Below are 450,686 nucleotides of genomic sequence, written 5' to 3'. Positions count from 1 at the left end.
TGGCGGCGACTGGAACGAGCAGGACGCCGCCGTGCTTCGTTCGGTCGACGAACTGATCGCCGATGGCAATCTGAGCGACGCGACCTGGGCGACGCTCTCCGGCTATTTCGACACGCGCCAGATGATGGATCTGGTCATGTCGGTCGGCCATTATGTCATGACCAGCTGGGGGCTGTCGGCGTTCGGCGTGCAGATCGAGGGCGGGGCGGACCAGATCGGCTTCGATCTGAAGACCAAGTCGGGGCGCATCCCCGGCAAGACCTACAAGCCCGGCGAGACCGAGGACTGGACCGACACGCGGGGGTATTGAGCCGGGATGCCATCGCGCGGGTGATATGCGGGGCGCGGGGATTGTCCCGCTTCGGCGGCGCGATACTCACGGTGGAAAGTACAATCGCCATCCCGAAGGATCGACTCATGGCCACCGAAATCCTGCTTCCCAAGATCGGCTTCTCGATGACCGAAGGCGAGATCGCCGAATGGCTGGCCGAGGATGGATCGGAAGTCACCGAGGGCCAGCCGCTCTACCTGCTCGAAGCCGACAAGTCGGCCAACGAAGTCGAAGCCCCGGCCAGCGGCATCCTGCGCATTCTCGCCCCGGCGGGCGAGACCTATGAAGTCGGCACGGTCCTCGGCACGATCGGCTGAGCGGGCGATGGGCGGGTTCGACGAGCATTTCGACTGGGTCGTCGTCGGCAGCGGCGCGGGATCGATGGCCTCGGCGCTGGTGATGCGCACGGCGGGAAAGTCGGTCCTCGTGCTCGAGAAAGAACCGTTCCTCGGCGGCACCACCGCCAAATCGGGCGGCGTCATCTGGGTGCCGAACAATCGCTTCATGCGCGAAGCGGGCGACCCGGACAGCGCCGAAGCCGCGATCACCTATCTCGACGCGCTGGCGGAGAAGGAAGGCGGCGACACGCCGGGCTCAACGCGCGAGAAGCGGCTGGCCTATGTCGATCAGGCGTCGCGCATGGTCGACTTCCTGGTCGGCCGGGGCGTCGCGCTGGAACGCGCTTCGGACTTCTGGCCCGATTATTATGACGCGCTGCCCGGCGGCTGCAAAACCAGCCGGACGGTCACCGCCGCGCCTTTCGACAAGAAGGAACTGGGCGCGTGGGCGAAGAAACTGCGCAAGGGGTTCGCGGAGTTTCCGGTGCGCCTGAACGACGCGATGAAGCTCAACTATATCCGCCGCGATCCCGCGCTGAAAAAGGCGCAGACGCGGGTAATCCTGCGCACCATCTGGACGCGGTTGAAGGGCCAGCATTACGTCACTGCGGGCGCGGCATTGCAGGGGCGGATGCTCAAGGCATCGCTGGCGGCGGGCGTCGAGTTCCGCACCGACAGCCCGGTTTCCGAATTGATCCTGGAGGATGGCAAGGTCACCGGCGTCGTCGTGTCGCATGAGGGCAAGTCCCGCCGTATCGGCGCGGGGCTCGGCGTCCTGATCAATGCCGGCGGCTTCGCGCAGAACCAGACGATGCGCGATCGCTACATGCCCGGCACCCGCGCCGAATGGTCGCAGACGCCCGAAGGCGATACCGGCGAGATGCTGGTCGAGATGGAGCGGATCGGCGGCGTGCTCGCGCAGATGGACCAGATGGTCGGCTATCAGACCACGCCCGCACCTGGATGGGAGAAAATGTACGTCACCCCGCCGGGACAGGGCCTGACGGGCAAGCCGCACGCGATCCTCGTCGATCAGTCGGGCGAGCGCTACATGAACGAAGGCGGCTCGTACGAGCTCTATTGCGAGACGATGCTGAAGCGGAACGCCAGCGTCCCCGCGGTGCCGAGCTGGGCGATCCTCGATGCGCAATATGTCGCGACGTACAAGGTCGCCGACAAATGGATCGACAAGAAGATTCCCGCCGGCTGGATCGAGCAGGGCTATCTCCACAAGGCCGATACAATCGAGGCGCTGGCCGCACTCATCGGCATCAAGCCCGCCGCGCTGGCGGCGACGGTCACACGCTGGAACGGCTTCGTCGCGGCGGGCGAGGATGCCGATTTCCACCGCGGCGAGACCGCGTACGACGCTTGGCTCGGCGACCCGTACCACGGCCCCAACCGCGCACTCGGCACGATCGAAAAGGGACCCTTCTACGCCGTCCCCGTCGTCCCCGGCGACGTCAGCACCTATGGCGGCGCGGTCACCGACGCACAGGGCCGGGTGGTGGACGCCGACGGCAATCCGATCGTGGGCCTCTATGCGACGGGCGTCTCGACCGCATCAGTGATGGGCACCAGCTACCCCGGCGCAGGCGCCAGCATCGGCCCGTCGCTGACCTTCGGCTACATCGCCGCGAAGCACGCGGCAGGGCTGGGCAACCAGGTGTGACCGAGTTCGCCGCGCGCTATGGTTCATGGGCGGTGGTGACCGGCGCCTCAGAAGGCACTGGCCGCGCGTTCGCTCGGGCGCTGGCTGCAAAAGGTATCGCCTCGATCCTTGTCGCCCGCCGGGAAGCGCCGCTGGCCGCGCTGGCCGACGAGATCCGGGCAGAGTTCGGTATTGATTGCGTGCACGCCACGATCGATCTCGCCGCACCCGATGCGATCGACCGGATCGCCGAAGCCACAGGCGATCGCGAGGTCGGGCTGTTCATCAGCAATGCCGGGGCCGATCCCAACGGCGCGCGCTTCCTCGATCGCGATATCGGCGTCTGGCTCGACTTGATCCGGCGCAACGACCTGACGATGCTCGGCTGCGTCCATCATTTCGCCCGCCCAATGCGGGATCGCGGGCGCGGCGGGATCCTGCTGGTCAATTCGGGCGCATGCTATGGCGGCTCGCGCTTCATGGCCGCCTATTCGGCGAGCAAGGCCTTCACTCTGACCTTCGCGGAGGGACTGTGGGACGAATTGCGCGAACATGGCGTCGATGTGCTGACTTTGGTGATGGGCATGACCGACACGCCCGCACTCCGCGCCCTGCTCGGCGAAAAGGACCTGCCGGTTCCCGACGGCATTGCCCGACCTGAGGATGTCGCGGCGCTGGGATTGGAACGATTGTCGCATGGCCCGGTGCTCAACTGGGGACTTGAGGACGAAGCACCCGCCTTCGGGCTGACGTCGGCGGCGGACCGCCGGAAGCGCGCTATCGCGATCGGCGCAGCCAGCGCTCGCGTATTCGGGGACTAACCCTCGAACTTCGCCGGTCGCGACAGCAGATACGGCAATTCCGGCGATGCGATCTTCGACTGGTGTCCGTTCGCGTGGATCAGCGTCACGCGTCCCACGCCGGGCGAGGAAACCACGCCCACCACCGTCTCTACCCAATCGTGCAGCGCAGCGCGCATGAAGCTCAGATCGTCGCCAGCGGTGCTGGCTTCGCCCGCGCTTTCCAGCTCTGCTTCCAGCGCGACCACGCGGTTCGCGGCTTCGTCGACGGGCTTGTTCTCGGTCATCCCGCGATTGCTATTCGAATGCCCCGGAAAGTCACCAAAACACCCCCAGATCCCGCAAAATATCGCCGTGGCGCGATTGGGCGGGTTCGATTGACCTGACCCCGCCCGCCCTCGAAAATCGCGGGAACGACAAACCGAATTCGAGGATGCAATGGCAGAGCTGAGCAATGCGCCGGCGCCGACCGGGGAGCAGCTGGTAGATATCTACCGCCGCATGATCCGGATCGAGCGCAACGACGAGGCGATCCGCAAGACCGTCCGGCTGGGGCGGCTGACCATGCCCTATTATTCGGCGCGCGGTCAGGAAGTGATCCCGTCGGCCATCTCGTCGCTGCTCAACCCCGACGACCAGATCTGCACCATCTATCGCGGCATCCACGATATGGTCGCGAAGGACATGCCGCTGCGCCCGCTCTGGGCCGAGATCGCCGGCCGGATCGACGGCACCTGCAAAGGCAAGGGCGGGCCGATGCACCTGACCCATCCGCCCAGCGGGGTGATGGTCACCACCGGCGTGGTCGGATCGTCGATGCCGATCGCCAACGGCCTTGCCTGGGCCGCGAAGCTCGACGGCAGCAAGCGCGTCGCGATCGCCTATTTCGGCGACGGCGCGTCGAACATCGGCGCGTTCCACGAGAGCCTGAACCTGGCGTCGGTGTGGAAGCTGCCGGTGATCTTCGTGTGCCAGAATAACGGCTTCGCCGAGCATACGCGGTACGAGAATGCGACTTCGGTCGACCAGATTTCGAAGCGTGCGGCGGGCTATGGGATGCCGGGCTATACGGTGGACGGTAACGACCCCGAAGCGATGTTCGCCGCCGCCCATAGCGCGATCGCCCGCGCCCGGAACGGGGAGGGTCCGACCCTGCTCGAATGCAAGACCTTCCGCTTCCACGGCCACGTGCTGGGCGACGACGATTTCTACATGACGAAGGAAGAGAAGGAGGCGGCGATGGCCAAGGATCCGCTGCCCGCGTTCCGCGCGAAGCTGATCGCCGATGGTCATGCGACCGAAGCGCAGCTCGATCGGCTCCAGTCCGATATCGAAGCCGAGATCGCCGACGCGCAGGAATTCGGCCTGAACAGTCCCTTCCCGAGCGCCGACGAACTGCGCCGCGATGTCTTTGCCGAGGAGATTCCGGCATGAGCGAGATGGTCAAGATGAACGCCATCCAGGCGATCAACGCTGCGATGTTCGAAGCGATGGAAGCCGATCCGAAGGTGCTGGTGCTCGGCGAGGACATCGCCGATCGCGAAGGCGGCGGCGTGACCGGGACGATGCGCGGGCTTTCCAGCAAGTTCGGTACCGATCGCGTCTGCACCACGCCGATCTCCGAACAGGCGATCATCGGCGCGGCGATCGGCGCGGCGATCAACGGCTACAAGCCGGTGGCGGAGATCATGCTGATGAACTTCACCACCGTCGCGATGGACATGATCTTCAACCATGCGGCCAAGCTGCGCTTCATGTCCGGCGGGCAGACCAGCGTGCCGATGGTGATCCGCACCCTGACCGGCGCGGGCTGGCAGACCGCCGGCCAGCATGCCGATCATCTCGAGGGGTGGTTCGCTCATGCCGCGGGGATCAAGGTCGTCTGCCCGTCGAACCCGGCGGACTATAAGGGCCTGCTGCTCGGCGCGATCGCCGATCCCGATCCGGTGCTGTTCGTCGAGACCGGCGGGACTTTGTTCATTCCGGGCGATGTGCCCGCCGATCAGGGTGCGATTCCGCTGGGCAAGGCCAAGGTCGTGCAGGAAGGCAGCGACGTCACGATCATCAGCTATTCGACGATGGTGATGCGTTGCCAGATGGCGCTGGCGGGGCTGGCCGAAGCCGGCATCTCGGCCGAGATCATCGATCTGCGCACCATATCGCCCTGGGATCGCGAAGCCGTGCTCGCGTCGGTCGCCAAGACCGGCCGTGCGCTGATCGTCCATGAGGCGATCCGCAATTTCGGCCCCGGTGCGGAAATCGCCGCGACCATCAACGAGGAATTGTTCGGGCAATTGAAGGCGCCGGTGCGGCGTCTGGGCGGGCCTTACTCGCCGGTGCCCTTCTCGAAGCCGCTCGAGGATGCGTTCGTGACTTCGCCCGAAGCGATCGTCGAGACGGTGAAGGGCATGATGGGTTAACCTCGTCTCAAATACCGACCGTCACCCCGGCCTTGTGCCGGGGGCCACTGTGCAGCGTGCGCTGGGCAAGAGGCTCTTGCTTCTCCCCCAGCCGCCTGGTGGACCCCGGCACAAGGCCGGGGTGACGAAGACGGGATTACTTCACCACTACCCGAACCCGCCCGAGATTCTGGATGCGGGCATAGGGCGTCATGCGATTGCCCTGCCGTTGGGACGCGACCCGCAATGCGGGGAAATAGGTGCCGGGCTTCGTGAAGCGATAGGTGGTGCGGATCGTCACGCGGTCTCCCGGCACGATCCGCGACTTCACCGCGAACTTGCCGCTGCCGTCGAAATCCCATTCGGCCGAGACCAGCTTGCCCGTGCCCGCCGGTACCTCGACCGTGGCCGCGAAATTCACCGTCTGACCGGCCGCAACATCGGCACGGATTCCGCCATTGGCAGTCACATTCGCCACCGGCTGGATGCCGTGCCGCGCCTTGCCGGTCGCGGGCACGATCACTTGCCCGTCGACGATCCGGTAGCTGGTGCTGGCCGGCGGAGCGACGCCCTTCTCGACCCATAGCGACAGGTCGCGCAGCGCCTGATGCAGCACGCCGAGATAGCTGACGGTGCGCGTCGGATCTTCCTGACCCGCATCGTCGCCGTGCAGCGCGTGATCGGTCATCCACACGCGGAAGTTCGCGCCGCCGCCTGCGGCTTCGACCCGCTGGCGATACCAGTCGGCCTGCCACGGCATCGCTTCGCGATCCCACAGCGATTCGACCAGGATCATCTTGCCGCTGAACTTGCCGGTCATCGGCGGCTGGCCGAACGGCTTGCCCGTGGTCGCCGCGGTGAACAGCGGGCCGAGCAGGAACGCCCGCTGCGGATAGCGGGGCTTGCCGTCGCTCCCACGAAACTGGTCCCACATCGGATAGCCGGCATCGGGCGCGGGCACCTGATGCCAGTGATAGGTCTCCGCCGCGAGGAAGTTGCTGTTGTCGACCTGTACCGTGTCGCCGGCCTTGATCTTCGCCGCGACATCGGCCTCCGCCACGCCGAGGATCACCACATCGCCCGCGATCCGCGCGACGGTCAGCCGCTTTCCCTTGGCCTCGCCATCGATCACAATCAGGTCCCCGCCGAGGAAGAACATCGCCGGCGGCGCATTCGTCAGCCGATAGGCGACCACGCGCTCGGCCTCGGCGCCCTGCAGCGCGCCGAACGCGGTATCCACGCCGCCGAAGCGGATGCCGTTGACCACGCTGGTGTTCAGGCCCGTTCGCTGTGCCTCGCCCAGCGTGATCGACGTCGCCACCGTCGTCTTGTGCTGCATCCGGGCGCCTTCGAACGACTTCGGGTCGTCGTGGCCGAGATAGCCGGGCTTGGTCCAGAAATCGGTGAAATAGCCCGCGTCGGCCATCAGCATCCCGCCATAGAGCGCGGCGAAGCCGTGGATGCCCATCGTCTTGTACCCGAACCATGACGGCGCGGGGAAACCCATCGCTGTCACTTCGCGCAGCACCGATGCCTCCTCCGGTGTCAGCCCGGCATAGGGATCGCCGCTGCCGCCCGGCTCGACCGCGTCGAGGATTTGCGGGAACTTGGCGTCGAGGATGCGCATCGCCCGCATCCGCACCGTGAACATGTTGGGTGGGGCCATTGGCGATCCGAGCACATAGGGGACGACGCCGTCCCACACGCCCTGCGTATTCTCGATCGCGCCCACGGTGCGGAACCCGCCGCCGCTGCCGCCGAACGCATAGCCATAGGGCCGCTTCCCGCCGTACATCTTCTGCGCGACCACCCGTGAATAGCGCGCCGCGGCGGCATTGGCGCGATAGGCCGAGATGGTGAAGTCGTTCGGCTTGCCCGGCGCGCCGACCATGTTGCGCCCGCCGCCATTGGTCTCGACGAAATAGGCGCCGGAATCGATCGCGAAGCCGATCTTGTTCTCCTCGCCCGCAGGCATTTGCTGCGCGAGGTTCTCGCTGTCGGGCACGGGGGTGATATGCTGGAAGAACCGGCCCCGATAGCGCGCCTTTTCGGGGAAGTAGAAGGAGAAGCGGGCCTCGGTTCCCCTGAACCCGCCGTGGACGTAGCGGTGCCGCACCGGCCCGTCGCGCCATTCGTCCACGTCGATATAGGGTTCGCGGAACATCGCATCTTCCGCGCCAGCCGTGGCCGGAGCCGCTTGCTGCGCCGGCGCCTGTGCCGGGAGGGCAGCGGCCAGCGCCGCCAGGCCAGTGATCACCGCTACCCGCTTCATTCCGCTCTCCTCGTTCGTCCCGCGATCAGGCGAATGCCCGTGCGAGCTTTTCTCTTCCCGCCGCCGCTTCCCGGCGATCGGCATCGCCCCCCAGCGCGGCGTTCAGCGTCGCGCGCTTGAGGAACAAATGGCAGTGATGCTCCATCGTCAGACCGATGCCGCCGTGGAGCTGCACGGCTTCCTCGGCGATGGCGCGATAAACGGTCGTGGCATGCGCCTTCAGCGCGCCGATCTCGACAAGCGACGCTTGGCCTGCCGCACGTGCGCGGAACAGCGCATCGGCAGCGGCAAGCTGGGTCTTCATGTCCGCGACGCGATGCTTCAGCGCCTGGAACAGCGCCAGCGGGCGATCGAACTGCCGCCGGGTCTTCAGATAGTCGATCGTCAGGGTCAGGATCGCGTCCGCGCCGCCCAGCGAATCCCCGGCCAGCGCCAGCAGCATCAGCCGTTCGATACGCTCGGCCAGTGCGTCGGCCGCCGATCCTTCCGCCAGCACGATCCGGTCGTCCGAGGGGGCCACGTCGAACAGCCGCCGCGTCCGGTCCCATGTTTCGCGCGGGGTGATCGTCGCGCCGTCGAGCGGGACCAGCGCCACGCGGCCCGGCTCGGCCACCAGCATATGGCTGGCCCGGTCGGCATCGGGGACGCAGGTGAGGGTCCCGTCGGCCGCGAGCGAAGCGGTCATCACGTCGCCGGCCATCGCGCGATCGAGCAATTCTGCGGGCGCATCGCTGCCGGCCAGCGCTTCGATCGCCATCATCTGTGCGATCGCCGGTCCCGATACGAGCGCGCGGCCCAGTTCGACATGGATCGCGCCGACGGCTTCGCCGCCAAGGCCCAGTCCGCCGCGCGCGTCGGGGACTGCGGCCATCAACAGGCCCATGTCGGCGATCATCGACCAGCGGTCCTCGGCAAGCGCGCCTTCGAATGCCTTGCGTGCGGCTTCTTCCAGCTCGGTGCGGGTCAGGGTCATGCCGCCGCTCCCACGGTCCAGCCCTTGGGCTCGCGCGGCATTCCCAGCAGGCGTTCGGCGATGATGTTGCGCTGAACCTCGTCGCTGCCGCCTGCGATGGTCCAGGCATAGCTGTTCATGAAATCGGCCATCCAGTTGCCGGTCTCCATGCCGCCACCGAACACGATCGGTTCATGATATTGCGCGCCGATCCCGCCCAGCCGGACGCCCAGATCGGTGAAGGCGCGCAGGGTGCGCGAATAGGTGAGCTTGACCAGCGACGCGTCGCCCACGCGCTCCTCGCCCGCGATGCGATTGGCGAGGAACTGGTCGGCGATGGCGACGGCCGCATCGATCTTGGTCGCCAGCCGTCCGAAATCGCGCAGCACGCCCGCATCCTCCTCGCGTCCGCTCGCACGGATCAGGTCGGCGATGCGCCACTGGCTGCCGCGCATCCGCGCGCTCAACTCCATCAGCGTCAACCCGCGCTCGGAGGAGAGGGTGGATTGCGCCACGGCCCAGCCTTGGCCTTCCTCGCCCAGCCTGTCGGCGACCGGCACTTCGACGTCGTCGAGAAAGACTTCGGCGAATTCCTCGTCGCCGTGAATCTGGTGGATCGGGCGGACGGTGACGCCCTTCGCCTTCAGGTCGAGCAGGAGGTAGGTGAGCCCGGCCTGCTTCGCGCCTTCGCTGCTGGTGCGCACCAGCAACAGGCATTTGTCGGCGAACTGGCCCATCGTCGACCAGAGCTTCTGCCCGTTGACGACATAGACGTCTCCGCGCCGTTCGGCCCGGCATCGCAGCGCGGCGAGATCCGATCCGGCATTGGGCTCGGAGAAGCCCTGGCACCAGATTTCACCCTGAAGGATGCGCGGGATGTAATGCGCCTGTTGCGCCGCGCTGCCCCATTCGAACAGGGTGCTGGCGGCGTGATAGGTCGACATGAACGACAGCAGCAGGCGAGGGGTGTCGGCCCGCGCCAGCTCTTCGTAGATCACCTTCTGCTCGGCGAGAGTCCGTCCGCCGCCGGGCCATTCGGCCGGCCAGTGGGGCACGGCATATCCGCCCTCGGCCAGCTTCGCGAACCAGCCGCGCTGGGTGTCGAGAAACGCGGCATGGCCGGTGCAGGCCGCGCGCCAGTCCTTCGGCGCGTTCGCTTCCAGCCAGTCGCGAACCTCGCGCCGCAGCGATTCCAGTGGCTCGGTTCCCTTGTCCATTCCGCCACCTGCGCCCGCCCCGACGCCCCGCGCAAGGCAGCCCGCGACATATCGGCAAGGCGATGGAAGGGCCTCAGATGGCGACTTCGATCCGCTCGCCCATCACCCGCACTTCAAACGTTGCGACCGCTCGATCGGTCGGCCCGCTGATAGGCTCGCCGCTTTCCAGATCGAACCGCGCGCCATGCGCCGGGCACATGATCCAGCCGCGCTTCACCCGCCCGCAATCGAGCGGCTGTTCGGCGTGCGAGCAGCGGTTCTCGATCGCGAAGAAGCGTCCCTCGCTGTGGCAGATCAGGATCGCCTGTCCGCCGGTCGTCACCGCTATCGCGCCGTCCTCCGGCACGTCCGCCACGCCCGCGACATCGACGAAATCAGCCATGCGAAACCGCCGCCGCCGTCAGAATTCGAACTCGAAAATCTTCCCGTCGAAATTGCCGCCCAGCATGTTGGTCGCCCCGGCCAGCTTGTCGGCGGGTACGCCCTTCAGATGGCCGTCGATGATCCGGTTATAGTTGCTGATCAGCCCCTCGATATCCTTCGAAAGCCGCATGAACTCGAACCCGTCGGCATGCAGGCCCTTTTGCTGGATCGGGATGTTCGCATAATCCTGACGCGGGATCGGCGGGAACTGGTCGCTGTCATAGGGGAGCATTACCGGCTCCTTGGGCGATTCATGCTCGGCGCCCTCGGCGACATGGGTCAGCGACCAGAGTTCGAAGATGCACGTCTCCGGTCCCAGCGGGCGGATGCGATAGCTCGACATCGAGCTGAACATCGGCAGCAGGAAATAGTGCGGGAAGATGAACTCGACCGCGTGGATCGGGTCCGACACCGCGACCGCGTTCAGGTCCGGCACGTCCTCCCCGCGCGCGCGGAGCTGCTCGGTGATCTGGTGGTTCACCGCGCCGAACCAGTGCATGATCGCCATCTGCGGATCCTCGACCTGGATGTCGGTGATCTGGCTGGCGATCTCGACTTCCTTGGCGTGGACCATGCCCGCCATGCCGTCGCTCAGCAGCCCCAGATGCTTGATCTGCGCGGCGATATTGCCCTTCACGTCGAGGTTCGGATTGATCGGAACGCCGATCCCGCCGGTGTCCATGCCGTACATCGAATTGTAGAGCATCGGCGCTGCCTGCTGCAGCTGCGGATGGGTGCGCATCACGTGATAGCCTTCCATGAAGGCTTCCATCGCGATCTTCCAGTTGGCGGGCAGCACGGTGGCATACCACCATTCGGCCTTCAGCTTGCTCGCGCCATGCGCTTCCAGCCGGTCGACCACCGGGCCGATCGTCTCGCGGAACGACGGGGCGTCCTTGTCGAAATTGATGAAAGCGCAGCCCAAAGCCGTCTCCACCCGGCATTCGCGCAGGGCCAGATCGGCCGAATCTAGCTGATCCTCGCTGAACATATGGCGGCCATAGACGAAGGTGTTCTGCCCCTCGCTGTTCCAGCGCCAGCCGTGGAAGGGGCAGATGAAGCCCTGGGTCTTGCAGTTGCCGTGCCCGCCTTCGGCCGCGAACGGCACGCCGCGATGGCGGCAGGCATTGTGGAACGCCTTCACCCCATCCTTGGTGTTCACGACGATCACCGATTTGCCGAGGATCGAATATTCCACCCAGTCGCCAAGGTTGGGAATCTGCTCCAGCCGGCACGCCATCTGCCAGACATGCGGCCACAGATTGTCGGCCTCGGCCTTGAAGAATGCCTCGTCGTAATAGCGTTTCGTCGGGATGCGCTCGGGGTTGGTCACCTCGAACGGAACCGAACGGCGCGCCGCCTTCACATCCTCTGCCACAGCCTGCCTCGTTGATCGTGCCTTATGGCCGCGCAGCCTATCGGACACGGGGCCACCGGCAAGGCGATGACGGGCGCGGCGGCCCATTCATCGCCCTAACGATGTGCGTCGAACGCCGGCCTGGGCAGCGTGGCCACGGCAAGGCTGCTCGCGACCATGAAGGCGATGGTGATCCACAGGAACAGCTCGTAATTGCCGAAGCGATCGAAGATCATCGATGCGCCCATCGGCCCGAGCGCGGTTCCGATCGACAGTGCCGCGAGCAGCCCGCCATAGAGCGCGCCGAAGCTCTTCAGCCCGAAATGGCGGGTGGTGAGATAGACGATCACGTCCACCTCCGCGCCGAGGGTGAGGCCGATCAGGCACGCGGCAACCGTCGCCGCCGAAGCGTCCTGACCCGCCGCCAGCAGCAGCACGCACGCGCCGACCGGCAGCAGGAAGGCGACCGCGCCGACCAGCGATCCGCGGAACCGGTCGAGCATGATCCCGGTGGTCAGCCGCCCGACGATCGAGAAGATGCCGATCAGCGAGGCGAGTCCCGCCGCGGCGAACTTGTCGAAGCCGTTGCCGGTCAGGATCGGCACGAAATGCACCAGCAGCGCGACCATCGTGAAGGTGAACAACAGGCTGGCCAGCAGCAGACGGAGATAGATGGACGAGCGCAGCCCTTCGAAGAAGCTGGTGCCGGTCGAATATTGCTCGCCGCGCGCTTCGGCGGGGCCCGAGCCGCGCTTCTTGTCGTGCGCGCCGCGGAAGAAGAGGAAGATCACCGGAAAGGCGATCGCTGCCCAGATCGCCGCCTGCGCCGCCATCGCGCTCCGCCAGCCATAGACCGAGATCAGTTTGGTGCCGAGCCAGGGGAACAATGCCGCCGCGACCGACGCACCGCACAGGGTGACCGCGAACGCCAGCCCGCGCGATGCTTCGAAGCGCGACGCCACGGCGCTGGTCCAGATCGTCGCCTGCACCGGCATCGTCGCCAGCGCGACGAAGGCCCACAGCATATACCAGTTCGCCGCTTCGCCGGTGGCGGTGCCGATCATCGCGAAGCCGCCGGCGGTCAGCAGCACGCCGAACAGCCCGAAATAGCGCGACCCCATCCGATCGACGGCGAGGCCGATCGGGATGCTGAAGAGCGCCTGGATGATGGTGGCGAGGGTGATGCCGATCGTCGTCTGCGTGCGCGACCAGCCGAATTCCTCGCTGATCGGGCCGATATAGGGGCCGAGGCCATAGATATGGATGACGCTGGTGGCGTAGCCCAGCGCCGCCGCGATCGGCAGCATGTAATGGAGCCGCCATTCGGTCACGGCCTTGCTGGTCGCCATTCGATCATCCCCTCCGGTTTGCGGCTGTTATGCCGCTTTGTCCGTACAAAGCAAACGAGCGGCGCTCAGTTTTTGGTGATTTCTGCCAGCACCGCGTCGGTATCCGCGCCCAGCGCCGGTGCACTGCCCGTGATCTTGCCCGGCGTGCGCGAGAACCAGGTCGGGATGCCGGGGAAGCGAACCTTGCCGTGCGGCGACTCCACCGTCTCGAAGAAACCGGCTTCGTTGAGATGCGGGTTCTCGAACAGCTCGTCGGGCGTCCGCAGCGGCGCGGCGGGGATGCCGAGCCGGCCGAGCAGTTCGAGCCATTCGGCGGTGGTCCGCTCGAGGAAGGTTTCGGCGAGCAGGCCGTAGATATGGTTGATCTGCTTCGCCCGCGCTTCGAGCTTCGCATAGTCGGGCGTGGCCCATGCGGGCTTCACCGCATCGACGAACAGCGCCCAATGCTTGTCGTTGTAGATCAGCGCGGCGACATGCCCGTCCTTCGTCCGGTATGGCTTGCGATTGGACGAGACCGCGCGGGGATAGTGGGCGGCGCTCAAGGGCGGATCGAACAGCGCGCCATTGGCGTGCTCGACCAGCATGAACGACGCCATCGTCTCGAACATCGCGACTTCGACTTCCTGTCCCTCGCCGGTGCGCTCGCGGTGGAACAGCGCCATCATCGTGGCATAGACGGCGGTGAGCCCCGCGACCTTGTCGGCGACGATCGCGCCGACGAAATTCGCTTCGCCGGTCAGCATCTGCTGCACGGCGGGCAGGCCGCATTCGGCCTGGATCGTGTCGTCATAGGCTGGCTGGTCGCGATACGGCCCGCGATGCCCGTAGCCGTAGCAATTGGTATAGACGATGTCGGGCTTGATCGCCGCGACCGAGGCATAGTCGAAGCCGAGCTTCGCGATCGCCTTGGCCCGCATGGCATGGATGAAGATATCCGCCCCGGCGATGAGTTCGCGCAGCGTCGCCTTGCCCGCGTCGCTTTGCAGGTCGAGCACCACGCTGCGCTTGCCGCGATTCACGTTGACGAACACGCCGGCGAGCCCCGGGGCGGGCGCGACCGAGATATAGCGCGTGGCGTCGCCAGCGGGCGGCTCGATCTTGATCACGTCGGCGCCCATGTCGGCCATGATCTGCGTCGAATAGGGGCCCATCACCATGCTGGTGAGATCGATCACCCGCACGCCCGCCAACGGTCCCTGACCCACGCCGCCCATCGCAATTCTCCACATTTCCGGAGCGTGGCCTAGCCCGGCTCGCTGCGCGATGCTATCCGTATTTTCGTTCATTGAACGTATATCGGTACAAATCCCGTTGTGTGGGGGCCAAGTGGCTGCTACCGCCGATGCGTCGTTGGACCGCAGCCGGGGCATCAATCGTGGATTTCGCACTTACCGAGGATCAGCAGCATATCCGCGAGGCGGTGCTGCGCCATTGCTCGCAATTCCCCGACGAATATTGGCTGGAGCATGATCGCTCGGGCGAACCCTGCCTCGATTTCTACAAGTCGATGGCGGACGCCGGGTGGCTGGGCGTGGCGATGCCGGAGTCTGTCGGCGGATCGGGGCTGGGGATCACCGAAGCCGCGATCATGATGCAGGCGGTGGCGGAGTCGGGCGCGGGCATGACCGGCGCTTCGACGATCCACGGGCCGGTGTTCAGCCTCGAGCCGATCGAACTGTTCGGTACCGACGAGCAGAAGGCGCGGATGATCCCGCCGGTGCTGTCGGGCGAGCAGAAGATGTGTTTCGCGGTGACCGAACCCAATGCGGGGCTCGACACCACCAAGCTCAAGACCCGCGCCGAGAAGCGCGACGGCGGCTATCTGGTCAATGGCGAGAAGATCTGGATCACCAACGCGCATGTCGCGGACAAGATGATGCTCCTCGCGCGCACCACGCCGATCGAGGAGGTGACGCGCAAGACCGACGGCCTGTCGCTGTTCTTCACCTCGCTGGACCGCAGCAAGATCGAGCATCAGCTGATCCCCAAGATGGGCCGTCACGCGGTGGGATCGAACATGCTGTTCATCAACGACCTGTTTATCCCCGAGGAGGACCGGATCGGCGCCGAAGGGCAGGGGTTCAGGATCATCCTCAAGGGGCTGAACCCCGAGCGCATCCTGCTGGGCGCCGAGGCAATCGGGATCGGCCGCGCGGCGATCCAGCGCGCGGCGCGCTATGCCCGCGAGCGCATCGTGTTCGACCGGCCGATCGGGATGAATCAGGGCATCCAGCATCCGCTGGCGAAATGCTGGGCGCAGCTCGAAGCCGCGAATTTGATGGTGATGAAAGCCGCGACTTTGTTCGACAAGGGCGAGGAGTGCGGGGTCGAGGCCAATGCCGGCAAGTATCTCGCCGCCGAATTCGCGTTCGAGGCGTGCCACACTGCGATGCTAACGCTGGGCGGTATGGGTTATGCGCAGGAATATCATGTCGAGCGGCTGCTGCGCGAAGTGCTGATTCCGCGCACCGCGCCGGTCAGCCCGCACATGATCCTGAACTTCCTCGCCGAAAAGGTGCTGGAACTGCCGAAGTCGTATTGAAGGAGTGACGACGTGAGCGATGGCGCTTCGCTGAGAATGCGGTCCTGGCTGTTCGCGCCGGGCGACAGCGAGAAGAAGATGGGCAAGGCGGTCGAGGGTTCGGCCGATGTGGTGCTGATCGACCTCGAGGACGCGGTGACCGAGTCCGAGAAGCCGAAGGCGCGGTCGATGGTGCGCGAGTTCCTCCAGTCGCAGACTTCGGGGCTGGAGCGCATCTGGGTGCGCGTCAATCCGATGGACGGGCCGCACACGCTGGCCGATCTCGCGGCGGTGATGCCCGGCAGGCCCGGGGGCATCATGCTGCCCAAAGTCTATGGCCGGCCCGATGTCGAGCGGCTGGATCACTATCTCTCCGCCTTCGAGGCCGCGAACGATATCGCGGTCGGATCGACCAAGGTGATCGTGCTGGTCACCGAAACGGCCGCCGCGATGTTCACCACCGGCGACTATGCCGGCGCGCCCCGCGTGGTCGCGCTGACCTGGGGCGCGGAGGATCTGGCGGACTCGATCGGGGCGAGCAACAACCGCAATCCCGACGGCAGCTACGGCTTCACCTATGAACTGGCGCGTAGTCTGTGCCTGCTGGGCGCGGCGACCGCGGGCGTGTTGCCGATCGAGACGATCCAGGGCGATTTCCGCGATCTCGAGACGCTGAAGGCGCGGGCCGAAAAGGTCCGCCGCGACGGCTATCGCGGGATGCTGGCGATCCACCCGGCGCAGGTCGATGTCATCAATGCCGCCTTCACGCCGGGCGAGGACGAACTGGCCGAAGCGCAGGAGATCGTCGATATCTTCGCCGCCAATCCCGGCGTGGGTGCGATCGGGTACAAGGGCGGAATGCTCGATCGCCCGTATCTTGCCCGCGCGCAGGCGCTGCTGGCGCTGGCCGGCCGGTGATCGACCTCGCCCACTATGTGCAGCGCGGCGACCGCATCGTCTTCGGTCAGGCGTGCGGCGAGCCGACGACGCTGGTCGAGGCGCTGATCGAACAGGGCGCAGGGATCGGCGACCTGTCGGCGTTCATCGCCACCAGCTTTTCCGGCCTGTTCACGCCGGCGAGCGCGGACAGTTTCGCGCTGTCCAGCATGGGCGCGATCGGCGCGCTGCGGTCGATGAGCAAGGCGGGCAGGCTGGGCATCATCCCCGCCCATGTCAGCCAGATCGGGCCGATGATCGACGCCGGTCTGATCGGCTGTGACGTGGCGATGGTGCAGGTCAGCCCGGCGGATGCCGAGGGCAATCACAGCTTCGGCCTGATCGGCGACCATGTGCAGGCGATGGTGGCGAAGGCCCGCGTGGTGATCGCCGAGGTCAATGAGCAGGTACCGTTCACGCCGGGCGAGACGATCCACGCCTCGCGCATCACTCATGCCGTGCAGGTTTCGCGCGCACCGGTGGAAGTCGCGGCGGCGGCGATCAGCGAAACCGACGAAGGAATCGCGCGCCATGCGGCGGCCTGGATCGGCGACGGATCGGTGATCCAGACCGGCGTCGGCGCGGTGCCCGATGCGATCCTCCGGCTGCTCCACGACCGCAAGGATCTGGGCGTGCATTCGGGGATGCTCGGCGACGGGCTGGTCGATCTGGTCGAGGCGGGCGTGGTCACCAATGCGCGCAAGGCGATCGATCGCGGCGTATCGATCAACGGTGCGCTGATCGGCACCAGCCGCCTGTATCGCTGGGCCGACCGCAACCCGGCGATCCGCATGTGCAACACAAGCTATACCCATGACGCTGCCGTCCTCGCGCAGCTCGAACGACTGGTCACGATCAACTCGGCGATCGAGGTCGATCTGACGGGGCAGGTCAATGCCGAGCAGACCGGCGCGGCCTATCTGGGCGGTACCGGCGGGCAAGTCGATTTCGTCCGGGCGGGCGCGCGCTCGCCGGGCGGTTGCTCGATCATCGCGCTGGCCGCGACCGCCAAGGGCGGCACGATCAGCAAGATCGTTCCCGCGCTCTCCGGCCCGGTGACCACCGCGCGCAGCGATGTGGACGTGATCGTCACCGAATATGGCGCGGCGGAGCTGAAGGGTCAGACGCTGGCCGAACGCACCCGCCGCCTGATCGCGATCGCGCATCCCGATTTCCGCGAGGAACTGGACCGCGCGGCCCACGACATTCGCCAGAGGGGATTTTGATGAGCGACGCCGTCCTGTTCGATGCGCGGCCCGATGGGATCGCGATCGTCACGATCAACCGTCCCGACACGCGCAATGCGCTGAGCCGCGAAGTCCGGCAGGGCCTGTTCGCGGCATGGGACCGGTTCGAGCGCGACCCCGCGCTGCGCGTCGCGATCCTGACCGGGGCAGGGGAGAAGGCGTTCTGCGCGGGCGGTGATCTCAAGGAGATGGTCGACACCGGAATGCAGGTGCCGCCGCGCGATTTCTTCCCGCTGCCCGGCGACACGATCGAGTTGAGCAAGCCGACCATCGCCGCGGTCAACGGCGTCGCCTTTGCCGGCGGGTGGATGATCGCTCAGGCATGCGATCTGTGCGTCGCCAGCACCGACGCGCGCTTCGCGATCACCGAAGTGAAGGTCGGGCGGAGCTCGCCCTGGGCCGCGCCGCTGATCCATATGATCCCGCAGCGGATCATGATGGAGATCATCCTGACCGGCAAACCGATCACCGCGCAGCGCGCCTATGAGATCGGTCTGGTGAACCGTCTGGCGGAGCCGGGCGATGTCATCGCCGCGGCGATTGAATTGGCGTCCGAAATTCTGGACGGTGCACCGCTATCGGTGCAGGCTGGCCGCGACACGGTGATGCTCGCGACCGAAATGGGCCGCTCCGCTGCGCTTCAGGCCGCCCGCCACGCTTCCGAAACCTGTTACCGGAGCGGCGATGCGCAGGAGGGGCCACGGGCCTTCGCGGAGAAGCGCCGCCCCGAGTGGAAGGGGCGGTAAGCGCGCGGGCGCCCGAAGGATCGAGAGGGTGCCATGAACGAGTTGAGCCAGATCGCGGAAGGCGCGGAAATGCTGACCCGTCCGGTGACGGTGCCGGCCGAGGCTTACATCTCGCGCGCCTATGCCGAGGCCGAGCGCGACCGGCTGTGGCGCAAGGTCTGGCTGCAGGCGGGCCGGATCGAGGATATTCCCCAGACCGGCGATTACATCACCTACGACATCCTCGATGACTCGGTGATCGTCACCCGCACCGGGCCGGATGCGATCCGGGCCTATCACAATGTCTGCCCGCATCGCGGCCGCAAGCTGATCGACACCCCGGCCGGCGCGCGCAATGCGCGGGGCAAGCGGATGAACTTCGTCTGCGGCTTCCACGGCTGGACCTTCGATCTGGAGGGTCGCAACACCTTCCTCGAGCATAAGGACGACTGGCAGGGCTGCCTCGACGAACATCGCACCAGCCTCGGCACTGTGCAGGTCGATACATGGGGCGGGTGGCTGTGGATCAATCTCGATCCCGAGGCCGGGCCGCTCAGCGAATGGCTCGATCCCGCAGCCGGGTTGCTCGATCCCTATCAGCTTCAGAACATGCGGCCGCGCTGGCGCAAATGGATCGTGTTCGAGTGCAACTGGAAGGTCGCGATGGAGGCCTTTTCCGAAACCTATCACGTTGCCTCGACCCATCCCGAGTTCATGGAATTCGGCCAGTTTCGCGGCTGGTCGCGCAACCACGGGCTGCACACCAATATCGGTTACGAAGCGCCGAAGAACATGGCCGAGGATGCCGGCAAGCTGCGCGTCGGCACCGGCGCCGATCCGCGCATCACCACGGCGGAGATGCAGGTCTTCACCTGGGAAAATGCCAATACCAACACGACGCGGACGCTGGTCGATGCCGCGATCCGGCTGAAGGACGAACTGCCCGAGGGCACCCCGGCGGTGGACGTCTCGCGGCACTGGATCCAGTCCGCCCGCGCTGCCGATGAAGCGCGCGGCGTGGTGTGGCCGACGGTCGATCCGGCGCATACCGCGCTGGCCGGAACGGCGTGGCAGATCTTCCCCAATTTCCAGATCGGGCAGGCCGTCAACAACATGCTCTGCTACGCCGCGCGGCCCTATGGCGCGGACCCGGACAAGTGCATCTTCGAAGCGGCGGTGTACGAACTCTATCCCGATGGCGAGGCGCCGGCGACCGAGTGGGACTATACCGCGCCGGGCGACTGGCCGCCGGTGCTGCAACAGGATTTCGCGAACATGGCGGCGGTGCAGCAGGGCATGAAGAATGTCGGCTTTCGCGGCACCCAGCCCAATCCGTATATGGAGCGATCGGTCGCCAGCCTGCACTATAACCTTGCCCGCTATATGGGCAGCGGCGCGCCGGAGCCGCTGATCGATCAGCGCTAGCTCGCACCTATATCCGGACGTTTCCGGCTGTCGATTGGCGCGCCCGCTTGCAATGTAGGATTTCGCCTGCTTGGCAGGCGTGGATCGGGGTTGCCCGCCGCTCTTTGATACTGCCGGAATCCTCGCGCTTTTGAAGGAAGCCGGCTTTTCGCAATATAGGTGTCAACCGTGTCAACCAATGCCGCGTGAAGCATTTGTTTTTAAACGATTCATAAAATTCCGGCGGATCACGCGGACCGGGTCAGATTTGGATCCGGTAGCCCAGGCTGCGCGAGATGGTCGCCGCTTCCTCGCGTACCATAGCCGCCAGTTCGTCGAGCCGGTCTTCCAGCCGCCCGCTGGGCGCTGCGACGATCAGTGCGCCGATTGCCTCGTCCGAAGCATCGCGGATCACGGCAGCTGTGCCGGTTACGCCGTCGGCGGCCTGATCCACCGTCTGCGCGAAGCCGGTGTCGCGCGCCGTGGCGACGATCGCCGCGAGGTCCTTTTTGTCGATCTCGGTTTGCCCCGTCAGGCGGGTCGGTTTCAGCCGCTTGAGATAGTCCGCTACCGCCGCTTCGGGCTGCGCCGCGAGAAGCACGCGGCCGCCCGAGGTGCAATAGAGCGGCCGCCGGTCGCCGACCGATACCGAGAAACGCACGCTGTTGCGGCTTTCGACGACATCGACATAGGTCAGCGTTTCGCCATCGCCATCGGCCACCGCGAACAACACGGTCTCGCCCGATCGCTCGACCAGCCGCGCCATGCCTTCGCGGATCAGGTCCGACGATTGCAGCCGCCGCCGCGCCGCCGCGAGCGCGCTGCCGAGACCATAGGCGCCGGGGCCGAGGCGCCAGCTTGCGTCGGTCGCGGTGACGAAGCCGGCATCGGCGAGGCCGCGCAACAGCGCCGCGACGCTGCTCTTGGGCGATTCGAGAATGCGGCTGAGATCGGCGAGGCTCAGCGGCGAGGGGCTGTCGCACAGCGCTTCGAGAATGCGGATCACCCGGGTGACCGATTGCGGCGATTGGGAAGGGCGATCGCCCGTCGAAACGTTCGGCATGGCCTCGCCCGGCGAGCGGCCGGAATGGCCCTGATCGCGATGCCCTCGGCTTAGGAAGAAACCCGCGCAAGGGCAACAAAAAGCCCGGCGCCGCGATGCGGGCCGGGCCTTTTCGTAGACTTGCGCCAGCGTTTATTCGAACGGCTCTTCGCCTTCCAGCTTGGTCCGGTGCATCATGCGGTTGCACGCGGGATCATAGGCTTCGGCGCGGTGCATCGTGCCGGTATTGTCCCAGATGACCAGATCGCCGACCGACCATTCATGGCTGTAGCTGAATTCGTCGCGGGTGCACCATTCGCGCAGCCCGATCAGCACCTGCGCGCTCTTCATCGCTTCGACATTCAGCACGCGATGCGCGGTGCAGCCGAGCACGAGCGACTTGCGGCCCGACTTGTGGTTCCACACCAAAGGCAGTTCGTTCTCACCGATCGACTGGAAGCCCTTGAGCTTCGCCAGCGGCGGCTCCGGCTCATAGTAAAGCAGCGACGCCCAGACCGAGTGGATGACGCGCATCGTTTCATATTCGGCCTTCTCCTCGTCGGAGAGCGCTTCGTAGGCGGCATAGGTGTTGCAGAAGCCGGTATTGCCGCCCCAGCTGGCTGTCACCTTGCACGACAGCAACGATGCAAGGATCGGCGTGTCGTTCATCGTGCCGTCGATGTGCCAGTAGAGCGAGCCCTTGAGATATTCGGCGCTCTGCGGATTTTCCTTCACGTCGAGCGTGATCTTGTGGACCTTCTCGTCGCGGCCGTCACGCATCTCCGGCGCGAAGGTGCCCATCGTCTTGGTGAAGGCGATCTGCTCGTCGTCGGTGAAGTTGATTTCCTTGAACACCAGCACGCCGCGCTTTTCGAGCAGCTCGCGCAGCTCGGGGCCGAGATGGCCGGACAGCAGCTCTTCCTTGGTGTTGAGGATGCGCGTGCCGATCGTCGGCTTGATATCCTCGCTGACGAGCGGGGCGTCGGTTGTCGAAATCGCGGTGGCCATGACGAATCCCTCCTGGAACATGCTCTATTTTGAACAGGTGTTCAGCAGGTGCGAAAAAAAGTCAAGCACTCTCATTTTTCTGTGCCGCGGGTCCGAGCAGGCGGTCGAGCCAGGCCTCGACGATCGCCCGGGTCTCGGCATGGCCGGCATGGATGCCCAGTCCGGCCTCCATCACCAGCGCGCGGCCGATCCCGGCCAGGATCACGCTGAGCCCTTCCGGCTCGCCGATTTCGGCCAGCCGTTCGCCGAGCAGGCGGCGGAACAGGTCCGCCTGCCGCTCGCGCATCGCATCGCTGTGCCGGGCAATCTCGGCGCGGATGCCTTCGCGGTGGAGGGCGAGGGCCATGAACTCCATCGTCAGCGCGGTGCGGCTGGTGTCGGCGAAGAAGCGCCACAGGCCGCGGATCGGATCGTCGCTGGCCAGCGCTTGCTCGATCATCGCATCGCTTTGTTCGGAGCCGCGCTTGAATACGGCGAGCAGCATGTCGTCGGTGGTGGGGAAGTAATAATGCACCAGCGATGGTTTCAGCCCGGCCACCTGCGCCACGCGGCGCGAGCTGGCGGCGGCATAGCCTTCCTCGCGAATGACCTGCTCGGTGGCTGCTACGATCCGCGCGCGCGTTTCAGAGCTTTCCGCGCCGACGCGGCGTTTGTCCGACATGGGCCGGGTTATGCTCGCCGGGATCTCGCTGCGTAAAGCCAAATCCATCAGCGGGCGAAGGCCTGTACCGAGATCCCGCTCATCGCCGACCATCCGGCATCGTTGTTGAACGCGGCGCCGGTCGCGAAGCTGGAGTCGTCGCTGGCGAGGAACAGCGCCATCCGCGCCATCTCCTCGGGCTGGGCCATGCGGCCGAGCACGCCCATCCGGTCGATGATCTCGTTCGACGTGGGCATCCCCTGACGCTGCATTTCCTCGCGCTGGTGCCGTGCCATCGGCGTCTCGGTCGCGCCGGGGCACAGCGCGTTGACGCGAATGCCGTGCCTGCCCAGTTCGACCGCGGCGACCTTGCTCAGCATCACGACGCCGGCCTTGGAGGCGCAATAGCCCGCCGTGCTGCACACGGTGTAGGCGCCGATCGATGCGGTGTTGACGATCGATCCGCCGCCTGCCGCGATCATGTGCGGGGCGATGTGCTTGATCATCAGCCACACGCCCTTGAGGTTCACGTCGATCACCCGGTCGAACGCTTCCTCGGAGATGTCGAGGATCGACTGCTTCGCCTCGGTATCCACCCCGGCATTGTTGAACAGCACGTTGGGCAGGCCGAGTTCGGCGACGGTGCGCGCCGCGATGCGTTCGACATCGGCGGTGCGGCTGATGTCCGCGCCGATCGCGATTGCCGTGCCGCCCGCCGAACGGATCGCCTCGACCACCGGCGCTACGCGGGCTTCGTCGAGATCGACGGCGGCGACCTTTGCGCCTTCGCGGGCGAACAGCACGGCAGAGGCTTCGCCCATGCCGCCGGCCGCACCGGTGACGATGGCGATCTTGCCCGCGAGGCGCATGGGATCAGTGCGATCCCATATAGCGGCCGCCATTGGTGCTGATCGTTTGGCCGGTGATGTAGCTGGCTTCCTCCGACGCGAGATAGGCGCAGGCGGCGGCGATATCCTCGGGCTTGCCGACGCGCTTCATCGGCAGCGTCTGGGCAAAGGCTTCGACGTCGATCGGCGCGGCGCGCAGCATCGGCGTGTCGATGAAGCCGGGGGGCACCATGTTGAACGTCACGCCCGACGCGGCGAATTCCAGCGCCAGCGCCTTGGTCATGCCCATCAGGCCACCCTTGGACGAGACATAATGGCCCTGCGCGGGCGAGCCGGTCTGAACCGAGGAGGACGTGATGTTGATCACCCGGCCCCAGCCGGCAGCCAGCATATCGGGCAGCACTTCCTTGGTGAGCAGATACGGCCCTTTCAGGTTGATGTGGATGACCTTGTCGAACAGGTCGTCCTCGATATCCATGAAGGGCGTGAACGGCGCGATGCCGGCATTGTTGACGAGGATGGCGATCGGGCCGAGCTTCGCGCGGGTCTCTTCGGCTGCGGCGTGGATCGCGGCCTTGTCCGAACAATCGGCGGTGAGCGCGATCGCGGTGCCCCCGGCGGCTTCGATCAGCTTCGCGGTTTCGGCGGCACCTTCGGCATTGATGTCCCAGATTGCGATCTTCGCCGTATCCTCCGCCAGGCGGATCGCGATGGCGCGGCCGATGCCCGAGCCCGCACCCGTGACGACAGCCACCCGGCCGTTCAAAGACCTTGTCATCGCATTCCTCTCCGTCGATCGCTCGTTTGCTGAACGGGTGTTCAGCGGGGTTGCTGCTCAAGTCAAGCAAGCGGTCCTGCACCATCGCCCCGGCGAAACCCGCGTCACCGCGCGCTCAGCCCGGCATTGCCGTCGTGGAGCCTCAGCCGCAGCGAATTCTGATAATAGGCGACCGCCTGATACTGCCCGACCAAAATGGGCAGTTCGATCAGCTGGACCTCGGTGAGACTGGTTGCCAGCACCGCCCAGGTTTCGTCGGAGATCATCGCCTGTTCGTAGAGCTCTTCCGTTGCGCGAAGGATGGCGCGTTCTAGCGGTGTCCAGCCATCCGCGCCCGAGCCGATGGTGATCCTTTCGATATCTTCGCTGGTAAGCCCGACTTTCTTCGCGACGATGACATGCTCGCCCCATTCATAAGGCGCCTGGCACAGCCAGCCGATCCGGAGCACCGCGATTTCGCGGTCGCGCGGGTTCAGCGTGCCGCGGCCGAGCAGCTGGATGCCGATATCGGCCTGTGTCGCGAACAGCGCGCCATGACGCAGCATCGTGCGGACGATTTCCGGCAAGGCGCGCACTTCCGCTGCAACGTCATCGGCCCCGTCGCTGTCGATAAGCTGGGTCAACGCTTCCTTGTCGCGCGAATCCAGCGCCGCGTTTACCTGGGCCATGCGGTCGAGGATCGTCAGTAGTTCCGCCGAGAGTTCGTTCAATTCCAGCGGCAGGATGCGTGGGCCATCGCCAAGGACCGCGGCCGTGCGCCGGACGATGTCCCCGGCGGATTGTGGCAGGCGCTGCCGAAGTGCCGGATTCCCGATCGTGTCCACGCACCTCTCCCCGGCATCGCCGCGCGGGCAGGGGACCCTACTCGCGGTCGCAGCTTACCACCGCATTCCGCAGCTCATAGCTTTGCAGCATATCCGACCAGCCGATATCGGGGGCGCGATCAAGCCGGATGCCGGGGACCTTGAACAGCGCATCGAGGAACGCGCGTGCTTCGTGAAGCGCGACCTGCCAGCCGGGGCAGTGATGCGGGCCGTCGCCGAAGCTGAGGAACGAGCCGTTGGCCTTCATCTTCGCCGCGCGATCGGGATCGAGCGCATGGGGGCAGCCGCCGACCACGCTCTCGTCGAGGTTCGCGTCGCGCAGGCACAGCGCATAGACGCCACTCTCCGACGCGCCGATCGTTTCGGGTACTTCGGCCTCGGGCGGGGCGCTGCGATAGAGGAAGGCGGCGATCGGTTCGAGGCGGAGGATCTCCAGCAGGATCGCGAACTGATCGTCCTGCTCGCCGGCCATGAACCGTTCGCGGAGCGCCGGATTGTCGAACATGTGCCACGCTGCCATCACGATGAACTCGCGCGTGGTGACCATGCCGGCGGCGGCGTAGGTCATGCACTCCATCAGGATCGCCTTGTCCGAACAGCCGACCTTGATGAGGTGCGAGAGGAGATCGTCCTGCGGCTCGGCAGTGCGCGCCCTGATCGCGGGCTTCACGTCGTTGTAGAAGAAATCGATCGAATTATAGAGCTTCTTGGCCTGGACGATCAGCCGCGCGATCGGGCGATTTCGCGGGAAGAAGGCGCTGGAAAGCGACAAATTGAGCCGCTTTGCCATCTTCTTGCGATCGGTGACGGTCAGCCCGACGATGTCGGCGGCGACGGCCACGGCGAGATCGAAGCTCATCGCATCCAGCCGGGCGGTGCCCGCGCTGCGGAAGGCGTCGAGTTGCTCCGCGATCACCCGGTCCATGATCAGATTGTAGCGGGTGGTGATGGTGCGTGGCGCGAAGAAGCGGGCGATGGTCGCGCGCTTCTTCTTGTGATCGGCGCCGTCGAGGAAGAACACCGGCGCTCGCTCGGGATCGCTGATGTCGAAATATTCCGCGCCGCCGCCGGCCTGCTTCATTACCGGGCTGCGCAGCACCTCGCGCGCCTGCCGGAAACTCTTCACCTGACGCCCCTGATCGGGCTTTGCCCGCGCGGCGACGATGGCGGCGGTCTTGCGGTCGTCGCGGTTCGCGTCGAAGCTGCTGCCCGAACCTTGTTCCTCGATGATCGTCGCCACGGAGACTCTCCTTTTATGATATACTGTGTATCATAAGTCCATGAACGACCCCCAGTCAACCACACCCGATGCCCGGCAGGTGCGCACCCGCGCGACTCTGCTCGCCACGCTGTTGTCGCTGCTCGAGACGCGGCCGTTCGACCAGATCACGATCCGCGAGATCAGCAAGGCGGCGGGGATCGGCTATGCCACCTTCTTCCGCCACTATCCGTCCAAGGAAGCATTGCTCCACGATCTGGCGGCGGACGAGATCGCGAGCTTGCTCGCCCGCGCGGTGCCGATCGTGTTCGCCGAGGATCACCGCCAGTCGTGCGTCACCTTGTTCGAGCATGTCGCCGAGCATCGCGCGCTCTGGTCGACGCTGCTGACAGGCGGGGCGGCGACCACGCTGAAGCAGGAATTCACCGAACAGGCGAAGCGCATCGCAGAACGGCATGGTGCGGTCGGCGGGTGGATGCCCGACGAGCTTCGCGTGGTCTTTGCCGTCAGCGCCACGGTCGAGATTCTCGCATGGTGGCTGCAACAGGATCCGCCGGTCGAAATCGCGCGGATGGCGGTGATACTGGACCGCCTTGTCGTCGCCCCGGCGATGGCTGTCGAATAGCGGCGCTTGTTGCTTGCAATAACAGTCGGGTGACGCTGCAATCCCGCGCGAGGGAGAGGCAGATGGACGCTCTGACGGTCGCCACGAATGCGGGCAAGGTACGCGGCACGATCAGCGGCGGCGTGCGGCGCTGGCTGGGCATTCCCTATGCGCGGCAGGCGCGGTTCGCGGCGCCGGTTCCGCCCGAGCCGTGGAGCGGCGTGCGCGATGCGGTTTCGCACGGTGCGCAATGCCCGCAGATGTTCGGCAGCAATCCGAAACGCGCGCGCGTCGAGGCTCCTGAGTTCGGTGAGGATTGCCTCGATCTCAACGTCTATGTGCCCGAAGGCGGGGCGGACGTTGGGGCCAAGCCCGTATATGTCTGGATTCACGGCGGCGCGTTCGTCGCGGGCAGCGGCAATCCCTATGACGGGTCGCAGATGGCGCACGATGGCGACGTGATCGTCGTCACGATCAACTACCGGATCGGCGTGCTCGGCTTCGTCAATTTCGGCGAAGCGCTGGGACTCCCCGACATCCCGTCGAACCTTGGCCTGCGCGATCAGATCGCGGCGCTGGAATGGGTGCGCGACAATATCGCGGCGTTCGGCGGCGATCCGAAGCGGGTGACGATTGGCGGGCAATCGGCGGGGTCGATGTCGGTCTCGCTGCTGTTGCTGTGCGAGCGGGCATGGCCGCTGTTCCACGGTGCGATCCTGCAAAGCGGGGCGCTGAGCCTGATCCACAGCCGCGACAAGAGTCAGCGGATTGCGCGGCGCTATGCCGAACTGCTCGATCTCAATCAGGGCGGGCTGGAACGGTTGCGGACGATGAGCCTGCGCGATCTGTTCGTCGCGCAGGGCCAGGTGGATGCGGAGAACCCCAACGGCATCGCCGCCGCACCGTGGTTCGACGGCGACCTGCTGCCCGATACGCTGGCGGCGGCGCAGGCGCAGGCCACGCCGCTGATCCCGTTGCTGGCCGGTTCGACCAGCGAGGAAATCCGCCTGTTCGAGTTGATGCCGGGCGACATCCTGCCGACCAAGTGGGATGATCTGGAGCGCATCCTGACCACGCAATTGGGCTCCGAACATGCCGCGCGCATCCTCGCCGCCTATCCGCGCACGAAGATCGGCCGCCGCGCGCTGGCGAGCGATCTCGCGTTCGCGATGCCGACGCGCAATTTCGCCGAGAGCCATTCGCGGCACAGTCCGACCTGGTTCTACCGTTTCGATTATTCGCACCCGATCGCGGGCGCGACGCATGGGCTGGACCTGACGCTGACCTGGCCGATGCGGGGTCTGCGCGCAGCGTTCGCCCGGGGCGGCGCGATGCGCGGCAAGCGCGCGGCGCTGGGCCGGCGGATGGTCGAGCATTATGCCGATTTCGTCCGGGACGGCAGTCCGGGGCCGGTGTGGCCAGCCTATCGCGCCGGAGAACGATCGGTGATGATCTTCAATCTGGAAGACCGAATCGAAGCCGATCCCGACGCGGATCGCTTCGCCGCCTGGGCGGGTCGCGATGCCGGGCCGGGATTGACCTGAGCCTTATTGTTTCAGCTTCAAATACTTGCTGAAGAAGCGGGTCATCACGTCGAATGCTTCGCGCGATTCCGGCAGCGAGGCGTCGTAGAAAAAGGCGTGGCCGAGGCCGTCCCACATATGAAGGTCCGCGGTGACGCCGGCCTTGACCAGCTCCCGATGGGTATTGACCGCGGCGCTCATTTCCATCGCGCGCGTTGCGGTGATCAACAGGGTCGGCGGGAAGCGCCGGAGCGTTTCGGGCGAGAGCACCGGCGAGACCAGAGGATCGTTCAGGTCCGCGCCGGTGAAATAGCCGAGACCGCGATCCTGCGACGGCAGCGCCTGAAACGGGCGGGCGAAGGCGCGGCTGTCGCCACCCCAGCGGGCATCCGCCGACGCGCAGAAGATGCCGATCGCGGCGGGCAGGGGCAGCTTTTCCTTGATGAAGGCCGCGATGGCTTCGGCGGTGAGCAGGCCGCCCGCCGAGCAGCCGAACATGCCGATGTCCTCGGGCTTATGGGTCTTCAGCAGTTCGCGATAGACCTTTACCACATCCTCGGTCGCGGCCGGATACACGTGCTCCGGACCCTGGCGATAGGTGATGCTGACGATCTCGACCTTGGCGAGACCAGCGAGCGGGATCGATTCCATCATGCCGGTGCCGCCCGCCACGCCCATTACGAAGCCGCCGCCGGGCAGGTTGAACAGGATCTTCTTGCGGTTCGCCGCCGGAATGTCGGCGGGGGTCGCATAGACTGCGGGGATGCCGGCGATCTCGGCATCCCGGGTCGTGACCTTGTATCTGGCGCGCAGCGGATCGAGCCGGGCGGCCATGATCTGCGGCACCTGCTTGCGCACCGCGCCCATCCGTTCGGGCGGGATGGTGCGCATCATCGCGTCTGGTTCGGTGGGCGTGCGGGGCAGCGCCTTGCGGGCCTCTTCGCTGATATAGATGGAGGGCGGGAGCGCGAATTCGCGGACGGTGACGGTGCCGTCCGCGGCGATCGGGCCGGGGGCGGTCTGGGCCATTGCGGGAGCGGCGAGCCCCGTCGCGGCGATCGCTATCGCAAGACGATGAAACGGCATGATCCGGTTGCGCATCTATCCTCTCCTTTTGATATATTATGTATCATAACATACGCGCTTGAGGACCGTGCGCAAGGGGGCTAAGCCGATGGGGTGAACGCTACCGTCCCGCTCAAATCCCCGCTCACCGATCCGCTGGCGCCGATGCTCGGCTTCCAGCTTCGTCGTGCCTCGGTTGCGGTGATGAATGCGCTGGCGGAGGAACTGGCGCCGCTGGAGCTCAATCCGGGCGAGGCTTCGCTGCTGCTGCTGATCGGCGCGAACAGCGGCGTGACGCAAAGCGATATCGGGCGGACGCTGCGCGCGCAGCCGGCCAATCTGGTGCCGCTGATCAACAAGCTAACGATGATGGGGATCGTCGAGCGCGTGCCGGGCAAGGGCAGGGCGATCGCGCTGTCGCTGTCGGAGCCGGGACGAGCGCTGCACACGAAAGTGACGGCGGCGTTCGGGCGGCACGAAGCGCGGATTTCGCGGCGCGTGCCGAAGGACCAGCGCGAGGCGGTGATCGAGACGCTGCGGCGGATTTGCGAGGATTCCTGCTGCCCCTAGCGGATCACTCCTCGACCCATTTCGACGTGAGGGCACGCGGGGACAGGTATTTCGTCGAGGTCCAGCCGCCATCGACCACGATCGTCTGGCCGTTGATGAAGCCCGCGCCGGGGCTGCACAGGAAGGCGATGGTGCTGGCGATGTCCTCGACTTCGCCGAGGCGGGGGAAGGGGGTGGTCTCGATATTGATCCGGCGGAAGGTTTCGTCGGTCATCCGGCCGCGGACCATGTCCGTCATCGTCACGCCGGGTGCGACGCAATTGGCGCGGATGCCTTTCGGCCCGTAATCGCAGGCGATATGCTCGGTCAGTGAGGTGAGGCCGCCCTTGGCCGCCGAATAGGCGCCGCCGCGCCGCCCGCCGATCACCGCGAAGGTCGAGGTCACGTTCACGATGCCCGAGCCTTCGCCCATATGGACGATCGCTTCGCGAGTGAGGCGGAAGGGCGCGCGGAGCATCAGGTTCAGGAAACCGTCGAGCATGGCGTCGTCGGTCTCGTGCAGCGGCTTGGGCGCGCCCGCGCCGGCATTGTTGATCAGGAAGTCGATCCGCCCGAACCGTTCGAGCGCGAGTTGCACGATCCGAGCCGGGGCATCGTCCTCGGTCACGTCGACCGACAAGGTGGCGAGCTTGTCCGGATCGGCGATCTCCGCCGCCAGCGTTTCCAGCTTGGCGGGATCGCGGCCGATGCCGACGATGGCCATGCCGGCGGCGTGGAGCATCTTCGCCGTGGCGAGGCCGATGCCGCTGCCCGCGCCCGTGATGATCGCCACCTGCATCGCCGATTCCTCTTCCGAATTTGCCCGGACCAATCCCTTATCGCCCCGCGCGCGCAAGGGAACCGGAATCCGCCGATGCCGCCCCGGCGATGTCTTCGCGCCGTACTTCTTGGCCCCTGCTTGTCCGTATAGGATCGGCGGCGAACAGGAGAGACTGAATGGGCGTGCTTTCGGGCCGGGTCGCGGTGGTGACCGGGGCCAGCCGCGGTATCGGCAAGGGGATCGCCCTCGCGCTCGCGAGCGAAGGGGCGACGGTCTATGTCACCGGCCGAACGGTGAGCGCGGGCGAGCATCCGCTGCCCGGCACCGTCGGCGAGACGGCGGCCTTGTGCGATGCGCGCGGGGGCCGGGGAATCGCGGTTCAGGTCGATCATGGCGACGACGATCAGGTTGCCGCGCTGTTCGACCGGGTGCGCGTAGAGCAGGGGCGGCTCGATATCCTCGTCAACAATGCCTTCTCGCTGCCCGAGGACCTGACCGAGCCGGGCGGCTTCTGGGAAAAGCCGCTGTCGAACTGGGAAATGGTGGATGTCGGGGTGCGATCGAACTTCACCGCCGCCTGGCACGCCGCGCGGATCATGGTGCCGCAGGGATCGGGGCTGATCGTCGCGATCTCGGGCTATGTCGGCGTGACCTATACCTATGGCACCGTGTTCGGAACGGCCAAGTCGGCGGTGGACCGGATGGCGCGGGATATGGCGATCGAGCTGAAGCCGCACGGCGTGGCCTCGGTCTCGCTATGGCAGGGGCTGACCTTTACCGAGCGCGCCGAGCGCAACATCGCGCGCAACCCGGCGATGAAGGCCAGCGTGGTGACCAATCCGCTGGTCGGTTGTTCACCCGAATTTCCCGGCCGAGTCATCGCCGCGCTGGCCGCCGACCGCCAGGCGATGGCGCGCAGCGGCGGCACCTTCATCACCGCCGAACTCGCGCAGGAATATGGCGTCACCGATGTCGACGGGAAGGTGATCCCGTCGCTGCGCGAACAGCGCGGTTCGCCGATCTGGTCCCCGGTTTGAATATGAGGAAGCTGCATGTCTGATCTGAGATTCGATGGCCGGGTGGCCGTCATCACCGGGGGCGGGCGCGGGCTCGGCCGGGCCTATGCCGAGCTGCTCGGCGGGCTGGGCGCAAAGGTCGTGGTCAACGATCTGGGCGTCAGCATGGCCGGGGACGGCACTGCCGAGGATCCGGCGGGCGATGTGGTCGCGGCGATCAGGGCGGCGGGCGGCGAGGCGATTGCGAACCGCGATACGGTCGCGACCTCGGCGGGTGGGAAGGCGATCGTCGAGAGCGCGCTCGATACCTATGGACGGGTCGATATCCTGATCCACAATGCCGGCAATGTCCGCCGCGCGCCGCTGGCGGAGATGAGCGAGGAGATCTTCCGCTCGGTGCTCGACGTGCATCTGGTCGGGGGCTTCAATGTGCTCCAGCCGGCCTTCGCCGCGATGTGCAAGGCGGGCTATGGCCGGATCGTGATGACCACCTCGATCGGCGGGCTCTACGGCAATTACGAAGTGGCGAATTACTCGGCGGCGAAGGCGGGGCTGATCGGGCTGTCGCATGTCGCGGCGATCGAGGGTGCGCCGCATGGGGTGAAGTCGAACTGCATCGTGCCGAGCGCGGTGACGCGGATGTCGGAGGGTGTCGACACCTCGCAATTCCCGCCGCTGGGGCCGGAGTTCGTCGCGCCTGCGGTGGGGTGGCTGTCGCATGAGAGCTGCACTCTGTCGGGCGAGCTGCTCGTGGCGCTGGGCGGGCGGATCGCGAAGGCGTATCTCGCCGAGACCAAGGGCGCGTGGCAGGGGGCGTGGACGATTGCCGATGTCGGCGCGCGGATCGCGGACATCGAGGGCGGGGCGGAGCCGTTCGTATTCCCGGTGGTGCCGACCGAAGCGGGCGGGCCGCATGGGTTCATGAAGCATCTTGGCGCGAGCTTCGCGATGGCGAGGAACGGCGGATGACGGAACGTGACGCGCGGATCGACGCGCTGCTTGATCGGCAGGACATCAGCGATTGCCTGACCCGGTTCGCGCGGGCGATGGACAGGTTCGACCGGGACCTGTTCCTGTCCGCCTTTCACGCCGATGCGGTGATCGCGGCGGGGCCGTTCGTCGGCAGTCCCGCGGATTGCTACGACTGGGCGGTGCCGATGCACGAGGCGGGGCAGGTGGCGACGCACCACAATCTGCTCAACCATAGCGCCGAGGTCGACGGCGACACTGCGCATAGCGAGACCTATTATCTCTTCGTCGGGCGCAATCGCGACGAGAGCAACTGGATCGCGGGCGGGCGCTATATCGACCGGTTCGAACGGCGCGAGGGCGTGTGGCGGATCGCGGATCGGACGACGGTGATCGAATGGTCCGGGCTGGCGCCGACGATGCCAATCCCCTTTGCCGACGTGCCGGGGATCGCTCTGAACGGTGGTCCTGCGCGCAGTACCGATGACCTTTCCTACCGCCGTCCGCTGACCAATCTCCGGGAGTTGCACACGCCATGACCCTCGACGAACTGATCGCGCGCGAGGCGATTCGCGATTGCGTGGCGCGGGTCGCGAGGGGGGAGGACCGGCGCGATGCCGGGCTGATCTCCGGTGCTTATTGGCCCGATGCGCAGGTCGATCTGGGTATCTTCGCCGGCGGCTTTACCGAGTATCTCGCCTTCGTTGTGCCGGGTTCGGACGCGATCCCGGTGACGACCCATGAACTGGCGCAGAGCCTGATTATGATCGAGGCGGATACGGCGAGGGGCGAAACGCGCGTCACCTCCTATCACCGGATCGATATGGGCGGCGAGCATCGCGACATGGTGCTGGGCGGGCGCTATCTCGACCGGTTCGAGCGGCGCGGCGGCGAGTGGCGGATCGCGGCGCGGACGATGCTGTACGACTGGCTGCGCAACGATGGCGTATCGGTAGACTGGTCCCAGGGCGTGCTCGGGACACCGTTCCTCGCGGGCCACTATACCGGCGCTGCGAAGGGGGATCACAGCGAGACTTTCTTCGCCGGATAGGCGCGCGTCGCCCCGGCGATATTCGCGGCCGGGCGTCCCGGTCGCGGTGTTCCGCCGCTAGTCTCCCCGCATCGGATCAGGGGAACAGCGATGACGGATTTGGTGAGCGCCGATTGCGGCATCCGGCAATTGCACGGGCGCTTCATGGACGCGGTGTGGCGGCAGGATGCGGAGAGCTTCGGCGATTGCTTCGCCAGCGATGGCGAATGGAAGATCGCGGGGATGCACCTCAAGTCTCGCGCGATGATCGCCGAGACCTGTCCGAAGCTGCTCGGGCGGTGCGAGAAGATCCAGCTCGTCACATTGCCTGCGATGATCGAGCTGGCCGAAGTTGGCGCGAGCGGGCGGGTGCATATGATCGAGTTCGCCAAGATGCTCGATGGCAGTTCGGCGATGACGATCGGCGTCTATCACGACCGCTATGTCGAGGAAGGTGATCGCTGGCGCTATGCGTGGCGGCACTGGAGCTTCAAATATCGCGGCCCGGCCGACCTTTCCGCCGCGTTCGTCGATACGCCCGATTACGGCGCCTTTCCGGGCGCGCCCGGCCAGGACGAGCCGACCTATGTCCGCCCGGCCTGAGCCGACATATCGCTCCGGCGAAATCGCCGCCCAACCCCGCGGAAACCGCGGAAAACCGTGTAGTTTGGCGGCTCAGGGGCAAATGACCTCGCCTTGTAAATAAACACCAGTGTTGATTATCAGCGCCGGCAAGAAACGGGTTTCAGGAGTGGATATGGGCTGCCAGCCGACAGGGACCGTTGCGCCCGATCAGATCGATATCCCGGCGCTGCGCGAAAAGTATCGCGAGGAGCGCGAGAAGCGGCTGCGCGGCGAAGGCCAGACCCAATATGTCCGCCCCACCGGCGGCATCGTCGAGAATTTCGCCGCCGATCCGCACCAACCGCTGGTGCCTCGCGAGCCGATCCGCGAGGAGACCGACGTGGTCATCCTCGGCGCGGGCTGGGGCGGGATCATGGCGGCCTATCACCTGACCAAATCGGGGGTGACGAATTTCCGCAATATCGACAGCGCGGGCGATTTCGGCGGCGTCTGGTACTGGAACCGCTATCCCGGAATCCAGTGCGACAACGACGCCTATTGCTACCTCCCGCTGCTCGAAGAGATGGGCTTCATGCCCTCGAAGAAGTTCTCCGACGGTAGCGAGATTCACGGTTACGCCAAGGCGATCGCCGACCGGTTCGGCTTTGCCGACAAGGCGCTGTTCCACACGCTGGCGAACACTCTGCGCTGGGACGCCAGCATCAACCGCTGGCGCGTCGGCACCAATCGCGGCGACGAGATTCTCGCGCGCTTCGTGATCATCGCCGCGGGCGTGCTCAACATGCCCAAGCTGCCGGCGGTGGCGGGGATCGACGCGTTCAAGGGCAAGATCTTCCATACCTCGCGCTGGGACTATGGCTATACCGGCGGCAGCCATGCCAGCCCGGTGCTCGACCGGCTGGCCGACAAGCGCGTGGCGATCGTCGGTACCGGCGCGACTGCGATTCAGGCGGTGCCGCATCTCGGCAAGTATGCGAAGCACCTCTACGTCGTGCAGCGCACGCCCTCGAGCGTGGACGAACGGCCCAATCCACCGACCGACGCCGACTGGGCAGCTTCGCTGGAGCCGGGCTGGCAAGCGGCGCGGCAAGCCAATTTCCACAAGGCGGCGATGGAAGGGCTAGGGCCGGGCGATCCGGATCTGATCTGCGACATCTGGACCGAAGTGGCGCGCAATCTGGCCGCCGAGCTGGAAGGCGAAGGCTGGCCCGCGCTGTCGATCGAGGAATTCATGGCGAAGCGCGAAAGCGTCGATTACCGCGTCATGGACCGCCTGCGCCGCCGCGTGGAATCGCTGGTCGAGGACCCGGCGACCGCCGAAGCGCTCAAGCCTTACTATCGCTTCCTCTGCAAGCGGCCGCTTTCCAGCGACGAATTCTACCCGACCTTCAACCGGTCCAATGTCGAGCTGATCGACGTGTCGGCGACGCGCGGGCTGCAGGAACTGACCGAGACCGGCTTCATCGCCAACGGCAAGGAATATCCGGTCGATTGCGTGATCTTCGCCAGCGGTTTCGAAGTGACCAGCGACCTCGAACGGCGCTGGGGCATGGACGTGGTGGAAGGCCGCGACGGCGTGTCGATCTATGACGCATGGCGCGACGGACCCAAGACGCTCCACGGCACGATGACCCACGGTTTCCCGAACCAATTCTATATCGGCTATATTCAGGGCGGGCTGAACGCGACCGTGACTAACCAGTTCGGTGGGCAGGGCGAGCATATCGCCCATATCATCGCCGAAACGCTGAAGCGCGGCGCGAGCTCGGTCGAACCCAGCGCAGAAGCGCAGGCCGATTATGTCCGCCATTTCGAGGAGATCGAGATCGATCTCTCGGCCTTCAACCTCGAATGCCCGCCCAGCTATTTCAACAATGAGGGCGAGGCGAAGCCCAAATGGGCGCTGTTCCGCGGCTATGGTCATGGCTGGGCGGCGTTCAGTGCGCTGCTGGAGACGTGGCGCAGCGAGGGCGACATGAAGGGGCTCACGCTGTCATGACGATCACGCCCGAGGATATGGATGCCGAACGGCTGGTCACCTATCCGACCGAAGCGTTCCTTTCGCGCGACTATCTTCAGGACGAGAAGAAGCTGCTCTGGCCCAAGGTGTGGCAGATGGTCGAGCGCGAGAGCGACCTGCCCAACCCGGGCGACTGGTTGACCTATGACGTCGCCGATGAATCGATCGTCGTGTTGCGCAAGGACGACGGGACGCTTCGGGCGTTCCACAATGTCTGCCCGCATCGCGGCCGCCAGCTGGTCAGCGTGCCGGAGATGCTGCCGGGCCGCGTCCACGATGTGCGCGGCAACAACCGCAAGAGCTTCGTCTGCGGTTTCCACGGCTGGTCGTTCGATCAGGACGGCAACAACATCTACATCCTCGATCCGCAGGACTGGCACCACAAACTGACGCCCGAGATGACCTGCCTTTCCGAAGTGAAGGTCGATGTCTGGGGCGGGTTCATCTACATCAACATGGACCCGGATTGCGTTCCGCTGAAGGAATGGATGGGCCGTGCCGGCGAACTGCTCGATCATTTCGAGCTGGAGAAGATGCGCTACAAATGGCGCCAATGGGCGATCTATCCATGCAACTGGAAGACCGCGCTCGAAGCGTTTCTGGAGCCCTATCACGTCGCGGGCACGCACACCCAGTTGCTGGCCTACGGCAGCTACTACGCCTTTTCGAAGCAGTACGGCCTGCACTCGGTCAGCGGATATGACACGCGGTCCGACGATGCGTCGCAGGCTTCGGGCACGACGCGCGCAGGCAAGGGCGACGATCCGCGCATCTCGACCTACGAACTGATCCGCGAGAATTACGAGACGATCAACTATTCGGCCTCGACCGACACGCTGGTGAAGGCTGCGAGCCGGCTGGTCGACGAATTGCCCGAGGGATCGTCGGTCGGCGAAGTGATCGCGCACTGGATGAAATCGGCCAAGGCCGACGACGCCGCGCGCGGCGTGATCTGGCCCGACGTGCCGCCCGAAGTGATGACCGAGGCGGGACTCGCCTGGGGGCTGTGGCCCAATCAGAACATCCTGCACGGCGTGACCTTCGGGCTTTGCTATCGCGTCCGCCCGTACGGCGACGATCCCGACAAATGCGTATTCGAAGCCTATGCGCTCGAACGCTTTCCGGACGGCGAGGAACCCGAGACCGAGTGGGTCTATTCCGAGCCTACCGCCGAGAATTGGGGCCTCGTCCTCGAACAGGACTTCTCCAACATGGCGTTCGTCCACAAGGGCATGAAATCGAGCGGCTTTCGCGGCCCGCTGCCCAATCCGCATCAGGAACAGAAGGTCATCAACCTTCATCGCAATCTCGCCGCGTTCATGGGCCGGGGCGCACCGCGCCTGCTGCCCGATCAGGACTGAGGCATAGTCAGGGGTAAGACATGAGCTACGACGATCCCAAGCCGGCCGCGCCGGTCACCGCCACTTCCGAACTCAAGCTGAAGGCGGGCGGCACGCCGGTTTACAAGCGCATCCTCGATCTGTTCGAAGCGGAGGGGATCAAAACGCTGTTCGGCATTCCCGATCCGAACTTCGTGCATCTGTGCCTCGAAGCCGAGCAGCGTGGCTGGACCGTGGTGTCGCCGCATCATGAGGCGGCGGCCGGGTTCATGGCCGAAGCGGCATCGCGCATTACCGGCAAGCCGGCCTTGTGCTTCGGCACGCTCGGGCCGGGTCTGGCGAACATGATGCCCGCGATCCAGTGCTGCAAGGTCGAGAATTCCCCGGTGATCTTCCTTGGCGGCCAGCGCGCGCGCGTCACCGAACGGCGCGTTCGCCGCGGCCGCATCCAGTTCGTCCGGCAGGAGCCGATGATCGAGGATTCGGTCAAATATTCGGGCGCGATCGAATATGCCGACCAGACCGACGAAGTGATCCGCGAAGCGATCCGCGTTGCCATGTCGGGCACGCCGGGGCCGACTTATGTCGAATATCCGAGCCATATCATTCTGGAAGAGCTGGACGTTCCGGAGGTGCTGCCGCCGCACCGTTATCGCCTGACCAATCAGGGTGCGGATGGCGACCGGATCGCCGAAGCCGCCGAACTGATCCTGAAGGCGAAAAACCCGATCCTGCTGGTCGGCCATGCGGTCCATACGACCAAGTCCGGCGCGAAGGTGAAGGAACTGGCCGAGCTGATGAACTGTCCGGTGATCCAGACATCGGGCGGGACCAGCTATATCAAGGGGATCGAGGATCGCACCTTCCAGTACGTCTTCTCCGACGCGTCGATCGAAGCGGTGGAGGAATCGGATTGCGTCGTCGCGCTGGGCACCGAACTGGGCGAGCCGGTCCATTTCGGGCGCTGGCGGCACTGGTATGCCGGTGAGGCGGATCGGAAGTGGATCTATGTCCAGCAGGACCCGACCGCGATCGGCGTCAATCGCCCGATCGACGTGCCGCTGGTCGGCGACGTCCGCGCGGTGGTGCCGCAGCTCAGCCGCGCGCTGGGCAAGGGGCGCCCGGCGGGCGAGCAGCTGGCGAAGTTCATGCGCGATGGTCAGGCGGAGTTGGACAGCCTGGCCGAAGAGACGCTGACCAAGAGTGACGGCACCGGCGACGTGCCGATCCACACCTCGCGCTTCATCGTCGAGGCCACGAAAGCTTTCCCCAAGGACGGCATCATGATCCGCGATGGCGGGGCGTCGGTGATTTTCGGCTGGACCTATAACCAGTGCAAGCCGAACGACGTGATCTGGAACCAGAATTACGGGCATATCGGCACCGGCCTGCCTTACGCGACTGGCGCGATGCTGGCGGATGCGGCGGAGACTGGCGTGGTGCGTCCGGGGATGCTGGTGACATCGGACTCGTCCTTCCTGTTCCATATCGGCGAGCTGGAAGTCGCTGTGCGGCGCAACCTGCCGCTGGTTTGCGTGGTGGCGGTGGACTTCCAATGGGGTCTCGAAGTCGGCGTGTACAAGCGCACCTTCGGGCCGGGCACGGCGGAGACCGGGACGCACTGGAGCAACAAGGTCCGCTTCGACAAGATCGCCGAGGGGCTGGGGGCGTACGGCGAATATGTGACGACGGTGGACGAGATCGGCCCCGCGATCGCCCGTGCTTATGCGCATGGTGGTCCGGCGGTAATCCATGTGCCGATCGATCCCAAGGCGAACTCCGAAGAGATGCCCAAATACGACAAGTTCCGCACTTGGTACGCCGAAGGGACGCAGTGACGGACTGAGAAAAGCCCCTCCCCTTCAGGGGAGGGGTTGGGGTGGGGCGGTCGCCCCGGGCGCGGCCTTCATGAGTCCTCCACCCCAAACCCCTCCTCTGAAGAGGAGGGGCTTCAGAAGAAGAGAACGGAGAGGCCCATGCGCGACTATCTGAAGTTCTACATCGACGGCCGCTGGGTCGATCCGGCCGAGCCGAAGACAGCGGAGGTGATCAATCCCGCGACCGAGCAGGTCGCCGGGCGCATCTCGCTCGGATCGGCTGCCGATGTGGATCGGGCAGTCGCGGCGGCGCGCCGGGCCTTTGCCGGATGGTCGCAGACGACGCGCGAGCAGCGGCTCGATCTGCTCGGTGCGATTCAGGCCGAATATGCGAAGCGCCAGACCGAGCTGGGCGATGCGATCATCGAGGAGATGGGCGCGCCGTCGGGCCTCGCGCATGGCTTCCATGTCGGGCTGGGTGCGGGGCATCTCCAGACTGCGATCGAAGTGCTGCGCGACTTCGTCTTCGACGAGCGGCACGGCGACACGATCGTCGCGAAGGAGCCGATCGGCGTGTGCGCGCTGATCACGCCGTGGAACTGGCCGATGAACCAGACCTGCGTGAAGATCTTCCCGGCGCTGGCCACCGGCTGCACGATGATCCTGAAGCCGCCTCAGTTGGCGCCCTTCTCGGCGCAGATCCTTGCCGAGATCCTCGACAAGGCGGGGGTGCCGGCGGGCGTGTTCAACATGGTTCAGGGCAGCGGCGCGGTGATCGGCACGGCGCTGTCCACCCATGACGATGTCGACATGGTCTCCTTCACCGGCTCCGAGCCGGTCGGGGTGCAGATCCAGAAGGATGCCGCGACCACGGTGAAGCGCGTCGGGCTGGAGCTGGGCGGCAAGAGCGCGTTCATCGTGCTCGACGACGATGCGCTCGCGGCCAATGTCGCGGGGGCGACGGCGGGGATGATGGGCAATTCGGGCCAGACATGCAGCGCGGGGTCGCGGCTGCTGGTGCCCGCCTCGCGGCTGGACGAAGCGGTCGCGGCGGCGAAGGCGGCGGCTGAGGCTGTCACCGTTGGCGATCCGACGGGCGCGGTGGCGATGGGACCGGTGGTCTCGAAGGGCCAATACAACATCATCCAGGATTATATCCGCAAGGGGCTGGAGGAAGGCGCGACGCTGGTCGCGGGCGGGCCGGGGCGGCCGGACGGGCTGGACAGGGGCTGGTTCGTGAAGCCGACCGTGTTCGTCGGCACCAACGATATGGTGATCGCCCGCGAGGAGATCTTCGGGCCGGTGCTGGTGATCATCGCCTATGACGACATCGACCATGCGGTAGAGATCGCCAACGATACCAATTTCGGCCTCGCCGGTTACGTCAACGGCACCGATCTGAAGCAGGTCCGCGCAGTGGCGCGGCGGATGCGGACGGGGTGGATCAGCATGAATGGCGGGTTCGATTTCCACGCGCCGTTCGGCGGCTACAAGCGCAGCGGCAATGGCCGCGAATGGGGTCCGCACGGCTTCCTCGAATATCTCGAGACCAAGTCGCTGCTCGGCTATGGAGCGGACTGACATGCAGCTGAGCCGCTATGCCGGCAGCCCGGTGCGGACCGCCGAAGGCTGGCGCTTCGAACGGCTGACCCAGCCGAGCCGTCTTTACGGCGCGAACGGGCTGACCACGGGCGCCGATGGCCGCATCTATGTCGCGCAGGTCGGCGGCAGTCAGGTCAGCGCGATCGACGTGGACAGCGGGGCGATCGAAGTCATCAGCGCGATGGGCGGCGACATCGTCGCGCCCGACGATCTGGTGTTCGACGAAGCGGGCAATCTCTATCTCACCGAGATCACCGAGGGCCGGGTATGCATGCGCACACCCAAGGGCGAGGTGCGGATCGTTCAGGGCGATATGCCGGTCGCCAATCCGATCACCTGGCATCAGGGGCGCCTGTTCGCAGGCGAGTGCCGCGTGGGCGCGCGGATCATGGAACTGAGCCTCGACGGCGGGGCGCCGCGGGTGATCCTGGACAATGTGCCGATGGCCAATGCGTTTCAGGTGGGGCCGGACGGCAAGCTGTATTTCCCGGTGATGGGCACCAACGAGATCTGGCGGGTCGATCTGGCGGGCGGTGCGCCGGAAGTGGTTGCGGGCGATCTGGGCGTGCCTGATTCAGTCAAGTTCGACAGCAAGGGCCGGATCGTCACGACGCAGGTGGCGAGCGGGCAGGTGCTGCGGATCGACCCGGTCAGCGGCACGCGTGAGACGCTGGCCGATTTGGGGCCGGGGCTCGATAACGTCACCTTCATCGGCGAGCGCATCTTCGTTTCCAGCATCCCTGGCGAGATCACCGAGATTCTTGCGCCCGGGAAGACCCGTTCGGTGGTGCCGCGTTCGCTGCAATGGCCGCTGGGGCTGGCGGTGGGCGGGGATGGCGGGCTGTTCGTGTGCGACGGGACGTTCGGCTATTCGCTGGTTCCCGGCGGTGCGCTGACGCTGGCGGGGATGATCTTCTACCCTGGTTGTCCCGGCTATATGCGCGGCGTGGCGGCGGGCGCGCAGGCGGGCGAGTGGGTGATTACGACCGGACTCGGCAGCGTGGCGCGATACCGCCCCGCGCTCGGCGAGAGCGACTTCCTTTGCCACGGCTACGACCAGCTGATGGGCCTCGATGTGGCGCCGGGCGGGGCGGTGGTGTTCGCCGAATATGGGACCGGGCGAGTGCTGTCGGCGGAGAATGGCTCCGAGACCGAACTCGCTTCGGGACTGGACAAACCGATGGGCGTGGCGGTCGCTTCGGATGGCAGCGTCTTCGTTGCCGAGGCCGGGGCGGGGCGGGTCGTGAAGCTTTCCGGCGGTCGGGCCGAGACGGTCATCGACGGGCTTCAGCGGCCCGAGGGGCTGGCGATCTCGGGCGGGCGCCTGTTCCTGGTCGATACGCTGGCGAAGACGCTGGTGGCCTGCGACCTGTCGGGCGGTGGACGCGAAGTCATCGCGTCGAGCCTGCCGGTCGGCGCGCCCGTTGGCGTGTTGCCGAAATTCCTCGGGCCGATCGGCGACATGGCGGGGCCGATGATCAACTTCGCCAGCGTCGCGGCGGGATCGGATGGAACGCTGTATGTGTCGGGCGATGCCGAGGGGAGCGTGATCGCGATCCGCTCAGCCTGAGCGGTCGCCGCCGAGTTGCAGGGTCAGCGTCTGCGCCCCTTCGACCAGGGCTTCGGACAGTTCGCCGAGCCGTTCCCGGCGCGAGCCGCCGCCGATGACGGTGGCGACCAGCGCGTGGCTGGGTTTGCCCGGCGCTTTCCACACCGGCGCGGAGACCACCGTCGCCCCGGCAATATAATTGCCGTCATCGACCGCGAATCCCTTCGTGCGGGCCTCGACGACTTCGGCCATCCATTGCTCGAACGCCGGCGGCTCGTCCCAGCGCAGCGCGCGGAAGGGCGGTTCCAGCTCGGATTCGGAATAGCCGCCGAACGCAGCGATGCAGCGGCCGGTGGCGCTGATCAGCGCGGGGAAGCGGCTGCCGATCTGGGCGCTCAGCTGGAAATTCTGGCCCGACTGCGACAGCGCGACGACTACCATGTGATCCAGCCCGAAGATCTGCACGCCGAGCATCGTCACGTCGAAGGTGCGGCAGAGGCGGTCGATCACCGGCTGGGCGAGATCGGCAAACTGGCTGCGGCGGAGCCATTGCCGGGCGAGGGTGAGCACGCCGGCTTCGAGCGAATAGCGTTTGGTGTCGGGATCGAAGGCGACCAGTTCCTCCTCCGCCAGTGCGCGCAGCACATAGAGGCAGGTGCTGGGCACCAGTCCCAGTTCGCGCGCGATCACCTGTACACCGAGCGGCGTTTCGCTCTTCCCCAACAGCCGCATCACTGCTGCCGCGCGCGCGATGGCGGGGACTTTGCTGCTCTTCAGCGTGTCGGCGAGTTCGCGGTCGGGGCGGCTGTTTCGATCAATCATTGTTCAACTAATAGAACAATATTCTATATATGCAACAAAATACTTTCGTGGCATTTGACTGGACAACGGAGAGGCGAGCGATTCTGCGCCCGTCCGCGACGCGGGAACGAGTGGACCGATGGTGAAGCTGACCGAACTGACGCGCTACGCAGACGCCCAGGCTCATGCCGACATGACGGCGCTGTGGGACCTGTTCGACGGCGACCGCGACGTGCTGAACATCGCCAACGAATGCATCACCCGTCACGCCGATGGCAGCGGCCGTCCCGCGGTGCGCATCGCCCATGCCGATGGCCGCGACGAGATCCTGAGCTTCGACGCGATTTCGGCCGGCGCGGCGCGCTTCGCCCACTGGCTCGACGCCAACGGCATCGTGCCGGGCGACCGCATCGCCTTCATGCTCGAACCGTCGCTGCCCTTTTATGTCTGCCTGTTCGGCGCGATGCAGACCGGCGCGATCAGCGTGCCGCTGTTCACGCTGTTCGGACCGGACGCGCTGCGGCTGCGGATCGACGACTGCAAGCCTGCGTTGCTGGTGACCAATTCGGAAAAGGCGCCGCTGGCGCGCGGGGTCGAGGGGCTGCGCGTGATCGTGGCCGACGAAGGCCTGCTCGACGACATCGCGCATTATCCGCCGCGCTACGAGCCGAAGACCAAGGCCAGCGACATGGCGGTGTTTCAGTACACGTCGGGCACCACACGCGAACTGCCCGAAGCGGTGAAGCACACCCACCGATCGCTGGTGACACTGATGTTCGCTGCGCTTTACGGCACCGGCATCCGGCCGGGCGATGAGTTCTTCTGCCCCTCATCGCCGGCATGGGGCCACGGCCTGTGGCACGGCACGCTGGCGCCGCTGGGGCTGGGCGTGGCCACAGGCACCTTTGCCGGGCGGTTCGACGCGGTGCGGCTGATGAAAGCGCTGCAGGATTACGGCATCACCAACATGTCGGCCGCGGCGACGCATTATCGGATGATGAAGAATTCGGAGGCCGCCGATGGCTTCCGCTTCGCGATCCGCAAGCTTTCCTACACCGGCGAACCGATCGACCCGGCGACGCTGGAGTTCATCGACCGCACCTTCCACGTTCCCGCGTGCAGCATGTACGGCACGACCGAGATTGGCGTGGTGCTGGTCAATTATCCGGGCGCCGAGGATTATGCGGTGAAGCCCGGTTCGCTCGGCAAGGCGGTGCCGGGGCAGAAATTGCAGGTGCAGGCGCCCGACGGCACGCCGTCGGCCCCCGGCGAGATCGGCGAGCTGATGCTGTGGCGGCGCGACCGCTGGGAGACGACCAAGGACCTCGCGAAGATCGACGAGGACGGATATTTCTATCACTGCGGCCGCGCCGACGACGTGATCATCTCCGCCGGCTGGACGATGAGCGCGGTCGAAATCGAAAACACCATGCTCAAGCATCCCGATGTGAAGGAGTGCGCCGTGATCGGCGCGCCCGACGCGACGCGCGGGCTGGTGGTGAAGGCGTTCGTGGTCAGCGACCGCACGCCCGACGCCGAGTTCGTCAGGGAACTCCAGACCTTCACGCGCGAGCGGCTGGCCCAGCATGAATTCCCGCGCCTCGTCGAATTTGCGGCCGAACTGCCCAAGACGCCTGCGGGCAAGGTCCACCGCAAGATCCTGCGCGATCGCGAAGCTGCCGCGGCAGCCGCGCTCGCCAACTGAAATCCCAGGAGAAGAAGAATGGCAACCACACTCGAAAAACCCGGCAACCGTTTCCCGAAGATCACCGAGGAAGGTCTGGACGACCTGCGCAAGCGTATCGGCGTGAAGATCGAGAACACGGTCGAGCCGTGGAACTATGAAGCGACCCGCGACGCGATCCGCCACTATGCGCACGGTATCGGCGACGATAATCCCCTGTGGTGTGATCCGGCCTATGCCGAGAAGACCAAGCATGGCTCGCTGGTCGCGCTGCCCAGCTTCCTGTTCACCACCAGCCGGATCATCTCGGGCTATTGCGGCGGCTTGTCCGGCGTCCACGCGATGTGGGCCGGCGCCGACTGGACCTGGCACAAGCCGGTGCTGCGCAACGACGTGATCCGCACCGAAGCGTATCTGAAGGATCTGGTCGAGCATCAGACCAAGTTCGCCGGTCGCAGCTTCCAGCAGATCTACCATGTCGATTTCTTCAACCAGTCGGGCGACAAGGTTGCCGAGGGCGACAGCTGGGTGTTCCGCACCGATCGCGACGAAGCGCGCGAGCGTGGCACGAAGTACACCGAGGCTCGCGGCCGCGTTGAGCAATACACCGAGGAAGAGCTCGCCGAATTCACCCGCCTGTATCAGGAAGAGGAAATTCGCGGTTCCAATCCCCGCTATTGGGAAGACGTGAATGTCGGCGACACGCTGCCGCGGATGATGAAGGGGCCGATGACGGTCACCGGCTTCATCTGCTACGCGCAGGGATGGGGCGGTCTCTATATCCGCGCGAACAAGCTGGCGAACCAGATGCAGCAGGCGCATCCGGGGCTGGGCATCCGCAATCGCTTCAACGTGCCGGATTGCCCCGAGCGCGTGCATTGGGACGAAGCGTTCGCGCTCGAAGTCGGCGCGCCGGGCGCTTATGATTATGGTCCCGAACGTTGCAGCTGGCTGACCCACCATGTCACCAACTGGATCGGCGACGATGGGTTCCTGACCAAGTCGAAGTGCCAGATCCGTCGTCACAATCCGGATGGCGACGCGATCTATATCGACGGTTCGGTGGTCCGCAAGTTCGAGGAAAACGGCAAGAAATATGTCGAGATCAGCCAGCAGGCGACGACGCATCGCGGCGAAGTCTCGGCATTCGGCAGCGCCATCGCCGAACTGCCCAGCCGGGGCTGATGTTGGTTCAGCATAGCTGAACCGGCACCGCATCCGCGTAAGCGGATCAAACCAACCCACGGCCGGTCCCTCCCTTGCGTGGCGGGGCCGGCCATGTCAGTTCCGGCGCATGATTTTCCTGAAGATTTACCGATGACCGATCCCGCGACGCCGGCCTGGGCCGGACCCCTTGCGGGCATCCGCGTGCTCGATTTCACGCGCGTTCTGGCAGGCCCTTCGGCTTCGCTCGCGCTGGCCGATCTGGGGGCGGAGGTCATCAAGGTCGAGCCGCCCGCGCATGGCGACGAGACCCGCCAGTTCCCGCCGCTGCGCGATGGCGAGAGCCATTATTTCCTCAGCGTAAATCGCGGCAAGAAGAGCATCGTCATCGACCTGAAAGCCGAGGAAGGGCTGGCGCTGGCCCGCGACCTCGCGGCGAAGTGCGATGTGCTGATCGAGAATTACCGGCCCGGCGTGATGGACCGGTTGGGGCTGGGCTATGAGACGCTGTCGGCGATCAATCCCGGCCTGATCTATTGCGCGATCTCGGGATACGGCATGACCGGCCCCTTACGCGACCGCCCCTCGTTCGACATCGTGCTGCAGGCCATGTCGGGCGCGCTGAGCGTCAATGGCGAGCCGGGGACGATGCCGACCAAGCTGGGCATTCCGCTGGGCGACCTGATGGGCGGCGTGAACGGACCCATCGCGATCCTCGGCGCCCTGCATGAGCGGCATGCGACCGGGCGAGGGCGGCTGATCGACATCAGCCTGATGGACGGGCTGATCGGGATGCTCGGCTATATCGCGCAGCTCGCCTTCTTTACCGGGCAGGACCCGACGCCGCAGGGATCGCAGCATCCCAATCTGGTGCCGTACGGCATCTTCCCGGCGAGCGACGGTTCGATCGTGGTGGCGTGCCTGACCAACGGGTTCTGGGCGCGGGTATGCGCGGCGCTGGGGACGCCGCAGCATGTCGACGATGTGCGCTTCGCCACGATCGAGGCACGGCGCGACAATCGCGAGGCGGTCAACGCGATCGTCTCGGCATTCACCCGCGAGCATAAAGTCGCCGATCTCGTCGGGATCTTCACCGAGCATCAGGTGCCGCACGCACCGATCCTCGGTGTGCAGGAAGCGCTGTCCCAGCCTCAGGCCGTGGCGCGCGAGATGGTGGTCGAGACCGACCACAAGGTGCTGGGCAAGATCCCGATCGTGAACCGATCGATCCGCTACGCCGGCGCGCAACAGCCGGTGCCCGAAGCGCCGCCGGTGCTGGGGCAGCATAGCGACGCGATTCTGGCGGACGTGCTCGGCCTGTCGCCCGAGCGGATCGCGGCGCTGCGCGCGGCTGGGGTGGTTAGCTGAGCACCAGCGCCCGGAAATGCCCCAGCACCCGCTCCGCCAGTTCGGGGCGGCAGATCAGCAGATCGGGCAGATACGGGTCTTCATTGTTGTAACGCAGCGGTGCGCCATCTGCCCGGCTCACATGCAGGCCGGTTGCCTTCGCCACGGCGGCGGGGGCGCAATTGTCCCATTCATATTGCCCGCCGGTGTGGAGATAGATGTCGGCCTCGCCGCGTACGACCGCCATCGCCTTCGCGCCGGCCGAGCCCATGCCGACCAGTTCCGCACCCATCGCTTCGGCCACCGCGACGGCTTCGGCGGCGGGGCGGGTGCGGCTGACCAGCATACGGAGCGTAGCGTTGGCGGGCGCGAGGGGAGCGGGCTTGCCGGTGCAGAGCGTCACGCCGAGGCCGGGCAGGGCGACCGCGCCGATCGCGGGTTCGCCGTCGATCGAGAGGCCGACATGGACCGCCCAGTCGGGCCGTGCCTCGCCATATTCGCGGGTGCCATCGACCGGATCGATGATCCACACGCGGGACATGCCGAGCCGCGCGCCGTCGCACTTCACCTCTTCGGAGAGCAGGCCGTCGTCCGGCCGGGCTTCGCGCAGGGCATGGACGAGGAACTGGTTCGCGGTCTGGTCGCCCGCCTTGCCCAGCGCCTTTGCCGAGAAGACGCCGCTATCGCGCACGGCCAGCAGGATGCGGCCGGCGGTTTCGGCGAGGTGCGCGGCGAGTTCGGCGTCGGTCATGGCGTCGTTCATTGCGGCAGTCATTTGAGGGGCATGATCCTGCGGATGATATGTTCGGCGGCTTCGGCAGGCGTCATCTCGACCGTGTTGACCCGGATTTCGGGATGTTCGGGCGGTTCGTACGGGCTGTCGATGCCGGTGAAGTTGGCCAGTTCGCCTGCGCGGGCCTTTTTGTACAGCCCCTTCACGTCGCGAGCCTCGGCGACCGCGAGCGGGGTATCGACGAAGATCTCGATGAACTCGCCCTCGGGCAGCATCGCGCGGACCATTTCGCGCTCGGCGCGGAAGGGGGAGATGAAAGCGGTCAGCACGATCAGCCCCGCATCCGCCATCAGCTTCGCCATCTCGCCGACGCGGCGGATATTCTCGATCCGGTCCGCTTCGGTGAAGCCGAGATCCTTGTTCATGCCGTGGCGGACATTGTCGCCGTCGAGCAGGAAGGTGTGGCGGTTCATCAGCGCCAGGCTCTTCTCGACTTCGTTTGCGATGGTCGATTTGCCCGAACCGGAGAGGCCGGTGAACCACAGCACGCGCGGCTTCTGGTTCTTCATCGCCGCATGTTGTTCGCGGCCGATGTCGGTCGGCTGCCAATGGACATTCTGCGCGCGGCGCAGGCTGAAATTCAGCATCCCTGCGGAGACGGTGCGGTTGCTGAGCTTGTCGATCAGGATGAAGCCGCCGAGGCCGGGCGAGTCCGCATAAGGCTCGAACACGATCTGCTTGTCGGCGGTGATTTCCGCCACGCCGATCGCATTGAGTTCGAGCGTCTTTGCAGCAAGATGCTCCATCGTGTTGACGTTGATGGTGTATTTCGGTTCCTGAACCGTCGCGGAGACCATCTGGGTGCCGAGCTTGAGCCAATAGGCGCGGCCGGGGATCAGCGCTTCGTCGTCCATCCACACGATGGTGGATTCGAACTGGTCGGCGGCCTGTGGCGGGCTGTCGGCGGCGGCGATGACGTTGCCGCGCGAGCAATCGATCTCGTCGGCGAAGCAGAGCGTGACCGACTGGCCGGCAACGGCTTCGTCGAGGTCGCCATCCAGGGTGACGATCCGGGTGACGGTCGAGGTCTTGCCCGAGGGCAGCACGCGGACGGCGTCGCCGGGCTTCACCGTGCCGTTGGCGATCAGGCCGGAGAAGCCGCGGAAGTCGAGGTTCGGCCGGTTGACCCATTGCACCGGCATCCGGAATGGCCGGGCCTGTGCCGCATCGGCGTCGAGCTCGACCGTTTCGAGATGCTCGATCAGCGGGATGCCCGAATACCAGGGCGTGTTGGGCGAGCGTACAGTGATGTTGTCGCCCTTGAAACCCGAGATGGGGATCGCGGTGAACGCATCGATCCCGATCGAAGTCGCGAAGGCTCTATAGTCGGCGACGATCTCGTCGAAGCGGGTCTGGTCGTAGCCGACCAGATCCATCTTGTTCACCGCGAGAACGATGTGCCGGATGCCGATCAGGTGGGTGAGATAGCTGTGCCGCCGCGTCTGGGTAAGTACGCCCTTGCGCGCATCGATCAGGATCACCGCCAAGTCGGCGGTCGAGGCGCCGGTGACCATGTTGCGGGTGTACTGCTCATGCCCCGGCGTGTCGGCGACGATGAACTTGCGTTTCTCCGTCGCGAAGAAGCGATAGGCGACGTCGATGGTGATGCCCTGTTCGCGCTCGGCGGCGAGGCCATCGACGAGGAGGGCGAAATCGATCTCCTGCCCCTGCGTCCCGACCCGCTTAGAATCCGCTTCGAGCGCGGCGAGCTGATCCTCGAAGATCATCTTCGAATCGTAGAGCAAGCGCCCGATAAGCGTGGATTTTCCGTCGTCGACCGATCCGCAGGTGATGAAGCGGAGCAGCGACTTGTGCTGGTGCTGGTCGAGATAGGCGTCGATGTCCTCGGCGATGAGGGCGTCGGTATGGTAGGCGGAATCTTTGGTCGTCATCACATATTGCTCCGTCATCCCCGCGAAAGCGGGGACCCATCACCCGGACGTGCAGCCGGGTGAAAACCTGTCGAGATGGGCCCTCGCATTCGCGAGGGTTGACGCTTCGTCACGCTTCGCATGACCTGGCGCGTCAAAAATACCCCTCCTGCTTCTTCTTCTCCATGCTGGCATCGCCGCCATCCTTGTCGATGACGCGGCCCTGACGCTCGCTGGTCGTGGTCAGCAGCATTTCCTGGATGACTGCGCTCAGCGTCGCGGCGGTGCTTTCCACCGCGCCGGTCAGCGGGAAGCAGCCGAGCGTGCGGAAGCGGATCGAGCGTTCGACGATCTCCGGGCGGTGGCCCAGCACCTGTTCCATGCGCTCGATGTCGTCGGCCATGAACAGCTGCCCGTCCTGCTCGTAGGTCGGGCGCGGCGCGCTGAAATAGAGGGGGACGATCGGGATGTCGTTCAACTGGATATACTGCCAGATGTCGAGCTCGGTCCAATTCGAGATCGGGAAGACGCGGATGCTTTCGCCCTTCGCCTTGCGGGCATTGTAGAGGTTCCACAATTCGGGCCGCTGGTTCTTCGGGTCCCAGGCATGGCTGGCGGTGCGGAACGAGAAGATGCGCTCCTTGGCCCGGCTCTTCTCCTCGTCGCGCCGCGCGCCGCCGAACGCCGCGTCGAAGCCATATTTGTCGAGTGCCTGTTTCAGCCCCTCGGTCTTCCACATATCGGTGTGGAGCGGGCCGTGCCGGAACGGGTTGATCCCGCGCGCCTCGGCTTCGGGGTTGTGATAGACGAGCAACTCCATGCCGCTCTCGCGCGCCATGCGGTCGCGCAGTTCGTACATCGCCTTGAACTTCCAGCTTGTATCGACATGAAGCAGCGGGAAGGGCGGGGGCGAGGGGTAGAATGCCTTGCGCGCGAGGTGGAGCATCACCGCGCTGTCCTTGCCGACCGAATAGAGCATCACCGGCCGCTCGGTCTCGGACACGACTTCGCGCATGATGTGGATGCTCTCGGCTTCGAGCCGTTCGAGATGGGTAAGCGTTCGGGTCATGCGAGTTTGCCTTCGGCTGCGGCGATTTCCGCCTTGAGCCACATGGTTTCGGACAGGTTCGATCCGCCGGATTTCGCCAGCAATTGTTCGAGTGCGGCCTTCTTCACGACGATCGCGTCGCGGTGTTCGGGGATGATGTCGAGCAGGTGGATCGCTTCCAGCGGCTTGCCCGTGTCGAGATGCGCCTGCGCGCGGGCGACCAGCGCGTCGTTGCCCGCCAGTTCGGCGAGGTCGGCATTTACCGCCGAGCGCGGCACGCCGTAGAGGCCGGTGGTGCCCTCTTCGTAGCGGAACCAGCCGGCATATTCTTCCCAGATGGTGCGCACGGCCCAGCTGACCTTGCCGTGGAATTCGCCGATCTTCAGCTCTTCGGGCAGCGCTACGTCACGCATCAACTGATGGACGGTCGTCCCGGCGTTCATGCCTGCCAGCGTATAGTCGCGCACCCACGCGACGGCAGCGTGCATCCTGTCCAGATCGGCGGCGATGCGGTCCTTGCCCGCGATCGGATCGCCATGACCGGTGACGAGCAATTCGGCCCCCAGCGCGCGGACCGTCTCCAGCGACTTCAGATATTGCCGCACCGAGCGCGGCTTGTCGCCACGGATGGTGCAGAGGAAAGGCATCGAGAGAAATACCGGGCCGAACAGATTGCCGGTGAAAGCGATCTTCTCGTCGGGCAGCCATACCGTCACGCCATCGGTCGCTTCGCCTTCGGGGGTGTGGATTACCTCGAACCGGCGGCCGCCCTGTTCGAAGGCGTAGCTGCGATCGACGATCACATCCGGCACGACTTCGGGCGGCGGCTTGGGTGTCGAGCCGCGCTTGAGCGTGCCGCCCCACAGCTTGCCGCTGCGGGGGCCGAAAAAGGGCTGGAGCCGCTTCATATCGGCCCAGTTCTCGACGAAACCGGGGCCGGCGATGACTTGGGTGCCGTCTTCGCGGAACGCATCCAGCCCGCCGAAATGATCGGCATGGCTCTGGGTCAGGACGATGCGGCGCAGCGGGCCGGTGCGATACGGGGCAAACAGCGCGACGTTGCGATCGGCATTGTCCATGAAGCCGGTGTTGACCAGCAGATCGCCGTCGCCGGTGGTGACCAGATAGGCGTTGGAAATATCCTTCGCCATGAAGATGAAGTCGGTGATCGCCACCGCTTCGGCCTGCGCGTCGCCCGCGCGGACCAGCCCGGCAAGGGCGGGTTTCTGCTCGCTCATGCGTCGAATCCGATCATGACCTTGGCCGATTGCGATGTGGCGGCGATCTCCAATCCCTCCAGCACACGGTCGAAGGGTAGGGTGTGGCTGATGAGGCTCGCGATCTTGTCCTTCAGGCGCGGCATCGCTGCGATGACGTCGGGCATTTCGCTGGGGTAGCCGACCGCGGTGGTGATGGTCATCTCGGTGGTGAGCATCGGCCCCGCAGGCAGCTCGATCGGCTTGAGATAGGCGGCGGTGATGACGTGGCGGGCATGGGTCTTGGCCAGCATCACCACGTCGCCGAGGATCGATGGCGCGCCGGCCGCGTCGATGAACGCGTCGGTCCCGGCCTTCTCGCGGCCGAACACCTTCTCGGTGCCGTGGATGGCCTTGATCCTCGCGGCGGCGTTTTCGGTCGCGGGGTTGATCGTGTGCGCACCGAGCGCCCGTGCGCGTTCCAGGCGCTCCTCGGCCAGATCGAGCGCGATCACGTCCTTGCAGCCGCGATCTACGGCCCACAGGATCATGCCGAGGCCGATCGGGCCGCAGCCATAGATGACGATCCGGTCGCCCGCCTTGGCCTGTGCGCGGTTGACGCCATGCAGCGCCACCGCCAGCGGCTCGCACATCGCGGCGATCTCGTACGAAATCCCCTCGGGGATGGGGAGCAGGCTCGCGCCCAGCCGCGCCTCGCGCACCAGCAATTCCTCGGTAAAGGCGCCTTCGGGGCCGCCGCTGCCGATATAGCTGGGGGTCATCATCGGATTGACGATGACGGGCTGGCCGACCGCGACGCCGGTGACTTCGCTGCCGACGAACATCAGTTCGCCCGCGCCCTCATGGCCCAGCGGCGTCGGCTTGCCCGGGCCGGGGATGCCGCCATTCTTGATATAGCTCAGGTCGCTGCCGCAGATGCCCACGGCCTTCATCCGGATCACGACGTCGCGCGGCCCCGGCTCGGGCCGCGCGTAATCGTCGAGCCGGACATCGTCGACGTCATGGATCGTGAGCAGGCGCATCGCGGCGGTCCTCAGGTCAGAAGGCGTAGGGCGGGTAGATGGCGCTGCCGCCGTCGATCACGATCGTATCGCCGCTGTGGAAGCGCGAGGCGTCGCTGGCGAGATAGGCGCCGATCCCCTCGAAATCCTCGATCGTGCCGGGGCGGTGGATCGGCGTCTTGGCGGAGAAATGCGCGTCGACATGGGCGATGCGCGCCTTCATCTCCTCGCTCAGTTCGGCGTCGGTGCCGATGCCCGTCTTCACATAGCCCGGCGCGATGGTGTTTGCCCGGATCTCGTGCTTGCCGAGTTCGGCCGCCATGCCGCGGATCACCGCGCCCATGCCGCCCTTCGATGCGGCGTAATTGTTGATGCCGGGGATGCCGTGGAACATCGACAGGCTGCCGCAATAGACCAAGCTGCCGCCCGGCTCGCCCGCCTCGGCGCGCGCGACCATCGCTTTTGCCCCTTCGCGCAGGGTGAAGAAGGCGCCGTGGAGGTTGACTGCCATCAGATCGTGCCACTCCGCGCTGTCGAGCGTGAGCACTGAGCGCGAGCGCGAGGCGCGGCCCGAATTGGCGAAGACGCAATCGATCCGGCCGAAATCGGAGAGCAATTGCGCATAGCCCGCGACGATCGCTTCCTCGGACGAGACATCGACCTGATAGGTGATGACACTTCCCGCGCCGGCGGCTTCCAGCTCCGCCTTGGCGGCGGCGTTCTTTTCGGCATTGCGCGCCCAGATCGCGATGTCGCCGCCCATCTGCGCGACCCCCTTCGCGAAGCCCAGACCGATGCCGCCGTTGCCGCCTGTCACCAGCGTGACCTTGCCGCTGCAATCGAAAAGCCTGTTGGCCATATCCTGTCCTCTCCAGTCGGCGGCCGCTGTCCGGCCCGTCTCTCACGCGAATGTCGGTCAGCGAGGCGGGTCTGCGCAATGCGACTGAATATCGACAGAGGGACGCTTTGCGGTCATACGGCCATAGAGTCGGGGACGAGGGAGGGGGCCGTGGAACGCGAGAGCTATGCGGACTCGGCCTACGAAGCCGAACTGACCACCAGCCAGGCGAGCATCCATTTCGCGCGCTTCATGGTCGACAAGCCGACCAACCGCATGTTCCGCCGCGAGGGGCGATACTGGCTCGACCTGTGCCTGACGCCGCGGCCGGAGAATTCGCGCGGCTGCTATCACGATCGCTGGGGGCCGCACCGGTTCGAGGGGCTGGGCGAGATCTTCCTCGTCCCGCCGGGCGAGGCGCTGCACATCCGCACCGAAACCGGGGCGGCGCAGACTTCGATCGTGTGCGAGATCGATGCGGCGGCGGTGGATCGCTGGCTGGAGGACGGGATCGAGTGGAACGACCGGCGTCTCGCGGCCGGGCTCGACATTGCCCATCCGCATATCCGCGCGTGCCTGAGCCGGCTGGCCGAGGAGGTGCGACATCCCGGTGCGGGCAGTGCGGAGCTGGCGGAGATGGTGGTGGCGCAGCTCGCGATCGAAGTGGCGCGATACTGTCAGGCGATCGCCGAGGGGCCGATCACCGGCGGCCTAGCGTCATGGCGCCTGCGCCGCATCGACGAGCGGCTGCAACAGGGCGGCCCGCCGCCGCCGCTGGAGGAACTCGCCGCGCTTTGCCACATCTCGGTGCGCCAGCTGACTCGCGGCTTCCGCGCCAGCCGGGGCTGCACCATCGGCGATCATATCGCCCAGACGCGGATCGAGATCGCCAAGCGGCAACTCGCCTCGGACGCGAGCATCAAGTCGATCGCGTTCGGGTTGGGCTTCGCGTCGGCGTCGAGCTTTTCCTACGCCTTTCGCCGCGCGGCGGGGGAGTCGCCGCGCCAGTTCCGGCAGCGGCGGTATCGCAAGGAAGGGTGAGGCACGCGTCGCAGCGGTGCAAAAGCTCGACTGTTCCTTGTGGCCCGATCCCTTGCTTACGTCCCGATAGCGAAACTCAACCGCGTTGGCGCGCCCGGCCGCGCTCCGCATGATGTCCGCAAAACAGGACATAGGGAGAGAGGCCATGAACGCACCCTTGGTGGCGGACGCGCTCGTCGAGCAGGCGATGAAGACCACCGGACTCGATAGGTTCGACGCGGAGTCGTGGCGCGAGGGGCTGGAAATCCTCGTCTGCGATCTCAACGCGACGGGCCTTTCCGAAGGCGGCCATGCGCGGTCGCAGGCCAATCTGGTCGAGCTGCTGAGCAACCGGCTCAAGACCACCGCCTATCTCGATGGCCGCCCCGAACTGCTCGATCGCCCGGTCGAGCGGCCGGTGTTCGTGTTCGGCATCCCGCGCACCGGCACCACCTTGCTGAGCAATCTGCTCGCCTGCGATCCGGCGCGGCGTTCGGCGCTGACCTGGGAGATCGACGAGCCGGTGCCGCCCGCGACCAGCGCGACGCTGAAGACCGATCCGCGCGCCATCGCCAAGCTGGCGCAGGAAAAGGCGATGCTCGCCGCGCGGCCCGAGATGGGCAAATATTACCGCAACTCGGCGGTCTATCCCAACGAATGCATCTTCTTCATGGCGCACGACTTCAAGGCGCTGGCGCTGGAATCGCGGGGGAAGCTGCCCAATTATCGCGACTGGCTGTTCGCGACCGACATGACGTCGGCCTATCGCTATCACAAGCGCTTCCTGCAATTGCTCCAGGCCGATGCGCCAGGCATCTGGAACCTGAAGATGCCGAGCCACAGCCTGTGGCTGGATACGATCAAGTCGGTCTATCCCGATGCGCGCTTCGTGTGGACGCACCGCGATCCCTTCACCGCGATCGGCAGCTTCTGTTCGATCATCAGCCTTGCGCATCTGGGCTTCACCGGGCGGGTCGATGCCGAGTGGATCGCGGAGAATATGCCGTACCAGACCGCGCTGCACGCCGACCGGATCATGGATTATCGCGAAGCGAACGGTGCGGATTCGATGGCCGATGTCCATTATGCCGATCTGGTCGCCGATCCGATCGGGACGATCCGCAATCTCTATGCCGCGCTGGGCGACGACTTCACCCCCGAAGCCGAAGCGGCGATGCGCGACTGGCTCGACGCGAACCCGCAGAGCAAGTTCGGCAAGCATGAATATGCGCTGGAGAAATACGGCCTGTCGGTCGAGGCGCTGACGCCCCGGCTCGAGCGCTATCTGTCGCAATATGACGTAGCGCGGGAAGGCTGATGCTGACCGGCCGGCACTATCAGAACGCCTATGTCACGCGCGACGTGGACAAGGCGGTGGCGCGCTTCAGGGCGCTCGCCGATATCCGCAAGCTGATCGAGATCGAAGTGCCGGTCCGGCTCTGGACCCCGCAGGGCGAAGGGGATGGCGTCCAGAAGCTCGCCTTCGTCTGGGTCGGCGATCTTCAGTTCGAGCTGATCCAGCCGGGCGAGGGTGACGTGCTGGCGCTGTTCCGCGATGCGCTGCCGCCGGGCGATGGCGTGGCGTTCCACCATATCTGCCAGCGCGTGGACGATTGGGACGACTTCACCGCCAGGGCCGCGGCGCATCCTTTTCCGGTGGTGCTGAAGGGCGGCACGCCGGGGATGCTGGAGTTCGTCTATCTCGATGCCCGCGACTGGCTGGGTCACTATGTCGAATATGTGTGGATGGCGCCCGAGCGCTGGGCGGCGATGGGCGGTCGCTGACTATTCTGCCAGCGCGGCCCGGAACATCGCGATCAGCCGAGCGCGCAGCATCTCCGGGTCGGCACCCTGCATCGCGTTGGAGGGCAAAGCGGACAGCATGATTCCCGCGCCCATCAGCGCGGCGAGGCACAGCCCGGCGCGGCAGGCGGCATCCTTCCCCTTCAGCATCGCGGAGACGGGGGAGAGAATGTCGCCCTCGATCTTCTCCAGGATGATCGCCGAAGCCTGGGGCGACGAGAAGGAATGGAGCATCATCAGCAGCCGCTCGGTCTTCGCGGTGCTTTCGGCCCCGCTTAGCAGAAGGTCGGCGAGATATTCGGGCAGGCTGGCCGGATCGGCATCTCGGCCGAGATCGAATGCCTCGTCGTGCATCGCTTCGCGAAACAGCTGTCCCTTGCTGCCGAAATAGCGGCAGACCAAAGCCGGATCGACGCCCGCATCCCCGGCGATCTCGCGCAGCCCGACATTCTCGTAATTCTCGCGCGCGAAATGGCGGCGTGCGGAGGCGAGCATCGCGCTTCGCGTCGCCGCGGCGTTGCGCGTCCTCGGCGCAGGCGCCAGCACAGCCGGGGTCGCCGCCGGGATCAGGCTTCGGGACCCATGCGGAAGACGGTGATCTTGTTGCCGTCGAGGTCGCGGAAATAGGCGCCGTAGAAGCCGTTGGGATCGGGGCCGCGTACGCCCGGCGAACCTTCGCACGTGCCGCCCAGTTCGAGCGCCTTTGCATGGACGGCGTTCACCGTCGCGCGGTTCGGGGCGGCGAAGCCCATCTGGGTGCCATTGCCCACGCTGGCGTCCCCCGCCAGCGGCGTGCCGATCAGGAACATCGCGCCGTCCGCGCCCTTGTATGCGATCAGATCCGGGCGTTCGAATGCGCGGCCCGCTCCGAGCAGCCCGGCGATCGCATCGTAGAATGATCCCGCCCGCGCCAGATCGCGCGTACCGTACCGGCCGACCGTCAGCATGTGCCTCTCCCCGTTTCGATGCGGAAGGATCGGTCGACGGCGGGCGGGGCGCAACGCCTGGGCGAACAACATCGCTGCAACGATCCCTTGCCGCCCGGTCATTCCAAAGCCGTCCCCGGTGATGCGATAGCACCGGTCGAGGATTGGAGAGGATGGGCATGCTGCGGGTCGGGATCATCAGCGCGAACTGGGGCGCCTTCGCACACCTGCCGGCGTGGCGCGCGATACCGGGGGTCGAGGTCACCGCGATCTGCACCTCGCGCCGCGAGACTGCCGAGGCGGCGTCGGCGCGAACCGGCATCCCGCGCGCTTTCTGGGATGCCGAAGCGATGATCGCCGATCCGGACATCGACATCGTCGATTGCGGCACGCGGCCGAGCATCCGCCATCCGATGGTCCTCGCCGCGCTGGCGCAGGGCAAGCATGTCTATAACGCGATCCCCTTCGCCGCCGATCTCGATCGTGCGCGGGCGCTGCACCGGGCGTGGAAGGGGAGCGGGGCGACGGCGATCGTCGACGCTTATTCGCAATGGCTGCCCGCGCACGCGCAGGCGAAGCGGATGATTGATCAGGGTTATCTGGGAGCGCCGTTCGGCGGCACCTGCATCTTCAATCTCGGCTTGTTCAACCAGCCCAATCCGCACTTCCCCTACAACTGGTTTGCGCAAGCCGGGCATGGCGTGTCGGCGATGCGCAATCTCGGCAGCCATGCGCTGCACATGCTCGTGCACTTGTTCGGCGAGATCGAGGAAGTCATCGCGGACGACCGGCAATTGCTGAAGGAATGGCGCTTCCCCGATGGCAGCGCGATCGTGCCGCAGACCAATGATTATGTGACGATGACGCTGCGCTTCGCCAGCGGGATGACGATGCAGCTTCAGGTGTCGTGGAGCGCCACGGTGGGGCGCGGCTGGCATCTCGATGCGTTCGGCAGCGGGGGCCGGATCATGCTGTCCGCGCCGAGCTTCCCGACCAGCACCGAAACCACGATCCATGCCGGCGCGGTGGGCGAGAAGACCGTCGAGCCAGTCGAGATCGCGCCCGAGCTGATGCAGCCGCCCGGCATCACCATCGGCACCGATGTCTTCCCGCCGGCTGCGCACGGCATGGCGATTTCTATGCACAATATGGTGCAGGCGATCCGCGGCGAAGCGGTGGCCGCGCCGGATTTCGGTCAGGCGTGGACGGTCGAGCGCGTGCTGGAAGCCGCGCGGCGCTCGTCGGAGGCGCGGCGCTGGGTGCGGTTGGACGAGATCGCCTAAGCCGCCTGCTTGTCGATAAAGCCGAAGATCGCGCCGTTGAACGCATCGTTGGCGTCGCCCGCCACCATGTGATGCGCGTCGGTGATGTGGGCATAGTCGGCGTGGGGCACCATTTCCTGAAACTCGCGCGCGCCTTCCTCGCTGACGATCCGGCTCTGCCCGCCGCGCACCAGCAGCACGGGGATGGTCAGCGCCCGCGCAGCGTCTTCCAGCGCCCCGGCATTGGTCAGCCGGTCGCCCGCATTCTCGCCCATGCGCATGAAGGCGGGGTCCCAATGCCAGTAGTAGCGCCCGTCTCGCAGGCGGAGATTCTTCGCCAGCCCGCGCGTGTCCTTCGGCCGGGGGCGATGCGGCAGATAGGCGGAGACGGCGTCGGCGGCTTCGTCGAGCGAGGCGAAGCCCTGATGCGCGCTGCCCATGAAATCGAGCACTTCCTGCGCGCCGTCGACTTCGATTTTCGCGGTGATGTCGACCATCACCAGCCCGCGGAATTTCTCCGGGGACTTTGCCGCGACGAGGAGCGAAGCCAGCCCGCCCAGCGACGCGCCGATCACGACCGGCGGGCGATCGAATTGCTCGAGCACCACGCCCAGATCCTCGGCGAATACCGTCAGTGCATATTGTCCGTCGGGCGACCAGTCGCTGTCGCCGTGACCGCGCATGTCGAGCGAGACGGCGCGATAGCCGCGCTTCGCCGCGCTGGTCAGCGCCTTGCGCCAGCTCTGCCGGGTCTGGCCGCTGCCGTGGAGGAACAGGAGGGGCTGGCCGTCGCGCGGTCCCGTGGCGTCCGCGCGCAGCGTGACGCCGGCGCCCTTGAATTCAAGCTGTTCGATCGAGTCCATGATTGCGCCTAACGCCGCCGGGCGATCAATGTAAACCAGGTTAGCATTTGATCGCCCGGAGCGCGGCTATCAGCTCATCGTCGGAATGACGAAGCTCTGGTCGAGCACCGCGCCGCCGCTCGGCCAGCGCTGGGTGACGGTCTTGGTGCGGGTGTAGAAGCGCACGCCGTCCATGCCATACTGGTTGAGATCGCCGAAGCCCGACCGCTTCCAGCCGCCGAACGAGTGGTACGCCACCGGCACCGGGATCGGCACGTTGATGCCGACCATCCCGACTTCGATCGAGCTGGCGAACTTGCGGGCGAAATCGCCGTTGCGGGTGAACAGCGCCACGCCGTTGCCGTACTGATGCGCGGTCGGATAGGTGATCGCTTCCTCGAAGGTCTTCGCGCGCAGGATCTGCAGGACGGGACCGAAAATCTCTTCCTTGTAGCTCTGCATGTCGGGGTTCACCCGGTCGAGCAGCGTCGGCCCGAGGAAATAGCCTTCCTCATGCCCCTGGAGCGAGAGGCCGCGGCCATCGACCACCAGTTCGGCGCCTTCGTCGATCGCCATCTGGATGTAATTCTCGATCCGCGCCTTGTGCTGCGCGGTGACCACCGGGCCGTAATGCGCGTCCGGATCGGTCGGCACGCCGACGCGCAGATCGGCAATGGCTTCGATCAGCTTGGCGCGGAGACGCTCGGCGGTCTCCTCGCCGACGGGAACGACCACCGGCAGCGCCATGCAGCGCTCGCCCGCCGAGCCATAGGCCGCGCCGACGATGTCCGCGACGGCCTGGTCCAGATCCGCATCGGGCATGATGATACCGTGGTTCTTCGCCCCACCCATGCACTGCATCCGCTTCCCGTTCGAAGCGCCGCGGCCATAGACATATTGCGCGATGTCGGACGATCCGACGAAGCTGACTGCCTTGACGTCCGCATGATCGAGGATCGCGTCGACCACCACCTTGTCGCCGTGGACGACGTTGAGGATGCCCTTGGGCAGACCGGCTTCGAGCGCCAGTTCGGCGAGGCGGACGGGGACCGAGGGATCGCGCTCGCTGGGCTTGATGATGAACGCGTTGCCGCACGCGATGGCCGGTGCGCACATCCACAGCGGGATCATCGCGGGGAAGTTGAACGGAGTGATGCCCGCAGCCACGCCCAGCGGCTGGCGCATCGAATAGACATCGATGCCGGGGCCGGCGCCTTCGGTATATTCGCCCTTCAGCAGATGCGGCACGCCGCACATGAACTCGACGACTTCGAGCCCGCGCTGGATGTCGCCCTTCGAATCCGCGATCACCTTGCCATGCTCGCGCGAGAGCATTTCGGCCAGCTCGTCCATGTTCGCTTCGATCAGTTCCTTGAAGCGGAACATCACGCGGGCGCGGCGTTGCGGGTTCATCGCGGCCCATGCCGGCTGCGCGGCCTTGGCATTGGCCACGGCGCGCGCGACCAGATCGCTGTCGCCCAGCGCAACCTGCGCCTGAACCTGGCCGGTCGAGGGGTCGAACACGTCGCCGGTCCGCGCCGGAGTCTCGGTCACGGTCGCGCCGTCGATGAAATGCTGGATCAGTCGCATGGGTCTCTCCTTCGCGAAGGTGCATAGTCTTTACAGGGATGCATATATATACTGGTAGAAAGCGAAACTGATGTGCGGAAATATACATGCTCGATTGGGACAATCTCCGCCTCTTCCTGTCGATCTCGCGCACCGGCAGCTTCGTCGCCAGCGCGCGCGGGCTGGGGCTGAACCACACGACGCTGGCCCGGCGGCTGACCGCGCTGGAGGAATCGCTCGGCGTGCGGCTGTTCGACCGTTCTCCGCGCGGGGTTCAGCCGACGCGGGCGGGGATCGAACTGCTTGCCCATGCCGAGCGGATGGAAGGCGAGCTGAACGCCGCCAGCCGCAGTTTGCAGGGGCAGGACACCCAGGTGTCGGGCACGGTCCGGCTGGCCACGCCCGAAGCGTTCGGCACGAGCTTCGTCGCGCCGCGCGTCCATCTGCTCAACGCGCAGCATCCGGGGATCGAGCTGGAACTGGTGCCGGAATCGCGCGCGGTGAATCTGTCGAAGCGCGAGGCCGATATCGCGGTCAGCCTGCATCGCCCCGATCACGGAAGGCTGCGCGCGGCGCGGCTGATCGACTATCGCATCGGCCTGTATGCGTCGCGTGAGTTGCTGGCGCGGACCGGCCCGGTGGCCAGCGTCGAGGATCTCAAGGGATTGCCCTTTGTCTCCTATATCGAGGAGATGATCGACCTGCCCGAGCTGCGCAATCTCGATCAGTCGTTGGCCGAACGATGCGTATTCCGCTCCAGTTCGGTCTCGGCACAGATGGAGGCGGTCGCTTCGGGGGTGGGGGTGGGGATGCTCCACCGGTTCGCGGTCACGCCGCGGATGGATGTCGAGCGGCTGCTGCCCGAAACGGTCGAGGTGACCCGCAGCTACTGGATGATGTTCCACGCCGATCTCGCCCGCGTGCCCCGCATCCGCGCGGTCGCCGATTTCCTGTCCGGGCAGGTCCGCGCCAGCGCTGCGATCTTCTGACCGGCGCATCGCCCGGGCGATGTTGGGCGCCGGCTGATCGCCGGGCGGCACCGCTGGTGTAACCAACAACAAAAAAATCAGATGTTGGGAGGAGCGATGTCCGGAACTGCGCCTGCGCGCCTTGTCGGCATGCCGGAGGATGAGGTGCGGATCCGCCTCGGCGTCTATGATCGCGACGGTACCTTTTCGCGCCGCCTGATCGAGCTGTGGGACCATGCCGGCCCGATCATCCTCGAATGCATGCGCGAGTTCATCGCGTCGGTGCCGCTGCGCATGGGGCCGGACACGGCGATGCCGGAAGCTGCGCAGCGCGAGCGGCTGATGGCCGATGCGCTCGAACATGCCCGGCGCAAGTTCAGCACCGCGCTGTCGCCCGAATGGATCGACGCCATCTGCCGCCGCGCCAGCGTGATCGGCGAACATGGCGTGTCGGTGGCGATGATCGTGGCGGGTACGGTTGAGATTTCCCAGCGGGTGAGCAAGCAGATCGAGGAGACGCTGGACCTGCCCGAGGAGGATCTGTCGCGCCTGTGCAACACGGTCCACGCCGCCTCGGCATATGAGATCGAAGTGCTGCTGTGGCAGATCGGCGAACTCCGCCGCCAGGAAGCCGCGCAGGGCCGCACGCGCCATGCCGAGAGTTTCCAGGGGCTGGTGTCGCATTCGGTCGAACAGGCGCTGGGTAACTCGCAGCTGCTGGCGCAGGAGACGGCGCGCACGATCGAGGCATCGCGCGCCACGCTGTCCAACATCACCGAAGTTGCCAACGCCGCCGATCAGTCGGCGACAGCGATGCGCGAGGCTGCGGTCACCGCCGCCGGGCTGAGCGCGGCGATCGACGATGTCGCGGGCGGCCTCACCAAAGTGCTGCGGATCGAGGAGAATGCCTCAGGCGACGCCGAAGCCGCACGTGCGGCGGCCGACGATCTCTCTGCCGAGATCGCCGCGATCAGTTCGGTGCTCGACCTGATCCGCAGCATCGCCGGCCAGACCAACATGCTGGCGCTCAACGCCACCATCGAAGCGGCGCGGGCAGGGGAGGCGGGGCGCGGCTTCGCGATCGTCGCTCAGGAAGTGAAATCGCTCGCCGCGCAGACCGCGCGCGCCACCGATCAGATCGCCGAGCGGATCAGCGCGGTCCATTCGGCCAACGAACGTTCCGCTTCCAAGAACGAAGCCGGCCGCGCGACGATGATCGAGGCGCGCGGCGCGATCCAGCAGCTCACCGATGCGATGAAGGCGCAGTTCGATCGCGTCACCGCCATCGCCGCCGCCGTGGACGAGACTGCCACCGCCGCGATGAGCGTCAGCGATCTCGTCCGCCAGGTGAACGAGCGGACCCGCGGCATGACCGGCGATCTGGAGCGGCTGAACGACGTGTTCGCCGAAAGCGCCGCAGATCTTGCGCGGCTCAAGGCGAGTACCGATGCGTTTGTCGAGATCGTCGGCGCGTAGCGGTTGCGGATTCGGTGGTGACGAAGGACGTGCCGCGCGACAGCCTGGTCGCCGGCAATCCCGCGCAAGTCATTCCCCGGGGTCGACGAGGCCTCCGCATAAGTACCTAGCCGCGCAATATCCTTTCGTCGAAGCAACGAAGCGCGTAGATTGCACGCAACATGAGCGAAACCGCCGCAGTCAGAGGTGCGTCCGGGCCAACATTGGGACGCAAGGGGAGAGAGACCCGCCAGCGCCTGATGGATGCGGCCGTCACCCTGCTGGCCGGAAACTCCCCGCTCGATCTCACCGCTGTCTCGATTGCCGGGGAAGCAGGCACGGCGCCCGCGACCTTCTATGTCTATTTCCGCGACGTGCAGGACATGCTCTACGCGCTCAGCGAATTCGCGACGCTGGACATGATCGATGCGTTCGCCGCGCTCGACCTGTTCCAGGACAATAGCCGGATCGCCAGCGACGCCGATGCCTTCCTCGCCATGCTCACCGAGCAATGGCAGCGCCACGGCGCCATCCTCTATTACCGGATGATGGAAGCCGATCGCGGTGACGCGCGCTTCAGCGAATTGCGCGCGCGATGGGCGGAGGTTGTGCTGGTGCGCTTCGCAGCGCTGCTCAGGCAGGCGCCGCATCTCGATTCGCCGCTCGACGAAGCCGATGCCTATGCCGAAGCGATCGTCCTGTTCGCGTCGATCGAGCGGCTGGCCAGGGCGATCCATCGCGAGCCGAACCTGCCGATTTCGCCCGACCGGATGCGCGCGGCGCAGGCGCGGGTGCTGACCCGGATGATCGCGCCGCGGAGCGCATAGCCGTTCAGGCTGCAACTGCCGCAACAGCAAAACCGCCCGACGTCAGAGACGCGGGCGGATTGAGGTTCTGCTGTTTCGTGGCCGGCGGCTCGCGCCGGCCCGAATGGATCAGCTGCCGTACTGGACGGGGTTGGAACCTTCGTAATTGTCGATGCCGGTGTTGAAAAAGTGACGGGTCGAATCAGCGATGCTGTCTTCGCTCAGCACGGGCGTCCGCCACTCGGGCTGGCCTTCCGAAGGGTTGCCAATCTCGATCTTCGAACCAGCGCTCATATTCAATCCCCTAAGTTTCGTAAGAGGTTTATAGCCGATCGTGTCTTAACGCAATCCGCACATCTCACGGAAACGGTGTAATTTCCCAAGATGTTGCATTCTGGCACCTTGCGAATTCGAATGTTCAGCTGGCCAGGCTGATCGGACCCGGCATCATTACGGGAACGGGCGGCCCCAGCGCGACGCCGCGCACGGGCACCGCATTGTGGCTTGGCCGCCGTGCCGCGCTCTCGCCGATCACCGCCTGTTCGCCCATCAGGCGCAGCATTTCCTCGTGCCCGGCAAGCAGGCCCAGCAGGCCCTTTCGCATGTTCACGAAGTTGCGGAGGTAATTCTCCCACACGCTCTGCGGCAGCAGGTCCGATCCGCTCAGCGGCGGCGTGTCGTAATAATTCTTGCCGAACAGGACGCAGGCGACGCTCCAGAAGGTGAAGATGTCGCTCCGGCGCGGATCGTAGCTGTCGGGCAGCGCGTCCTTCCACAGCGCCAGACACTCTTCGAGCTTGTCCGAACGCTTCACTTCGTTGCGCATCGCGCGCCAGTAGGGGGTGTCGTCACGGTCGCCCAGGGTGAAATGCAGCCCGAGGAAGTCGCGGACATCGTCGTACAGGTCCGCCATCTGCGTGTTGAACTTCTCGATCGGCGCGGGTTCGAAATCGCTGCTCGGCAGGCATTGCAGCAAGCGGCGGCAGGCATGGTCGACGAACTGGATCGCGGTCGATTCGAGCGGCTCGACGAAACCGCTGGCCAGTCCCAGCGCGACGCAGTTGCCGACCCAGGAACGCCGCGTACGACCGACGCGCATCCGGATCTCGCGCGGCTCGACCATCTTCTCGGCATCGCCCAGCGACGCCATCAGCTCGTCGGTGGCCGCCGCCCGATCGATAAAGGCGCTCGAATGGATATAGCCGGTCCCGTAACGAGACTGGAGCGGGATGCGGAACCGCCAGCCGCTGCCCAGCGCGGTCGAATTGGTGACGGGGGCAAGCCGCTCTCCTTCGCCATGCTTAACCTGCACCACCACCGCGCGATCGTTCAGCAGATAGTCCGAGAAGGAGATGAACGGCTCCTCCAGCGCCTGGTTGATCAACAGCCCGCGGAAGCCCGAACAGTCGATCACCAGCTCGACTTCGTGCCGCCCGCCTTCGGCCAGTTGCAGCGCAGCGATATGGCCGCGCTCGTTGCGCTCGACGCTCCGCACCGTATCGGTCACATGAGACACGCCGCGCGCGACGGCGATTTCCTGCAGGAAGGCAGCGAACAGCGTGGCGTCGACATGATAGGCGTAGCCGAGCGGGCCCTGATAGGGCGCGTCGGTCGGCCGCTTCGGCGATTTGAACGACGATGCCGCCGCGACGCCGTGGCCGATAATGTTGCCCAGCTGCGGATCGATATCCAGATCCTCGGGCAGGCCATAGCGGAGCAGCGAAAGCGCCGGGTTGCGGCCGGCCACCTGCACGCCGCCGGTGAAGGGGTGGAAATAGCTGGACGGCTTGCCGCCCTTTGGGCTGTGCCAGTCGTCGAACTTCACGCCCAGCTTGAAGGTCGCGTTGGTGCGGGTGACGAATTCGGCTTCCGAGATTTCGAGCGACTGGAGCGTGGTGAGGAGGCCGGGGAGCGTCGCTTCGCCAACGCCGATGATCGGAACCTCGGGGGATTCGATCAGCGTGATGCTGACCCCTTCCGGGTGCGCGAAGCCCCATTGCAGCCGGTGGTTGAGCACCGCCGCGGCCAGCCATCCAGTGGTGCCGCCGCCCACGATGGTGATGTTCCGAATTGGCTTCGCCATGAAGATTTCCCCCTGCTCCGGCATACCCTTGCTCTGTGCGCCTCGCGCAATCAAGCCGGTGATCATATCGTTTTTGACGCATCTGCGGCTTCCGTCGGGACATCTGCATTGCTAGGACTCGCGCATGACGCAGACGATCGCCGCCGAAACCCTTCTCTCCGCTTCGCCCGACGCCATCATGAGCGATGTCGATGGCGAGATCATGCTGATCTGCGTGACCAGCGGCCGTTATTACGGCCTCGACGCGGTGGGCAGCGAGATCTGGCGGCGGTTGCAGGAGCCGATCCGATTCGCCGATCTGGCGCAGGCGCTCAAGTCTCACTTCCGCGGCGACGGATCGATCATCGAGCGCGAAGCGAGCGATTTCGTCTCCAAGCTTGCCGATCGCGGGCTCGTCACGTCAGCCTGAGAAACGTCTGGGCCTGAAAACGTCGGGCTAGAGATAGCCGAAGCGCTGCATCGTCTCGCCGTGATCGCGCTCGATCCGGGCGGCCTGTTCGGCGCTCAGCACGCCGCGCCAGCCCTGCGCCTTGCCCGACCGGAAGAACGAGCCGGCCGAGCGGGGCCGCTCCGAAAATCCTGATTTCTGCTCCTGCGCCGACAGCCGGTCGAAGCGGGTGGCGTCGACAGCCATCTCGATCACCGCGTCGCTCGGATGCCAGTCGAGGTGGGTCGCGATTGCGCGCATCCAGTGATGGGTATCGGCCAGCAGATCCTCGTAGCGCACCACCAGCGGATTGAGCCCGCTATCGTCGATCCAGCTCGTCACGTTGGACGACCAGCTGCCGAGATGCTGCGCGACCTGGGTGTGGATGCTGTAGCTATTGTTGCCGATCGCGGTGTCGGCATCGGCGAGATAGTCGATCGCCCAGTCGATCGAGCGCCCGCGAAACCGCGCCCAGGAAACCGCCACATCGCGCGGGTCGCGGATCAGGTAGAGCGCGGCCTGGGTCGCGGCAGCCTCGTGCACCGGGCGGCCCTGACGGGTACGGCGCCATGCGTCATGGACCTTCACGATCTTGCCGGGGCTCGACGCCGCCATCATCGCGTGGAGATCGGGGCGCAGCGTTTCGATCTCGTCGGCGGTCAGCAAGCCGCTGTCGCATTCGAGCATTGCGTCGATCATCCAGCGGTTGATCGCCATGCGGGCGAAATTGCCCAGACGGTCGAGATCGGCCGGCTCCTCATGCTTGAGCGTCCACAGCGCCAGCCGCGTCCAGGTGTTGCCCGATCGCGGATAGGAGACCAGCCAGATGAGCCCGGTCATGACCCGGCCCGCACCGCCTGAACGATGGCGTCGATCGTGTCGTCCAGCCGCTTGTAGCGGACCGGGCGCGTCAGCTCGAAATGGAGCGGGATCAGCGGGGCGGCCGCGCCGACCCGTTGCAGCGCTCCCATCCTGCCGAGCAGCCCGGTGAGCGTGCGCCAGCGATAGGTCTGCTGGCGCATCGCTTCCACCGCCGGCGCGCCGCGAAGCCGTTTCAGCGTGATCGCATCGTCCCCCGCCACGCCGGCCGCGAGATGGATCAGCGCCGCCGGCCGCAACGGCGCATCGGCATGTGCGGCTTCCAGCGGATGGCTGAACTTGGCGAGGTCCTCGCGGCACGGCTCCAGCATGTCGACCGGCCATGCCGCCTGTTGCGCGGAATCGTGCCACAGGCGGATACGCTTCAGGCTGGGCAGGATCACCGGTTCGGCCCGGTCGATCGTCAGCGGGGCGACATCGTCCGACAGGATCCGGAAACCGCGCCGCATGAATGCCGCCGCGAGCGTGGATTTGCCGGCGCCGGAAGCGCCGGCGATCATCACCGCGCGCCCGTCCACATCGATCGCGGCCGCATGGATCGGCAGCAAGCCGCGCTGGTGGCACAGAAACCCCAGCCCGGTTCCGAGCAGGAACAGCCGGATATCGGGCGAATCGGCCGGCAGATGCGGCGCGATCACGATCCGGTCGCCATCCTCCACAAGGTAATCGGCGACGCCGTCGATCGCGAAGCGGATCGTGCCGGCGGCGTTGGCCTGCACCACCGGGGTCCGGAAGGTCGCGTCGATTTCCGCCGGCACCTCGCCCAGTTCGAACACCAGCTCCGGATCGCGGTCGTCGCCGGCCCAGGGCGCGAGCTCGGGTAGTTCCAGCGCGCTGCGCAGCCGCCACCCGCACAGCGTATAGTCGTGCGTCGCGCTATTCATTGCTGCCCTCGTGCCAGCGCAGGAAACCGCCCATCGAGATTGCCCGGTGCAGCGCATGGCCATGCAGCATCTCGTGACGCTGCGCGCTTTCCGCATCCTTCGGCCAGGTATCGAGCAGGTGACGCATCCGCGGGATATCGAGCACCCTGCTGGCGAGCCGCGAACGGCTGATCCGCTCGACGGCCTCGATCATCTGTTCCCGGCGCCGCGTCGCGATGAAATACCATTCGGGAGATTGTTTTCCCTTTCCCTTTTGCGCGAGGACTTCGGCGGGCACGCGATCGGCCAGAACCCGGCGGGCGAGCCACCGGCTTTCGCCGGCGCGCCAATATTGATCTTCGGGAATCGCCAGCGCGAATTCCACCATCGCCCGGTCCGAATAGGGATCGAGGATCGAGGCGCGCCACCGCTTTCGCGAGAACGAGGCCAGATCGCGCCCGCGCTGCCCCTGAAGCATCCGCAACCGCAATTCGCGGCTGCTGAACCTGGGCCGGAACGGCAGATCGTGGCCGACCTCGGCGCCCAGCCGTTCATAGTCTATCTCGTCGAGAAAGTCGGGTGAGACCAGGCTGAACCACTGCCACCGTCCGCCATGTCGCGCGAACTTCCGGTCGTAGCGCCACCGTTGCATCGCGCGGGGGGCGAGGCTGGCCCACATCGTGCCCAGCGTGGTCCGCGCGAGCGATTTGCCGCGAGAACGGGCCAGCAGGTTCAGATCGCGCATCACGCCGAACCAGCGCAGGCTGCGCATCCGTGCCGCGAACTCCGGCTCGCCGTGCCACGACAGCACCGAATTGCCGACGCCGCCGCTCAGGATCACGTCCACGCCCTTTTCCTGCACCGAGAGGAGCAGGCTTTCGAACCAGGTCCCGTTGAAGCTGCCCTGACGCGGGATGAGCAGCCCGCCCATCTCGGACTCGGGCTCGATGTCGCGCAACGCTTCGCGCGCATCGTCGATCACCGTCCAGTCGATATTGGGATAGCGGGCGGCAACCAGCCCGGCGAGGCCGCGCTCGTCAAAGCCATAGTCTGGATGATCGGCGCCCGACGCGCGGGTAAAGGCCATCAGCCGCCGGTCGCCCAGCAGCCGCGCTGCAGTCGCCGCGACGCCGCCGGAATCGAACCCGCCCGAAAGGAACGCGGCGTTGCGCCCGGTATCGGACAAGCGGCAGGCCACCGCGCGATCGAGCAGCTCGCGGCCGGCCTGAACATAGTCGTCGTCGCGGGCGAAGCGGACCGGCTTCAGCCGTTCGAGGGTGAACCAGCGCGCGGTGCGCCACGCGCCGCTTTCGAAGATTGCCGTCGCGCCGGGCGGGACGCGGCGGATATGGCGATAGATGGTTTGTTCCTGATCCTGCATCGCGATGGTCAGGGTGTGCGCGACGATCGTTTCGTCCAGGTCGCGCGGGACTTCGGGCAGGGCCATCAGGATCTGCAGCGTGGTGGCGAAGATCACCATGCCGGGCACTGTGACGGTATAGACCGGACGCGGACCCAGCGCATCGCGCGCGATCGTCAGCCGCTGCGCGCGTTCGTCCCATTCGGCGATCGAGAAATCGCCATAAAGGCGTTCGGCCGCCGGGCCCGGGCCCCAGCGCAGGGCGGCCGCGGCGACCAGGCTGCGATCGTCGGGCAGGGAAGGGCCATCCAGCCCCAGCGCCGTCTTCACTTCGCGCGGGGCGTCGAGCCTTGCCGTGGCGAGGATGAAACGATCCGCATCGCGCTGGATGATCGCCGACCCGGAGCCATTGTCGTAACCCGGCTGGCCCCGGCGTTCGACCAGCAGCACCGACGGGTTGGGCCGCCAGGATTGCGCCTTTCCGGCGCCGTCCAGCGCACGCGTGATGCGTTGCAGCGCAGCCTCGGGTACGGCCGCGCCATCGGTCCTGACAATCCCGGCGAAGTCGCTCACCTTATCCCCTTGATACCATATGACAATTCGATCGCCGGATATTTCGGGCCAGCGTATTGAAAAGACAGGGCCGCGACTTGCCGCGACAAAGGCCGTCCGGCGTGGCGAATGTCAAGGGGCGGACAAGCTTGCTCCGGCCCGGATGCGCGGTTAGCCATCGGCAATGCCGTTCGAACGCAGGAAATCGCTGCTCCCGGATTTCGCTTCGATTCCGCGATGATCGAATTCGTGCCCGATCCCGGGCCTGCCCGGCTGCGACAGCGTATCGAACTGCTTGGCGAGAGCGTGCGGTGTTTCCCCGGCAATCTCAATTGCCATCGCGCCTTGTCGCGCGCCCTGCACGCGGCCGGCGACATGCAAGCGGCGATCGCGGCGGCGGACGCTGGCCTGTCGCGTTTTCCCGGCGATGCCGAACTCGGCGCGGTCCGCATCGGCGCGCTGCTCAAGACCGGGCAGGAAGCCGCTGCGCTTGCCGAAGCGCGCGCGCTGTTCGTCGCGGCCCCGAAAGATCGCGGTGCCGGGGAGGCTTTGCTGGACGCTTTGTCCGCAGCCGGGTTGGGACGCGAGCGCGCGGATGCTGCGGAGGCGATGCCGTGGCTGGCGGAGAATGCCCATTACCGGCTGGTGCTGGCCGCCGCCGAAGTCCGCCGGGGCGAGGCTTCGGCGGAAGCATTGCTCGCTTGCGCCGATGCGGTGCTTGCCGGATCGCCGGGCAATGCCGATGCGACCTATCACCGCGCGATCGCGCTGGCCCGGCTGTCGCGCGCCGAGGAGGCTCGCGAGGCGCTGGCGCTGGACCGGCATCTCGCAATCGGAGAGATCGAAGCGGACCTGCCGGCGCTTGCCCGGGAAATTCGCGCCAATCCGACGCTGACTGCGGACCCCGCGCTGAATTCGACCACGAACGGCCATCAGACGCTGCGGCTCCGCCAGCCGGGGGATGTGGCGCTGCCTGTGCTGTTCGAGCGGATCGAGGCAGCAGTCCGCGCCTATGCGGCCGAGCGTGCGGGGCAGGGCGACAGCTTCGCCGCAGCGATGCCGCGCCGCGCGCGCCTTCAGAATTGGGCGGTGATCACCGGCGCGGATGGCAGGCAGGGGCCGCATTTCCACGCCGATGGCTGGCTCAGCGGCGTCTTCTATGTCGAGGCGCCACGCGTCGAGGGGCGGTATCGCGGTGCGCTGCTGGTCGGGCCGGTCGGCGACATCGTGCCCGGCGATCCGCCCTGGGGGATTCGCGAGATCGAACCGGTGCCGGGCCGCCTCGTCCTGTTCCCGTCCTGGACTCCGCACGCCACCGAACCGCCCGGCGTCCCGGGGGATCGGATCGTCGTTGCCTTCGACGTGCTTCCGCTCGACGCCTCTTGAAGCCTCCGGCGATATCGCGCACCTCGCCCGCGAACCGCGCGGAGAACCCCATGACCATCGAGACGATCACCACCAACAAGGCTCATGGCGGCGTGCAGGGCGTGTATCGTCATGCTTCTTCCGCGACCGGCACCGACATGGTCTTCTCGGTCTTCATTCCCGATCATGAAGCGGGCGCGAAGCTGCCCGTCCTCTGGTATCTCTCGGGCCTGACCTGCACTCATGCCAACGTCACCGAAAAGGGCGAATTCCGGCAGGCATGCGCCGAACATGGCGTGATCTTCATCGCGCCCGACACCAGCCCGCGCGGCGAAGGCGTGCCCAATGACGAGGCCTATGACTTCGGGCAGGGCGCGGGCTTCTATGTCGACGCGACCGAAGCGCCCTGGGCGCAGCATTTCCAGATGCGCACCTATATCGAGACCGAACTTCCCGCGCTGATCGCCGCCGAATTCCCCGCCGCCGACATGACGCGCCAGTCGATTACCGGCCATTCGATGGGCGGTCATGGCGCGCTGACCACCGGGCTGCGCAATCCGGACCGGTTCAAGTCGGTCTCGGCCTTCTCGCCGATCGTGTCGCCGCTCAACTGCCCGTGGGGCGAGAAGGCGCTGACCGGCTATATCGGGGCGGACAAGGCGGCGTGGCGCGAATATGATTCCTGCGCGCTGATCGAGGACGGCGCGCGCGTCCCGGCGATCCTGGTCGATCAGGGCGATGCCGACAATTTCCTGGCCGAGCAGCTCAAGCCCGAACTGCTGGCGAAGGCCGTGGAGGACACAGGCATCGACCTGACGCTGCGGATGCAGCCGGGCTACGACCACAGCTATTATTTCATCTCGACCTTCCTGCCCGATCACATCGGCTGGCACGCGGCGCGGCTGAAGGGGTGAACTCATGCTTTCCCTCTCCCGTCGGGAGAGGAATGGTAGAAGACCGAATGTTGATATAGCCCCTGACCCATGCAGCTCCGCTTCCTCGAATATTTCGTCGCGCTGGCGCGCGAGAAGCATTTCGCCCGCGCGGCGGAGGCGTGCCATGTCACCCAGCCGACCTTGTCCGCGGGGATCGTCGCGCTCGAGGAATCGCTCGGCAAAAGGCTGGTGATCCGCGACCGGCGCTTCGTCGATCTGACGCCGGAGGGCCATGCGATGCTGGCCCATGCCCAGCGGCTGCTCGCCGATCACGAAGCGCTGCGCCAGTCGATCGACGCCCCTGCCGGGCCGTTGCGCGGCGAACTCCGGCTCGGTGCGATCCCGGCGGCGATGCCTTCGGTGGGACATCTGGTGACGGCGCTGCGACGGGCGCATCCGATGCTGACCATTGCGGTGCGCTCGCTCACATCGCGTGAGATCGAGCGCGCGCTGCTCGCCTATGAACTCGATGCGGGGCTGACCTATCTCGACAACGAACCGCTCGCGCAGGTGCGCAGCGTGCGGCTCTATGCCGAGCATTACCGCTTCGTCACTCGCGCCGATTCCGCGCTGGGGGCAGGGGGCGGGATCGACTGGAAGACGATCGCCGCCGCGCCGCTTTGCCTGCTGCATCAGGGGATGCAGAACCGCCGCATCCTCGACGCGCATATCGCCGCGCGCGGGCTGAAGCTGGCACCCGTGGCCACCGCCGATTCCTATGTCGCCTTGCTGTCGATGGTCGCGCATGGCGGGCTGTCGAGCATCGTCACCGATCGTCATGCCGAATTCATCGCGGGCGACGCCGATCTGCGGATCATGGAGATCGCCGATCCCGCGCCGCCCAATTTGATCGGCCTTGTCGCGATCGACCGCGAACCGCTTTCCCCGCTCGCCGACGCTGCCTTCCGGATCGCCGCCACGCTCGATCTTTGATAGATATTGTCTATCGAATATCGCTTCGTTCGATTTGACCTGGGCAATCAAAGCGTGAACCACGCTGGCCATGATCGGAGAGGGAAGTCTGGAAGCCATCGTCGCGGCGCATGCGGGTCGCGAAGGCCCGCTGCTGCCGATCCTGCATGACGTGCAGGCCGCCTATGGCCACATCTCCGACGAAGCCATCCGCGCCATCGCCGCCGCGCTGAACCTCAGCCGCGCCGAAGTCTCGGGCGTGGTCAGCTTCTACCACGATTTCCGTCGCAACCCCGATCCGCGCCCCGCGATCCGCCTGTGCCGCGCCGAAGCCTGCCAGTCGCGCGGCTCCGAACCGCTCGCCGCTCATGCCGAGCGTATCGCGGGGAACCGGGTGCGGGTGGAGAAGGTCTATTGCCTCGGCCTGTGCTCGGCCGGACCCAGCGCGATGATCGGCGACGACGTCTATGCCCGGTTGGACGAAACCGCGCTCTCCGAACTGATCGGTGCGCTGTGACGACCGTCCGCATCTCCGACGACGCGCTCGCCATCGCCTGCGGCGCCGAGCGCGTCGCCCGCCGCTTCGCCGAACTGGGCTGCGAGGTGATCCGCACCTCGAGCTGGGGGATGCACTGGCTCGAGCCGCTGGTGGAGATAGACGGGATCGGCTTCGGTCCCGTCACCCCCGCCGACGCCGAAGCGATCCTTGCGGGTAAGGCGGATGCGCTGAGCATCGGCCGCATCGCCGATCACCCCTTCATCGCAAGCCAAACCCGCCTGACTTTCGCCCGCGCCGGCATCACTCGGCCGCTCAGCCTCGAAGACTATGCCGAAACCGGCGGCTGGGCCGGCCTCGAAGCCGCACGTGCGCTGACCCCCGAAGCGATCGTCGAGCAGATGAAGGCTTCCGGCCTGCGTGGTCGCGGCGGGGCGGGGTTCCCGGCAGGGATCAAGTGGGACACGGTCCGCCTCGCGAAGGGCGAGCGCAAATACATCGTCTGCAATGCCGACGAAGGCGATAGTGGGACCTTCGCCGACCGGATGCTGATGGAAGGCGACCCCTTCTGCCTGATCGAAGGCATGGCGATTGCCGGCCTCGCGACCGGGGCAGGCAAGGGTTTCGTCTATATCCGCTCCGAATATCCCCATGCGGTAGCCAGGATGCGCGCCGCGGTGCGCCTGTCCGCGCCGTTGATCGCGCCGTTCGAGATCGAGATCCGCGTCGGGGCAGGGGCCTATGTCTGCGGCGAGGAAACTTCGCTGCTCAACTCGCTCGAAGGCAAGCGCGGCGAAGTCCGCGCCAAGCCGCCTTTGCCCGCGCATGAGGGGCTGTTCGGCTGCCCGACGGTCATCAACAATGTCCTGACGCTGGCCGCCGTGCCCTATGTCTTCGCGCATGGCGCGCAGGCTTATGCCGATTACGGCATGGGCCGGTCGCGCGGCACGATGCCGGTCCAGCTTGCGGGCAATATCCGTCATGGCGGCCTCTACGAAACGGCGTTCGGCATCACGCTGGGCGAACTGGTAGAAAAGATCGGCGGCGGCACTGCCAGCGGCCGCCCGGTCAAGGCGGTGCAGGTGGGCGGCCCGCTCGGCGCCTATTTCCCGCCGTCGCTGTTCGACACGCCGTTCGACTATGAAGCCTTCACTGCGGTCGACGGGCTGATCGGTCATGGCGGCGTCACCGTGTTCGACGACACTGCGGACATGGCCGCACAGGCCCGCTTCGCCTTCGAATTCTGCGCCGCCGAAAGCTGCGGCAAATGCACGCCCTGCCGCATCGGCGCGGTGCGCGGGTTCGAGACGATCGACAAGATCGTCGCGGGCGACCGCGCGCCTTCGAACCTCGCCCTCGTCGCCGACCTTTGCGAGACGATGAAATATGGCGCGCTCTGCGCCCTTGGCGGCTTCACTCCCTATCCGGTGATGAGCGCGATCACGCACTTCCCGGGCGATTTCGTGGAGAAGGTGGATGGTTGAGGCGCTCCTAATTCCTCCCCGGAACGGGGAGGGGGACCATCCGAATGATGGTGGAGGGGGCCCGCCCTCCACGAAATCGGTCGCTTGGGGCTGGGCCCACTCCACCACGCCGCTTCGCGTCGCGGTCCCCTTCCCCGTTCCGGGGAGGAATTGATGACCTACATCCCCCAACCCGATTTCGGCACGCCCGCCAGCCTCTCCGAAACGCAGGTCACCCTGACCATCGACGGCCGCGAGACGCAGGTCCCCGCCGGCACCACGGTGATGCGCGCTGCCGCCGAAATGGGGACTTCGATCCCCAAGCTCTGCGCCACCGACAGCCTCAAGCAGTTCGGCTCATGCCGCCTGTGCCTCGTCGAGATCGACGGCCGCCGCGGCACGCCCGCCAGCTGCACCACGCCGGTCGAACCCGGCATGGTCGTCCGCACCCAGACGCCGATGCTCCACAAGCTGCGCAAGGGCGTGATGGAGCTCTACATCTCCGATCACCCGCTCGATTGCCTTACCTGTAGCGCCAATGGCGATTGCGAGCTTCAGGATCAGGCGGGCGCGGTCGGCCTGCGCGACGTGCGTTACGGCAGCGAAGGCGCCAACCATCTCGGGCAGGCCAAGGATCAGTCCAACCCCTATTTCGACTTCGATCCCAGCAAATGCATCGTCTGCTCGCGCTGCGTCCGTGCCTGCGACGAAGTGCAGGGCACGCTGGCGCTCACCATCGACGGCATGGGTTTCGGCTCGAAGGTCTCGGCGGGCACCCCGGTGGACGACTTCCTCAGCTCCGAATGCGTCTCGTGCGGTGCCTGCGTTCAGGCTTGCCCCACCGCGACGCTGACCGAGAAGAAGGTGGTCGAGATCGGCACGCCCGATCGCAGCGTCGTCACCACCTGCGCCTATTGCGGCGTCGGCTGCACTTTCCGCGCCGAGATGCGCGGCGAGCAACTCGTCCGCATGGTCCCGTGGAAGGACGGCAAGGCCAATCGCGGGCATAGCTGCGTCAAGGGCCGCTTCGCCTGGGGCTATGCCAATCATCAGGAGCGCATCCTCAACCCGATGATCCGGGAGAGCATCGACAAGCCGTGGCGCGAAGTCTCATGGGAAGAAGCTTTCGCCCATGCCGCCTCCGAAATCCGCCGCATCCAGTCGAAATACGGCCAGCGCTCGGTCGGCGGCATCACCTCGTCGCGCTGCACCAACGAAGAGACGTTCCTTGTCCAGAAGCTGATCCGCGCCGGCTTCGGCAACAACAATGTCGATACCTGCGCCCGCGTCTGCCACTCGCCGACCGGTTACGGGCTGAAGACCACCTTCGGCACCTCGGCCGGCACGCAGGATTTCGACAGCGTGATGGATGCCGATGTGATGCTGGTGATCGGCGCCAACCCGACCGACGGCCACCCCGTTTTCGCCAGCCGCATGAAGAAGCGGCTGCGGCAGGGCGCGAAGCTGATCGTCATCGATCCGCGCCGCATCGACCTGGTCCGCTCGCCGCATATCGAGGCCGAGCATCATTTGCCGCTGCGCCCCGGCACCAATGTCGCGGTGCTGACCGCGATGGCGCATGTCATCGTCACCGAGGGGCTGGCCGACGAAGCGTTCATCCGCGAACGCTGCGACTGGGACGAGTATCAGCATTGGGCCGAGTTTGTCGGCAATGCGCGGAACTCGCCCGAGGCACTTGCACCCGTCACCACCGTCGATCCGGCCGAGCTTCGCGCCGCCGCGCGCCTCTACGCGACGGGCGGGAACGCTGCCATCTACTACGGCCTGGGCGTCACCGAACATTCGCAAGGCTCGTCCACCGTGATGGCGATCGCCAATCTCGCGATGGCGACCGGCAATATCGGCCGCCCCGGCGTCGGCGTGAACCCGCTGCGCGGCCAGAACAATGTGCAGGGCGCGTGCGACATGGGCAGCTTCCCGCACGAACTGTCGGGCTATCGCCATATCTCGGACGGCGACGCACGGGCGCTGTTCGAAGCCGATTGGGGCGTGAGCCTCGACAGCGAGCCGGGCCTGCGCATCCCCAACATGCTCGACGCCGCGGTCGATGGCAGCTTCAAGGCGCTGTACGTGCAGGGCGAAGACATCCTCCAGTCCGACCCCAACACCCGCCATGTCAGCGCCGGCCTCGCCGCGATGGAATGCGTGATCGTCCACGATCTCTTCCTCAACGAGACCGCCAACTACGCGCATATCTTCCTGCCCGGATCGACCTTCCTCGAAAAGGACGGGACCTTCACCAATGCCGAGCGCCGCATCCAGCCGGTGCGCAAGGTAATGACGCCGCTCAACGGCCTGGCCGACTGGGAAGTGACGCAGGGCCTCGCCAACGCGCTCGGCCTCGGCTGGGATTACACCCATCCGTCGCAGATCATGGACGAGATCGCCCGCCTCACGCCGACCTTCGCGGGGGTCAGCTTCGACCGTCTGGACGCGGCGGGATCGCTGCAATGGCCGGTCAACGATGCCGCGCCGGACGGATCTCCGGTGATGCACATCGACGGCTTCGTGCGGGGCAAGGGCAAGTTCGTCGTGACCGACTATATCCCGACCGACGAGAAGACCGGCCCGCGCTTCCCGCTGCTGCTCACCACCGGGCGCATCCTCAGCCACTACAATGTCGGGGCGCAGACGCGGCGGACCGAGAATGTCGCCTGGCACCCCGAGGATCTGCTGGAGATCCACCCGGTTGATGCCGAGGATCGCGGGCTGAAGGATGGCGACTGGTCGCGCCTCGCGTCGCGAGCGGGCGAGACGACGCTGCGGGTGAAGGTCACCGATCGCGTCGCGCCGGGCGTGGTCTACACCACCTTCCACCACCCCGCGACGCAGGCCAACGTCATCACCACCGACTATTCGGACTGGGCCACCAATTGCCCCGAGTACAAGGTGACGGCAGTGCAGGTCGCGGCCTCGAACGGCCCCAGCGACTGGCAGGAAGGCTATCAGGCGCTGTCCGAACGCAGCCGCCGGATCGCCCCGGTGGAGCCTGCGGAATGAGGCAGCAGGATCATCTGATCCACATGGCGAACCAGATCGCGCGCAACTTCGCGGTGATGGGCGATGTCGACGCGGCGACCGCGACCGCGGATCACATCGCGACCTTCTGGGACCCGCGCATGAAGGCCGGTATCCTGACGCAAGGCGAGGGACTGTCCCCGATCGCCGCCGCCGCGATCGCAATTCTCCATGCCGATGCTCACCCGCCGCACCAGACCCATGCGACCGAGGAAACCGGCGGCAGCGACGCGGGCTAGGGGGCCTTCTCCTTCTTGGCACTCTCCCGCTTGCGGGAGGGGGTTGGGTGAGGGTCTTCTTCTGTTTCGCCCGGATCGAGGAAGAAGACCCTCACCGCTGCGACTAGGTTCGCTTCGCGCTCTAAGTCTCGCTGCCTCTCCCGCGAAAGCCGGAGAGGATCAGTTGTCCGCCAACCCCGGCACCACCGCTCGCAACGTCGCCAGCGCGGCCGTCTCCACCCCCGCATCGAAATGCGGTCCGAACACCACGCCGATATTCCGCACATGATCGAACCCGGCCATTTTCGGCCGCGCCACGCCGCTGCTCGCAAATCCGTCGGGCATCACCGTCACGCCGAGCCCGGCCTTCACCATCGCCAGCGCCCGCTCGTCGCTGGTCGTTCGCGCGGTGAAGAACGGGCGCACGCCGCGGCTGGTGAAGTGGCGGCTGGTTTCCGCCAGCACTTCGCAATGCCGCCGCACGATCATCACATTGTCGGCCAGCGCATCGCCCTCGACTTCGCGCTCATGCGCCAGCGGATGATGCGCGGGCACGGCGAGCGAATAGCCTTCGGTCAGCAAAATCTCGCTCTCCAGCCGCGTATCGCTGCGCACCAATGTCAGCGCCATGTCGATCCGCCCGCGCCTTAGCCGTTCGAGCAGTTCGCCTTCGCGCCCCTCCGAAACTTCCACCCGCTCCTCTCGCAAATGCGCCGCGAAGCGCGTGGCCAGCCGGAACACCCAGTCGGCGGGAATGGTCGAGAGGATCCCCAACCGCACCGTCGCCCGCGCCGCCCCATCGCCGCCCAGCGACCGCTCCGCCGCTGCGAACTCGCTCTCGATCCGCCGCGCATGGCCCGCGAATTGTACGCCCGCTTCGGTCAGTTCGACGCGACGGTTAGTCCGCAGGAACAAGGTCCGCCCCAGTTCGCGTTCCAGCTTCGCGATGCCCACCGACAGCGTCGGCTGAGAGACATTGCATTGTGCCGCGGCACGCGAGAAGTTGCCGCTGTCCATCACGGCGAGAAAGTAGCGGAGCAGATAGCGGTCGATCATAGGTGCTATCTATGATGTTCCGCCAATACCTTCAATTTTTCTTGCATCACCGCGTCTGCTAGACCGCGCCAACGAATTTGGAGAGGCTGAAATGGAACTGGATTTCGGGCTGGGTGAGAATGCGGAGATGATCCGCGACACCACGGCGCGCTTCGCGAAGGAGCAGATCGAACCGCTCGCCGCGAAGATCGACGCCGATGACTGGTTCCCGCGCGAGCTGTGGCCGGCGATGGGCGAACTCGGCCTGCACGGCATCACCGTGGACGAGCAATGGGGCGGCCTGGGCCTTGGCTATCTCGAACATGTCATCGCCTGCGAGGAAGTGTCCCGCGCCTCGGCGTCGATCGGCCTCAGCTATGGCGCGCACTCCAACCTGTGCGTCAACCAGATCAGCCGCTGGGCGAATGAGGAGCAGAAGGCAAAGTACCTCCCCAAGCTCGTCTCGGGCGAGCATGTCGGCAGCCTTGCGATGTCGGAAAGCGGGGCGGGCAGCGACGTCGTCTCGATGAAGCTCCAGGCGCGCAAGACCGATCGCGGTTACGTGCTTAATGGCACCAAGTTCTGGATCACCAACGCGGCCTTTGCCGACACGCTGGTCGTGTACGCGAAGACGGGCGAAGGCTCGCGCGGCATCACCACCTTCATCATCGAAAAGGACATGCCCGGCTTCTCGATCGGCCAGAAGATCGAGAAGATGGGGATGCGCGGTTCGCCGACCGCAGAACTCGTGTTCGACGATTGCGAAGTGCCCGAGGAAAACGTGATGGGCCCGCTCAACGGCGGCGTCGGCGTGCTGATGAGCGGCCTCGATTACGAGCGCACCGTGCTCGCCGGCATCCAGCTCGGCATCATGCAGGCGTGCCTCGACGTGGTGATCCCCTATATCCGCGATCGCAAGCAGTTCGGGGTGCCGATCGGCAGCTTCCAGCTGATGCAGGCAAAGGTCGCCGACATGTATGTCGCGCTCAATTCGGCTCGCGCTTACGTCTATACCGTCGCCAAGAATTGCGACGCGGGCCGCACCACGCGCTTCGACGCAGCGGGCGCGATCCTGCTGGCCAGCGAGAATGCGGTGAAGGTTTCGCTGGAAGCCATTCAGGCGCTGGGCGGGGCAGGCTATACCAAGGACTGGCCGGTCGAACGCTATATGCGCGACGCCAAGCTGCTCGACATCGGCGCAGGGACGAACGAGATTCGCCGCATGCTGATCGGCCGCGAGCTGATCGGAGCGGCTTCGTGAGCGGTCCCATCCTCACCACCGCGCTCTCCCCCGATAGCGACACCTTCAAGGCCAATGCCGCGCACAACCGCGCGCTTGCCGAAAAGCTCCGCGCCGACGTCGCCCAGTCCGCGCTGGGCGGCAACGAAAAGTCGCGCGAGCGCCATACCTCGCGCGGCAAGCTGCTCCCGCGCGACCGCGTCGAACGGCTGCTCGATCCCGGCTCGCCCTTCCTCGAAATCGGCCAGCTCGCCGCCAACGACCTTTACGACGGCGAAGTCCCCGGCGCGGGCGTGATCGCCGGCGTCGGCCGCGTCTCGGGCCGCACCGTCATGATCGTGTGCAACGACGCCACGGTGAAGGGCGGCACCTATTATCCGATGACGGTGAAGAAGCATCTCCGCGCGCAGGAGATCGCCGAGGCCAACCGGCTGCCGTGCATCTATCTGGTCGACAGTGGCGGCGCGAACCTGCCGCATCAGGCCGAGGTGTTCCCGGACCGCGACCATTTCGGCCGCATCTTCTTCAATCAGGCCAATATGTCGGCGCAGGGCATTCCCCAGATCGCCTGCGTCATGGGCAGCTGCACCGCGGGCGGGGCGTACGTCCCCGCGATGAGCGACGAGAGCGTGATCGTCCGCAATCAGGGCACGATCTTCCTCGCCGGCCCGCCGCTGGTGAAGGCCGCGACCGGCGAAGTGATCACCGCCGAGGATCTCGGCGGCGGCGATCTGCATGGGCGCAAGTCCGGCGTGGTCGATCATGTCGCCGAGAATGACGAACATGCGCTGTCGATCGTCCGCGATATCGTCGCGACGCTCCAGCCGGATCGTCAGGCCGACGTGAACATCCGCGAGCCGCGCCCGCCGCGCTTCGATCCCGAGGAACTGTACGGCATTCTGCCGCAGGACGTCCGCGCACCATACGACGTGCACGAAGTCATTGCCCGGCTGGTCGACGGCAGCGAGTTCCACGAGTTCAAGGCGCTGTACGGCACGTCGCTCGTCTGCGGCTTCGCCCATATCTGGGGGATGCCGGTCGCGATCCTCGCCAATAACGGCGTGCTGTTCAGCGAAAGCGCCGTGAAGGGCGCGCACTTCATCGAACTGGCCTGCCAGCGGAAGGTCCCGTTGCTGTTTCTTCAGAACATTTCGGGCTTCATGGTCGGGGGCAAGTACGAGGCGGAGGGCATCGCCAAGCATGGCGCGAAGCTCGTCACCGCCGTCGCCACCGCCAGCGTGCCCAAGATCACCGTGCTGATCGGCGGCAGCTTCGGCGCGGGCAATTACGGCATGTGCGGCCGCGCTTATTCCCCGCGCTTCCTGTTCAGCTGGCCCAACAGCCGCATCTCGGTGATGGGCGGCGAACAGGCCGCGAGCGTGCTGGCGACGGTTCACCGCGACGCGGACAAATGGACGCCCGAGGAAGCCGAAGCCTTCAAGACCCCGATCCGCGCCAGCTACGAAGCCGAAGGCAATCCGTGGCACGCGACGGCCCGCCTGTGGGACGACGGCATCATCGACCCGGCGCAGACCCGCGATGTGCTGGGGTTAGCCTTCGCCGCGACGCTCAACGCCCCGATCCCGGACCGCCCGCAGTTCGGCGTGTTCCGGATGTGATGGGGGAGGGTGTCCCTGAAATTCCTCCCCGGAACGGGGAGGGGGACCGTCCGAAGGACGGTGGAGGGGGCCCACGCCAGCCCAGGGTCCTGCGCGCGCCTATTAAACACGTGAAGCAGGCCCGCGCGGACCGGAAGGCCATGTCCTTTTCCGAAGTCCGGCTCTGGCAGGCGCTTCGTAAGGGGCCGGGTGGGTTTCGGTTCCGGCGCCAGAATCCGCAGCGCGGATATCGGCTCGACTTCGCATGTCTCGAAACCCGGCTTGCCATCGAAGTGGATGGGGAAGCGCACGGCCGTGGCGATCGACCGGAGCGCGATGCAGCGCGTGACCGGCACATTGCGGAACTGGGTTTTGATACGCTTCGCATTCCCGCGCGCGACGTTCTCGGAAATCTTGATACTGTGATCACGGGCATCGTTGCGGCTTGCCGTGAGCGGGGCCCCTCCACCGTCCTTCGGACGGTCCCCCTCCCCGTTCCGGGGAGGAATTGAAGGACCAATGATGCGCCATCTCCTCCTCGCCGCCACCGCCGCCCTTCTCCTCCCCGGCGCGGCCTTCGCCCAGTCCGGTCCCGTCACGCCGATCGCCAAACTCCCCCCGGCCAACCCGCTTCCCTATGAAGACCCCGACGCCACCGCCGTCCTCGCCCCGATCAACGCGCTCTTCGCTGCGTTCGAAGCCGGCGACGGCGCGGCCGTGCTGCGCCACGTCTATCCCGATGGCCGCGTCACGATGGCCGAGGAGGGCAAGGTCCGCCACGGCAACTGGAGCGAGTTCGCCAGCGGCCTCAAGCCCGGCGACGGCTTCAAGGAGCGCATCACCCATCCCGCGATCGAGATCGACGGCAATGTCGCGATGGTCTGGGCGCCCTTCACCGTCTGGGTGAACGGCAAGCTCAACAATTGCGGCTACGACCATTTCGACCTGATCCGCGAAAACGGCACGTGGAAGGTGCTCAACCTCACTTTCTCGTCGCGCACCACCGGCTGCGAGGCGCAGTGAACCAAGGCGACCGCCTCGATCCCCCACCGGCCTTGCTGTCGCGGATCGTGCGGCGGTTGCTGCTGTGGTTCTACCGCACTCGCGGGTGGAAGGCGGAGGGTACGCCGCCGGCCGACCGGCGCTGCGTCATCCTCGCTGCGCCGCACACGTCGAACTGGGATTTCGTCAATGTGCTGGGCCTCACCAACGCGCTTGGCATCAAGGCGCATTTCATGGGCAAGGCCAGCCTGTTCAAATGGCCGATGCGGCGCTTCATGCTCGATATGGGCGGGGTGCCGATCGACCGTTCGGCGTCGCGCAACTATGTCGATGCGATCGTCGCCGAATTCGCCGCGCGCAAGGAATTCATGCTGATCATCGCCGCCGAGGGCACCCGCAGCGCGGTCACCCAGTGGCGCACCGGCTTCTATCATATCGCGATGGGGGCAGGGGTGCCGCTGGTGCTCGGCTATGTCGACTATGCCCGAAAGGTCGGTGGTCTCGGCCCTGCGATCATGCCGACCGGCGATTACGAAGCGGATATGCGCCAGATCGTCGATTTCTACCGCGACAAGACCGCGCGCCACCCCGAACGCACCGCGCACGACCTCGACACGATCATCGGAACCAACCGCAAATGACTCGCGACCGCCTCTACATCCTCGAACCCGAATTCGCCGACGCCGCGCTCCCCGGCCGCGCCTTCTATTGCAAGGATTGCGTCACGGTGGAGGGGCTGCTCGCGACCTTGCCGGATCGCGCCGCCAATCTCGACGTGATCCGCGTCGCCTATCCCCGCCCGCGCGCCGAAGTCGTCGCAGCGATCGGCGAGGAAAACCAGAATCTCCCCGCGCTCGTCTTCCACGACGGCGGCTTCGTCAACGAGATCGAAGCCCTGCTCGCCGCCCTCCACACCCGCCACGGTTTCCCGGAACGCCATCCATGATCAAATCCCTCCTAATCGCCAATCGCGGCGAGATCGCCTGCCGCATCATCCGCACCGCGCGCGAGATGGGCATCCGCACTGTCGCGGTCTATTCGGACGCCGATGCGAAGGCGCTGCACGTCCGCGAGGCCGACGAAGCGATCCATATCGGCCCATCGCCTGCGCGTGAATCGTACCTGATCGGTGAAAAGATCATCGCCGCCGCGAAACAGTCCGGCGCCGAGGCGATCCATCCCGGCTATGGCTTCCTCTCCGAAAACGCCGGCTTCGCGCAGGCGGTGAAGGATGCCGGCCTCGTCTGGGTCGGCCCCAATCCCGACAGCATCACCGCGATGGGCCTGAAGGATGCCGCCAAGGAACGGATGATCGCCGCGGGCGTCCCCGTCACGCCGGGCTATCTCGGCGAGGACCAGTCGGCCGAGCGCCTCCAGGCCGAGGCCGACGCCATCGGTTACCCGGTGCTGATCAAGGCCGTCGCGGGCGGGGGCGGGAAGGGGATGCGTCGCGTCGATGCCGCCGCCGACTTCGCCGACGCGCTCGCCAGCTGCAAGCGCGAAGCCGCTTCGTCGTTCGGCGACGATCGCGTGCTGATCGAGAAATACATCCTCAGTCCGCGCCATATCGAAGTGCAGGTGTTCGGCGACAGCCACGGCAATGTCGTCCATCTGTTCGAACGCGACTGCTCGCTCCAGCGCCGCCACCAGAAAGTGATCGAGGAAGCCCCCGCGCCGGGCATGGACCCGGAGACTCGCGAGGCGATCTGCGCCGCCGCCGTCCGCGCCGCCAAGGCCGTCGACTATGTCGGCGCCGGTACCATCGAATTCATCGCCGACGCCAGCGAAGGCCTGCGCGCCGACCGCATCTGGTTCATGGAAATGAACACGCGGCTTCAGGTCGAGCATCCGGTGACCGAGGAGATCACCGGGCAGGATCTGGTCGAATGGCAGTTGCGCGTGGCGAGCGGGGAGCCGCTGCCGCTGAAGCAAGAGGCGTTGGAGATTAACGGCTGGGCCGTCGAGGCGCGTCTCTACGCCGAAGATCCGGAAAAGGGCTTTCTGCCCAGTACCGGCAAGATTGAACTGATGACGATCGGTCGTTTTTCGCGTTTCGAGACCGGTGATGAACTTCGCATCGATACCGGTATCGAGGCTCGCGATACCGTTCAGCCCTATTATGATCCGATGATTGCGAAGGTGATCGCATGGGGCGAGGATCGCAACGCAGCGATCGACGAGCTGGTAGATGCGATGGCCGACACGCTGGTTTGGCCGGTGAAGACGAATACGCCGTTTGTTGTCGCCGCGCTCGATCATGAAGCGTTTCGGGCAGGAGACCTTAGCACGGGGTTCATCGAGCAATATGCCGACGATCTTGCCATCCCGGACGCTCCGGACCCCGACTTGCTCAGGGCAGCGGCGCGAAAGCTGCGGGATGAGGCAAGCCTGTTTTCTGTGCATCGCAATGCGGGGACGGTCGGTGCATGGACCATTCCGAGCGGATTCCGCCTCAACGCTCCACCGTCGACCGTCATGGCGCTATCGGCGGAGGGAAGGCGCTATGAAGTTTCCCTGCCGCTCCTGCCCGATGCCGCCGAACCCTATATCGAGATGCTGCATGTCGATGATGCGGTCTATGCCGTAGAGAACGGAAAGACGTGGAAGATCACCACGTACCGTGCTGCTGCCGGCGGACATGCTTCGGCCGGCGACGGCGCGCTGCTCGCCCCGATGCCCGGCCGCGTCACCTCGGTCGATGTCGCGGCGGGGGATACGGTGACCAAGGGCCAGCGCCTGCTCACGCTCGAAGCGATGAAGATGGAGCATGGCATGAGCGCCCCGTTCGACGGCGTGGTCGCCGAACTCAACGCCGAAGCCGGCGCGCAGGTCACCGAAGGCACGGTGCTGGTGCGTGTGGAAGCGGCGGAATAACGCTCTTCTCTTGGCCCTCTCCCGCTTGCGGGTGCATCGGGTCGGTCATGCCCCCGGCATGACCTGAACAGCGCGGGGTGCTGTTCACCCGATGCAGGTCGGGTGAGGGTCTTCTTCTTCTGCCCGGTCCGGACGCGACAAGAAGACCCTCACCGCTGCGGCCAGGCCCGCGTGAAGTACGCGGACCAAGCCTCGCTGCCTTTCCCGCGAATGCGGGAGCGGGGAAACGCAATGATTGCGGGAATCACCCCAAAGCCGTAAGCGCGCCGCATCATGCTCAACCTGAACGACATCACCGTCCGCCTCGGCGGCAGGACCATCCTTGACGGCGCCAGCGCGTCGCTGCCCACGAAGAGCCGCGTCGGCCTGATCGGGCGCAACGGCGCGGGCAAGACCACGTTGGTCAAGGTGATCGCCGATCAGCTCGATCCGGACACCGGCGCGGCCGAAATGCCGCGCGGCCGCCGCATCGGCTATATCGCGCAGGAAGCGCCGGGCGGCGACGCCACTCCGTTCGAAACCGTGCTCGCCGCCGACCTCGAACGCGCCGCGCTGCTGGAGGAGAGTGAGACCAGTCACGATCCCGACCGGCTCGGCGAGATCCACGAACGCCTCAACGCGATCGACGCCCACGCCGCGCCGTCTCGCGCCTCGCGCATTCTTGTCGGCCTCGGCTTCGACGAAGAGGCCCAGCACCGCCCGCTAGAAAGCTTTTCCGGCGGCTGGCGCATGCGCGTCGCGCTGGCCTCGCTGCTCTTCTCCCAGCCCGATCTTCTCCTGCTCGACGAACCATCGAACCATCTCGATCTCGAAGCGGTGCTGTGGCTCGAGGACTTCCTGAAATCCTATCCCGCGACCATCCTGATCGTCAGCCACGAGCGCGATTTCCTCAACAATGTGGTGGATCACATCCTCCACCTCGAGCGCGGCAAGCTGACGCTCTATCCGGGCGGCTACGACGCGTTCGAACGCCAGCGCGCCGAGCGTCAGGCGCAGATCGCGTCCGCGCGTGCGAAGCAGCAGGCCGAACGCGAGAAGCTGCAGGATTACGTCGCCCGCAACTCTGCCCGCGCCTCAACCGCGAAGCAGGCGCAGTCGCGCGCCAAGGCACTGGCCAAGATGCAGCCGATCGCCGAACTGCTCGACGATCCCTCGCTCAGCTTCGATTTCCCCAATCCGGACGAACTGCGCCCGCCGCTGATCACGCTCGACATGGCCTCGGTCGGCTACAGCGCCACACCGATCCTTCAGCGCCTAAACCTGCGTCTCGATCCCGACGATCGCATCGCGCTGCTCGGCCGCAACGGCAACGGCAAGACCACGCTCGCCCGCCTGCTCGCCGCCCAGCTCAAGCCGATGGAAGGCGATATGAACGCCACCGGCAAGATGAAGGTGGGCTATTTCACCCAGTATCAGGTCGAGGAGCTCGACCGCGACGATACGCCGCTCGATCACATGACCCGCCTGATGAAGGGCGCCAGCCAGTCGGCGGTCCGCGCCCAGCTCGGCCGCTTCGGCTTCCAGGCGGCCAAGGCCACGACCAAGGTCGGCAAGCTTTCGGGCGGCGAGCGCGCGCGTCTCGCGCTGGCGCTCATCACCCGCGATGCGCCGCACCTGCTGATCCTCGACGAACCGACCAACCACCTCGACGTCGACGCGCGCGAAGCGCTGATCCAGGCGCTCAACCAATATTCGGGCGCAGTCGTGATCGTCAGCCACGATCGCCACATGCTTGAGATGACCGCCGATCGCCTCGTGCTGGTCGACAGCGGCACCGCGAAGGAATTCGATGGGTCGATCGACGACTATATCGGCTTCGTTCTCAGCAAGGAAAGCGGATCGGAAGGAAAGGGCGGCGGCGGCGCCAAGGTCAGCAAGAAGGACGCCCGCCGCGCCGCTGCCGAAGCGCGCGAGAAGGGCAATGCACTGCGCAAGGCGGCCAAGGAAGCCGAAACCCAGCTCGCGAAGCTCAACGAACAGCGCAGCGCGCTTGAGCGGGCGATGTTCGATCCCGCTTCGGCCGATCCGTCACTGACGAAACTTTCGATGAGCGATCTGATGAAGCGCCGCGGCGAATTGGGCACGAAAATCGAGGCCGCCGAGCTTGTCTGGATGGAAGCGAGCGAGGCGCTGGAGGCGTTGGCAGCGTAACGATCTGCCTTTCTAAACAGATGTTTAGATGGTGTATTCGTGTAAAACTATAGGCTTACCGGGCGTTGCTGAGAGGCTTTGAGTCTGCACGTTTGCGCAATATTTCCGTGAAATTTCCGTGAGATAGCAGTTGCATAGGCTGGCCGCAGGCTCTAGCAGGGCGCCCGTGAAGTACGAGTTGATTGAAGCCGCCGACCGCGCCTCTGTGTTTCTAAAGGCACTGTCCGGCCGTAGCCGCCTGTTGTTGCTTTGCCACTTGTGGGAAGGCGAGAAGTCCGTCGGGGAACTGGCCCGGCTGACCAATTCTCGCGATACCGCAGTCTCGCAGCAGCTTGCCCTTCTCCGTCGACAGGGCATGGTCACCGCACGCCGTTCGGGCCAGACGATCTTCTATTCGCTGACCAGCGACGAAGTCGTCCAGATCCTCGAAGCATTGCAGGGCATGTTCGGCGGCGCCGAAGCCGAGCGCGAAGTCGAACCCGCCTGATTTGACGCACCTGCGCTGAGCGGGTCTGCAATCCTCCCCCGGAGGGGGAGGGGGACCAGCGAAGCTGGTGGAGGGGGCTTGCCGCGAGCGAAATCGCTTGCGGCTTACCCACTCCGTCACCCTTCGGGCGCCACCTCCCCCTCCGGGGAGGATTTTCCCTAACGCCGCGTCCGGTCAATCACCGCGCGAGCGGCGGCGATCACAGTTTCGGGCGGGCGGTTCACGCGCATCCGGTGCCAGCCATACAGCTCGCCTACCGAACGCCGCGATTGCTCGCGCACCACTTCGGCGCCGGCGTCGGAGGCATCGCCTGACCGGGCGTTGACTCGCGCGATCCGGTCGCGCTCGGGCGCTTCCAGCCACAGCCCGGTGAACGGCACCCGCGCGCGATCGGCCAGCATCTCCACCACATCGCGCTCGCTGCGGCGCATGAACACTGCGTCGATGATCACGCTGGTGCCGCACGACAGATGGTCGTCGGCCGATTCGAACAGCGCTTCCCACGTCTCGGCATCGCTCTGCGCGGTATAGTGCGACGGGGGCAGCCGCGCCTCGGGGGGCAGGCCCATGATCCGCTTGCGGAACACGTCGCTGCGCAGCACCCGCGCGCCCGGCGCACGGCCCATCAGCCCGCCCAGCGCGCGCGCCAGCGTGCTCTTGCCGGTGCCCGAAAGCCCGCCGATCGCCAGCAGCCGGGGCGGAGAGTCGGCCAGCAAATCCACGTCATTGGCGCGGATCGACAGGAACAGCGGCAGCAGCGCCCATCCGCGCGCGCCCTGCGGCAGCACGTCGACATAGCGATTGGCCACGACGTTCGCTGCCTGGCCCAGCCCCCGGCACCACAGATCCTCGAGCAGATTGGCGAGATCGAAGAGGATATCGATTCCCACGTCCTGCGATCCGAACGGCTCCGGACCTGCTTCGGTCAGCGCGATATGATCCAGGCGCAACGCGCCATGTCCGCGCCGGAACCGCCCCGCCGCCGCACGCTCGTTCAGATGCTCGCCATATCGCGCCAGCTCCGCGCGCTGCATCGGCAGGGTCGCGCGGATCGCCCCCGCACCACCGCCCGGCAGCACCGCCGCGGCGGCATGCAGCGCCGAAACCCGGTCCGCCAGCCGCATCAGCAGCGCATGATCCAGATCCCGCCGCTCGGCGACTTCGCTCATCAACATGTCGGGCGGGACACTCATATTCCCGCCCTTAGCACTTCGTGCAGCAACGTCACCTCATCGTCGCGGACGAAGCGACAGATTCGACAGTTCGATCCACGGCTGCGGCCCGTTCGCCTTCATCCGCCCCAGCCGGGTGAGGCATTTCATGAATTCGGGCGCGAACATCACCCCGCCGCCGGGTTTCACGCACGGCACTTCCTTCCATCCGTCCGCGCTCACCATGCGCAGCGGCCCCACCGGATGCTCGATCCGGATCACCGCGATCGAGCTGACTTCCATCTGGTTGACCAGAATCTGCTCGGCGCGCTGCGCCGCGTCGATCGCGCCCCCCTTGCCGTTGATCTCCGCGTCCGGCTCGACCGTGGTCGGCCCGTTGCGCACGACATAGATGGGGAACTGCGGTACGCGACGCGGGGTGGGCGGAGGCGCTTCGCCCGGCCCCGCCTCCTCGCTCACTGCCGTTGCCGATGCCGCGACATTGGCTTCGAACACCGAAGCGCGCACGCCGCCGTCATAATAGGTCACGCCGTTGATCTGCACCGGCTGGAAATTGACCGGCATCGCCGCCGAAGCCAGCGCCGCGGCGGTGATGCAGGTCCGCGCCTCGCGCCGCGGCAACTGCGCCAGCTCGACCACATCGACATATTGGAACCGCCCGCTCGCTGCCTCGACAAAGCCGATCAGCACATATTTGGTCTGTTTTCCGTCCGGCCCCATCATCGCGCGGAGGGCGTCGAGCGCACACGGCTTGGCGGGGTCGCCGATAATCGCGTCGGGACATAGCGCCGCTTCGATCCGGGCCCTCAGCGGTTTCAGCCCCGCCATCGATCCGGTCAGCACCACGCGCAGGAACCCGCCCCGGTCCACCACCTCGCTTTCCTCCGCCGGGGCATAGGCTTTCAGCAGCGCCGCATAGGCCTCGGGCGTGCCGATCGACACGAACAGCGCCTGCAATCCGCCGGTGCTGATCCCGCTGATGAAGGTCGCGTCGGGCAAAGTCCGGTTCAGCCGCATCTGATCGAGGAAGCCCGCGCCGAACGCGCCCCATTGCCCGCCGCCCGACAGCATCAGCACCGCGGGCAGGGGAGGGCGTGGCCGTCCGGGCAGGCTCTCCAGCCCTGCATCCGCCGGCTTGGTCGCGCCCTCCATCCGCTCCAGCATGTCATTGTCGCGCGGGCGCGGCGGCGCGGTCGGACCCGGTCGGCCGATGCCGTGGATCTCCTTCTCCAGCGCCGAATAGGGCACGTCATGCTTGTACTTGTCGAAGGGCGGGCAATCGATGTTCAGCGTGCCATGACCCGCGCATCCGGCCAGCAGCAGCCCGAGCACCATCGACGCGATTATCCTGCGCATTCCCCAACCCCCGGCTAGGACCGGGCGGCGGCTCTGCGGCGATCCGTCCCGGCCGGAAATGCGACCTGACGGCAAGCGCTATCCCAACCGCGCGCCGCCGCCAAGATCGTTACGCAACCATTGCGGACCTACCGCGCCGGCGCGCCCGCGAACGCCGCTCCGATCGCCGCGTGCAGCGGCTTCGCTTTGAACTCGGCATCATAGGGACAGCCGCGCGTCATGGTCTTGTCCGCGCGCGGATCGAAGCCGGTCAGCCAGCTATATTTGTCGACCATCCCCCAGGCGAGCACATCCTTGAGTTGCGGGTACGAGAACATCACGTCCAGATATGCCTTGGCGTAATCGGCGACCATGATGTCGCGCGCGGCGATGTCGGTCGGCGCCTTCTTGTCGTTCACGTCGAACTCGGTGATGACCAGCTTGTAGCCCATCGCCACCGCCGCATCGAGGAAATGCCGCCACGGCCCCTCGGACTCCTTCACGATCTCGGCGACGGGTTTGTCCTTCAGCAGCCGGATATGCGACTGGATGCCCAGCGTATCCACCGGCGTCCCGCGCTTGCGGAACCCCTCCAGCAGCTTGAGCACGCCCGCGATATGCGTCTCGTCCTCGGTGCCGCGCTCCCAGCTCATATAGTCGTTATAGACCAGCTCGGCATGGGGCGCCTCGGCGCGGGCGGTGTGGAACATCAGGTCGAGCATCGCTTCGCCGCTGCCGAACGCCCGCGTCACCACCGTGTCGCGCAGCGCCCCGGTCGATGGCTCCACCGCTTCGTTGACCACATCGTACGAATAGATTTTGGCGCCGTAGCGCTTGCACACGGTGCGGACGTGATCCGCCAGCATCGTCTCCGCCGCCTTGGCCGGCTGCGGGCCGAAATCATGCTTCACCAGCCATTCCGGAAACCATTTCTGCGGCGCCCAGAAGAGCGTGTGTCCGCGCGTCCTGAAGCCCTTCGCGCTCGCATAATCGACGATCGCGTCGAACTGGCGGAAGTCATAGTCCTGCGTGTGGCGGGTCCATTGCCACTTCAGCTCGTTCTCCGGGACCAGCAGCCCGCAATCGCGCTCGAGGATCGCGGCATAGGCCGGATTGGCGAAGCTCCCCCGATCCGCCCCCGGCGCGCCGAACGCCACCGCCGAGCCGAAGCGCATTCCCCTGGTCTTGGCGATCGTGTCCAGCCCCGAAGCCGCCGCCCGCGCCATCGCGGTGCCGCCCATCGTCATCGCTGCCGTCGCGGCTCCAGCCGCCAGCATCTCGCGGCGCGTCAGTCCGGTCATCATTCCTCTCCCTCGTGCGTCCGCCGGTTCACCAGCTGAACATTGTTCCGTCTTCCAGCCGCGCGACGGGCAGGTAGGCCCGCTTGTACTCGTACTTCGCGGCCAGTTTCTCATCGATCTCCACGCCCAGTCCGGGCTTGTCGCCGGGATGCATCATCCCGTCGCTCAGGCTGTAGGCATGGGGGAACACCGCATCGGTTTCGTCGGTGTGGCGCATATATTCCTGCACCCCGAAATTGGGCACCGAGAGTCCGAAATGCAGCGCCGCCGCCATCGTCACCGGCGACAGATCGGTCGCGCCGTGACAGCCGGTGCGGATCTGGTGCAGATCGGCCAGCGCCGCGATCCGCCGCAAATGGGTCAGCCCCCCGGCATGGACCACGGTGGCGCGGATATAGTCGATCAGCTGTTCCTCGATCAGCTGCTTGGCATCCCAGATCGTGTTGAACACTTCGCCTACCGCCAGCGGGCAGGTGGTATGTTGGCGGATCAGGCGGAAGCCCGACTGGTTCTCCGCCGGAGTCGCATCTTCCAGCCAGAAGGGGCGGTATGGCTCCAGATCCTTGCCCAGCCGCGCCGCTTCGATCGGGGTGCAGCGATGATGCACGTCGTGCAGCAGATGCACGTCCCACCCCAGCGCCTCGCGCGCCGCTTCGAACAAGGGCGGCACGGAGCGGAGATACTTCTCGGTCGACCACAGGCTCTCGGTCGGCAGCGACCCGTCGGCCGGCTCGTAGAAATAGCGGTCCTTCGATACGCCATAGGTCGCCGCCAGCCCGGGCACGCCCGACTGGATCCGGATCGCCTTGTATCCCTGCTCCTTGTAATGGAGCGCATTGTCGATCGTCTGCTGGATGTCCGCGCCATTGGCATGGCCATAGACCATGCACCCCTCGCGGCTGGCCCCGCCGAGCAGCTGATAGACCGGCAGCCCCGCGACCTTCCCCTTGATGTCCCACAGCGCCATGTCGACCGCGGCGATCGAACTCATCGTCACCGGCCCGCGGCGCCAGTAAGCGCCCTTGTACAGATACTGCCAGATATCCTCGATCCGGTGCGCATCGCGCCCGATCAGGCAGGGGATGACATGGTCGGTCAGATAGCTCGCCACTGCCAGCTCGCGCCCGTTCAGCGTCGCGTCGCCGATCCCGGTCACGCCGTCCTTCGTTTCGATCAGCAGGGTGACGAAGTTGCGGCCGGGGCAAGTGACGATCACCCGCGCGGAAACGATCTCAGCCATGCCGCATAGGCTCCCCGCGCGCACCGACATGGCTGTTCCGCATAAATCCCCTCCCACTCAATTGTCTGATGATAGCGCTACCAACATCATCATGCTATCGCCTTTGTCAACGGCGACGAAGAATCGCAAAAGGAGAGGGATGAGGATGCGCCTGCTGTTCGTTGTGATGACGCTTTTCGCGGCGCTGATTGCCGCCGCTCCACGCACGGATGCGCGCTCGCTGCCTTCGTCCCCCCAAACCGCCACCATTCCCGCGAACGAAGACGGCTACGATCTGTGGCTACGCTATCGCCCCGTCGATCCCGCCAGCCGCCCGGCCTATGCCGCGGCCTTCGCCAGCATCGTCCGCCACGGCAACAGCCCCACGATCGACGCCGCCGTCGCCGAACTCCAGCGCGGGGCGCTCGGGATGCTCGGCCGCGAGCTTCAGGTGTCCGAAGAAGACGCCCTGGGCGGCGCGGTCATCATCGGCACGCCCGCCACGTCGCGTTTCGTCGCCAGCCTGAAACTGCCGCTGGCCGGGCTGGGCGCCGAAGGCTTCGCGATCCGCTCCGTCGCGATGCATGGCCGCGTCTCCATCGTGATCGCTGCCAACAGCGACATCGGCGTGCTCTACGGCGTGTTCCGCTTCCTCCAGCAGATCCAGACCCGTCAGAAGCTGAACGGCATCGACATCACCGACAGCCCGAAGCTTCAGGTCCGCATCCTCAATCACTGGGACAATCTCGATCGCTATGTCGAGCGCGGCTATGCCGGGCAGTCGCTGTGGGACTGGCAGAAGCTGCCGGGCTACAAGGACCCGCGCTACACCGACTATGCCCGCGCCAATGCTTCGATCGGCATCAATGGCGTGGTGCTGACCAACGTCAACGCCAATGCCGAGATCCTCAAGCCCGAATGGCTGGTGAAGGTGAGGGCGCTGGCCGAGGTCTTCCGCCCCTATGGCATCCGCGTCTATCTGACGGCGCGCTTCTCCGCCCCGATCGAGATCGGCGGGCTGAAGACCGCCGATCCGCTCGATCCGGCGGTTGCCGCATGGTGGAAGGCCAAGGCCGACGAGATCTACCGCGTCATCCCCGATTTCGGCGGCTTCCTGGTCAAGGCCAATTCGGAGGGCCAGCCCGGCCCGGGCGACTACAAGCGCAGCCATGCCGATGGCGCCAACATGCTGGCCGATGCGGTCGCTCCGCATGGCGGCATCGTGATGTGGCGCGCCTTCGTCTATTCGGCCGAAAATGCCGAGGACCGCGCGAAGCAGGCCTATGCCGACTTCCAGCCGCTCGACGGCACGTTCCGCGACAATGTGATCGTCCAGGTCAAGAACGGCGCGATCGACTTTCAGCCGCGCGAGCCCTTCCATCCGCTGTTCGGCGCGATGCCGCGCACGCCGCTGATGATGGAATTCCAGATCACCAAGGAATATCTCGGCTTCGCGACCCACCTCGCTTACCTCGGGCCGATGTGGGAGGAAGTGCTGCAAAGCGACACCTTCCGCCCGCGAGAGGGCGTGACGGTCGCCGATACGCTCGACACGCCCGTCCGCCCCGGCGCCGTCACCGGCATGGCCGGAGTCGCCAATATCGGCACCGATCGCAACTGGTCCGGCTCGCAATTCGATCAGGCCAACTGGTACGCCTTTGGCCGCTTCGCATGGGATCCCGACAGCAAGTCGGACGCGATCGCGCGCGACTGGGCGCGGATGACGTGGAGCGACGATCCCGCCACGGTGGGCGCCATCGTCGCGATGATGGGCGGCTCGCGCGAAGCGGTGGTCGATTACATGACGCCGCTCGGTCTCGCGCACCTGATGGCGACCGGCCATCACTACGGCCCCGGCCCTTGGGTTGCGAACCTTGCCCGGCCCGAATGGAACCCGGCCTATTATCACAGGGCCGGCAAGGACGGCATCGGCTTTGACCGGACGAAAACCGGCAGCGACGCGCTGTCCCAGTACGCCGATCCGCTGGCGAAGCGCTGGGGCAATCCGGAAACCACGCCGGAAAACCTGCTGCTGTGGTTCCACCACGTCCCGTGGGACCGCAAGATGACGTCGGGCCGGACCCTGTGGGAAGAACTGCTCGCCCATTACGACCGTGGCGTCGCCTCGGTTGCGGCGATGCAGGCGCGCTGGGAGGAACAAAAGGGCAGGGTGGACCACCGCCGCTGGAGCGAAGTCAGCGACTTCCTCGCCATCCAGCACGCCGAAGCCAAATGGTGGCGCGACGCCTCGATCGCCTATTTCCAGTCGGTCTCGGGCCGCCCGCTACCGGCAGGCGTGGCCGCGCCCGAACATGACCTCGACTGGTACAAGGCGATCGACAGCAAATACGCACCGGGGAACGGGAAGTAGACGAAGGGTGGCGCTCCACTTCCTCCTCCTCTCCCGCCTTCGCGGGAGAGGGGCGGGGTGAGGGTCTTCTTCTTCTGTCTTGCCTGGACCCAAGAAGAAGACCCTCACCGCTGCGACTAGGCAGCAAGCTGCCAAGTCTCGCGCCTCTCCCGCGAAAGCGGGAGAGGGAAGGTTGGACCCTAAGGCCCCCCGATCGCCTGCATCAGATCCTGTCGCCAGCCCTCGCTCGGCGCGCCGGGATCAAACCGGCGCACCCTTCCGGTCGATCCGGGTCAGATCGGTCTGGCACTCGCTGCAGGTCCGCGCCGGCCACGGGACGCTGAAAGGACCCCGCATGAAGAGGGATTTCCGGCAGTTCGGGCAGACCAGAAGCAGCGACCCTCCGCCCCCTACAATCAGCAACGTGACCATCAGCGGCATCATGATCCCGCTGATCGCATCGAACGAATAGCCCTTCCCGCTCACAAATAGCGGTATGACCCACATGATGATTGGCATCGACAGCAAGGTCGCGACCGCATGTCGTCGCGCGATCGTGTAGATGCTCGTCGAACCCGCCATGCCGAACGCTAGACGAGCCCGTCGCGAATTCCAATCTCAACGGCGCTAGGGCCCCCCCATCGCCCGCATCAGATACTGCCGCAGATATTTCCGCCATCCCTCGGTCGGCTTGCCCAGCACGCGACGGTCCTGCTCGGCCAGATGTTCCGCCGGGTGCCCGTGCTTGCGGAACACGAACGTCTCGAACATCCGCTCCCACGCGTCGCGCCGGTTCTCGGGCAAATGGCTGATCGACAGCACCGCATGGACCATCGCGTCGAACCGCGCGCCGATGTCCGGCGAGTCCGCCCACCAATAGTTCACCAGCACGTTGAAGTCCGACAGCGCCTCGACCTGATGCCACCACAAGGCCGGGATGAAGATCGCGTCGCCCGGCTCCAGCTCGGCGGTCTGCATCGTCGCCAGTGCTTCGCGGAAGCGCGGATAGCGCTCGAAGTCCGGATCGCTCAGCGTCACCATGCTCACCGGCCGCCCGGCCATGTTGTGATCCAGCGGCCCCACATAGAGGTTGTGGACCTGATCGGGCGGAAACAGCGTGAAGCGCCGCCGCCCGGCCGCGACCACGGCGATATTGTCCGAAGCGTCGAAATGCGGGCTGACGATGCTGGCATTGCCCACCCACACGCGCGGCGTCGCGCCAAGGCCATCGACCAGTGGCATCGGATTGGCCTGGGTAAAGCCGGGCAGGCACTCGCTCGTTTCCAGCGCGCCGGCATAGACCGAGGGCGCATCGGCATTGCCCTGCAGCCGCAGCACATAGCGCAGGAGCTCCGCGAACGGCCCCTTGCGCCGCTCGAAATTGAACCCCTTCATGTCGTCCGAATAGAAGAAGCGCCCGCCGATCGCGGCCGGCCCCACGAATGCTTCCGCCGCCGCGCCCCTGTCGAAGCCGAGCAGATAGTCGCACGCCGATTGCGCGCTTCCCGACGCGGCGACCATCGGCCAGTCCCGCGCCGCGCCGCGCAGCACGACGGGGGCATAGCGTTCCACAACTTCCTCGCGGAAGGTTTTGGGATCGATGCCCGAAATTTCCCGAATCGCCGTCATCCGCGGACCCTAGCGTCAGCGGCCCCGGAACGACTAGGCTCGCGGCGATGACCTTCGATCTCAATCCGCGTCCCGTCGCGTCGCTGACCCATGCCGGCCATGACCGGGAGCCCGTGCTGCAGGTCGACGGGCTGATGCTCGATCCGGAAACGCTGATCGAATTCGCCGCGGGCGGGCAGGCGTTCGCGCCGGCCTATGGGCCCAATGGCGGCTATCCCGGCATCCGCGCGCCCGCGCCCCTGCCCTATGTCGAAACCGTCGCGCGCGGGCTCGATCCGCTGGTGCGCGAAGCGTTCGGGCTGCGCGGCGTTGCGCTGGCCCATGCCGATTGCAACCTGTCGCTGGTCACGCTCGCTCCCGGCGAGCTGGTCCCGCCGCAGCGCGTGCCGCACATCGACACCACCTATCCGCTGCAATTCGCCTTCCTCCACTATCTCTGCGGAACCGAGCTTGGCGGCACCGCGCTCTATCGCCACCGCGCGACCGGTTACGAGGCGCTCACGCCCGAGCGGCTGCCGCGCTACGAGACGATCCGCCTTGCCGAAGCCGAAGCCGCGCCCGGCTACATCACCGGCGACACCGATCATTTCGAACAGACCGCCGCGCTGGATGCTGCGTTCAACCGGCTGATCGTCTACCGCAGCTGTGTCCTCCACTCCGGCCGCATCCCGGCCGACGCCGCGCTCTCGCCCGACCCGAGACAGGGCCGCCTGACCGCCAACATCTTCCTGAGCTACCGCGCCGCCTGATCTTCCCCCTGGCGGGGGAGAATCTTTGCTGATGCCCGCCCCCCAACAAAAAAGAGGCGCCGCCGGCCGAAGCCGACGACGCCACAGGGCAGGGTGTACGTAAGGACTAGAAGTTGAACCGGATGATCGCGGTGTAGCGCCGGTCGTTCATGTAATAGCCGCGCGGCACCTGACGGATCCCGCCACCGATCGCCGAGATGACGGCGCTGGTCTTGGTGATCTCGTTCGTCAGGTTCACGCCCTGCACGCCGACCTTGATGTTCGGCGTGATGGCGAAGAACATCGACGCGTCGAGCTGTCCGGTGCTTTCGTTCATGATCGGATCGAACGGCGTGATCACGTCGCGCACCGTCAGCAGCCATTCCGAACGCCACGAGTAGGTGAGGCGTGCCGAGAACGGCCCGATGTCGATGAACGGCGTGATGTTGAAGGTGTGCTTCGACAGACCCTGCAGCGGCAGGAGCGCCGTATCCACCGTCGTCACGCGGCCGGCGGCCACATCCGGATCGGTCGCCGAAAGGGTGCTCTGCGGCACGCCCGACGAGTCGACATAGGTGTAGTTCGCCTGCAGGCCGAGGCCCTTCAGGAAACCGGGCAGGAAGTCGTAGGTCTGCTGATAGCTGACCTCGAAGCCCTTGATCTTGCCCGTCGACCGCGAGTTGGTCGGCGTGGTCACGATCGCGGGGAAGGTCGCCCCGTTGTTCGTGAAGTCCAGCCGGACCGTGTCGTTGGTCAGAACGCCGTGCAGTTCCTTGTAGAAGGCCGAAACGGTGAACTGGCCGACGTTCGAGAAATACCATTCCGCGGTCAGATCGAAGTTATCGGCGGTCGTCGGCAGCAGGTAGGGATTACCTGCGTTGAACGTGCCCTGGATCCGATAGCTGTTCGGAATGGCCGCGCCGGTCGAGTCCACATTCTGCACGGTCGTGACCGACACGTTGAAGAAGTTGCGGATCAGGCCGGTCGCGGGCGGTGCGACGCCTGCGAAATAGGCGGCACGGAACTGGAGCCCGCCGCCCACTTCGAGCTTCAGGTTCACGCTGGGCAGCCAGTATTCGTAGCTGGTGCTCGCCTGGCTCGCCGTCAGCCCGCCATTCTGGAAGTTGCGGAAGGCTTCGCGGGTCGCCAGCGGGAAGGTGCACAGCGCAGGCGGATTCTGCCCGACCGGCACCGCCGCGCACTGCGCTTCGGTCGTGATCGAACCGGGGTTCGGGAAGGCCAGATAGCCGCCCGCATCACGATCCGTCTTGGTGTAGCGAACACCCGCCGTGCCGCTCAGGGTCCAGCCATTGCTGAACTCGCTGCGGAACTTGGCCTGCACATAGGCGGCATAATTCTGTTCGCGGATCGGGTTGATTTCACCCGGCAGGAACGGCGTTCCGGCCACCACGCCGCAGCGATTGGCGAGCGGGTTCCACCCTGCGTTGCGAACCTGGCCGTCGGCGCAGTTCGTGTTCGTGCCCTGCCATTCGCGAGCGATCGCGGACGAGAAGGCAGCCATGCCGGCATAATCGTTGACGGTGTGGCCGGCGTAGAACAGGCGCGGCTGTCCGCCGAGCGGATTGGCGACGGCCCCGCGGAAGAAATTGTCGAAGCCGAACGCTTCGCCGCCATAGGTCGTGCCCTGGGTATGGCCGTTGGCATTGTTGCCATCGACCAGATTGTCCATCCAGATCGGGCCGTTATTGCCCCACTGTTCGGACAGCACGCCCCAATTGTACTGGGAGAAGCGCGAGGTCTGGTCGCGATCGGCATAGCGTGCGCCGAACTGGACCGACTTCAGGAAATTGCTCTCCGGGAACGAATAGTCGAAATCGAGGCGGAAGGCGTCGGAATTGCCGTCGCTCTGCTCGATATGGTCCATCGCCGCGCGATAGAAGCTGTTGTACGGATCCGCGAAGCTGTTGTGGCCCGCGCCGAAATAGGTCGGATTGCCCGAACCGCCCGCAGGCTGGCCCGCGTTGCAATCGAAGCCGGTGCCCGGCGGGTTGGTCGCATTGGCCGAGGGGCCGTTGCAGACCTGCGGCGGGCCGAACGTGACGCTCGGGAAGCCGTTCCCGTTCATCGTGATCGACGCGTTCTGATAGGTCGATGCCCAGATCGTGTTGTCGAGCAGATAGGTGCTCGAATCGACATGCTGGTAATCGAACACGATGCCCAGCCGGTCGCTCACGTCCCACTTCACGTTCAGGCCGTAATCGTCGGTGACAAGCCGCGATTCCTGGTCGCGGCGGATGTTGTTCGACTGGAGGCCCAGCATCGGCGTGCGCGCCGAGCCGGTGTTCTGGTCGCCGCGCCAGCCGGTCGGGCCGGTGATGGTGCCGCTCTGGAACATGCCGTCCGCACCGAAGCTCAGCTGGGTGCCGGCAGCGGCGCGCGAGTCGCCATTGCCCGCGACGTTGTCGGTCGCGATTTCCACCGTGTGCTCGGTCCAGGCCTGGCGCGCGTCGGAACGCAGGAACTGCGCCACGATCTCGACCGACCCGTCATTGCTCTTCCACTGCGCCGCCGCGGCATAGCCATAGCGTTCGCGGTTGAATTCCTGCGTGCCCAGCACGGCGCCGCGCGGGAAATAGACCTGGCGGGTCGGCGTCTGGCCGCCGACATTGTCCACCACGTCGCCATCGGCATACTGGTTGCGGATGCGGAAGCTCGAAAGCTGGAAACGGTCCGCGCGGCTCTTGAGCTGCGAATAGGAGAAGTTGGCCAGCAGGCCGAATTCGCCGATCGGCGTTTCCCAGCGGTTGCTGATCAGGATCGAGCCCGTAGGCGTCGCCTTGTCGACGAAATCGCCATAATTGATTTCGGCCGAACCGGCGATCTCGAGACCCTTGAAGTCGAACGGACGGCGGGTGCGCAGATTGACCACGCCCGAAATGCCGCCTTCGATCCGGTCCGGGGTCGGCGTCTTGAACACGTCGACGCCGCCAAGCATTTCGGACGGGACGTCGGCGAAGCTCAGCGCGCGGCCGTTATTGGCGGTGAACGCTTCGCGGCCGTTGAACTCCGAACGGACATAGGTGAGGCCGCGAACCACGACGCCCGAACCTTCGACCGAGAAGTGATCGGGATCGAGACCGGCCGAGAAGCGGTCGATCGCCACACCCGGGATGCGCTGCAGCGCTTCGGTGACCGAGCGGTCGGGCAGGGCGCTGATGTCCTCGGCGGTGATCGAGTCGACGATCACGTCCGAATTCTTCTTCAGCTGCTGCGCGCTCTGGAGCGAGGCGCGATAGCCCTTGACGACAATGGCTTCGCCTTCGTCTTCCTGTGCCGGAGCGTCCTGTGCCCAGGCAGGTGCCGCGACCGAAAGACATGCCAGCGCCGCTGCGGATACGCCCGCGCGCAGCAGACTCGCGCGGCCTTTGGCAGCGTTGTCAGGCCTGTGATTTGAATAGAGCTTGAGCATCAAGCCGTCCTCCCCTCCGTTGTTAGCGCTATCAAATGAGTGCGCGTCGTTGTCCGAGTTAAGGTAAGGGAGGATTGGTCCGAAGATCAAGCCACCTTGTTACCGCAAACACAAAAACCGGATTCCGTGGCCAAAATGCAACGAGAAGGGCCGTTCTGACAACGCAATCATCAGAAAATGGCAGATTTCCGGGCGCGTTGACGCTCCGGTGAAGGGAGCGCTAACAATCGTGCAAAGGGAGAGGGTGGCGCAATGTTGATAAAACGCGTCCTGATCGTGGGTGGCGGAACCTCCGGCTGGATGACCGCCGCGGCGCTTTCGAACAAATTCGGAGCCTCCGGAATGTCGATTCGACTCGTCGAGTCGGCCGATATCGGAACGGTCGGCGTGGGCGAGGCGACCGTGCCGCACATCCGCCATTACAATGCGACGCTCGGCTTCGACGAAGCCGAATTCATGACCCGCACCAAGGGCACGTTCAAGCTGGGCATCGAGTTCCGCAACTGGGGCCGGGTCGGCGATTCCTATATCCATCCGTTCGGCGTGTTCGGCGCGGAGATCGGCGGGGTGCCGTTTCACCATCACTGGCTGCGGATGCACGCACGGGGAGAGGGCGGCGCGTTCGAAGACTATTCGCTGCCGATCCAGGCGGCGCGGCGTGATCGCTTCATCCATCCCAACCAGGACCCGCGCTCGCTGCTCAATACCTTCAATTACGCCTATCAGTTCGATGCCAGCCTCTATGCGAAGTTCCTGCGCGAGTATGCCGAGGCGCGCGGCGTCGTGCGGCAGGAAGGCAAGGTCGTCGATGTCGCGCTCCACAGCGAAACCGGCTTCGTCACCTCGGTCACGCTGGAAAGCGGGGAAGTGGTCGAAGCCGATCTGTTCATCGATTGCTCGGGCTTTCGCGGCCTGCTGATCGAACAGGCGCTCAAGACCGGCTACGAGCAATGGAGCCACTGGCTGCCGTGCGATCGTGCGATCGCCATGCCGTGCGACAATGTCGGCCCCACCATGCCGCTCACCCGCGCCACCGCGCAGAAATCGGGCTGGGTGTGGAAGATCCCGCTCCAGCACCGCACCGGCAACGGCCATGTCTATTCCAGCGGCTTTATCGAGGATGACGCCGCGCTTGATGTCCTGCTCGGCGAGATCGCCGCGCCGCCGCTGGCCGATCCCAACAAGCTCCGTTTCGTCACCGGCAAGCGCAAGAAGCAATGGGTCGGCAATGTCGTCGCGCTGGGCCTCGCCTCGGGCTTTCTCGAGCCGCTCGAATCGACCAGCATCCATCTGATCCAGCTCGGCATCGGCCGTTTGCTCGATCTCTTCCCCGCGCAGGAATGGGATCCGACCGACGCCGATGAGTTCAACCGGCTGATGGCGCTCGAATATGAGCGCGTCCGCGATTTCATCATCCTCCATTATCACGCCACCGAACGGGACGATTCGGAGTTCTGGAATTACTGCCGCACCATGACCGTGCCCGACAGCGTGGCGTGGAAGATGGAACTGTTCCGGGAGCGCGGGGTGGTGGTGAATTATCGCGACGGCATGTTCCTCGAACCGAGCTGGCTTGCCGTCTATCTCGGCCAGCGCGTCCATCCGCGACACCCCGATCCGCTCGGCGACAAGGTGAGCGATGACGAAGTGATCGCGATGATGGCGGCGATGCGCGGGCGCTACACACAGGCGGCCGAAGCCATGCCCACGCACGAAACGGTGCTGGCCCAGCTCGCCGCACGGGCCGCCTGATGGTCCGCGATATCGTCATTGTCGGCGGCGGCGTCGCCGGATGGATGAGCGCCCTGGCGCTGTTGCGCGGTCTGGACGGCAGCGGGCGTAATATTGCGCTCGTCGATGTCGCCGGTCCGGACGCGAGCATTGGTCCGTTCGGCCCCGCCGAATCGACGCTGCCCGGTTTCGCGCGCTTCCTGATCGATCACGGTCTCGATGAAGCCGCGATGATGCGCGCCGCGCGCGGCAGCTTCACGCTCGGCGCGGCGATCGCCGGCTGGGCGGGGGAGGGCGTCACCTGGTTCCTGCCCTATGGCGAAACCGGCGCGCCGATGGGTCCCGTCGCCTTCCATCAGCTTGCCGCGCGCTATCGCGCCACCGGTCAGCCGCTCCGCCTCGCCGATTTCTCGCTTGCCGCCATCGCCGCACAGGCGGACCGCTTTGCGCGTCCGAGCAACGACCCCCGCTCGCCGCTCTCGACGCTCGATTACGGTCTCAATCTCGACAAGGCGAGCTTCGCCAGGCTGCTGCAATCGGCCGCGAAGGGCGTGACTCATCACGCCGCGCCGTTTCGCTCGGCGAAGATCAGCGATCGCGTCGAATCGATCACGCTCGAAAACGGCGCGGAAATCACCGGCGACCTGTTCCTCGATTGCTCGGGCGCGCAGGCGGTGCTGGCTTCCGCGCTTTCGCCGTTCGAAAGCTGGAAACACTGGCTTCCCTGCGATCGCGTGATCGAATCCGCCAATCCCGCCGAAGGTGTCCCGCCCTCCTATACCGTCGCCGCCGCCCATGCTTCGGGCTGGCGCCGCACGGTGCCGTTGGTCGGCGGGCAGGGCGATGCGATCCTCTCGTCCTCCGCTCATGCCGATCTTGGCGGCGTGGCGTTCGAATCCGGCCGCCGCGCCAGCTTCTGGACCGCGAACTGCATCGCCCTCGGCGCCGCGGCGTCGCTGGTCGATCCGGTCCACCCCGTCGGCCTCCATCTCGTCCGGAGCGGTCTGCGCCGTCTGCTGATGCTTTTCCCCAACGCCGCCGCCGGTCCGGAAGCCGCCGAGTATAACCGCATCCTCCACGGCGAGGCCGAGCGTGCGCGCGATTTCGTCATTGCCCATTACAAGACCAACGGCCGGTTCGGCGAACCTCTATGGGATGCCGCCCGCGCGATGGCCGTGCCCGAACAACTGCAATACAAGCTCGATCTGTTCGCCAGCCGGGGCCGCGTGCCGATGTATGACGAGGAAATCTTCGATCGTCCCGACTGGGTCAGCCTGCTGGACGAACAGGGCCTTCGCCCCCGGCGCTACGATGCGCTTGCCGATACCATCCCCGAACCCGCGCTGACGCAGCATTTCGCGCGCCTGCGCCAGATATTGATCGAGACCGCGAAGACCATGCCCAGCCATGCCGAGGCGCTGCGGTGAACGGCGAGCCGATCCGCCAGATCGTCATTGTCGGCGGCGGCACCGCGGGCTGGATGTCCGCCGCCGCGCTCTCGAAGCTCGTCCCCGCCGGCGTCGCCGTCACCCTCGTCGAATCCGACGCGATCGGCACGGTCGGGGTGGGGGAGGCGACCATCCCGCCGATCCGCAACTTCAACGGCCTGCTCGGCATCGACGAAGCCGATTTCCTTCGCGCCACCAAAGGCTCGATCAAGCTCGGCATCGAGTTCGTCGACTGGACCCGCGAGGGCCATCGCTACAGCCATCCTTTCGGCGAGTTCGGCTTCGACATCGAAGGGGTGAAGTTCCACCACTACTGGCGCAAGCTCGTCGAAAGCGGGCAGGCGAGCGGGATCGAGGATTACAATCTCTGCGCCGTCGCGATGCGCCAGAACCGCTACACGCCCCCCGTCGCCGATCCCGGCGACGCTCGCTCGCGCCTCAACTACGCCTATCATTTCGACGCCGGTCTCTACGCCAGATATCTCCGCGCCTATGCGGAAGCGCGCGGCGTGAAGCGCGTCGAAGGCAAGATCCTCGACGTCGCCCTGAACGGCGAAACCGGCTTCATCGAAAGCGTCGCGCTCGAAGGCGACCGGCACGTCACCGGCGACCTCTGGCTCGATTGCAGCGGCTTTCGCGGCCTCCTCATCGCCGGCGCGCTCAAGACCGGGTGGGAGAGCTGGAAACACTGGCTCCAATGCGACAGCGCGATGGCCGTCCCCTGTGCGGCGTCAGGCGCGGAGATCACCCCCTATACTCGCTCGACGGCGCACGAAGCCGGCTGGCAATGGCGCATCCCGCTGCAACACCGCATCGGCAACGGCTATGTCTATTCCAGCGCCGACATCACCGACGACGCGGCTCGCGAAACGCTCCTGTCCAATCTGGACGGCGAACCGCTCCGCGATCCCTTCATCATCCGTTTCGAAGCCGGCCGCCGGTCTGAGATCTGGGCGAAGAACTGCGTCAGCCTCGGCCTCGCCAGCGGCTTCATCGAACCGCTCGAATCGACCAGCATCCACTTCATCCAGACCGGCGTGTCGAAGCTGCTCGCCCTCTTCCCCGATCGCGGTTTCTCACCGGTAGAGCGCGACGAGTACAACCGCCTCAGCATCCTCCAGCTCGAGCAGGTCCGCGACTTCGTCATCCTCCATTACCACGCCAATCAGCGCCGCACCGGCGACCTCTGGCGCCGCACCCGCGAGATGGCGATTCCCGAGACGCTGCAACGCAAGCTCGACCTGTTCCGCGGTCACGGCCGCTTCTTCCGCTACGAGGACGAGCTGTTCGCCGAATCCAGCTGGGTCGCGGTGATGCTCGGGCAGGAAGTTACTCCGCAAGGCTGGGACCGTCTCGCCGACGCGCTCGACCCCGCCGACATCGCGAACAAGCTCGACCGCATCCGCGCCGCCTTCGCCCGCGCCACACAGGCGATGCCGGCCCACCATCTCTGGCTCGCGCAGCACGCCGCGGCCACGCCCGACATGAAGGTCCCCGCATGACTGAAGACAACCGCCTCCGCCACATCCTGATCGTCGGCGGCGGCACCGCAGGCTGGATGACCGCCGCCGCGCTCGCCCGCTTCCTCACCGATGGCTTCACGAAAGTCACGGTGATCGAATCCGAAGCGATCGGCACGGTCGGCGTCGGCGAATCCACCATCCCCCAGATCCGCATCTTCAACCGCCTGCTCGGCCTCGACGAGGATGATTTCGTCCGCAAGACGCAGGCGACGTTCAAGCTCGCGATCGAGTTCGTCGACTGGCGCCGCATCGGCGAACGCTATTACCACCCCTTCGGCCCCTACGGCGTCGACATGGGCGGGGTCAGCTTCCACGCCTTCTACCTCCGCGCCCTTGCCGAAGGACATGGCGGCAGGCTCGACGAATATTCCCTCCAGGCCCTCGGTGCCGAGGAAGCCAAATTCTCCCGCCCGGTTCCGAACGCCGGCAATTCCCCGCTCGCCGACATCGCTTACGCCTTCCATTTCGACGCCGGCCTCTACGCCAAATATCTCCGCGAATATTCCGAAGCGCGCGGCGTGAAGCGCGTCGAGGGCCGCATCGTCGATGTGAAGCAGCACCCCGAAACCGGCTTCGTCCAGTCGATCCAGACCGAGAAAGGCGAGACGATCGAAGCCGATTTCTACATCGACTGCAGCGGCTTCCGCGGCCTCCTCATCGAACAGACGCTCGGCGCTGGATACGAGGACTGGTCCGAGTGGCTGATGAACGACCGCGCCGTCGCGGTGCCCTGCACGCTCGGCGGCTCGCTCCGCCCCGTGACCCGCGCCACCGCGCGTCCGGCGGGCTGGCAATGGCGCATTCCGCTCCAGCACCGCCTCGGCAACGGCCACGCCTATAGCTCGGCCCATATGAGCGACGACGAAGCCACCGCGATCCTGCTCGACAATCTCGACGGCGAACCGCTGGCCGACCCGCTCCGCCTCAAATTCACCGCCGGCCGCCGCCGCAAGAGCTGGGACAAGAATGTCGTCGCCATCGGCCTCTCGGCAGGCTTCATGGAGCCGCTCGAATCCCAGAGCATCCACCTGATCCAGGTCGGCATCTCGCGCCTGATGACCCTGCTCCCCACCCGCGCGATGGGCGAGGCGGAAATCGGCCTCTACAATCGCTGGATGACGTGGGAGTACGAAAAGATCCGCGACTTCCTGATCCTGCATTACCACGCCACCGAACGCGACGACACGCCCTATTGGGACCGCTGCCGCACGATGCAGGTCAGTGATTACCTCGCCGAGAAGATCGCGATCTTCAAATCCACCGGCCGCGTCTTCCGAGAACATGACGAGCTGTTCAACGACACCAGCTGGTACGCGGTGATGATGGGGCAGGGGATTACCCCGGGCCGTTACGATCCGATCGTCGACGAAATGCCCGACGAGATGTTCCGCAGCCGGATGGAGGAAATCCGCCAGGTCACGCGCAACTCGGTCCACTGGATGCCGGGCCATTTCGAATTCATCGAAAAGACCTGCAAGGCCGCCGAATTCGTCTGGCCGGGGCGCGCCTAAATCTGTTGCCTTCTTAGCCCCTCCCGCCTTCGCGGGAGAGGGTTGGGTGAGGGTCTTCTTCTTCATCGAGGCGAGCGAAAAGGAAGAAGACCCTCATCCTCCCGCTTTGCGGGCCCCTCCTTCTCCGAAGGCGGGAGGGAACAGCCCTGACAACGCTGGACACCCGCGTCTCGTCCCGTCATGATAGCGCTAACGAACCACCGGGAGAGAGAAATGCGCCGCGCCTTGCTCGCCGCCACCATGCTGCTGTCCGCCACTTCCGCATCCGCGCAAACTGCCCGCTTCGACTGGTTCGACTATAAGGGCAGCGATCCCGTCGAAACCACGCTGAAGCCCGCCGCGACCGACTATAGAAACCCCATCCTCGGCGGCTTCTATCCCGACCCGTCGGTCACCCGCGTCGGCAGCGATTTCTACCTCGTCACCTCCACCTTCAGCTATTTCCCCGGCATCCCGGTCTTCCACAGCAAGGATCTGGTCAACTGGACCCAGATCGGCAACGCGATCGATCGGCCCGCCCAGCTCGATTTCAAACAGCTCGGCCTCTCGCGCGGCGTCTTCGCCCCGACGATCCAGCACAAGGACGGGGTATTCTACATCCTCAACACCTGCGTCGATTGCGGGTGGAATTTCGTCATCACCGCAAGGAATCCTGCCGGCCCCTGGTCGGACCCCGTGTTCCTCCCCGATCTCAAATACGGCATCGATCCCTCGCTGTTCTTCGACGAGGATGGCCGTACCTGGATCATCAACAACGACACCCCCGCCGATCCGCCCAAATATGAAGGGCACCGCGCGCTATGGGTGCAGGAGATCGACCTCAAGACGCTCAAGACCTTCGGCCCGCGGACGATGGTCGTCGATGGCGGGATCGACATCAGCACCAAGCCGATCTGGATCGAAGGCCCGCATATCTTCAAGAAAGATGGCTGGTATTATCTCAGCGCAGCCGAAGGCGGCACGGCGGAGGGCCATAGCCAGGTCATCCTCCGCTCCAAATCGGTCACCGGCCCCTATGTCCCCGGCCCGAACAACCCGATGCTCACCCAGCGCGATCTGCCGCGCGATCGCGCCCACCCGATCACGTCCGCAGGCCATGCCCAGCTCGTCACCACGCCCGATGGCAAATGGTGGGCAACCTTCCTCGCGGTCCGCCCGTACGAAGGCGATTATTACAATACCGGCCGTGAGACCTTCCTGCTCCCGGTCGAATGGAAGGATGGCTGGCCGACCATCCTCGAGCGCGGCAAGCCGATCCCCTACGTCCACGCCAAACCCGCGCTCCCCGCCCAGCCGAAGCGCGTCACCAGCGGCCCGATGCATGTCCGCGAGGAATTCGATCGCGGCAAGCTCGGCCCCGAATGGATGATGCTCCGCAACCCGCGCAGCAACTGGTACGGTTTCGACAAGGGCGCGCTCGTCCTCACCGCGCGGCCCGAGGGGCTGGGCGACAATGCCAACCCGTCTTTCCTCGGCCGCCGCCAGCAGAATATGAACGGCGTCGCCGAAACCCTCGTCCGCTTCACGCCCGGAAAGAATGGCGACCGCGCCGGCCTCGTCGCGCTCCAGAGCGACGACTATTGGGGCTTTGTCGGTATCGGCATGGAAGGCGGCAAGCCGGTCCTGCTGGTCGAGGGCCGGGCAGGAGACAAGGAACCCGCCACCGGCCGCACGCTGGCCAGCGCCCCGCTCGCCACCAGACCCGGCGCCCCCGTCTGGCTGCGCATCACCGCCAGCGGCACGACCTACGACTTCGCCTACGCCACCACCCCCGGCAAATGGCGCACCCTCGCCAGCATCGACGCCAAACAGTTCAGCACGAAGACCGCCGGCGGCTTCATCGGCACCACCTTCGGCCCCTACGCGAAATCGGGCCAATGATCCGCTACGCGACGCCGCTCGCACTGGCGCTGCTGCTATGTGGTGCGACGACCCCAAATTCCTCCCCGGAACGGGGAGGAGGACCATCCGAAGGATGGTGGAGGGGGCCCGCCCTCAACGAAGGCTTCGCTTGGGGCAGGGGCCCCTCCACCACGCCGCTTCGCGTCGCGGTCCCCCTCCCCGTTCCGGGGAGGCATGAAGAACTGCCAGCGATCCGCCTGAACCAACTCGGCTTCACCCCAACCAGCCCCAAGCGCGCCATCCTCGCCAGCGACTCCAAAATCCCCCTCGACTGGCAACTCCACGACGCCACCGGCAAACCCATCCGCACCGGCAAGACCCAACCCCACGGCCCCGATCCGCTGGCAGGCGAATCCGTCCACATCATCGATTTCACCGACTTCGCCATTCCGGGCAAAGGCTACACCCTGCACGCGGGCAGCTTCACCAGCCGTCCCTTCGCCATCGCCGCCAACATTCGCGGCAATCTCGCCAGCGACGCGCTCGCCTTCTTCTACCACCAGCGCGCCGGTGTCCCGATCGAGGCCCGCTATGTCGGCGCCAAATGGGCGCGCCCCGCCGGCCATGTTACCGAAACCGCCCCCTGTTTCGCCGGCACCGATCTGCGCGGCATCGTCTGGCCCGGCTGCGCCTATAAGCTCGACGTGAAGGGCGGCTGGTACGACGCAGGCGATCACGGCAAGTACGTCGTCAATGGCGGCATCAGCCTCTGGACCCTCCAGAGCGCCTATGAACATCTCAAAAGCCCTGCCTTCGCCGACGGCAAACTGAACATCCCCGAGGCCGGAAACGGCATCAACGACCTGCTCGACGAAACGCGGTTCGAGATGGAATTCATGCTCGCCATGCAGGTGCCGCAGGGGACGAAGGCGATGCTCCCTATCGGCCACTTCGCCCGCGAAGCGACGGTTGCGCTCACCGAAGTTGACGCGGGCGGCATGGCGCATCTCAAGGTCGCCGATCGCAACTGGACCGCCCTGCCGATGCGCCCTGCGGACGACAGGGAAGACCGGCTGCTTTACCCGCCGACAACTTCCGCGACCTTGAACCTCGCCGCCACTGCCGCGCAATGCGCCCGTATCTGGAAGGGGATCGATGACGCGTTCGCTGCCCGCTGCCTCACTGCAGCCCGCCGCGCATGGGTCGCTGCGAAGAACAACCCGCAAGTCTTTGCGACAGGGAACTTTACCGGTAGCGGCGGCTATGGCGACAATGACGTGTCGGACGAATTCTACTGGGCCGCGGCTGAGCTGCTCGCCACCACCGGCGATCCGGAGTTCCTCGCCTTCGTCCGCAACTCGCCACATCATGCCTCCGATGTTGTGGGTGAGCCGGGCTGGCCGCGAACCGCCGCGCTTGGCACGATTGCGCTGGCCATGCTGCCGGCCCCGTCGGCGGAGCGCGACCATGCCCGCGCCGTGCTCGTCAGGGCCGCGACGGGCTTCGCGGAAGAACGCGACAAGACCGGCTATCGCATCCCCTATGCGCCCTCGGGCTACCCCTGGGGTTCGACCTCGAACCTGATGAACCGCGCGATCGTGCTGGCCTATGCGTTCGAGTTCACACGTGATGCGAAGTATCGCAATGCGGTGGTTGATTCGCTGGATTATCTCCTCGGCCGTAACCCGCTCGATCAGTCGTACATCAGCGGCTATGGCGCGCGCCCGATGCTGCATCCGCATCACCGGTTCTGGGCGCCCTCGATCGATCCGTCGCTGCCCGGTCCGCCCCCCGGCGTCCTCTCCGGCGGCCCCAATTCGACCGGCATGTCCGATCCCGTGGCGCTGGGACTGAAGGGCAAGTGCGCGCCGATGCGCTGCTATGCCGACGATGTCCGCGCCTATGCGCTCAACGAAGTCGCGATCAACTGGAACGCGCCCTTGTTCTGGGTCGCCGCATGGCTGGACGTGCCAACTTCGGCATCAGCAAGGGACTGAAACGCCAGAAGGGGCCGGTCCCGGACCGGCCCCTTCCGCACTCCCTTCGCAACCTTCCGGGAACGCTACCGGACAGTCAGTTTGCTGCTCTTGAGATCCACCGAATTCGGCCCGGCCGAGATGGTGAAGGTGCCCGGCTCGACCACTCGCTTCATCTGGACGTTGTAGAAGCTCAGGTCGCGCGGCGTGAGGGTGAAGGTCACCGTCCGCGTCTCGCCGGGCTTCAGCGTAACCCGCTGGAAATGCTTGAGTTCGATCACCGGCCGCGTGACGCTGGCCTCGTCGTCGCGGACATAGAGCTGGACGACTTCGTCGCCCTCGCGCTTGCCCGTATTGGTCACGTCGACCGACACGTTCACGCTGTCGCTGATCCCGATCGAGCTGGCGGCCAGCTTCGGCGCCGACACGTCGAACGTCGTGTAGGAGAGGCCAAAACCGAATGGATACAGGGGCTTGGTATCCCCGAACAGGTAACCGCGCCGCGCCGTGGGCTTATGGTTGTAGAACATGGGCAGCTGACCCACGTCCTTGGCGATCGTCACCGGCAGCTTGCCGCCCGGATTGTAGCGCCCGAAGATCACGTCGCCCAGCGCGTTGCCGGTCTCCTGGCCCAGATACCAGCCCTCGATCAGCGCAGGGGCATTCTCCGCCAGATAGTTGACCGAATAGGGCCGTCCGTTGAGCAGCACCACGACCACCGGCTTGCCCAGCTTGATCAGCTCCTGCGCCAGCTGGTCCTGCGGCCCGACCAGGTTCAGCGTGTCCATGTCGCCAAGGTGATTGTCCGCCCAGGCTTCCCGGCTCAGCGCCTCGTTGCCGCCCAGTACCAGCACGATCACATCGGCATTCTTCGCGGTTTCAAGCGCTTCGGCGCGCAGCTTGTCGTTGGTCGCGGTCGGGGTCAGCTCCACCTTGTCCTGCGCCCAGACGCGATGCTCGGTGATCCTCACGCCTTCCGAATAGTCGACCTCGAACTTGCCCTTGCCCTCGGTCTGCATCGCCTCGAGCACGCTGACGACATGCGTCGGCACGTCCGAATAGCCGCCGATCGGCGTGTCCTTGGCATGCGTCCCGATCACCGCCATGCGGCGGATCCCGGTGGCATTCAGCGGCAGCAGGCCGTTCTGGTTGCGCAGCAGCACGATCGACTCCCGCGCCGATTGCCGCGCCAGCGCGATCGCGTCGGGCGTGGCGGTCTTCTTCGCGGCGGTCTTCGGGTCGGCATAGGGGTTCTCGAACAGCCCCGCCTGGAACTTCATGGTCAGCACGCGGCGCACCGCCACGTTGATCTGCGCCTCGGTCACGCGGCCCTCGCGCACCAGTTCCATCAGATGGTTGAACGCCTCGCCATCGGGCGTCTCGACATCGACGCCGGCATCCAGCGCACGCACTGCCGCTTCCTTGACGTTGCCGAACATGCGGTGCCGGGTCACCGTCTCGCGGATCGCGAAATAGTCGCTGACCACCGCGCCCTTGAAGCCCCATTCGCCGCGCAGCACGTCGGTCAGCAGCCAGCGGTTCACATGGCTCGGCAGGCCGTCAATCTCGTTGTACGAGGCCATCACCGACATCACCGGCAGCTCGGTCACCGCGCGCTCGAACGGCGGGAAGAAATTCTCGCGCAGTTCCCGCTCGCTGATCTGCGCCGGGCCGACATTGGTGCCGTTCTCGGGCTGGCCGTGGCCGGTCATGTGCTTGAGCGTGACGAACACCTTGTCGGGCGCCAGCGGCAGCGTGGTGCCCTGGAACCCGCGGATCGCGGCGAGACCCATTTCGCTGACCAGATGCGGATCCTCGCCATAAGTCTCCTCGATCCGGCCCCAGCGCGGATCGCGGGCGATGTCGACGACAGGCGCCAGCACGAGGTTCGCGCCGCGCGCCCGCGATTCCCGCGCGGCGACCGCGAAGACCTGCTCGACCATCTTCGGGTTGAAGCTGCTCGCCAGCGCGATCGATTGCGGGAAGCTGGTCGCGCCCGGGGCGACGAGGCCATGCAACGCTTCCTCGTGCATGAACATCGGAATGCCCAGGCGGGTATTCTCGACCGCCCATTTCTGCGCGGCGTTGATGTAGCGTGCGGTCTCTTCGGGGCTGCGATTGCCGACCCCCGCGGCGGCGCCGGCGCTGCCGGGGGCAGGGGGCGTCACGCCGCGACGATCGGACGGACGCGAGATCATGCCCAAGCCATTGGGGAACGCCGCCGAAGCCTTGGCCGGATCGAAATCGCCCTGCGGGGTCTGAATCCTGTCCTTATGCTCCCAGATCGACACGAGCTGCGCGATGCGATCTTCCAGCGTCATCCGGCTCAACAGATCCTCGACGCGAACCTCGACCGGCTGCGACGCATCCTTGTAGAGCGGTTTGTCGGCCTTCTTCGCCGTTGCAGTCTGCGCCTGAGCAACGGGCATCCATGCCGGTGCGGTGGCAAGCGCGGCAATCGCGGCGAAGCAGGCAAGGCGCGCGCGGCGGCGGGTGTGGCCGGAAACGGTCATGGGGATTCCTCTCCTGAATGCGGCGGTCGTCGCCATCTCGAATTATGGTAGCGCTATCAACTATAGATGCCGATGCGCCGGGGTCAACTCGGACAAACCGTTCGAGCAACTTTATTGCATTCTGTGGGACGCCCTCCTATTCCCCGCGACAGGAGGGCGATTTCCTTGAGCAAACCGAGCCGGCGCAGCCGAGGTACCGTTACCGTGCAGGATGTCGCGCGGGCGGCTGGGGTATCGGCGATGACCGTGTCGCGCGTCGTCAATGGCGGGTCGAACGTCCGCGCCACGACCAAGGCGGCTGTGCTCGAAGCGATCGAGAAGCTCAACTACTCGCCGAACAGCGCGGCGCGCAGCCTTGCCGCGGGCGAAGCGACGCAAATCGGCTTGCTCTATTCCAACCCGTCGGCTGCCTATCTCTCGCAGTTCCTGATCGGCGCATTGGCGGCGGCCCGCCGCGCCGGCTGCCATCTGGTGCTTGAGGCTTGTGAAAGCGAACGCGCCGACGATCAGGCGCATGCAACGCGCCAGTTCGCTTCGACTTCGGTCGAAGGCGTGATCCTGCCGCCGCCGCTGTCGGAAGCCGCACCCGTCCGCGCCGAACTCGAAGCCGCCGGCATCCCCTGGGTGTCGGTCGCGATGGGCCTGCCGCCGGAGAACAGCCTGAACGTCCGCATCGACGATTTCGGCGCGGCCTCGGCGATGACGCGCCATCTGATCGATCTGGGCCATCGCAAGATCGGCTTTATCCGGGGCAACCCGAACCAGAGTTCGTCGGCCGAGCGCTATCGCGGCTTCGTCGCCGCGCTCGAACATGCCGGTCTCGACCTGAAGGCAATGCCGGTCGAGCAGGGCTATTTCACCTTCCGCTCGGGCATCGTCGCGACCGAACGGCTGCTCGACCGCAAGGATCCGCCGACCGCGATCTTCGCGTCGAACGACGATATGGCCGCCGCGGCCGTCGGCGTCGCGCATCGCCGGGGGCTGCATGTGCCGCAGGACCTGACCATCGTCGGCTTCGACGATACGCAGCTTTCGACCACCGTCTGGCCCGAGCTGACCACGATCCGTCAGCCCACTGCCGCGATGGCCGAGACCGCGCTGAACCTGCTGCTCGCCAGCCTGCGCACCCAGCGCGCACCCGATGGCTCCGAACAGGACGAACAGGTGCTCGATTACGAACTGATCGTCCGCGAATCCTCCGGCCCGCCGCCTTCCGGCAAGCGCGGCTAGGCCAGCTGGCCCGATTCCGTTCGCCCCTTCGCGGATTCAATTGGCCGCGACGGGTGTGGCCGGTTTAGCGTTGGAAGCGGCTTGCTTTTCCTTGGCGAGGCCGTACCGTTACCGCTAACACGCCCGCACTTACGGGCTGAGGAGAGGGGACTCGCAAATGAATCAAACCGCGGAGAGGACCAATATCGGCCTCGTCTTCGCGATCGTTGCGGTGGCAACGATTGGCGGCTTGCTGTTCGGATATGACAGCGGTGCCGTAAACGGCACGCAGCCGGGCCTGATCGCTGCCTTCGGGCTGGACGAAGCAGCGCTCGGCTTCACCGTTGGCTCGCTGCTGATTGGCTGCGTCATTGGCGCATCGCTCGCGGGCATTCTGGCCGATGCGATCGGCCGGCGCGCCGTGATGCGGCTGGCGGCCGTGCTGTTCCTCGGCGGCGCACTGGTTCAGGGCTTCGCCCACGATCACACGATCTTCGTCGTCGCCCGGATCATCGGCGGCATGGCAGTGGGTGCGGCGTCGGTGCTGTCCCCGGCCTATATCTCCGAAGTCGCTCCGGCGAACATTCGTGGCCGGATGACCACGGTGCAGCAGGTGATGATCATCACCGGCCTGACCGCCGCCTTCCTCGCCAACTACTATGTCACTGCGGTGGCCGGCGTTTCGACCAACAAGATCTGGTTCGATATCGAGGCCTGGCGCTGGATGTATCTGCTGCAGGCAGTGCCGGCGGCAGTGTTCCTGATCGCACTGTTCTTCATCCCGGAAAGCCCGCGCTATCTGGTCGCGAAGGGCCGCAATGACGAAGCGCTGGCCGTGCTGACCAACCTGTTCGGCGCCGGTGCGGCTTCGGCCAAGGTGACGGAAATCCAGGCCAGCTTCTCGAACGATCACCGTCCGCGTCTCAGTGACGTGCTCACGCCGGCAGGGGGCCGTGGTTTCCTTGGTGTCCGTTCGATCGTCTGGGTCGGCATCATGCTGGCGGTGTTCCAGCAGCTCGTCGGCATCAACGTGATCTTCTATTACGGCGCGACGCTGTGGCAGGCGGCTGGCTTCAGCGAGCAGGACGCGCTGATGATCAACATCGTTTCCGGCGCGGTCTCGATCGCTGCCTGCTTCGTGACGATCGCCCTGATCGACCGCATCGGCCGCAAGCCGCTGTTGCTGATCGGCTCGGTCGGCATGGCGGCGACGCTGTTCATCATGGTCTATGCGTTCAGCCACGGCAGCCTTGTCGATGGCAAGCTGGTGTTGTCCGAAGATATGGGCACGCTCGCGGTGGTCGCGGCCAATCTCTACGTTGTCTTCTTCAACGTGAGCTGGGGCCCGGTGATGTGGGTGATGCTCGGCGAGATGTTCCCGAACCAGATTCGCGGTTCGGCGCTCGCCGTCGCGGGCTTCTTCCAGTGGTTCGCGAACTATGTGATCGCTCAGGCTTTCCCGATCATGCTGACCACCATCGGCCTCGCTGCCAGCTACAGCTTCTATGGCGTGTGCGCGGTGATCAGCTTCTTCCTCGTGGCGAAGTTCATCCACGAGACCAAGGGCAAGGAACTGGAAGCGATGGAAGGCTGAGCCTTGCGGAGCTGACACTATCGGGGGCGCGGTCTTCGGGCCGCGCCCCTTTTGACAAGGTGATATGATGACGACCCGCCAACCCGCTCGCCCGTTCCGCTCCCGCGAATGGTTCGCCGCGCCCGGCCGCGCCGACATGGCGGCGCTCTATCTCGAGCGGTTCATGAATTACGGCATCACGCGCGACGAGTTGATGTCGGGCAAGCCGATCATCGGCATCGCCCAGTCGGGCAGCGACATCGCGCCGTGCAACCGCATCCACCTGGAAACGGTGAAGCGCGCGCGTGAAGGCATCCTCGCGGCGGGTGGCATCCCGATGGAATTCCCGCTCCATCCGATCTTCGAGAATTGCCGCCGCCCGACCGCGGCGCTCGATCGCAATCTTGCCTATCTCGGGCTGGTCGAGATTCTCAACGGCTATCCGATCGACGCGGTGATCCTCACCACCGGGTGCGACAAGACCACGCCGTCGTCGATCATGGCCGCCTCCACGGTCGATATCCCCGCGATCGTCCTCTCGGGCGGGCCGATGCTCGACGGCTGGCACGAAGGCGAACTGGTCGGCTCGGGCACGGTCATCTGGCGCAGCCGGCGCAAGCTGGCGGCGGGCGAGATCGACGAAGCCGAATTCCTCCGCCGCGCCACCGACAGCGCGCCCTCGGCCGGCCATTGCAACACGATGGGCACTGCTTCGACCATGAACAGCCTCGCCGAGGGGCTGGGCATGTCGCTGCCGGGCTGCGCGATGATCCCGGCGCCGTATCGCGAGCGCGGGCAGATGGCGTACGAGACCGGCAAGCGGATCGTCGACATGGCCTATGAGGATCTGCGCCCGTCGAAGATCCTCACCCGCCAGAGCTTCCTCAACGCGATCAACCTGCTCACTGCGATCGGCGGATCGACCAACGCCCAGCCGCACCTGATCGCGATGGCCCGCCATGCCGGGATCGATATCGGCCCGGCCGACTGGATGCGCGGCTACGATCTGCCGCTGGTGGTCAACATGCAGCCCGCCGGCCAGTATCTGAGCGAGCGTTTCCACCGCGCCGGCGGCATTCCCGCGGTGCTGACCGAGATGATCCTGGCGGGGCATATCGACGGCAGTGTGATGACCTGCACCGGCAAGACGCTGGCCGAGAATGTCTCGGGCCGCGAAGCGACTGACCGCGACGTGATCTATCCGTACGACCAGCCGCTGATGGAGAAGGCGGGCTTCCTCGTCCTCTCGGGCAATCTGTTCGATCAGGCGATCATGAAGACCAGCGTGATCTCGCCCGACTTCCGCGCCCGCTACCTCTCCCGCCCCGGCGAAGAGGGGGTGTTTCAGGGCCGCGCGATCGTGTTCGACGGGTCGGACGATTACCACCACCGGATCAACGATCCCACGCTGGAAATCGACGCGAACTGCATCCTCGTCATCCGCGGCTCCGGCCCGCTCGGCTGGCCCGGTTCGGCCGAGGTGGTCAATATGCAGCCGCCCGATCACCTGATCCAGGCGGGCATCATGAGCCTGCCGACGCTGGGCGACGGGCGCCAGTCGGGCACGTCGGACAGCCCCTCGATCCTCAATGCCTCTCCCGAAAGCGCGGCGGGGGGCGGGCTGGCCTGGCTGCACACCGGCGACACGATCCGGATCGATCTGAACGCAGGCAGCTGCAACGCGCTGGTCGAGCCGGACGAGATCGCGCGCCGCAAGGGCGAACCTGCTCCGCCGATCCCCGAAAGCCAGACGCCGTGGGAGGAGCTGTTCCGCGAGAAGACCGGCCAGCTGGGCGAGGGCGGCGTGCTCGAGTTCGCGGTCAAATATCGCAAGACCAGCGAGAAGGTGCCGCGCCACAACCACTAGCCGCCGATAGGGGCGATTTGCGGATCCCGAGGCGATCTGTATATGGTTCATATACGAATCATATACGGAGGCCTTGTGGGCATCGTAAATATCGAGGACGAGCTGCACGAGCAGCTGCGCAAGGCGAGCAAGGCATCCTACCGGTCGATCAACGCACAGGCGGCGTTCTGGATCAGGATCGGGATGCTCAGCGAGTTGAACCCGCAGCTCAGCTTTCAGCAGATCGTCGCGCGCGAATTGCGCGAGGCGGGAGTCGATCCGGCCGATGCGGGTGCGCTGATCGAATGATCAAATCGCCCGAGGAAGTCGAGCTGATGGCCGAATCCGGCCGTCTGCTGGCGTCGGTCTTCACCCATCTGGACGGGCTGGCGCTCGCCGGGCGGTCGACGATGGAAGTCAACGATCTCGTCGAGCGGTTCATCGTCGACGATCTGGGTTCGCGGCCGGCGAGCAAGGGCCAGTATGACTATGGCTATGTGCTGAACTGCTCGCGCAATGAAGTGGTGTGCCACGGCGTGCCGTCGACGGGCGAGGTGTTGCGCGACGGGGATATCGTCAATCTCGACATCACGCTGGAGAAGAACGGCTATATCGCCGATTCCAGCAAGACCTACATGATCGGGGAGGTATCCCCGCAGGCGCGGCGTCTGGTGAAGACGACCTATGAGGCGCTGTGGAAGGGCATCCATACCGTTCGCCCCGGCGCGCGGCTCGGCGACATCGGCGCCGCGATCGAGCGTCACGCCAAGCGCGCGGGCTATTCGATCGTGCGCGATTATTGCGGTCACGGCATCGGGCGCGAAATGCACGAGGAGCCGCAGATTCTCCATTTCGGCAAGGCCGGCACCGGCATGTTCCTGCGCGAAGGGATGGTCTTCACGATCGAACCGATGCTCAACCAGGGCCGCCGCACGGTGCGTACCGAGGATGACGGCTGGACCGTGGTGACCACCGACGGCAAGCTGTCCGCCCAGTTCGAACACACCGTGGCGGTAACCGCCGACGGCGTGCGCGTACTGACGTTGCGGCCCGACGAAAGGCCCCCCGCGCGCGGCTGAGGCTTACATCGCGCCGTGGCCCGGCGCGGCGAGCATCCAGATCGCCATCGCGACCATCATCACATTCTCGGTCAGCGAGAGGAAGCCGAGCGGGACGTTGCTGTCCCCGCCGACGCACGCGCATTTGAGTTCGCGCTTGTCGATATAGACTGCCTTGAACACCGAAACCGCGCCGATGCCGCCGATGAACAGCGCGACCGGCACCGAAAGCCAGGTAAGCACGCCCGCCGCCATAAGCACGCCCGCGCCGGCCTCGGCGAAGGGGTAGATCGTGCCATAAGGCACCCAGCGTTTCGCCAGCAGGTCGTAGTTGAGGAACATGGTCGAGAAACGCTCGACATCCTGCAGCTTGAGCATGGCGAGGACGCACATGCTGAAGGCGATGAACCATTCGCCCGCGCGGATCGTGAACGGACTGCCATAGGCGGCATGGCTCGCCGCGAGCGCCATCAGCGCCGTCATCGCGAACACCGCGATCACCGGACGATAGGTGAGCGCCTTGGGGTCGCGCACGGGCTTGCCGAGAAATGTGCGCAGGTCGTCATGGCCGCCGATCCGCCGCTCGCCGATGAACACCTGCGGCGTGGTCTTCACGTCATGTTCGGCCTTGAACGCGTCTGTTTCCTCGCGCGTGCGGAGCCAGCGATCCTCGACCTGATAGCCATGCGAGCGGAGCAGGTGCAGCGCCTTCAGTCCATAGGGACAGACATGGTTGGGCATCACCATGCGATAGATCGTGGCGCGCTTCTCGGCGGGGGCGTTCATCTGCGGGTCTCCATCGTCCACCAACGGACCCGGCGCATATAGGGTCCGTACTATGGTACGGAGTCAAGCGGCGGTCAGCGGCTCTGTTCGAAGACCGCGAACTGGGCCGCAAAGGCGCGCCGATAGGCCGGGCGAGCCTCGCCCCGCGCGACATAGGCGGTCAGGGTGGGGTAATGTTCGAGGATGCCCGTGCCTTCCAGCCGGCGCAGGACCATCACCAGGGTCAGGTCTCCGGCGGAGAAGGCGCCGTCGAGCCAGTCGGCATCGCCGAGGCGGGCGGCCAGCTGGTCGAGCCGATGGCGGATGCGATCCTCCATGATCCGCACATGCTCGCCATGCCAGGGCCGGTCCTGCTCGACATATCCGGCCTGTTCGAGTTCGACGATCGGCGGCTCGATCGTGTTGAGGGCAGCGAAGATCCAGGCGATCGCGCGGGCGCGCGCAACTGCTTCCTCGGGAAGCAGTCCGGGGTGGCGCTGCGCGATATGAAGGGTGATCGCGCCTGTCTCGAAAAGCGTGAGCTCGCCTTCCTCATAGGTCGGGATCTGGCCGAAGGGATGCAGCGCGAGATGCCCGGGCTGCCGCATCTCCGCGAAGGTGACGAGGCGGACGGCGTAGGGCTGGCCGACCTCCTCCAGCGCCCAGCGAATCCGCATGTCGCGGGCAAGGCCGCGGCCTTTGTCGGGCGAGTCCCTGAAAGCGGTGATGGTCGGGATCATCGACATGCTCCTTTGCGGTGCCACCCAAGTGTAGATAGCCGGGCAGGGGCTTTCCACCGGCTTCTCCGCTGCCTAGATATCCGTACTGAGGTACGGAGTTTTGGCATGGCGATGACGATTGCGGGATTGGCCAAATCGGCCGGCGTGGGCGTGGAGACGGTGCGCTATTATCAGCGGCGCGGGCTGGTCGGCACCCCGGAGCGCAGTGGCGGATCGGGGATCGGCGGCGGCATCCGGCGCTATGGCGAAGCGGACGTACGGCGGATGCGTTTCATCCGCTCCGCGCAGGGCGCGGGCTTCACGCTGGAGCAGATCGGCGAGCTACTGGCGCTCGATGCCGGGCACGATCACGCGCGCGCGCGCGAACTCGCCCGCGAACGCATCGCCGCGCTCGATGCGAAGATCGCCGAACTGCAAACGGCGCGCGCCTCGCTGCGGAAACTGGCGCGGGAATGCGAGGCGACCAGCGGGCCATGCCCGATCATCGCCGCGTTCGAGGTCTAGGCTGTATTCAGCGTTGCTATGAAAATCTTCTGCCGGAGGCGTAGGCGTCGCTGAATGTCGAAACAGGCCACGGCCCGCCTGTCCGGTCGGCGATGGCCGTCGCGGCTTGCAATGTTGGATTTCGGCTGCTTGGCTGGGGAGGCAGGGGACGCCCCGCCGCTCTTTGACCTGTCGAAAACCTCATTTTTGCGGGGAACCGGTTTTTCGCGATATAGGTGTCAACCGTGTCAACCAGCACGGGCCCAAGCGATTGTTTTCTAACAATATGCGTAATCTGTGCCCATCCGATCAACAGACCGTGGCATCGAGGCAAGCTAGCCGGCAATCTCCACGCCCGGCAGGCCGGGCACATCGACTTCGAAGCGGAACAGGTCGCCCGCGTGCGGCTCCTTTTCCATATCCTCGGGCGCGCAATGCTTGTTGGCGGTGGTGGCATAGACCGTCTTGAGGTCCGGCCCGCCGAACGCGATCTTGGTGATCGCGCTCACCGGGAAGCGGATCGTCTCCAGCAGTTCGCCCTTCGGCGAATAGCGCCGGACGGCCCAGCCCTTGTAGAGCCCGGTCCACACGCAGCCTTCGGCATCCACCGTCGGACCGTCGGGATAGCCTTCCTCGTTCGGGATCGTCGCGAAGACGCGGCGGTTCGACAGATGCCCCATGTGCGAGACGTCGCAGGCATAGATGATCCCGCCCAGCGTATCGGTGTGGTAGCAGGTCTTGCCGTCCGGGCTGAACGCCGGGCCGTTGGTGATCGAATAATGCGGGCTTTCGAGCCAGCAATTGCCGTCCGCGCCCAGCCGGTAGATCGCGCCGGTCGCTTCGGCTTCGCTGTCGTCCATCGTGCCGAACCACAGGCGGCCCTGCGGATCGACGGTGGCGTCGTTCAGCCGGTTGCCCGGCAGCCTGGGTTCGGGATCGACGATCGGATGGAACCGGCCGTCGCGTTCGTCGAACCGGTGGATGCCGTCCTGCAGACCCGCGGCGAACCCGCCCGCGGCGAAGGGCAGGACAAAGCCGATCTGCCCCGGCGCGTCCCAGCTATGTCCGGTCAATACGCCCTGGCCGGGCACGTGCCGGTGGATCTTGTGGCCCTTGATGTCGGTGAACCACAAGGCGGAATCGCGGGCGACCCACACGGGGCCTTCGAGCAGCGCTGCGCGAAGCGGCCAGATGCTGACCGGTTCGGAAAGCTGCACGTCGCCCATCAGCGCCAGCCTGCGTCCACGAAATAGCTGTGCCCGGTGATCAGCCGCGCATCGGCCGAGGCGAGGAACAGCGCCATCGCGGCGATGTCGTCGGGCACCAGACGTCCCTTGAGGCACTGCGCGGCGACGATCTCGGCTTCGCCTTCGGGCGTGTACCACTTCATCTGGCGCGGGGTGCGGACATTGCCCGGAATGATGCACACCGAACGGATATTGTCGGGGCCAAGCTCGCGCGCGAAGCTTCGCGTCAGGCCTTCGATCGCGGCCTTGCTGGTCTGGTAAAGGGTGAGCCCTTCCAGCGCGAGGTGCCACGAGATCGAACCGAGATTGATGATCGCGCCTTCGCCCTTTTCGCGCATGCCGGGGATCACCGCCTGCGCGCAGAAGAACAGGTGCTTCAGGTTCACGTTGAGGCGGTTTTCCCAATAATCCTCGGTGATCTCGTCGATCGTGTGGCGATCGTCGTTCGCGGCATTGTTGATCAGAATGTCGAACGCGCCATTGGCTTCGACCATCTCCTTGATCCGCGCCTGCAGGTTCGCCGTGTCGGTCAGGTCCATCTTGTGGAACACCGGCGCGGCGTGCGCGCCGCCGAAGCTGGCGACCAGTGCCTTCGAATCTTCCTCGGCGATGTCGAAGAAGGTCACGTCGCAGCCCTGTCGGACAAAGCCTTCGACGATCCCCGCGCCGATGCCCGATCCGCCGCCGGTCACCAGCACGCGCTTGCCCTTCAGGCTGGGATAGACCGCGCGCTGGTCTCGGGTCGTGGTCATGGGGTCAGCTTCCGACATGGGGAGGAGTTTCCAATATAAATATAATGTGCGCTAGTGAAAATAGCGCGAGACATTCAGGCGTAGGTCTTCTGGGCGAGCAGCCCGCGTTCGGCGAGGTTGCGCATCAGGTCGCGGATGCCGAACTGCCAGGGCGGCGCGGCCTTCGACGTGGTGACGCGATTGACCAGCTTGCCCAGCTTCGGGCTGGAGATGCTGACGAGGTCGCCGCTCTTGTGGGTGAAGCCGCGGCCGGGATGGTCGCGGTCCTGGATCGGCGCGAACAGCGTGCCGAGGAACAGCGCGAAGCCATCGGGATATTGATGCTCGCTCAATGCCTGACGGACCAGCTCGGTCGGGTCGCGGCTGATCTGGCTCATCTTGTTCGCCCCTTCGAGGCGATAGCCTTCCGGCCCCTCGATCAGCAGATCGATCTCGGCGCCACGGACATCGTCCATCGTGAATTTGTCGTCGAACACGCGGATGAACGGACCGATCGACGTCGATGCGTTATTGTCCTTCGCCTTGCCCAGCAGCAGCGCCGAGCGGCCTTCGAAGTCGCGCAGATTGACGTCGTTGCCCAAAGTCGCGCCGCGGATCGTGCCGGTGGAATCGACGATCACCACCACTTCGGGTTCGGGATTGTTCCAGTCGCTGTCCGACCGCACGCCGATCTCCGCGCCCCAGCCGACCGCCGAGAGGACCGGCGCCTTGGTGAACACTTCGGCATCGGGGCCGATCGCGACTTCGAGATATTGCGACCACATGCCGGCTTCGATCAGCGCGGCCTTCAGGCTGGCGGCTTCGGCGCTGCCCGGAACGACCGAGCGGATGCCCGAACCGACCTTGGCTTCCAGATCGCCGCGGATCGCCGCAGCGGCGGAGGAGTCGCCGCGCGCGCGCTCCTCGATCACGCGTTCGATCGCCGAGACCGCGAAGGTGACGCCTGCCGCCTTGACGCATTGCAGGTCGATCGGGGCGAGCAGCATGTCGGCGGTCAGGTCTTCGACGGCGCAGATCGCTTCGCCGCAGAGTGTGGCGAGATCAGCGCGTTCGAGCAGATCGGCGACGGTCGGGGCTTCTGCCGACACGTCATAGACGGTGCCGCCACGCAGGATCACGGGACTGGGGCCAGCGGCACGCTGTACGCGGCCAACCAGAATCGCCTGATTCCAGTCGGCAGGCAGCATTTCCGGATTGAACGCTTCCAAGACTCGATCCCCGCCCGAACTTTGCTGTTTGATAGCGCTACCATTGGTTCGCGCGGGCGCGGCTGTCAAGCGCTCGCGTCGCGCCTGTGTCTTACGCTGTCAGCCAAAGGCCTGGGTCAGCCGATATGGGTGAGAATCTCGGCGACGATCGCCTGCGGGGTGCGCATCGTACCGTCTTCGCTGGCGCGCACCACGCGCCACGGCTCGAGCGGGCCGTTGGCCAGCATGTCCTCGTAATTGGCCCGCACACGCTGCTGGAGCGCGACATCGGCCTCGTGCTCGTCGAAGCTGCGATCGGTGTAGCTGCGCTGCGCCTTCTGCAGGATCATCGCCCGCGCCAGTTCCCACGGCGTGTCGAGATAGACGCACAGATCGGGCGAGGGGAGGGCGAACTGGCGCAGTTCCAGCTCCCCGATCCAGTCCATCAGCGGCCGGGCTTCGTCCGCCGAAACCTTGGCAGCCTGATAGGCCATGTTCGACGCGATATAGCGATCGAAGATCACCACATCGTGCGCCGCCTGCGCCTCCAGGATCGCATCGCGCCATTCGAACCGGTCGAGCGCATAGAGCACGGCGGCGGCCTTCGGCATCACCGGCACGGGGATCTCGCCCGCGAGAAACCGGCCGATCGTCACGCCGCCGGTGGTCTCGCCATAGCGTGGAAACGCGATCACCGTGGCACTGCGGCCCAGCGCGTTTAGCGTCTCGCACAGCGTCCGGGCGGTGGTCGCCTTGCCCACGCCGTCGGCGCCTTCGATCGCGACGAGAATACCCACTTGCCTGCGCTGCCCCTGTGTCATTGCGAGGCACTTACTAGGCGGCGGCACCCGCCTTGTCACGGGCGCGGGACGACTACGGATCGTGGAAGACCGGAGGCGGTGCGCAAGGCTCCTATAACTAGAATGGGGGCATTGGAATCACGTGGCGGTTCGCACCGTTCGTCCCTCCGGAGGCGGGCCGCCACGTGTAAGTGTTCAGGAGTGTAGGATGGCCGCGCGGCCGCTTCTTGTTGTGCTGATCGTGCGCGACGCGGGTCTCCGCTCCGCGCTGGCCGCGCGGCTGTCCAAACGCTTCGACCTGCTCACCGCCGCGCGGTGGGAAGACGTGGCGGATCGCAGGCTGATCCGTTCGCCATCGGTGTTGGTTGCCGATGGAGAATCATTCCCCGGTCTCGATCTCGATCAGCTTGCCGAAGACCGTGGTTTCGCGCGCATCGTCGCGCTGCTGGCCGGCGATGTGCTTCCCGAACCCGGCAGGCGACTGATCCACATCAGTCCAAAGGCTGCGATTGACAGCCTTTCTCAGCTATTTACCGATCTCATAGATGTAGATCAAAGCGCCCCGCCACGGGAAGCGTAGGTAAAACCCCTTAGGCGCGGCTGAGTCCGCGCGGACCTAGTTTGGTGCGTATCCAAATCGCCGCGTAAAACCACAAGCAGAGGGAAACCCGTAAGGGACTATGCTTCTCGTCCTGATTATCCATGAGGCTGGACTACGCAGTTCGCTGGTGGCGCAATTGTCACTGGCGGGCGCGAGCATCGTCACGGCCCGGGATATCGACGATCCCATGCTGGTTCGCACCGTGCGCAAGCCTTCGGTGCTGGTGCTCGATCATGATTTCGTGGCGGCGCATCCGTCGGACTGGCTCGACGACGTGCTGGCCGATCCGCGCTGGCACAAGCTGGTGGTGCTGAATGGTCCGACGGATTGCCCGGTGGACCCGCGCTGCGTGGCACTGGACGGCAAGGGCGCCTCGGGCGCGATCATGCAGAAACTGCCCGGCTGGAAAGCCGAGCGGGATCGCCAGCTCGCCTGAGACGAGCTGGCCGTACCTCAGGCCTTGAACAGCCCCGCCGCGAAGGCGATCCGCAATGCTTCGGACAGGCTGCGGACTTCCAGCTTCTCCATCAGATTCGCGCGGTAGATTTCCACCGTGCGCGGGCTGATATCGAGCTCATAGGCGATGACCTTGTTGGACCGGCCTTCGATCAGGCCCTTGAGCACATCGGTCTCGCGTGGCGAGAGTTTGGAGATCTTGCCCTTGGCGGCGTCAAGGCGCGCGGTGGTCTCGCTCGATTCCTCCAGCGTGGCGAAGGCGCGTTCCAGCACTGCCATCAGCTGTTCGGCTTCATAGGGCTTTTCCATGAAGTCCAGCGCGCCCGCCTTCATCGCCTGCACCGCCAGCGAAACATTGCCCTGGCCGGTCAGGATGATTGCGGCGAACTCGCGTTCCTGGATCGCTTCCAGCACATCGAGGCCGGTCGCGCCCGGCATGTGGAAATCGAGTAACAGTACGCCGGGATCGAGGTCTCCGGCTTCCTCGAGGAAGGCATCGCCCGATCTGTAACTGCGGATGATCAGGTCGGATCGAACCGACAGCAAGCTGTGCAGGGAAGCGCGAACGGCGTCGTCGTCGTCGACAATATAAACTGTACGAGTCATTCCACACCCTCTTCCACCGCGGGCAAGGTGAAGCGAAACGTCGCGCCACCTCCGGGCCTGTTCTCGGCCGTTAATGCCCCGCCATGTGATTCGATGATACGCTTACTGATGGAAAGTCCAATACCCATTCCGCCGCCTCCGCTCTTGGTTGTGGTAAACCGGGAGAAAAGTTGTTCCAGAATGGAGTCTGGAATGCCGGGGCCGGTATCGCTCACCTCGATTTCGACCATGTCGTCTTCCACCTTACGTGAAGCAATCGTGATCTGGCGCTCACCCTTGGGTAATGTTCGCAATGCATCATTTGCATTTCTGAGAAGGTTTACGAGAACCTGCTGGACTTGAATTCTGTCCGCGTAGATTTGTTGCGCTGCGGAATCCAAGTCGAAGTCGACACGGATGTGGAATTGACTGGTGCCGACCAGCACCAGTTCCACCGCGTCGCGAATGGTCCGCTCGACGGATTCGATCCGCATCTCGACATCGCCGCCCTGGGTGAAGTCGCGCAGGCGGCGGATGATCTGCCCTGCGCGCTGGGTCTGGTCCGCGCCGTGCTGAAGCATCTCGGCGACGCGCTCGCCGCCTTCGCCATTGTTGATCAGCATCCGCGCGGCGGCGAGGAAGTTGGCGGTCGCGCTGAGCGGCTGGTTGAGTTCGTGCGCGATGTCGGCGGCGAGTTCGCTCATCGCGCTCTGGCGTGAGACATGCGCCAGCTCGGTGCTCAGGTCGCTCAGGCGCTCCTCGGTGGCCAGCCGTTCGGAAATGTCGCGGAAGAAGATCGTGACCAGCGTCTTGCCGTCGAACCGCGCGAGGCTGGTGCGGATCTCCATCGGGAAGCGGCGGCCATCGGCGGTTTCCCCGGTGACCGGGGCGGGGCGTCCGACCGGACTGGTCTCGCGGGTCCGTGCAAATTGCCGCAGGCCGGCTTCGGCGGCTTCGCGCTCGTCGGCGGCGGCGAGGAGCGTCAGGCGGCGGCCCAGCACGTCTTCCGCGCGATAGCCCCACAGCGCTTCGGCGGCGGCGCTGAACTGCCGGATATTGCCGTCCTCGTCGATCACCACCATCGCGTCGGGCACGGTTTCGAGGATCGAGCGGAGCTGGGCGGCGCGCGCGCGCAGTTCGGCTTCGCGTTCGTCGCGTTCGGTGACGTCGAGGATCACGCCCACCGTGCGGATCAGGTTGCCCTCCTTGTCGTAGAAGGCGCGCGACGAGCCTTCCACGGCGCGGACATTGCCGTTGGCCTGCAGGAAGCGATAGCGGAAGCTGAACGTGTCGGCATGTTCGGCGACGGTGCGGGCGATGGTGTCGATGATGCGCTGGGCGTCCTGCGGCTCGATCTGCGCGCGCCAGCTGTCAAACGTTGAGAGCGATCCGGCAACCAGGCCAAGCCGCTGTTCGGTGCCGGGCGACCATTCGAGACGGCCAGTGGCCACGTCCCATTCGAACACGCCCAACTCATGCGCGCTGGTCGCCGTGGCGAGGCGCTCCTCGCTGATCCGCAGCGCTTCCATTGTGCCAAGCAGGGCCTTCTGCTCCTTGGCGACGCGCGTGATCGCCCAATAGGTGATCAGGCCGACCGCGAGAATATTGCCGAGCACCACCAGCAGCTTCGCGCTGAGCGGCGAAAGCAGGTTCGCGCTCTGCATGAAGGTTTCGGCGAGCGACGGCAGCACCGGAAAGATCAGCACTGCCGGCAGCAGCAACTGGAGCAGGCGGCCGCGGGGGCGGTCGGAGCTCAGCAGCCGCACCCAGCCGAAGCTGCTGTGCCAGAAGACATAGGCGAGGGTCAGCAGCGTGCCGATCAGCGCCGAGGGCACGGAGATGGTGTAGAGCCGGGCGACGGGATCGTCGGGGGCGGCGAACACGATCAGCATCGCCGACGCCATCGCCACGCCCAGTGCGCAACTGGCGATCAGGCTCGCGACTGCGTCGTGCTGCCAGCGGCCGCTGCTCGAGGCGTAGCCGGCGATGCCGAGCAGGAGGAAGATCGTCGTCGGGGTCGCGCCCGGCCGCCCGGGATGGGCGAAGGGAAAGCCCTGGATCGATTCCCGGAAGAGCAGCTGGTCGGTACCGATATCGATGCCGAAGCCATTCTGGACCAGCGAAGCGGTGGCGATCAGCAGCGGAGCGCCCCACAGCAGCCGCGCTTCCTTAAGCTTGCCGAGGATGGCGGCGAGGAAGCCGAGCGAGAGCGTGAGGTAGCCGATGCCGGTGAGGGGCCAGGGAGGGCGGCTGGCGATGCCGAAGCCGCTGAGCTCGCGCGATCCGATCACCCAGCCGAACAGAGCGACCAGGCTGCAAACGCATGCAAGCGCTGCAAATCCGGTCGCGAGCTTCCTGCCGATGGGCCATTCGCCCATGCCGTGCCCGCCATCGCTACTCGTCACTGGCAACTTTCCTGCGCCCGGCTGTGCCCCCGGGGTTCCGCGTACCTAACGCGTTTCGTCGCTGGTGAAAATCCATTCATCCCATTGTGGCCCATCTTGCCAAAGTAATCCCGCGCCGCGATCAATGGCGCATCACGGGCGCGGCCTCGATGCCGCGCGCCAAGGGGAGACCATAGTTGATCCGATCGATCCTGATGGCGGGCGGCGCCCTGTCACTCGTCACGTCGCTGGCGGCCTGCACGGCCGGGGGGGAGAAACCCAAAACGGCTTCGGCCGAACCCGCCGCCAAGGGCCCCGGCAAGGGCAAGGGCTATAACCACGATCCCTTCCCCTCGACCTACAAAGCCTATCCCGGCGTTCCCACGCTGGTGACCAACGTCACCATCCTCGATGGCGAGGGCGGGCGGATCGACGGCGGTTCGGTGCTGTTCCGCGACGGCAAGATCGTCTCGGTCGGCAAGGACATCGCCGCCGAGGGCGCGACGGTGATCGACGGGCAAGGCAAATATCTCACGCCCGGCGTGATCGATATCCACAGCCATCTGGGCGACTATCCCTCGCCGGGCGTACAGGCCAATTCGGACGGCAACGAGATCACCAATCCGGTCACTGCCGAAGTCTGGGCCGAGCACAGCGTCTGGCCGCAGGACCCCGGTTTCGCCCGTGCGCTGACCAATGGCGGCGTCACCACGCTCCAGATACTGCCCGGCTCGGCGAACCTGTTCGGCGGGCGCTCGGTCGTGCTCAAGAACGTTTATGCCCGCACACCGCAGGGCATGAAGTTCCCCGGTGCTCCCTATGGCCTGAAGATGGCGTGCGGCGAAAATCCCAAGCGCGTCTATGGCGGCAAGGGCCGCTCGCCCTTCACGCGGATGGGCAACATCGCGGTCGATCGCCAGACTTGGGCCAAGGCCGTCGAATATGACCGCCGCTGGGACAAATATGAGGAGAAGGGCGGCGAAGCCCCTACGCGCGACATCCAGATGGATACGCTGCGCGGCGTGCTCGACGGCGAGATACTTGTCCAGAACCATTGCTACCGCGCCGACGAGATGGCGCTGGTCATGGATATGGCCAAGGAGTTCGGATACCGCGTGACGGCGTTCCACCATGCGGTGGAAGCGTACAAGATCGCCGATCTGCTCAAGGCCAACAGCACTTGCGCCGCCGTCTGGGCCGACTGGTACGGCTTCAAGATGGAAGCCTATGACGCGATCGGCGAGAACCTCGCCATCCTCGAGAAGGAGGGCGCGTGCGCGATGATCCATTCGGACGACGCCAACGGCATCCAGCGGCTCAATCAGGAAGTCGCCAAGGCCCGCCAGTCGGGCATCCGCGCGGGCTTCCCGATCAGCGAGGAAACGGCGTGGAAATGGCTGGCGATCAACCCTGCGCGCGCGCTGGGGATCGACCAGCAGACCGGCAGCCTGAAGCCGGGCAAGATGGCGGACGTGGTGCTGTGGAACGGCAATCCGTTCAGCGTTTACACCCGGCCGCAGATGGTCTGGGTCGACGGCGCGCTGCTCTACGACGCGAACAATCCGAAATTGCGGCCGGTATCCGATTTCGAACTGGGCCAGCCGGGCGAAGGGGACGTGAAGTGATGAAGAAGCTCCTTCTGGGCGCCGCCGCGGCGGCCATCGCCTTCGCCACGCCCGTGCTTGCGCAAGACGTCGCGATCACCAATGCAAAGCTGGTCATCGGCGACGGCACCGCACCGGTCGAGGGCGGCACCGTCGTCATCCGTAACGGTCGCGTCGTCGCGGCCGGTTCGGGCGTCGCCGTGCCTTCGGGGGTCCGCGTGATCGACGCGCAGGGCAAATGGGTCTCGCCGGGCATCTTCGCCGGCTTCTCGCGCCTCGGCATCGTGGAGGTTGATGCGGTCGACGAGACCAACGACGCCAATTCGGGCAGCTCGCCCTTCAACGCCGCGCTCGACGTGTCGCCCGCGGTCAATCCGCGCAGCACCCCGATCGCGCTCAACCGCGCCGAGGGCGTCACTCGCGCGGTGGTCGCTCCGGACAATTCCAGCTCTATCTTCCGCGGGCAGGGCGCAATCATCGATCTGGGCGCGGACATGAGCGCGGTCAGCCAGCCGCGCGCCTTCCAGTTCCTCGAATATGGCGAGAGTGGTGCGGGCGAAGCCGGCGGCAGCCGCTCGGCGGCGATCGCGACGCTACGCAACGCGCTGTTCGAGGCGCGCGACTATTCCCGCAATCCGGGCCGCTACATCGATCGCGGCAAGGAAGCTTTCCTGACCCGCGCCGATGCCGATGCGCTGGTGCCGGTGATCACCGGGCGGGTGCCGCTGCTGGTCCATGTCGAACGCGCGTCCGACATTCTCGTGATCCTCGACCTGAAGCGCGAGATGCCGTCGCTGCGTATCGTGCTGGTCGGCGTGACCGAAGGCTGGACCGTGGCGCGCGAGATCGCGGCGGCCAACGTTCCCGTGATCGCCACCGCGCTCGCCGATCTGCCTTCCTCGTTCGAATCGCTTGCGGCCACCCAGTCGAACATCGGGCGTATGAAGGCGGCCGGCGTGCTGGTCGGCATCGGCATGATCAACGACGAGGATGCGCGCCAGGCGCGGCTGGTGAAGCAATATGCCGGCAATCTGGTGGCGCTGAACCGTATTCCCGGCGCCAGCGGGCTGAACTGGAACGACGCTTTCGCCGCGATCAGCTCGAAGCCGGCCGAGGCGATGGGGCTGGGCGGGGACTATGGCTCGCTGCGCCCCGGCCGCCGCGGCGACGTGGTAATCTGGGACGGCGATCCGCTCGAACTGGGCACGGCTGCCTTGACCGTGATCATCGACGGCGTCGAACAGCCCTTGTCCAATCGCCAGACCCGCCTGCGCGATCGCTATTGGGATCCGAAGGAAAAGGCGCTGCCCAAGGCCTATGAGCGCTGAGGGAACGGAGAGGTGATGCGGCGCATTGAGCCGCGAAAGGAGACGGATATGAGCAAGGTCTGGATTGGCGTCGCGGTGGCGGCGATCGCGCTGGCCGGTTGCACCCCGGCGGCGGAGAATAATATCGTCGTCGTGGCCAACGACACCGCCGGCAATGTCGTGCTGCCGCCGGACGAAGGCGATGGCGAAGGCAATGAGCTGGACAACGGAGTCGCGCCGGACAATGCGCTGGCCGCGATCCTCGCCGCCCCCGACTATCAGCGCGATCAGGCGTTCGTCCGCGCGATCATGGACGCGGGCTTCCGCTGCGACGGCGTGATCAAGTCCGAACGCGTCAAGGACGTGCAGGGCCTCCCGGCCTGGCGCTCAGACTGCAAGGACGGAAAGAGCCACATCCTCAGCGTAAAGCCCGACGGCACCGTGCTGGTGATGAGCCGCGCCGACTGATGATAACCCTCTCCCGGGAAGGCGGGAGATAGAAACAAAGAAAAGGGGCAGGCCGAGGACGCGGCCTGCCCCTTTTCCGATTCCCTCTCCTGCAGAGGCCTGAACGCCCCGGGGCTTAAAGGGTCCCTCGGGGCGCAGGATCATCAGAGCGCGACGATTCCGCCGTCATTCTTGGTGATGATGACAACCGCCGAGCGCGGGCGCACCGTGGCGCCGGCGGTGCCGGTCGCCTGGCTGTCCGGCCAGTGGCTGCTGGGCGCGGCGGGGGTGCCTTCTTCGCCCGGATGCTGGATGCCGACGAACAGCGTGCGGCCATCCGGGGTCGAGTCGACACCGGTGATCTCGCTCTGCACCGGACCGACGAGGAAGCGGCGCAGCGTCGAAGCCGTTGCGGGCGCACCCACGCGGGTCGCCTGCGTCGCCGTGGTGCCGCCTGCACCGGTGTTGGTGATCGTCTTGGTCGCGCCGTCGTTGACACCGCCCGGCATCGCCGCAAGCATCATGCAGTTGGTGACGTCGGTATAGGCGCCATCATCGGTCTGGATCCACAGCAGCGGCTTGACCAGGCCCGACGCGTTCTGCGGGCGGCCGAACCACAGGCCGTCCGGCGACGAGAAGTCGTTGTCGGCAGTGAGACCCGAAAGATTGATGTTGGCCGGATCGAGGTCCGAACCCGCACCGAACAGATAGATGTCCCAGGTAAAGGCCAGCGCTTCGGTCGTGTCGCCATTTTCGCGCAGGCGGATGATGTGACCGTTGGGGTTGCCGAACTGGTTCGCCCCGGCCTTCACGTCGTTATAGTGGCGCGGATTGGCGGCGTTGGTGTCGTTCAGCGGACGCAGCGTGGCGTTGTTGTTGGTGAGGGTGAGGTACACCTCGCCGGTCACCGGATTCACCGCGGTCCATTCCGGACGATCCATCGGCGTGGCGCCGGCAGCGTCCGCGGCGAGGCGGGCGTTGATCAGAACGTCGGCCTGATCGGCGAACGGATAGGTCGGGTTGGCGGCGGTGATGTTGTTCTGGCCGAACACCAAAGCGACCCACTGGCCGGTGCCGTCGGCATTGAACTTCGCCACATAGAGCGTGCCGGCGTCGAGGTACTTGTCGCCCATCGCCAGACGGTTGGCGTTGCTGGCGTCGTTGGCGACCCAGGCGGTGTTCGATACGAACTTATAGAGATATTCGCGGCGCGAATCGTCGCCCATGTACCAGGCCGGCTTGCGGCCGGCGACGAAGTTGCCCGGCCATGCGCCTTCATGACCCAGACGGCCAAGGGCCGTGCGCTTGCGCGGCGCGGCCGAGGGGCTGTACGGATCGATCTCGACCACCCACCCGAACTGGTTCGGCTCGTTGCGGTAGTCGGTGGTGGCGGTGCCGCCCACCGTAGCGCGGGCATCCCAGCGGCGGAAAATGGTGTTCGACGCATCGGCCGGAACCACCGTCGACCAGCCATAGCTACCCGAACCGCTGGTCACGCCATAGCGCGACAGGGCGGTCAGCTCCTTGGCGGTGCGGGCGGCATTGTCGCCCGAACGGCGGAAATAGCCGGCCCAATTCTCTTCGCAGGTCAGGTTCGTGCCCCAGGGCGTGATGCCGTTGGCGCAATTGTTGATCGTGCCGCGGCCATCGGTGCCGGCGGGCGAGTGCGGCGTCTTGATCAGATCGCTGCCGCGCACCGGACCGTTGAACACGGTCGGGGTGTTGGGCGTGATGCGGCGGTTGAAGCTGCTGCCCTGGACATAGGCCCATGCACGGCCCGCACCTTCGACGAATTCGACGATGCCGACGCCGTGGCACTCGATCTCCTTGATCGCTTCGCTCTCGGGGCGCATGCCGCCCGGCGAGGTGGCGCCGGCGGTATGGAGATACTGCTGGTTGATGTTCTCGTAGTTCTGGACGAGCAGGCCGCGCGTCGAGCTGTTGTCGTCGCGGGCGCCTGCGGCGTTCAGGCCGTACCAATAGAGCGCATCGCCATGATCGCCGACGCGCTGGGCGAAGTTTGTGTCGGTGCCGGTGTTGCCATAGGCGGCGACGCCCGATGCGATCGGATCGCCGAGGCGCGTGCCGATCTGCACGGTGTAGCCGGCGGGCACGGTGACGACGTCGTTCTTGTTCTTCGCGACGGCGGTGAAGCCGAGCGCGGCCGGGCTGACGGCGACGGTCGTCGTCGTGCTGGTGTTCGCGCCGGTCGAATCCGCGCCGGTGAACTGGAACACCAGGTTGGTCGTGGTCGCGACGCTGGGGGCGAGGAAGGTGGTGGTCAGCGAATTGGGGCTGCTCAGCGTGACGGTCGGGCCGGAGGTCTGGACCCATGCGACCGCGCCGCCAGTGGTGGCGCTGTTGGTGCCGGTCAGCGTGACGACGCGGCCCGAGCTGGTGGCGCCCGACGAACCGGCGTTGACGCTGGGGGGGACGTGCGGTTCGAAATCGCTATTGTCGCACGCGGCGAGCACCGATCCGCCGAACACGGCGGTCGCGGTGGCGATGCCGCCGTTGCGCAGCATGCGGCGGCGCGAATAGCGGGTCTCGATCATGTCGTTGATCGACGGCGTGGTGCTCAGGTTGGTGTCGACGTCACCATCGGTGTAGCCGAAGTTCGTATCGGTCATGGGAACCCCTTCGTTTCGCGGCCGAGTCATTTGCGCTCGGATCGAGCCGCTCCTGAGAGGTGGACATTGCGCGGTGATGCAGTGGCGGTGTCGCGGCGATGACAGCTTTGCGTCGGGTCGATGACGGCTTGCCTTGGGCGTCGCTTTGCGCCAGCGGCGGCGAAGATGAGCGATCAGCAATCCGGTGACAGCCTGACGGGGCGATTGGCCGCGAGCGTGCGCGGCTGGGAAGTCGCATGGCGCGATCGGCCCGCCGCGCCGTTCGAGCCGCGCCGCTGGATGGTCCCGGCGGGCGTCGCGCTGCTGCTCGCCGCCGGGCCTCTGGCGACGATCATCGGTGCAAAGATCATCGCTGGGAATGCGCGGGCCGATGCCGCTCAGCTCGACAAGAAACTCGCCCCCCGGATCGCGGCGGCAAAGGCCGCTGCGTCCGATCGTGCGGAACTGATCGCGCTACTGCGGCGGCCGGGGCTGGGGCAGGTGGCCGATGCCCTTGCGCGCGCCTTGCCGCCCGAGGCATCGGTCCAGCGGATCGAGCGCAATCAGGCCGGCTTGCTCGAAGTCGAAATCAGCACCCCCGATCCCGATCGCATCCGCGCCGCGATCCGCCGCGAACCGGCGCTGGCGGGCCTGCGCGATGCGGGCCAGCGTCAGGTCGATGTGATGATGGTGGTCACCTTCCGGGAGCGCGCGCGATGAAGCTGTCGCCGCTCGGCTGGGGCATCGCTGCGGGGCTCGCCGCAATGGCGCTGCTCGCACCCATCGCCGGAAACGCGTTGGGCGACATCTCCGCCGCGCGCAGCGAACGGACCAAACTGGCCGCCGCCGTCGCTGCTCCGGAGACCAATCGCACCGTAATGGTGGTGCAAGGGCAGGCGCTGCCCGAGCCCGCCGCACTCGCGCTGCGCATCCGCGAACTCGCGCGAAATGGCGGGGTATTGGTCGAGGAAGCCTCGCCGCCCTCGGGCACCAGCCTGATCGCGATACGCTTCCGCATCTCGGGGCCGGAAAAGGCCGTGATCGCGCTGGCCGACGCGCTGGAGCGCGAAACGCCGCTCGTCCGGCTGCGTGGCTGGAAACTGGTAGCGATCGAAGGCGGAGTACGCCTGACCGGCGAAGCCGTGGCTGTGAGGAAATGATCGACCGCCGCGACCTGATCGCGCTTGGCGTGTCCGGTGCCGTGGCGGTCGCGATGCCGTTGGCGCTGCTCCAACCCGGCGCGCAGCCCGTCGCGGATGCGCCCGCCGCCACGCAGCAGCCGATCGCCCCGCCGCCGCAGCCTGCACTGTCCTCGGCATTCGAGCGCACGCTGTTCGGCTCCTCTCCGGCGGCGGCCGACGAAAGCGCGCCGCAGGATGCGCCCGCGCTTATCGGCATCGTCGGCCGTCTCGATCAGGATGCGGTGGCGCTGGTCCGCACCGCCGACGGCACCAGCCGCACGCTGGCGGTCGGCGCCAGCGTCGATGGGTGGAAACTGGAAAGCCTGTCGATCGACGCTGGCTATTTCACCCGCGGGGCACAGCGCGTGCGGGTGCCGCTGCCCTCGTCAGATGCGCCTGCCGACGCGCTTCAGTAGATCCCGTCGATCTCCACCGTCAGCCGCGGTGCGCGCGGCTTCAGCAACAGGCTGTTGTTACGGCCTTGATCCATCTCGTCGGCGCGAAGCCGCGAATAGCGGCTCGACGTCACCGCATTGGCGTCGTCGCTGTCGCGGATGATCGTCGGGCGCAGGAAGATGAAGAGCGTGCGCTTGGTCCGCGACTCGCGACGGCTGCGAAACAGTTCGCCCACCAGCGGGATATCGCCCAGGATTGGCACCTGCCGCTTGGCTTCCAGATAATCGTCGGAAACGAGGCCGCCCAACACGATCGTCTGGCCATTGTCGGCCAGCACCGTGGTGTTGATCGTCCGGGTATTGGTGATCAGGTCCGAGGCCTGCACCGAAAGCCCGGTCGCGATCGACGAGGCTTCCTGGCTGATCTCCAGCCGCACCGTGTCGCCCGCGTTGATCCGCGGGATCACGCGCAGGGTGATGCCGACATCCTGCCGCTCGATCGTGGTATAGGGCGTCACCGAATTGCTGTCGGTCAGGATCGATCCGGTCACGAAAGGCACATTCTGGCCGACGATGATCTCGGCCGGCGAATTGTCGAGGACGGTGACTTGCGGGACCGAGAGCAGGTTCGACTTGGTCGAGACGCCCAGCGCCTGGACCAGGATCGAGAAATTGTCGGTGACGTTGATGTTCGCGGTCAGGCCTTCGCCCAGCAGCTTGCCGGCGGGCACGCCGAGCACGGTCAGGATCGCGCCGAGAGAAGGGCCGCTGCCGTTGGTGTACGAGGTGCCCGCGCCCGTGCGCAGCCCCAGCGCCGCCGCGCCGCCGCCCAGCTGGATGCCGAGCTGTTCCGCATCGTCGCCGGTGATTTCGGCGATTGCGGCTTCGATCATGACCTGCGGACGCCGCACGTCGAGATCGGTGATCAGCGGCTCGATGGACGCGATGGCCGAAGGTGTGCCGCGCACCACGATCGCGTTGAGCTCAGGCGCTGGCTGGATCGTGAGGTCGGGGGTGGAGAAGCCCTGCGCGCTGCTGCTGTCCTGTGAGCTTCCGCCGCTCGCGGGCGTCTGCTGCTGCGGCCCGGCCAGCGCGCCGCCGGCGATGGCGGCGTTGGCGGTGTTCGAATTGGCGTTGTTGGTCGCCAGCGTGTTGATCGGCGACGTACGGTTGTTGCGCCCGCTCTGCGACAGGCGGCTGCCCTGACCCAGCGACCGCGCGACCGGATTGCTGACCGATTCCTGCTGACCCAGGATGCCGCGCAGCACGTTGGTCACCGCTTCGGAATCGGCGAAGCTCAGGCGGAACATGCGGGTGATCGGCGTCGCCCCCCCCGGCTGGTCGAGCGAAGCGGCGATTTTACGCGCCTCGGCCACCGAAGACGGCGTACCGCGCACGATCACGGTGTTGCTGCGCGTGTCGGATGCGACGCGCACCGCATCGCCCAGCACGGTGGTCAGCGTCTGCGCCACGTCCGGGGCATTGCCATTGCGCAGCGTGATCATCGCGAAGGTCGATCCGCCGCCGGCGTCGAGCTGCCGCGCGATCGCTTCGATACGGCGAACGTTATCGGCATAATCGGTGACGACGATCGCGTTGGGATTGGTCAGCGGCTCGACGCTGCCGAAGGTCGCAACCAGCGGTCGCACGACCCGCGCGACTTCGGCCGACGGCACGTTGGTCAGTCGCACCATCCGCGTCACCAGCGCCTGACCCGATGCGCCGCGCGTCGGCACCCCGCCTTCGCGCACCGCATTGGCGGCGGGCACGATGCGCCATGCCCGGCCCGAACGGATCGCGGCAAAGCCGTTGGCGCGCAGCACCGACTGATAGAGTTCCCACACGCCATCGGGCGTCAGCGGCGTGGCGGAAGTGACCGTCACCGGACCCTTCACCGCCGGATCGAGGATCAGCGTGCGCCCGGTAATGCGCGAGACTTGATCGGACACGTCGGCGATTTCCACGCCGCGCATGTTGATCACCACATCGGCGCCCCGCGTACCCGGAGGCGGCGCGGACTGGGCCAGGGCCGCAGTCGAATCGAGCGCGATCGCAGCAAGTGCGAGGGCGGCCAGGCTGGGGCGAATCGCTTTCACGGGCTTCTCTTTACTTGAGCGGAACGGTCAGCGTCATTCGCTTCCCGTCCCGCATGATCTGTACGGTGGCGGAGCCAGAGCCCTGCGCGGCAGTGAAGGCGGCGCCGGCCGCGGTGGGATCGCTCAGCGGCGTTCCGTTGACCGACATCAGCACGTCGCCCGATTGCAGGCCGGGAACTGCACCGCTGCCGATGCGATAGCCGCCATCCACGGGCGTGGCGTTGAAACGCTGGAGAATCGCCGCGGTCGATGCGGCGGCGCCAGGCGCCGGCGCGCCGCGCGGCCCATCGAGCATGTTCGGCGCGGCCTTGGGCGCCGGTGGCACGGTGCCGGGCGCGCCGGTCGCGGGTGCATTGGGCGCCGGGGCACCGGGCACGCCGATCCCGCCGTCACCCACTGCGGGCGGCGCGTTGGGATCGGGGAAAGCGAGATATTCGGTCGCGCCGCCATTGGAGAGGATCACGCGGTCGCGCGTGATTCCTTCGATCTTCGCACCGCCCACGGCATCGCCGATATGGAAAGGCGCGGCGGTTTCGCCGCTGACGCTGATGAAGGCGGTCGACAGGCTGGGTTCGTCCGATGCGACGATACCGAGCAGGGTGAGCGGCAGCGCGGTCCGCTGGCCTGCTTCACTCACCGTCGCCTTGCCGAACGGCGTGAGGGCGAGGACCGGCGCGATGTTCGGCACGCCGCCCGGCGCGCTATTGCCCGAAGGCGCCATGATCGCGCCGGTGCCGGCATGGCCTGCAATGCGCCAGGTCAGCCCGGCAAGCGCCCAGGCGACCGAAACCACCACAGCCCCGGTAAGCAGATCGAGCGCGGTGCGCGTCTGGCGCGGGGTAAGGCTGAGCAGGTTCATCCGCGCCTCCCGTCCACGAACCCGTCGAGCGTTGCAAGCGCCGCGTTCTCGTTGCCCTGAAACACCTGAATGCGGACCTTGTGGATTTCGGCGTCGTCGGTGCGGGTGCGGGTGACCGCCACGCGCCATTGCTGGCCGAGCATCTCGACCGGCTGCGCTTCGCTGACGCCGCTGCGCAGTTCGAGTTCGGCGAGGCGGTTCTCGGCGATCCACATCGCGGTGGCGCGGCGTTCGAGGCTGCGCGTCGAATCGATATGCGATTCGACCGCGCGCATCAGCCCGACCGACGCGATCGCCAGCACCGCGAGCGCCACCAGCGCCTCGATCAGCGAGAAACCTTCTTCCTTCACGATCTGGCCTGTGCCTTGCGCACGCTGACGGTCATGCCGTCATAGAGGATGAGCCAGCGCTGCTTCCCGCTCTCGATCGTCGCGCTCACCGGCTGGCCGGTGCCGTCCGCGCCCAGCATCACCGGCGGCTTGGCGCTCAGCGTCATTACCATGCCGGCGGGAAGCTGGTGAAAGGAGAGCGCCTTGTCGGTGCGCGGGATCATCTGTCCGCCTTCGCCCAGCGTCGCGAAACCATAGCCGTCCTCGGTGATGGTCAGCGCCACGATCCGGTCGCCCAGCATCGCGTCGTCCGACGCCGTCTGCAGCCGGGTCGCCAGCCGCCGTGCCTCGGCTTCCACCGACGGGGGACGCGAGACGCCGCCGACGCTGAGCGTCACGACGCCCGCCGCCACCGCGACGATGGCGAGCACGATGATCATCTCGATCAGCGTGAAGCCGGCCTGCGAAGCCGTTCTGATGGAGCGGCCCCCCGGCACGCGCGTTACTGGCCCTTGCCGCTGATATCGGCGTTTATGCCTTCGCCGCCCGGCTTGCCATCCTTGCCCAGCGAGGTGATCGTGAACGCGCCGCCTTCGTTGACATAGACGAAGTCATTGCCCCACGGATCCTTGGGCATTTCCTGCACATAGGGCCGCCATGCCGATGGGGCGGGGGTCGGCTGCACCGCCAGCGCCTTCAGGCCCTGGTCGGTGGTGGGATAATCGCCATTGTCGATCCGGTAGAGCGCCAGCGCGCCCGACAGGGTCTTGATATTTGTGCTGGCGGTCGTGACCTTCGCCTGATCCGGCCGGTCAATCACATTCATCGTGATCAGGCCCGCGACGACCGCGATGATGACCAGCACGATCATCATTTCGATCAGCGTCAGACCCGCTTCCGAATGGGGCACCTGCTTGCGGATATCGCCGTGCGATGTCACGCTGTCCTTGAACTGTCGTAAATCTATGCGCATCGCAGTCCCATGCGTTCTGTCCATGAAAGCAATGTTACAGTCGAGCCGGGCTCGGACCCTCGTGCAGGGGGCGTATGGACGCTCGCCGCCGGCGGACCGATCATAAACGAGCCGGAGGGACCCGCAACCTTGCTGGTCCCCACCGAGCAGGCTTTGCTGCTGGCGGTCGATCTGCCGCTGTCGAGTCGGGCGAAGCGGCTGGAAGCGCTGCCTTTCGCGATCGAGGACCGCATCGCCGAGCCGGTCGAATCGGTGCACCTGGCGATCGGCGCGGAGATTTCTCCGAAACGCTATCTGGTCGCGGTGGTGCGTCACGAGACGATGCTGCGATGGATCGCGGAGGCCGAATTCGTGGGGCTGGGCCATGCCGCGATGGTGCCCGATGCGCTGACCCTTCCCGTCGCCGAGCTGGAATCGGCGTGGATGGCCGATTCGCAGCGTGGCCGGGTGCTGGTGCGCTCGCATGACGGCGCGGGGTTCGCCTGTGACGCGCTGATCTTCGCGACCGCGTGGCAAGCCGCGGGCCAGCCGCCGGTGATGGCGTGGAACCAGCACGGCCCGGCCGAAGTGCCGATCGCGGGCGTGCAGATCGATTCGAAGCCGTTGTCCGAACGCGTGCGCAATCCCCCGATCGATCTGCGGCAGGGCATTTATGCGCGGCGGCGGGCGGGGCTCTCCAACGCGTGGCGCCGCGCCGCATGGATCGTCGGAATCGGGGCAACTGCCCATGCCGCGATCCTGCTGGCCGATACGGTCGCGCTGCGGATCATCGCCGATCGCCGCGAAGCCGATACCCGCGCACTTGTCCAGCAGACCGCGCCTGGCATGGCGCTTCAGGGCGATCTCGCCACCAGCGTCGCGGCATTACTGCCCGTGGGTGGGGGGGGAGGCGGCGTGCCGCAGACCTTCATGCCGCTGGTTAGCCGCATCTCGGCCGCACTGGCACCGGTTGGCGCGATCAATGCCCGTGCGCTGGAATTTCAGGCGGAGACTCTGGTGATGGATATCGATGGTCAGCCCGGCCTCGCTGCGCGCATCCGCGGCGCGCTGGAAGGGGCGAGGATCAAGGCGACCGTCACCGAATCGCCCGATGGCGCGATCCGCATCTCGGCAGGTGCCGCATGATCGTCCGTATCATCCAGCGCACCGGCCTCGAATCCGCGATCGCCCGCTTCGACGCATGGTGGAACGCGCGCAGCCCACGCGAACGCATCCTGTTTTCGGTTATGGCGGTGCTGATCGGCGGCGTCGTGCTGCTCTACGGCATCGTCATGCCGCTTCAGAATGCCCGGGCGAAGGCGTTCGCGGACATCCGCACCTATGAGACGCTCAACGCCCGCATCCGCGCGGCGGGCACACTCCAGCCGCAAGGCGCCCAGCCTCAGGCGCGCTTCGGGCGGCCCGATCAAGCCATTATTGCCTCGGGCGCTGCGTTCGGCGTGACGCCTGCGGTCGAGCCGACTTCGAACGGCATGCGCGCAACCGTCGCCGATGCGCCGTATGACGCAGTGATATCGTGGCTCGCCGATGTCGGCGCGACCACCAAATTCAAGGTCAGTCGCGTGTCGTTGAAGCGGCTGGCCGCGCCGGGCCGCGTCAGCGCAACCGTGGAACTCACGCGATGAACGAAACGCTGATTCTGACCGAGGACGTCCCGGCTTCTCTGCCTTATAGCTATGCGCGCCGCAACGGCGTGCTGATGCGTCCCGACGCGGCCGGCATGTCGTGCCTGCATCGCCCGGGCGTCACCCTCGATGCGTTGCTCGAAGTACGGCGGATCGCTCCGGACGCGGTGTTCGTGCCGGTATCCGACGCCGAATTCGATGCCGCACTCAGCACCGTCTATAGCGGCAGTGCGGGCGCGGCCGCCGAGCTCGACATGGGCGATCTCGATCTCGCCGCGCTCGCCAACGATGCCGCGGCGGTCGACGATCTGCTCGACAATCGCGACGACAGCCCCGTCATCCGTCTGATCAACGCGCTGATGCTCGAAGCGGTGAAGGAAGGCGCGTCGGACGTGCATGTCGAGACGCAGGAAAAGCGGCTCGTGGTCCGCTTCCGCATCGATGGCGTGCTGCGCGACATGCTCGAGCCGCCCCGCGCGCTCGCGCCGCTGCTGGTCAGCCGTATCAAGGTGATGGCCAAGCTCGACATCGCCGAGCGCCGCGTGCCCCAGGACGGCCGCGTGACCCTGCGCATCGGCGGGCACGACGTCGACGCCCGCGTCTCGACCATCCCGACCCAGCATGGCGAGCGGGTGGTAATGCGTTTGCTCGAAAAGGGCTCGCTTCGCCTCGACATGGAGGTGCTCGGCATGAGCGAGCGCGACCGCAATGTGTTCACCCGGCTGCTCGAACGCCCGCACGGGATGCTGCTGGTCACGGGCCCGACCGGTTCGGGCAAGACGACCACGCTCTACGCCGCGCTCAACCGTCTCAACGACCGCAAGCGTAATATCATGACGGTGGAAGATCCCATCGAATACGAACTGCCCGGCATCGGCCAGACCCAGGTCAATCCTCGCACCGACCTGACCTTCGCGCGCGGCCTTCGCGCCATTCTGCGTCAGGACCCGGACGTCATCATGGTCGGCGAAATCCGCGATCAGGAAACCGCGCAGGTCGCGGTGCGATCGTCGATGACCGGCCATTTCGTGCTCTCGACGCTGCACACCAACAGCGCGGTCGGCTCGGTCACGCGCATGATCGACATGGGCGTGGAGCGTTACCTGCTCGCCCCGATGGTCGTCGGTCTGTGCGCCCAGCGCCTCGTGCGCAAGCTGTGCCCCAGCTGCCGCCGTGAAGACACTGCGAGCGAAGCGGATACGCTCCTGCTCGGCGGCGCGATCAAGCCTGGCAAGAAACTGTGGCGCGCGGTCGGCTGCGACGACTGCCATCAGGAAGGCTATCGCGGCCGCGCCGGCCTCTACGAAGTCGTCGCGGTCGACGAGAAGTTCCAGAAGATGATCCATGACGGCGCATCCGAAGCCGAACTCGAACAGGCGGCGCGCAAAGACAATCCCAGCCTGCTCGACGATGGCATCGCCAAGGTCCGCGCCGGCGTGACCACCGTCGAAGAAGTCGCCCGCGTGGTGAGGGACGAGGCGTGAAAAGCGCAGTCCCATTCCTCCCCGAGCAAGCTCGGGGAGGATTTTAGATATGCCCGCATTCTCCTACCGCGCAGCCGACAAGTCCGGCGCCGCGAAGAAAGGCATCATCGAAGCCTCGTCGCCCGCCGCCGCGCGCGCGATGCTGCGCGAACAATCGCTCCTCCCGCTCTCAGTCGAGCCCGCGAGCGAAGGCGGCCGTTCGTTCGGATCTATCACCATCCCCAGCCTGCGCCGCGGCATCAACGCGCGCCAGCTCGCCACTGTCACGCGCCAGATCTCCACGCTGGTCGGATCGGACATCTCGATCGAGGAATCGCTTCGCCTCGTCGCCACCCAGTCCGAACAGGCGCAGGTCAGCACCGTGTTGCTCGAAGTGCGCGGCGCGATCCTCGACGGACGCAGCTTCGCCACCGCGCTCGGCCAGCATCCCAAGGCCTTCCCCGAATTCTACCGCGCCTCGGTCGCGGCCGGCGAAAGCTCGGGCAAGCTCCCCGACGTGCTCGGCCACCTCGCCGAATTCGTCGAGAACCGCCAGGCCAACGGCCAGAAGCTCCAGCTCGCCTTGCTCTATCCTGCGCTGCTCGCCTTGGTGTCGTTCGGCATGATGGTGCTGCTGATGGTCTATGTCGTGCCGGACATCGTGAAGGTGTTCGTCTCGCGCGGCGCGGACCTGCCGTTCCTCACTCAGATGCTGATCGCGGTGAGCAGCTTCCTCCAGAATTTCGGCCTCTGGATGCTGCTCGGCATCGCCGTGCTACTGCTGATCTTCGAGCGCTGGCGCCGCGTCCCCGCAAACAAGCTGCGGATGCACCGGGCCTTCACCGAACGCCGCCCAATACGCCGCTTCAGCCGCCAGCTCAACGCGGCGCGCTTCGCCGGCAGCCTTGCCACTCTGGTCGGCAGCGCCGTGCCGCTGGTCGAGGCGATCCATGCCGCCGCCGCCGTCACCCCCAATCACTGGGTCCGCGACCGCGCGCTTGGCGTGGCGCAGCGCGTGCGCGAGGGCGTGAGCCTGCGCGCGGCGATGGCCGAGGCGGGCGTGTTCCCGACGATGCTGGTCGCGATCGTCGCGTCGGGCGAAAGCTCGGGCAAGCTCGCGCCCGCGCTGGGCCGTGCCGCTCAGGAGCTCGAACGCGAACTCGACGCGCTGGTCACCGCGCTCGTCGCCTTGGTCGAGCCGTTGGTGCTGCTCATCATGGGCGGGTTGGTGCTGACGATGGTGCTTTCGATCCTGCTGCCGATCATCAACCTCAACAATCTCGTCGGGGTCTGAGGGCGTGTTTTCGGTTTCAGCGGAGCTGAAACCGAAGCGGCACAGCCCGCTCTCCCACCCGGCCACCCAACGACAGAGTATTCTATGGGTGGCCGGGTGGGGGAGCGGGCTGGTGCCGCATCCACGTCAGTGGATCAAATGCTAAAGCGTCGTGCGGAACGGCTGCCCCGGCGGGAGAGGCAGGAAGGGCAGCATCTGCGCGCCTTCCGGCGTTAGCGTCAGCTCCAGCTGCCCGGTCGGGCTCAGCGTCCCCTCGATCAGCGTCTTCATCCGCTGGGTTGCGGGGGCGAGGCGGATGCGGGTGGCGTTGCCGGTCTTCTCCGCGGTGAACAGCAGCGCGGGAACCTGGGTCCGCGCCGCTGCCATGCCGCGCATCCCGCAGCTGCCGGGATCGCTCAGCACGCGGGCCTGCATCATCTGGCCCGATCCGCCCATCTCCATCCGCTCCATCTCGATCTGCGCGATCATGTCGCAGGTGAAGGGCAAATTGGGGCGCAGTACCGAGATCAGCCCGGCGTTGGCCGATCCGCTGACCTTGTCGAGTACCACGCTGGTGAAGCCCGCGATCGCGCGCCCGCCCAGTTCGGTGTCCGGTCCGCGCAGCTTCCAGTCGGCAGCATAGCCTAGACCGGCGATCGAACGCAGCGGCGCCCAGCGCCATTCGGCCTGTCCGCCGCCGGTGATGCCGACTTCGCCGTTCCACACCGTGCCCGAAATGCCCGCGCGCCACGGGCGGTTCTTCAGCACCGCGCTGGCGGGGATCGTCGCGATCATCGCCACGGCATAAGCGGCTATGCCCAGCGCGGCGAACCGGATAAGACGCCGCCGGGCGTCGTTTCGCGCATCCGGAGTCGTCACCAGTGCCTCATCCAGAACTGAAACGCCGGGAGCTGCTGAGGCTCGTCCAAGCCGGATTGGTCGCGTCAGCGGCATCGGTCGCTCTTCCTTCGTTCGCTCAGTCGTCGCAGGCCGCGAAGAAGGACAAACGTCCCATCGCGCTGCTGGTGCCGCTCACGGGGCCGCGAGCGCGGCTGGGCCTTAGCATGCGCTCGGCGGCGTTGCTCGCGGAAAACAGCGCCTTCGTGCAGGCCTATGACACGCAGGGGACCGCCGCCGGCGCCGCCTCCGCCGCCACGCTGGCGCTGAAGAAGCCGCCGGCGCTGATTCTCGGGCCGTTGCTGGCCGAGGAGGTGCCCGCCGTGACCTCGACCGTGGCCGGGCGCGTGCCGATCATCGCGTTCAGCAACGATTCGGTGCTCAAGGGGCCGAACACCTGGATCTTCGGCATCACCGCCGCGCAGGTGACCAGCGCGATCCTGCGCTATGCCCGCACGCGCGGGGTGAAGAGCGTCGTGGTGATCGACGATCACAGTCCCTGGTCGTCCGCCGCCGCGCTGGCCGCCAGCCGGATGGAAGGCGAACTGGGCATCACCGTCCGCTCGCTCGAGGTTCGTCCGGGCGCGCCGCTTCCCGATGCCGGGGACGTGCCCGATGCGGTGCTGCTGCCGGGTAACAGCGAAGCCATGCTCTCTGCCGCCCGTGCGCTGAAGGACAGCGGCGTCCAGCTGCTCGGCACGTTGCAGGCGCTCGATCATCGGCCGAGCGCGCTCACGGTACTCGAAGGGGCATGGCTCGCCAGCCCCGATCCGGCTGCGTTCGGTACCTTCGCCAGCGAATTTTCGGCGCGCGTCGGCGGCGATCCGGGGGCGATCTCGGCATTGGCCTATGACGCGGCGGGCATCGCCAATTCGCTGCGCAACGGCGGTACGATCACGCCGCAGGGCCTGCTGAACGCTCAGGGCTTCAAATGCGTCACCGGTCCGGTCCGTTTCCGCACCGATGGCAGCGTCGCGCGCGACTTCGCGATCCTCGTGGCGCGGGCCGACGGATACGAACCGGTCGCGACGAGCTCCGGCGCATGAATGGAAGGGTGCGTGAGGCCGAGTCCGGCTTCACGCTGATCGAATTGATGATCTCGCTCGGGTTGTTCGCGCTGATAGCGACGGCGGGGCTGGCGCTCGTTCAAGGCATCATGAACGTTCAGGGGCGGACCGAGGTGCGGCTGGATCGCTTGTCCGAGCTTCAGCGCGCGATGTTCGTCGTTACCAGCGATCTCGATCAGATCGCGGTCGGTCAGGTCAGCGGCGGCGCGGCGGGCGTCAAATTCAGCCGCGTGGCGCCGGGCACGGGCGGGCAGGCGGTCGAGGTGCAATATGCCGTGGTCGGCGGAGTCCTGACCCGTGTCGTCGGCCGCGCGCAACAGCAGCTGCTGACCAGCGTCGGCGCGGCGCGCTGGCGTTTCTACGACGATGGCTGGGTCGATAGCTGGCCGCGCAACGAGCAGGAGGTCAATCGCTGGCCTCAGGCGATCGAAGTGGAGATGCAACTGGTCCCGCCGCCCAATGGCGGCGCGGCGGGTACGTTGCGGCGCGTGGTGGTGCTGCCGACGCGCGGAGACGGCCAGTGAGCCGCAGGCCCGACGATGGCGAAACGGGGATGATCCTCGTCAACGTGCTGATGTTCGTGGCGATCGCGGCGGGTATGGTGCTGCTGCTGATCAACCGCGAGGAACTGGCGCTCGATCGCGGGCTGCGCGCACGCGAAGCGTCGCGGGCGCTGGCGGCGGTGCGGGGCGGCGAATTGTCGGCGATCGTTGCGCTGCGCCGCGATCTCCAGACCGCGCCGGGGATGGACCATCCCGGCGAGCCCTGGGGCAAGCTGTCCGAAAGCGGCGCTCCGATCGATGGCGGGACCTTCGATCTCGCCATTTCCGACGCCGAGGGCCGGTTCAACATCAATGCCGTTCGCACCGGCGAGGCGGCTTCGCTGATCCTGTTCCAGACGATCGGCAGCGAGATCGGGCTGCGCGGGGATCAGATCGATTACATCGTCCAGATTATCCGCTTGCAGGGGCCGGTCACCGATCTGCGCCCGCTCGGCTTTATCGGGCTCGAGCCCGAGATGATGGCGCGGCTGGAACGGCTCGTCACCGCGCTGCCGGGTACGACGACCGTCAATCTGAACGCGGCGGATCAGGAGATGCTGGCGATCCTGTTCAAGAATCCGCAGGCGGCTGAACGGCTGGTCGCGATCCGCAAGCGCCGGGGCTATATCACGCCAGCCGATCTCGCCGACCAGAAGGTGACGATCCCGTGGGGCACTTCGTTCCGATCCAACACCTATTGGGTCCGCACCCGCGTCACCATCGGCGGCACGACGCAACAGGTCGCGACGCTGATGAAGCGCGGTTACGACGGCAACGGCAAGGCACAGGTCCTGCCCATCGAACGCTGGCGCAATGCGGCGGTCCCGCCCGACGCGCCCGAATTCGCGCCGGCCCGGTAACCGGCCTCAGAGCAAATCCAGCAAGCTCTCCGGCGCTTCGGCTGCCTCGAAGGTCGACAGCGTCACCCCGATCAGGCGGATCCCCGCGCGCAGCGGGTAGAGCGTCCGCATCAGCGCCAGCGACACCTGATGCATCGTCTCGCGGTCGTTCACCGGGCCGCCCAGCGTCCGGCTGCGCGTCACGATGCGGAAATCGGAATAGCGCGCCTTCACCGTCACCGTCCGCCCGCGCCCGCCGGTCCGCTCGCACCAGTCCCACACCGAATCGGCTTGTCGCAGCATCGGGGGCTCGACTTGTTCGGGCGTCAGCAGGTCGTGCTCGAACGTCGTTTCGGAGCCCGAGGATTTGCGCGGCCGGTCGGGTGTCACGGCGCGATTGTCCTCGCCGCGCGAGATGGCGTGATACCAGCCGCCCGCCTTGCCGAAATGCGCCTGGAGATAGCCCAGTTCGCGCTCGCGCAGGTCCGCGCCGGTATGGATGCCCAGCCGGTTCATCTTCTCGGTCGTGCGCGGCCCGATGCCGTGAAAGCGCGAGACGGGCAGGGTGGCGACGAATCCCGGCCCGGCGGCGGGCGTGATGACGAACTGGCCGTTGGGCTTGTTCTGGTCCGACGCCAGCTTGGCGAGGAACTTGTTGTACGAAATGCCGGCGGAAGCGGTGAGCGCCGTCGCTTCGTGGATACGCGCGCGAATCTCGCTCGCAGTTTCGGTCGCCGAGGGCAGGCCGCGCAGATTCTCGGTCACGTCGAGATAGGCTTCGTCCAGCGACAGCGGCTCGACCAGCGGGGTGTAGCTGAGGAAGATTTCGCGGATCTGGCGCGAGACCGATCGATACACGTCGAATCGGTGCGGGACGAAGATCAGATCCGGGCAGCGCCGCAGCGCCGTTACCGATGGCATTGCCGAACGCACCCCGAACTTGCGCGCCTCGTAGCTCGCCGCCGCGACCACGCCGCGCCCGGACGCGCTGCCCACCGCCACGGGCTTGCCGCGCAACGACGGATCGTCGCGCTGCTCCACCGAAGCGAAGAAGGCGTCCATATCGACGTGGATGATCTTGCGGACGGACACTTCGCTGTAGCTTTAGAGCGAATTCGGCGTCGCCGAAACGGCCCCAACTCGCACCCGACCCGGCCACCCAACGGAAGTATATTCTATGGGTGGCCGGGTGGAGGTGCGGGCGGAGCAACCCAAGGTTCCAGCGATGCGTAGCATCGTTGGAACCGCTGCGGAGAGTGGTGCCGCGGGGGTTCAGCCTCGCTGAACCCAAAAATATAGGAAAATGGTCGGGAAGAGAGGATTCGAACCTCCGGCCCCTGCCTCCCGAAGACAGTGCTCTACCAGGCTGAGCTACTCCCCGACGGAGTACCGATCGCGATGCCTTTCGGGGGCAGATCGGTTGCTGGAGGCGCGCCTATAACGAGCCCTTTGGTGTCGCGCAAGCGTCTCCGGTCAGGTTCCTCGCGCGCCCAGCATTTCCTCGATGCTGGTGAACTTCTCCCGGGGGGCGCCCTCTCGCGCGGCGGCGGTCTCGGCAGCCTCGATCTTCTGCCAGTCCCGAAAGGTCACCACGTCCACGCCGCGCGATTCGAGCAGCGAATCGAGGGCGGGGCGGCCCGCCTTGCCCGAGCCTTCGCCGATGTCCGCCGCGATCTTTTCGGCGATGGCGAATCCGTCGGGGCGGTTGGTGCCGATCGTGCCGGTCGGGCCGCGCCGCGCCCAGCCGACCGCGTACAGACCGGGGAGCACGCGGCCCTCGTCATTGGCGAAGCGGCCGGCGCGGTCGTCATAGGGGATCCCTTCGATCGGCGGAGTGCGATAGCCGATGCAGCTCACCACCAGGCTGGCGGGGATCGCATAGGTTTCGCCGGTGCCGGTGGCGTTGCCCGCGGCGTCCAGCGCGGTGCGCTCGACGATCACGCGTTCGGCCCTGCCGCTGCCTTCGATCCGGACCGGCATCGCGAAGAAATCGAATATGATCCGCACCGATTTCGCCGGATCTTCCTCGCGCCCGGCAAAGTCGCGCAGATGCGTGACCGATTTGCGCTGGCCGGGTTCGAGCAGGCCGTCGTCTTCCGGCGGCGGGAAATCGCTCGCGTCGACCAGCGGCTGCGCGCGGGTCAGGTGGCCCAGCTCGCCCAGTTCCTTCGGCGTCATCGCGATCTGGTGCGGCCCGCGCCGTCCCAAAAGCGTCACCGTGTCGATCTTGGAAGCGCGCAACAGCGTCAGGGCGTGCGCGACGATATCCGAACCGTCGAATTCCGCTTCGGTCTTGGACAGGATCCGCGCCACGTCGAGCGCGACATTGCCATTGCCGATCACCACCGCGCCCGGCCCGTGGAGCGCGGGGCCGAGGCCCGCGAAATCGGGATGTCCGTTATACCAGCCGACGAACGCCGCCGATCCAACCACGCCGGGCAGATCCGCCCCCGGAATCTCCAGTGGACGGTCGAGCGGAGCGCCGGTCGCCAGCACCACGGCGTCGTACAGCTCGCGAAGTTCCTCGATCGACACGTCCTTGCCGACCGAAACATTGCCCACGAACCGCACATTTTCGGTCAGCGCCACCGCCTCGTAACGGCGCGACACGCCCTTGATCGACTGGTGATCGGGGGCAACGCCGGTGCGGATCAGGCCATAGGGGACAGGTAGCCGGTCGACGATATCGACGCGCACGGCGTCGCCGAAGGTCTTCTGGCAGGCCTCGGCGGTATAATATCCCGCCGGCCCCGATCCGATCACCGCGATATGTCGCATACGCTCTCCCGGTTCCTTTGAACGCAGCGTAGCGCGGTCGGCGGCGGGGGCAAGCGAAGGATCAGGCGGCGCGCAAATCCCCGATCAGCCGGTCCATACTGTCGCTGAGTGCGCGGGCGCGGGTGTCGAGCAGGCGGGCAAGGTCGGAAGCGCGCGCGGCGATTGCGCGATTCTCGTCGACCGCTTCGCCGATCATTCGGCTGCGCGCGTCGGTTTCGGCGACGTCTTCCTTCACCGCTTCGGCAGCGCGGGCGATCGCGGAGAGCGCCTGAAGCTGCTGGTCGACCGCCGAGGAAATGGCGATGGTCGACTGGCCGGCCGCGTCCATCCGGGTGGTGGTCAGGCCGATGGCTTCGGCGAAGGTATCGGCGGCGCCCGCGATATGATCGAGCTTTTCGGCGATCTGGATCGTGGCCGTCGCGGTGCGCTGGGCCATCTGCTTCATCTCGTGCGCGACCACGCCGAAGCCAAGCCCGGCATCGCCCGCGCGTGCCGCCTCGATCGTGGCGTTGAGCGCGAGCAGGTTGCTCTGCGCCGCGATCGACGAAACCAGATCGAGGATCCCGCGCGCGCCTTCGATCTCGCCGTTCAGCGCGTTCATTCGCGGCTCCAGCGCGCCCACGGTGCCGGCGGTCTCGACCACCAGCGTGTTCGCGCGGCGGACATTGCCGCCCGCCTCAGCGGAGGATTGCGAGAGCTGGTCGGCGCTTTCGGCGACGGAGACCATGTTGCTGAGCGACTTCTCGCTGGCGCGGCGCAGGGCCTGGGCTTCGCTGAGCAGACGGGTGGAGACGTTTTCCAGCGCATCTTCCTGCCCCGAAAGCGAAGCGGCGGCGCTCTGGAGGTCGGCGGCGAGCGCGCCGATGCGGGTATGGATATCCGAAGCGATCGCCGAGCGGCGTTCGCTGGTGGCTTCGGCCAGCGCGGCTTCAGCGGCCTGGCGTTCGCGCAGCCTCTTGTCGCTCAGCGCCTGCGCGGCGCGCAGTTCGTCGAGCGCGGCCTGCGTGGCGGACTGGGCGTCGACGGCCTCATGACGCATCGCGTCGGTCGCTTCGCGGGCATTTTCGCTGCGCAGGATGAGTTCGCGAAGGCGCTGCGTCATGAACATGAGGATCGCGGCCTGCCCGGTGACGAGCGCGGCATGGACCATCACCCGCGTCAGCGATCCCGATCCGGGAAAGACCCATTCGGGCATGAGGTAGAAGGTCATCAGATGGTGCGCGGCGATCAACAGGGTGCACGCGACGATCGGCCGCCAGTCGAGCAGCAGCAGCAGCAAGGTCATGCTGACGAAGAAGGACATGTGCATGTCCATCTGCCACGGATGCCCCTCGAGAATCCCGACCAGCAGCGCGGGGAACAGTGCGGCGGAAACGCCCATCACGATCCGCATCGCGGAGTCGGTGCGCCGCTGGATCAGGCCGATCGTCGGCAGCGCCAGCGCGGCGAGCCCGACCGCCATTGCGAGGAACACCTTGTCGCTGCCTTGGCCCCAGCCGATCAGGATCAGCCCGAGCCATGCGGCCCAGAACAGACCGACCAGCAGGCGGACGCCGCTGCGGCGATAGGGGGTGAGGGTGGCTTCGTTCGTCATTACCTGGTCCCGGCTCCACATCCTGCCGCAGGCGCGGCGGTCAGGATTTTCCCATGGGTAAGTGCTGCGCCCATGATCTCGCGCGAGCGTCCAGCTACCACCAGCGATCCGGCGACCGGCCCGCGATCGATGATCTGCAGGCCGTGATCGATCGCCCAGCCGGTGACGGTGGCATCGGTTTCTCCGCTCAGAGACACCAGCAGCATCCGGCCTTCGGCAGGCGGCGTGACCGTGAACGCAGCCAGCGCGCCGGCCCCGATCAGGGCCTGAGCGATGACGGGCGCGGAAAATGAAACCGAAATGGACATTATTTGCCAATGGCCGCGTCGTGGTGAAGATGGTGTTAAGCTCCAGGTCGGGATTGTTCCCAATCCGTCTCGACCCTTATGCGCCGAAGCTGCTAGGGGCGCGGCGTGAGCCTGCCCTTCGATCCCTTCGCGCCATTTCCCTCCGGGTTCGGAATGACCCCGATCGAGCTGGCCGCGGCGCTGCTCGGGCTGGCGAATATCGTCCTCGTGGTGCGGCGGAGCATCTGGAACTACCCCGTCGCGCTGCTGATGGTGACGCTGTACGGATTCGTCTTCCTCCATGCGCAGCTCTACAGCGATGCGCTGCTCCAGATCTTCTTCTTCGGCGTGCAATTCTATGGCTGGTGGAACTGGAGCAAGTCGCGGGCCGACGCCGGCGAAGTGAAGGTGCTGACGCTGCCGCCACCAGCCTTCGGTGCGTGGATCGCGGGTGCGCTGGTGGCGACGGCGGCATGGGGCGCGGCAATGCACGCGTTCACCGACGCGCATTTTCCGTGGTGGGATGGCGCGATCGCGATGTTGAGCGTCGCCGCCCAGATCCTCCAGTCGCGCCGCAACCTTGAAAGCTGGATCCTGTGGATCGTGGTGGACCTGATGGCGATTCCGCTGTTCGCGCTGAAGGGGCTGTGGGCGACTGCCGCGCTCTACGTAGTGTTCCTGATCCTCTCGATCATCGGCTTGCGCGAATGGCGCCGTGCGTTGAAGACAGCTGCATGACCCTGCGTACGATTTGCCTCCACGGCCCCGAAAGCACCGGAAAATCGACCATCGCGCCGCGCCTTGCCGAGCGGTTCGGTGGGATGGTGGTCGACGAATATGGCCGCGAATATGCCGAAGCGCGCGGCATCGACTTCACGATGCAAGATTTGCTCGAGATCGCGAAGATCCATGACGCCGGCACGCAGATGCTGCTGGTCGAGGGGATCGAGCCGCTGATCCTCGATACCGATCCGCTGATGACCGCGGTTTGGGCCGACATGCTGTTCGGCGAGCGCCACCCCTGGTTCGATGCGTGGGACGGCGTGGCCGATCTCTATCTGCTGTTCGACATCGATCTTCCCTGGATCGAGGATGGCACGCGCATGTTCGGTTCCGCCGAAGCGCGGCAGAAATTCTTCGATCTGTCGAAGGCGGAGCTGGAACGGCGCGGCGTGCCCTGGGTCCTGATCAGCGGCGATGCGGAAGCCCGCTACGAGGCGGCGATCGCGGCGATCGAGGCGGCGAACGGCTAGAATGGAAAACGGCGGCGCTTCCCGAAGGAAACGCCGCCGTGTTCAAACCCCGGGGGGCGATCAATATTCGCCGGGGGGAAGTCCGCCGAGCTGCTGCACCAGCTTGATGTACGCGTCGAGGTAAGCCAGCACGATCACCTGGCCAATCTCGGTATTCTGGTAGCTGCTGGCGCCCGCCGCGCCGAAGCCGCCCCACCAGCCCGCGCCGCCGCCGGCGCCCCAGCCGATATCGGTCTTCCGCGCATAGCCTTCGACCACATATTCCTCGGTGGTGCGCGAATCGACCATCGAGAGGGTGACGTTGGCTTCCTTCTTCTTGACGTTGATGCCGCCGACCACCGCGCCGACGCGGCCGCCGATCAGGCCGCCGACGAGGCCGCCGACATTCATCCCGCCGGAATTGCGGTTGCCAGAAACGATGTCCGGCTCGAGCAGATAATCCGCGGCGCGGACTTGGCCCTTGCCCATGTTCGAACCGCGCTGCAGTTCGCCCTGATCGGCGAGCGCGCGCTCCATCGCGCGGCTGTTCATTGCGCGGCCGCGATTGACGAGGGTGAAGCAGCCCGACTGCTGGACGAAGACCTTCAGGATCGCCTCGGGGCTGCCGAGGTTCATCTCGCGCCACCACTGGTTCTCGGGAGGGACCATCGCGATGGTGCCGAGCGGGCGGGCGCAGCGCGGAATCTCGCGCGTGCCGCGTTCCTGCGCCTTGCGGCCCGAAGACTTGCCCTTGGTGACCTGCGCCACGGCCGGCGCGGCGGTGACGGAAAATGCGGTTACGGCTGCGATGGCCAGAATCAACTTACGCATCGGCGAATCTCCTCCTGCAAACACCCTCGCGATCCGGCTGTTTTCCGAAGCCGGTGACGCGGACGAAATCTCTTAGCAGAGCGAAAAGTGACGGGGTAGTTCCAGCGACAAGATTGCGACGGAAAGCTGTTCCGGATTTCGCTCAATAGGTCAGCTTCTCCCGAATGGTCTTGCCTCCCGATACGGCCCAGACATCGCCGAAATCGGGATGGGCCAGATCCGCAGGCCGCTCGCCGCCCAGTTGATCGACGATATCGGGCACGGTGTTGCTGTGCCCGACGATCAGCACCGGACCCTTCTCAGCCTTGACCCGGGCGATGAGGGCAGGGGTGTCGCGCGGGTCGTAGAGCGTCAGTTCGATCCCGCGCTCCACCGCCAGCGGCCCGGCGGTCTGTCGGGTGCGCTTGAAGTCGCTGACATAGATCGCCGCCAGCGGCTTGCCTTTGAACCAGGCGATGACGGCCTGCGCACCCTTTCGGCCCTGTTCGGTCAGATCCGGATCGCGCTCGCCCGCCGGGGTGTCGAGGTGGCGCATGACATAGTTGGGCGCCGGCTCGTTGCCCGCGATTACCGCGCTTCCCCCCAGCGCACACAGCGCCGCCGCCAGCATTCCGATCAGTTTCCGCATCAGCCTCTCTCCCTTGGGGATGGTGGTGCCCAACTCCGAAGGGCTTCGCAATGAGGCGCGATCAGGCCGCCGCTGCGGTTTCGTTGGGCGGCCGTACCCGCGTCTCGCGAACCACGGCTTCGGCACCGCCACGCGTTTCCTGGAACAGGCCGAGGCTTTCCAGCTCATCGTCCGCCGGGGGAGATATGGAAAGGTCCATATAGTCCCAGCGGTCCGGCGCGGCGAGAACGCGTTTCAGCACCTGCTTTTCCCGCCGGAATCCGTTCAGATAGCGGGCGATCTTGATCAGGCTGTCGGTCCAGTGGCGCGGATAGAAGATCAGCGGGTTTTCCAGCTTTATCCCCGGACGGCGCGAGCGGCGGCGCTTGCGGCGGATCACGCCGCCTTCCAGCGTGTGCACCTTCTCGTGCGAATAGAGCATCCGGAATTCGTTCATATACTGGAGCGCCCGCCTCGGGCTGCCATTGGCGCGCCGGGCGTGGCGCTTCGCCACCCGCTCCATATGGTCCCAAGTGAAATAGGCATCCCATGCCGCCTGATAGGCGTCCTCCCATTCGTTGTCGGACATCTTCGGGTGGTGCGACACGCGGTGGTGGAGATCGTATTTGTTGAGGTCGGGATCCATCCATTGGCCCGAATAGAGCAATTTGCGGTGATCCTCAGAGCCCGGGAGGGGCGTGAGGATGAAGAATTCGAGGATGTCGATCGGTAGTTCGCGCTTGATGATCTCGATATCGTGGAGGATCGATTCCTTCGTATCGCCGGGGAAGCCGAGGATATAGCCGGCCAGCAGGAAGCAGCCGCGTTCGTGCCACATCTGCATCATGTGGCGATATTCGGTGATCTTGTTCTGGCGCTTGTTGGCAGCGATCAGATTGTCCGGGTTGATATTCTCCAGCCCCAGGAACACGCGCCACGCACCGGCCTTCGCCGCCTTGTCGATGAAGCCCGGGATGCGATGGCACATCGTGTCGACCTGGATCGTCAGGTGCACTGCCATGCCTTCTTCTGCCCTCAGGCGGATGAGGGTGTCGAAAAACTCCTCCCAATGCTTGTTGCGCGCCAGATTGTCGTCGGTGACGAAATAGGCCTTGATCCCCTGCGCGTAATTCTCGCGGATCATCGTCTCGAGATCTTCAGAGGAACGGAAACGGCTCTTGCGGCCCTGCACGTTGATGATCGTGCAAAAGCTGCACTGGAACGGGCAGCCACGCCCCAGATCGAAGCTCGACCAGGGCGCCGAGGTCTTGATCGCCTCGCGCGGCAGCCAGGGCGTAGGGGCGCCCGCCAGGTTCGGCAGGTCGTCCATATAATTGTAGATCGGCTTCAGATCGTCGTGCCACGCATCGACGAACAGCTGGTCGAGCCGGCCTTCCTCGGCCTCCCCCGCGAAGATCGAGCAGCCCAAGTCGAGCGCTTCCTGTATCTCCCCCGGAATCTCCTTCAGCATCGAGAGACAACCGGAGATGTGGAAGCCGCCGATCACCACGGGCAGTCCTTCCGCGCGGAACTCGCGGGCGAGATCGAGCGCATGGAGATACTGGTTCGACTGGACCCCGACGAGCCCGATCAGCGCCCTTGATCCCCGCTTGCGGATCGTCCGCGCCATCTTTCGCGGATCGATATGCGTGTTGCATTCGTCGATCGGCGTCAGGTTGATGCTCACATCCGGACCGAGCACCTTTCGTCGCGCGGCGTCGCGGCCGAGCCCGTTGAGCGCAGCGAGCGAGTTGGATGGAAGAACGGTGCGCCACCACACGATCGGATAGCCATCGTCGTCATAATGCGATGGCTTGATCATGATGAAGTCGAAGTCGGTGGGATTACGCATCAGCAGGCCCCCCTCGAAGAAATGTTTCTACTTTATTTCAGGGGAATATGAAAGCGCCGCCTAGCCTCTTCGCATTCGGCGCACCGCCTGCTAACGCGCGCGGATCATGGCCACCGAACTCTCGCTCATCCGCAATTTCTCGATCATCGCGCACATCGACCACGGCAAGTCGACGCTCGCCGATCGCCTCATCCAGACCACCGGGGGCCTGCAGGCCCGCGAAATGTCGGCGCAGCTGCTCGACAATATGGATATCGAGAAGGAGCGCGGCATCACCATCAAGGCGCAGACCGTGCGCCTGAACTGGAAGGGCCATGTCCTCAACCTGATGGATACGCCGGGTCACGTCGACTTCGCGTACGAGGTCAGCCGCTCGCTCGCCGCCTGCGAAGGCGCACTGCTGGTGGTCGACGCGGCGCAGGGCGTCGAGGCGCAGACGCTGGCCAACGTCTATCAGTCGATCGAGCATGATCACGAGATCATCCCGGTCATCAACAAGATCGATCTCCCCTCGGCCGAACCCGAAAAGGTGCGCAACGAGATCGAGGAGATCATCGGCATCGACGCGTCGAACGCGGTGCTTTCCAGTGCCAAGTCCGGCATCGGCATCGAGGATATCCTTGACGCGGTGGTCGAGCGCATCCCGGCGCCCAAGGGCGACAAGGACGCGCCGCTCAAGGCGATGCTGGTCGATAGCTGGTACGATCCGTATCTCGGCGTCGTCATTCTGGTCCGCGTGATCGACGGCACGATCAGGAAGGGCCAGCAGATCAAGTTCATGGCCGCGGGGACGACCCACCTGATTGACCGCGTCGGCGCCTTCACGCCCAAGATCGAGCAGCTTCCGGACCTCGGCCCCGGCGAGATCGGCTTCATCACGGCGCAGATCAAGGAAGTCGCGCAGGCCCGCGTCGGCGACACGCTGACCGACGCCAAGCGGCCTGCGCTCGAAGCACTGCCGGGCTTCAAGGAAGTCCAGCCGGTGGTGTTCTGCGGCCTGTTCCCGGTCGACGCCAACGACTTCGAAAAGCTGCGCGAGAGCATTTCGAAGCTGCGGCTGAACGACGCCAGTTTCTCGTTCGAGATGGAAACCTCGGCGGCTTTGGGCTTCGGCTTCCGCTGCGGCTTCCTCGGCCTGCTGCATCTGGAGATCATCCAGGAGCGGCTGATCCGCGAATATGACCTCGATCTTATCACCACCGCGCCGTCGGTGGTGTATCAGATCGAGCTGACGCACGGCGCCGGGCATATCGAGCTGCACAATCCCGCAGACATGCCCGAGCCGAACAAGATCGAGAGCATCGCCGAACCGTGGATTCAGGCGGTGATCTACACCCCCGACGAGTATCTCGGATCGATCCTGAAGCTGTGTCAGGATCGCCGGGGTATCCAGAAGAACCTGACATATGTCGGCGGCCGCGCGCAGGTGACCTACGAACTGCCGCTCAACGAAGTCGTGTTCGATTTCTACGACCGGCTGAAGTCGATGTCGAAGGGCTATGCCAGCTTCGACTATGAGCAGATCGGCTATCGCGAAGGCGATCTGGTCAAGATGGGCATTCTCGTAAACGAGGAGCCGGTCGACGCGCTCAGCATGATCGTCCACCGCGCTACTGCCGAAGTGCGCGGCCGCGGCATGGTCGAGCGGCTGAAGGAACTCATCCCGCGCCACCTGTTCAAGATCCCGATTCAGGCAGCGATCGGCGGCAAGGTGATTGCGCGCGAGACGATCAGCGCGATGCGCAAGGACGTGACCGCCAAATGCTATGGCGGCGACGCGACGCGCAAGCGCAAGCTTCTGGAAAAGCAGAAGAAGGGCAAGGCGAAGATGCGCGAATACGGCTCGGTGCAGATTCCGCAGGAAGCCTTTATCGCAGCGCTGCGGATGGGCGACGAGAACTAAGCCCTACATCTTGCGCATCAGCGGCAGCCCGCGTTTGCGGGGCAGGGCGAGGATGGCTTCCATCAGGGCGATGCGCCCCGTGCATTGGCGGGCGATGGGGCCCGCGGCAGTGGTCGCCTTGCTGAACTGATCCTCGCTGAGCCGCGAGCGCCGCATCGCATCGGCCACGACATCGCCCGGCACCATGAAGTTGCGGTCGACAGTCTGTGCGTTGGGCGATGGTGCACGAGCGCTCAGCAACGTGCGCGCCATTAACGCCCTTTCGCGTTCGAGCAGCGCTTCGGAGAAGGCGAAGTTCGGGCCGGAGACGCGGCTGCTTTCGAGGAATCGCACGCAATCTTCGGAGCTGGTCGCGGAGAGGGTTCGAGCGACGTCGATCACCAATCGGAGATGATCGGCCAACAGTCCCGCATCGGCCTTGCCTATCCCCTCGGTGTACCATGACCGAAGCAGCGCGCGGACGTTCGGTGCCAGGGTAAAGCTGGGACCGTCGGGCTCTCGGTCACGCAGCCATTGCGCCTTGAGCGCCACGGCCAGCGGCGTATTGCGTTTCGTGATCGTCGACATGTCGATCCCGTCGCCCAGCATGTCCTTCAGGATCGCATCAAGCTCGGCATCGGCATTTGCGAGCGGTGGTTGAACGCTGACGTCCACTGATGACGGGACTGCTGTGGCCGGACGGTAATCTGAAGATTCCATATTGGTGCAGGCACGTACGATCAGAAACAACGCGAATAGCAGCGGGGCGACCCAGCCGCCGAGGTTGGCGCCGCCACCGCTACTGCCACCGTCCTCCCACAGGGACACGCGATAGCCGTCGAAACAGCCTTCCAGATCGGGATAATCGCGCCGGACGATCGTCAGCAGGTCACGTACCTTGCGCCGGCCGACAAAGCCGCGCCGCGATCCTTCTCCGGCAGGTCGCACCAGTTCGCCCCACGCCGCGTGCAGCGGATGCCCGTGCTGCTGCACGGCATCCATGAACTCCAGCATCCGGAAGCGCTGGGTAATCGTTGCGATCGACCAGCTCTGCGAAATGGTGCCATCGCTCGCCAGCCAGCCGAAGAACCGTGTGACTGGCCTCACCAGCGGGTCGGAAACAGGGGACGTGTGCGCGATCAGATCGCTGAACCAGCGCTCGGCATCCGCGAAATAGGCGACTTCCTGCAACCGGGGGTCGGCGCTGAGTGCCTGCCAGTGCGCGAGCATCTCCTGATTCTGTTCGGGGGTCGGCCAGCCTGATTCGCCGTGAAACGAATGAAGCAGGCTGGCCAGCGCGCCGGCATGGGCATTGGCCTGTTCCGGCGTCAGTCCCGCCCAAGGCGAGGGCCGCGCTTCGGGTCCGTCTCCGCCCGGCAAAGGCACCGGATCGGCATCGCCAACGGCTGGATCGAAGCGCGGGCCCGATACCGGATCGTTGATCGCCATGCCTCGGGGCGCCGGTTCTGGCCGCTGCCATTCGGGGCCGCTGTCGGGCAGGGGGATAGTGATGCCCGGCGGCGCCTCGGGGATATCCACCCGAGGTGGACTGAGGGGGTTTTGCGCCTCCCGTTCGGACGCCGTGGATGCCGGACCGGGGCGGATCGCGGGATCGGTGGCGTTGCCGTAACGGCCGACGTCGCGCAGCCGCGCATTGATGAAGTCGATCGCGGGGCTGATGTGCGTCGCGGGATCGGCGCCCGCGTCCCAGCCGAAATGGCGCGCGCTGCGCAGCAATATCGCGTCCGACGCGGGCCATGCGCGGGCCAGCAGATCGGCCAGCCAGCGCTCCACATCGGCGTGGAAGCCGACCTGTTCCATGCGCGGATCGGAAAGGATCGGATCGAGCCACGCGTTCAGCTCACGCTCGTCGTCCTGACCTGGCGTCGCATTGCGCCGCTCGCCGTCCGGGAAGAGGAAACCGGCAAGCGCGTGAAACTTGTCGTCCTGACCGGCATCCGCCAGCGGCGTGGCGGTGCCGGTGATGGGATTATAGCTGTATCCCGCAGCGGGCTCGCCGGACCATTCTTCGGCCTCCCAGTCATAATCGTCGTCGCTGTCGTCATCGTCCGGCAGATCGACCCATTGTGCCTGTATTTGCGCGGCGTCATAGGCTTCGCGCAGCGCGATGAATGCCTGCGGATCGGTTTCCGGATCGATTGCCTTGAGCTTGCGCGTATAGGCAACGCGGATCGCGCGCAGGTCGCTGATCGGCTCGATCTCGAGGATGGCCCAGCAGGGGTCGCGGTATTTCATCGCGCGAAGGTGTCGCGGCTCACAGGAAGCGCTCGCCCTCAAGACTGTCGAGTGCCGTCACGAGTTGCTCGCGCGCTTCGCGGATGGTGCGCGGGTCCTGCGAATCCAGCGCGCCGTCGAAGGTGGACAGCCATTGGCCGACAATGTCGCGTTCGCGGCCGAGAAAGCTCTCGTAGCAGCGCGCGGCGCGGGCGCGGACGGCGGCGTTTTCGCTCTCCTCGCGCGGATGGACCTTGATTGCGGCAAGCGCATCGCGGCGTTCGGCGATCTGTTTTTCGGTCAGCGGATCGGACTGGTCCATGATCACGAGGCTGCGCGTCACGCCGGTAGAGGGTACGCTGACATCGACGTCGAGCATTCCGCTGGTGTCGTAGGTGAAGCGGCACTCGATCGACACCTCTCCACGCGGCTTCGGCGGCACCTGAATGCGCATCTCGCCCAGTTTGACGTTGGACGCGACCTCGCGCGCTTCGCCCTGATAGATGCCGAAATGGATCTCGCGCTGGTTGTCGGCCAGCGTGTGGTAGCTGTTCACCCGGCTGGCGGGGATCGGCGTGTTGCGATCGATGATCGGCGAGAAGATGCCTTCGCGATAGCCGCCGCGCCCATCGCCCTCGGCGACTTCGATGCCCAGCGTGAAGGGGCAGACATCGGTCAGCCGCACCTCATCCAGCGCGACGTCGCGGCTCAGCAACCCGGCCTGCACCGCCGCGCCGAGCGCCACCGCATGGTCGGGATGGACGGTTGCATTGGGGAAGCGGCCGAACATCCGGGTGATCGCCTTGCGCACGATCGGCATCCGGGTCGATCCGCCGACCAGCACGATCTCGCTCAGCGTCTCGACGCGGATGTTCGAATCGCGCAGCGAACGCAGGACGGGATCGCGCAGCCGCTGGAGCAGCGGCGCGCAGGCTTCCTCCAGCGCCGAGGCATAGACGGTCGTGGCGAAGCTCTCGTCCTTCCACACGATCGCGAATTCGGCTTCGTCGCTTTCGCTCAGCTTGCGACGGGTCCGTTCGGCGGCGGCGCGGAGCAATTCGGCGAGGACGACCGGATCGGCCTTTTCGAGCTTCTTGTCCGGATCGATCCGCGCACGGACCAGATCGATCAGCCGCTCGTTGAAATCCTCGCCGCCCAGCCGGTTGTCGCCCGACGAGGCGCGCACCTCGACCACCCCATCGAACACTTCGACGATCGACACGTCGAACGTCCCGCCGCCAAGATCGAACACCAGGAACGGCTCCTGCTCGCGGGTCTGGATGCCGAAGGCGAGCGCGGCGGCGGTGGGTTCGTTGACCAGCCGCTTCACTTCGAGGCCCGCCAGATCGCCCGCGCGCCGCGTGGCCTTGCGCTGGCGGTCGTTGAAATAGGCAGGGACGGTGATGACTGCGCCGGTGACGGTTTCGCCGGTGAACGCCTCCGCATCGGCCTTGAGCTGGCGCAGCACCAGCGCAGAGAGTTCCTCGGCGTCGAACTTGCGCTTGCCCAAGGTCACCGACTGCTGGGTGCCGATGAAGCGCTTGAAGGCAGTGACGGTGTGCTTGGGATGCGTCGGCTGGCGTTCGCGCGCGGCCAAGCCGATCAGCGCCTCGCCCGTGTCGGTGATGCTCACGGCGGAGGGGGTCAGCAAGTCGCCCAGCGCATTGGGCACCAGCACGGACTCGCCGTCGCGCCAGATTGCAACGGCACTGTTGGTGGTGCCCAGATCGATACCGATAATCACAGATGTTCCCCCGTCTGCGCGCAGGTTAGCGGCGGACCCTGAGATTCGCCAGAACCGAAGCGGCATCGCAACGGAACAATCGGCAGCGAAACAATTCACGCCGAATCCGACTGTTTAGCGTTGGGACGGAATGCGATTTCCATGATAGCCACTGCGCGGGGCAAGACGCTTCGGCGCGCACGATGCGCGGCCGGCAATGGCGCACGGTTTCTCCTGTTGGGTAGGTCGCGTTCCCGTTCGTGAACCGAGGGGGCTCGCCGGCTTCTGCCGTGCCGCTCCCGCATCCTCGCTTGGGAGAGGCCATGCTCACGCGCTTTCGAACTACCGCCACGCTGATGCTGGCGCTCATGCCCGCGCTTGCGGGCTGCAAGTCCGCCACGGAGTCCAACTCCACCGCCGCCACAACCACCGCGACGGCGGGAACGCCGGTCGCCAGCCCGTGCAGCGGCGTCTGGCCGGCCTATTGGCAGGATCCGGCGTTCGACAAGGTCGGCATGTGGCAGGGACAGACGGTCAGCAACACGCCTGCGGCTCAGAAATGGGATCCCTCCAACCCCGAATATACCAACGCACCGTTCCGGCTGGCCGATGCCTATTCGCAGGGCACGCCCGACGATGCGTCGAAACAGCCGTGGCGCGACGGCAAGTTCGACGCGCTGTTCGCCGCGGGCACCTCGCAGGCGGACAAGGCCAAGCTCTCCGAAGCGTTCGGCTGGGCGATCATGGATTACATCCAGGAGGGCAATGTCGATTCCGGCAACATCAATACCGACTGGGATCTGTGCAACAACAAGAAGCGGCAATGGTTCAACATGCCGTTCCAGACCTATGAAGTGCTGTCCGGCCGCGAATTCGTTCACGGCCTGACCCGCGAAGCGCCGGTGACGTTCAGCGTCGCGAGCCAGGCGGCCCCGCTGGGCACCACCGTCTGGGCAGTCGGCTTCTACAACGGCAACGCCGCGCCGACGCTTGCTTCGGTGTGGAAGGCCGACGGCACCGCCACGATCCCGACCGACAATCTCGCATTCGCCGATGGTACGGTGATCGGGAAGCTGCTGTTCACCACCGCCACGCCGGCGAATATCGGCTTCCTCGAGAATATGCCGGCCTGGACCGCGAACCTCAGCACCGGCAGCGCGGGCGGCAGCAACCCGACCTTCTGCACGCCGCCCAAGGGCGCGACGATGCCGCAGCAGAGCAAGCTGTGCCAGCGCAAGCTGGGCAAGGTTACGCTGATGCAGTTCGACATCGCGGTGCGCGATTCGCGTTCGCCCAGCGGCTGGGTGTTCGGTACCTTCGTCGCCGATGGCCAGTTCAAGGCGGGCGAGAAGAATCCGTGGCGGCGCATCTCGCTGCTCGGCCTGATGTGGGGCAACGACACCCCGCCGGCGGGCCAGCTTGCCTCGACCTTCCCGGCCGATCCGCGCAAGAACGGCTTTGCGGACGGGGTGATCTCGTGGGGCGTCGTCGACCGGCTCAATGCATCGGGCGGATCTAGCATCGCGCAGCGGCCGGGCCATCTGGGGTGCAATTCGCGCCTGAACGGGCCGGCGGACAACGTCGCCAGCTCGTGCACCTCGTGCCACCAGACGGCATCGGTGCCCGACGCCAATGGCTTCACCCCGCCTTTGCTGTCGCAGTTCGGTAGCAACCTGACCCCGCAATGCGCCGCGCCGAACGCGCCGGTGAGCCAGCAAAAGGGCAACGTCACCTTCGCGCAGATGGACAGCATCTATTTCGCGAACGGCAAGTGCGCTTCTCCCTTCCAGGACAAGATCAATGGCGTCTGCATCTTCGGGCCGAACATCCCGAACTATGAGAGCAAGCGGAGCGAGTGGATCTCGACCGACTTCTCGCTGCAGCTCTCCGGGGCACTGGTCTCGTGGAACGAGTGGCAGGGCGACCTGAAGGCCGACCAGGATGCCAAGGCACAGAAGGGCGGCCTGGAATCGATGGCCTCACCTCGCGTGTTCCGCGCCGAAGTCCCCGAACGCGGGGAATGACGCTGCGGTAACTGGCAAGGGGGTTCCATTCGTCACGGCGGATGGAACCCCTTTTCTTTGCCCGCCCGAAATCGGTTTGGCCGTTATTTACCGTTTCTAAGCCCCCTTTACCTAGGGTCTCGCCCCACTGACTTTGCGCATGGGGAGAAACGCATTGGATCGGCTGCCGCTGATCGCACCGCAGCCGCCACGGCTGAGCGAATTGCAGGACGAATTGCGCGCGGTCGAGGATCGCGGAATCTATTCGAACGGCGGGCCGGTGGTGCGCGGGTTCGAACGCGACCTGCGCGACGGGATGCTGGGCGGGCAGGGCGATTGCCTCGCGGTGGGCAACGCCACGCTGGGGCTGATGCTGGCGATCCGCCATGCCGCCGGGCCGCGTGCTGGGCGCGGCATGTTCGCGCTGATGCCGGGCTTTACCTTTGCCGCCACGGCTCATGCCGCCGAATGGGCGGGCCTCACCCCGCTGATCTGCGATGTCGATCCAGGCGACTGGGCCGCGGCCGAGGCGGCGGAAGCCGCCGCGTTCGACCGCTATGGCGATCGCATCGCGGTGGTGGTGCCCTATGCGACCTTCGGCGCGTCGATCGATCTGGAGCGCTATCGCGGCTATACGAAATACGGCACCGGCGTGGTGGTCGATGCGGCAGCATCGCTCGGCGCGCTGGACGCGGAGGGCAAGGCGTTCGGCGCCGGAGCGCCCTTCGCCATCGTCTGTTCGATGCACGCGACCAAGGTGTTCGCCACCGCCGAGGGCGGCCTGATCCATTCGGGCGATACCGGGCTGATCGAACAGCTTCGCCGCATGACCAATTTCGGGTTCGCGGGCGGCCGCTCCGCCGAGGGGCCAGGCTTCAACGCCAAGCTGCCCGAAGTGCTCGGCGTGCTGGCGGCGGAGAAATTGAAGACGATCGAAGCCGTCGCGGATCACCGCGCGATGCTCGACCGCACCTATCGCGACCGGCTGGCCGGGTTCGCGACCGAGAACGGGTTCGAATTTCAGGTCCAGCATGGCCGCCGTCAGGCGGTCCAGTGCCAGTCGATCCTGTTGCCGCGCGAATTCGCCGGGCACCGCAAGGGCATCTGCGCGGCGCTGGCGGAGCAGGGCATCGGCACCGGCCAGTATTTCAGTCCGCATCTGGGCGAACAGCCCTGGTTCCGCGCCAATGCGGTGATCGAGCCGCTGCCGGTGTGCGACGACGTGTCGGCGCGCATCCTCTCGCTGCCGGTGACCGACAGCATGACCGAAAGCGACGTCGACCGGGTCTGCGAAGCGCTGATGGACGCCTGTGCACGCCTGGGCCGCGATCATGTGAGCCGCGAGCGTCGCGGCAGCTTCGTTCACTCCGCGCTGATCGTTGGCGGCGGGCCGGCGGGCACCGCGCTGCTGACCGCGGCGACCAAGCAGGACCGGCTGACCGAACTGGCGCAGGGCGGTCTGGCGGTGGTCGAGCGGGACGCCGTGCTCGGGCGCGGCGCGATCGGCAATTATGCGATCACGTCGGACAGCACGGCCGAGACCTTCCTGACCGCGGTGAAGGGCAATGTGCATGGCGATGTCGCCGCGCTCGAAAGCCATTTGAGCGGGCAGGAGATCGCGCTGCACAAGGGCGGCACGATCGGCGTGCCGCTCCATCGCACGACGCCTTTCCTTGAAGCGACCGGCGTACGGCTGGGCGAGATCGTTGTCGAGAATGGCGGCTATGTCGCGACGCACAGCGAAGTGACCGAGGCACGGCGGCAGGCCGACGGCACATGGGCGGCGCGGGTGCGTAACCTGACGACCGGGCAGGAGCGTGTGATGCGCACCGCCAGCATCGTCATCGCCACCGGCGGCTACCAGTCGCGCGAGCATATCGAAGCCGAGCAGGTCGCGGGCGGCACGCTGGGCGAACTGGCGGGCAACCGGCTGATGCTGGGCGACGATTTCCTCGCCATCGGCGGGGTGGACCGGTTGCGTGAGCGGACTGCGGGCAACCGCGCGCCGCGTATCGCGATCATCGGCGGATCGACCAGTGCGATGGCGGCGGCGGCGCTGCTGCTCAAGGCATCGCCCGCGCTGGAACTCGGGGCAGGGGCTTTGTCACTCTATCACCGGCGCCCGCTGCGGCCATTTTACCATTCGGTCGAAGCGGCGTGGGACGACGGCTTCACCGATTTCGGGCCGGACGATGTCTGCCCGGTCAGCGGCTTCGTCTATCGCCTTGCCGGGTTCCGGCTGGAAGCGCGCGAGCTGATCCTGCGTATGCTGGCGGTGGGCGGGCGTGTGCCCGATCCGCGCTTGGCGCTGCGGATGATCGGCGGGAACGAGGACGAGATCCGCGCGGAGATCGCCAATGCCGATGTGGTGATCGGCGCACTGGGCTATCGCCCCCGCGCGCTTGCGCTGTTCGATGTTCATGGCCAGCGGATCGTGCTCAACGCCGATGCGCCGGGCCGTCCCCGGCTGGTCGACCAGCAATGTCGCGTGCTCGATGTCGAAGGGCATCCGATTTCCGGCGTCTATGGCATCGGCCTCGCTTCGGGGCATGTGCCCGATGGCAGACTGGGCGGCGAGAGCAGCTTCAGCGGCAAGGCCAATGGCCTGTGGCTGTGGCAGAACGATATCGGCCTGATGATCGTCGATCAGCTGCTGGAGCGCACCGAAGCGCGCAAGGTCGCCTGATGCCGACGGTCTCCGTGATCATGGCCGCGTATAACGGCGCGGCGCTGCTGCCCGAGACGCTGGCGAGCCTGCTGGCGCAGAGCTTCACCGACTGGGAACTGATCGCCGTCGACGATTGCTCGAAGGACGACACGGTCGCTGTGCTCGAGAGCTACGGCGATCCGCGCATCCGCGTGATCCGCGCCGGGACCAATGGCGGGCCGGTGGTCGCGCGCAACATCGCCTTCGCCGAAGCGCGGGGCCGCTACTGCGCGGCGCTGGATCAGGACGATATCTGCCTGCCGGAGCGGTTCGCGAAGCAAGTCGCGTTCCTCGACAATGATCCGGAGACCGTGCTGGTCAGCAGCGCCGCCTGCTTCCTCGAAGACGGGGAACTCAGCCCCGGCACCTGGCCGCGTCCGCTGACGCCCGAACTGATCGACTGGCTTATGCTGGTGCAGAATCCGATGGCATGGTCGTCGGTGATGTTCCGCACCGACGCCGCGCGCCGCCTGACGCCGTTCGAGCGGCCCGAGATGCGCTATGTCGAGGATTTCGATTTCTATTACCGCATCCGCCAGTTCGGCCGCCTCGCCCAGATCGACGAGGAACTGCTGCACTATCGTATCCATGACGGCGGCGCGTCGAACGTCTTCAACGGCACGATGCGCGACCATGCCCGCAAGCTGCTGCGCGAGCGGCATATCGAGTGGCTGGGCGAGGATTCGCCCGATTTCACGCCGCTGCTGATCGAGCATGTGATGGCGCGCGAGCCGGTGCCCGATGGCGAGACGCTGGCCCGGCTGTTCCAAGGCATCGCACTGCTGCGCGTGGCGTTCGAGGCGCGCGCCAGGCCCGACCGGCGCACCGCGGTGCTGATCGACCGTGAAATCTCCCGCCTCTGGTGGCGCCTCTGCCGCGCCGGCGTCCGCTCGGGCCGCATCGCGCTGCATCAGGCCGTTGCGCGCTGGCCGCAGGGCGTTTCGATGCAGGATGGCAGCGTGACCGATCTGGCGGTCAGTCAGGTGATCGGCGGGATGCGTGCCGTGAAGCGAGGTCTGCGCGGTTAGAGTCACGCAAAGTTGACGCAAAGTTGACACTATCGCGCGTTCGGAAGACCGGGGTTTCGAGATTTCAAGGAGCGGTCCCAAACCTCCGGGCGCGCTGAGCCAAGCAGTTGACATCCAACATTTCAAGCCTCCCGGCGCGCCTAGTCGTTCGCCGCGACCGGCACGGGGCTCAACTCCTTGATCTGGCGGATGACGACGAGCGTCTGGAAGTTCCGCACGCGCTCGTCGATGACGAACAGGCGTTTGACGGTCTCGTCGTAGCTTTCCATGTCCCGCGCGACCATGCGGACCGCCAGGTCGTGGTCGCCGGTGACGTTCCACGCCTCCAGCACCTCCGGTTCGGCGCGCAATACGGCCATCATATCTTCCATCGTATGCGCGCGTTCGCGTTCCAGCGTGACCAGCACGATCATCGAGAGCGGCCAGCCGAGTGTCTTTGGCCGGACGATGGCGACCTCGCGCTGGATCACGCCGGTCTGACGCAGGCGACGGATGCGGCGATAACAGGCGGGGACCGACAGCCCGACCGCTTCCGCCAGCGCGGCCATCGCCTGCTGGGCGTCCGCCTGCATCAGGCCGAGCAGTTTGAGATCGAACGAATCCAGATCGCGATTTCTGATCATTAGGGTAGTAATACGCGATAAATTTTATCGAGTCTGCGTTAAAATAGAGCGCGTTTATCGCGAGGAGGGGGTAGCTTCGCCCGCATCAGTTCCCGTCCGAGTATTCCATGAACACACCAACCGTGCTGCGGGTCGCTTCCACTCGTTTCGATCTCGTCGCCATCGGTGCGCTGTTCGCGGCGATCGCTTCGATCGCCTGTGGCGCTTCGGTGGCCAAGGGGCTGTTTCCCCTCGTCGGTCCGGATGGAGCGGCGGCCATCCGCCTGATCATCGGCGCGGCGATCCTGACGGCGATATTCCGCCCGTGGCGGCTGAACCTGCGCCTCGAATGGCAGTCTTTGCTGGTGTACGGCCTCGCGCTCGGGGCAATGAACTTCGCCTTCTATCAGGCGCTGACTTATATTCCGCTGGGCGTCGCCATAGCGATCGAGTTCATCGGACCGCTCGCCGTTGCGGTGCTGACGTCGCGGAGGAAATCCGATTTCGTGTGGATCGCGCTCGCGGCCGGCGGCCTGCTGCTGCTCCTGCCGCTGTGGCGCGGCGCCGATCATCTCGACTGGCGAGGGATCGCGCTGGCGCTGCTGGCGGGCCTGTTCTGGGCAATCTACATCCTTGCGGGCAAGCGGGCCGGCAATGCGCACGGCTCCGGTGCGGCCGCCGCCGGGATGCTGATCGCTGCTGTCTTCGCCGCGCCCATCGGCGTCGCCCATGTCGGGGCGGCGCTGCTCCGGCCCGAGGTGCTGGCGCTGGGTCTGGCCGTGGGGTGCTTTCCAGCGCGCTGCCCTATGCCCTCGAGATGGTCGCGTTGCGCCGTCTTCCGGCGAATACCTTCGGTACCCTGTTGAGTGTCGAGCCGGCGGTTGGTGCGCTGGCGGGAATGATCTTCCTGCACGAGATGCTGACCACGACCCAATGGTTGGCGATCGGCCTGATCGTCTGTTCCTCGATCGGGGCTGCCGCGAATTCCAAATCAGCCGCGGTTCAATCCTGAGGGCAGGGACGTGTGCGTGCGCCTTGCGGCTCTCACGCATCTGCTTCATGATCCGCGCGGGGGCAGCGGCTATTCCGGTGCGTTTTGGGCGGGGGCGCCCGAGTTCGAGTGAAGGGGGTTGGCTTGAACCTGATTCCGGACGTCGCGCTAGCCGAGAATACGAGCCAGCGCCTGCCGTGCGTCGTTGTGCTCGACGGATCGACCTCGATGGCGGCGAACGATGCGATCGGCGCGCTCAACGAAGGGTTGAAGCTGCTCGAAGCCGACCTGAAGGCCGATGACGTTGCGCGCCAGCGGGTGCGCATCCTCGTGCTCCGCGTCGGTGCGCCCAACGATGTCGAGGTCGTCACCGACTGGGTCGACGCGATCGAGTTCGAAGCGCCGGAGATCGAAGCCAATGGCACGACGCCGCTGGGCGCGGGCGTCCGCCGCGCGCTCGACGAGATCGAGACCGAGAAGGCGCGCTACCGCGATCACGGCATTCCCTATAACCGCCCCTGGCTGTTCGTCCTGACCGATGGCGAGCCGACCGACCGCGACTGGGAAGACGCCGCCGACGAATGCCGCCGCGCGGAGGAAACGGGCCGCGTCTCGGTATTCTGCGTCGGCGTGGGCGATGCGAACATGGCCAAGCTGGCGCGCTTCTCGCCGCGCCAGCCGCTGGGGCTGAAGGGGCTGGCGTTCCGCGAATTCTTCCTGTGGCTCAGCCGCAGCGCGCGGGCCGGATCCAAGTCCGCGCCGAGCGAGAATATCCAGATGGCCGCCCCGTCGGACTGGGCGGTGGTCCCGGGACGCGCGGGGTAATGAGCCCGGCGGCCTGGCGTGTCGCTGCCGCCTCGGTCACTGGGGCTTATCATGCGTTTAAAGGGGACGCGTGTCAGGACCGCTATCGTCTTGAAGTAACGGCGGGAGGCGTCCTGATCGCAGTGGTTTCCGATGGCGCCGGGTCCGCGAGATTTGGCGGCGAAGGCGCTGCGATGGTGTGCGAGCACGTGACGACGGCGCTGGCCCGCGCGATCGGACGCGTCCAGCCCAAGCCGTCGCGGGCTCTGCTGCTGAAATGCTGCCGGGTGGTGCGCAGCGGCATCGAGGCTGCACGCGCGCAGGCGCTGAATGAAGTGCCGCCCGATGCCGGTCTGTACGATTATCATGCGACCTTGGTCGGGGCGGTGGTGCTGCCGGGGAAGGGTGGGATATTCTTCCATATCGGCGACGGAGCAGCGCTTGCTGTCGCGGCGGATGAGGGCCGCTGGGTCATGTCCGAACCCAGCAACGGCGAATATTCCTACGAGACCTATTTCTTCACCGAGGGTAATTGGCGGCGCAATCTGCGGTTCAAGTTGATCGAACCTGGGTTCGACACGATCTTCGTCATGTCCGACGGAGTCACCGATGTCGGCCTGAAGAACCATAGCTCCGGCCCGCAGCCATTCATGCCGTTCTTCGAGCCGATCGGACGATTCCTTGCCGGCGCTGGCCGCGAGGAAGGCGAGAAGGCGCTGACCGCCACGCTCGACAGCGACGCGGTCCGCGAGAAGACCAACGACGACAAGACGCTCGTCTGGGCGCAGGCGGCGCGGTGAGCGAAGTCTATCTCGGCCGCGGTGCGCGCAAGCGGATGCTCACACTGGGCAAGATGCTGGGCGAGGGGGCTGCGGGGAAGGTCTATGCGCTCGACGGCATGGCCGGATCGGCGGCCAAGCTGTACCACGACCCCACCGAAGCGAAGCGTTACGAGCCCAAGATCGAGGCGATGATCGCCGCGCCGCCCGACTTGCCACCGGCCGAGCATCAGGGCGGACGTTATCCGCAAATCTCATGGCCCGAGGCCAAGCTGTTCGATGCGAAGGGCAGCTTTATCGGCTTCCTGATGCCGGAGATCGATTTCGGCCGCTCGACCAGCCTGGTGAACCTGCTTCAGAAGAGCAGCCGCCGGATCGAGAAGCTCTCCGACTATTACGGCTATCGCGTGCTGGTGGCGCGCAATCTGGCGTCGGTCTTCGCCGAGCTGCACCGCGCCGGCCATCACATGATCGACATGAAGCCGGCGAACCTGCGCTTCTATCCCACGGTCAGCTGGATGGCGGTGGTCGATACCGACGGGTTCAGCATCCAAGGCAAGGCGGGGCGCATCGCCGCCGACGTGCTGTCCGACGAATATATCGCGCCCGAAAGCTGGAAGGTGCCGGCGAAGGAACTGGGTGAGGCGCAGGACCTGTTCGCGCTGGCGGTGATCATCTTCCAACTGCTCAACAACGGCGTCCATCCCTTTGCCGGATCGGCCGGCGGATCGGCGCAGGCGACCGATCTTCAGGCCCGCATCCTCGAGGGGCTCTATCCCTATGCGCTGCGCCCCAAGACCGGGCTGAGCCCCAGCGCGGCGAGCATCCACCGCATGTTTCGCCGCAACACGCGCGTGCTGTTCGACACCGCGTTCCAAGGGCGCGGGCCGCGGCCCAGCGCGGAGGAGTGGCGCGATCATCTCGACGTGCTGATGGGGCAGATGACGCCGTGCGCGGCGAAGCCCGAGGAGCATGTCCATTTCGGCGCGGGCTGCGGTTTCTGCGGGCATGAGGCGCGCGTCGCCGCCGCCAAGGCCCGGCCCGCGGTCAAGCGTACGCCGCCGCCGCGCCCGGCATATCGCGCGCCGACGGCTGGCGGTCCGGCGGCGGTCCGGTATCAGGGACAGGCGATGGCGATGAGCCTCCGCCCGGCGCGCGCCATGCCGTTCGCCGCGCCGATGCCGTCGCCTCGCCGCCGCACCCGCAGCAGCGGCTGGGGCGGCGTCATGATGCTCGTGCTGTTGCTCGGCGTGGGGCTGGTGACGCAGGATTACTGGCGGCCCATGCTGCCCGGCTTCGATGGCGTGGTGCAGGCGGCCGATACCGCGATCCCGCCGCTCGACGTGCCGGTCGTCTCGACCACGCCCGATGCCGAGGTGGCGAGCTTTGCCGAGCCGCGCGACTATCTCGTGCTGCCGACCGGTGGCGCGCTGACGGTGGCGCTGCGCAACGGGCCGGGGAACCGTTTCCCCGCGATCCAGCGGCTCAACCTCCATGATTCGGTGGTGGGCCGGGGGACGCGGGCGGGCGCGGACGGCAAGAACTGGATCTGGGTGACGCGGTCGAGCGACGGCGCGGCCGGGTTCCTTGCCGAGGATGCGCTGCTTCAGCGTGCGCAGCCTGGATCGCTCGCGGCGGTCGCGCCGAAGCTGGGATGCAATGAAGGCGGCGCGTGCGAGGAAGCGCCCACCCTGCCCAACAAGGGCACGATCGAGGCACGCTATGGCGAGTTGTTCGGTCAGGCGCAGGGTTATGACCGCGCCTATCTGGCCGATGGCCAGCGGCTGTGGGAAACCCAGCGCGCGCGGTGCGAGACCGATTCCGATCCCACGCCGTGCCGCAAGGCGCTCGACCTGCGCCGCATGGCCGATCTCGAGGGCTGGCGGCGCGCGGAGGCGGCGGGCGGAAGCGATGGCGATGCGGTGCGGCCCACGGCCGGATCGATCAGCAAGTTGCGCTGACCGGCCCGGCGGGCCAGAAGGCTGGGCATGAATCGCCGCGATTTCCTGTGGAGCGCGCTTGCGGCCGGAGCCTTTGGCGGCGGCATCGCGCAGGCACAATCGCGCAAGGCGCCGCTGGTGCTGGCCGCCGCGAGCCTCCAGGAATCGATGAACGCGGCTGCCGACGCCTGGGCCCGCAAGGACAATCCGCGTCCGGTGATATCCTTCGCCGCATCTTCCGCGCTGGCCCGGCAGATCGCGGCGGGGGCGCCGGCCGATCTGTTCGCGTCGGCGGACGAGGAATGGATGGACGATATCCAGCGGCGCGGGCTGATCGTGCCCGGCACGCGCGCCGATTTCCTCGGCAACCGGCTGGTGCTGGTGGCGAGCGCGCTCGACATGAAGGGCGTGCCGATCCAGCGCGGATCGCCGATCGCGGCGATGCTGGGTAGCGGAAGGCTGGCGATGGCAGATCCCGATGCCGTGCCCGCCGGGCGTTACGGCAAGGCGGCGTTCGAGCGGCTGGGCCTGTGGCCCGCGCTGGCGCCGAAGGTGGTGCGGGCCGAGAATGTCCGCGCGGCGCTGGCGTTCGTCGAGCGGGGCGCGGCGAAATATGGCGTGGTCTATGCCACCGACGCCCGCGCCTCGCGCAAGGTGCGCGTGGCGGGCATCTTCCCGGCGAACAGCCATCCGCCGATCCGCTACCCGGTCGCCCGGCTCAAGGCCTCGACCAGCCCCGATGCCGAGGGCTTCCGCCAGTTCCTGCTCTCGCGCGACGGCAAGGCCATCTTCGCCCGTTTCGGCTTCACGCCGCTCTGACATGCTGACCAGCGCCGAATGGGGCATTGTCGCCCTGTCGTTGCAAGTGGGCGGCATTGCGGTGCTGGCGACGCTGCCGATCGCGTTCGGACTGGCGTGGCTGCTGGCGCGGGGGCGATTTCCCGGAAAGATATTGCTCGACGGGCTGGTGCATCTACCGCTGGTCGTGCCGCCGGTGGTGACCGGATGGCTGCTGCTGCTGACGTTCGCTCCGGCGGGGCCGATCGGCGGCTGGTTGGAAAGCTGGTTCGGGATCAGCGTGCTGTTTCGCTGGACCGGCGCGGCGATCGCGGCGGGGGTGATGGCGCTGCCGCTGATGGTGCGGGCGATGCGCCTCTCGATCGAAGCAGTCGACCGGCGGCTGGAAGGCGCGGCGCGGACGCTGGGGGCGTCGCCGTGGCGCGTGTTCCGCACGGTGACGCTGCCGCTGAGCCTGCCGGGCATTCTCGCCGGACTGGTGCTCGGCTTCGCTCGCGCGCTGGGCGAGTTCGGCGCGACGATCACCTTCGTGTCGAACGTGCCGGGGGAGACCGAGACGCTGCCGCTGGCCATCTACGCCGCGCTGCAGGTGCCGGGTGGCGAAGCGATGGTGCTGCGGCTGGCGATCATCTCGGTCCTGCTCTCGCTGGCGGCGCTGGTCGCATCGGAACTGATTGCGCGGCGCGCGGGGAGGGGGATGCATGTCCTTTGACCTCGACCTGACCAAGCGGCTCGGCGATACCGAGATCGCCTGCCGGATCGAGGCGGGAGAGGGCCTGACCGTGTTGTTCGGCGCATCCGGCGCGGGCAAGACTACGGTGCTCAACATGGTCGCGGGGCTGGTGACGCCCGATGCGGGGCATGTGCGGGTCGGCGGCGAGACGCTGTTCGACGCGGTGATCGACGTGCCGGTGGAGCAGCGCCGCGCCGGCTATGTGTTTCAGGAAGCGCGGCTGTTCCCGCATCTCCGCGTGCTGGCCAATCTGAACTATGGCCATCGCGACGATGCGGGGTCGCTCGGCGTGGACGAGACGATTGCGTTTCTGGGGATCGCGCACCTGCTCGACCGCTGGCCGCGTACCTTGTCGGGCGGCGAAGCGAAGCGAGTGGCGATCGGCCGCGCACTGCTGTCCGGCCCGCACTTCCTGCTGCTCGACGAACCGCTGTCGTCGCTGGACCGGGCGCGGCGCGAGGAGATCATGATCGTGATCGAGCGGCTGCGCGACGAAGTGAAGCTGCCGATCCTCATGGTCACCCACGACCGCGCCGAAGCCGAGCGGCTGGCGAGCCGGATCGTCGAGATTTAACCGGACGCGAGCAGCAGTGCCGCCATCGCGCGGTTGAGCGGGGCGGGAATGCCGTGCTTCTCGCCCAGCCGGACGATCACCAGATTGCGCGCATCGACCTCGGTCTGGCGTTTCGCGACGAAGTCCGCATGCAGCGAATTGACCGATTGCGGGTGGGCGCGGGTGGTCCATTCGACCACCAGATCCGCCAGCCGGTCGGAGAGAGTCGCGCCTTCCGCGCGGCCTACCGCGATGCACTCGCGCACCAGCCCGCGCATCACTTCGGCGGCATGGGGATCGTTGGCGACTTCGGCAGGGCGGCGGGTCAGTGCGCTGACGATGCCAGAGCAATTGATCGCCAGTTTCTTCCACGCGGCAGTCACAAAATCGGGCGTGGTGGCGGCGGCAACGATCGTCTCGGCGAACAACGCCACGAACGCTTCGCCATTGGCGCCTTCGGGGACGCTGATCGTGCCGTTGCGGCGCTGAACGATGCGCCCGGGCGCGGTGCGTTCGACCGGCAAGTCGATGATGACCGGCACGGTGCGGCCCTGCGGCACTTGCGGAAAGCGGTCGCGCTGTTCGACCCCGTTCTGGATCACCGCTAGGCGCGTCTCAGGCCCCATCAGCCCGTCGAGCCACACCGCGGCGCCCGCGCAATCATAGGTCTTGGTCGTGCACAGTACCCAATCGACAGGCGCCGCTTCGGCGGGATCGGTCAGGATCAGCGGCGCAGCGCGGATCACGCCCTCCGGCGTCTCGACTTCAAGATCGGTCAGCGGCGAGCGCGCACACAAGGTCACGTCATGCGTCTGCGCCAGCCATGCCGCGAGCGTGCCGCCGATCGCGCCGGCGCCGATGACCGCAATCCTGGCCACGGCTCAGATCCCGCCCAGATAGTCCATCTTGCCCAGCGGTACGCCGCGCGAGCGCAGGATCGCGTAGGCCGTGGTCACGTGGAAATAGAAATTGGGCAGCGCGAAATTCAGCGCATAGGCGCGGCCCTTGAACGCGAAGCTCTTGTTCGGCGTCTTGAGTTCGACGTCGGCATCTTCGCGCCCGTTGATCGCGGCCGGATCGACCGATTCGAGGAATGCGACGGTGCGGGCGATGCGATCGAGCAGCGCGTCGAAGCTCGCTTCATTGTCGTCCATCGGGACATTCTCGATCTGGCCGAGCCGGACCGCGGTGAATTTCGCCGCGTCGCTGGCGCGCTGAATCTGCGAGGTGAGCGGCGCCATGTCTTCGCAAAGGCGCGCGCTCAGCAGCTTTTCGTGGGGGATGCGGTTTTCGTCGGCATGTGCCCGTCCTTTTTCTAGGATAACGGACAATGCGTTGAAGCCGCGCAGGAAAACCGGGATCGTGAGATCGTAGAGTTCTGTAGCCATGTGCGGCAGATAATGCTTCCGGCGAGGGGCGGGAAGAGGCTGTGTTCATTTGCCGCGCAGGGAACGCGCTGGACAGCGCGCGTCGACAAGCCTAGCGGGGCCGCGTGACCGGAACCCGGGCCTTTCTACGCGAGCCGATCGCACTGGCGCTGATCGCGCTGGCGCTGCTGATGCGCGTGCTGGTGCCCGGCGGCTGGATGCCTGCGGCTGCAGCAGACGGCTTCGCGATCACCCTGTGTACCGGCACCGGCATGGAAACTGCGTGGATCGACGCCGAGGGCGGGATCCACAAGGATAAGCCTTCAGGCGAGGCCGGCGCCGATCAACATTGCGCCTTTGCGGGCATGGGCATGGCGATGCTGGGAGGCGATGCGTCCGCCGCGCTGGCCGCGCCCGCACCGGCACAAGTCGAACTGCCTGCGCGCCCGCTTCAAGCCGCCATCGGGCAGGGGCTCGCCGCCCCGCCGCCGCCCGCCACCGGACCACCCGCACACATCTGAACCCTCCGTATCCGGCACCTGCCGGACCATGATCCTGCGCGCCCACCCGGGGCCGCGCGACCTGAGGTTTTTTCAGATGAAGTCCTTTCTGTTGCTGGCAGGCGTTTCCGCCTGCGTGTTCCCCGTTGCTGCTTTCGCTCAGGCCGAGCGTGATGACATGCCTATCGTCGTTACCGGCGAACTGCCGATCGTCACGCTGCCCGCAGGGGGCGCCGATGTCGTTCCCGCCACCGAATATGAAGACCGGATCGCAGTCTCGCTGCGCGATGCGCTGGCTATGTCGCCCGGCGTCTATGCCCAGCCGCGCTTCGGGCAGGAAGTGCGCATAGCGATCCGCGGATCGGGGATCAGCCGCGGTTTCCACATGCGCGGGCTGACGCTGCTGCAGGACGGCGTGCCGATCAACATGGCCGACGACAATGGCGACTTTCAGGAGCTCGATCCGCAAGTGTTCGAGCGCATCGAAGTCTATCGCGGCGGCAATGCGATGCGCTTCGGCGGATCGACTCTGGGCGGCGCGATCAATGCCGTGACGCCGACCGGGCGGAGCGCGCCGGGCGTGTCGCTGCGCCTCGATGGCGGCAGCTTCGGCACGGTGCGCGGCAAGGCGGCCTATGGCTACGCCAACGAATCCGGCGACGCCTATGTCACGTTGACCACCGATCGTTCGGATGGCGATCGCGATCATGCCGAACGCTTCTCGTTCCGCTTCAACGGCAATGCCGGGATCCTGCTGGGCGAGGGGGTGGAGACGCGCTTCTACGCATCGGTGAACCATATCCGCCAGGATCTGCCGGGATCGCTGACGCTGGCGCAGGCGCTGACCACGCCGGAGATGTCGCTGCCCAACAACATCACACAGGATCAGGCGCGCGATATCGACTCGATCCGGCTCCAGAACCGCACCAGCGTCGATCTGGGGGATGGCACGCTGCGCTTCGGCGGATACTGGAACGCCAAGCAGCTCTATCACCCGATCTTCCAGGTACTGGATCACAAGTCCGACGATCGCGGCGTCTTCGCCAGCTATGACTGGTCGGGGCGGGTCGCGGGTGTGCCCGTGGAACTGACGATCGGCAGCATGGCGCGGTTCGGCCGGGTCACGGCGAAGCAGTTCGTCAATCTCGGTGGCGAGCGTGGCGCACCCACCGCCGATGTCCGCCAGCGCGCGAGCAGCATCAACAGCTATGGCGAGCTCCGCGTGACGCCGCTGACGGGCTTCACGCTGGTCGCAGGCGCGGTCCATGCCAATGGCCGACGCGAGATCGACAACCGGCTGGTGCCCGCCAACAATGCGAACCGCAGCTTCGATGCGCTGTCGCCCAAATTCGGGGCGGTGTGGACGCCGGTCGTGGGCGTGCAGGTCTATGGCAATGTCTCGCGATCGGTGGAGTTTCCGGGCTTCGGCGAACTGGTTCAGGCCCCGCTCGCCGGGTTCGTCGATCTCGATCCTCAGCGCGCCTGGACGGCGGAGATCGGCACGCGCGGCACCTCCGGCATCGCGAGCTGGGACATCAGCCTCTACCGCGCCGATTTGCGCGGTGAGATGCTGCAGTTCACGGTCAATCCGGCCATTCCCGCTTCGACCTTCAACGCGGGCAAGACCCGGCATCAGGGCGTCGAGGCCAGCCTCGATCTTACGCTCGGCAAGTGGGCGAAGCTGCGTCAGGTCTATCTCTACAGCGACTTCCGCTTCCGCGACGATCCGCAATATGGCGACAATCGCCTGCCGGTGGTGCCGGTCCATCTCTATCGCGCCGAACTGCGACTGGGCGGCGAGCGCCTGTCGCTGACCCCGCGCGTCGAATGGGTGCCGCAGGGTGCGTGGGCTGATTATCGCAACACCGTCCGCGCGCCGGGTTACGCCATGCTGGGGCTCGGCGCCGAAGCCGATGCCGGGCCGGTCACGCTGTTCCTCGATGTACGCAACCTGACGGGCAAGAAGGCGGTCGGCGACATTTCGGCGGTCGTGCTGGCAGCGCCCGGCACGGTGGCCTTCTACCCCGTCGAGCGCCGCGCCATCTATGGAGGCCTGCGTGCAGCCTTCTAGCCCGCTCTACCGCGCGGCGTGGCGCTGGCATCTCTATGCCGGGTTGATCGTGCTGCCAGTGCTGCTGTGGCTGGCCGCGACGGGCGCGCTCTATCTCTACAAGCCCGAGATCGAGCGGTTCGTCTATCGCGACTGGAGCAAGGTCGCGGTCTCGGGCGAGGTGCAGCCCGTGTCCCGGCTGATCACCGCGGTCGAGCGCCAGTCCGGGGCGACGGTGAAGCAGGTCATGCGGCCCGCCGCGCCGGACGAGGGCTGGCGGATGGCGCTGGCCATGCCCGATGGCGGCAGGCGGCTGGCGTTCGTCGATCCCTATCGCGCTATCCTGCTGGGCAGCGCGAGCGGGGGTGGGATCATGGCGACCGTCCGCGATCTGCACAGCCTCGCCATCACAGGCCCGGTCGGCAATGCGCTGGTCGAGATCGTCGCGGGCTGGGCGATCGTGCTGGTCGTCACCGGCCTGATCCTGTGGTGGCCGCGTAGCGGTTCGCCGGTGGTCGGGGTGCGGGGGAAGCCGAAGGGCCGGTTGTTCTGGCGCGACCTCCACGCCTCGACCGGGCTGGTCGCGGCGGCGATCATCCTCTTCCTCGCGGCTACGGGAATGCCGTGGACGGTGTTCGCGGGCGCGAAGCTCAACACATGGGTGGCGGCGAATGGGTTGGGACGTCCCGAACGGCCCGGTCCCAAGGCGGCGTCGGCGCATGATGAGCATGAGGGGCATGGCGCGAAGGAAAGCCTGCCCTGGTCGATGCAATCCGCGTCGCCGCCTGTCGCTCGGGAGAGTGTGCAGCGGATCACGCCCGACCTCGCCATCGCCCGTGCCGAATGGTCGGGATTGAGCGCTCCCTGGACGCTGACCCTCCCGGGCAAGCCGGGCGCGCCGTACCTCGTCTCGCGCGCCATCGTCCGGGCAGACGACGCGCACGCCGTCTATATCGATGCGGGGACCGGGCAGGTGCTGCAGGACGCGCGCTATGCGCAGTTCGGCGGCGGCGCGCGGGCGATCGAATGGGGCATCGCCACGCATCAGGGCCAGCAATATGGCGGGCCCAATCGCCTGTTGATGCTGTTCGGCTGCGTTGCGATCTGGGCGCTGGGCATCACCGGGCCGGTGCTGTGGTGGAAGCGCCGTCGCGCCGGACGCCTCCGCGAACCGCCGCGCACCGATCCCCGCCGCGAGCGCGGGCTGGCCGCCGCCATGCTGCTGCTGGCCGTCGCCCTTCCACTCACCGGATTGACCATGCTCGCCGCACTGATCGGCGAAGCGGGCTCGCGCATTTTCACAGCAAGGGAACGTCACTCATGAAGGCAGGATATCTGGCGGCCGCGACGGCCGCATTGCTGGCCGCAGTTCCGATCGCGGCACAGGATTACAGGCTCGGCACGCTCACCGTCACTCACGCATGGACGCGCCAGACCGCACCCAGCCAGAGTGTGGGCGGCGGCTTCCTGACCGTCGCCAATGGCGGCAAGGCGGCCGACCGGCTGGTCGCCGCCAGCTCGCCCGTATCGGCGCGGGTCGAACTGCACACCATGTCGATGGAAGGCGGGGTGATGCGGATGCGGCAGGTGACCGGCGGGCTCGACGTGCCTGCCGGCGGCAAGCTGGAGCTGAAGCCCGGCGGCTATCACCTGATGCTGATCGGCCTGAAGAAGCCGCTGGTGCGCGGCACGGCCGTGCCGGTCACGCTGCAATTCCAGCGCGCGGGCAAGGTGACGGTGCAGCTCAAGGTCGAATCGATCAGCTATGGAGGCGGCAAATGAGCGACGTCGAAACCGAAACTCCGAACCTCGCGCCACGCTCGGCGCTTGCCCGTTTCCGCCTGTGGCTTTGGATCGGCGTGGCGGTCGCGGCGGTGGCGCTGGCCGCCGCGCTGATGCTTCGCGCGCCCGCGGGCGACGATGCCAGCAAAAGCTACAGCGCGGCATTCGGCGGCAGCTTCACCATGACCGACCAGAATGGCCGCACGGTTACCGAGAAGACGCTGCGCGGGCGGCCCTATGCGATCTTCTTCGGCTTCACCCGCTGCCCGGATGTGTGCCCGACCACGCTTACCCGCATGGCCCAGCTGCGCAAGGCGCTGGGCGCGGACGGGATGAAGTTCGACATCATTTTCGTCTCGGTCGATCCGCAGCACGATACGCGCGAAGGCATCCGCGAATATCTGGGGCTGTTCGACACGCCGATCATCGGCCTGAGCGGCACCGCCGAACAGCTGGCCGGCATCGTGAAGGCGTTCCACGTCTTCTACGAAAAGGTCCCGGTCGAGGGTGGCGACTATACAATCGATCATACCGCCTCGATCTTCCTGATGGATCGCGAGGGCCGGTTCGTGACCACCATCGACCATAAGGAAGGGCAGGAAGTCGCGGTGCAGAAGCTGCGGCGGGTGATCGACGAACGCTGAGGATCAGGCGCGCGCTGGCGGACGCTTCCGGGGCTTCGGCCGCTTGAACCAGAAGCTCCACAGCGCCAGCGTCCCCAGCAGGGTCATGGCGATGCCGACGAGCGTCATCACCAGCCGGTAGACCAGTCCGCCGACCTTGGCGGCGTGGACCGGATAGGCGGTGTTGAACACATGCGCGCCCTGCGGCAGCGTCAGCGCATCGCGCGCGCCCAGCAGGTCGCCCGTGGCCGCATCGAACCACAGGGTCGTGCGGCCATTGGGCAGCCATTCGGGCTGCTGGCGCATCCGCAGCATGATCGGGTCGCCGGCCTTGCGCGGCAGCGAAAGGATGCGGAATTCCGCGCCGGGGAAGCGTTTGTCCGCAGTCGCCAGCAGCTTGCCCCAGTCGAGATCGGGGTTCAGCGGACCGCCCTTGAACTTGGGCGGGGCCATCGCCTTTTCGACTTCGGCGGGCGACGAGAAGGGCGCGATCACGATCGCCTTTACGGGATCGAAGATCATCATCGTGCCGGTCAGCGCCGAGAGGAACAGCAGCGGCGCCATCACCACGCCCATGTCGCGATGGTGCATCACGATCGCCGGGCGGCTCATCCGCGCGGGCCATAGCCGGAACTTGAAGGTCCGCCGCGTCCGCCACCACAGGATCGCGCCGGACACGATGAAGAAGATCGCGGCCAGGCCCGCAATGCCGATGATCGTCTCGCCGAAATCGCCGGTGAACAAATGGTGGTGCAGATCGAAGATCCACAGCTCGGGCCGCTCCCACTGGCTCTGCCAGCTGGTGACGATATTGCCCGCCTGATCGGCATAGGCGCCGCCATCCTTGCCGATACGCACCTGATGCAGCCCGAAATCGGGGTTGGCATAGATGATCCCGCCCGCCTTGCCACCGGCCAGCAGCTTGTCGGTCGTCGCCGCCAGCGTACCCACGTCGCGCACCATCGCATCGTCGCCATGCGGCAGCAGGATCCACGCCGTCTTGTGCAGCAGGATCGTGCCGGTCACGCCCATGATCGCGAGCACGAGACCGATCAGCCCGCCGGTCCAGCGGTGGAGAAGATCCAGCGTCTTCATGGCGTTAGAATCGGTAATCCCAGCCCAAGGTCAGCGTCCGCCCGCGTCCCGCGAAATAGGCGAGCACCGGGTTCTCCGTCGCCAGCCGCGTGTCGCTGCTATAGTCGATATATTGCTTGTCGAGCAGGTTCTGCACGCCAAGGCTGATCCCGCCAAGCGGCGTCTGATAGCGGAGATAGGCGTCGGTCAGGTTATAGCCGCCGAAGTTGTTGCCCTGATTGGGATTGGCCTTCCCGTGGAAGGTCCGCGACAGATAGAATTGCGTCTGCATCCGCGCCGAGAAGGGGCCGGTCGCATAGCTGAGCGCCAGGTTCACGCGATCCGGCGAGATGTTCACGCCATCCAGATCGGTATCGACGATCCCGTCGGGCGCCGCGCTGTCACTGTCGTAACGCCCCTTCAGATGGGCATAGCCGATATTCGCGCGCAGCCCCTCGACCGGCAGGCGGACGCCGAGATTGACCTCGAGCCCTTCGATTTCGACCCGCTGACGTTGCACGTCGAAAATGCCGCCCGGGTTGGAGATCAGCAACTGGCCCTTGTCGCTCGACGACCAGAAATAGGTGACGCTGGCGTCCAGCGGTCCGCGCTTCACTTCCAGCCCGATCTCTCGATTGTTGGAGACCACCGGCGAAATGTCGAGGAAGGTGTCGATATCCCGGCCCGGCGTCGAAACCGCGCGGGTGATGCGGCCGATGTCCGGAACGGTGAACCCTTCGGCATAGCTGCCGTACACGCGGATACCCGGCACCGGCTCGATGATCACGCCGCCGTTGAACAGCACATCGTCGAAGGTCGGCGAGCCGCCCGCAACGAAGGTCCGGCCCGATGTGGCGAGGGTGGTATAATCGTCGATGGTGATCTTGACGTTCTCATAGCGCACGCCTCCCGCGAGGCGCAGCCGCTTGTCGAACAACGCCAGATTGGCCTGTGCGAACGGCGCATAGCTGCGGAAGTCGCTGGGCGGCACCCACACGCGATCGGTTGCGATCAGCCGCTGCTCGGTGCTGTCGAACAGCGCATCGAAGCCGAGGGTGAGGGTCAGGTCCTCGAACCCGGGAAGGCCGCGCTCATAGCTGAACTTGCCGCCGAACTTGCGCGAGCGGTTCTCGGACTGATCGAACAAGGTGCCTACCGGCGCGATCAGCACGTCCTGAAATGTCGGGATCGGCGCGATTTCGCCGCCGAACGTGTCGTGCGTGCGATTGAAAAAGACCTGGCTGATGAAATTGCCGCCGGCCAGATCGGTGTCGGTCAGCGACAGCGCGACGCTTTCGGTGCGGCTGGCGGCCGGCTTGCCCGGCGGCGTCCCGCGCACTGCGCTGGTGGGAATGCCGGTCACGCGATTGCCGGCGAGCGAGACATAATTGCCGTCGCCCTTCAGTTCGAACCGGCTGGCGATCAGATCGAGCCGCATCGTATCGGTCACTTCGAACCCGAAGCGGCCGAAGACCGAGAACGTGTTGCTGTCCTGCGTTTCGCCCTGCGTCAGGTTCAGCCCGACACGGCGTCCATCGGCGTCGTAGAATGCGCCGCGCTTTTCATAGGCCGCGCCGACCGTCGCATCGAACCGGCCCGCGCGATACTGGACGAGGCCCGCGGCCTTGTAGCCGAAGCCATCGCCGGTGAAGTCGTCGGTGCTGGTGCCCTGCAACAGCACGCGGCCCGAAATGCCGTCCTGCTTCGGTGCGCCCACGGTCACCTGATTGACGATGCCGCCGGTGCCACCAATGCCCTGCAGCGCGTTCGAACCGTAGATCAACTCGACCCGGTCGACGAAGAACCCGTCGATGGTGAAGCCGTCGCGGCTGCCGTCGCGCATCGGCGTCGATTGGGGGATGCCGTTGATCGCGTAGAGCGGCGAGCGCCCGCGCAGCGTTTCGCCCGATCCCGACAGCTTCTGGCGGGTAGGGGAGAAGGACGGCGTCAGCGTCGCGACCGCGTCGGTGACCGAACCCGAGATGCTCAACTGCTGGTCGAGCGCGTTCTTGTCGATCACGTCGATCGTCAGCGGCAGCGCCGAGGGCGGCAGGATGGTGCGCGCGGCGGTGACGACGATCTCGTCCTCCTTGGCCTTCGCTTCGTCAGCGGCGGGATCGGCCTGGGCGAATGCGACGCCCGGAGCGAGCAGCACGAGTGCGACGAAAGGCAGCGAGAAACGGGTGCGACGGTTCATTTGATCCTCCTGCTGCGGCTGCTAACAGCAGGATGGGGCTAATGCAAACCATTCGCATTAGTATGTGGCGCGCTGTCCTTCCGCACGTCCGTCGTCAGAATGCGCTTCGCAACGAGGCGCGGATCTTGCGCGGTGCGCCGGGAAAGACCCAGACCGGGCTGTACGAACTCTGCGCATAGCGCGCGTCGAACAGATTCTCGGCTTCGATGCGGATACCCAGCCGGGGCGAGAAGGCATATTCCAGCGCGGCCTTGGCCTTGAAATAGGCTGGCAGGATCAGCCCGCTGCCGTCGATCGCGCCGGCCCGGTCGCCGATATAGCTGCCGCCGGCGCTGATCGAGACGCCACGCCCGCCGGCGTCGTGAAACCGGCCGACCGCGAACAGGGTGCCGGCATGTTCGGGCACGTTGAGCACGACATCGCTGGCGAAGCCGGGATCGTCCGCGCGGGCGCGGGTCCAGGCATAGTTGGCGACGATCTGCCAGCGATCGTCCAGCTTTATCGCGGCGTCGAACTCGATCCCTCGGCTGGTGAGGCTGCCCACCGGCGCGAGGAAGTTGGGATCGACCGGATCGTTGGTCAGGATATCGTGCTTGGCGATGTCGAACCAGGTGATGGCGATATCGATCCCCGGCCATGCCGCGGTCGCGCCGAGCTCATAGCCCTTGCCGCGTTCCGGCCCGAAGCCCAGACCATCGCGCCCCGTGCCCGAATTGAGCAGGAAGCTCTCACCCCAATTGGCGTGGAGGGCGAAGCGATCGTCGATCCTGTATCGCGCGCCGATGCGGAAGTTGAGCGGCTCGTCGATCGTCCGCGCCACCGCGCCGGTGCGATTGTTGCGGATGCGCTGGCGATAGGTGTCGAGCCGCACCCCGCCGGTCAGCGTCAGCCGCTCGGTCAGGTCCCACATATCCTGGAGGTAGAGCGTTGCCGCCCAGCGCTTTTCGCGATTGTTGGTGAAGGGCAGGAGAGGCGCGGAGACTCCGCCATAGACGGGATCATACACGTCGATCGCATAGGGGTTCGCCGCGCTCGGATTGCGGCGCATCCAGCCCTCGCGATAATCGAGCATATAGCCCTTCAGCCCGATGCTGGCGCGATGCCCGCCGAACTGGCCTGCCAGTTCGACCCGTGCCGACAGGTCGTCCACCCCGAAATCGCGCTGCCGCCGCTGCCGCCAGAGGGTGTGCCCATCGACCAGCCGCGACTGATCGGACGAGAAACCGCGCAGCGATCCCGTGCGATAGGCGATGCCGCCGTTCAGCGTCAGGCCGCCTCCCACTGAGGTGAGGCCGGTCAACTGGTGCCGCTGGTTGCGGAAGCGCGTTGTCCCGTCCCCGGGCTCGCCATAGAAGCGGCTGGCGGGCAGGGCGTTGGCGTTGCCGGCGATGGCGGGAATGCCACGGTCGAACGGCGCGTCGAACTCGGTGAATTCGCCGACATAGGTCAGCCGCAGATCGGCCGATGGCGTCCAACTGAGCGAGGGCGCCAGCACGCGGCGCCTGAGCGTCACATAGTCTCGCCATCCGTCGCTATCCTCCGCCGCGACCACCAGCCGCGCGGCGAAGGTCGAGGACAGGGGGCCGGTGGCGTCGAGCTCGATCCGGCGGTTGCCGAACGATCCGAAGGTCAGCACCGCGCTGGCCGAGGCATCGAAGCGCGGGGTCTTGGTCACGATGTTCACGCGCCCGCCGGGATCGATATCGCCGAACAGCGCGCCGGCCGGACCCTTCAACAGCTCGACCCGTTCGGCCGTTGCGGGATCGCGGGGCGGACCGAGGCCGCGATTGGCGAGGAACCCGTCGACATAATATTCGGCCCCGCCATCGGGCGTGCCGAGGAAGCCGCGGATCGCGAAATTGTCGAGGAAGCCGCCGCGATTGTTCTGGTTGCTCACCCCACTGACCAGTTCGAGGGCATCGGACAGGCGATAGCTGCCCGATGCGGTCAGCAGGTCGCGCTCGATCGACCGGCTCGATTGCGACATCCGTTCGGTCACCACGTCTGACGACAGCGTCCGGTCCGCCCGGTCGCGCCGCGTGCCCAGCACGACGATCTCCTGCGCTTCGTCGTCCGACGCCGTGGCCTTCTCCTCGACGCCTTCGGGCGCCGGCGGGAGGTCGCTGGCCGATGCAGGCAGGGCAAGCGGAGTCAGCGCGACGGAAGCCGCGGCGAGAAGCGATCTGGCGTACAAGCGGGGTTGCCTTTTTTGATATGTTGTATCATCTCAAATGTGAGATGAATTCACCGCTGTCAACCGCTTCGCCCCGACCTTCCCTTTCCGGCAACGCGGCCATCCGCTCCGCCCGCATCGTTTCGATCGATGCGCTGCGCGGTCTCGTGATCCTGCTGATGCTTGTCGATCATGCCCGGGAGTTCTTCTATCTCCACGCGCAGGTCGGCGATCCGATGGACGCGGCCAATGTCGATCCCGCGCTGTTCTTCACCCGCCTGACCGCGCATCTCTGCGCGCCGGTATTCGTCGCGCTCACCGGACTGGCGGCGTTCCTCTATGGCGATGCGAAGGGAGGCGCGGGCGCGGCTTCCGGGTTCCTGTTCAGGCGCGGGCTGTTCCTCGTCGCGCTGGAGTGGAGCATGGTGAGTTTCGGCTGGAGCTTCGATCTCACGCCCGACCGCTTCTTCCTTCAGGTCATCTGGGCGATCGGCCTGTCGATGATCGCGCTGGCTGGGCTGGTACATCTGCCGCGCCCGGCTCTGATCGCGGCGGGGCTGGGGATCGTGCTGGGCCATAATCTGCTCGATGGGGTCACGGTAGCGCCGAGCCAGTGGGGCCATACGGTCTGGGCGATCCTGCACGAGCGGGTGTGGCTCGATCTGCCCTGGGGCGCGAAGGCGCGGGTTTCCTACCCGCTGCTGCCGTGGATCGGCGTGATCGCACTCGGTTATGCGATCGGGCCGTGGTTCCGGCCGGGCGTCGCGGCGGCGTGGCGGCAGCGCCGGCTGGTGTTGCTCGGCTGCGCATCGCTGGCGCTGTTCCTCCTCCTGCGGACGATCAACCTCTATGGGGACCGGCCCTGGAGAATGGGGGAGACGCCGCTGCGCTCCGCGATGAGCTTCCTCAACCTCACCAAATATCCGCCCTCGGCCGATTTCCTGCTGCTGACCCTTGGCGTGGGCGCGCTGCTGCTCGCCGCGTTCGAGCGAGTGCCGGCGCGGATCGTTGGATGGCTGGTGGTATTCGGATCGGCGCCGCTCTTTTTCTACCTGCTTCACCTCTATCTGCTGCACGCGCTGAACCTGATGGCGAACGCGATCTGGGGGGCAGAGGAGACGCAGTTTTTCAGCCTGCCGGACGTCACGTTGCTCTGGCTGGTCGCGGCGGCGCTGGCGGTGCCGTGCTGGTTTGCCTGCCGCTGGTTCGCTGCCCGCAAACGCGCGAGCGGGGCGTGGTGGATGCGGTATTTGTAAGTTTGGCTCGAAAAGAAAAAGCCGCCGCCCGGTAATCCGGACGGCGGCTTTTCTGTCTTCAACGCCGTGGCGCTGAACTCAGCGGATCACTCTGCTTCGTTCAGGTAATCGCCTGCGTCCGCGTCGGTGCCGTGGCCCGATGCGACGACTGCGGCCAGCGCGTCCTCGCCCGTGCCGCTGGCATCGCGTGCTGAGCGGGCCAGTTCTGCCGCATGCTCTTCGGCAGCCGAGTTCGGAGCGATCAGCGAAGCGGCGAGCGCACGCTGCTGCACCCGAAGGGCTGCGTCGCGCGACGAAGCCGCGACACGCAGGCGGTTCATGCCTGCGCCGGTGCCCGCCGGGATCAGACGGCCGACGATCACGTTCTCCTTGAGACCGTTCAGCATGTCCTGCTTGCCCTGGACCGCCGCCTCGGTGAGGACGCGGGTGGTCTCCTGGAACGACGCCGCCGAGATGAAGCTGCGGGTCTGCAGCGACGCCTTGGTGATACCCAGCAGGATCGGCTTGCCCTGAGCCGGGGTCTGACCCTTCTCAAGCTTCGCGTTCTGCTCGTCCATTTCGTCACGATCGAGCTGCTCGCCCACCAGCAGGGTGGTGTCGCCGGACTCGATGATCTCGACCTTCTGCAGCATCTGGCGAACGATCACCTCGATGTGCTTGTCGTTGATCTTCACGCCCTGCAGTCGATAGACTTCCTGGATTTCCGACACGAGATATTCCGCGAGCGGCTCGATGCCGAGCACCTCGAGAATGTCGTGCGGATCGGGGCTGCCGCCGATCAGGTTGTCGCCACGCTTCACGTAGTCGCCTTCCTGAACGTCGATCACCTTCGACTTCGGAACCAGATACTCCACGACCTCGCCGCCGTCCTCGGGCTGGATGCCGATCTTGCGCTTGGCCTTGTAGTCCTTGCCGAAGACGACGCGGCCCGAGACCTTCGCGATGATCGCGTTTTCCTTGGGCTTGCGCGCTTCGAACAGCTCCGCGACGCGCGGCAGACCGCCGGTGATGTCGCGGGTCTTCGCGCTTTCACGCGACACACGAGCGAGCACGTCACCTGCCTGCACCTGAGCACCGTCCTCGACCGAGAGAACGGCACCGGCTGCCAGCATGTAGCGGCCGGCCTCTTCGGCGCTCGCGCCGGTGAGGGTCATGCGCGGACGAAGGTCTTCCTTCTTCGCCGAAACGCCGCGGTTCTCGGTGACGACGCGCTGGGTGATGCCCGTCGCTTCGTCGGCCTGTTCCGTGAGCGTCTTGCCTTCGATCAGGTCGACATACTTCACCGTACCCGGGTTCTCGGTGATCACCGGCATGGTGAACGGATCCCATTCGGCCATCCGGTCGCCCTGCGAGACGATGTGACCATCGTCGAACAGCACGTACGAACCGTAGGGGATGCGGTGCACCGCCAGCTCGCGGCCGTCCATGTCGACGATCGCCAGCTCGGCCGAACGCGAAGTCACCACGCGGCGGCCACGCTGATCGACGATGATGCGGACGTCGCGGAACTCGACCTTGCCGTCCGACATGGCTTCGAGGTTCGACTGCTCGTTGAGCTGCGCCGCGCCGCCGATGTGGAAGGTACGCATGGTCAGCTGCGTGCCCGGTTCACCGATCGACTGTGCCGCGATGACGCCGACGGCTTCGCCGATGTTCACCGGCGTACCGCGAGCGAGGTCACGGCCGTAGCACTTGCCGCAGACGCCGATCTTCGCTTCGCAAACCAGCGGCGAGCGGATCTTCATCCCCTGGATGCCGATGGTTTCGATCTGCGTGATCATCGCCTCGTCGAGCAGGGTGCCCGACGCGATGACGACTTCGCCGGTCTTCGCATCGACAACGTCTTCCGCGGTCGTACGACCCAGAATACGCTCGCCGAGCGACGCGATGGTCGAACCGCCCTGAACGATCGCGCGCATTTCCAGCGCACGTTCGGTGCCGCAATCCTGCTCCATGATGACGCAATCCTGCGACACATCGACCAGACGGCGGGTGAGGTAGCCCGAGTTTGCCGTCTTCAACGCGGTATCCGCGAGGCCCTTGCGAGCGCCGTGGGTCGAGTTGAAGTATTCAAGGACGGTCAGACCTTCCTTGAAGTTCGAGATGATCGGCGTTTCGATGATCTCGCCCGACGGCTTGGCCATCAGGCCGCGCATGCCGGCAAGCTGCTTGATCTGCGCCTGCGAACCGCGGGCACCCGAGTGAGCCATCATGTAGATCGAGTTGATCGGTGCTTCGCGGCCGTTCGGCAGCTTCTTCACCGACTTGATCTCGTCCATCATGGCGCTCGCCACTTGGTCGCCGCAACGGCTCCAGGCGTCGATCACCTTGTTGTACTTCTCCTGCTGGGTGATCAGACCGTCCTGATACTGCTGCTCGTAATCCTTCACGAGCGTGCGGGTCTCGTCGACGGTCGCTTCCTTCGACGCCGGGATGATCATGTCATCCTTGCCGAAGGAGATGCCGGCCTTGAACGCGTGACGGAAGCCGAGCGCCATGATCGCGTCCGCGAACAGCACGGTCTCCTTCTGGCCGGTGTGACGATACACCTCGTCGATCACGTCGCCCACGTCCTTCTTGGTGAGGAGGCGGTTGACGGTCTCGAACGGCACCTTGTGCGACTGCGGCAGGGTCTCGCCCAGCAGCATGCGGCCCGGCGTGGTTTCGACCCGCTTCATGTAGCGGTTGCCGTCCTTGTCGGTCTGCGGAACGCGCGTGGTGATCTTGGTGTGGAGCGTAACCGCGCCAGCCTCGATCGCCTGATGCACTTCGGCCATGTCGCCGATCAGCATGCCCTCGCCAGGCTCGCCTTCCTTGAGCATCGACAGATAGTAGAGACCCAGCACCATGTCCTGCGACGGCACGATGATCGGCTTGCCGTTCGCGGGCGACAGGATGTTGTTGGTCGACATCATCAGGACGCGCGCTTCCAGCTGGGCCTCGAGGCTCAGCGGAACGTGGACGGCCATCTGGTCACCGTCGAAGTCGGCGTTGAAGGCCGAGCAGACCAGCGGGTGAAGCTGGATCGCCTTGCCTTCGATCAGAACCGGCTCGAACGCCTGGATGCCCAGACGGTGGAGCGTCGGCGCACGGTTCAGCATGACCGGGTGCTCGCGAATGACTTCGTCGAGGATGTCCCAGACTTCCTTGCGCTCCTTCTCGACCCACTTCTTGGCCTGCTTCAGGGTCATCGAGAGACCCTTGGCGTCCAGACGGGCGTAGATGAACGGCTTGAACAGCTCGAGCGCCATCTTCTTCGGCAGACCGCACTGGTGCAGCTTGAGCTCCGGACCGGTCACGATGACCGAACGGCCCGAATAGTCGACGCGCTTGCCGAGAAGGTTCTGACGGAAGCGGCCCTGCTTGCCCTTGAGCATGTCGGACAGCGACTTCAGCGGACGCTTGTTGGCGCCGGTGATCGTGCGGCCGCGGCGGCCGTTGTCGAACAGGGCGTCAACGGCTTCCTGCAGCATGCGCTTTTCGTTGCGGACGATGATGTCCGGCGCGCGCAGCTCCATCAGACGCTTCAGACGGTTGTTGCGGTTGATCACGCGGCGATACAGATCGTTGAGATCCGAGGTCGCGAAGCGGCCGCCGTCCAGCGGCACCAGCGGGCGCAGCTCGGGCGGGATGACCGGGATCACGTCGAGGATCATCCACTCCGGACGGTTGCCGGAATCGATGAACGATTCGACGACCTTCAGGCGCTTGATGATCTTCTTGGGCTTCAGTTCCGACTTGGTGACCGCCAGCTCGTCGAGCAGTTCCTTGCGCTCACCCTCGAGGTCGAGGTCCATGAGCATGATCTTGACGGCTTCCGCGCCGATGCCGGCCGAGAAGGCGTCTTCGCCATACTGGTCCTGCGCGTCGAGCAGTTCGTCCTCGGTGAGGAGCTGGAACTTCTCGAGCGGGGTCAGGCCCGGCTCGGTGACGATGTAGGACTCGAAGTACAGGACGCGCTCTAGCTGCTTGAGCTGCATGTCGAGCAGCAGGCCGATGCGCGACGGCAGCGACTTGAGGAACCAGATGTGCGCAACCGGAGCGGCGAGCTCGATATGGCCCATGCGCTCGCGGCGGACCTTCGAAACGGTCACTTCCACGCCGCACTTTTCGCAGACGATGCCCTTGTACTTCATGCGCTTGTACTTGCCGCACAGGCATTCGTAATCCTTGATCGGACCGAAGATGCGCGCGCAGAACAGGCCGTCACGCTCGGGCTTGAACGTGCGATAGTTGATGGTTTCCGGCTTCTTGATCTCGCCGAACGACCACGAGCGGATCCGGTCCGGCGATGCGATGCCGATCTGGATCTGGTCGAAGGTCTCCGGCTTGGCCACCGGGTTCGCGAAGTTGGTCAGTTCGTTCATTTCTTTTTCCCTCAGGAGGGTAAAATCTCGGGGCGGTGAGGGGAGGGCGCTACCCGAAGGCAGCGCCCGCTCCCGTTACTCCGCTGCGATCGCGACGCCGTCGACATCGACTTCCGGCTCGTTGGCCTTGAGTTCGACGTTAAGGCCCAGCGAGCGCATTTCCTTGACGAGCACGTTGAAGCTCTCCGGGATGCCGGCCTCGAAGGTGTCGTCGCCCTTGACGATCGCTTCATAGACCTTGGTGCGGCCGACCACGTCGTCCGACTTCACCGTCAGCATTTCCTGCAGCGTATAGGCCGCGCCGTACGCCTGCAGTGCCCAGACCTCCATTTCACCGAAGCGCTGTCCGCCGAACTGCGCCTTACCGCCCAGCGGTTGCTGGGTGACGAGCGAGTAAGGCCCGATCGAACGCGCGTGGATCTTGTCGTCCACGAGGTGGTGGAGCTTCAGCATGTAGATGATGCCCACGGTCACCTTGCGATCGAACGCATCGCCGGTGCGGCCGTCATACAGCGTCGACTGGCCCGACGTATCGAGGCCTGCCAGCGAGAGCATGTCGGACACGTCGGCTTCGCGCGCGCCGTCGAACACCGGGGTGCCCATCGGAATGCCGGTCTTCGTGTTGTTCGCCAGTTCGATGATCTGGCTCGCGTCACGGGCGTCGATCTCGGCGGCGTAATGATCGCCATAGATCTCCTTCAGACGATCGCGGACCGCTTCCGGCATCGCGCCGGGCTGTGCGTCCGGATTGGCTTCGCGCCAGTCCTCGAGCGCCTGCGTCACCTGCATACCCAGGTTGCGGGCAGCCCAGCCGAGATGGGTTTCGAAGATCTGACCGACGTTCATGCGCGAAGGCACGCCCAGCGGGTTCAGCACGAGATCCACCGGCGTACCGTCGGCGAGGAACGGCATGTCCTCCGCCGGCAGGATGCGCGAGATGACGCCCTTGTTGCCGTGACGGCCGGCCATCTTGTCGCCCGGCTGCAGCTTTCGCTTCACCGCGACGAACACCTTGACCATCTTCAGCACGCCCGGCGGCAGCTCGTCGCCACGCTCCAGCTTCTCGCGGCGATCATGGAACTTGTCCGTGATGCGCTTGACCGCTTCGTCATACTGGGCGCGAACGGCTTCGAGGTCGCCCTGCACCTTGTCGTCGGCGACGGCGAACTTCCACCATTCGTGACGATCGACGCTGTCGAGCAGGTCCTGATCGATCTCGGCGCCCTTCTTGAGACCCTTCGGCGTCGCGGTTGCGACCTGACCGACCAGCATCTCGCGAAGACGCGACCAGGTCGCGCGGTTCAGGATGTTGCGCTCGTCGTCCGAGTCCTTCTTCAGGCGCTCGATCTCTTCGCGCTCGATCGCCATCGCGCGCTCGTCCTTGTCGATGCCGTGACGATTGAAGACGCGAACGTCAACGATCGTGCCCGACACGCCCGGCGGCAGACGGAGCGAGGTGTCGCGAACGTCCGAAGCCTTTTCGCCGAAGATCGCGCGAAGCAGCTTCTCTTCCGGGGTCATCGGCGATTCACCCTTGGGGGTGATCTTGCCGACCAGGATGTCGCCCGGCTCCACTTCGGCGCCGATATAGACGATGCCCGCCTCGTCGAGGTTGCGCAGCGCTTCCTCGCCGACATTCGGGATGTCGCGGGTGATGTCCTCCGGCCCCAGCTTGGTATCGCGGGCCATCACTTCGAACTCGTCGATATGGATCGACGTGAACACGTCGTCCTTCACGATCCGCTCGCTGATGAGGATCGAATCCTCATAGTTGTAGCCGTTCCAGGGCATGAACGCGACGAGCGCGTTGCGGCCCAGCGCCAGCTCGCCGAACTCGGTCGACGGGCCGTCGGCGATGATGTCGCCGGCGTTGACCGTCTCGCCGACCTTCACCAGCGGACGCTGGTTGATGCAGGTCGACTGGTTCGAGCGCTGGAACTTCATCAGCGTGTAGATGTCCACGCCGCTTTCTTCCGCCGACACGTCGCCGGTCGCGCGGATGACAATGCGCGACGCATCGACCTGGTCGACGATGCCCGAACGGCGTGCGCCGATGGCCGCACCCGAGTCCCGGGCGACGGTTTCTTCCATGCCGGTGCCGACGAAGGGCGCTTCCGCCTTCACCAGCGGCACGGCCTGACGCTGCATGTTCGAGCCCATCAGTGCGCGGTTCGCGTCGTCGTTTTCCAGGAACGGGATCAGCGACGCCGCGACCGACACGAGCTGCTTGGGGCTCACGTCCATCAGGGTGATGTTGTCCGGGATCGCCATCAGGAATTCACCGGCCTGACGCGACGAGACCAGGTCTTCGGTGAAGCCCTTGGTGGCGTCGAGGTCCGCGTTCGCCTGCGCGATCGTGTGCTTGGCCTCTTCCATCGCCGACAGATAGACGACGTCGTCGGTGACCTTGTGGTCCACGACCTTGCGGTACGGCGTCTCGATGAAGCCATACTTGTTGACGCGGCTGAAGGTCGCGAGCGAGTTGATCAGACCGATGTTCGGGCCTTCCGGCGTTTCGATCGGGCAGATGCGGCCATAATGGGTCGGGTGAACGTCGCGGACTTCGAAGCCCGCGCGCTCACGGGTAAGACCACCCGGTCCAAGTGCCGAAACGCGGCGCTTGTGGGTGACTTCCGACAGCGGGTTGGTCTGATCCATGAACTGCGAGAGCTGCGACGAACCGAAGAACTCGCGAACCGCGGCCACGGCCGGCTTCGCGTTGATCAGGTCGTTCGGCATCACGGTCGACACGTCGACCGACGACATACGCTCCTTCACGGCGCGCTCCATGCGGAGCAGGCCGACGCGGTACTGGTTCTCCAGCAGTTCGCCCACCGAACGCACGCGGCGGTTGCCGAGATTGTCGATGTCGTCGACTTCGCCCTTGCCGTCCTTCAGGTCGACCAGGGTCTTCACCACGGCGAGGATATCCTCGGCACGCAGCGTCGTCATCGTGTCCGGCGCGTCGAGTTCGAGGCGCATGTTCAGCTTGACGCGACCCACGGCCGACAGGTCGTAGCGCTCCGGATCGAAGAACAGGCCGCCGAACAGCGATTCCGCGGTTTCGAGCGTCGGCGGTTCGCCGGGGCGCATGACGCGATAGATGTCGCTCAGCGCCTGCTCGCGTTCCTCGGCCTTGTCGGCGGCGAGGGTGTTGCGGATCCACGGACCGGTCGAGATGTGATCGATGTCGAGCAGCTCAACGCGATCGATACCGGCCTTGTCCAGCTTTTCGAGATTCTCGGCCGAAACTTCGTCACCGGCTTCGATATAGATCTCGCCGGTGGTTTCGTTGATCAGGTCGAACGCCGAGTAGCGGTTGAAGATTTCCTCGGTCGGGATCAGCAGCGTCTCGAGACCGTCCTTCTGCGCCTTGTTGGCGGCGCGCGGGCTGATCTTGGTGCCGGCGGCGAAGATCACTTCGCCCGACTTCGCGTCGACGATGTCGAACATCGGCTTCGCACCGCGCCAGTTGGCGGGGTCGAACGGAATCTGCCAGCCGTTCGGGCCGCGGACATAGGTCACGCGGTTGTAGAAATAGTTGAGGATCTCTTCCGAGTTCAGGCCGAGCGCATAGAGCAGGGTCGTCACCGGCAGCTTGCGCTTACGGTCGATACGGACGTTGACGATGTCCTTGGCGTCGAACTCGAAGTCCAGCCACGAACCGCGATACGGGATCACGCGCGCAGCGAAGAGATACTTGCCCGAGGCATGGGTCTTGCCGCGGTCATGGTCGAACAGCACGCCCGGCGAGCGGTGCATCTGCGACACGATGACGCGTTCGGTGCCGTTGATGAAGAAGGTGCCGTTCGAGGTCATGAGCGGCATGTCGCCCATGTAAACGTCCTGCTCCTTGATATCGAGGACCGAGCGGGCTTCCGTATCGGGATCCACCTCGAACACGATCAGGCGAAGGGTAACGCGCATCGGCGCTGCATAGGTGATACCGCGCTGACGGCATTCTTCCACGTCGAACTTCGGATTTTCGAGTTCGTAGGTCACGAAGTCGAGCTCGGCGGTGCCAGCGAAGTCCCGGATCGGGAAGACCGAGCGCAGGGTCTTTTCCAGGCCCGACACATAGCCGATCGAGGGATCGCTGCGCAGGAACTGTTCGTAGGATTCGCGCTGAACCTCGATCAGGTTCGGCATCTGCACCACTTCGTGGATGTCGCCGAAGACCTTGCGGATGCGGCGCTTCAGAGTGCCGCCGTCGGTCGCCTTGGTTGCCATGTGTGTTTTGCCTCGTCAGCCGTAAGTTTGCCCCTGCCGGAGCAGAGGGGTAATTTCGGTGCCCCTTTTCCGGGGCCGGGACGTGCGAAGGGACGCGAAAAAGCCGCGCGACTTCCCTGAGGAATTCGGCAGCTCCAGCGTCCTTACAGATACCGCAACTCCCATTCGATCGACACGCTGCGCGACGGCGCGTCATTTCCCGGAGCTGTGGTGTGAGTGCGCATATAGGAAGCGTGTTGGATTCTGTCAAACCATGCGCGAGGCTGCGGACAGGCCGGCGACCGCCGGAGAAAGCGGGAGAAGTATCCGGGGAGTAAAGGTGAGATGAAGCCGTCATCGCGTGGCGACGATTCAATATTATTCGACGCGCGCGCGAGGGACTCATTGAACACTCGAAACAACCATCGGTTCCATTGTGGCCTTTGTGTCACGAAATTATCGTCTCGTCGTTCTTTGGTCTCGATTCACCGTAGTGACCGGGAGCCTGTCCCGGGTTCCATTCATTTAACCTCCGTCATGATGAAGAGACCCGTAAAGCTTAGCCCCCGCGCCGCGCTGTTTATCGGTGCCGCGCTCCTCGCAACCCCCGCGTTCGCTCAGGACGCGCCAACCCAGACTGTCACCCCGCCGCCGGTGGTGAGCACGACGCCGGCAACCCCGGCGCCGGCACCCGCGCCGACAATCCAGTTCGCGCCCGCCGCGCCGCAGGTCCAGCAGGTTCCCGCGACGCCCGAGCCGGCTCCGGCCCGCGCGGAAACGCGCACGACGACCACGACGCGGACGCAGGCTCGTACCCAGCCGCGCACGACCGTGACGCGTCAGACGACGACCAGCACCGCGCCCGCCGCTCCGGCGGCCGCGGCGCCCGAACCGGCGGCTCCAGCGGAAGCCGCTCCTGTTCCGGTCGAAGCGACCGCCCCGCCGCCGGTGACCGAAGTCGCGCCGACCACTGTGCAGACCAGTGAGATCGACGCACAGACGAGCGAAGCTGCGCCGACCCAGGCTGCTTTGTGGCCGTGGCTGGCCGGTGGCGCGCTGATCGTGCTCGCCGCACTCGCTTTCCTTCTCCTCCGCCGTCGTCGCGAGGAAGAGGAAGTCTATTATGAAGAACCCTATGTCGCCTCGGAGGACTATGCTGGCGACCCCGAACTGATCGCGGCCCGTGCGGCACGCGAGGAATATCGTGAGGAACTGGGCCTGGCGGAGTCGATCCCGCCCGCAATCCATGCGGCGCCTGCCGTGGTCGCCGCGCAGGCGGACGCTGCGGAGGATGCGGAGATCGTCCGTGCCGACGCCGACGACGTGGCCGGCCTGACGTCGGCGGCTCCGGTCGCAAAGCGTCCGTGGCTCGAATTCGGAATGCGTCCGGTTCGCGCCGGCACCAGCTCGGACGAGGCGCTGGTCGATATCGAGCTGACCGTCGCCAATGCCGGTGACATCGATGCGAAGGATGTCCGCATCTCGACCTTCCTGCTTTCCGAGCGCGAAGCGAGCGAGATGGAGAACATGCTGCTCGAGCGTCCGGAAAGCTCCGTGCCGCCGGTCACCATTCCGGCCGGTCGCGGCACCCGCGTCGACGCCACGCTGGCGCTGCGCAAGGATGGTCTTGGCGAGGAGTTCACTCCCGTCGTCGTCGCCGACGCCCGCTATACGATGGCGGACGGCAGCGAGGGCCGTACCTCGGCCACGTTCCGGGTCGGCCTGTGGAACGAAGGCGACGGCCTGGAGCCGATCGCGACCGGCGACCGCGAGATGCATCACAATGTCGCGGCCGAACTCCACGGGACTCCGGCGCACGCCTGATCCCTGAACCTGTCACACCCTTGGCCCGCCTCTCGTTCGCGAGGGGCGGGTCTTTTTACTTTCGAGCGTCGAGGATCGCGTCGCGCAGGTGGGGATAGAGCAGGTCGTTGCCATGCCCACTTAGGTGATCGCCGTCGAAGAATAGCGGCCGCCCGCCGGGCACCGCTTCGCACACCGCGCCGGGGCACAGGACCGGGAAGGGATCCCACACCCGCTCGCCCAGCGCGCGCATCGGGCCCAGCACCGGCGCGCGCCGCACCTCCAGCTCCGCGCGGGCCATGCTCAGTCCCGCGCGGCACATCGGGTTGCTCCGGTTGAACCAGTCCGAGCAGCGGAAGGGCGGGGCCGGGAAGATCGGCTTGGGCGCTTCGAACAGCACGCGGCCGCCGCCGGCGCTAAGCCCGGCCAGAACTTCGCGCGCCTTTACCAGCGTTTCGGGCAATACCGATGCCGCGGGCGGATTGTGCGTGCCGGGATCGTCGAACTGGTTCGCGATCCGCATGATGCGCAGCCCGGGCAGGAAGATCACGTCGCCGTTGCGCGCCGTCTTGCCGATCTCCGCGATCAGCGCGGCTTCATAGTTCCCGCACGATCCATGCTGCGGGATCGCTTCGTTCAGCTTGAGGAACGGACACCCCGCCTTGAACCACGCCCGCACCGTCACGCCTTGCTCGGCCGCCAGCCGCGCATAGTCCGGCGCATAGGCAAGGTTATGCGAATCCCCGATCGCGAACAGGGTGAATCCCGCCGGCGGACATCCTGCGGGCGTCCAGCTGGTGACCTTGCCGCCGTGGAAGCTCGTCACGTCCTCGCGCACCCGGCATTTCGCGGCCGGGACGGCGCGCCCGCTCTCGGCATACCAGTCCGCGCGATCGCCGGTGACGCTCAGCGTGATCCGGTCGTGCAGCAGGAACATCGCCGTTCCCGCCAGCATCGCGACAAGCGTCGCGGACAGCATCCGCTTCACCACGCGGGTCCGGGGCAGTGCGGCGAGCGTCGTGCTGGTCCGCAGCGGCTGCTCGACCAGCAGGTACGACGCGACGCTCAGCCCGATCGACAGCGCCAGCGCGGCGAATTGCAGCGGCAAGGTGTCCAGCCCGCTGGTCCAGCGGAACAGCACGAACACCGGCCAGTGCCATAGATAGAGCGAGTAGGAGAGCTTGCCGATCGTCACCATCGGCCGCGTCTCCAGCGCGCGAGCGGCGAACGACGCGGGCCGCGCGCAGACCAGCGCGATCAGCGCCGCGGTGCCCAGCACGGGCAGCAGCGCGACGGGAAAGGGGAAGCTGGCGGCATAGGGCAGGGCGAACCCCGCCGCGATCGCCGCGAGGGCGGGCAGGACGATCCATCCGCGCGCGGCCACCCAAGGCCGCCATCGCCCCATCGACAGGCTCAGCAACATGCCCAGTCCCAATTCCCAGAAGCGCGAGGGCATCAGGTAGAAGGCAAGGCGAGGCTGCAACTGGGACAGAACCGCGCACAGGACCAGGCTGGCGATCGTCAGCCCCGCGACCAGCCGGAACGCGCTGCGCCGCCCGCGCAGATGGCCCCATATCAGGAAGGGGAAGAGCAGGTAGAATTGCTCCTCCACGCCCAGCGACCAGCTATGGGTGAACGGATTATACGCCGCCTGCGGCCCGAAATAGGTGTCGGAATCCAGCCCCAGCACGATGTTGCTCAGGCCGGCGAACGCCGACACGCCGGTCTGCATCACGCTGCGGCTCAGCCATGCGTCGGGAACGAACAATTGCGTCGCCAGCACCACCGCCAGCAGCATCGCGATCAGCGCTGGCATGATCCGCACGAGGCGGCGGGCATAGAAGAAGGCAAGCAGCTCGCGGCGCGTGGCGAAGGATCGTCCCGCCAGCGATCCGGTCACGACGAAGCCCGAGATCACGAAGAAGATGTCGACGCCGGTGAACCCGCCCGGCAGCGCGGCGGGCCAGAGGTGATAGAGCACCACCGACACCACCGCGATCGCGCGCAGCCCGTCGATCGCCGGGATATATCCGCTGCGTTGCTCGCTCTGTACGCCGTTCACGTGCGGAAAATCCCCCGGGTCGCGGCTCTCCTAGCCCGCTTGTCGGCGAACGGGAAGCTGCGCGCGGCGAACCGAGCGGGGCTTGCAGCCATTGTTCAGGTTGGGCTGCCTACGTCTGTAATCGTGAGATCAGGGAGCACATGGATCGGGGGCCTGACGGGGGCGGCATGCGTCGCGCTCGCGCCCTTGGCCTGGGCGCAGGAAACCCCGGCGCCCACGCCCGCCCCGACGCCCGCGCCGAGCCGCGCGCCTTCGGTCATCACGTTGCCGGGCACCGAACGATTCAGCCTGCCCGGATCGGGCGGCCAGCCCGCGCCTGCTCCGACGCCTACGCCCAGCGTGACGCCGCCGCCGGTGACCGCCACCACTCCGACACTGCGTCCCGCAGCGACGCCTGCACGAGCCACGCCTACGCCTGCGCCGCGCCCGACGCCGGCGGCGTCCGCTCCGGCGGCAGCGGCCACTCCGAATCCTGCCGCCAGTCAGGCGGCTGAATCCCCGACGCCGCTCCCAACCGCTCAGCCTGCGCCGTTCGCATCTCCCGCCGCCACACCGCTTCCCGCGCCTGTGGAGCCGGGCGGCGTCCCTTGGCTGTGGCTCGCGATCGGCGCGCTTGCGGCGGGTGGAATCGGGTTCGCGGGCTGGCTGCTCGGCCGCCGGCAGCGTGCGGAGACGGAAGAGGTTGCGGAGCCGGTCGCGGTGCCACCCGTCCGGCAGCCGCCTCCTGCTCCGGTCCCGGCGGCGTCGCCTCCACCAGCCCCCATGCCCGCATCGCCGCCGCCGCGCCTTTCGCCCGGCCGGGGCGCGGCACCGGTGGAGCCCATCGCAGTCGATTTCCGCCCGGTACGGATGGAACTGGTCCGCGAAGGCGCGGTGCTCGATTTCGAATTGATCCTGACGGCCGCGCAGCAGGCCGGTGGCGTCCGCATGATCGTGGCGATGATGAGCGCCAGTCCGGATCAGGATGGCCAGATCGCCGGTTTCCACGCGATGCCGCCGGTCGGCATGGCGCAGGGCCCGTTCGAGCTTCCGGCGGGGCAGGGCGGGCGCATATCCGGCCAGCTCACGCTTCCGCGCGAGCGTTTCCATGTCGTCGAGGTCGGCGGGCGGCCGATGTTCGTGCCGGTGGTGCTGGTCGATCTGCGCTGGAACGGCGGCCTCAGCATCCGCCAGCACGGCGCGGACTTCATGATCGGGGCGCAGGGACAGGGCGGCAAGCTCGGCCCAGTCTGGCTCGATCGCGGCGGCCCGGTAACCGGCCCACTCGCCGCCAGCCGCTATTTCGCGAAAAAGGCCGTGGCTGCCTGACCCCAAATCCTCCCTCTGGCGGGGCATTCAAAAACGAAAAGGGCGGCCCGTTGCCGGACCGCCCTTTCCTATAGTCGATCTGCCTAGACAGAAGCGGCTTACTTGACCTCGACGGTCGCGCCAGCGGCTTCCAGCTGTGCCTTGATCTTGGCGGCGTCGTCCTTGTTGACGCCTTCCTTGACGGCCTTCGGAGCTTCCTCGACCAGGGTCTTGGCTTCGGTCAGGCCCAGGCCGGTGATCGCGCGGACTTCCTTGATGACGTTGATCTTCTTGCCACCGTCGTTGACGAGGATCACGTCGAATTCGGTCTGCTCTTCAGCAGCCGGTGCAGCGGCGCCGCCGCCGGCCGGGCCAGCAACTGCAACAGCAGCGGCAGCCGAAACGCCCCACTTCTCTTCGAGCAGCTTCGAAAGCTCAGCAGCTTCGAGGACGGTCAGAGCCGAAAGGTCGTCGACGATCTTGTTCAGGTCAGCCATGATATAACTCCAGTCAAATCAAAAGGTTTGGGTAAAATTAGTCTCGAAGCGGGCCTTAGGCGGCCTGCTTTTCCGCATGTGCCGAAAGCACGCGCGCGATCTGTGCCGCAGGCGCCTGCGTGATGGTCGCGAGCTTGGTTGCCGGAGCAACCAGCAGGCCCACGATCTTGCCACGCAGTTCGTCGAGCGACGGCAGCTGTGCGAGCGCCTTCACGCCTTCCACGTCGAGGACCGTAGTCCCCATGGAGCCGCCGACGATTTCGAGCTTGTCGTTCGTCTTGGCGAACTCCACGACCACCTTGGCAGCTGCCACGGGATCGGCGGAGGTAGCGAGCGCCGTCGGGCCGGTCAGCAGGTCGGAAATACCTGCGTAATCGGTGCCGTCGAGCGCGATCTTGGCCAGCTTGTTCTTCGAGACCTTGTAGCTCGCACCGGCTTCGCGCATCTTCGTGCGGAGTTGCGTCGACTGTGCGACGGTCATCCCGAGGTTGCGGGTGACGACCACCACTGCAACTTCCTTGAAGGTGCTGTTCAGCGCGGCAACGGCTTCGGCCTTTTGGGAACGATCCATGCCGGTCTCCTCGTTAGCGGCGCTCCCGAAAGAGAGCCGCGGTTACAAAATGTCCGAGGGGCACGATCGTCGTGGCCAGAGAAACCTCTGGCTGGACCCGGATGCTTCGCGCGGGGCGAAGGGCCGGTAAAAATCAGTCCCCGTCTTGGCAAGAAATCAAGACCGGCAGATTCCGGTCACTTGCTGTCTCGGACGGTTCCCTCCCCGAAAGGAGGAGGCGCGCACATAGCGGGATTGACGGGGAAGTCAACTCGCGCGGCCCGGGGCGGGCACCGCGCGCAGTCTTTCGAAGACTCTCGCGAAAATGCGAATCCTGCGCCAAGCAATCTCGTTTCGAATATAAGTCGATTTCGGTTCTATTGTTTCATGACTCCAAGTCGGAGCGAGTGTATTGCCGAAATATCCTGTGGGGGGATGGCGATGACCAGACGTTATGCTGCACTCGTACTGGCTTTCATTTCGGCGCAATGTGGATCTGTCGGGATATTACCTGCCTTTGCACAGTCCGCTTCCGATACCTCGCTGGTAATCGGGACGGTTCGCGAAAGTGATCTTGTGCCGAATGCCGCCGGCACCGGGTGGAAGACGGGCGAGTTCGCCCTGACGCTGCAGCCGGAAGCATCGATCAGGATCGATCTCGAAAGCAATGATTTCGATCCGACGCTGCGGGTGTACGAGATCCGTAACGGCAGGCGCTTCGACATTGCCGAGAATGACGATTTCGGGGATTCGCTCAGTTCGCGCATTCGCTTTACCTCGGCGAACGGCGGCGACTTCGTCATCGCGGTCGATGCGGTGTTCATGCTGGATGAGAAGGCTGGCCGGGCCCGCTTCCGCCTGAGCGTGGCCAATGAGGAACGGCGAGCGCTGCCGCCGCCAAAGCCCCTGGATATGACCGAGTCGATGACCGGGACCTTTGCCGAACGCGACGAGGCGGATGATGATGCGGGCCTGGTCCAGCGCTATGCATTTCGCGCCGAGGCCGGGCAGCGCATCGTTCTGGACATTGCGGCCCTGCCTTCGGTCAAGATTGGCAGCGAGCCGCCCAGCTTGCCTGAGCTGGAATTGCACCGGGCGGACCAGCCCGGAATTGAGTTGGAACTGCCGGCCAAGCGACGCACCGCGACCGCTGCTCGGGCGATGACGATCCTGCCCGGTGCCGGTGACTATATTCTGGTCGTCCGGCAATCGGAACGCCGCCCTGGAACGAGCTACAGGCTGGGAGCGAAACTCTGGAGCGTTGCGCCGCAGACTGCGCGGGCGCTGCGGGTCGGGGAAACGAAAGCCGGAGAATTTACTTTCGCCGATCCGCAAACCAACGGCGATTTCGGTGAGGACCCGCAGCGGCTCTATCAGGAATGGAGCCTCCCGGTACGCCGCGGGCAGGCGTTGCGGCTGGAATTATGCGGCGCCGACAGTCTCGACGCCATGATCCAGTTGCTCGGCTCGACGGCGATCGGCGATCGCTTGCTGGCGCAGGCGGATGATCTGCCAGGCGATCAGGTCGCGTCGTGCGGGCTCGCCCGCCGCAATTCGGTGCTCGATCTGACGATCCGCGACAATGGCGTTCTGCGGGTGCTGGTTTCGCCGTTGCGCGACGTCGGGCCCTATACGCTCGTCGTGCGCGAGCGGGAGGTTCCGCTGGCAAGCGCTGCGCCGGGACGTTGAGCGGTGGCGAGCGGCATTCCCGCGGATGTCGAGCCGGTAGCGGGGGCCGCGCCGGTTGAGCAACCGCAAGCGCGCGAATGCATGCATTGCGCGGCAAGTCTCACGCCTAACGCGAAATTCTGCACGGAATGCGAATTGTTCCAGCGCCATTTCATGCGTTCGAAATCGAGCGTGGGCTATATCACGCTGTTGAACGCACTGTTCGCCAGCGTGCTGGTGGTGATTGTGTTCGTGATCGACAAGCTGCCGGAAACGGATCTGATGGCGAACTCCGATCCCGTGGCTGTAGGGTTCACCTGCTATCGCGATCAAGCGCTTCTCGGTGTCACCAATCGCGGCCGGAGAACGGTTACGATCGAGGGGGGAACGGTGACGGCGACTGGCCTTGGCGGCCCGCCTCAAACACGCCAGCTGCGGATCAATCATCGCGATGCGATCATTGGCAAGGGGGCGTCCCAGGTGGTCGGGATGACGTTTTTCAGTCCGGAATTGGGCGAGGCTTCCGATTTCGACCCGCCGGATCGCGGTACCGGTGTCCCGTGCAATTATCGCTTCTCGATCCGCTATCAGGATTTCAAAACCGGAAAGCTGAGGGATCTCGATCTGGGGGAGGCCGCGCAATGCGATTGTGCGCAGGACCAGTTCCTGTCTGAGGATCAGCCGCAACCCGCGGCAGCGGACAAAGGTGAATGAGGATGCGGTCATCCGAGCTGTTTATTTGCGCCGCGGCCCTTGTGGCACTCGCGGGCGGAGGGATCGGACCGGCCGGCGCTAAGCCTACGGTCAAGATCGGCTATGCACGGGAAATCAGCGGTTTTGCGGATCAGATCGGAGCGATCGAGCAGCCGATCGCGAGCTATGTGGATATCAATCCCGTTTACAACTACAAGAAAAGCAAGAAATCACTGTGGGAACGTGAATATGTTTCCTATGTATCGATTGGCGATAAATCTTCTGAAGACATGTATGAATTGAGTTTAAGTTACAAATTTGTGTTCGGCATAAATATGCCGATCATGTATATAAAGGCTGTGGATGCTCGTGACCTTGCAGTTCAGATTGTATTGATCACGCTTGAGAATTATATCTCATCTGCTGAGAATAGAATTCATCAGGCATCGATATGCCGTGCGCGTAGTATCGTGCTGAAGAATAAATTCACGCGATCGAAGGATCTGAACTACACCCTGCGGCGAAGCGCGTGCGCAGGGAGATAAAATTCCCTGTCTCCATCCCCGCAAAAAGCTTCCACCACCCCGAACTTGATCCGGGATCCGCCGCACCTCCCATGAAATAAGGTGCGGCGGGGCCGGCACGAGCCCGGCGTGGCGGAATAGTGAGGGTCTCGTGCGTTACTGTCCGGCGGCGCGGGTTGCCTGATCCATCAGCGCGCGGGCGGTCTTGATGCCATCGGCTTCGGTGATCTTGCCCTTCTGGATGTCGTCCGCAATCTCCAGCAGGCGGCTGGCGATCACCGTGCCGGCTTCGGCGGCTTCGGTGATGCGAATGCCGTTCTTGGTGGTGGCGATGCGGTCCCATTCGGTGCGGATCGCGGCCCAATAGCCCTTGGTCGCTTCCCAATAATCGTCGGCGGCCTTCACCGGATAGCCATCGAACCGGCCATAGGTGTTGAGGACATATTCCTGCACGACGGGCTTCAGCGCGCCGTCGAACTCGCCCATCTTGATATTGTCCTGCCAGTGGATCCAGCCGGTTGGCGAACTCTGGTGGCGGTTGACCGAGTAATAACGATCATAGACCGGCCCGCGCACCGCGTCGCGACGAGCCAGGGGGCGCCAGGTCGCGTCGGATTCCCAGCGGCGCAGGCCCGCCACGGTCGTCCATGCGCCCAGGCCGCCATAGCGCGGGCTGTCGTCCACCTGCCACACGGTCTGCGACCATTTGCCTTTGCGCTCGGCTGCGGTGGTGGCGCGCCAGGTCCAGCTGTCCGGCCCCGAATAGACGAGGATGCGAGCAGGTTCATATTCCCAGTCCTGCCGCCAATGCTTGATCACCATCGTCGTGCCGCCGGCATCGACCACCAGCAGATGCTGGAGCGAGATACGCTTGCCGCTGTTCTCGATCACGCGGACGCTTTCGTACCCGCCCGAGATCTTGGACTCGATCGGGGTGTAGTCCGAACGCCACGAGGTCGATTCCCGCATGTCGAAACGGACCTTGTAGTTGCCCGCCATCGCCAGGATGTCGGCGCGGTCCGCCTCGAATGCCGAGGCTTGCGTCGTCTGCGCGACGGCCGGAACCGCGACGGCAGGGATGGCGGCGAGCGCGAGCAGGGCCGCGCGAAGGATATACTTGCTCATCTTCGTGTCCCTCAGAAACGATAGCTCAGCGAAACGCTGCCGTTGCGGCCCGGCTGCGAATAGGCGTCCTTGACGGTCGATGTGTCCGAAAGGCCGCGGATATCCTGCCACTGCCAGTATTTGCGGTCGGTCAGGTTGAACAGGCCGGCGCGAAGCGTCACGCTCGGCACGATCCGCACATAGGCGGTCAGGTCCAGCGTGACATAGTCCCCGCCGGTGAAGCAGGTCGGCGTCGCGGCGAGCGTGGCATAGCAGCCCGAACCCAGCGTATCGGCGTCCTTCTTCTCGCCGCTATAGGTCACGACTGCGCGCGCGCCGAAGCGGTTGCCCGGATCGTCATAGCCCAGGCTGAACACCGCGCGGAACGGATCGATCGACTGGAGCGGGGTCTTAACGCCCGCGCCGTTGATACCGTCACCCTCGACATAGGACAGGCTCAGTCGAGTCGACACGCCCGCCGCCGGGCGCACTTCCGCGCTGGCTTCCACGCCGGTCAGCTCCGCGCCGGCCAGGTTCACCCACTGATAGATCCACGGATTGGCGAGAGTCGAGGTCGGCAGGCCGGTGGTTTCGATCTGCTCGATGAAATTGTCATATTCCGAATGGAAGCCGGTGAAGGTGAAGCTGACATTGTCGCTCGCGAAGCGCAGGCCACCCTCGAAGCTGCGGCTCGTTTCCGGGCGCAGGTTCGGGTTGGGAACCGAGCGGTAATAAGCGAACGGACCGACCAGATTCTCGAAGAAATTATTCACCTGGCTCGGCGCCGGCGCCTTGAACCCCTGCGAGAAGTTGCCGAACACGCGGACATTGTCGCCCAGCCGGACGACGGCGCCGATCTTGGGCGAGACTCGCGAGCCGCTCTGGTCCGCACCGGCGAAGGTCGGCAGCAGCGGATCGTTTTCGGGTTTCAGGTCGTACGCGTCGAAGCGCAGCGCCGGGTAGAGCGTCAGCGGGCCGAACGTGAATTCGGCAGAAGCGAATACGCCCGCCAGCATGAAATCGGTCTCGGGGAAGGCGCGGGTCGGATAGACTTCGCCCGCTGGCGGGACGACGCCGTCGCGCAGGCCGCTCTGGCGCGTGAAGCTGATATCGCCGCCCACCGCGAACTTCACCGTCTCGCCCACGCTGCCGCGCACTTCGCCCGCCGCGCCATAGACGCGGTTCTCGAAGGTGTTGAGGCGTTCGCGATCGACCGCAGGCGTGCGATCCTCGTCGGTGAACTGGCGATCGTCAGCATCCTGCCAATAGACGCCGAGGCGGGCATAATCGATCGTGCCTTCGCCCTGCCAGGTCCAGTCGCCTGCGATCCGCGCGCGCTTGCCGGTGTCCTTGCCCTGCACCAGATCGACGGTCGCGCTGCGGCCGCTGAGCACGTCGGTGAAGAGATAGGTGTCGAGATACTCGCCGGTCAGGCGGATCTTGTGGCCGCCGGCGGGCTCGTACACGATCCGGCCAAAGGCGGCGTTGGAGCGGCCATCCGCCGGATTGGCGATGGTGCGTAGCGAGCCGGTGCCGCCGACGGTGCCCTGATTTTCGAGTTCGTTGAAATCGCGGCGGGTATAGGCGCCCATGATCGACCAGTCGCCCGAGCGCGCGGCGAGGATTGCGGTTTCGGCAAACTCGTTGTCGGCCGAGTTGTACGAGGCGCGGACGAGGCCGCCGATGTTGTTGCCGTTCTTCAGGAAGTCCGAGGGGTCGGCGGTGACGAAGCTCACCGCGCCGGCCAGACCGTCGCTGCCATACAGCGCCGAGGCCGGGCCGCGCAGAATCTCGACCGACTTGACCAGACCGACGTCGACATAGTCGCCACGGCCGGCCGACTGCGCGCCGAATGCGAAGCCATCGGGCACGCGCACGCCATCGACCTGGATCAGCACGCGGTTGCCGCCGATGCCGCGGATCACGAAGCCTTCATTGCCCGCGCGGCCGGTCGAGCCCAGCGCAGCGCCGAAGCGGGCGGGGGAGCGGGGGACGCTGACGCCCGGTTCGAAACGGACCAGATCCTTGATGTCGGTCGCCAGCTCGTCGGCGATCTGCTCGGAGGTGATGACACTGACGGTCGCCGGTGCGTCGAGGGTCGAGACGGGGATGCGCGTCGCGGTGACGGTGATCACCGGGTTCGCCTTCGCCGCTTCCTGCTCCGCATCCTGCGCCATCGCCGGAGCCGCGATTCCGATCGTCCCGACTGCCGCGAGGGCAATCCCCGCCAGAAGCCGCGACCGCACGAAATTCTTCATTTTTCCGCCCTTTTTGATAATGCGATTGATTCTCATTATCTGCCGTTAATGGCGATGCGGGCGTCGCGTCAACCCCGCAACGATCGAACGGCAAGAAACCGGTTGCCTTGTGAGGCGCGGCCGCGCCCGATAGGCTCCGTTGCAAGGGGAGAGACGCATGAAGAGCTGGGTCCATCTTGGCGTCGCGATCGCGGGTGCGATTCTGCTGGCGATCTTTGCGACCACCACGCCTCGGCCAGCGTCGGCAGATGCTCCGGCCAGCGAATTCTCCGCGACGCGCGCGCTTGTGCATCTCCGCGAAATCGCCCGCGCGCCGCATCCCACGGGCAGCGCGGAGAATGCGAAGGTCCGCGCCTATCTGACCCGCCAGCTCGAGGCGCTGGGCATGACCGTCACCCAAGCCGCCGCGCCGCTCAGCGAGAAGGGCAGGGCGCGGCTGGAGAAGTGGCGGGGCAGCCCCGCGCCGGATATGCAGGCGGTCAACCTGATCGCCACGCTGCCCGGTCGCGATCCGGCGAAGCCCGCGCTGCTGCTAATGGCGCACCATGATTCGGTATGGGGATCGCCCGGCGCGCCCGACGACGGCGCGGGCGTTGCCGCCATCCTCGAAACAGTGCGGGCAATCCGTGCCGGAGGGCAGCCGCCCGAACGTCCGCTGATCGTCCTCTTCACCGATGCCGAGGAAATCGCCCTCGAAGGCGCGGCGCATTTCTTCGAACGGGATCCCGTGCGTCAGCGCGTCGGCGTCATCGTCAACCTGGAGGCGCGCGGCGGCGGTGGGCGCACTTCGATGTTCGAAACCGGCCACGAGAACGGTGCGATGATCGGTCTGTTCGCACGCTCGGTCCGGCGGCCCGTGGCGACGTCGCTCAGCGTGTTCGTCTATAACAATCTGCCCAACTACACCGACTATACCATCGCCAAGAAGCAGGGCGTTCCCGGCTTCAACTTCGCCTTTATCGGGCGGCCGGGGCTGTATCATTCGCCGTTGGCGACGCCCGACGCGCTCGACCAGGGATCGTTGCAGGACATGGGCCGCCAGACCCTCGATCTCAGCCGCGCGCTGCTCGCCGCGCCCGAACTGCCCGGCAAGGCGCCGGATCGCGTATTCTACGATCTCTTCGGGCTGGTCTTTCTCGCCTATCCCGGCTGGGTCGGCTGGCTGATCCTCGCGGTGGCGACGGGCGCCTATGGCTATGCGGGATGGGGGGGCACCACGTTGCGAGGACTGGGCCGCGGGGCGGGGGTCGCGATCGCCACCATCGCCGGGGGCGCGTTGCTGCTGTTCCTCGGCAACTTCGCCTCGGGCGCGGACGGGCCGGTCAATTATTACGACCGCCTCGCGGCGATCCCGCGGCTCGAGGTTCAGGCGGTCCTGCTGTGCCTCGCCACCGCTACGCTCGTCGCGGGTCTGCTGCTGAACAGCCGCCCGATCATGCCCCTGCTGCCCGCCATCGCCGCGCCGTTCCTGCTGCTCGCCGTCGTGGCGCAGGCGCTTGCGCCCACCGCGGCCTTTCCGCTCCAGATCCCCCTCCTGCTTGGCGGGATCGGCGCGGCGGCGATGCGCTTGCGTCCGGGGCCGGCGGGCAACTGGATCATGGCCGCCGCCGCGATGATCGGCGCGGGCTATATGCTCACGCTCGGCCACGCGCTGTTCCAGGCGGTCGGACCGGACATGCCATCGGTGCTCGCCATTCCGCTTGCGCTCGGCGCGACGCTGCTCCTGCCGCTGTTCCTGCGTATCGAGCGTCCGCGCGCGATGAAGGAAGCGGCAGTGCTCACCGTGCTGGCGCTTGGGATCGCTTTATGGGTCCGCTTCGATGCAGTCGCACCCAGCGTAGCGGTCTATAGCAGCTTTCACTGAGCCGCCGGCATCGCTCCCAGCAAGGTCCGCGCCTTCGCCTTTTCCGGCGAGTCATAGCCGCCCTCGGCCACCGAACGCAGCGTTCGCCGGGCGGCTTCGGCATTGCCTTCCTTCGCGAACGCCTCGCCCAGCATGATGCGCGGGCCGGGTGCGGCGGGGATCGTGTCGATCACTTTCAACAGCCCTTCCAGCGCCACTTCCGGCGGTGCGTCACTCGCTTCGGTGAAACTGCGATAATAAGCCAGCAGCGGAGCCGGCGCTTCGCTGTCGATCCGGTTCGCGCGGACGATGAAGCCGCGCGCAGCCCGCAATTTCTGTGCGCGCTCGGCGGCCGGTCCGGCGAGCGCCTGCCGGGTCAGCGCCACGCCCTTCCAGTTGAGCGCCGCCGCATTGCTTCCGTCGATCGCCAGCGCCCGCTCGGCAGCGGCAAGGCATTCCGCCGCATTGCCGCTGCGGCACTCGGCTTCGGCCAGCAGCAACTGCGCGTCGAGATTGGCGGGATAGCGCCCCGCATCGTTGCGCAGCCGCGTCAGCCAGCGATTGCGTCCCGCGATGGCCGCAGCCCCATCGGGGCCCTCGGCGTCGGTGATCCGCGATCCGAGTTCCAGCCGCCCCTTCAGGAACGCGGCCTGCCCGCGGTTAAGCTGACGGATGATCGGCTCGGCGGCGAGCTCCGGCGGATAGGTCATCCGTTCCCACGGCACCTTGCTGTTGTCGTATCGCGCCACATCATTGGCCAGCTTGCCGGGATCGCCGAACGCCTCGGCGGCCTTCTCCCAGCTTTCGCCGCGCGCATAGGCCATCAGATAGTTCTGGAGCTGCCCCTTCCGGTCCTCGGAGAAGAACAGATAATGGGTCAGCACCCATGCGTGATAGGGCGTCCAGCGCGTCCGCGCGCGGTCCTGCAGATATTTCCCGCTCAGCACGTTCCGCACCGGGTAGTTGCGGAACCAGTCGGTCACCTTGCGCAGCCCTTCGGGCGCGCGGCCATATTCGATCTTGCCGTCTTCCCGGATCTTGATCGTCGCGAAGATCTCGCCGAACCCATCGAGATACCAGCGGGGATAGGCCATCGGGAAATAGGTCAGCAGGAAATGCTGGGCATAGCCGCCATAGATGCGGCCTTCGGCCGATAGCGGCACGGTGACCTGATTGATCCCGGTCCCGATATCGTTGGGATTGGATGATCCGAACAGGGTGGATTCGACCATCCCGGTCTCGAGGTTGATTTCGCGCGTGCCCAGATTGGCGAGGCTGGTGCCCTGCGCCAGCATGATCCGCTGGTCGATCCGGCTTCCCGCCATCACCGCGCCGTCCTCGCGCGGATCGTAATAGCGCTGGATCGGGAAGGCGCTGGCGAACGGGCCCTGCCGCGATCGCAGGTTGCGCAGGTTCATCGCGTCGAATTCGGCGGTGTCGCCGATCAGCGTGACGCGCAGCTTCAGCGTCCGATCGGGCCGCTCATGCGTGCCCAGCAGGATTGAGAGGAGCAGGTGCAGTCGCTCCAGATTGTGCGCGATCCGCTTGAGCTCGCTTTCGCTCCCGTTGGAATAGACGATGACATGATCGCCTTCGGCGACGCGCCAGTCGCTCATCTTCTCCAGCGTGCCCTGAACGACGATCCCGTCATCCTGCGGCGTGGTCTGCGCGAGGGCGGGGAGGGGGAGCAGCACGATCGCGGCCGTCAACAGCTTCAAACGCATCCCGATCCTCGCCTTGTTATGGTAGCGATATCAAAGCACTTGCGGCCGCACTCCGCAAGCGCCTCCCCCGGGGCGCACCGCCGGTCGCGGTTACTTGCGCGTCAGGTTCCGGATAGCGGTCGCGCTGTCGGTCAGCGCCTTCCTGATCTGCTCCATCTCGGCTTCGAACTTGCGATATTTTTCGGACATTTCACGAACGTTCGCAGTCGTTTGCCCGGCAGTCCTGAACGTCTCCGCAAAACTGTGTCCGCTCAGCTTGCTGTTCGGCGGCGTGGTGCCGTCGATATAGGGCCGGTAGATGGCGGTGACATCGTCCCAGGCGGGATTGTCCGCCAGCGCTTCGAGGTCGGCGGGCATCACCATCCGCCTGGCGGGATCTACGCCCAGTTCCGCCCGGGTGAAAACGGCGGCGACGAACTCCGAGCAGTAGAAGGCGTCCCCGTATCGCTTCCTGAAAATCGGATGACCCTTCGCGGCCATCGCGAAATTATAGGCCTTCCCGTAATGATCCAGCATCATCCGGATGCGTTCGTGGGAACGATGGGCGGTCGGGCGATGGCGGAACACCCTGATGGGCATCGCGGGATCCAGTTCGACCCAATAGCTGACGCCGATGCCGCGGTTGGTCAGGCTGTCGATATAGATTTCGTCATCGACGGTCATTGCAGCATGGGAGTATCGGGCGAGCCGCCTGCGCGCCGCGCTTTGCGCCGCAACGATGCCGAACTTGGCATTCATCAGCGCGATGTCGCCGGTCATCGGGAAGTTCAGCAGCCTGTATTCCGTCATGCGCACCCCCTGTTCGAACGTAACTGAGCGGCGCGCAAACAAAAAGGGCCGGAGTTTCCTCCGGCCCTTCTTACTCTTTCGAGCGGGGTAGCTTTACGCCGTCGCGACTTCCGCCACGTCGACCTTCACGCCCGGGCCCATCGAGCTCGAGAGCGCGACCTTGCGGACATACTTGCCCTTGGCGCCCGACGGCTTGGCCTTGACCACCGCGTCGACCAGCGCGTCGAAGTTCGCGCGCAGATCTTCCGCCGGGAACGACACCTTGCCGATGCCCGAATGGATGATGCCGGCCTTCTCGACGCGATACTCGACCTGACCGCCCTTGGCGGCCTTGACGGCTTCGGCGACGTTCATGGTCACGGTGCCCAGCTTCGGGTTCGGCATCAGGCCCTTCGGACCCAGCACCTTGCCGAGGCGGCCGACCAGACCCATCATGTCCGGGGTCGCGATGCAGCGATCGAACTCGATCTTGCCGCCCTGCACGATCTCGAGCAGGTCTTCGGCGCCGACCACGTCCGCGCCCGCTTCACGAGCTTCGTCCGCCTTCGCGCCCTTGGCGAACACGCCGACGCGCACGGTCTTGCCGGTGCCCTTGGGCAGGGTAACCACGCCGCGGACCATCTGGTCAGCGTGACGCGGATCGACGCCCAGGTTCAGCGCGACTTCGACCGATTCGTCGAACTTCGCGGTGGCGTTCGCCTTCACGATCGCGATGGCTTCGTCGATGCCGTGCAGCTTCTCGCCGTCGACGGTCCAGGTCTTCTGCTTCTTGGTGAGCTTCGCCACGGTTTTAACCCTCCACAACCTGGAGGCCCATCGCGCGAGCGGAGCCTTCGATAATCTTGGTAGCTGCTTCCAGATCGTTCGCGTTGAGATCCTTCATCTTGATCTCGGCGATCTCGGTCAGCTTCGAACGTGCGATCTTGCCCGCGGAAACCTTGCCCGGCTCCTTCGAGCCCGACTTGAGGTTCGCAGCCTTCTTGATGAGGAAGGTCGCCGGCGGCGTCTTCGTCACGAACGAGAAGCTGCGGTCCGCATAGACGGTGATCACGGTCGGGATCGGCGCGCCCTTTTCCAGGTCGCCGGTCGAAGCGTTGAACGCCTTGCAGAATTCCATGATGTTCACGCCGCGCTGACCCAGAGCAGGGCCGATCGGGGGCGAAGGATTGGCGGCGCCGGCCGGCACCTGCAGCTTGATATAGCCGGTAATTTTCTTAGCCATATGTCTCACTCTGTCATGGGGAGCGCGCGAACGCGGAACCCCGTTCAAGTTTAGCGGTCCAGACGGACACCCCGAGGGGCGGCCTCCCGCGATTCCATTGCTGATGCCTTGGAAGCGGGCGCGACTAGCGCAAAGCGAGCCAAAGTGCAAACCCTGTGACGAACCGCCGGGGCGCCCGTTCGCCAGAGGCGCGGCAGGGCACTCCCGCCATGTGAGGGGATAGCGGATTTGCGCCATCCCGCGATGCTGCCGCGCATATCGCACCATCCGGAGGATGTCCCATGCGCAAGACCCTGTTCGCCGCGCTCCCGCTGCTTGCCCTTGCCGCTATGAGCGGCGGAGAATTGGTGGCGCAATCCGCCCTGCAGGACCGCAGCGAAGCGGTGCGCAATGCCAAGCCCCGTCCCGCGCCCCCCGCATCGGCCCAGAACGCGCCCGCCTCCGATCAGGGCGTGACCGGTGCGATCCACGCCGCGCATCAGGGGCAGATCGTCTTCACCCGCTCCGACTTCTCGCTCGGCAGCATCACCGAATCCGCGCTGGCGAAGGATTTCGTCCTCGGCCAGCCGATCTTCTTCCGCGTTTTCATGGAGCGGTCGGCGGTCAATCATCTCGCCCGGCGAAACAGTATCGCGGCGGGCACCGTCTATGCCGATGGTGTGCTCTACAAGGCGCGCTTCACCGTTTCGGGGCAAGTGATCGAGACCAGCTTCGGCGCATGGGGCGGCAATACCGAGCATCGCACCTGGACCACATGGCGCGGCCAGCTGCTCAATCCCGATCCGCGCCTCACCATTCCCGGCTCCGAAGTGCTTCGCGAACTCCTCGCGCGCGGCACGGGCGCGGGGCTGCTCGGCCCGGGCAACTGGCCGGTAACAATGGAGGTGGTGCCCTTCGGCCCCGACAATAGCGGCAAGATGCTCGCCGGCGATCCGGTCGCGCGGGGCAGCTTCAACCTCACGGTTCCGGCAGGGGCGATCCGCCCGTCGAACCCGCTCCTGTGCGTACCCGGCCGTGGTGCCGCCGGCAGCGCCGCGATCGAAGCGCGCACCATGTCGGTCTCGCGCCAGCTATGGCATGAAAACGGCACCGTCCCGGAAAAGGCCATTGCGATCGGTGACGACTGGGAAGTGACCCGCAACCAGATCACCGGCATCCCGATCGAGCGCACCACCAAGGTTCTGGTGCTGGCCCGGGGTCCCAAATTCTGCACCACGCACGTCCACGAATTCACCGAAAAGCATATGGGCGGCGGCAATTTCGCCACGGCGAGCGGTGGTATGTCGAACCGGGTGCAGCGGGGCTATGTGCCGTGCGCGTGTCTGGGGTGAGGGCGCGCCCGGAAGACGCCTCCCGATGAGGGCGTCGCGCTATCGGGGGATGGCCGCATCCGGCGTGTTGACCGGTATTTCGTTTATTGGCAAACTACCAAAATGGATGATGCGGAGATATTCCGGGCATTGGCCAACGATCGGCGGCTGCTGATCCTGCACTGGCTCAAGGATCCGTGCGCGCATTTCCCGCCGCAACGCGACGGGGATCTGGTCGAGGACGGGGTGTGCGGTCAGCTCATCGCCGAGAAGCTCGACATCAGCGCCTCGACGTTGAGCGAGCATATGCGGGTGTTGCAGGGTTCCGGTCTGGTGACCGCGAAACGCATCAAGCAATGGACCTTCTATCGCCGCGATCCCGAGCGGTTGAAGGCGCTCTTGTCCGCCGTCGCCGGTCTATGACGATGGGGGTGTTCAGCCATGTCACCGTCGGCGCCAGCGATCTGGATCGCGCGGGGCGCTTCTATGACGCGCTGCTGATCCCGCTCGGGCTGGCGCGCAGGCAGGTGCAGCCCGATGGCGGGCCGCCATCGCTGTGCTGGCATGATCCGGCAGGCGGCTTTCCCCGCTTTTATGTCTATCTGCCGTTCGACGGGCAGCCGTGCGGCAGCGGGAATGGCAACATGGTCGCGTTTCTCGCGCCGTCGGAAGATGCGGTGAAAATCGCCCATGCCCGGGCCATGAAGCAGGGCGGAACCGATGAAGGCGCGCCCGGCCCGCGGCCCCATTACGGGCCCGGCTATTTCGGCGCCTATCTGCGCGATCCTGACGGCAACAAGCTCCACATCGTATTTCGGCCGGAGGCGCAGGCAGGATGAGGCTGCTGGGACGGACCAGTTCGATCAACGTTCGCAAGGTGCTGTGGACCGCCGCCGAGATCGGCTTGCGCTTCGATCATGAGGCGCATTGGGCGACGCCGGAGGCTCCGACGCGTGTGCCTGAATTCCTCGCGTTCAATCCCAACGGGCTGGTGCCCGTATGGCAGGATGAGTGCGGCACCTTGTGGGAATCGAACGCGATCTGTCGATATCTCGTTGCGGAGAATGGCCGGACCGACCTGCTGCCCGAAGCGCCGTTCGCCCGCGCGCTTGTGGAGCGCTGGATGGATTGGGTCGCAGGCGACCTCAATCTGGCGTGGCGCTATTCCTTCATGGCCCTGGTTCGCCGGGACCCCGCCTTTGCCAACCAGTCCGAGATCGACCGCAGCATCGCGGGCTGGAACCGGCTGATGTCGGTGCTCGACGGGCAGTTGGCCGAGACCGGGGCCTATGCCGCCGGGGCGGGTTTCACCTTGGCCGATGTCGCGGTCGGCCTTGCCGCGCATCGCTGGCGGTCCATGCCGGTCGAGCGCCCCGCGCTGGACCATGTGGCCGCCTATCTCGACCGGCTCGCGCAGCGCCCCGCCTTCGCTGCGCTGGCGACCGAGGCATTGCCATGACGGAAACTACGGTTTCGCGGGCAGTGGCCACGGTGCGGATGCTTGTCCGGTACAAGAGCTGGGCGAACGGAATCACCTTTCACGCCGTCGCGGCGCTGCCCGAAGGCGAGGCACTGCGCCTGCGGCCCACCCGCTTCGGCAACATCGTGCACACGCTCAATCACGTCTATGTGATCGACGACATCTTCCGCGCCCATCTGGAGGGCCGCACGCACGGCTATCATGCGCGCAATACCGACCACCCGCCGCAGTTCGAGGCATTGTGGGAAGCGGTGCAGGCGATGGACCGCTGGTACATTGCCTACGCCGACGGGCTGGACGACGAGAGGCTCGGCGAAATGGTCCGGTTCGAGTTCGTCGGGGGCGGGCAGGGCGCGATGACTCGCGAGGAGATGCTGCTGCACGTGGTCAATCACGGCACCTATCATCGCGGGTTCGTTGGCGACATGCTGTATCAGGTCCCCGCCGCGTCGCCCGCCAACGATCTGCCGGTGTTCCTGCGCGAGATGCGGTCGCTGCCCGGTTAGCCGCCCGCCGCGGCCGCCCGGCGCGAGGTCCAGATGTTGATGCCGAGACCCGCAAGGACCAGCGCGGCGGCGGCCAGCTTCCATCCCGGCATCGGCTCGGACAGCATCAGCGCCGCGGCGGACATGCCGAAGATCGGCACCAGCAGCCCCATCGGCGCGACATCGGCGGCGCGGTGGCGCGCCAGCAGCCAGTTCCACGCCGAATAGCCGAAGATCGAATTGGCGAAGGACTGCCACGGCAGCGTCGCCCAGCCATAGGCGTCGGCGCGGGCCAGGCTCGCGCCGATCTCCGCCGGTCCTTCGATCAGCAGCGCGGCGGCGAGCAGCGGCGGCACGGCGGCAAGGCCGCTCCATACCGTCAGGCCCAGCATATCGATATCGCCCGTACGCTTCGCGACGATGTTGCCGCCGCCCCAGCAGAGCGCGGCCAGGAGCACGAGCACCACGCCGGTCGCATCGGCTCCACCGCCAAGATGCATCCCGATCAGGGCGACACCCGCGACGCACAGCGTCAGCGCGGCCAGATTGCCCGCGCGCAGGCGCTCCTTGCTGAGCAGCAGCGCGAGCAGGATCGTGAAAAACGCCTGGGTCTGGATCAGCAGCGATGCGAGCCCGGGCGAGATATGCCCGGTCATCGCATAGAGCATCAGCCCGAACTGCCCGGCGCCGATCAGCAGGCCATAAGCGACGATCGTCCCGGTCGGCACCTTGGGCCGGGGGACGAACAGCAACAGCGGCAGCGAAGCCAGCGCGAAGCGCATCGCCGCATAGGTGAAGGGCGGGAATTGCTGCAGCCCGACATGGATCACCACGAAATTGGTGCCCCAGATCGCCACGATGAGAACCGCCAGCGCCAGATGCGACAGCGGCATCATTCCCTCGGCAGGCGGCTTCACAGCGAAACGCTGCCCCTGAACATGCTCACGCACGCCCCGCCGACGCTGGCGCGGACACCCTCCGCGGTGCGCCACGCCCGAAGCGACAAGTGGCTTTCCCGCCCCATCTCGACGCCCTGGACGGCGCGATAGTGCAGGCAGTCCTCGCCCGACAGGTGTAGCCGCAACGCGGCCAGCGTCGCATTGGCGCTGCCGGTTGCGGGGTCTTCCCAGGTGCCGGCGAGCGGCGCGAACATCCGCGCACGAACGTCCATCCCGTCGCGTTCGTAGAGGAAGATCGACAGCCTGCCGCCGAACTCCGGAAACTGCGCCGCGAGGCGGCGATAGGCGCCGATATCGGGTGCGCTCTGCGCGAGCGCGCCGGTGCTCAGCTCCACCAGCACGAAGTCGACGCCCACGCTGGCGCGCACCGGGGCGTGCGTGCCGGTAAGGATTCGCGCCGGATCGAGCGACAGGCAGGCCGCGATCCCATCCACCGGAAGTTCCTCCATGAGGCGAAGCGGCTGGGGCGCATCGATTTCGGCGCTGACGCCATCCTCGCCCAGCCGTACTTCGACCAGCCCCGCAACCTCCTCGAAACGCAGCACCGGGCCGGCCGCCCGGCCCAGCCGGGCCAGCACATAGGCGGTGCCGACATTGGGATGCCCGGCGAACGGCATTTCGTCGGTACGGTTGAAGATGCGGACCTGCGCGGTGTTGGCCGGATCGGCCGGCGGCAGGACGAAGGTGGTTTCGCTATAGTTGAGCTCCGCCGCGAGCGCCTGCATCGTCGCGGTGTCGAGGCCGCTCGCATCGGGAAACACCGCCAGCGGATTTCCGCCGAACCGGCGGTCGGTGAACACGTCCACGGTCAGATACTGATAGTCGATCATCGTCGCTCCTCGATCAGGCGTTAGGCCCGAGTTGCGCGCGCAGGAAGGCAAGAATCTCGTCCCGCGCCGCCAGGGTGGGCGACCCCGCTTCATCGACCAGATGGACCGTGACCACGCTGTGCGGCGCCGGGACGTGCCGGGCGAAGAAGGACGGGGTCGCAGGGTTTGCCGCGTCATCGGGTACGACACGCGCCGTAAAGCGGTCGCCCAGTGCCGCGCGATAGGCGGCGAAGCGTTCGGCGCGGCAAAAGGGATCGCCGGCGAAGCGCAGGCCGAGCGCGTTCAGGTCCTCCAGCTCCATCCGCCGGGCGACCGCCGCCAGTTCGTCGGGCGCGATCTCGATCCCCGCAGGATTGTCGAGCGGCAGCGAGGGCTGGCACAGCACCGGCGCCCGCACCGCGGGCTCCAGCATCATCGTCAGCGCGAAATTGCCGGTGAAGCACATGCCGACCGCGCCAACCCCGGCGCCCCCGCATTCGTCATGCGCCAGACGGGCGAGCCCCATCAGCCAGCGCGCCACGGGGCTCGATGTGCCGCCGCCCAGCGCGCGGAATTCGGCGCTGATGCAGGCGCGCCGGAACGTCTCGGCGCCTGACTCAGCATCCGCCACCGCGCCGTCGCGCCCGAACAGCGACGGCATATAGACGCGGAATCCCGCATCGCGGACCCATCGCGCGAAACGCGCGACATGGGGGCTGATGCCGGGCATCTCCGCCATGACGATCACGCCCAGGCCATCGCCGGCAACCCACACCCGCTTCTCCACACCTTCGATGGTCATGTGGAGCGCGGTGAAGTCGGCCAGCGGATCGTCTTGCGCCAGGTCCCGTTGCGACATGCCTTCTCCTCCCTCAGGACGATGAGAGCTATCTCGTTCGTGGCCGTTGCACGCGTGGCGCATATGCCAATGACCGGGGTATTTTCGCCATCAGGATGTTTGGCGAAATATCCTCGATACTTGTTGAAATCGCCACTCGTCCGAACTGGTCGATCGATTAGGATTCCAGCGATGCGTGTTGGATTTGCCGGATTGGGATTGATGGGGCGGCCGATGGCCGCGAACCTGCTTCGCTCGGGCGTGCCGCTCTGTGTCTATAATCGCTCCGCTGGGCCATGCGCCGATCTGCACGCAAGGGGCGCGCAGGTCGCGGCGCTGGCGCAGGACCTGTTCGATCGCTGCGACGCCGTCATCCTCATGCTGGCCGATGACGAGGCGGTCGATGCCGTGCTCGATCGCAGGGGAGGGGCATTTGCAGGGCGCGTCTCTGACCGCCTCGTCATCAACATGGGCACCCATTCGCCCGATTTCTCGCGGCTGCTGGAGCACGACATCGTTGGGGCGGGCGGACGGTTCGTCGAAGCTCCGGTGTCGGGATCGCGCGGTCCGGCAGAGGCCGGCGATCTCTTCGCGATGCTCGCCGGCGCGTCCGACGCGGTAGCGCAGGCGCGCCCGCTGATGGCGCCGATGTGCCGGGAAGCGATCGAAGTGGGCAGCGTCCCGTCGGCGATGGCGATGAAGCTGGCCGTCAATCTATATCTGATGGCGTCGGTCACCGCGCTGGCCGAGGCGACGCACCTCGCGGCGGCCGGCGGTCTCGATCTCTTCCGCTTCGGCGAGGTGATCGCGAAGGGCCCGCTTGGCAGCAGCGTCGCGGCGGCGAAGCTCGACAAGATGGCGCGCCGCGATTTCGCGCCACAGGCCGCAATCCGCGACGTGGTCAAGAATGCGCGGCTGGTGACCGCGGCGGCGGCGAGCGAAGGCGTCGAGGCGCCATTGATGCGCGAAAGCATGGCCCGGTTCGAAAGCGTGCTGGAACAGGGCGGGGGGATGCTCGACATGGCCGCGGTGCTGATGGCCTATGAAACGCAATCGCGCGATGACTGACGAGATTTGCCACATATCGTCCATGACGAGTTCGCCTCGTTGATCGACGACGGGCGCGCGACGCTGCTTTCGCCCGGCATGGGCGCCGAGTATCCGACCACGACCTCAAGGCCGAGCGGACAGGAACGGGCTGGCGCTTCCCCCGCCGGGACGGCACATCCCATCCGAAATGAACGCCAAGAGGGCACATGCTGCCGGTAACCGTCCTCGCGCTTGAGACTGCGCTTGCTTCCAGTGTCACCATCACGATCGACGTGCTGGCGATGGCCAATCACATCGCCATCTCGGCCGGACGTCCCGCCGCGTTCGATGTACGTCTTGTCGGTCCCGGGGCGTCGCTCTTCCGCCCCTTTCTCGCCTTTCCCGAAGCGACGCACGATGATGCGGCGCTGTTCATTATCCCGGCGCAGGGATTGTCCAAGGCCGATTGCTACCGGACCCGGCTTGCCGGCGGGGATGCCGAAGCCGCGCGTGATCTGATCCGGGCGGCGGCGGCGAGCGGCGCGCATGTCGCCAGCTCGTGCACGGGCACCTTGCTCCTCGCCAGCACGGGGCTGCTCGACCGGCGGCGCGCGACCACGGCATGGTGGCTGGCCCCGGCCTTTCGCGAGCTGTACCCCGCGGTTTCGCTCGATACCGCCGAACTGATCCTCAGCGACGGCAATTTCACCACCGCAGGGGCCGCGATGGCGCAAATGGACCTGATGGTCGGCCTGATCGCGCGCCATGCCGGCGCGGAAGTGGCAGAGGGTTGCACCCGGCGGATGATCCTCGACGAACGCCGCTCGCAGGTTCCCTATATGGCGATCGGTTTGCTGGCGGCATCCAATGAGAGCATCGCCCGGGCCGCCGCCTGGGCGCGCTCGCGGCTTGGCGAGCGCATCGGTGTCGACGATCTGGCGGCGGCGGTCGGCCAGTCGCCGCGCACCTTTTCGCGCCGGGTCAGCGCGGCGACGGGCCTGTCCCCGATCCAGTTCCTCCAGCAGCTCCGGGTAGAGCAGGCGATCGAGATGATCGAGACAACGGCGCTGCCATTCGAGGAAGTCGCCTATCGTGTCGGCTATTCTGACCCCTCGACCCTGCGCGGCCTGATCCGGCGCGGCACGGGGCTGGGGCCAAGGGAGATCCGCACCCGGGCGCGTTCCGTCGCCGCGCGGACGCTACCTCCACCGCCCGGCGTGGGGCTCGGCGGATGAGCGTTCGCAAGGGCCGCCGGTGAGCGCGCATCTTTGGATCCTGGCCTCGCTCCTTGCAGGGCTGTTCCAGGCATGGCGCACCGCGCTTCAGCAGCGCTTGCGCGGCGTGCTCAGCGTCAGCGGTGCGGGTCTGGTCCGCTATGCCTTCGGGATTCCGTTCGCCGCCCTGATGGCCGGGGCCTATCTGACCGTCACTGGACAGGGGTTTCCGGCCCTGTCGCCACACTATCTCATGCTGGCGGCGGGCGCGGGCCTGGCGCAGATCCTTGGCACCGCGCTGCTGATCCTCAGTTTCGGCTTTCGCGGTTTCGTGGTCGGCACTGCCTTCTCGAAGACCGAGGCGCTGCTGGCAGCGCTGGCTTCCGCGATGTTCTTCAGCGAGCGGCTGGCGCCGATCGCATGGGCCGGCATTGCCGTGGGCGTCGTCGGCGTGATGCTGCTTTCGTTGCCCGAGGAACGCTCGCCCGCGGCACTGCTACGAAACGTCGTGCAGCCTGCTGCGCTTTGCGGGCTTGGGGCGGCGGCGCTGTTCGCGCTGACGGGATTGCTGGTCAGGCAGGCGACGATCGCTCTTCATACGCACGATCCGGTCGCAGCGGCGCTGGTGACGCTGCTGGCGGTAGTGATCCTCCAGACGATCATGCACGGCGCCTATCTGAGCTGGCGCGAGCCCGCGACGTGGCGGGCGATTGGGCGGAACTGGCGCAATTCGACGCTTGTCGGCCTGCTCGCGGCGGCGGGTTCGGCCTGCTGGTTCACAGGCTTTGCCACGGCTCCCGTCGCACTCGTCCGCGTCGTCGGGCAGGTCGAGGTGCTGTTCACGATCGGGTTCGCGCACCTCTATCTCGCGGAGCGGATACGGTCGCGCGAAGCCGGTGCGTTGCTGATGATCGCGTTCGGCGTCGTCCTTGCGCTCCTGTCGCAGCTCTAGCGAAGCGACTGGCGAAAAAGCCGCCGATATTGTCATATTCGCCACTCGTCCGTTACCGGGATCGACCCGAAGCTCGCGGCATGAACCAATTCGTCAAAGTCGCGCTCGCCGGGTTGCTGTGCACCGGAGCCATGTTTCCGCAGCGTGCGGCCGCGCAGGCGCCATCGCCCGAGATCCTGAAACAGTTCGCGTCCTCGCATCAGCTGGTCGAGATCGGCGGCGGGCGGAAGATCAATCTCTTCTGCATGGGTACGGGTGAGCGGACGGTCCTGTTCGACGCGGGGGGCAGCGACTGGTCGGTGATCTGGGCGCTGGTCCAGCCCGAAGTGGCCAAACGGACGCGGGCGTGCAGCTATGACCGCGCCGGCCTCGGCTATAGCGACCCCGCCGCCGGCCCGCGCTCACCGGTCGCGATCGTCGAGGACATGCGGGCGCTGATCAAGGCGGCGGGGCTCTCGACCCCGTTGATTCTGGTCGGACACTCGCTCGGCGGCTTCAATATGAAGCTCTACGCCGCGCTTTATCCTGAAGATGTGGCGGGCATCGTGCTGGTCGACCCCGCCGAAGACCGCGGCGCGGAACGCGTCCGTTCGCGGCTCCGCGCCCGGTTCGGCGATTCGATCGCAGCCCGCCTCGAGCTGGCGGACGGGGATTGGATGCGGCGGCTCATTGGCCACTACGAAAATTGCGCAACACAGGCGCGGACGCAAACGCTCGACCCGGCATCGATCACCTACAAAAGGTGCAGCGACCCCGTGCGCGAGCCGCTCGGCGCGGCGATCGCGGCCGAGCGTGCGCGCATCCAGGTGACCAAAACCTATCAGGAGGCGCAGGCCTCCGAACTTGGCAACAGCGTCTATGGCGATGATCGCGGCAATGCCTTCTATGCGTTGCTCTTCACGCCGGGCCGTTTCGGCAACACGCCGATGATCGTGCTGACGCATGGCGATTACGACAAGGCCGATCCGCTCGATGCGGCCAGCTATCAATCCTATCTCTGGCTCCACGCGCAGACCGCTGCGCTATCGCGTCGCGGCACGCATCGCATCGTCCCGAAGACCAGCCACAATATCGAGATCGACGATCCCGGAGCAGTGACGCAAGCAGTTCTGGAGGTGCTGGATCAAGTCGAGCGGTCCGGGGTGAGCAGACCTCGCAAGCGATAACGGCCAACGCGCGAGTCGCATCGGCGACCGGGTGAACACAAAAAGCCGGAGCGTTTCCGCCCCGGCTTTTTCGTACCTCAAATCGAATGGTCGAAGCTCACTTCACCCGTTCGACGTCCTCGAAGCCCAGCTCCAGCGGGGTCGCGCGGCCGAAGATCGAGATCGAGACCTTTACGCGGCTCTTGTCGAAGTCGAGTTCCTCGACCACGCCCGAGAAGGTCGCGAAGTTGCCCGAGGTGACCTTGACCGTGTCGCCGATGTCGTAATCGACGCTGACGCGCTGCTTCGGCGCGGCGGCGGCTTCTTCCTTGGTGTTCAGGATGCGCGCGGCTTCGGCTTCGCTGATCGCCTGCGGCTTGCCCATGCTGCCGAGGAAGCCGGTCACCTTCGGCGTATTCTTGACGAGGTGATAGACGTCGTCGTTCATCTCGAGCTTCGCGAGCACATAGCCCGGGAAGAATTTGCGCTCGGACTGGACCTTCTTGCCGCGGCGCACTTCCGTCACGGTCTCGACCGGGACTTCGACGGCTTCGACCAGGCGGTCGAGGCCCATGCGGGTGGCGTCGGCGATGATCTGGTCGCGGACCTTGCCCTCGAAACCCGAATAGGCGTGGATGATGTACCAGCGCGACATGCGTGTGCGGTCCTTAGTTGGCGAGCGAGAGCAGGAAGCGGACGATGGCGTCGAAGAACGAATCCACGCCGACGAAGAAAATGCCCAGCAGGCTGGTCATGATCATCACCATAACGCCGGTCATGATCGTCTCGCGGCGGGTGGGCCACACGACCTTCTTGGTCTCGGCCTGCACCTGACGGAAGAATTCGACGGGACTGGTCTTCGCCATCTGCTTTGCTCACAAATAAAAGTCGCCGTCAGCGGGACATGGGTCCGCTGCCCGGTCCTTCGTAGGAACCGGTGCAGACCCTGCCGCTGTCGGAAGGGCTTCGCATCTAGCGATTGGCGGGGCCGTGCGCAAGCGCGATTGCGCCAGCGCCTCCTCCCGCGCCGTCATCCCGTGCGGGGAGAGGCGCTCGCGCGTTACTTGCGATCCAGCGACAGGCTTTCCAGCGTCGCGCCACTGCACTTGTCTGCTTCCTTCTTGGTGCCGTCGCCCGAAAGCGCGCCGACCACCAGGAAGCCCGCGACCACCGCGACGACGAACGCGCCCGCGACCCACATCAGATACTTGTCGATGAACTTCTTGATCGGCGCGCCGAACAGCCGGAACAGGATGCCGACGAGCATGAACGAGAAGGCGCGGCTCGCCAGGCTGGCCCACAGGAAGGTCCAGAAGCTCATCTGAATAAAGCCCGCGGTGATCGTCAGCAGCTTGAACGGGATCGGCGTGGCGCCCTTGATCAGGATGATCTCCGCGCCATACTCGCGCAGATAGCAGGCAGCGGGCGGGAAGGCGTCGGTCAGGCCGAGCACGCCGAGCAGCCACAGGCCGACGCTCTCGTACAGGAAATAGCCGATGCTATAGCCGAACACGCCGCCCGCGACCGAGGCGAGGGTGCACACGATGGCGTAGCGCACCGCCTTTTGCGGATTGGCGAGGCACATCAGACCCAGCATCGGATGCGGCGGGACCGGGAAGAAGCTCGCTTCGACGAACGAGACCAGCGCAAGCCAGAATTCGGCATGAGGGTGCGCCGATTTCTCCATCGTCCAGTTGTACATGCGCTGGATGATCGACGGACGCGAAGTGGTGGCGGTCATGCTGGTCCCTGGCAGTGAGAAATCACGCGCGATGTCTATGCCGGTCGCACGATGCGAAGTCGAGATGATGACGGCGACCGGTGTCGCGTGGCGATACGGACGGCTTTCCCGAAACGCCGCGCCTAGCGAATATCGGCGATGGTCGCCATGCGGACCAGCTCCGAGAGCGTCCTGGCCCGCATCTTCATCATGACGTTGGCGCGATAGACTTCGACGGTGCGGGCGCTGATGCCCAGATCGAAGGCGATTGCCTTGTTCGCCGCACCCGCGACGAGCCCGGCCATCACTTCGCGTTCCCGGGGGGAGAGTTCCTTCGCGCGGTCGAGCACGGTCTGGCGTTCGGACTGGGCCTCCTCGTCGCCGGCCTGCTGCGCCAGCGCCTTGCGGATCGCCTCGAGCATCACTTCGTCGTCGAACGGCTTCTCGATGAAATCGGCGACTCCGGCGTGGAGGGCCTGAATCGCGAGCGGGACATCGGCATGGCCGGTCATCACGATGACGGGGACGGGCGCGCCGCGGCGCTTCATTTCCTCGACCAGTTCGATCCCGTTGCGGCCGGGCATACGCACGTCGGTGACGATGCACGCTCCGGCGAGCGGCGGCGAAGCCTTGAGGAACAGATCGGCCGAGCCGAACGAGCGGACGCGGATGCTCGCGCAATCGAGCAGGAATTCGAGCGAGTGCCGCGCGGCTTCGTCGTCATCGATCACATAGACGATCGGTTCACTCGCCATCGAACAACTCCTCCTCGTCCACGCGCCGGATCGTGAAGCCGAATTCCGCGCCGCCGCCCTCGCGCTGCCGCGCCCAGATACGCCCGCCATGCGCCTCGACGATGGTGCGCGAGATCGACAGACCGACACCCATACCGGTGCGCTTCGTCGTGATGAAGGGCTGGAACAGCCGGCCGGCGACTTCGGGGTCGATGCCGGGACCGGTGTCAGACACAGTGACTTGCGCCATTCCCTCGTCGGCCGGGGAGACCGCAATGGTCAGTTCGCGGCGCGGGAGATCGGTCTGCGACATCGCGTCGATCGCGTTTCGCACCAGATTGAGCACGACCTGCTGGATCTGGATCCTGTCGGCGAGGACGAGATCCACCCCGGGGCTGAACTCATGCTCGACCCGGATGCCATGTTCCTTCGCGCCGACGAGCGCGAGCGCGCTAGCTTCCTCCACCAGCCGGGGCAGCGATTCGACCGAACGCTCGGTCTCGCCGCGCGCGACGAATTCGCGCAGGCGGCGGATGATGTCGCCCGCGCGCAAAGCCTGATCGGCCGCGCGGTTCAGCGCGTCGCCGACCTTGTCGAGCGGCGGCGGCTCCCGTTGGAGCAGCATCCGGCTGCCCTTGAGATAGTTGGCGATCGCCGCGAGCGGCTGATTGATCTCGTGTGCGAGCGCCGACGCCATCTCGCCCAGCGCGGTGAGGCGTGAAACATGGACCAGCTCGTTCTGCAGCTCCTGCAGCCGTGCCTCGGCTTGCTGGCGCTCGGTCAGGTCGCGGATGAAACCGGTGAAATGGCGCTGGCCGCCGACCGCCATCTCGCCGACGGCAAGCTCGATCGGGAGGGTCGAACCGTCCTTGCGCTCGCCCACGACGACGCGGCCCTTGCCGATGATCCGCTTCTCGCCGGTGCGGAAATAGCGGCCGAGATAGTCGTCGTGCGCGCTGCGATAGGGATCGGGCATCAGCAGACTGACGTTGCGGCCGCGCACCTCCTCAGCATCCCAGCCGAACATGCGCTCCGCTGCCGGGCTGAAGTCGCGGATAAGCCCAGCCTCGTCGATCACCACGATCGCGTCGGGCACGGTGTCGAGCAGCGAGCGGAGATGGGCTTCGCGGCGGGCGAGGCCGGCGGTGACCCGTTCGGCTTCGGCGCGGGCGCGCTGGAACCACTCGCCGCCGACCGCGACGGCGCAGCCGATCACGGTAAAGGCGAACGCGGCGATGATGCTGCCCGCGCCGAGCGGCCCGGTTCTCGAATCGCACCACAGCCCGGCCGCCGCCCCGGCGATGCTGGCCGCAACGCCCGCGCGCAGCCCCGACAGGGCGCCGCCCAGCACGACCGCGGGTACGAAGAAGATATAGGTGGCTCGCTGGCCCAGCTCGGCATCGAACGCGATGCGGATGCCCGCGCCGATCGCGATGGCGACAGCGGCAAGCGCCAGCGTCACCGGCATGGGCGGCGAGGGCAGTATCGTGTGTTGCAGCGGGTTACGCTTCGGAGTCACGCGGTCCTCAGGCTGCGGTGGTGGCAGGGCCTTCCACCTCCGGCAAGGCCCTTAGGGTAACGGCGGTAGGGACAACATCCAAATTTCCGCGGAACCCGTGCGGGCATAGATGCAGCGCCAGACGAAACGCACCAGTTACCGGAGACTTTCAATGACTGCCCCGTTTATCGACCTCGGCGTCCACCACCAGCCCAAGGGCCTGTCCGACCGGATTGCGTTCGGCTTCACGAAGATGCTGCGCTGGACCGCGGACACCTTCTTCGCCGAGCGTTACGGCCACCGCGCGGTGGTGCTCGAGACCGTCGCCGCCGTGCCGGGCATGGTGGGCGCCACCATCACCCATCTCACCTGCCTGCGCCGCATCTGTGACGACAAGGGCTGGATCCGTACGCTGATGGACGAAGCCGAGAATGAGCGGATGCACCTGATGACCTTCATCGAGATCTCCAAGCCGACCTGGTTCGAGCGCGCGGTGATCATCGGCGTGCAATGGGTGTTCTACCTGTTCTTCTTCGGCCTCTATCTGGTCAGCTCCAAGACCGCCCATCGGGTCGTCGGCTATTTCGAGGAGGAAGCGGTGATCAGCTACACTCACTATCTCGCCGAGATCGACGAAGGCCGCAGCGAGAATGTGCCCGCGCCGGAGATCGCCAAGCGCTACTGGGGCCTGCCCGAGGATGCGACGCTGCGCGACGTGGTGCTGGTGGTCCGGGCGGACGAGGCGCACCATCGCGACGTGAACCACGGCTTCGCCAACGAACTGGCGGGCCTGCCCACCGGTAACGTCGCCGAATGCCCCCCGCACGTCGCGCTGGAGCCGATCTGGAAGAAGGCGGCCTGATCCGGGCGGCCAGGGGTAGGGCGGGTTCGCCAAGGCGGCCCGCCCTCTCCGATTGCCTGACACACCCGCCCTCCGGCATTTCGAGGACCACATGATTACCGAAGATCAGATCGACCGGCTGATCCCGGCATTTTACGCCCGCGTGCGCGACGACGAGATGCTGGGGCCGATCTTCAACGTCGCCATCGACGACTGGCCGCTCCATCTGGAGAAACTGCAGGCATTCTGGTCCTCCGTGATGCTGACCAGCGGCCGCTACAAGGGCCAGCCGATGGCCGCGCATATCCGCCACGAAGGCGCGATGACGCGAGAGAATTTCATCCGCTGGCTGGCGTTGTGGAAGCAGGTGACCGAGGAATTGCTCGACCCCGCGATCGCCGCCAATCTGCAGGAGAAGGCCGGGCGGATCGCCGAGAGCCTCCAGCTCGGCGTGCATTATCATCGTGACAGCCGGATAATCTGAAAGCCGTAGAGACCGATATGACGACCCGCCTTCCCGATGGCCTCGCCAGCTACAAGCGCACGCCCACATTCACGGAAGCCAGCGTTCCGGCAGGGCTGCTGAACGAGCATTCCACCAAGGACGGGATATGGGGCCTCGTCCACGTCGAGGAGGGAAGCTTGCGCTACCTCGTCACGGATGGCCGCCGGACACCTGCCGTGTCGCTCCTCACGCCGGACAGCGCGCCGGGCATCGTCGAACCCACCATCCTGCATCGCGTCGAGCCGGTGGGAACGGTGCGATTCCACGTCGAATTCTGGCGGCGCTGACGATCCTCGCCACCCCGGGGATTATCTGCTTGAGGACACTCCGCTCCAGCTTCGTGAGGGCGATTGACCAGTCCGCGATCCGCGCCGGATTCAGGCAGGTCACGATCACCGATGCGGCGGATGGCTCTATGCTGGTGTCCAGAACATACTGAGCGCCCTGGCGCCGGCGGCATGCATGTTTTGGAAGATGGCAGGGGCGCTCGGATTCGAACCGAGGGCCTTCGGTTTTGGAGACCGACGCTCTAACCAGCTGAGCTACGCCCCTGTGCGGCCCGGCGCTTTAGCGTGGGGTTTTGAACGGGGCAAGGGGCCTGTGACGCTTCACGGCCCCTCGATCCCTTTTCCTCACGCCGCTGCGCTGCTCCCCTCGCGCCGCATGGTCAGCGCGCGGGCTTCCTCCACGGGCAGGGGGCGGCCGAAATAATAGCCCTGCACCTTGGTGCAGCCCAGTTCCTGCACCATCAGATGCTCTTCCTCGGTCTCGACGCCTTCAGCCGTGGTGGCCATGCCCAGGCTGTTGGCGAGGGCGACCACCGCGCGGATGATGGCGATGGCTTCCTTGGCGCCCTTCGACGCGCCCTGAACGAAGCTGCGATCTACCTTGATCGATGAGAAGCGCGTGCGGCTGAGATAGCCGAGCGACGAATAGCCGGTGCCGAAATCGTCGAGACTCAGGCGGATGCCGAGGTCGAGGATTTTCTCCAGCACCTGGATCGCCACGGTGCCTTCGCGCATGAACACGCCTTCGGTCACTTCGAGCTCGAGCCGTTCGGGCGGCAGGCCGGATTGCGCCAGCGCCTGTGCCACGACACTGACGAACGCCGGATTGTGGAGCTGTTCGGGGCTGACGTTAACTGCAACGCGGACGGGCACATCCCAGCGCGAGGCTTCCTCGATCGCGGTGCGGAGCACCCATTCGCCGATCGGGGCGATCAGCCGGGCGTCCTCGGCCAGTGGCACGAACTTGGCGGGCGAGACATTGCCGAACTCGGGATGAACCCAGCGCAGCAGCGCCTCGAACCCGGTCAGCCTGCCGGTCCCGGCATCGACCACCGGCTGGTAGTTCAGATGCATCTCGCCATTCTCGACCGCGCTGCGCAGCGCTATTTCGAGCACGCGGCGCTCCTCGGCGGCCATGTGCAGCTGGGGCTCATAGGCGTGATACACGCCGCCGCCGGCATCCTTGGAACGGTACAGCGCCAGATCTGCCGAGCGGATCAGCGTTTCGGCGGTGCGGCCGTCTCGCGGACCGGTGGCCAGACCGATCGACGCGCCGATATACAGCGTGTTGTGATCGACTTCATAAGGCAGCGAGAGGCTGTCGATGATGGTGTGCGCCAGCCGTTCCACCATCGCGGTGTCGGTCGCATCGCGCACGACGACCGCGAACTCGTCGCCGCCCAGGCGGCCGATCATCTCGTTCTCGGTCATCAGATGCTTGAGCCGTTCCGACACGCGGCCCAGCAGCCGGTCGCCGACCGGATGACCCAGCGTGTCGTTGACTGCCTTGAAGCGATCGAGGTCGATCATCATGAACGCGCAGCGGCTGCCCCATTTCTCGGCGGCGGCCATCGCGCTGGCCAGCGTCTCGTGGATCAGCAGGCGATTGGGCAGGCCGGTCAGCGTATCGTACCGCGCCATGCGGTTGATCTTGTCGGCCGACTGGCGCGCCTCGGTCACGTCCGAACCGACGCCGCGGAAGCCGATAAAGGCGCCGCGTTCGTCATAGCGCGGCGTGGCGGACATTTCCCACCAGCGTTCTTCGGCGCCGACCTGGACGGGCAGCAGGATGTCGCGAAACGCCTCGCGCGCCTTCAGCTTCTCGGCCAGCTCGCGCAGGCTCGGTGCGAAATTGCCCGATTCCCAGCTGGGGCCGGCGACGAGTTGCAGGAACGGGGTGCCGTTGATCGTCTTGGGATCGACGCCGAGCGAGAGCGCGAAGCGGGGGTTGGCACGGTTCACGCGGCGCTGCGCGTCGATCTCCCACAGCCAGTCCGCGCCCGAATCCTCGGACTCGCGCAGCAACAGGCTCACGGTTTCGTCGCGCTCGGCAATCGCGATCTCGTTGGCGCGGATCACGACCAGCGATTTGCCGCGCGAGAAAGTGGTCATCGTCAGCAGCACGGTGAACAGCAGCGATGCCGCCGCCAGCACCGGCGACGCCATCAGGAATAAGGGAACGGCGATCGACACGCCCAGAATCATCACGAACGCGATCGTCGCCAGCGGCAAAGCGGCCATCGCCACCGCGCTTGCGGTCATCAGCAGCGACAGCACGATCCACAGGCCCAGCGCGGCTTCGGCATCGGCGGCATGGCCGAAGGCAAGCGGCGGGATGGACCATACCGCGCCGAGCGCGATACCGTCGAGCAGGCTATCGCGCACGTCGCGCAGCGTCGCGCTGGTCGCCACGCGGTTGCGCGCCGCAAGTCGGCGAAACGCCACCATCACGCCCACCGCGCCGACCAGCGAACCCCAGCTCGCGAGCTGCCACAGCGGCACCAGCGGCGCGAGGATCATCACGACCAGCGCGGCTCCGACCAGATTCGCGGCGAGCATGAACAGCGCGAGCTGGCTGCCGGCATTCATCTGGGCGGCGCGAATTGGCCCCCAATCGGTCGTGTCCGCGGGATCGTAGAGCCCGAGGAGCGCGCGCGCGTCGATCCGCGCCTTGGCGAATTGGGATGTCGTCTGGCTGGTCACACTCCGGGTTTTACCGGAGGGGAGGTTAGCGAGTGGTTGAAGACTTCGCGTTTCCGCAGGAAATTGATGTGGATAAACACCCATTTCGAACGAAAACACCCCGGCCGTGAAGCCGGGGTGCTCGAAATTGCAACAATGAAAAGAACTTAGGCGGCCAGCGCGTAAGGCTTGATCTCACCGTTAAGATAGAGATTGCGGGCCTTGGCGCGGCTCAACTTGCCCGAGCTCGTGCGAGGCAGGGTGCGCGGCGGCACGAGTTCGATCACGCAGTTCATGCCGGTGACCGAACGGACGCGTTCGCGGATCTCGTCGCGCAGGCGGACGCGCTCCTTCTCGTCCGACGTGCGGCACTGGACCAGCACCGCCGGCGTCTCTTCGCCGCCCGGAGTGGTGATCGCGAAGGCGGCGATGTCGCCCTGCTTGAAACCCGGCAACTGCTCCACGGCCCACTCGATATCCTGGGGCCAGTGGTTCTTGCCGTTGATGATGATCATGTCCTTCGCGCGGCCGACGATGTAGATATAGCCGTCGCTGAGGTAGCCCATGTCGCCCGTGTCGAGCCAGCCATCGACGAGGCAGGCATCGGTCGAGGCCTGATCGCGGAAATAGCCGACCATCACCGAAGGACCGCGGCACCATACCTTGCCGATCGCGCGATCGGGCAGCGGCGTGCCGTCTTCCTCGCGGATCTGGATTTCCATGTCGCGCGCGGCCTTGCCGCAATTGACGATGGCGCGGAAACGCTGCGGCCGGTCGGCGCGCTTGTCGCCCCCCGAAAGCTGGGTTTCCTCGACCAGTTCGACGCGGATGCCTTCGCCCGGGGGCATGATCGACACGGCGAGCGTCGCTTCGGCCAGGCCGTAGCTGGGCAGGAAGGCGCTGGCCTTGAACCCGGCATCGGCGAAGGCGTCGACGAAATGCTGCATCACGTCGGGGCGGATCATGTCGGCGCCATTGCCGGCAACGCGCCAGCGGCTCAGGTCGAACCGCTCCGAAGCCTTGGTCTGGCTCGACATGCGGCGCGAGCAGATGTCGTAGCCGAAGGTCGGCGAATAGCTGAGCGTGGTGCCCTGATTACGGCTGATCAGATCGAGCCAGGCGAGCGGACGCCGCGCGAAATCCTCGGTCTTGAGATAGTCGGTCGAAACCTGGTTCGCGACGATCGAAAGGAGGCAGCCGACCAGGCCCATGTCATGGTACCAGGGCAGCCACGAGACGCAGCGGTCACCATCGCCGACATGCATGCCGATCGAATGCGCCGCGAGGTTCGACAGCAGCGCCTTGTGCGTGATCGCCACGCCATGCGGGAAGCGAGTCGAGCCGCTGGAATATTGCAGATAGGCTATGTCGTCGGTGCTGGCGCTGGGCAGCGTTGTCGCGGGCGCTTCGCGCTCGGCGAACGAAGCCCAGTCGATGCCCTCGACATTGCACTGGCGCGCCGCTTCGGCGCACATCGCCGCGATTTCCGGCGGATAGATCAGCATCGACGGATCGCAGCTCTTCAGCTGGACCGAAAGCTGGTCGATATAAGATTGCGCGCCGCCGAAGCTGGTGGGCAGCGGCAACGGCACCGGCCATGCGCCGGCATAGATGACGCCGAAGAACAGCGACGCGAATTCCGCGCCGGTTTCCGCGATCAGCGCGATCCGGTCCTGCGGCTTCACGCCGGATGCGATCAGGCGGCGGGCCTGAACCAGCGAATCCTCGCGCAGTTCCGAGAAAGGATAAGGGCGCGACAGCGTGCCGCGCGGATCGTGGAAATTGAGCCCGCGAACGCCCTGCGCGGCATAGTCCAGCGCTTCGCCCATCGTGGCGAAGTCGGCATAGCGGCGCGGCAGGCTGTCGTCGGTAGGCGTCGGAGCCGGCGTAACCGGCACGGCCACTTTGCTCTCGGGCGATCCCGTAACGTCCAAAACCATTCTTCTTTCAACCCCTGTGTGAGCAGCTAACCCGGTGCCCCCACACGCAAATGAATATGCGTTTGGCTCTGCTACTCACTGTCGTTCAAAATCGGTTGCCAGTGTGGCACAATCATGGCGCATGAGCCGCCGCGACCGTCCGATACCACCCCTAAATCGTTCCGCTTTGGAGCGGTTGGCGCTCCGTTACGTCGAGCGCTACGCGACCACAAGAGGGCGTCTTATCGCTTATCTGCGCCGCAAGATCCGCGAACGTGGCTGGGAAGGGGAGCCCCCCGACCCCGAAGGGCTGGCCGCCAAGATGGCTGATCTCCGCTATGTCGACGACCGCGCCTTTGCCGAAGCCAAGGCCGGAGCGATGGGGCGGAGAGGGCTCGGCGCCCGGCGGATCGGCGAAGCATTGCGCCATGACGGGATCGAGGCGGACGATGCCGAAGCCGTCGCGCCGGTGATCGAAGCGGATGTCAGGTCCAGCGCGCTCGCCTTCGCTCGGCGCAAGCGGATTGGCCCCTGGGCGCGCGAACTCCCCGATCCGAAGGGGCGGGAGAAACAGGTCGCCGCGATGGTGCGGGCCGGCCATGCGCCGTCACTCGCGTGGAAGATCGCGCGGATGGCCCCCGGCGACGACGCGGAAACCTTGCTCGAAGAAGCTTGATGCTAGCTTGATACAAAGCAGTTCCCCCTTCCAAAAAATTTGGTAAGGTCTTCGGCTGGGGGAAGATAAGAATGCGTGCGGACCCGCAGCTTTTGCAGAGCGACTTCACAGTCGGTCAGCGTGTGACAGAGGGGGAGGACACGGGCGAGGACAATGAGGGCCTTGCCTGTTCCGGCGTCGTCAAATGGTTCGACGTGACGCGAGGCTTCGGCTTCGTGGTCGCGGACGATGGCCAACTTGGCGACATCCTGATCCACTTTACCGTTCTACAGGATCACGGCCGGCGTAGCCTGCCCGAAGGCGCGCGGATCGAATGCATCGCCGTCCGGCGGCAACGCGGCTTTCAGGCGAAGACGATCACTGCGATCGATCTGACCGAAGCCGTCGAAGCGCCGCGAGGTCGCGGGCCCGATCGTGCCGACCGGCTTCAACTGATCGCCTCGGCGGGGCCGTGGGAGCCGGTGACGGTCAAATGGTTCAATCGCCTCAAGGGCTATGGATTCCTGGTGCGCGACGGCGACTCCGCGGATATATTCGTCCATATGGAGACGTTGCGGCGTGCCGAGATCGAGGAAGTCGAACCCGGCGAGCCGCTGAGTGCGCGCATCGTGGACGGGGACAAGGGCCCGCTCGCGGTCGCGGTTGAAAGGACCGGCTGAAGATCATGACCTCGAAGCGTTACTTTCGTGCGGCCTTCGCCGCAGCAGCCCTGCTTGCGTCGTCGGCCTGCAATCCCGGCGCCGAGGCGAACAACGCCGCCGCCGCTGCGGTGCCCGCCAAGATCGTCGTCACGATCATCACGGCGGGGGGTGCTGCGCATAATTTCAATTCCGAAGTCGCGCGCACCGGGCCGGAGCAGGAGCGCGGCTTGATGTACCGCACCAACATGCCGCCCGATTTCGGGATGCTGTTCGCGCCCTATCCGGCCGAAGGCGGACCGCCACGCGAAGCGAGCTTCTGGATGCAGAACACGCCGAGCCCGCTCGACATCATCTTCATCCGCCCCGACGGCACCATCGCGCGAATCGCGGAGAATACCGTGCCGCTGAGCGAAGACCGGATCATGTCGGGCGAACCGGTGAGCGCGGTTTTCGAGATCAATGGCGGCCGCGCCGCCGAGCTCGGCATCGCCGCGGGCGACAAGGTCAGCTGGCCCGGCCAGAAGAAGTAAGGGGCGGGGCCTCCTGGCCCCGTTCCGCCTTTCATTCTGATTGCCTCGCCACACGCCACCACGCTAAGGGCCGCGCATGGGTATCCTCAAAAATGCTTTCACCTGGTGGGAAGGCGCCACCTTCGGTACGTGGCTCGGCCTTCGCGGCAAGGAGCGGATCGGCGAGGATTCGCTCGGCAACGTCTATTGGGAAGGCGGCGCCGATGCGAACGGCGTCCCGCGCCGCTGGTGCATCTATAGCGGCCTGAACGATTCCAGCCGGGTTCCGCCCGAATGGTTCAGCTGGCTGCATCACCAGATCGACGCCGCGCCCGATCAGGCGCTGCCGGCGCCGCGCAAGTGGGAAAAGCCGGCCGAACCGAACCTGACCGGCACCCAGCTTGCCTGGCGTCCTTCGGGCTCGCTCGAGGCAGGCGGACGCCGCGCTGCGGCCTCCGGCGATTACGAGGCCTGGACCCCCGGCGCATGACCGGATTCGCACGTCCTGCGGTTGCGGCGGCCTTGCTGCTGGCCCTTGGCGCGTGCGGTACCGGAGGCGAAGCCGGTAACAACCAGAGTATCGACGATATCGTCACCACCGATGCGGCCGACAAGGCCGCACCGCAGGTAACGACCGTCACGGTGGAGGGCGGCGCAGTCGATTCCGGCGCGACGCCGATGAAGGACCGCATCGCTACGCTCGGCCTGCTCAACAAGCGCAACGGCGTGGCGCGCGAGATCAAGCTGAAGCCCGGCGAAGCGACGCGTGTCGGCGATGTCATCATCCGCCTGCGCGCCTGCGAGCAGACCGCGCCGTGGGAGAATTTCCAGGACACCGGCGCCTTCGTCCAGGTCGATGTACAGCGGCCCGACAACAGCTGGGGCCGAGTCTTCTCGGGCTGGCTTTATCAGGCGCGTCCGGCGCTCAACGTCGTCCAGCACCCGATCTACGACGTGTGGACCAAGAGCTGCGAGATGACCTTCCGCGAAAGCGGCCCGAACACCGTTTCGGTCGGCGCGGGGCCCAAGGGCAGCGCGGGCTCGGGCGATGCACCTTCCAGCGCGAAGAAGTCGCCGTCGACCGATGCCGCGCCCAAGGCCAGCCCGCCGGCCGATTCGCCCAAGGCGGCGCCCAGCAACGCGATGTAATCGTCGCGCGGGATCTCGATCGCGCCGAGCGATGCGAGATGTTCCGTCTGGAACTGGCAATCGAGCAGAGTGAACCCGCCGGCCTTCAGCCGCGCGACCAGCCATGCGAACGCGACCTTCGACGCATCGCGCACGCGCGTCACCATCGATTCGCCGAAGAACGCCCGGCCCAGCGCGAGGCCGTAAAGCCCCCCTGCAAGGTCATCGCCGTCCCATACCTCGATCGAATGCGCGAAGCCGCGACGGTGGAGTTCGGTAAAGACGCGCTCGATCGGCCCGTTGATCCAGGTATCGGGCCGGTCGTCCACGCTTTCGGCGCATAGCCGGATGATGTCGCCGAACGCCTGATCGGCGGTTACCCGGAACCGGTCGGACAGGATCGTCTTCTTCAGCGATCGCGAAAGGTGAAATCCGTCCAGCGGCATCACCCCGCGCAGCTTGGGCTCCACCCAATAGACGCTGTCGGCGGTGCGGTGATCGGCCATCGGGAACACGCCCATCGCATAGGCGCGCAGCACCAGTTCGGGGTCGAGTTCCTGCGGTTGCTGCTGGTGGTGGCTCATCGGCGCATCAACGTTTCTTCGCCAGCGTCCGTTCGACCGCCTTCCACAAATCGCCGAATGCCTGTGCGGCGGGCGAGCGCGGGGCATAGCTGCCCAGCGGTTTTCGCCGGGCCGCCATAGCCTCGACGATGCTGGCCATCGGGATGACCGGCCAATCGGGATTGGCGGCGATAGCCTCGGCATGCAGCTTGCGCCGACGATCGACCATCGAATGAACCGGCATCAGCGTAACCTTCGATCCGCCCTTGCGGTCGAGATGCGCCGCGACTTCCTCGAACGCCCGCGTCGAAAGCGGGGAGGGGATCACCGGCACCACGATCAGGTCCGCCGCGCGCATCACCTGCTCGCTGGTGTCGGTCAGGCCTGGCGGGCAATCGAGCAGCATCCTGTCATAGGCCTTGTCGAGCTGGCCGAGCAGCTTGGCCAGCCGCTTCTTCTTGTCCATTTCGTGGAAGAGATGGTCTAGCTCGCGCAGCGACGTGTCGGCGGGAATCAGGTCGAGCCGATCGACGCCGCTATGCTGGACCAGCTTCTTCGGCTCGATATCCTGCGTGAAGATTGCCTGCGCGCGATCCTTCACCTTGCCCGGCGGGCCGATCAGGAAGGTCGAGGCGGCTTGCGGATCGAGGTCCCACAGCAAGGTGCGGCGAGCCGAGAGCGTTGCGGAGGCCCAGCCGAGATTGACCGCCAGCGTCGTCTTACCGACGCCGCCCTTCAGGCTGTAGATCGCGATCGTCGCCACTGGCCGCCTTTCCAATCGTGGCCCACACTCGCATGAAAAAGGGCCGGCGGGAATGTCCCGACGGCCCCTTGTTACTGGAGATTGTTACGGTCGGGAGACCGCGATCAGGCCTTGCAGCTCTTGGGCGCCGCGCCGGCGACCACGATGCTGGCCGACTTGGCGTTGCCGGTCACCTTCGAACCGTCTTCGCCGACATAGGGCTCGCCGGCGTTCGGCGCCTTGAGCATGATCGGGTTGCCGTCCTTCTCGGTGCGGAGGATGGCCATCTTCTCGCCCTTGAAGAAGTCGACATAGAGCAGGGTGTTGCCCGGCTGGCAGCGGAACGAGACCGAAGCCGAGATCGCGGGCGGCAGCTCGACCGGAGCGGCGTTGGCGAGGGCCGAGGCCTGGGGATCCGGCGCGCGGCTGTCGACGACTTCGGGAGCGGGCTTGCAAGCGGAGAGCGAAGCGACCGCGACGATTGCGAGAAGGGGGAGGGTTTTCATAGCGCGGCTCTGTTTGCGCATGGTTTTCGCCGCGTCAAGGCTCATGGTGATATAAAGTCTCTTAATCATTGTGCGACGCAATAAAATTTCACTCATTCGTGAAATTCGCTCGCTTCGGGGATTCTTCCGAACGCGATCTTCGTTCCGACCGCGTCGAGTCGCCCGCCGTTCAACGGCCCGACGGAGACGGCATTGCGCCCGAATCGCTCGTTGATCCGGTCCATCGCTCGGCTCAGCGCAAGCGTCCGGGTCTCGCGGGCCAGCGGATCATTCGGGTCGAGCGCGGCGAACAGCGAGCCCTGGTCGCCTTCGACTGTCTCGATCTCGCACAGGGTCACGCCGATCATGCGCAGACGGAATCCGCCGCTGCGCTGCCGCCCGGCTTCGGCCAGACGGGGAAAGAGCTGGTCCAGCGCATGGAGCACCACGAAACTGTCCTGCGTGTTGGGCAGCTTGATCGACGCGCGCCAGTTCGACTTGTCATCCTCGAACTTGCCGTGGAGCACCAGCAGCCGGCTGCGATAGCCCTTGCGGCGCAACCGGCTGGCGGCTTTCAGCGCGAGGCGGCGCGCGGTCAGCCGGGTAGGCTCGAGTCCGCGCTTGCTCGGCGACAGGACATGGCTGTGCCCGATCGTCCGGCTCTGGGTCGGCTTGTCCGGCAGATCGACGCCGTGGAGCAGATACCAGAGCCGGTCGCCGTTCACGCCGCCCCACGCATTGCCCGCATCGCGCGGTCGCCGCTCGCAATATTGGCGGATGTCGAGGATGCCGTCCTGCGCCAGCCGCCGCTCCATCTTCGCGCCGATCCCCGCGATTTCGCGCAACGGCACGTCGTACAGCCGCTCCGGCAATTCATGCCCCTGCAACACGATCAGCCCGTCGGGCTTCTTCATGTCGGTCGCCAGCTTGGCCAGCAGCCGGTTCGGGGCGATTCCGATCGAACTGGTCAGGCACTCGCCGATATTCGCGCGGATACCCGCCTTGATCCGGTGGGCGAGGGCGATCGCGGCTTCGAGGCTGTTTTCATTGTCGAGCAGGCGGCACGCCACTTCGTCGATCGAGCAGACCATCGTGACGGGCACGTGCTTCCAGATCTCCTCGATGATCCGGTCGTGAAACTCGACATATTTCTCGTGCTGGGCCGGCGCGACAACGAGGTCGCGGCATTTGCGCTTCGCTTCCCATACCGGCGTCAGCGTCGAAATCCCGTAGCGCTTGGCCTCGACCGAAGCGGCGATCGCGACGGTAGTGTCGGTATCCACCGGCGCAACGATCACCGGGCGGCCGCGAAGCGCTGGGTTCAGCTGCTGCTCGACGCTGGCGAAATAGGAATTGAGGTCGAGGAAGAGCCAGCGCAGCGGCCTGGGCGGGAAAGCGAGTACCGCGGCAGGCGCTTCGGGCGCGGCGAGGCGAATCGCAGCGGGCATTTTTAGAACAATATAGGAACATTGCGAGGAAGGACAGTGCTTGACCGTCGCCGCTAGCCCGGCCACTCCTGAACCATTCCGGGGGAGGATCAAATGCGCAACCTGTTGCTGGCCACGTCACTGCTTCTGCTTTCCGCCTGCCAAGCCGGGCCCGATGAGAATGCAGCGAGTTATCGCGAGGCCGGTCCCGAGCCGACGGTGGAGGTTCCGAAGCTCGGCGGTCTCGATCTGGGCAAGCCGCTGCGCGCATCGGGCAGTGAGCCCTTCTGGATGCTCGATATCGAACCCGGCGCGGCGACATATCACGATTATTCGGTCGAGACCCCGAAACCGGAATCCTTCGCGCCGCCATCGCGCGTGGTCTCCGCTGATCGGGCGGTCTTCACGACCCGGAACAGCGCCCGTACGCCGGTAGTGATCACGCTCACCGCCGAGAGCTGCCTCGACGTGGGCGAGGAGGAGAACCGCCAGCCGCTGACTGTAGAGCTGCGGATCGGCGATCAGGTCCGCACCGGATGCGCCGGGCCGAAGCCGGCCGATGCCGACAAGGACGAGACCGGCAACGCGACGTGAAGCGAACTGGAGACAGATTGATGAACCGTCTGATCCTCGCCGTGCTGGCCGCGCCGCTCGCTGCCTGTTCGCAGGAGCCCGCCGCCAACAATGGTGCGGAAGCCGCGCCGCCGGCAGCGCAGGCTTCTGGCGCGCTTGCCAGTGTCGATCTGACCAAGCCGATCAGCGGCTCCGGCGCCAATCCCGCCTGGACCATCGAGATCGACGGCAGCCAGATCCGCTATGCCGAGGGCGGCGCGGCGCCCGAAGCCTTTGCCCCCGCCGCGCCTTCGGTCGACGTGATGGCCGCGACCTATGCGACCAGGAATGCGAAGGGTGAGGATGTCGTGGTGATGCTCAGCCCGGTCAGTTGCGAGGGGCCGGCTGGCGGCGCGGCGCGTCCGCTCACCGTGCAGATGAAGATCGGCGCACAGATTCGCGAGGGTTGCGCGGGTCCCGCGCAATAGCACCGGTCCTCGTGCCCGGAATGCAACGTGCAGGCGGGTGTTCGGCGCTAGCGCGGAAGGCGCATCAGCCGTCCCGCCAGCCACGCCGCGACGAAGCCGGCGAAGACGCTCATCAGGCAAGGCAGGAACAGCATGATCGAGAATCCGATCATGAAGCCCGGAGCCGGATCGAGTTGGTTCTGGATGATGGCGGTTAGATCCGCTGCGAAGGCGATCAGCCACAATGCGGACGGGAACGCGATTGCAGCGGCCCCCGTTGCGCTGGCGCTTTGCCATTGGGGCGCGAAGCGCGCGAGCAGCAGCCGAAGCATGGCGGCGGTGATCGCCGCGCCGCCAAAAAGCAATGGCACCATCATTTCGGGCGCCCAGAGAAACAGCGCCACCACCGCGCCGGCGGCGGTGAGGGCGACCCCCCAGATCATCGCGTAGATCAGCATCGGCCGTGGCTTTCCAATTCGATTGCGGGGAGGGTGACAATGGACCATCGCCGCGGCACGGCCCAAAGGGGGAAGGCCGGACCGCGGCGAGCCGGCGGCGTCCCTAGACCGCCGCCGGAGGCACGCGCGTCAGTCGCGCCGGGCTCCCTCCGGCGCGGCGCGCAGCGAACCGGATTCCGCCATGTCGACCAGCTTGAGGAACTCCTGCCGGTAATAGCCCTGCGGATTGCCCGCGAGGCTGCGCAGGTCGTTCCAGTTCCAGCTGTTGAGCAGCGGATCGCCGCGCAGCATCTGCGCAAAACCCGCCACCGACACTGCGAACGCCATGTCGCCGGTGGGATAGCCTGCCTGCGACAGCAGCGACGCCGCCACGGGGCGTTCGATCAGTCGCGACGTTTCCCCATTCGGAAGTTTGTACCGCAATTTGACGAACGCAAACTCGCCGCTCCCGCCCGCAAATGCCGATTCCTGACGGTTCGCGGCGTAGCGCCGCTCGCCCAGCCAGCCCCTGGTGCCCTTGGGCACGATCTCGTAGATCGCGGTCACCTGATGCCCCGCGCCGATATCGCCCGCATCGACCCGGTCGTTGGCGAAATCCTCTTCCTTCAGCGCGCGGTTCTCATAACCGATCAGCCGGTATTCGCTGACCTGATCGGGGTTGAACTCGACCTGCACCTTCACGTCCTTGGCGATGGTGAACAGGGTGGACGACAGTTCCTCGTCCAGCACTTTCCGCGCTTCCATCGCGCTGTCGATATAGGCGTAGTTGCCGTTCCCCTTGTCGGCGATGCCTTCCATCATTGCGTCGTTGAGGTTGCCCTCGCCGAAGCCGAGCGTGGTGAGGGTGATGCCGGTGTCGCGGTTCTTCTCGATCAGGTCCTCAAGCTGCTTCTGGTCGGTCATGCCGACGTTGAAGTCGCCGTCGGTCGCCAGGATCACGCGATTGATCCCGCCCTGCCGCATGTTGGCGCGGGCGGTGGCATAGGCCAGTTCGATCCCTTCGCCGCCCGCGGTAGATCCCCCGGCGCTGAGTTGATCGATCGCGTCCTTCACTTCGTTCGGGTCGCTGCTTGCGTCGAGCACGATGCCCGCCGCCCCGGCATAGACCACGATCGACACGCAATCCTGCGGCCGCAGATTGTCGGCCAGCACCGCCAGCGCCTGCTTCACCAGCGGCAGCTTGTTCGGCTCATCCATCGATCCCGATACGTCGACCAGAAACACCAGATTGGCCGCTGGCCGCTGGTCATAGTTCAGGTCATAGCCGCGCAGCCCGATGCGCAGCAGCCGCGTATCCGGGTTCCACGGCGTCCGCGCCACGTCGGTGGTGACGCTGAACGGCGCGTTGCGGTCGCCGGGCAGGGGATAGTCGTAGCGGAAATAGTTGATCAGTTCCTCGGAACGCACCGCGTCGCGCGGCGGTGTCTGCCCCTGAGTCAGAAATCTGCGAACATTCGAATACGCAGCCGTATCGACATCGACCGCGAAGGTTGAAACCGGCACCTCGGCGGTGCGCCGCACCGGCGAGATGTCGTTCGCCTTGTACCGTTCGCGCAGCTGCGGCGGCATCGCCGCGATCTCCGCCTCGCTGAACTGGGGCGACGCCTCGGATTGATAGGGCCCTGAGCTGTAGCTGCCGCCAGCTCCGTTGCATCCCGCCAGCACGACCGCGGCAAGACCCGCAGAAACCAGGAAACGAACACGCATTCCATCCCTCCTGCCTTAATTATGACTTATTTGTGGCATGATTGAGGCGGAGTCGGCAAGCGATATTACAGCGGCTCGATGGGAGTTAGATTATCGTTTAATTCAAATAAGATGATCTCGAATCACCAGCCACGCGGGCAGCTTCTTCTCGAACGCGATCGTATGCAGCGGGCTGCTTGAAGGTAGAGGAATTATGGCAAAACGACTCGCATTCTGCCCCAATTGGCGAATCCCATGCTTCAGCGCGGTACCACCGTTGAAAGCGATCGCCCTCAGATGGGGCAAAGATTGCGCGAGCGCGTAAACATCGCGCACCTCCGCGTCTCGTATCGTCGCGTCGAGGCTCCCCTTGCGCTCCGCGCTGGCCACCACGTCCCACAGCCCGACATGCGCGTCGAGTAGCGCCGCCAGCCGGTCGTCATAGTCGAGGGCCGCGATATCCCGCCCGATCGCCGCGGAGATCAGCCGCCAGAACTGGTTCTGCGGATGGGCGTAGTAGCGCCCTTCGGCCAGCGATCGTTCGCCGGGCAAGCTGCCCAACACCAGCACGCGGGTCCGCGCGTCGACGATGGGCGGGAAGGCGTGCTTGCGCGTGGTCATGCCCATGCGATAGCCTTGCGGCATGGCCCGCACCATCACCCGATACGCGGATTTCTGGCCGCACTATCTGCGCGAGCACGGCAAGCCGGCGACGCGCAACCTTCACTATGCCGGCACCGCGCTGACCTTCGCCTTCGCGGCGCTGGCGATCGCATGGGGCGGCTGGTGGTGGGTATTGCTGCCGCTCGCCGGATATGGTTTCGCCTGGGCGGCGCATTTCGGGGTGGAGAAGAACCGACCGGCGACCTTCACCTATCCGCTCTGGTCGCTCGCCAGCGATTACCGCATGTTCTTCCTGTGGCTCAGCGGGCGCCTCGGCCCGCATCTCGATCGCGCCGGCGTTTCGCGCTGATCGCATTCAGCACGTCGTCGGCCGGTACTTCGTCCACCAGCGCCCAGAAATGCTCCATCGATCCCGGCTCGGGCCTGGCGGCCTTGAGCGGGATGGCGGGGGAGAACGGGCAGGGGTCAGGATCGCTTTCGCGGTACATGAAGATGCTCGTGCGGGTTGCCGTGCCGGGACTGGCGCGGCTGAAATGTCCGAACCGGCATTCGGTTGCTCGGTTCGCCGCAAATTGTTTCGTGGGCGGCTGCTAAAAGCGGTTGCTTGCCGAGTGGGCGCCGCGCCTCCTATCTAGCAGCCATGCAAATGGCTCTCGATACGCTCTCGCTCATTGGAAATACGCCCCTCGTCCGCCTGAAAGGGCCGAGCGAGGCGACCGGATGCGAGATTTTCGGCAAGTGCGAATTCGCCAATCCCGGCGCGTCGGTGAAGGATCGCGCGGCGCTGTACATCGTCAACGACGCCGAAGAGCGCGGGCTGATCCAGCCCGGCGGCACCATCGTCGAGGGGACGGCGGGCAATACCGGTATCGGCCTCGCGCTGGTCGCCAATGCCAAGGGCTACAAGACCATCATTGTCATGCCCGAGACGCAGAGCCGCGAGAAGATGGATACGCTGCGCGCGCTGGGCGCCGAGCTCGTGCTGGTGCCTGCCGCACCCTATTCGAACCCGGGGCATTTCGTTCACACCAGCCGCCGCATCGCTGAGGAAACGCCCAACGCGATCTGGGCAAACCAGTTCGACAACACCGCCAACCGCAAGGCGCACATCATCGGCACCGCGGGCGAGATCTGGGAACAGATGGGCGGCCGGGTCGATGGCTTTACCTGCGCGGCCGGCACCGGCGGCACCATCGCCGGGGTCGGCCTGGGTCTGAAGGCGTTCGACGAGAAAGTGTGTATCGCGCTCAGCGACCCCCACGGTGCGGCGCTCTACAATTATTACGAGCATGGCGAGCTGAAGGCCGAGGGGACTTCGGTTGCCGAGGGGATCGGGCAGGGGCGAATTACCGCCAATCTCGAAGGCGCGCCGATCGATACGCAATTCCGCATCTCCGACGAGGAGGGGATGGAATGGGTCACTCGGCTTCTGGCCGAGGAAGGCCTGTGCCTGGGTCTGTCGTCAGGCATAAACGTTGCGGGTGCGGTACGACTTGCGCGGCAGCTCGGACAGGGGAAACAGATTGCCACGATCCTGTGCGATACGGGATTCCGTTACCTTTCAACGCTGTATAATCGCGAGTGGCTGGTCTCCAAGGATTTGCCTGTCCCGGAGTGGCTTGCGACGACCTGAGCGATTCCCTCGACAAGAGGTCGTTAAGGCGTTACATTTATATCACAGTTATGAAGTCGGGATCGCAACAGGACTCCGCCCAGGCAATGCAGCGCGTTCGCGTTGGGCTGACGGGCCTCGCTATGGTGCTGGTGCTGATCGGGCTTGCCAGCGCGATCTTCACCTCTGCCAGCCGCGATGGCGCGGTGACGGCTGCCGGCGCATCGAACGCTACGGTCGTCGCCAACATGACCGAAGGCAATGTGATGACGGCGGCGGGCAAGGATGAGCCGCTGGCCGAACTCGGCGTCGCGCCGAGCACTGCGTCGACCGAAGCGGTGAACGCCGCCGAGATCGCCAAGCGTCTCGAGGCGCAGCGCGCCGCGGAAGCCCTCAACAAATAATCCCGATCGTTCCGCCAGTGCGGAAAATGCCGTCGCTTCGCGTCCCGGACGGGCGCGATCCGGGGATGATGCGGGATTTTCCGGGGATGGGGCGGGAAACGCCGGAATCGGGCCTTTCGCGTTAACCAGTTCGATTTACGCGGCGACTCGCCGGATTTCTGCGGTTTTTCGAGTCCAGCCCTCTAGTTGCGGGAATCGGAATATAGTAGCTATCCCTCGAATATCTCTAGAAAATCTGCCGTTTCAGAGCGGGTGCTTGGGCAGGGCGGGGATTTGCGCCCACCAGCTGGGAGAGGGTCAGGAAAACTACAAGGGTCGCCATTGTCGGGGTAAAAACAAACAAAGAACATATAGCGAAATAACATAGAATATCGAAGAAAAATGGGGCATGGTGGTATAAAATCCCGCTTTATCCCCGTCTCACCCGTTGCTTCCCCATCCACTTCTTGGTAACCAGGAGTGGTTAAGGGTCGGGGCACGACCAACTTCATCGTCAGCAATTGCAGGCCGGGTCAGCGGCGGGAGTCGCGCGTCCGGAGACGGGGAAGTCGTGTCCGAACTTTTGGGAACGGGTTTTGGCTGGACGGGAGCTCTTCGAAGGTTTTGCGCTTCAGGCAGTTGACCTGAAAGGCCGGGTCGCGATTCCCGCCGACCTGCGCGCTGCCATCGAACGCAATGCCCCGGACGTTCGCCAGGTCGTCGTCGGCAGCCATCCCTTCGATCCCTGCCTCGCCGCCCACGACGTCGCCTGGTCCAAGGAAAAGAACGAGCATATCAACCGGCTTCAGCGCCTCGCCGAGGATGCTGGCCGCGAGATCGATCCGCGCGCGAAGCGCCGCGCCTTCGGCATCGTCGAGAAGGTGGCCTTCGACGATAGCGGCCGCTTCGTGATCCCGCCCTTCTTTAAGCAGAAGGCGAAGATCGGCAGCTGGGCGTTCTTCGCCGGCAGCGGCGACGCGTTCGATATCTGGGCGCCCGAAGTCCTGCTGAAGACCGACGATGTCGAAGACGATGTCCGCGAGATCTGCGCTTTTCTCTGCCAGCAGAAGGGGGTGAAGCTGTGAGCTCCGCGCCCGTCTATTCGGCTTCCGATCATGTTCCCGTGCTGCTCGACGAAGTCGTCGACGGCCTCGCCATCGTGCCCGGCGAGCGCCATGTCGACGCGACTTTCGGTGCGGGCGGCTACACCAACGCCATCCTCGAGCGGGGTGCCGAGGTGGCTGCCCTCGATCGCGACCCGCGCGCGATCGAGGGTGGCCTACTCCGCTTCGCCGGCAGCGATCGCCTGATCCTGATCGAAGCTCCCTTCTCCGCGATGGAAGGGGAATTGGAACGCCGCGACTTCGTGCCCGTCGACGGCGTCACCCTCGATATCGGCGTGTCGTCGATGCAGCTCGATCATGCCGATCGCGGCTTCAGCTTCCAGCAGGATGGCCCGCTCGACATGCGCATGGCCGCCGACGGGATGACTGCGGCGGACTTCCTCAACGAAGCCGAGGAAAGCGAGATCGCCGATGTGCTGTACCAATATGGCGAGGAGCCCCGATCGCGCCGTGTGGCCAGTGCGATCGTCCGCGCGCGTCCGCTGACCACCACCGGTCAGCTCGCGCAGGTTGTTCGCAAGGCGCTTGGCTACAAGCCGCACGACAAGAAGGACCCGGCGACCCGGACGTTCCAGGCCGTTCGCATCCATGTGAACCGCGAACTGGACGAGCTGGCCGAGGGCCTTGCCGCTGCCGAGCGCGTGCTGAAGCCCGGCGGCCGTCTGGCCGTCGTGACCTTCCACAGCCTCGAGGATCGTCTCGTGAAGCGCTTCCTGCGCGAACGTTCGGGCAGCGAACCTGCCGGTTCGCGCCATCGTCCGGCAGCCGCAGCAAAGGCTGCCCCCAGTTTCGAGCCCCCCGCCAAGGCCATCCGGCCGGGCGAGGCGGAGCTTGCCCGTAATCCCCGGGCCCGTTCGGCGACGTTGCGCGTGGCGCGACGCACCGATGCGGCCCCGTGGGGCTTGTGAAGGAGTAGCGTGATGGTGCAGGGCTTTGGAGCGATTGCGTGGCTTGCCGCCAGCGTTTCGGTGGCGGTAGGCGGGTATATGACCACGACCTATGGCGCTGCAGAGCGCGCACGTCTGCACGCCGTGGAGGGCGACATCATCAACGCCAAGAAGGATATCCGCGGACTGGAAACCGAATTCAGCGCCCGCGCGAACCTTGCGCAACTCCAGCAGTGGAACGGCGACGTGGTCGCTTATGCCGCGCCCGCGGCCGAACAGTTCCTGCCGGACGCGCACGCGCTCGCCAGCCTCGACGCCGAACAGGTCGCTGAAGCGAAGCCGCAGGTCGCCGCGCTGGTCGTTCCGGCCGGCACGCCGAAGCTGCAGGCCGCGCCCGCCGTGGTCGCAGCCGTGGCGAAGGTCGATGCCGCGAAGGCGAGCAAGTCGCCCGGCGCCGTCGCTGTTGCCTCAAAGGGTGACGGCGTGACTCGCGTTGCCAGCAACGATCGCCGTCCCGCGAACACTCGCGTCGCGATGCTCAGCAGCTCGACGATGAACGATCTCGATCGCGGTGCGGCCTCCGAGAAGATGGCGCTGCGTTGACCGTCATCCTCGCACCGTCCGCGCGTTCGCGCGGTTCGGGCGGGGCCCGTCAGTCGCTTGTCGCTGTCGCTCAGGTGCGGCTGGCGATCCTCGCGCTGATCTTCGGCGCGGCGGTGCTGTTCGTCATCGGCCGTCTGGCATGGCTCGCGCTTGCCGCTTCGCCTGCCATTGCCGCCAATCCCGCCGATCGCCTGCTGCCGCCGCGCGGCGATATCGTCGATCGCAACGGCGAGCCGCTGGCGCGCACGATCGAAGGCTGGTCGATCGCGGTCCATCCCAATCAGCTGATCGGCAACAAGGCCGATCTGGCCAAGCGCCTCGCCGCGATGATCCCCGAAAAGAGCGAGGCGCAATATTATGCGCTGCTCAATTCGGGCGGTTCCTTCGCCTGGCTGAAGCGCCGCGCGCTTCCCTCGCTGGTCAAGGACGTCAACGCGCTGGGCGAGCCGGGCATCGAGATGATGCGCGAACCTGACCGGCTCTATCCGCAATCGACGCTTGCCGCGCATGTGCTGGGCTTCGTGAATTCGTCGGGTCATGGCGGGATCGGCATGGAGAAGACGCTCGACGCGCGTCTGCTCAGCGCCGAGGGCAGGGCCAAGCCGACCGCGCTGGCGCTCGATCTGCGCGTGCAGGCGGCGTTCGAGAACGAACTGGCGACGGCGATGTCGAGCTTCCAGGCCAAGGGCGCCGGCGGCGTGATCCTGGACGTGGATACGGGCGAGATCGTCGCGATGGTCTCGCTGCCCAGCTTCAATCCGAACATGATCGAAGTCGCGCCGCCCGCGAACAACGTCACGCAGAGCCGCTACGAACTGGGCTCGGCGTTCAAACCCATCGCGATGGCGGCGGCGATCGAAAGCGGCACCGTCACGTCGATGTCGCGCCGGTTCGACGCGGTCGAGCCGCTCAAGATCGGCCGTTTCAGCATCAAGGACGATCATGCGCAGAAGCGCTTCCTCAACATCCCGGAGACGCTGATCTATTCGTCGAACATCGCCACCGCGCGCATCGCCGACCTGATGGGCCGCGAGCCGCTGGAGAAGATTTTCCGCGACATGATGTTCGACAAGCCGCTGCCGATCGAGATCGAGCGCTGGGGCACGCTGTGGCCGCGCGACTGGGGCCGCTCGACCACGATGACCACAGCGTTCGGCCACGGCATCGCGGTGACCCCGATGCATCTCGCCTGCGCCTATGCCGCGCTGGTCAATGGCGGCATCTGGCACGCGCCGACGCTGGTGAAGGTCGAGCCGGGCAAGTTGCCCGCCGGCCGCCGCATCATTTCCGAAGCGACCAGCATGCGGATGCGCCAGCTGCTCCGGCTGATCGTGACCAACGGCACCGGCGGCAAGGCGGACGCGCCCGGCTTTCGCGTCGGCGGCAAGACCGGCACTGCCGAGAAGCCCGGCGCGAAGGGTTACTCGGCCAGTGAGAACGTCTCCACCTTCGCGGCGGCTTTCCCAATGGATAAGCCGCGCTATGTGGTTATCGCTATGCTCGATTCTCCCATCGGAAACGCCGAATCGGCTGGCCAGCGCACCGCCGGCTGGACCGCTGCCCCCGTCGTCAAACGCGTCGTGATGCGCACGGGTCCGCTGCTGGGGGTGATCCCGGACGCGAAGAAGGATCTGGACTTGTCCGAACTCACGCCGCTGATCTGGAAGAACCCGAACGAGCAGCACGGCCAATGAAGCTCGAACAGCTGATCGAGGGCGGCGGCGACAAGACCGTCACCGGTTTCGCGATCGATCACCGCAAGGTGGCGCCCGGCACCATCTTCGGCGCGTTTCAGGGCGCGACGGTGAATGGCGAGGATTTCATTCCGGCTGCGATCAAGGCCGGTGCGGTGGCAATCGTCGCGCGGCCGGGAGTCGCGGTCGAGGGCGCGCTGCACATTGCCGACGACAATCCCCGTGAACGGTTCGCGCGGCTGGCGGCGGCCTTCTTCGCGCCGTTTCCGCAAAGCGCGGTCGCCGTCACCGGCACCAACGGCAAGACGTCGACCGTCGAGATGACGCGCCAGCTGTGGCGGATGACCGGATTCCATGCGGCCTCGATCGGTACGCTGGGCGTCACCACGGCCGACGATAGCGTCAGCACCGGCCTGACCACGCCGGATATCGTGACTTTCCTGTCGAACGTCGCCGGCCTTGCCCGCGAAGGCGTCACGCATGTCGCGTTCGAAGCCTCGTCGCACGGCCTGTCGCAATACCGGACCGAAGGTCTGCCGGTTAAAGCCGCGGCGTTCACCAATCTCAGCCGCGATCATCTCGACTATCATGGCGACATGGCCGCCTATTTCCACGCCAAGCTCCGGCTGTTCGCGGAAGTGCTCGATGCCGATGGCGCAGCAGTGGTGTGGGTCGACGACGCCAATTCGGAGCGGGTGATCGATCTCGCCCGCGCGCGCGGCAATCGCCTGATCACCGTGGGCGAGCATGGCGACACGCTACGCCTTGTGGGACGCGACCCGACCTTGCTGGGACAGGGGCTGACGATCGAAGCCGAAGGCAAGAGCTACAAGGTCAATCTGCCGCTGATCGGTGCCTATCAGGCCGCCAACGCGCTGACCGCCGCGGGCCTCGTGATCGCCACGGGCGGCGATATCGCGACGACGCTGTCCAATCTCTCGCGCCTCCAGCCGGTGCGCGGCCGCCTCGAGCGTGCGGTGATCGCGAAGAGCGGCGCGCCGGTCTATGTCGACTACGCCCATACGCCGGATGCGCTCGAAGCCGCCGTCGCCGCGCTCAAGCCGCATACGCAGGGCAGACTGATCCTCGTCTTCGGCGCGGGCGGCGATCGCGATCCGGGCAAGCGCGAACTGATGGGCCGCGAAGCCGCCGCGGGCGCGGACGTGGTGATCGTCACCGATGACAATCCGCGTTCCGAAGACCCTGCCGCGATCCGCCGCGAAGTCCTGAAGGGCGCGCCGAACGCCGTCGAGATCGGCGGCCGCCGCGAAGCCATCGCCGCCGCGATCGAAATGGCCGGAGCGGAAGACATCGTCCTGCTGGCCGGCAAGGGCCATGAGCAGGGGCAGATCGTCGGCGACCGGGTGCTGCCGTTCGACGACGTTACCGTCGCGCGGGAGTGCGCGGCATGAGGCTGTGGACCGCCGAAGAGATCGCCGACGCGACCGGCGGCAAGGCGAGTGCGGATTTCGAAGTTTCGGGAGTCACGTTCGACTCCCGCGAAGTTGGCCCTGGCGACCTGTTCCTGGCGCTGAGCGGAGAGACGACCGACGGTCATCGCTTCCTCGACCAGGCATTTGGCCAAGGGGCTGCGGGTGCGGTCGTTTCCTCCCAGACGCCGCACCCGCATGTGACCGTGCCGGACACGATGCGCGCGCTCGAAGCGCTGGGTGTCGCGGCGCGGGTGCGGATGGAGGGCAAGGTGATCGGCGTGACCGGTTCGGTCGGCAAGACCGGTACCAAGGAAGCCCTGTTCGCCGCGCTCGACCGGCAGGAGCCGGGCTATGCCCACCGCTCGGTCAAGTCGTACAACAACCATACCGGCGTGCCGCTCAGCCTCGCGCGGATGCCCCGTAACGCGCGCTACGGCGTGTTCGAGATGGGCATGAACCATGCGGGCGAACTCGCCGCGTTGACGCGCTTCGTTCGCCCGCACGTCGCGATGGTCACCACCATCGCCCCGGCGCATATGGGCTTCTTCAAGGACGAAGCCGCCATCGCCGACGCGAAGGGCGAGATCTTCCAGGGCCTCGAACCCGGCGGCACCGCGATCATTCCCTATGACAGCCCGCACCGCGATCGCCTGATCGCCGCCGCCAGGCCTTATGCCTCGAACATCGTGACCTTTGGCATGAGGGAAGGCGCGGACGTTCGCGCGATCGAGACGATGCGCACCCGCACCGGCGGCACCTTCGTCACGGTCCGTCTGGGCGGCAACGAAAAGGGTGCGCGCGAACTGAGCTTCACCATCTCGCAGCCCGGCGCGCACTGGGTTTCCAATTCGCTCGGCATACTCGCGGCGGTCGATGCGGTGGGCGGCGATCTCGAGCTTGCCGGCCTCGCGCTGGCGGAGATGGCGGGGCTTGCCGGCCGCGGCCATCGCTTCCTCGCGCCGGTCGCGGATGGCGAGGCGCTTGTGATCGACGAAAGCTACAACGCCAATCCCGCCTCGATGCGCGCGACGCTCGACGTGCTGTCGCACGAAAAGGGACGCAAGCTGGCGGTGCTGGGTGAAATGCGCGAGCTGGGCGAGCATTCCGACGCGTTCCACGCCGAGCTGTCCGGCCCGATCGAGGCAGCCGGTGTAGATTTTGCGATCCTTGTCGGCGAGAGCATGGGGCCGCTTGCAAATGCCCTTGAGGGGCATGTCGATTTCGTCCATGTGCCCGACGCGTCTTCGGCTCGCGATCATCTCCTCGATATGCTCGCACCGGGTGACGCGGTTCTCGTCAAAGGCTCGAACGGCGTGCGGCTCGCTACTGTGGTCGCGGCTCTCGCGGAAAGACAACCATGCTCTACCTGATTGCGGACTGGCTGGGTTTCCCGGGCATCTTCAACCTTTTCCGCTATCTCTCGTTTCGCACCGGCGGCGCGGTCGCGACCGCGCTGCTGCTGGGCCTGATCATCGGGCCGCGCTTCATCGGCTGGCTGCGCATCCGTCAGGGCAAGGGGCAGCCGATCCGCACCGACGGCCCGCAGAGTCATCTCGCCAAGCGCGGCACGCCGACGATGGGCGGGCTGATGATCCTCACCAGCCTGATGCTGTCGATCCTGCTGTGGATGGACCTGAAGAACCCCTATGTCTGGGCCTGCATGTTCGTGACCTTCGGGTTCGGCATGATCGGGTTTCTCGACGATTACGACAAGGTGCGGAAGGCCAGCACCGCGGGCGTATCGGGCCGGGTCCGCCTGCTCGGCGAATTCGCGATCGCGGGCGTGGCGAGTTGGATCATCCTCTCGCTCAACGGCACGCAGCTCTATGTACCCTTCTTCAGCTGGATCCACCCCGATCTCGGCTATTTCTACATCGTCTTCGCCGCCTTCACGATCGTGGCGTTCGGCAATGCGGTGAACCTGACCGATGGTCTCGACGGCCTCGCGACGATGCCGGTGGTGATCGCCAGCATGGCGTTCATGCTGATCGCATATCTGGCGGGCAACAAGGTGTTCGCCACCTATCTGGGCATCCCGCACGTGCCGGGCGCGGGCGATCTCGCCATCTTCTGCGGCGCGATCATGGGGGCGGGCCTCGCCTTCCTCTGGTTCAATGCGCCGCCGGCGGCGGTGTTCATGGGCGATACCGGCAGCCTTGCGCTGGGCGGCGCGCTGGGCACCATCGCGGTTGTGACGCATCACGAGATCGTGCTGGGCATCATCGGCGGCCTGTTCGTGATGGAGGCGCTCAGCGTCATCATCCAGGTCTTCTTCTTCAAGCGCACCGGCAAGCGCGTGTTCAAGATGGCGCCTATCCACCATCATTTCGAGCAACTGGGCTGGTCCGAGCCGACCGTCGTGATCCGTTTCTGGATCATCTCGTTCGTGCTGGCGCTGGCAGGGCTGGCGACGCTGAAGCTGCGGTGATTACGAGCGAGCTCTTCCGCGGCAAGCGCTATGCGGTGCTGGGGCTTGCACGATCCGGCATCGCGACTGTCGACGCGCTCGTCGCCAGCGGCGCCGAAGTCGTGGCGTGGGATACCAATGCGGACGTGCTCGCCAGTGTGACGAACGCGGCACATGCCGATCCGCTCGAAATCGACCTGACCGGCTTCGCGGGCGTGGTGGTTTCGCCCGGCGTCCCGATCAACCGTCACCCGATCACCGCGAAGGCGCGGGACGCGGGCGTTCCGCTGATCGGCGATATCGAGCTGTTCGCGCAGGCCCGCGCGAACCTGCCGCCGCACCGCGTCGTCGGCATCACCGGCACCAACGGCAAATCGACCACCACCGCGCTGGTCCATCACATCATCCGCACCGCGGGGATTTCCTCGCTCGCCGGCGGCAATATCGGCATCCCGATCCTCGCCGAGCAGCCGCTGCCGGAAGGCGGCGTCTATGTGCTGGAGCTGTCGAGCTACCAGATCGACCTGACCCACAGCCTCGACTGCGACGTCGCGCTGCTGCTCAATATCACGCCCGATCACCTCGACCGCTATGACGGGTTCGAAGCCTACGCCGCGTCCAAGGCGCGCCTGTTCGCAATGCAGTCGAAGGGCCACGCCGCCGTCATCGGCATCGGCGACGCGCCCTCGGCCGCCGTCGCACGTCAGGTCGCCGTATCCGGCCGCAGCGAGGATCTGACCAAGATCGCGCCGGGAGTCTGCATGGACCAGTCGCGCTGGCCCGCATTGCAGGGGCCGCACAACGCCCAGAACGCGCTTGCCGCCATTGCCGCCTGCGAAGCGCTGGGTATCGACAATGCGTCGATCGACAAGGGCCTCCAGATCTTCCCCGGCCTGCCGCACCGCATGGAGCGCGTCGCGGAGAAGAACGGCGTGCTGTTCGTCAACGACAGCAAGGCGACCAATTCCGATTCCGCCGCACCGGCGCTGTCGGCCTATCCGCGCATCCACTGGATCGTCGGCGGCAAGGCCAAGACCAGCGACCTCGACGCCTGCCGTCCGGGTTTTTCCCATGTTGTCCGCGCCTACACCATCGGCGAGGCGGGCGAGATGTTCGCCGACCTTCTCAGCGCCGACATGCCCGTCGAACGGAGCGGCACGCTTGAAGCCGCGGTGAAGGCTGCGGCCGCTAATGCGCGGCCGGGCGACACGGTGCTGCTGTCGCCGGCTTGCGCATCCTTCGATCAGTTCCGCGATTATGAGGCGCGGGGTCAAGCTTTCCGTGATGCCGTCGAGGCACTGGCGTGAGCGAGGAGGCGATCGACGCCCCCGAGGCACCCAAGGTCCGCCGCCGCGTCGGCAATCAGATCGGCCGCGCCAACCAGACGCGCGCGGGCATGTGGTTCTGGGAAGTCGATCGCGTCCTGCTGCTGCTCGTGCTGCTGCTGATCGCCATCGGCCTGGTCGCCGTCGCCGCCGCATCGCCCGCCACCGCACGGCGCTATTCGGATGGGGCGCATATCGTCGCGCCGATGTATTATTTCTGGCGCCAGCTGATCTGGGTCGCACTGTCCGTGCCGATCATGATCGTCGTGTCGATGATCCCGTTGACGCTCGCCCGGCGCGGCGCGCTGATCGGGGCGGGGATCTGTATCCTGCTGCTCGTGCTGCTGCCCTTTATCGGCAGCGAAGTGAACGGCGCGCGGCGCTGGATCAATCTCGGCGTCTCCGATCTCCAGCCCTCGGAATTCCTCAAGCCGCTCTTCATCGTGTCGATCGCGTGGATCCTGTCGCTGCGCGCCAGCGACAACCAGTTGCCGATGACGCTGATGCTCGGTGTCACCGGCGGCCTCACTGCGCTGGTTGCGATGCTGCTGATGATGCAGCCGGACTTCGGCCAGACGATGGTGTTCTGCATCGTCTGGATCATCCTGCTGACCGTTGCCGGCATCTCGCCTGCAGTGATCGGCGGGCTGGCGGCGTTGGGCCTGGCCGGTATCGTCTCGGCCTATCTCTTCTACAGCACCGCGCGCATCCGCATCGACAGCTTCCTGTGGCCGACCAAGGAAAAGGCGCTGGCCGAGCATTACCAGACCAACATAGCCGAGCAGACGCTTACCTCCGGCGGCCTGTTCGGCACCGGCCCGGGCAGCGGGCAGGTGAAGTTCAAGCTGCCGGAAGCGCATACCGATTACATCTTCTCGGTGATCGGCGAGGAATTCGGCCTGCTGGCCTGCGCGGCCATCGCGATCCTCTATGTCGCGATCATACTGCGCGTGCTGCTGAAGCTGATCGACGAAGAGGATGCGTTCAAGCTGCTGGCGGCCACCGGCCTCGTCGCGCAGTTCGGGGTTCAGGCGTTCATCAACATGGCGGTGAACACCGGTCTGGCGCCGTCGAAGGGCATGACCTTGCCCTTCATCAGCTATGGCGGATCGTCGATGATCGCACTTTCGATCGGGATGGGGCTTTTGCTCGCCTTCACGCGCCGAAACCCGTATCTGAAGCGCTCTCCCTATACCGTGCGGTGGAGCGGCACATGACGAATTCGCGTACCTATGTTCTGGCGGCAGGCGGCACCGGGGGGCACATGGTGCCCGCGGCGGCGCTGGCGACGGAGCTGCTCGGGCGCGGTCACCATGTCGCGCTGATCTCCGACGATCGCGGCGTGCGTTTTCCCGGGCTGTTCGAGGATATCGAGACGCACGTCCTTCCGGCCGGCCGTCTCGGCGGCGGACCGCTGGGTTTCGTCAAGGCGGCGGGCAAGATGCTCGCGGGCCGATCGATGGCGATCACGCTGTTCAAGGAAATGCATCCGAGCTGCGTGATCGGCTTCGGCGGCTATCCCGCGCTGCCCGCGCTGCTCGGCGCTTTCTCGCGTGGCGTGCCCACCGTGATCCACGAGCAGAATGCAGTGCTCGGCCGGGTGAACCGCTATGTCGCGGGCAAGGTCGATGCGATCGCCACCAGCTACGAGACGACCGAACGGCTGAAGGATAGCTGGAAGGCCAAGACCCATCATATCGGCAATCCGGTGCGCGAGGCGATCTTGGAACTGCGCAGCCGGCCCTATCCGATGCTGGACGAAGACGGCATCTTCCGCGTGCTCGTTACCGGCGGCAGCCAAGGCGCGTCGATCCTATCGCAAGTTGTGCCCGATGGCCTCGCGCTGCTGCCGACCCATTTCCGCCGCCGCCTGCAGGTGACGCATCAGGCGCGCGTCGAGGATATCGATACGGTCCGCGCCAAATATGCCGCGCACGGCATTCCGGCGGAGATCGCGACCTATCTACCCGACATGCCCGAACGCCTCGCCTGGGCGCATATCGTGATCGCACGGGCAGGGGCCTCGACCATTTCCGAGCTGACCGCCGCGGGCCGTCCCGCGATTCTCGTGCCACTGCCCAGCGCGACCGACGATCACCAGACCGTCAACGCGCGCGAGATCACCGCCGCGGGCGGCGCGCGCACGATCAGCCAGCGCGCCTTCACCGCGCCGGAACTTGCCAAGCAGATCCAGAAGCTCGGGCTCGACACGGTCGGGCTAGAAAATGCGGCGGCGCGCGCCAAGTCGTGCGGCAAGCCCAATGCCGCGCGCGATCTCGCCGATCTCGTCGAATCCATCCACGCGCCGGAGGCTCCCATCGCCGTCCGCCGTGCCGCCATGCAGGGAAGGCCCGCTTACTCATGAAGGGCGTTGCAACCGACATCGGGACCATTCACTTCGTCGGCATCGGCGGTATCGGCATGTCCGGTATTGCCGAGGTGATGCACAATCTCGGCTACAAGGTTCAGGGTTCAGACGTCGCCGAAGGCTATGTGATCGAGGGGCTGCGCAAGCGCGGGATTTCGGTGTCGATCGGCCATGCCGCCGACAATCTGGGCGATGCCGCCGTGGTGGTCACTTCCACCGCGATCAAGCGTGGCAACCCCGAAGTCGAAGCCGCCTATGAGCGCCGGGTGCCGGTGGTGCGCCGCGCAGAGATGCTGGCCGAGCTGATGCGGCTGAAATCCACCGTCGCGGTGGCGGGGACCCACGGCAAGACCACCACGACTTCGATGATCGCGGCCCTGCTCGATGCCGGCGGCGTCGATCCGACCGTCATCAACGGCGGCATCATCAACCAATATGGCTCGAACGCGCGTCTGGGCGACAGCGACTGGATGGTGGTCGAAGCCGACGAGAGCGACGGCAGCTTCCTGCGCCTCGACGGCACGATCGCGGTCGTGACCAACATCGATCCCGAACATCTCGACCATTATGGCTCGTTCGACCGGGTGAAGGACTGTTTCGTCGAGTTCGTCGAGAATGTCCCCTTCTATGGCGCGGCGTTGCTGTGCCTCGATCATCCCGAGGTGCAGGCGATCATCCCGCGCGTGCGCGATCGCCGGATCGTCACCTATGGCTTCGCGGCGTCGGCCGATGTGCGCGGCGTCAACGTCACGCCTCATGCGGGCGGCAACCGGTTCGAGGCGATCATCCGCCACCGCGACGGCACGACGCGTTCGATCGAGGGCATCGACCTGCCGATGCCCGGCCGCCACAATGTCCAGAACGCGCTCGCTGCGATCGGCGTGGCGCTGGAGCTGGGCATCGACGACGCGACGATCCAGCAGGGATTCGGCCGCTTCGGCGGCGTCAAGCGCCGCTTCACCAAGGTGGGCGAGACCGGCGGCACAACGATCATCGACGATTACGGCCATCATCCCGTCGAGATCCGCGCCGTGCTCTCCGCCGCGCGGGAAAGCGCGCAGGGCAGGGTGATCGCGGTGATGCAGCCGCACCGTTTCTCGCGTCTCGGCAATCTGATGGACGACTTCGCTCAGGCCTTCAACGACGCCGACATGGTCTATGTCACCCCGGTCTATGCCGCGGGCGAGCAGCCGGTCGAAGGAGTCAGCGCCGAGGATCTGGTCGAGCGCGTCAAGCAGCGCGGCCATCGCGCCGCAGCGACGATCGCCGACGCCGCCGCGCTTGCCGCCGCGCTTGCCGACGTGATCCAGCCGGGCGACATGGTCGTGTGCCTCGGCGCGGGCGACATCACCAAATGGGCTGCCAGTCTGGCAACCGCGATCGACGAGGCGAAAGTTTCGGCATGAGCGACTTCTTCACCACCGCGATGGAAATGCAGCGCGAGATCCTCCGCGCGCAAAAGGCTCAGCTCGACGCTGCCGAGAAGATGCTCGACGGCGCGAAGCAACTGACCGATCTGCAGGAGGTGAGCCAGAAGGCGGTCGAGGCCAATATGACCGCGTGGAAGCAATGGGCGAAACTGTGGGGGTGGAAGTGACGGCAGTTGCCGAACTCCCCAAGGTCCGTGGAAAACTGACGGCGAACGCGCCGCTGGCGCCGCTCGTCTGGTTCAAGAGCGGCGGCGCAGCCGAGTGGCTGTTCGAGCCGGCTGATGTTTCCGACCTCGCGGATTTCCTCGCCCAGCTCGATCCCGCCGTTCCGGTGATGGGGCTCGGCCTCGGGTCGAACATGATCGTACGCGATGGCGGGGTGCCCGGCGTCGTGGTCCGCCTCGGCAAGGCCTTTGCGAGCGTCGAGCAACTGGACGCGACCACGCTGCGCTGCGGCGGCGGCGCGTCGGGCATCCTCGTTTCGTCAAAGGCGCGCGATGCGGGCATTTCGGGCGTCGAGTTTCTCCGCTCGATCCCCGGCACGGTCGGCGGCTTCGTGCGCATGAATGGCGGGGCCTATGGCCGCGAGACCTGCAACGTCCTGACCGAATGCGACGTCGTCCTGCGTTCGGGCGAACGCCGCACGCTGGCGCTTGCCGATCTCGGCTACACCTATCGCCACAGCGAATTGCCCGAAGGCGCGATCGTCGTTTCGGCGACCTTCCGCGGCCATCCCGGCGAGCCCGTCGCGATCCAGGCCGAGATGGACCGCATCGCCGCCGCGCGCGAGGAATCGCAGCCGCTGCGCAGCAAGACCGGCGGATCGACCTTCAAGAACCCGCAGGGCCACAAGGCGTGGCAGCTGGTGGATGAAGCCGGCTGCCGCGGCTTGCGCAAGGGCGACGCGCAGGTCAGCGAAAAACATACCAACTTCCTGCTCAATCTCGGCGAGGCGAGCAGCGCGGATATCGAGGCGCTGGGCGAGGAAGTCCGCGCGAAGGTCAAAGCGAAAACAGGGGTCGAACTCGAATGGGAAATCCAGCGCGTGGGGATCGTGAAGTGAGCAAGCTCCACGTTGCGGTGCTGATGGGCGGCTGGTCCAACGAGCGCGAAGTGTCGCTGATGTCGGGCAACGGCGTCGCCGACGCACTGGAGTCGCTTGGCCACAGGGTCACGCGCGTCGATATGGATCGCAATGTCGCGGTGACGCTCGCCGGCCTGAAGCCCGATATCGTGTTCAATGCGCTGCACGGCTCGCCCGGCGAGGATGGCTCGGTGCAGGGCATGCTCGATCTGATGGGCCTGAAATATACCCATTCGGGCCTGGTCACCTCGGTGATCGCGATCGACAAGCAGCTGACCAAGCAGGCGCTGGTGCCGCATGGCATCCCGATGCCCGGCGGCCGCATGGTGCGTACCGAGGACCTGTACCGCGAAGACCCGCTGCCGCGCCCTTATGTGCTCAAGCCGGTCAACGAAGGTTCCTCGGTCGGCGTCGCGATCGTCACCAACGAGAGCAACTACAGCAATCCGATCTCGCCCGAAGCCAAGGGGCCGTGGCAGGAGTTCGACGAGCTGCTCGCCGAGCCCTTCATCCGGGGCCGCGAGCTGACCACAGCGGTCCTTGGCGACCGCGCGCTCGGCGTGACCGAGTTGAAGCCCAAGAGTGGCTTCTACGACTATGATTCCAAATATACCGAGGGGCTGACCGAGCATGTCTTCCCCGCACAGATCCCGGACGAGATCACCGATGCCTGTATGCGGCTCGCGGTCGACGCGCACCGGCTGCTCGGCTGCAAGGGCGCGTCGCGCTCCGATTTTCGCTGGGACGACAGCCAGGGCGTGGACGGCCTGTTCCTGCTCGAAACCAATACCCAGCCAGGCATGACCCCGCTCAGCCTCGTACCCGAACAGGCGCGTTATTGCGGCATGTCGTATCCCGAACTGGTCCAGTGGATCGTCGAGGAAGCGCTGGGATGACGAAGCGGACGGTCCGCCGTTCCCCGGCCCGCGCGCCCGCGAAGAAGCGGCAGCAGGTTCGCAAGAAGAAGGGGCCCGGCCTGCTCGACCAGGCGATGAGCGCGTTGCCGGTCAGCCATGAGACGCTGCAGAAGATCGCGACCTGGGGCATCGTCGGCGTCACCGGCGCGGTTGCGCTGGGCGTGGCGAGCTTTTTCGGCGTGCCGGGCATGGTCGGGGTAGCTGCGTCAGAGGTGGTCGGCGAGATGGGCTTCCGCGTCGAACAGGTCGATCCCTACGGTCTGAAGCACATGGACAAGATGACCGTCTATCAGGCCGCGCTTGACCAGAAGTCGCGCGCGATGCCGCTGGTCGATCTCGAGCTGGTCCGCGAGCGACTGCTGCAATATCCGTGGATCGAGGATGCGCGCGTCTCGCGCCGCCTGCCGAATACGCTGGTGGTCAACGTCGTTGAACGCGAAGCCGCCGCCGTCTGGCAGAATCGCGGCGTGCTGATGTTGATCGATCCCAATGGCGTCGCGCTGGAATCTGTGTCGCGCGATGCGATGCCAGATCTGCCACTTCTGGTGGGCGAGGGCGCGAACAAGCAGGAACATGCCCGCCGCCGCCTGATGGAGGCGGCCCCGGCGCTTAAGCCGCTGGTCAAGGCATCGAGCTGGGTCGGCAATCGCCGCTGGGACCTGACCTTCGACACCGGCGAGCGGCTGATGCTGCCCGAAGGCGAAAAGGAAGCCGCCGACGCGCTCAAGCGTTTCGCGGAAGATGACGGTACGCAGCGCCTGCTGGGGCGCGGCTTTGTGCGGTTCGATATGCGGGTCGGCGGGACGATCTATGCCCAGCGCCGCCCGGCTCCGGCAAAACCCGCACTCGACGCGGCGGCGCCGGTCGCCGAGAATGTTCAGGGGGAAGAGTAGTCATGGCGAAAGCAGCACCCGAAGGTCTCATCACCGCGCTCGACGTCGGATCGTCCAAGGTTTCGGCGCTGATCGCCCAGCGTACCGATGACGGGCAGCTCGTCGTGCTCGGCACCGGCCAGCGCGAGAGTCGCGGCGTGAAGCGCGGCTATGTCGCCGACATGCATGCAACCGAGCTCGCCATCCGCGAAGCCGTCGAGCAGGCTGAGCGCATCGCTGGCACCAATATCGAGAATGTCTGGGTCAGTTTCTCGGCGGGCGGGCTGCTGTCGGATATCGTCAAGCTGGAAGCCGATCTGGGCGGCCACCGCGTCGAACAGTCGGACATCGACGAACTGCTGAAGGCCGGCCGCGACGCGATCAATCCGCAGGGCAAGATGGTCCTCCATGCTCAGCCGATGCGCTATTCGGTCGACGGCCTTGCCGGAGTGAAGCGGCCGATCGGCCTCCATGCCGACCGGCTCGGCGTCGATATCCATGTGGTCGCCACCGAGGGCTCGCCGGTGCGCAATCTCGATCTGTGCGTCCGCTCGGCGCATCTCGAAGTGCGGTCGATCATCGCCGCGCCGCTCGCGACGGGGCTGGCCTGCCTCACTGACGAGGAGCGCGACTTGGGCGTGGCGCTGGTCGAGATCGGCGCGGGCGTCACCAATGTCTCGGTGTTCCAGGGCGGTGTCCTCTCGGGCTTGGCCTCGATCCCGATCGGTTCGGCCGACATCACCGATGATATCGCTTCGGCCTTCGGCACCGCGCGCAGCTGGGCCGAGCGGACCAAATGCTTCTATGGTTCGGCGAACATCAGCCCGCGCGACAATCACGACATGATCGACGTGGTACATGCCAGCCCTGAGGAAGGCGCCGAAGGCACCCGCATCACCAAGGCGCAGCTGATCGCCGTGATCCGCCAGCGGCTCGAACGGCTGATCCCGGAAATCCAGAAGGAACTCACCAAGCTGGGCATGGGCGATGCGGTGGGCCGCCAGATCGTCCTCACCGGCGGCGGTGCCGAGCTGAAAGGCATTGCCGATTACATGCAGCAGGTGCTGGGCAGCACGGTGCGCGTCGGTCGGCCCAAGGGGCTGGTCGCGCTGCCCGAGGCGCATAGCGGCCCGGGATTCGCGACTCTCGCCGGGCTTGCCTGCTTCGCCGCATCCGACCCGATCGATCTCCGCGCGCTCGAACCGACCCATCAGATGGTGACGCGCGCCAGTCCTCGTGCCGTGTTTTCACGACTGTTGGCCGCGTTTCGGGCGAATTATTGAAGAAATGAGACAGCGCCTGCTTGTTTGCACTAGAGTCAGTGCGGGCGTTGGTGCATCAAACAAACCGATAACGCGCGCAGGCCGGTCGAGTCCGGAAGCGCGAGGGGAGACCACGCAATGAGTATCGATTTTCTGCCGCCCGACGTGGACGATCTGACGCCCAAGATCACCGTGATCGGCGTCGGCGGCGCGGGCGGAAACGCGATCGCGAACATGATCCGCGCCGACGTTCAGGGCGTGGAATTCCTCGTCGCGAACACCGACGCGCAGGCGCTGAAGCAGTCGAGCGCCGGACATCGCATCCAGCTGGGTGCGAAGATCACCCAGGGTCTGGGCGCGGGGTCGCGTCCGGAGATCGGCCGCGCCGCCGCCGAAGAGACGATCGATCAGGTGCAGAAGGCGCTCGAGGGCGCGCACATGGTGTTCATCGCGGCCGGCATGGGCGGCGGCACCGGCACCGGTGCGGCGCCCGTCATCGCCAAGATGGCGCGTGACATGGGCATCCTGACCGTGGGCGTCGTGACCAAGCCGTTCGCGTTCGAAGGCAAGCGACGCGCGCAGAGCGCCGAGGCCGGCATCGACGAGCTGCAGAAATATGTCGACACGCTGATCGTCATTCCGAACCAGAACTTGTTCCTGATCGCCAACGCGAACACGACCTTCAAGGAAGCGTTCGAGATGGCCGACGAGGTCCTCCAGCAGGGCGTTCGCGGCATCACCGATCTGATGGTCATGCCCGGCCTCATCAACCTCGACTTCGCCGATATCCGTGCAGTGATGCAGGAAATGGGCAAGGCGATGATGGGCACCGGCGAAGCCGATGGCGACGACCGCGCCATCGTTGCCGCGCAGAAGGCGATCGCCAATCCGCTGCTCGATGGTGTGTCGATGAACGGCGCCAAGGGCGTGATCGTTTCGATCACCGGCGGCGAGGACATGCGCCTGCTCGAAATCGACGAAGCCGCGAACCACATCCGCGAACTGGTCGATCCCGATGCGAACATCATCTGGGGTTCGGCGTTCAACACCGAACTGGACGGCAAGATCCGGGTCTCGGTCGTCGCGACCGGCATCGATGCCGATGCGCAGGCCGCCGCGAAGCCGGTTGCCGCCGAGCAGCCGCGCGTGTTCAGCTTTGCCAGCCCGCGCCGCCCCGCGGCCGAAGCACCCGTCGCGACCACTGCGCCGGTTGCCGAGGAACCTGCTCCGGTTGCCGAACCTGGCTTCTCCGAGCCGGAACCGCTGACCTTCGCCGATCGCGAGCCGGAAGCCGTCGAAGCTGCGCCGAGCATCCCCGAAGCCTATGAACCCGAAGTCGCGGCCGAGCCGGCCCCGGTCGAGGAAGAGTCGGACGAACTGCTGCTCGGTTCCGAAGTCGCGATGGGGGCTCCCGAGCCGGCCGAGGACTTCTCGATCCAGCCGCCTCAGGCCCCGTCGCCGGAACTCGGTAGCCGCCGCCGTTGGCTGACTTCGGACGACGCGGATGAGGCTCCCGCCGCTCCGCCCGCGCCGAAGCCCGAGCGCAAGTCGGGTGGCACCCTGTTCGAGCGCATGGCTTCGGCCGCGCGCGGCGGCAACAAGTCGGACGATGACGACGACAAGGATCCGCTGGACATTCCGCGCTTCCTGCGCAGCCAGAACAACCAGTAACCGATACGTCCGGCGCGCCCACGGCTCGTTCCACCGAGCCTTGGGCGCGCCGTCATTTTCGGTTCAGCGTTCGCGCGGTGTAGGGTGAGGGAGCCCATGAACCGGATTCGCTTTTCCCATATCCCGGCAATTGCGCTGGCCCTTGCCGCCGGCAGCTTTGCCGTGCCTGTCTTCGCCCAAACCAGCGAAGTCGTTGCCCAGCCCAATCCCGATGCCGACCGGCTGGCGGAAGAAATGCGCGCGCTCGCGGTCGACCCGCGCGACATGCGCGCGCTGCTTTCCGCCGCGGCGATCAGCAACCGGCTCGATGACACCTCCGCCGCGCTTGCCTTCTACGCCCGCGCCGAGAAGCTGGAGCCCGACAATCCCCGCATCTTCGCCGGCCGCGCCGCCGCGCTGGTCAAGCTCGAACGGCCTGGGGAAGCGCTGCTGTTGTTCCAGCAGGCCGAGCAGCGCGGCTTGCCGATGGCGGATTATGCCTCGGATCGCGGCCTTGCCTATGACCTGATGGGTGCGCCGCATCTTGCCCAGCGCGAATATCGTCAGGCGCTGGTGCGCGGCAATGACGATGAACTGCTCCGCCGTCTCGCCTTGTCGCTCGGTATCGTCGGCAAGCCCGAAGAAGCGATGCGGGTGATCGACGGCCTGCTCCGGCGCAGCGATCGTGCCGCGTGGCGCGCCCGCGCGTTCATCCTGGCGATGAACGGCGATATTCCAGGCGCGGAGCGGATCGCGTCGAGCATGATGCCCAACAATATGGGCGCGGCGCTTTCACCCTTCTTCCGCCGCCTGCCGAACATGTCCCCGGGCGACCGCGCCCATGCCGTGCATTTCGGCCAGATGGGACGCACCCCGGGGCGGCTGGCGGATGCGCAACTCTCGCCGCAGCTTTCGCCCTATGTGCCCGAGCCGAAGCCGGTTCAGGTCGCGGCTGCGACTCCGGCGCCGCCCCCCAGTTCGGTCGCCGCCGCCGCGCCTGCGCGCGATCGCCGTTCCCGGCGGGATCGCCCGAGGACCGAAGTCGCGGCTGCCCCGGTCACGTCGCGCCCGGTGCCCCAGCAGGTCGAGGAAAGCCTCCCGCCCTTGCCGCCCCCGCCGCAATTCGTCGCTCCGCCGCCGCAGTTGGTGCAGGAAGTCCCGGCGCCCACGCCAACGCCGCGCCGCCGCCGCGTCGAGATCGCCTCGCTGCCGATGGGCAGCACGCCGGCCGACGTTTTCGGTGGCCCGGCCGCATCGGCGATCGAACGGCCGCGCCGTACCCCTGCGCGGCCCAGTCTTGAGACACCTGCGCTTGCCGGTATCGTCGACGATATCGACGTGCCCGAATCCGAGATTCTGGCGATGGCGGTGCCACCCGTGGTTCCCACGGCCAGCCGGCCGGCACCCGAGCCCATGCGCGTGGCCACCGCTTCCCCGCCGCCCGAGACGAAGGCGAAGCCTGCCGTTACGCGCACCCCGCCGCGCACCGCTGCGCCTGCCGCTGCCGATGCAAAGGGCAAGAAGAAGGAACCACCCAAGCCCAAACCCCCGGCCGAGCCCAAGCGGATCTGGGTGCAGGTCGCCGGTGGCGCCAACGAGGATACGCTGCCGACCACATGGAAGCGCCTCGCCAAAGAAGCGCCGGCGGCGTTCCGTGGCAAATCGGCCTGGTGGACGCCGTTGCGCGCGACCAATCGCCTGCTGGCCGGCCCGTTCAAGACCAATGCCGAGGCGCAGACCTTCGTCAATCTTCTGAAGAAGGAGGGCATGTCGGCCTTCGTCTTCACCAGCGAGCCGGGTCAGAAAATCAACAAGCTGGATCTCAAGTGACGATGATCTCCGTTCGGGAAGGGGGCGCTTGAGCGCGCAGGCGTCATGGGCATGTACGCCCGAGATTAGCCGCGGCCGCCTTCACGAAGAACAGAACGGGACCGCGCGGGGGCCTCGCGACGCCTTCCAGCGCGATCGCGACCGAATCATCCATTCGATCGCCTTCCGGCGCCTGCGCCACAAGACCCAGGTCTTCATGGCGCCCGACGGCGATCATTTCCGTGTCCGCCTGACCCATAGCCTGGAAGTCGCGCAGATCGGCCGCACGATCGCAAGAGCATTGGGGCTGAACGAGGATCTGACCGAAGCGCTGTGCCTCGCGCACGATATCGGCCATCCGCCGTTCGGCCATGCGGGCGAGGATGCGCTGAAGGAAGCGCTGACCGGGCAGGGCGGGTTCGATCATAATGGGCATACGCTGCGGGTGCTGACCACGCTGGAGCGGCCCTATCCGGCATGGGACGGGCTAAACCTGACCTGGGATACGCTGGAGGGGCTGGCCAAGCACAATGGCCCGGTCCGTCATCCGCAATGGGCGCTGGCCGAAGTCGACGCCGCGTTCGGCATGGAGCTGACCAGCTGGCCTTCGCTTGAGGCGCAGGTCGCTGCGCTGGCCGACGACATCGCCTATGACAATCACGATATCGACGATGGGCTGCGCGCGGGTCTGCTGACGCTGGATCAACTGCTCGCAGTGCCGATGATCGCTTCGGGGTGGGCCAAGGTCGAGGCGCGCTATCCCCGCGTGGCGCCGAAGCGGCTGATCGGCGAGATGGTCCGCGCCCAGATTGGCGAGATGGTCAACGATCTGATCGCGGCTACCGCCGCGCGCGTGGCGGAAGCAGGCGTCGGCTCGGTCGCCGATGTCCGCGCGGCCGGCAAGGCGCTGGCCGGCTTCTCGGACGGGATGCGCGATGCCGAACGCGGGCTGAAGCGTTTCATGTACGCCAATCTCTACCACCACCAGAGCCAGCTTGAGGCTGCCGATGCAGCCCGCCGCATCGTCGCGGGCCTGTTCGCCGCCTATGCGGCCGAGCCGGCGCGGATGCCGGCCGAATGGCGCGACGCGCTCCCCCCGGAGGACCCTGCGCGCAGCCGCCACATCGCCGATTTCATCGCCGGCATGACTGATCGCTATGCGATCAATCGCTATGTCGAGATTTACGGCCCGGTCGACTTGCCCGACGCGTTCTGAAGGACGCCGCGCGGTGCGGCGTCCCTCACGAACTCAACGCGTCGAAGCGACCTGACCGGCGGCGGGCTTGCGCACCGGCACGGTGAAGCTGACCGGCTGGCTGTTCATCGTGCCGCGCACGCGCCCGTCGCGCACTTCCAGCCGGAATTCCCCGCCCGGCGACGTCCGCCCTTCGATCACCGTGATCTGGCCGACCTTCTTCGTGGTGTAGCTGTAATCCACGCCGTCGCGGACGAAGCTGGTCTTGCCGTCCTGCGCATAGGCAGGCGCGGCGAAAGCGATCGTGAGGCCGGCTGCGGCGAAAAGAATTCTGATCATGTCTATCTCCCTCGGTTCGATGAGAGCCAGACCTGCATCCTCTGCCTGTGCGCGAGAATGTTGCGCCGCAGCATAAGCGGCAATCGCAAAGCACGCCGGTGACGATTGCGCCCGGCGCAATCGGCGAGCAGACTGTTCCGCGCGACGATCCGGGCGGCATGACACACTTCTGCGACAAGTGCGTTCCACTCTTTCGCATCGTTACCAGAGGACCCGGCCATGTCCGACGCCAGCATCGCCCTCAATCGCTTCGGCCTCGGCGTACGCGCCGGCGAACCTCCGGTCACCGATCCGAAGCGATGGCTTACCGGCCAGTTCGACCGTTACGATGCCCGGCCTGCGCCTATCGCCGGGCTGCCGTCGACATCGGTGATCGCGGGCAACCTCGCCGACTATCTCGCCGATGTCCGCGAACAGCAGCGCGAGCGCCGCCAGTCTGGCGACATGCCCCAGCGCCCCGGCCAGCAGCGCCGCCGCGCCGCGGGTTATACGCCGCCGGCCGCAAGCGGCACCGATCCGGCAATGACGATGCAGGACGGAACGGAGCCGGGTGCCCCGATGCGTCGCCGCAATGCGCCGATGCAGGACATGCCGATGGCGGAGGGGCAGGATATGCCTCGCGATCCGGTCCAGCAGGCGCGTCAGTTTGCCCGTCGTCAGGGCCGCGACTATTATGCCGGTGCGGTCACTGCCCGTTGTCTCGCCTCGCTCGATACCCCCGCGCCGTTCGTCGAGCGGATGGTGCATTTCTGGGCGAACCATTTCGCGGTGTCGGCCGACAAGCTCACCGTGGTCGGCCTTTCCGGCCAGCTCGAGTTCGATGCGGTCCGTCCGCACGTCCTCGGCAAGTTCCGCGACATGCTATTCGCGGTCGAGCGGCATCCTGCGATGCTGCTTTATCTCGATCAGGCCCAGTCGGTCGGCCCGAACAGCGTTGCGGGGCAAGTCGCCCAGCGCCGTCAGGCGCGCCAGCAACCCGGCCTCAACGAAAATCTCGCGCGCGAGATCATGGAGCTCCACACGCTGGGCGTCCGCACCGTCTATACCCAGGCCGACGTCACCGAATTTGCCCGCGCCATGACCGGCTGGACCGTTTCCGGCCTTGGACGCGGCGCCGGCGCGCGGTTCGCGGGCGTCGACGGCAACCCGGGCGATTTCGTCTTCGCCGATCGCATCCACGAACCCGGCGCGCGCACGATCCTCGGCAAGCAATGGCCGCAACAGGGCTATGCGCAGGCGTCGGCGGTGCTCGACATGCTGGCGACCCATCCCGCGACCGCCAAGCATATCGCCACCAAGCTCGCGCGGCATTTCGCCGGAGACGATCCGCCCCCGGCGCTGGTCGCGAAACTCGAACGCAGCTTCCTCGCCACCGGCGGCGATCTGCCGTCGCTCTACCGCGCGCTGATCGACGCCCCCGAGGCCTGGGCGCCCAAACCCGCCAAGTTCCGTACCCCGTGGGACTGGACGATCGCTTCCTACCGCGCGCTCGGCACGCGCGAGCTTCAGCCGCTCGCCGCGCAGAATCTGCTGCGCCAGCTCGGCCAGCCGGTGTGGCAGCCCGGTTCCCCCGCCGGCTGGGATGATGTCGCGGCAAGCTGGGCCGGCCCCGACGCGATCATGCGCCGCGTCGAAGCCGCCGAGCGCATGGCCCAGCGCACCCGCGACACGCTGGATGCCCGTGCCCGCGCCGCCGAACTCTTTCCCGGCGCACTCAGCCCCTCGACGGCACAGGCCATCGCCCGGGCTGAAAGCCCGGGGCAGGGCGTCGCGCTGATGCTCGTCGCGCCCGAATTCATGCGGAGATAAAGGTCATGCTGAATCCCAAATTGAACAGGCGCAGCTTCGTCACCGCCACCGGAACTCTGGTCCTCGCCACCAGCATCGGCGGCACCGCGGCCTTCGCCGCCGCCCCGACCAACCGGCGCTTCGTCTTCATCATCCAGCGCGGCGCCGCCGACGGCCTCGGTACGCTCGCACCGGTCGGCGATCCCGCCTTCGCCGGTCAGCGCGGCGCGGTTGCCGAGGATTTCGCGTCCGCGCCGAAACTCGACGGGATGTTCGCGCTTCACCCGAACCTGACCAATGTGGCGGGTCTTTACGCGGCTAAGGAAGCGCTGTTCGTCCACGCCGTCGCTTCGCCCTATCGCGATCGTTCGCATTTCGATGGCCAGAACGTGCTCGAGACCGGCGGCACCGCGGCCTATCAGGTGAAGGACGGCTGGCTGAACCGGATGCTCTCGCTGTTGCCGCCCGCCGAAGCAAAGGCGATCGCCATCGCCGCCACCGTGCCGATGGCGCTGCGCGGCAAGGTGGAAGTCGCGAGCTATGCCCCCAGCGCGCTGCCCGACGCGTCCGACGATCTGCTGATGCGAGTGTCGTCGATGTATCAGGACGATCCCCAGCTCCACGCGGCATGGGAACAGGCGACCGCCACACGGATGGTGACCAGCGATCTCGCCGCCGACAATGGGCGCAACGCCATCGCGCTCGGCACGCTGACCGCGAAGCTGCTGGCCGCCGAAAACGGTTCGCGCATCGCGATGATCGAAACCGGCGGCTGGGACACCCATGCCCAGCAACGCGGCCGCTTGGGCACCCAGTTGCGCGGACTGGACGGCATGGTCGGTGCGCTGAAGGCCGGTCTCGGCCCGCTGTGGCAGGACACGATGATCGTCATCGCCACCGAATTCGGCCGCACAGTGAAGGTCAACGGCACCGGGGGCACCGATCACGGCACCGGATCGATGGCGATGCTGCTCGGCGGCGCGGTCAATGGCGGGCGTGTTATCGCGGACTGGCCGGGCTTGTCGGACGCCGCCTTGTACGAAGGCCGCGACTTGAAGCCCACCACTGGCCTGGACACCGTGATCGGCAGCGCCGTTGCCGCGCACTACGCGATCGAAGGCACCCGCGCGATGGCCGCCCTGTTCCCGCAGGCCCAGCGCGCGAAGCTGATCGACGGGCTGGCGCGGGTGTGACGCAAATCCTCCCCCGCCAGGGGGAGGTGTCAGCGCAGCTGACGTCCAGAACTGACGTTGGGGCTTCCACCCCTCCGTCGCTTTCGGCGCGACCTCGCCCTGGCGGGGAGGATCGAGGCAACCCCTTGCGCCGTCGCCTATTTCCCCGCACCTCTGCCCGATGGTCTACCTGACGTTGTTCGCCATCGTATTCGGCGTGAACCTGCTTCCGGCATTCGGGCCGCCGACCTGGTCGATCATCGTCTTTTTCGAGCTGAACCACAGTCTGCCGATCTGGGCGCTGGTCGGGGTCGCGGCCACGGCGTCGGCGCTGGGGCGGTTGAGCCTCGCCTATGGCGCGCGGCTGTTCGCCGGCAAGCTGCCGCAGAAGATGCAGTCCAACCTCGATACCGCGCGCGATGCGATCCAGAGCCGCAAGCACAACGTCTGGATCGGCCTGGGCCTGTTCGCGCTCTCGCCGCTTCCTTCGGGACAGCTGTTCATGGCGGTCGGGCTGGCGCGAATCCCGTTGTTGTCGTTCACCGCGGCATTCTTTCTCGGCCGCACGGTATCCTACACCATCTATGCCTTAGGTGCGCGGACGCTGAAGAAGTCCGAGCTGGGCGACGTGTTCAGCGAAGGCTTCACGAGTCCCTGGGGCATCGCGCTCCAGATCGCGATGCTCGGCCTGCTCGTAGCGCTGACGCAGGTCGACTGGGCGAAGCTGCTGGGCAAGAGCCGCAACCCGTAAGCCAGCGCTTTGCGTCGTCTCGCCGCATCCGCTAAGGGCGCGGCTTCCACGCAACCACTGGAATCGCAATGACGCTCTACACCCGTTTCGCTGCCCATCTCGACGCCGCGCTCGATGCCCTTGTCGCATCGGGCGATCTTCCGGCGGGGCTGGAGCGACGCGCGGTCACGGTAGAGCCGCCGCGCGACGTCACGCATGGCGATCTCGCCACCAATGCCGCGATGGTCCTCGCCAAGCCGGCGGGCACCAATCCGCGCGCGCTGGCCGAAAAGCTGGTCGCCGAGCTTCAGAAGATCGACGAAGTCACCGCCGTTTCGGTCGCGGGTCCCGGTTTCATCAACCTGACGCTGAACGAGGATGCGTGGCGCAACGAGCTGACCGCGATTCTCGACATGGGCGGCGGCTATGGCCGCGCGACCACGGGCGAGGGGATCACGGTCAACGTCGAATATGTCTCGGCCAACCCGACCGGCCCGATGCATATGGGCCATTGCCGCGGCGCGGTGGTGGGCGATGCACTGGCCAGCCTGCTCGAATTCATCGGGCACAAGGTCGTGCGCGAATATTATGTCAACGATGCGGGCGGTCAGGTCGACACGCTCGCCCGTTCGGCGCACCTGCGTTACCGTGAGGCGCTGGGCGAGGATATCGGCGAGATTCCCGAGGGGCTCTATCCCGGCGACTATCTGGTGCCGGTGGGGCAGGCGCTCGCCGCCGAATATGGCGACAAGTTCGTTGGCGCGGACGAGAGCGAGTGGCTGATCCTGTTCCGCAAGACCGCGGTCGCGGCGATGATGGACCTCATCCGGCACGATCTCGGCCTGCTCGGCATCCATCACGACCTGTTCTCGTCCGAGGCCGAGCTTCAGGCGGCGGGCAAGCCCGAAGCCACCGAGAAGTGGCTGCGCGAGCACGATCTCGTCTATGACGGCGTGCTCGAAGCGCCCAAGGGCGAGACGCCCGAGGATTGGGAACCGGTCGAGTTGCCGCTGTTCCGCTCGACGAAGTTCGGGGACGATCAGGACCGGCCGATCAAGAAGTCGAACGGCAGCTGGACCTATTTCGGCGCGGACGTCGCCTATCACTTCCAGAAGAGCCAATCGGCTGACCAGCTCATCGACATCTGGGGCGCCGATCACGGCGGCACGGTCAAGCGCATCGTTGCCGCCGTCGCGGCGCTGACAGGCGGCAAGACGAAGTTCGACGTGAAGCTGATCCAGATGGTCCGCCTGCTCCGCGCGGGCGAGCCGGTGAAGATGTCGAAGCGCTCGGGCAATTTCGTCACCCTCGCCGATGTGGTCGAGGAAGTCGGCAAGGACGTGGTCCGCTTCACCATGCTCACCCGCAAGGCGGATGCGCAGATGGACTTCGACTTCGCCAAGGTCACCGAGACCTCGAAGGAGAACCCGGTCTTCTACGTGCAATATGCGCACGCCCGTGTGAATTCGATGCAGCGCAAGGCCGAGGAGGCGGGGATAAAGTGTCCCGATGTGGATCTGTCTCTGCTTGATACACGCGAACTAGCGGTCGCGAAGGTCGCCGCTCAGTTCCCGCGCATCGTCGAATCCGCGGCCGCCGCGCGCGAACCGCATCGTATTGCCTTCTATCTCTATGACTTGGCCGCGGAGTTCCATTCGCTCTACAATCTTGGGAACGACAATCCCGAGCGCCGGTTCGTCTTGGCCGATCAGGTAAGGTTAACGTGCGCGCGGCTTTATTTGGCGCGCGCCATCGGGCAGGTTGTGCGCAACGGATTGGGAATCATGGGCGTGGAAGCCGTCCAGGAGATGTAGGAAAATGAGTACGCGTTCGGAGGCTGGTTTCGGTGACGACGACCGCCTCCCCTGGCTGGAGTCAGTCGAGGAGGATTATCGCGAGGGACCGTCGATCTGGCGGCTCCTGTTGCTCATCGTCCTCGCACTGGCCGTGGTGGGCGCGATCGTGTTCGGCGTCTGGTGGTATCAGACGCAGCAGGGCATCGCCGGCAACGGCCAACTGATCGAGGCGGCCGAGGGCGACTACAAGGTCAAGCCCGACGATGCCGGCGGCATGAAGGTGGAAGGTGAAGGCGGCGCGACCTTCACCACCGGTCAAGGCGCGACCAGCAACGCCAGTGTCGATACCAATGCCGGCCCCGAGGCGCCGGTCGATGGCCAGAAGGTTGCGGCGCCGGCGACCAGCCCGGTCTCCGGCACGAAGACCGCGACCGTCGCGGTTCCGCAGAGCGGCGGCGAACTCAAGGCCCGCGCGCCCGGTGCGCCTGCTCAGGCTCCGGCTTCGACCGGGGGCGCCGGCTCGCTGATCCAGCTCGGCGCATTCCCCGACCAGCAGGGCGCTGATGCGGCCTGGGCCGAGCTTACCCGCAAGTTCCCGGTCCTTTCCGGTCTCGGCAAGTCGGTCGAACGCGGCGACAGTAACGGCCGCACCGTCTATCGCCTCCGCGTCAACACGGGCAGCAACGGGCAGGCGAAGGAAATCTGCGCCAAGCTCCAGGCCGGCCGCGCCAGCTGCTACGTCGCGAATTGAATAAATTCATCCCCGGTAGGGGGAGGGGGACCATCCGCAGGATGGTGGAGGGGCCGCCGCGCGAAGCACGGCGGAGCAACGCTTGACGATAGCGACACCGCCGCGTTCGCGGCGGCCCCTCCACCAGCTTCGCTGGCCCCCCTCCCCGTGCCGGGGAGGATTGTGTAAGGCAGTCCCATGAAGCCCGTAATCTTCGGCGTCTCCGGTCTCGAACTGACCCCGGAAGAGCGCGATTTCTTCCGTGACGCCGATCCGCTCGGCTATATCCTGTTCAAGCGCAACTGTGGCGATCGCGCGCAGATGAAGGCGCTGACCGACAGTCTCCGCGCGCTTTCGGGCCGCAACGACGTGCCGATCCTGATCGATCAGGAGGGCGGCCGCGTCAGCCGCATGGTGCCGCCCGAATGGCCGGCCTTCCCGGCGGGCGACGTGTTCGGCAGGCTCTATGATATTGCGCCCGTCTCGGCGATCGAAGCGGCGCGGGCCAATTATCAGGCGCTCGGCATGATGCTCGCCGAAGTTGGCGTGAACGTCGATTGCGCGCCCCTGCTCGACGTCGTTCAGCCCGAAGTGACCGTCGCGATCGGCGACCGCGCGTTCGGCGGCGAGCCGATGCGCGTCGCGGCGCTGGGGCAGGCGACGATCGAGGGGCTGCGCCGCGGCGGCGTGGTCGGCGTGGTCAAGCATATGCCGGGTCACGGCCGCGCGCTGGTCGACAGCCATCTCGAGCTGCCGCGCGTGAAGGCCGATGCGGCCCAGCTCGAAATCGATATCGAACCCTTCGCCAGCAACGCCGGCGCGCCGATGGGCATGACCTGCCATGTCGTGTTCGAGGCATGGGACGCGGCGAACCCCGCGACGCTCTCGCCGAAGGTCGTGAACGAGATCATCCGCGGCCGGATCGGCTTCGACGGCCTGCTGATGACCGACGATATCGACATGAAGGCGCTGAGCGGCACGCCGGGCGAAAAGGCGACACAGGCGCTTGCGGCGGGTTGCGACGTGGTGCTCGATTGCTGGGCGCGGATGGACGAGATGATCGAGATCAGCGGCCTGCTGCCCGATGCCACGCCCGAATGCCTCGCCCGGCTCGATCGCGCGACGGCGACGGTCGCGGGCGGCTGCGAAGCGACGGACTTTGCCGAGCTGATCGCGAAGCGCGACGCGCTGCTGGCGCTCGCCTGACGGACCTGCTTAACTCCTCCGCATGACCGAGGCCGAAGGCTCAGACGCGCTCAGGATCGATATCGACGGGTGGGAAGGCCCGCTCGACCTGCTGCTGACGCTTGCGCGCAACCAGAAGGTCGATCTGCGCGCCATCTCGATCCTCGAACTGGTCGATCAGTACATCGCCTTCATGGAGCAGGCGCGCGAACTGAAGCTGGAGCTGGCCGCCGATTATCTCGTGATGGCGGCCTGGCTGGCCTATCTCAAATCCGCGCTGCTGCTGCCCCGCAATCCGGAAGAAACGCCGAGCCCCGAGGAACTGGCGCTCCGCCTGCAGCTCCGCCTCGAACGCCTCAATGCGATGCGCGAGGCTGGCGCGCGGCTGACCGCTCGCGACCGCACCGGCCGCGACGTCTTCTTCCGTGGCGCGCCCGAGGGGCTGCGCGTGCTACGCAAGGCGCGCTGGGAAGCCGAGATTTACGACCTGATCGCCGCCTATGGCCGGATCAGCGCGCGCACCCGCCCGGTGATGCACGTGGTGGCCGTGCGCGACGTGATGACGCTCGACGAAGCGATAGAGCGCGTCGCTCGTCTCGTCGGCGCGCGGATCGAGTGGAGCACGATCGAGAGCTTCCTGCCCGAGGACGCCAGCGGCACCTATCGCAAGTCCGCGCTGGCCTCGTCCTTCGTCGCCGCGCTTGAGCTGGCCAAGCAGGGCAGGGTGGAACTGCGCCAGAAATCGGCATTCGCGCCCCTCTATCTCAAGGCTGCCGAGGCATGACCGGACCCGACGATCTGTCCCGTGCAGTCGAGGCGGTGCTGTTCGCGGCGGAGAACCCGCTGACGGTGGACGAGATTCGCGCTCATGTCGGGCAGGAGGCCGATGTGCGCGCCGCGCTTGCCGAGCTGGAGGGGCTTTATGCGGGCCGCGGCATCGAGCTCGTTCGGCGCGGCGATCGCTGGCATTTCCAGACCGCCGCCGATCTCGCCCACTTGCTCCGCCGCAATCGCGAGGAAAGCCGCAAGCTGAGCCGCGCCGGCATCGAGACGCTGGCGATTATCGCCTATCACGAGCCGGTCACCCGTGCCGAGATCGAGTCGATTCGCGGCGTCCAGATCAGCAAGGGCACGATCGACGTGCTGATGGAGGCCGGCTGGATCCGCCCCGCCGGCCGCCGCGAAGTGCCGGGCCGCCCGCTTACCTATGCGACGACCGCCGGCTTCCTCACTCATTTCGGGCTGGCAAGCCGCCGCGATCTGCCGGGCATCGACGATCTGCGCGCCGCTGGCCTGCTTGATCCGGTCGATCTGGCCTTCGAAACGCTGGAGAGCCGCGACGAGGGCGACGCGGAGGAACCCGAAATCGAAACTGTAACCGACGACGAATAGGGCGCGTCCGACTCGGGGCATTTCAGCCTCGGGCAATCGCGCATTGCTGGAATAGGGTCCGCCCCCTAAATAGGGCCGGAATCGAGGAGAGTACCCATGGGCAGTTTTGGCCTGATGCATTGGCTGGTGTTCGGCGTAGTAGCGATCCTGCTGCTCGGCGGCGGCCGTTTTTCGAACATGATGGGTGACGTCGCGAAGGGCGTGAAGAACTTCAAGAAGGGCATGGCCGAGGACGACGACGCCAAGCCGGCTCCCACCCAGATCGAGGGCAAGGCTGCTCCGGCGCCGACCGTCGAGACCGAAGCCGCCCGCACCGCCGAAAAGCAGTAACCCCGCTCCGCCGCGTGGCCAGGTGCCGCGCGGCGTGTCTTTTTTGATCGGATAGCAGCCCGCGATGTTGGACGTTGCGCCTACCGAATTGCTGTTGGTGGCCGTCGTCGCGCTGCTGGTGATCGGACCCAAGGATCTGCCCCGCGCGATGCGGACGGTCGGCAAATGGGTCGGCCGGGCGCGCGGCGTGGCGCGCCAGTTCCGTGGCGGCATCGATACGATGATCCGCGAATCCGAACTGGCCGATCTGCAGAAGCAATGGGCCGAGGAAAATGAGCGGATCATGCGCGAGCATCCGCCTACCCAGTCATTGCCCGCGCCACAGGCCTATCTCTCGCCCGAGCAGCAGGCGTTGCTCGACGATCCGCTCGACCGTGGACCGCTGATGGCCGAGCAGCCGGTGATCAAGGACGATTTTCAGCCCGAGCCGGAACCTGCGCCGAAGTCCAAGGCCAAGCCCCGTACCCGCAAGCCGAAGACAGGCGATCTGATCGAGGCACCCGAAACCGCCCCGGCACAGGGGGCTACGATCGAGGCGCCCAAGCCTCGCGCGCCGCGCAAGCCGCGCGCCAAGGCCGCGTCCTGAGGACGCCGGGATGAAGGAAATCGACGATACCCAGGCCCCGCTGCTCGATCACCTGATCGAATTGCGCCGCCGCTTGCTCTGGTCGCTGGCCGCGCTGGTCGCGGCCTTTGTCGGCTCGCTTTATTTCGCACGCCCGATCCTCGAATTCCTCGTCGCGCCGCTGAAGGCCGCGGGGCAGGTGACCGTCATCAACACCGAAGTGTTCGGCGGCTTCATGGTCGAATTGAAGGTGGCGTTCTTCGCCGCGCTGATGATCGCGTTCCCGGTGATCGCGAACCAGCTGTGGCAGTTCGTCGCGCCGGGCCTCTACAAGAAGGAAAAGCGGGCGCTGTTTCCGTTCCTGCTGGCCACCCCGGTGCTGTTCACGGCCGGTGCGGCGATGGCCTATTTCATCGCGATTCCGGTGGCGGTGAAGTTCCTGCTGGGTTTCCAGGGCGATCTGGGCGGCGTCGAGCAGAAGGCGCTGCCCGATATCGGCAATTATCTGAAGTTCGTGATGCAGTTCATCTTCGGTTTCGGGCTGTCGTTTCTGTTGCCGGTGCTGCTGATGCTGCTCGAACATGCCGGCATCGTCACCTATGAGCAGCTCAAGGGCGCGTGGCGCTACGCGGTGGTCGGTGCGTTCGGGATCGCGGCGGTCCTGACCCCGCCAGATGTCGGTTCGCAGCTCCTGCTCGCAATACCGCTCTGCTGCCTCTATTTCCTCGCGCTCGTCGCGATCAAGTTCACGCGCCGGCGGCGCGAGCGTCTTGCCGAAGCCGAGGCCGAGGCGGAAACCGCCGCCTGATACGAAAAACCCCTCCCGAAGCCGGGAGGGGTTTCGCTCTCGCCATTGCGAACTTATTTGGCGTCTTCCGCCGTCTTCGCGACCGTGTCGCCTGCTGAGGAAACGTCGCGGCCGACGCCTTCGATCGTATTGCAGGCCGAAATCGCGAGCGCGCAGCCAAGCGCGGCGAGGGTGAGGATCTTGCGCATTTACGTTCTCCACTGATGCCTTTGGGCTGTCGGATGGACAAAGCCGGGCGAGCGGAATCGTTCCGCATCCGTGCGGAAGTTCGAATTTCGCTGGTCTGGAAAAGGTTTAGGCCCGGAAGCGTCACCGGGGGGGGGAGGGTTGACGCTTCCGGGCCCATGTCTTGGATAGCGAGAGCGGGGGGGCAAAAGGTCACTATCCGAAGTACAAAACTCTCAAGGCCTACCGGGGTTCCCTGACTTCGCAAATTTTTTCAAAAAATTTTCTGAAGCGTTTCCGCGCGATTTCAGGCCGGGGATCAGGGCCGTCCGGTGATCGCGATGCTAGCCTCATAGGCGCCGGTCATCGGATCGTGGTGCAGTTGGGTACGCAGCTGCCGCGCCAGTCCCGTCATCACCCGCGAATAGCGATTTTCGAGGAACGCCTGAAGCTCCGCGCTGTCGATCAGCGCGGGCGAACTGACGCGCAGCAGGGCGCGATCGCCCTCGGACACCGCCTTGGCGGAAATGCGGATCTGCGCCGACGCGCTGCAATTGATCGCCAGCTCGACGATCTCGGTGATCAGGAATGCGACCGCTACGGCGGTGTCCTGCGTCACCAGCAGCGGCTCGACTTCCAGCATGATGCTGATGCCCGCCGCATGGGGCGGGGCCGTCGCCCGGATGTTCGACGCCAGTTCGCCGATCACGGGGCGCAGCTCGATCCCGCGATTTTCCTCCATCTCGGCATAATGGTGGCGGTGCACCACCGCGAGCGCATCGACCCTGCGCTGGATCGAGGCATAGGCTTCGCTCGCTTCCGGTCCCTTGGCGCCGCGCGCATGGAAATTGATCAGGCTGGAAATGACCTGGAGGTTGTTCTTCACGCGGTGATGCACTTCGCGAGTCAGCCGCGTCTGGCGCACCAGTCCTTCCGCCAGATCGGCCTCGTGGAGCTGCACCGTGCGGCTGATGTCGCGGAACGTGTCGCCCAGTTCGCGAATCTCGGCAGCGGGTAGATGGCCGTAAAAGGCCGGGTCGATCACTTCGCCCGGCTGGTAGGCGCGCACGATGCGGCGCAGGCGGCGCAGCGGGCGGATCAGCAGCCGGTCCACCACGAACCAGCCGATCGCCGCCGCGGCGATCCACATCAGCACCATGATCATGGTGGTGATGATCAGCGGCGAGGTGATCGGTGCGCCGGGCATCGACATTTGCAGGATCAAATCGTCGACGCCCAGTTCGGCGCGCATCGTCTCGCGCCGGGAGAGGGGGCCTTCGGTCAACGCGCGAAGGGTCAGATCTCCGCCGCCGGACTTGATCAGCGCCGATCCATATTCGGGCACGAAGCCGCTTGGCCGGCCCAGTGCGGCCAGCGCGGTGGCCGGATAATAGGCGGTCGCGATCGCACCCGATTGTCCGCCGATGCGAAGCGCCAGCCCCTTTTCGACCAGTGCAGCGTCGACTTCGCCCGGCCGAAGTACCGTTACTCCGGCGATAGCGAGCCGCTGACCGCACAGCACCGCGCCGCGGGGATCGGTGATCGCGAACCGGGTTCCGCCGTCCGAAAGCGATGCGAAGGCGCCGGCGAGGCGTGTGCAACTCGGGGCGTCGCCCCGGTCTCGTTCCAGCGCGGTCAGGCCTTCGCGCAGTTCGGCGACATGATTGGCCAGCACGTTCGCCAGCACGCCCGAACTTTCCTGGACGACGGCGTTCAGGCGCGCGCGGGCTTCCTCGTCCGCGCTTCGGGTAGTTTGCAGGGTGGTGAACAGCGCGATCAGCGCAAGCGGCAGCAGCGCCCCGACGAGAATCAGGAAAACCTTGGCTCCGGTCGGGACACGCGCAAATGCCGCCGCTGGCCGGGTGCCGAGCGGCGTCTGATCTACCTTTTCCATTGCAACGAGTTAGTCGAGCTTCTTCAGCAGATCGAGCATTTCTGCCGGAATCGCTTCGCCGATCGCCTCGTCATAGGCTTCACGTAGAGCCTCGCCCACCGCCTTGCCGCCGGTGCGCTCGCCTCCGTTCCCGCCTTTGCCGCCTGGAGTTTTTTTCATCGGATCATTTGCGGAACGCACCATTCCCCCGGACTATTGTCGGCCACTCCCGACCGCAAGCGCGCCCGGAAAATATAATGAACGCCGCCGGAAGCAAGTGCCCGGCGGTGCGATTGCCACATTGAGGTGACACAATCGATGAAACTAAAGAGCGCGTCGTTTGTTCCACATGCGATGCGAAAACCGGGGAGGGGCTCCTACGGACCGCACGGAAACATTTGCAAACGCGGAGCGCCGGCACCAAAAGCCGGAACGTTCCGAGGGAGAAACAATCGCTTATGTCGCTTGGTCAGCAGCTCGCACCGCACCTTCCTTTCCTTCGCCGTTACGCGCGCGCGCTCACCGGAAGCCAAGGGGAAGGCGATCGTTATGTTCGCGCGTCGCTTGAAGCGATCGTCGCGGCCCCCGACGAATTTCCGCGCGATATCGAACCGCGTCTCGGCCTGTATCGCACCTTCCAGGCGATCTGGCAGACGACCCATCTCGAAGAAGCCGATGCCGGCGGTGAGGAACCCAGCGAGCCGGAAGCGATCGCACGCAAGCGCCTCGCCCGCCTCGCGCCGCTGTCGCGTCAGGCGCTGTTGCTCACCGCTATGGAAGGGTTCAGCATCGAGGATACCGGCTTCCTGATCGGCAAGGACGCCAGCGACGTCTCCGGTCTCGTCTCCGATGCCATCTCCGAGATCGAATCGCAGACCCGCACCCGCGTGCTGGTGATCGAGGACGAGCCGCTGATCGCGATGGACCTCGAAACCATCGTTCGCGACATGGGCCATGAAGTGACCGGCGTCGCCGTCACCCGCGACGAAGCCGTCGCGCTGGCGATGGAAGAGCGGCCCGGCCTGGTCCTTGCCGACATTCAGCTGGCCGACGACAGCTCGGGCATCGATGCGGTGAAGGACATCCTCGCCGAATTCAGCGTGCCGGTGATCTTCATCACCGCGTTCCCCGAGCGGCTGCTGACCGGCGAACGTCCGGAGCCGACCTTCCTGATCACCAAGCCCTTCCAGCGCGAAACGGTGAAGACCACCATCGCGCAGGCGCTGTTCTTCGATCAGGCGACGGTGCCCGCCAACGGCTGATCGCATCAGGCCCACGAAAAATCGTCTTGGGTTCCATATGATACGGACCCAAAACGGTTTTCGTGGGTTGATGCTGTATGGCTGAGAACAACGAACCCATCCATCTGGACACCGATCAGGCCCGCGCAGGCGCGACACCGCATGTGACGCGCTATGTGCTTGGTTTCGGGCTGGTCCTCGTCGTCATCGCCTTTGCATTCATTCTCTACACCTGAGCGATCGGGGAGGGGCATGATGCAATTGGCAAGCGCGTCCGCGCGTCCTATCTCAACACCAAGCCGCTTTTCGGCGCGTATCATTGAACGGGATCGAATGACTGAATCCGAACACACGGATGATTCAGCCGGAGAGGCATCGCAGGACGAGGCTCCCGTCGAGCACGTTTCGCTTTCCGATCCCGAGTTCAAGCAGCAACTCGCGATCGTCATCCCGCATCTGCGCGCCTTTGGCCGCTCGCTGTCGGGCAATCGCGACACGGCCGACGATCTGGTGCAGGAAACGCTGCTCAAGGCCTGGGCCGCGCGCAAACGCTTCCAGGCCGGCACCAATATGCGCGCCTGGACCTTCATCATCCTGCGCAACCTCTATCTCAGCCAGATGCGCCGCGCGCGGTTCAAGGGCGAGTGGGACGATCTGGTCGCCGACCGGATTCTCGCCGCGCCCGCCAGTCAGGATCGGCACATCGAACTGACCGACATGCAGCGCGCGCTGCTGCATCTGCCGCAGCCCCAGCGCGAAGCGCTGATCCTCGTCGGCGCGGGCGGCTTTGCCTATGAGGAAGCCGCCGAGATTTGCGGCGTCGCCGTCGGGACGATCAAGAGCCGCGTTGCCCGCGGCCGCGTCGCGCTCGAGCAACTGCTGACCGAAGGCCAGCTTCCTTCGCGCCAGTCCCATCCGGCCAACCCGGGCGGGAAGAGCGCGCTCGACACGATCATGGGCGAAGTCGACGATCTCAGCCGCGAACGCTGAGTTTGACGGCCACTCCCGCACAAGAAAAAGGCCACCTTCGCGATGCGGGGGTGGCCTTTTTCTTATCCGGTTTGCCGGTGCGCCGAGTCAACCATAGTGCCGGGTCGTCGCGCCGTTCAGCTGCCGCAGCATCTTCGCCATGTCTTCCGGAAGCCCGAGGTCCTGTTCGTACGCGCCACGCAGCGCGTTGCCGATCGCATCTCCCGCGCGCGGCGCTTGCACCCGGTAGCCGGGGGCTTCATCAGAGGTATCGAGAGACGGGCGTTTCATGCAGGTAAAACGGTCGAATTCCCGATTTGTTTCTTGACATAGAGCAATTTTCCGAGGGTGACGCTGATTAGAATGGACGGAGCGAAATCGGTGTCATCTGGCGAGATTGTTGCGCGGATTCGCGCGCATTCGCCATTTTTGACCAACCTGCTCGATCGCGAATCCGAACTTGCCGGGGACCTTGAAGCGGCGCTTGCCGATCCACGTGCCGCAGCGCGGGTTTCGGACGACCTGCCGGAGGGCCGCCGCCTGCGCCTGGAGCGGCGCCGGCTCGCCCTGCTGCTCGCGGTCGGCGACCTGTCGGGCCGTTACGATCTCACGCGCGTTACCCGGACTCTCAGCGATTTCGCCGACGAAGCAGTCGATCGCGCGATCCGCGCCGCGATCCGCGAGCGGTCGCCTGATGCGGAGCTTCTCGGTTTCGCCGCGATCGGCCTCGGCAAGCTGGGGAGCCGCGAGCTGAACTATTCGTCGGACATCGATCCGATCCTGATCTTCGATCCCGAGACCCTGCCGCGCAAGCCGCGCGAGGAGCCTGTAGAAGCCGCGGTCCGGATCGGTCGCCGCGTGGTGGAACTGCTCCAGTCGCGCGATGCCGACGGCTATGTCCTGCGCGTCGATCTCAGGCTGCGGCCATCGCCCGAAGCCACCCCGATCGTGCTGCCGGTCGAGGCCGCCATCTCCTATTATGAATCGCAGGCGCTGCCGTGGGAGCGCGCTGCCTTCATCCGTTCGCGGGCCTGTGGAGGCGATCCGGCGCTGGGTGACTATTTCCTCGAAGCGATCCGCCCCTTCGTCTGGCGCCGCGCGCTCGATTTCGGCGCGATCGGCGAGATCCACGACATCAGCCGCCGCATCCGCGATCACCATGCGCAGGGCCAAGCGTTCGGCCCCGGCTATGATCTGAAGCGCGGCCGCGGCGGCATCCGCGAAGTCGAATTCTACGCCCAGATCCACCAGCTCATCCACGGCGGCCGCGATCCCGCGCTGCGAGTCCCCGATACCCGCACAGCGCTGGCGGCGCTGGCCGGGGCAGGGTGGATCGATCCCGGCGACGCCGAAGCCCTCGCCGCTGCCTATACCCATCTGCGCACGATCGAGCACCGCCTGCAGATGGTCGACGATCGCCAGACCCATTCGCTGCCTGCCGATCCCGCCGCGCTGGAGAATGTCGCGGCGCTCCACGGCGTGGATACCGAAACGCTGATCGCTTCGATCCGGCCGCACGTCGAGCGTGTCGGCCGTGTCTATGACAATCTTGCCGGCGATGGCTCCGCACGGCTTTCGGGCGATATGGATTCGCTAGAACAGCGCCTCGCCGAAGCCGGGTTTCCGGATCCTGCCAATGCGCTGCGCCTGATCGAGACGTGGCGGGGTGGAGGTTATCCCGCGCTGCGCACCCCTGCCGCACGCGAGGCGCTGGAGTCGCTGCTCCCCGGCCTCGTCCAGGCAATGGGGGAGGCGCCCGATCCCGCCCATGCCATCGCCCGGTTCGACGCGATGCTCGCCAAATTACCCAGCGCGATCAACTTCTTTCGCTTGCTCGAAGCGCAGCCCGCACTCGCCCGGCTGATGGGCACGATCCTGTGCCACGCTCCGACGCTTGCCGATGCGCTGGGCCGCCGCGCCGAACTGCTCGACGGCCTGATCGACGCCACCGCGCTCAAGCCCGTCGCCGACGTCCCCGATCTCGTCGCCGAGATGCGCCGGCGCGAGCGGGGCGGGGACTATCAGTGGCAACTCGATCACGTCCGCCGCCTCGTCAACGAAAAGCGGTTCGCACTGGGCACGCAGATCGTGGCCGGCGCCAGCGATCCGCTGACCGTCTCCGCCGGCTATGCCCGTGTCGCCGATGCCGCGATCGAGACGCTGGCCAGTGCCACGATCGACGAGTTCGAAGCGGCGCATGGCCGCGTGCCTGGCAGCGAACTGGTGATCCTCGCTCTCGGGCGTCTGGGCGGGCAGGCGCTCACCCACGCCTCCGATCTCGACCTGATCCTGCTCTTCACCGGCGATCACATGGCCGAGAGCGATGGTGCAAAGCCTTTGGGCGCAGTCACTTACTACAATCGACTCAGCCAGCGTATCACCGGCGCGCTGTCGGTGCCTACCGCTGCCGGCCCGCTCTACGAAGTCGATACCCGCTTGCGCCCCTCCGGCGCGCAAGGCCCGCTATCGGTCTCGCTCGACGGCTTTCGCCGCTATCAGCAGGAGGACGCTTGGACCTGGGAGCATATGGCGCTCACCCGTGCCCGCCCGGTATTCGGTTCGCCCGAGGGCCGCGCGGCGGTCTCTGCGGTCATCGCCGAAGTGCTCGGCGGCAAGCGCCCCGATCGCGATATCGTCGCCGAGGCAGGCAAGATGCGTGAGGAAATGGCCGCGCACAAACCGCCCAAGGGGCCGCTCGACGCCAAACTGCTCGATGGTGGGCTCGTCGATCTCGAATTCGCGGTCCACACGCTCCAGCTCAAATACCGCACCGCGTTCAACCCGCATCTCCCCGATGCGATCGATGCGCTGGTCCGCGAAGGCCATCTCTCGCCGGGCATGCTTACCGCGCATGATTTCCTCACCCGTCTGCTCGTCACGCTGCGCCTCGTCGCGCCGGACAGCGAGCCGCCTTCGCCCGCTACCCGCCCTCTCGTCGCACGCGCGGTCGGCGTTGGAAGCTGGGAAGATGTGGTTGCGGAGCTCGACCGCGTCCGGCAGGAGGTTCGCACATGCTGGGGCGCGATCCGCGCCAGGGGTTGAGGAACGGACGGATGGCAATTGAGGAAGGCGACAAGATCCCGGCGATCGAGCTGGCAAGCACCGGCGGCGGCAATATCGCCCTGCGCGACCATGTCGGCCACCCGTTCATCCTGTACTTCTATCCCAAGGACGATACGTCGGGCTGCACGCGCGAGGCGCAGGATTTCTCGGCGCTGATGCCCGAATTCGCGGCGCTGGGGGCCTCGGTGCTCGGCGTGTCGAAAGACAGCGCGATCAAGCATCAGAAGTTCATTTCGAAATACGATCTGACCGTACCGCTCGCCACCGATACCGACGACAGCGCGATGCAGGCGTTCGGTGTGTGGGTGGAGAAGCAGCTCTACGGCAAACGCTATATGGGCATCGATCGCTCGACCTTCCTGTTCGATTCCGAAGGCAAGCTGTTCCGCGCGTGGCGCCGGGTGAAGGTGCCCGGCCATGCGGTCGATGTGCTCGAATCGGTCCGCGAACTGGTCCGCTGATCGCATCGCCATGTCCGGTTCCATCGCGGCGGCGTGCCACGCGGTCCTGTCTGCCGCCGACCCGCGCGACAAGGTGAAGACGGCGCGGGCCGTCGCGCGCGACTGGCGGCTCGGCCGGCTCGATCATGTCTTCGATATCGCCATGCCCGATCGTCCGGCGCGCCCGGAACGTCCCGAGCTGTTGCCGCCCAACCGGTTGGCGAAGCGCGGCAAGGGTGGATCGGAACGCGGTCGGATCGCGCTGATCCACGCGCTGGCGCACATCGAATTCGCGGCGATCGACCTGGCGTTCGACTTGGCCGGCCGGTTCGGCGCGCAATTTCCGCGCGCCTTCGCCGATGACTGGATGCGCGTCGGCGCACAAGAGGCGATGCATTTCGCGCTGCTCGAGCGGCGGCTGAAGGCGCTCGGCAGCCATTATGGCGCGCTGCCCGCGCATGACGGATTATGGGATGCGGCGGCTGCGACGGCGCACGACGTGATGGGCCGGATCGCGGTCGTGCCGATGGTATTGGAAGCGCGCGGACTCGATGTAACGCCGGCCACGATCGAGCGATTTACTGCGGTCGGCGACAATGCGACGGCACGAATTCTCGTGCGAATTCTGGACGATGAAATCCATCATGTGCGTGCCGGAACAAGATGGTTCGAATCGGCCTGTGCCGCCCAAAACCGGCTTCCGGAACCTACGTGGAGATACTTGGTCAGCCGCTATTTCGGGGGAGTCATTAAGCCTCCGTTCAACGACTCGGCGCGGGAGTCAGCCGGTTTGACCCGCAATTACTACCAACCCCTTGCCGATAGCTGATCGAATCAGTCACATAATCCCCGTCACGGCGCGGAGGGGCTGCAGTCGAGACATCGAGATTTTTGAGGGCACACGTCGGGTCGCAGTCTGACGCGTCTGCCTTTTTGGGGTTGCCGGGGAAACATGGCTAACGCTTCGAATATCAAGAACGCGACACTGGGTGCCCGGTTCCGCAGCTTTTTCACTACCCGTGATTTCATTTTTCATGACGGCCGCGATCTTCGCCGCTTCAGCATCGCGGGCCGTACCCAGGCCGTGCTGGCTGGCGTCGCCGGCATCGCGATCGTCTTTTCGAGCTATGGCGTGTCGCAGGCGATGGTCGGCGTCGTTTCGCTGAGCGGTATCGCCGGTGAAGCGACCACTCCGGAAGCGCAGATGGAAAAGATGCGCGTCCAGGTCGAGCAGATGCGCAGCGACGTGGAAGCCGCGAAGGAAGCCGCCAAGGCGCATGCCGCACGGATCGAACAGCGTCAGGCGATGATCACCGCCACTGCCGGTGGCAAGGTCGATCGCGCCAAGATCATGCAGCAGCTGCCCGAAACCAACGACAAGACCAGCGCGCTGACCGAGGAAGTGCTCGAGCCGCTGCGCAAGCTGGAAGCCCGTCAGGTCGTTCTTGCCGCGCAGGCTCGCGCCACCGGCGAAGCCCGGTTCGAAAAGACTGCCGCGCAGATGCGCCGCCTCGGCCTCGATCCCAATCGCTATGTCACCACCGTTCAGGGCGGCATGGGCGGTCCCTTCGAGGAAGCTGATGGCGACGAAGCGACCGCTTCGGCCGAAGCCGATGCCCAGTTCCGCTCGCTTTTCGTGACTTGGCGCCGCCTCGACACGCTCGAGCAGACCGTGATCTCGATCCCGTCGATGCAGCCGGTCGAGAACCTCCAGTTCACCAGCAGCTTCGGTGTCCGTTCGGATCCGTTCCGCGGCACCGCCGCGATGCACGCCGGCGTCGACATTCCCGGCGCGATCGGGACCCCGATCTACGCGACGGCCGATGGCGTCGTGGGCCGCTCGGGCCGCTATGGCGGCTACGGCAATCTGATCGAAGTCAATCACGGCCGTGGTATCCAGACCCGCTATGGCCATCTGTCCAAGATCCTCGTTCCGGCTAACACCCGCGTGAAGCGCGGCCAGTTGATCGGCCTGATGGGCTCGACCGGCCGCTCCACCGGCAGCCACCTTCATTATGAAGTCCGTGTCGACGGCAAGGCGGTCAACCCGATCCCCTTCCTGCAGGACGGCGAATATCTGATGGCGATCCAGGATCGTCAGGCCGGCGCAGCCGTTGGGGGACCGCGCAAGGCCAACTGAGTTTCAAGGTTCGGAGAGGGAGCGAGGGGCGGTGCATTGAGGCCGCCCCCGTCGTTTCTGGCGCAGGCGCCGGGGCGATTGCAGCCGGATATCAGTCGATCGCTTCGATTCCCTGCGCCTTCAGTCGTTCGAGCGTGTCCCTCATCTCCTTCAGTTGCTCCGCCGAATGCCCCTGCCACTCGGTCACTTCGCCGGTGACCCGCAGCGGTTCGCGCGAGCGGTAGGATCGAGTCGGATTTCCAGGGAATCGCTGATCGGTCAGGTTGGGGTCGTCGACGATCGGTCCGATCGGCTCGACGATGTAGATCCGCTCGCGCCCGTTGCCCTGTGCCAACTCGGCGCCCCAGATCGCTGCGTCCAACGTGCCGGTCAGATAGACCCAAGGCGCCTGCTTCCGCGCGCCATAGTTGGAATTGTGGCCCGCCGCGATCAGGTCTCCCGGTTTCAGATCGGCGCGGGTGCCGTGATAGAAAGGCTGCGGATCGGTATTGTCGATGGTGGTCATGACTGCGGCTCCCGTGATGGTGCGAATCGAGGAGACGCTTCATGGAACAGGACCCCCCGCTTGCCGCAATCCCGTATCCGGGTTAGATAATGATAGCGGGGAAGGGCGGTCTTCCCTCCTGCGCTCCATTGCCTCGGCATCGTCCCGCGCCTATCTCCACCGCATGACCATTCTCACCCAGCCCGAGATCGCGTTGACCGCCGCGGCGGCCGCGCGCGTGGCCTCTATCGCAGCTAAGACGGGGAAACCCGCGATGCTGCGTCTTTCGGTGGAAGGCGGCGGCTGTTCGGGCTTCCAGTACAAGTTCGGCTTTGCCGAGGGCATCGAGGGAGACGATGTGGTCGTCGAGACTGACGGCGTGAAGCTGGTGGTCGATACGATCAGCCTCGATCTCGTTCGCGGATCGAGCGTCGACTATGCCGAATCGCTCGGCGGCGCGGCGTTCAAGGTCACCAACCCCCTTGCGGCATCCGGTTGCGGTTGCGGCTCCAGCTTCGCGGTCTGATCCCTTGCCCCGGATCGTCACCTACAACGTCAACGGCATCAAGGCGCGCCTCGAGCGCCTGGTCGAGTATCTCAATGAAGCCAAGCCCGATGTGGTCTGCCTTCAGGAGTTGAAAAGCTCCGACGACACGATCCCGACCAAGGAGATCGAGGCGGCGGGCTATGGCGCGGTGTATCACGGACAGAAGGGCTTCAACGGCGTCGCCGTGCTGGCGCGCGGCCAGCAGCCGATCGAGCGCCAGCGCGGGCTTGCAGGCGATCCCGAGGATGCACACAGCCGCTATATCGAATGCGAGGTGGGCGACCTGATCGTGTCGTCCATCTATCTGCCCAACGGGAATCCGCAGCCGGGCCCCAAGTTCGACTACAAGCTCAAATGGATGGAGCGGCTCGCCGATCGCGCGCAGGCCCTGCTTGCCGAGGAGCGGCCCGTGGTGCTCGCGGGTGACTATAACGTCATTCCCAACGACGACGACACCTTCTCGGTCCGGGCGATGGCCGAAGATGCGCTCATGCAGCCTGAATCGCGCGAGCGGTATCGCGCGCTGCTTGCGCAGGGCTGGACCGACAGCCTGCGCACGCGCTTTCCCTCGGGGGGCGTCTGGACCTTCTGGGACTATCAGGCGGGTGCGTGGCAGCGGGATGCCGGCTTCCGCATCGATCATCTGTTGCTCAGCCCGCAAGCTGCCGATCGCATGACGGGGGCAGGGGTCGACAAAGAATATCGCGGGCGGGAGAAGGCCAGCGACCACGCGCCGACCTGGGTGAACCTACGCTGACTATAGTGCGAAACGCACTATATACTAATAGTTGGTGTGATTTACCGTAGTATAGCACTGGTACTGTTTCGCTACTGAATCTAAGCTATTGAAATTACTCACTTCTGTGGTTTGGCACACCCCATGCAATGCATGTGGCGGGTTGGCGGAAAGCCGACCCGGTTCGGGAAGTAGAGGAGTATCGATATGCACAAGTTCCAGATGGGCCGGGTTTCGGCCATTGTCGCCGCCGCCGCACTCGTGATCGGTTCGGTCGGCCCCGCCACTGCCGCCATCTCGCGCGATCCGGCCCCCGCCAAGTCGTCTCAGGAAGATCAGGGTACGCCGGCCGCGAAGACCAAGCGCTACTGCGTCGAATCCGACGTGACCGGCAGCCGCATGGCGCGCCGCACCTGCAAGACGCGCGACCAGTGGCTGAAGGAAGACGGCTTCGATCCGATCGGCCAGCTCAGCGCCAAGTGACGGCTTTCCCGCCCCGGCCGTCCGCCCGTAGCGTTCACGGGCGGCCGGGTGCGGGAGCCCGCCTTCAGGCGGTTCAGAGCGGCTTCTGGTAGATGACGTATTCGCGGTTGATATGGCTGTCGATCGCATCGGCGATCGCGACCATTCCCTGATTGTCCTCCAGGATCCAGCCGACCTCGCCGCGCGTCGCGCCATATTTTTCGACCGAGGCGGCGCGGATATATTCGATCATCATGAAAGCCAGCTGGCTCGCCATGCGCGATGCCTGCAGCCGTTTCACCACGCCCATCAGCGGCACGCGAGCGCCGTTCGCCTTGGGCTTGCGCAGCCACAGCAGCGCCTTCAGCCAGCCGAACGGGAGCAGCGATCCCTTCATCCGCTTCAGCGCTTCGTTGAAGTCGGGCAGGGCGATCATGAATGCCACCGGCTCGCCTTCCAGTTCGGCGATGCGGATCATTTCCTTGAACACCAGCGGCTTCAGCTTGGTACCAACATCGTCCAGTTCGCGCTGGGTGAGCGGGACGAAGCCCCAATTGTCCGACCATGCGTCGTTCAGGATGTCGACGATGATCTTGGCTTCCTCGTCGAACTTGTCCTTGTTCACTTCGCGAATGTTGATCTTGGGATTGCGCTCGCCCATTTTCACGATGCGCTGAATCAGCTCCGGGAACGGCTTCGTGACGTCCAGCTCATAGGTGTAGAGCGTCTTGGCGCGGCCATAGCCCATTGCCTCGATCCACGCCTGATATTGCGGCAGGTGATGACCCATCAGCACCATCGGCGAATGATCGTGCCCGCGCACCAGCAGGCCGGGCTCTTCCCAGATCGACAGGCTCACCGGTCCGATCGCACGGGTCATTCCCTTGTTGCGCAGCCATTGTTCGGCAGTGTTGACCAGCGCCTTGGCGGTATTCTCGTCCTCCGCTTCGAACATGCCCCAGAAGCCGGTGCCGGGACCGAAACCCTGTTCCGCCGGCATTTCCAGCGCGAGGAAGTCGATATGCGCCGAGATGCGGCCCACCACGCGACCGCCGCGCTCGGCGAGGAACAGCTGCGCCTCGGCATGGCTGAACCAGCCATTCTTCTCTGGACTGATCGTCGCCGCGACTTCGCTGCGCAACGGGGCCACCCAGGCGGGATCGTTGGCGTAGAGGCGATAGACAAGTTCGATGAACGCCTTCGTATCGGCCTTGGTGGAGACGGGACGGATGGAGAGCGCGGTGTTGGCCAAGAGCGGACGCCTTATTCTTGAATGCGCTCGAAGTCCTGCCTGCGACCCGCACTGTCAAGCGCTTTGATCCGGAACAATGCGGAAGGTGGCGACCCTGTTAATGCCAACATCTAGCCACTATCTCAGGGCAATGGCACACACCATGAACAGTTCGATTGTGATGGATCGCCGCGAGGCCGAAGCGGCGGCGACGAAGGCGCCGCTGCAGCGGATCGCGGACGACAAGGCGATGCTGCGCGCCGCCGCCGAGATGGCGCGCGACCTCGCCGCCTATCGCCCGGCGATCTTCTGGAGCGACCTGATCGCCTCTGTCGTCATCGGCTATGGCGCGCTTTTGCTCGCGGTTACCGCCACCAGCCTCGCCGCGGGCCTGATCGCCGGCCTCGTCTCGGCGCTGGCGCTGTATCGCGCGGTCAGCTTCATCCACGAAATTTCGCACATGAAGCCCAGTTCGGTGCGCGGCTTCCGTCTCGGCTGGAACCTGCTCGTCGGCATTCCGCTGATGGTGCCGTCCCTCATGTACGAGGACGTCCACGTCCATCACCATGCCCGGACCAAATACGGTACGGTCGAGGATCCCGAATATCTTCCGCTCGCGCTGATGAAGCCGTGGACGCTGCCGATGTTCGTAGCTGTATCGCTGCTCGCGCCGATCGGCCTGCTGATCCGCTACGGCATCCTCTCGCCGCTCTCGCTGGTTGTTCCGGGCCTGCGCAAGATGGTGGTCGAGCGCTATTCCGGTCTGGTCATCAATCCCGCCTATCGCCGCCGCATGCCGGAAGGCCGCTTCCGCACCGAATGGCTGGCGATGGAAATTGGCGCCAGCCTCTGGGCGATCGCGGTGATCGCGATGGTCGTCACCGGCGTGCTGCCGCTCAAGGCACTGCTCATCATCCTCGCCGTGGTCGCAGTTACCACCGTGACCAACCAGATCCGCACGCTGGTGGCGCATCTGTGGGAGAATGAGGGCGAACCGATGACGGTGACCGCCCAGTATCTCGACAGCGTGAACGTGCCGCCGCCGGCGCTGCTGCCGATGCTGTGGGCGCCGGTCGGCTTGCGCTACCATGCGCTGCACCATCTGCTGCCCAGCGTGCCCTATCATAATCTGGGCGAGGCTCATCGCCGTCTCACCGCAGCGCTGGGCACGGATTCGCCCTATCACAAGGCGAGCTATCCGGGTCTGCCGGGGCTGGTCGGCAAGATCGCCCGCAGCACGATGATCGCCCGCCGCTGAAGCGCTTGTTTGTCTGCAGCCAGAACAAGCTGCGCAGCCCGACCGCGGAACAGGTCTTCGCGTCGCGGACCGACATCGGGGTCTCGTCTGCGGGGATCAACCACGATGCTGAAAACCCGGTCACGCCCGACGAACTTGCCTGGGCGGACATCATCGTCGTGATGGAGCGGGCTCACCGCAACAAGCTGCAAAGCGCTTTGGCCGGCATCTGCACGGCAGGCATCGTCTGCCTCGGCATTCCGGACGATTATGAATTCATGGATCCCGATCTGATCGCGCTGCTGGAGGCGCGAATGGCGCGGCACCTTCCGTCGGTGTTCCCCGCCGAACCGCCCGCTATTCCTCGGTCTTGAGCAACACCGCTTCGCCGATCGCCAAGAACAGCAGGAACGGCCCCCATGCGGCCACCAGCGGCGGATAGGCGCCCAGATTGCCCATTGCGAGCGCGAAATTGTCGGCGACGAAATAGAGGAAGCCCAGCGCCATCCCCATCACCGCACGCACGAACAATTTGCCCGATCGCGCCAGTCCGAACGCAGCCACCGCGCCCAGCAGTGGCATCAGTATCGCAGAGAGAGGGCCCGAGAATTTGTGCCACAGCGAGCCTTCCAGCGCATCGGTGGGGCGGCCCGCAGCCTTCAGATCGTCGATCGCTTCGGCCAGCGCGCTGAACGACATGCCGTCGGCGTCCACCGTCGCCAGTGTGAACTGATCGGGCCGTACGCCGTCCGCGACGCGGATCGAGCCCAGCTGGGTCAGCTTGCCGCTCGCCACGTCGAAACGCCGCGCATTCTCTATCCGCCAGCCGGTGCCGTCGCGCCGGCCCTTGTCGCCGGTGACGATCGCGACAAGGCTCTGGTTCTTGCGCTCGTTGATGGTGACGCCGCTCAGCTGCGCCGCGTCGCCGCGCCCACGGATCGATTCGACTGCGATCAGATTGTCGCCATCGCGCACCCACACATTGTTCCGGTCGCCGCGATCGACGGGGAGGGGGCCGTATTCCACCTTTTTCCACTGGGCGAGAGTCGAGGTGGCGCGGGCCACCACGCGCTCGTTGAACCCGAACGACACCACTGCCACGACCAGCCCGGCGACCATCAGAGGCGCCAGCACCTGATGCGCCGAAAGGCCCGACGCCTTCATCGCGATCACTTCGCTGTTCTGATTGAGCTGCGAGAGTGTCAGGATCGTGCCGAGGAGCACCGAAAAGGGCAGGAAGGTCTCGATGATCTGCGGGGTGCGCATCCCGACATAGCGCCACACCTCGGCATCGCCATTGCCGGCATAGGCCAGGATCTTGCCGGACTCGCTCAGCAGGTCGAGCGCCTGAAGCACCAGCACCAGCGCCCCCAGAATGGCGAAGGTGCGGACCACGAACATCTTCGCCATGTAGAGCGAGATGGTGCGCGACGGGAAGAAATTGGCAAAATTCACGCCGCCGCCTCACTCTTCTTGCGCCGTCCGGGCAGATAGCGCGTGACCGCCTTCAGCAGCTTCTCGAACGCCTTTTCGAGCGCGGCGATCGGCTGTCCGCCGGGAACATGGGCCACCTGATAATACATCCAGAAGGTCAGCGCCGCGAACAGGCTGAACGGCACCCATAGGGCGATGATCGGATCGATCCGCCCCAGGCTTCCGATCGCCTGCCCATATTCGTTGATCTTGTGATAGGTCACGATCATCACGATCGACAGGAACACGCCCAGCGCGGATGTCGATCGCTTCGGCGGAATGCCCAGTCCCACAGCGAGGAAGGGCAGCAGGAACATCGACGCCACTTCGGCGACGCGGAAATGGAACGCCGCGCGGCTCGTTTCGCGCTTGATCGTTTCTTCCTTGGGATCGCTGCCGATCCTTGCCAGCTCAGGCAGGGTCAGTTCGAGATTGCGTTCGCCGCGGATGCGGAAATTCTCGTATTTGGGCAGCGCGATCGGCTGGTTGTGGACGGTGAAGCTCAGCACGCGCGGCACCGGCGAATCCTTGATCTTCTGGATCAGCTTGCCGTTGGTCAGCTGGAACACGATTTCGTCGGGATTGTCGGTGCGCAGGAAAGTCCCGCGCTCGGCGGTGATAGTGTACCAGCCGGTGGCGCTCTTGAAATGGACGAAGATGCCGGAAAGGGCGCGCCCGCCATCCTTGCTGTCCTCGATCCGCAGCGTCATCCGGCTGCCGAAATTGGTGAATTCGCCTACCTTGATCGACGCGCCCAGCGCGCCGGTGCGCAGCTCGAACCGCAACTGCTCGTAGCGATAACGTGCCTCGGGCTGGACGAAGCCGACGATCGCGAGGTTCAGCGCCGCCAGAGCGAAGGCGTACATGAAGGGCACGCGCAGCAAGCGGCCATAGCTCATCCCCACCGCGCGCAGCACGTCGAGTTCTGACGAAGTGGAGAGGCGGCGGAAGGCGAGCAGGATGCCCAGCATCAGCCCGATCGGGATGCCGAGGCCCAGATACTCGGGCAGCAGATTGGCGAGCATCCGCCACACCACGCTGACTGGGCCGCCCTCGGTCGCCACGAAGTCGAACAGGCGCAGCATGCGGTCGAGGACCAGCAGCATCGCCGAGATCACCAGCGTGGAAATGAGCGGCACCGCGATCAGCCGCGCCATATAGCGATCGATCGAATTCATGCGCTCGGGCGTAGGCCTTTTTGTCGTTGGTGCCGTCGGCATGGACGCCGAGGAGTGTAAGCGCAACGGCTATACCTGTGGTTCCGCGGGTCGTCACCGCCAAAGTTCGTTGCATGCAAAGCCTCGCCCCGGCGTTGCGCATGTGCGACAGCGCCCGCATGATCCGGCGGCGCGGGGTGACGAGGCAATCCATGTCTTCGGTGGCGGAGTTCCTGTTCGGTGTGGTTCTGGCGGCTCGGCATAAGGCCCAACCACCGAGGTGCCCGCAAGCCTGTTGGCGGGAGCTGGGCTAGGATGAAGACGCTCCCCGCTGCTGCTTTCCTGCTATTCTCGCTGACCGGCCTCGTTTTCGATGCCGAATTGACTCTCGATCAGGCCGTTGCGCGATGAGGCGATACTTCGTTCCGCAGCTGACACTGGCGGGAATATCCGATCGATACCGGTGGCGAACTACACCTGTTGTTCAGCCCGGAGGCGCCGCACCGGCTGGTCTGGGCGACGGTGCATCGGCCCGATGGCACCGGCGAGACGCTGTTCCACCACAATCCCCGCGCCGGGACGCGCCATATCGAGCAACTCGACTTGTGCTTTGCGATGATGGGCACCGCCGGGCAGCTCTGGGGATTGCCCGACTATTCGTTCGGCTCCGGCATCGTGCGCGTCTATTACGAGATGGCGAACGGCGACGTCGTGGAGATATGGCCGTGGAAGATGCGCGAGGTCCAACTGGCCCGGGCATCGGACGGCAAGACGCTCGGCCTCCCGCGCAACGGTTGCAAGCTGCCCGATCTCGACTGGCGGATCAGTCGCGAACTGACGCTTCCACCGCCTTCGCCAGTGCGGCCATCGTGAATGGCTTTCGCAGCACGATATTTCCGCCGAACGCGCTGGCGTCCGCTTCCCCGGCATAGCCGGTGACGTAAAGCACCGGGATGCCATCGATCCGCGATCCCAGCGCGGCGATCATCTCCGGGCCGGTGCGGCCGGGCATCAGAACGTCGGTCAGGATCAGGTCCACCGAGTCCATCAGGTCGAGACAGGATTCGGCACGGAGCGGATCGTCACAGGCCAGCGGGCGATGCCCCAGTTCGGTCAGCGCGCTCATCGTCGCGGAGAGGACGCGCGGATCGTCTTCCACCACCAATATCTCGAGCGCGCTGGCGGGCGCTTCGGGATCGATCGCCGCGTCGCTTTCCGTCGGTGCGTCGGCTTCGCCCATATGGCGCGGCAGATACAGCGTCACGGTGGTGCCTTCGCCCAGCACGGTGTCGATACCGATCTCGCCGCCCGACTGGCGGACGAATCCGAAGATCTGGCTGAGGCCAAGGCCAGTGCCCTTGCCGACCGGCTTGGTGGTGAAGAAGGGTTCGAACACGCGCTCCAGCACTTCGGGCGTCATGCCGCTGCCGGTGTCGGACACGGCGATGGTCACATAGTCACCGCCCGCGGCCTCGCCGATTTCGTTGCGCTTCAGCGTGCGGCCGCCGGTCGCGAAGGTCAGGGTACCGCGCCCGTTCATCGCGTCGCGGGCGTTCACCGCGAGGTTGAGCAGCGCATTTTCCAGCTGATGCTTGTCCGCGAACACCGCCCAGCCGAGGCCTGCGTCCTGCGTAGCGACTTCGATCGCGCCGCCCAGCGTTCGGTCGAACAGGTCGGACATGCCTTGGATCACGGCGCCCGCTTCGATCGCGCTCGGCAACAGCGCTTCCTCGCGCGAGAAGACCAGCAGCCGCCGGGTCAGCGCGGCGGCGCGGTTCGCGCCCTCCATCGCATTCTCGATATGCTTGTGGGCGTCGGGCTTGCCGGTGTGGAGATGGCGTTTGGCGAGTTCGAGCCCGCCGAGCGTGACCGCCAGCATATTGTTGAAATCATGAGCGATTCCGCCGGTAAGCTGGCCCACCGCTTCCATCTTCTGGACCTGCCGCAACTGGGCCTCGGCCTGTTCGCGCTCGCGCATTTCGGCGCGTAGCTGCGCGGTGGCGGCATCGACTGCGTTCTGCAGCTCGGCGGCGCGGACGCGTTCGGCATCGGCGTCGGCATCGGCTTCGGCGCGCCCGGCCGAAGCCTGCACCGTAAGCCAGCCAAGCAGGATCGATCCGATCACGACCAGCAGGCCGAACACCCCCAGCACATTGGTCGCCAGGTGAGAGCTTGCCACCAGCTTCGCCGCGTCGCCCTTGCGCTCAAGCAGGCGTGCGCGCTCGGAATCGACCAGCTCGCGCAGGGCCAGTTCGGTTTCGGCGCGGGCCAGCGTGGCACTGTTCTGATAATAGCTGCCCAGCGCGTCACGGTTGCGCTTGTGGACGGTATAGCCGGCCGTATCGCCGAGTTCCTTGGCGCGGGTCGCGAAGGCGTCGCGCAGCTTCTTTATACGCCCCTGTTGCAGGGGATCGCCCGCCGTCTGGATCGCCAGCCGGTTGAGATGTTCGCTTGCTTGCGCCCATTTGTCGGCGAACTGTCGCCCCACCGCCGCGTCACCGCTGACGACATAGCGGCCGAGCGACGCTTCGGCGTCCGCGATCGAGGCGGAGAGCTGTCCGGCGCGGATGATGACCTCATAGGTCCGCGCCTGCCGGTCGAGCGCGGCATCGCGCTCGCGGTCGGTCGTCGCCTGCAGGTTGAGCAGGATGACGAGCACGCCGGTGCCGACCAGCGCCAGCACGCCGAGCAGCACCATCCGCCAGTCCGTCTGCCGGACCGGGGCTTCGTCGGGTACGCCACCTTCGCTCATGCAGCGATTCTAGGGTGTGAACCCCGCCGGGTCTAGGCGATGACGCCAGTTGCCTGTCCGGCCGCCTTGAACATGCCCAGCACGCGCTGGATCTGCTCGGTCGTATGCTCGGCGCAAAGCGAGCAGCGCAGCAGGAAGGTGCCGGCCGGAGTCGCGGGCGGACGCGCCATGTTCACGTACAGGCCGTTGTCGAGCAGCCCCTGCCACATCCGCACCGCCTGCTCCTGATCCTCCAGGATCACCGCGATGATTGCGCTGTCGGGGTTTTCGGTGCCCAGCTTGAAGCCGAGTTCCTTCAGCCCGCCGTGCAGCATGCGGGTATTCTCCCACAGATGCGCGCGCTTGTTATGGGCATGCTTCAGCTTGCGGATCGACGTCGCCGCGGTCGCGACGACCGAGGGCGGAAGCGACGCGGTGAAGATATAAGGACGGCAAGCGAGGCGGATCGCTTCGAACTTGGGATGGTTGGACACACAGAAGCCACCCACGGTGCCAACGGATTTGGAAAAGGTGCCGACGATAAAGTCGACATCACCCTCACAACCCTGCGCTTCATATACGCCACGGCCGTTCGGGCCGAAAAAGCCCATCGAATGCGCTTCGTCGCTCAGTACCATCGCGCCATGCTTCTTGGCGACCGCGACCATCTGATCGAGCGGGGCGATGTCGCCGAGCATCGAATAGACGCCTTCCAGCACCACCAGCTTGCCGGCTTCCTTGGGCAGGCGGCCGAGGCGCTTGTCGAGATCCTCGACCGAGTTGTGGCGGAAGCGGACGATCTCCGCATTGCCCTGCTTGCACCCGTCATAGATGCTGGCGTGGCTGTCGGCGTCGAGGATGATGTAATCGCCCTTGCCGGCGAGCGTCGAGATCATGCCCAGATTGGCCATGTACCCCGTCGAGAACACGATCGCGCCGGTGGTGCCGTAGAAGTCGCGCAGCGCTTCCTCGACTTCCATATGGTCACGGAAGGTGCCGTTGAGCATCCGGCTGCCGTTGGTGCCCGAACCGAACTGGTCGAGCGCATCCTTGCCCGCCTGGATCACGTCCGGATCGAACGTCATGCCCATATAATTATAGGTGCCCAGCAGGATCGTATCCTTGCCCTTGATCACCGCTTCGGTCGGCGATTTCACCTGCTCCATCACGATCGCGAACGGATCGGTGACGCCGGTGTCGATCAGCGCCTTGCGCTCGGCGATCAGGCCGTCGAACTTCGACATGAGGTCGCGGTCATGCGCGACCGGCGCCGTAGCGGGTGCGTCGGGGGTCTGGATGCTGTCGGTCATGGGTGACTTAGCCCTTGAGCTTCGCGACGGCATCGACGAGCTGACCGACATTCTCGATTTCGGCCTGCATGTTCATCGTGATGATGATGTCGAATTCGTCCTCGATCGCGGCGACGAAATCCATCACGGTCAGGCTGTCCCATTCGAGGTCGCCCGCGAAGGTGGTGGCCTCGGTCAGCGACACGCCCTTCTTGTTGAACGGCTCGATCTGGGCGGAGACGGTTTCGAAGATTTCGGCGCGGTCGGTCACGGGTTTTTCCCTGTTTTCGTGAATTCAAAGCCGCCCTGCCAAGCAAATGCGGCGGCTTGTTGACGGGTGCACGCGATGCCGCCCGCCTTCCGCTCCGCCGTGGCATATTTTGGGCTTGCCGGACAAGGGGGCGAGGCCCAGCATCGGCATATGTGGAAAGTCGCGCCCATTCTGCTTGCACCGGTAATGCTTCTCGGTGCGTCAGGACCAGGCGACACCTTTTGTACGCCCGGTCCATATATCCTGTTTTTCAAGAAGGGATCGGACGCACCCCGGCCGTTTCACCGGGAAGTGATGCCGAACGTGCTTCGGAACGATGCCTATTGCGAGGGTGCGAATATCGTTGTCGAGGGGCATATCGATGCCGGGGAGGCGGCGTCGCTGTCCGCCACGCGCGCCGCGCGGGTTCGCGACTATCTCGTCAAGCGCGGGGTAAATGCGAAGCGTATCCGTATTCGCGATGCCGGCGCGACCGAGCCGAGGCAAAACAACACCATGCCGGATGAGGGCACTCCGAACGCCCGGGTAGAAATATACTGGTCGTCGTAGGAGTCGCTAAAGCAGACCCTGCGCGCGATACCAGGCTGCCGTCGCCGCCAGCCCCTCCTCGGTAACCACCTGCGGCTGCCACAGGTTCGAAGACGGTCGCCGGGCGGGATCGATCACCCAGTCCTCATGGCAGAAATAGGCTACGCGGTCGGGCGTCAGTTTGGCGCCCTTGCCGCGGACCAGCCGGTCGAGATGCGCGCCGGCCATCAGGATCATGCGGGGCAGGGCGATCGCGGCGACGCGCTTGCCGGTGGCGGTGCCGATCGCGCGGCCGAAATCCTTGTGGCTCCAGCCGCCCTCGGCCCCGTCATCGGCGTCGAGATGCTGCTTCACATTGTCGGTCAGCGCGAGCGCGAGCAGCAAGCGGGCGAGGTCGCCGACTTCGATCACCGAGAGCCGTCCGCCCGGCGGTAACAGCGCGAGGCCGCGCTTTGCCAGTTTGAACAGCTCGAGCATTTCCATATCGCCCGGGCCGTAGATTGCGGGCGGATGGACGATGGTCCAGTCGAGCCCGCTGGCCTCGACCAGCGCATCGCCCTCGGCCTTGGACCAGCCATAGTACGACATGCCCGGCTCGCGCGCGGCGAGCGACGAGACATGGACGAAGCGGGCTACGCCGGCGCCTTTGGCGGCGTCGATCATGTTGCGGGTGCCGTCGATATTCCCGGCGGCGAAACCGGCGCGGTCGGGCGCGTTCACCACGCCCGCGACATGGATCACCGCGTCGGCCCCTTCGCACAGGCGGGCGAGGGCAGGGGTGCCGTTCAGGTCGCCCGCGATCCATTCGATGCCTTCGCGGGCCGCTTGCTCGCGCCGGGTGAGGGCGCGGACCTTGTGCCCGGCCTCGATGGCGGTGGCGATGAGGCGTGAGCCGACGAAGCCCGTGCCCCCGGTGATGGCGAGGGTGGTCACAGCAATGCCATATGGCTGCGGTGAACCAGTGCGGCGCGGGGAGCATAGCCGAGGATGCCGGCGAGTTCCTCGCTGCGCTTGCCGGTGATGCGGTGCGCGTCGGTATGGTCGTATTCGGCGAGGCCGCGCGCCAATTGGGTGCCGTCTGGACCGACCACGACGATCAGGTCGCCGCGCGCGAAGCGGCCCTCGACGCGGACCGCGCCGGCGGACAGCAGGCTGCGGCCTTTGCGCAGCGCGTCGACCGCGCCGGCATCGATGTGGATCATGCCCTTGGCGGTCAACCCGCCGCGCAGCCATGCCTTGCGCGCCCGGGCATTCTGCTTCGCGACGAAGATCGTGCAGTGACCGGTCTCGGCCAGCCGGGCCAGCGGGTGATCGACCCGGCCGGTGGCGATGGCGAGATGCGCGCCAGAACTGGTCGCGATCCGGGCGGCCTCGATCTTCGAGACCATCCCGCCCGATCCCATGCCCGATGCCGAGCCGGTATCGGCCATCGCCTCGATCCGTGCATCGAGCTTTTCGACCACGGGGATCATCTTCGCGTCGGGGTTGGTGGTGGGATTTCTGTCGTACAGCCCGTCGACGTCGGAGAGCAGGATCACGCCGTCCGCCCCCGCAGCGCTGGCGACGCGTGCCGCGAGCCGGTCGTTATCGCCGAAGCGGATTTCCTCGGTCGCGACCGAATCATTCTCGTTGATAACCGGCAGCACGCCGAGCTTGAGCAGCCGGTCGAGCGTCGCGGAGACGTTGAGGTAGCGCCGCCGGTCTTCGAGATCGTCGAGCGTGACGAGGATCTGCGCCGCGGTCAGGCCCTGAGCGTGGAGCAGTTCGGCCCATACGCCCGAAAGCGCGATCTGGCCGGTCGCGGCGGCCGCCTGTGCATCTTCCAGGCTGGCGCGGCCGCCCTTGGGCAGCTTGAGCCGCCGTGCGCCGAGTGCGATCGCGCCGGAGGAGACGATCGCAATCTGCTGTCCCGCCTTTGCGCGTTCGGCGAGATCGGCGACGAGCCCGGTCAGCCATTCGCGCCGCACTTGCCCATCGGGATCGACGAGGAGTGCCGAGCCGACCTTGACGATCAGCCGCGGGCAGCGATCGGGCGCGAAGGCGCCCATATCGGCGAAGGTGGCATGCGCAGTCATCGCGCCGCTCTTAGCGAGTGCGCGGCGAGGACGCCAAGTAGATCATCTTTTGGTGGGCATGGGTGGGGAGCGCGCGGGCACGCGATCCTCCCCGCAAGGCGGAGGATTAGGGGGCTAAACCAGCGAATCCCGGGCGACGTGGGTGTAGGGCAGCTTGGTCAGCGCGGCGGCAATGGCTTCGCGGGTCGTCTCGTCGCCTGCGCGGATTTCGGCCAGTTCGGCGGCGGTCAGCAGGACGATCGGGACGATGCGCACCGGCGAGAGCGGCATGCCCACGACGGTGGCGGCGAAATCCGGTCCCGGCCCCCCGATCAGCACGCCCAGCACATCGTCGGGAGTCACATACTGTTCGGGCAGCTGCGAATGGATGCTTTCCGCTTCGGACACGCCGGGCAGTTCCATCGACAGCACGCCGCCATAGCGATCGAGCAGCGGCACGATCCCGCCATTGTTGGCGACGATGCCCGCGACGTGGCTCAGCAGCGCGAACATCCAGCTTTTCTGGAGCGGGGTCACGTCGCCGGGGCCACCCGCCAGTTCGCGCGGCAGATCAGCGCATTCGACGAACAGCTCCATTTCGAAGCCGTTGACGTCCATCCCCTCCACATCTTCGAACGGATCGGACAGGCCGTCGGTGGCGAGGATCGCCGAGCCATTGGCGCGGCGGATGACGCAATAGGCCTGGCGCGTCGTCGGCCAGTGTGGGCCACCCGTCAGCCCGGGACTGATCAGATGGGTGATCACATCCGATTCGACCGCGCCGACCTTCTCCCAATGGCGCAGGCGCGCTTCATGCGACGCATCGAACGCCGTCGGCGTGGGCGGGACGGCGGCAGGCGAGGGGGCGGGTTTTCCGCCGAACCAGCGACGCAACAGACTGCCGATACTCACGCATCCTCCTACGAATCAGGAATCGGGACGCGCAGGCTGGCGGCGAAATGCGTCAGATCGGCGACCACTCCAGCGTATCTTCGCCGGTATCGCCTTCCGGTACGCCGTTGCTGTCCACCGGGCCGATCGCTTCGAGCAACTGATCGAGCACCCAGTCGAGCCCGGTGCCGGCCGCACCCGAGATCGGGATGACTTCGGCGCCGCTGGCTTCCTCCAGTTCGGCCGAAAGCGCGGCGATCAGCTCGTCGTCCAGCGTATCGATCTTGTTGAGTGCGACGATCACCTTCTTGTCGAGCAGGCCCGCGCCGTAATTCTCCAGCTCGGTCCGGACGATGCGATAGCTTTCGGCCACGTCCGCGTCGTTCGCGTCGACAAGATGAAGCAGCACGCGGCATCGCTCGATATGGCCGAGGAACCGGTCGCCGATGCCCGCCCCTTCGGCCGCACCCGCGATCAGGCCGGGGATGTCGGCGACCACGAATTCGCGCATCTTGTGGCGCACCACGCCCAGCTGCGGCCGGGTGGTGGTGAAGGCATAGGCGCCGACCTTGGCCTGCGCATTGGTCACGGCATTGATGAAGGTCGATTTGCCGGCGTTGGGCAGGCCGACAAGGCCCGCGTCCGCGAGCAGCTTGAGGCGGAGCCAGACATAGGCTTCCTCGCTGGGCCAGCCGGTGCCGTGCTGGCGCGGGGCGCGGTTGGTCGAGGTCTTGTAGCTGGCATTGCCGCGCCCGCCATCGCCGCCGCGCAGGAAGGTGACGGTCTGGCCGACCTTCGTCAGATCGGCGAGCAGGGTGCGGTCTTCGTCATCGGCGAGGATCTGGGTGCCGACCGGCACCTTGATGATCAGATCGTCGCCGCCCGCGCCGGTCATGTTCGAGCCTGCGCCGCCCTTGCCGCGCGGCGCGCGGAAATGCTGGGTGTAGCGGAAGTCGATCAGCGTGTTCAGGCCGGGAACGGCTTCGAACACGATGTCCCCGCCCTTGCCGCCATTGCCGCCGTCGGGGCCGCCATATTCGATGAACTTCTCACGCCGGAAGCTGACGGCCCCGGGGCCGCCCGCACCGGAGCGGACGAAGATTTTTGCCTGGTCGAGGAAATGCATCGCGGGGATTTAGTCGCGAAGGACGTTTAGCGCCACCCCGCTCATTGCCCCATCTGTGGGAACCGCCGAAGATCGACCGCGCTGCGCGAAACGTGGCAATGATTTTTCTCGCAATTCGTTTCGCGCTCGATCAGCGCCGCGAGGTTTTGCATTGTCGGGCAATCGGCCTTGCTCGCGTCGATGACGAAGAACATGCCCAGGGGGCCGCGCGGCGTGAGCATCGCCGGGAGATCGGCGAGTGCGACGGCCTCGCCGTTCATTGTGATCCCGGTGCCGTTCACGATCAGCAGGTTATACATCGGCTCCATGGGTGCTCGCGCCGGAACGCCCTCCGACCACGCTACCGACAGGGGGCAGGGGTTTGGCCCAGGCGCCGGATATGCCGCAGTCATCATCCCCGCGAACAGAAGCGATCCGATCATTGTCCCTCCAACTTCGGGTGCAGATGCGCCTGCATCATCGCCTTGGCCGCCAGTTCACGCGCCTTTTCGCGGGGCAGGCCCAGCGCCTTGGCCATCGGGCCGCCGAGCAGCGCGTCGCCCATCGCGGTCAGCACCAGCTGGAGCGTTTCCTCCTGCAGCGACAGGCCCTCATGGTCGTGATCCTTGGCGATCATGTCGACCAGCTTCTGGATCGCTTCGAGGATCGGATCGAGTACGTCCTGATTGCCGTTGAGGATCATCCAGCTGGCCAGCGCGCCCGCACCGCCCTTGTCGAAGGCGTCGAAGGTCAGGTCGACCACTTCGCGCGGATTATGGTCATTGTCGCGCGCGCGCAGGATCGCTTCGCCGATCTTGGCGGTCACCCCCTCGGCAAGACTCGCGACCAGCGCCTTCTGCAACCCTGCGGCAGAGCCGAAATGGTGGAGCAGGTTGGCGTGGGTACGCCCGATCTTCGCCGCGACGGCCTTGAGCGTCACGGCCTGCGGGCCGTCCTCGAGCAACAGCTCGCGCGCGGCCGTCAGCGCGGCATCACGGGATTCTTCGGGCGAAAGGCGGCGACGTGTTATTGACATTTATGTAAGTAATTCATATTTCCCCAGTCACCCCGCTTAGTGGAGGAATTCCCGTCGTGAAAGCAAAGACTCCCGCCGACCTGACGATCACCCCGCGCGATCGCCGCTTCGGGCGCGATGCGAAGCAGGCGCGCTGGTGGCTGGGCGGCGATCCGATCGCTTCCGCCTTCATGAACGCGTTGTCGGTGACGTTTCCCAAGGGCGAGGCATTCTTCATCGAGAGTGTGAAGGCGTTTCGCGACGGCGTGCCCGACAAGCTGGCGCAGGAAATCCGCGCCTTCGTGCAGCAGGAAGTGATGCATAGCCGGGAGCATGTGGCGTTCAATCGCCGTGTGACCGATGCAGGGTATGATGTGAGCCGGCTGGAGGCGCGGATCGATCAGGTGCTGGCCGAAGCGGCCGAGCGGCCGAAGATCGCCAGCCTTGCCGCGACGATGGCGCTGGAGCATTATACCGCGATCCTCGCGGCGGAAATCCTGCGCAATCCCAAGCAGATGAAGGGTGCCGACGCCGAGAGCGCGGCGATGTGGCGCTGGCACGCGATTGAGGAAGTCGAGCATAAGGGCGTCGCGTACGACACCTGGATGCACGCCACCCGCGACTGGTCGCGCTGGCAGCGGTGGAAGATCAAGTCGCTGATGATGCTCGTCATCACCACGAAGTTCTGGAAGCATCGGATCGAGGGCACGCTTGACCTGTTGCGGCAGGACGGGATCAGCGGGCCGAAGGCATGGGCGCGGCTGGCCTGGTATCTGGTCGGATCGCCGGGGCTGCTGCGCAAGATCGCGCCCGGCTGGGTCGCGTTCTTCCTGCCGGGCTTCCACCCGTGGAACCATGACGACCGCGCGCTGATCGGCAAAGCCGAGAGCGACTATGCCGCGGCGGTGGCCGTCGCGGCGTAAGGCGAGGGCGAGCGGACAACCCTGATCGCGGCGACCAGCGCCCAGAGCGCGAAGGGGATGCCGATGCCGAAGGCGCCCAGCGCGACCAGCGGCGCGCTGTCGCTGTCGATTCCCGTGGCAAAACCGGCTGCGTTGGCGCCGATGCTGGAGACTGCCGCGCCGAGCGCACCGCCCGCGCCGCGCACTGCAGCGATCGCGCCCGATCCGCGCGCGCTCTCGCTGGGGTCGAGCATCATCATGATGCGCTGGCCGAGAAAGGCGGAGCAGAAGCCGAAGCCGCCGCCGAGCAACGCGCCTGAGACGAGGATCGCAGGCAGCGAAGTGCCGCCGAGTACGAAGGTCTGCATCGTGATGCCGAGCAGGATCGAAGCAACGCCGATGACGATGTACCGCCGCCGCCACGCGTCTCCCGAACCGCTGACCGCCAGCGCGATCGCGGTCCAGGCGATCGCCTCGATCGCGACGCAATAGCCGGCCTCCAGCGCGCTGAGCCCCATCGTGGCGTGGAGCAGCGCCGGGCCGTAGAGGGCGAAGGCGACGCCTGCGGCACAGGCCATGAAATAGACGATATAGGCGGCGCGGAGGGCGGATCCGGGATCGCTCACCTGCGCCGGGAGGATGCCGGAGCCGCCGCGGATGTCGCCGCGCACCGCGATCACCAGCAGCACGATGCCGCCCGCCAGCACTGGTGCCGCGACCCAGGCCGAAGCGACCACGCCCGCTGCGGATACCGCCGCGATCGCCAGCGTGAGCAGGACGAGCGGGACGATCGGCACGCGCTGCTTGCCGGTGTCGCTCGCTCGCGCGGGGATCAGCCGCAGCGCGGCGACCGCGAACAGCAATGCCTGACCCGCGAACAGCCAGAATACGCCCCGCCACCAGCCCCAATCGGCGAAGGCGCCGCCGATCAGCGGGCCGACAAAGGTGGCGATGCCCCACACGCTGGTGACGAGCGCGAACAGGCGGGGGAGATGTGCCGCGGGAAACGACGTCGCCATCGCGACATAGATCAGACCGATCAGCCAGCCGCCGGCGATCCCCTGCAACACGCGGCTGACGACGAACCAGAACATGTCGGGCGTCAGCGCGGAAAGCGCGCAGCCAAAGGCGAGCAGCAGCCCCGCGAGCACCATCGATGCGCGCAGGCCGAACCGTTCTGACATCCAGCCCGCCGAAGCGCCTGCGACGACGCTGCCGGTAAGGAACCCCGAAGCCGTCCAGCCGAACCATGCGAAGCCCGACAGCGACTGGCCGACGCTGGGCATCAGCGTCGCGGTCGCCAGCGAATCGGCTGCAACCAGCCAGTCGCCGAGCATGATCAGCGCGAGCAGCGGCCCGCGGCCGCCGCTCAACAGGTCGCGCCATCTGGGGCTGGAGCCTTGATCGGCGGTGGGTGCGGTCGTCACGTCGAATCTCCGGTCCGGATGCCGCCGCATCCATGCAACCTCAAGCTAAGTTGAGGTCAAGCGCAAAGATGCGGCGGTATTCGGCTTAGGCCGCCATTCGGGTTCGCGGGTCGTTGTCGGCGGCGTCGGCGCACAGATCGAGCTCGAACGATGCACACGGAGTCGATACGCCCCGCGCCCGCGATTCGCGCTGGACGATTCGTCCGGTCGCGCGGAAGCCTAGCTTTCTCAGCACCTTCCCCGACGCGGGATTGTCGATGAAATGCCCGGCGACCAGCCGCTTGAGCCGCAGCGAATCGCGCGCCATGCGGACGACGCCCAGCCCGGCCTCGGTCGCATAACCGCGGCCCCAGGCTTCGGGGGTGATCCAATAGCCCAACTCATGCTCGTCATTGCCCGTGGCATGCACGCCGATGCCGCCGACCATGCGAGTCTCCCCGCCTTCATGCGCGCAGATCAAGAAGAAGGCGTCGCTCGACACGCTCATCCGGCCGAGGAAATCCTCGGCATCCAGCAGGCCATAGGGCCAGGGCGCCGTCGCTAGCTTGGCGCAGACTTCCCAGTGATTCATCGCGCGGGCGAGTTCGGGGGCATCCTCGATCCAGCCCGGCCGCAATGTCAGTCGTTGTGTACGCACGAACATGACCACTCTCCTCGTTGGGGCGGGCGCATAGGCCGTCTCGATGACGGTCCGGCGACACCGCAGGGGAGGGAGCATGAAACAAGGGAGCCGGGGTGACCCGTCTCCCTTGTTTCGATCTGTTCGCCAGATCCGGATCACCCTGGTGGGCAACCCGGCTGGTTACCCGATGTTATTCGGCCGCTTCCGCAATAGCGTCTACCGAGCAGAACTTGCGGCCCAGCTTGCCGAGCTTGAACGACACGCGGCCGTCGGTAAGCGCGAAAAGCGTATGGTCCTTGCCCATGCCGACGTTGACGCCCGGATACACCTTGGTGCCGCGCTGACGGATCAGGATGTTGCCCGCGATGACGGCCTCGCCACCGAACTTCTTGACGCCGAGACGGCGGCCAGCGGAGTCGCGACCGTTACGCGAAGAGCCGCCTGCTTTCTTATGTGCCATTGTCTATGCTCCTCGAACTTACGCTTCGGCGGCCGGGGCAGCAGCCTCGGCAGCGGGGGCGTCGGCCTTCTTCGCCTTCGGCGCGGCCTTCTTCTTCTCTTCCTGCGCACCGATGGCGGTGATCTTCAGGATCGTGTGCTGCTGGCGATGGCCGTTCTTGCGGCGATAGTTATGCCGGCGGCGCTTCTTGAAAACGATGACCTTGTCGGCCTTCGCCTGAGCGATGATCTCGGCAGAGACGGTGAGGCCCTCGACCGACTTCAGCTCCGAACCTTCACCTGCGAGCAGGATGTCGGTGAGCGAAATCGACGCTCCGGCTTCGCCATCGAGCTTCTCGACGACGATCTTGTCTCCTGCGGCAACGCGATACTGCTTGCCGCCAGTGCGCACGATAGCGAACATGGGTCTCTTCTCTAACCAAAAGCTTGTGCCCGCCAGGGTGACCCCGGCAGGAGGAAGGGCGCAGCTAAGGGAGGAGGCCGTTCAAGTCAACCCAAAATGCCTTAATTCCGTCATCGAACCGGAAGGCATGGACGGGCAAGCTTCCGCCTTAGTGGCGTAGGGCGTGCTTCAGGTGATAGCGGCCACCGTCATAGCCGTCGAACAGGCCCGCGATTGCCGGATGATCGACCGGCTCGTCGCTTTCGTCGACCACCAGATTCTGCTGGCTGACATAGGCGACATAGCTCGATTCGGCGTTCTCCGCGAGCAGATGGTAGAAAGGCTGGTCCTTGCGCGGGCGGACTTCCTCCGGGATCGCTTCATACCATTCTTCGGTATTGGCGAAGACCGGATCGACGTCGAAGATGACGCCGCGGAAATCGAACAGCCGGTGCTTCACCACATCGCCGATCGCGAACCGCGCCGACGCGACCGGCGGCATGGGCACGGCGGGGACGAGGGGTTCGGCGGGAATCGGGGGCAGGGAAGGCGTGTTCATCCCGTTAATCTAATGCGTCCGCGCCCCCGCACAAGGAGAGCCGCCGGGACAGCCACCGGGAGCCGCGCCGGGAAGTGCGCAAAGAGAGGTTGTGCAGGCCAAATCATTGCGCTAGAGGCCCGCGCTCCAATCGACCGGTGCATCCCTCGGGACGCATCTTATGACCTCGCGGAGAGGTGGCAGAGTGGTCGAATGTACCGCACTCGAAATGCGGCGTGGGTGCAAGCTCACCGTGGGTTCGAATCCCACCCTCTCCGCCACGGTCCCTGCATCGCCCGGGGACCTTTTCCCACCAGACAGCGGCCAACCCACGGTTCATTTGATGGCGCTCCGGCCTACGGGCCTGCGCGCGCGGGTTCGCATCCCACCCTCTCCGCCACGGTCGCTCTTTTGTTATGAAAGAGAAGATCGGCCTGACCGGCCGGCGCCCGTTCGCGCTTGCGGACCCTGCGGGTCCGACCCTGTACTCTTCTAATTGATCCAGATCAGCAATCGCTTCCGCTGCAATGCGCCTGTGCCGCTGAGCACAGCGAAACCACGCGCATGGCGGGCGTTGCTCGGATAATCGCTCCGGAATGGAGAGAGATCAGTCGATCGTTCGAATCGCTACCGGTGAGATTCGCGGGATAGCCAGCGACGGTATCATCCGGTTCCTCGGCGTGCCTTATGCCGCCGCGCCCGTGGGCGATCTGCGCTTTGCCGCGCCGCAGCCGCACGCACCGTGGGACGGGATTCGCGACGCGACGGAGTCCGGGCCGAACGCCCCGCATCTGGTGAAGCCGTTCCCCGGCCTCGACGTCGCGCCGCTGATCGGCACGGGTTGGGCGCGCGGCGACGATTATCTCAGCGTCAATGTCTGGACCCCCGATCCGGCGGCGAAGGGGCTGCCGGTGATGGTCTTCATCCACGGCGGTGCCTTCGTGCTCGGCAGCAAGGATGCGAGCGTTCACGACGGCAGCGGTTTCGCGAAGGCCGGCATGGTGTGTATCGCGATCAACTATCGCCTAGGCATTGACGGCTTTCTGCCGATCCCCGGCATCCCCACCAACCTGGGCCTGCGCGACCAGATCGCGGCGCTCAAATGGGTGCGCGAGAATGCCGCAGCGTTCGGCGGGGATGGCGGCAATATCACTGTGTTCGGCGAATCGGCCGGCGCGATGTCGATCGGCAATCTGATCGCTTCGCCGCTCGCACAGGGGCTGTTCCGCCGCGCGATCGTACAAAGTGGTCATGGTTCGATGACGCGCGAGATCGGCGTCATGCAGCGGCTGGTGAAGAAGCTCGCGAAGATGCTCGGCGTGTCGCCTGATGCAGAGGGCTTCCGCAGCGTTTCCTATGAAGACGGGCTCATAGCGCTGGAGAAGATATCCCAGCCGACCGCGCGCATCGATCTGCGCGATTCGAACGGGCGCGAGCCGTTGTTCGGCCTTAGCCGGTTCAGTCCGGTTCACGGCGACGATCTGCTGCCCGAACCGGCGCTCGATCTGCTGGCGAAGGGGGCCGGGGCCGATGTCGAGCTGCTGATCGGGACTAATGCCGAGGAGATGAACCTCTATCTCGTTCCCACGGGCGTGCGCGAGAAGATCGGTAAATGGCTGGCGATCTATGCGCTGCACAAGTCGCATCCGAACGCGCGCAAGACGCTGCGCGCCTATGGCATGGGCAGCGGGAAGAAGCCGGGACAGGCGTTCACCGATGCGCTGAACGACCTCGTCTTCCGCTGGCCCGCGCGCCGCTTTGCCGAGGAACATCGCGGGCGGACGCATATGTACGAATTCGAGTGGCGTTCACCCCAGAGCGGCGGCGAACTGGGTGCCTGTCATGGGATCGAGCTGGGCTTCGTGTTCGATACGCTCGCCAGCGTGACGGGCCCTGAGGGGCTGGCGGGCGAAGCGCCGCCGCAGGAACTGGCGGATCGCACGCACAAGCTGTGGGTCGATTTCGCGCGGGATGGGGTGTTGCCCTGGGGCGAATTCGATCGGGAGGGGCGGCTGGTTTATCAGCTTGCTGCCGGGAGCGCGGTGCGTGAGGCTCAGATGGCTGCCGCGGCCTTCCAGGCTTGAGCGGTTCGATCAACCGGACGCGCCGCTCGGCACAGGCATTGACCTTTCAGATAGGTTGTGCGTGACATAGAAGCGAGGTGACCGATCGGCCATGTCAGGATCAGGCCGGCGGGGGAGAGGTCCGATGTCCGTTGCTACCGCAGTTTCGCCGCGAAAGCCGCTTCCACCCGAATTTTTCGATGCGGCGCGTGCGATGTTCGGCGACCGGCTCAAGACCAGCGACGCGATCCGTCTTCAGCACGGCCAGAGCGAAGCCCATTTCCAGCCGGCGCCACCCGATGCCGTGATCTATGCCCACACCACCGAGGAAGTCGTCGCGCTGGTCCGCTTGTGCGTCGCGCACGAGGTGCCGGTGATCCCGTTCGGTGCGGGCACTTCGATCGAAGGCAATACGCTGGCGGTTCGCGGAGGCGTCACCATCGACCTTTCCGAGATGAACGCGATCCTCGAAGTGAATGCCGAGGATCTCGATTGTACCGTTCAGGCCGGGGTGCGCCGCGAGGAGCTCAATGCGTGGATCCGCGATACGGGATTGTTCTTCCCGATCGATCCGGGCGCCAACGCCACCATCGGCGGCATGGCTTCCACCCGTGCGTCGGGCACCAATGCCGTCCGCTATGGCACAATGCGCGAGGCGGTGCTGTCGCTGCGGGTCGTCACGCCGGACGGTCGGGACATTCGCACCAGTCGGAGGGCGCGGAAGTCGGCGGCGGGCTATGACCTGACGCGGCTGATGATCGGTTCCGAGGGCACGCTGGGCATCATCACCGAAGTGACGCTGCGGCTGCATGGCATTCCCGAGACGATTTCCTCGGCGGTTTGCGCGTTCGATACGATCGGCGGTGCGGTGGATACGGTGGTGCAGGCGATCCAGCTTGGCGTGCCGCTGGCGCGGGTCGAGATCCTCGACGATGTGCAGATGAAGGCGGTCAATCGCTGGTCGAAGCTCGATTATCCCGAGCTGACCACGCTCTTCTTCGAATTCCACGGATCGCCGCTCCATGTCGGCGAGCAGATCGAGACGGTGCGCGAGATCGCGTCGATGAACGGCGGGGGCGAGTTCAAATGGTCGAACCTGCCCGAGGAGCGATCGAAGCTGTGGAAGGCGCGGCATGAGGCTTATTACGCCGCGGTGAATTTGCGGGCGGGCGCGGTCGGCTGGGCGACCGATGTGTGCGTGCCGATCAGCCGGCTGGCGGAATGCATCGTTGAGACCAAGGCCGATCTTGCCACCGCGAGCGTGCCGGCCACGATCCTGGGTCATGTCGGCGACGGCAATTTCCATGTCGTCTTCTCGATCGATCCCGATGCGCCCGGCGAGATGGCCGAAGTGGAGGCGCTCAACAAGAAACTGGTCGCCCGCGCGCTGGCGATGGACGGCACCTGCACCGGCGAGCATGGCATCGGCATCGGCAAGCAGGATTGCCTGATCGACGAGCTTGGCGATGCGGTCGATATGATGCGGCTGATCAAGCGGGCGATCGACCCGAAGGACCTGTTCAACCCCGGCAAGATCTTCTCGCTGTGAGCGCTGCGCCGGGCGAAACGCCGTTCGTGCGGCTGATGCCGACGCTTATCCTGTTCGCGCTGGTCGTGGCGCTGGGCGTGCAGGCGATGGGACAGTTCAGCGCGCTTCAGGATGCGGCGAACGCGCAGCTTGGCCTCAGCGATTTCCAGCTGACGCTGGTGCAGGGGCTGGGGACCGCGATCCCGATGCTGTTGCTGTCGATACCGATCGGTATCCTGGTCGACCGGACCAACCGGCTGCGGTTGATGATCGTCCTTACAGGCATCTGGACCGCCGGATCGATCGGCACGGCTTTCTCCAACGATCTGGGCGTGCTGCTCGCCAGCCGGATGGCCGCGGGTGTGGGCGCAACGGGAGCCATGACCTGCGCGATCTCGCTGGCGGCCGACATCGCCACGCCGGGCCAGCGCGGGCGGGCGATGCTGGTGCTGACGCTCGGCAAGGTGCTGGGACAGGCGGCGGTGTTCATCGTCGGGGTGCGGCTGTTCACGCTGATCGGCGAAAGCGGGCTGTGGGGCCTCGAGGCGTGGCGTGGGGTGCATCTGGTCGTGGGGCTGGTCAGCGCGGCGCTGATCGGGGCGCTGCTGTTCCTGCGCGAGCCGCCCCGCCGCGAGATGCTCGCCGGGCCGGGTGCGCCGTTCCGTACCGTAGCGCGCGAACTCTGGTCGCGGCGGGGGTTCCTGATCCCGCTGTTCGTCGGACAGATCGCGGTGACAATGGCGGACGCGTCGGCAGGCATCCTGATCGCGCCCGTTCTCTCGCGCAGCTATGGCATGGCGGCGGCGCAGACCGAGTGGGTCGGAACGGTGCTGTTCGTCACCGGGCTTGCCGGATCGATCATCGGCGGCATCGCTGCGGACGTCGGCCATCGCCGGGGCAGGGGCGGTGTGCTGATCGGCGCGGTGTTCTTCTCCGCATTGGGCGTGCCCGCGGGCCTCTACACCGTCGCGCCCGACGTGACCTGGCTCGGCATCGGCTTCGGCGTACTGATCCTGAGCGGCACCGTGACCGGGCTGATTACCGCAATCGCCATCACCGTGTTGCTGCCCAACGAGCTTCGCGGGCTGTGCATCGGCGCGTTCCTGACGCTCGCCGGGCTGATCGGCTTCGGCGTCGCCCCGCCGCTGATTGGCGCGATCAGCGATGCGATGGGCGAGGGCGGCAAGCATCTTGGCACCGCCACGGCATGGGTCAGCGTGTTCGTCGGATTGGTCTCGTGCATTGCCTTCTGGATCGCGATGCGCCGTGCGCCTGCCAGTGCGACGAGCGAACCTGTCTGACAGGTCTTGCAAAACCTATCCGATAGGTTCACAAGCGCTCCACCCCATGAGGGAATCGGAGAGGTGTCATGACTGAGTCGTCGGCAATGGAACGGATCGCGATTTCGCCCGAAATGGTGATCCATATGGGCGCCGGTGTGCTCGGCGAGACCGACTGGCCGGCCCAGTCCTCCGCCTTCGTCTTCGATTTCGCCAACACCAGCTTCTCGCACCACAGCCGCCCGTCGGCGGCGCAGTTCGATCGCGATGCGGCGCAATCGCGGCTGATTCTCGTCATCGCCCGCGCGGCGACCACCCGGCTGCTCGGGACGAAGCTCGACATGCGGGACGGGGAGCGGTTCCACATCCCGGCCGGGCTGCGCGCCATCGCCTTTGCCGTGCGCGACTGCAATTTCTCCGAAGCCGCGCGGGTGGTGTATCGCGGCGCCAAAAGCATCGAAGCGCTGTGCGAGATCCTCCGCCTGCACGACGAGGACGAACTGGTTCCGTTCGGCGCGGCGGGTTCGCTGTCGATGGCCGACAGCCAGCGGCTGATGGTCGCCCGCCGCTTCATTGAAGACAAATGGGCCGAGAAGATCACGCTCGACACTATCGCCCGCGCCTGCGGCCTCAATCGCGCCAAGCTTACCCGCGGGTTCCGCGACCTCTTCTCGTGCAGCGTTGCCGACGCTATCGCCGAGCAACGTCTGGGGGAGGCGAAGCAGATGCTTCTGATCACTGACTTGCCAGTTTCGTCGATCGGCTATCGTTGCGGCTACCTCAACAATGCGAGCTTCGCGCGTGCCTTTTCGCGCCATTATGGCGTCGCGCCGACCCAGTATCGCGCCACGCGAATGGCCGCCTGATGGCGAGCGCAGCAGGCGAGGGCGTCTCGCTGGTCCACCAGGCGGTCGCCGCGATCCGCAACCATATCCGCGACCATGACCTCAAGGTCGGCGACAATCTGCCGGGCGAGAGCCATTTCGCTGCCAATCTGGGCGTGAGCCGCGCGGTGATGCGCGAAGCGTTCGGCGCGCTTGCCGCGCTGCGCGTGCTCGACGTTGCCAATGGGCGCCGGGCGCGGGTCGGCGCGATCGACGGTTCTGTGATGGCGACTTCGCTCGATCATGCCGTGTCGACCGCGCAGATCAGCTTCAACGAAGTGTGGGACGTGCGCCGCACTGTCGAGCTGCGAATCGCCGCGCTGGCGGCTGAACGTCGCACCGATGCCGAAGCGAAGCGGATCGTCGAACTGGCCGACGCCATGACGGCCGCGGCGGAGAATCTGCCCGAACTGACGAGGATCGACGTCGCTTTCCATCAGGCGATCGCGGACGCATCGCACAACCAGCTGTTTCGCCAGATGGTCCGCTCCTATGCGCCGCTGATGGAAGTGGCGGTGCCGCAGGCGTGGGGCACCCGCCAGACCCGCGATCAGCAGGTCGCGACTCTCGCCGGCCATCGCGCGCTGGCGAAGGCGATTTACGACTGTGATCCGGCGGGTGCGGTGGCGTCGATGGAGGCGCATTTCGACGCTTCGATTCAGGATTTGATGGAGGGTACGCGGACGGGGTGAGGCTTCTTCTCCCTCTCCTATTGGGAGAGGGAAGGGGGCCGCCGCGAAGCGGTGGGAAGGGTGAGGGTGAATGGGGTAGGTCGACCATCGGTCACCCTCACCCTTCCGCCGACTTCGTCGGCTCCTTCCCTCTCCCGATGGGAGAGGGAGCAAGGCCGCACCTGCGGCCACAATCACAAAATAGATCTACCCCAGACGCGCAAACGCCCGGACTGTTTCCAGCCCGGGCGCCTGCGTGACGATGCCTCGTCAGCCCCCTTTGTCAGGTCCTTCGCCCGCACGCCTGTTCTTGCCAACAAGCGGGGCAAAGAGCCTCCCCGAACCACGGCCGTTGCCTGCGTTTCGACATCGGTTTGCTAGGACCGGCTTTGCCCTTTGTCACCGGTAATGAAGCATTAGGACTCAGATTGGCGTGACCCTGTGGCGCATAGGCAACAGGGAATGTGACACTATCTCCATTTGCGCACCGCCCCGAAACTGCCCTAGAGCCGCGACACACCGTTTTGCTTCTCCGCGGGGACCGCCGACTTCATGCTACTCTCGCGCTATGAGCGGATGATCGCCAAGCGATACCTGCTGCCCGGCCGGGGCGAGGCGTTCATCGCCGTCGTCGCCGGGTTCAGCCTCGTCGCCGTGATGCTGGGCGTCGCCGCGCTGATCGTGGTGATGAGCGTGATGAACGGCTTCCGCGCCGAACTTTTCGACAAGATCACGGGACTGAACGGCCATGCCGTCATCCAAGGCTATAACGGCCAGATGCCCAACTGGCGCGAGGTCGTGAAGCAGGCCAAGGCCACGCCGGGCATCACCAGCGCCACGCCGCTGATCGAGCAGCCGCTGTTCGCCAGCTATAATGGCCGCGTCGAATTCGCGCTGATCCGCGGCATGACGGTGGAGGACATCAATTCCAACCCGACGCTGAAGGGCAAGGAAATCCTCGGCAAGTTCGCCAATATGAAGCCAGGCAGCGAACAGGTCGCGATCGGATCGCGCCTCGCGGCGTCGATCGGCGCCGAAATCGGCAGCGAAATCTCGATCATCAATCCGCAGGGTGCCGCCACACCTTTCGGCACCATGTTCCGCATCGTGAAATATCGCGTCGCCGCGATCTTCGAAGTCGGCGTCTATGATTACGACAAGGCGTTCGTGATCATGCCGATGGAGGATGCCCAGACGCTCCTGCTGCTGGGCGACTCGGTCGGCATGGTCGAGATCGAGACCGAGAATGCCGACAAGGTTCAGGACATCCTTGCGCCGCTTGCCCCGAAAGTCCGCGGCAGCGGGCAGATCGTCGACTGGCGGCAGATGAATTCGCAGCTGTTCGAGGCGCTGTCGATCGATCGCATCGTCAGCTTCGTCGTGTTGTCACTGATCATCATCGTTGCGTCGTTCAACATCGTTTCGTCGCTGATCATGCTGGTCCGATCGAAGACTCGCGACATCGCCGTGCTGCGGACGATGGGCGCCTCGCGCGGCGGGCTGATGCGCATCTTCATGACCGTCGGCACCGCGATCGGCACGGTGGGCATCGCGGCGGGTGCGCTGCTGGGCTTCGTGATCCTGTATTTCCGCGAATATGTGGTGAAGTTCATCGGGCTGGTCACCGGCATGAACGTGTGGGACCCGTCGATGCGGTTCCTCACCGAACTGCCCGCCGAGCCCGATACGTTCGAAGTGATCGGAATCATCGTGATGGCGTTCCTCTTCAGCTTCCTCGCGACGCTCTATCCCGCGTGGAAAGCCGCGAGCACCGATCCGGTGCAGGTGCTGCGCTATGAATAACGAACCCGTTCTCCAGACCCGTGGCCTGAAGCGCAGCTTCACGCAGGGCGAAACCACGATCGAGGTTCTGCGTGGCGTCGATCTGACCATCATGCCGGGCGAGATCGTCGCGCTGCTGGGTCCTTCGGGCTCGGGCAAGTCGACGCTGCTTCAGGCGGTCGGCCTGCTCGAAGGCGGATTCGAAGGCTCGATCCGCATCGGCGGCAAGGAAGCGGCGCAGCTCGACAGCGCGGGCCGCACCGAGGTCCGCCGTGACCGGCTGGGCTTCATCTATCAGTTTCACCACCTGCTGCCGGACTTCAACGCGCTCGAGAATGTCGTGCTGCCGCAGATGATCCACGGCGCGATTCGCGCCGATGCGGACCGGCGCGCCGAGCATCTGCTCACCGCGCTGGGCCTTGGCGCGCGCCTGACGCACCGGCCCAGCCAGCTTTCGGGCGGCGAGCAGCAGCGCGTCGCGGTCGCGCGCGCGCTGGCCAACAAGCCGATGCTGGTGCTGGCGGACGAACCCACCGGCAATCTCGACGAAGCGACCGCCGACAAGGTGCTGGCCGAATTCCTCGCTCTGGTCCGCGACCAAGGCTCGGCGGCGCTGGTGGCCACTCATAACGAGCGTCTCGCCGCGCGGATGGATCGGGTGCTGCGGCTGCACGAGGGGCATCTGGAATAGGGCGAATCGCTGCCGCGTTTTGGGCGCATTCGCCGCGCACTTCTGCGGCCCATGACGATCTGGACCGACACGCCGACGCTTTCCGGGCGTCATGTCACGCTCCGCCCCCTCGACCGCGCCGACCGCGACGCGCTGGTCGAGGCGTCGTCCGACGGCAGGCTGTGGGAGCTGTTCTATTCGCTGGCGCCGGGCCCCCAGACGATCGATCCGTGGATGGATTTCAGTGTGCGCGAGGTCGAGCAGGGCAGGGCGATGCTGTTCGCGGTGCTCGATGACGCCGGCAAGCTGGTCGGTTCGACGCGCTATCTGCGGATCAATCCCGCCCATCGCCGCGTCGAGATCGGCGGGACCTTCTATGCGCGCCGCGTCCAGCGCACCGGCCTGAATACCGAAGCCAAGCTGCTGCTGCTTCGCCATGCGTTCGAAACGCTGGGCTGCGTGTGCGTCCAGATCCGTACCGACTGGCTCAACAAGGCGTCGCAGCGGGCGATCGAGCGGCTCGGCGCGAAGCAGGACGGCGTTCTTCGCGGCCAGCGCATCATGCCCGATGGCCGGGTGCGGGACACGGTCGTCTATTCCATCCTCGACCATGAGTGGCGAGGTGTGCGACAGAATCTCGAAACGATGCTCGCGCGAGGAGACTTAGGTTGACGAAGATCACGGAAATCCCGGTCCGCAAGGCCGATGGGACCGAGACCGATCTGTCGGAATATTCCGGACAGGTACTGCTGATCGTCAACACCGCCTCCAAATGCGGCTTCACCCCGCAATATGAAGGGCTGGAGGCGCTGCATCGCAAGTACAGGGATCGCGGGTTCGAAGTGCTGGCCTTCCCCTGCAACCAGTTCGGCGCGCAGGAGCCGGGCGATGCGGCGGAGATCGCGAACTTCTGTTCGATGACCTACGACGTGACCTTCCCGGTCTATGCCAAGATCGACGTCAATGGCGACAACACTGCGCCGCTCTATCAGCATCTCAAGTCCGAGCAGAAGGGCGTGCTGGGCACGGAGGGGATCAAGTGGAACTTCACCAAGTTCCTGATCGCCCGCTCCGGCGCGGTGTTCGACCGTTATGCCCCGACGACCAAGCCCGAGGATATCGCGAAGGATATCGAGAAGCTCCTCTGACCCGATTTTGCGCGAATGGTGGTGGGGCGGGAGGAGAGGCGCCCCACCACCGCGCTTAAAGGACCGGCACGCGCTCGGGAAAGCGCCTTGTCACAGGTCGTGCCGGCCCTTTTCCGTCAGCCTGCGGAGGGCAGGCAGATCACATATTGGCCGTTGGTCTCCATCGAGCGGCCTTCATTGTCCTCGACCGGCTCGCCCCCGGTGAGCAACTGGCCCAGATTGGTGAGCGCGCCGAACATGGTGGCGGCGCCCTTCAGCGGCTTGCCGCGCGGGTCGCGGCGCGGCTTGGGCCGTGCACCCCGCTGTTCGCGGCGCGGCGGCGGCGTCATGCGCTGCATCCGCGACATGACCGAAGCGGCGTCCCCCGCCCGCCCGAACTCCCGCCAGACAACGCGGAAGCCCTTGGGCACTTCGGTCCACTCGCCATCGGTATCGCTTCGGATCAGGTCGCAGCGGCAGCGATGGCAGGTGGTGAAATCGAGGCCCTGATTGTGATGGTGGACCGTATCGGCGATGTGGCCGGTCACCGTGCAGAGCAACGTCATGATAAAGCACTCCCGGAAAGGTCGCCCCGCAGCGTCTTCATCCGGAAGGCGGCGAGGTCGCGGAACTGTTCGTCCGCATTTTCGATGGCGAGATCGGGGTTCCAGATCTCGAAACTGTCTCCGGCGCCGACGAACAGGGCGAGGGCGCCGATCTTGCCCAGGTGGCGCATCGCCGCCGGGATCCGCATCGTGGCGCCTGCGCGGGGCAGCTTCTCGACTGCGCCGAAGGTGCGCCGCATCCGGCGGTAATGGTTGCGCGCGTCCTCGCCGCGAGTCTCGTCGGCAAGCCGCCGGGCTTCGGCGCGGGTGCGCAGTTCGTTGAGGTATTCGCGGCCGTAGCCGATCAGGCAGTCATCGGCCTCGTGACGGGCGACCATCAACTCCGCATCCTCGCCGGCGAGAGCGTCGGCGAGGAAGTCGGGGATCGAGACGGTGCCGTCCCGGTCGACTTCGCAGATCGCGCTGCCATGAAAGAAAGAGGAGGTCATTTTGGTCTCGGTTCGCTTCGTCGCAAGAGGGTGTAGATGAGTCGCTTGTCGGTTAAGTCGTTGTATCAATGAGGAACTGTTCCGATTGCCTCATATTTGCCATAATAACGCCTCATTCTGACCCGCCGATGAACCGTTCGTTTTTATCGACGAGCCGTTGTTAACCATAAAATGGAGTAGGCCGATCTGAGTCGCCATTCGGGTTGAATCCCCGTCGTGGTCGCCCGGAGTTCACCGTTAAGAAGCGGGTAAGATTCGCTAACCGATTCAGTTTGCTACGCTTTTGAGACTGAACGAAAGCTGTGGATAGCGCGCCCGCGGGATGGAAAATCCGGGGGGCAATCCCTAGGATGGGATATGCATTCGGGATTCGTACCGCTTCGGGTTTTTTCGGCCTACACGATGCTCGAAGGCGCCATCGAACCGAAGGCGATCGCGAAGCGCGCGAAGGAACTGGGGTTTCCGGCGGTCGGGCTGGTCGATCGCAACGGGCTCTACGCCGCGATGTCCTTCTCCGAAGCCTGTGCGAAGGCGGGAATCCAGCCGATCGTGGGTACGCTGCTCGCGGTGCTGCGGCCCGACATGCCCGACGGGGTGAAGCCGGTGATCGACTGGCTGCCGCTGCTGGCGCAGGACGAGACGGGCTATCTGAACCTCTGCGCGCTGGTGTCGATGGCGCATCTCGACCGGCCGATCGAGGAGGACGCCCATGTCACCTTCGATCAGCTTGAGGGGCGGACCGATGGTCTGATCGCGCTGACCGGAGGCGGAGAGGGCGGCCTGACCCGCCTGTTCGCCGAGGGGCAGGATCGCGCCGCCGAGGATTATGCCGACCGGCTCGAGGCGCTGTTCCCCAAGCGGCTCTATGTGGAGCTGGTCCGCCGTCTCGACGAAGTGGAGGGCAAGGCCGAGCCCAGGCTGCTCGACCTGGCCTATGCCCGCGACCTGCCGCTGGTGGCGACCAATCCTAGCTGCTTCGCCGACGAGAATTTCCACGAAGCGCACGATGCGATGCTGTGCATCGCCAGTTCCTCCTATGTCGCCAGCGACGAGCGCCGGAAGAGCTCGCCCGACGCGTGGATGAAGCCCGCGAACGAGATGAAGTCGCTGTTCGCCGACTTGCCCGAAGCGATCGCGAACACCCTAGTCCTCGCGCAGCGCTGCGCGGTGATGGCGCCGAAGCGCAAGCCGATCCTGCCCAGCCTCGCCGGCGACCTCGAAGGCGAAGCGGCCAAGCTGCGCGACGATGCGATCGCGGGCATGGAGATGCGGCTGGAAAAGGCCGGGATCACCGACGAGGAGACCCGCAAGACCTATTTCGAGCGGCTGGCGTTCGAGACCGACGTCATCGTCAGCATGGGCTTTCCTGGCTATTTCCTGATCGTCGCCGACTTCATCAAATGGGCCAAGGACAACGGCATCCCGGTGGGGCCGGGCCGTGGTTCGGGCGCGGGTTCGGCGGTGGCGTGGGCGCTGACCATCACCGATCTCGATCCGATCAAGCTGGGCCTGCTGTTCGAGCGCTTCCTGAACCCGGAGCGCGTGTCGATGCCCGACTTCGACATCGACTTTTGCGAAACCCGGCGTGGCGAGGTCATCCGCTACGTGCAGGAGAAATATGGCCGCGGGCAGGTGGCGCAGATCATCACCTTCGGGACGATGAAGGCCCGCGCGGTGCTTAAGGACGTCGGCCGCGTGCTGCAGATGAGCTATGGCCAGGTCGATCGCCTTGCCAAGCTGATCCCCAACCACCCGACCGATCCCTGGACGCTCGACCGCACGCTGAACGGCGTCAGCGAGTTTCATGCCGAGTACAAGTCGCACGACGATGTGCGGAAGCTGATCGACCTGTCGATGCGGCTGGAAGGCCTGCCGCGGCACAGCTCGACCCACGCCGCCGGCGTGGTGATCGGCGACCGCCCGCTCGCCGAACTCGTCCCCCTCTATCGCGATCCGCGTTCGGACATGCCCGTCACCCAGTTCGACATGAAATATGTCGAGGCGGCCGGGCTGGTGAAATTCGACTTTCTCGGCCTCAAGACGCTGTCGGTGCTGCAAAAGGCGGTGGAACTGCTGTCGGACCGGCATATCGACGTCGATCTCGACACGCTCGCCTGGGACGATCCCGAAGTCTATGCGCTGCTCCAGCGCGGCGACACGGTGGGTGTGTTCCAGCTGGAATCCGAGGGCATGCGTCGCACGCTGACCGCGGTGCGGCCGACCAATTTCGGCGACATCATCGCGCTCGTGTCGCTCTATCGTCCCGGACCGATGGATAACATACCGAGCTTCGGCCATCGCAAGGGCGGGCGCGAAGAGATCGTGTATCCGCATGCCCTGCTGGAAGGCATCCTGTCCGAAACCTACGGGATTTTCGTCTATCAGGAGCAGGTGATGCAGGCCGCACAGATCCTGGCGGGCTATTCGCTGGGCGGCGCCGACATGCTTCGCCGCGCGATGGGCAAGAAGATCAAGGCGGAGATGGATCAGCAGCGAGCGATCTTCGTCGAGGGTTGCGGGAAGAACGACATCAAGCCGGCCAAGGCCAACGAGCTGTTCGACCTGATCGACAAGTTTGCGGGCTATGGCTTCAACAAGTCGCACGCCGCAGCCTACGCACTGCTCGCGTACCAGACGGCATGGCTGAAGGCGCATTACCCGCACGAATTCTATGCCGCCTCGATGTGCTATGACATCGATCAGACCGACAAGCTGGCGATCTTCGCCGACGATATGAAGCGCCTCGGCGTCCAGTGCCTGCCGCCGGACATCAACGCTTCCCTCGCCGATTTCCATGTGCAGGAGCATGAGGGGCAACTCGCGGTCCGCTATGCGCTCGGCGCGCTCAAGGGCGTCGGCGAGAGGGCGATGGCGCAGCTCGTCGAGGAGCGCGATCTCAACGGCCGCTTCGTCTCGCTCGACGATGTCGCGCGCCGCGTCGATCCCCGGCTGCTCAATAAGCGGCAACTCGAAACGCTGGCAGGCGCTGGCGCGTTCGACGGGATCGAGCCCAACCGGCCGGGCGTCTATGCCGCCGCCGAGACGATCCTTGCCGTCGCGCAGCGTACGCATCAGAACCGCACCAGCGGGCAGGGCGGCCTGTTCGGCGAGAGCGAGCAGGGCGGGGGAGCGATCTCGTTGCCCAAGAGCGCCAAATGGTCGCTGTCGGACCGGATCAATGCCGAGCGCGACGCCTTTGGCTATTATTTCTCGGCGCACCCGCTCGATCGCTACCAGCATCTTGCCCGCGCCCAGAGCGCGCGGCCCATCGCAACGCTGGGCGAAGTACCGATCCCGGAGGGACAGCGCGTCGGCGCGATGGTTGCGGCGCTGATCGAGGATGCGCGCTGGCGGACCTCCGCGCGCGGAAACCGCTACATGATGGCCACCATCTCGGACACCAGCGGGCAGGTGCCGGTCAGTTGCTTCGACGAGAGCGTGGCCAACGAAATGGAGGAATGCGCCAAGGCCGGCGGCTGTGCGATCCTGACGCTCGAGATGGACAAGCGCCCCGGCGAGGAAGCCCCGCGTGTGGCGATCCGCCGGGTTCAGTCGTTCGAGAGCATTGCAGGCGCCGCGCGCCTCCATCTCGACCTGACGATCGCCGACGCTTCGGCGCTGCCGCTGCTGGCGAACCTGATCGGCGAACAGCGCGGCGGGCGCTGCACCGTGCAGCTCAAGGTGGCATCGCGCACCGGCGAAACCGCGACGGTGATCCTTGGCCGCAACTTCCGACTGGACGAGGAAATGGTCGATCGCATCCGCGCGTTGCCCGGCATCGCCACGGCCCGGTTCGGCGACGCGGACGCCACTTTGGCTGCGGCCGCCTGAGCAGCCTCAGCGCTGTAGAAGGATCAGCGCCAGGACTGGCCGTTGTCGATCCGCTTGGCGATCCGTTCCCATTCGTCGCGTGTGCGGCAGACGCGGCGTTTGGTGGCCTTTTCGATCAGGCACTCGCGCTGCGTTCTGGTGCGGTCGAGACTACCGGGATCGCGGTTCGAGAAATTCGCGAAGGCAGTGTTGGACCTACCGAGCTGCGCCGGCTGCGCGGCGCTGTCCTTCCATAGCTGGGCGTTGGCCGCCGTGGGAATTGCAAGGAGGACCGTAGCTGCAAGGAACCCGTGCTTCACATTCTGTCTCCGCGATCCGGGACGTGACTTGGCCGGTTGAAGGTGAAAGCGCCTGGCTGAACCGCAGATTAATCGTCTTCGCTCGGGATGTCCGTCGCTCCGCCGCGACGGGCGAGTTCGTCCGGATCGCGCCCTCTCGACTCGGCCCCCGGCTGCGCGGTACGCTTCGTCAAAACAGAATGGAGAGACGTGATGCTGGGCGGGATGCAGGATTTCGAGCTTCGGGTACCCCGGCTGATCGATCACGCCGCGCGCGAGCATTGGGGCCGCGAGATCGTGTCGCGCTGGGCCGATGGCAGCGAGACTCGCACCACCTGGGCCGGGATCGCGCGCGACGCGAAGAAGCTGGCGCAGGCGCTGGAACGGATGGGGCTGAAGCCTGGCGACCGCGTCGCGACGCTGGGCATGAACCACAGCCGTCACCTGGTCGCGTGGTATGGCGCGATCGGAATGGGCGGCGTGATCCACACGATCAACCCGCGCCTGTTCGACGAGCAACTCGTCTATATCGCCAATCATGCCGAGGACCGGGTCCTCATCTATGACAAGGCGTTCCAGCCGATCGTCGACCGGCTGCGCGATCAATGGACCAGCATCGAGCAGTACATCGTGTTCGATGGCGATGGCGCGAGCAGCTTCGAAGCGGTGATCGCGGGCGAGGACGGCAACTATGCCTGGCACGAGGGGCCCGAACGCGATCCCTGTATGCTTTGCTACACCAGCGGCACTACCGGCAATCCCAAGGGTGTGCTCTACACCCACCGTTCGACGGTGATCCATGCGCTGGCCGAAATCCAGCCGGCGGTGTTCGATCTCGACACGCGTGCGGTGGCGCTGCCGGTCGTGCCGATGTTCCATGCTGCGGCTTGGGGTCTGCCCTTCGCGGGCGCGGCGGCGGGCATCAAGTTCGTCTATTCGGCGGTCAACGATCCGGTCGTGCTGTGCGACCTGATGAACCGCGAGAAGGTTACCCATTCGGCCGGGGTGCCGACCGTTTGGCTCGCCATGTTCCAGCATATGGACGCGACCGGCGCGAAGCCCGAGCATCTTCAGCTGGTCACCATCGGCGGATCGGCCGCGCCGCGCGCGATGATCGAGCGGCTGATGAAAATGGGCATCCGGGTCAATCACGCCTGGGGCATGACCGAGACGAGCCCGATCGGCACGATGGGCGCACGCTCGCCGGATTGGGACGATCTGAGCTTCGAGCAGCGGGTCGATCAGGTCTGCCGTCAGGGGCGGGTGCCGTTCGGCGTCGAACTGCGAGTGGTGGACGACGAAGGCGTGGTCCAGCCGCGCGACGGCGTCAGTTCGGGACGGCTCCAGATCCGCGGGCCGTGGATCATCGAGCAATATTTCCAGGATGCGGGGGGGGCTGCGGTCGATGCCGACAACTGGTTCGACACCGGCGATGTCTCGGTTCTCCATCCCGACGGCACGATGCAGATCACCGATCGGGCCAAGGACGTGATCAAGTCCGGCGGCGAGTGGATCAGCTCGGTCGATCTTGAGAACTGCGCAGTCGGATGTGCCGGCGTCGGCGAGGCGGCGGCGATCGGCGTCTATCATCCCAAATGGGACGAGCGGCCGATCCTGCTGGTGGTGCGCAAGCCCGGCAGCGAAGTGACCGCGGACGAAATCCAGGCGCATCTTTCCAAGCATGTCGCGAAATGGTGGCTGCCCGACGAGATCCATTTCGTCGAAAGCCTGCCGCACACCGCGACCGGCAAGCTGCTCAAGACCGCGATCCGCGATCAGTATAAGGACTTCAAGCTGGCGGCGGCCTAAACGCGGGTTGACCGCTGACTCCGGACTGGTCAGTCTGGGTTAAATGGAAACGGTGAACATCGGATCGGCAGGCGTCGAGGGCGTGACCCTTGGCGCGCGGCCGGAGGCAGTTCGCGTCAAGCCGTCGGAGACGGCGGTCGTCGTGATCGACATGCAGAACGCCTATGCCTCGCCCGGCGGCTATGTCGATCAGGCGGGGTTCGACATTTCCGGCGCGGCGGGCGTGATCGGCAAGATCGGCACGGTGTTGGAGACGGCGCGCAAGGCCGGGATCCAGATCGTCTATCTGCAGAATGGCTGGGACCCGGACTACAGGGAAGCCGGCGGCCCCGGATCGCCCAACTGGCACAAGTCGAACGCGCTGAAGACGATGCGGAGGCGGCCCGAGCTTTCGGGTCAGCTGCTGGCGCGGGGCGGCTGGGACTATGACCTGGTCGACGCGCTGAAACCCCAGGATGGCGATATCGTGATCGGCAAGACGCGCTATTCTGCCTTCTTCAATTCGCAGCTCGACAGCATCCTGCGTTCGCGCGGGATCCGCACCATCGTGTTCGTCGGGATCGCCACCAATGTGTGTGTCGAGAGCACGCTGCGCGACGGCTTCCACCTCGAATATTTCGGCGTGATGCTGGAGGATGCGACGCATCATCTCGGGCCGCCGGCGATGCAGGAAGCCACCGTTTACAATGTCGAGAAATTCTTCGGCTGGGTGAGCACGACCGCGGAGTTCTGCGGCTCGTTCGGCCAGCTTCCCACGGAGTAGTTGCATGCCCTTCGAACCGATCAATCCGCCGCAATTCCCGACCCCGATCGCGCCTTATTCTGCCGGGGCGAGGGCGGGGAACACCGTCTATGTCTCCGGCGTGCTGGCGCTGGGCGAGGGCGGTTCGGTGCTGCATGTCGGTGATGCCGCGGCGCAGACCCGGCACATTCTGGAAGTCATCAAGATCACGCTCGAGGCAGGCGGGGCGACGCTGGAGGACGTGGCGATGAACCATATCTTCCTGAAGGACCTTGCCGACTATGCGGCCTTCAACACGGTCTATGCCGAGTATTTCCCCGGGGCGAAGCCGGCGCGCTATTGCATCAAGTGCGAGCTGGTGAAGCCGGAGTGCCTCGTCGAGATCGCCAGCGTGGCCCATATCGGCTGATGCCGCACGCGGGGGGCCTTTACTATGAGGAGCATGGCCCGCCCGACGCGGAGCCGCTGATCCTGTCGTCCGGGCTCGGCGGATCGGCAGGCTACTGGGCTCCCAACCTCCCCGCGCTGGCGGAGCGCCACCGCGTCATCGTCTATGACCATCGCGGCACGGGCCGGTCGGACCGGATGGTCCAGGGCGACCTGACGCTGGAGGCGGCGGGCGACGACATTGTCGCGCTGATGGACGCGCTGGACATTCCGCGCGCCACGCTGATCGGCCATGCGATCGGCGGCATGATGGGGTTGGCGGTTGCGTTGAAGCATCCCGCCCGGCTTTCCCGGATCGTGGTGATCAACGGCTGGGCCAGGCTCGATCCCTATACCGCGCGCTGTTTCGACACGCGGCTGGTGCTGCTGCGCGAAAGCCCGCGTGCCTTCGTTCATGGCCAGCCGATCTTCCTCTTCCCGGCGCAATGGATGTCGGACCATCACGCCCGGCTCGAGGCCGAGGAGGAAGTGCATCTGGCGCATTTCCCCGGCGCGGAGATGGTGGGGCGGCGGATCGCGGCGGCGCGGCGGTTCAACATCGCAGACCGGCTCGGTGAGATCGACGCGCAGGTGCTGCTGATCGCGACCGAGGACGATATGCTGGTGCCGTCCTCCTGCTCCGAAAAACTGGCGAAGGGAATTCCGGGGGCGCAGCTCGCAAAGCTGGCCACCGGCGCGCACGCGGTGAACGTCACCCGGGCGGATCATTTCAACATGTGGCTGCTCGACTGGCTCGACGGCGAATAAAGGACAGAACCCATGCAGGTCGGTGTCTTCGTTCCCATCAACAATAATGGCTGGCTGATCAGCGAGAATGCGCCGCAGTACAAGCCGAGCTTCGACATGAACAAGGCGATCGCGCTGAAGGCCGAGGAACACGGCCTCGATTTCCTCCTGTCGATGATCAAGCTGCGCGGCTTCGGCGGGAAGACCGAATTCTGGGAATATGGCCTGGAGAGCTTCACGCTGATGGCCGGGCTCGCCGCGGTCACCGAGAAGATCAAGATCTACGCCACCTGCCCGACGCTGATCATCCCGCCGGCCTTTGCCGCGCGCATGTGCAACACGATCGACAGCATCAGTCATGGCCGGTTCGGGCTGAACCTGATCACCGGCTGGCAGCGCCCCGAATACAGCCAGATGGGGCTGTGGCCGGGCGACGAGCATTTCCGCAACCGCTACCAGATGCTCGACGAATATGCCCAGATCCTGCGCGAGCTGTGGGAGACGGGGCGCAGCGACCTGAAGGGCGAATATTACCAGATGGACGACTGCCTCGTCCGCCCCAAGCCGACCGGCGACATGAAGATCATCTGTGCCGGATCGTCGGACGAAGGCCTCGCCTTCTCGGCGAAATGGGCGGACTATGCCTTCTGCCTTGGCAAGGGCGTGAACACGCCCAAGGCCTTCGCCTTCAACAACGAACGGCTGGCGGTGGCGACCGAGAAGACCGGGCGCGACGTATCGGTATTCGTGCTGATCATGGTGATCGCCGCGGAGACCGACGAGGAAGCCGAGGCCAAGTGGAAGTCGTACAATGATGGCGTCGATCTCGACGCGATCGCATGGCTTGCCAATCAGGGCGCGGCGGACAAGCACAACGCCACCACCAATGTCCGCCAGCTCGCCGCGCCGGAAGGGGCGGTGAACATCAACATGGGTACGCTGGTGGGCAGCTATGCCAAGGTCGCGGCGATGCTCGACGAGATGGCCGAGGTGCCGAACACCGGCGGCGTGCTGCTGACCTTCGACGACTTCCTCGAAGGCGTCGAGAATTTCGGTACGCGCATCCAGCCGCTGATGAAGAGCCGGAAAAAGGGCTGAGAAGCACCTCCGCCGCCGACGAAAGATGGGCTAGGCGACGCCGCCGGCCGCTGCGATCGTGCGGTTGCTGGTGCGCAGTTTGTCGCCCATCGCGCGGGAGAAGCTGCGTTCCAGCGCAGGCAGCAGATCGGGGTTCGCGGTGAGATAGGCGCGGAGCGCCGGGGCCGGAATGCACCAGAAGCGCGCCGGACCGGCCAGCACGACCGTCGCGGTCGCCGGGCCGCCCGTGAGCACGGTCGCTTCGCCGATCAGATCGCCCGGACCACAGGCCGCGACCTGACTCGATCCCGAAAAGACCTTCGCTTCGCCGCGCGAGAGATACAGCAGCCGTTCGACTGGTTCGCTTTCGCGCGTGAGCATGTCGCCCTCGGCACCGAACAGCCACACGCCCTGATCGATCAGGTGCCGGGCGGTGTGGCGCGGGACGCCGGCAAGGAAGCCGGAAAGCATCGCTTCCTCTTCCTCGCTGAACCGGGCGCGCCGATTGGCGAGAATATCGTTCCCGAGCACGACGAGGCACGCGCCGAGCAAAAGCGCCATCCAGCCGATCGTGGCGGCATCGCCGCTCCACCAGATCGCATGGGCGAGGGCGATGAGCGCGGAAAGCGCGATGAAGATGCGCGGCAGCTTTCGCGACGTCACCACCGCGAGCACCAGCAGTGCGTAGCTCAGCTGAAGGACCAGCGATCCGGTCGTGAACATGCCCCACTCCTTCACTCCGCTCCATCATGGCGCAAGGCGGCGGAGGGGGGAAGCAGCCAATCTTGCGCTTGCGCAACGATTCGGTTAACAGCCCGCCCGTCGCGAGGACCAGACGTCGCCGCGGCACATGGAGAAATGAAGTGTCGGATTTCAATTTCCTATCGGGGCAAACCCCGGGAAGCTTCCGCACCCTCCCGTAACGCGCCCACCCAGGCGCCGCGGGACGGCTGATGCCTCCCACGGAATTCCCACAAACAGATTGACTGAGTCCGGTCGCGAGGCCGGGCAGGGATTGGGTAATCATGGACGAATTCGCAATCGTGCGGAGCCTGCTGCTCCGTGCAACCCGCGATGTCGCGGGTACTTCGGCATTCGCAAAGGGGCTTCGCGCCTGGGCGATGCCGCACAATCGCTGGCTGATGGGAAGCGGCAAGCCCGTGACCTGGCCGGCGCTGCTTGCCGCGCTGAAGGGCGAGCGCGCGCCCGAGCCGCTGCCGCACCCGCTGGTGCAGGCGGATGCGCTGGCGCGCGTGCTGGGGCTGGGCACGGGCGACGCGATCCTGCTGCGCCTGTGCGTGGCGGGCGACCGTTGCCCGCGCGTGGCCCAGCTGTTCCGGGTGATCGGCGAGCATGGGCAGGATATGCCCACGCTGCTCGCCGATCTGGCGGGAATGGAGGTGCACGCCATCCGCCGCAGCCCGGTGCTGCGGCTGGGGCTGGTGCGCCTGATCGGTACGCGCATGGGGAGGATCGATGTCGAGATCGGGTGGACGCTGGAAAAGCTGCTCGACCGTTCGGATGATGCCGAGGAATCGCTGATCACCGCGGTGGTCGGCGCGCGACAGCGCGGGCGGCTGACTCCCGGCGATTTCGTTGGGCATGAAGCCGAAACCGGGCTGCTGGTCCGGCTGTTGCGCGGGGCGATCGCCGAGAAGGCGGCGGGGATCAACATCCTGATCCACGGCCCGCCCGGTACCGGCAAGACCGAACTGGCGCGCACGCTGGCCGATGCGGCGGGCGCCGCGCTGTTCAGCGTGGGCGAGGCGAGCGACGATGGCGAGGAGCCGGGTCGGTGGGAGCGCGTCAATGCGCTCCAGCTGGCGCATCGCGTGCTGGCCGGGCGCAACGACACGGTGCTGCTGTTCGACGAGATGGAGGACCTGATCGGCGATGCCAGTCCCGCGCAGGGCGACTGGTTCAGCCGGCGCGAAGGTTCGAAAATCTTCGTCAACCGGCTGCTGGAAACCAACGCGGTGCCGGTGATCTGGACGACCAATGCGATCGGCAATGTCGATCCGGCGATCCTGCGGCGGATGAGCTTCGTGATGAAGCTGGGCCTGCCCAGCCGTCGCGCGGGCGAACATATGCTCGCCCGGATCGCGGCGGACGAAGCCGTCGTGCTCGACGCCGCCATGACCGATCTGGTCGCGGCGGCGCCGGAAGCCGCGACCGTGCTGCGGGTCGCGGCGCGAGCGGGGCGGCTGGCGGGGGAACAGGTGGACACGCTGGTGTTCGCCAAGGCGCTGTCGTGCGCGTTGCGTGGCGGCGCGATCGTTCAGACCGCGCCGGGGCCGGTCGATCTCGAACTGTACGAGAGCGACCGGAACCTGCCTGCGCTGTTCGACCGGATCACCAGCAAGGATGCGCCGACGGACGTCTCGCTGCTGCTCACCGGGCCTCCGGGCACGGGCAAGACCGCGCTGGCGCACGCCCTTGCGGTGGCGCTCGATCGTCCGCTGATCGTCAAGCGCGCGTCGGACCTGCTGTCCAAATGGGTCGGCGGGACCGAAGGCAACATCGCCGACGCGTTCGAACAGGCCGAGCGCGAAGGCGGCGTGCTGTTCTTCGACGAAGCGGATTCGCTGCTGTTCGACCGGACGACCGCGTCGCAGAGCTGGGAGGTCAGTCAGGTCAACGAACTGCTCACCTGGCTCGACCGGCATCCGCTGCCGTTCGTTGCGGCGAGCAACTTCGCCGGGCGGCTCGATCCCGCGGCGCTGCGGCGCTTCGTGTTCAAGCTGGACCTGCGTCCGTTCGGGCGCGAGCGGGCGGCGGCGGCGTTCGTGCGGTTCTTCGGCATGGCCGCGCCGGCGGCGCTTGGCGATGTGACGAACCTCACCGCCGGCGATTTCGCGGTGGTGAAGCGGCAGTTGCGCTTTGCCGGCAACGTGACGCCCGCCGGGATCGTCGAACGGCTCCGCGGCGAGGCCGATGCCAAGCCCGAGGGCGGGGGCCGGGTTGGCTTCTGAGGCGTGCTTGTCATCCCTCTTCCGTAGGCTATGGTAGCGTTATCATAGGTATGGGAGAGGGATGATGGGCCGAGTGCGGCTGCTGCTGGCGTTCGTGACGCTGGCGCTGAGCGGTGCGGTGATGGCGCAGACGGCACCGGGCGAGCGCTGGGTTGCGGCCTGGGCGACGTCGCAGCAGATTCCCGAACCGCGCAACGCGCTGCCGCCCGAGGATATGAAGGACGCAACGCTGCGGCAGGTGGTGCGCGTGCAGATCGGCGGAAGCCGGCTGCGGGTACGCTTTTCCAATGTCTTCGGCACTGCGCCGCTGCGCATCTCGGCGGCGACGATCGCGCGCGCGCCCGATCCGGCTTCGGCGCGGATCGATGTGGCGAGCCTGAAGAAGCTGACGTTCAACGGGCGCGGCGATGCGACCATCCCGGCAGGGGCCGATTACTGGTCGGATCCGGTGGCGATGCCGATTGCTGAAGGCGCGGACCTGAGCATCTCGATCCACTTGCCCGCCGCACCCGCGCAGCAGACCGGCCATCCCGGATCGCGCGCGACTTCCTATACGCTGGCGGGCGACCACACCCGCGACGCCGAACTGGCGGGGGCGAAGCCGGTCGACCACTGGTATCAGCTTGCGGGGATCGAGATCGACGCGCCGCGCGGATCGGCGGTCGTCGTGCTGGGCGATTCGATCACCGACGGATCGGGGGTGAAGCCCAATACCAACAAGCGCTGGACCGACGCGCTGCAACTGCGGCTGCGCGGTACGGCCGATCTGAACCAGATGGCGGTGCTCAATGCGGGCATCGGCGGCAACCGGCTGCTCGCCGACGGGCTGGGGCCGAACGCAGTCGCGCGGTTCGACCGCGACGTGCTGACTCCGCCGGGCGTGACGCACCTGATCATCCTCGAAGGGGTCAACGATCTCGGCACACTGACTCGCGATGCGCCGGTCAGTCTCGAGGAACATGGCGCGCAGGTCGAGCGGATGATCGGGGCGCTGCGCCAGATGGTGTCGCGCGCCCGGTCGCGCGGGATCATCGCGATCGGCGCGACGATCCTGCCTTATGGCGGATCGGGCTATTATCATCCCGACGCGGCCAACGAAGCCGACCGGCAGGCAGTGAATGCGTGGATCCGCGAGCCGGGCAATTTCGACGCGGTAATCGATTTCGACGCGGTGATGCGCGATCCGCTGCGCCCGACCTTTCTGCGTGCGGAATATGATTCGGGTGACGGGCTGCATCCGTCGATGGCCGGTTATCAGGCGATGGCGAATATGGTGCCGCTCGACCTGCTGACGCCGCGCGCGAAGTGGAAGGGACGGCCGGGGCGGATGGTTCTGCCCAAGGCCGAGCCCGCGCCGATGATCGCCTTCACCTTCGACGATCTGCCCAAGCACACCATCACCCCGCCAGGCGTGTCGCAGGTTCAGGTCGCCGAGCGGATCACCGCGGCGCTGAAGAAGGCCGGCGTGCCGCAGGCCTATGCCTTCATCAACGGCGCCTCGGCCGAACGCGAGCCGGAGACCGCGCCTGCGCTGAAGGTGTGGCGCCACGCCGGTTACCCTCTGGCCAATCACGGGTGGAGCCATGCCAACCTCGCGAATCTGACCGACGAGCAGTTCGCGAGCGAACTGTCGAAGAACGAGCCGCTGCTGCAATCGCTGATGGGCAAGGCCGACTGGCGCTGGTTCCGCTACCCGTTCCTGTCCGAAGCATCGAACGATCCCGCCCGCCGCGCGCGCATCCGCGCGATGCTGGGCGCGCGCGGCTACAAGGTCGCGCCGGTGACGATGGACTTCGGCGACTGGGCCTATAACGAACCCTATGCCCGCTGCATGGCGAAGGGCGACACGGCAGCCGTCGCCGCGCTGGAGAAGGCGTGGATCGAGGACGCCGAGTGGAACGTCGGCCGGTATCGCGCGATGGCGAATGCATTGTACGGGCGCGACATTCCCTATGTGCTGCTGCTCCATGCCGGAGCGTTCGATGCGCACATGCTGCCGCAATTGCTGGAATTGTACCGCAAGCACGGCTTCCGCTTCGTCACGCTGGAGGAGGCGACGCGCGATTCCTATTACCGGGCGGAAGTGAACCCCTCGCTCGCGCCCGATCCGCAGGGTCTTGAGGGCGCTATGGGCGCGAGGAACCTGCCGGTTCCGGCTGGATACAGGAAGCCTGCGCTGGACAGTTTCTGCCGATGAGATAGCTTGGCCGGACCTATGTTCCGCTGGCTGATCTGCGCGCTTGCGCTCACTCTCTTCGCAACGCCCGCCGCGGCACCGGCCGCGGATCGGCCGCAGGTCGAGATTTCGGTCACCCGGGCGGAAAATGGCGAGTGGCTGGTCGAGTACAGGTTCGGCCCGGAAGCGCCCGTCTGGTTCTTTCCGCGATCGTCCGACGACAACAAGGGGGGATCGTGGCGGGTGAAGTCCTGGACGGTCGAAACGCCGGGCGTGAAATTGCAGCGCAGCGCGGGCTTCGACCGGCTGGACGGCGGAGGCAAGCCGCTTACCAGCGTCCGGATCCGCATCCGGCCCTATGTCGATCTGCTGCCGTCGGACTTCACGCCCGCCGTGCGCTTTTCGGACGGCAGCCTCGCGTTCCTCAGCGACAATTTCATGATGCTTCCGGTGGTCAAGGGCCGGACGAATGTGGATGCCGAGCGGCCGGTCACCCGCATCGCGTTCAACGATCCCGGCCGCCGCCTGTTGCTGCGAGGCAAGGCTGCGATCGGCACGGTCAGCCTGCTGATGGATAGCGGCAACACCTATGTCTATGCCGGCGACACGCCGGTGGTCGAAGCACCCAACTACGCCGGTGTGCTCGATGCGGGCCTGCCCGCGTGGATCCGCACCGAGGTGAATGATTTCACCCCGCGCCTGCTGCAATTCTATACCCGCAAGCTGGGCCCGTCGCGCGATGCGCGGCCGCTGGCGATGGTCGCATGGGGCGGCGCGACGGACGATGGCTGGATGCTTGGCGGGCGTGTGCTGGAGGGGATGATCATGATCCAGATCTCCGGCCAGAGCGCGCGGTGGCGCGATTCCAAGAAGCTCGACACGATGCGCGAGTTCATCGGGCACGAGGCCGCGCATTTCTGGCTGGGACGGACGGTGCGCACCAGCAACTCGAACGAGCGCTGGATCACCGAGGGCGGCGCGGACTTCCTCGCCACGCGCGCGCTGGAGGAAATGCTGCCCGACTATGACGTGTACAGCGAATTGCGGCGGATGATGAACGAGTGCCTGATGTCGATCCGGCCCAACCAGTCGCTGTCGAAGGTGGGCGGCCGCGTCGGCAATAATGGTTATTATGGCTGCGGCGCGATGCTGGCGCTGGCGGCCGAACATGCGACGAAGCAGCGCTATCCGCGCTCCGACAGTTTCGAGTTCATCCGCAGCCTGATCCTGGCGAACCGCCGCGACGAGGAAGTGACCGCCGAGGACTGGCTTGCGCGCTTTCAACTGATCACGCGAGACCCCGCTTTGACGGAGGATGTCCGGGTCTTCATCAAGCAGGGCCATCCCGATCCAAAGGCGTTCTTCCGCCGTCTGTTCCGCGCCACCGGCGTTCCGCTCGCGGTCGAGGAGATCCCGATCAAGGAACAGATGCGCGAATAGCCTTTTAGAACAGCACGCCCTGTGCTCCGGCCGGCGGGCGGAACAGGTCGGTGCGCAGGGCGATGCGGGGGCCGTCGAGGCCATAGCGCTTCGCCGCGATATGGAAGCGGGTGCGCAGCAGATCGGCCCAGGCGCCTTGCCCTTTGAACCGCGTGTGGAAATTGGGATCGTTGTCGCGTCCGCCTCGGATCGACTGGATGATCGACATCACCTTGCCCGCGCGATCGGGGAAATGCGTGTCGAGCCAGGCGCGAAACAGCGGGGCGACTTCGTGCGGCAGGCGGACCGGCAGGAAGAAGACGGCGCGCGCACCCGCTTCCGCCGCGCGTTCCATGATATGCTCCATCTCGTGATCGGTGATCGCCGGGATGATCGGCGACATCGAGACGAAGGTGGGGATGCCTGCATCGGTCAGCCTGCGCACCGCCGCGAGGCGCTTTTCCGGATGCGGCGCGCGGGGCTCTACCGTCATGGCCACCTTCGGATCGAGCGATGTGACCGAGATCATCACCGCCGCCAGCCCCTTTGCCGCCATCGGGGCGAGCAGATCGATGTCTCGGATCACGCGATCGGACTTGGTGGTGATCGTCAGCGGATGGCTGGTTTCGGCCAGCACCTCGATACAGGCGCGGGTGATCCGCCATTCCTTCTCGATCGGCTGATAGGGATCGGTATTGGTGCCGAACGCGATCGGCCGGCACACATAGCCTCGCTTCTTCAGTTCCTCGCGCAGCAGGGCGGGGGCATCGGGCTTGGCGAACAGCCGCGTTTCGAAATCGAGACCGGGGGACAAGTCGTGATAGGCGTGCGTCGGCCGGGCGAAGCAATAGATGCAGCCATGCTCGCACCCCCGATACGGATTGATCGAGCGATCGAACGCGATGTCGGGCGACGCGTTGCGCGTGATGATCGTCTTCGGCTTCTCCACCGTCACGGTGGTGCGCAATGGCGGCGGGCCATCGTCCACCAGCTCGCGATCGTCCAGCCAGTCGCCGTCGGATTCGCGTTCGGGCAGGTTGAACCGTCTGCTCTCCCGGTTCAGCGTCGCGCCGTGGGTGGGACGAGTCTTTGCCATTGCCAGAGGCTAGGCGCACGACTAGAACATAGCAAGAACATTGAAAGGAACAAGATGCTTCGGATCAGCTATGTCGAACTGCCGGTGAAGGATGTGGCGGGCGTGCGCGATTTCTATGCGGGCGCGTTCGGATGGGACTTCACCGATTTCGGGCCGGAATATTCGGCGACCACGAGCGGGGATACCGATCTGGGCCTGAACGGCGACCAGGAACAGGCGACCGCCGGCATCCTGCCGATCATCGAGGTGACCGAGGATCTGGAGGGCGCGCTGGAGAAGGTCGTAGCGGCGGGGGGCACGATCACCCTGCCGATCTTCCCCTATCCGGGCGGACGGCGTTTCCACTTCAAGGACCCGCACGGGCATGAACTGGGCGTGTTCATCAATGAGCCGGAAGCGCACTGACCGGCACAATCGGCACATTGCAGCGGCTCCCCCGCATGTTAGGCTGAGCGCCTGATTTCGGGGGAGTTGCCATGCGTATCGTTTATCTCGCCGCCGCCGCTGCGGCTCTGCTGGTCACGACCGGCGCCGCGCAGGCGCAGGACCGCAAGCCTTGCGGCGAGGGGCTGGTATGCGCCAGCGATCCCGCCACGGTGATGCGTGCGATGGAGAAGGCTGGCCTCAAGCCCAAGCAGACCGTCGACAAGCAGGGCGATCCGATGATCGAGAGCGACGAGGCCGCCTATCATTTCGACGTCTATTTCTATGGCTGCGAGCAGAACAAGAATTGCGATTCGCTGCGGTTCGAAGTGACGTTCAAGAAGGAAGCCGAGAATAGCGCGGACCTCGCCAATCGCTGGAACCGCAGCAAGCGCTTCCTTCAGGCTTCAGTGCCCGAGGATGGGCGGTTTCTGGTCGCCTATGACGTGGCGACGATCGGCGGGCTGAACGAACGCAATTTCGCCGATGTGCTCGACTGGTGGAGCTCGATGCTCGGCGAACTGGGCGAGTTCTTCCAGAAGGAACTGGACCTCAAGCCGAAGGCCTGAGTCCGGTGCGGATGCGCGTTCGGTGACGATCGCGCGAACCGGTGCGGTTGACACGGTTGACACCTAGAATGGGAAAAAACAGCCTTCCCGAAAAATCGGATAAAGGTGGGGTTCGTTACCATTTCAAAGAGCGGCCGGTTAGCGGCGGTGGCGGCGAGCCAAGCAGGCGGAATCCAACATTGCAAGGGCGTGGAGTGGAGGGCGGCTGGTTAGCCTATGGCGTCATCCCCGCGAACGCGGGGATCCCGCTTCTTCTCTGCGTTCGTCAAATTGACGACGATCGTCCGGTTTGCAGACCTGGCGCGGTTTGGCGGCTTTTTGCCCCCGAAGCAGGCGGACTCTTCAACCTGCCGCGCGGCCCGTCTTCCTTTGGGAGAGGGTGATGAGGGTCTATTCTAGTCGCCCAACCAATCAGTTGTGATCTCACCCCTATGCCCCTCTGGCGCCAGCGCGGCGCGCAGCGCCTCCAGCAGAGGCGGCAGCGCCTGCGTGAAGGCGTATGGCGGGTTGACGATATAAAGGCCCGCGCCGTTATAGATGCCGGGCTGATCGCGATCGTACAGCCAATGCTCCACGGTCAGAAATTTCGGGATGCCGAGTCTGCGTAGCTGTCCCGTCCAGCGCACATGCGTCTCGCGGTCCTTCAGCGGATACCAGATCACCGTCACCCCATGCGCCCATTTGCGGTGAGCGGCGGCGAGGGTTGCGGTGATACGGGCGCGTTCGTCCGTCTGCTCATAAGGCGGGTCGACCACCACCACGCCGCGCGCGGTGCGGGTCGGCAGCATCGCCAGCCAAAACTCGTAGGCGTCGCGCTCATGCACGGCGGCGGATGTGCCTCGCATCACGCCGCGCAGCGTATAGGCGTCTTCGGGATGCTTTTCGTTCAGGATCAGGAAGTCCTGCGGACGCAGAAGCTGCGCCAGGATCTGCGGCGAACCCGGGTATAACTGCGGCTCGGCCCCGGCATTCACCGTCTGTACGGCGGCGCGATAGTCGTTCAGCAAGGGGTTCGGGTCGGCAAAGGCCCGCACCACACCCTGCATGGACTCGCCGGTGCGTTGGGCTTCGTCGCCACCAAGGTCGTACAGCCCGCAGCCGGCATGGGTATCGATCAGCGTCAGCGCGCCCTCTTTGTGCTGCAAGGCTCGCACGAGAGCGATCAGCAGGCTGTGTTTCACGACATCGGCGCTATTGCCAGCATGGAAGGAATGGCGATAATTCATTGTGATTCCAAAATCCTGACGGCCTGCCTTGATATCAACTGCTGGGCGCAGAAGCCGAGCGCGATGCGATTGAGGCAACCAATCCGGTGCTCGTAACCAGTCGGGTGGAAACCTTCAAAGCACTTCTGCGGGAGGCCTCAAGCTCCGTTAAGCGATCGCGATCAGAGGCGGAGGCGCGGTCGGACGACTGCTTTCCACCCGTTACCAGCCGCAAGCGGCTGGGTTTGTGGAGATCGCCGGAAAGGAGCGCGACCCTGCCTTTCCCGGGATGACCCCGGGGTCAGCGCTCCGTCAGCCGCGGCAGCAGTTCGACGAAGTTGCAGGGCCGGTGGCGGATGTCGAGCTGGTCGCGCAGGATGCCGTCCCAGCCGTCTTTCACCGCGCCGGTCGAGCCGGGCAGGGCGAAGATATAGGTGCCGCGCGCGACGCCCGCAGTGGCGCGGGACTGGATCGTCGAGGTGCCGATGCTCTGGTAGCTGAGCCAGCGGAACAGTTCGCCAAAGCCGGGGATTTCCTTGTCCCAGACGCGGGCCAACGCCTCCGGCGTGATGTCGCGGCCGGTGACGCCGGTGCCGCCTGTGGTGAGGATTACGTCCACGCCCGCATCGTCGATCCACGCGTGAAGCTTGCCGACGATCTGATCGGGATCGTCGGTGACGATCGCGCGGTCGGCCAGGATATGGCCCGCGCCGGTGAGGCGTTCGACCAACGTGTCGCCAGAGCGGTCGTCGGCCAGCGTGCGCGTGTCCGAAATGGTCAGCACCGCGATCCGGACGGGCTGGAAGCTGCGGGACTCGTCGATCGGCATGATCAGTAGGAAGGCGAGCGTCCGCCGATCCGGACGGCGGTCGCGCCGGGAAGGCCCGGGAAGCGCGGCCACATGCCATCGACCAGCGCGGCGCGGCTGTTCGACGTCCGGCCTTCCTGCAGCTCGTACATCCAGTAGTTGCGCAGCACGATCATCACGTAGCCGCGCGTCTCCCAGTACGGAATGCTCTCGATATAGAGCAGGGGATCGCCATTATCGCGGATCGTACTGTTCCAGTTGGTGACCGGAGTCGGTCCGGCATTGTACGCCGCGACCACCTTGGGCAGCAGGCCGCCGGTGAAGGCGGAATCGCGCAACTGCTCGATATAGGACTGGCCCAGCTCCATATTGGCGGAGGGGTTGGTCAGATCGGCGCTGTTGTAGCGCGTGCCGCGACGGCGGCTGACATCGACTGCCGCGATCGGCTTGACCTGAAGCAGGCCGACCGCGCCGGCGGCGCTGCGGATCTCGGAATTGAAGCGCGATTCCTGGAGCGTGTGGGCGTAAACCAAGTTGCGATCGACGCGCCAGCCGCCGTCGGGCGTCCAGTCGGGCTTGGGATAGCGCGCCTCGACCAGCGGCTTCGCCCCGGCGGGGCCGTTGTGCGACAGCCAGAGCTGGGTCGCGGGCAGGTTCATCCGGCCGGCGAGGCGGCTGAGCGCGGCGTGATCCTGCGCATTGCCGAGCTTCGCCTGATGGCGGAGCACTTCGTCGGCGAGGCGGTTTTCGCCGATCTCGACCAGCGCCGCAGCGACGCGGACGTTCGGGCGGCGCTCCAGCGAACGCCAGTCGTCGGAGACGCGTTCGCCGCGCGCGGGCTTGTCCTCGATGCCGAGCGCCTGACGGGCGAGCAGGCCGTAGAAGGTCTCGCCATATTGCGCCGCACCGTTCAGGTGCGCCGCGACCCGCTCGGGCCGGCCGCAGGCCATGTCGGCGCGCGAGGCCCAGTAAAGCCCGGCGGAGCGGAGTTCGACGTCGTTCGCTTCGCGCGAGACAGCGATGAAGGCATCGCCCGCGCCTTCGCAATCCTTCTGACGCCAGGCGGCGAGGCCGCCGACCCAGTGCGCGGTGACGCGCCAGTCGCCGCTGCCCTGCTGCGCCTTGGCCGCGACGCGGCGCGCATTGGCGTCGTCGCCGGCGACATAATAGACCCAGGCAACCTTCTGCTGCCATTCGGTACGGGCATCGTCGGTGAGATCGGGGCTGAAGCGTTCGACGAGAGCTTCGGCGGAGACACCGTCATCGGCCTTGATGAAAGGCTGGATGGCGAGGGCGACTTCGGTCGAGGCGCTGTCGCTGCGCACGGTGCGGACGCGCTGGCGGACCGGCGCGGCGTCGAACCAGACGAGGCGCGTGGTGCTGGGCAGCGCCGGCACATTGGTCGCGCCGCGATTGAGCGCCATGCGGCTGAGCTGATCGGCCTGGGGCAGTTCGGGCGCTTCGGACAGGAGCTGGAGCAGCGGCGCTAGATCTACCTTGGGCGAATTGCGGGCGGTATAGAGCTCGGCGCGGGCGATCGCGTGGAGCGGGCCGGGCTTCATCGCATTGAGCTGAAGCGTGGCGTCGGCCCAGCGCCCGGCGCGGATCGCGGCGAAGACGGCGCGATATCCCGCGCGCTGTTCGGTGTCGAGCTGATCGGGAATGCCATCGCCGTCGCGCTTCTTCGCGGCAGGCGCGACGGGCAGGGAGTCGCCGTCGCGAACCGCCTTGTTGAGCTTCGAGAGATCGAGCGGGGCGGCGGGAACGCTGAGATCGTCCTCGGCGACAAGGCGGTCTTCCGCATGGGCGGACAATGGAGTCGCCAGCAAGGCGGCGACCAGGGCGATACGCAAATTCACTGGCTGGTTCCCCGGCTCAACAGCAACAATTGTCTCCAGGCATCGGCCTTGCCCGCGGGGTGATCCAGCAGGAAGCGCGGATGACGGATCGTCACACCGTCTGTATTTCCACCAGAATGTTTAATGTCACGTATGCCATTTAGCGAAGCTGAACCATCCGCCGCGCCACCGACACGGTTCGCCGTCTGGCCGAGGATCAGCAGCTTCTTGGGCGAAACCAGCCCGATGTGATGCAGCGCCAGCGAGATCAGCCGTTCTTCCTGCTCGGGCGGGATGCGGCCGCCGATCGGACAGGCCGTGGCGACCGACGCAATATAGGCCGAATCGCGCGACTCGCCGATCGCCGCGAGCATCCGGTCGAGCAGCCGGCCCGGCGCGCCGCCGGTCAGCGATTCGGTGTCGCCGGCCTCGGGCATGTCGGTGAGGATCATCAGCGGCGCGTCCGGAGACCCCTGCGGCCCGACGCGCGGGGTCATCCATCCGGCCTCGGGGGCGTCCTCGCCCAGTCGCCATGCGACGAACGCCTCCAGCGTATCGGGGAGCTTTTCCTCGACCGGTTCCGCTACGGCGTCAGGGGTCGCCGCGGCTTCGCGCTTGACGACTGGCGGGGCCAGCCAGTCGCGCGGTTCGTCGTCCGCGAGCATGTCCACGCCCGCGTCCGACCACCAGTCGAGCACGCTTGCGGCGCCGGTGCGCCAGTCGGTTGTCAGTTCCGCCCCCATATGATGCCCATAGGCTCCTGCCTTGACGGCACGGTCAATTAGGCTTCATCGGCACAGGGACAAGGCGTTGCGGATACGCGACGAGAACGAGGCAAGCCGTCCGGAAGCGGGACGGGCAGGGAGATTGCGATGAGCGAACGGGAGTCGATGCCTTACGACGTGGTGATCGTCGGGGCCGGACCGGCAGGGCTTTCGGCGGCGATTCGCCTGAAGCAGCTGGCGAACGAGACGGGCAGCGAACTCGCGGTCTGCGTGCTCGAAAAGGGTTCGGAAGTCGGCGCGCATATCCTGTCGGGCGCAGTGGTCGATCCGAAGGGGCTGGACGAGCTGATCCCGGACTGGCGCGAGCAGGGCTGTCCGCTGGCTTCGACGCCGGTGACCGAGAATCATCACTGGACGCTGACCAAGACCGGCAAGTCGGCGATGCCCGAGTTCATCACGCCGCCCTATCTGCACAATAAGGGCACCTATACCGGATCGCTCGGCAATCTGTGCCGCTGGCTGGCGGGCAAGGCCGAGGAACTGGGCGTCGAGATATTCCCGGGCTTCGCCGCGGCCGAGATCCTCTACAATGAGGATGGTTCGGTGAAGGGCGTCGCGACCGGCGACATGGGCGTGGCGCGCGACGGCACGCACAAGGGCGATTACCAGCCGGGGCTGGAACTCCACGCGAAATACACCTTCTTCGCCGAGGGCGCGCGCGGGCATCTGACCAAGCAGCTGATCCGCCAGTTCGAGCTGGACCGTGACAGCCAGCCGCAGGTTTATGGCATCGGCATCAAGGAATTGTGGGACATCGATCCCGAGAATCACGTGCCCGGCCGGGTGATCCACACCCAGGGCTGGCCGCTTGACGACGACACCAATGGCGGCAGTTTCCTTTATCATCAGGCGGATAATCAGGTCGCGCTCGGCTTCGTCGTGTGGCTCGACTACAAGAATCCGTATCTCTCGCCGTTCCACGAGCTCCAGCGGTGGAAGACCCATCCCGAGATCAGCAAGATCCTGAAGGGCGGCAAGCGCGTGTCGTACGGCGCGCGGGCGATCACCGATGGCGGCTGGCAGTCGGTGCCCAAGCTGGTGTTCCCCGGCGGCGCGCTGGTCGGCTGCGCGGCGGGCTTCCTCAACGTGCCGCGGATCAAGGGCAGCCATACCGCGGTGAAGAGCGGGATGATGGCCGCCGAAGCAGCCTTCGCGGCGGTGCAGGCGGGTCGGACCTCCGACGAGCTGGCCGCATACCCTGAGGCTTACGAGAATAGCTGGATCTACAAGGAGCTTCGCGGCGTCCGCAACGTGGTGCCGCTGGTCAAGAAGTTCGGCGCGACCTGGGGCACGGCGGTGGCCGGGATCGCGATGTGGTGCGAGCATCTGGGCCTGCGCTGGCCGTTCACGATGAAGCACAAGCCCGATTACACCTATATGGACAATGCCAGCCTGCATCAGCCGATCGACTATCCCAAGCCGGACGGCGTGCTGACGTTCGACCGGCTCTCGTCGGTGTTCATTTCGAACACCAATCACGAGGAAGACCAGCCGGTGCACCTGACGCTGAAGGATCCGGACGTGCCGATCCACGTCAATCTGCCGTTGTATGCGGAGCCGGCGCAGCGTTATTGTCCGGCAGGCGTTTACGAGGTGGTGGGCGAGGGCGACGACCTTCGCTTCCAGATCAACGCGCAGAATTGCGTGCACTGCAAGACGTGCGACATCAAGGACCCCAGCCAGAACATCAACTGGGTGGTGCCCGAGGGCGGAGGCGGACCCAATTACCCCAATATGTAAAGCTGGTGCCGCGACGCTATTCGGCTTGGCGCTCTCCGTCGCGATGCCGGCGTTTGCCCAGAGTGTGGATACCACTGCCTATGTCCGCGCCCGCGCGGCCGACGAGCGTGGCGACGCTGCCACCGCCGTTGCCGGCTATGCCGCTGCGCTGAAGGCCGCGCCGGACGATCCCGCGATCGCGCTCTATGCCTATCGGCAAGCGCTGGCGGTGGGGGACTATGGGCTGGCCGACCTGGCCGAAAGGGCGCTGGCGAAGAGCCCCGAGGCGCCGGTCGACGCCGCGATCCTGCGCTATTCGCTGGCGCTGAAGGCTGGAGACCGCGCGGGGATCGATGCCGCACTGGGCCGGATGGAAAAGGGGCCGCTGGAGTTCATGGTCCCGGTGCTGCGCGCCTGGATCGCTTTCGACCGGGGCGAGGACCCGTTCCCCATTCTCGAGGCCGCCGCGAAGGGCAGCCCGCTGACGCGGCGCTACGCGGTCGAGAACCGGGCGCTGCTGCTGGTCGCGATGGGGCGCTCCGACGAAGGGCTGGACGCGCTGCGCGCGATCCTGCGCCCCGCGTCGGTGAGCGACGAACTGCGGGTCGACGCCGCGCACCTGCTGGGGGTGATGGGCAAGCGTAACGAAGCCCGCGAGCTGCTGTCCGGCGACCGGCCCGAAATGCCGGGCCTGCGCAGCCGCGTCGGGCGTGGCGCGAAGCCGAGCGCGGCGCTGGGTTCGGCCTGGCTGTTCATCAACCTGACGGTGGATCTGGCGCAGGAGGAAGCGCCGCCGCCGATCTCGATCCTGCTGACGCGCGCCGCGTTGCTGCTCGATCCCACCGATGACCGCAGTCGGGTTTATCTTGCCGACGCGCTGTCCAAGTCGGGCATGGCCGATCAGGCGCTGGGGGTGTTGAACCAGATCCGGCGCGACAGCCCGTTCGCGAGCAATGCGGCGGCGGGGCGCATCGCGGCGCTGAACCGCGCGGGCAAGACCCGCGAGGCGATCGCGCTGGCGAAGCTCCAGTCCGAAGCAAGGGGCGCGAGCAGCGCCGACGCGCAGGGCTATGGCGACCTGCTGGCCGCCGACAAGCAATATGCCGCCGCCGCGACAGCCTATGGCGTGGCGATCGGGCGGGGCGGGGAGAGCGACTGGAACCTCCATTACCAGCGCGGCGTCGCACTGGACCGTGCCGGGCGATGGGCCGAGGCGCTGCCGCTGCTGCGCCGGGCCGTGGCGCTTTCGCCGCGTGAAGCGCAGGTGCTGAGCTATCTCGGATCGGCGCTGATCTCGCGCGGCGAAAATCTGGAGGAAGGCCAGTATATGCTCGAGCGCGCCAGCCGGCTGCGGCCGGGCGACGCAGCGATCACCGACGCGCTGGGCTGGGCCTATTACACCCGCGGCGATGTCGACCGGGCGCTGCCGCTGATCGAGCGCGCCGCGCAGGCCGATCCGGGCGGGAGCCAGGTCAACGAGCATCTGGGCGACATCTACTGGAAGCTCGGGCGGCATTACGAAGCGCGCTATGCGTGGAAGGCGGCGGCGCTCTATGCCGACGACACCGCCGCACCGCGCATCGCGGGCAAGATCGCCAACGGGCTCGATGCCGTCAACTGAGGTGGCTTCGGAGCCTGCCCGCGCGAAGCTGAACCTGGCGCTGCACGTCCGGGCCCGGCGGCCCGACGGCTATCACGAACTGGAGACGCTGTTCGCCTTCGTCGAGACGGGCGATGTGATCCGCGTAAGCGAAGGCGAGGGGTTGCGGGTGACCGGGCCGTTCGCCGGGGCGCTGGCGGGCGAGGGCGACAATCTGGTCACGCGGGCAGCGGCTCGGTTTGCCGAAGCCTTTGGCGGCGGACCCTGGGCGATCGAACTGGAGAAGCATCTGCCGGTGGCGTCGGGCATCGGCGGCGGATCGGCAGATGCCGCCGCGACCCTGCGCGCGCTGGGGCGGTTGCAGGGCGTGGGTCTGGAGGCACTGTTCCCGATTGCCGATACGCTGGGATCGGACGTTCCAGCCTGTCTGCTGGGCGAGACCGCGCTGGGAACGGGGCGGGGCGAGCAGTTGCGGGCGATCGACGGACTGGCGGGACAGCCAGTGCTGCTGGTCAATCCGGGTGTCGCGGTGTCCACCGCCGAGGTGTTCCGGCGGTGGGAAGGCGTGGATCGCGGTCCGATCGGGACCGGGCCGCTGCTGGAGGTCGCGCTGGCGGGACGGAACGATCTGGAGGCGCCCGCGCGCGCGATCGCGCCGGTGGTCGGCGAGGTGCTGGCGTTGCTGGCCGCGCAGGACGGCGTGCTGCTGGCGCGGATGTCGGGTTCCGGGGCGACCTGTTTCGCGCTGTTCGAGAGCGTCGCGGCGCGCGATACGGCGGCGGGGGCGATGCGGCCCCAATGGTGGGTGGCGGCGACGCGGCTCGTGTGATCCTCAGGCGATGCTGCGCCGTGTCCACGCCTTGGCGATGGCGGCGCCCGCGAGACCGCTGAGGATGCCGATGCAGCAGGGCAGGAACAGGATGATCGAGAAGCCGCCCATGAACGATTCGCCGGGATGGAACCAGCGCATGTAGAAGGCATGGCCATAGTCGATGCCGAGCGCGACCAGCCAGACGAACAGGGGAAGGGCGGCCGACGATACCCAGATCACGCGAACGCCGGACCAGCGCGGCGCGAACCGGGTCAGCCACCAGCCGAGCAGGGCGCCGGTGAGCGCGGAGACGAGCGTGACCGCCAGCGAGGTGCCCAGGAGCATCATCGTGCCGATGAGAAGCGCGAAGCCGCAGAGGGTCACGGCGCAGATCATTGCCAGGATCTTCATGGCCTCCCCCTTTTTGCTTGCGTCGGGACTACAGCCCGCGGGGCGGTTTACCAATCCCGGTAAGCCGCTGTTTGCAATCCCCGGCCTATACTGGCCCCAGCGGATCAGACGCCAGGAGCGGGACGTCCGTCGGTGGTCCGAGCCTCGGCTCGCGCCATCCCCGGCCGATCAGGCCCGGTGACAGACGCCGCCGGTTGGGGCAGAGCATGCCCATGATCCGCACCGACCGCGACGGGCATGTCGCGACCCTCACCCTCGACCGACCCCAGGCGCGCAATGCGCTGCCCACTGCCGGATGGCTGGCGCTGGCCGATGCCGCGCGGGCGCTGGCGGCGAGCGATGTGCGGGTGGTGATCCTGCGGTCCGAAGTGCCGCTGATCTTCTCCGCGGGCGCGGATATCACGGAATTTTCCGGCTTTTCCGAAGGCGACGCGACCCGGTTCCGCGAGGCGATGCGGGCGGGGATCGAAGCGGTGGCGAGCCTGCCCATGCCCAGCCTCGCGGTGGTGGATGGCGGCTGTTACGGCGCGGCGGTGGCGCTGATCCTGGCGTGCGACCTGCGCGTGGCGGGCGAGGGCGCGCAATTCGCAGCGACTCCGGCCAAGCTTGGAATCGGCTATCCGCGCGAGGATGTCGCGCGGCTGAGTGCCCAGATCGGCAAGGGAAATGCTGCCCGGATGCTGTTCACCGGGGAGATCGTGGATGCTGCGGATGCGCTGGCGATGGGGCTGGTCGAGCTGCGCTGGGAAGATGCCGAGCCGCTGGCGCGGGCCTTTGCCGACCGGATCGCGGCCAATGCGCCGGGGGCGATGAAGCTGCTCAAGCGGGCGCTGGCCGATCCCACCGACATCGCACTGGATTCGGATTTCGACGCAGCCTTTTCGGGCGAGGAATTCGCCACCGGATATGCGGCGTTTCGGGAGCGGCGGAGGCCAGTCTTTTAATGGATGCGGAAGTTGTCGAAGGTCGAGCGGACGACCTGCTGCTGTTGTGCGACCACGCCTCGAACTTTGTGCCCGACGATATAGATCTTGGCGTGGAAGCTGGCTTGCTCGACCTGCATATCGCGATCGACATCGGCGCGGCGGACGTCGCGCGGGGGCTGGCGGCGCGGCTGGAGGCACCCGCGATCCTGGGCAGGGTGTCGCGGCTGGTGCTCGATCTGCACCGCGAGCCGGATCATCCCAATCTGATCCCGCATTCAAGCGATGGCCATGAGATACCGGGTAATGTTGAGATCGATCGTGAAGAACGATTCAACCGGTTTCACGTCCCCTATCACGCAACCATCGAAGCATGGATCGCGGCGCGGCGTCCGGCCTTCATCCTGTCGATCCACAGCTTCACGCCCCGGCTCAACTTCGGCGGCAGCGATCGTCCGTGGGAAGTCGGCATCCTGTACAATGAGGACGAGACGCTGGCGCGGCCGGCGATCGAGTGGCTGCGGGGGCAGGGGCTGCCGACCGGGGACAATGAACCCTATTCGGGCAAGCTGCTGAACGCGACGCTGAACCGCCATGCCGAGGCGCACGGCATCCCGTCGATTGCCATCGAAATCCGCAACGATCTGATCCGCGATGCGGCTGGCGTGCAACAATGGGTGGATATTTTAAGTCAATTAGCGGCGCATTTACGTAATGTTCTTGCGTACCGCGCCGGTTGACGACATAGGGCGCGGCACCATGACTCAGCGTTTCGACAAATCCCGCCTGCCCTCGCGCCACGTCTCCGTCGGCCCCGAGCGCGCCCCGCACCGCAGCTATTATTATGCGATGGGCCTCACCGAAGAAGAGATCGCCCGGCCGTTTGTCGGCATTGCCAGCGCCGGCAATGACAGCGCGCCGTGCAACACCACGCTGGACGCGCAGGCCGACGCCGCGCGCAAGGGCGTGGAGCAGGGCGGCGGCATGCCGCGGCGGTTCAACACCATCACCGTGACCGACGGGATCGCGATGGGCCATCAGGGGATGCACAGCTCGCTGGCCAGCCGCGAAGTGATCGCCGATTCGGTCGAACTGAGCGTCCGCGGCCATTGCTATGACGCGCTGGTCGGCTTTGCCGGGTGCGACAAGTCGCTGCCCGGCATGATGATGTCGATGCTGCGGCTGAATGTGCCGAGCATCTTCGTCTATGGCGGATCGATCCTTCCCGGCCGTTTCCACGGCAAGGATGTGAGCGTGAAGGACGTGTTCGAGGTGGTAGGCCGTTACGCGGCGGGGAACTGCCCGATCAGCGAGGTTCACGAGCTGGAGCGCGTGGCGTGCCCCGGCCACGGCGCCTGTGGCGGGCAATATACCGCAAACACGATGGCGTGCGTCGGCGAAGCTATCGGTTTGTCGTTGCCGAACAGCAACATGGTGCCCGCACCTTATTCCACGCGTGAACAGATCGCAGTGGCTGCGGGCGCGCAGGTGATGGAGCTGCTGGCGGCGAATATCCGCCCGCGCGACATCTGCACCCGCGAAGCGTTCGAAAATGCCGCGCGCATCGTCGCGGCGACCGGCGGCTCCACCAATGGCGGGCTGCATCTGCCCGCAATGGCGAACGAAGCGGGGATCGAGTTCGACCTGTTCGACGTGGCCGAGATCTTCAAGACCACGCCCTATTGCGCCGACCTGCAGCCGGGCGGGCAATATCTGGCGCGCGACATGTATGACGCGGGCGGCGTGTATATGCTGATGAAGTCGCTGCTGGCCGAAGGCTATCTCCACGGCAACTGCATGACCGTGACCGGCAAGACGCTGGCCGAGAATATCGACCAGGTGACGTGGAACCCCGACCAGAAGGTGATCTACGACGCGAAGACTCCGATCACGCCGACCGGCGGTGTGGTGGGCCTGCGCGGATCGCTGGCGCCCGAAGGGGCGATCGTGAAGGTCGCGGGCCTCCACAATCTGGTGTTCGAAGGTCCGGCGCGGGTGTTCGACCGTGAGGAGCCGTGCTTTGCCGCGGTCGAGAACCGTACGATCAAAGAGGGCGAAGTTATCGTCATCCGGTACGAAGGGCCGAAGGGTGGCCCGGGCATGCGCGAGATGCTGTCGACCACCGCCGCGCTTTACGGGCAGGGCATGGGCGAGAGCGTGGCGCTTATCACCGACGGGCGCTTCTCCGGGGCGACGCGAGGCTTCTGTATCGGCCATGTCGGCCCGGAAGCCGCCGATTGCGGGCCGATCGCGCTGATCGAGGATGGCGACATCATCCGGATCGACGCCGAGAGCGGCACGATCGACCTGCTGGTGGATGAGGCCGTGCTGGCGGAGCGGCGCAAACTTTGGAAGCCGCGTGTGAACAACTATCAGGCGGGCGCGCTGTGGCGCTATGCGCAGAATGTCGGTCCTGCTTATAAGGGCGCGGTAACGCACCCTGGAGCCAGCGCCGAAACCCATGTTTACGCGGATATCTAGTACCGCCGGACTGCTCCTGCTGCTGACGGGCTGCGACTATTTCAACGTGCCGGACAAAGTCGCCGATGCGAAGGCGGCTGAGCATAAAAGCGCCATCGGCAAGGCCGAGGGGCGGATCGAATGTTCGGCCAAAGGCGAGACTGCGTTTGCCTATGTTTGCGCAATCGACCGGACCGAGACGCAGGACGGGCTGTTCCTGACGCTGCGCCATCCCGATGGCGGGTTCCGCCGGCTGCTGGTGACCAAGGACGGGCGCGGCGTTGTCGCGGCGGACGGCGCCGAGGAAGCGGTGGTGACCGTGCTGGCGCCCGATCTGATCGAGGTTGCGCTGGGCGGCGCGCGCTATCGCCTGCCGGCGACGGTGGGTGACGGCAAGAAGCCAGCTCCCACACCCGAACCGGCCGGGAAGGCCGCGAAATGATCCCCACGGGCGCCCCGATCCTGACCGCCGACGAGATGCGCGCGGCCGAAGATCAGCTGTTCCGCACCGTCGCTCAGGAAGACGTGATGGAGCACGCGGGCACGGCGATCGCGATGGAAGCGGCGCGCTTCGCCATCGGGCGGCCGATCCTGGTGCTGGCCGGGCCGGGCAATAATGGCGGCGATGCCTATGTCGCGGCGCGGGTGCTGAAGGCGGCGGGGCATGACGTCGTGGTTTCCGCGATGGGCGAGCCGCAGACCGACGCGGCGCGGGCGATGTTCCGCAAATGGGATGGCGTCACGACTTCGCTGTACGAAGCGCGGCCGCGTCCGTTCCTGATCGACGGATTGTTCGGGACGGGCATGAGCCGGGCGCTGGAGCGCGGGCCGCGCGCGCTGTTCGCCGATCTGGCCAAGGCGGCCGAGTTCGTGCTGGCGATCGACCTGCCTTCGGGGCTGGACAGCGACAGCGGCGCCGATCTGGGCGCCCCGCGGGTGAGCGCGACGGTGGCGCTGGGGGCATTGAAGCCCGCCCATGTGCTGAATGCCGGGCTGGAGAAATGCGGGCATGTGCTGCTCGCCGATATCGGGATTCCGGTGGATGGCGGCTGGCGGACGGTGGCGCGGCCCAGGCTGAGCGCGCCGAGCGCCTATGACCATAAATATAGCCGCGGGATGGTCGCGGTGGTCGAGAACCTCATGCCCGGCGCGGCGCGGCTTTCGGCCGGCGCGGCGATGGCGGGCGGGGCGGGCTATGTCACACTGATGGGCGCCGAGCCGCAGAGCCGGATCGATGCGCTGGTGCGCCGCGCGGTGAGCGGGGCGGAAGATCTGGCCGATGCGCTGAACGATCCCCGGATCGGCGCGGTGGTGATCGGGCCGGGGCTGGGGCGCGACCGGCGGGCCGAGGGGATGCTGAAGGCTGCGCTGAACGCCAAGGCGGCGCTGGTGCTGGATGGCGATGCGCTGAGCCTGCTGGGGCGCAATGCCGGGCGCTGGCTGCAGGCACGGACCGCGCCGGCATGGCTGACGCCGCATTCGGGCGAGTTCGAGCGGTTGTTCGGCGAAGGCGAGGGGAGCAAGATCGACCGGACACTGGCGGCGGCGGCGGAGGCGCAGGCGACAATCATTCACAAGGGCGGCGATACGGTGATCGCGACGCCGCGCGGCGAGGTTCGCGTGCTGGCGCAGGCTTCGCCTTGGCTCTCGACTGCCGGGACGGGGGACGTGCTGGCCGGGCTGCTGGCGGCACGGGTAGCGGCGGGCGACGGGGCGCTGGCGGCGGCCGAAAGCGCGGTCTGGCTTCACGCCGCTGCAGCGCGTATCGCGGGGCCTTCCTTCATTGCCGATGCGTTGATCGGCCATATCCCGCAAGCGGTTAGCGAATGTCTTTGAATGATGATCTGATCGTTCGCGTCGCCGGGCGCGGCGATGGCGTGACCGGTGACGGGCGGCATGTGCCGCTGGCGGCGCCGGGGGACCGGGTGACGGCTGAGGGCGGGCTGATCCCCGGGCCGAGCCGGCAGACGCCGCCGTGCAAGCATTTCCCGGCCTGTGGCGGGTGCCAGCTCCAGCATCTCGACGATGCGGCGTGGAGCGGCTTCATCGCCGACCGGATCGCGGGTGCGCTGGGGCAGCACAAGCTGGAGACCGAGATCCGCGCGCCGTTGCTGTCGCCGCCAAAGACGCGGCGGCGCGCGACGCTGCATGCCGAGCGGCGCGGGCGGCAGGTGCATCTGGGCTTTACCGAAGCGGGCAGCCACAAGCTGATCGATCTGGACGAATGCTGGGTGCTGGACCCCGAGCTGTTTGCGATGGTCGGGCCGATGCGCGGGCTGCTGGCGGCAATGATGCCGGGATCGCGCCGGGTGAACGTGCATATGACGCTGACCGATCAGGGGCGCGACGTGCTGATCGACGGGCTGGAAGCCGAGGGGCTGGCGGCGGCGGAAGCGCTGACCGGGTTTGCGCGACGGCACAAGCTGGCGCGGCTGGCGATGGACGAGGGGTTCGGGCCGGTTTCGCGCTGGGAGCCGGATCCGGTGACGGTGACGCTTGCCAAAGGAATTGGGGGCGGTGTTCCGGTGCCGTTTCCGGGCGGGAGCTTCCTGCAGGCAACACCCGAGGGCGAAGCGGCGCTGGTGGCGGTGGCGCAGGAGATTGTGGGCGGTGCCGGAGCGGTGGCCGATCTGTTCGCCGGGCTGGGGACGTTCACCTTCGCTTTCCCCAAGGCGAAGATCTATGCGGCCGAGGCGGCGCGCGATCCGATCATGTCGCTGAAGGCCGCGGCGGGGCTGGCGCGGCGGCAGGTGTTCGCGGACCATCGCGACCTGTTCCGCCGGCCGGTGACGGCGAGCGACCTCGACAATTTCGGCGCGGTGGTGATCGATCCGCCGCGGGCCGGGGCGAAGGAGCAGGTCGAGCAGATGGCGGCATCCAAGGTGCCGGTGGTCGCCTTTGTTTCGTGTAATCCCAGCACCTTTGCACGCGATGCGGAGATTTTGTGCAAGGGTGGCTATCGGCTGGACTGGATCCAGCCGGTGGGGCAGTTCCGCTGGTCGACGCATGTCGAGCTGGCGGCGAAATTCTCTCGGTAATTCCCTCGTCCATCGGGAGAGGGAAGGGGCCCGCCGCGAAGCGGTGGGAAGGGTGAGGGCGGTCGTTCTGCCCTAACCCTTCCGCGACCTTCGGTCGCTCTTTCCCTCTCCCAAAGGGAGAGGGATTCAGGGATAGTCTGCCTTCACGAAATACAGCCCGTCCGACGGGGCGTTGAGGCCGAGCCTTGCGCGGTCGCGGGCTTCGAGGGCGGCGGCCATGTCGTCGGGGGTCCAGCGGCCTTGCCCGACAAGGCTGAGACAGCCGACCATCGAGCGGACCTGATGATGCAGGAACGAACGGGCCGAGGCGAACACGCTGATGCGGTTGCCGGTGCGGACCACATCGAGCCGGTCGAGCGTGCGCAGGGGGCTGTCGGCCTGACAATGCGCCGAGCGGAAGGTGGTGAAGTCGTGGCGTCCGACGAGGCGCTGCGCGGCTTCGTGCATGGCGTCGGAATCCAGTTCGTTCGCGATGCGCCAGGCGAGGCCCTTTTCGAACGTCAGTGGCGCGCGGCGCTGGACGATGCGGTATTCGTAATGGCGGGCGATGCACGAGAAGCGAGCGTGCCAGTCGTCGGGGACCACTTCGCAGGCATTGATCGCGACCGGATCGGGGCGGAGGCGGGCGTTGAGCGCTTCCATCAGGCGGAACGGGGCGATGTCCTTCGCGATCTCGGTATGTGCGCGCATGGCGAAGGCGTGGACGCCGGCATCGGTGCGGCCCGCGGCATGGACCAGCGCATCCTCGCCGGTGATGGCATGAAGCGCGTCCTCGATCGACTGCTGGACGCTGGGGCCATGATCCTGATGCTGCCAGCCCATGAACGGGCGGCCGTCATATTCGATGGTGAGGGCGAAGCGAGTCAAAGCTGCGTTCCGGCGGGGATGGGGAAGCCGCGGAGGAGTTCCTGTGACGTCATGACGCCGCGGCCGGCCCGCTGGACGAGGGTAGGGCGGATCGCGCCGGCGGCGCAGGCGATCACAAAGCCCTCTCCCCATCGGGGCGAGGGTTGGGAGAGGGGCAGGGACGCTGGATCGATCACCATGCCCCTCTCCCCGACCCTCTCCCCCGACGGGAGAGGGAGAATATCGGCGGCATGGACGCGGAAGCGTTCGCCGTTCAGCTCGAAGAATGCGCCGGGGGCGGGGTTGAAGGCGCGGATCTGGCGCTCGACCTGCTCCGCCGACTGGGTGAAGTCGAGCCGGGCTTCGGCCTTGTCGATCTTGGTGGCGTAGGTGACGCCGTCCTCGGGCTGGGCGACCGCCGGGTGGGCGTCGAGATCGGCGAGGACCTGGACCATCAGCCGGGCGCCCATCGCGCTGAGTTCGTCGGTGAGTTCGCCTGCGGTCCTGGCGGCGATGGGGGTGCGGCCTTCGAGGCGGACGGGGCCAGTGTCGAGGCCGGCTTCCATCTGCATGATGCCGACGCCGGTCTCTGTGTCTCCGGCGAGGATCGCGCGCTGGATCGGCGCGGCGCCGCGCCAGCGGGGGAGGAGCGAAGCGTGGACGTTGAGGCAGCCATGCTTGGGAGCCTCAAGAACCGCGACGGGCAGGATCAGGCCATAGGCAGCGACGACCGCGACATCGGCTTCGTGTCCGGCGAACGCTTCGATCGCGCCGGGTTCCTTGCGGAAGGACAGGGGCGTGTGGACCGGGATGCCGAGCGCTTCGGCGCGGGCGTGGACGGGGGAGGGCGTGAGCGCCTTGCCACGGCGGCCGCCAGCGCGCGGGGGCTGGCTGTACGCCGCCACGACGTCATGCCCGGCGTCCACCAGCGCTTGCAGCACGGGGACGGAGAATTCGGGGGTGCCCATGAAGATGATCCGCATGGGGGTGCCCTAGTCGCTTAGGCGTGACGCTCGCAACCACCCCCGTTCGTGCGGAGCTTGTCGAAGCACCGTTCTTTCTTTCGACCATCGGGAGAGAAGGAGGACTGCCCTTCGACAAGCTCAGGGCGAACAGGGGTGGTGTTGCGTGAACAGTTTCCTTTTCGTTCCGCCATCGCTATCTCCTCCCGCATGGCATCCCCCGAAATCGAAGCGCTGACTCAGGCCCTGTCGCGGCTGCCCGGTCTGGGGCCGCGTTCGGCGCGGCGGGCGGTGTTGCATCTGCTCAAGAAGCGCGAGACGGCGCTCGATCCGCTGCTCTCCGCGCTGAGTCAGGTGAGCCAGCGGCTGAGCACCTGCGGGACGTGCGGCAATGTCGATACGACCGATCCGTGCGCGATCTGCGCCGATCCGCGCCGCGATGCGCGATCGCTGTGCGTGGTCGAGGAAGTGGCGGATCTGTGGGCGCTCGACCGGTCGCGGCTGTTTCCCGGGCGCTTCCATGTGCTGGGCGGCAAGCTGTCCGCGCTGGAGGGGGTGCGGCCCGAGGATCTTTCGATCGACAGCCTTGTCCGCCGGATCGCTGCGGGCGGGATCGACGAAGTGGTGCTGGCGATGAACGCGACGCTGGAGGGCCAGACGACGGCGCATTATATCGCCGAGCGGATCGAGACCTATCCGGTGCGCGTCACCCAGCTGGCGCATGGGCTGCCGGTGGGCGGCGAACTCGACTATCTGGACGAAGGCACGCTGGCGCAGGCGCTGCGCGCGCGGCGGCCGGTGGCGTGATTTCCTAGCTGCGGATTTGTGCTCGGCGTTCGGCGCCGAAGTGTGCGGCAAGCCAATCGTGCTCCGACGGAGGCCGGAGCGTTGGCCGATGCCGGGCTGCGATTGCCGACGCTCGGCCTTCGCCGGAGCACGGTAGTTTTGGAATACGGCAATCTCTCTTCCTTGCGAAGCAGGCGCGTCGCGACTAAATCCGCCCCATGTCCCTACTCCCCATTCTCGAAGTGCCGGATCCCCGGCTGCGCATTGTTTCCACGCCTGTCGACACGGTGGACGACGAACTGCGCGCGCTGATCGACGACATGTTCGACACGATGTACGACGCGCCCGGCATCGGGCTGGCGGCGATCCAGGTCGGCGTGCCCAAGCGGCTGATCGTGATGGACCTGCAGGAGAAGGAAGACGAGGAAGGCAAGCCGATCCGCGAGCCTCGCGTCTTCATCAATCCCGAGATTCTCGATCCGGCCGAGGAACAGTCGGTCTATACCGAAGGCTGCCTGTCGGTGCCGGATCAATATGCCGATGTCGAACGCCCCGCGCGCTGCCGCGTGAAGTGGATGGACGAGACAGGCGCGGCCCATGACGAAACCTTCGAGGGCCTGCTCGCGACCTGCATCCAGCACGAGATGGACCATCTGGAAGGGATCGTGTTCATCGATCACCTGTCGCGGCTGAAGCGCGAGATGATCCTCAAGAAGCTGAACAAGGCGCGCAAGGCGGCCTGAGGTTCGGCCCCTCTCTTTCGAGGGGCATCCGGCATGATTTCCTCACCCCGGAACAAGTCCGGGGTGAGGAAGCTGTTCGTTTTAGACGACCGCCGCCAGCGCCTTGGCATGTTCCGCGATCAGCGCGCGTGTCGTCGTGTCGCTGTCATAGACGCCGTACCAGCCCTGTGGCTCATGCGGCGGGTCGCCCAGCCATGACGTGTCGCCGGTGCGGAAGCGGTGGTCGCCATGCACCGCGCGGCCCTCGCCGTTCCAGGACCAGAAATTGCTGCCCGCGACCGGTCCGCCCTTTTGCGCGCTGGCGAGGACGGCGGCGTAGATCTGGCGGTAATAGCGGTCCCTGAACGCGGTGCTGGCCTGCGGATCGTAGCCGCCGCCGTCGCGCGGATAGCCGAATTCCTCGATCACCAGCGGCTTGCCCATCTCGCGCGCGAGCGTTTCGTGCTGCTCGAGATATTCCGCCACCTTTGCCGCCCCGGCATGATGGGTGCCGGGCAGGTCCTTCGCATCGACCCAGCTCCAGTTGAGCGGCCAGATATGCGCGGTGAGATAGTCGATCTCGGGAAAGGCATGGGCGGCGCGCAGCACGTCGAGGCTTTCGACTGCGCCCTTCAGCCCCTCGCTCCCCGTCGAGACGAGATGATCGGGCGAGATCGACTTGATCAGCTTCGCCGTGCTCTGGATCCAGCGATTATAGGCCGGGCCGAACCGGGCCGCGACCGCCGCGTCGCCGCCGGGGCGCGGCTCGTTGGCGAGCTGCCATGCCATGATCGTCGGATCGCCGCGATGCCGCTCGACGATGTAGCGGACCCAGTCGTGATAGAGGCCGACCGCTGCGTCGCTGGCGTAGAATTGCGCGGTCATGTTCGGAAATTCGGGCCAGGGATGCGCGGGGTCGTTCATGTCCATGAACTTCCCGCCATTCACCCAGGACAAATAGGTCATCATCCCGCCCGACCATTCCCAGAAATTGGTGAGGTAGAGCACCGCGTGCATCCCGCGCTGCTTCATCTCGGCAAGGGTGTAATCGAGGCCGGCGACGAGATCCGGGTTCCACGCCTTGCCGCTGGTGCGGAATGCGGGCTTCACCGAGTTCTTCAGCGGCGAATCCTCCCCGCCCGCGGCGATGCGCAGGTTGGTGACGCCGATCCCGGCCAGCGTATCGAGCTCGCGGCGGAGTCGGTCGCGATTGCCATAGACGGCGGGTGCGCCCAGCCAGGGGAGATACCAGAGGTTCGCGCCGGCAAAGCGGTAGGGCTTGCCGTCGAGGGTGAGCTTCGCACCGTCGCGGCGGACGAACGAGGCCGGTTTCGCCGTGGCGGCGGTTGGCACAGTCAACGTTGTCGTAATGGCCGCTGCGCTGGTCAGGATCGACCTTCTGGTGATCATCTCTTGCCCCTCTCCGATCTTGATTTGCAGCGAGGATAGCGCGCGGAGCGGGTTTTGGAAGGGCGATGCAGGCCCGTGCGGTTACAGCCCGTGATTGCGCGCGAAGCGCTCGAACAGGCCCGGCCAGGGATGGTCCTTGCCCGCTTCCCTGAGGGGCAGGCCGTGGCCGCCTTTCTCGAAGATGTGCAGTTCGGACGGGATACGGGCAGCCTGGAGCGCGGCGAACATCGTCAGGCTGTTTGCGGGACTGACCACCGGATCGTCGGCGGCATGGGCGACGAGCGTTGGCGGCATATCGGCGGGCAGGCCGTTCTCCGCCGAGAAGCGGGCGATGCGATCGGACGTCGCGTTCCCGCCCAGCAGCTCGCGCTTCGAATGGGCGTGCGCGACGGGATCGGTCATGGTGATGACCGGGAAGAACAGCCCCACGACGGCGGGACGCGCGGGCTGGGCATCGGCGGCATCGACGGGTTCATAGGTCTTCAGCGTGGAACGGCTGGCGAGCCGGGCAGTGAGATGGCCCCCGGCGGAGAAGCCCATCGCTGCGACCCGGGCGGGATCGATCCGCCATTTGGCCGCGCCGGCGCGGATGAGCCGCATCGCGCGCTGGGCGTCCTGCAACGGCACGTCCGGCCCGGCGGCCCAGCCATCGCGCGGGAGGCGGTAGAGCAGCTCGAACACGGTGTAGCCGCGCGCCGCGAAGGCCCGGGCGATCGACGATCCCTCGCGGCCCACCGCCACGCGGGCATAGCCGCCGCCCGGAATATAGAGGATTGCGCCGCCATTGGGCACGGGCGCGGGCACGACGTTGAGCATGGGAGTCGCGACATGCGGCCAGGCGATGTCGTCGGCCGGGCCGTTCGGCGAACGCTTGACCACTTCGTCGCGCACGCTGAGCCCTTCGCCGCCGGGAGGCGAACCGGGCCAGATCGGAAAGCGTTCGATCGGGTTTGCCAGAGCAGGCACGGAGAGCGTCGCGGCGGTCGCGGCGGAGCCCGCGAGCAATGCCCGGCGAGTGACGCTGACTTCTGGTAATACCACTCGGTTCCTCCCCGCGCATTGTGCCAAAATTGGCCTTACCATTTGCGTTCGGGATTATGGAGCCGAAAATTGCGGCGGGGATGTCCACCCGCCGGAATGGGCCTGAGATGGGAACGCCGCCGGCCAAGGGGGCCAGGCCGGCGGCGCCTTCGCCGGAACTAGTCGAACAGCTCCTCGAAGAAGGATTTCTTGCGCTTGTGCTTGTAGTGATGCTGGTCGCCATAATGCGGCCGGCGATCATCATAGTGCGGCTGCCGGTCGTAGGACGGCTGGCGGTCATACTGCTGCGGCTGCGGCTGCGGGGCCGGCGCCGGAGCGGGCGCCAGTTGCGCCGCGCTCCGCTCGATGATCTTGTCGAGTTCGCCGCGATCGAGCCAGATGCCCCGGCAAGAGGGGCAATGATCGATCTCGATCCCCTGACGCTCCATCGCGACGAGCTTGGTGCCGTCGACGGGGCAGGTGAAATTACCGGACATCTGCGTTTACTCCTCGCGCTGGCCCATGAAGGCCAGCAGGAACTGGAACATGTTGATCAGGTTCAGGTAGAGCGACAGGGCCGCCATTACCGCCATCTTCTCGAGCCCCTGATGCCCGGCATAGGCGATATACTCGCTCTTGATGCGCTGGGTGTCATAGGCGGTCAGGCCGGCGAAGATCACCACGCCGATCGCCGAGATCAGGATCTGGAGCGAACCCGAGCCGAGGAAGATGTTGACGATGCTGACGCCGATCAGCGCGAGCAGGCCGACGAACAGGAAGCTGCCCCAGCCGGAGATGTCGCGGTTGGTGGTGTATCCCCAGAGGCTCAGGCCCAGGAACATCGCCGAAGCCGCGAAGAAGGCGCTGGCGATGCTGGTCGCGGTATAGACCACGAAGATCGCCGCCATCGACACGCCCATCACCGCCGAGAAGGCGAAGAAGGCGAATTGGGCGCCGGCCGTCGTCATCCGCTCGATCCGGAACTGGAAGAAGAAGATGAAGGCCAGCGGAGCGAACATCGCCACCCACTTGAGCGGGGTGCCGAAAATCAGCGCAAGCGCCGCCGGCGAACTGGCGACACCCATCGAGACGAGCGCGGTGACCAGCAAGCCGATACCCATGTTCCGGTAGATGCCGAGCATGTGCTTGCGCAGGCCCTCATCGAAACGGGCCTGCGCGCCGGCAGCGGCAGTGCGGTTGAACTGAGAGAAGTTTTCCATTTTGACTCCTATGCGTGACGCGCGCGGCGGATCACGCCACGCACCACGCGGTGCATTTCGCTTGCATCGGGAAAGTGCCGGAACAGCCGGTCCTTGATCGCCAGCCGCTCGATCTTGAGCCGCTTCAGCCGGAGCTGATCGGGGAGACGGCGCGAAAGCTCGCGGCGGATCTCGCGGTTCAAAATCTGGTGCGCCGCGATCAGGCGCTGGATCAGGTCACTCATACTAGCCACTCCATCGATTGTTCATCGATCGAGCCGGTTCGGTGGTGAGGAGGTTTTTGGGCCTTGGGAGCCAAAACGAACCATGCACCGAGCTTGCTCGATGCGGTCCGACATCACGACGCTTCAGGTGAAGCAGCCGCCAGAGGGGCCCGGTCCCGCAAGGATCAAACTAGGGGCAGGGGCGGAAGGTTTCAAGGGGGAGGCGGGGCGGGATTGTGAGGAAGTATTTCCCGAGGTCGGCGGGACGGGGCGAGTGTTGCCCCGCCGTGCTTCGCCCGGCGGCCCCTCCACCAGCTTCGCTGGTCCCCCTCCCCGTGCCGGGGAGGAATTTACTAGGCGTCCCTCAGGCCTACGCCCATCGCCGCGCGGGCCTGTTCGGCTTCGGAGCTGACCACCGGATAGGCGCAGTAATCCGCGGCGTAGAAGGCGCTGGGGCGGTGGTTGCCCGACCAGCCCACGCCACCGAACGGGGCCGAGCTGGAGGCGCCGTTGGTCGGGCGGTTCCAGTTGACGATGCCGGCGCGGATATTGGCCCAGAACTGGTCGTACAGCTTGGGCTCCTGGCTCACCAGCGATGCCGAGAGGCCGTAGCGGGTGTTGTTCGCTTCGATGATCGCATCCTCGAACGTCTCCTTGCGATAGACCTGGAGGATCGGGCCGAACAGCTCGACGTCGGGCGCTTCGCGTGCTGCGGTCATGTCGATGATGCCGGGGGTGAGGAAGGGGCGGCCCTCGATCGGGCGTTCCATATGGCGCAGCGGACGGCCGCCCATCGTGGAGAGCGTCAGGAAGCTCTCGGTCAGCATGTCGGCCGTGTCGTTGTCGATCACCGGACCCATGAACGGGGCGGGATCGGCATGGGGCTCGCCGATGATCAGGCGTCCGGTGAGCTTGTTCACTTCGGCCATCAGCGGATCGTACAGCTTCTGATCGACGATCAGGCGGCGCGCGGCGGTGCAGCGCTGGCCGGCAGTGGTGAAGGCCGACTGCACGATGAGGACCGCGGCCGAATAGAGATCGGGCGTGTTCCACACGATGATCGGATTGTTGCCGCCCATTTCGAGCGCGAGAATCTTTTCGGGTTTGGTCGCGAAGGCGCGGTTGAGCGCGATGCCGGTGTTTGCCGAGCCGGTGAAGAGCAGGCCGTCGATATCCGGATGCGAGGCGAGCGCCTTGCCCTGATCGGGGCCCCCGATCAGCAGGCGGACGCAGCCTTCGGGGATGCCCGCGGCGTGATAGCAATCGACGAGGAACGCGCCGCTGGCGGGTGTCTTTTCGGATGGCTTGAACACCACCGCATTGCCCGCAAGCAGGGCCGGGACGATGTGGCCGTTGGGCAGATGCGCCGGGAAATTATAGGGGCCTAGCACCGCGAGCACGCCGTGCGGCTTGTGCCGCAGAGCGACGCGGGTGTTCATCGGCGCTTCGATGCGGGTCTGGCCGGTGCGCTGCGAATAGGCGGCGACCGAGATGTCGACCTTGGCGATGACCGTTTCGACTTCGGTGCGGGCTTCCCAGATCGGCTTGCCGGTTTCGCGGGCGAGCAGGTCGGTGAAGGCGTCCGCTTTCTGGCGCACGACATTGGCGAAGCGGCGCATCGCTTCGATGCGATAGGCGTGCGGCCGCGCGGCCCATTCGGCCCAGCTTCGGCGTGCGTGTGCGACTTCGGTGTCGGCATCGCCTGCGGGTTGGCGCCACAGAACCGCGCCGGTCGCGGGTTCGGTCGAGATGATTTCGAGGCCGGGCATTTAGGTTTTTGGTCGGCTTTCTGAGACAGTCAGGCGCTATTGCACCAAATCGAAGCGAGACGCCACACCCGCTAGGCGAGTGCCGTTCCCATACGGCGGATTGCGGCGACTTTGGCGTGGAGGGGACCCCAATCGTCGCGTTCGTCGATCGCGGACCAGATCGCTTCGACTTCCTCGATATGCATCGAGCAGGGCCCGGCATCGGACCAGTAGGGATGATCGCGCGTCCGCACCGGCACGAAATCGGCGATCAGGGCGCGGATTTCGTCGAAGGCCGCGCCGTCTGGCGCGCGGCCGCCGAAGCTGTCGAAAAAGAAGCGGTCGATCGGCAGCCTGGTTTCGCGCAGCGTGCTGTCGATCGCGAGGATCAGCGCCGCGGGGTTGGCGAGCGGCGTGGCGGCGATGCCGAGGCGGCGCATCATCGCAGCGGTGAGCGCGGCTTCATAGGCGTCCGGGAAGGTGTCGAGCGCGGCGATCAGCGGCGCTTCGTCGGAGAGCAGGCGCAGCGTGCCCGCAAGCTGCATCACATTCCAGAAGATCGCCTCGGGCTGGCGGCCGAATGCATAGAGGCCCTGCTGGTCGAAATAGGCGGCGGTGAAGCCCGGCTCCCATTCTGGAGTGAAACGCCACGGGCCGTAGTCGAAGCTCTCGCCGGTGAGGTTGATATTGTCGGTATTGAGCACGCCGTGGACGAAACCCGCGATCATGTAGCTCGCGGCGAGTTCGGCGCAGCGCGGGATGAAATTTTGGAGCAGGGTTAGCGCGGGGTTCTCGCCGGGATCGACCGTGTAGAGATTGCGCAGGACGTAATCGACCAGCGCCTGCATCGATTCCGTATCCTTGAGATAGGCGAGCCGCTGGAAGGTGCCGATGCGAACATGGCTGTGCGACAGGCGGACCATCACCGCGGAGCGGGTGGGGGAGGGCTCATCGCCGCGATGAAGCGCTTCGCCGGTTTCGATCAGCGAGAAGGTCTTCGACGTGTTCACGCCGAGCGCCTGAAGCATTTCGGTGGCGAGGATCTCGCGCACGCCGCCCTTCAGCGTCAGGCGGCCGTCGCCGAAGCGGCTCCACGGGGTCTGGCCAGAACCCTTGGTGCCGAAATCCATCAGCCGGCCGTCTTCTCCGGTCATCTGCGCGAACAGGAAGCCGCGCCCGTCGCCGATATCGGGATTGTACACGCGGAACTGATGGCCGTGATAGCGCAGCGCCAGCGGGCGGGGCAGGCTGCCCTCGAACGGCTGGAAGCGGCCGAAATGGGCGATCCATTGTTCGTCGCTCAACCCCTCCAGCCCGACCGTCGCCGCCGCGCGGTCGTTACGGAATCGCAGGATCGTCTGCGGGAAATCGGCCGGGGCGACCGGATCGTAGAATGCGTCGCCTAGGGTGAGGATCGCCTGTTGCGGAGAGAAGTCCATGCGGCGATATGGGGACCGATGGGTGAACGGCGCAACCTGAATGGGTATTCGGACGGATATTGGTGGTCCAAGGACGGGCTGCGGCTGCATTACCGCGACTATCCCGGGCGGGAAGATCGCCCGCCGATCCTGTGCTTCCCGGGCCTGACCCGCAACGTTCGCGACTATGAAGGGCTGGCCGAGCGGCTGGCGGGCGAATGGCGCGTCATTCTGGTCGAGTTCCGCGGGCGGGGCGAAAGCGCCTATGCCAAGGATCCGATGACCTATGTCCCGCTGACCTATCTGCAGGATGTCGATGCGCTGATCGACGAGCTGAAGATCGACAAGTTCGTGGCGGTAGGGACTTCGCTGGGCGGCATCGTGACGATGCTTCTTGCGGCGACCGATGCCGGCAAGCTGGCCGGCGCGGTGCTGAACGATGTCGGGCCGGATCTGGAAGCGAGCGGGCTGGCGCGCATCCGCACCTATGTGGGCAAGGCAGTGCAGCACCCGACCTGGATGCACGCGGCGCGCGGGGTGCAGGAAGGCAATGTCGATTGCTATCCCGGCTTCGGGATCGAGGATTGGCTGAAGATGGCCAAGCGGCTGTACCGGCTGAACAGTTCGGGCCGGATCGTGCTGGATTACGACATGAAGATCGCCGAGCCGTTTCGCGTGCCGGGGAATGAGGCCGGGCCGGATATGTGGCCGACGCTCGACGGGCTGAAGGGCAAGCCGATGCTGGTGGTGCGCGGCGAGAAATCGGACATTCTGAGCCCCGCGACCGCCGAGAAGATGATTGCCTATGTGCCCGGCGCCGCGCTGGTGACGGTTGCCGGCACCGGCCATGCGCCGACGTTGGAGGAACCCGAGGTGGTGAAGGCGATCGACAAGCTGCTGGCCAAGGTGGCGAAGGCGACAATGGCCGCCTGAAATCCCTCTGCGCTGGTCATCGTACTTTCGCCGGGATGACGATGTGAATTTTCCCCGCTAAAGCACCGCGCCACGATGCCGATCCACATTCTCCATCTCCACTCGACCTTCAACATGGGCGGGAAAGAAGCGCGCGCCGTTCGATTGATGAACGCGTTCGGCGACCGGGCGCGGCATACGATCGTTTCGGCGATGCCCGATCAGCTCGCCGCGCGCGATGCGATCGACAAGGGCATCAAGTATGAGATCGCGCAGAACCCGCCGCCGCTGACCGGCCGGCCCTCGGTGAAGCGCTATGAGGATATCGCGCGCTTCATGCGGCGCTTCGATCTGGTGCTGACCTATAATTGGGGCGCGATCGACGGAGCGATGGCCGCGCGGGTGTTCGGCAAGGGCGCGCCGCCGATCGTGCATCATGAGGACGGCTTCAATGCCGACGAGGCGACGCGGCTCAACCCGGTGCGGAACCTGTATCGCAAGATCGCGCTGAAGGCCGCCAACGCGCTGGTGGTGCCGTCCACCGTGCTGGAGGGAATCGCGCAGAGCCAGTGGGGCGTCACGCCCGACCGTCTGCGCCGCATTCCCAACGGCATCCGTACCGAGCTGTATGCGAAGAAGCCCGATCCGAAGGGAATTCCGGGGTTCGAGAAGAAGCCGGGCGAAGTGGTGATCGGCACTATTGCGGGCCTGCGTCCGGTGAAGGATCTGCCGCTGCTGGTGCACGCCGTGGCGGGCATGAGCACGCGGATGAAGCTGGTGATCGTCGGCGAGGGGCCGGAACGGGCCAATATCGAGAATGCGGTTCAGGCGATGGGGCTGGAGGGCAAGGTGATCCTGCCGGGTTTCCTGTCCGATCCGCACCGGTTCGTCGGATTGTTCGACATTTTCGCGCTCACGTCGCTGAGCGAGCAGGCGCCGATTTCGGTGATCGAGGCGATGGCCGCCGGGCTGCCCGTAGTCGCCTCCACCGTGGGCGATATCGAACATATGGTATCCGAGCCAAATCGGAAGTATTTGTCGCCGGAACGCAATGCCGTGGTGTTCCGCGACCGCATCGAGATCCTTGCCCAGCATCCCGAAGGCAGCAAGGCGATCGGCGAAGCGAACCGCGAGCGCGCCCGTGCGTTGTTTGGTGAGGCGGACATGATCCGTGCCTATGCGGCGCTCTATGGCGAAGCGATGGGACGGCCGGGAATCCTCGGCTGAAACGATATTACTCGATTCCGCGCAGCTATCGGTCTAGCGGAATTGTCATACTAGGTTGGAGGAAGCGTGTTCAAAGGTCTTAAGCCCATCATGTACGGTGGCCGTGAAGTCTGGCCGCTCGTCGAAGGGGGCAAGGGCGTCGCGGCGACCAACCACGCCAGCGCGGGTGCATGGGCTGCGGCAGGCGGCATCGGCACGGTCAGCGCGGTGAATGCCGACAGCTATGACGCCGAAGGCAAGATCATTCCCCAGATCTATCGCGCGCTTACCCGCCGCGAGCGGCATGAGGAACTGGTGGAATACGCGATCGAAGGTGCGGTCCAGCAGGTGAAGAAGGCCTATGAGATCGCTGGCGGCAAGGGCGCGATCAATATCAACGTGCTGTGGGAAATGGGCGGCGCGCAGCGGGTGCTGCACGGCGTGCTGGAGCGGACGCGCGGGATGGTGACCGGAGTCACCTGCGGCGCGGGGATGCCCTACAAGCTCAGCGAGATCGCGGCGTCGTACAACGTCAACTATCTGCCGATCGTCAGCTCCGGCCGCGCCTTCCGCGCGCTTTGGAAGCGCGCGTACAGCAAGGCGGCGGAATGGCTGGCGGCGGTGGTCTATGAGGATCCGTGGCTGGCGGGCGGGCATAACGGCCTGTCCAACGCCGAGGACCCGCTGAAGCCGCAGGATCCCTATCCGCGCGTCAAGGAACTGCGCGACGTGATGCGCGAGGGCGGCATTCCGGACAGCGTGCCGATCGTGATGGCCGGGGGCGTCTGGTATCTGCGCGACTGGAACAACTGGATCGACAATCCCGAACTGGGCCAGATCGTCTTCCAGTTTGGCACCCGTCCGCTGCTGACCCAGGAAAGCCCGATCCCGGAGACGTGGAAGTCGAAGCTGACGCTGATCGAGGAAGGCGAAGTGCTGTTGCACCGCTTCTCGCCGACCGGTTTCTATTCGAGCGCGGTCAAGAACCCGTTCCTGCGCAACCTAGAGGCGCGCAGCGAGCGCCAGATCGCCTATTCGACCGAGAGCGCGGGGGATCACACCTTCCAGCTCGACGTGGGTGTGAAGGGCAAGAATTTCTGGGTGACCCGCAACGACCTGCTGCGCGCGCGCGAATGGTATGGGCTGGGCTTCACCAATGCGCTGAAGACGCCGGACAACACGCTGGTGTTCGTCACCGCCGACGAGCAGCAGATCATCCGCAAGGACCAGGCCGACTGCATGGGCTGCCTGAGTCAGTGCGCCTTTTCGAGCTGGGCGGATACCGAGACCAACTCGACCGGCCGCCTCGCCGATCCGCGCAGCTTCTGCATCCAGAAGACGCTGCAGGACATCGCTCACGGCGGCCCCACCGACGAAAACCTGATGTTCGCGGGTCATGCCGCGTATAATTTCAAGAAGGACCCGTTCTATTCGAACGGCTTCGTCCCGACCGTGAAGCAGCTCGTCGATCGCATCCTGACCGGCGATTGAGCGTCAGCCGCTGCCGGTGAGCCGCCGATTGATGACCGCGAACACGCCAGCGAGGAAATCGTAGGTCAGCAGCGCCGTGACCGCAGCCCCGGCGGCCGTGGCGACGGTGATGGCGGCGAATTCCGCCAGGCGGCTGAGCGGGGTGGGGACATGCCCGGCTTTCGGGGAGGTTTCGGCCTGTAGTTGCGACGTCGCCGTGCGCGTTGCGCCGGCGCTGGGGGGAGCGGCCGGAGGTTTCGCTGTCCCGCGCAGCAGCGTGCGAATATCCAGAAGTGCCTCGGTACGAACGCCGAAGTACTTCTCGCGCACCCATACGACTCTGGAGATGATCGTTTCGGCCGCCTTGCGGAGTTCGATATAGCTACCCGGCCGCGGGGGATGGCTGGCCCACAACAACATGCCGTGCGCAGAAAGATTGTGAATCCAGACATGAGTCCAGCCCAGGTCCAGTCGCATCTGCGCATCGAGAACGATTTCCACCCGTTGTTCGCGTCGATGCATTTGAACCCCCAAAGCCCCGGTCGTGCCCATTTTCTCTGGACACCGGTTACCCTTGGCGTTCTGGCAGTTACCTGAAGGTTGGCCGAGATGGCGAAGGCGCTGTTAACTTTCTGCGCCGAAATGAAAAAATCAGGCTATTTCAGAGTGATCGTAGCCGGATGCTCGCTCGGACTAGGTAGTGGTACGTAACTCGTTACGGAGGCGTGCCAATGCCACTTTCGATCGTCGCGCATATGATTGCGAGTGTCAGGAACGTCGCCGTAATCAGCCAGGTGACGGCACGAGTCGCTCCACCGCGTGAAACAGGATCCGGCTGGATGACCTTCGGCGAGGTTTCGCGAACCGCAAAATCGACCGAAGTTCGGCCCGCAGCGAAACTTTCGTTCGCGGCCTTCAGCAGCGCGTTGAAGTTGAGCCGTTCGATCAGCCGCACGCCGAACGCCTTGCCCTTCACCCAGACCGTGCGGCCGACGAGGACGAGTGAGGATTTGCGGATCTCCACATAATCGCCGGGCTTGGGCGGGCGGCTGGCAAGGATCAGCATGCCGTGCGGCGAGATGTTGCGGATGGTGATGTCGGACCAGCAGTCGCGACCGCGCATCTGGGCCAGGACGATCACCGCCTGTCTCGATTCCCGCTGCTGCATGACACCCGCCCCCAAGTGATATTACCTAGGGGTAAATACTGAGTGATGCAGATTTCCGACATCTTACCGGACATGGTTAACCGGAGTCGAATGCCTCCGAACCGGAGTAAAACGACAGTCGTCGTGAAGTAAAAAGGCTCAGATCCAGCCTTCCAGGACCTGATCGGGGGGGCGGTCGCCGCCGGCCCAGACGCGGACATTGAGGATCACCTTGGCGCCCATCGCGTCGCGCGCCTCGAAGGTCGCGGAGCCGAGATGGGGGAGGACGATGACATTCTCCAGCGCGGTGAGGCGCGGATCGACCGCGGGTTCGCCGACGAACACGTCGAGGCCGGCACCGGCGATCCGGCCGGTTTCCAGTGCCATTGCCAGCGCCTCGGGATCGACGATCTCACCGCGCGCGGTGTTGATCAGCCAGCCATTGGGGCCGAGCAGGTCGAGGCGGCGGGCATCGATCAGAAATTCCGTCGCATCGGTATGCGGCGTGTGAATCGTCAGGATGTCGACGGTCTCGAGCATCGTATCGAGGCCGGGATGCCAGGTCGCGCCGAGCTGGGCCTCGAGCACTTCGGGCACACGATGGCGGCCGTGATAATGGATCTGCAGGCCGAAGGCGCGGGCGCGGGCGGCGACGGCCTGGCCGATGCGGCCGAGACCGAGGATGCCGAGCTTCTTGCCCCCGATGCGGTGGCCGCGCATCCCGGTGGGCTTCCACCCGGTCCATTCGCCCGCGCGGACCAGCTTGTCGCCTTCGACCAGACGGCGCGGCGCAGCGAGGATCAGCGCCATCGCAATGTCGGCGGTGTCTTCGCTCAGCACGCCGGGCGTATTGGTGACGGTGATCCCGCGCGCATGGGCGGCCTTGAGGTCGATATGATCGACGCCGGCGCCGTAATTGGCGATCAGCTTCAGCCGTTCGCCTGCGCCTTCGATCAGCGCTGCGTCGATATGGTCGGTGACGGTGGGCACGAACACGTCGGTATCGGCCATTGCGGCGGCAAGCTGTTCGCGGTTCATCGCGATGTCATCGCGGTTCAGCGACACCTCGAACAATTCGCTCATCCGAGCCTCGACCGATTCGGGCAGCGCCCGCGTGACGGTGACCTTGGGGTGCGAAGGGCGTGCCGGATGTGCCATTGCGGGCGGATTGGCCTTCCGCGAGGGCGCAGTCAACGGGTTGAAGGCGCGGGCGCGCTCGGGCTAGGGAATGACGGCAGTGTTTTTGCGAGGGGGCGAAATGCGTTTGTGGAGCTGGATCATCCTCGGCGCGGCGGCGCTGAGCCTGACCGTGCTCGACGCGGGCGAGGCCTGGGCGCAGCGCAAGCCGCCCTATTTCGCATCGATCGCGGCCGGCAAGGCGCGGATGCGCACCGGCCCGGGGCGCAATTATCCGGCAAGCTGGCTCTATCAGCGCGAGGACCTGCCGATCCGGGTGATCGACGTCTATGGCGAATGGCGCAAGGTGCAGGACCCGGACGGGACCGAAGGCTGGATGCAGGTCAACCTTCTGAGCGACACGCGCACCGCGATGATCGTGGGACGCGTGGCCGAGCTTCGCGCCCAGCCGCAATTCGGCGCGCGGGTCAACTGGCGCGCGGCGCCGGGTGTGGTCGGGCGGATCAGCCGGTGCCGGCAGGGCTGGTGCTATTTCGATGTGCGCGGGCGCGGCGGCTATGTCGAACAGAGCCATATCTGGGGGACCGACCCCAACGAAGTGGTGCCCTGACTCGAATCAGCGCTCTTCGGCGAGGAAATCCAGCGCGAACTGAACCGACGCTTCGTGCCCGGTGATCCGGAAATATTCGTTCCGGTCGCACACTATCCTGGCCACCAGCCACGCCATATAGCCGCGATAAAGGTTGTCGATGGGAAAGCTGTTGTCGATCTTCTGGCGATTGAGATTCCACGCGTTCCAGCCGCCACGGGTGAATGCGCGCGTGGTGCAGTCCATTCCGAAGGTCATCGTCCAGTAGCGATCGGGCGCACCGGCCCAGGCGACGACGCCGCGATAGGGCCGCTCCATTCCGGGCCGGGCGTCGCTGACGATCAGGATGATCTCGCGATTGTCCCTGTCGCGCGCGCTCATCACCGAGCGGGGCTGCATATCCTGCGCCGTGGCGGGCAGGGGCGCGGCGATCAGCGCAGCGGCAAGCATGGCCGGAAGCCGCGACAGCATGAAATTCCCCCCGTTTCGGATTCGCCGGTCTGGTCATCGTGCAGGTATCGAGCGGTTTGGCAACTCGCTATGACCGGGCAATGACGCTTGTCGACATCCTCAAATGGTCCGCCTCGATCAGCGGCGTGATAGCGGCACTGATGGTGTCGTTCGATCTCGGGCGGCGCGTGACGGGCTGGGGCTTCGCGCTGTTCGTCTTTTCCAGCATCTGCTGGATCGCGGGGGCCCTGATGTCGAGCGACGAGGCATTATGGTCCCAGAACCTCGCGCTGTTCGCGATCAATATCTTCGGCGTCTATCGCTACCTGATCCGCAAAAAGGCGCCCGAGACGCATGACGCCTGACTGGATCTGGCCGGTATTTCTCGGCGTGCTGGGCGCAGTGTTCGGCAGCTTCATCGCGACGATCGCGATCCGCTGGCCGCAGGAGCGTTCGTCGGCGGGGATGAACCGGTCCGAATGCGACAGCTGCGGCAGGACGCTGCGGGGGTTCGAGCTGGTGCCGCTGCTGAGCTTCGCCGCGCTGCGCGGGCGGTGCGCGCGATGCAATGCGGCGATCCCGGTCAGCCATTTTGTCACCGAACTGCTGGGACTGGCGATCGGCATGTCGGCGGGGCTGGTCGCGCCGGGACCGGAGGGCGCGGCGGGGGCGGTGTTCGGCTGGCTGCTGCTTGCGCTGGGCGCGCTCGATCTGGCGGCGTTCTGGCTGCCCAACCTGTTTACCGGCGCGCTGGCCGCGACGGGGATCATGACGGCCTTTTCGGGCTTCGCGCCGCCGGTCGAGGATCGGCTGATCGGCGGGATCGCCGGCTTCGCTTCGTTGATGCTGGTGGCGGCTGCCTATCGCGGGCTGCGCGGGCGCGAGGGGCTGGGCGGGGGCGATCCCAAGCTGTTCGGCGCGATCGGATTGTGGCTCGGTTGGCAGGCGCTGCCGATGGTGCTGCTGGCGGCGTGCATGGTCGGGCTGGGCGCGGTCGCCGCTTTGAGGCTTGGCGGAAAGCCGATGGGGATGCAGGATCGGCTTCCGCTGGGCGTGATGCTGGCAGCGGCGGCATGGGTCACATGGCTCGGCCAGGCATATGAGAGGATGGCTTGATGCGGGATATTCTCGAGCGGCAGCGCAAGGCGTTCATGGCCGAACTGCCCGTGCCGCTGGACGTGCGCCGCGACCGGCTGAAGCGTGCGGTGGCGATGGTGACCGATCATGCGGACCGTTTCTGCGACGCGCTGAGCGAGGATTTCGGGCATCGCAGCCGCGAGCAATCGATGATCACCGATATCGGCGCGTCGATCGGGCCGCTGAAGCACGCGATGAAGAAGATGGCGGGCTGGGCGAAGGCCGAGCGCAAGCCGGTGATGTTCCCGCTGGGCCTGCTCGGCGCGAAGGGCAGCGTCGAATATCAGCCCAAGGGCGTGGTCGGCGTGATCGCGCCGTGGAATTTTCCGGTCAATCTGGTGATGAGTCCGCTCGCCGGCATCTTCGCGGCGGGCAATCGGGCGATGGTGAAGACCAGCGAATATACGCCTGCCGTCGCGGCCTTGTTCGAGGAAGTGGTCGGCCATTATTTCGCGGTCGAGGAACTGGCGTTCGTCAGTGGCGGGCCGGAAGTGGGCAAGGCGTTCGCCGAATTGCCGTTCGATCATCTGCTGTTCACCGGCGCGACCGGAATCGGCAAGCATATCCTCCATGCCGCCGCCGATAACCTCACGCCCGTCACGCTGGAGCTGGGCGGCAAGTCTCCGGTGATCGTCGGCCGCAGCGCCGATCTGGCGCAGGCCACCGAGCGGGTGGTGATGGGCAAGATGATGAACGCCGGGCAGATTTGCCTCGCGCCGGATTACATGCTGGTCGCCGCGGAACAGGAAGACGAAGTGATTGCGGGGCTGACCAGGGCAGCCTCGACCTTCTACCCCTCGATCCTCGCCAATCCCGATTACACTGCGGTGATCAACGACCGGCATTATCAGCGCCTGACCACCTGGATCGACGATGCCCGCGCGCGCGGCGCCGATGTGATTACGGTCAATCCGGCGGGCGAGGATTTCGCCACCTCGAACTCGCGCAAGATGCCGCTGCACATCATCCGCGGTGCGACCGACGACATGACGGTGATGCAGGAGGAGATTTTCGGGCCGATCCTGCCGGTGCGGCGATACGACACGATCGAAACCGCGGTGGAGGAAGTGAACCGGCGCGACCGGCCGCTGGCGCTCTATTATTTCGGCAAGGATGCGACCGAGCGCCGCCGCGTGCTCGACCGGACGATTTCGGGCGGGGTGACCACCGACGATGTGATCTTCCACGTCTCGATGGAGGAACTGCCGTTCGGCGGCATCGGCCCGTCAGGCATGGGCGCCTATCACGGCGAAGCGGGGTTCAGGACGTTCAGCCATGCGCGCAGCATCTATCGCCAGCCGAAAATCGACGTGGCGAAGCTGGCCGGGTTCAAGCCGCCTTATGGTGCGGCCACTCGCAAGGCGATCGCGCGTCAGATGAAATAGGGTTCTCCGGGCGAAGAGCGCCGGGCGGAGACGATGTAGGGGGAAAGCCTTCCGCCCGGCGCTCCCCGATTCGTCCTCCTAGAGGGGGAGGTGGAGGACGAAAAAAAACGGCCGCCCCGAAGGGCGGCCTTTGAAAGGTTTAGGAGAGGATGCCTGAAAGGCACGTGCTTTGTGCACCGCAGCAGATGATTCCGCAAGTGCGTAATGTTACCGGTAGCATTGCAGTTTTTGCAATCGTCGGTTGCGTTCAGCGTTGTGCCGATTCCACGCGGTAATGGATCGGCTTGAAGCTGCCGCCGTTCGAATCCGGCGCGGAGCAGGCGGTGAGGCCGATGATGAGATCCATCTCCGCGCGCAGCTTGATATGGTCGCCGGCCTTGCTGATCGGGGGCAGCACCTTGAGTTCGCCGGTTTCGCCATCGACCGGCACGTTCATGAAGCAGTTGAAGGCGGTGGGGATACGGTCCGGGCCGATGCCATAGGGCTCCAGCGCGGCGGCGAGATTGCCGAAACAGCCGCGATGCGGAGGCAGGTCCTTGTAGAGCAATCGGAAGGTATCTGCGGAGCAAGGGGTCAGCAGGAAATCGTGGCGGCCGACCCTATCCTCTATGATTTCCAGCATCACGTTCGACCGGTTCGACCAGAGCTTGTCGCCGGTGGTGAGATAGATGCGCGAGGCATAATCGAGCGTGCGGCCCGACGAGATGGCTTCGTCCACGTCATCGGCGTTGAACGCGAGCAGATCGGCGACCTGCTCGCCGCGCGGATCGATCACGGTGAGGGTTTCGCCACGGGCGAGCCGGAAGGCGGTGCCGCTGCGTTCGGGGATTTCGATCGTGTCTATCGTTCGTCTCCGGAATAGCTGAACGGGCAGCGCCAGCTTTCGTCCACCATGCGCCCGCTATACTGGCGCGCTTCGCTGGCTTCGCCGTGGCGGGCGAGCATGGGGTTGCGGTCGCCGGCCAGCGCTTCGTCGCGGATCAGGATCTTTTCGCGCAGGCCCTCATATTTGCCGGCTTCGCGCAGCTGCTCGAACTGATCGTGCAGGTTGAAGACCATCGCTGGGCGATCGAAGCGGCGGGCGGGGCGGCTGGCATGGGGATGCAGGCCGACGACGAAGAAGGCTTCGCCGCCGAAGCTGAGCGAGAAATGCAGGTTGGCGGGATCGGGGCTGACCGCCGGATCATAATCCTGTCCGCGCCACACATCCTTGTCGGACAGCGACTGGACGCGGGACCAGAGCGCGGCTTCGAACGCGGCTTCGTCGAGATCGCAGGGGCCGTCGAACACCACGGCGAAGCTGCGGAACAGCGTCTTGTCCTGCGCATAGGCCCAGGCGAAGTGCATCAGCCGGTCATGGATGCGCAGATCGTCCCACGCGCTGTCGATGCGGTTGCAGGCGAGCACTTCGAGCGTGCCGCGCGCGAGCGCCGATTTGGCGCCGACGCACGGAAAGGCCGCGTCCCGGACGTGATCGAAAAGAAGCGCCTCCAGCTGGTCGTGCGCTTCGTGTTTCCATTGGAACATGTTAACTCGCGGAAATGGGGTTGTTTTATTGTCGCCCTTCGTCGCGGTACTACGTTCCGTGAAGGGCAGGGTTCCATCACTGCGTTGCATTGGCGCACGCGAGGTTCCACGGTGAACGCATGACTACGCTGAAGCTCGATCAGTTCCTGCCCTATCGCCTGTCGATCGCGTCCAACGCGATTTCGGATGCGATCGCGACGGCCTATCGCACGCTGTTCGGGCTCAAGATTTCGGAATGGCGGCTGGTCGCCGTGCTGGCCGAGGGCGGGGCAATGAGCCAGCAGGCGCTGTGCGGGCGGACGCGGATGGACAAGGTGACGGTCAGCCGCGCCGCGATCGCGCTGGCCGATCGCGGGCTGGTGGAGCGTGCACCCAATCCAGAGGACCAGAGATCCCACCTGCTTGCGCTCAGCCGCGCAGGCTGGGCGCTTTACGAACAGATCGCCCCCAAGGCGCTGGAGATGGAGCGGCGCATTTTCGAGGGGATCGACGAAGCCGAACTCGCGCGCTTCAGCGAGATGCTCGACCGGATCGAAGCCGGGGTCGAGGCGCTCGACCGCTGAAGGTTCCGCCAGTTGTCGCGCCAAATGATGCACTTGGCGCATGTTTTGGAGCCAAATCGTGTTTGGGCCGTTACGCAGCGGGGATGTCCGCTATACGGACAGCCGAGGGAGGCGTGCGGGTCGTTTGAAAGGGGTTGGTGTGAAAGGGGTTTGCGCTGCGCTGTTGGCCGGCGTGGCGTTTCTACCGGGGGTGGCGTGCGCGCAGATCGCGTCGCCGGGCCAGCCGGGACAGGGCGCGCCCATGCCTGCTCCAACACCGCCGCCTGCCGAGAGCCAGCCGCAGGACGAAACCATCGTTCCGGATGACGTGTTCGAAGCTGCGATGCCGCCGATCGGCGACGATATCGACGCGCCGCTTACGCCGATCACCCCCACGCCCGGCGCGACTGAGTCCAGCGCGAGTGCGCTCGAGCGGTTGACCGCGGCGCTGGAAGGCAAGCTGGAAGCGATCAAGCAGGAAGAACCGGAATTCGCGCAGGCGTTGCCGCCGCTTTCGGAGTTTGCGCTGGCGCCACCCGCGGAGATCGAAGGCGTGAAGGACGGCAAGACCGTCGTTCTGTTCTACGAATGGGAAGTCGACGGGCTGGACGCGATCGGCGCCGAAGACCGGTTCCGCGAACTCTCGGCGCTGCGGCGTGGCAAGGGCAAGGCGGCGAATTCCGCGATGGTCTCCGCTCGCGCGGCCGAGGATGAGCGGCTGGCGCTGCGGCTGATGCAGTCGCTGGGCTATTATGACGCGACCGCGATCTCGACGATCGAGCAGCGCCCGCAGAATTCGGGCCGGCTGGCGGCGGTGATTACCGCGACGCCGGGACCGCTCTATCGCATCGGCACGATCGATGTGGTCGCCGATCCGACCGTGCCTGCCGACCTGATCCTGCGCGAACTGCCGCTCAAGACCGGCGATCCGCTGGAGGCCGACCGGGTGCAGGGCGCGGAAGCCAATGTGAGCCTGCGCCTGCCGCAACAGGGCTATCCCTTTGCGCAGGTGGGCGAGCGCGACATCCTGCTCGACGAGGTCGCCTATACCGGCGACTATACGCTGCCGGTCGATGTCGGGCCGCGCGCCAGCTTTCGCGGGTTCCAGACCGAAGGGCGCCGCCAGGTGTTCGGGGTCGATCATATCGCGGTGCTTGCCCGCTTCCGCCGTGACCAGCTTTACGACAGCCGCCATGTCGACGATCTGCGTGAGGCGCTGATTGCGACCAGCCTGTTCTCCACCGTCTCGGTCGAACCGGTGCGAACGGGCGAGAAGGGGCCGGACGGCACCGAATATGTCGACCTGCTCGTGCGCCAGACCGCCGGGCGGCCCCGCACCCTGGCGGGCGAGCTGGGCTACAGCACCGGGCAGGGCATCAGGCTCGAAGGGAGCTGGACGCACCGCAATCTGTTCCCGCCCGAAGGCGCACTGATCGCATCGGGCGTGATCGGCACCAGCGAGCAGGGGGCGAGCGTGACATTCCGCCGCTCGAACTGGCGCCAGCGCGACCGGACGCTGACGCTGGGCCTGTCGGTCAATCGCAGCAATTTCGATGCGTACGAGTCCTTCACGGGCAGCTTCTCCGCGCGCATTTCGCGCGATTCCACGCCGATCTGGCAGAAGCGCTGGACCTATTATTACGGGCTGGAAATCGTCGGGTCGAACGAGGACCGGTTCAACTTCAACCGCGGCGTACGCGATCGCGGCACCTATTTGATCGGCGCGCTTCCGGCATTTCTCGGCTACGATACCTCGGACAATCTGCTGAACCCGACGCGCGGGTTCCGGATCAAGGCCAATGTCAGCCCCGAGGCATCGGTACGCGGCGCGGCGCGGCCCTATGCCCGGCTGATGGTAGAAGGCACGGCCTATTATCCGGTGACGCCGAGCATCGTGATCGCCGGGCGCGCCCGCGTCGGATCGATCCCCGGCATCGACCGCGACGACCTCGCGCCGTCGCGGCGCTATTACGCGGGCGGCGGCGGATCGGTGCGCGGCTTCGGCTATCAGGAACTCGGCCCCCGCTCGCCCGACGGCAAGCCGGTTGGCGGACGCAGCCTCGCCGAGTTCGCGATCGAAGCACGGTATCGGTTCGGCAACTTCGGGATTGTACCGTTTATCGATGCGGGACAGGTGTATGAGGGCCTGTATCCGACCGGCAAGAATATCCGGTTCGGCGCCGGAATCGGCGGTAGATTCTACACCAATTTCGGTCCGCTTCGCGTCGATGTCGCTACGCCGATCAACCGGCAGCAGGGTGAGTCCCGCATTTCGCTCTACATCTCGATCGGGCAGGCGTTCTGATGGCTCCCGATACGCCCGAGCAGGCCCCCGCCACCGAGACCGAGACGGTCACCGTCGTCGAACGGCGGCCGGTGTGGCAGCGCGTCGCCAAATGGGTGGCGATCACGCTGGTGGCGATCGCGCTGATCCTCGGCGCGACGCTGCTGGCGATCAACACCGGGCCGGGCAGGGCATTCGTCGCGCGGCAGATCAGCAACTATACGATGGCGTCGGGCCTCAACATCCGCGTCGGCCGGATCGACGGATCCCTGTACGGCGCAATGGTGCTGCGCGACGTCGAGGTGCGCGACAGCAAGGGCGCATTCGCCACCGTGCCCGAACTGGCGATGGACTGGCGGCCTTTCCAATATCTGTCCAACCATGTCGATGTCCGTTCGCTTACCAGCCCGCTGGTGAAGCTCGACCGGCTACCCGCGCTCAAATCGACGACCAGCGATCCCAACGCACCGCTGCTGCCCGACATCGATATCGACATCGGCAAGATCGACATCGCCCGGATCGAGATCGGCACTGCGGTGACCGGCAAGCGCCACATCGCGAAGCTGGCGGGCAAGGCGCACATCTCGGGCGGGCGAGCGCAGATCGACGCCAATGGCGGCACACTGAGCGGGCCGGGGATCGCCGGCGGCGACCTGCTGGCGGTGAAGCTCGACGCGGTGCCCGATCAGGACAAGCTCGACATCGACATGCGGCTGAACGCGCCCGCCAACGGCCTGGTCGCCGGGCTGGCGGGGGTGGATCAGCCGCTGACCTTCTCGATCACCGGCGACGGCAGCTGGAAGAACTGGAAGGGGCAGGCGGTCAGCACGCTGGGCGGCGCCGAACTCGCCGATCTGGCGATCACCGCGAAGGACGGCACCTATGCCGTGCGAGGGATCGCCAATCCGGGCCTGTACATGAAGGGGGCCGTCGAGCGGCTGGCGTCCCCCAATCTCGACATCGCGCTCGATCTCGCCTGGGCGGATCGCAAGGCGGATACCAAGCTGCACCTTCGCTCCAGCGCGCTCGACGTGACCGCCGAAGGTCTGCTCGACTTTGCGGGCAACAGCTTCGGCAATTTCCGCACCGAAGCGGTGCTGCTGACTCCCGGCGCGATCGCGCCCAACCTGGTCGGCCGCGACGTGCGTTTCGCGATGCTGCTCAACGGCCAGTTCGCGCGGCCGATCGTTGATTACAAGCTGCAGGCCGCAATCCTCGGCTTCGGCGAGATCCGGGTCGAGAAACTGTTCGCCGAGGGCAAGGCGCGGGTCGATGCCGATCGCATCCTGGTGCCGATCACGGCCAAGGCCGCGCGGGTATCGGGGCTGAACGAAGCGGCGGGCGGGCTGGTGACCAATCTGACGGTGCAGGGCGACCTCGCCATTTCGGGCGACCAGTTGCTGTCCGACAATCTCAAGCTCAAGTCCGACCGGGTCGACGCCACAGCGGTGATTGCCGCCGATCTGGGCAATGGCCATTATGCCGGCGCGCTGAAGGGGCGGGTCAACGATTACGAGATCGACGGCGTGGGCGTGGTCAACCTGACCACCGACGCCGAGCTCTATGCGGCACCCGGCGGCGGCTGGGGCATTCGCGGCCATGTCGCGGGCACCAGCACGCGCATCTTCAGCGACGGGGTGCGCACCTTCCTGGGCGGCAATGCCGCCGCTACCGCCAAGGTCGGGTTCGACCAGAACGGGATCGTCACCTTCAGCGAATTGCGGCTGAACGCGCCCGAATTCCGCATCACCGGCGGATCGGGACGATACGACACCAACGGCACGCTGCTGCTCAACGCCGATGGCTATTCGGAGCGCTATGGCCCGATCACCGCGCGGGTTACGGGATCGCTGACCGCGCCCGTAGTGGCGCTGCGCGCGCCGCGTCCGGGTGTCGGCGTCGGTCTCGTCAATCTCGAAGCACTGGTGAAGGGCAGCCCGAGCGGCGCCTATGCGATCGATGCGAAGGGCGACACCGATTATGGGCCGTTCACCGCGAATGTGCTGGTGCAGACCGGTAACGCGCTGACGATCGATATCCGCAGCGGGCGTTTTGCGGGGATGGACGTGACCGGAAAGCTGCAACAGGTCCCGGCGGGGCCGTTCGCAGGGCGGCTCGATTTCGTCGGATCGGGCGTGACCGGCAATGCGCTGCTTTCGGCTGAGGGCAATATCCAGCGCGCCGATTTCGACGCGCGAGCGAACAATGCGAAAATCCCGGGCGTGGCGGAGCTGAGCATCGGGCGTGCGATCATCCGCGGCAATGTGCTGCTGAAGGACACGCCGGAGATCACCGCCGACGCGCAGGTCGCGGCGATGCGCAGCGGCGGTTTCACGGTCAAGACCGCGCGAGTGAAGATCGACTACAAGGGCGGCAGCGGGACGGCGCAGGCCTATCTCGACGGATCGTCGGGGGTGCCGTTCAAGGTCGCGGCCAATGCCCTGTTCCGGCCGAAGGAATGGCTGGTCGCGGTGGACGGCAAGGGCGGCGGCGTCGGTTTCCGCACGCCGAAGGACGCGCCTGCCCGGATCACCTTCGAAGGATCGACCTACAAGCTGATGCCGACGCGCATCGCCTTCGATCGCGGCAGCGCGCGGATCGCCGGCACCTATGGCGCGGGCCTGACTTTCCAGACGCGCGTCGACAGCATGGATCTGGCGCTGGCCAATGTTTTCATCCCTGGCTTGGGCATCGGTGGCACGGCGACGGGCAGCCTCGATTTCTCGCAGCCCACGCCGAGCAGCTTCCCCACCGCCAATGGCCGGATCGAGATTTCGAACTTCACCCGGGCCAGCCTCGCGCAGGTCTCGGTGCCGGTGAACATGGTCTTCATCGGCAAGCTGACCCAGGATGGCGGCGATGCCCGCGCGCTGATCCGGCGCGGCAATACGACCGTGGGCCGGATGGTCGCGACGCTCAGCCCGCTGGGGCCGAGCGCGGGAAGCTGGCAGGAGCGGCTGCTTGCCGCGCCGCTTTCGGGCGGGGTGCGCTATAACGGTCCGGCGGCGGTGATCTTCTCGCTCGCCGGGTTCGCCAACCAGCAGGTGGACGGACCGATCGGGATCGCGGCGGACTTTTCCGGCCGGGTGCGCGCGCCCGATTTCTCGGGCGTCGTCCGCGCGAGCAACCTGACCTATGAGAACGAGACCTATGGCACGCGCCTGTCGAAGCTGAGCATCGATGGCCGGTTCAATGACGACAGCCTGATCATCGACAGCATGAACGCCGTTGCGGGATCGGGCACGGTCAAGGCCAGCGGGACGATCGGCCTGTCTTCCGACGCGGGCTTCCCGATGAACATCACCGCCGATCTCGACAATGCCCGGCTGGCGCGCAGCGACGCGCTGTCGGCCACCGCGACGGGCAAGATCACGATCACCGGCGGCCCGAACGGGGGCAAGATCGCGGGTACGCTCGATATCCCCAACGCCCGCTACGAAGTGATCCGCCAAGGCGCGGCCGACGTGGCCGAGCTGACCGGCGTGCGGCGCAAGAGCGACGTGTTCAAGACGCCCGAGCAGCGCGCGCAGGCGGCGGCGATGGGCCGGTTCGATCTCGACCTGCGTATCCGGGCCGAGAACGAGCTGTTCATCAACGGCATGGGGCTGGAATCCGAATGGCGCGCCAACATCTTCGTGCGCGGCACTTCGGCCAGTCCGCAGATCACCGGCAACGCGACGCTGGTGCGCGGGACCTATGAATTCGCGGGCAAGCGCTTCACCGTCAATCGCGGCACGATCCGTTTCGGAGGGGGCAACACCTACAATCCGACGATCGACATCAGCGCGACGACCAATGCCGAGGGCGTGACCGCGATCCTGAACATCACCGGCACGGCGCAGGCGCCGCGCATCGCCTTCACCTCCACCCCCGCGCTGCCGCAGGAGGAAGTGCTGTCGCGCATCCTGTTCGGCAGCACGGTGACCAACCTGTCGGCGACCGAAGCGATCCAGCTTGCCGCTTCGCTCAATGCGCTGCGCGGATCGGGCGGCGGATTGAACCCGCTCGGCCAGCTGCGTTCGGCGGTGGGCATCGACCGGCTGCGCATCCTCGCCGCCGACGACACCAGCGGCCGGGGCACGGCGCTGGCGGCGGGCCAGTACATCACCGACGACATCTATGTCGAAGTGATCACCGACGCGCGCGGCTTTACCGCCACCCAGCTCGAGATCGCGCTGAGCCGGGCGCTGTCGATCCTGTCGCAGACGGGGTCGTTCGGCGGATCGAGCGTGAGCATCCGCTACTCGCGGGATTATTGATCCGGCAGGGCCGCGAGATGCGCGCCGATCCGATCGACCGTTTCGCCGATGCGAGTGACGTCCCACGGACGGCTCAGCGCGAAGACCGGGATGGTGCGCGCGAGGGTGAGGCAGGTCTGGAAATGGCGCTGCGGATCGCCGAGGATCGGGATAAATGCGCCGCGATAGGTGTTGTGGACCAGCGCCGGCAGCCCCGCGCTTGCGCCGAGCGGACGCATCGCGAAATCCGTCTCGCCGCCATTTTCGAGAATATAGATCGCGCCGAGCGGCAGGGGCGCTTCGGCCTGGGTGGCGAGAGTAGGGACGATATATTTGTCCATGCCATCGAACGCCGCGTCGAGCGTCTCCGCATCGCGGCCACTGCGCTCAACCGCATCGCGCCATAGCCGCACGCGCGGAATGCCGGGCTGGACCTCGAAGCAGGAGGCTGCGGGCGTGACCACGCAGATGTCGTCGCTGAGCAGCGGGTGGCCGGCATCGTGGAACGCGGCGGCGAGCGTCGACTTGCCCGCGCCGGACTTGCCGACGAACGCGACCGCGAACCCGCCCATGTCTACGGCGTTGGCGTGAAGCGGAAGGATGCCGCGTTGATGCAGCAGCGCGCCAATCGCCGATCCGAGCAGGAACAGCCGCAAGTTGCGCTCGGTCGCGCCCGGTGCGCGCTCGATGGTGATCGCGCCGGGAGCGATGCCGTATCGCCCGACTTCGGGGACTTCGAGCACGCCGCCGGGCGCGCCGCGCGACAGTCCGGCGGCGCGGGGGAGCGATTTCGATTCCGCGACCGGGCCGAAGCCGACCGTTACGTCGGGCGGGCCGGGGGACTCGACCTGACGAAGTTCCGGCAGCGAAAGTGCGGATTCGATGACGAGCCCGAACAGTGCGTAGCGATGTGTGCCGCTCATTCTCCGGCCCGGATCCGCATCCACGGAGCCGCTTGCGATCCGCGCGGCTGCCTCCCCGGTCCCATGACGGGGCACGGCGCGGTTTCCATCATTGAGCCAGGATGGGCTGCCGCCGCCATGTGATCCTCCGAACAATGTGGCTCCGTCGCATATAGATCGAGGCGTTCCAAGTCGTTGGCCATGCTTTCATTATTGAGCACTTGAATCAGTGCGACAAATTGCGGTAAGTTGCTGCGACAATTTCAGGGGAGCTTGTATGACTGACTCGCGCAATATGCCGAAGCGCACTGCCCAGCGCCTGGACCGCGCCGTGTGGCAGCGTCCGGAAGTGCGTCGTGTTCGCGCCGGTGGCGCCGAAACCACGACCGACAGCTTCGCGGACGACGTCGTCTTCTCCTGATCGCGCGACGCTTTAGGGCGTCCCGTTTTCGGACAGATTTACCCGCCGGCTTCGGGCCGGCGGGTTTTTCTATTTGTGCGGCAGCGAGCCGGGGTTGCGTGGCGATTCCCTGCCGGACTGGCTGCGCGTGCGATGATGGCGCGGGCACGCGCATCGTGAGAGGCTGAATGTCGGCGCTGGCGGGAGTCTGGAGTTTCGGCGGATCGGATGCAGGCGCGCGGTGCCGCCGCGTCCTCGACGCCCAGCGCATCTACGGCCCCGATGCGAGCGACCTGCGCGACGACGGCGCGGTCGCGATGGGCCGCAATCTCTTCGAGACGCTGCCCGAGGATCGCTTCGACGCGCAGCCGCTGCGCAGCGGCGATGGACAATACCTGCTGGTCGCCGATGTGCGGCTCGACGATCGCACGGGGCTGGCCGAGGCGCTCGGGATCGATCCGGGCGATGCGGGCCGGATGTGCGACGCGGCATTCGTGCTGGCGGCGTGGGAACGCTGGCGGGGCGATTGCTTCGACTACCTGTATGGCGACTATGCCTTTGCGGTGTGGGACAGCGAGCGGGCGGAACTGACGCTCGCGCGCGATGCGATGGGCGGGCGGCCGCTACATTATCACCGCGGCGGCGATTTCGTGGCGTTCGCGTCGATGCCCAAGGGCCTGCACGCGCTGGCCGAAATTCCCTATGCCCCGGACGAGGAGCGGGCGCTCGAATTCCTCGCACTGCTTCCCGAGACCGGGCCACGCAGCTTCTTTGTCGGGATCGACCGGGTCGAGCCTGGGCATGTCGTCACGATTGGCCGGAACGGGATCGAGACGCGGCGGCATTGGCAGCCCGACACGACGCCGCTGACGCTTGCCGACGAGGAAGCCTATGCCGAAGTACTGCGCGGGCATTTCGATCGCGCGGTCGCGGCGCGGCTGCGGGGCAGCGAGCGCGCGGTGGGTGCGCATCTGAGCGCGGGGCTGGACAGTTCGGCGGTGGCGACGACCGCCGCGCGGCTGATGGCCGGCGCGGGCGGGCAGGTGACGGCCTTCACCTCGGTGCCGCGCAAGGGCTATGACGGACCGCTGCCCGCCAACGCGATCGGCGACGAGAGCGAACTGGCGGCGCTGACCGCGGCGATGCATCCCAATATCGAGCACGTGCTGGTGCGCCCCGACGCGCGCAACGTGCTGGACGATCTGGATCGGGACTTCTTCCTGTTCGAACGGCCGCTGGCCAATGCGCATGTCCAGCAATTCTGGAAGCGGATCAACGTGGCGGCGGCCGAGCGGAAGCTGCGCGTGGTGCTGCATGGCACGATGGGCAATCTTTCGATCAGCTATGACGGGATCCACCTGTTTGGCGAACTGGCTGCGAAACGGCGGTTTCTGCGCCTGTTCCGCGAGGGCCGCGCGCTGGTGAAGGCGAAACGCGGGCGCTGGACGGGCGTGCTGGCCCAGGCGTTCGGCGAGAAGATCCCGCGCCGGCTATGGGTTGCGCTGCGGCGATGGCGGGAAGGGGCGACGATCGACATCGGCACCTATACCGCGATCCGGCCGGACCGGCTCGCCGCGATGATCGAGCGGGGCGCCGAACGCGGGTTCGACACCGCGATGCGCAGGCGAGCGGACGGGGTGGCGGCGCGGCTGCGTACGCTGCACCGGATCGACATGGGCAATAACGGCAAGGGCTGGATCGCGGGCTGGGGGATCGACATGCGCGATCCGACGGCGGACCGGCGGCTGATCGAATATTGTCTGCGGGTGCCGACGGAACAGTTTCTGGTGAAGGGCGAGTTCCGCGCGATGGCGCGGCGTGCCTTCGCCGACCGTATTCCCGCCCGCGTGATCGCCGAGCGGCGCAAGGGGCGGCAGGTGATCGACTGGCATGAAGGGCTGAGCGGCGCGCGCGCGCGGCTGCGCGAGGAGATCGATCGGCTGGAGCAGGTGCCCGAAGCGGTGGCCGCGCTCGATCTGGACCGTATGCGGCGGCTGGTGGACGCCTGGCCGGAAGACGGCTGGGAAAGCCAGCAGGCGGCGGTGGACTATCGCTTCGCGCTGCTGCGCGGCGTGGTCAGTGGCCAGTTCATGCGCAAGGCGACGCGCAGCAACGCCTGAAGATACGAAAGGGGGCGCGGCGCCCGGAAGCGCCGCGCCCCGATATCGTCGGCGAATGGCTTACTGCGCCGCGACGGTGCCGGTGAAGGTGCCGTCGGTGCCGTTGCCATTCAGCAGATTGGTGGCGGGCGAGTAGCTGAACAGGCCCGACGGCGCGATGGCGCCCGCCGCGAGAACGCCGAACGAGCTGTTGTTCGAGATCGTCGAATTGCCGACGCGAGCCGTCGCCTTGGGGCCGTTGGTCACGATGCCGATCGAGTTACCCGAAACGTCGCTTCCGTTCACTACCACCTTGATGTTCGAACCGCTGGCTGGCCCCACTAAGGCGATGCCCGCGCCGCCATTGCCGGTGGACGTGGTGTTGGTGATCGACGCGGAAATACCCGCTGCGCTGGTGTTGCCGTTCGAGTTGAACAGGATGCCGTTATTGTGGCTGTCGAACACGCGCGAGTTGGTGATGGTCACGGTCGCTGCGCCGTTTGCGCCGGTCGGCTGGACGATGATGCCTGCACCGACGCTGCCGGGCGCTCCATTGCCGTTCAGCGACACATTATCGACCAGCAGCCGTGCCGGCGTGCTGGGTGTGAACGCGATGCCGCTGCCGTTGCTGGGATCGCGGAAGCCGCGGATCGTGCTGTTGCGCACCGTGAGAGAAGCGCCCGAGACGAACCATACGCCACGGATGCCGGGGCTGGTCTGGGTGAAGCCGAGGCCTTCGATGTTCAGGCCGCTCAGCACGACATGGACAGTGCCCGCACCGGAGTCGTTGATGATGATCCCGTTCTGCCCCGCGACGAGGACGCCGCCGTCCGACCAGTCGCAGAGGATCGTCATCGACTTGGTGATGGTCACCGCGCCGAAGCCGCCCGGATCGAGACAATCCATTTCGCCGCCTGCTGCGGTTTTCGAGATCGCGCCCGCCCAGGTACGGCACGGCGCGGTGCGGCTGCAGGGATTGGCGTCGTCGCCCACGCCCGAAACGAACGTACGCGTCGCCTGTGCATTGGCGGCGGTCGGCGCCATGAACGCTGCCGTTCCCGCGACCGCAGCTGCGGTCATAAGATGACGTATAGTGAGCTTGATCATGCCAGAATCCTCCCGTTGCCTTCAAAAAATTGGAGGTAGGATAACTCTGGTACGGGTCAGAAACAAGAAATTCAGTTAACCACGCAATGGTTTGACTTTTAAAGATTTATATATTTCCAGATGGCGACGACGGATCGGATTTCCTCGCGTCGGCATCGGGATTGACGCCAATCCGGTGCAATTCTCGGCAGCCGAGCAGCGGAAACGAAGAAGGGCGCGGTACCCCGTGGATGCCGCGCCCTTCGTTCGTATCGCTGCGGCTTATTGCAGCGGAACGGTGCCCGAGAAGGTGCCGTCGGTGCCGTTGCCGGCCAGACGGTTGCTGGCGGGCGAGAAGGACAGGATGCCCAGGCCTGCGCCCGCGCCGACTGCCTGCACACCGGTGGTGTTGTTGGTGATCGTGGTGTTGCCGACGCGGATGGTCGCGGTGGCGCCGCTGGTCAGGATGCCCCAGGTCGAGTTGTTCGCGATCGTCGAATTGACGATCATGATCTTCGCCGAGGTGGTTGCAGCCGGCGTGACGATCGAAGCGCCGGTCTTGTTGCTGCTGAGGGTCGAGCCGTCGATCGTGACCGCAACGCCCGAGCCGGTGTTGCCGTTGGTGCTGACGCTGACGCCGAGATTGTTGTTCAGCACGACGCGGCTGTTGGTGATCACCACCGCAGCCGATCCGGTGCCCGTGGGCTGGATCAGGATGCCCGCGCCGGTGGTCGTGGTGCCGTTGGTCGTGATGGTGGAGCTCTCGACGAAGAGCTTGGAGTCACCCGAGGGCTGGAACGAGATGCCATTACCGTTCGGGCCGGCACCGTTGAAGTTGCGGATGGTGGTGTTACGGACGTGCAGCGAGCCACCCGCGAGGAAGCGGATGCCGTTCAGACCCGATGCACTGACGGGCGCACCGTTGATGTCGAGGCCGCTGATGAAGACCACCGCATCGGCGGGAGCATTGACGACGATGCCGTTGGTGCCACTGGCCAGAACGCCGGCTTCCACGTCGTCGCACATGATCATGATCGATTTGGTGATCGTCACGGCGCCATAGGCACCCTGATCAATGCAGTTGATCTCGCCGCTGGCCGCGGTCTTCGAGATGGCTCCGGCGAAGGTCTTGCACGGTGCGGTGCGGCTGCACGGATTGGCGTCGTCGCCCACGCCCGAAACCCAGGTGCGTGTCGCCTGCGCATATGCCGTGGCCGGCGCCATGAACGCGGCCGATCCCATGACCGCCGCAGCAGCCATTACGTGTCGCATATTGATCTTAGCCATGCCCGAATCCTCCCGTTTGCCTTCAAAAATTCGGCGGAAAGTAACTCTGGTACGATGCAGAAACAAGGCAATCGGCTAAGAATATATCAAATTGATTTGTATCAGTTTATTTGCGTCAGGGACGCAATCAACCGGTCTATTTCGCTGGCGTCGCTATAGTGGCACAGACCAACGCGCAGCAGACCGCCGCGTTCGGCCAGACCAAGCCGGTCAAGCACTTCCACCGCATAGAAATGCCCGGCCCAGGCATAGATTTCGCGCGACGCGAGATGCGCGGCGATCGCATCGGGACTGTGTCCCTCGATGGTGAAGCTGAAGGTCGGGACGCGGCCCTCCATCGTCGGCGGGCCCCAGAGCTTCAGGCCGGGGATGGTCGCGAGACCGGCGAGCAGGCGCGTGCCGAGATCGTGCTCATAAGCCGTCGCCGCCCGCATCGCCGCGATCAGGCGGGTGCGGCGGCTGTTCACCTGCGGATCGACTTCGCGGCCGAGCCATTCGAGATATTCGATGGTGCCGAGTACCCCGGCCTGCCCCTCGAAGCTGGGCGTTCCGCTTTCGAAGCGATGCGCGCCTTCGTTGCCCGCCGGGCGGACCTTATAGGCTTCGATCCCTTCGACCGTCTCCGATCTCGCCCACAGCACGCCCTGATGCGGGCCGAAGAATTTATAGGGCGAGCAGGCGAGGAAATCGGCGTCGAGCGCGACGACATCGGTGACGAGATGCGGGACCGACTGGACGGCATCCACATAGACCAAGGCCGGCGAGTGCGCGCGGACATGGCGGATCGCGGCCTCGACCGGGTTGATCGTGCCCAGCGCGTTGCTGGCCATGCCGAGCGCCACGAGGCGAGTGCGGGGGCCGAGCAGGGCGGGGAGGTCTTCCGCACTCCAGCGGCCGGTATCGGGATCGAAATCGAGCCAGCGGACCGTGACGCCTGCATCGCGCGCGGCAAGCAACCAGGGGGCGACATTGGCGTCGTGATCGAGCCGGGTCAGTACGATCTCGTCGCCCGCCGTCCAGGTCCGCGCCAGCGCGCGCGAGACGGCGAGCGTGAGCGAGGTCATGTTCGGGCCGAATGCGATCTCCTCCGGCCGCCCGCCGAGCAGATCGGCCATCGCGGCATGGGCTTGGTCGCTCAGCGCGTCGGTTTCGATCGAGGTGCGGAACGGGCCGCCGGCATTGGCGGTGCCGCTTTCGAGATGCGCGACCATCCGGGCGATTGCGGGCGCGCAGGCCTGGGTGCCGCCGGGCGCGTCGAAATAGACACGCGGCAATCCATCGCTGCCGGGTTGATGGAGCGCCTTGAATTGCGCGCGGACCGCGTCGATGGGAAAGCTCATATGCAATGTCTAATGCTGGAAAAGAGGACTCGGCAATGATCCGCACCGGAGTGATCGGTTACGGCCTTGGCGGCATGGCGTTTCATGCGCCGCTGATCGCTGCCGTACCTGAGCTGGAGCTGGCGGCGATCGCCACGTCGCGAGTCGATGCGGTGCGCGAGCGCTATGCCGATGTCGCGGTGACCGATGCGGCGACACTGATCGCCGATCCCTCGATCCAATTGGTGGCGATCTCGACGCCCAACGACAGCCATTTCCCGCTGGCGAAGGCTGCGCTGGAAGCGGGCAAGCATGTCGTCATCGACAAGCCGTTCGTGAATTCGATCGAGGACGGCGAAGCGCTGATCGCGCTGGCGGCGGAGCGCGGGCTGGTGCTGAGCGCGTTTCACAATCGCCGCTGGGATGCCGATCTGCTGACCGTGGCGAAGCTGCTGGAGAGCGGGCGGCTCGGCGATGTACGCCTCGCCGAGTTCCGCTGGGACCGATATCGCCCCGAAGTCAGCAGCTTATGGCGCGACAAGCCGGGCGTGGGATCGGGGATGCTGGCCGATCTGGGACCGCATCTGATCGATCAGGCATTGCTGTTGTTCGGCATGCCCGAGGCGCTGAGCGCCGACGTCGCGGTGCAGCGCGATGGTGCGGTGACCGACGATTATTTCGAGATCATTTTCCACTATGGCGTCCGGCGCGTGATCATGGCGGCGTCGCGCCTGATCGCGGCGGCTCGTCCGCGGTTCGCGCTGCACGGGACGAAGGGCGGGTTCGTGAAGCATGGCCTCGACCCGCAGGAGCCTTCGATGAAAATCGGCGGCAGCCCGAATGCGCCCGACTATGGCGTCGAGGATCCGGCCAATTACGGCGTCCTGACGCTGGGCGACGGGACGCGCGAGACGGTCCCGTCCGAGCGGGGCGATTATCGCTGCTATTATTCGGGCATCGGCCGGGCGATCGCCGACGGCACGCCGGCGCCGGTGAGCGCGGCGGATGCCGTGGCGGGTCTGCGCATCATGGCGCTGGCCCGCCAGAGTTCTGCGGAGGGGCGGCGGATCAGCCTTTAGGCTTCCACGTCGCGGGCAGGGTCTGCGCGGGCAGGGTAACGGTCACCTTCTGTTTGATGTCGCGCGAGGAGGCGGCGAGCATCACCTCATAGGTGCCGCCAGCGATCTTCCACGAATGGCTGGCGCTGTCCCAGGTCGCGAGCAGGCGCGGGTCGATGGTCAGCGTCGAAGTGCGCGATGCGCCCGGCGCGAGATCGACGCGGGCGAACCCGCCCAGCCGCTTCGGCGCTTCCCAGCCCGTGCCGCCGACATAAACCTGCGCCACCTTCGCGCCCGCGCGCGGGCCGGTATTGGCGACGGTGAAGCTTACTTCGATGCTGCCGCCCTTCGCGCGGGCGGACAGGCCGTCGAGGCGGAAGCTGGTGTAGGACAGGCCGTGGCCGAAGGGGAATTGCGGGTCGAGCCCCTTTGCGTCGTACCATTTATAGCCGACCGTCGCGCCTTCGCTGTAGATCGTGTCGCCGCGGTTGGGGACCGAAGGCTTGGCCAACTGATCGAGCGAGCGCGGGAAGGTGACGGGCAGATGGCCCGACGGGTTGGTCTTGCCGAACAGCAGGTTGGCGATGGCGTCGCCGCCACGCGTGCCGGGATACCAGGCGGCGAGGATCGCGCCGACATTGCCGGCCCAGGGGGCGAATACCGGACCGCCAGTCTCCAGCACAACCACCGTCTTGCGGTTCGCGCCAGCCACCGCCGAGATCAGGCCGTCCTGATTGTCCGCCAGCGTGAGCGACACGTCGAACGCCTCGCCGGCCCATTGGGTCGCGAAGACGATGGCGACGTCGCTTTCGGCTGCCAGCTTCGCCGCCGCAGCGGGATCCTTGCCGTCGATAAAGGTGACAGTGGCGTTCGGCGCCTGCTTGCGGATCGCGTCGAGCGGGGCGTTGGGATAGTACATCACCGGTCCTGGCCAGCTGGTCGGGATGATGCCGGGCACGGCGTTGCCGCCGACGGGATAGACCAGCGACGATCCGCCACCGGCCAGCACGCCCTTGTCGGCATGGCCGCCGATCACCGCGATCGACTTGACCGTTGGCGACAAAGGCAGGAGCGCGCCTTCGTTGCGCAGCAGCACCGTGCCTTCCTCGGCATCGACGCGGGTGATCTCGGCATGGGCGGCCAGCATGTCCGGGCGAAGATCGAGCGGCGCATCGGTCACCGGATGCTCGAACAGGCCGTGGGCGAACATCGCGCGGAGGATGCGGTGCGCCATCTCGTCGAGCCGCGCCATCGGCACCTCGCCCTTCGCCACGGCTTCTGCGAGCGGCTTGCCGAAATAGGGTTCCTTGTCGAACGGCCAGCCCGAATCCTGGTCGAGCCCGGCATTGGCGGCAGGCGCAGTCGAATGGGTCGCTCCCCAGTCCGACATCACATAGCCCTGCCAGCCCCAGTCGCGGCGGAGCACGTCGGTGAGCAGCCACTTGTTCTCGCAAGCGTGGGTGCCGTTGACCTTGTTGTAGGCGCACATGATCGAGCCGGGCTTCGCGCGTTCGATCGCGAACTGGAACGCCAGCAGATCCGACATGCGCGCATCGGCATCGCCGATGATCGAATTGCCGGTGTCGCGATCGGTTTCCTGATCGTTGATCGCATAATGTTTGATGGTCGCGACGATGTTGTTCGACTGGATGCCGCGCACCTGTTCGCCGACCATCACGCCGGCCAGCCACGGATCCTCGCCGCCATATTCGAAGTTCCGGCCGTTGCGGGGCTCGCGCATCAGATTGACGCCGCCGGCGAGCATCACGTTGAAGCCCGAGGCGCGGGCCTCGCGTCCGATCATCTCGCCGCCCTGAAAGGCGCGGGCGGTGTGCCAGGTCGCGGTGGTGGCGAGGCCGGAGGGGAGGGCGGTGCGCCCGCGCTTGCGGTCCGCGCCGCCCTGGCTGGCGACGCCGACGCCGGCATCGGTCTGCCACTGGGCGGGGATGCCGAGCCGGGGGATGGCGGGGACATAGCCCGCGCTGCCCTGACGCGCCTCGGGCGGGGCCTTGTAGTTCTTGGGCGGGAAATCGGTGCCGAAATAGCCGAAGACCAGCGTCAGCTTCTCTTCGGTGGTCATCTGCGCGACGATCAGCTCCGCGCGCCGATCGGGCGAGAGCTTCGCGTCCATCCACGGATGGGCGGCGGGTGCGGTGCTGGTTTCCACCGAAGGATTTTGCGCGGGGGTGCAGCCGGCGGCAAGCGCGACGGCGAGACCGATCATCGGCCCCGCGAAAATGCGGTTCTTCATCACCTTCTCCCAATGCCCCCGTCTGTCCAGTTTCCTGTGCGGGATTTGTCAGCGTTGTCAGATGGCTTCTTATCGTGCACAAGGCTTGAGCGCCAGTGGGTCCGTGCAAGCGACTCCGGCGACGAGCAGGGAGAGAGTGATGGAAAGCCGGAAATCCGCGACGACGATGCTGGCATTCGCCTGCGTCACGACATTGTTCTTCGCATGGGGCTTCATCACCGCGCTGGTCGATCCGCTGGTGGCGGCGGTGAAGGGCATCTTCACACTGACCGACGTTCAGGCGCAGTTGGCGGCATTCGCGTTCTTCATTGCCTATGGCCTCTGTTCCTTCCCGGCCGCAGCGCTCCTCGCGCGGCTGAAGTCGATCCCGACGATCCTGTTCGCGCTCTTCACGATGATCGCGGGGTGCCTCGTGATGCTGGCGGCGGCGAACCTCGCGGTCTTCTATCTCGTGCTGATCGGCCTGTTCATTCTGGCCAGCGGGATCACGATCCTGCAGGTTGCGGCGAATCCGCTAGCGGCGGCGCTGGGCGATCCGCGTTACAGCCACTTCCGGCTGACGCTGAGCCAGACCTTCAACTCGGTCGGTACCTTCCTCGCTCCGCTGGTCGGCGCGCATCTGTTCCTGCGCGGGGTCGAAGTGAAGGAAGGTACTGTCGTGACCGAAGCCGTGCGTGCGCAGGCGCTGGGCGGGATCGATGCGGCCTATCTTTGGATCAGCGGGCTGATCGCGCTGCTGGCGCTGTTCTTCTGGGTCACGCGCCGCGTCGTGACCGAAGCCGCGCCGCCCGCCTCCGCCGAAGCGCGGGGCAGCCTGACCGCGCTGATCGCCGACGCCTTCTCGTCGCGCTGGGCATTGCTCGGCGGGCTGGCGATCTTCCTCTATGTCGGCGCCGAGGTGGCCATCGGCACCCAGATGGCACTGTTCCTCAATTCCGATGCGATCTGGGGCAAGTCCGACGCGTTGTTCGCGCTGCCCTATATCGAGCATGTCGTGGCTCAGGACGGCGTGGTGGGCCTTTCGCTGGAGCAGGCGGGCAAGGCGACTGCGCTCTATTGGGGCGGGGCGATGGTGGGCCGTGCGATCGGATCGCTGCTGCTCGGTTTCGTCCGCGCGTCGGCGCTGCTGGCGGTGTTCACGGCGATTGCAGCTGCGATGTGCTTCTATGTCTTCGCGGTCGGGGGCGTGGATGCGGGCTATGTCGCGCTGGCGATCGGGCTGTTCAACTCGATCATGTTCCCGGTGATCTTCACCCTGACGCTCGAACGCTCCACTGCGAGCGAGGAAGCCACCTCCGGCCTGCTGTGCACCGCGATCGTCGGCGGAGCGCTTTTGCCGCTGCTGGTGGGCAAGGTGTCGGATGCGCAGGGCTATGCCTTCGCGCTGATCGTGCCGGCGGCATGCTATGCGGTGCTGTGCCTGTTCGCCATTGCGGCGGGCAGGGCGCCGGTCACGCGGAGCGAGGGCGATCCGGCGCCGGCTTCGGTCCACTGAGGGGCCGAAGCCGGCGCGCGGCGAAATGGTGCGCGTGCAAGATACAGGGGACGTGACGTCCGCGCCCAGCGCCATGCCCAGGCCATAGAACGGCAGGACCTTGCGAAACTTGCACAGGCTCGTGCTAGTCCATGCGCGAGCGAACCGACGGAGCGACCATGAGCCTCAACCGCCGCACTCTCATTGCCGCTTCCGCCGGTGTCGGCCTGGTCCCGCTCGCGGCGTTGGCCCAGAATGCGCCGCGCGAGGAGACGTGGGAGGAACGCTGGAAACGCGGGCTGCTCGAGGATTTCGCGGGCCTGCGCCGCTATGCCGCCCAAAACCGCGACCTGAAGGCTAGCGGGCGCAAGGTCGACATCGTGTTCATGGGCGATTCGATCACCGAGGGATGGCGGGAGAAGCGGCCGGCCTTCTTCACCTCGGGCCGCGTCTGCCGCGGGATCAGCGGCCAGACCACGCCGCAGATGGTGCTGCGGATGATGGCCGATGTCGTCGCGCACAAGCCTCGCTTCGTCCATATCATGGCCGGGACCAACGACATTGCAGGCAATACCGGCCCGATGACGATCGAGCAGAGCCTGGACAATATTCGGGTAATGGCGACGATCGCGAAGGCCAATGGCATCCAGGTGCTGCTCGCTTCGGTACCCCCGGCGGACAAGTTCCCGTGGCGGCCCGGCCTCCAGACCACGCCGCTGATCCGGGCGATCAATCGCGGGGCGCAGGCCTGTGCGAAGGAAGCGAAGCTGATTTGGGTGGATTACACGCCGGCCCTCGCGGATGCCGAAGGCGCAATGAAGCCGGGCATGGCCTATGACGGCGTTCACCCCGATGTTCAGGGCTATGCCGCAATGGAAAGCGTGCTGGCCCCGCTGCTGAAGGCGCGCAAGGCGTGAGGCTGCTGACGTATCTGCTCGCGTTGATGCTTGCCGCGCCCGCCGCCGCGCAGGTGCATGAGGTGGCGTCGCCGGACGGGACCAACCGGATCGCGATCGGCCTGAACGCCAATGGCACGCCGCTCTATCGCGTGACCCGGCGCGGCGCACAGATCATCACCAATTCGCCGATCGTGCTCGATCTCGATGTGGACAGCCTCGGATACGGCATGGCGATTACCGGCACCGAGCAGGCCAGCGCCGATGCGAGCTATCCGATCGTCGCGGGCAAGGCAGCGCAGGGGCGCGACCATTACAACCAGCTCACCGTCCGTTTTCAGGAGAAGGGCGGGGCGAAGCGCAGGATGGACGTGGTGCTGCGCGCCTATGACGATGGCGTCGCCTTCCGCACCGTGATCCCGCTTCAGGCCGCGACCGCCGCGGCGATCATCCGCTACGAGAAGACCGGCTTCTACTTTCCCGAGGCGTATAAATGCTGGGGGTTCAATGTCGGCAAGTTCGGGTCGAGCCATGAGGGCGAGTTCGATCCGGTCGATACCGCGCGGATGCGCGATCATAACCTCTTCAGCCTGCCGTTCCTGTGCGAGACCGGCAAGGCCGCGTTCGCGCTGGCCGAGGCCGATCTGCTCGACTTTGCCGGCATGTACCTGACCGGGCGCGGCGATGGCGGGCTGGGGCTGCAGCTCAAGCTCTCGCCGTCGCTGTCCGACTATCGCATCGCGGTGCGCACCCGTGTCGGCAGCCCGATCGTCACGCCGTGGCGCGTGGTGATGCTGGCGGACAAGGCGGGCCAGCTGACCGAATCCACCCTCATCACCAATCTCTCCACGCCCAGCCGCATCGAGGATACGAGCTGGATCAAGCCGGGCCTGACCAGCTGGGACTGGTGGAGCGGGCCGGTGATCGCCCGCCTGCCCGGCAAGCGGACCAGCACCGAAGTCTCCAAGGCGCTGATCGATTTCGCCGCCGAGAATGGCTGGCCCTACGCAATGATCGACGAGGGCTGGTATGCCGGTGCGGGCGGCGGCGGCGTGCGGCGGCCGGGCGTCGACCTGACCCGCTGGAGCGACCCGATCAATATCGAGGAAGTCGCCGCCTACGCGAAGTCGAAGAATGTCCGCCTGTGGCTATGGGCGCATTGGGAAGCGATCGACGACCAGATGGAGGAAGCGCTGACGCTCTACGAGCGGTTGGGCATCGCCGGGATCAAGGTCGATTTCATGGACCGAGACGACCAGTGGATGGTCAACTGGTATTCCAAGCTGCTGGCGGCGGCGGCGCGGCACCGGATCATGGTCGATCTCCACGGCGCCTATCCGCCGCGCGGGCTGGCGCGGACCTATCCCAACTTCATGACGCAGGAAGGCGTGATGGGGGCGGAGTACAACAAATGGTCGAAGCGGGTGACCGCACGGCACAATGTGATGCTCGCTTATTCCCGCGGGCTGATCGGCCCGATGGATTATACGCCGGGCGGCTTCCGCAACGTCTCACCCGACCAGTTCCGCATCCGTGGCGACCTGCCGTTCGTCCAGACGACACGCGCGCACGGGTTGGGGCTGTATGTCGTGTTCGATAGTCCGCTGGGTGCGGTTGCCGACAGCCCGGACACCTATGCCGAAAGCCCCGCCGGACTGGAGTTTTTGCGCGACGTGCCCGCAAGCTGGGACGAGACGCGTTTCCTTGCCGGCGAGACGGGCGCGTTCATCGTGATGGCCCGGCGCAAGGGCAAGACCTGGTATCTCGGCGCGCTGAATGCCGAGGCGGGCCGGACGGCGCGCGTGCCGCTGAGCTTCCTCGGATCGAAGCGGCACGAGATGACACTGTGGACCGACGGCGATGCGCCGAACGCGGTGACCAAAAGTGAGCGGGCGATGTCAGGCGAGGACGTGCTGGAGCTGAAGCTGGCGCCGAACGGCGGTGCTGTGGCGATCTTCCGGACGCGCTAGGGAGGCGGTTACCGTTCGTCCCCGTGCGATGTCGCGTCGGTCACATTCTGGTCGTGGCCGCTCTTGTCGCTGAAGAAGGCCGCCGCGAACAGGCCGCAGCCGAGAAGGACCGAGAAGAACACGCCGCCTATGGTGGCGAGCACCATCGAGAGGCGCAATTCGGTATAGAGCGAGAGATACCAAAGCGCGCCGATCACCATCAGGATGCCGGCGACGCCGATCCACACCAGCATCCGCTTGAACTCGGCCGTCGCGGCCGCACGATCCTTCATGAGTCGAACTCCTTGATGCGGGGCATGTGGGCTTCTTCCGGGCTATCGGCAAGCCGCGGTTGCGCTTATTCGGTGCACGCATGAGTGCAGTTTCCGACAGCCATTTCACGCGGATTGGAGCGAAGGGCGACGCGGTGCCGGTCACGCGCGCGCTGGCGGCGGAAGTGCCGGTCGCGATCGAGGTGAACGGCATCGGCTATGCGGTGATGATGGCCACGCCGGCCGACCTCGAGGACTTCGCATATGGCTTCATCGCAAGCGAGCGGCTGGGCGAGGTGATCGAGGCCGAGACGCACGATACCGGCCGGGGCGTCATCCTGCGCGTCACGCTGGCGAGCAGCGACGCGGTGATCGAGCGGGTGCGGCACCGGACCAGCGATTCCTCGTGCGGGCTGTGCGGGATCGAGAATCTGGAGGCCGCGATCCGGCCCCTGCCGCGCTTGCCGGAAACAAGCTTGGCGGAGGCGGAAGCGATTTTCCGCGCGCTGGCCAGCCTGCGCGATCACCAGCCGCTCAACGCCCGGACCGGCGCGCATCATGCCGCCGCGCTGTGCGCCGCCGACGGGACGATCCGCCTGGCCCGCGAGGATGTCGGGCGGCACAATGGGTTCGACAAGCTGATCGGGGCGATGGCGCGGGGCGGGATGGTGTGGGAGGGCGGGTTTGCGCTGCTTTCGTCCCGCTGCTCGTACGAACTGGTCGAGAAAGCGGTGCTGGCGGGCTGTCCGCTGCTCGTTACCATCTCCGCGCCGACCGCGCTGGCGGTCGAGCGCGCGGCGGAGGCCGGGCTGGCGCTCGCGGTGCTGGCGCGCGACGACGCGCTGCTCTGGATGACGCCATGAAGCTGCTCGGCGCGGTGCTGGCGGGCGGGGAGTCGCGCCGGTTCGGATCGGACAAGGCGCTGGCGCTGCTCAACGGCACGCCGCTGATCGACCATGCCATCGCCGCGCTGGCCGCGCAGACCGACGCGGTGATCGTCTGCGGCCGCGAAGGCGGCGACTGGGCGCCCGACCGGCCCGGCCCGGGGCTGGGGCCGCTCGGCGGGATCAATGCCGCGATCCATCAGGCGGCGGCGCGCGGCTATGACGCGGTGCTGACCTGCGGCTGCGATGTGCCGGTGTTGCCCGCCGATCTGGCGCCGCGATTGCGGGCAGCGGGTCCCGCCGCGTTTCTGGCTGGCATGCCCGTGATCGGCCTGTGGCCCGCCGCGCTGGCCGGTGCGCTCGACGCCCATCTGAACGTCACCACGGACCGTTCGGTGCGCTGCTGGGCGCGCCTGGCGGGAGCGGTCGCGGTGACGCTGGACACCGCCCCGCCCAATGTGAATACACCACAAGACTTGGCGCGATTATTGGACTAGCGTCCGCCGCCACGCGGCTGGCCGGCCAGTTCGGAGGCCAGTATTCGGGGAATGCTGATGTTCGACGCCTTCTGGAACGGAAGTTATCATCCGCATGGCTATTGCCTGTTCTGGGACCCGAGGCTGTTGTGGACGCATGTCATCGCAGATGCGGTGATCGCGCTTGCCTATTTTTCGATTCCGGTTGCGCTCGTCATCCTTGTCCGCCGTCGCCGCGACCTTGAATTCGGCTGGATATTCTGGTGCTTCGCCACGTTCATCATGGCGTGCGGCCTGACCCATGTGATCTCGATCTGGACGATGTGGCAAAGCGTCTATGGCATCGAGGCGTTCGTGAAGGTCGTCACCGCGCTGGCGTCGATCGCCACCGCCGTCGTGCTGTGGCCGCTATTGCCCAAGGCGGCGGCGTTGCCCTCGCCGGGCAAGCTGCAGGCGGCGAACGAGGAACTGGCGGCGATGATCGCCGAACGCGACGCCGTGCTGGAGGAACTGCGCGGCCAGATCGCCCAGCGCGAGAAAGCCGAAGCCGCATTGATGCAATCGCAGAAGTTGGAAGCGGTCGGGCAGCTTACCGGCGGCATCGCGCATGATTTCAACAATCTGCTTCAGGCCGTTACCGGCAATCTCGAGCTGTTGTCGCGCAAGCCCGACGATCCCGACAAGGTGGTGCGCTGGACCGCCGCCGCGCTCGATGCGGTGGAGCGTGGCCGCTCGCTGACCGGGCAGTTGCTGGCCTTTTCGCGCCGCCAGCGGCTCCACCTCACATCGGTGCGCATCGCCGACCTGATCGAAGGGTCGCACGACCTGATCGAGCGCGCGGTCGCGCCGCTCTCGCGCGTCGAATTCGCCCCGGTCGATCCGACGCTCAATGTCGAGGCCGATCCGCTCCAATTGGAGCTGGCGATCCTCAACCTCGCCTTCAATGCGCGGGACGCCATGCCCGAGGGCGGCGTGCTGTCGATTACCGCCGAGAAGCGCAGCGGCACGGTCGCGCCCGATCTGCCCGCGGGCGATTATGTCGCGCTGACCGTCGCCGATACCGGGCTGGGCATGTCGCCCGAAGTCGCGGCGCGCGCGGTCGAGCCCTTCTACACCACCAAGGATGTCGGCGAAGGCACCGGCATGGGCCTGAGCATGGCGTTCGGCGTGCTGCGCCAGTCGGGCGGATCGCTGCTGATCGAAAGCGCGGAAGGCGAGGGCACGCGGATCACGCTGCTGCTGAGGCTTTCCGCCAACGAGCCGGCGCGGGTGATCGGCGAAGTGGCGTCGGCCAGCAGCCGGATCGACTTGCACGGCCGCCTGATCGCGCTGGTCGATGACGACGATCAGGTACGGGTGACCTTGGCGGATACGCTGACGCTGGCTGGGGCGACCGTGGCGCAGGGGGCGAACGGCAACGAAGCGATCGATCTGGTGCGGGATACGAGTCCCGAATTGCTGATCGTCGATTTCGCCATGCCCGGCATGAGCGGCGCGGAAGTGATCCGCCGGGTGCGCGAGACCAACCCCGCGCTGCCGGTGCTGCTCGTCACCGGCTTCGCGGATTCTGCCACGCTCGACGCGGTGATGGGGCCGGAAGTCGTGGTGCTGCGCAAGCCGTTCGAGGCCCGCGAATTGCTCCGCCGGGTCTCGGAACTGCTCAGGAATTAGGGTTCAGGCCGGCTTGTCGACCTGAAGGTGGCAATAGAGCCACGCGCCGTTGACCGTGGCCGTCACGCCGACGAAGCGCAACTGATCGCGCGAGCCCGGATCGGTCCAGCGGATCGAGATCATCTGGAGCCGGTCGAGATTCTTGTCTTCGCGGGTGCCCGCGCCGTTCCGTCCGAGCTGCGCGGCCATGTAATCGGGGCAGCGCGCGACCGCGGGGACAAGCTGGATGAAAGCCAGTTGGCGCTTGTCGGGCGAGAAATAGAAATTGCCCTGCACGTCGAACGCGCCGTCCTTCATCGGCGCGGTCGCCAGCTGGTGATGGCCGAACACGTCCTTGCCATCGCCGTTGCGCACAACTGCTGCGGCATTGGGGACGGCGGCGACGACCTGTTCCGGAGTCATGCCCCAGCGGCTCGGTCCCCAGTCCGCCAGCGCGGGCGCGGCGGTGAGCAGCAGAAGCGCTGCCGCGGCGATGGTCGACTTTCGCATTCCCTTGCCTCCCCTTGTCATGTCCTGCTCAGCGCTTCTGGACGATCAGCTTGCAGATGCCGAAGCGCTCGCCGATGTGCATATCGATATAGGTCAGGCGATCGGGACGGGCATTGGCCCATTCGATCGTGGTGGTTTCGTAGTTGGTGCCATCACGGCTGCGGGTCTCGTCCGTCCGTTCGCCGGCGCCGTGGCGCTGGGTCAGCGAGTCGCGGAAGGCTGCGCAGCTGGTGCGATCATTGACGGTCAGGTTGACCAGATCGAGCGTCCGCCCGTCGGGCACGAAATAATAGCGCGCGGTGACGGCATGGCTGCCGACGGTGCCGGGCGCCTCCACCAGCGCATGGCGGCCACGCAAATTCTGCTCGTCATTCTGAGGCATGGGCTGCGCGCTGGGGACGGCCGCGATGACCTGTTCGGGCGACATGCCCCATTTGGTCGGTGCCCAGTCGGCCAGCGCGGGCGTGAACGGCAGAACTGCAATCGCAGCGGCGGCAAGCATCCAACGGCGCATCATCTTCCCCCTAAAATCATGCTCAAGGCAGGCTGGATCGTAGTTCGTCGATCCACGGCTTTGCTACCCCGTCCGAAGGCGCACGCCAGTCTCCGCGCGGGCTAAGCGCGCCGCCGGCGGATACTTTGGGACCGTTGGGGATGGCCGATCGCTTGAATTGGCTCGTCTGGAAGAAGCGCCAGAGGAAGGTTTCGAGCCATTTGGCGATGGTCGCCAGATCATATTGGTTGCGCGCATCGTCGGGGAAGCCGAGCGGCCACGCCCCCGCGTCGCGATCCTGCCATGCCTGCCACGCCAGAAAGGCGATCTTGGACGGGCGCAGGCCGTGGCGGATCGTGTAGTGCAGGAAGAAATCGTGCAGCTCGTAGGGACCGATCCGGTCCTGCGTGCTCTGCATATTGCCCTCGGCATCGGCGGGGACGAGTTCGGGCGAGATTTCGGTTGCAAGGATGCGGTTGATCACCGCCGCGGCGTCGCCGCTGAACTCGCCGGTCTGCACCGTCCAGCGGATCAGATACTGGATTAGCGTCTTGGGCACGCCGCTGTTGACGGCGTAGTGGCTCATATGGTCGCCCACGCCATAGGTGCACCAGCCGAGCGCCAGTTCGCTCAGGTCCCCGGTGCCGACGACGAAGCCGTCGCGCTGGTTCGCGAGGCGGAACAGATAATCGGTGCGCAGGCCGGCCTGAACATTCTCGAAGGTGATGTCATAGACCGGCTCGCCGCTGGCATAGGGGTGGCCCATGTCTGCGAGCATCCGGTTCGCGGCGGGTCGGATATCGATTTCCTCGCCGGTCACGCCCAGCGCCTTCATCAGCGTCCAGGCATTGCCCTTGGTCTCCCCGCCCGTGGCGAAGCCGGGCATGGTGAAGCCGAGGATTTCGGAGCGCGGACGGCCGAGCCGGTCCATCGCCTTTGCCGCGACGATCAGGGCATGGGTGGAATCGAGGCCGCCGGAGATGCCGATCACCAGCCGCTTCGCGCCGGTCGCGGCGATCCGCTTGCGCAGGCCCTCGACCTGGATGTTGAAGGCTTCGTAGCAATCCTCGGCGAGTTTCGACGGGTCGTTCGGAACGAAGGGGAAGCGTCGCAGCCTGCGGCGGAAGCCGATATCCTCGAATGCCGGCTGATGATCGAATGCGATGCGGCGGAAGCGCGTTTCGGGATGGCCCGCGGCGGCGGCGGCGTCGTTGAACGTGCCGGTGCGCATCCGCTCGAGCCGCAGGCGTTCGAGGTCGAGATCGGCATAGACGATCTCGGTGGTCAGTTCGAACCGTTCCGACGTGGCGAGCAGTTCGCCCAGTTCGTAGATCTCGCCCTGGCCGTCCCATGCCAGATCGGTCGTGCTCTCGCCCGGGCCCGATGCGGAATAGAGATAGGCCGACGCGGTGCGCACCGAATGCGACGCGCTAAGCAGCGCCCGCTCGCGCGCCTTGCCCACGACGATGTTGGAGGCGGAGAGGTTGCACAGCACCAGCGCCCCGGCGAGCGCACCTGCAGTGGAGGGCGGGGTGGGCGCCCAGTAATCCTCGCAAATCTCGATATGGAAGACGAAGTCCGCCAGATCGCTCGCCGCGAAGATCAGGTCGGTGCCGAACGGCACGGACTGGCCCGCCACGTCGATGCTCAGCCCGTTCAGCCCGATACCCGAGGCGAACCAGCGCTTCTCATAATATTCGCGGTAATTGGGCAGGAAGCTCTTGGGCACCACGCCGAGGATGCGGCCGCGCGCGATGGCCAGCGCGCAGTTATAGACCCGGCCGTTGCGTCGCAGCGCGGCGCCGACCAGCAGGACGGGCTTGAGCGTCGCGCTGGCCGCGACGATCGCCGCGATGCCCGCTTCGGTGGCGTCGAGCAGCGCGTCTTGCAGGTGCAGATCGTCGATCGCGTAGCTGGTCACGTTGAGTTCGGGGAACACCAGCAGATCGGCATTCTCGGCGTCGCCCGCCTGCGCCAGCGCGATCGTCGCTTCGGCATTGGCGGCGGGATCGCCGGCGGTCGCGATCGGCGTGCAGACGCCCGCGCGGATCATGCCCTGACGGTGGAGCGAGAAGAAGGGGTGCGTCTTTGCCATTACAACGCCTCTTCCAGCATCTGCAGGCCTACGCGCAAGCATTCGATTCGCACCGGACCTCTGCCGATGTCTCCGAAATGCGCTTCGCGGTGCGCGGTTTCGCGGCCCGTGCGGGCGCAGGCGAAATGCACCAGTCCCGGTTCGTCGTCCGGCCCGCCGGGCCCGGCAAAGCCGGTGATCGACAGAGCGACATCGCCGTGGCTGGCGCGCAGCGCGCCTTCGGCCATCGCGATGGCAACCTCGCGGCTTACCGCGCCGCAATGTGCCACCGTATCGCGGGCGATGCCGAGCAATTCGCACTTGGCGTCCTCGGAATAGGTTACGAACCCGCGTTCGAACGCGCTGCTGACGCCTTCCACATCGGTGAGGAGCGACGCGAGCAGCCCGCCGGTGCAGCTTTCCGCCGTGACGATGGCAAGGCCGCGATCGCACGCCTTTTGCAGCAACGCGCGCGCGGCATCGTCGACCTCGGGCGGCAGGGCGGGCGAGAGCGTTTCGGTCACGACATGATCCTAATCGCTGCGGTGGCATTGCGCCAACTCCGCCGCTGCCGTCACGTTCCCGGGATGGACCGGCGCGAGCGGGCAGGTTAGGCGGCGGGGATGATCGCGTGGGTGCGCCGTGAATTTGCCGAGCATCCGGTGCGGTCGATGGCCGCGCTGGTGGCGCTCTACACGCTTGCCGTGGTCAACCTGAAGCTGTTCGCGCCGGGCGGGCCGTGGTGGCGCGGCTGGGGCGACCAGAAACATTATCTCGAATCCGCGCGCGCCTTCATGGCGTTCGACCTCGATCCCGCGCGGCACTGGTACCCCTTGCCCTATGCGCTGAGCGGCGCGCCTTTCGCGTGGATGCCGGCGCCGTTCGTGCCGATCAACATCGCCTGTTTCGCGCTGGCGTTTGCCGGGTTCCGCCGGGTGTGCCTGCGGCTCGGCGTGGGCAATGGCGCCGCGATCCTGCTGTTCCTCGCGACGACGCTGCTCGACTGGCGGATCGGCAAGCTGTGGATCGAGCCGTGGAGCACGACGCTCTCCGCCGCGCTGGTCTGGCTGGCGCTGGCCGAGGCGGGCGACTGGATGGCGGGGGAGGGGCGACGGCCCTGGCTGCTCGGCGCGCTGCTGATGCTGGCGGCGATGGTGCGTCCGGCGGATGTCGCGATCGGCGCGGTGGTCGCGCCGTTCGCGCTGTGGCGGCCGGTGGTGCGCGAGCGGCGGATCCGCGTGCTGCTGAAGGCTGCGGGCGGGGCGCTGGGCGTGCTGGCCGCCTATGCTTTGCTCTATCTGGCGATCTATGGCTGGCGCTGGTCGGACTATGTGATGCTGTCGCGCGCCTATGGGTTCAGTTTCGGCGACCTAGGCTGGAGCGCGTTCGTGCTGCTGGTCCAGCCCGGGCCGTGGTTTCCGGGCGAACATGGCATCCTTCGCGACATGCCCTGGCTGATCTTCGCCTTGGCGGGGCTGATCGCCGGCGCCTTCGCGCTGCGCGGCACGCCCCGCGCGCTGCTGCTGTGCCTCGGGATGGCGGGGCTGGCCTATTGCACCTTGCTGTTCGCCTATGTCGATCTGGTGCCGACGGGGCTGTGGCGGTTCAACAATATCCATTATTTCAAATGGCTGTTCCCGATGGCCGGGCTGATGACGTGGCTGTTCCTCCGGCAGTTCGACCGGCGGAGCGCGGTGGTTCTGGCGGCTTTGCTGCTGCTGAGCGGCCTGCGGTACGAAGCGGTGCCCGCCGCGCCGGGCGAACCGGCCAAGGCGCTGGCGTTCGAAGCGCCCGATGCGCCGTGGCTCGACATCTACTGGGCCCGATCGGTGATCGCGGATCTCAAGGGCGTCCAGCGCAGCCCGCTCGACTATCACCAGCTGGCGGTGGCCGATGGGCGAGTGATGGCGGTGGCGTTCAAGCGCGACTTCGCGGGGGACGAGCGCTGGCATGGCGTAACGCCGCCGGGGATCGACTTTCCGAAAAGCGCGGGACGGCTGGACGTGACGCTGCCCGGCGCATGGCCGCGCACACCGGTGGCGCGCTATGCGACCCGGCTCACCTATGGCTATCCGTGCTGGTTGCCGCCCTTCCCGTGCGGGAAGTGACGCCTCACGCCTTGGCGGAGTAGATCATCCGGCCCTGGCCGAGCCGCTCGAACACGCGCGCCAGATCCTGCTCGCCCACCGCGAAGCATCCCTGGCTGCGGCCGAGCTTGCCCCATTTCGTGATCATCTCCGGGTTCGCATACCAGGAGCTGTGGATCACGATCGCGCGATCGAGCGCGTTGTTGTTGGTCGGATCGAGCCCTTCCAGCCGCTGCGACATGCCGTGCTTGCCGACATAATAGTCGCTGGTCACGAACGCGCCTTCGCAGGTCGCTTCCGAACCGACGGCGTTCGAGAAATTCTGGAGCACCCCAGTATGCTGGGGATCCGAGCCGATGCCGTGCGACACGAGCAGCGTTTCGACCCGGCCGCTGCCGAGATTGATGATGTGGAAGCGCGGCCGATAGGAAGGGATCGCGAAATCGGCGATCGCGATCCGGTCGTGCATCGGGATGCGCATCGAATGGCGATTGAGCGAAGAAACCGCCTTGCGGAACAGTTCGGGGCGGATGCCCTGTGGCGCGATGTTGCGCGCGGCGGTGGCGGGCACGGTCTTGGCCGGAGCCGCGGCCGGCGGCGCGACCGGGATCGGCAGCGGACGGGCCGCAACGGCCGTCGTCTTGGAAGAGCAGGCGGTTACGGCCGCGCCGCCCGCCATGATCAGCGCCGACTTGATGATCGCGCGCCGCGTCTGTGCCGATTCCAGTGAATCCATAGCTTCAGTCATTGCCCAAAAATCATTCCCCGTGAGCAATCATATAACAGAATCTTCCCCTGCCAATTGCTGAACAACTGTCCCATACTGGGCAATTCGCCCCACTCTTTGCCCGGTTCATCGCCGCAACTGTAGTTTTCCTGAGGCCGAACAACGGGTTGGCCCCGAAACGAATTCGCGGGCTCCGGATGATTCGCCCAAGGCACCAAAATGGGTTAATCGCGTTAACCAATGTGAACGCCGGAGCGATTCCCGGCGGATGCAGGGAGTTCGCCGATGGCGCCTTGGCGCGTGCTAGCCGTATCGATTGCCGGGATCATGGGGCTGGGGGCAGTACCCGCCGCTGCGCAGGTGATTCAGCCGAACCAGATCGAACTCATCTCGCTCAAGCCGGGCCAATATATGTGGTTCGAAACGATGACACCGGCCGGCGGCTATCAGGGCCCGGTCTCGATCGTCGTGTCGATCCCCGCCCAGGTGCTCTACGTCTATCGCGGCGGGGCGCTGATCGGCGTCAGCACGGTATCGACGGGCAAGGCTGGCAAGGAAACGCCGACGGGCGAGTTCACCATCCTGCAGAAGAAGACCTTCCACCGCTCGAACCTCTACAGCAACGCGCCGATGCCGTTCATGCAGCGGCTGACCTGGGACGGGATCGCACTCCATGCCGGGCATCTGCCGGGCTATCCGGCGTCGCACGGCTGCATCCGGCTGCCCAAGGAGTTCGCGAAACAGCTCTATTCGCTGACGGAGATGGGCGGCACCGTTTCGGTGATCGACGAAACGGTCGACGATCCGCGCAGCAATCCCTGGGCGCCGCCGACGCTGTACGCCAATCCGGGCGACTTTGCCGGCGAACGGTACAATATCGTCACCGCCAGCGTTCAGCGTCCGCCGTCGCTGGCGCCCGTAAAGGGCGATGGCGCGCGTCCGACCTCGTCGTCATGGGTCACCGGCCCGGCGGCCGAAGTCGTCCAGCCGCTGCCGCGCGGAACGCGCTAACCCAGCGTTCCGCGGAACGCCGTCATTTTCGCGATGGCGGCGTCGATCACCGCATCTTCCTTGGCGAAACACAGGCGGACGACATTGGTCACCGGGTTCTCGGCGTAGAAGACCGAGACGGGGATGCTCGCGACGCCTGCCTCGATCAGCTTCTCGCTGAATTCGCGGTCGCCCATCGCGATGCCCGAGGCGTCTAGGTCGATCGTCAGGAAATAGGTCGCTTCGCTGGGCAGCGTGACATAGCCCGCCGCCTGCAATCCCGCCGCCAGCCGGTCGCGGCTGCGCTGGAAGCGGTGGCGGGTTTCCTGCACCCATGCATCCTGCGTCTCCAGCCCCTCGGCCACGGCCCATTGCAGGTTGGGCGGGGTGGAGAAGGTGAGGAACTGGTGCGCCTTGGCCAGCACCCGCGCGAGTTCGGGCGCGGCGCACATCCAGCCGACCTTCCAGCCGGTCAGCGCGAAGATCTTGCCCGCCGATCCGATCTTTACCGTCCGGTCGCGCATCCCGGGAAAGCCGATCAGCGGCAGATGGCGCGCGCCGTCATAGGTGACATGTTCCCACACCTCGTCGCAGATCGCGATCAGATCGTGCGCGACGCAGAATTCGGCGATGCGGGCGAGGGTCGCGGCACCGACCATGCTGGCGGCCGGATTGATCGGGTTGCAGATCAGCAGGAAGCGCGTCCGGGGCGTGACGAGGGCTTCCAGCGCTTCGCGATTCACGTCCCAGTGCGGCGGCTCGAGACGGGCATAAAGCGGGACTCCGCCGGCACGCTCGATCAGCGGCGCATAGGCGTCGTAGAGCGGCTGGAGGCAGATCACTTCGTCGCCCGGCTCGATCAGCGCGAGGAAGCTGACCGCCAGCGCTTCGGTCGCGCCCGAAGTGACGATCACTTCCTCGGGCGTGAGGTTGAGGCCCTGATGGCGAGCATAGTGATCGGCGACGGCGCGGCGCAGCTCGGTCAGGCCGGGCATCGGCGGATACTGGTTCGATCTTTCCAGCAGCGCCTTCGCGGCGGCCTCCAGCACGGGTTCGCATCCGCGCCCGTCGGGAAAGCCCTGGCCGAGATTGATCGCGCCGGTCTCGCGCGATCGCGCCGACATGGCTTCGAAGATGGTCGTGCCCATTTGCGCGTAGATCGGGTTCATGCATCTGTCCTATGCCGGATTTGCAACGGCGCAACCGGATCGTTAGCCGCCCGTTCAGCTATGAAGCGTAAGAAGAGACCATCATGAGCAAGAAGCCCGTTACCGAACCCGTTGAATCCGAGCAGACCGAGGCTTCGCAGGAAGGGGAGACACTGACGATGGTCAAGCAGCTGGCGGAAGCGAAGAAGCGCTGGTCGCCTTCGCGCACGCAGGTCGGCGTTGGCGCCGCGATCGGTTCCGCCGCGGTGGTCGCGGCTTTGCTCTACTGGCGCGGCAACCGGAAATAACCGTCAGCCGAAGATCGTCTCCAGCGTCTCGGGGGCGACATTCTCCTTCGCGTTGCGCAGCTCGACATAGATGCTGGCGACCATCACCACGTTCAACATGCTGGTGAGTGCAGAATAGGCGCCGTCGATCAGCGCCGCGATCATCGGTGACGTGCCGATCCCCGCGGTGACCCCGGCGATCAGTCCTACGGGAATGCCGAGCAGCCATATCGCGACCCACATCGCCAGCATGACGAGGAAGATGCGGAACCGCACACCGCGAGTGAGGGCCCAGCTGCGGCGGAAGCCGTCGATCACCCCGATCCGTTCCTGCACGAAGGCCGGCACCGCCACCGACCAGCTGATCATCATGAACAGGAAGGGAAGCATCAGGATCGGGATCGGCAGCAGCAGCAGCCACGGTCTCGCGTCGATCGCGGCGGGCATCATCTGCTGCCCGGCAAGATAGCCCATCGCCAAACCATAGGGCAGGACGGTGACCAGCAAGAGCGCGGTCAGCGTGATCCCGGCAATGAGGAAGATCGCGACCAGCTGGGGGATCAGCGACAGGCCGGTCGCGAGGCACTGGCCGAAATCCGGCTCGCCATCGGACAGCTGCACCACCGCCGCCCGGGTGAGCGACGCCTGCAAGATCGCGCTCGTCACCAAGCTGACCACGAAGATGATCAGCACGGGAAGCCACACGATGGGATTCGTCAGCGTTTCCCAGAGCATGACCTGATCGAACCAGTTCACCGGATTTTCGAACTGCCACCAGCGAAGCGCGAATCCCGGGATGCCCGACAGCACCAGCGCGAGCCCCGCATAGAGCGGCAGGTTACCGGAAATCAGCTCGAAGCTGCGCGAAACCACGCTCGAAATCTCGAAATTGCGCGCGCTTTCCCGATCGTCGGTCACGATTGTCCCCCAAAAATGCCCCGGGGCAAAAGTGGACAAGAGCGGGAATTCTGTCCAGCCCGAGCCGCTTTTCAGTCGCGCTTCGCTGCATTACTGATCGGGCAGGGGGTATTGCGTGACGGATTCGGCCTCGGCAGCGAACAAGATCGCGGAGGCGCATGAGCGTCTGCGCGCGGATCGCGATATCCAGTTCGATCTGCCGGTCGCGCCGCCGCCCAAGGTGCGCCAGGCCGATTGGTCATGGTTCGACTGGATCGGCACCCCGTCCCAATCCCTTCTGTGGGTCGCCGTCGCCGTTGTGGTCGGTCTGCTGCTGTGGCTCGTGATCCGTGCGATCCTTGCCCGGCAAGGGCAGGGCAACGCCTATAACCCCCGCGAATCCGGCATCGACGAGTGGCGGCCCGAAGCGAAGGCGGCGCGCGCGTTGCTGGCCGAGGCCGACGCGATGGCTGCGTCGGGCCGGTACGAGGAAGCCGCGCGGCTGCTGTTGCACCGCAGCCTGGAGGATATCCAGAAGCGCAAGCCGCAACTGCTTCGCCCCGCGCTCACCAGCCGCGAGATCGGCGCCATCGCGGCGCTTCCGGATTCGGTGCGGAGGACCTTCGCGACGATGGCCGGCGCGGTCGAGCGCAGCCTGTTCGGTGGCCGTTCGCTGAGCCGCGAGGCGTGGGAAGAGGCGCGCGGGGCCTATGACGCCTTCGCGCTGCAGGGAAGCTGGACATGAGCGCCGACACCCGCAGCGCGCCGTTCAGTGCCCGGATGATCCTGATCCTGGTCACGATCGCGGTCGTCGCGACGGCGGCCTTCCTGTTCCTGTCCGCCTATGAGCGCGACCTGACGCCGGTGCGCGATCCCGGGGCGCACGCATTCTCCAAGTCCGCCGTGGGCTTTTCGGGTGCGGTCGAACTGGTGCGGCTGACCGGAGGCGAGTCATTCGCCGCGCGGCGCGAAAGCGAACTCGCCACGCGCGGCCTTGTCGTCGTCACGCCGATCGCCTTCACCCAGCCCGAGCAGCTGCGGCTGTTCCTCGAGCGGCGCGAGGAGCGGGCGACGCTGATCGTGCTGCCCAAGCGGATCACCCGCGAACTGCGCGAGCATCGCGGCTGGGTGCGCCAAGTCGCGGTGGCGCCGCCCGAAATCTCGATGAACATGCTCAAGGGCACAGCCGAAGCGACGCTGTACGGCACCGGCAAGCTGCGGTCGCTGCGCGGACCGAAACTGAAGACGCTGATCGAGGGAGAGGGCGGCGGCGCGCTGCTCGCCCAGATCGGCGACACGCCGCATTACCTGCTGGCCGATCCCGATGCGCTCAACAATATGGGGCTCAAGACGATCGCGGGCGTGACGCGGGCGAAGGCGATCCTCGACCGGGTCAACCGCGAAGCCGAACTGCCGATCGTGTTCGACACGACGCTGGCGGGGTTCGCCAACAATCCCAGCCTGCTGCGCCTCGCGTTCGAGCCGCCCTTCCTGCCGTTCAGCCTGTGCATCGCCTTTGCGACCCTTCTCGCCATCCTCCACGCCACGCGCCGTTTCGGCCCGGCTGCGCATGAGGAGCGCAAAGTCGCGTTCGGCAAGCGCGCGCTGGCGGAGAATGGCGCGGCATTGCTTCGTCTCGCGCGCCGCCGCCACCGCACCGGCGAACGCTATGCCGCGCTGACCCGCGATGCCGTGGCGAGCGCCACCGGCGCGCCGCCGGGGCTGAGCGGCGAGGCGCTCGACCGCTATCTCGACAAGCTCGACCGGACCGGCGAGCTCTTTACCGCCATCGCCGCCCGCGCGGCCGATGCCCCCGATACGCGCAGGCTGATGTCGGCCGTGCGCGACCTGTACAGCTGGAGAAAGACGGTGACGCGTGACCATTGAGGAAGTGAAGGCGCTGGGTCAGTCCATCCGCGCGGAGATCGGCAAGGCCGTGGTCGGCCAGGACGAAGCAGTCGATCTGCTGCTCGTCGCGCTGTTCGCCTCGGGCCATATCCTGCTGGAAGGCCCGCCGGGAACCGCCAAGACCTTCCTCGCGCAATGCTTCGCGCGGGCGGCGGGGCTCGATTATGGCCGCATCCAGTTCACCCCGGACCTGCTGCCGGGCGACATTCTGGGGTCGAACCTGTTCAACTTCCAGACCTCGACCTTCACGCTGACGCGCGGGCCGATCTTCACCGAGCTGCTGCTGGCCGACGAGATCAACCGCACCCCGCCCAAGACCCAGGCGGCGCTGCTCGAGGCGATGCAGGAGCGGGTGGTCACGATCGACGGCGTCGATCACAAGCTGAGTGACCGCTTCATGGTCGTCGCGACGCAGAACCCGATCGAGAATCAGGGCGTCTATCCGCTGCCCGAAGCGCAGCTCGACCGGTTCCTGTTCAAATATGAGTTCGGCTATCCGACCGCCGAGCAGGAACGCCGGATCGTCGCCGAGCATGGCAACCGCTTCGGGATGCCCAAGCCCGACGAATGGGGCGTGACTCGCGTCGCCGATGCCGCCGCGATCCGCGCCGCCGCCGATACGGTGGGCAAGAACCGGCTGGCCGACGAAGTGATCGACTATGTCGTCCGCCTCGTCCGCGCGACGCGCAGCACCGGCGACCTGCAGACCGGCGCTTCGCCGCGCGCGGCATCGACGCTCGCCGCCGCCGCCCGCGCGCGCGCCGCGCTCGACGGGCGCGACTTCGTGCTGCCCGACGATGTGAAGGCGCTGGCGCCGGCGGCGCTGCGCCACCGCGTGATCCTGTCCCCCGCCGCCGAGATCGACGGACGGCAGGTCGACCAGATCATCGCCGGCCTGATCGAACAGACCGAGGCGCCGCGCTGATGATACCCACGCGCAGGGGCGTGTTGCTGATGGCTGCCGGCGCCCCTCTGGGGTTGCTGGTCGCGCTGTTCGCCCCTGCCTATTGGTTCGCCGGCATGGTCTGGATCCCGGGCGTACTCGCGCTGATCCTGCTCGACTGGCTGTTGTCGGGCCGCGCACCGCGCACCGAAGTGACGTGCCCCGGCGCGGTCGAAATCGGCGCCCCGCTGATCGCGGACATTGCCATCGAGCCGCGCCGCGCGATGCCGCTGGGGCTGGAGATCGCGCTCGGCGCCGGGCCGAAGCTGCGTCCGATGGCCGATGACCGGGTCGCGGTCCGCCCGGACGAGCGGAGGGTTTCGATCGGCTTCGTCGCAGTCCGGCGCGGCACCGAGGCGATCGAGCGGCTCTGGGTGCGCTGGACCGGCCCGATGGGGCTGAGCTGGCGCCAGCGCGACAAGGCGATCGGCCGCCAGATCGCCATCACGCCCGATATCCGCCCGGTGCGCGAAGGCGCATCGGTGCTGCTCCGCGATGCGCAGATCGGCGAGATGGCGCGGATCGACCGGGGCGAGGGCAGCGAGTTCGAGGCGCTGACCGAATGGCGCAGCGGCATGGACCGGCGCTCGATCAACTGGGCCGCCAGCGCCCGCCACATGCAACTGCTCGCTCGCGAATACCGGATCGAGCGCAACAACAATGTGGTGTTCGCGATCGATTCCGGGCGCGTGATGTGCGAGCCGATCGACGGCCTGCCGCGCGTTGACCGGGTGACGTCGGCGGCGCTGCTCGCCGCCTATGCCGCGCTCAAGCTGGGCGATCGCGTCGCGCTGTTCGGCTATGATTCGCGGCCGCGCATCTCGTCCGGACTGGTCGCCAATGTCCGCGCCTTCCCGCTGGTCCAGCGCCTTGCCTCGGAGCTGGACTACAGCACGGCGGAGACCAATCACACGCTGGCGCTGGCCACACTGGCCGGCGAGCTGACTCGGCGGTCGCTGGTGGTCATCTTCACCGAATTCACCGATCAGACCGGATCCGAGCTGATGCTGCGCGCGGCGGCCAACCTGCTCGACCGGCACCTCGTGCTGTTCGTGGTGCTGCGCGACGACGAGCTGGAGAATCTGGCTGCGGCCGAACCGTCCGGCGTCGACGACGTCTCGCGCGCGGTCACCGCGGCGGCGCTGCTGCGCGAACGGCGGCTGGTGATCTCGCGCCTGCGCCATATCGGCGTCCATGTGATCGAAGCACCGTACCGGGAGGTGGGCCCGGCGCTGGTCCGCCAGTATCTCGAATTCAAGCGGAGGAACCTGCTGTGACCGCGCTCGCCCCCGCAAGCGGCCTCGCCGTCAGCAGCGTTCGTTTCCGCGAAGCGCGCCAATATGACTGGCTGCGGCTCGAGGAACTGCTGGATCAGGTCGAGCGCGGCAAGGCATCGTCGCTGTCGGACGAGGATCTGTTCGAGATGCCGGTGTTGTACCGCGCGACGCTGTCGTCGCTGTCGGTCGCGCGCGAAACCTCGCTCGACGCCGATCTGGTTGCCTATCTCGAATCGCTTTCGACCCGCGCCTATTTCATCCTCTATGGCGTTCACGCGCCGCTGACGTCGCGGCTGGCCCGTTTCTTCGCACATGACTGGCCGCTGGCGGTCCGGACCCTGTGGCGCGAGACCCTGGTGTCCCTCGGCATGATCCTGATCGGGGCGATCGCCGCCTATCTGGTGGTGCGCGGGGACCCGAGCTGGTTCTATTCGATCGTTCCGGGAAATTTCCTCGATGGCCGGGATCCATCGGCCAGCGTGGAGGAGCTTCGCGCCACGCTCTACGATACGCATGACGGGCTTGCGGGCTTCGCGACCGAATTGTTCGTCCATAATTCGAGCGTCGCCATCTTCGCCTTCGCGCTGGGCTTCGCCTTCGGCGTGCCGACCACATTGCTGATGCTCTACAATGGCTGCATCCTCGGCGCCTTCTATGCCGTCTATGTGCCCAAGGGGCTGGGCTGGAATTTCACCGGCTGGCTGTCGATCCACGGCACGACCGAGCTGTTCGCGATCGGCCTTGCCGGCGCGGCGGGGCTGCGGATCGGCATGGCGAGCGCCTTTCCGGGCCGGCTGACGCGGATGAAGTCGACCATAGCCTCGGGCCGCACCTCGGGCTTCGCGATGCTCGGCGTGGTGGTGATGCTGCTGTGTGCGGGCCTGCTCGAAGGTATTGGCCGCCAGACGATCCGCGACGATATCGTGCGCGGCCTGATCGCCACGGCCATGCTGAGCTTCTGGATCTTCTATTTCTACCTCATGCCGCTGCGCCGCGGGGACGAAGCCGATGGCTGAGAAGCGGCGGGGGCTGAACCGCGAATTCGTCACCTCCGAGGGGATCGACCTTCGCCTGACGCTGGGGAGCGCGGGCGACCGGGCCGGGGCGGTCATGATCGATTTTGCGATCATCATCGTCAGCTACATCGTGCTCGGCATCGTCGCGGGGCTGGTGCTGCGCGGCGACGAGTCGGGCAATCAGGCGATGAAGGTGATCCTGCTGCTCGTGCAGTTCTTCCTGAGCATGGGCTATTTCACCGCGTTCGAACTGGGGATGCGCGCGGCGACGCCGGGCAAGCGGGCAATGGGCCTGCGCGTGGTGGCGCGCGACGGCGGCCGGCTGACCGGCGAAGCGGTGGTGGCGCGCAATGCGATCCGCCAGCTCGAAGTCTGGTTCCCGCTGGCCTATCTGTTCATGGCCGTCGCCGACAGCGGATCGGGCGAGACTTGGACCCGGCTGGTCGCGCTGGTGTGGCTGCTGATCTTCACCTTCTTCCCGCTGTTCAACCGCGACCGCCTGCGGGTGGGCGATCTGATCGCCGGCACCTGGGTCGTCCGCACCCCGCGACGCCGGCTGAGCGCCAGCGTGGCCACGGCGACGCTGGCCCCGCGCTTCGTGTTCACCGAGGCTCAGCTCGACGCTTATGGCGAATATGAGCTGCAAAAGCTGGAGGAAGTGCTGCGCCTTGAGGACGATCTGTCGCTGATCGTGGTCGCCCGCGCGATCCAGAAGCGGATCGGCTGGACCGGCGGCGGCGACGATCTGGAGTTCCTGCGCGCTTATTATCAGGCATTGTGCCAGCGGCTCGAGCGCAACATGCTGTTCGGCAAGCGGCGGGCCGACAAATACCAGAAGGCCTGAGGCTTCGAACAAAGGGCTTGGCCCCTTTACTTACATATGTGTAAGCATGGTGCCGAAGCGGAGAGGCGAATGACCGAGCATTTCGATGTCGTGGTGGTGGGCGCGGGACTGTCCGGCATTGGCGCGGGCTATCATCTGCAGAAGAACAGCCCGGATCGCAGCTACGTCATCCTCGAAGGGCGCGAGCGGCTGGGCGGGACGTGGGACCTGTTCCGCTATCCCGGCATCCGTTCGGATTCGGACATGTACACGCTCGGCTTCTCGTTCAAGCCGTGGACCAACGCCAAGGCGATCGCCGACGGCCCCTCGATCCTGAGCTATCTGGAAGAGACCGCCGCCGAGAACGGCATCGACAAGCATATCCGCTACCGCACCTGCGTGAAGTCCGCCGCATGGTCGACCGCCGATGCGGCATGGGACGTCGTGGCCGAGAGCGAGGGCAGGGAAGTGCGCTTCACCTGCAATTTCCTCTTCATGTGCACCGGCTATTACAACTACGCCCGCGCCTACACGCCCGAGTTCGAAGGCGTGGACGACTTCAGGGGCCGCATCGTCCATCCGCAATTCTGGACCGGCGATATCGACTATAAGGACAAGAAGGTCGTCGTGATCGGCAGCGGCGCGACCGCGGTCACGCTGGTGCCCGAGATGGCGCGGGAAGCGACGAGCGTCACCATGCTCCAGCGTTCGCCGACCTATGTCGTGTCGCGCCCGTCGCAGGACGGGATCGCCAACGGCCTGCGCAAATTTCTGCCTGCGATGACCGCCTATGGCATCACCCGCTGGAAGAATGTGCTGCTCCAGCAATTCTTCTTCCGCCTTGCCCGCAACAAGCCGGACAAGGTGAAGGAGCGGATGATCCAGATGGTCCGCGACGAACTGGGGCCGGATTACGATGTCGGCACGCACTTCACGCCGAGCTACAATCCGTGGGACCAGCGCGTCTGCCTGGTGCCCGACGCCGACCTGTTTCAGTCGATCCGCGAGGGCAGGTCGCATGTCGTGACCGGTCATATCGACCGGTTCGTTCCCGAAGGGATCCGGCTGCAGTCGGGCGAAGTGCTGGAAGCCGATCTGATCGTCACCGCGACGGGGCTGGAGCTTCAGTTGATCAGCGACATCCAGCTGAGCGTGGATGGCGCGGCGGTCGATCTCAGCAAGGCGACGACCTACAAGGGCATGATGCTGTCCGACGTGCCCAATGTCGCGCTGTCGTTCGGCTATACCAACGCGTCATGGACGCTGAAGGCGGACCTGACCTGCGAATATATGTGCCGCCTGCTCAACGCCATGAAGAAGCGCGGGATGCGGCAGGTCACGCCCCGGTTGGCCGCGCCCGTGGGCGAGGTGCCGTTCCTCGATTTCACCTCGGGCTATGTCCAGCGCGCGATGGAGAAATTCCCGCGCCAGGGCACGCGCAAGCCGTGGAAGCTCAACCAGAACTACTCGCGCGACCTGATGGCGTTGCGCTACGGCTCGATCGATACCGAGATGGAATTTTCCAACCCCGTACCGGCGAAGGCGAGGGCGGCCTGACCCCATTTCCCTCTCCCGTCGGGAGAGGGTTGCGCAGACTTAGTGTTTGCGAAGCAAATGCTTAGTCGGAGCTGGGCGAGGGGATCGCCCTATCGAGGGGGGAATCCCCTCACCTAGCTCCGCTAGGCAGCAAGCTGCCAAGCTGCGCTACCTCTCCCGATGGGAGAGGAATAAGATTTCAGGCATCCGGCTCGAGCATCCGGTGGAGATGGACCACGACATAGCGCATTTCTGCGTCGTCGACGGTCTTCTGCGCCGCGGCGCGCCATGCCTTTTCGGCGGTGGCATAATCGGGGAAGATGCCGACCACGTCGAGCTTCGACGGGTCCTGGAATTCGAGGGTCTGCGGATCGGTCACGCGACCGCCGAAGACGAGATGGAGCTTGCTCATATTGGCCTTCCGGGGAGAGGAATTTCACCTCTCCCTTAGCGGCTGCGGCATGAGGCTCAACCCCTGTTACCCGCCATAACCATCGGTCATGCGACGGAAAGGGCGTTCACGCTCTGGCGGTCGCGCCCTTCGCGGCTTCGAGGACGTTTTCGATCAGCTGGCTGACCTTGTCCTTGGTCGCGTCGCGATTGGGGAGGAGGCCTTCGATCTCCGCCTTGCCGGTTTCCTTCACCGCCTTCACCGTCTCGCTGGCGCGGTCGGCGAGCTTGCGGCCCACGGGCTCGAGCAGCTCGCGCTCCTTCGCCGCGCGGGGGAGCAGCACACCCACCAGCACGCCCAGCGCGACGCCGCCTGCCAGCAGCGCCACCGGGTTTTCGGATGCGATGTTCGCCGCGCTCTTGGTCTTGCGCCTGGTCCCGCTCGTCATCGTGACGTTCCTTTCGTCGATTTGCGTCGTCTCGGCTTCAAACCCGCCGGAGGCTTCGGAGTTGCATCCGATGTCTTCTTCTTCCGCGCGCCGAGGATCTCGCCGATCCAGCCGCGCGACATCACCAGCCCGATCGCGCCCGCCACGGCGGCGGTGGCGAGGGGGCGTTGGCGAACCGAGGCTGCGCCCTTCCGCGCGATCGAAAGCGCGCCTTCCGCCGCACTGCCGATCGCGTCCTGCGCGAGGGTGGAGGGCTTCAGCCGTTCCTGCACGTCGGCCAGCGTGGCGTTCAGCCGCGTGCGGGCGGCAACGGCGCGGGCGCGGGCGGCTTCCAGATCGCTCATTCGAGCAACCCCAGGATGCGCTTGATCGTTCGCCATGCCCGCGTGCCGAGCAGCCATGCCAGCCCGAAGGTCAGCACGACCACGATCAGCGTCGCGAAACCGGGGCCGACCAGCGGGGAGAGGGTGAGGACCGAACCGACGACCAAAGCGATCGACGCTGCCATCATCAGCGACGCCGCCGCCGCGCCCATCCACAGGCTGTTGCGCGCTTCGTCGATCTTCGAGATCGCCAGCGCGCGATAATAGTCCAGCTCAGCCTGACCGAGACCCTTTGCGTCCTCGATCAGCCGGCCGAGCAGCACGCCGAGACTTTCGTCGTCGTGCCGCTCGTCCGTCCGTTCGGGACGGGGCTCCGGTTCGCGATCCTGTTCAGCCACCCCCGTTTACGCTCCTGTCAGGCCTTGGGGGCCGGTTCGTCGTCCTCACCATCGGCAAGGTCGGCTGCGGCGTCGATGCCAGACTTGATCAGCCGAGCGAGGACGAAGCCGACCGCGGCGGCCGCGCCGATCGCGATCACCGGGCTCTTCTTCACGAATTCGGTGGCGTCGGCGACCAGATCGTCGACTTCCTTGCCGCGGATGCCATCCGAGAATTTGGAGATGCCGTCGGCGGCCGAGCGGGCATAGCGGCCATATTGCTCGCCCAGACGCTCATCCACGTCGGCGGCGGCGCTGTGCATCAGCTTGGCGACCTCGTCGAGCGCGCCGGTCGCCTTGTCCTTGTTGTCCGCCGCGAAGCCACGCGCCTTGTCGGCGGCCTTGGCGCCGAGCTTGCCGGCTTCCTCGCGGATCGTGTCGGCGGCGCTGCGCTTCTTGTCGGTTTCGGCCTGCGCCGCTTCCATCACCAGCGTTTCGCCCGTCGTTTCTTCAACCATGCCAAGGACCTTTCCATGTTTGTAACGACAACCACAGGCGCCATCACCGGTTCCATGCAAAACCAGATTTGACCCGGATACGATCAAGCCTCTAGAGGCTCGCGCGCACCCATCGACCTCCTAAGTAGGGAGACCATTTCGTGACCGCAATCATCGACCTCCACGCCCGCCAGATTCTCGACAGCCGGGGCAACCCCACTGTGGAAGTCGATGTCATGCTCGAAGACGGCAGCTTCGGCCGCGCCGCGGTGCCTTCGGGCGCATCGACGGGCGCACACGAAGCGGTCGAGAAGCGCGATGGCGACAAGAGCCGCTGGCTCGGCAAGGGTGTGCAGGGCGCGGTGGACGCGGTGAACGGCGAGATCGCCGATGTCGTGCTGGGCATGGATGCCGAGGACCAGTCGGACGTCGATCACGCGATGATCCAGGCCGACGGCACCCCGAACAAGGGCCGCCTGGGCGCGAACGCGATCCTGGGCGTCAGCCTGGCGGTGGCCAAGGCTGCGGCGGATGCGCGCGGCCTGCCGCTCTATCGCTATGTCGGCGGCGTTTCGGCGCATGTCCTGCCGGTGCCGATGATGAACATCATCAACGGCGGCGAACATGCCGACAATCCGATCGATTTTCAGGAATTCATGATCGTGCCGGTCGGTGCGTCGAACATCGTCGAAGCGGTGCGTTGCGGTTCGGAGATCTTCCACACGCTGAAGAAGAAGCTGCACGACAAGGGCCTGGCGACCGGCGTTGGCGACGAGGGCGGTTTCGCGCCAAACATCGCATCGACCACCGAGGCGCTGGACTTCATCATGGCGAGCATCGAAGCCGCCGGGTACAAGCCGGGCGACGACGTGATGCTGGCGCTCGATTGCGCGGCAACGGAATATTACAAGGACGGCGCGTACAAGATGGTGGGGGAGGGCAAGACCTTCTCGTCCGCCGAGAATGCCGACTTCCTCGCCGGTCTGTGCGCGCAATATCCGATCTTCTCGATCGAAGACGGCATGGCCGAGGACGATTGGGAAGGCTGGAAGCTGCTGACCGAGAAACTGGGCGCCAAGGTTCAACTGGTCGGCGACGATCTGTTCGTCACCAATCCGAAGCGGCTGAAGCAGGGCATCGACGGCGGCTACGCCAATTCGCTGCTGGTGAAGGTCAACCAGATCGGCACGCTGACCGAGACGCTGGAAGCCGTGAACATGGCGCACCGCGCGCGTTACACCGCGGTCATGTCGCACCGTTCGGGCGAGACCGAGGACGCGACCATCGCCGACCTCGCGGTCGCCACCAACTGCGGCCAGATCAAGACAGGTTCGCTGGCGCGTTCGGACCGGCTCGCCAAGTACAACCAGCTCATCCGCATCGAGGAAGAACTGGGCGACGCGGCGGTCTATGCCGGCCGCAGCGTGCTGAAGATCTGACGTTCAGGCTCCCCTGCCGGAATCGGCAGGGGAGCCGAAACCGTAAATCGCGCCTTAAGTCATGGTTAAGTAACGATACGGCTTGATTAACCCTGTTGATTGAGCAAAGAATCCGGACATGGGGCGCAAATCGAAATTCCGGACCATCCTTCGCAGCGCGGGCCTTCCCGCTGTGGCGATCGTGACGATGGGCTTTTTCGGCTATAACGCCGTGCTCGGGCCCAACGGCCTGATCGCGATGAAGGACGTGAAGCAGGAAGTCGCTGCGCGCACGACCGAATATCAGGCGCTCGACAAGCAGCGCGCGGTGCTCAAGAATCGTGTCGACCTGCTGGCCCAGGCCAAGGGCGCCGATCCCGATCTGGTCGAGGAACTGATCCGCAAGCAGCTCAACGCCGCGCGGCCGGACGAGGTCATCGTCAAATACAAGTGAGGACGGCCCCAGCGGCTGCCTCTCTTCGGGCATTCGATGAAACCCATACCATCTCTGCTCTCCAGCGGAGCAGGGTAAGCGGTGTCATTCATTCCTCCCACATCCCATCGAAAGTGCGCCAAATCCCGGGATGACGTTGCGTCCGGGCTAGGTTCGCGCCTATAGGCACCCCCCTGACACCCCCTCCCCGGGAAGAGGATCGACTGATCGTGGCAAAAACGCCGGCGAAAAAAGCCCCCAGCCAACCTGCAGTATCCAACCGTGAACGGCCAAACGAACCGGAACGGTACAAGGCGAGCAAGGAGGAACTGCTCGGATTCTACAAGCAGATGCTGCTTATCCGACGGTTCGAAGAGAAAGCGGGCCAGCTTTACGGCCTCGGCTTCATCGGCGGCTTCTGCCACCTCTATATCGGCCAGGAAGCCGTTGCGGTCGGCCTTCAGTCGGCGCTCGACGGCGACAAGGATTCGGTGATTACCGGCTATCGCGATCATGGCCACATGCTCGCCTATGGCATCGACCCCAACGTCATCATGGCCGAACTGACCGGCCGTGCCGCCGGCATCAGCCGCGGCAAGGGCGGTTCGATGCACATGTTCTCGACCGAGAAGAAGTTCTACGGCGGCCACGGCATCGTCGGCGCGCAGGTCTCGCTCGGCACCGGTCTCGCCTTCGCGCACAAGTATCGCGAGGATGGCGGCGTCGCGATGGCCTATTTCGGCGACGGTGCGTCGAATCAGGGCCAGGTCTATGAATCGTTCAACATGGCCGAGCTGTGGAAGCTCCCGATCATCTATGTGATCGAGAACAACCAGTATGCGATGGGTACCAGCGTCAACCGCTCCTCGTCCGAGGATCAGCTGTACAAGCGCGGCGAGAGCTTCCGCATCCCCGGCATCCAGGTCGACGGCATGGACGTGCTGGCGTGCCGCGGCGCGGCCGAGGAAGCGCTGGCATGGGTCCGTGCGGGCAAGGGCCCGATCATCCTCGAGATGAAGACCTACCGCTACCGTGGCCACTCGATGTCCGATCCGGCCAAGTATCGCAGCCGCGAGGAAGTCCAGTCGGTCCGCGACAAGTCGGACCCGATCGAAGCGGTGAAGCGCGAACTCGAAGCGCTCGGCGTGAAGGAAGAGGATCTCAAGCCGCTCGAGGCCGAGATCCGCAAGGTGGTCAACGAATCCGCGGACTTCGCTGAATCCGCTCCCGAGCCGGATCCCGCCGAGCTCTATACCGACGTGCTGGTGGAGTCCTACTGAGATGGCGATCGAACTGAAGATGCCGGCGCTGTCGCCCACGATGGAAGAGGGCACGCTCGCCAAGTGGCTCGTCAAGGAAGGCGATGTCGTGAAGTCCGGCGACATCCTCGCCGAGATCGAGACCGACAAGGCGACGATGGAATTCGAAGCCGTCGACGAAGGCACGATCGCTTCGATCGTCGTTGCCGAGGGCACCGACAATGTGAAGGTCGGCACCGTGATCGCGACGATCGCCGCCGAGGGTGAGGACGCGAGCGCCGCACCGGCGCCCGCGCCGAAGGCCGAAGCGCCTGCGCCGAAGGCCGAGGAACCCGTTCCCGCCGCCGGCGAGGATGGCGGCCCGAAAAAGGCGGAGAGCGGCACCGCGAAGCTCGCCAGCGACAAGGCGTCGACCGTCAAGGACCCGGACATTCCCGCGGGCACCGAGATGGTGAAGACCACCGTCCGCGAAGCGCTGCGCGACGCGATGGCCGAGGAAATGCGCGCGGACGACCGCGTGTTCGTGATGGGCGAGGAAGTCGCCGAATATCAGGGCGCGTACAAGGTGACGCAGGGCCTGCTCGACGAGTTCGGCCCGAAGCGCGTGATCGACACGCCGATCACCGAATATGGCTTTGCCGGCATCGGAACGGGCGCGGCGATGGGCGGCCTCAAGCCGATCGTCGAGTTCATGACGTTCAACTTCGCGATGCAGGCGATCGATCACATCATCAATTCGGCCGCCAAGACCAACTACATGTCGGGCGGCCAGATGCGCTGCCCGATGGTGTTCCGCGGCCCGAACGGCGCGGCGAGCCGCGTCGGCGCGCAGCATTCGCAGAACTATGCGCCCTGGTATGCCAGCGTTCCCGGCCTGATCGTGATCGCGCCCTATGACGCGGCCGACGCCAAGGGCCTGATGAAGGCCGCGATCCGCAGCGAAGACCCGGTGGTCTTCCTCGAGAACGAACTGATGTACGGCCGCAGCTTCGAAGTGCCGAAGCTCGACGATTACGTCCTGCCGATCGGCAAGGCGCGCATCGTCCGCGAGGGCAAGGACGTGACCATCGTCAGCTATTCGATCGGCGTGGGCGTTGCGCTCGACGCCGCTGCCAAGCTGGCCGAGGAAGGCGTCGAAGCCGAAGTTATCGATCTGCGCACGCTGCGCCCGCTCGACACCGCGACGGTGCTGGAGAGCCTGAAGAAGACCAACCGCATGGTCGTGGTCGAGGAAGGCTGGCCGGTCTGCTCGATCGCGTCGGAGATCATCACCGTTGCGATGGAGCAGGGCTTCGACGATCTCGACGCTCCGGTGCTGCGCGTCACCAACGAAGACGTGCCGCTGCCCTATGCCGCGAACCTCGAAAAGCTCGCACTGGTCGACGCCGCGCGCGTTGTCGAGACGGTGAAGAAGGTGACCTACCGCTGAGGAACCCGATCGGCCTGCCGTCTGTTGCGCCTCCACAAAGGTTTAGGAGGTTTTCATGGCAGACGAGAAGGTTACGGTAATCAAGGATGGCGGCGGAGCCGGTGGTGCGATCGCGGTGATCGTGGGCATCGTCGCCATCCTGGCGATTCTCTACGTCGTCTTCGGCACCAATCTGCTGAAGGGCGAGACCAAGAAGATCGACGCCGACATCAAGATCGAAACGCCCAAGTGAGAATCGAAAAAGGCCGGGGAGCGATCCCCGGCCTTTTCACGTTTTGGGGCGTCGAACCGGATCAGCAGGTCGATATCGTCGCGTTTTCGGTATTGTAGATGCGGCTGTAGTCGCGCGCGTCGCGGACCATCATCGACGCATATTCGCTCATGTTCGCCGAGGGCGCGAGCGAAGACTTCACCAGCGGCTGATACTCGTAATAGACTTCGACGAACATCGTCGCGCCGCCGTCCGGCGCGATCGACTGGCGGCCTGACGGGCCCATGCCGGTCATGTTGGTGCCGCTCGACTGGCCGGCGATCCCATAGCTCGACGCGCGCGTGGTCTTCGCCCCGCGGCACCGCTGCCAGGTGATTTTGTAGCGGCTGGTGGTGTTGGGCGTGGCCATCGGCTCTAGGCTGGAGATGATCACCCGGCCATTGGTGAACAGTGCGAGTTCGCCCGATTGCAACCCGGCGCCGGTCAGCAGATCATTGATGTCGGTCTCGGTGATCGTCTTGGCGGTCAGCTGGCCGCCCGAACCCATCCGCGCGGCATTATCCGCCAGGTGCAGCGCGATCTGGCTGATCCGCATCCGCGTGATGATGTAATTGGTCAGCTCCGCACCGGTCAGGCTCATGACGAGCAGGATCGGCAGCGCGAAGGCGAATTCGAGCAGGGCCAGGCCGCTAGGGTCGCGGCCGAGGCGCTTGCCGGTGCGCAGCAGGGCGTGGAGCGTCTTCATGATGCGGGGCAGTTCCTCACCGTAGGCGCCGCCTGGTCGCCATAGGGCTGGTTGCGGAGCACGGTGGTGGCGGTCACCGTGGTCGTGTTCGATCCGCCGACGAAGCTGTAGAGCGGGAAGAAGCGCGGATAGGTGACGGACACGGTGTAGAGCACCGCGTCCTTCGCGCTGCCCTGGCCGGTGTTGCCGGTGCTGTCCCAGCGGCTGTTGTTGTTGGTGTCCTCATACGGCTCGCTGCGGTCGCAGGTGCCGTTGCCGTTGGTGTCGGTATAGGGTTCGTACTGGGCCACCGCCGCCGCCGAGAAGGTGCGGTAATATTTGCGCGTGATCGTCGTCACGCCGTTGTTGGCGATCGCGGCGACCTGATCCTTCACCCGCTGATCGAGCGTCGCCTGCTGGGTGCTCTCCAGTCCGCTTTCCAGCGTCGCGTCGCGACCCGTTTTCTGGACGATGCCCTGCAGCACCGAGCGCATGTACAGCGTGTGCGCCACATCGAACGCGCCCACCAGCATCAGGCACATCACCGGCGCGACGATCGCGAACTCGATGATCGTCGCGCCACGCCGGTCGCCGGCAAGGCGGCGGCGAAAGCGCGCGAGCAGATGGGCGGCGCGGCCGATCACCTGGTCAGCCTCAGCTGGCTTATCTGGGAGGCAATCGAGCTGAACGTCTGCTGGAGATCGGCCGAGTTGCGCGCGGTGAAGAAACGCCCGTCGGTCGCGCAGGTGCGCAGCATGGTTTCGATCGTCGGGTTCGAGACGCCGAACCAGATCACCCATAACGTGATGTTCTTGTTCTTGATCGCGGTGCAGAGCGCCGCCGAGCGCAGGTTGACCTGCTCGGTCAGGTTGCCCGTGGTCGAGCAGCCATCGGTCGGCGTCGTGCCCGAAGGCGTCTGGCGGCGATCCCACCAGGCGATGCCATATGCGGTATAATTGGTCACGCCGGTGCAGGCGTCACCGTCGGTCATGAAGATCATGTGCCGGGCGATGTCGCCGCCGCTCGGGGTCGTGGCGTTCTCCGATGCGAAGATGCCTTCGGCCGACATGAAGCGCGCGCCCCAGATCAGGCCGATATCGTGATAGGTGTTGCCGGTGGGCGCCAGGCTGTCGACATAGGCTTCGAATGTGCTGGCGGTGTTCCAGGTTGCCAGCTTGCGCGCCTCGCGCGGGCAATAGGTGCTGGAATAGTTCACATATTCGTCGGTGGTGGTGATCGGATCGAGACTCAGCGAGCCGGTATAGCCCCAGCCGCTGTTGCTGACCCGGCGGTTGTAGATGATGTCCGGCAGCACCGGCCCCCAGAGCGAGTCCGGATTCGACTGGTTCGGCACCATGTCGATGTTGAGATCGTTGGCACCGGCCGGGATCGGGCTGAAATTGGTCGTGATCGCGGTCTTGCGTTCCTCGATGCAGCCGTTCCAGTTGATCGTCTTGTCCGCACCCTGATAGCCGACCGCCGACTGGAAGCTGCTGTTCCAGCTGGTGCCGTTCTTCAGACCGCTGATGTCCTTGTCCATCTTGGCATAGGTGTAATTGTCGAACACCTCGCGCGACGTGGTCGTGCCGGTCGTGGTGTAGCTGTAATAGCGATAATAATAGCCGTTGGTGCTGCTGCTGGTGCGCGAATAGAATCGGCAGCGGCCGTCGCTCGAACGATAGTCGCGGTAGGAATATTCGACCCAGGTGGCGCTTTGGCGTGTATTCCAGCTCGTGGTCGTCGGGTTGGTGCCGGTTGTGGTCTGGTCGCGGCGGCCCGATTCATTCCCCGACAGCGTCATCACGCTTGCCGGCACCTTGGTCTGGCAGTTGCTGCTGCTCGTAGCAGTCGTGTTGGTGCTGCTGTCGGCGTTGTTCCAGCTGCCCCAGTTGCCCGGGCTGTCGCTCGTGCCAGTCTGTGTGATCCCGCTGTCGACCCAGTTCGTGGTCGTCTCGGTGCGGAAGTTCGCCTTGCGCGACTGATAGGGCCAGGTGTTGGCGAAATAGCTGGTCGGCAGCAGCTTGCCCACGTTCACGTTGGTTGAATAGGGCATGAAGCCGAAGCGGATCTGGACCGACGCGGCAACGCCGCCGCCGGCGGGCGTGCTGGCGCAGGTCGCGGTGGTGTCGAGATTGGCGACGACTTCGTAGAAGCACTTCACCGACTTCTTCAGCGAGGTGATCTTGTCGTCGGTGTCGGTGCTGACGGCCTTGTCGTCCATCGATCCGGTGACGTCGAGGACGAACATCACATCGGTGTTGGGCAGGCGCATTTCGGCGTCGCAGGTGACGGTCAGCGTTTCGGTGGTGCGGCCGAAGATGCGCATCAGCGTCATCGGCAGCACGGCGGAGGCCGTTCCGCTCACCTTGCCGCCGCTTTCGGTGAAGGTCTTGGTCAGCGATTCCGCACCGTACGGGCTCGCCTGAATGTTCGAATCGAAGAATTTCTCGGCCGCGACGCGCGGGGCGTAATTGCTCTGGCTCCACACGCCGCCGCCCATCGTCTTGCGGCCGGCGAGCGCGCCGGCGTCACACGCGTGTTGCAGGCGGGTCTTGACGATGTACATGCGGCTGATGTCCACGCCGCCGCCAACCATGCCCGCAAGCGGGATCAGCGCGATCGCCATCATGGCGAGCGTGTTGCCGCGCTTGTCGCTGCGCAGGCGCGAAAGGAATGCGGGCGCAGTGGCCAGTTTGCGATCCTCTGAAGCCGACATGTCTTTGAACCTTCCCCGATCAGGGCCAGCTATGCGCGCGGCACCGTTAATTTCGTCTCAATTCGCCAGGTTAAGGTGGCGTTACGCCGCGGGTCCGTCGGTGTGCGTAGCGCCATGACGTCACCCGATCCCGAACGCGCGCTTTTGCTTGCTTACGCCCCCGTAACGGGGCGCGGCGCGCTCGCGGCTTTGCTGGCGCTCGACGACGCGCTGGCGCAACTGATCCAGACCACGCGCGAGCCGGCGCTGGGCCAGATCCGGCTGGCGTGGTGGCGTGAACGACTCGAGTCGCTCGACGTCGCGCCGCCGCCCGCCGAGCCGGTGTTGCAGGGGCTGGCGGCCGAAGTGCTGCCGCGCGGGGTGCGTGGCGCGGACCTCACCCCTATCGTTGATGGCTGGGAAATGCTGATCGGCGAAACCCTCGACGGGGTGGCCCTGAAGCAGTTCGGCGAGGGGCGCGGCGCGCTGTTCGTGGCTGCGGGCGCCGCGATGGGCGGGAAGGGCGATCCCCTGGTGCAGGCGGGGCAGGGCTGGGCGCTCGCCGATCTGGCGAGGCATCTGGGCAGCGAGAGCGAAGCCGATGCCGCGCGCACGCTGGCGCGCCCGCTGCTCCATGCCGCCACTGCGACGCGGTGGAGCGGGCGCGGGCGCGCATTGGGCGCGATGACGCTTCTGGCGCTGCGCGATCTCGACCTGTCGCCCGGCGAAGCCCCGCCGGTGGGCTCGCCGCGGCGACTATTGCGTCTGATTTGGCACCGATTGTCTGGCCGCTAGGCCGGGCGTGGGTTACCCTGCTCCCAAGGCGATATGGGGAGACGGCCATGTGGCGCTATTTCGCAGGTGGGGCGGGTGCATTGGTGCTGGCGTTCGCCGCGATGTTCCTGTTCCGGAGCAACGCGGCGTCCGAGCCGAAGACGCCACCTCCGCCTGCCGCCGTTGCGGGTGAGGTTCAGGAGGAACTGCCCGCCGAAGCCCCGCGCGCCAGCGATCGGACGCGCGAGCAGAAACGGTTCGACCGGCTCGACAAAGACAAGAACGACGCGATCAGCCGCGACGAATATCTCAACCTGCGCCGCCGCGCCTTCGCCAAGCTCGACACCAATGGCGATGGCAAGCTGGGCTTCGATGAATGGGCGGTGCGCACCACGGGCAAGTTCGCGGGGGCGGACAAGGACAAGTCGGGCGCGCTGACGCGGGCCGAGTTTGCGACGACTGCGCCCAAGCCGCGCGCGGCGAAGCCTAAATGCGCGTGTCCTAAGCCTGCGGGCAAGACAGCCGCACGGGCGCCTGCCGAAGACGAGGGCGAAGCGGAAGAATAGACCCGTCCGCCGTCTCTGCGCGTCAGGCGCGCACCCACCCCGCAAATGCCTCGCGTGCCCGCGATGTGTACATCAGCTTGCGGTCGGCCTTCTTGCTCCGGCCGGGGATTGGCGGGAACAGGCCGAAATTGACGTTCATCGGCTGATAGGTCTCGGCCTCCGCCGCGCCGGTGATGTGGGTCAGCAGCGCGCCCAGCGCAGTTTCCATTGGCGGTGACGCCAGCGTTTCGCCCTTCAGTTCGGCGGCGGCGAAGCGCCCCGCCATCAGTCCGATCGCGGAGCTTTCGACATAGCCTTCGCATCCGGTGATCTGCCCGGCGAAACGGATATGCGGGGCGCTCTTCAGCCGCAGCGTCGGATCGAGCAGTTCGGGCGACTTGATGAAGGTGTTGCGATGCAGCCCGCCCAATCGCGCGAACTCGGCATTCTCAAGTCCAGGAATCGTCCTGAACAGAGCGACTTGCTCAGCATATTTGAGTTTGGTCTGGAAGCCGACCATGTTCCATAGCGTGCCGCTGGCATTGTCCTGCCGCAGCTGGACGCAGGCATAGGGCCAGCGCCCAGTGTCGGGGCGGTCGAGGCCCACGCCCTTCATCGGCCCGAAGCGCAGCGTGTCCACGCCGCGCTCGGCCATCACCTCGATCGGCATACAGCCTTCGAAATAGGGGACATTCTCCCACTCGCGGAACTCGGTCTTCTCGCCCGCCATCAGCCCGGCGTGGAAGGCCAGATATTGGTCCTTGTCCATCGCGCAGTTGATGTAGTCCTTGCCGCTGCCCTTGTTCCAGCGCGACTGAAACCACGCCTTCTCCATGTCGATGCTCTCGAAATGGACGATCGGAGCGATTGCGTCGAAAAAGGCAAGCTGATCCTTGCCCGTTGCGCTCGCGATGCTGCCTGCCAGCAACTCGCCGGTCAGCGGACCGGTGGCGACGATGGTAAGGCCGCTTTCGGGCAGCGTGTCGATCCGTTCGCGGACGATGGTGATGTTCGGATGCGCGGCCAGTGCCGCCGTGACGCCATCGGCGAATCCGTCGCGATCGACGGCCAGCGCCGAGCCCGCCGGCACCTTGTGCACGTCGCCCTGCGCCATGATCAGCGAGCCGAGGTCGCGCATCTCCTGATGGAGCAGGCCCACCGCGTTGCGCTCTGCATCGTCGCTGCGGAAGCTGTTCGAGCAGACGAGTTCGGCGAGGCGATCGCTCTGGTGCGCCGGCGTCATGCTGCCGCTGCCGCGCATTTCGGAAAGGCGGACCTTGAAGCCCGCCTGCGCGAGCTGCCACGCAGCTTCGGATCCGGCGAGACCGCCGCCGATGATATGGATGTCGTGAGTCATTGTGGGGGCAGATAGCGCCGTGCTTGGCATAGAGCCAGCGGCGGCGCATGTTCGGCGGATGCGAAACCCGATCCTCTTCGTCCTGGCCCTGATCGCGGGCGTCAGCTTCTACGTCACCCATTGGTTTCCGCTCGACGGCGCGGCCGGGGTCGCGTGGAAGGGAGCGGGCGTGGTGCTGCTCGCATTATGGGCGGCGAGCCAGGCGCGTAACCTCGACGGATGGCTGATCACGGCGGTGCTGGCGCTGGGCGCGCTCGGTGACGTGTTGCTGGAGACGCATGGCCTGATCGTCGGCGCGGTGGCGTTTCTCGCCGGGCATCTGGTCGCGGTCTGGCTCTATGCCCGAAACCGTCAGGGACCGTGGTTGCAGGCTATCGTCATAGCGGTGGCGGTTGCGGCGATTTCCTTCGCGATTCCCGACACGCGGGCGGATGCGCCGGGCATCGCGGTCTATGCACTAGGTCTCGGCGCGATGGCGGGAATGGCGGCGATAAGCCGCTTTCCGCGCGATCTGGTTGCGCTCGGCGCACTGTTGTTCGTGATCTCGGATCTGTTGATCTTTTCGAAGCTCGGCTTCCTCAAAACCTCCGCCATTCCCGGCCTGCTGATATGGCCAACCTATTTCACCGGTCAGGCGTTTATCGCATGGGGCGTCGTGACGTCGCTTGCGAAGAGGGGACAATGACCCGGATTTTCACCATCGGCTATGAGCAGACGACGATGGCCGAGTTCCTCGCCGCGCTGAAGGCGGCGGGCGTCGAGCAGGTGATCGACGTGCGCGCGGTGCCGCTGTCGCGCCGGCCCGGCTTCTCGAAGAACATCCTCGCCGCCAGTCTGAAGGACGCAGGGATCGGCTATGTCCATCTCCGCGATCTGGGCACGCCAAAGGTCGGCCGCGACGCCGCCAAGAAGGGCGATGTCGCGACGCTGGAGGCGGTGTACGAAACCCAGCTTGGGCTTCCCGAGGCGCAGGTGCAGGCGGCACAGATGCGCGAACTGGCGCGCGAGAAGCCGTCGGCCCTGCTCTGTTACGAGCGCGATCCCGCGCATTGCCATCGGACCCTGTTGCTGGCGGCGGAGGGCGAGGGGATGGACATCGTCGATCTCTACGCGTGACCGCTCAGGCGCGCTCGTCCTTGGGTGAGCCCATCACGATATAGGAGGTGATGGTCGAGACTTGGGGCAGGGCGCCCAGCACATCGGTGTGGAAACGCTTATAGGCTTCCAGATCGGCGGCTTCGACCCGCAGCAGATATTCGATCGCGCCGGTGACGTTGTGGCATTCGCGAACTTCGGGCGCGGTCGCGATGCTGGCTTCGAAGCCGAGTTGCTGATCCTTGGTGTGGCGCGACAGGCCGACCGCGACATAGGCGGTGAAGCCGATACCCATCGCCGCGCGATCGAGCACCGCGCGATAGCCGCGGATCACCCCGATCCGCTCGAGCTCGTTCACCCGGCGCAGGCAGGCCGAGGGAGACAAGCCGACTCGATCCGCCAGCGCGCTGTTGGTGATCCGCGCATTGTCGCTGAGTTCGCGCAATATCCTGCGGTCGATAGCGTCGAAATCCTGCATGGATTGCAGCGTTGGCGTTTCGTGCTGCAACAACGCAAGGATATTCGGTGAAAACCCGCATATTATTGCGCGATGCAGATGTCCGACACACTTTTCGCGCTCACCATCTTCGCGCTTGCCTCGTCGATCACGCCGGGGCCGAACAATCTGATGCTGATGGCGTCGGGCACCAATTTCGGGTTCCGCCGCACGCTGCCCCATCTGATGGGAGTCTCGATCGGCTTCGTGGCGATGATCGTACTGGTCGGGGTGGGGCTGGCGCAGCTCTTCGCGGCCTATCCGCTCGCGCATCAGGTGCTGCGGATCGTCAGCATCGCCTATCTGCTGTGGCTGGCCTGGCGGATCGCTACCGCCCCGCCGCCGGCCGCGCGCGAAGGCAAGGAAGCGAAGCCGCTCAGCTTCGTCCAGGCCGCGCTGTTCCAGTGGGTCAATCCCAAGGCGTGGACGATGGCGCTGACGGCGCTGTCGGCCTACATGCCGCCCACCGACCCGCGCATCGGCCTGCTGATCGTCGCGGGGGTGTTCGGGCTGGTGAACCTGCCCTCGGTCGGCCTGTGGACGCTGCTGGGCGTGCAGATGCGCCGCTTCCTCGGCAATGCCGGGCGGCTGCGCGCGTTCAACCTGACGATGGCGGGGCTGCTGGTCGCTTCGCTCTATCCGACGGTGGTCAGCCCGTAACCGGCAGCCGAACCGTGCCGTCTTCCTCGCGATGGATCGGCGAATAGGCCGTGATCGCCGACAGCGGCAGCGGAGCATAGAGGTGGGGGAACAATTCGCCGCCGCGCGACACTTCCCACTTCACCGCATCGCCCAGCGCGTCGAGATCGACCGCCGCGATCCACAGATCCTGCCGGCCCGCGAAATGCTTGTCGACCGTCCCCTGAAGCTGGGTGCAGGTCGAAAGATGGACATAGCCATCGGCCAGATCGACCGGCGCGCCGGCGAACACGCCGTCATGCTCCAGTGCCTCCATCTCGGAATCGCTCAGGATTTTATAGGCGGTGGTTTCCATGATCGCTCTCCTAGCCGAACAACCCGCCAGCTTGAAGGATGGTTTCGCGCACGATAGCTTCATGAACGGGCAGGAAAGGGAATGCCATGAACTTCAGATCATTTGTGAAGATTGCTGCTGCAGGCGCTGCATTCATTGCTGCGATACCGGCATTTGCGCAGGGTGCGAATGTCAACTTCTCGCAGAATTCGCGCAACGGCGTCTGCTATTTCAGCGTCCAGGGGCCGAACGCACCGGGCACCGACAAGCCGATGACGCTGGAATTCAGCTACCGCGTTCGCGACGGGAATATGGGCGTGGCCGTTCTGGTCAATGGATGGCCCAAGGCGCAGAGCGCGGACCCCGAAGCGAAGGTGCCGGTCACCGTCATCTTCGATACCGGGAAGGCCAATCCGTCGCGGTCGGGCGGCTTCAGCAGCGGGTTCAACGACCGGCTATGGGGCGGTTACGGCGCCGAAAATTCGCCGCCCGTGCTCGACCTGATGAAGAATGCCCGCACCGCGCGGATCGAAACCGACGGGCTGAAGCTCGGGCCGTTCAATCTGCAGATGAAGGGTCTGGCGCATATCTCGCTGACCGAATGCGCCGATCGGGTGCGGGCGGGGAAGGAGTGATCTGACCTAGCCGGTCCCGTTTAGGGGAGGGGTTGGGGGGGCAGTCATCGCCTCGCAGAGACTGGAACCCGGAATATAGCCTCCACCCCAACCCCTCCTCTGAAGAGGAGGGGTTTTAAGGGGGATCAGGCCTCGCCTTCGGCCAGATCGTCGCCGGTGTTCGCATCCGGCGTCGGTTCGCCCGCGACGGGGCCGTCGCTCAAATCCGCTTCGGCTTCGTCTTCGCTTTCCTCGATCCGCGCGGCCGAGACGACATGCTCGTTGTCGGCCACGTTGAACAGACGCACGCCAGACGAGTTGCGGCCGATCACGCGCGTGTCGCCCACGCTCATGCGGATCAGCTTCGCCTGATCGGTGACCAGCATCAGCTGTTCGCCATTATGCGCCGGGAAGCTGGCGACCACCGGGCCGTTGCGCTTGAGGTTGTCGATATTGGTGATGCCTTGGCCGCCGCGATTGGTCTTGCGATACTCGAAGGCCGAGGAACGCTTGCCATAGCCGTTGGCGCAGATGGTGAGGATGAACTCCTCCGCCGCGGTGAATTCGGCCATCCGCTCGGGGCTGAGGGTGATCTCGCGCTCGCCATCCTTCCACGGCGCGGCCTTGAGATAGGCATCGCGCTCTTCGGTGGTGGCGTCGAACGCACGCAGCACCGACAGCGAGATGACTTCGTCCTCATCGGCCAGCCGCGCACCGCGCACGCCGGTCGAATCGCGGCTCTGGAACTCGCGCACGTCGGTCGCCGAGAAGCGGATCGCCTTGCCCTGACGGGTGGCGAGCAGCACGTCGTCGTCCTCGGTCAGCAGCGACACGCCGATCAGCCGGTCGTCCGAACCTTCCTCGAACTTCATCGCGATCTTGCCGCTGGTGCGGATGTTCGCGAACGCGTCCATCGAGTTGCGGCGGACATTGCCCTTGGCCGTGGCGAACATGACGTGGAGCGCGCCCCACTCGTCCTCGTTCTCGGGCAACGGCAGCACGGTCGAGATGACTTCGCCCGCCGCCAGCGGCAGCAGGTTGATCATCGGCCGTCCGCGAGTGGCGGGTCCGCCCTCGGGCAGCTTCCACACCTTCATGCGATAGACCTTGCCGTGGTTCGAGAAGAACAGCACCGGCGTGTGCGTCGAGGTGACGAACAGGTTGGTGATGACGTCCTCGTCCTTGGTCGCCATGCCCGCGCGGCCCTTGCCGCCACGGCGCTGGGCGCGGAAAGTTTCGAGCGGAGTGCGCTTGATATAGCCTTCCATCGTCACGGTGACGACCATGTCCTCGCGCTCGATCAGGTCTTCGTCCTCGATCCCGTCGACAGCGCCCGCGATCTCGGTCTTGCGCGGGGTGGCATAGAGGTCGCGGACCTGCGTCAGTTCCTCGACCATCACTTCGTACAGGCGCGCTCGGTTGCCGAGGATCTCGAGCAGTTCGGCGATCACTTCGGCCAGCTTGGCCAGTTCCTCGCCGATCTCGTCGCGGCCCAGCGCCGTGAGGCGGTGCAGGCGCAGGTCGAGGATCGCGCGGACCTGGATGTCGGACAGGCGATAGGTGTCGCCGGTGATTGCGGTTTCGGTCGCCTCGACCAGCTGGATATAGCCGGCGATCTCTTCGATCGGCCATTCGCGGGCGAGCAGCCGTTCGCGGGCGACGACCGGGCTCGGCGAACCGCGGATGATCCGCACCACTTCGTCGAGATTGGTGACGGCGACGACGAGGCCCAGCAAGATGTGCGCACGGTCGCGCGCCTTGGCCAGCTCGAACTTCGAGCGGCGGGTTATGACCTCTTCGCGGAACTTGACGAAGGCCTCGATGATGTCGCGCAGGTTGAGCAGTTCGGGGCGGCCGCCGCGGATTGCGAGCATGTTCGCCGGGAAGCTCTGCTGCGCCGGGGTGTTCCGCCACAGCTGATTGAGCACCACGTCGGGCGTGGCGTCGCGCTTCAGGTCGATGACGATGCGCACGCCTTCGCGGCTCGATTCGTCGCGAATGTCGCTGATGCCTTCGATCCGCTTGTCCTTGGCGGCTTCGGCGATCTTTTCGACCAGTGCATTCTTGCCCTGCTGAAACGGAATCTCGGTCAGCACGATCGAGCGGCGCTCGCCGCGCTGCTCGGTGACGTAGCGGCAGCGAACGAGGATCGATCCGCGCCCGCTCTGATAGGCGTTGCGGCAGCCCGAACGGCCCAGAATGATCGCGCCGGTCGGGAAATCCGGACCGGGGACGATTTCCATCAGTTCCTCGATCGTGATCCCGCCATTGGCGATGTACGCGAGGCAGGCGTCGATCACTTCGCCAAGGTTATGCGGCGGGATGTTGGTCGCCATGCCGACCGCGATGCCGCCGGCGCCGTTGACCAGCAGATTGGGGAAGCGCGCGGGCAGCACTGCGGGCTCACTCTCCGAACCGTCATAGTTCGGGATGAAATCGACCGTATCCTTGTCGATATCCTCGATCAGATAGGTCGCGACCTTGGCGAGGCGCGCTTCGGTGTAGCGCATGGCCGCCGGCATATCCGGGTCCATCGATCCGAAATTGCCCTGACCGTCGATCAGCGGCACGCGCATCGACCAGTCCTGCGCCATGCGCGCCATCGCCATGTAGATCGAGCTGTCGCCGTGCGGATGGTATTTACCCATCACGTCACCGACCAGTCGGGCAGACTTGCGATAGGGGCGATTCGAAAGATAACCGCCCTCCTGCGCCGCATGCAGGATGCGGCGATGGACCGGTTTCAGGCCGTCACGAACGTCGGGCAGCGCGCGCGCCACGATCACGCTCATCGCGTAATCGAGGTACGAGGTCTTCATCTCGTCGACGATGGAGATCGGGGTAATGTCGGAGGGGTCCGCGAGGACGGTCTCGTCGGTCAAGGGTTCTGGTTTCCGATGGTTCGTGACAATGTTGTGGCGGCTCTAGCGGGGCCGGGACCACATGCCAAGCCTCGCACACGCGTATGCGCGCGCCTGCGCGTATACGCGAGAGCCGGGGATCAACGGGGGTAGGCAGCCTCGCAGGCGTTGAACAGTGCGCGCAGATTGCCGTGCGTCAGCGACGCGGTCATGACCCGCCCGAATTCGGCCCCGATATCGTTCGTCGTCCGCACGCCATGCGCGTTGTACTCGGCATCGCTGATCAGGCTCGAATAGAAGGCGATGCGCGCCGAAACGCGTGTCCCTTCCCGGGTATCGCCGCTCGCCCGGCCGGTTTCCTGCGCGATCCCGGAATAGCCGCCCGCGACGAAGGTGCACAGGATGCCGCGCTCATACGAATCCTGCGGCAGCCTCGCGGCCGTCGCCCACGCCCTGGGGAAGCGCTTGCGGCATTCCGCGATCACCGTCGGCGCGTTGCGGACGGTTCGCGAAGCGGCGAGTATCTTGCCGCTCGCCTGCACCAGCCGCTCGGCGAATGCCCCCTCGGCCTTGTCGAGGCTCGTCGCGAGCATCCCGAAATACATGGAGGGAATGGCGGTTTCGAGAGTCGGCGCGGTTTCCGACGCGCGGATCGCGGCGGCGCAGTTCAGCGCTGCGTCCAGATCGGCAGTGGGCAGGGGAGCGGTCTGCGCCGAAAACGCGAGCAGGATCGAAAGCATGATGGTCCCCCGGAGCGTGCGATCAGTTGCCGGCCTGTGCGATGCAGCTCTGGCTGATCGAATCGAAATTGCCGAGATCGAGCGACGTCAGGATCTGCTTTCCGAGCGCGTCGATCAGCGCGGTCTCGCCGGTCAGTCCGGCCTTTTCGAGCGCGTCGCCGCTCAGCCTTGCGGTATAGACGTCGAACGCAGGCTTATATCGCTTCAGGTCGCTCGAATCGCCCGTATCCTCTTCCTTGCCCTGCGAAGCGCCCATCATGACGCCCAGCGCGGCGAAGCACATCAGATCGCGGTCGAACGGTTTTGCCGGCAGCGTCACGCGCACCGCCTTGCGGGCCAGCGGATAGCGGCGGTCGCATTCGGCCAGATTGGCCTGCGCCGTGGCCTGGGTCTGTACGGGTTCGTTGCGCAATTCGCCGGTGACTTCGTTCACGCGCGTCAGAAACGAAGGGTTGCCCCCTTCGGCTTTCACCGACTGGGCGACATAATAGAGCAGGGCCGCGACCTCGGGCATGCCGGGCGCTTCGCTGCCCCGGGCCGCCGTGACCGCCACGGCGCAGGTCCGCCCCGCCTTCACACCCTCGGGATCGGGCGTAAGCGTCTGGGCAAGCAGGGCGAGCGTAAGCAACATGGATGATTCCCCTTTCCGGCATCCTATGCCGCAAACTTCGTTCCGTGCTAGTGTGAAGGCGGATCCGGTTCGTTCAATGCACGTTAACGGGACGACTGCCACCCGCCAGACACATCGGTGCGCTTGAACGGAGGCTGGCAGGCCTTTAGAGGGTGCGCCGTCCCCCGACGAAGCGGCGATCCGTACAGGAGAGTGTTTACATGAAGATGGTTTCGAAGCTGGCGATGGCTGCAGTCCTGTCTGCGGGTCTGGTCGCGACGCCGGCGCTGGCGCAGAAGAAGAAGGAAGAGCAGGCCCAGGGTCAGCCGCCGCTCAAGGTCAGCGAAGCGTTCCGCAAGCCCGCCGCTGCCGCCGAGAAGGCGCTGAAGGCTCAGGACTGGCCGACCGCCGAGCGCGAACTCGCCGCCGCGGAAGCCGTTGCGCAGAACGAGGACGAGAAGTTCTTCGCCGCGGTCATGCGTCTGCCGATCGAAATCCACAAACAGTCGCGTCCGGGCATCATCACCTCCGTCGACGTGCTGCTGGCCAATCCGCGCACGCCGCCCGCCAGCCTTGGCGCGTATAATTTCTATCGCGGTCAGGCGACCTTCCAGTCGCTCGAAGCCGGAAAGCGCGCGCCTGCCGCGCCCTTCCTGATCAAGGCGCGCGAGCTCGGCTATGACGATGTGGATATCCCCGTGATGCTCGCCCAGATCTATGACGAGACCGGCCGCCGTCCCGAAGGCGTCGTCGAAATGGGCAAGGCGATCGACGCGGTGAAGGCCAAGGGCCAGCGCCCGGCCGAAGGCTGGTACAAGTGGGCGACCTCGCGCGTAGCGGCCAGCGGCGATCGTGCCGCGACTGCCCAGTGGCAGCTCCGCTATCTGCGCGACTATCCGACCATTCCGAACTGGCGGATCATCATCATCAACTATCGCAACGCGCTGCCGCGCGAGGGCGGTGACCGGTTCGCGCGCATCAACCTGTACCGCCTGCTGCGCGGCACGGGAGCCCTGGCCGATACCAACGACTATTTCGAATATGCCCAGTCGGCGCAGCTCGCGGGTCTTCCCTGGGAAGCGATCGCGGTGATCGACGATGGCCGCAAGGCGACCAAGATTCCGCCCGCGGAAGCCGATTTCAACCGCATCTACACCGCGTCGAAGACTGCGGTGACCAACGAAGGCTCGCTCGAGACGATCGCCAAGGCCGCGAAGAACGGCAAGGAATTCTCGGCGATCGGCGATGCCTATCTCGCTTCGGGCAATTCGGCCCGCGCGCTGGAGCTCTATGACGTCGCGCTGACCAAGGGCGACGGCAATGCCAACCAGATCAACCTGCACCGCGGCGTCGCGCTGGTGAACCTGAACCGCAAGGAAGAGGCCAAGACCGCCTTCGGCGCGGTGAACGGCGCCGGTGCGCTGACCGACATCGCCAAGTTCTGGCTGCTCTGGCTGGACCTGCCGCCGCTCACTGCCTGATCCGGCGCGATGGCTGGATAAAATGGAGAAGGGCGGCCGTTGCGCCGCCCTTTTTCATGTCAGGCCGTTCAGAAGGCTCAGGACTGAACGGGCACGCCCGGCAGCGCCTTCGACGTGCGGATCGTGAAGCTGGTCTTCACATGCTCGACGTTGGGCGCGGTGGTCAGCCGGGTGGTCAGCATGTTCTGGAAGGTCGGCAGGTCGGTCGCGACGATCTTCAGGATGAAGTCGATCTCGCCGTTGAGCATATGGCATTCGCGGACTTCGGGAATTTCCGCGACCAGCGTCTCGAATGCGCGCAGATCGGTCTCGGCCTGGCTCTTCAGGCTGACCAGCGCGAAGACGGTGAGGTTGTAGCCGAGCTGCGCGGGTTCCAGCGCGGCATGATAGCCCTGGATCGCGCCGGTTTCCTCCAGCGCGCGGACGCGGCGCAGGCAGGGCGGGGCGGTCAGCCCGACACGCTCCGCCAGTTCGACATTCGTCATCCGGCCATTTTCCTGGAGCAGCGCTAATATCCGCATGTCGATCTCATCGAATCGCATTTCGCGCGCTCACTCCCCGTTCCATTCGTGCTGAGACACCGGGTTAGGCATAAGATTATTACAACGCAACGGATTTGTCCCACATTGCGACGTGCCGAAATGAGGTGGTTCACAACCCTGCGCGACCGGTTAAGGAATCCTTACGGCGCGCGTTTCAGGCGCCATCAGGGGTGGTCCGGTTGCGCTTCGACGATACTCTCGAGACAGTACTTGCGGGGGATCTCGGCACGCCTGTGGGCAAACAGTCGGCCTGGCGCCAACTTGTTGATTTGATTGGGCGCGGACGCGTCTATCCCGATCCCCGCGCGCTCTCGCTGCTGCGCCGCCTGCGCGGCGAGATTCCGGCTTCGGTGCGCGCCGCGAGCGCCCGTGCCCTCGAATATGCCTCGCCCCCCGCGCCGCTGGTCCGCCTGCTTGCGCTGGACGAGATCCAGGTGGCGCTTCCAGTGCTGCGCAACGCGCGCCTGACTTCCACCGAATGGGTGCAATTGCTGCCCGAACTCGCGCCCGCATCGCGCGCCGTGCTGCGCAATCGCCGCGATCTGAGCCCGATGGTGCGCCGCGCGCTCGAAACCTATGGCCCGATCGATTTCGTCCTGCCCGACGAATCGGTGAAGATCGTCGAGGAAGTCGTTGAGGTCCCTTCGGACGATGTGACGCCGGCGATTCCGCTGACGCCCGAGCCCGAACCCGCCGTGGAAGCGGCTGAGCCCGAACAGATCATCGACTGGACCGACGTCGTTGCGGCTCGCTCGGTCGAACCTGCCGCGCCGCCGGTTGAAGCGCTCGTCGTCGAGCCGCTGCCGGTCGTGGTGGAGGAAACCCCGCAACCCGATCCGGCGATCGAGGAAATCGAATCCGCTTTGGAAGCCGTCGAAGGTCCGGCGGAACCGGCCGCACCGGCCCCGCCCGAAAGCGTGGGCGCGTTGATGGCACGGCTCGATTCGATCCTGCCGCCGGTCGAGGAAGCACCGGTTTCCGCGCTTCCGGAGGCGGTGGCGATCGAGGAGGACCTGTCCTTCGTCGCGCTCGCCGGCGTTGCAGCGTCGCTGGCCGCGCCCGCGATGGCGGCGTTCCCCGTAACGGGTGCGATCCAATCCGGGACAGTCGAGGCAGAGAAGGCCGAGGAGCCGATTGCGGAAGCCGCCGAACCGGCTCAGGAACCACTCATGGCCTCTGCCGATACTCTTGAGCCCGACATGTTGCTGGCTGCTATTCCTGAAGAAATTCAGGAAGTTGCAGATTTCGATGGTGACGACGAGCTCGAAGGGCCGTTCCAGATTTCGGATGTCGTCGCCCGGCTCGATTCCTTCTGGAAGGATCGCGAGGAGGGCGGCGATTCGCGTCCGTCGCGCCCGATCCAGCCGGCCCGGGATTTCCGCTTCGAAACCGACGCCAAGGGCGTGGTCCGCTGGGTCGACGGCGTCAGCCGTTCGCCGATCGTCGGGCTCTCGCTCGATCTTCAGGCGACTCCGGCCGGCGGATCGAGCGTCGATGGCGTCGCCGCCGGCGCATTCCGCCGCCGTGCCGGTTTTTCCAATGCGCGCATGGCGATCGAAGGCGAATCGGACGCTTCGGGCGACTGGCTGATCTCGGCCATCCCCGTGTTCGATCCGGCCAATGGCCGTTTCACCGGCTATCGCGGCACCGCTCGCCGTCCGCGCATCGACGAGCGCGCCGAGCCGATCCGGATGGTCCCCGCCGCGACACCGGCCGATTCGCTGCGCCAGCTCGTCCACGAACTGCGCACGCCGACAAATGCGATCGCCGGCTTTGCCGAGATGATCGAGACGCAGATGCTGGGTCCGGTCTCCGATCCCTATCGCGACCGCGCCAGCGTGATCCGCGGTCAGGCGCGCGAGCTGCTCGGGGCGATCGACGATCTCGATCTGGCCGCGCGGATCGACAGTGCGGCGCTGTCGCTGGTCCCCGCGCCGATCAAGTTGCGCCCGGTGCTTGCCGGAATCGCCGACGATCTGGCGCAGCTTGCCGCGCTGCGCGGATCGGGCATCGCGCTGCCGATCGACGATCTGTCGGTCAGCGGCGATCGCCGCGCCGTCGAGCGGCTGCTCGCCCGGCTGATGGCGACGCTCGTTTCGGCAAGCGGCCCCGGCGAGCGGATCGGCGTTCGCATGGCGCTCGACGCCGACGAAGTCGTGGCGATCACGCTCGACCGGCCCAAGGCGTTGTCCGACTATCCGGGCGATTCGGTGCTCGGCATCGATGACGAGGCTGGTGACGCCACCCTGCTCGGCACCGGCTTCGCGCTGCGGCTCGCCCGCAATCTGTCGCGCGAGTTGGGCGGTTCGCTGGTGATCGAGCCGGAGAGCTTGACTTTGCGCCTCCCGGCATCCGTAAACACGCAAGTGGGCCAGGCACATCTAAGCTGAGCATGGAGGGCGATGCGCCGATCCGGCCGAGGGGCCGGGACTGGTATCGCGTGCCTGAACCCGTGCGCGAGGATCTGGTCGACTGGCCGGCCGAATTCGGGACGCGCTTCACCGTGTTCGTCGATACCGAAGAGGAATTCGACTGGTCGAAGCCGCTCGACAGGGCAGCGCGCGGCACCCAGGCGATGAACGCGCTGCCGGCAGCGCACAGGCGTTTCGCGGATTGCGGCGTGCCGCTCAACTATATGATCGACCATCCCATCGCGACGTGCCCGCGATCGGTCGACATTCTCAGATCCTGCATCGAGGATGGCCGCTCGACGGTCGGGACCCAGCTTCACCCCTGGGTCAATCCGCCGTTCGAGGAGGAAGTGAACGGTCCCAACAGCTTCACCGCCAATCTTCCCGTCGCATTGCAGGCCGCCAAGCTGCGGGTACTGACCGAAGCGATCGAACGCGCCTTTGGCGCGCGCCCGCTGGCCTATCGCGCCGGCCGTTATGGGATCGGCCGCGCGACCCCGGCGCTGCTCGCCGCCGAGGGCTATCGCCTCGATAGCTCGATGCGTTCGGGCTATGATTATTCCGCCGAGCAGGGCCCCGATTTCTCCGCGATCCCCAACCATGCGTTCCGCATGGGTCAGGTAATCGAGCTGCCCTTCACCACGGTCAACACCGGCCTGCTGCGCCGCGGCGGCGCGCGCCTCTACCGCACGCTGGGCCGAATCCCGCACGGGCGCGGCGCGGCATCGCGGCTGGGCCTGTTCTCGCGCGTCTCGCTGACCCCGGAAGACATGCCGTTGAACGAAGCGATGGAAGCGGTGCGGGTCGCGGTGGGCGAGGGACTTCGCGTCCTCAATTTCTCGTTCCACTCGCCTTCGGTTGAGCCCGGCCACACGCCCTATGTTCGCGACGCGGCGGGGCTGGCTGCGTTTCATCGCTGGTGGGACGAGATATTCGACCTGCTGGAAAGGCTGGGCGTGCGCCCGGCGTCGCTCGGCGACGTGCTGGATGCCGCTGGTGGGCCCGGCAGGACTTGAACCCGCAACCTAGCCGTTATGAGCGGCCAGCTCTAACCAATTGAGCTACAGGCCCCCCAGCGAGACGCGGCGATAGCGGATGCGCGGGCCAGCAATCAAGCAAATGGTCGGGGAGACAGGATTCGAACCTGCGACATCCTGCTCCCAAAGCAGGCGCGCTACCGGACTGCGCCACTCCCCGACGCGGAAGGGGGCGTTAGGCTGTTCGTCGTCGCGGTACAACCCCACCCATTCAAATCAACATCTCGAACCGCGCGCCACCCAGTGCATCGTCCTTCAGTTCGATCGTGCCGCCATGCGCGAACACGATCTGGCGGACGAGGTTGAGTCCCACGCCGGTGCCGGTCGCGCGAGTGGTGAAGAAGGGGAGGAACACGTCGCGGCGCAATTCCTCGGGGACACCGGGACCGTTGTCGCCCACCGCGATCGACACTTCGCCGCTCGAAAGACGGCGCAGTTCCAGCCGTACCTGCGGGTGTTGCGAATGCCCGGTGGCGGCTTCCCCGGCGTTGCGCAGCAGGTTGATCATCGCCTGCGCCATCAGATCGGGGTCGGCATCCACCGCGAAGGCGGGCGGCTCCAGCACCAGGTCGAGTGTCACGTCCGGCCGCTCGGCCTTGAACAGCCGGGCCATTTCCGCCGCGAAGGGCGCGGCTTCGAACTTGCGCCGTTCGATCACCGGTTCGCTCGCCACCTTGCGATAGCTGTTGATGAAGCGCGCCAGCCCCTCGGCGCGGCGCTCCAGCGTCGAGACAGCGATCCGCGCATCGTCGAGCCGGGGGTCGTCGATCTGCGAAAGCAGGGTCGATGTCGTCGCCGCCAGCGACGTGACCGGGGTCAGCGAATTGAGGATCTCGTGGGTCAGCACGCGCACCAGATCGGTCTGCGCCGCCATCTCGACCGCGTTGAGCGTTTCCTGGATCGGCTGGACGATCACGACGCGCGCCCGCCCGCTCAGCCGGGTCAGCGCCGCGGAGCGCACGATCGCCCGCTTGGCGCGCCCGCCCAGCGTCAGGATCAGCACTTCCTCGCGCAACGGCGCATCCATCTCCAGCCGCGCGGCGAAGGTGGCGCCATAAATGCGGAAATCGTCCGGCGTCAGGCCCTGATGCTCGGTGAACAGCCGTCGCGCGGCCTTGTTCGCCAGCTCGATCCGCCCTTCGTCGCCAACGGTCAGCAGGGGGATCGGCGTGTCGTTCACCAGCGCTTCGAGAAAGCCGAGCTCGTCGCTCGCCATCCGCCGTTCGTCGCGCAGCTTGCGGATCGCCGAATCGAACGCCTGTCCCATCGCTTCGAAGCCCGATCCGGGGCCGCGATCGAAATGCACCGAATAATCGCCGAAGCGCAGCGCCTCGACGAAGCGGGCGACTTCGAAATTGGTCCGCTGGACATGCGCCCAGAGCAGCCAGCAGGTGCCGGCCGCGATCAGCCCGGCGATGATCCGCGTCGCGCCGAGCCCCGGCGTCATCAGCGACCATGCGAAGCCGACCAGCGCGATCTGCACCAGCAGCAGCCGGAGCAGCAGGCGGACGGTGAAGTTAGAGCCCATGTTTTTCCATGCGGCGATAGAGCGCCGCGCGCGACAGGCCGAGCTCGTTCGCGGCGAGCGAGATGTTGTAGCCGTGCTTGAGCAGCGCGGTCTCGACCAGCTTCTTCTCCACCCGGTCTAGATTGAGGTCATCGCGTTCGGCCGAAACCACCGCTTCGGGCGCGATGCGCGGGCCGCCGGTGCTCAGCGAGAAATCCTCGGCTTCCAGCATGCCGCCGCGCCCCAGGATTACCGCGCGTTCCACCGCGTGGCGCAGGGCGCGGACGTTGCCCGGCCAGTCATGCGCGACCAGCGCCGCCATCGCGGCGGCCGAGACGCGCGGTGTCTCGCGTTCGTAGCGGCGGGCATAATGTTCGAGGAAATGGTTCACCAGTTCGGGCACGTCCTCGCGCCGTTCGCGCAGCGGCGGCAGGACGATCTCGACGGTGTTGAGGCGGAACAGCAGATCCTGGCGGAAATGGCTCTCGTCGTTCAGTCGCGTGTGCGACAAATTGGTCGCGGCGATCACCCGGATATCGACCGGCGTCGACTTGTTCGCGCCGACCGGGGTCACCCGGCGCTGCTCGAGCATGGTCAGCAGCTTGGGCTGGAGATGCAGCGGCAGATTGCCGACTTCGTCGAGGAACAGGGTGCCGCCATCGGCTGCCTGCACCCGCCCGATCCGGTCGCTGCGCGCATCGGTGAAGGCGCCCTTCACATGGCCGAACAGCTCCGAATCGATCAGGTCCTGCGACACCGCGCCCAGATCGACCGTCAGGATCGGCTTTTCGGCGCGCAGCGAATGGCGGTGCAGCGCGCGCGCGACCAGTTCCTTGCCGGTGCCG

General features: G+C 65.9%; 424 protein-coding genes, 5 tRNA genes and 1 pseudogene (2 of these 430 running past the window's edge). 248 read left to right on the top strand and 182 right to left on the bottom strand.

The genetic code is table 11. From position 1 onward, the window contains the following. The 4 genes from HHL13_RS08375 to HHL13_RS08360 all read left to right on the top strand — a co-directional run. Window positions 1-310 carry the 3' end of a carboxymuconolactone decarboxylase family protein gene (locus tag HHL13_RS08375; protein ID WP_169555233.1) on the top strand. 344 nt of this gene lie to the left of the window's left edge, so the window shows 310 of its 654 coding nt (coding positions 345-654); its start codon lies beyond the left edge, outside the window; it ends in the stop codon at window positions 308-310. Between the two features lie 107 nt (window positions 311-417). Next, window positions 418-648, top strand: a complete 231-nt coding sequence (locus tag HHL13_RS08370) for a lipoyl domain-containing protein (RefSeq protein WP_169555232.1) — start codon at window positions 418-420, stop codon at window positions 646-648. Next, window positions 614-2,341, top strand: coding sequence for an FAD-dependent oxidoreductase (locus tag HHL13_RS08365; protein WP_346775519.1), 1,728 nt, complete (start codon window positions 614-616; stop codon window positions 2,339-2,341). The genes HHL13_RS08370 and HHL13_RS08365 overlap by 35 nt, the downstream gene beginning before the upstream one ends. After that, entirely contained in the window at window positions 2,338-3,141 is an 804-nt protein-coding gene (locus HHL13_RS08360; protein ID WP_346775518.1) for an SDR family NAD(P)-dependent oxidoreductase, read from the top strand. Before HHL13_RS08365 ends, HHL13_RS08360 begins: the two co-directional genes overlap by 4 nt. Here the strand turns inward: HHL13_RS08360 and HHL13_RS08355 are convergent. Further along, a complete protein-coding gene (locus HHL13_RS08355) occupies window positions 3,138-3,407 on the bottom strand; it encodes a hypothetical protein (protein WP_169555231.1) in 270 nt (89 codons plus the stop codon). The two genes, HHL13_RS08360 and HHL13_RS08355, sit on opposite strands and share 4 nt — an antisense overlap. Before the next feature lie 151 nt (window positions 3,408-3,558). Between HHL13_RS08355 and HHL13_RS08350 the strand changes: the two genes are divergently transcribed. Together HHL13_RS08350 and HHL13_RS08345 are read left to right on the top strand one after the other, a co-directional pair. Next, a complete protein-coding gene (locus HHL13_RS08350) occupies window positions 3,559-4,554 on the top strand; it encodes a thiamine pyrophosphate-dependent dehydrogenase E1 component subunit alpha (RefSeq protein WP_169555230.1) in 996 nt (331 codons plus the stop codon). Continuing rightward, entirely contained in the window at window positions 4,551-5,540 is a 990-nt protein-coding gene (locus HHL13_RS08345; RefSeq protein WP_169555229.1) for an alpha-ketoacid dehydrogenase subunit beta, read from the top strand. The genes HHL13_RS08350 and HHL13_RS08345 overlap by 4 nt, the downstream gene beginning before the upstream one ends. Before the next feature lie 136 nt (window positions 5,541-5,676). Here the strand turns inward: HHL13_RS08345 and HHL13_RS08340 are convergent, their stop codons facing one another. The 7 genes from HHL13_RS08340 to HHL13_RS08310 form a co-directional block, all read right to left on the bottom strand. Beyond that, window positions 5,677-7,791 carry a PKD domain-containing protein gene (locus HHL13_RS08340; RefSeq protein WP_169555228.1) on the bottom strand — a complete coding sequence of 705 codons (2,115 nt, stop codon included), beginning with the start codon at window positions 7,789-7,791 and terminating at the stop codon, window positions 5,677-5,679. Window positions 7,792-7,816: 25 nt separating this feature from the next. Continuing rightward, the gene (locus HHL13_RS08335; protein ID WP_169555227.1) at window positions 7,817-8,764 is read right to left on the bottom strand and encodes an acyl-CoA dehydrogenase family protein; all 948 of its coding nucleotides are present in this window, start codon (window positions 8,762-8,764) and stop codon (window positions 7,817-7,819) included. After that, window positions 8,761-9,960 carry an acyl-CoA dehydrogenase family protein gene (locus tag HHL13_RS08330; RefSeq protein WP_169555226.1) on the bottom strand — a complete coding sequence of 400 codons (1,200 nt, stop codon included), beginning with the start codon at window positions 9,958-9,960 and terminating at the stop codon, window positions 8,761-8,763. Before HHL13_RS08330 ends, HHL13_RS08335 begins: the two co-directional genes overlap by 4 nt. Before the next feature lie 73 nt (window positions 9,961-10,033). Beyond that, window positions 10,034-10,342: a non-heme iron oxygenase ferredoxin subunit gene (locus HHL13_RS08325; RefSeq protein WP_169555225.1), complete on the bottom strand. Its 309-nt coding sequence runs from the start codon at window positions 10,340-10,342 to the stop codon at window positions 10,034-10,036. Window positions 10,343-10,360: 18 nt separating this feature from the next. Then, entirely contained in the window at window positions 10,361-11,761 is a 1,401-nt protein-coding gene (locus HHL13_RS08320) for an aromatic ring-hydroxylating dioxygenase subunit alpha (protein ID WP_346775517.1), read from the bottom strand. A 95-nt stretch (window positions 11,762-11,856) separates the two neighbouring features. After that, window positions 11,857-13,089 carry an MFS transporter gene (locus HHL13_RS08315; RefSeq protein ID WP_169555223.1) on the bottom strand — a complete coding sequence of 411 codons (1,233 nt, stop codon included), beginning with the start codon at window positions 13,087-13,089 and terminating at the stop codon, window positions 11,857-11,859. A 65-nt stretch (window positions 13,090-13,154) separates the two neighbouring features. After that, entirely contained in the window at window positions 13,155-14,318 is a 1,164-nt protein-coding gene (locus HHL13_RS08310) for a CoA transferase (RefSeq protein ID WP_240953656.1), read from the bottom strand. Window positions 14,319-14,464: 146 nt separating this feature from the next. On the opposite strand from HHL13_RS08310, the gene HHL13_RS08305 reads away from it, so the two are divergent. Genes HHL13_RS08305 through HHL13_RS08285 form a run of 5 tightly spaced genes read left to right on the top strand, consistent with a single transcriptional unit; the run spans window position 14,465 to window position 19,943 of the window. Continuing rightward, complete coding sequence (locus tag HHL13_RS08305) at window positions 14,465-15,631, top strand: acyl-CoA dehydrogenase family protein (protein WP_169555222.1); 1,167 nt, start codon at window positions 14,465-14,467, stop codon at window positions 15,629-15,631. 36 nt (window positions 15,632-15,667) lie between these two features. Then, window positions 15,668-16,528: a CoA ester lyase gene (locus HHL13_RS08300; protein ID WP_169556842.1), complete on the top strand. Its 861-nt coding sequence runs from the start codon at window positions 15,668-15,670 to the stop codon at window positions 16,526-16,528. Next, a complete protein-coding gene (locus HHL13_RS22835; protein ID WP_169555221.1) occupies window positions 16,525-17,772 on the top strand; it encodes an acetyl-CoA hydrolase/transferase family protein in 1,248 nt (415 codons plus the stop codon). The genes HHL13_RS08300 and HHL13_RS22835 overlap by 4 nt, the downstream gene beginning before the upstream one ends. Next, window positions 17,772-18,539: an enoyl-CoA hydratase-related protein gene (locus HHL13_RS08290; protein ID WP_169555220.1), complete on the top strand. Its 768-nt coding sequence runs from the start codon at window positions 17,772-17,774 to the stop codon at window positions 18,537-18,539. Before HHL13_RS22835 ends, HHL13_RS08290 begins: the two co-directional genes overlap by 1 nt. A gap of 33 nt (window positions 18,540-18,572) precedes the next feature. Continuing rightward, window positions 18,573-19,943 carry an aromatic ring-hydroxylating dioxygenase subunit alpha gene (locus HHL13_RS08285; protein WP_169555219.1) on the top strand — a complete coding sequence of 457 codons (1,371 nt, stop codon included), beginning with the start codon at window positions 18,573-18,575 and terminating at the stop codon, window positions 19,941-19,943. Window positions 19,944-20,184: 241 nt separating this feature from the next. On the opposite strand, the gene HHL13_RS08280 is transcribed toward HHL13_RS08285, so the two are convergent. From HHL13_RS08280 to HHL13_RS08250, 7 genes are all read right to left on the bottom strand, one after another. Continuing rightward, the gene (locus tag HHL13_RS08280; protein WP_169555218.1) at window positions 20,185-20,985 is read right to left on the bottom strand and encodes an IclR family transcriptional regulator; all 801 of its coding nucleotides are present in this window, start codon (window positions 20,983-20,985) and stop codon (window positions 20,185-20,187) included. Window positions 20,986-21,117: 132 nt separating this feature from the next. Then, entirely contained in the window at window positions 21,118-21,972 is an 855-nt protein-coding gene (locus HHL13_RS08275) for a TauD/TfdA family dioxygenase (protein ID WP_206376871.1), read from the bottom strand. Between the two features lie 61 nt (window positions 21,973-22,033). Next, window positions 22,034-22,633, bottom strand: coding sequence for a TetR/AcrR family transcriptional regulator (locus HHL13_RS08270; RefSeq protein ID WP_169555216.1), 600 nt, complete (start codon window positions 22,631-22,633; stop codon window positions 22,034-22,036). 47 nt (window positions 22,634-22,680) lie between these two features. Continuing rightward, window positions 22,681-23,481 carry a glucose 1-dehydrogenase gene (locus HHL13_RS08265; protein WP_169555215.1) on the bottom strand — a complete coding sequence of 267 codons (801 nt, stop codon included), beginning with the start codon at window positions 23,479-23,481 and terminating at the stop codon, window positions 22,681-22,683. Window positions 23,482-23,485: 4 nt separating this feature from the next. Further along, a complete protein-coding gene (locus tag HHL13_RS08260) occupies window positions 23,486-24,238 on the bottom strand; it encodes an SDR family NAD(P)-dependent oxidoreductase (protein WP_169555214.1) in 753 nt (250 codons plus the stop codon). A 104-nt stretch (window positions 24,239-24,342) separates the two neighbouring features. Beyond that, window positions 24,343-25,062 carry a carboxymuconolactone decarboxylase family protein gene (locus HHL13_RS08255; RefSeq protein WP_346775516.1) on the bottom strand — a complete coding sequence of 240 codons (720 nt, stop codon included), beginning with the start codon at window positions 25,060-25,062 and terminating at the stop codon, window positions 24,343-24,345. A 37-nt stretch (window positions 25,063-25,099) separates the two neighbouring features. Then, window positions 25,100-26,302 carry a cytochrome P450 gene (locus HHL13_RS08250; RefSeq protein WP_206376870.1) on the bottom strand — a complete coding sequence of 401 codons (1,203 nt, stop codon included), beginning with the start codon at window positions 26,300-26,302 and terminating at the stop codon, window positions 25,100-25,102. Between the two features lie 40 nt (window positions 26,303-26,342). On the opposite strand from HHL13_RS08250, the gene HHL13_RS08245 reads away from it, so the two are divergent. Both HHL13_RS08245 and HHL13_RS08240 read left to right on the top strand, forming a co-directional pair. Then, a complete protein-coding gene (locus tag HHL13_RS08245) occupies window positions 26,343-26,906 on the top strand; it encodes a TetR/AcrR family transcriptional regulator (RefSeq protein WP_169555213.1) in 564 nt (187 codons plus the stop codon). A 62-nt stretch (window positions 26,907-26,968) separates the two neighbouring features. Next, the gene (locus tag HHL13_RS08240) at window positions 26,969-28,429 is read left to right on the top strand and encodes a carboxylesterase family protein (RefSeq protein WP_169555212.1); all 1,461 of its coding nucleotides are present in this window, start codon (window positions 26,969-26,971) and stop codon (window positions 28,427-28,429) included. Window positions 28,430-28,432: 3 nt separating this feature from the next. Here the strand turns inward: HHL13_RS08240 and HHL13_RS08235 are convergent, their stop codons facing one another. Next, entirely contained in the window at window positions 28,433-29,509 is a 1,077-nt protein-coding gene (locus tag HHL13_RS08235) for an alpha/beta hydrolase fold domain-containing protein (protein ID WP_169555211.1), read from the bottom strand. A gap of 78 nt (window positions 29,510-29,587) precedes the next feature. Between HHL13_RS08235 and HHL13_RS08230 the strand changes: the two genes are divergently transcribed. Next, a complete protein-coding gene (locus HHL13_RS08230) occupies window positions 29,588-30,043 on the top strand; it encodes a MarR family transcriptional regulator (RefSeq protein WP_346775515.1) in 456 nt (151 codons plus the stop codon). A 4-nt stretch (window positions 30,044-30,047) separates the two neighbouring features. Here HHL13_RS08230 and HHL13_RS08225 read toward each other — a convergent pair whose 3' ends face one another. Beyond that, a complete protein-coding gene (locus HHL13_RS08225) occupies window positions 30,048-30,821 on the bottom strand; it encodes an SDR family oxidoreductase (RefSeq protein ID WP_169555210.1) in 774 nt (257 codons plus the stop codon). A 158-nt stretch (window positions 30,822-30,979) separates the two neighbouring features. Between HHL13_RS08225 and HHL13_RS08220 the strand changes: the two genes are divergently transcribed. The 10 genes from HHL13_RS08220 (at window position 30,980) to HHL13_RS08175 (ending at window position 42,752) form a co-directional block, all read left to right on the top strand. Continuing rightward, the gene (locus HHL13_RS08220; RefSeq protein ID WP_169555209.1) at window positions 30,980-31,840 is read left to right on the top strand and encodes an SDR family NAD(P)-dependent oxidoreductase; all 861 of its coding nucleotides are present in this window, start codon (window positions 30,980-30,982) and stop codon (window positions 31,838-31,840) included. Window positions 31,841-31,855: 15 nt separating this feature from the next. Next, window positions 31,856-32,788 carry an SDR family NAD(P)-dependent oxidoreductase gene (locus tag HHL13_RS08215; protein WP_169555208.1) on the top strand — a complete coding sequence of 311 codons (933 nt, stop codon included), beginning with the start codon at window positions 31,856-31,858 and terminating at the stop codon, window positions 32,786-32,788. Beyond that, on the top strand, window positions 32,785-33,327 hold the full coding sequence (locus HHL13_RS08210) for a nuclear transport factor 2 family protein (RefSeq protein ID WP_169555207.1): 543 nt from the start codon (window positions 32,785-32,787) through the stop codon (window positions 33,325-33,327). Before HHL13_RS08215 ends, HHL13_RS08210 begins: the two co-directional genes overlap by 4 nt. After that, the gene (locus HHL13_RS08205) at window positions 33,324-33,839 is read left to right on the top strand and encodes a nuclear transport factor 2 family protein (protein WP_169555206.1); all 516 of its coding nucleotides are present in this window, start codon (window positions 33,324-33,326) and stop codon (window positions 33,837-33,839) included. The genes HHL13_RS08210 and HHL13_RS08205 overlap by 4 nt, the downstream gene beginning before the upstream one ends. 90 nt (window positions 33,840-33,929) lie before the next feature. Beyond that, window positions 33,930-34,421, top strand: a complete 492-nt coding sequence (locus HHL13_RS08200) for a nuclear transport factor 2 family protein (RefSeq protein ID WP_169555205.1) — start codon at window positions 33,930-33,932, stop codon at window positions 34,419-34,421. 154 nt (window positions 34,422-34,575) lie between these two features. After that, the gene (locus tag HHL13_RS08195) at window positions 34,576-36,402 is read left to right on the top strand and encodes an NAD(P)/FAD-dependent oxidoreductase (RefSeq protein ID WP_169555204.1); all 1,827 of its coding nucleotides are present in this window, start codon (window positions 34,576-34,578) and stop codon (window positions 36,400-36,402) included. Then, on the top strand, window positions 36,399-37,784 hold the full coding sequence (locus HHL13_RS08190; protein WP_169555203.1) for an aromatic ring-hydroxylating dioxygenase subunit alpha: 1,386 nt from the start codon (window positions 36,399-36,401) through the stop codon (window positions 37,782-37,784). The genes HHL13_RS08195 and HHL13_RS08190 overlap by 4 nt, the downstream gene beginning before the upstream one ends. 20 nt (window positions 37,785-37,804) lie before the next feature. Continuing rightward, complete coding sequence (locus tag HHL13_RS08185) at window positions 37,805-39,601, top strand: thiamine pyrophosphate-binding protein (protein ID WP_169555202.1); 1,797 nt, start codon at window positions 37,805-37,807, stop codon at window positions 39,599-39,601. A 138-nt stretch (window positions 39,602-39,739) separates the two neighbouring features. After that, the gene (locus HHL13_RS08180) at window positions 39,740-41,161 is read left to right on the top strand and encodes an aldehyde dehydrogenase family protein (RefSeq protein WP_169555201.1); all 1,422 of its coding nucleotides are present in this window, start codon (window positions 39,740-39,742) and stop codon (window positions 41,159-41,161) included. Between the two features lies 1 nt (window position 41,162). Then, window positions 41,163-42,752: an SMP-30/gluconolactonase/LRE family protein gene (locus tag HHL13_RS08175; protein ID WP_169555200.1), complete on the top strand. Its 1,590-nt coding sequence runs from the start codon at window positions 41,163-41,165 to the stop codon at window positions 42,750-42,752. Here the strand turns inward: HHL13_RS08175 and HHL13_RS08170 are convergent. Next, window positions 42,744-43,553: an IclR family transcriptional regulator gene (locus HHL13_RS08170; RefSeq protein WP_169555199.1), complete on the bottom strand. Its 810-nt coding sequence runs from the start codon at window positions 43,551-43,553 to the stop codon at window positions 42,744-42,746. The two genes, HHL13_RS08175 and HHL13_RS08170, sit on opposite strands and share 9 nt — an antisense overlap. Before the next feature lie 118 nt (window positions 43,554-43,671). Between HHL13_RS08170 and HHL13_RS08165 the strand changes: the two genes are divergently transcribed. The 3 genes from HHL13_RS08165 (at window position 43,672) to HHL13_RS08155 (ending at window position 47,748) form a co-directional block, all read left to right on the top strand. Continuing rightward, a complete protein-coding gene (locus HHL13_RS08165) occupies window positions 43,672-45,237 on the top strand; it encodes an AMP-binding protein (RefSeq protein WP_169555198.1) in 1,566 nt (521 codons plus the stop codon). An 18-nt stretch (window positions 45,238-45,255) separates the two neighbouring features. Then, complete coding sequence (locus HHL13_RS08160; RefSeq protein WP_169555197.1) at window positions 45,256-46,401, top strand: MaoC family dehydratase N-terminal domain-containing protein; 1,146 nt, start codon at window positions 45,256-45,258, stop codon at window positions 46,399-46,401. Between the two features lie 132 nt (window positions 46,402-46,533). Then, on the top strand, window positions 46,534-47,748 hold the full coding sequence (locus HHL13_RS08155) for a CaiB/BaiF CoA-transferase family protein (protein ID WP_169555196.1): 1,215 nt from the start codon (window positions 46,534-46,536) through the stop codon (window positions 47,746-47,748). On the opposite strand, the gene HHL13_RS08150 is transcribed toward HHL13_RS08155, so the two are convergent. From HHL13_RS08150 to HHL13_RS08125, 6 genes are all read right to left on the bottom strand, one after another. Beyond that, the gene (locus HHL13_RS08150; protein WP_169555195.1) at window positions 47,741-48,478 is read right to left on the bottom strand and encodes a 3'(2'),5'-bisphosphate nucleotidase CysQ; all 738 of its coding nucleotides are present in this window, start codon (window positions 48,476-48,478) and stop codon (window positions 47,741-47,743) included. The genes HHL13_RS08155 and HHL13_RS08150 overlap by 8 nt on opposite strands. Before the next feature lie 20 nt (window positions 48,479-48,498). Further along, window positions 48,499-50,412, bottom strand: a complete 1,914-nt coding sequence (gene cysN / locus HHL13_RS08145; RefSeq protein WP_169555194.1) for a sulfate adenylyltransferase subunit CysN — start codon at window positions 50,410-50,412, stop codon at window positions 48,499-48,501. Between the two features lie 133 nt (window positions 50,413-50,545). Continuing rightward, window positions 50,546-51,460, bottom strand: coding sequence for a sulfate adenylyltransferase subunit CysD (gene cysD / locus HHL13_RS08140; RefSeq protein WP_169555193.1), 915 nt, complete (start codon window positions 51,458-51,460; stop codon window positions 50,546-50,548). Further along, window positions 51,457-52,677 carry an MBL fold metallo-hydrolase gene (locus HHL13_RS08135; protein ID WP_169555192.1) on the bottom strand — a complete coding sequence of 407 codons (1,221 nt, stop codon included), beginning with the start codon at window positions 52,675-52,677 and terminating at the stop codon, window positions 51,457-51,459. The genes cysD and HHL13_RS08135 overlap by 4 nt, the downstream gene beginning before the upstream one ends. After that, the gene (locus HHL13_RS08130; RefSeq protein ID WP_169555191.1) at window positions 52,674-53,678 is read right to left on the bottom strand and encodes a zinc-binding dehydrogenase; all 1,005 of its coding nucleotides are present in this window, start codon (window positions 53,676-53,678) and stop codon (window positions 52,674-52,676) included. The genes HHL13_RS08135 and HHL13_RS08130 overlap by 4 nt, the downstream gene beginning before the upstream one ends. A 16-nt stretch (window positions 53,679-53,694) precedes the next feature. Next, complete coding sequence (locus HHL13_RS08125; protein ID WP_169555190.1) at window positions 53,695-54,516, bottom strand: SDR family oxidoreductase; 822 nt, start codon at window positions 54,514-54,516, stop codon at window positions 53,695-53,697. Window positions 54,517-54,666: 150 nt separating this feature from the next. On the opposite strand from HHL13_RS08125, the gene HHL13_RS08120 reads away from it, so the two are divergent. From HHL13_RS08120 to HHL13_RS08110, 3 genes are all read left to right on the top strand, one after another. Next, window positions 54,667-55,536 (top strand): helix-turn-helix transcriptional regulator, encoded by an 870-nt coding sequence (locus tag HHL13_RS08120; protein WP_346775514.1) that lies wholly within the window; start codon window positions 54,667-54,669, stop codon window positions 55,534-55,536. Between the two features lie 145 nt (window positions 55,537-55,681). Then, entirely contained in the window at window positions 55,682-56,833 is a 1,152-nt protein-coding gene (locus tag HHL13_RS08115; protein ID WP_169555188.1) for a sulfotransferase, read from the top strand. Next, window positions 56,833-57,300 (top strand): VOC family protein, encoded by a 468-nt coding sequence (locus HHL13_RS08110; RefSeq protein ID WP_169555187.1) that lies wholly within the window; start codon window positions 56,833-56,835, stop codon window positions 57,298-57,300. The genes HHL13_RS08115 and HHL13_RS08110 overlap by 1 nt, the downstream gene beginning before the upstream one ends. On the opposite strand, the gene HHL13_RS08105 is transcribed toward HHL13_RS08110, so the two are convergent. Both HHL13_RS08105 and HHL13_RS08100 read right to left on the bottom strand, forming a co-directional pair. Continuing rightward, the gene (locus HHL13_RS08105; RefSeq protein ID WP_169555186.1) at window positions 57,301-57,813 is read right to left on the bottom strand and encodes a TetR/AcrR family transcriptional regulator; all 513 of its coding nucleotides are present in this window, start codon (window positions 57,811-57,813) and stop codon (window positions 57,301-57,303) included. It abuts the gene before it with no gap. A 71-nt stretch (window positions 57,814-57,884) separates the two neighbouring features. Continuing rightward, window positions 57,885-58,265, bottom strand: coding sequence for a VOC family protein (locus HHL13_RS08100; RefSeq protein ID WP_169555185.1), 381 nt, complete (start codon window positions 58,263-58,265; stop codon window positions 57,885-57,887). A gap of 152 nt (window positions 58,266-58,417) precedes the next feature. Here HHL13_RS08100 and HHL13_RS08095 point away from each other — a divergent pair, with 152 nt between their 5' ends. Next, window positions 58,418-59,527, top strand: coding sequence for a Gfo/Idh/MocA family oxidoreductase (locus HHL13_RS08095; RefSeq protein WP_169555184.1), 1,110 nt, complete (start codon window positions 58,418-58,420; stop codon window positions 59,525-59,527). Here the strand turns inward: HHL13_RS08095 and HHL13_RS08090 are convergent. Together HHL13_RS08090 and HHL13_RS08085 are read right to left on the bottom strand one after the other, a co-directional pair. Beyond that, on the bottom strand, window positions 59,524-60,369 hold the full coding sequence (locus tag HHL13_RS08090) for an alpha/beta hydrolase (RefSeq protein ID WP_169555183.1): 846 nt from the start codon (window positions 60,367-60,369) through the stop codon (window positions 59,524-59,526). The genes HHL13_RS08095 and HHL13_RS08090 overlap by 4 nt on opposite strands. A gap of 69 nt (window positions 60,370-60,438) precedes the next feature. Further along, window positions 60,439-61,938: a CoA-acylating methylmalonate-semialdehyde dehydrogenase gene (locus tag HHL13_RS08085; RefSeq protein ID WP_169555182.1), complete on the bottom strand. Its 1,500-nt coding sequence runs from the start codon at window positions 61,936-61,938 to the stop codon at window positions 60,439-60,441. Window positions 61,939-62,024: 86 nt separating this feature from the next. Here HHL13_RS08085 and HHL13_RS08080 point away from each other — a divergent pair, with 86 nt between their 5' ends. The 3 genes from HHL13_RS08080 to HHL13_RS08070 all read left to right on the top strand — a co-directional run bounded on the left by HHL13_RS08080 (window position 62,025) and on the right by HHL13_RS08070 (window position 65,167). Continuing rightward, the gene (locus HHL13_RS08080) at window positions 62,025-62,906 is read left to right on the top strand and encodes a LysR family transcriptional regulator (protein ID WP_169555181.1); all 882 of its coding nucleotides are present in this window, start codon (window positions 62,025-62,027) and stop codon (window positions 62,904-62,906) included. 96 nt (window positions 62,907-63,002) lie between these two features. Further along, window positions 63,003-64,361, top strand: coding sequence for a methyl-accepting chemotaxis protein (locus tag HHL13_RS08075; protein WP_169555180.1), 1,359 nt, complete (start codon window positions 63,003-63,005; stop codon window positions 64,359-64,361). A gap of 239 nt (window positions 64,362-64,600) precedes the next feature. After that, on the top strand, window positions 64,601-65,167 hold the full coding sequence (locus tag HHL13_RS08070; protein ID WP_169555179.1) for a TetR/AcrR family transcriptional regulator: 567 nt from the start codon (window positions 64,601-64,603) through the stop codon (window positions 65,165-65,167). Between the two features lie 108 nt (window positions 65,168-65,275). Here HHL13_RS08070 and HHL13_RS08065 read toward each other — a convergent pair whose 3' ends face one another. After that, window positions 65,276-65,440 carry a hypothetical protein gene (locus HHL13_RS08065; protein ID WP_169555178.1) on the bottom strand — a complete coding sequence of 55 codons (165 nt, stop codon included), beginning with the start codon at window positions 65,438-65,440 and terminating at the stop codon, window positions 65,276-65,278. Window positions 65,441-65,564: 124 nt separating this feature from the next. Then, a complete protein-coding gene (locus HHL13_RS08060; protein WP_169555177.1) occupies window positions 65,565-67,229 on the bottom strand; it encodes a tryptophan halogenase family protein in 1,665 nt (554 codons plus the stop codon). A 124-nt stretch (window positions 67,230-67,353) separates the two neighbouring features. On the opposite strand from HHL13_RS08060, the gene HHL13_RS08055 reads away from it, so the two are divergent. Beyond that, window positions 67,354-67,638 (top strand): PqqD family peptide modification chaperone, encoded by a 285-nt coding sequence (locus HHL13_RS08055; protein ID WP_169555176.1) that lies wholly within the window; start codon window positions 67,354-67,356, stop codon window positions 67,636-67,638. Window positions 67,639-67,665: 27 nt separating this feature from the next. Here the strand turns inward: HHL13_RS08055 and HHL13_RS08050 are convergent, their stop codons facing one another. From HHL13_RS08050 to HHL13_RS08040, 3 genes are read right to left on the bottom strand one after another with little or no spacing between them, the layout of a single operon-like run. After that, entirely contained in the window at window positions 67,666-68,496 is an 831-nt protein-coding gene (locus HHL13_RS08050) for a sulfotransferase domain-containing protein (RefSeq protein WP_169555175.1), read from the bottom strand. Further along, window positions 68,493-69,419, bottom strand: a complete 927-nt coding sequence (locus tag HHL13_RS08045) for a hypothetical protein (protein WP_169555174.1) — start codon at window positions 69,417-69,419, stop codon at window positions 68,493-68,495. Before HHL13_RS08045 ends, HHL13_RS08050 begins: the two co-directional genes overlap by 4 nt. Continuing rightward, window positions 69,412-71,331, bottom strand: a complete 1,920-nt coding sequence (locus tag HHL13_RS08040) for an asparagine synthase-related protein (protein ID WP_169555173.1) — start codon at window positions 71,329-71,331, stop codon at window positions 69,412-69,414. The genes HHL13_RS08045 and HHL13_RS08040 overlap by 8 nt, the downstream gene beginning before the upstream one ends. 216 nt (window positions 71,332-71,547) lie before the next feature. Between HHL13_RS08040 and HHL13_RS08035 the strand changes: the two genes are divergently transcribed. The 7 genes from HHL13_RS08035 (at window position 71,548) to HHL13_RS08005 (ending at window position 79,759) form a co-directional block, all read left to right on the top strand. Next, a complete protein-coding gene (locus tag HHL13_RS08035; RefSeq protein WP_169555172.1) occupies window positions 71,548-72,696 on the top strand; it encodes a putative 2OG-Fe(II) oxygenase in 1,149 nt (382 codons plus the stop codon). A 50-nt stretch (window positions 72,697-72,746) separates the two neighbouring features. Continuing rightward, window positions 72,747-73,589: an S-formylglutathione hydrolase gene (gene fghA / locus HHL13_RS08030; RefSeq protein WP_169555171.1), complete on the top strand. Its 843-nt coding sequence runs from the start codon at window positions 72,747-72,749 to the stop codon at window positions 73,587-73,589. 69 nt (window positions 73,590-73,658) lie between these two features. Continuing rightward, window positions 73,659-74,543: a LysR family transcriptional regulator gene (locus HHL13_RS08025; RefSeq protein ID WP_169555170.1), complete on the top strand. Its 885-nt coding sequence runs from the start codon at window positions 73,659-73,661 to the stop codon at window positions 74,541-74,543. Window positions 74,544-74,613: 70 nt separating this feature from the next. Beyond that, window positions 74,614-75,039, top strand: coding sequence for an NAD(P)H-dependent oxidoreductase subunit E (locus tag HHL13_RS08020; RefSeq protein ID WP_169555169.1), 426 nt, complete (start codon window positions 74,614-74,616; stop codon window positions 75,037-75,039). After that, complete coding sequence (locus HHL13_RS08015) at window positions 75,036-76,502, top strand: NADH-ubiquinone oxidoreductase-F iron-sulfur binding region domain-containing protein (protein WP_169555168.1); 1,467 nt, start codon at window positions 75,036-75,038, stop codon at window positions 76,500-76,502. Before HHL13_RS08020 ends, HHL13_RS08015 begins: the two co-directional genes overlap by 4 nt. A gap of 153 nt (window positions 76,503-76,655) precedes the next feature. Further along, on the top strand, window positions 76,656-79,502 hold the full coding sequence (fdhF, locus tag HHL13_RS08010; protein ID WP_169555167.1) for a formate dehydrogenase subunit alpha: 2,847 nt from the start codon (window positions 76,656-76,658) through the stop codon (window positions 79,500-79,502). Next, window positions 79,499-79,759: a formate dehydrogenase subunit delta gene (locus HHL13_RS08005; protein ID WP_346775513.1), complete on the top strand. Its 261-nt coding sequence runs from the start codon at window positions 79,499-79,501 to the stop codon at window positions 79,757-79,759. Before fdhF ends, HHL13_RS08005 begins: the two co-directional genes overlap by 4 nt. Before the next feature lie 159 nt (window positions 79,760-79,918). Here the strand turns inward: HHL13_RS08005 and HHL13_RS08000 are convergent, their stop codons facing one another. Then, window positions 79,919-80,794 (bottom strand): LysR family transcriptional regulator, encoded by an 876-nt coding sequence (locus HHL13_RS08000; RefSeq protein WP_169555166.1) that lies wholly within the window; start codon window positions 80,792-80,794, stop codon window positions 79,919-79,921. Window positions 80,795-80,885: 91 nt separating this feature from the next. Here HHL13_RS08000 and HHL13_RS07995 point away from each other — a divergent pair, with 91 nt between their 5' ends. The 9 genes from HHL13_RS07995 to HHL13_RS07955 all read left to right on the top strand — a co-directional run bounded on the left by HHL13_RS07995 (window position 80,886) and on the right by HHL13_RS07955 (window position 90,125). After that, the gene (locus HHL13_RS07995; protein WP_169555165.1) at window positions 80,886-82,034 is read left to right on the top strand and encodes an isovaleryl-CoA dehydrogenase; all 1,149 of its coding nucleotides are present in this window, start codon (window positions 80,886-80,888) and stop codon (window positions 82,032-82,034) included. Next, the gene (locus HHL13_RS07990) at window positions 82,031-83,632 is read left to right on the top strand and encodes a carboxyl transferase domain-containing protein (protein ID WP_169555164.1); all 1,602 of its coding nucleotides are present in this window, start codon (window positions 82,031-82,033) and stop codon (window positions 83,630-83,632) included. The genes HHL13_RS07995 and HHL13_RS07990 overlap by 4 nt, the downstream gene beginning before the upstream one ends. Then, window positions 83,632-84,123, top strand: coding sequence for a DUF559 domain-containing protein (locus HHL13_RS07985; RefSeq protein WP_346775512.1), 492 nt, complete (start codon window positions 83,632-83,634; stop codon window positions 84,121-84,123). Before HHL13_RS07990 ends, HHL13_RS07985 begins: the two co-directional genes overlap by 1 nt. 10 nt (window positions 84,124-84,133) lie before the next feature. Further along, window positions 84,134-84,634 (top strand): nuclear transport factor 2 family protein, encoded by a 501-nt coding sequence (locus HHL13_RS07980; RefSeq protein ID WP_169555163.1) that lies wholly within the window; start codon window positions 84,134-84,136, stop codon window positions 84,632-84,634. Further along, entirely contained in the window at window positions 84,631-85,254 is a 624-nt protein-coding gene (locus tag HHL13_RS07975) for a lysophospholipid acyltransferase family protein (RefSeq protein ID WP_169555162.1), read from the top strand. Before HHL13_RS07980 ends, HHL13_RS07975 begins: the two co-directional genes overlap by 4 nt. Continuing rightward, window positions 85,251-85,559 (top strand): DUF3088 family protein, encoded by a 309-nt coding sequence (locus HHL13_RS07970; RefSeq protein WP_169555161.1) that lies wholly within the window; start codon window positions 85,251-85,253, stop codon window positions 85,557-85,559. Before HHL13_RS07975 ends, HHL13_RS07970 begins: the two co-directional genes overlap by 4 nt. Beyond that, on the top strand, window positions 85,556-87,487 hold the full coding sequence (locus HHL13_RS07965; RefSeq protein ID WP_169555160.1) for an acetyl/propionyl/methylcrotonyl-CoA carboxylase subunit alpha: 1,932 nt from the start codon (window positions 85,556-85,558) through the stop codon (window positions 87,485-87,487). Before HHL13_RS07970 ends, HHL13_RS07965 begins: the two co-directional genes overlap by 4 nt. Before the next feature lie 273 nt (window positions 87,488-87,760). Beyond that, window positions 87,761-89,638, top strand: a complete 1,878-nt coding sequence (locus HHL13_RS07960) for an ABC-F family ATP-binding cassette domain-containing protein (RefSeq protein ID WP_169555159.1) — start codon at window positions 87,761-87,763, stop codon at window positions 89,636-89,638. A gap of 166 nt (window positions 89,639-89,804) precedes the next feature. Further along, the gene (locus HHL13_RS07955) at window positions 89,805-90,125 is read left to right on the top strand and encodes a metalloregulator ArsR/SmtB family transcription factor (protein WP_346775511.1); all 321 of its coding nucleotides are present in this window, start codon (window positions 89,805-89,807) and stop codon (window positions 90,123-90,125) included. A gap of 158 nt (window positions 90,126-90,283) precedes the next feature. Here HHL13_RS07955 and HHL13_RS07950 read toward each other — a convergent pair whose 3' ends face one another. The 4 genes from HHL13_RS07950 to manD all read right to left on the bottom strand — a co-directional run bounded on the left by HHL13_RS07950 (window position 90,284) and on the right by manD (window position 95,173). Next, window positions 90,284-91,318 carry a bifunctional aminoglycoside phosphotransferase/ATP-binding protein gene (locus tag HHL13_RS07950; protein WP_240953653.1) on the bottom strand — a complete coding sequence of 345 codons (1,035 nt, stop codon included), beginning with the start codon at window positions 91,316-91,318 and terminating at the stop codon, window positions 90,284-90,286. 36 nt (window positions 91,319-91,354) lie between these two features. Then, the gene (locus tag HHL13_RS07945) at window positions 91,355-92,653 is read right to left on the bottom strand and encodes a patatin-like phospholipase family protein (protein WP_169555158.1); all 1,299 of its coding nucleotides are present in this window, start codon (window positions 92,651-92,653) and stop codon (window positions 91,355-91,357) included. Window positions 92,654-92,781: 128 nt separating this feature from the next. Further along, window positions 92,782-93,933 (bottom strand): endo-1,4-beta-xylanase, encoded by a 1,152-nt coding sequence (locus HHL13_RS07940; RefSeq protein ID WP_169555157.1) that lies wholly within the window; start codon window positions 93,931-93,933, stop codon window positions 92,782-92,784. 28 nt (window positions 93,934-93,961) lie between these two features. Next, window positions 93,962-95,173: a D-mannonate dehydratase ManD gene (gene manD, locus HHL13_RS07935; RefSeq protein ID WP_169555156.1), complete on the bottom strand. Its 1,212-nt coding sequence runs from the start codon at window positions 95,171-95,173 to the stop codon at window positions 93,962-93,964. A 145-nt stretch (window positions 95,174-95,318) separates the two neighbouring features. Between manD and HHL13_RS07930 the strand changes: the two genes are divergently transcribed. Continuing rightward, a complete protein-coding gene (locus HHL13_RS07930; RefSeq protein ID WP_240953652.1) occupies window positions 95,319-97,523 on the top strand; it encodes an alpha-glucuronidase family glycosyl hydrolase in 2,205 nt (734 codons plus the stop codon). Between the two features lie 240 nt (window positions 97,524-97,763). Here the strand turns inward: HHL13_RS07930 and HHL13_RS07925 are convergent, their stop codons facing one another. Both HHL13_RS07925 and HHL13_RS07920 read right to left on the bottom strand, forming a co-directional pair. Next, complete coding sequence (locus tag HHL13_RS07925; protein WP_169555155.1) at window positions 97,764-98,084, bottom strand: hypothetical protein; 321 nt, start codon at window positions 98,082-98,084, stop codon at window positions 97,764-97,766. A 45-nt stretch (window positions 98,085-98,129) separates the two neighbouring features. Further along, entirely contained in the window at window positions 98,130-99,131 is a 1,002-nt protein-coding gene (locus tag HHL13_RS07920) for a cupin-like domain-containing protein (protein WP_169555154.1), read from the bottom strand. Window positions 99,132-99,178: 47 nt separating this feature from the next. On the opposite strand from HHL13_RS07920, the gene HHL13_RS07915 reads away from it, so the two are divergent. Beyond that, window positions 99,179-99,880, top strand: coding sequence for a DUF6445 family protein (locus tag HHL13_RS07915; RefSeq protein WP_169555153.1), 702 nt, complete (start codon window positions 99,179-99,181; stop codon window positions 99,878-99,880). A gap of 106 nt (window positions 99,881-99,986) precedes the next feature. Here the strand turns inward: HHL13_RS07915 and HHL13_RS07910 are convergent, their stop codons facing one another. After that, a complete protein-coding gene (locus HHL13_RS07910; protein WP_169555152.1) occupies window positions 99,987-103,289 on the bottom strand; it encodes a TonB-dependent receptor in 3,303 nt (1,100 codons plus the stop codon). A gap of 252 nt (window positions 103,290-103,541) precedes the next feature. Here HHL13_RS07910 and HHL13_RS07905 point away from each other — a divergent pair, with 252 nt between their 5' ends. The 6 genes from HHL13_RS07905 to HHL13_RS07880 all read left to right on the top strand — a co-directional run bounded on the left by HHL13_RS07905 (window position 103,542) and on the right by HHL13_RS07880 (window position 113,341). Next, complete coding sequence (locus HHL13_RS07905) at window positions 103,542-105,041, top strand: tryptophan halogenase family protein (RefSeq protein WP_169555151.1); 1,500 nt, start codon at window positions 103,542-103,544, stop codon at window positions 105,039-105,041. Beyond that, entirely contained in the window at window positions 105,041-106,447 is a 1,407-nt protein-coding gene (locus tag HHL13_RS07900) for a tryptophan halogenase family protein (RefSeq protein WP_169555150.1), read from the top strand. Before HHL13_RS07905 ends, HHL13_RS07900 begins: the two co-directional genes overlap by 1 nt. Further along, window positions 106,444-107,970, top strand: coding sequence for a tryptophan halogenase family protein (locus HHL13_RS07895; RefSeq protein WP_169555149.1), 1,527 nt, complete (start codon window positions 106,444-106,446; stop codon window positions 107,968-107,970). The genes HHL13_RS07900 and HHL13_RS07895 overlap by 4 nt, the downstream gene beginning before the upstream one ends. Next, a complete protein-coding gene (locus tag HHL13_RS07890; RefSeq protein ID WP_169555148.1) occupies window positions 107,967-109,502 on the top strand; it encodes a tryptophan halogenase family protein in 1,536 nt (511 codons plus the stop codon). The genes HHL13_RS07895 and HHL13_RS07890 overlap by 4 nt, the downstream gene beginning before the upstream one ends. Window positions 109,503-109,715: 213 nt before the next feature. Next, window positions 109,716-111,383, top strand: coding sequence for a glycoside hydrolase family 43 protein (locus tag HHL13_RS07885; RefSeq protein ID WP_169555147.1), 1,668 nt, complete (start codon window positions 109,716-109,718; stop codon window positions 111,381-111,383). After that, the gene (locus tag HHL13_RS07880) at window positions 111,380-113,341 is read left to right on the top strand and encodes a glycoside hydrolase family 9 protein (RefSeq protein ID WP_169555146.1); all 1,962 of its coding nucleotides are present in this window, start codon (window positions 111,380-111,382) and stop codon (window positions 113,339-113,341) included. Before HHL13_RS07885 ends, HHL13_RS07880 begins: the two co-directional genes overlap by 4 nt. A gap of 65 nt (window positions 113,342-113,406) precedes the next feature. Here HHL13_RS07880 and HHL13_RS07875 read toward each other — a convergent pair whose 3' ends face one another. After that, complete coding sequence (locus tag HHL13_RS07875; protein ID WP_206376868.1) at window positions 113,407-115,833, bottom strand: glycoside hydrolase family 3 N-terminal domain-containing protein; 2,427 nt, start codon at window positions 115,831-115,833, stop codon at window positions 113,407-113,409. Between the two features lie 165 nt (window positions 115,834-115,998). Between HHL13_RS07875 and HHL13_RS07870 the strand changes: the two genes are divergently transcribed. The 5 genes from HHL13_RS07870 (at window position 115,999) to map (ending at window position 121,540) form a co-directional block, all read left to right on the top strand. After that, a complete protein-coding gene (locus HHL13_RS07870; RefSeq protein ID WP_240953650.1) occupies window positions 115,999-117,063 on the top strand; it encodes a LacI family DNA-binding transcriptional regulator in 1,065 nt (354 codons plus the stop codon). A gap of 157 nt (window positions 117,064-117,220) precedes the next feature. Then, entirely contained in the window at window positions 117,221-118,636 is a 1,416-nt protein-coding gene (locus tag HHL13_RS07865) for a sugar porter family MFS transporter (RefSeq protein ID WP_169555144.1), read from the top strand. Window positions 118,637-118,703: 67 nt separating this feature from the next. Then, entirely contained in the window at window positions 118,704-120,482 is a 1,779-nt protein-coding gene (locus HHL13_RS07860; RefSeq protein ID WP_169555143.1) for an IlvD/Edd family dehydratase, read from the top strand. Window positions 120,483-120,557: 75 nt separating this feature from the next. Beyond that, complete coding sequence (locus HHL13_RS07855) at window positions 120,558-120,770, top strand: ParD-like family protein (protein WP_169555142.1); 213 nt, start codon at window positions 120,558-120,560, stop codon at window positions 120,768-120,770. Further along, window positions 120,767-121,540 (top strand): type I methionyl aminopeptidase, encoded by a 774-nt coding sequence (gene map / locus HHL13_RS07850; protein ID WP_169555141.1) that lies wholly within the window; start codon window positions 120,767-120,769, stop codon window positions 121,538-121,540. Before HHL13_RS07855 ends, map begins: the two co-directional genes overlap by 4 nt. Before the next feature lie 3 nt (window positions 121,541-121,543). Here the strand turns inward: map and HHL13_RS07845 are convergent, their stop codons facing one another. After that, window positions 121,544-122,305 (bottom strand): glutaredoxin, encoded by a 762-nt coding sequence (locus HHL13_RS07845; RefSeq protein ID WP_169555140.1) that lies wholly within the window; start codon window positions 122,303-122,305, stop codon window positions 121,544-121,546. Window positions 122,306-122,379: 74 nt separating this feature from the next. Then, window positions 122,380-123,024, bottom strand: coding sequence for a glutathione S-transferase family protein (locus HHL13_RS07840; RefSeq protein ID WP_169555139.1), 645 nt, complete (start codon window positions 123,022-123,024; stop codon window positions 122,380-122,382). Between the two features lie 105 nt (window positions 123,025-123,129). Here HHL13_RS07840 and HHL13_RS07835 point away from each other — a divergent pair, with 105 nt between their 5' ends. Next, window positions 123,130-123,528, top strand: coding sequence for a MerR family DNA-binding protein (locus HHL13_RS07835; RefSeq protein ID WP_169555138.1), 399 nt, complete (start codon window positions 123,130-123,132; stop codon window positions 123,526-123,528). A 314-nt stretch (window positions 123,529-123,842) separates the two neighbouring features. Here the strand turns inward: HHL13_RS07835 and HHL13_RS07830 are convergent, their stop codons facing one another. The 4 genes from HHL13_RS07830 to tmk all read right to left on the bottom strand — a co-directional run bounded on the left by HHL13_RS07830 (window position 123,843) and on the right by tmk (window position 127,490). Further along, window positions 123,843-124,733, bottom strand: coding sequence for an SMP-30/gluconolactonase/LRE family protein (locus HHL13_RS07830; protein WP_169555137.1), 891 nt, complete (start codon window positions 124,731-124,733; stop codon window positions 123,843-123,845). Continuing rightward, a complete protein-coding gene (locus tag HHL13_RS07825; protein WP_240953649.1) occupies window positions 124,733-125,506 on the bottom strand; it encodes an SDR family oxidoreductase in 774 nt (257 codons plus the stop codon). Before HHL13_RS07825 ends, HHL13_RS07830 begins: the two co-directional genes overlap by 1 nt. A gap of 74 nt (window positions 125,507-125,580) precedes the next feature. Continuing rightward, window positions 125,581-126,693 (bottom strand): fumarylacetoacetate hydrolase family protein, encoded by a 1,113-nt coding sequence (locus HHL13_RS07820; RefSeq protein WP_169556833.1) that lies wholly within the window; start codon window positions 126,691-126,693, stop codon window positions 125,581-125,583. 137 nt (window positions 126,694-126,830) lie between these two features. Next, a complete protein-coding gene (tmk, locus tag HHL13_RS07815) occupies window positions 126,831-127,490 on the bottom strand; it encodes a dTMP kinase (RefSeq protein WP_169555135.1) in 660 nt (219 codons plus the stop codon). A 211-nt stretch (window positions 127,491-127,701) separates the two neighbouring features. Between tmk and HHL13_RS07810 the strand changes: the two genes are divergently transcribed. Both HHL13_RS07810 and HHL13_RS07805 read left to right on the top strand, forming a co-directional pair. Next, complete coding sequence (locus tag HHL13_RS07810) at window positions 127,702-128,073, top strand: hypothetical protein (protein ID WP_169555134.1); 372 nt, start codon at window positions 127,702-127,704, stop codon at window positions 128,071-128,073. A gap of 100 nt (window positions 128,074-128,173) precedes the next feature. After that, window positions 128,174-128,530, top strand: coding sequence for a hypothetical protein (locus HHL13_RS07805; protein ID WP_169555133.1), 357 nt, complete (start codon window positions 128,174-128,176; stop codon window positions 128,528-128,530). Between the two features lie 17 nt (window positions 128,531-128,547). Here the strand turns inward: HHL13_RS07805 and HHL13_RS07800 are convergent, their stop codons facing one another. Next, complete coding sequence (locus HHL13_RS07800) at window positions 128,548-129,156, bottom strand: response regulator (protein WP_169555132.1); 609 nt, start codon at window positions 129,154-129,156, stop codon at window positions 128,548-128,550. Next, the gene (locus HHL13_RS07795) at window positions 129,153-131,540 is read right to left on the bottom strand and encodes a PAS domain S-box protein (protein WP_346775510.1); all 2,388 of its coding nucleotides are present in this window, start codon (window positions 131,538-131,540) and stop codon (window positions 129,153-129,155) included. Before HHL13_RS07795 ends, HHL13_RS07800 begins: the two co-directional genes overlap by 4 nt. A 194-nt stretch (window positions 131,541-131,734) precedes the next feature. Between HHL13_RS07795 and HHL13_RS07790 the strand changes: the two genes are divergently transcribed. The 3 genes from HHL13_RS07790 to HHL13_RS07780 are packed head-to-tail and all read left to right on the top strand — an operon-like array spanning window position 131,735 to window position 134,898. After that, window positions 131,735-133,144 carry an amidohydrolase gene (locus tag HHL13_RS07790; RefSeq protein ID WP_206377022.1) on the top strand — a complete coding sequence of 470 codons (1,410 nt, stop codon included), beginning with the start codon at window positions 131,735-131,737 and terminating at the stop codon, window positions 133,142-133,144. Continuing rightward, window positions 133,144-134,451, top strand: a complete 1,308-nt coding sequence (locus HHL13_RS07785; RefSeq protein ID WP_169555131.1) for an amidohydrolase family protein — start codon at window positions 133,144-133,146, stop codon at window positions 134,449-134,451. The genes HHL13_RS07790 and HHL13_RS07785 overlap by 1 nt, the downstream gene beginning before the upstream one ends. 48 nt (window positions 134,452-134,499) lie before the next feature. After that, window positions 134,500-134,898 (top strand): hypothetical protein, encoded by a 399-nt coding sequence (locus HHL13_RS07780; RefSeq protein WP_169555130.1) that lies wholly within the window; start codon window positions 134,500-134,502, stop codon window positions 134,896-134,898. 143 nt (window positions 134,899-135,041) lie between these two features. Here the strand turns inward: HHL13_RS07780 and HHL13_RS07775 are convergent, their stop codons facing one another. Next, window positions 135,042-137,507, bottom strand: coding sequence for an alkaline phosphatase PhoX (locus tag HHL13_RS07775; protein ID WP_169555129.1), 2,466 nt, complete (start codon window positions 137,505-137,507; stop codon window positions 135,042-135,044). A gap of 165 nt (window positions 137,508-137,672) precedes the next feature. Between HHL13_RS07775 and HHL13_RS07770 the strand changes: the two genes are divergently transcribed. Genes HHL13_RS07770 through HHL13_RS07760 form a run of 3 tightly spaced genes read left to right on the top strand, consistent with a single transcriptional unit; the run spans window position 137,673 to window position 139,083 of the window. Further along, a complete protein-coding gene (locus HHL13_RS07770) occupies window positions 137,673-138,206 on the top strand; it encodes a hypothetical protein (protein ID WP_169555128.1) in 534 nt (177 codons plus the stop codon). Continuing rightward, the gene (locus tag HHL13_RS07765) at window positions 138,203-138,646 is read left to right on the top strand and encodes a hypothetical protein (RefSeq protein WP_169555127.1); all 444 of its coding nucleotides are present in this window, start codon (window positions 138,203-138,205) and stop codon (window positions 138,644-138,646) included. The genes HHL13_RS07770 and HHL13_RS07765 overlap by 4 nt, the downstream gene beginning before the upstream one ends. Further along, window positions 138,643-139,083, top strand: coding sequence for a hypothetical protein (locus HHL13_RS07760; RefSeq protein ID WP_169555126.1), 441 nt, complete (start codon window positions 138,643-138,645; stop codon window positions 139,081-139,083). Before HHL13_RS07765 ends, HHL13_RS07760 begins: the two co-directional genes overlap by 4 nt. Here the strand turns inward: HHL13_RS07760 and gspD are convergent. Genes gspD through gspG form a run of 5 tightly spaced genes read right to left on the bottom strand, consistent with a single transcriptional unit; the run spans window position 139,077 to window position 143,319 of the window. Continuing rightward, the gene (gspD, locus tag HHL13_RS07755; RefSeq protein ID WP_346775509.1) at window positions 139,077-141,158 is read right to left on the bottom strand and encodes a type II secretion system secretin GspD; all 2,082 of its coding nucleotides are present in this window, start codon (window positions 141,156-141,158) and stop codon (window positions 139,077-139,079) included. The genes HHL13_RS07760 and gspD overlap by 7 nt on opposite strands. Before the next feature lie 10 nt (window positions 141,159-141,168). Continuing rightward, a complete protein-coding gene (locus HHL13_RS07750; RefSeq protein ID WP_169555125.1) occupies window positions 141,169-142,017 on the bottom strand; it encodes a type II secretion system protein N in 849 nt (282 codons plus the stop codon). Then, on the bottom strand, window positions 142,014-142,367 hold the full coding sequence (gspI, locus tag HHL13_RS07745; RefSeq protein ID WP_346775508.1) for a type II secretion system minor pseudopilin GspI: 354 nt from the start codon (window positions 142,365-142,367) through the stop codon (window positions 142,014-142,016). The genes HHL13_RS07750 and gspI overlap by 4 nt, the downstream gene beginning before the upstream one ends. Next, window positions 142,364-142,843, bottom strand: a complete 480-nt coding sequence (locus HHL13_RS07740; protein WP_346775507.1) for a GspH/FimT family pseudopilin — start codon at window positions 142,841-142,843, stop codon at window positions 142,364-142,366. The genes gspI and HHL13_RS07740 overlap by 4 nt, the downstream gene beginning before the upstream one ends. A gap of 5 nt (window positions 142,844-142,848) precedes the next feature. Then, on the bottom strand, window positions 142,849-143,319 hold the full coding sequence (gene gspG, locus HHL13_RS07735; RefSeq protein ID WP_169555124.1) for a type II secretion system major pseudopilin GspG: 471 nt from the start codon (window positions 143,317-143,319) through the stop codon (window positions 142,849-142,851). Window positions 143,320-143,328: 9 nt separating this feature from the next. Here gspG and gspL point away from each other — a divergent pair, with 9 nt between their 5' ends. The 4 genes from gspL to HHL13_RS07715 are packed head-to-tail and all read left to right on the top strand — an operon-like array spanning window position 143,329 to window position 147,701. Then, complete coding sequence (gene gspL, locus HHL13_RS07730) at window positions 143,329-144,444, top strand: type II secretion system protein GspL (protein ID WP_169555123.1); 1,116 nt, start codon at window positions 143,329-143,331, stop codon at window positions 144,442-144,444. Continuing rightward, window positions 144,441-144,944, top strand: a complete 504-nt coding sequence (gspM, locus tag HHL13_RS07725) for a type II secretion system protein GspM (protein ID WP_169555122.1) — start codon at window positions 144,441-144,443, stop codon at window positions 144,942-144,944. Before gspL ends, gspM begins: the two co-directional genes overlap by 4 nt. Further along, window positions 144,941-146,428: a type II secretion system ATPase GspE gene (gene gspE / locus HHL13_RS07720; RefSeq protein ID WP_169555121.1), complete on the top strand. Its 1,488-nt coding sequence runs from the start codon at window positions 144,941-144,943 to the stop codon at window positions 146,426-146,428. The genes gspM and gspE overlap by 4 nt, the downstream gene beginning before the upstream one ends. Window positions 146,429-146,477: 49 nt before the next feature. Then, window positions 146,478-147,701 (top strand): type II secretion system F family protein, encoded by a 1,224-nt coding sequence (locus tag HHL13_RS07715; RefSeq protein WP_169555120.1) that lies wholly within the window; start codon window positions 146,478-146,480, stop codon window positions 147,699-147,701. 141 nt (window positions 147,702-147,842) lie between these two features. Here the strand turns inward: HHL13_RS07715 and HHL13_RS07710 are convergent, their stop codons facing one another. Continuing rightward, the gene (locus HHL13_RS07710) at window positions 147,843-148,559 is read right to left on the bottom strand and encodes a hypothetical protein (RefSeq protein WP_346775506.1); all 717 of its coding nucleotides are present in this window, start codon (window positions 148,557-148,559) and stop codon (window positions 147,843-147,845) included. Between the two features lie 2 nt (window positions 148,560-148,561). On the opposite strand from HHL13_RS07710, the gene HHL13_RS07705 reads away from it, so the two are divergent. From HHL13_RS07705 to HHL13_RS07695, 3 genes are read left to right on the top strand one after another with little or no spacing between them, the layout of a single operon-like run. Beyond that, a complete protein-coding gene (locus HHL13_RS07705) occupies window positions 148,562-149,623 on the top strand; it encodes an ABC transporter substrate-binding protein (RefSeq protein ID WP_346775505.1) in 1,062 nt (353 codons plus the stop codon). Between the two features lie 8 nt (window positions 149,624-149,631). Beyond that, a complete protein-coding gene (locus HHL13_RS07700) occupies window positions 149,632-150,168 on the top strand; it encodes a type II secretion system protein GspJ (protein ID WP_346775504.1) in 537 nt (178 codons plus the stop codon). Beyond that, window positions 150,165-151,046, top strand: a complete 882-nt coding sequence (locus HHL13_RS07695; protein ID WP_346775503.1) for a Type II secretory pathway component PulK-like protein — start codon at window positions 150,165-150,167, stop codon at window positions 151,044-151,046. The genes HHL13_RS07700 and HHL13_RS07695 overlap by 4 nt, the downstream gene beginning before the upstream one ends. A gap of 6 nt (window positions 151,047-151,052) precedes the next feature. Here the strand turns inward: HHL13_RS07695 and dinB are convergent, their stop codons facing one another. The 5 genes from dinB to HHL13_RS07670 form a co-directional block, all read right to left on the bottom strand. Next, window positions 151,053-152,117 carry a DNA polymerase IV gene (dinB, locus tag HHL13_RS07690; RefSeq protein ID WP_346775502.1) on the bottom strand — a complete coding sequence of 355 codons (1,065 nt, stop codon included), beginning with the start codon at window positions 152,115-152,117 and terminating at the stop codon, window positions 151,053-151,055. A gap of 212 nt (window positions 152,118-152,329) precedes the next feature. Continuing rightward, a tRNA-Pro gene (locus tag HHL13_RS07685) sits at window positions 152,330-152,406 on the bottom strand. 92 nt (window positions 152,407-152,498) lie between these two features. Then, window positions 152,499-153,803 carry an FAD-dependent oxidoreductase gene (locus HHL13_RS07680; protein ID WP_169555118.1) on the bottom strand — a complete coding sequence of 435 codons (1,305 nt, stop codon included), beginning with the start codon at window positions 153,801-153,803 and terminating at the stop codon, window positions 152,499-152,501. 61 nt (window positions 153,804-153,864) lie between these two features. Then, window positions 153,865-155,397 carry a methyl-accepting chemotaxis protein gene (locus tag HHL13_RS07675; RefSeq protein WP_169555117.1) on the bottom strand — a complete coding sequence of 511 codons (1,533 nt, stop codon included), beginning with the start codon at window positions 155,395-155,397 and terminating at the stop codon, window positions 153,865-153,867. Beyond that, on the bottom strand, window positions 155,397-155,705 hold the full coding sequence (locus HHL13_RS07670; RefSeq protein WP_169555116.1) for a hypothetical protein: 309 nt from the start codon (window positions 155,703-155,705) through the stop codon (window positions 155,397-155,399). Before HHL13_RS07670 ends, HHL13_RS07675 begins: the two co-directional genes overlap by 1 nt. A gap of 105 nt (window positions 155,706-155,810) precedes the next feature. On the opposite strand from HHL13_RS07670, the gene pnuC reads away from it, so the two are divergent. Next, on the top strand, window positions 155,811-156,422 hold the full coding sequence (pnuC, locus tag HHL13_RS07665; protein WP_346775501.1) for a nicotinamide riboside transporter PnuC: 612 nt from the start codon (window positions 155,811-155,813) through the stop codon (window positions 156,420-156,422). After that, window positions 156,419-156,937 carry an ATP-binding protein gene (locus HHL13_RS07660; protein WP_169555115.1) on the top strand — a complete coding sequence of 173 codons (519 nt, stop codon included), beginning with the start codon at window positions 156,419-156,421 and terminating at the stop codon, window positions 156,935-156,937. The genes pnuC and HHL13_RS07660 overlap by 4 nt, the downstream gene beginning before the upstream one ends. A gap of 60 nt (window positions 156,938-156,997) precedes the next feature. Here the strand turns inward: HHL13_RS07660 and HHL13_RS07655 are convergent, their stop codons facing one another. The 3 genes from HHL13_RS07655 to HHL13_RS07645 all read right to left on the bottom strand — a co-directional run bounded on the left by HHL13_RS07655 (window position 156,998) and on the right by HHL13_RS07645 (window position 160,206). Further along, on the bottom strand, window positions 156,998-157,747 hold the full coding sequence (locus tag HHL13_RS07655; RefSeq protein ID WP_169555114.1) for a CsgG/HfaB family protein: 750 nt from the start codon (window positions 157,745-157,747) through the stop codon (window positions 156,998-157,000). Window positions 157,748-157,889: 142 nt separating this feature from the next. Beyond that, window positions 157,890-158,375 (bottom strand): phosphoglycerate mutase family protein, encoded by a 486-nt coding sequence (locus tag HHL13_RS07650; RefSeq protein ID WP_169555113.1) that lies wholly within the window; start codon window positions 158,373-158,375, stop codon window positions 157,890-157,892. Between the two features lie 61 nt (window positions 158,376-158,436). Continuing rightward, window positions 158,437-160,206, bottom strand: coding sequence for a radical SAM protein (locus HHL13_RS07645; protein ID WP_206376865.1), 1,770 nt, complete (start codon window positions 160,204-160,206; stop codon window positions 158,437-158,439). Window positions 160,207-160,312: 106 nt separating this feature from the next. On the opposite strand from HHL13_RS07645, the gene lepA reads away from it, so the two are divergent. Next, window positions 160,313-162,109, top strand: coding sequence for a translation elongation factor 4 (gene lepA, locus HHL13_RS07640; RefSeq protein WP_169555112.1), 1,797 nt, complete (start codon window positions 160,313-160,315; stop codon window positions 162,107-162,109). 3 nt (window positions 162,110-162,112) lie between these two features. On the opposite strand, the gene HHL13_RS07635 is transcribed toward lepA, so the two are convergent. Further along, the gene (locus HHL13_RS07635; protein ID WP_169555111.1) at window positions 162,113-164,344 is read right to left on the bottom strand and encodes a hypothetical protein; all 2,232 of its coding nucleotides are present in this window, start codon (window positions 164,342-164,344) and stop codon (window positions 162,113-162,115) included. A 19-nt stretch (window positions 164,345-164,363) separates the two neighbouring features. Then, window positions 164,364-166,067 carry a molecular chaperone HscC gene (locus HHL13_RS07630; RefSeq protein WP_169555110.1) on the bottom strand — a complete coding sequence of 568 codons (1,704 nt, stop codon included), beginning with the start codon at window positions 166,065-166,067 and terminating at the stop codon, window positions 164,364-164,366. 302 nt (window positions 166,068-166,369) lie between these two features. Here HHL13_RS07630 and HHL13_RS07625 point away from each other — a divergent pair, with 302 nt between their 5' ends. The 3 genes from HHL13_RS07625 (at window position 166,370) to HHL13_RS07615 (ending at window position 171,784) form a co-directional block, all read left to right on the top strand. Beyond that, window positions 166,370-168,070 carry a hypothetical protein gene (locus HHL13_RS07625; protein ID WP_169555109.1) on the top strand — a complete coding sequence of 567 codons (1,701 nt, stop codon included), beginning with the start codon at window positions 166,370-166,372 and terminating at the stop codon, window positions 168,068-168,070. 154 nt (window positions 168,071-168,224) lie between these two features. Next, a complete protein-coding gene (locus HHL13_RS07620) occupies window positions 168,225-170,735 on the top strand; it encodes a DegT/DnrJ/EryC1/StrS family aminotransferase (RefSeq protein WP_169555108.1) in 2,511 nt (836 codons plus the stop codon). Beyond that, window positions 170,735-171,784 carry a glycosyltransferase gene (locus tag HHL13_RS07615; RefSeq protein WP_169555107.1) on the top strand — a complete coding sequence of 350 codons (1,050 nt, stop codon included), beginning with the start codon at window positions 170,735-170,737 and terminating at the stop codon, window positions 171,782-171,784. Before HHL13_RS07620 ends, HHL13_RS07615 begins: the two co-directional genes overlap by 1 nt. A gap of 140 nt (window positions 171,785-171,924) precedes the next feature. On the opposite strand, the gene HHL13_RS07610 is transcribed toward HHL13_RS07615, so the two are convergent. Next, window positions 171,925-172,407: an Lrp/AsnC family transcriptional regulator gene (locus HHL13_RS07610; RefSeq protein ID WP_169555106.1), complete on the bottom strand. Its 483-nt coding sequence runs from the start codon at window positions 172,405-172,407 to the stop codon at window positions 171,925-171,927. 122 nt (window positions 172,408-172,529) lie between these two features. On the opposite strand from HHL13_RS07610, the gene HHL13_RS07605 reads away from it, so the two are divergent. The 8 genes from HHL13_RS07605 (at window position 172,530) to HHL13_RS07575 (ending at window position 179,005) form a co-directional block, all read left to right on the top strand. After that, window positions 172,530-173,252 carry an EamA family transporter gene (locus HHL13_RS07605; RefSeq protein ID WP_240953648.1) on the top strand — a complete coding sequence of 241 codons (723 nt, stop codon included), beginning with the start codon at window positions 172,530-172,532 and terminating at the stop codon, window positions 173,250-173,252. Further along, complete coding sequence (locus HHL13_RS22500; RefSeq protein WP_240953647.1) at window positions 173,204-173,398, top strand: EamA family transporter; 195 nt, start codon at window positions 173,204-173,206, stop codon at window positions 173,396-173,398. Before HHL13_RS07605 ends, HHL13_RS22500 begins: the two co-directional genes overlap by 49 nt. A gap of 123 nt (window positions 173,399-173,521) precedes the next feature. After that, window positions 173,522-174,202 (top strand): VWA domain-containing protein, encoded by a 681-nt coding sequence (locus HHL13_RS07600; RefSeq protein WP_206376863.1) that lies wholly within the window; start codon window positions 173,522-173,524, stop codon window positions 174,200-174,202. Continuing rightward, window positions 174,202-174,981: a PP2C family serine/threonine-protein phosphatase gene (locus HHL13_RS07595; RefSeq protein WP_169555105.1), complete on the top strand. Its 780-nt coding sequence runs from the start codon at window positions 174,202-174,204 to the stop codon at window positions 174,979-174,981. Before HHL13_RS07600 ends, HHL13_RS07595 begins: the two co-directional genes overlap by 1 nt. Further along, window positions 174,978-176,921 carry a hypothetical protein gene (locus HHL13_RS07590; protein ID WP_169555104.1) on the top strand — a complete coding sequence of 648 codons (1,944 nt, stop codon included), beginning with the start codon at window positions 174,978-174,980 and terminating at the stop codon, window positions 176,919-176,921. Before HHL13_RS07595 ends, HHL13_RS07590 begins: the two co-directional genes overlap by 4 nt. A gap of 27 nt (window positions 176,922-176,948) precedes the next feature. After that, window positions 176,949-177,719 (top strand): molybdate ABC transporter substrate-binding protein, encoded by a 771-nt coding sequence (gene modA / locus HHL13_RS07585; RefSeq protein WP_169555103.1) that lies wholly within the window; start codon window positions 176,949-176,951, stop codon window positions 177,717-177,719. A 1-nt stretch (window position 177,720) separates the two neighbouring features. Further along, the gene (modB, locus tag HHL13_RS07580) at window positions 177,721-178,410 is read left to right on the top strand and encodes a molybdate ABC transporter permease subunit (protein ID WP_169555102.1); all 690 of its coding nucleotides are present in this window, start codon (window positions 177,721-177,723) and stop codon (window positions 178,408-178,410) included. After that, window positions 178,400-179,005 carry an ATP-binding cassette domain-containing protein gene (locus HHL13_RS07575; protein ID WP_169555101.1) on the top strand — a complete coding sequence of 202 codons (606 nt, stop codon included), beginning with the start codon at window positions 178,400-178,402 and terminating at the stop codon, window positions 179,003-179,005. The genes modB and HHL13_RS07575 overlap by 11 nt, the downstream gene beginning before the upstream one ends. Here the strand turns inward: HHL13_RS07575 and HHL13_RS07570 are convergent. Next, entirely contained in the window at window positions 179,002-179,862 is an 861-nt protein-coding gene (locus tag HHL13_RS07570) for a 2-dehydropantoate 2-reductase (protein WP_169555100.1), read from the bottom strand. The genes HHL13_RS07575 and HHL13_RS07570 overlap by 4 nt on opposite strands. A gap of 3 nt (window positions 179,863-179,865) precedes the next feature. Beyond that, the gene (locus HHL13_RS07565) at window positions 179,866-180,372 is read right to left on the bottom strand and encodes a DUF1993 domain-containing protein (protein WP_169555099.1); all 507 of its coding nucleotides are present in this window, start codon (window positions 180,370-180,372) and stop codon (window positions 179,866-179,868) included. 104 nt (window positions 180,373-180,476) lie between these two features. On the opposite strand from HHL13_RS07565, the gene HHL13_RS07560 reads away from it, so the two are divergent. The 5 genes from HHL13_RS07560 to HHL13_RS07540 all read left to right on the top strand — a co-directional run bounded on the left by HHL13_RS07560 (window position 180,477) and on the right by HHL13_RS07540 (window position 185,327). Beyond that, the gene (locus HHL13_RS07560) at window positions 180,477-180,872 is read left to right on the top strand and encodes a DUF2946 family protein (protein WP_169555098.1); all 396 of its coding nucleotides are present in this window, start codon (window positions 180,477-180,479) and stop codon (window positions 180,870-180,872) included. Window positions 180,873-180,948: 76 nt separating this feature from the next. Next, the gene (locus HHL13_RS07555; RefSeq protein ID WP_169555097.1) at window positions 180,949-182,922 is read left to right on the top strand and encodes a TonB-dependent receptor; all 1,974 of its coding nucleotides are present in this window, start codon (window positions 180,949-180,951) and stop codon (window positions 182,920-182,922) included. Next, complete coding sequence (locus HHL13_RS07550; protein WP_346775500.1) at window positions 182,909-184,225, top strand: PepSY domain-containing protein; 1,317 nt, start codon at window positions 182,909-182,911, stop codon at window positions 184,223-184,225. Before HHL13_RS07555 ends, HHL13_RS07550 begins: the two co-directional genes overlap by 14 nt. Continuing rightward, window positions 184,222-184,683: a copper chaperone PCu(A)C gene (locus tag HHL13_RS07545; RefSeq protein ID WP_169555095.1), complete on the top strand. Its 462-nt coding sequence runs from the start codon at window positions 184,222-184,224 to the stop codon at window positions 184,681-184,683. Before HHL13_RS07550 ends, HHL13_RS07545 begins: the two co-directional genes overlap by 4 nt. Next, a complete protein-coding gene (locus HHL13_RS07540; protein WP_169555094.1) occupies window positions 184,680-185,327 on the top strand; it encodes an SCO family protein in 648 nt (215 codons plus the stop codon). Before HHL13_RS07545 ends, HHL13_RS07540 begins: the two co-directional genes overlap by 4 nt. Before the next feature lie 3 nt (window positions 185,328-185,330). Here HHL13_RS07540 and HHL13_RS07535 read toward each other — a convergent pair whose 3' ends face one another. The 3 genes from HHL13_RS07535 to HHL13_RS07525 form a co-directional block, all read right to left on the bottom strand. Then, window positions 185,331-186,401, bottom strand: coding sequence for a PepSY-associated TM helix domain-containing protein (locus HHL13_RS07535; protein ID WP_169555093.1), 1,071 nt, complete (start codon window positions 186,399-186,401; stop codon window positions 185,331-185,333). Between the two features lie 4 nt (window positions 186,402-186,405). Then, window positions 186,406-188,577 carry a TonB-dependent receptor gene (locus HHL13_RS07530; protein ID WP_169555092.1) on the bottom strand — a complete coding sequence of 724 codons (2,172 nt, stop codon included), beginning with the start codon at window positions 188,575-188,577 and terminating at the stop codon, window positions 186,406-186,408. A gap of 94 nt (window positions 188,578-188,671) precedes the next feature. Beyond that, window positions 188,672-190,771, bottom strand: coding sequence for a TonB-dependent siderophore receptor (locus HHL13_RS07525; RefSeq protein WP_169555091.1), 2,100 nt, complete (start codon window positions 190,769-190,771; stop codon window positions 188,672-188,674). Window positions 190,772-190,815: 44 nt separating this feature from the next. Here HHL13_RS07525 and HHL13_RS07520 point away from each other — a divergent pair, with 44 nt between their 5' ends. Then, a complete protein-coding gene (locus tag HHL13_RS07520) occupies window positions 190,816-192,006 on the top strand; it encodes a heparan-alpha-glucosaminide N-acetyltransferase domain-containing protein (protein ID WP_169555090.1) in 1,191 nt (396 codons plus the stop codon). 86 nt (window positions 192,007-192,092) lie between these two features. Here the strand turns inward: HHL13_RS07520 and rpoC are convergent, their stop codons facing one another. Together rpoC and rpoB are read right to left on the bottom strand one after the other, a co-directional pair. Beyond that, entirely contained in the window at window positions 192,093-196,373 is a 4,281-nt protein-coding gene (gene rpoC, locus HHL13_RS07515; protein ID WP_169555089.1) for a DNA-directed RNA polymerase subunit beta', read from the bottom strand. Window positions 196,374-196,448: 75 nt separating this feature from the next. Continuing rightward, window positions 196,449-200,603 (bottom strand): DNA-directed RNA polymerase subunit beta, encoded by a 4,155-nt coding sequence (gene rpoB, locus HHL13_RS07510; protein ID WP_169555088.1) that lies wholly within the window; start codon window positions 200,601-200,603, stop codon window positions 196,449-196,451. Between the two features lie 519 nt (window positions 200,604-201,122). Between rpoB and HHL13_RS07505 the strand changes: the two genes are divergently transcribed. Further along, window positions 201,123-202,406: a hypothetical protein gene (locus HHL13_RS07505; protein ID WP_169555087.1), complete on the top strand. Its 1,284-nt coding sequence runs from the start codon at window positions 201,123-201,125 to the stop codon at window positions 202,404-202,406. Window positions 202,407-202,461: 55 nt separating this feature from the next. On the opposite strand, the gene HHL13_RS22830 is transcribed toward HHL13_RS07505, so the two are convergent. After that, a complete protein-coding gene (locus tag HHL13_RS22830) occupies window positions 202,462-204,447 on the bottom strand; it encodes an acyltransferase family protein (protein ID WP_169555086.1) in 1,986 nt (661 codons plus the stop codon). 813 nt (window positions 204,448-205,260) lie between these two features. Between HHL13_RS22830 and HHL13_RS07495 the strand changes: the two genes are divergently transcribed. Further along, window positions 205,261-205,755 (top strand): hypothetical protein, encoded by a 495-nt coding sequence (locus HHL13_RS07495; protein WP_169555085.1) that lies wholly within the window; start codon window positions 205,261-205,263, stop codon window positions 205,753-205,755. 98 nt (window positions 205,756-205,853) lie between these two features. Here HHL13_RS07495 and rplL read toward each other — a convergent pair whose 3' ends face one another. Further along, entirely contained in the window at window positions 205,854-206,231 is a 378-nt protein-coding gene (gene rplL, locus HHL13_RS07490) for a 50S ribosomal protein L7/L12 (RefSeq protein WP_169555084.1), read from the bottom strand. 55 nt (window positions 206,232-206,286) lie between these two features. Continuing rightward, on the bottom strand, window positions 206,287-206,802 hold the full coding sequence (rplJ, locus tag HHL13_RS07485) for a 50S ribosomal protein L10 (protein ID WP_169555083.1): 516 nt from the start codon (window positions 206,800-206,802) through the stop codon (window positions 206,287-206,289). A 420-nt stretch (window positions 206,803-207,222) separates the two neighbouring features. Here rplJ and HHL13_RS07480 point away from each other — a divergent pair, with 420 nt between their 5' ends. From HHL13_RS07480 to HHL13_RS07470, 3 genes are read left to right on the top strand one after another with little or no spacing between them, the layout of a single operon-like run. After that, window positions 207,223-208,470, top strand: a complete 1,248-nt coding sequence (locus HHL13_RS07480) for a hypothetical protein (protein ID WP_169555082.1) — start codon at window positions 207,223-207,225, stop codon at window positions 208,468-208,470. A gap of 3 nt (window positions 208,471-208,473) precedes the next feature. Then, window positions 208,474-209,163: a hypothetical protein gene (locus HHL13_RS07475; protein ID WP_169555081.1), complete on the top strand. Its 690-nt coding sequence runs from the start codon at window positions 208,474-208,476 to the stop codon at window positions 209,161-209,163. 2 nt (window positions 209,164-209,165) lie between these two features. Then, on the top strand, window positions 209,166-209,687 hold the full coding sequence (locus tag HHL13_RS07470; RefSeq protein WP_169555080.1) for a hypothetical protein: 522 nt from the start codon (window positions 209,166-209,168) through the stop codon (window positions 209,685-209,687). A 135-nt stretch (window positions 209,688-209,822) separates the two neighbouring features. Here HHL13_RS07470 and HHL13_RS07465 read toward each other — a convergent pair whose 3' ends face one another. Next, the gene (locus HHL13_RS07465) at window positions 209,823-210,791 is read right to left on the bottom strand and encodes a DUF6607 family protein (RefSeq protein WP_169555079.1); all 969 of its coding nucleotides are present in this window, start codon (window positions 210,789-210,791) and stop codon (window positions 209,823-209,825) included. Window positions 210,792-210,802: 11 nt separating this feature from the next. Further along, window positions 210,803-213,028, bottom strand: coding sequence for a TonB-dependent hemoglobin/transferrin/lactoferrin family receptor (locus HHL13_RS07460; RefSeq protein ID WP_169555078.1), 2,226 nt, complete (start codon window positions 213,026-213,028; stop codon window positions 210,803-210,805). A 157-nt stretch (window positions 213,029-213,185) separates the two neighbouring features. On the opposite strand from HHL13_RS07460, the gene HHL13_RS07455 reads away from it, so the two are divergent. Next, window positions 213,186-214,892, top strand: a complete 1,707-nt coding sequence (locus HHL13_RS07455; RefSeq protein WP_169555077.1) for a M20/M25/M40 family metallo-hydrolase — start codon at window positions 213,186-213,188, stop codon at window positions 214,890-214,892. Here HHL13_RS07455 and HHL13_RS07450 read toward each other — a convergent pair. The 4 genes from HHL13_RS07450 to rplK all read right to left on the bottom strand — a co-directional run bounded on the left by HHL13_RS07450 (window position 214,886) and on the right by rplK (window position 218,606). Beyond that, complete coding sequence (locus tag HHL13_RS07450; protein WP_169555076.1) at window positions 214,886-216,595, bottom strand: hypothetical protein; 1,710 nt, start codon at window positions 216,593-216,595, stop codon at window positions 214,886-214,888. The two genes, HHL13_RS07455 and HHL13_RS07450, sit on opposite strands and share 7 nt — an antisense overlap. A gap of 90 nt (window positions 216,596-216,685) precedes the next feature. Next, the gene (locus HHL13_RS07445) at window positions 216,686-217,384 is read right to left on the bottom strand and encodes a hypothetical protein (protein WP_169555075.1); all 699 of its coding nucleotides are present in this window, start codon (window positions 217,382-217,384) and stop codon (window positions 216,686-216,688) included. A gap of 93 nt (window positions 217,385-217,477) precedes the next feature. Then, entirely contained in the window at window positions 217,478-218,170 is a 693-nt protein-coding gene (rplA, locus tag HHL13_RS07440) for a 50S ribosomal protein L1 (protein ID WP_169555074.1), read from the bottom strand. 4 nt (window positions 218,171-218,174) lie between these two features. After that, the gene (gene rplK / locus HHL13_RS07435; protein WP_169555073.1) at window positions 218,175-218,606 is read right to left on the bottom strand and encodes a 50S ribosomal protein L11; all 432 of its coding nucleotides are present in this window, start codon (window positions 218,604-218,606) and stop codon (window positions 218,175-218,177) included. Between the two features lie 281 nt (window positions 218,607-218,887). On the opposite strand from rplK, the gene HHL13_RS07430 reads away from it, so the two are divergent. The 5 genes from HHL13_RS07430 (at window position 218,888) to HHL13_RS07410 (ending at window position 221,902) form a co-directional block, all read left to right on the top strand. Then, the gene (locus tag HHL13_RS07430; protein WP_169555072.1) at window positions 218,888-219,937 is read left to right on the top strand and encodes a hypothetical protein; all 1,050 of its coding nucleotides are present in this window, start codon (window positions 218,888-218,890) and stop codon (window positions 219,935-219,937) included. 102 nt (window positions 219,938-220,039) lie between these two features. After that, window positions 220,040-220,339 (top strand): metalloregulator ArsR/SmtB family transcription factor, encoded by a 300-nt coding sequence (locus HHL13_RS07425; protein WP_169555071.1) that lies wholly within the window; start codon window positions 220,040-220,042, stop codon window positions 220,337-220,339. After that, window positions 220,336-220,755: a VOC family protein gene (locus HHL13_RS07420; protein WP_240953646.1), complete on the top strand. Its 420-nt coding sequence runs from the start codon at window positions 220,336-220,338 to the stop codon at window positions 220,753-220,755. Before HHL13_RS07425 ends, HHL13_RS07420 begins: the two co-directional genes overlap by 4 nt. Next, window positions 220,752-221,375 (top strand): glutathione S-transferase N-terminal domain-containing protein, encoded by a 624-nt coding sequence (locus HHL13_RS07415; RefSeq protein WP_169555070.1) that lies wholly within the window; start codon window positions 220,752-220,754, stop codon window positions 221,373-221,375. The genes HHL13_RS07420 and HHL13_RS07415 overlap by 4 nt, the downstream gene beginning before the upstream one ends. Next, window positions 221,372-221,902, top strand: coding sequence for a DinB family protein (locus HHL13_RS07410; RefSeq protein ID WP_169555069.1), 531 nt, complete (start codon window positions 221,372-221,374; stop codon window positions 221,900-221,902). Before HHL13_RS07415 ends, HHL13_RS07410 begins: the two co-directional genes overlap by 4 nt. On the opposite strand, the gene HHL13_RS07405 is transcribed toward HHL13_RS07410, so the two are convergent. Genes HHL13_RS07405 through HHL13_RS07395 form a run of 3 tightly spaced genes read right to left on the bottom strand, consistent with a single transcriptional unit; the run spans window position 221,899 to window position 224,508 of the window. Beyond that, window positions 221,899-222,798, bottom strand: coding sequence for an EamA family transporter (locus HHL13_RS07405; protein ID WP_346775499.1), 900 nt, complete (start codon window positions 222,796-222,798; stop codon window positions 221,899-221,901). The genes HHL13_RS07410 and HHL13_RS07405 overlap by 4 nt on opposite strands. Beyond that, complete coding sequence (locus tag HHL13_RS07400; protein ID WP_169555066.1) at window positions 222,795-223,670, bottom strand: PhzF family phenazine biosynthesis protein; 876 nt, start codon at window positions 223,668-223,670, stop codon at window positions 222,795-222,797. Before HHL13_RS07400 ends, HHL13_RS07405 begins: the two co-directional genes overlap by 4 nt. A 13-nt stretch (window positions 223,671-223,683) precedes the next feature. Further along, on the bottom strand, window positions 223,684-224,508 hold the full coding sequence (locus HHL13_RS07395) for a dienelactone hydrolase family protein (RefSeq protein WP_169555065.1): 825 nt from the start codon (window positions 224,506-224,508) through the stop codon (window positions 223,684-223,686). A gap of 171 nt (window positions 224,509-224,679) precedes the next feature. On the opposite strand from HHL13_RS07395, the gene HHL13_RS07390 reads away from it, so the two are divergent. From HHL13_RS07390 to HHL13_RS07375, 4 genes are all read left to right on the top strand, one after another. Beyond that, on the top strand, window positions 224,680-225,555 hold the full coding sequence (locus HHL13_RS07390) for an NAD(P)-dependent oxidoreductase (RefSeq protein WP_169555064.1): 876 nt from the start codon (window positions 224,680-224,682) through the stop codon (window positions 225,553-225,555). A gap of 188 nt (window positions 225,556-225,743) precedes the next feature. Then, window positions 225,744-226,751 carry a helix-turn-helix domain-containing protein gene (locus tag HHL13_RS07385; RefSeq protein ID WP_169555063.1) on the top strand — a complete coding sequence of 336 codons (1,008 nt, stop codon included), beginning with the start codon at window positions 225,744-225,746 and terminating at the stop codon, window positions 226,749-226,751. 19 nt (window positions 226,752-226,770) lie between these two features. Then, entirely contained in the window at window positions 226,771-227,682 is a 912-nt protein-coding gene (locus HHL13_RS07380) for an EamA family transporter (protein WP_346775498.1), read from the top strand. Between the two features lie 80 nt (window positions 227,683-227,762). Further along, window positions 227,763-228,848, top strand: coding sequence for an alpha/beta hydrolase (locus HHL13_RS07375; RefSeq protein ID WP_169555062.1), 1,086 nt, complete (start codon window positions 227,763-227,765; stop codon window positions 228,846-228,848). A gap of 97 nt (window positions 228,849-228,945) precedes the next feature. On the opposite strand, the gene nusG is transcribed toward HHL13_RS07375, so the two are convergent. From nusG to HHL13_RS07350, 5 genes are all read right to left on the bottom strand, one after another. Continuing rightward, window positions 228,946-229,482 (bottom strand): transcription termination/antitermination protein NusG, encoded by a 537-nt coding sequence (gene nusG / locus HHL13_RS07370; protein ID WP_169555061.1) that lies wholly within the window; start codon window positions 229,480-229,482, stop codon window positions 228,946-228,948. 13 nt (window positions 229,483-229,495) lie between these two features. Next, window positions 229,496-229,693, bottom strand: coding sequence for a preprotein translocase subunit SecE (secE, locus tag HHL13_RS07365; RefSeq protein ID WP_169555060.1), 198 nt, complete (start codon window positions 229,691-229,693; stop codon window positions 229,496-229,498). Window positions 229,694-229,887: 194 nt separating this feature from the next. After that, the gene (locus HHL13_RS07360; protein WP_169556817.1) at window positions 229,888-230,541 is read right to left on the bottom strand and encodes a YqaA family protein; all 654 of its coding nucleotides are present in this window, start codon (window positions 230,539-230,541) and stop codon (window positions 229,888-229,890) included. Window positions 230,542-230,690: 149 nt separating this feature from the next. Continuing rightward, complete coding sequence (gene fixJ / locus HHL13_RS07355) at window positions 230,691-231,302, bottom strand: response regulator FixJ (protein WP_169555059.1); 612 nt, start codon at window positions 231,300-231,302, stop codon at window positions 230,691-230,693. Further along, a complete protein-coding gene (locus HHL13_RS07350; RefSeq protein WP_346775497.1) occupies window positions 231,292-232,800 on the bottom strand; it encodes a PAS domain S-box protein in 1,509 nt (502 codons plus the stop codon). Before HHL13_RS07350 ends, fixJ begins: the two co-directional genes overlap by 11 nt. A gap of 151 nt (window positions 232,801-232,951) precedes the next feature. On the opposite strand from HHL13_RS07350, the gene HHL13_RS07345 reads away from it, so the two are divergent. The 3 genes from HHL13_RS07345 (at window position 232,952) to HHL13_RS07335 (ending at window position 234,412) form a co-directional block, all read left to right on the top strand. Further along, a complete protein-coding gene (locus tag HHL13_RS07345; protein ID WP_169555058.1) occupies window positions 232,952-233,641 on the top strand; it encodes an alternative oxidase in 690 nt (229 codons plus the stop codon). A gap of 91 nt (window positions 233,642-233,732) precedes the next feature. Next, on the top strand, window positions 233,733-234,104 hold the full coding sequence (locus tag HHL13_RS07340; protein WP_169555057.1) for a group III truncated hemoglobin: 372 nt from the start codon (window positions 233,733-233,735) through the stop codon (window positions 234,102-234,104). Between the two features lie 17 nt (window positions 234,105-234,121). Then, the gene (locus tag HHL13_RS07335) at window positions 234,122-234,412 is read left to right on the top strand and encodes a DUF1971 domain-containing protein (RefSeq protein WP_169555056.1); all 291 of its coding nucleotides are present in this window, start codon (window positions 234,122-234,124) and stop codon (window positions 234,410-234,412) included. Between the two features lie 188 nt (window positions 234,413-234,600). Here the strand turns inward: HHL13_RS07335 and HHL13_RS07330 are convergent. From HHL13_RS07330 to HHL13_RS07320, 3 genes are all read right to left on the bottom strand, one after another. Next, window positions 234,601-234,677, bottom strand: a tRNA-Trp gene (locus HHL13_RS07330). An 80-nt stretch (window positions 234,678-234,757) separates the two neighbouring features. Next, entirely contained in the window at window positions 234,758-237,115 is a 2,358-nt protein-coding gene (locus HHL13_RS07325) for an EAL domain-containing protein (RefSeq protein ID WP_346775496.1), read from the bottom strand. Window positions 237,116-237,261: 146 nt separating this feature from the next. Next, window positions 237,262-239,034 carry a fatty acyl-AMP ligase gene (locus tag HHL13_RS07320; protein ID WP_169555054.1) on the bottom strand — a complete coding sequence of 591 codons (1,773 nt, stop codon included), beginning with the start codon at window positions 239,032-239,034 and terminating at the stop codon, window positions 237,262-237,264. A 121-nt stretch (window positions 239,035-239,155) separates the two neighbouring features. On the opposite strand from HHL13_RS07320, the gene HHL13_RS07315 reads away from it, so the two are divergent. From HHL13_RS07315 to HHL13_RS22825, 5 genes and pseudogenes are all read left to right on the top strand, one after another. Further along, entirely contained in the window at window positions 239,156-239,689 is a 534-nt protein-coding gene (locus HHL13_RS07315; protein WP_169555053.1) for a RecX family transcriptional regulator, read from the top strand. 122 nt (window positions 239,690-239,811) lie between these two features. Next, window positions 239,812-240,348, top strand: coding sequence for a cold shock domain-containing protein (locus HHL13_RS07310; protein ID WP_346775495.1), 537 nt, complete (start codon window positions 239,812-239,814; stop codon window positions 240,346-240,348). A gap of 5 nt (window positions 240,349-240,353) precedes the next feature. After that, window positions 240,354-240,860, top strand: coding sequence for a DUF192 domain-containing protein (locus HHL13_RS07305; RefSeq protein WP_169555050.1), 507 nt, complete (start codon window positions 240,354-240,356; stop codon window positions 240,858-240,860). A gap of 76 nt (window positions 240,861-240,936) precedes the next feature. Continuing rightward, window positions 240,937-241,329: an NADH:ubiquinone oxidoreductase subunit NDUFA12 gene (locus tag HHL13_RS07300; protein ID WP_169555048.1), complete on the top strand. Its 393-nt coding sequence runs from the start codon at window positions 240,937-240,939 to the stop codon at window positions 241,327-241,329. Continuing rightward, window positions 241,326-241,751 (top strand): annotated as a pseudogene (locus tag HHL13_RS22825) (DUF2155 domain-containing protein); the annotation flags it as partial. The gene HHL13_RS07300 and the pseudogene HHL13_RS22825, both read left to right, overlap by 4 nt. 35 nt (window positions 241,752-241,786) lie before the next feature. Here HHL13_RS22825 and aat read toward each other — a convergent pair. From aat to HHL13_RS07275, 4 genes are all read right to left on the bottom strand, one after another. Continuing rightward, the gene (gene aat / locus HHL13_RS07290; RefSeq protein ID WP_169555047.1) at window positions 241,787-242,551 is read right to left on the bottom strand and encodes a leucyl/phenylalanyl-tRNA--protein transferase; all 765 of its coding nucleotides are present in this window, start codon (window positions 242,549-242,551) and stop codon (window positions 241,787-241,789) included. Between the two features lie 7 nt (window positions 242,552-242,558). After that, window positions 242,559-243,293: a ParA family protein gene (locus HHL13_RS07285; RefSeq protein ID WP_169555046.1), complete on the bottom strand. Its 735-nt coding sequence runs from the start codon at window positions 243,291-243,293 to the stop codon at window positions 242,559-242,561. A 104-nt stretch (window positions 243,294-243,397) separates the two neighbouring features. Continuing rightward, on the bottom strand, window positions 243,398-243,778 hold the full coding sequence (locus HHL13_RS07280; protein WP_169555044.1) for a hypothetical protein: 381 nt from the start codon (window positions 243,776-243,778) through the stop codon (window positions 243,398-243,400). A 92-nt stretch (window positions 243,779-243,870) separates the two neighbouring features. Beyond that, window positions 243,871-245,205 carry a type VI secretion protein ImpB gene (locus HHL13_RS07275; protein ID WP_169555043.1) on the bottom strand — a complete coding sequence of 445 codons (1,335 nt, stop codon included), beginning with the start codon at window positions 245,203-245,205 and terminating at the stop codon, window positions 243,871-243,873. 93 nt (window positions 245,206-245,298) lie between these two features. Here HHL13_RS07275 and HHL13_RS07270 point away from each other — a divergent pair, with 93 nt between their 5' ends. Continuing rightward, entirely contained in the window at window positions 245,299-245,778 is a 480-nt protein-coding gene (locus HHL13_RS07270) for a hypothetical protein (RefSeq protein WP_169555042.1), read from the top strand. 20 nt (window positions 245,779-245,798) lie between these two features. Continuing rightward, window positions 245,799-246,224, top strand: a complete 426-nt coding sequence (locus HHL13_RS07265; RefSeq protein ID WP_169555040.1) for a hypothetical protein — start codon at window positions 245,799-245,801, stop codon at window positions 246,222-246,224. Between the two features lie 47 nt (window positions 246,225-246,271). Here the strand turns inward: HHL13_RS07265 and HHL13_RS07260 are convergent, their stop codons facing one another. From HHL13_RS07260 to HHL13_RS07250, 3 genes are all read right to left on the bottom strand, one after another. Then, on the bottom strand, window positions 246,272-246,661 hold the full coding sequence (locus HHL13_RS07260) for a hypothetical protein (protein WP_169555038.1): 390 nt from the start codon (window positions 246,659-246,661) through the stop codon (window positions 246,272-246,274). 129 nt (window positions 246,662-246,790) lie between these two features. After that, complete coding sequence (locus HHL13_RS07255; protein WP_169555036.1) at window positions 246,791-248,368, bottom strand: VWA domain-containing protein; 1,578 nt, start codon at window positions 248,366-248,368, stop codon at window positions 246,791-246,793. Between the two features lie 102 nt (window positions 248,369-248,470). Continuing rightward, the gene (locus HHL13_RS07250) at window positions 248,471-248,968 is read right to left on the bottom strand and encodes a DNA-deoxyinosine glycosylase (RefSeq protein ID WP_169555035.1); all 498 of its coding nucleotides are present in this window, start codon (window positions 248,966-248,968) and stop codon (window positions 248,471-248,473) included. 22 nt (window positions 248,969-248,990) lie between these two features. On the opposite strand from HHL13_RS07250, the gene HHL13_RS07245 reads away from it, so the two are divergent. The 22 genes from HHL13_RS07245 (at window position 248,991) to HHL13_RS07140 (ending at window position 273,047) form a co-directional block, all read left to right on the top strand. Next, window positions 248,991-249,320 carry a DUF962 domain-containing protein gene (locus HHL13_RS07245; RefSeq protein WP_169555033.1) on the top strand — a complete coding sequence of 110 codons (330 nt, stop codon included), beginning with the start codon at window positions 248,991-248,993 and terminating at the stop codon, window positions 249,318-249,320. A gap of 291 nt (window positions 249,321-249,611) precedes the next feature. Next, window positions 249,612-250,604: a cysteine synthase A gene (locus HHL13_RS07240; protein WP_169555032.1), complete on the top strand. Its 993-nt coding sequence runs from the start codon at window positions 249,612-249,614 to the stop codon at window positions 250,602-250,604. An 86-nt stretch (window positions 250,605-250,690) separates the two neighbouring features. After that, entirely contained in the window at window positions 250,691-250,987 is a 297-nt protein-coding gene (locus HHL13_RS07235) for a hypothetical protein (RefSeq protein WP_169555030.1), read from the top strand. Between the two features lie 575 nt (window positions 250,988-251,562). Next, window positions 251,563-252,051 (top strand): division/cell wall cluster transcriptional repressor MraZ, encoded by a 489-nt coding sequence (locus tag HHL13_RS07230; RefSeq protein WP_169555029.1) that lies wholly within the window; start codon window positions 251,563-251,565, stop codon window positions 252,049-252,051. After that, window positions 252,048-252,998, top strand: a complete 951-nt coding sequence (rsmH, locus tag HHL13_RS07225) for a 16S rRNA (cytosine(1402)-N(4))-methyltransferase RsmH (protein ID WP_169555028.1) — start codon at window positions 252,048-252,050, stop codon at window positions 252,996-252,998. Before HHL13_RS07230 ends, rsmH begins: the two co-directional genes overlap by 4 nt. Window positions 252,999-253,076: 78 nt before the next feature. Continuing rightward, on the top strand, window positions 253,077-253,580 hold the full coding sequence (locus tag HHL13_RS07220) for a hypothetical protein (protein ID WP_169555027.1): 504 nt from the start codon (window positions 253,077-253,079) through the stop codon (window positions 253,578-253,580). Next, on the top strand, window positions 253,577-255,274 hold the full coding sequence (locus HHL13_RS07215) for a penicillin-binding protein 2 (RefSeq protein WP_169555026.1): 1,698 nt from the start codon (window positions 253,577-253,579) through the stop codon (window positions 255,272-255,274). The genes HHL13_RS07220 and HHL13_RS07215 overlap by 4 nt, the downstream gene beginning before the upstream one ends. Continuing rightward, window positions 255,271-256,686 carry a UDP-N-acetylmuramoyl-L-alanyl-D-glutamate--2,6-diaminopimelate ligase gene (locus tag HHL13_RS07210; RefSeq protein WP_169555025.1) on the top strand — a complete coding sequence of 472 codons (1,416 nt, stop codon included), beginning with the start codon at window positions 255,271-255,273 and terminating at the stop codon, window positions 256,684-256,686. Before HHL13_RS07215 ends, HHL13_RS07210 begins: the two co-directional genes overlap by 4 nt. After that, window positions 256,683-258,077, top strand: coding sequence for a UDP-N-acetylmuramoyl-tripeptide--D-alanyl-D-alanine ligase (gene murF, locus HHL13_RS07205; RefSeq protein ID WP_169555024.1), 1,395 nt, complete (start codon window positions 256,683-256,685; stop codon window positions 258,075-258,077). The genes HHL13_RS07210 and murF overlap by 4 nt, the downstream gene beginning before the upstream one ends. Next, a complete protein-coding gene (mraY, locus tag HHL13_RS07200) occupies window positions 258,065-259,135 on the top strand; it encodes a phospho-N-acetylmuramoyl-pentapeptide-transferase (RefSeq protein ID WP_169555022.1) in 1,071 nt (356 codons plus the stop codon). Before murF ends, mraY begins: the two co-directional genes overlap by 13 nt. Continuing rightward, window positions 259,132-260,421 carry a UDP-N-acetylmuramoyl-L-alanine--D-glutamate ligase gene (gene murD, locus HHL13_RS07195; RefSeq protein WP_169555021.1) on the top strand — a complete coding sequence of 430 codons (1,290 nt, stop codon included), beginning with the start codon at window positions 259,132-259,134 and terminating at the stop codon, window positions 260,419-260,421. Before mraY ends, murD begins: the two co-directional genes overlap by 4 nt. Before the next feature lie 89 nt (window positions 260,422-260,510). After that, the gene (gene ftsW, locus HHL13_RS07190; RefSeq protein ID WP_169556815.1) at window positions 260,511-261,656 is read left to right on the top strand and encodes a putative lipid II flippase FtsW; all 1,146 of its coding nucleotides are present in this window, start codon (window positions 260,511-260,513) and stop codon (window positions 261,654-261,656) included. Next, window positions 261,653-262,804 carry an undecaprenyldiphospho-muramoylpentapeptide beta-N-acetylglucosaminyltransferase gene (gene murG / locus HHL13_RS07185; protein ID WP_169555020.1) on the top strand — a complete coding sequence of 384 codons (1,152 nt, stop codon included), beginning with the start codon at window positions 261,653-261,655 and terminating at the stop codon, window positions 262,802-262,804. The genes ftsW and murG overlap by 4 nt, the downstream gene beginning before the upstream one ends. Further along, window positions 262,801-264,213, top strand: a complete 1,413-nt coding sequence (gene murC, locus HHL13_RS07180) for a UDP-N-acetylmuramate--L-alanine ligase (protein WP_169555019.1) — start codon at window positions 262,801-262,803, stop codon at window positions 264,211-264,213. The genes murG and murC overlap by 4 nt, the downstream gene beginning before the upstream one ends. Then, window positions 264,210-264,404 carry a hypothetical protein gene (locus HHL13_RS07175; RefSeq protein WP_169555018.1) on the top strand — a complete coding sequence of 65 codons (195 nt, stop codon included), beginning with the start codon at window positions 264,210-264,212 and terminating at the stop codon, window positions 264,402-264,404. The genes murC and HHL13_RS07175 overlap by 4 nt, the downstream gene beginning before the upstream one ends. Next, window positions 264,377-265,300, top strand: a complete 924-nt coding sequence (gene murB, locus HHL13_RS07170) for a UDP-N-acetylmuramate dehydrogenase (protein WP_169555017.1) — start codon at window positions 264,377-264,379, stop codon at window positions 265,298-265,300. The genes HHL13_RS07175 and murB overlap by 28 nt, the downstream gene beginning before the upstream one ends. After that, window positions 265,267-266,217: a D-alanine--D-alanine ligase gene (locus HHL13_RS07165; RefSeq protein ID WP_169555016.1), complete on the top strand. Its 951-nt coding sequence runs from the start codon at window positions 265,267-265,269 to the stop codon at window positions 266,215-266,217. Before murB ends, HHL13_RS07165 begins: the two co-directional genes overlap by 34 nt. Then, window positions 266,214-267,131 (top strand): cell division protein FtsQ/DivIB, encoded by a 918-nt coding sequence (locus HHL13_RS07160; RefSeq protein WP_169555015.1) that lies wholly within the window; start codon window positions 266,214-266,216, stop codon window positions 267,129-267,131. Before HHL13_RS07165 ends, HHL13_RS07160 begins: the two co-directional genes overlap by 4 nt. Window positions 267,132-267,133: 2 nt before the next feature. Beyond that, a complete protein-coding gene (gene ftsA, locus HHL13_RS07155) occupies window positions 267,134-268,393 on the top strand; it encodes a cell division protein FtsA (protein WP_169555014.1) in 1,260 nt (419 codons plus the stop codon). Window positions 268,394-268,510: 117 nt separating this feature from the next. Further along, window positions 268,511-270,043: a cell division protein FtsZ gene (gene ftsZ, locus HHL13_RS07150; protein ID WP_169555013.1), complete on the top strand. Its 1,533-nt coding sequence runs from the start codon at window positions 268,511-268,513 to the stop codon at window positions 270,041-270,043. A gap of 96 nt (window positions 270,044-270,139) precedes the next feature. Continuing rightward, a complete protein-coding gene (locus tag HHL13_RS07145) occupies window positions 270,140-271,852 on the top strand; it encodes an SPOR domain-containing protein (protein WP_169555012.1) in 1,713 nt (570 codons plus the stop codon). Window positions 271,853-271,880: 28 nt separating this feature from the next. Next, the gene (locus HHL13_RS07140) at window positions 271,881-273,047 is read left to right on the top strand and encodes a deoxyguanosinetriphosphate triphosphohydrolase (RefSeq protein WP_169555011.1); all 1,167 of its coding nucleotides are present in this window, start codon (window positions 271,881-271,883) and stop codon (window positions 273,045-273,047) included. A 33-nt stretch (window positions 273,048-273,080) separates the two neighbouring features. On the opposite strand, the gene HHL13_RS07135 is transcribed toward HHL13_RS07140, so the two are convergent. Beyond that, window positions 273,081-273,365 (bottom strand): hypothetical protein, encoded by a 285-nt coding sequence (locus HHL13_RS07135; RefSeq protein ID WP_169555010.1) that lies wholly within the window; start codon window positions 273,363-273,365, stop codon window positions 273,081-273,083. A gap of 219 nt (window positions 273,366-273,584) precedes the next feature. On the opposite strand from HHL13_RS07135, the gene HHL13_RS07130 reads away from it, so the two are divergent. The 11 genes from HHL13_RS07130 to tatC all read left to right on the top strand — a co-directional run bounded on the left by HHL13_RS07130 (window position 273,585) and on the right by tatC (window position 283,861). Further along, the gene (locus HHL13_RS07130) at window positions 273,585-275,174 is read left to right on the top strand and encodes a DUF1800 domain-containing protein (RefSeq protein WP_169555009.1); all 1,590 of its coding nucleotides are present in this window, start codon (window positions 273,585-273,587) and stop codon (window positions 275,172-275,174) included. A 5-nt stretch (window positions 275,175-275,179) separates the two neighbouring features. Continuing rightward, window positions 275,180-276,346 (top strand): DUF1501 domain-containing protein, encoded by a 1,167-nt coding sequence (locus HHL13_RS07125; RefSeq protein WP_169555008.1) that lies wholly within the window; start codon window positions 275,180-275,182, stop codon window positions 276,344-276,346. Between the two features lie 160 nt (window positions 276,347-276,506). Further along, window positions 276,507-277,076: a hypothetical protein gene (locus tag HHL13_RS07120; RefSeq protein ID WP_169555007.1), complete on the top strand. Its 570-nt coding sequence runs from the start codon at window positions 276,507-276,509 to the stop codon at window positions 277,074-277,076. A gap of 68 nt (window positions 277,077-277,144) precedes the next feature. Continuing rightward, window positions 277,145-278,869, top strand: a complete 1,725-nt coding sequence (gene argS, locus HHL13_RS07115; protein WP_169555006.1) for an arginine--tRNA ligase — start codon at window positions 277,145-277,147, stop codon at window positions 278,867-278,869. A gap of 4 nt (window positions 278,870-278,873) precedes the next feature. Next, window positions 278,874-279,602 (top strand): SPOR domain-containing protein, encoded by a 729-nt coding sequence (locus HHL13_RS07110; protein WP_169555005.1) that lies wholly within the window; start codon window positions 278,874-278,876, stop codon window positions 279,600-279,602. Window positions 279,603-279,779: 177 nt separating this feature from the next. Further along, window positions 279,780-280,787, top strand: coding sequence for a beta-N-acetylhexosaminidase (gene nagZ / locus HHL13_RS07105; RefSeq protein WP_169555004.1), 1,008 nt, complete (start codon window positions 279,780-279,782; stop codon window positions 280,785-280,787). 22 nt (window positions 280,788-280,809) lie between these two features. Then, window positions 280,810-281,550: a ScpA family protein gene (locus HHL13_RS07100; protein ID WP_169555003.1), complete on the top strand. Its 741-nt coding sequence runs from the start codon at window positions 280,810-280,812 to the stop codon at window positions 281,548-281,550. After that, window positions 281,547-282,158 (top strand): SMC-Scp complex subunit ScpB, encoded by a 612-nt coding sequence (gene scpB / locus HHL13_RS07095; protein ID WP_169555002.1) that lies wholly within the window; start codon window positions 281,547-281,549, stop codon window positions 282,156-282,158. The genes HHL13_RS07100 and scpB overlap by 4 nt, the downstream gene beginning before the upstream one ends. Before the next feature lie 96 nt (window positions 282,159-282,254). Next, window positions 282,255-282,488, top strand: coding sequence for a twin-arginine translocase TatA/TatE family subunit (locus HHL13_RS07090; protein WP_169555001.1), 234 nt, complete (start codon window positions 282,255-282,257; stop codon window positions 282,486-282,488). Window positions 282,489-282,552: 64 nt separating this feature from the next. Continuing rightward, window positions 282,553-283,074 (top strand): Sec-independent protein translocase protein TatB, encoded by a 522-nt coding sequence (tatB, locus tag HHL13_RS07085; RefSeq protein WP_169555000.1) that lies wholly within the window; start codon window positions 282,553-282,555, stop codon window positions 283,072-283,074. A 10-nt stretch (window positions 283,075-283,084) separates the two neighbouring features. Next, the gene (gene tatC / locus HHL13_RS07080) at window positions 283,085-283,861 is read left to right on the top strand and encodes a twin-arginine translocase subunit TatC (protein WP_169554998.1); all 777 of its coding nucleotides are present in this window, start codon (window positions 283,085-283,087) and stop codon (window positions 283,859-283,861) included. A gap of 53 nt (window positions 283,862-283,914) precedes the next feature. Here the strand turns inward: tatC and HHL13_RS07075 are convergent, their stop codons facing one another. From HHL13_RS07075 to HHL13_RS07065, 3 genes are all read right to left on the bottom strand, one after another. Next, complete coding sequence (locus HHL13_RS07075) at window positions 283,915-284,049, bottom strand: entericidin A/B family lipoprotein (RefSeq protein ID WP_169554997.1); 135 nt, start codon at window positions 284,047-284,049, stop codon at window positions 283,915-283,917. Between the two features lie 296 nt (window positions 284,050-284,345). Next, on the bottom strand, window positions 284,346-285,920 hold the full coding sequence (locus tag HHL13_RS07070; protein ID WP_169554996.1) for a sensor histidine kinase: 1,575 nt from the start codon (window positions 285,918-285,920) through the stop codon (window positions 284,346-284,348). A 9-nt stretch (window positions 285,921-285,929) separates the two neighbouring features. Then, window positions 285,930-286,103 carry a NepR family anti-sigma factor gene (locus HHL13_RS07065; protein WP_240953645.1) on the bottom strand — a complete coding sequence of 58 codons (174 nt, stop codon included), beginning with the start codon at window positions 286,101-286,103 and terminating at the stop codon, window positions 285,930-285,932. A gap of 254 nt (window positions 286,104-286,357) precedes the next feature. Here HHL13_RS07065 and HHL13_RS07060 point away from each other — a divergent pair, with 254 nt between their 5' ends. From HHL13_RS07060 to HHL13_RS07050, 3 genes are all read left to right on the top strand, one after another. Then, window positions 286,358-287,161, top strand: a complete 804-nt coding sequence (locus HHL13_RS07060; protein ID WP_169554995.1) for a response regulator — start codon at window positions 286,358-286,360, stop codon at window positions 287,159-287,161. A 77-nt stretch (window positions 287,162-287,238) separates the two neighbouring features. Continuing rightward, window positions 287,239-287,376 (top strand): hypothetical protein, encoded by a 138-nt coding sequence (locus HHL13_RS07055; RefSeq protein WP_169554994.1) that lies wholly within the window; start codon window positions 287,239-287,241, stop codon window positions 287,374-287,376. 97 nt (window positions 287,377-287,473) lie between these two features. Beyond that, window positions 287,474-288,130: a sigma-70 family RNA polymerase sigma factor gene (locus HHL13_RS07050; protein WP_169554993.1), complete on the top strand. Its 657-nt coding sequence runs from the start codon at window positions 287,474-287,476 to the stop codon at window positions 288,128-288,130. An 87-nt stretch (window positions 288,131-288,217) separates the two neighbouring features. Here HHL13_RS07050 and HHL13_RS07045 read toward each other — a convergent pair whose 3' ends face one another. Beyond that, entirely contained in the window at window positions 288,218-288,400 is a 183-nt protein-coding gene (locus HHL13_RS07045) for a hypothetical protein (protein ID WP_169554992.1), read from the bottom strand. Between the two features lie 72 nt (window positions 288,401-288,472). Between HHL13_RS07045 and HHL13_RS07040 the strand changes: the two genes are divergently transcribed. From HHL13_RS07040 to HHL13_RS07025, 4 genes are all read left to right on the top strand, one after another. After that, window positions 288,473-291,151, top strand: a complete 2,679-nt coding sequence (locus HHL13_RS07040; protein ID WP_169554991.1) for a bifunctional [glutamine synthetase] adenylyltransferase/[glutamine synthetase]-adenylyl-L-tyrosine phosphorylase — start codon at window positions 288,473-288,475, stop codon at window positions 291,149-291,151. A gap of 11 nt (window positions 291,152-291,162) precedes the next feature. Further along, a complete protein-coding gene (locus HHL13_RS07035; RefSeq protein ID WP_169554990.1) occupies window positions 291,163-291,633 on the top strand; it encodes a peroxiredoxin in 471 nt (156 codons plus the stop codon). A gap of 10 nt (window positions 291,634-291,643) precedes the next feature. Further along, a complete protein-coding gene (locus HHL13_RS07030) occupies window positions 291,644-292,441 on the top strand; it encodes a ferritin-like domain-containing protein (protein ID WP_169556813.1) in 798 nt (265 codons plus the stop codon). 123 nt (window positions 292,442-292,564) lie between these two features. Further along, a complete protein-coding gene (locus tag HHL13_RS07025) occupies window positions 292,565-293,752 on the top strand; it encodes a M23 family metallopeptidase (protein ID WP_169554989.1) in 1,188 nt (395 codons plus the stop codon). Between the two features lie 91 nt (window positions 293,753-293,843). Here HHL13_RS07025 and arr read toward each other — a convergent pair whose 3' ends face one another. Beyond that, a complete protein-coding gene (gene arr / locus HHL13_RS07020) occupies window positions 293,844-294,257 on the bottom strand; it encodes an NAD(+)--rifampin ADP-ribosyltransferase (protein WP_169554988.1) in 414 nt (137 codons plus the stop codon). Between the two features lie 163 nt (window positions 294,258-294,420). On the opposite strand from arr, the gene erpA reads away from it, so the two are divergent. From erpA to HHL13_RS07005, 3 genes are all read left to right on the top strand, one after another. Next, complete coding sequence (erpA, locus tag HHL13_RS07015; RefSeq protein ID WP_169554987.1) at window positions 294,421-294,762, top strand: iron-sulfur cluster insertion protein ErpA; 342 nt, start codon at window positions 294,421-294,423, stop codon at window positions 294,760-294,762. Window positions 294,763-294,766: 4 nt separating this feature from the next. Then, entirely contained in the window at window positions 294,767-295,540 is a 774-nt protein-coding gene (xth, locus tag HHL13_RS07010) for an exodeoxyribonuclease III (RefSeq protein WP_240953644.1), read from the top strand. 186 nt (window positions 295,541-295,726) lie between these two features. Then, the gene (locus HHL13_RS07005; RefSeq protein ID WP_169554985.1) at window positions 295,727-296,002 is read left to right on the top strand and encodes a hypothetical protein; all 276 of its coding nucleotides are present in this window, start codon (window positions 295,727-295,729) and stop codon (window positions 296,000-296,002) included. Between the two features lie 73 nt (window positions 296,003-296,075). On the opposite strand, the gene HHL13_RS07000 is transcribed toward HHL13_RS07005, so the two are convergent. Continuing rightward, window positions 296,076-297,233, bottom strand: coding sequence for an N-acetyltransferase (locus HHL13_RS07000; protein WP_169554984.1), 1,158 nt, complete (start codon window positions 297,231-297,233; stop codon window positions 296,076-296,078). 142 nt (window positions 297,234-297,375) lie between these two features. On the opposite strand from HHL13_RS07000, the gene HHL13_RS06995 reads away from it, so the two are divergent. Together HHL13_RS06995 and HHL13_RS06990 are read left to right on the top strand one after the other, a co-directional pair. Then, a complete protein-coding gene (locus HHL13_RS06995) occupies window positions 297,376-298,470 on the top strand; it encodes a fatty acid desaturase (RefSeq protein WP_169554983.1) in 1,095 nt (364 codons plus the stop codon). A 5-nt stretch (window positions 298,471-298,475) separates the two neighbouring features. Next, complete coding sequence (locus HHL13_RS06990; RefSeq protein ID WP_346775494.1) at window positions 298,476-298,823, top strand: phosphotyrosine protein phosphatase; 348 nt, start codon at window positions 298,476-298,478, stop codon at window positions 298,821-298,823. Here the strand turns inward: HHL13_RS06990 and lptG are convergent. Next, the gene (gene lptG, locus HHL13_RS06985; protein WP_346775493.1) at window positions 298,807-299,904 is read right to left on the bottom strand and encodes an LPS export ABC transporter permease LptG; all 1,098 of its coding nucleotides are present in this window, start codon (window positions 299,902-299,904) and stop codon (window positions 298,807-298,809) included. The two genes, HHL13_RS06990 and lptG, sit on opposite strands and share 17 nt — an antisense overlap. Next, a complete protein-coding gene (gene lptF, locus HHL13_RS06980; RefSeq protein WP_206376859.1) occupies window positions 299,901-301,100 on the bottom strand; it encodes an LPS export ABC transporter permease LptF in 1,200 nt (399 codons plus the stop codon). The genes lptG and lptF overlap by 4 nt, the downstream gene beginning before the upstream one ends. 459 nt (window positions 301,101-301,559) lie before the next feature. Here lptF and HHL13_RS06975 point away from each other — a divergent pair, with 459 nt between their 5' ends. Beyond that, the gene (locus tag HHL13_RS06975; RefSeq protein ID WP_169554982.1) at window positions 301,560-301,952 is read left to right on the top strand and encodes a hypothetical protein; all 393 of its coding nucleotides are present in this window, start codon (window positions 301,560-301,562) and stop codon (window positions 301,950-301,952) included. Here the strand turns inward: HHL13_RS06975 and HHL13_RS06970 are convergent. Genes HHL13_RS06970 through HHL13_RS06960 form a run of 3 tightly spaced genes read right to left on the bottom strand, consistent with a single transcriptional unit; the run spans window position 301,903 to window position 305,370 of the window. Beyond that, a complete protein-coding gene (locus HHL13_RS06970) occupies window positions 301,903-303,831 on the bottom strand; it encodes an ATP-binding protein (protein ID WP_169554981.1) in 1,929 nt (642 codons plus the stop codon). The two genes, HHL13_RS06975 and HHL13_RS06970, sit on opposite strands and share 50 nt — an antisense overlap. Window positions 303,832-303,863: 32 nt before the next feature. Then, window positions 303,864-305,120 carry an aminotransferase class I/II-fold pyridoxal phosphate-dependent enzyme gene (locus HHL13_RS06965; protein WP_169554980.1) on the bottom strand — a complete coding sequence of 419 codons (1,257 nt, stop codon included), beginning with the start codon at window positions 305,118-305,120 and terminating at the stop codon, window positions 303,864-303,866. 7 nt (window positions 305,121-305,127) lie between these two features. Beyond that, a complete protein-coding gene (locus HHL13_RS06960) occupies window positions 305,128-305,370 on the bottom strand; it encodes an acyl carrier protein (protein WP_169554979.1) in 243 nt (80 codons plus the stop codon). 150 nt (window positions 305,371-305,520) lie between these two features. Between HHL13_RS06960 and HHL13_RS06955 the strand changes: the two genes are divergently transcribed. Then, the gene (locus HHL13_RS06955) at window positions 305,521-305,919 is read left to right on the top strand and encodes an OmpA family protein (RefSeq protein ID WP_169554978.1); all 399 of its coding nucleotides are present in this window, start codon (window positions 305,521-305,523) and stop codon (window positions 305,917-305,919) included. A 6-nt stretch (window positions 305,920-305,925) separates the two neighbouring features. Here the strand turns inward: HHL13_RS06955 and HHL13_RS06950 are convergent, their stop codons facing one another. From HHL13_RS06950 to HHL13_RS06925, 6 genes are all read right to left on the bottom strand, one after another. Continuing rightward, a complete protein-coding gene (locus HHL13_RS06950) occupies window positions 305,926-306,831 on the bottom strand; it encodes an NAD(P)H-binding protein (RefSeq protein WP_169554977.1) in 906 nt (301 codons plus the stop codon). After that, the gene (gene proB, locus HHL13_RS22490) at window positions 306,828-307,973 is read right to left on the bottom strand and encodes a glutamate 5-kinase (RefSeq protein ID WP_240953643.1); all 1,146 of its coding nucleotides are present in this window, start codon (window positions 307,971-307,973) and stop codon (window positions 306,828-306,830) included. Before proB ends, HHL13_RS06950 begins: the two co-directional genes overlap by 4 nt. Window positions 307,974-308,087: 114 nt before the next feature. Continuing rightward, window positions 308,088-308,864, bottom strand: a complete 777-nt coding sequence (locus HHL13_RS22715; protein WP_169554976.1) for a suppressor of fused domain protein — start codon at window positions 308,862-308,864, stop codon at window positions 308,088-308,090. Window positions 308,865-308,916: 52 nt separating this feature from the next. Further along, window positions 308,917-309,969 carry a GTPase ObgE gene (gene obgE / locus HHL13_RS06935; RefSeq protein WP_169554975.1) on the bottom strand — a complete coding sequence of 351 codons (1,053 nt, stop codon included), beginning with the start codon at window positions 309,967-309,969 and terminating at the stop codon, window positions 308,917-308,919. A 41-nt stretch (window positions 309,970-310,010) separates the two neighbouring features. Next, window positions 310,011-310,268: a hypothetical protein gene (locus tag HHL13_RS06930; RefSeq protein WP_169554974.1), complete on the bottom strand. Its 258-nt coding sequence runs from the start codon at window positions 310,266-310,268 to the stop codon at window positions 310,011-310,013. A 119-nt stretch (window positions 310,269-310,387) separates the two neighbouring features. Next, a complete protein-coding gene (locus HHL13_RS06925; RefSeq protein ID WP_169554973.1) occupies window positions 310,388-310,984 on the bottom strand; it encodes a helix-turn-helix domain-containing protein in 597 nt (198 codons plus the stop codon). Window positions 310,985-311,040: 56 nt separating this feature from the next. Between HHL13_RS06925 and HHL13_RS06920 the strand changes: the two genes are divergently transcribed. After that, window positions 311,041-311,886, top strand: a complete 846-nt coding sequence (locus tag HHL13_RS06920; RefSeq protein WP_346775492.1) for a metal-dependent hydrolase — start codon at window positions 311,041-311,043, stop codon at window positions 311,884-311,886. Here HHL13_RS06920 and HHL13_RS06915 read toward each other — a convergent pair. The 5 genes from HHL13_RS06915 to hspQ form a co-directional block, all read right to left on the bottom strand. Continuing rightward, window positions 311,856-313,292, bottom strand: coding sequence for an MFS transporter (locus tag HHL13_RS06915; RefSeq protein WP_169554972.1), 1,437 nt, complete (start codon window positions 313,290-313,292; stop codon window positions 311,856-311,858). The two genes, HHL13_RS06920 and HHL13_RS06915, sit on opposite strands and share 31 nt — an antisense overlap. Before the next feature lie 85 nt (window positions 313,293-313,377). Next, a complete protein-coding gene (locus tag HHL13_RS06910) occupies window positions 313,378-313,935 on the bottom strand; it encodes a GNAT family N-acetyltransferase (RefSeq protein WP_206376857.1) in 558 nt (185 codons plus the stop codon). 169 nt (window positions 313,936-314,104) lie between these two features. After that, window positions 314,105-314,374: a 50S ribosomal protein L27 gene (gene rpmA, locus HHL13_RS06905; protein ID WP_169554971.1), complete on the bottom strand. Its 270-nt coding sequence runs from the start codon at window positions 314,372-314,374 to the stop codon at window positions 314,105-314,107. A gap of 18 nt (window positions 314,375-314,392) precedes the next feature. Beyond that, window positions 314,393-314,776, bottom strand: a complete 384-nt coding sequence (gene rplU, locus HHL13_RS06900; RefSeq protein ID WP_169554970.1) for a 50S ribosomal protein L21 — start codon at window positions 314,774-314,776, stop codon at window positions 314,393-314,395. A 148-nt stretch (window positions 314,777-314,924) separates the two neighbouring features. Continuing rightward, on the bottom strand, window positions 314,925-315,257 hold the full coding sequence (gene hspQ / locus HHL13_RS06895) for a heat shock protein HspQ (RefSeq protein ID WP_206377014.1): 333 nt from the start codon (window positions 315,255-315,257) through the stop codon (window positions 314,925-314,927). Between the two features lie 227 nt (window positions 315,258-315,484). Between hspQ and HHL13_RS06890 the strand changes: the two genes are divergently transcribed. From HHL13_RS06890 to HHL13_RS06845, 10 genes are all read left to right on the top strand, one after another. Further along, window positions 315,485-315,574: transfer RNA gene (locus tag HHL13_RS06890), tRNA-Ser, on the top strand. 315 nt (window positions 315,575-315,889) lie between these two features. After that, window positions 315,890-317,377, top strand: a complete 1,488-nt coding sequence (locus HHL13_RS06885; RefSeq protein ID WP_169554968.1) for a carboxylesterase family protein — start codon at window positions 315,890-315,892, stop codon at window positions 317,375-317,377. Between the two features lie 124 nt (window positions 317,378-317,501). After that, window positions 317,502-318,905 carry an FAD-linked oxidase C-terminal domain-containing protein gene (locus HHL13_RS06880; RefSeq protein ID WP_169554967.1) on the top strand — a complete coding sequence of 468 codons (1,404 nt, stop codon included), beginning with the start codon at window positions 317,502-317,504 and terminating at the stop codon, window positions 318,903-318,905. Beyond that, window positions 318,902-320,185 carry an MFS transporter gene (locus HHL13_RS06875; RefSeq protein WP_346775491.1) on the top strand — a complete coding sequence of 428 codons (1,284 nt, stop codon included), beginning with the start codon at window positions 318,902-318,904 and terminating at the stop codon, window positions 320,183-320,185. The genes HHL13_RS06880 and HHL13_RS06875 overlap by 4 nt, the downstream gene beginning before the upstream one ends. 68 nt (window positions 320,186-320,253) lie before the next feature. Further along, window positions 320,254-321,030, top strand: a complete 777-nt coding sequence (locus HHL13_RS06870) for an AraC family transcriptional regulator (RefSeq protein WP_169554966.1) — start codon at window positions 320,254-320,256, stop codon at window positions 321,028-321,030. Next, the gene (locus tag HHL13_RS06865; protein ID WP_169554965.1) at window positions 321,030-321,740 is read left to right on the top strand and encodes a FadR/GntR family transcriptional regulator; all 711 of its coding nucleotides are present in this window, start codon (window positions 321,030-321,032) and stop codon (window positions 321,738-321,740) included. Before HHL13_RS06870 ends, HHL13_RS06865 begins: the two co-directional genes overlap by 1 nt. 531 nt (window positions 321,741-322,271) lie before the next feature. Further along, a complete protein-coding gene (locus HHL13_RS06860; protein WP_169554964.1) occupies window positions 322,272-323,522 on the top strand; it encodes a lipoprotein-releasing ABC transporter permease subunit in 1,251 nt (416 codons plus the stop codon). Continuing rightward, entirely contained in the window at window positions 323,515-324,192 is a 678-nt protein-coding gene (locus HHL13_RS06855; protein ID WP_169554963.1) for an ABC transporter ATP-binding protein, read from the top strand. Before HHL13_RS06860 ends, HHL13_RS06855 begins: the two co-directional genes overlap by 8 nt. A gap of 51 nt (window positions 324,193-324,243) precedes the next feature. Further along, window positions 324,244-324,843, top strand: a complete 600-nt coding sequence (locus HHL13_RS06850; RefSeq protein ID WP_169554962.1) for a GNAT family protein — start codon at window positions 324,244-324,246, stop codon at window positions 324,841-324,843. Further along, complete coding sequence (locus HHL13_RS06845; RefSeq protein WP_169554961.1) at window positions 324,840-325,319, top strand: glutathione peroxidase; 480 nt, start codon at window positions 324,840-324,842, stop codon at window positions 325,317-325,319. Before HHL13_RS06850 ends, HHL13_RS06845 begins: the two co-directional genes overlap by 4 nt. Before the next feature lie 116 nt (window positions 325,320-325,435). On the opposite strand, the gene HHL13_RS06840 is transcribed toward HHL13_RS06845, so the two are convergent. Both HHL13_RS06840 and HHL13_RS06835 read right to left on the bottom strand, forming a co-directional pair. Beyond that, window positions 325,436-325,864 (bottom strand): hypothetical protein, encoded by a 429-nt coding sequence (locus HHL13_RS06840; RefSeq protein WP_169554960.1) that lies wholly within the window; start codon window positions 325,862-325,864, stop codon window positions 325,436-325,438. After that, on the bottom strand, window positions 325,861-326,352 hold the full coding sequence (locus HHL13_RS06835) for a hypothetical protein (RefSeq protein WP_169554959.1): 492 nt from the start codon (window positions 326,350-326,352) through the stop codon (window positions 325,861-325,863). Before HHL13_RS06835 ends, HHL13_RS06840 begins: the two co-directional genes overlap by 4 nt. A 357-nt stretch (window positions 326,353-326,709) precedes the next feature. On the opposite strand from HHL13_RS06835, the gene dnaE reads away from it, so the two are divergent. Beyond that, window positions 326,710-330,183, top strand: a complete 3,474-nt coding sequence (gene dnaE / locus HHL13_RS06830) for a DNA polymerase III subunit alpha (protein ID WP_169554958.1) — start codon at window positions 326,710-326,712, stop codon at window positions 330,181-330,183. 23 nt (window positions 330,184-330,206) lie between these two features. On the opposite strand, the gene HHL13_RS06825 is transcribed toward dnaE, so the two are convergent. Further along, complete coding sequence (locus HHL13_RS06825) at window positions 330,207-330,482, bottom strand: hypothetical protein (protein WP_169554957.1); 276 nt, start codon at window positions 330,480-330,482, stop codon at window positions 330,207-330,209. Between the two features lie 192 nt (window positions 330,483-330,674). Between HHL13_RS06825 and HHL13_RS06820 the strand changes: the two genes are divergently transcribed. From HHL13_RS06820 to rutA, 5 genes are read left to right on the top strand one after another with little or no spacing between them, the layout of a single operon-like run. Further along, window positions 330,675-332,270, top strand: coding sequence for a long-chain fatty acid--CoA ligase (locus HHL13_RS06820; RefSeq protein ID WP_169554956.1), 1,596 nt, complete (start codon window positions 330,675-330,677; stop codon window positions 332,268-332,270). Between the two features lie 43 nt (window positions 332,271-332,313). Next, entirely contained in the window at window positions 332,314-333,033 is a 720-nt protein-coding gene (gene rutB / locus HHL13_RS06815) for a pyrimidine utilization protein B (RefSeq protein WP_169554955.1), read from the top strand. 4 nt (window positions 333,034-333,037) lie between these two features. Beyond that, window positions 333,038-333,421 (top strand): pyrimidine utilization protein C, encoded by a 384-nt coding sequence (rutC, locus tag HHL13_RS06810; RefSeq protein WP_169554954.1) that lies wholly within the window; start codon window positions 333,038-333,040, stop codon window positions 333,419-333,421. Next, window positions 333,421-334,206, top strand: coding sequence for a pyrimidine utilization protein D (gene rutD, locus HHL13_RS06805; protein ID WP_169554953.1), 786 nt, complete (start codon window positions 333,421-333,423; stop codon window positions 334,204-334,206). Before rutC ends, rutD begins: the two co-directional genes overlap by 1 nt. Window positions 334,207-334,218: 12 nt before the next feature. After that, complete coding sequence (gene rutA, locus HHL13_RS06800; protein ID WP_169554952.1) at window positions 334,219-335,283, top strand: pyrimidine utilization protein A; 1,065 nt, start codon at window positions 334,219-334,221, stop codon at window positions 335,281-335,283. A 30-nt stretch (window positions 335,284-335,313) separates the two neighbouring features. On the opposite strand, the gene HHL13_RS06795 is transcribed toward rutA, so the two are convergent. Continuing rightward, window positions 335,314-335,985, bottom strand: coding sequence for a cyclic nucleotide-binding domain-containing protein (locus HHL13_RS06795; RefSeq protein ID WP_169554951.1), 672 nt, complete (start codon window positions 335,983-335,985; stop codon window positions 335,314-335,316). Window positions 335,986-336,287: 302 nt separating this feature from the next. On the opposite strand from HHL13_RS06795, the gene HHL13_RS06790 reads away from it, so the two are divergent. From HHL13_RS06790 to HHL13_RS06775, 3 genes are all read left to right on the top strand, one after another. Continuing rightward, window positions 336,288-338,234: an ATP-binding protein gene (locus HHL13_RS06790; RefSeq protein WP_169554950.1), complete on the top strand. Its 1,947-nt coding sequence runs from the start codon at window positions 336,288-336,290 to the stop codon at window positions 338,232-338,234. A gap of 61 nt (window positions 338,235-338,295) precedes the next feature. After that, window positions 338,296-340,431, top strand: a complete 2,136-nt coding sequence (locus tag HHL13_RS22820) for a GDSL-type esterase/lipase family protein (protein ID WP_206376856.1) — start codon at window positions 338,296-338,298, stop codon at window positions 340,429-340,431. A gap of 18 nt (window positions 340,432-340,449) precedes the next feature. After that, window positions 340,450-341,850, top strand: a complete 1,401-nt coding sequence (locus HHL13_RS06775) for a M1 family aminopeptidase (RefSeq protein WP_169554949.1) — start codon at window positions 340,450-340,452, stop codon at window positions 341,848-341,850. 4 nt (window positions 341,851-341,854) lie between these two features. On the opposite strand, the gene HHL13_RS06770 is transcribed toward HHL13_RS06775, so the two are convergent. Next, window positions 341,855-342,925 carry a PA0069 family radical SAM protein gene (locus tag HHL13_RS06770; RefSeq protein WP_169554948.1) on the bottom strand — a complete coding sequence of 357 codons (1,071 nt, stop codon included), beginning with the start codon at window positions 342,923-342,925 and terminating at the stop codon, window positions 341,855-341,857. 54 nt (window positions 342,926-342,979) lie between these two features. On the opposite strand from HHL13_RS06770, the gene HHL13_RS06765 reads away from it, so the two are divergent. Together HHL13_RS06765 and HHL13_RS06760 are read left to right on the top strand one after the other, a co-directional pair. Beyond that, on the top strand, window positions 342,980-343,330 hold the full coding sequence (locus HHL13_RS06765; protein ID WP_169554947.1) for a VOC family protein: 351 nt from the start codon (window positions 342,980-342,982) through the stop codon (window positions 343,328-343,330). A gap of 71 nt (window positions 343,331-343,401) precedes the next feature. Then, window positions 343,402-343,917: a YbjN domain-containing protein gene (locus tag HHL13_RS06760; RefSeq protein ID WP_169554946.1), complete on the top strand. Its 516-nt coding sequence runs from the start codon at window positions 343,402-343,404 to the stop codon at window positions 343,915-343,917. 395 nt (window positions 343,918-344,312) lie between these two features. Here the strand turns inward: HHL13_RS06760 and rlmJ are convergent, their stop codons facing one another. From rlmJ to HHL13_RS06740, 4 genes are all read right to left on the bottom strand, one after another. Next, window positions 344,313-345,143 (bottom strand): 23S rRNA (adenine(2030)-N(6))-methyltransferase RlmJ, encoded by an 831-nt coding sequence (gene rlmJ / locus HHL13_RS06755; protein WP_169554945.1) that lies wholly within the window; start codon window positions 345,141-345,143, stop codon window positions 344,313-344,315. 280 nt (window positions 345,144-345,423) lie between these two features. After that, window positions 345,424-345,951, bottom strand: a complete 528-nt coding sequence (moaB, locus tag HHL13_RS06750; protein ID WP_169554944.1) for a molybdenum cofactor biosynthesis protein B — start codon at window positions 345,949-345,951, stop codon at window positions 345,424-345,426. A 2-nt stretch (window positions 345,952-345,953) separates the two neighbouring features. Beyond that, window positions 345,954-347,789, bottom strand: a complete 1,836-nt coding sequence (locus tag HHL13_RS06745) for a lytic transglycosylase domain-containing protein (protein WP_169554943.1) — start codon at window positions 347,787-347,789, stop codon at window positions 345,954-345,956. Next, window positions 347,786-348,511, bottom strand: a complete 726-nt coding sequence (locus tag HHL13_RS06740; protein ID WP_169554942.1) for a uracil-DNA glycosylase family protein — start codon at window positions 348,509-348,511, stop codon at window positions 347,786-347,788. The genes HHL13_RS06745 and HHL13_RS06740 overlap by 4 nt, the downstream gene beginning before the upstream one ends. A gap of 129 nt (window positions 348,512-348,640) precedes the next feature. Here HHL13_RS06740 and HHL13_RS06735 point away from each other — a divergent pair, with 129 nt between their 5' ends. From HHL13_RS06735 to HHL13_RS06725, 3 genes are all read left to right on the top strand, one after another. After that, window positions 348,641-350,293 carry an electron transfer flavoprotein-ubiquinone oxidoreductase gene (locus HHL13_RS06735; protein ID WP_169554941.1) on the top strand — a complete coding sequence of 551 codons (1,653 nt, stop codon included), beginning with the start codon at window positions 348,641-348,643 and terminating at the stop codon, window positions 350,291-350,293. Window positions 350,294-350,357: 64 nt separating this feature from the next. Then, window positions 350,358-351,893 (top strand): tetratricopeptide repeat protein, encoded by a 1,536-nt coding sequence (locus HHL13_RS22815; protein ID WP_169554940.1) that lies wholly within the window; start codon window positions 350,358-350,360, stop codon window positions 351,891-351,893. Beyond that, complete coding sequence (locus HHL13_RS06725) at window positions 351,880-352,701, top strand: 4-(cytidine 5'-diphospho)-2-C-methyl-D-erythritol kinase (protein ID WP_206376855.1); 822 nt, start codon at window positions 351,880-351,882, stop codon at window positions 352,699-352,701. The genes HHL13_RS22815 and HHL13_RS06725 overlap by 14 nt, the downstream gene beginning before the upstream one ends. A 3-nt stretch (window positions 352,702-352,704) precedes the next feature. Here the strand turns inward: HHL13_RS06725 and HHL13_RS06720 are convergent, their stop codons facing one another. Then, window positions 352,705-353,094, bottom strand: a complete 390-nt coding sequence (locus HHL13_RS06720; RefSeq protein WP_169554939.1) for a hypothetical protein — start codon at window positions 353,092-353,094, stop codon at window positions 352,705-352,707. 212 nt (window positions 353,095-353,306) lie between these two features. On the opposite strand from HHL13_RS06720, the gene HHL13_RS06715 reads away from it, so the two are divergent. Genes HHL13_RS06715 through HHL13_RS06690 form a run of 6 tightly spaced genes read left to right on the top strand, consistent with a single transcriptional unit; the run spans window position 353,307 to window position 359,515 of the window. Further along, window positions 353,307-354,038 (top strand): enoyl-CoA hydratase-related protein, encoded by a 732-nt coding sequence (locus HHL13_RS06715; RefSeq protein ID WP_169554938.1) that lies wholly within the window; start codon window positions 353,307-353,309, stop codon window positions 354,036-354,038. After that, a complete protein-coding gene (locus HHL13_RS06710) occupies window positions 354,038-354,757 on the top strand; it encodes an N-formylglutamate amidohydrolase (protein ID WP_169554937.1) in 720 nt (239 codons plus the stop codon). Before HHL13_RS06715 ends, HHL13_RS06710 begins: the two co-directional genes overlap by 1 nt. 19 nt (window positions 354,758-354,776) lie before the next feature. After that, a complete protein-coding gene (ilvD, locus tag HHL13_RS06705; protein WP_169554936.1) occupies window positions 354,777-356,498 on the top strand; it encodes a dihydroxy-acid dehydratase in 1,722 nt (573 codons plus the stop codon). Beyond that, on the top strand, window positions 356,479-356,919 hold the full coding sequence (locus tag HHL13_RS06700; protein WP_206376854.1) for a hypothetical protein: 441 nt from the start codon (window positions 356,479-356,481) through the stop codon (window positions 356,917-356,919). The genes ilvD and HHL13_RS06700 overlap by 20 nt, the downstream gene beginning before the upstream one ends. Continuing rightward, window positions 356,916-358,313 carry an NAD(P)H-hydrate dehydratase gene (locus HHL13_RS06695; protein ID WP_169554935.1) on the top strand — a complete coding sequence of 466 codons (1,398 nt, stop codon included), beginning with the start codon at window positions 356,916-356,918 and terminating at the stop codon, window positions 358,311-358,313. Before HHL13_RS06700 ends, HHL13_RS06695 begins: the two co-directional genes overlap by 4 nt. Beyond that, a complete protein-coding gene (locus HHL13_RS06690; protein WP_169554934.1) occupies window positions 358,304-359,515 on the top strand; it encodes a class I SAM-dependent RNA methyltransferase in 1,212 nt (403 codons plus the stop codon). The genes HHL13_RS06695 and HHL13_RS06690 overlap by 10 nt, the downstream gene beginning before the upstream one ends. A 126-nt stretch (window positions 359,516-359,641) precedes the next feature. Here the strand turns inward: HHL13_RS06690 and truA are convergent, their stop codons facing one another. After that, window positions 359,642-360,382 (bottom strand): tRNA pseudouridine(38-40) synthase TruA, encoded by a 741-nt coding sequence (gene truA / locus HHL13_RS06685; RefSeq protein ID WP_169554933.1) that lies wholly within the window; start codon window positions 360,380-360,382, stop codon window positions 359,642-359,644. Then, on the bottom strand, window positions 360,379-361,344 hold the full coding sequence (fmt, locus tag HHL13_RS06680; RefSeq protein ID WP_169554932.1) for a methionyl-tRNA formyltransferase: 966 nt from the start codon (window positions 361,342-361,344) through the stop codon (window positions 360,379-360,381). The genes truA and fmt overlap by 4 nt, the downstream gene beginning before the upstream one ends. Window positions 361,345-361,533: 189 nt before the next feature. Here fmt and recR point away from each other — a divergent pair, with 189 nt between their 5' ends. Next, window positions 361,534-362,130, top strand: coding sequence for a recombination mediator RecR (recR, locus tag HHL13_RS06675; RefSeq protein WP_169554931.1), 597 nt, complete (start codon window positions 361,534-361,536; stop codon window positions 362,128-362,130). Window positions 362,131-362,327: 197 nt separating this feature from the next. Beyond that, the gene (gene def, locus HHL13_RS06670; RefSeq protein WP_169554930.1) at window positions 362,328-362,852 is read left to right on the top strand and encodes a peptide deformylase; all 525 of its coding nucleotides are present in this window, start codon (window positions 362,328-362,330) and stop codon (window positions 362,850-362,852) included. Window positions 362,853-362,933: 81 nt separating this feature from the next. Here def and HHL13_RS06665 read toward each other — a convergent pair whose 3' ends face one another. From HHL13_RS06665 to HHL13_RS06635, 7 genes are all read right to left on the bottom strand, one after another. Continuing rightward, entirely contained in the window at window positions 362,934-364,241 is a 1,308-nt protein-coding gene (locus HHL13_RS06665; RefSeq protein WP_169554929.1) for a cellulase family glycosylhydrolase, read from the bottom strand. Window positions 364,242-364,322: 81 nt separating this feature from the next. Next, window positions 364,323-365,282 (bottom strand): alpha/beta hydrolase, encoded by a 960-nt coding sequence (locus HHL13_RS06660; protein WP_346775490.1) that lies wholly within the window; start codon window positions 365,280-365,282, stop codon window positions 364,323-364,325. A 158-nt stretch (window positions 365,283-365,440) separates the two neighbouring features. Beyond that, a complete protein-coding gene (locus tag HHL13_RS06655) occupies window positions 365,441-365,758 on the bottom strand; it encodes a zf-TFIIB domain-containing protein (protein WP_169554927.1) in 318 nt (105 codons plus the stop codon). Between the two features lie 6 nt (window positions 365,759-365,764). Next, window positions 365,765-366,481, bottom strand: a complete 717-nt coding sequence (locus HHL13_RS06650; RefSeq protein ID WP_169554926.1) for a Bax inhibitor-1/YccA family protein — start codon at window positions 366,479-366,481, stop codon at window positions 365,765-365,767. A gap of 8 nt (window positions 366,482-366,489) precedes the next feature. Further along, window positions 366,490-366,705 carry a YdcH family protein gene (locus HHL13_RS06645; protein ID WP_169554925.1) on the bottom strand — a complete coding sequence of 72 codons (216 nt, stop codon included), beginning with the start codon at window positions 366,703-366,705 and terminating at the stop codon, window positions 366,490-366,492. Window positions 366,706-367,037: 332 nt separating this feature from the next. Then, the gene (gene astD, locus HHL13_RS06640; protein ID WP_169554924.1) at window positions 367,038-368,453 is read right to left on the bottom strand and encodes a succinylglutamate-semialdehyde dehydrogenase; all 1,416 of its coding nucleotides are present in this window, start codon (window positions 368,451-368,453) and stop codon (window positions 367,038-367,040) included. Window positions 368,454-368,524: 71 nt separating this feature from the next. Further along, window positions 368,525-369,871 (bottom strand): protein adenylyltransferase SelO, encoded by a 1,347-nt coding sequence (locus tag HHL13_RS06635; RefSeq protein WP_169554923.1) that lies wholly within the window; start codon window positions 369,869-369,871, stop codon window positions 368,525-368,527. 36 nt (window positions 369,872-369,907) lie between these two features. Between HHL13_RS06635 and HHL13_RS06630 the strand changes: the two genes are divergently transcribed. The 3 genes from HHL13_RS06630 to HHL13_RS06620 all read left to right on the top strand — a co-directional run bounded on the left by HHL13_RS06630 (window position 369,908) and on the right by HHL13_RS06620 (window position 373,459). After that, complete coding sequence (locus HHL13_RS06630) at window positions 369,908-370,783, top strand: alpha/beta hydrolase (RefSeq protein ID WP_169556802.1); 876 nt, start codon at window positions 369,908-369,910, stop codon at window positions 370,781-370,783. Between the two features lie 75 nt (window positions 370,784-370,858). Further along, on the top strand, window positions 370,859-371,989 hold the full coding sequence (locus tag HHL13_RS06625; RefSeq protein WP_169554922.1) for a glycosyltransferase: 1,131 nt from the start codon (window positions 370,859-370,861) through the stop codon (window positions 371,987-371,989). Between the two features lie 66 nt (window positions 371,990-372,055). After that, window positions 372,056-373,459, top strand: a complete 1,404-nt coding sequence (locus HHL13_RS06620; RefSeq protein WP_169554921.1) for a nitronate monooxygenase — start codon at window positions 372,056-372,058, stop codon at window positions 373,457-373,459. 3 nt (window positions 373,460-373,462) lie between these two features. On the opposite strand, the gene HHL13_RS06615 is transcribed toward HHL13_RS06620, so the two are convergent. The 3 genes from HHL13_RS06615 to HHL13_RS06605 all read right to left on the bottom strand — a co-directional run bounded on the left by HHL13_RS06615 (window position 373,463) and on the right by HHL13_RS06605 (window position 375,743). After that, the gene (locus HHL13_RS06615) at window positions 373,463-373,960 is read right to left on the bottom strand and encodes a PilZ domain-containing protein (protein WP_169554920.1); all 498 of its coding nucleotides are present in this window, start codon (window positions 373,958-373,960) and stop codon (window positions 373,463-373,465) included. 193 nt (window positions 373,961-374,153) lie between these two features. Beyond that, window positions 374,154-374,606: a PilZ domain-containing protein gene (locus tag HHL13_RS06610; protein WP_169554919.1), complete on the bottom strand. Its 453-nt coding sequence runs from the start codon at window positions 374,604-374,606 to the stop codon at window positions 374,154-374,156. 138 nt (window positions 374,607-374,744) lie between these two features. After that, window positions 374,745-375,743, bottom strand: a complete 999-nt coding sequence (locus HHL13_RS06605; RefSeq protein WP_169554918.1) for a D-glycerate dehydrogenase — start codon at window positions 375,741-375,743, stop codon at window positions 374,745-374,747. Between the two features lie 100 nt (window positions 375,744-375,843). On the opposite strand from HHL13_RS06605, the gene HHL13_RS06600 reads away from it, so the two are divergent. Next, window positions 375,844-376,332 carry an SH3 domain-containing protein gene (locus HHL13_RS06600; protein ID WP_169554917.1) on the top strand — a complete coding sequence of 163 codons (489 nt, stop codon included), beginning with the start codon at window positions 375,844-375,846 and terminating at the stop codon, window positions 376,330-376,332. 6 nt (window positions 376,333-376,338) lie between these two features. Here the strand turns inward: HHL13_RS06600 and HHL13_RS06595 are convergent, their stop codons facing one another. Then, entirely contained in the window at window positions 376,339-376,782 is a 444-nt protein-coding gene (locus HHL13_RS06595; RefSeq protein WP_169554916.1) for a hypothetical protein, read from the bottom strand. An 80-nt stretch (window positions 376,783-376,862) separates the two neighbouring features. Here HHL13_RS06595 and HHL13_RS06590 point away from each other — a divergent pair, with 80 nt between their 5' ends. The 3 genes from HHL13_RS06590 to HHL13_RS06580 are packed head-to-tail and all read left to right on the top strand — an operon-like array spanning window position 376,863 to window position 379,283. Further along, on the top strand, window positions 376,863-377,126 hold the full coding sequence (locus HHL13_RS06590) for a hypothetical protein (RefSeq protein WP_169554915.1): 264 nt from the start codon (window positions 376,863-376,865) through the stop codon (window positions 377,124-377,126). After that, window positions 377,116-377,877: an A24 family peptidase gene (locus HHL13_RS06585; protein ID WP_169554914.1), complete on the top strand. Its 762-nt coding sequence runs from the start codon at window positions 377,116-377,118 to the stop codon at window positions 377,875-377,877. The genes HHL13_RS06590 and HHL13_RS06585 overlap by 11 nt, the downstream gene beginning before the upstream one ends. Continuing rightward, a complete protein-coding gene (locus tag HHL13_RS06580; RefSeq protein WP_169554913.1) occupies window positions 377,877-379,283 on the top strand; it encodes a coniferyl aldehyde dehydrogenase in 1,407 nt (468 codons plus the stop codon). The genes HHL13_RS06585 and HHL13_RS06580 overlap by 1 nt, the downstream gene beginning before the upstream one ends. Before the next feature lie 247 nt (window positions 379,284-379,530). On the opposite strand, the gene HHL13_RS06575 is transcribed toward HHL13_RS06580, so the two are convergent. Both HHL13_RS06575 and gntA read right to left on the bottom strand, forming a co-directional pair. Continuing rightward, entirely contained in the window at window positions 379,531-380,127 is a 597-nt protein-coding gene (locus HHL13_RS06575) for an urea carboxylase-associated family protein (protein ID WP_169556801.1), read from the bottom strand. Further along, window positions 380,124-380,810 (bottom strand): guanitoxin biosynthesis heme-dependent pre-guanitoxin N-hydroxylase GntA, encoded by a 687-nt coding sequence (gene gntA / locus HHL13_RS06570; protein WP_169554912.1) that lies wholly within the window; start codon window positions 380,808-380,810, stop codon window positions 380,124-380,126. The genes HHL13_RS06575 and gntA overlap by 4 nt, the downstream gene beginning before the upstream one ends. A 119-nt stretch (window positions 380,811-380,929) precedes the next feature. Here gntA and HHL13_RS06565 point away from each other — a divergent pair, with 119 nt between their 5' ends. The 3 genes from HHL13_RS06565 (at window position 380,930) to HHL13_RS06555 (ending at window position 387,895) form a co-directional block, all read left to right on the top strand. Continuing rightward, complete coding sequence (locus tag HHL13_RS06565) at window positions 380,930-381,373, top strand: MarR family transcriptional regulator (RefSeq protein WP_169554911.1); 444 nt, start codon at window positions 380,930-380,932, stop codon at window positions 381,371-381,373. Between the two features lie 172 nt (window positions 381,374-381,545). Then, a complete protein-coding gene (locus HHL13_RS06560) occupies window positions 381,546-383,657 on the top strand; it encodes a BamA/TamA family outer membrane protein (RefSeq protein ID WP_346775489.1) in 2,112 nt (703 codons plus the stop codon). Beyond that, window positions 383,657-387,895 (top strand): translocation/assembly module TamB domain-containing protein, encoded by a 4,239-nt coding sequence (locus HHL13_RS06555; RefSeq protein WP_169554909.1) that lies wholly within the window; start codon window positions 383,657-383,659, stop codon window positions 387,893-387,895. Before HHL13_RS06560 ends, HHL13_RS06555 begins: the two co-directional genes overlap by 1 nt. Here the strand turns inward: HHL13_RS06555 and HHL13_RS06550 are convergent. Further along, window positions 387,889-388,797: a hypothetical protein gene (locus HHL13_RS06550; protein ID WP_169554908.1), complete on the bottom strand. Its 909-nt coding sequence runs from the start codon at window positions 388,795-388,797 to the stop codon at window positions 387,889-387,891. The genes HHL13_RS06555 and HHL13_RS06550 overlap by 7 nt on opposite strands. A 256-nt stretch (window positions 388,798-389,053) precedes the next feature. On the opposite strand from HHL13_RS06550, the gene HHL13_RS06545 reads away from it, so the two are divergent. Next, window positions 389,054-389,197, top strand: coding sequence for a hypothetical protein (locus HHL13_RS06545; RefSeq protein ID WP_169554907.1), 144 nt, complete (start codon window positions 389,054-389,056; stop codon window positions 389,195-389,197). 167 nt (window positions 389,198-389,364) lie between these two features. Further along, window positions 389,365-391,296: an asparagine synthetase B gene (locus HHL13_RS06540; RefSeq protein ID WP_169554906.1), complete on the top strand. Its 1,932-nt coding sequence runs from the start codon at window positions 389,365-389,367 to the stop codon at window positions 391,294-391,296. A 60-nt stretch (window positions 391,297-391,356) separates the two neighbouring features. Here HHL13_RS06540 and HHL13_RS06535 read toward each other — a convergent pair whose 3' ends face one another. The 3 genes from HHL13_RS06535 to HHL13_RS06525 form a co-directional block, all read right to left on the bottom strand. Beyond that, window positions 391,357-392,382 carry a right-handed parallel beta-helix repeat-containing protein gene (locus tag HHL13_RS06535; protein WP_169554905.1) on the bottom strand — a complete coding sequence of 342 codons (1,026 nt, stop codon included), beginning with the start codon at window positions 392,380-392,382 and terminating at the stop codon, window positions 391,357-391,359. 261 nt (window positions 392,383-392,643) lie between these two features. Further along, on the bottom strand, window positions 392,644-393,648 hold the full coding sequence (locus HHL13_RS06530) for a right-handed parallel beta-helix repeat-containing protein (RefSeq protein ID WP_169554904.1): 1,005 nt from the start codon (window positions 393,646-393,648) through the stop codon (window positions 392,644-392,646). A 101-nt stretch (window positions 393,649-393,749) separates the two neighbouring features. Then, on the bottom strand, window positions 393,750-394,988 hold the full coding sequence (locus HHL13_RS06525) for a cysteine desulfurase-like protein (protein ID WP_169554903.1): 1,239 nt from the start codon (window positions 394,986-394,988) through the stop codon (window positions 393,750-393,752). A gap of 35 nt (window positions 394,989-395,023) precedes the next feature. Here HHL13_RS06525 and HHL13_RS06520 point away from each other — a divergent pair, with 35 nt between their 5' ends. Then, a complete protein-coding gene (locus HHL13_RS06520; protein ID WP_169554902.1) occupies window positions 395,024-396,046 on the top strand; it encodes an oxidoreductase in 1,023 nt (340 codons plus the stop codon). On the opposite strand, the gene HHL13_RS06515 is transcribed toward HHL13_RS06520, so the two are convergent. Continuing rightward, window positions 396,036-398,276 carry a glycoside hydrolase family 3 C-terminal domain-containing protein gene (locus tag HHL13_RS06515; RefSeq protein WP_169554901.1) on the bottom strand — a complete coding sequence of 747 codons (2,241 nt, stop codon included), beginning with the start codon at window positions 398,274-398,276 and terminating at the stop codon, window positions 396,036-396,038. The two genes, HHL13_RS06520 and HHL13_RS06515, sit on opposite strands and share 11 nt — an antisense overlap. A gap of 139 nt (window positions 398,277-398,415) precedes the next feature. Between HHL13_RS06515 and HHL13_RS06510 the strand changes: the two genes are divergently transcribed. The 3 genes from HHL13_RS06510 (at window position 398,416) to HHL13_RS06500 (ending at window position 402,616) form a co-directional block, all read left to right on the top strand. Continuing rightward, on the top strand, window positions 398,416-399,771 hold the full coding sequence (locus tag HHL13_RS06510) for an MFS transporter (RefSeq protein ID WP_169554900.1): 1,356 nt from the start codon (window positions 398,416-398,418) through the stop codon (window positions 399,769-399,771). Between the two features lie 158 nt (window positions 399,772-399,929). After that, window positions 399,930-400,667, top strand: a complete 738-nt coding sequence (locus tag HHL13_RS06505; protein ID WP_169554899.1) for a GDSL-type esterase/lipase family protein — start codon at window positions 399,930-399,932, stop codon at window positions 400,665-400,667. Further along, the gene (locus HHL13_RS06500) at window positions 400,664-402,616 is read left to right on the top strand and encodes a glycoside hydrolase family 97 protein (RefSeq protein ID WP_346775488.1); all 1,953 of its coding nucleotides are present in this window, start codon (window positions 400,664-400,666) and stop codon (window positions 402,614-402,616) included. The genes HHL13_RS06505 and HHL13_RS06500 overlap by 4 nt, the downstream gene beginning before the upstream one ends. An 8-nt stretch (window positions 402,617-402,624) precedes the next feature. On the opposite strand, the gene HHL13_RS06495 is transcribed toward HHL13_RS06500, so the two are convergent. Then, window positions 402,625-402,888 (bottom strand): hypothetical protein, encoded by a 264-nt coding sequence (locus HHL13_RS06495; RefSeq protein WP_240953642.1) that lies wholly within the window; start codon window positions 402,886-402,888, stop codon window positions 402,625-402,627. Between the two features lie 80 nt (window positions 402,889-402,968). Here HHL13_RS06495 and fdhD point away from each other — a divergent pair, with 80 nt between their 5' ends. Genes fdhD through HHL13_RS06480 form a run of 3 tightly spaced genes read left to right on the top strand, consistent with a single transcriptional unit; the run spans window position 402,969 to window position 405,898 of the window. Next, window positions 402,969-403,730, top strand: a complete 762-nt coding sequence (gene fdhD, locus HHL13_RS06490) for a formate dehydrogenase accessory sulfurtransferase FdhD (RefSeq protein ID WP_169554898.1) — start codon at window positions 402,969-402,971, stop codon at window positions 403,728-403,730. Continuing rightward, the gene (locus HHL13_RS06485) at window positions 403,727-404,248 is read left to right on the top strand and encodes a molybdenum cofactor guanylyltransferase (RefSeq protein ID WP_169554897.1); all 522 of its coding nucleotides are present in this window, start codon (window positions 403,727-403,729) and stop codon (window positions 404,246-404,248) included. Before fdhD ends, HHL13_RS06485 begins: the two co-directional genes overlap by 4 nt. A 57-nt stretch (window positions 404,249-404,305) precedes the next feature. Further along, a complete protein-coding gene (locus tag HHL13_RS06480; protein WP_169554896.1) occupies window positions 404,306-405,898 on the top strand; it encodes a response regulator in 1,593 nt (530 codons plus the stop codon). A gap of 3 nt (window positions 405,899-405,901) precedes the next feature. Here HHL13_RS06480 and HHL13_RS06475 read toward each other — a convergent pair whose 3' ends face one another. Genes HHL13_RS06475 through HHL13_RS06460 form a run of 4 tightly spaced genes read right to left on the bottom strand, consistent with a single transcriptional unit; the run spans window position 405,902 to window position 409,478 of the window. Next, window positions 405,902-406,387, bottom strand: a complete 486-nt coding sequence (locus HHL13_RS06475; protein ID WP_169554895.1) for a hypothetical protein — start codon at window positions 406,385-406,387, stop codon at window positions 405,902-405,904. Between the two features lie 28 nt (window positions 406,388-406,415). Continuing rightward, window positions 406,416-406,904, bottom strand: a complete 489-nt coding sequence (locus tag HHL13_RS06470; RefSeq protein WP_169554894.1) for a hypothetical protein — start codon at window positions 406,902-406,904, stop codon at window positions 406,416-406,418. Window positions 406,905-406,923: 19 nt separating this feature from the next. After that, window positions 406,924-408,975, bottom strand: coding sequence for an NAD(+) synthase (locus HHL13_RS06465; protein ID WP_169554893.1), 2,052 nt, complete (start codon window positions 408,973-408,975; stop codon window positions 406,924-406,926). Beyond that, window positions 408,975-409,478, bottom strand: coding sequence for a CinA family protein (locus tag HHL13_RS06460; RefSeq protein ID WP_169554892.1), 504 nt, complete (start codon window positions 409,476-409,478; stop codon window positions 408,975-408,977). Before HHL13_RS06460 ends, HHL13_RS06465 begins: the two co-directional genes overlap by 1 nt. A 99-nt stretch (window positions 409,479-409,577) precedes the next feature. Between HHL13_RS06460 and HHL13_RS06455 the strand changes: the two genes are divergently transcribed. Then, a complete protein-coding gene (locus HHL13_RS06455) occupies window positions 409,578-411,062 on the top strand; it encodes a hypothetical protein (protein WP_169554891.1) in 1,485 nt (494 codons plus the stop codon). A gap of 4 nt (window positions 411,063-411,066) precedes the next feature. Here HHL13_RS06455 and HHL13_RS06450 read toward each other — a convergent pair whose 3' ends face one another. Next, the gene (locus HHL13_RS06450; RefSeq protein WP_169554890.1) at window positions 411,067-411,777 is read right to left on the bottom strand and encodes a murein L,D-transpeptidase catalytic domain family protein; all 711 of its coding nucleotides are present in this window, start codon (window positions 411,775-411,777) and stop codon (window positions 411,067-411,069) included. Between the two features lie 276 nt (window positions 411,778-412,053). Between HHL13_RS06450 and HHL13_RS06445 the strand changes: the two genes are divergently transcribed. Then, window positions 412,054-412,779 carry a L,D-transpeptidase family protein gene (locus HHL13_RS06445; RefSeq protein ID WP_346775487.1) on the top strand — a complete coding sequence of 242 codons (726 nt, stop codon included), beginning with the start codon at window positions 412,054-412,056 and terminating at the stop codon, window positions 412,777-412,779. On the opposite strand, the gene HHL13_RS06440 is transcribed toward HHL13_RS06445, so the two are convergent. After that, entirely contained in the window at window positions 412,776-413,927 is a 1,152-nt protein-coding gene (locus HHL13_RS06440; RefSeq protein ID WP_169554889.1) for an aminotransferase, read from the bottom strand. The two genes, HHL13_RS06445 and HHL13_RS06440, sit on opposite strands and share 4 nt — an antisense overlap. A gap of 83 nt (window positions 413,928-414,010) precedes the next feature. On the opposite strand from HHL13_RS06440, the gene HHL13_RS06435 reads away from it, so the two are divergent. Continuing rightward, the gene (locus HHL13_RS06435) at window positions 414,011-414,214 is read left to right on the top strand and encodes a hypothetical protein (RefSeq protein WP_169554888.1); all 204 of its coding nucleotides are present in this window, start codon (window positions 414,011-414,013) and stop codon (window positions 414,212-414,214) included. Window positions 414,215-414,217: 3 nt separating this feature from the next. Here the strand turns inward: HHL13_RS06435 and HHL13_RS06430 are convergent, their stop codons facing one another. Next, window positions 414,218-415,111 carry a hypothetical protein gene (locus tag HHL13_RS06430; protein ID WP_169554887.1) on the bottom strand — a complete coding sequence of 298 codons (894 nt, stop codon included), beginning with the start codon at window positions 415,109-415,111 and terminating at the stop codon, window positions 414,218-414,220. A 115-nt stretch (window positions 415,112-415,226) separates the two neighbouring features. On the opposite strand from HHL13_RS06430, the gene HHL13_RS06425 reads away from it, so the two are divergent. The 7 genes from HHL13_RS06425 to HHL13_RS06395 all read left to right on the top strand — a co-directional run bounded on the left by HHL13_RS06425 (window position 415,227) and on the right by HHL13_RS06395 (window position 422,614). After that, window positions 415,227-415,835 (top strand): hypothetical protein, encoded by a 609-nt coding sequence (locus HHL13_RS06425; RefSeq protein ID WP_169554886.1) that lies wholly within the window; start codon window positions 415,227-415,229, stop codon window positions 415,833-415,835. After that, window positions 415,832-416,977: a hypothetical protein gene (locus HHL13_RS06420; RefSeq protein WP_169554885.1), complete on the top strand. Its 1,146-nt coding sequence runs from the start codon at window positions 415,832-415,834 to the stop codon at window positions 416,975-416,977. The genes HHL13_RS06425 and HHL13_RS06420 overlap by 4 nt, the downstream gene beginning before the upstream one ends. After that, window positions 416,967-417,923 carry a MoxR family ATPase gene (locus HHL13_RS06415; protein ID WP_169554884.1) on the top strand — a complete coding sequence of 319 codons (957 nt, stop codon included), beginning with the start codon at window positions 416,967-416,969 and terminating at the stop codon, window positions 417,921-417,923. Before HHL13_RS06420 ends, HHL13_RS06415 begins: the two co-directional genes overlap by 11 nt. Next, window positions 417,923-419,218: a DUF58 domain-containing protein gene (locus HHL13_RS06410; RefSeq protein ID WP_346775486.1), complete on the top strand. Its 1,296-nt coding sequence runs from the start codon at window positions 417,923-417,925 to the stop codon at window positions 419,216-419,218. Before HHL13_RS06415 ends, HHL13_RS06410 begins: the two co-directional genes overlap by 1 nt. Then, the gene (locus HHL13_RS06405; RefSeq protein ID WP_169554883.1) at window positions 419,215-420,234 is read left to right on the top strand and encodes a stage II sporulation protein M; all 1,020 of its coding nucleotides are present in this window, start codon (window positions 419,215-419,217) and stop codon (window positions 420,232-420,234) included. Before HHL13_RS06410 ends, HHL13_RS06405 begins: the two co-directional genes overlap by 4 nt. After that, on the top strand, window positions 420,227-421,078 hold the full coding sequence (locus tag HHL13_RS06400; RefSeq protein WP_169554882.1) for an RDD family protein: 852 nt from the start codon (window positions 420,227-420,229) through the stop codon (window positions 421,076-421,078). Before HHL13_RS06405 ends, HHL13_RS06400 begins: the two co-directional genes overlap by 8 nt. A gap of 69 nt (window positions 421,079-421,147) precedes the next feature. Further along, window positions 421,148-422,614, top strand: a complete 1,467-nt coding sequence (locus HHL13_RS06395) for an NAD(P)/FAD-dependent oxidoreductase (protein WP_169554881.1) — start codon at window positions 421,148-421,150, stop codon at window positions 422,612-422,614. Between the two features lie 178 nt (window positions 422,615-422,792). On the opposite strand, the gene HHL13_RS06390 is transcribed toward HHL13_RS06395, so the two are convergent. The 5 genes from HHL13_RS06390 to HHL13_RS06370 form a co-directional block, all read right to left on the bottom strand. Further along, window positions 422,793-423,005, bottom strand: coding sequence for a DUF4170 domain-containing protein (locus HHL13_RS06390; RefSeq protein WP_169554880.1), 213 nt, complete (start codon window positions 423,003-423,005; stop codon window positions 422,793-422,795). Window positions 423,006-423,111: 106 nt separating this feature from the next. Then, window positions 423,112-423,432: a hypothetical protein gene (locus HHL13_RS06385; protein ID WP_169554879.1), complete on the bottom strand. Its 321-nt coding sequence runs from the start codon at window positions 423,430-423,432 to the stop codon at window positions 423,112-423,114. Further along, complete coding sequence (locus tag HHL13_RS06380; protein ID WP_169554878.1) at window positions 423,429-423,776, bottom strand: hypothetical protein; 348 nt, start codon at window positions 423,774-423,776, stop codon at window positions 423,429-423,431. The genes HHL13_RS06385 and HHL13_RS06380 overlap by 4 nt, the downstream gene beginning before the upstream one ends. Then, the gene (locus HHL13_RS06375; protein WP_169554877.1) at window positions 423,773-424,153 is read right to left on the bottom strand and encodes a phage holin family protein; all 381 of its coding nucleotides are present in this window, start codon (window positions 424,151-424,153) and stop codon (window positions 423,773-423,775) included. Before HHL13_RS06375 ends, HHL13_RS06380 begins: the two co-directional genes overlap by 4 nt. Window positions 424,154-424,170: 17 nt before the next feature. Next, window positions 424,171-424,650: a hypothetical protein gene (locus HHL13_RS06370; protein ID WP_169554876.1), complete on the bottom strand. Its 480-nt coding sequence runs from the start codon at window positions 424,648-424,650 to the stop codon at window positions 424,171-424,173. A 140-nt stretch (window positions 424,651-424,790) separates the two neighbouring features. On the opposite strand from HHL13_RS06370, the gene eno reads away from it, so the two are divergent. From eno to HHL13_RS06345, 5 genes are all read left to right on the top strand, one after another. Further along, window positions 424,791-426,068 (top strand): phosphopyruvate hydratase, encoded by a 1,278-nt coding sequence (eno, locus tag HHL13_RS06365; RefSeq protein WP_169554875.1) that lies wholly within the window; start codon window positions 424,791-424,793, stop codon window positions 426,066-426,068. Between the two features lie 118 nt (window positions 426,069-426,186). Further along, window positions 426,187-426,501 (top strand): septum formation initiator family protein, encoded by a 315-nt coding sequence (locus tag HHL13_RS06360; RefSeq protein ID WP_240953641.1) that lies wholly within the window; start codon window positions 426,187-426,189, stop codon window positions 426,499-426,501. A gap of 209 nt (window positions 426,502-426,710) precedes the next feature. Next, the gene (pdhA, locus tag HHL13_RS06355; protein WP_169554874.1) at window positions 426,711-427,760 is read left to right on the top strand and encodes a pyruvate dehydrogenase (acetyl-transferring) E1 component subunit alpha; all 1,050 of its coding nucleotides are present in this window, start codon (window positions 426,711-426,713) and stop codon (window positions 427,758-427,760) included. 1 nt (window position 427,761) lies between these two features. Further along, on the top strand, window positions 427,762-429,168 hold the full coding sequence (locus tag HHL13_RS06350) for a pyruvate dehydrogenase complex E1 component subunit beta (RefSeq protein WP_169554873.1): 1,407 nt from the start codon (window positions 427,762-427,764) through the stop codon (window positions 429,166-429,168). Window positions 429,169-429,223: 55 nt separating this feature from the next. Further along, on the top strand, window positions 429,224-429,400 hold the full coding sequence (locus HHL13_RS06345) for a hypothetical protein (RefSeq protein ID WP_169554872.1): 177 nt from the start codon (window positions 429,224-429,226) through the stop codon (window positions 429,398-429,400). A 61-nt stretch (window positions 429,401-429,461) separates the two neighbouring features. Here HHL13_RS06345 and HHL13_RS06340 read toward each other — a convergent pair whose 3' ends face one another. From HHL13_RS06340 to HHL13_RS06330, 3 genes are read right to left on the bottom strand one after another with little or no spacing between them, the layout of a single operon-like run. Then, window positions 429,462-430,124: a pilus assembly protein gene (locus HHL13_RS06340; protein WP_169554871.1), complete on the bottom strand. Its 663-nt coding sequence runs from the start codon at window positions 430,122-430,124 to the stop codon at window positions 429,462-429,464. Next, complete coding sequence (locus tag HHL13_RS06335) at window positions 430,121-430,747, bottom strand: TadE/TadG family type IV pilus assembly protein (RefSeq protein WP_169554870.1); 627 nt, start codon at window positions 430,745-430,747, stop codon at window positions 430,121-430,123. The genes HHL13_RS06340 and HHL13_RS06335 overlap by 4 nt, the downstream gene beginning before the upstream one ends. Beyond that, window positions 430,744-432,819 carry a TadE/TadG family type IV pilus assembly protein gene (locus HHL13_RS06330; RefSeq protein ID WP_169554869.1) on the bottom strand — a complete coding sequence of 692 codons (2,076 nt, stop codon included), beginning with the start codon at window positions 432,817-432,819 and terminating at the stop codon, window positions 430,744-430,746. The genes HHL13_RS06335 and HHL13_RS06330 overlap by 4 nt, the downstream gene beginning before the upstream one ends. A 114-nt stretch (window positions 432,820-432,933) precedes the next feature. On the opposite strand from HHL13_RS06330, the gene HHL13_RS06325 reads away from it, so the two are divergent. Continuing rightward, complete coding sequence (locus HHL13_RS06325; RefSeq protein WP_169554868.1) at window positions 432,934-433,593, top strand: squalene/phytoene synthase family protein; 660 nt, start codon at window positions 432,934-432,936, stop codon at window positions 433,591-433,593. Between the two features lie 47 nt (window positions 433,594-433,640). After that, a complete protein-coding gene (locus HHL13_RS06320) occupies window positions 433,641-434,138 on the top strand; it encodes an EF-hand domain-containing protein (protein ID WP_169554867.1) in 498 nt (165 codons plus the stop codon). Between the two features lie 22 nt (window positions 434,139-434,160). On the opposite strand, the gene trmFO is transcribed toward HHL13_RS06320, so the two are convergent. Beyond that, window positions 434,161-435,474: a methylenetetrahydrofolate--tRNA-(uracil(54)-C(5))-methyltransferase (FADH(2)-oxidizing) TrmFO gene (gene trmFO / locus HHL13_RS06315; protein WP_169554866.1), complete on the bottom strand. Its 1,314-nt coding sequence runs from the start codon at window positions 435,472-435,474 to the stop codon at window positions 434,161-434,163. A gap of 58 nt (window positions 435,475-435,532) precedes the next feature. Between trmFO and HHL13_RS06310 the strand changes: the two genes are divergently transcribed. Then, the gene (locus HHL13_RS06310; RefSeq protein ID WP_169554865.1) at window positions 435,533-436,159 is read left to right on the top strand and encodes a lysoplasmalogenase; all 627 of its coding nucleotides are present in this window, start codon (window positions 435,533-435,535) and stop codon (window positions 436,157-436,159) included. Next, window positions 436,156-436,590: a DUF488 domain-containing protein gene (locus tag HHL13_RS06305; RefSeq protein WP_169554864.1), complete on the top strand. Its 435-nt coding sequence runs from the start codon at window positions 436,156-436,158 to the stop codon at window positions 436,588-436,590. Before HHL13_RS06310 ends, HHL13_RS06305 begins: the two co-directional genes overlap by 4 nt. A 4-nt stretch (window positions 436,591-436,594) precedes the next feature. On the opposite strand, the gene HHL13_RS06300 is transcribed toward HHL13_RS06305, so the two are convergent. Then, the gene (locus tag HHL13_RS06300) at window positions 436,595-437,047 is read right to left on the bottom strand and encodes an Lrp/AsnC family transcriptional regulator (RefSeq protein ID WP_169554863.1); all 453 of its coding nucleotides are present in this window, start codon (window positions 437,045-437,047) and stop codon (window positions 436,595-436,597) included. Between the two features lie 78 nt (window positions 437,048-437,125). On the opposite strand from HHL13_RS06300, the gene HHL13_RS06295 reads away from it, so the two are divergent. Continuing rightward, window positions 437,126-437,725, top strand: a complete 600-nt coding sequence (locus tag HHL13_RS06295; RefSeq protein WP_169554862.1) for a LysE family translocator — start codon at window positions 437,126-437,128, stop codon at window positions 437,723-437,725. Here the strand turns inward: HHL13_RS06295 and HHL13_RS06290 are convergent. Continuing rightward, window positions 437,715-438,059 (bottom strand): DUF952 domain-containing protein, encoded by a 345-nt coding sequence (locus HHL13_RS06290; RefSeq protein WP_169554861.1) that lies wholly within the window; start codon window positions 438,057-438,059, stop codon window positions 437,715-437,717. The genes HHL13_RS06295 and HHL13_RS06290 overlap by 11 nt on opposite strands. Before the next feature lie 104 nt (window positions 438,060-438,163). On the opposite strand from HHL13_RS06290, the gene HHL13_RS06285 reads away from it, so the two are divergent. Further along, on the top strand, window positions 438,164-438,673 hold the full coding sequence (locus HHL13_RS06285) for a hypothetical protein (RefSeq protein WP_169554860.1): 510 nt from the start codon (window positions 438,164-438,166) through the stop codon (window positions 438,671-438,673). Between the two features lie 125 nt (window positions 438,674-438,798). Here the strand turns inward: HHL13_RS06285 and gyrA are convergent, their stop codons facing one another. The 3 genes from gyrA to HHL13_RS06270 all read right to left on the bottom strand — a co-directional run bounded on the left by gyrA (window position 438,799) and on the right by HHL13_RS06270 (window position 442,884). Next, the gene (gyrA, locus tag HHL13_RS06280) at window positions 438,799-441,534 is read right to left on the bottom strand and encodes a DNA gyrase subunit A (RefSeq protein WP_169554859.1); all 2,736 of its coding nucleotides are present in this window, start codon (window positions 441,532-441,534) and stop codon (window positions 438,799-438,801) included. Window positions 441,535-441,653: 119 nt separating this feature from the next. Then, entirely contained in the window at window positions 441,654-442,253 is a 600-nt protein-coding gene (locus HHL13_RS06275; RefSeq protein WP_169554858.1) for a hypothetical protein, read from the bottom strand. A 22-nt stretch (window positions 442,254-442,275) separates the two neighbouring features. Further along, window positions 442,276-442,884, bottom strand: coding sequence for a hypothetical protein (locus HHL13_RS06270; protein ID WP_169554857.1), 609 nt, complete (start codon window positions 442,882-442,884; stop codon window positions 442,276-442,278). A gap of 200 nt (window positions 442,885-443,084) precedes the next feature. Between HHL13_RS06270 and HHL13_RS06265 the strand changes: the two genes are divergently transcribed. Continuing rightward, window positions 443,085-444,344 carry a hypothetical protein gene (locus HHL13_RS06265; RefSeq protein ID WP_169554856.1) on the top strand — a complete coding sequence of 420 codons (1,260 nt, stop codon included), beginning with the start codon at window positions 443,085-443,087 and terminating at the stop codon, window positions 444,342-444,344. A 77-nt stretch (window positions 444,345-444,421) separates the two neighbouring features. On the opposite strand, the gene HHL13_RS06260 is transcribed toward HHL13_RS06265, so the two are convergent. After that, the gene (locus tag HHL13_RS06260; RefSeq protein WP_169554855.1) at window positions 444,422-444,886 is read right to left on the bottom strand and encodes an Lrp/AsnC family transcriptional regulator; all 465 of its coding nucleotides are present in this window, start codon (window positions 444,884-444,886) and stop codon (window positions 444,422-444,424) included. Between the two features lie 269 nt (window positions 444,887-445,155). Here HHL13_RS06260 and HHL13_RS06255 point away from each other — a divergent pair, with 269 nt between their 5' ends. Both HHL13_RS06255 and HHL13_RS06250 read left to right on the top strand, forming a co-directional pair. Further along, entirely contained in the window at window positions 445,156-447,276 is a 2,121-nt protein-coding gene (locus tag HHL13_RS06255) for a HAMP domain-containing histidine kinase (RefSeq protein ID WP_240953640.1), read from the top strand. 50 nt (window positions 447,277-447,326) lie between these two features. Further along, a complete protein-coding gene (locus HHL13_RS06250; protein WP_346775485.1) occupies window positions 447,327-448,313 on the top strand; it encodes a polysaccharide deacetylase family protein in 987 nt (328 codons plus the stop codon). Here HHL13_RS06250 and HHL13_RS06245 read toward each other — a convergent pair. From HHL13_RS06245 to HHL13_RS06230, 4 genes are all read right to left on the bottom strand, one after another. After that, a tRNA-Ile gene (locus HHL13_RS06245) sits at window positions 448,292-448,368 on the bottom strand. The genes HHL13_RS06250 and HHL13_RS06245 overlap by 22 nt on opposite strands. Before the next feature lie 49 nt (window positions 448,369-448,417). Next, window positions 448,418-448,494, bottom strand: a tRNA-Pro gene (locus HHL13_RS06240). A gap of 51 nt (window positions 448,495-448,545) precedes the next feature. Next, window positions 448,546-449,862: an ATP-binding protein gene (locus HHL13_RS06235; protein ID WP_169554853.1), complete on the bottom strand. Its 1,317-nt coding sequence runs from the start codon at window positions 449,860-449,862 to the stop codon at window positions 448,546-448,548. Further along, window positions 449,852-450,686 carry the 3' portion of a sigma-54 dependent transcriptional regulator gene (locus HHL13_RS06230; protein WP_169554852.1) on the bottom strand. The gene runs 557 nt beyond the window's last position, so only the last 835 of its 1,392 coding nucleotides appear in the window; its start codon lies beyond the right edge, outside the window; the stop codon is at window positions 449,852-449,854. The genes HHL13_RS06235 and HHL13_RS06230 overlap by 11 nt, the downstream gene beginning before the upstream one ends.

The organism is Sphingomonas sp. G-3-2-10 (genome assembly GCF_012927115.1).
Classification (GTDB): Bacteria; Pseudomonadota; Alphaproteobacteria; order Sphingomonadales; family Sphingomonadaceae; genus Sphingomonas.
This window is presented reverse-complemented; position numbering and strand designations above follow the sequence as displayed.

What these genes read in the sequence shown, in the direction of transcription:
- rplL (WP_169555084.1), bottom strand. Translation starts at nt 206,231, where the DNA reads ATGGCTGACCTGAACAAGATCGTCGACGACCTTTCGGCTCTGACCGTC.
- HHL13_RS06615 (WP_169554920.1), bottom strand. Translation starts at nt 373,960, where the DNA reads ATGCATCGACGCGAACAACGGGTGGAAATCGTTCTCGATGCGCAGATG.
- HHL13_RS06715 (WP_169554938.1), top strand. Translation starts at nt 353,307, where the DNA reads ATGATCCGCACCGACCGCGACGGGCATGTCGCGACCCTCACCCTCGAC.
- HHL13_RS08195 (WP_169555204.1), top strand. Translation starts at nt 34,576, where the DNA reads ATGGGCTGCCAGCCGACAGGGACCGTTGCGCCCGATCAGATCGATATC.
- HHL13_RS07835 (WP_169555138.1), top strand. Translation starts at nt 123,130, where the DNA reads ATGGCGATGACGATTGCGGGATTGGCCAAATCGGCCGGCGTGGGCGTG.
- HHL13_RS08115 (WP_169555188.1), top strand. Translation starts at nt 55,682, where the DNA reads ATGAACGCACCCTTGGTGGCGGACGCGCTCGTCGAGCAGGCGATGAAG.
- HHL13_RS06650 (WP_169554926.1), bottom strand. Translation starts at nt 366,481, where the DNA reads ATGGAAAACTTCTCTCAGTTCAACCGCACTGCCGCTGCCGGCGCGCAG.
- ftsA (WP_169555014.1), top strand. Translation starts at nt 267,134, where the DNA reads ATGGCGAAAGCAGCACCCGAAGGTCTCATCACCGCGCTCGACGTCGGA.
- arr (WP_169554988.1), bottom strand. Translation starts at nt 294,257, where the DNA reads ATGACCACCATCGACAATACCGATCCGCAGCCTTTCTATCACGGCACC.
- HHL13_RS06580 (WP_169554913.1), top strand. Translation starts at nt 377,877, where the DNA reads ATGCGGGATATTCTCGAGCGGCAGCGCAAGGCGTTCATGGCCGAACTG.
- HHL13_RS08050 (WP_169555175.1), bottom strand. Translation starts at nt 68,496, where the DNA reads ATGACCGGGCTCATCTGGCTGGTCTCCTATCCGCGATCGGGCAACACC.
- astD (WP_169554924.1), bottom strand. Translation starts at nt 368,453, where the DNA reads ATGCCCGGCCTCGAAATCATCTCGACCGAACCCGCGACCGGCGCGGTT.
- HHL13_RS07420 (WP_240953646.1), top strand. Translation starts at nt 220,336, where the DNA reads ATGACGATGGGGGTGTTCAGCCATGTCACCGTCGGCGCCAGCGATCTG.
- HHL13_RS06855 (WP_169554963.1), top strand. Translation starts at nt 323,515, where the DNA reads ATGAATAACGAACCCGTTCTCCAGACCCGTGGCCTGAAGCGCAGCTTC.
- HHL13_RS08060 (WP_169555177.1), bottom strand. Translation starts at nt 67,229, where the DNA reads ATGGCGAAGCCAATTCGGAACATCACCATCGTGGGCGGCGGCACCACT.
- HHL13_RS06305 (WP_169554864.1), top strand. Translation starts at nt 436,156, where the DNA reads ATGACCCGGATTTTCACCATCGGCTATGAGCAGACGACGATGGCCGAG.
- HHL13_RS07210 (WP_169555025.1), top strand. Translation starts at nt 255,271, where the DNA reads ATGAAGCTCGAACAGCTGATCGAGGGCGGCGGCGACAAGACCGTCACC.
- HHL13_RS08345 (WP_169555229.1), top strand. Translation starts at nt 4,551, where the DNA reads ATGAGCGAGATGGTCAAGATGAACGCCATCCAGGCGATCAACGCTGCG.
- HHL13_RS07045 (WP_169554992.1), bottom strand. Translation starts at nt 288,400, where the DNA reads ATGAAACGCCCGTCTCTCGATACCTCTGATGAAGCCCCCGGCTACCGG.
- HHL13_RS07785 (WP_169555131.1), top strand. Translation starts at nt 133,144, where the DNA reads ATGAAGAAGCTCCTTCTGGGCGCCGCCGCGGCGGCCATCGCCTTCGCC.
- HHL13_RS08110 (WP_169555187.1), top strand. Translation starts at nt 56,833, where the DNA reads ATGCTGACCGGCCGGCACTATCAGAACGCCTATGTCACGCGCGACGTG.
- HHL13_RS07925 (WP_169555155.1), bottom strand. Translation starts at nt 98,084, where the DNA reads ATGGCGGGTTCGACGAGCATCTACACGATCGCGCGACGACATGCGGTC.
- gspL (WP_169555123.1), top strand. Translation starts at nt 143,329, where the DNA reads ATGCGTTCTGTCCATGAAAGCAATGTTACAGTCGAGCCGGGCTCGGAC.
- murC (WP_169555019.1), top strand. Translation starts at nt 262,801, where the DNA reads ATGAAGGGCGTTGCAACCGACATCGGGACCATTCACTTCGTCGGCATC.
- HHL13_RS07900 (WP_169555150.1), top strand. Translation starts at nt 105,041, where the DNA reads ATGGTCCGCGATATCGTCATTGTCGGCGGCGGCGTCGCCGGATGGATG.
- trmFO (WP_169554866.1), bottom strand. Translation starts at nt 435,474, where the DNA reads ATGACTCACGACATCCATATCATCGGCGGCGGTCTCGCCGGATCCGAA.
- HHL13_RS08070 (WP_169555179.1), top strand. Translation starts at nt 64,601, where the DNA reads ATGGATGCGGCCGTCACCCTGCTGGCCGGAAACTCCCCGCTCGATCTC.
- HHL13_RS08245 (WP_169555213.1), top strand. Translation starts at nt 26,343, where the DNA reads ATGAACGACCCCCAGTCAACCACACCCGATGCCCGGCAGGTGCGCACC.
- HHL13_RS06690 (WP_169554934.1), top strand. Translation starts at nt 358,304, where the DNA reads ATGTCTTTGAATGATGATCTGATCGTTCGCGTCGCCGGGCGCGGCGAT.
- HHL13_RS08370 (WP_169555232.1), top strand. Translation starts at nt 418, where the DNA reads ATGGCCACCGAAATCCTGCTTCCCAAGATCGGCTTCTCGATGACCGAA.
- HHL13_RS06880 (WP_169554967.1), top strand. Translation starts at nt 317,502, where the DNA reads ATGTCCGTTGCTACCGCAGTTTCGCCGCGAAAGCCGCTTCCACCCGAA.
- HHL13_RS08035 (WP_169555172.1), top strand. Translation starts at nt 71,548, where the DNA reads ATGATCGAATTCGTGCCCGATCCCGGGCCTGCCCGGCTGCGACAGCGT.
- HHL13_RS06265 (WP_169554856.1), top strand. Translation starts at nt 443,085, where the DNA reads ATGAAGATGGTTTCGAAGCTGGCGATGGCTGCAGTCCTGTCTGCGGGT.
- HHL13_RS07650 (WP_169555113.1), bottom strand. Translation starts at nt 158,375, where the DNA reads ATGCGGAAACTGATCGGAATGCTGGCGGCGGCGCTGTGTGCGCTGGGG.
- HHL13_RS06610 (WP_169554919.1), bottom strand. Translation starts at nt 374,606, where the DNA reads ATGCAGCAGCGGGAATCGAGACAGGCGGTGATCGTCCTGGCCCAGATG.
- HHL13_RS07985 (WP_346775512.1), top strand. Translation starts at nt 83,632, where the DNA reads ATGGGGGAGGGTGTCCCTGAAATTCCTCCCCGGAACGGGGAGGGGGAC.
- fdhF (WP_169555167.1), top strand. Translation starts at nt 76,656, where the DNA reads ATGACCTACATCCCCCAACCCGATTTCGGCACGCCCGCCAGCCTCTCC.
- HHL13_RS06540 (WP_169554906.1), top strand. Translation starts at nt 389,365, where the DNA reads ATGTCGGCGCTGGCGGGAGTCTGGAGTTTCGGCGGATCGGATGCAGGC.
- rpmA (WP_169554971.1), bottom strand. Translation starts at nt 314,374, where the DNA reads ATGGCACATAAGAAAGCAGGCGGCTCTTCGCGTAACGGTCGCGACTCC.
- HHL13_RS08150 (WP_169555195.1), bottom strand. Translation starts at nt 48,478, where the DNA reads ATGACCGACGCCGAACTCGCCGCGCACCTCGCCGAAACCGCCGGCCGC.
- HHL13_RS06385 (WP_169554879.1), bottom strand. Translation starts at nt 423,432, where the DNA reads ATGACGAGCGGGACCAGGCGCAAGACCAAGAGCGCGGCGAACATCGCA.
- gspE (WP_169555121.1), top strand. Translation starts at nt 144,941, where the DNA reads ATGAACGAAACGCTGATTCTGACCGAGGACGTCCCGGCTTCTCTGCCT.
- HHL13_RS07050 (WP_169554993.1), top strand. Translation starts at nt 287,474, where the DNA reads ATGACTGAATCCGAACACACGGATGATTCAGCCGGAGAGGCATCGCAG.
- HHL13_RS06590 (WP_169554915.1), top strand. Translation starts at nt 376,863, where the DNA reads ATGACGCTTGTCGACATCCTCAAATGGTCCGCCTCGATCAGCGGCGTG.
- HHL13_RS07100 (WP_169555003.1), top strand. Translation starts at nt 280,810, where the DNA reads ATGACCGAGGCCGAAGGCTCAGACGCGCTCAGGATCGATATCGACGGG.
- rpoB (WP_169555088.1), bottom strand. Translation starts at nt 200,603, where the DNA reads ATGGCAACCAAGGCGACCGACGGCGGCACTCTGAAGCGCCGCATCCGC.
- HHL13_RS07465 (WP_169555079.1), bottom strand. Translation starts at nt 210,791, where the DNA reads ATGAGCAAGTATATCCTTCGCGCGGCCCTGCTCGCGCTCGCCGCCATC.
- ftsW (WP_169556815.1), top strand. Translation starts at nt 260,511, where the DNA reads ATGTGGTTCTGGGAAGTCGATCGCGTCCTGCTGCTGCTCGTGCTGCTG.
- dnaE (WP_169554958.1), top strand. Translation starts at nt 326,710, where the DNA reads ATGCATTCGGGATTCGTACCGCTTCGGGTTTTTTCGGCCTACACGATG.
- HHL13_RS07275 (WP_169555043.1), bottom strand. Translation starts at nt 245,205, where the DNA reads ATGCCCGCTGCGATTCGCCTCGCCGCGCCCGAAGCGCCTGCCGCGGTA.
- rplJ (WP_169555083.1), bottom strand. Translation starts at nt 206,802, where the DNA reads ATGGATCGTTCCCAAAAGGCCGAAGCCGTTGCCGCGCTGAACAGCACC.
- HHL13_RS07625 (WP_169555109.1), top strand. Translation starts at nt 166,370, where the DNA reads ATGCTCACGCGCTTTCGAACTACCGCCACGCTGATGCTGGCGCTCATG.
- HHL13_RS07845 (WP_169555140.1), bottom strand. Translation starts at nt 122,305, where the DNA reads ATGAACGCCCCCGCCGAGAAGCGCGCCACGATCTATCGCATGGTGATG.
- HHL13_RS06470 (WP_169554894.1), bottom strand. Translation starts at nt 406,904, where the DNA reads ATGATGCGCCGTTGGATGCTTGCCGCCGCTGCGATTGCAGTTCTGCCG.
- HHL13_RS06550 (WP_169554908.1), bottom strand. Translation starts at nt 388,797, where the DNA reads ATGAGCGGCACACATCGCTACGCACTGTTCGGGCTCGTCATCGAATCC.
- rutD (WP_169554953.1), top strand. Translation starts at nt 333,421, where the DNA reads ATGCCGCACGCGGGGGGCCTTTACTATGAGGAGCATGGCCCGCCCGAC.
- HHL13_RS07610 (WP_169555106.1), bottom strand. Translation starts at nt 172,407, where the DNA reads ATGATCAGAAATCGCGATCTGGATTCGTTCGATCTCAAACTGCTCGGC.
- HHL13_RS07235 (WP_169555030.1), top strand. Translation starts at nt 250,691, where the DNA reads ATGCAGCGCGTTCGCGTTGGGCTGACGGGCCTCGCTATGGTGCTGGTG.
- HHL13_RS06435 (WP_169554888.1), top strand. Translation starts at nt 414,011, where the DNA reads ATGAGCAAGAAGCCCGTTACCGAACCCGTTGAATCCGAGCAGACCGAG.
- HHL13_RS08180 (WP_169555201.1), top strand. Translation starts at nt 39,740, where the DNA reads ATGCGCGACTATCTGAAGTTCTACATCGACGGCCGCTGGGTCGATCCG.
- obgE (WP_169554975.1), bottom strand. Translation starts at nt 309,969, where the DNA reads ATGCATTTCCTCGACCAGGCAAAAATCTTCGTCCGCTCCGGTGCGGGC.
- HHL13_RS08325 (WP_169555225.1), bottom strand. Translation starts at nt 10,342, where the DNA reads ATGGCTGATTTCGTCGATGTCGCGGGCGTGGCGGACGTGCCGGAGGAC.
- HHL13_RS06820 (WP_169554956.1), top strand. Translation starts at nt 330,675, where the DNA reads ATGCTGGGCGGGATGCAGGATTTCGAGCTTCGGGTACCCCGGCTGATC.
- HHL13_RS07800 (WP_169555132.1), bottom strand. Translation starts at nt 129,156, where the DNA reads ATGACTCGTACAGTTTATATTGTCGACGACGACGACGCCGTTCGCGCT.
- HHL13_RS06535 (WP_169554905.1), bottom strand. Translation starts at nt 392,382, where the DNA reads ATGATCAAGCTCACTATACGTCATCTTATGACCGCAGCTGCGGTCGCG.
- HHL13_RS06655 (WP_169554927.1), bottom strand. Translation starts at nt 365,758, where the DNA reads ATGTCCGGTAATTTCACCTGCCCCGTCGACGGCACCAAGCTCGTCGCG.
- HHL13_RS08095 (WP_169555184.1), top strand. Translation starts at nt 58,418, where the DNA reads ATGGGCATGCTGCGGGTCGGGATCATCAGCGCGAACTGGGGCGCCTTC.
- HHL13_RS08290 (WP_169555220.1), top strand. Translation starts at nt 17,772, where the DNA reads ATGAGCGACGCCGTCCTGTTCGATGCGCGGCCCGATGGGATCGCGATC.
- HHL13_RS08335 (WP_169555227.1), bottom strand. Translation starts at nt 8,764, where the DNA reads ATGACCCTGACCCGCACCGAGCTGGAAGAAGCCGCACGCAAGGCATTC.
- HHL13_RS06910 (WP_206376857.1), bottom strand. Translation starts at nt 313,935, where the DNA reads ATGTTCGTGCGTACACAACGACTGACATTGCGGCCGGGCTGGATCGAG.
- HHL13_RS06290 (WP_169554861.1), bottom strand. Translation starts at nt 438,059, where the DNA reads ATGGAAACCACCGCCTATAAAATCCTGAGCGATTCCGAGATGGAGGCA.
- HHL13_RS07545 (WP_169555095.1), top strand. Translation starts at nt 184,222, where the DNA reads ATGAAGGCAGGATATCTGGCGGCCGCGACGGCCGCATTGCTGGCCGCA.
- HHL13_RS07005 (WP_169554985.1), top strand. Translation starts at nt 295,727, where the DNA reads ATGCACAAGTTCCAGATGGGCCGGGTTTCGGCCATTGTCGCCGCCGCC.
- HHL13_RS06525 (WP_169554903.1), bottom strand. Translation starts at nt 394,988, where the DNA reads ATGAGCTTTCCCATCGACGCGGTCCGCGCGCAATTCAAGGCGCTCCAT.
- HHL13_RS06325 (WP_169554868.1), top strand. Translation starts at nt 432,934, where the DNA reads ATGACGTCACCCGATCCCGAACGCGCGCTTTTGCTTGCTTACGCCCCC.
- lepA (WP_169555112.1), top strand. Translation starts at nt 160,313, where the DNA reads ATGGCCACCGAACTCTCGCTCATCCGCAATTTCTCGATCATCGCGCAC.
- HHL13_RS07120 (WP_169555007.1), top strand. Translation starts at nt 276,507, where the DNA reads ATGGTCTACCTGACGTTGTTCGCCATCGTATTCGGCGTGAACCTGCTT.
- HHL13_RS06530 (WP_169554904.1), bottom strand. Translation starts at nt 393,648, where the DNA reads ATGGCTAAGATCAATATGCGACACGTAATGGCTGCTGCGGCGGTCATG.
- HHL13_RS07950 (WP_240953653.1), bottom strand. Translation starts at nt 91,318, where the DNA reads ATGAGTGTCCCGCCCGACATGTTGATGAGCGAAGTCGCCGAGCGGCGG.
- HHL13_RS07320 (WP_169555054.1), bottom strand. Translation starts at nt 239,034, where the DNA reads ATGGTTTTGGACGTTACGGGATCGCCCGAGAGCAAAGTGGCCGTGCCG.
- HHL13_RS07660 (WP_169555115.1), top strand. Translation starts at nt 156,419, where the DNA reads ATGACCCTGCGTACGATTTGCCTCCACGGCCCCGAAAGCACCGGAAAA.
- HHL13_RS06790 (WP_169554950.1), top strand. Translation starts at nt 336,288, where the DNA reads ATGGACGAATTCGCAATCGTGCGGAGCCTGCTGCTCCGTGCAACCCGC.
- map (WP_169555141.1), top strand. Translation starts at nt 120,767, where the DNA reads ATGATCAAATCGCCCGAGGAAGTCGAGCTGATGGCCGAATCCGGCCGT.
- HHL13_RS07885 (WP_169555147.1), top strand. Translation starts at nt 109,716, where the DNA reads ATGCGCCGCGCCTTGCTCGCCGCCACCATGCTGCTGTCCGCCACTTCC.
- murB (WP_169555017.1), top strand. Translation starts at nt 264,377, where the DNA reads ATGGGCGAAACTGTGGGGGTGGAAGTGACGGCAGTTGCCGAACTCCCC.
- secE (WP_169555060.1), bottom strand. Translation starts at nt 229,693, where the DNA reads ATGGCGAAGACCAGTCCCGTCGAATTCTTCCGTCAGGTGCAGGCCGAG.
- HHL13_RS06740 (WP_169554942.1), bottom strand. Translation starts at nt 348,511, where the DNA reads ATGGGGGCGGAACTGACAACCGACTGGCGCACCGGCGCCGCAAGCGTG.
- HHL13_RS06970 (WP_169554981.1), bottom strand. Translation starts at nt 303,831, where the DNA reads ATGAGCGAAGGTGGCGTACCCGACGAAGCCCCGGTCCGGCAGACGGAC.
- HHL13_RS06870 (WP_169554966.1), top strand. Translation starts at nt 320,254, where the DNA reads ATGACTGAGTCGTCGGCAATGGAACGGATCGCGATTTCGCCCGAAATG.
- HHL13_RS06725 (WP_206376855.1), top strand. Translation starts at nt 351,880, where the DNA reads ATGCCGTCAACTGAGGTGGCTTCGGAGCCTGCCCGCGCGAAGCTGAAC.
- HHL13_RS07035 (WP_169554990.1), top strand. Translation starts at nt 291,163, where the DNA reads ATGGCAATTGAGGAAGGCGACAAGATCCCGGCGATCGAGCTGGCAAGC.
- HHL13_RS07470 (WP_169555080.1), top strand. Translation starts at nt 209,166, where the DNA reads ATGCGGTCATCCGAGCTGTTTATTTGCGCCGCGGCCCTTGTGGCACTC.
- hspQ (WP_206377014.1), bottom strand. Translation starts at nt 315,257, where the DNA reads ATGCCGCCGGTCGCGTCGGCGCGGTTCGCGATCGGCGATGTGGTGAAG.
- HHL13_RS07635 (WP_169555111.1), bottom strand. Translation starts at nt 164,344, where the DNA reads ATGAAATACCGCGACCCCTGCTGGGCCATCCTCGAGATCGAGCCGATC.
- HHL13_RS08205 (WP_169555206.1), top strand. Translation starts at nt 33,324, where the DNA reads ATGACCCTCGACGAACTGATCGCGCGCGAGGCGATTCGCGATTGCGTG.
- rplU (WP_169554970.1), bottom strand. Translation starts at nt 314,776, where the DNA reads ATGTTCGCTATCGTGCGCACTGGCGGCAAGCAGTATCGCGTTGCCGCA.
- HHL13_RS07395 (WP_169555065.1), bottom strand. Translation starts at nt 224,508, where the DNA reads ATGTCGCAACGGGACCTGGCGCAAGACGATCCGCTGGCCGACTTCACC.
- HHL13_RS06380 (WP_169554878.1), bottom strand. Translation starts at nt 423,776, where the DNA reads ATGAGCGATCTGGAAGCCGCCCGCGCCCGCGCCGTTGCCGCCCGCACG.
- HHL13_RS06350 (WP_169554873.1), top strand. Translation starts at nt 427,762, where the DNA reads ATGGCGATCGAACTGAAGATGCCGGCGCTGTCGCCCACGATGGAAGAG.
- HHL13_RS07375 (WP_169555062.1), top strand. Translation starts at nt 227,763, where the DNA reads ATGAACCAATTCGTCAAAGTCGCGCTCGCCGGGTTGCTGTGCACCGGA.
- HHL13_RS08025 (WP_169555170.1), top strand. Translation starts at nt 73,659, where the DNA reads ATGCAGCTCCGCTTCCTCGAATATTTCGTCGCGCTGGCGCGCGAGAAG.
- HHL13_RS08130 (WP_169555191.1), bottom strand. Translation starts at nt 53,678, where the DNA reads ATGCGCCTGCTCACGATCCATGACGTCGACGATGTCCGGCTCGACGAT.
- HHL13_RS08215 (WP_169555208.1), top strand. Translation starts at nt 31,856, where the DNA reads ATGTCTGATCTGAGATTCGATGGCCGGGTGGCCGTCATCACCGGGGGC.
- HHL13_RS06320 (WP_169554867.1), top strand. Translation starts at nt 433,641, where the DNA reads ATGTGGCGCTATTTCGCAGGTGGGGCGGGTGCATTGGTGCTGGCGTTC.
- HHL13_RS07240 (WP_169555032.1), top strand. Translation starts at nt 249,612, where the DNA reads ATGCAAATGGCTCTCGATACGCTCTCGCTCATTGGAAATACGCCCCTC.
- HHL13_RS06395 (WP_169554881.1), top strand. Translation starts at nt 421,148, where the DNA reads ATGACCGAGCATTTCGATGTCGTGGTGGTGGGCGCGGGACTGTCCGGC.
- HHL13_RS06270 (WP_169554857.1), bottom strand. Translation starts at nt 442,884, where the DNA reads ATGTTGCTTACGCTCGCCCTGCTTGCCCAGACGCTTACGCCCGATCCC.
- HHL13_RS07340 (WP_169555057.1), top strand. Translation starts at nt 233,733, where the DNA reads ATGATTACCGAAGATCAGATCGACCGGCTGATCCCGGCATTTTACGCC.
- HHL13_RS08190 (WP_169555203.1), top strand. Translation starts at nt 36,399, where the DNA reads ATGACGATCACGCCCGAGGATATGGATGCCGAACGGCTGGTCACCTAT.
- HHL13_RS08265 (WP_169555215.1), bottom strand. Translation starts at nt 23,481, where the DNA reads ATGCGCCTCGCGGGCAAGATCGCCATCGTCACCGGTGCGGCCGGCGGC.
- HHL13_RS07830 (WP_169555137.1), bottom strand. Translation starts at nt 124,733, where the DNA reads ATGGGCGACGTGCAGCTTTCCGAACCGGTCAGCATCTGGCCGCTTCGC.
- HHL13_RS06330 (WP_169554869.1), bottom strand. Translation starts at nt 432,819, where the DNA reads ATGTCGGCTTCAGAGGATCGCAAACTGGCCACTGCGCCCGCATTCCTT.
- gspM (WP_169555122.1), top strand. Translation starts at nt 144,441, where the DNA reads ATGATCGTCCGTATCATCCAGCGCACCGGCCTCGAATCCGCGATCGCC.
- gspG (WP_169555124.1), bottom strand. Translation starts at nt 143,319, where the DNA reads ATGCGCATAGATTTACGACAGTTCAAGGACAGCGTGACATCGCACGGC.
- lptF (WP_206376859.1), bottom strand. Translation starts at nt 301,100, where the DNA reads ATGAATTCGATCGATCGCTATATGGCGCGGCTGATCGCGGTGCCGCTC.
- HHL13_RS08355 (WP_169555231.1), bottom strand. Translation starts at nt 3,407, where the DNA reads ATGACCGAGAACAAGCCCGTCGACGAAGCCGCGAACCGCGTGGTCGCG.
- HHL13_RS07455 (WP_169555077.1), top strand. Translation starts at nt 213,186, where the DNA reads ATGAAGAGCTGGGTCCATCTTGGCGTCGCGATCGCGGGTGCGATTCTG.
- HHL13_RS06760 (WP_169554946.1), top strand. Translation starts at nt 343,402, where the DNA reads ATGCGTATCGTTTATCTCGCCGCCGCCGCTGCGGCTCTGCTGGTCACG.
- HHL13_RS08220 (WP_169555209.1), top strand. Translation starts at nt 30,980, where the DNA reads ATGGGCGTGCTTTCGGGCCGGGTCGCGGTGGTGACCGGGGCCAGCCGC.
- gntA (WP_169554912.1), bottom strand. Translation starts at nt 380,810, where the DNA reads ATGTTCCAATGGAAACACGAAGCGCACGACCAGCTGGAGGCGCTTCTT.
- HHL13_RS22820 (WP_206376856.1), top strand. Translation starts at nt 338,296, where the DNA reads ATGATGGGCCGAGTGCGGCTGCTGCTGGCGTTCGTGACGCTGGCGCTG.
- HHL13_RS07400 (WP_169555066.1), bottom strand. Translation starts at nt 223,670, where the DNA reads ATGATCGACTATCAGTATCTGACCGTGGACGTGTTCACCGACCGCCGG.
- HHL13_RS07055 (WP_169554994.1), top strand. Translation starts at nt 287,239, where the DNA reads ATGGCTGAGAACAACGAACCCATCCATCTGGACACCGATCAGGCCCGC.
- HHL13_RS06420 (WP_169554885.1), top strand. Translation starts at nt 415,832, where the DNA reads ATGAGCGCCGACACCCGCAGCGCGCCGTTCAGTGCCCGGATGATCCTG.
- fixJ (WP_169555059.1), bottom strand. Translation starts at nt 231,302, where the DNA reads ATGGCGAGTGAACCGATCGTCTATGTGATCGATGACGACGAAGCCGCG.
- HHL13_RS06860 (WP_169554964.1), top strand. Translation starts at nt 322,272, where the DNA reads ATGCTACTCTCGCGCTATGAGCGGATGATCGCCAAGCGATACCTGCTG.
- HHL13_RS06275 (WP_169554858.1), bottom strand. Translation starts at nt 442,253, where the DNA reads ATGCTTTCGATCCTGCTCGCGTTTTCGGCGCAGACCGCTCCCCTGCCC.
- HHL13_RS06885 (WP_169554968.1), top strand. Translation starts at nt 315,890, where the DNA reads ATGGAGAGAGATCAGTCGATCGTTCGAATCGCTACCGGTGAGATTCGC.
- HHL13_RS06520 (WP_169554902.1), top strand. Translation starts at nt 395,024, where the DNA reads ATGATCCGCACCGGAGTGATCGGTTACGGCCTTGGCGGCATGGCGTTT.
- HHL13_RS06850 (WP_169554962.1), top strand. Translation starts at nt 324,244, where the DNA reads ATGACGATCTGGACCGACACGCCGACGCTTTCCGGGCGTCATGTCACG.
- HHL13_RS07060 (WP_169554995.1), top strand. Translation starts at nt 286,358, where the DNA reads ATGTCGCTTGGTCAGCAGCTCGCACCGCACCTTCCTTTCCTTCGCCGT.
- HHL13_RS07040 (WP_169554991.1), top strand. Translation starts at nt 288,473, where the DNA reads ATGGACGGAGCGAAATCGGTGTCATCTGGCGAGATTGTTGCGCGGATT.
- HHL13_RS07930 (WP_240953652.1), top strand. Translation starts at nt 95,319, where the DNA reads ATGCGCCTGCTGTTCGTTGTGATGACGCTTTTCGCGGCGCTGATTGCC.
- HHL13_RS07480 (WP_169555082.1), top strand. Translation starts at nt 207,223, where the DNA reads ATGACCAGACGTTATGCTGCACTCGTACTGGCTTTCATTTCGGCGCAA.
- HHL13_RS07260 (WP_169555038.1), bottom strand. Translation starts at nt 246,661, where the DNA reads ATGCTGATCTACGCGATGATCTGGGGGGTCGCCCTCACCGCCGCCGGC.
- tatC (WP_169554998.1), top strand. Translation starts at nt 283,085, where the DNA reads ATGAAGGAAATCGACGATACCCAGGCCCCGCTGCTCGATCACCTGATC.
- HHL13_RS06775 (WP_169554949.1), top strand. Translation starts at nt 340,450, where the DNA reads ATGTTCCGCTGGCTGATCTGCGCGCTTGCGCTCACTCTCTTCGCAACG.
- HHL13_RS06445 (WP_346775487.1), top strand. Translation starts at nt 412,054, where the DNA reads ATGGCGCCTTGGCGCGTGCTAGCCGTATCGATTGCCGGGATCATGGGG.
- HHL13_RS08365 (WP_346775519.1), top strand. Translation starts at nt 614, where the DNA reads ATGAAGTCGGCACGGTCCTCGGCACGATCGGCTGAGCGGGCGATGGGC.
- HHL13_RS07910 (WP_169555152.1), bottom strand. Translation starts at nt 103,289, where the DNA reads ATGCTCAAGCTCTATTCAAATCACAGGCCTGACAACGCTGCCAAAGGC.
- HHL13_RS07675 (WP_169555117.1), bottom strand. Translation starts at nt 155,397, where the DNA reads ATGACGAACGAAGCCACCCTCACCCCCTATCGCCGCAGCGGCGTCCGC.
- HHL13_RS07265 (WP_169555040.1), top strand. Translation starts at nt 245,799, where the DNA reads ATGAACCGTCTGATCCTCGCCGTGCTGGCCGCGCCGCTCGCTGCCTGT.
- fghA (WP_169555171.1), top strand. Translation starts at nt 72,747, where the DNA reads ATGACCATCGAGACGATCACCACCAACAAGGCTCATGGCGGCGTGCAG.
- HHL13_RS07410 (WP_169555069.1), top strand. Translation starts at nt 221,372, where the DNA reads ATGACGGAAACTACGGTTTCGCGGGCAGTGGCCACGGTGCGGATGCTT.
- HHL13_RS07655 (WP_169555114.1), bottom strand. Translation starts at nt 157,747, where the DNA reads ATGCGTAAGTTGATTCTGGCCATCGCAGCCGTAACCGCATTTTCCGTC.
- nusG (WP_169555061.1), bottom strand. Translation starts at nt 229,482, where the DNA reads ATGTCGCGCTGGTACATCATCCACGCCTATTCGGGTTTCGAGGGCAAG.
- HHL13_RS07820 (WP_169556833.1), bottom strand. Translation starts at nt 126,693, where the DNA reads ATGCTGCCTGCCGACTGGAATCAGGCGATTCTGGTTGGCCGCGTACAG.
- HHL13_RS07810 (WP_169555134.1), top strand. Translation starts at nt 127,702, where the DNA reads ATGGCCGCGCGGCCGCTTCTTGTTGTGCTGATCGTGCGCGACGCGGGT.
- HHL13_RS22500 (WP_240953647.1), top strand. Translation starts at nt 173,204, where the DNA reads ATGGTCGCGTTGCGCCGTCTTCCGGCGAATACCTTCGGTACCCTGTTG.
- HHL13_RS06370 (WP_169554876.1), bottom strand. Translation starts at nt 424,650, where the DNA reads ATGGTTGAAGAAACGACGGGCGAAACGCTGGTGATGGAAGCGGCGCAG.
- aat (WP_169555047.1), bottom strand. Translation starts at nt 242,551, where the DNA reads ATGAGCCACCACCAGCAGCAACCGCAGGAACTCGACCCCGAACTGGTG.
- HHL13_RS06295 (WP_169554862.1), top strand. Translation starts at nt 437,126, where the DNA reads ATGTCCGACACACTTTTCGCGCTCACCATCTTCGCGCTTGCCTCGTCG.
- HHL13_RS08125 (WP_169555190.1), bottom strand. Translation starts at nt 54,516, where the DNA reads ATGGCCAACAGGCTTTTCGATTGCAGCGGCAAGGTCACGCTGGTGACA.
- manD (WP_169555156.1), bottom strand. Translation starts at nt 95,173, where the DNA reads ATGGCTGAGATCGTTTCCGCGCGGGTGATCGTCACTTGCCCCGGCCGC.
- HHL13_RS06510 (WP_169554900.1), top strand. Translation starts at nt 398,416, where the DNA reads ATGGAAAGCCGGAAATCCGCGACGACGATGCTGGCATTCGCCTGCGTC.
- HHL13_RS06770 (WP_169554948.1), bottom strand. Translation starts at nt 342,925, where the DNA reads ATGGCAAAGACTCGTCCCACCCACGGCGCGACGCTGAACCGGGAGAGC.
- HHL13_RS07770 (WP_169555128.1), top strand. Translation starts at nt 137,673, where the DNA reads ATGAGCGATCAGCAATCCGGTGACAGCCTGACGGGGCGATTGGCCGCG.
- HHL13_RS07980 (WP_169555163.1), top strand. Translation starts at nt 84,134, where the DNA reads ATGCGCCATCTCCTCCTCGCCGCCACCGCCGCCCTTCTCCTCCCCGGC.
- def (WP_169554930.1), top strand. Translation starts at nt 362,328, where the DNA reads ATGTCCCTACTCCCCATTCTCGAAGTGCCGGATCCCCGGCTGCGCATT.
- HHL13_RS07905 (WP_169555151.1), top strand. Translation starts at nt 103,542, where the DNA reads ATGTTGATAAAACGCGTCCTGATCGTGGGTGGCGGAACCTCCGGCTGG.
- HHL13_RS07595 (WP_169555105.1), top strand. Translation starts at nt 174,202, where the DNA reads ATGAGCCCGGCGGCCTGGCGTGTCGCTGCCGCCTCGGTCACTGGGGCT.
- moaB (WP_169554944.1), bottom strand. Translation starts at nt 345,951, where the DNA reads ATGCCGATCGACGAGTCCCGCAGCTTCCAGCCCGTCCGGATCGCGGTG.
- HHL13_RS08270 (WP_169555216.1), bottom strand. Translation starts at nt 22,633, where the DNA reads ATGTCGGACAAACGCCGCGTCGGCGCGGAAAGCTCTGAAACGCGCGCG.
- HHL13_RS06795 (WP_169554951.1), bottom strand. Translation starts at nt 335,985, where the DNA reads ATGTTCACGACCGGATCGCTGGTCCTTCAGCTGAGCTACGCACTGCTG.
- HHL13_RS07345 (WP_169555058.1), top strand. Translation starts at nt 232,952, where the DNA reads ATGACTGCCCCGTTTATCGACCTCGGCGTCCACCACCAGCCCAAGGGC.
- HHL13_RS06515 (WP_169554901.1), bottom strand. Translation starts at nt 398,276, where the DNA reads ATGAAGAACCGCATTTTCGCGGGGCCGATGATCGGTCTCGCCGTCGCG.
- HHL13_RS07890 (WP_169555148.1), top strand. Translation starts at nt 107,967, where the DNA reads ATGACTGAAGACAACCGCCTCCGCCACATCCTGATCGTCGGCGGCGGC.
- HHL13_RS08300 (WP_169556842.1), top strand. Translation starts at nt 15,668, where the DNA reads ATGCGGTCCTGGCTGTTCGCGCCGGGCGACAGCGAGAAGAAGATGGGC.
- rutC (WP_169554954.1), top strand. Translation starts at nt 333,038, where the DNA reads ATGCCCTTCGAACCGATCAATCCGCCGCAATTCCCGACCCCGATCGCG.
- HHL13_RS07670 (WP_169555116.1), bottom strand. Translation starts at nt 155,705, where the DNA reads ATGTCCATTTCGGTTTCATTTTCCGCGCCCGTCATCGCTCAGGCCCTG.
- scpB (WP_169555002.1), top strand. Translation starts at nt 281,547, where the DNA reads ATGACCGGACCCGACGATCTGTCCCGTGCAGTCGAGGCGGTGCTGTTC.
- HHL13_RS06840 (WP_169554960.1), bottom strand. Translation starts at nt 325,864, where the DNA reads ATGACGTTGCTCTGCACGGTGACCGGCCACATCGCCGATACGGTCCAC.
- ilvD (WP_169554936.1), top strand. Translation starts at nt 354,777, where the DNA reads ATGACTCAGCGTTTCGACAAATCCCGCCTGCCCTCGCGCCACGTCTCC.
- HHL13_RS06310 (WP_169554865.1), top strand. Translation starts at nt 435,533, where the DNA reads ATGCGAAACCCGATCCTCTTCGTCCTGGCCCTGATCGCGGGCGTCAGC.
- rpoC (WP_169555089.1), bottom strand. Translation starts at nt 196,373, where the DNA reads ATGAACGAACTGACCAACTTCGCGAACCCGGTGGCCAAGCCGGAGACC.
- HHL13_RS06625 (WP_169554922.1), top strand. Translation starts at nt 370,859, where the DNA reads ATGCCGATCCACATTCTCCATCTCCACTCGACCTTCAACATGGGCGGG.
- HHL13_RS07125 (WP_169555008.1), top strand. Translation starts at nt 275,180, where the DNA reads ATGCTGAATCCCAAATTGAACAGGCGCAGCTTCGTCACCGCCACCGGA.
- HHL13_RS06995 (WP_169554983.1), top strand. Translation starts at nt 297,376, where the DNA reads ATGAACAGTTCGATTGTGATGGATCGCCGCGAGGCCGAAGCGGCGGCG.
- murF (WP_169555024.1), top strand. Translation starts at nt 256,683, where the DNA reads ATGAGGCTGTGGACCGCCGAAGAGATCGCCGACGCGACCGGCGGCAAG.
- HHL13_RS07765 (WP_169555127.1), top strand. Translation starts at nt 138,203, where the DNA reads ATGAAGCTGTCGCCGCTCGGCTGGGGCATCGCTGCGGGGCTCGCCGCA.
- HHL13_RS06555 (WP_169554909.1), top strand. Translation starts at nt 383,657, where the DNA reads ATGGCTCCCGATACGCCCGAGCAGGCCCCCGCCACCGAGACCGAGACG.
- HHL13_RS06720 (WP_169554939.1), bottom strand. Translation starts at nt 353,094, where the DNA reads ATGAAGATCCTGGCAATGATCTGCGCCGTGACCCTCTGCGGCTTCGCG.
- HHL13_RS07110 (WP_169555005.1), top strand. Translation starts at nt 278,874, where the DNA reads ATGAGTACGCGTTCGGAGGCTGGTTTCGGTGACGACGACCGCCTCCCC.
- HHL13_RS07805 (WP_169555133.1), top strand. Translation starts at nt 128,174, where the DNA reads ATGCTTCTCGTCCTGATTATCCATGAGGCTGGACTACGCAGTTCGCTG.
- HHL13_RS07860 (WP_169555143.1), top strand. Translation starts at nt 118,704, where the DNA reads ATGACGACCCGCCAACCCGCTCGCCCGTTCCGCTCCCGCGAATGGTTC.
- HHL13_RS06645 (WP_169554925.1), bottom strand. Translation starts at nt 366,705, where the DNA reads ATGAGTGACCTGATCCAGCGCCTGATCGCGGCGCACCAGATTTTGAAC.
- HHL13_RS06390 (WP_169554880.1), bottom strand. Translation starts at nt 423,005, where the DNA reads ATGAGCAAGCTCCATCTCGTCTTCGGCGGTCGCGTGACCGATCCGCAG.
- HHL13_RS07760 (WP_169555126.1), top strand. Translation starts at nt 138,643, where the DNA reads ATGATCGACCGCCGCGACCTGATCGCGCTTGGCGTGTCCGGTGCCGTG.
- HHL13_RS08105 (WP_169555186.1), bottom strand. Translation starts at nt 57,813, where the DNA reads ATGCTCGCCTCCGCACGCCGCCATTTCGCGCGCGAGAATTACGAGAAT.
- HHL13_RS06635 (WP_169554923.1), bottom strand. Translation starts at nt 369,871, where the DNA reads ATGGACTTCTCTCCGCAACAGGCGATCCTCACCCTAGGCGACGCATTC.
- HHL13_RS07960 (WP_169555159.1), top strand. Translation starts at nt 87,761, where the DNA reads ATGCTCAACCTGAACGACATCACCGTCCGCCTCGGCGGCAGGACCATC.
- HHL13_RS08170 (WP_169555199.1), bottom strand. Translation starts at nt 43,553, where the DNA reads ATGATTGATCGAAACAGCCGCCCCGACCGCGAACTCGCCGACACGCTG.
- HHL13_RS06710 (WP_169554937.1), top strand. Translation starts at nt 354,038, where the DNA reads ATGGATGCGGAAGTTGTCGAAGGTCGAGCGGACGACCTGCTGCTGTTG.
- HHL13_RS07160 (WP_169555015.1), top strand. Translation starts at nt 266,214, where the DNA reads ATGACGAAGCGGACGGTCCGCCGTTCCCCGGCCCGCGCGCCCGCGAAG.
- HHL13_RS07130 (WP_169555009.1), top strand. Translation starts at nt 273,585, where the DNA reads ATGTCCGACGCCAGCATCGCCCTCAATCGCTTCGGCCTCGGCGTACGC.
- HHL13_RS07645 (WP_206376865.1), bottom strand. Translation starts at nt 160,206, where the DNA reads ATGCGTAATCCCACCGACTTCGACTTCATCATGATCAAGCCATCGCAT.
- HHL13_RS07540 (WP_169555094.1), top strand. Translation starts at nt 184,680, where the DNA reads ATGAGCGACGTCGAAACCGAAACTCCGAACCTCGCGCCACGCTCGGCG.
- HHL13_RS07865 (WP_169555144.1), top strand. Translation starts at nt 117,221, where the DNA reads ATGAATCAAACCGCGGAGAGGACCAATATCGGCCTCGTCTTCGCGATC.
- HHL13_RS06450 (WP_169554890.1), bottom strand. Translation starts at nt 411,777, where the DNA reads ATGGATTCACTGGAATCGGCACAGACGCGGCGCGCGATCATCAAGTCG.
- HHL13_RS08315 (WP_169555223.1), bottom strand. Translation starts at nt 13,089, where the DNA reads ATGGCGACCAGCAAGGCCGTGACCGAATGGCGGCTCCATTACATGCTG.
- HHL13_RS07445 (WP_169555075.1), bottom strand. Translation starts at nt 217,384, where the DNA reads ATGACGGAATACAGGCTGCTGAACTTCCCGATGACCGGCGACATCGCG.
- HHL13_RS07280 (WP_169555044.1), bottom strand. Translation starts at nt 243,778, where the DNA reads ATGAAAACCCTCCCCCTTCTCGCAATCGTCGCGGTCGCTTCGCTCTCC.
- HHL13_RS07250 (WP_169555035.1), bottom strand. Translation starts at nt 248,968, where the DNA reads ATGACCACGCGCAAGCACGCCTTCCCGCCCATCGTCGACGCGCGGACC.
- HHL13_RS06865 (WP_169554965.1), top strand. Translation starts at nt 321,030, where the DNA reads ATGGCGAGCGCAGCAGGCGAGGGCGTCTCGCTGGTCCACCAGGCGGTC.
- HHL13_RS07460 (WP_169555078.1), bottom strand. Translation starts at nt 213,028, where the DNA reads ATGAAGAATTTCGTGCGGTCGCGGCTTCTGGCGGGGATTGCCCTCGCG.
- HHL13_RS06585 (WP_169554914.1), top strand. Translation starts at nt 377,116, where the DNA reads ATGACGCCTGACTGGATCTGGCCGGTATTTCTCGGCGTGCTGGGCGCA.
- HHL13_RS08005 (WP_346775513.1), top strand. Translation starts at nt 79,499, where the DNA reads ATGAGGCAGCAGGATCATCTGATCCACATGGCGAACCAGATCGCGCGC.
- HHL13_RS08020 (WP_169555169.1), top strand. Translation starts at nt 74,614, where the DNA reads ATGATCGGAGAGGGAAGTCTGGAAGCCATCGTCGCGGCGCATGCGGGT.
- modB (WP_169555102.1), top strand. Translation starts at nt 177,721, where the DNA reads ATGCTGACCAGCGCCGAATGGGGCATTGTCGCCCTGTCGTTGCAAGTG.
- HHL13_RS07615 (WP_169555107.1), top strand. Translation starts at nt 170,735, where the DNA reads ATGCCGACGGTCTCCGTGATCATGGCCGCGTATAACGGCGCGGCGCTG.
- HHL13_RS08160 (WP_169555197.1), top strand. Translation starts at nt 45,256, where the DNA reads ATGGCAACCACACTCGAAAAACCCGGCAACCGTTTCCCGAAGATCACC.
- HHL13_RS08155 (WP_169555196.1), top strand. Translation starts at nt 46,534, where the DNA reads ATGACCGATCCCGCGACGCCGGCCTGGGCCGGACCCCTTGCGGGCATC.
- HHL13_RS07220 (WP_169555027.1), top strand. Translation starts at nt 253,077, where the DNA reads ATGACCACGACCTATGGCGCTGCAGAGCGCGCACGTCTGCACGCCGTG.
- HHL13_RS07875 (WP_206376868.1), bottom strand. Translation starts at nt 115,833, where the DNA reads ATGACCGTTTCCGGCCACACCCGCCGCCGCGCGCGCCTTGCCTGCTTC.
- HHL13_RS07430 (WP_169555072.1), top strand. Translation starts at nt 218,888, where the DNA reads ATGCGCAAGACCCTGTTCGCCGCGCTCCCGCTGCTTGCCCTTGCCGCT.
- HHL13_RS08065 (WP_169555178.1), bottom strand. Translation starts at nt 65,440, where the DNA reads ATGAGCGCTGGTTCGAAGATCGAGATTGGCAACCCTTCGGAAGGCCAG.
- HHL13_RS08330 (WP_169555226.1), bottom strand. Translation starts at nt 9,960, where the DNA reads ATGGACAAGGGAACCGAGCCACTGGAATCGCTGCGGCGCGAGGTTCGC.
- HHL13_RS07255 (WP_169555036.1), bottom strand. Translation starts at nt 248,368, where the DNA reads ATGCGTGTTCGTTTCCTGGTTTCTGCGGGTCTTGCCGCGGTCGTGCTG.
- argS (WP_169555006.1), top strand. Translation starts at nt 277,145, where the DNA reads ATGACGCTCTACACCCGTTTCGCTGCCCATCTCGACGCCGCGCTCGAT.
- HHL13_RS06700 (WP_206376854.1), top strand. Translation starts at nt 356,479, where the DNA reads ATGTTTACGCGGATATCTAGTACCGCCGGACTGCTCCTGCTGCTGACG.
- HHL13_RS08165 (WP_169555198.1), top strand. Translation starts at nt 43,672, where the DNA reads ATGGTGAAGCTGACCGAACTGACGCGCTACGCAGACGCCCAGGCTCAT.
- HHL13_RS07880 (WP_169555146.1), top strand. Translation starts at nt 111,380, where the DNA reads ATGATCCGCTACGCGACGCCGCTCGCACTGGCGCTGCTGCTATGTGGT.
- HHL13_RS07750 (WP_169555125.1), bottom strand. Translation starts at nt 142,017, where the DNA reads ATGAACCTGCTCAGCCTTACCCCGCGCCAGACGCGCACCGCGCTCGAT.
- HHL13_RS06475 (WP_169554895.1), bottom strand. Translation starts at nt 406,387, where the DNA reads ATGCGAAAGTCGACCATCGCCGCGGCAGCGCTTCTGCTGCTCACCGCC.
- HHL13_RS06545 (WP_169554907.1), top strand. Translation starts at nt 389,054, where the DNA reads ATGACTGACTCGCGCAATATGCCGAAGCGCACTGCCCAGCGCCTGGAC.
- HHL13_RS08310 (WP_240953656.1), bottom strand. Translation starts at nt 14,318, where the DNA reads ATGTGGAGAATTGCGATGGGCGGCGTGGGTCAGGGACCGTTGGCGGGC.
- HHL13_RS06955 (WP_169554978.1), top strand. Translation starts at nt 305,521, where the DNA reads ATGTGGAAAGTCGCGCCCATTCTGCTTGCACCGGTAATGCTTCTCGGT.
- HHL13_RS06595 (WP_169554916.1), bottom strand. Translation starts at nt 376,782, where the DNA reads ATGCTGTCGCGGCTTCCGGCCATGCTTGCCGCTGCGCTGATCGCCGCG.
- HHL13_RS08090 (WP_169555183.1), bottom strand. Translation starts at nt 60,369, where the DNA reads ATGGACTCGATCGAACAGCTTGAATTCAAGGGCGCCGGCGTCACGCTG.
- HHL13_RS08175 (WP_169555200.1), top strand. Translation starts at nt 41,163, where the DNA reads ATGCAGCTGAGCCGCTATGCCGGCAGCCCGGTGCGGACCGCCGAAGGC.
- HHL13_RS07075 (WP_169554997.1), bottom strand. Translation starts at nt 284,049, where the DNA reads ATGCGCAAGATCCTCACCCTCGCCGCGCTTGGCTGCGCGCTCGCGATT.
- HHL13_RS06505 (WP_169554899.1), top strand. Translation starts at nt 399,930, where the DNA reads ATGAGCCTCAACCGCCGCACTCTCATTGCCGCTTCCGCCGGTGTCGGC.
- HHL13_RS06410 (WP_346775486.1), top strand. Translation starts at nt 417,923, where the DNA reads ATGATACCCACGCGCAGGGGCGTGTTGCTGATGGCTGCCGGCGCCCCT.
- HHL13_RS07825 (WP_240953649.1), bottom strand. Translation starts at nt 125,506, where the DNA reads ATGACCACGACCCGAGACCAGCGCGCGGTCTATCCCAGCCTGAAGGGC.
- fmt (WP_169554932.1), bottom strand. Translation starts at nt 361,344, where the DNA reads ATGCGGATCATCTTCATGGGCACCCCCGAATTCTCCGTCCCCGTGCTG.
- HHL13_RS07025 (WP_169554989.1), top strand. Translation starts at nt 292,565, where the DNA reads ATGGCTAACGCTTCGAATATCAAGAACGCGACACTGGGTGCCCGGTTC.
- HHL13_RS07300 (WP_169555048.1), top strand. Translation starts at nt 240,937, where the DNA reads ATGGGTATCCTCAAAAATGCTTTCACCTGGTGGGAAGGCGCCACCTTC.
- HHL13_RS08210 (WP_169555207.1), top strand. Translation starts at nt 32,785, where the DNA reads ATGACGGAACGTGACGCGCGGATCGACGCGCTGCTTGATCGGCAGGAC.
- HHL13_RS07335 (WP_169555056.1), top strand. Translation starts at nt 234,122, where the DNA reads ATGACGACCCGCCTTCCCGATGGCCTCGCCAGCTACAAGCGCACGCCC.
- HHL13_RS08285 (WP_169555219.1), top strand. Translation starts at nt 18,573, where the DNA reads ATGAACGAGTTGAGCCAGATCGCGGAAGGCGCGGAAATGCTGACCCGT.
- HHL13_RS07780 (WP_169555130.1), top strand. Translation starts at nt 134,500, where the DNA reads ATGAGCAAGGTCTGGATTGGCGTCGCGGTGGCGGCGATCGCGCTGGCC.
- HHL13_RS08260 (WP_169555214.1), bottom strand. Translation starts at nt 24,238, where the DNA reads ATGACAAGGTCTTTGAACGGCCGGGTGGCTGTCGTCACGGGTGCGGGC.
- HHL13_RS06925 (WP_169554973.1), bottom strand. Translation starts at nt 310,984, where the DNA reads ATGTCAATAACACGTCGCCGCCTTTCGCCCGAAGAATCCCGTGATGCC.
- HHL13_RS07530 (WP_169555092.1), bottom strand. Translation starts at nt 188,577, where the DNA reads ATGAACCGTCGCACCCGTTTCTCGCTGCCTTTCGTCGCACTCGTGCTG.
- HHL13_RS06260 (WP_169554855.1), bottom strand. Translation starts at nt 444,886, where the DNA reads ATGCGATTCGATGAGATCGACATGCGGATATTAGCGCTGCTCCAGGAA.
- HHL13_RS07945 (WP_169555158.1), bottom strand. Translation starts at nt 92,653, where the DNA reads ATGCGCAGGATAATCGCGTCGATGGTGCTCGGGCTGCTGCTGGCCGGA.
- HHL13_RS07315 (WP_169555053.1), top strand. Translation starts at nt 239,156, where the DNA reads ATGAGCCGCCGCGACCGTCCGATACCACCCCTAAATCGTTCCGCTTTG.
- HHL13_RS06665 (WP_169554929.1), bottom strand. Translation starts at nt 364,241, where the DNA reads ATGATCACCAGAAGGTCGATCCTGACCAGCGCAGCGGCCATTACGACA.
- HHL13_RS06735 (WP_169554941.1), top strand. Translation starts at nt 348,641, where the DNA reads ATGAGCGAACGGGAGTCGATGCCTTACGACGTGGTGATCGTCGGGGCC.
- HHL13_RS07965 (WP_169555160.1), top strand. Translation starts at nt 85,556, where the DNA reads ATGATCAAATCCCTCCTAATCGCCAATCGCGGCGAGATCGCCTGCCGC.
- HHL13_RS07175 (WP_169555018.1), top strand. Translation starts at nt 264,210, where the DNA reads ATGAGCGACTTCTTCACCACCGCGATGGAAATGCAGCGCGAGATCCTC.
- HHL13_RS06695 (WP_169554935.1), top strand. Translation starts at nt 356,916, where the DNA reads ATGATCCCCACGGGCGCCCCGATCCTGACCGCCGACGAGATGCGCGCG.
- murG (WP_169555020.1), top strand. Translation starts at nt 261,653, where the DNA reads ATGACGAATTCGCGTACCTATGTTCTGGCGGCAGGCGGCACCGGGGGG.
- HHL13_RS06400 (WP_169554882.1), top strand. Translation starts at nt 420,227, where the DNA reads ATGGCTGAGAAGCGGCGGGGGCTGAACCGCGAATTCGTCACCTCCGAG.
- HHL13_RS07070 (WP_169554996.1), bottom strand. Translation starts at nt 285,920, where the DNA reads ATGGAAAAGGTAGATCAGACGCCGCTCGGCACCCGGCCAGCGGCGGCA.
- recR (WP_169554931.1), top strand. Translation starts at nt 361,534, where the DNA reads ATGGCATCCCCCGAAATCGAAGCGCTGACTCAGGCCCTGTCGCGGCTG.
- HHL13_RS08135 (WP_169555192.1), bottom strand. Translation starts at nt 52,677, where the DNA reads ATGAGCGAGCAGAAACCCGCCCTTGCCGGGCTGGTCCGCGCGGGCGAC.
- HHL13_RS08085 (WP_169555182.1), bottom strand. Translation starts at nt 61,938, where the DNA reads ATGCGACTGATCCAGCATTTCATCGACGGCGCGACCGTGACCGAGACT.
- HHL13_RS07565 (WP_169555099.1), bottom strand. Translation starts at nt 180,372, where the DNA reads ATGGCTACAGAACTCTACGATCTCACGATCCCGGTTTTCCTGCGCGGC.
- HHL13_RS06565 (WP_169554911.1), top strand. Translation starts at nt 380,930, where the DNA reads ATGACTACGCTGAAGCTCGATCAGTTCCTGCCCTATCGCCTGTCGATC.
- HHL13_RS06600 (WP_169554917.1), top strand. Translation starts at nt 375,844, where the DNA reads ATGCGTTTGTGGAGCTGGATCATCCTCGGCGCGGCGGCGCTGAGCCTG.
- HHL13_RS07135 (WP_169555010.1), bottom strand. Translation starts at nt 273,365, where the DNA reads ATGATCAGAATTCTTTTCGCCGCAGCCGGCCTCACGATCGCTTTCGCC.
- HHL13_RS06930 (WP_169554974.1), bottom strand. Translation starts at nt 310,268, where the DNA reads ATGTATAACCTGCTGATCGTGAACGGCACCGGGATCACAATGAACGGC.
- HHL13_RS06965 (WP_169554980.1), bottom strand. Translation starts at nt 305,120, where the DNA reads ATGACCGACAGCATCCAGACCCCCGACGCACCCGCTACGGCGCCGGTC.
- HHL13_RS06440 (WP_169554889.1), bottom strand. Translation starts at nt 413,927, where the DNA reads ATGAACCCGATCTACGCGCAAATGGGCACGACCATCTTCGAAGCCATG.
- HHL13_RS06765 (WP_169554947.1), top strand. Translation starts at nt 342,980, where the DNA reads ATGCTTCGGATCAGCTATGTCGAACTGCCGGTGAAGGATGTGGCGGGC.
- HHL13_RS06480 (WP_169554896.1), top strand. Translation starts at nt 404,306, where the DNA reads ATGTTCGACGCCTTCTGGAACGGAAGTTATCATCCGCATGGCTATTGC.
- erpA (WP_169554987.1), top strand. Translation starts at nt 294,421, where the DNA reads ATGACCATTCTCACCCAGCCCGAGATCGCGTTGACCGCCGCGGCGGCC.
- HHL13_RS06345 (WP_169554872.1), top strand. Translation starts at nt 429,224, where the DNA reads ATGGCAGACGAGAAGGTTACGGTAATCAAGGATGGCGGCGGAGCCGGT.
- HHL13_RS06495 (WP_240953642.1), bottom strand. Translation starts at nt 402,888, where the DNA reads ATGAAGGATCGTGCGGCCGCGACGGCCGAGTTCAAGCGGATGCTGGTG.
- HHL13_RS07450 (WP_169555076.1), bottom strand. Translation starts at nt 216,595, where the DNA reads ATGCGTTTGAAGCTGTTGACGGCCGCGATCGTGCTGCTCCCCCTCCCC.
- HHL13_RS07790 (WP_206377022.1), top strand. Translation starts at nt 131,735, where the DNA reads ATGGCGGGCGGCGCCCTGTCACTCGTCACGTCGCTGGCGGCCTGCACG.
- HHL13_RS07970 (WP_169555161.1), top strand. Translation starts at nt 85,251, where the DNA reads ATGACTCGCGACCGCCTCTACATCCTCGAACCCGAATTCGCCGACGCC.
- proB (WP_240953643.1), bottom strand. Translation starts at nt 307,973, where the DNA reads ATGACTGCGCATGCCACCTTCGCCGATATGGGCGCCTTCGCGCCCGAT.
- HHL13_RS08100 (WP_169555185.1), bottom strand. Translation starts at nt 58,265, where the DNA reads ATGCTGACGGTCGGCCGGTACGGTACGCGCGATCTGGCGCGGGCGGGA.
- rlmJ (WP_169554945.1), bottom strand. Translation starts at nt 345,143, where the DNA reads ATGAATTATCGCCATTCCTTCCATGCTGGCAATAGCGCCGATGTCGTG.
- HHL13_RS08055 (WP_169555176.1), top strand. Translation starts at nt 67,354, where the DNA reads ATGACGCAGACGATCGCCGCCGAAACCCTTCTCTCCGCTTCGCCCGAC.
- HHL13_RS06485 (WP_169554897.1), top strand. Translation starts at nt 403,727, where the DNA reads ATGAAGCTGCTCGGCGCGGTGCTGGCGGGCGGGGAGTCGCGCCGGTTC.
- rutA (WP_169554952.1), top strand. Translation starts at nt 334,219, where the DNA reads ATGCAGGTCGGTGTCTTCGTTCCCATCAACAATAATGGCTGGCTGATC.
- HHL13_RS07920 (WP_169555154.1), bottom strand. Translation starts at nt 99,131, where the DNA reads ATGACGGCGATTCGGGAAATTTCGGGCATCGATCCCAAAACCTTCCGC.
- HHL13_RS07425 (WP_169555071.1), top strand. Translation starts at nt 220,040, where the DNA reads ATGGATGATGCGGAGATATTCCGGGCATTGGCCAACGATCGGCGGCTG.
- HHL13_RS07090 (WP_169555001.1), top strand. Translation starts at nt 282,255, where the DNA reads ATGGGCAGTTTTGGCCTGATGCATTGGCTGGTGTTCGGCGTAGTAGCG.
- HHL13_RS07840 (WP_169555139.1), bottom strand. Translation starts at nt 123,024, where the DNA reads ATGATCCCGACCATCACCGCTTTCAGGGACTCGCCCGACAAAGGCCGC.
- HHL13_RS08225 (WP_169555210.1), bottom strand. Translation starts at nt 30,821, where the DNA reads ATGCAGGTGGCGATCATCACGGGCGCGGGCAGCGGCATCGGCCTCGCC.
- rplK (WP_169555073.1), bottom strand. Translation starts at nt 218,606, where the DNA reads ATGGCTAAGAAAATTACCGGCTATATCAAGCTGCAGGTGCCGGCCGGC.
- tatB (WP_169555000.1), top strand. Translation starts at nt 282,553, where the DNA reads ATGTTGGACGTTGCGCCTACCGAATTGCTGTTGGTGGCCGTCGTCGCG.
- HHL13_RS08350 (WP_169555230.1), top strand. Translation starts at nt 3,559, where the DNA reads ATGGCAGAGCTGAGCAATGCGCCGGCGCCGACCGGGGAGCAGCTGGTA.
- HHL13_RS07915 (WP_169555153.1), top strand. Translation starts at nt 99,179, where the DNA reads ATGACCTTCGATCTCAATCCGCGTCCCGTCGCGTCGCTGACCCATGCC.
- HHL13_RS06340 (WP_169554871.1), bottom strand. Translation starts at nt 430,124, where the DNA reads ATGAAGACGCTCCACGCCCTGCTGCGCACCGGCAAGCGCCTCGGCCGC.
- HHL13_RS08340 (WP_169555228.1), bottom strand. Translation starts at nt 7,791, where the DNA reads ATGAAGCGGGTAGCGGTGATCACTGGCCTGGCGGCGCTGGCCGCTGCC.
- HHL13_RS07065 (WP_240953645.1), bottom strand. Translation starts at nt 286,103, where the DNA reads ATGGTGCGTTCCGCAAATGATCCGATGAAAAAAACTCCAGGCGGCAAA.
- HHL13_RS08275 (WP_206376871.1), bottom strand. Translation starts at nt 21,972, where the DNA reads ATGGCCACCGCGATTTCGACAACCGACGCCCCGCTCGTCAGCGAGGAT.
- HHL13_RS07715 (WP_169555120.1), top strand. Translation starts at nt 146,478, where the DNA reads ATGCCCGCATTCTCCTACCGCGCAGCCGACAAGTCCGGCGCCGCGAAG.
- HHL13_RS06300 (WP_169554863.1), bottom strand. Translation starts at nt 437,047, where the DNA reads ATGCAGGATTTCGACGCTATCGACCGCAGGATATTGCGCGAACTCAGC.
- rutB (WP_169554955.1), top strand. Translation starts at nt 332,314, where the DNA reads ATGGAAACGGTGAACATCGGATCGGCAGGCGTCGAGGGCGTGACCCTT.
- HHL13_RS07030 (WP_169556813.1), top strand. Translation starts at nt 291,644, where the DNA reads ATGTCCGGTTCCATCGCGGCGGCGTGCCACGCGGTCCTGTCTGCCGCC.
- HHL13_RS06455 (WP_169554891.1), top strand. Translation starts at nt 409,578, where the DNA reads ATGATCGCGTGGGTGCGCCGTGAATTTGCCGAGCATCCGGTGCGGTCG.
- HHL13_RS08240 (WP_169555212.1), top strand. Translation starts at nt 26,969, where the DNA reads ATGGACGCTCTGACGGTCGCCACGAATGCGGGCAAGGTACGCGGCACG.
- HHL13_RS07575 (WP_169555101.1), top strand. Translation starts at nt 178,400, where the DNA reads ATGTCCTTTGACCTCGACCTGACCAAGCGGCTCGGCGATACCGAGATC.
- fdhD (WP_169554898.1), top strand. Translation starts at nt 402,969, where the DNA reads ATGAGTGCAGTTTCCGACAGCCATTTCACGCGGATTGGAGCGAAGGGC.
- HHL13_RS07775 (WP_169555129.1), bottom strand. Translation starts at nt 137,507, where the DNA reads ATGACCGATACGAACTTCGGCTACACCGATGGTGACGTCGACACCAAC.
- nagZ (WP_169555004.1), top strand. Translation starts at nt 279,780, where the DNA reads ATGAAGCCCGTAATCTTCGGCGTCTCCGGTCTCGAACTGACCCCGGAA.
- HHL13_RS06360 (WP_240953641.1), top strand. Translation starts at nt 426,187, where the DNA reads ATGGGGCGCAAATCGAAATTCCGGACCATCCTTCGCAGCGCGGGCCTT.
- HHL13_RS07270 (WP_169555042.1), top strand. Translation starts at nt 245,299, where the DNA reads ATGCGCAACCTGTTGCTGGCCACGTCACTGCTTCTGCTTTCCGCCTGC.
- HHL13_RS07520 (WP_169555090.1), top strand. Translation starts at nt 190,816, where the DNA reads ATGAATTCACCGCTGTCAACCGCTTCGCCCCGACCTTCCCTTTCCGGC.
- HHL13_RS07535 (WP_169555093.1), bottom strand. Translation starts at nt 186,401, where the DNA reads ATGAAGACGCTGGATCTTCTCCACCGCTGGACCGGCGGGCTGATCGGT.
- HHL13_RS08000 (WP_169555166.1), bottom strand. Translation starts at nt 80,794, where the DNA reads ATGATCGACCGCTATCTGCTCCGCTACTTTCTCGCCGTGATGGACAGC.
- HHL13_RS08080 (WP_169555181.1), top strand. Translation starts at nt 62,025, where the DNA reads ATGCTCGATTGGGACAATCTCCGCCTCTTCCTGTCGATCTCGCGCACC.
- HHL13_RS07680 (WP_169555118.1), bottom strand. Translation starts at nt 153,803, where the DNA reads ATGCGACATATCGCGGTGATCGGATCGGGGCCGGCGGGATATTATACC.
- HHL13_RS07145 (WP_169555012.1), top strand. Translation starts at nt 270,140, where the DNA reads ATGAACCGGATTCGCTTTTCCCATATCCCGGCAATTGCGCTGGCCCTT.
- HHL13_RS08235 (WP_169555211.1), bottom strand. Translation starts at nt 29,509, where the DNA reads ATGCGCAACCGGATCATGCCGTTTCATCGTCTTGCGATAGCGATCGCC.
- HHL13_RS06835 (WP_169554959.1), bottom strand. Translation starts at nt 326,352, where the DNA reads ATGACCTCCTCTTTCTTTCATGGCAGCGCGATCTGCGAAGTCGACCGG.
- ftsZ (WP_169555013.1), top strand. Translation starts at nt 268,511, where the DNA reads ATGAGTATCGATTTTCTGCCGCCCGACGTGGACGATCTGACGCCCAAG.
- HHL13_RS07415 (WP_169555070.1), top strand. Translation starts at nt 220,752, where the DNA reads ATGAGGCTGCTGGGACGGACCAGTTCGATCAACGTTCGCAAGGTGCTG.
- cysN (WP_169555194.1), bottom strand. Translation starts at nt 50,412, where the DNA reads ATGACGACCAAAGATTCCGCCTACCATACCGACGCCCTCATCGCCGAG.
- HHL13_RS07555 (WP_169555097.1), top strand. Translation starts at nt 180,949, where the DNA reads ATGAAGTCCTTTCTGTTGCTGGCAGGCGTTTCCGCCTGCGTGTTCCCC.
- cysD (WP_169555193.1), bottom strand. Translation starts at nt 51,460, where the DNA reads ATGACCCGAACGCTTACCCATCTCGAACGGCTCGAAGCCGAGAGCATC.
- mraY (WP_169555022.1), top strand. Translation starts at nt 258,065, where the DNA reads ATGCTCTACCTGATTGCGGACTGGCTGGGTTTCCCGGGCATCTTCAAC.
- HHL13_RS07245 (WP_169555033.1), top strand. Translation starts at nt 248,991, where the DNA reads ATGGCCCGCACCATCACCCGATACGCGGATTTCTGGCCGCACTATCTG.
- HHL13_RS08075 (WP_169555180.1), top strand. Translation starts at nt 63,003, where the DNA reads ATGTCCGGAACTGCGCCTGCGCGCCTTGTCGGCATGCCGGAGGATGAG.
- HHL13_RS08185 (WP_169555202.1), top strand. Translation starts at nt 37,805, where the DNA reads ATGAGCTACGACGATCCCAAGCCGGCCGCGCCGGTCACCGCCACTTCC.
- HHL13_RS07165 (WP_169555016.1), top strand. Translation starts at nt 265,267, where the DNA reads ATGGGAAATCCAGCGCGTGGGGATCGTGAAGTGAGCAAGCTCCACGTT.
- HHL13_RS07505 (WP_169555087.1), top strand. Translation starts at nt 201,123, where the DNA reads ATGAAGAGACCCGTAAAGCTTAGCCCCCGCGCCGCGCTGTTTATCGGT.
- HHL13_RS07995 (WP_169555165.1), top strand. Translation starts at nt 80,886, where the DNA reads ATGGAACTGGATTTCGGGCTGGGTGAGAATGCGGAGATGATCCGCGAC.
- HHL13_RS08200 (WP_169555205.1), top strand. Translation starts at nt 33,930, where the DNA reads ATGACGGATTTGGTGAGCGCCGATTGCGGCATCCGGCAATTGCACGGG.
- HHL13_RS07390 (WP_169555064.1), top strand. Translation starts at nt 224,680, where the DNA reads ATGCGTGTTGGATTTGCCGGATTGGGATTGATGGGGCGGCCGATGGCC.
- HHL13_RS07385 (WP_169555063.1), top strand. Translation starts at nt 225,744, where the DNA reads ATGCTGCCGGTAACCGTCCTCGCGCTTGAGACTGCGCTTGCTTCCAGT.
- HHL13_RS06605 (WP_169554918.1), bottom strand. Translation starts at nt 375,743, where the DNA reads ATGGCACATCCGGCACGCCCTTCGCACCCCAAGGTCACCGTCACGCGG.
- HHL13_RS08280 (WP_169555218.1), bottom strand. Translation starts at nt 20,985, where the DNA reads ATGCCGAACGTTTCGACGGGCGATCGCCCTTCCCAATCGCCGCAATCG.
- HHL13_RS08045 (WP_169555174.1), bottom strand. Translation starts at nt 69,419, where the DNA reads ATGAATAGCGCGACGCACGACTATACGCTGTGCGGGTGGCGGCTGCGC.
- HHL13_RS06465 (WP_169554893.1), bottom strand. Translation starts at nt 408,975, where the DNA reads ATGGCAAAGACGCACCCCTTCTTCTCGCTCCACCGTCAGGGCATGATC.
- HHL13_RS06235 (WP_169554853.1), bottom strand. Translation starts at nt 449,862, where the DNA reads ATGGGCTCTAACTTCACCGTCCGCCTGCTGCTCCGGCTGCTGCTGGTG.
- HHL13_RS07940 (WP_169555157.1), bottom strand. Translation starts at nt 93,933, where the DNA reads ATGACCGGACTGACGCGCCGCGAGATGCTGGCGGCTGGAGCCGCGACG.
- HHL13_RS07305 (WP_169555050.1), top strand. Translation starts at nt 240,354, where the DNA reads ATGACCTCGAAGCGTTACTTTCGTGCGGCCTTCGCCGCAGCAGCCCTG.
- modA (WP_169555103.1), top strand. Translation starts at nt 176,949, where the DNA reads ATGAATCGCCGCGATTTCCTGTGGAGCGCGCTTGCGGCCGGAGCCTTT.